At 63.3% G+C, this 461,373-nt stretch carries 401 protein-coding genes, 8 tRNA genes, 1 pseudogene and 1 riboswitch (2 of these 411 running past the window's edge); of the genes and pseudogenes, 198 read left to right on the top strand and 212 right to left on the bottom strand.

All coding sequences use genetic code 11. The annotated features are described in order from the left end of the window. Positions 1 to 8,184, bottom strand: the 5' portion of a protein-coding gene (locus tag NX775_RS17355) for a GH36-type glycosyl hydrolase domain-containing protein (protein WP_258837118.1). It extends 84 nt beyond the left edge of the window; only the first 8,184 of its 8,268 coding nucleotides appear in the window; its start codon is at positions 8,182 to 8,184; its stop codon lies beyond the left edge, outside the window. Between the two features lie 183 nt (positions 8,185 to 8,367). Further along, complete coding sequence (locus tag NX775_RS17350; protein WP_258837117.1) at positions 8,368 to 9,900, bottom strand: aminotransferase class V-fold PLP-dependent enzyme; 1,533 nt, start codon at positions 9,898 to 9,900, stop codon at positions 8,368 to 8,370. Between the two features lie 149 nt (positions 9,901 to 10,049). Between NX775_RS17350 and NX775_RS17345 the strand changes: the two genes are divergently transcribed. From NX775_RS17345 to NX775_RS17335, 3 genes are all read left to right on the top strand, one after another. Beyond that, positions 10,050 to 10,535: an Lrp/AsnC family transcriptional regulator gene (locus NX775_RS17345; protein WP_183554394.1), complete on the top strand. Its 486-nt coding sequence runs from the start codon at positions 10,050 to 10,052 to the stop codon at positions 10,533 to 10,535. A gap of 84 nt (positions 10,536 to 10,619) precedes the next feature. Next, positions 10,620 to 11,756, top strand: coding sequence for a branched-chain amino acid ABC transporter substrate-binding protein (locus NX775_RS17340; protein ID WP_258837116.1), 1,137 nt, complete (start codon positions 10,620 to 10,622; stop codon positions 11,754 to 11,756). Positions 11,757 to 11,780: 24 nt separating this feature from the next. Continuing rightward, on the top strand, positions 11,781 to 13,592 hold the full coding sequence (locus tag NX775_RS17335; protein ID WP_258837115.1) for a DUF885 domain-containing protein: 1,812 nt from the start codon (positions 11,781 to 11,783) through the stop codon (positions 13,590 to 13,592). Positions 13,593 to 13,631: 39 nt separating this feature from the next. Here NX775_RS17335 and NX775_RS17330 read toward each other — a convergent pair whose 3' ends face one another. The 4 genes from NX775_RS17330 to NX775_RS17315 are packed head-to-tail and all read right to left on the bottom strand — an operon-like array spanning position 13,632 to position 18,528. Continuing rightward, a complete protein-coding gene (locus tag NX775_RS17330; RefSeq protein ID WP_258837114.1) occupies positions 13,632 to 15,323 on the bottom strand; it encodes a M14 family zinc carboxypeptidase in 1,692 nt (563 codons plus the stop codon). 26 nt (positions 15,324 to 15,349) lie between these two features. Next, positions 15,350 to 16,897, bottom strand: a complete 1,548-nt coding sequence (locus NX775_RS17325; protein WP_229424721.1) for a sensor histidine kinase — start codon at positions 16,895 to 16,897, stop codon at positions 15,350 to 15,352. Next, entirely contained in the window at positions 16,894 to 17,874 is a 981-nt protein-coding gene (locus tag NX775_RS17320) for a hypothetical protein (RefSeq protein WP_258837113.1), read from the bottom strand. The genes NX775_RS17325 and NX775_RS17320 overlap by 4 nt, the downstream gene beginning before the upstream one ends. Before the next feature lie 3 nt (positions 17,875 to 17,877). After that, positions 17,878 to 18,528, bottom strand: a complete 651-nt coding sequence (locus NX775_RS17315; protein ID WP_183554407.1) for a response regulator — start codon at positions 18,526 to 18,528, stop codon at positions 17,878 to 17,880. A gap of 508 nt (positions 18,529 to 19,036) precedes the next feature. Between NX775_RS17315 and NX775_RS17310 the strand changes: the two genes are divergently transcribed. The 6 genes from NX775_RS17310 (at position 19,037) to NX775_RS17285 (ending at position 29,472) form a co-directional block, all read left to right on the top strand. Continuing rightward, entirely contained in the window at positions 19,037 to 21,289 is a 2,253-nt protein-coding gene (locus NX775_RS17310; RefSeq protein WP_258837112.1) for a M28 family peptidase, read from the top strand. 109 nt (positions 21,290 to 21,398) lie between these two features. Next, positions 21,399 to 23,030, top strand: a complete 1,632-nt coding sequence (locus NX775_RS17305) for a M28 family peptidase (protein WP_258837111.1) — start codon at positions 21,399 to 21,401, stop codon at positions 23,028 to 23,030. A gap of 103 nt (positions 23,031 to 23,133) precedes the next feature. Beyond that, entirely contained in the window at positions 23,134 to 23,985 is an 852-nt protein-coding gene (locus NX775_RS17300; protein ID WP_258837110.1) for an alpha/beta fold hydrolase, read from the top strand. Next, the gene (locus NX775_RS17295; protein WP_258837109.1) at positions 23,978 to 25,033 is read left to right on the top strand and encodes an AI-2E family transporter; all 1,056 of its coding nucleotides are present in this window, start codon (positions 23,978 to 23,980) and stop codon (positions 25,031 to 25,033) included. Before NX775_RS17300 ends, NX775_RS17295 begins: the two co-directional genes overlap by 8 nt. A gap of 208 nt (positions 25,034 to 25,241) precedes the next feature. After that, positions 25,242 to 25,835, top strand: a complete 594-nt coding sequence (locus tag NX775_RS17290; protein ID WP_258837108.1) for a hypothetical protein — start codon at positions 25,242 to 25,244, stop codon at positions 25,833 to 25,835. 91 nt (positions 25,836 to 25,926) lie between these two features. Then, positions 25,927 to 29,472 (top strand): pectinesterase family protein, encoded by a 3,546-nt coding sequence (locus NX775_RS17285; protein WP_258837107.1) that lies wholly within the window; start codon positions 25,927 to 25,929, stop codon positions 29,470 to 29,472. A gap of 83 nt (positions 29,473 to 29,555) precedes the next feature. Here NX775_RS17285 and sodC read toward each other — a convergent pair whose 3' ends face one another. The 3 genes from sodC to NX775_RS17270 form a co-directional block, all read right to left on the bottom strand. After that, a complete protein-coding gene (gene sodC, locus NX775_RS17280; RefSeq protein WP_258837106.1) occupies positions 29,556 to 30,077 on the bottom strand; it encodes a superoxide dismutase [Cu-Zn] SodC in 522 nt (173 codons plus the stop codon). Positions 30,078 to 30,211: 134 nt separating this feature from the next. Then, entirely contained in the window at positions 30,212 to 30,778 is a 567-nt protein-coding gene (locus NX775_RS17275) for a cysteine hydrolase family protein (RefSeq protein ID WP_258837105.1), read from the bottom strand. A 285-nt stretch (positions 30,779 to 31,063) separates the two neighbouring features. Next, positions 31,064 to 33,034, bottom strand: coding sequence for an NACHT domain-containing protein (locus tag NX775_RS17270; RefSeq protein WP_258837104.1), 1,971 nt, complete (start codon positions 33,032 to 33,034; stop codon positions 31,064 to 31,066). Positions 33,035 to 33,287: 253 nt separating this feature from the next. Here NX775_RS17270 and NX775_RS17265 point away from each other — a divergent pair. After that, positions 33,288 to 34,207, top strand: a pseudogene (locus tag NX775_RS17265) (IS5 family transposase). Positions 34,208 to 34,570: 363 nt separating this feature from the next. Here NX775_RS17265 and rpoC read toward each other — a convergent pair. The 17 genes from rpoC to NX775_RS17180 form a co-directional block, all read right to left on the bottom strand. Then, positions 34,571 to 38,818, bottom strand: coding sequence for a DNA-directed RNA polymerase subunit beta' (rpoC, locus tag NX775_RS17260; protein ID WP_183554430.1), 4,248 nt, complete (start codon positions 38,816 to 38,818; stop codon positions 34,571 to 34,573). A 225-nt stretch (positions 38,819 to 39,043) separates the two neighbouring features. After that, positions 39,044 to 43,153, bottom strand: a complete 4,110-nt coding sequence (gene rpoB, locus NX775_RS17255; protein ID WP_183554432.1) for a DNA-directed RNA polymerase subunit beta — start codon at positions 43,151 to 43,153, stop codon at positions 39,044 to 39,046. Positions 43,154 to 43,447: 294 nt separating this feature from the next. Then, positions 43,448 to 43,822 carry a 50S ribosomal protein L7/L12 gene (gene rplL / locus NX775_RS17250; RefSeq protein ID WP_183554434.1) on the bottom strand — a complete coding sequence of 125 codons (375 nt, stop codon included), beginning with the start codon at positions 43,820 to 43,822 and terminating at the stop codon, positions 43,448 to 43,450. 60 nt (positions 43,823 to 43,882) lie between these two features. Then, on the bottom strand, positions 43,883 to 44,419 hold the full coding sequence (rplJ, locus tag NX775_RS17245; RefSeq protein WP_183554436.1) for a 50S ribosomal protein L10: 537 nt from the start codon (positions 44,417 to 44,419) through the stop codon (positions 43,883 to 43,885). 296 nt (positions 44,420 to 44,715) lie between these two features. Then, positions 44,716 to 45,414 carry a 50S ribosomal protein L1 gene (rplA, locus tag NX775_RS17240; protein ID WP_183554438.1) on the bottom strand — a complete coding sequence of 233 codons (699 nt, stop codon included), beginning with the start codon at positions 45,412 to 45,414 and terminating at the stop codon, positions 44,716 to 44,718. After that, positions 45,414 to 45,845, bottom strand: coding sequence for a 50S ribosomal protein L11 (rplK, locus tag NX775_RS17235; RefSeq protein ID WP_258837103.1), 432 nt, complete (start codon positions 45,843 to 45,845; stop codon positions 45,414 to 45,416). The genes rplA and rplK overlap by 1 nt, the downstream gene beginning before the upstream one ends. A 113-nt stretch (positions 45,846 to 45,958) precedes the next feature. Then, the gene (gene nusG / locus NX775_RS17230) at positions 45,959 to 46,630 is read right to left on the bottom strand and encodes a transcription termination/antitermination protein NusG (protein ID WP_258837102.1); all 672 of its coding nucleotides are present in this window, start codon (positions 46,628 to 46,630) and stop codon (positions 45,959 to 45,961) included. Between the two features lie 2 nt (positions 46,631 to 46,632). Then, positions 46,633 to 47,019, bottom strand: coding sequence for a preprotein translocase subunit SecE (gene secE, locus NX775_RS17225; RefSeq protein ID WP_183554440.1), 387 nt, complete (start codon positions 47,017 to 47,019; stop codon positions 46,633 to 46,635). A 36-nt stretch (positions 47,020 to 47,055) separates the two neighbouring features. Next, positions 47,056 to 47,131, bottom strand: a tRNA-Trp gene (locus tag NX775_RS17220). Positions 47,132 to 47,233: 102 nt separating this feature from the next. Continuing rightward, the gene (gene tuf / locus NX775_RS17215; RefSeq protein ID WP_183554297.1) at positions 47,234 to 48,427 is read right to left on the bottom strand and encodes an elongation factor Tu; all 1,194 of its coding nucleotides are present in this window, start codon (positions 48,425 to 48,427) and stop codon (positions 47,234 to 47,236) included. Between the two features lie 86 nt (positions 48,428 to 48,513). Continuing rightward, positions 48,514 to 48,588 (bottom strand) — tRNA-Thr (locus tag NX775_RS17210). A 39-nt stretch (positions 48,589 to 48,627) separates the two neighbouring features. Further along, positions 48,628 to 48,701: transfer RNA gene (locus NX775_RS17205), tRNA-Gly, on the bottom strand. Positions 48,702 to 48,737: 36 nt separating this feature from the next. Then, positions 48,738 to 48,822 (bottom strand) — tRNA-Tyr (locus NX775_RS17200). Positions 48,823 to 48,990: 168 nt separating this feature from the next. Continuing rightward, a complete protein-coding gene (locus NX775_RS17195) occupies positions 48,991 to 50,526 on the bottom strand; it encodes an HDOD domain-containing protein (RefSeq protein ID WP_258837101.1) in 1,536 nt (511 codons plus the stop codon). Between the two features lie 2 nt (positions 50,527 to 50,528). After that, a complete protein-coding gene (locus NX775_RS17190) occupies positions 50,529 to 52,181 on the bottom strand; it encodes a tetratricopeptide repeat-containing response regulator (protein ID WP_258837100.1) in 1,653 nt (550 codons plus the stop codon). Positions 52,182 to 52,336: 155 nt separating this feature from the next. Then, complete coding sequence (locus NX775_RS17185) at positions 52,337 to 53,278, bottom strand: J domain-containing protein (protein ID WP_258837099.1); 942 nt, start codon at positions 53,276 to 53,278, stop codon at positions 52,337 to 52,339. Positions 53,279 to 53,411: 133 nt separating this feature from the next. Continuing rightward, on the bottom strand, positions 53,412 to 54,560 hold the full coding sequence (locus NX775_RS17180; RefSeq protein WP_258837098.1) for a class I SAM-dependent methyltransferase: 1,149 nt from the start codon (positions 54,558 to 54,560) through the stop codon (positions 53,412 to 53,414). Between the two features lie 66 nt (positions 54,561 to 54,626). Here NX775_RS17180 and NX775_RS17175 point away from each other — a divergent pair, with 66 nt between their 5' ends. The 3 genes from NX775_RS17175 to ttcA are packed head-to-tail and all read left to right on the top strand — an operon-like array spanning position 54,627 to position 56,814. After that, positions 54,627 to 55,463 carry an SDR family oxidoreductase gene (locus NX775_RS17175; RefSeq protein ID WP_258837097.1) on the top strand — a complete coding sequence of 279 codons (837 nt, stop codon included), beginning with the start codon at positions 54,627 to 54,629 and terminating at the stop codon, positions 55,461 to 55,463. 2 nt (positions 55,464 to 55,465) lie between these two features. Then, on the top strand, positions 55,466 to 55,864 hold the full coding sequence (locus tag NX775_RS17170; RefSeq protein ID WP_258837096.1) for a dihydroneopterin aldolase: 399 nt from the start codon (positions 55,466 to 55,468) through the stop codon (positions 55,862 to 55,864). Then, entirely contained in the window at positions 55,861 to 56,814 is a 954-nt protein-coding gene (ttcA, locus tag NX775_RS17165) for a tRNA 2-thiocytidine(32) synthetase TtcA (RefSeq protein WP_258837095.1), read from the top strand. The genes NX775_RS17170 and ttcA overlap by 4 nt, the downstream gene beginning before the upstream one ends. A gap of 15 nt (positions 56,815 to 56,829) precedes the next feature. Here the strand turns inward: ttcA and NX775_RS17160 are convergent, their stop codons facing one another. From NX775_RS17160 to NX775_RS17150, 3 genes are all read right to left on the bottom strand, one after another. After that, positions 56,830 to 57,756: a transposase gene (locus NX775_RS17160; protein ID WP_258837094.1), complete on the bottom strand. Its 927-nt coding sequence runs from the start codon at positions 57,754 to 57,756 to the stop codon at positions 56,830 to 56,832. 186 nt (positions 57,757 to 57,942) lie between these two features. Then, positions 57,943 to 58,371 (bottom strand): DoxX family protein, encoded by a 429-nt coding sequence (locus NX775_RS17155; RefSeq protein WP_258837093.1) that lies wholly within the window; start codon positions 58,369 to 58,371, stop codon positions 57,943 to 57,945. Between the two features lie 35 nt (positions 58,372 to 58,406). Further along, positions 58,407 to 59,189, bottom strand: a complete 783-nt coding sequence (locus tag NX775_RS17150) for a DODA-type extradiol aromatic ring-opening family dioxygenase (RefSeq protein WP_258837092.1) — start codon at positions 59,187 to 59,189, stop codon at positions 58,407 to 58,409. A 122-nt stretch (positions 59,190 to 59,311) separates the two neighbouring features. Here NX775_RS17150 and NX775_RS17145 point away from each other — a divergent pair, with 122 nt between their 5' ends. Then, a complete protein-coding gene (locus NX775_RS17145; protein ID WP_258837091.1) occupies positions 59,312 to 60,175 on the top strand; it encodes a LysR family transcriptional regulator in 864 nt (287 codons plus the stop codon). 19 nt (positions 60,176 to 60,194) lie between these two features. Here NX775_RS17145 and NX775_RS17140 read toward each other — a convergent pair whose 3' ends face one another. Continuing rightward, positions 60,195 to 61,301 (bottom strand): S-(hydroxymethyl)glutathione dehydrogenase/class III alcohol dehydrogenase, encoded by a 1,107-nt coding sequence (locus tag NX775_RS17140; protein WP_258837090.1) that lies wholly within the window; start codon positions 61,299 to 61,301, stop codon positions 60,195 to 60,197. A gap of 103 nt (positions 61,302 to 61,404) precedes the next feature. Between NX775_RS17140 and NX775_RS17135 the strand changes: the two genes are divergently transcribed. The 7 genes from NX775_RS17135 to pqqE all read left to right on the top strand — a co-directional run bounded on the left by NX775_RS17135 (position 61,405) and on the right by pqqE (position 66,762). Continuing rightward, positions 61,405 to 62,469: a GlxA family transcriptional regulator gene (locus tag NX775_RS17135; RefSeq protein WP_370660597.1), complete on the top strand. Its 1,065-nt coding sequence runs from the start codon at positions 61,405 to 61,407 to the stop codon at positions 62,467 to 62,469. 127 nt (positions 62,470 to 62,596) lie between these two features. Continuing rightward, the gene (locus NX775_RS17130) at positions 62,597 to 63,040 is read left to right on the top strand and encodes a SixA phosphatase family protein (protein ID WP_258837089.1); all 444 of its coding nucleotides are present in this window, start codon (positions 62,597 to 62,599) and stop codon (positions 63,038 to 63,040) included. A gap of 478 nt (positions 63,041 to 63,518) precedes the next feature. Next, on the top strand, positions 63,519 to 63,593 hold the full coding sequence (gene pqqA, locus NX775_RS24200) for a pyrroloquinoline quinone precursor peptide PqqA (RefSeq protein ID WP_183555285.1): 75 nt from the start codon (positions 63,519 to 63,521) through the stop codon (positions 63,591 to 63,593). Between the two features lie 91 nt (positions 63,594 to 63,684). Beyond that, a complete protein-coding gene (gene pqqB, locus NX775_RS17125; protein WP_258837412.1) occupies positions 63,685 to 64,602 on the top strand; it encodes a pyrroloquinoline quinone biosynthesis protein PqqB in 918 nt (305 codons plus the stop codon). Continuing rightward, positions 64,599 to 65,327 carry a pyrroloquinoline-quinone synthase PqqC gene (gene pqqC / locus NX775_RS17120; RefSeq protein ID WP_183554469.1) on the top strand — a complete coding sequence of 243 codons (729 nt, stop codon included), beginning with the start codon at positions 64,599 to 64,601 and terminating at the stop codon, positions 65,325 to 65,327. Before pqqB ends, pqqC begins: the two co-directional genes overlap by 4 nt. Beyond that, positions 65,324 to 65,593: a pyrroloquinoline quinone biosynthesis peptide chaperone PqqD gene (gene pqqD, locus NX775_RS17115; protein ID WP_258837088.1), complete on the top strand. Its 270-nt coding sequence runs from the start codon at positions 65,324 to 65,326 to the stop codon at positions 65,591 to 65,593. The genes pqqC and pqqD overlap by 4 nt, the downstream gene beginning before the upstream one ends. Continuing rightward, complete coding sequence (pqqE, locus tag NX775_RS17110; RefSeq protein ID WP_258837087.1) at positions 65,590 to 66,762, top strand: pyrroloquinoline quinone biosynthesis protein PqqE; 1,173 nt, start codon at positions 65,590 to 65,592, stop codon at positions 66,760 to 66,762. The genes pqqD and pqqE overlap by 4 nt, the downstream gene beginning before the upstream one ends. A 25-nt stretch (positions 66,763 to 66,787) precedes the next feature. On the opposite strand, the gene NX775_RS17105 is transcribed toward pqqE, so the two are convergent. From NX775_RS17105 to NX775_RS17095, 3 genes are all read right to left on the bottom strand, one after another. Next, positions 66,788 to 68,551: a M14 family metallopeptidase gene (locus tag NX775_RS17105; protein ID WP_258837086.1), complete on the bottom strand. Its 1,764-nt coding sequence runs from the start codon at positions 68,549 to 68,551 to the stop codon at positions 66,788 to 66,790. A gap of 129 nt (positions 68,552 to 68,680) precedes the next feature. After that, the gene (locus tag NX775_RS17100) at positions 68,681 to 70,288 is read right to left on the bottom strand and encodes a S41 family peptidase (RefSeq protein WP_258837085.1); all 1,608 of its coding nucleotides are present in this window, start codon (positions 70,286 to 70,288) and stop codon (positions 68,681 to 68,683) included. A 151-nt stretch (positions 70,289 to 70,439) separates the two neighbouring features. Then, entirely contained in the window at positions 70,440 to 74,012 is a 3,573-nt protein-coding gene (locus NX775_RS17095) for an indolepyruvate ferredoxin oxidoreductase family protein (protein ID WP_258837084.1), read from the bottom strand. Positions 74,013 to 74,201: 189 nt separating this feature from the next. Between NX775_RS17095 and NX775_RS17090 the strand changes: the two genes are divergently transcribed. Beyond that, positions 74,202 to 74,711, top strand: a complete 510-nt coding sequence (locus tag NX775_RS17090; RefSeq protein WP_183554481.1) for an Lrp/AsnC family transcriptional regulator — start codon at positions 74,202 to 74,204, stop codon at positions 74,709 to 74,711. Position 74,712: 1 nt separating this feature from the next. Here the strand turns inward: NX775_RS17090 and NX775_RS17085 are convergent, their stop codons facing one another. The 5 genes from NX775_RS17085 to NX775_RS17065 all read right to left on the bottom strand — a co-directional run bounded on the left by NX775_RS17085 (position 74,713) and on the right by NX775_RS17065 (position 81,170). Next, positions 74,713 to 75,372, bottom strand: a complete 660-nt coding sequence (locus tag NX775_RS17085; RefSeq protein ID WP_258837083.1) for a GNAT family N-acetyltransferase — start codon at positions 75,370 to 75,372, stop codon at positions 74,713 to 74,715. A gap of 48 nt (positions 75,373 to 75,420) precedes the next feature. Further along, on the bottom strand, positions 75,421 to 76,986 hold the full coding sequence (locus NX775_RS17080; protein ID WP_258837082.1) for a diguanylate cyclase: 1,566 nt from the start codon (positions 76,984 to 76,986) through the stop codon (positions 75,421 to 75,423). Positions 76,987 to 77,177: 191 nt separating this feature from the next. Then, positions 77,178 to 78,275 carry a tRNA nucleotidyltransferase/poly(A) polymerase-related protein gene (locus NX775_RS17075; RefSeq protein ID WP_258837081.1) on the bottom strand — a complete coding sequence of 366 codons (1,098 nt, stop codon included), beginning with the start codon at positions 78,273 to 78,275 and terminating at the stop codon, positions 77,178 to 77,180. A gap of 3 nt (positions 78,276 to 78,278) precedes the next feature. Further along, a complete protein-coding gene (locus NX775_RS17070; protein ID WP_258837080.1) occupies positions 78,279 to 78,995 on the bottom strand; it encodes a glutathione S-transferase family protein in 717 nt (238 codons plus the stop codon). 150 nt (positions 78,996 to 79,145) lie between these two features. Then, entirely contained in the window at positions 79,146 to 81,170 is a 2,025-nt protein-coding gene (locus NX775_RS17065) for a lytic transglycosylase domain-containing protein (RefSeq protein WP_258837079.1), read from the bottom strand. 32 nt (positions 81,171 to 81,202) lie between these two features. Here NX775_RS17065 and NX775_RS17060 point away from each other — a divergent pair, with 32 nt between their 5' ends. Next, positions 81,203 to 81,808 carry a 5-formyltetrahydrofolate cyclo-ligase gene (locus tag NX775_RS17060; protein WP_258837078.1) on the top strand — a complete coding sequence of 202 codons (606 nt, stop codon included), beginning with the start codon at positions 81,203 to 81,205 and terminating at the stop codon, positions 81,806 to 81,808. Between the two features lie 169 nt (positions 81,809 to 81,977). On the opposite strand, the gene metF is transcribed toward NX775_RS17060, so the two are convergent. The 6 genes from metF to metK form a co-directional block, all read right to left on the bottom strand. Then, entirely contained in the window at positions 81,978 to 82,808 is an 831-nt protein-coding gene (gene metF / locus NX775_RS17055; protein WP_183554502.1) for a methylenetetrahydrofolate reductase [NAD(P)H], read from the bottom strand. Continuing rightward, on the bottom strand, positions 82,795 to 83,151 hold the full coding sequence (locus NX775_RS17050; protein ID WP_183554504.1) for a phage holin family protein: 357 nt from the start codon (positions 83,149 to 83,151) through the stop codon (positions 82,795 to 82,797). Before NX775_RS17050 ends, metF begins: the two co-directional genes overlap by 14 nt. Before the next feature lie 91 nt (positions 83,152 to 83,242). Continuing rightward, positions 83,243 to 84,655 (bottom strand): adenosylhomocysteinase, encoded by a 1,413-nt coding sequence (gene ahcY / locus NX775_RS17045; protein ID WP_258837077.1) that lies wholly within the window; start codon positions 84,653 to 84,655, stop codon positions 83,243 to 83,245. Between the two features lie 29 nt (positions 84,656 to 84,684). Continuing rightward, a riboswitch (S-adenosyl-L-homocysteine riboswitch) is annotated at positions 84,685 to 84,755 on the bottom strand. A gap of 96 nt (positions 84,756 to 84,851) precedes the next feature. Continuing rightward, positions 84,852 to 85,475, bottom strand: a complete 624-nt coding sequence (locus tag NX775_RS17040) for a glutathione S-transferase family protein (protein WP_258837076.1) — start codon at positions 85,473 to 85,475, stop codon at positions 84,852 to 84,854. 20 nt (positions 85,476 to 85,495) lie between these two features. Further along, complete coding sequence (locus NX775_RS17035; RefSeq protein ID WP_258837075.1) at positions 85,496 to 86,293, bottom strand: PhzF family phenazine biosynthesis protein; 798 nt, start codon at positions 86,291 to 86,293, stop codon at positions 85,496 to 85,498. A gap of 93 nt (positions 86,294 to 86,386) precedes the next feature. Continuing rightward, complete coding sequence (metK, locus tag NX775_RS17030; RefSeq protein WP_258837074.1) at positions 86,387 to 87,553, bottom strand: methionine adenosyltransferase; 1,167 nt, start codon at positions 87,551 to 87,553, stop codon at positions 86,387 to 86,389. A 184-nt stretch (positions 87,554 to 87,737) separates the two neighbouring features. On the opposite strand from metK, the gene NX775_RS17025 reads away from it, so the two are divergent. From NX775_RS17025 to dapF, 3 genes are read left to right on the top strand one after another with little or no spacing between them, the layout of a single operon-like run. Further along, positions 87,738 to 88,589, top strand: a complete 852-nt coding sequence (locus tag NX775_RS17025) for a lysophospholipid acyltransferase family protein (protein WP_258837073.1) — start codon at positions 87,738 to 87,740, stop codon at positions 88,587 to 88,589. Further along, positions 88,586 to 89,449, top strand: coding sequence for an LpxL/LpxP family acyltransferase (locus NX775_RS17020; protein WP_258837072.1), 864 nt, complete (start codon positions 88,586 to 88,588; stop codon positions 89,447 to 89,449). Before NX775_RS17025 ends, NX775_RS17020 begins: the two co-directional genes overlap by 4 nt. A gap of 4 nt (positions 89,450 to 89,453) precedes the next feature. Continuing rightward, positions 89,454 to 90,305, top strand: a complete 852-nt coding sequence (gene dapF, locus NX775_RS17015) for a diaminopimelate epimerase (RefSeq protein ID WP_258837071.1) — start codon at positions 89,454 to 89,456, stop codon at positions 90,303 to 90,305. Between the two features lie 143 nt (positions 90,306 to 90,448). Here the strand turns inward: dapF and NX775_RS17010 are convergent, their stop codons facing one another. After that, a complete protein-coding gene (locus NX775_RS17010) occupies positions 90,449 to 92,113 on the bottom strand; it encodes a tetratricopeptide repeat protein (RefSeq protein ID WP_258837070.1) in 1,665 nt (554 codons plus the stop codon). A 483-nt stretch (positions 92,114 to 92,596) separates the two neighbouring features. Between NX775_RS17010 and NX775_RS17005 the strand changes: the two genes are divergently transcribed. The 11 genes from NX775_RS17005 to NX775_RS16955 all read left to right on the top strand — a co-directional run bounded on the left by NX775_RS17005 (position 92,597) and on the right by NX775_RS16955 (position 103,702). After that, positions 92,597 to 93,646 (top strand): porin, encoded by a 1,050-nt coding sequence (locus NX775_RS17005; RefSeq protein ID WP_258837069.1) that lies wholly within the window; start codon positions 92,597 to 92,599, stop codon positions 93,644 to 93,646. A gap of 206 nt (positions 93,647 to 93,852) precedes the next feature. Then, a complete protein-coding gene (locus NX775_RS17000) occupies positions 93,853 to 95,133 on the top strand; it encodes a porin (protein WP_258837068.1) in 1,281 nt (426 codons plus the stop codon). A 109-nt stretch (positions 95,134 to 95,242) separates the two neighbouring features. After that, positions 95,243 to 95,908 carry a DUF484 family protein gene (locus NX775_RS16995; protein ID WP_258837067.1) on the top strand — a complete coding sequence of 222 codons (666 nt, stop codon included), beginning with the start codon at positions 95,243 to 95,245 and terminating at the stop codon, positions 95,906 to 95,908. A gap of 5 nt (positions 95,909 to 95,913) precedes the next feature. Further along, complete coding sequence (gene xerC / locus NX775_RS16990; RefSeq protein ID WP_258837411.1) at positions 95,914 to 96,864, top strand: tyrosine recombinase XerC; 951 nt, start codon at positions 95,914 to 95,916, stop codon at positions 96,862 to 96,864. Positions 96,865 to 97,024: 160 nt separating this feature from the next. Then, the gene (locus NX775_RS16985; RefSeq protein ID WP_258837066.1) at positions 97,025 to 98,098 is read left to right on the top strand and encodes a CobW family GTP-binding protein; all 1,074 of its coding nucleotides are present in this window, start codon (positions 97,025 to 97,027) and stop codon (positions 98,096 to 98,098) included. A 255-nt stretch (positions 98,099 to 98,353) separates the two neighbouring features. Beyond that, positions 98,354 to 98,803 (top strand): RNA polymerase-binding protein DksA, encoded by a 450-nt coding sequence (gene dksA, locus NX775_RS16980; RefSeq protein ID WP_183554535.1) that lies wholly within the window; start codon positions 98,354 to 98,356, stop codon positions 98,801 to 98,803. A 266-nt stretch (positions 98,804 to 99,069) separates the two neighbouring features. After that, positions 99,070 to 100,329, top strand: coding sequence for an STAS domain-containing protein (locus NX775_RS16975; RefSeq protein ID WP_258837065.1), 1,260 nt, complete (start codon positions 99,070 to 99,072; stop codon positions 100,327 to 100,329). A 382-nt stretch (positions 100,330 to 100,711) separates the two neighbouring features. Then, on the top strand, positions 100,712 to 101,248 hold the full coding sequence (gene hslV, locus NX775_RS16970) for an ATP-dependent protease subunit HslV (RefSeq protein ID WP_183554537.1): 537 nt from the start codon (positions 100,712 to 100,714) through the stop codon (positions 101,246 to 101,248). A gap of 13 nt (positions 101,249 to 101,261) precedes the next feature. Further along, entirely contained in the window at positions 101,262 to 102,599 is a 1,338-nt protein-coding gene (gene hslU, locus NX775_RS16965; protein WP_183554539.1) for an ATP-dependent protease ATPase subunit HslU, read from the top strand. Between the two features lie 19 nt (positions 102,600 to 102,618). Continuing rightward, positions 102,619 to 102,822 (top strand): hypothetical protein, encoded by a 204-nt coding sequence (locus tag NX775_RS16960; protein ID WP_183554541.1) that lies wholly within the window; start codon positions 102,619 to 102,621, stop codon positions 102,820 to 102,822. A gap of 148 nt (positions 102,823 to 102,970) precedes the next feature. Beyond that, positions 102,971 to 103,702: a helix-turn-helix domain-containing protein gene (locus tag NX775_RS16955; protein ID WP_183554543.1), complete on the top strand. Its 732-nt coding sequence runs from the start codon at positions 102,971 to 102,973 to the stop codon at positions 103,700 to 103,702. Between the two features lie 53 nt (positions 103,703 to 103,755). On the opposite strand, the gene NX775_RS16950 is transcribed toward NX775_RS16955, so the two are convergent. The 16 genes from NX775_RS16950 to gpmA form a co-directional block, all read right to left on the bottom strand. Further along, positions 103,756 to 104,397 carry a hypothetical protein gene (locus tag NX775_RS16950; protein ID WP_258837064.1) on the bottom strand — a complete coding sequence of 214 codons (642 nt, stop codon included), beginning with the start codon at positions 104,395 to 104,397 and terminating at the stop codon, positions 103,756 to 103,758. 42 nt (positions 104,398 to 104,439) lie between these two features. After that, positions 104,440 to 105,660 (bottom strand): type II secretion system inner membrane protein GspF, encoded by a 1,221-nt coding sequence (gene gspF / locus NX775_RS16945; RefSeq protein WP_258837063.1) that lies wholly within the window; start codon positions 105,658 to 105,660, stop codon positions 104,440 to 104,442. A 3-nt stretch (positions 105,661 to 105,663) separates the two neighbouring features. Beyond that, positions 105,664 to 107,085, bottom strand: a complete 1,422-nt coding sequence (gene gspE, locus NX775_RS16940; protein ID WP_183554549.1) for a type II secretion system ATPase GspE — start codon at positions 107,083 to 107,085, stop codon at positions 105,664 to 105,666. A 4-nt stretch (positions 107,086 to 107,089) separates the two neighbouring features. Continuing rightward, positions 107,090 to 109,504 carry a type II secretion system secretin GspD gene (gspD, locus tag NX775_RS16935; protein ID WP_258837062.1) on the bottom strand — a complete coding sequence of 805 codons (2,415 nt, stop codon included), beginning with the start codon at positions 109,502 to 109,504 and terminating at the stop codon, positions 107,090 to 107,092. After that, positions 109,504 to 110,277, bottom strand: a complete 774-nt coding sequence (gspN, locus tag NX775_RS16930; protein ID WP_258837061.1) for a type II secretion system protein N — start codon at positions 110,275 to 110,277, stop codon at positions 109,504 to 109,506. The genes gspD and gspN overlap by 1 nt, the downstream gene beginning before the upstream one ends. After that, entirely contained in the window at positions 110,274 to 110,792 is a 519-nt protein-coding gene (locus tag NX775_RS16925) for a type II secretion system protein M (RefSeq protein ID WP_183554555.1), read from the bottom strand. The genes gspN and NX775_RS16925 overlap by 4 nt, the downstream gene beginning before the upstream one ends. Next, the gene (gspL, locus tag NX775_RS16920) at positions 110,789 to 112,006 is read right to left on the bottom strand and encodes a type II secretion system protein GspL (RefSeq protein ID WP_258837060.1); all 1,218 of its coding nucleotides are present in this window, start codon (positions 112,004 to 112,006) and stop codon (positions 110,789 to 110,791) included. The genes NX775_RS16925 and gspL overlap by 4 nt, the downstream gene beginning before the upstream one ends. Positions 112,007 to 112,023: 17 nt before the next feature. Further along, on the bottom strand, positions 112,024 to 112,998 hold the full coding sequence (gspK, locus tag NX775_RS16915) for a type II secretion system minor pseudopilin GspK (protein ID WP_258837059.1): 975 nt from the start codon (positions 112,996 to 112,998) through the stop codon (positions 112,024 to 112,026). Next, positions 112,998 to 113,663, bottom strand: a complete 666-nt coding sequence (locus NX775_RS16910; RefSeq protein ID WP_258837058.1) for a PulJ/GspJ family protein — start codon at positions 113,661 to 113,663, stop codon at positions 112,998 to 113,000. Before NX775_RS16910 ends, gspK begins: the two co-directional genes overlap by 1 nt. Next, a complete protein-coding gene (gene gspI / locus NX775_RS16905) occupies positions 113,660 to 114,046 on the bottom strand; it encodes a type II secretion system minor pseudopilin GspI (protein ID WP_258837057.1) in 387 nt (128 codons plus the stop codon). Before gspI ends, NX775_RS16910 begins: the two co-directional genes overlap by 4 nt. Positions 114,047 to 114,060: 14 nt before the next feature. Beyond that, positions 114,061 to 114,537 carry a type II secretion system minor pseudopilin GspH gene (gene gspH / locus NX775_RS16900; protein WP_370660596.1) on the bottom strand — a complete coding sequence of 159 codons (477 nt, stop codon included), beginning with the start codon at positions 114,535 to 114,537 and terminating at the stop codon, positions 114,061 to 114,063. Between the two features lie 9 nt (positions 114,538 to 114,546). Further along, positions 114,547 to 115,002: a type II secretion system major pseudopilin GspG gene (gene gspG, locus NX775_RS16895; RefSeq protein WP_183554567.1), complete on the bottom strand. Its 456-nt coding sequence runs from the start codon at positions 115,000 to 115,002 to the stop codon at positions 114,547 to 114,549. A gap of 140 nt (positions 115,003 to 115,142) precedes the next feature. After that, positions 115,143 to 115,919: a HesA/MoeB/ThiF family protein gene (locus NX775_RS16890; RefSeq protein ID WP_258837056.1), complete on the bottom strand. Its 777-nt coding sequence runs from the start codon at positions 115,917 to 115,919 to the stop codon at positions 115,143 to 115,145. 39 nt (positions 115,920 to 115,958) lie between these two features. Further along, positions 115,959 to 117,437, bottom strand: coding sequence for a S41 family peptidase (locus tag NX775_RS16885; RefSeq protein WP_258837055.1), 1,479 nt, complete (start codon positions 117,435 to 117,437; stop codon positions 115,959 to 115,961). 17 nt (positions 117,438 to 117,454) lie between these two features. After that, positions 117,455 to 118,945, bottom strand: coding sequence for a murein hydrolase activator EnvC family protein (locus tag NX775_RS16880; RefSeq protein ID WP_258837409.1), 1,491 nt, complete (start codon positions 118,943 to 118,945; stop codon positions 117,455 to 117,457). Positions 118,946 to 118,964: 19 nt separating this feature from the next. Beyond that, a complete protein-coding gene (gene gpmA, locus NX775_RS16875) occupies positions 118,965 to 119,711 on the bottom strand; it encodes a 2,3-diphosphoglycerate-dependent phosphoglycerate mutase (RefSeq protein WP_258837054.1) in 747 nt (248 codons plus the stop codon). 89 nt (positions 119,712 to 119,800) lie between these two features. On the opposite strand from gpmA, the gene NX775_RS16870 reads away from it, so the two are divergent. From NX775_RS16870 to NX775_RS16855, 4 genes are all read left to right on the top strand, one after another. Then, positions 119,801 to 120,202, top strand: a complete 402-nt coding sequence (locus NX775_RS16870) for a rhodanese-like domain-containing protein (RefSeq protein WP_183554575.1) — start codon at positions 119,801 to 119,803, stop codon at positions 120,200 to 120,202. 41 nt (positions 120,203 to 120,243) lie between these two features. Continuing rightward, complete coding sequence (gene grxC, locus NX775_RS16865; protein ID WP_183554577.1) at positions 120,244 to 120,507, top strand: glutaredoxin 3; 264 nt, start codon at positions 120,244 to 120,246, stop codon at positions 120,505 to 120,507. Between the two features lie 170 nt (positions 120,508 to 120,677). Further along, positions 120,678 to 121,136, top strand: a complete 459-nt coding sequence (gene secB / locus NX775_RS16860; protein WP_183554579.1) for a protein-export chaperone SecB — start codon at positions 120,678 to 120,680, stop codon at positions 121,134 to 121,136. A gap of 225 nt (positions 121,137 to 121,361) precedes the next feature. After that, a complete protein-coding gene (locus NX775_RS16855) occupies positions 121,362 to 122,390 on the top strand; it encodes an NAD(P)H-dependent glycerol-3-phosphate dehydrogenase (RefSeq protein WP_258837053.1) in 1,029 nt (342 codons plus the stop codon). A 100-nt stretch (positions 122,391 to 122,490) separates the two neighbouring features. Here the strand turns inward: NX775_RS16855 and NX775_RS16850 are convergent, their stop codons facing one another. Genes NX775_RS16850 through mscL form a run of 4 tightly spaced genes read right to left on the bottom strand, consistent with a single transcriptional unit; the run spans position 122,491 to position 125,180 of the window. Continuing rightward, positions 122,491 to 122,832 (bottom strand): cupin domain-containing protein, encoded by a 342-nt coding sequence (locus tag NX775_RS16850; protein WP_258837052.1) that lies wholly within the window; start codon positions 122,830 to 122,832, stop codon positions 122,491 to 122,493. Positions 122,833 to 122,843: 11 nt separating this feature from the next. Further along, on the bottom strand, positions 122,844 to 123,530 hold the full coding sequence (locus tag NX775_RS16845) for a DUF2461 domain-containing protein (RefSeq protein ID WP_183554585.1): 687 nt from the start codon (positions 123,528 to 123,530) through the stop codon (positions 122,844 to 122,846). A gap of 28 nt (positions 123,531 to 123,558) precedes the next feature. Next, a complete protein-coding gene (locus NX775_RS16840; protein WP_258837051.1) occupies positions 123,559 to 124,770 on the bottom strand; it encodes a trypsin-like peptidase domain-containing protein in 1,212 nt (403 codons plus the stop codon). Continuing rightward, complete coding sequence (mscL, locus tag NX775_RS16835) at positions 124,767 to 125,180, bottom strand: large conductance mechanosensitive channel protein MscL (RefSeq protein WP_183554587.1); 414 nt, start codon at positions 125,178 to 125,180, stop codon at positions 124,767 to 124,769. Before mscL ends, NX775_RS16840 begins: the two co-directional genes overlap by 4 nt. A 224-nt stretch (positions 125,181 to 125,404) precedes the next feature. Between mscL and petA the strand changes: the two genes are divergently transcribed. The 6 genes from petA (at position 125,405) to NX775_RS16805 (ending at position 129,679) form a co-directional block, all read left to right on the top strand. Then, positions 125,405 to 126,019, top strand: a complete 615-nt coding sequence (petA, locus tag NX775_RS16830) for a ubiquinol-cytochrome c reductase iron-sulfur subunit (RefSeq protein ID WP_258837050.1) — start codon at positions 125,405 to 125,407, stop codon at positions 126,017 to 126,019. A 1-nt stretch (position 126,020) separates the two neighbouring features. Further along, entirely contained in the window at positions 126,021 to 127,433 is a 1,413-nt protein-coding gene (locus NX775_RS16825; RefSeq protein ID WP_258837049.1) for a cytochrome b, read from the top strand. Positions 127,434 to 127,463: 30 nt separating this feature from the next. After that, positions 127,464 to 128,228, top strand: a complete 765-nt coding sequence (locus NX775_RS16820; RefSeq protein WP_258837048.1) for a cytochrome c1 — start codon at positions 127,464 to 127,466, stop codon at positions 128,226 to 128,228. Positions 128,229 to 128,326: 98 nt separating this feature from the next. Further along, a complete protein-coding gene (locus NX775_RS16815; protein WP_183554595.1) occupies positions 128,327 to 128,938 on the top strand; it encodes a glutathione S-transferase N-terminal domain-containing protein in 612 nt (203 codons plus the stop codon). 132 nt (positions 128,939 to 129,070) lie between these two features. Beyond that, on the top strand, positions 129,071 to 129,577 hold the full coding sequence (locus tag NX775_RS16810; RefSeq protein ID WP_258837047.1) for a ClpXP protease specificity-enhancing factor: 507 nt from the start codon (positions 129,071 to 129,073) through the stop codon (positions 129,575 to 129,577). A gap of 26 nt (positions 129,578 to 129,603) precedes the next feature. Continuing rightward, positions 129,604 to 129,679, top strand: a tRNA-Thr gene (locus tag NX775_RS16805). 105 nt (positions 129,680 to 129,784) lie between these two features. Here NX775_RS16805 and NX775_RS16800 read toward each other — a convergent pair. Both NX775_RS16800 and NX775_RS16795 read right to left on the bottom strand, forming a co-directional pair. Continuing rightward, positions 129,785 to 131,434 (bottom strand): methyl-accepting chemotaxis protein, encoded by a 1,650-nt coding sequence (locus tag NX775_RS16800; RefSeq protein WP_258837046.1) that lies wholly within the window; start codon positions 131,432 to 131,434, stop codon positions 129,785 to 129,787. 443 nt (positions 131,435 to 131,877) lie between these two features. Continuing rightward, positions 131,878 to 132,885 (bottom strand): response regulator, encoded by a 1,008-nt coding sequence (locus NX775_RS16795; RefSeq protein WP_258837045.1) that lies wholly within the window; start codon positions 132,883 to 132,885, stop codon positions 131,878 to 131,880. 408 nt (positions 132,886 to 133,293) lie between these two features. On the opposite strand from NX775_RS16795, the gene NX775_RS16790 reads away from it, so the two are divergent. The 9 genes from NX775_RS16790 (at position 133,294) to NX775_RS16750 (ending at position 144,819) form a co-directional block, all read left to right on the top strand. Next, positions 133,294 to 134,556, top strand: a complete 1,263-nt coding sequence (locus tag NX775_RS16790) for an ABC transporter substrate-binding protein (protein WP_258837044.1) — start codon at positions 133,294 to 133,296, stop codon at positions 134,554 to 134,556. 4 nt (positions 134,557 to 134,560) lie between these two features. Then, on the top strand, positions 134,561 to 135,454 hold the full coding sequence (locus tag NX775_RS16785; RefSeq protein ID WP_258837043.1) for a carbohydrate ABC transporter permease: 894 nt from the start codon (positions 134,561 to 134,563) through the stop codon (positions 135,452 to 135,454). Further along, positions 135,451 to 136,281: a carbohydrate ABC transporter permease gene (locus tag NX775_RS16780; RefSeq protein WP_258837042.1), complete on the top strand. Its 831-nt coding sequence runs from the start codon at positions 135,451 to 135,453 to the stop codon at positions 136,279 to 136,281. Before NX775_RS16785 ends, NX775_RS16780 begins: the two co-directional genes overlap by 4 nt. A gap of 5 nt (positions 136,282 to 136,286) precedes the next feature. Further along, on the top strand, positions 136,287 to 137,354 hold the full coding sequence (locus NX775_RS16775) for an ABC transporter ATP-binding protein (protein ID WP_258837041.1): 1,068 nt from the start codon (positions 136,287 to 136,289) through the stop codon (positions 137,352 to 137,354). A gap of 60 nt (positions 137,355 to 137,414) precedes the next feature. Beyond that, entirely contained in the window at positions 137,415 to 138,473 is a 1,059-nt protein-coding gene (locus tag NX775_RS16770) for a LacI family DNA-binding transcriptional regulator (protein WP_258837040.1), read from the top strand. Positions 138,474 to 138,605: 132 nt separating this feature from the next. Further along, on the top strand, positions 138,606 to 139,970 hold the full coding sequence (locus NX775_RS16765) for a GH1 family beta-glucosidase (protein WP_258837039.1): 1,365 nt from the start codon (positions 138,606 to 138,608) through the stop codon (positions 139,968 to 139,970). A 31-nt stretch (positions 139,971 to 140,001) separates the two neighbouring features. After that, a complete protein-coding gene (locus NX775_RS16760; protein WP_258837038.1) occupies positions 140,002 to 142,521 on the top strand; it encodes a glycoside hydrolase family 3 protein in 2,520 nt (839 codons plus the stop codon). Further along, on the top strand, positions 142,518 to 143,501 hold the full coding sequence (locus tag NX775_RS16755; protein ID WP_258837037.1) for a glucokinase: 984 nt from the start codon (positions 142,518 to 142,520) through the stop codon (positions 143,499 to 143,501). The genes NX775_RS16760 and NX775_RS16755 overlap by 4 nt, the downstream gene beginning before the upstream one ends. 10 nt (positions 143,502 to 143,511) lie before the next feature. Continuing rightward, a complete protein-coding gene (locus tag NX775_RS16750) occupies positions 143,512 to 144,819 on the top strand; it encodes a sugar MFS transporter (protein WP_258837036.1) in 1,308 nt (435 codons plus the stop codon). A 68-nt stretch (positions 144,820 to 144,887) separates the two neighbouring features. Here NX775_RS16750 and NX775_RS16745 read toward each other — a convergent pair whose 3' ends face one another. From NX775_RS16745 to NX775_RS16735, 3 genes are all read right to left on the bottom strand, one after another. Continuing rightward, positions 144,888 to 145,901, bottom strand: a complete 1,014-nt coding sequence (locus tag NX775_RS16745; protein ID WP_258837035.1) for a cupin-like domain-containing protein — start codon at positions 145,899 to 145,901, stop codon at positions 144,888 to 144,890. Beyond that, the gene (locus NX775_RS16740) at positions 145,885 to 146,595 is read right to left on the bottom strand and encodes a SapC family protein (RefSeq protein WP_258837034.1); all 711 of its coding nucleotides are present in this window, start codon (positions 146,593 to 146,595) and stop codon (positions 145,885 to 145,887) included. The genes NX775_RS16745 and NX775_RS16740 overlap by 17 nt, the downstream gene beginning before the upstream one ends. Positions 146,596 to 146,735: 140 nt before the next feature. Further along, entirely contained in the window at positions 146,736 to 149,768 is a 3,033-nt protein-coding gene (locus NX775_RS16735; protein WP_258837033.1) for a TonB-dependent receptor, read from the bottom strand. Positions 149,769 to 150,271: 503 nt separating this feature from the next. Here NX775_RS16735 and NX775_RS16730 point away from each other — a divergent pair. Continuing rightward, complete coding sequence (locus NX775_RS16730) at positions 150,272 to 151,855, top strand: family 16 glycosylhydrolase (RefSeq protein ID WP_258837032.1); 1,584 nt, start codon at positions 150,272 to 150,274, stop codon at positions 151,853 to 151,855. 5 nt (positions 151,856 to 151,860) lie between these two features. Here NX775_RS16730 and NX775_RS16725 read toward each other — a convergent pair whose 3' ends face one another. The 11 genes from NX775_RS16725 to NX775_RS16675 all read right to left on the bottom strand — a co-directional run bounded on the left by NX775_RS16725 (position 151,861) and on the right by NX775_RS16675 (position 162,290). Next, positions 151,861 to 152,775: a LytR C-terminal domain-containing protein gene (locus tag NX775_RS16725; RefSeq protein ID WP_258837031.1), complete on the bottom strand. Its 915-nt coding sequence runs from the start codon at positions 152,773 to 152,775 to the stop codon at positions 151,861 to 151,863. A gap of 16 nt (positions 152,776 to 152,791) precedes the next feature. Then, positions 152,792 to 153,736, bottom strand: a complete 945-nt coding sequence (locus NX775_RS16720; RefSeq protein WP_258837030.1) for a type II secretion system F family protein — start codon at positions 153,734 to 153,736, stop codon at positions 152,792 to 152,794. Positions 153,737 to 153,743: 7 nt separating this feature from the next. Continuing rightward, positions 153,744 to 154,724 (bottom strand): type II secretion system F family protein, encoded by a 981-nt coding sequence (locus NX775_RS16715; protein ID WP_258837029.1) that lies wholly within the window; start codon positions 154,722 to 154,724, stop codon positions 153,744 to 153,746. A 10-nt stretch (positions 154,725 to 154,734) separates the two neighbouring features. Beyond that, on the bottom strand, positions 154,735 to 156,081 hold the full coding sequence (locus NX775_RS16710) for a TadA family conjugal transfer-associated ATPase (protein ID WP_183554643.1): 1,347 nt from the start codon (positions 156,079 to 156,081) through the stop codon (positions 154,735 to 154,737). A 38-nt stretch (positions 156,082 to 156,119) separates the two neighbouring features. Continuing rightward, complete coding sequence (locus tag NX775_RS16705; protein WP_258837028.1) at positions 156,120 to 157,295, bottom strand: CpaE/TadZ family protein; 1,176 nt, start codon at positions 157,293 to 157,295, stop codon at positions 156,120 to 156,122. A gap of 30 nt (positions 157,296 to 157,325) precedes the next feature. Further along, positions 157,326 to 157,598: a hypothetical protein gene (locus NX775_RS16700; RefSeq protein WP_258837027.1), complete on the bottom strand. Its 273-nt coding sequence runs from the start codon at positions 157,596 to 157,598 to the stop codon at positions 157,326 to 157,328. Between the two features lie 9 nt (positions 157,599 to 157,607). After that, entirely contained in the window at positions 157,608 to 159,158 is a 1,551-nt protein-coding gene (locus tag NX775_RS16695) for a type II and III secretion system protein family protein (RefSeq protein ID WP_258837026.1), read from the bottom strand. Positions 159,159 to 159,178: 20 nt separating this feature from the next. Beyond that, complete coding sequence (gene cpaB, locus NX775_RS16690) at positions 159,179 to 160,030, bottom strand: Flp pilus assembly protein CpaB (protein ID WP_258837025.1); 852 nt, start codon at positions 160,028 to 160,030, stop codon at positions 159,179 to 159,181. Further along, entirely contained in the window at positions 160,027 to 161,391 is a 1,365-nt protein-coding gene (locus NX775_RS16685) for an ATP-binding protein (protein ID WP_258837024.1), read from the bottom strand. The genes cpaB and NX775_RS16685 overlap by 4 nt, the downstream gene beginning before the upstream one ends. 100 nt (positions 161,392 to 161,491) lie before the next feature. Then, positions 161,492 to 162,037: an A24 family peptidase gene (locus tag NX775_RS16680; RefSeq protein WP_258837023.1), complete on the bottom strand. Its 546-nt coding sequence runs from the start codon at positions 162,035 to 162,037 to the stop codon at positions 161,492 to 161,494. Positions 162,038 to 162,095: 58 nt separating this feature from the next. Then, positions 162,096 to 162,290 (bottom strand): Flp family type IVb pilin, encoded by a 195-nt coding sequence (locus NX775_RS16675; RefSeq protein WP_258837022.1) that lies wholly within the window; start codon positions 162,288 to 162,290, stop codon positions 162,096 to 162,098. Between the two features lie 361 nt (positions 162,291 to 162,651). On the opposite strand from NX775_RS16675, the gene NX775_RS16670 reads away from it, so the two are divergent. After that, positions 162,652 to 163,686 (top strand): GGDEF domain-containing protein, encoded by a 1,035-nt coding sequence (locus NX775_RS16670; protein ID WP_258837021.1) that lies wholly within the window; start codon positions 162,652 to 162,654, stop codon positions 163,684 to 163,686. Between the two features lie 11 nt (positions 163,687 to 163,697). On the opposite strand, the gene NX775_RS16665 is transcribed toward NX775_RS16670, so the two are convergent. Beyond that, positions 163,698 to 164,915, bottom strand: coding sequence for a cyclic di-GMP phosphodiesterase (locus NX775_RS16665; RefSeq protein WP_258837020.1), 1,218 nt, complete (start codon positions 164,913 to 164,915; stop codon positions 163,698 to 163,700). Positions 164,916 to 165,115: 200 nt separating this feature from the next. On the opposite strand from NX775_RS16665, the gene icmF reads away from it, so the two are divergent. The 5 genes from icmF (at position 165,116) to NX775_RS16640 (ending at position 173,539) form a co-directional block, all read left to right on the top strand. Continuing rightward, a complete protein-coding gene (icmF, locus tag NX775_RS16660; RefSeq protein WP_258837019.1) occupies positions 165,116 to 168,421 on the top strand; it encodes a fused isobutyryl-CoA mutase/GTPase IcmF in 3,306 nt (1,101 codons plus the stop codon). A 60-nt stretch (positions 168,422 to 168,481) separates the two neighbouring features. Continuing rightward, positions 168,482 to 168,802: a hypothetical protein gene (locus tag NX775_RS16655; RefSeq protein ID WP_258837018.1), complete on the top strand. Its 321-nt coding sequence runs from the start codon at positions 168,482 to 168,484 to the stop codon at positions 168,800 to 168,802. A 190-nt stretch (positions 168,803 to 168,992) separates the two neighbouring features. Next, positions 168,993 to 171,767 (top strand): XrtA/PEP-CTERM system TPR-repeat protein PrsT, encoded by a 2,775-nt coding sequence (gene prsT / locus NX775_RS16650; RefSeq protein WP_258837017.1) that lies wholly within the window; start codon positions 168,993 to 168,995, stop codon positions 171,765 to 171,767. A gap of 143 nt (positions 171,768 to 171,910) precedes the next feature. Next, entirely contained in the window at positions 171,911 to 172,582 is a 672-nt protein-coding gene (locus tag NX775_RS16645) for a GNAT family N-acetyltransferase (protein ID WP_258837016.1), read from the top strand. A 78-nt stretch (positions 172,583 to 172,660) separates the two neighbouring features. Continuing rightward, positions 172,661 to 173,539: a ThiF family adenylyltransferase gene (locus NX775_RS16640; RefSeq protein WP_258837015.1), complete on the top strand. Its 879-nt coding sequence runs from the start codon at positions 172,661 to 172,663 to the stop codon at positions 173,537 to 173,539. A gap of 119 nt (positions 173,540 to 173,658) precedes the next feature. Here the strand turns inward: NX775_RS16640 and pepA are convergent, their stop codons facing one another. The 9 genes from pepA to NX775_RS16595 all read right to left on the bottom strand — a co-directional run bounded on the left by pepA (position 173,659) and on the right by NX775_RS16595 (position 180,897). Beyond that, positions 173,659 to 174,441, bottom strand: coding sequence for a flocculation-associated PEP-CTERM protein PepA (pepA, locus tag NX775_RS16635; protein ID WP_258837014.1), 783 nt, complete (start codon positions 174,439 to 174,441; stop codon positions 173,659 to 173,661). Between the two features lie 182 nt (positions 174,442 to 174,623). Beyond that, complete coding sequence (locus NX775_RS16630; protein ID WP_258837013.1) at positions 174,624 to 175,289, bottom strand: class I SAM-dependent methyltransferase; 666 nt, start codon at positions 175,287 to 175,289, stop codon at positions 174,624 to 174,626. A 112-nt stretch (positions 175,290 to 175,401) separates the two neighbouring features. Further along, positions 175,402 to 176,133: a GNAT family N-acetyltransferase gene (locus NX775_RS16625; protein WP_258837012.1), complete on the bottom strand. Its 732-nt coding sequence runs from the start codon at positions 176,131 to 176,133 to the stop codon at positions 175,402 to 175,404. 152 nt (positions 176,134 to 176,285) lie between these two features. Next, positions 176,286 to 177,386 carry a nucleotidyltransferase domain-containing protein gene (locus NX775_RS16620; RefSeq protein WP_258837011.1) on the bottom strand — a complete coding sequence of 367 codons (1,101 nt, stop codon included), beginning with the start codon at positions 177,384 to 177,386 and terminating at the stop codon, positions 176,286 to 176,288. Then, entirely contained in the window at positions 177,383 to 178,300 is a 918-nt protein-coding gene (locus NX775_RS16615) for an HprK-related kinase A (protein ID WP_258837010.1), read from the bottom strand. The genes NX775_RS16620 and NX775_RS16615 overlap by 4 nt, the downstream gene beginning before the upstream one ends. Continuing rightward, positions 178,288 to 178,593, bottom strand: a complete 306-nt coding sequence (locus NX775_RS16610) for an HPr-rel-A system PqqD family peptide chaperone (RefSeq protein ID WP_258837009.1) — start codon at positions 178,591 to 178,593, stop codon at positions 178,288 to 178,290. The genes NX775_RS16615 and NX775_RS16610 overlap by 13 nt, the downstream gene beginning before the upstream one ends. Then, a complete protein-coding gene (locus NX775_RS16605; protein WP_258837008.1) occupies positions 178,571 to 179,164 on the bottom strand; it encodes a hypothetical protein in 594 nt (197 codons plus the stop codon). Before NX775_RS16605 ends, NX775_RS16610 begins: the two co-directional genes overlap by 23 nt. 172 nt (positions 179,165 to 179,336) lie before the next feature. Next, positions 179,337 to 179,957 (bottom strand): XrtA/PEP-CTERM system exopolysaccharide export protein, encoded by a 621-nt coding sequence (locus NX775_RS16600; RefSeq protein WP_370660595.1) that lies wholly within the window; start codon positions 179,955 to 179,957, stop codon positions 179,337 to 179,339. 193 nt (positions 179,958 to 180,150) lie between these two features. Continuing rightward, positions 180,151 to 180,897, bottom strand: coding sequence for a S1 family peptidase (locus tag NX775_RS16595; RefSeq protein WP_343828440.1), 747 nt, complete (start codon positions 180,895 to 180,897; stop codon positions 180,151 to 180,153). A 430-nt stretch (positions 180,898 to 181,327) separates the two neighbouring features. Between NX775_RS16595 and NX775_RS16590 the strand changes: the two genes are divergently transcribed. From NX775_RS16590 to NX775_RS16545, 10 genes are read left to right on the top strand one after another with little or no spacing between them, the layout of a single operon-like run. After that, positions 181,328 to 182,854, top strand: a complete 1,527-nt coding sequence (locus tag NX775_RS16590) for an XrtA system polysaccharide chain length determinant (RefSeq protein ID WP_258837006.1) — start codon at positions 181,328 to 181,330, stop codon at positions 182,852 to 182,854. 26 nt (positions 182,855 to 182,880) lie between these two features. Beyond that, positions 182,881 to 183,825, top strand: coding sequence for an XrtA-associated tyrosine autokinase (locus NX775_RS16585; protein WP_258837005.1), 945 nt, complete (start codon positions 182,881 to 182,883; stop codon positions 183,823 to 183,825). Next, entirely contained in the window at positions 183,806 to 185,428 is a 1,623-nt protein-coding gene (locus NX775_RS16580) for a TIGR03016 family PEP-CTERM system-associated outer membrane protein (RefSeq protein ID WP_258837004.1), read from the top strand. Before NX775_RS16585 ends, NX775_RS16580 begins: the two co-directional genes overlap by 20 nt. 17 nt (positions 185,429 to 185,445) lie before the next feature. Then, entirely contained in the window at positions 185,446 to 186,489 is a 1,044-nt protein-coding gene (locus NX775_RS16575) for an XrtA/PEP-CTERM system-associated ATPase (RefSeq protein ID WP_258837003.1), read from the top strand. A 6-nt stretch (positions 186,490 to 186,495) separates the two neighbouring features. Further along, positions 186,496 to 187,380: an XrtA system polysaccharide deacetylase gene (locus tag NX775_RS16570; RefSeq protein ID WP_183554692.1), complete on the top strand. Its 885-nt coding sequence runs from the start codon at positions 186,496 to 186,498 to the stop codon at positions 187,378 to 187,380. After that, positions 187,377 to 188,477: a FemAB family XrtA/PEP-CTERM system-associated protein gene (locus tag NX775_RS16565; protein WP_258837002.1), complete on the top strand. Its 1,101-nt coding sequence runs from the start codon at positions 187,377 to 187,379 to the stop codon at positions 188,475 to 188,477. The genes NX775_RS16570 and NX775_RS16565 overlap by 4 nt, the downstream gene beginning before the upstream one ends. 4 nt (positions 188,478 to 188,481) lie before the next feature. Continuing rightward, positions 188,482 to 189,684: a TIGR03087 family PEP-CTERM/XrtA system glycosyltransferase gene (locus NX775_RS16560; protein ID WP_258837001.1), complete on the top strand. Its 1,203-nt coding sequence runs from the start codon at positions 188,482 to 188,484 to the stop codon at positions 189,682 to 189,684. Beyond that, entirely contained in the window at positions 189,675 to 191,249 is a 1,575-nt protein-coding gene (xrtA, locus tag NX775_RS16555) for an exosortase A (protein ID WP_258837000.1), read from the top strand. The genes NX775_RS16560 and xrtA overlap by 10 nt, the downstream gene beginning before the upstream one ends. Positions 191,250 to 191,266: 17 nt before the next feature. Beyond that, positions 191,267 to 192,451: a TIGR03088 family PEP-CTERM/XrtA system glycosyltransferase gene (locus tag NX775_RS16550; RefSeq protein ID WP_258836999.1), complete on the top strand. Its 1,185-nt coding sequence runs from the start codon at positions 191,267 to 191,269 to the stop codon at positions 192,449 to 192,451. Between the two features lie 20 nt (positions 192,452 to 192,471). Further along, positions 192,472 to 194,367: an XrtA/PEP-CTERM system amidotransferase gene (locus NX775_RS16545; RefSeq protein WP_258836998.1), complete on the top strand. Its 1,896-nt coding sequence runs from the start codon at positions 192,472 to 192,474 to the stop codon at positions 194,365 to 194,367. Positions 194,368 to 194,407: 40 nt separating this feature from the next. On the opposite strand, the gene NX775_RS16540 is transcribed toward NX775_RS16545, so the two are convergent. After that, positions 194,408 to 195,289 carry a glycosyltransferase family 32 protein gene (locus tag NX775_RS16540; RefSeq protein WP_258836997.1) on the bottom strand — a complete coding sequence of 294 codons (882 nt, stop codon included), beginning with the start codon at positions 195,287 to 195,289 and terminating at the stop codon, positions 194,408 to 194,410. 185 nt (positions 195,290 to 195,474) lie between these two features. Here NX775_RS16540 and NX775_RS16535 point away from each other — a divergent pair, with 185 nt between their 5' ends. Next, positions 195,475 to 196,518 carry a glycosyltransferase family 2 protein gene (locus NX775_RS16535; RefSeq protein WP_258836996.1) on the top strand — a complete coding sequence of 348 codons (1,044 nt, stop codon included), beginning with the start codon at positions 195,475 to 195,477 and terminating at the stop codon, positions 196,516 to 196,518. 39 nt (positions 196,519 to 196,557) lie between these two features. Beyond that, a complete protein-coding gene (locus tag NX775_RS16530; RefSeq protein ID WP_258836995.1) occupies positions 196,558 to 197,685 on the top strand; it encodes a glycosyltransferase WbsX family protein in 1,128 nt (375 codons plus the stop codon). Positions 197,686 to 197,741: 56 nt separating this feature from the next. Here NX775_RS16530 and NX775_RS16525 read toward each other — a convergent pair whose 3' ends face one another. Both NX775_RS16525 and NX775_RS16520 read right to left on the bottom strand, forming a co-directional pair. Beyond that, positions 197,742 to 198,731, bottom strand: a complete 990-nt coding sequence (locus NX775_RS16525; protein WP_258836994.1) for an NAD-dependent epimerase/dehydratase family protein — start codon at positions 198,729 to 198,731, stop codon at positions 197,742 to 197,744. Next, a complete protein-coding gene (locus NX775_RS16520; protein WP_258836993.1) occupies positions 198,731 to 200,095 on the bottom strand; it encodes a UDP-glucose dehydrogenase family protein in 1,365 nt (454 codons plus the stop codon). Before NX775_RS16520 ends, NX775_RS16525 begins: the two co-directional genes overlap by 1 nt. A gap of 278 nt (positions 200,096 to 200,373) precedes the next feature. Here NX775_RS16520 and NX775_RS16515 point away from each other — a divergent pair, with 278 nt between their 5' ends. From NX775_RS16515 to NX775_RS16505, 3 genes are read left to right on the top strand one after another with little or no spacing between them, the layout of a single operon-like run. Beyond that, entirely contained in the window at positions 200,374 to 201,558 is a 1,185-nt protein-coding gene (locus NX775_RS16515; protein WP_258836992.1) for a glycosyltransferase family 4 protein, read from the top strand. Further along, the gene (locus NX775_RS16510; RefSeq protein ID WP_258836991.1) at positions 201,555 to 202,712 is read left to right on the top strand and encodes a glycosyltransferase family 4 protein; all 1,158 of its coding nucleotides are present in this window, start codon (positions 201,555 to 201,557) and stop codon (positions 202,710 to 202,712) included. The genes NX775_RS16515 and NX775_RS16510 overlap by 4 nt, the downstream gene beginning before the upstream one ends. Next, entirely contained in the window at positions 202,705 to 204,048 is a 1,344-nt protein-coding gene (locus NX775_RS16505; RefSeq protein WP_258836990.1) for a putative O-glycosylation ligase, exosortase A system-associated, read from the top strand. Before NX775_RS16510 ends, NX775_RS16505 begins: the two co-directional genes overlap by 8 nt. Before the next feature lie 36 nt (positions 204,049 to 204,084). Here NX775_RS16505 and NX775_RS16500 read toward each other — a convergent pair whose 3' ends face one another. The 5 genes from NX775_RS16500 to NX775_RS16480 form a co-directional block, all read right to left on the bottom strand. Then, positions 204,085 to 205,332: a pyridoxal-dependent decarboxylase, exosortase A system-associated gene (locus tag NX775_RS16500; protein WP_258836989.1), complete on the bottom strand. Its 1,248-nt coding sequence runs from the start codon at positions 205,330 to 205,332 to the stop codon at positions 204,085 to 204,087. 36 nt (positions 205,333 to 205,368) lie between these two features. Then, entirely contained in the window at positions 205,369 to 206,940 is a 1,572-nt protein-coding gene (locus NX775_RS16495; RefSeq protein ID WP_258836988.1) for an acyl-CoA ligase (AMP-forming), exosortase A system-associated, read from the bottom strand. Between the two features lie 164 nt (positions 206,941 to 207,104). Then, positions 207,105 to 208,199: a hypothetical protein gene (locus NX775_RS16490; RefSeq protein ID WP_258836987.1), complete on the bottom strand. Its 1,095-nt coding sequence runs from the start codon at positions 208,197 to 208,199 to the stop codon at positions 207,105 to 207,107. An 87-nt stretch (positions 208,200 to 208,286) separates the two neighbouring features. Further along, positions 208,287 to 209,825, bottom strand: a complete 1,539-nt coding sequence (locus NX775_RS16485; RefSeq protein WP_258836986.1) for a UbiA family prenyltransferase — start codon at positions 209,823 to 209,825, stop codon at positions 208,287 to 208,289. Positions 209,826 to 209,929: 104 nt separating this feature from the next. Then, a complete protein-coding gene (locus NX775_RS16480; RefSeq protein WP_258837407.1) occupies positions 209,930 to 210,271 on the bottom strand; it encodes a DMT family transporter in 342 nt (113 codons plus the stop codon). Positions 210,272 to 210,385: 114 nt separating this feature from the next. Between NX775_RS16480 and NX775_RS16475 the strand changes: the two genes are divergently transcribed. Then, complete coding sequence (locus NX775_RS16475; protein WP_258836985.1) at positions 210,386 to 211,636, top strand: aminotransferase class I/II-fold pyridoxal phosphate-dependent enzyme; 1,251 nt, start codon at positions 210,386 to 210,388, stop codon at positions 211,634 to 211,636. Further along, entirely contained in the window at positions 211,633 to 212,655 is a 1,023-nt protein-coding gene (locus NX775_RS16470) for a GNAT family N-acetyltransferase (protein WP_258836984.1), read from the top strand. The genes NX775_RS16475 and NX775_RS16470 overlap by 4 nt, the downstream gene beginning before the upstream one ends. A gap of 36 nt (positions 212,656 to 212,691) precedes the next feature. Here NX775_RS16470 and NX775_RS16465 read toward each other — a convergent pair whose 3' ends face one another. The 4 genes from NX775_RS16465 to NX775_RS16450 all read right to left on the bottom strand — a co-directional run bounded on the left by NX775_RS16465 (position 212,692) and on the right by NX775_RS16450 (position 218,201). Beyond that, a complete protein-coding gene (locus NX775_RS16465; protein ID WP_258836983.1) occupies positions 212,692 to 213,795 on the bottom strand; it encodes an acyltransferase family protein in 1,104 nt (367 codons plus the stop codon). Between the two features lie 622 nt (positions 213,796 to 214,417). Next, entirely contained in the window at positions 214,418 to 215,422 is a 1,005-nt protein-coding gene (locus NX775_RS16460) for a polysaccharide deacetylase family protein (RefSeq protein WP_258836982.1), read from the bottom strand. Next, positions 215,416 to 217,158 carry an arsenate reductase/protein-tyrosine-phosphatase family protein gene (locus NX775_RS16455; protein WP_258836981.1) on the bottom strand — a complete coding sequence of 581 codons (1,743 nt, stop codon included), beginning with the start codon at positions 217,156 to 217,158 and terminating at the stop codon, positions 215,416 to 215,418. Before NX775_RS16455 ends, NX775_RS16460 begins: the two co-directional genes overlap by 7 nt. Beyond that, positions 217,155 to 218,201, bottom strand: coding sequence for a glycosyltransferase family 2 protein (locus tag NX775_RS16450; RefSeq protein ID WP_258836980.1), 1,047 nt, complete (start codon positions 218,199 to 218,201; stop codon positions 217,155 to 217,157). Before NX775_RS16450 ends, NX775_RS16455 begins: the two co-directional genes overlap by 4 nt. A 705-nt stretch (positions 218,202 to 218,906) precedes the next feature. Here NX775_RS16450 and NX775_RS16445 point away from each other — a divergent pair. The 6 genes from NX775_RS16445 to NX775_RS16420 all read left to right on the top strand — a co-directional run bounded on the left by NX775_RS16445 (position 218,907) and on the right by NX775_RS16420 (position 225,907). Next, complete coding sequence (locus tag NX775_RS16445; RefSeq protein WP_258836979.1) at positions 218,907 to 221,240, top strand: hypothetical protein; 2,334 nt, start codon at positions 218,907 to 218,909, stop codon at positions 221,238 to 221,240. Positions 221,241 to 221,522: 282 nt separating this feature from the next. Further along, positions 221,523 to 222,446: a glycosyltransferase family protein gene (locus NX775_RS16440; RefSeq protein WP_258836978.1), complete on the top strand. Its 924-nt coding sequence runs from the start codon at positions 221,523 to 221,525 to the stop codon at positions 222,444 to 222,446. A 27-nt stretch (positions 222,447 to 222,473) separates the two neighbouring features. Further along, complete coding sequence (locus NX775_RS16435) at positions 222,474 to 223,934, top strand: oligosaccharide flippase family protein (protein WP_258836977.1); 1,461 nt, start codon at positions 222,474 to 222,476, stop codon at positions 223,932 to 223,934. Between the two features lie 35 nt (positions 223,935 to 223,969). After that, entirely contained in the window at positions 223,970 to 224,218 is a 249-nt protein-coding gene (locus NX775_RS16430; RefSeq protein ID WP_258837406.1) for an acyl carrier protein, read from the top strand. Continuing rightward, positions 224,215 to 225,078 carry a hydrolase 2, exosortase A system-associated gene (locus tag NX775_RS16425; protein WP_258836976.1) on the top strand — a complete coding sequence of 288 codons (864 nt, stop codon included), beginning with the start codon at positions 224,215 to 224,217 and terminating at the stop codon, positions 225,076 to 225,078. Before NX775_RS16430 ends, NX775_RS16425 begins: the two co-directional genes overlap by 4 nt. Continuing rightward, positions 225,068 to 225,907, top strand: a complete 840-nt coding sequence (locus tag NX775_RS16420; RefSeq protein WP_258836975.1) for a hydrolase 1, exosortase A system-associated — start codon at positions 225,068 to 225,070, stop codon at positions 225,905 to 225,907. Before NX775_RS16425 ends, NX775_RS16420 begins: the two co-directional genes overlap by 11 nt. 44 nt (positions 225,908 to 225,951) lie before the next feature. Here the strand turns inward: NX775_RS16420 and NX775_RS16415 are convergent, their stop codons facing one another. The 5 genes from NX775_RS16415 to NX775_RS16395 all read right to left on the bottom strand — a co-directional run bounded on the left by NX775_RS16415 (position 225,952) and on the right by NX775_RS16395 (position 233,088). Then, positions 225,952 to 227,370 carry a right-handed parallel beta-helix repeat-containing protein gene (locus NX775_RS16415; protein WP_258836974.1) on the bottom strand — a complete coding sequence of 473 codons (1,419 nt, stop codon included), beginning with the start codon at positions 227,368 to 227,370 and terminating at the stop codon, positions 225,952 to 225,954. Beyond that, complete coding sequence (gene prsR, locus NX775_RS16410) at positions 227,367 to 228,731, bottom strand: PEP-CTERM-box response regulator transcription factor (RefSeq protein WP_258836973.1); 1,365 nt, start codon at positions 228,729 to 228,731, stop codon at positions 227,367 to 227,369. Before prsR ends, NX775_RS16415 begins: the two co-directional genes overlap by 4 nt. 13 nt (positions 228,732 to 228,744) lie before the next feature. Beyond that, the gene (prsK, locus tag NX775_RS16405) at positions 228,745 to 230,820 is read right to left on the bottom strand and encodes an XrtA/PEP-CTERM system histidine kinase PrsK (protein WP_258836972.1); all 2,076 of its coding nucleotides are present in this window, start codon (positions 230,818 to 230,820) and stop codon (positions 228,745 to 228,747) included. A gap of 97 nt (positions 230,821 to 230,917) precedes the next feature. Next, positions 230,918 to 232,321, bottom strand: a complete 1,404-nt coding sequence (locus NX775_RS16400) for a TIGR03013 family XrtA/PEP-CTERM system glycosyltransferase (protein ID WP_258836971.1) — start codon at positions 232,319 to 232,321, stop codon at positions 230,918 to 230,920. Between the two features lie 691 nt (positions 232,322 to 233,012). Further along, a tRNA-Arg gene (locus tag NX775_RS16395) sits at positions 233,013 to 233,088 on the bottom strand. Positions 233,089 to 233,265: 177 nt separating this feature from the next. Between NX775_RS16395 and NX775_RS16390 the strand changes: the two genes are divergently transcribed. Both NX775_RS16390 and NX775_RS16385 read left to right on the top strand, forming a co-directional pair. Beyond that, positions 233,266 to 234,204 carry a c-type cytochrome gene (locus tag NX775_RS16390; RefSeq protein ID WP_258836970.1) on the top strand — a complete coding sequence of 313 codons (939 nt, stop codon included), beginning with the start codon at positions 233,266 to 233,268 and terminating at the stop codon, positions 234,202 to 234,204. 285 nt (positions 234,205 to 234,489) lie between these two features. After that, a complete protein-coding gene (locus NX775_RS16385; RefSeq protein WP_258836969.1) occupies positions 234,490 to 236,097 on the top strand; it encodes a right-handed parallel beta-helix repeat-containing protein in 1,608 nt (535 codons plus the stop codon). A 78-nt stretch (positions 236,098 to 236,175) separates the two neighbouring features. Here the strand turns inward: NX775_RS16385 and NX775_RS16380 are convergent, their stop codons facing one another. After that, the gene (locus NX775_RS16380) at positions 236,176 to 238,242 is read right to left on the bottom strand and encodes a M13 family metallopeptidase (protein ID WP_307732278.1); all 2,067 of its coding nucleotides are present in this window, start codon (positions 238,240 to 238,242) and stop codon (positions 236,176 to 236,178) included. A 76-nt stretch (positions 238,243 to 238,318) separates the two neighbouring features. Continuing rightward, on the bottom strand, positions 238,319 to 240,406 hold the full coding sequence (locus NX775_RS16375; RefSeq protein ID WP_258836968.1) for a M13 family metallopeptidase: 2,088 nt from the start codon (positions 240,404 to 240,406) through the stop codon (positions 238,319 to 238,321). A 290-nt stretch (positions 240,407 to 240,696) separates the two neighbouring features. Here NX775_RS16375 and NX775_RS16370 point away from each other — a divergent pair, with 290 nt between their 5' ends. From NX775_RS16370 to NX775_RS16360, 3 genes are all read left to right on the top strand, one after another. After that, positions 240,697 to 241,665, top strand: a complete 969-nt coding sequence (locus NX775_RS16370; RefSeq protein WP_370660594.1) for an IS1595 family transposase — start codon at positions 240,697 to 240,699, stop codon at positions 241,663 to 241,665. Between the two features lie 343 nt (positions 241,666 to 242,008). After that, positions 242,009 to 243,433: a S41 family peptidase gene (locus NX775_RS16365; RefSeq protein ID WP_258836967.1), complete on the top strand. Its 1,425-nt coding sequence runs from the start codon at positions 242,009 to 242,011 to the stop codon at positions 243,431 to 243,433. A 124-nt stretch (positions 243,434 to 243,557) separates the two neighbouring features. Beyond that, positions 243,558 to 244,679 (top strand): beta-ketoacyl-ACP synthase III, encoded by a 1,122-nt coding sequence (locus NX775_RS16360; protein WP_258836966.1) that lies wholly within the window; start codon positions 243,558 to 243,560, stop codon positions 244,677 to 244,679. A gap of 9 nt (positions 244,680 to 244,688) precedes the next feature. Here the strand turns inward: NX775_RS16360 and NX775_RS16355 are convergent, their stop codons facing one another. The 7 genes from NX775_RS16355 to NX775_RS16325 all read right to left on the bottom strand — a co-directional run bounded on the left by NX775_RS16355 (position 244,689) and on the right by NX775_RS16325 (position 251,862). Next, positions 244,689 to 246,740 carry an NADPH-dependent 2,4-dienoyl-CoA reductase gene (locus NX775_RS16355; RefSeq protein ID WP_258836965.1) on the bottom strand — a complete coding sequence of 684 codons (2,052 nt, stop codon included), beginning with the start codon at positions 246,738 to 246,740 and terminating at the stop codon, positions 244,689 to 244,691. 56 nt (positions 246,741 to 246,796) lie between these two features. Then, on the bottom strand, positions 246,797 to 247,252 hold the full coding sequence (locus NX775_RS16350) for a hypothetical protein (protein WP_183554756.1): 456 nt from the start codon (positions 247,250 to 247,252) through the stop codon (positions 246,797 to 246,799). A gap of 25 nt (positions 247,253 to 247,277) precedes the next feature. After that, the gene (locus NX775_RS16345; RefSeq protein WP_183554758.1) at positions 247,278 to 247,739 is read right to left on the bottom strand and encodes a DUF2721 domain-containing protein; all 462 of its coding nucleotides are present in this window, start codon (positions 247,737 to 247,739) and stop codon (positions 247,278 to 247,280) included. 53 nt (positions 247,740 to 247,792) lie between these two features. Then, positions 247,793 to 248,749, bottom strand: coding sequence for a prolyl aminopeptidase (gene pip, locus NX775_RS16340; RefSeq protein ID WP_258836964.1), 957 nt, complete (start codon positions 248,747 to 248,749; stop codon positions 247,793 to 247,795). A 75-nt stretch (positions 248,750 to 248,824) separates the two neighbouring features. After that, positions 248,825 to 249,778: a DUF429 domain-containing protein gene (locus NX775_RS16335; protein WP_258836963.1), complete on the bottom strand. Its 954-nt coding sequence runs from the start codon at positions 249,776 to 249,778 to the stop codon at positions 248,825 to 248,827. Between the two features lie 61 nt (positions 249,779 to 249,839). Beyond that, positions 249,840 to 250,580: an acetoacetyl-CoA reductase gene (gene phbB / locus NX775_RS16330; protein WP_258836962.1), complete on the bottom strand. Its 741-nt coding sequence runs from the start codon at positions 250,578 to 250,580 to the stop codon at positions 249,840 to 249,842. A 103-nt stretch (positions 250,581 to 250,683) separates the two neighbouring features. Then, positions 250,684 to 251,862 (bottom strand): acetyl-CoA C-acetyltransferase, encoded by a 1,179-nt coding sequence (locus tag NX775_RS16325; RefSeq protein ID WP_183554764.1) that lies wholly within the window; start codon positions 251,860 to 251,862, stop codon positions 250,684 to 250,686. A gap of 364 nt (positions 251,863 to 252,226) precedes the next feature. Between NX775_RS16325 and minC the strand changes: the two genes are divergently transcribed. Genes minC through minE form a run of 3 tightly spaced genes read left to right on the top strand, consistent with a single transcriptional unit; the run spans position 252,227 to position 254,145 of the window. Further along, complete coding sequence (minC, locus tag NX775_RS16320) at positions 252,227 to 253,039, top strand: septum site-determining protein MinC (RefSeq protein ID WP_258836961.1); 813 nt, start codon at positions 252,227 to 252,229, stop codon at positions 253,037 to 253,039. A gap of 37 nt (positions 253,040 to 253,076) precedes the next feature. Continuing rightward, positions 253,077 to 253,892: a septum site-determining protein MinD gene (gene minD / locus NX775_RS16315; RefSeq protein WP_183554767.1), complete on the top strand. Its 816-nt coding sequence runs from the start codon at positions 253,077 to 253,079 to the stop codon at positions 253,890 to 253,892. 1 nt (position 253,893) lies between these two features. Beyond that, positions 253,894 to 254,145, top strand: coding sequence for a cell division topological specificity factor MinE (gene minE, locus NX775_RS16310; RefSeq protein WP_183554769.1), 252 nt, complete (start codon positions 253,894 to 253,896; stop codon positions 254,143 to 254,145). A gap of 172 nt (positions 254,146 to 254,317) precedes the next feature. On the opposite strand, the gene NX775_RS16305 is transcribed toward minE, so the two are convergent. Beyond that, positions 254,318 to 254,881, bottom strand: coding sequence for a hypothetical protein (locus tag NX775_RS16305; RefSeq protein WP_343828442.1), 564 nt, complete (start codon positions 254,879 to 254,881; stop codon positions 254,318 to 254,320). A gap of 229 nt (positions 254,882 to 255,110) precedes the next feature. Here NX775_RS16305 and NX775_RS16300 point away from each other — a divergent pair, with 229 nt between their 5' ends. From NX775_RS16300 to NX775_RS16260, 9 genes are all read left to right on the top strand, one after another. After that, positions 255,111 to 255,800 (top strand): response regulator transcription factor, encoded by a 690-nt coding sequence (locus NX775_RS16300; protein ID WP_183554773.1) that lies wholly within the window; start codon positions 255,111 to 255,113, stop codon positions 255,798 to 255,800. 70 nt (positions 255,801 to 255,870) lie between these two features. Further along, positions 255,871 to 257,145 (top strand): glutamyl-tRNA reductase, encoded by a 1,275-nt coding sequence (hemA, locus tag NX775_RS16295; RefSeq protein ID WP_183554775.1) that lies wholly within the window; start codon positions 255,871 to 255,873, stop codon positions 257,143 to 257,145. Between the two features lie 110 nt (positions 257,146 to 257,255). Then, entirely contained in the window at positions 257,256 to 258,332 is a 1,077-nt protein-coding gene (gene prfA, locus NX775_RS16290) for a peptide chain release factor 1 (RefSeq protein ID WP_258836960.1), read from the top strand. Positions 258,333 to 258,431: 99 nt separating this feature from the next. Next, entirely contained in the window at positions 258,432 to 258,914 is a 483-nt protein-coding gene (locus tag NX775_RS16285; RefSeq protein WP_258836959.1) for a disulfide bond formation protein B, read from the top strand. Continuing rightward, positions 258,911 to 259,732, top strand: a complete 822-nt coding sequence (prmC, locus tag NX775_RS16280; RefSeq protein WP_258836958.1) for a peptide chain release factor N(5)-glutamine methyltransferase — start codon at positions 258,911 to 258,913, stop codon at positions 259,730 to 259,732. The genes NX775_RS16285 and prmC overlap by 4 nt, the downstream gene beginning before the upstream one ends. Positions 259,733 to 259,763: 31 nt before the next feature. Then, a complete protein-coding gene (locus tag NX775_RS16275) occupies positions 259,764 to 261,809 on the top strand; it encodes a DUF885 domain-containing protein (protein WP_258836957.1) in 2,046 nt (681 codons plus the stop codon). A 78-nt stretch (positions 261,810 to 261,887) separates the two neighbouring features. Beyond that, a complete protein-coding gene (gene gshA, locus NX775_RS16270; protein ID WP_258836956.1) occupies positions 261,888 to 263,483 on the top strand; it encodes a glutamate--cysteine ligase in 1,596 nt (531 codons plus the stop codon). A gap of 43 nt (positions 263,484 to 263,526) precedes the next feature. Next, positions 263,527 to 264,573, top strand: a complete 1,047-nt coding sequence (locus NX775_RS16265; protein WP_258836955.1) for a histone deacetylase family protein — start codon at positions 263,527 to 263,529, stop codon at positions 264,571 to 264,573. A gap of 39 nt (positions 264,574 to 264,612) precedes the next feature. Beyond that, positions 264,613 to 265,080 (top strand): GNAT family N-acetyltransferase, encoded by a 468-nt coding sequence (locus tag NX775_RS16260; RefSeq protein WP_258836954.1) that lies wholly within the window; start codon positions 264,613 to 264,615, stop codon positions 265,078 to 265,080. Positions 265,081 to 265,095: 15 nt separating this feature from the next. Here the strand turns inward: NX775_RS16260 and NX775_RS16255 are convergent, their stop codons facing one another. The 3 genes from NX775_RS16255 to NX775_RS16245 form a co-directional block, all read right to left on the bottom strand. Then, complete coding sequence (locus NX775_RS16255) at positions 265,096 to 265,299, bottom strand: hypothetical protein (protein ID WP_258836953.1); 204 nt, start codon at positions 265,297 to 265,299, stop codon at positions 265,096 to 265,098. A gap of 181 nt (positions 265,300 to 265,480) precedes the next feature. Next, a complete protein-coding gene (locus tag NX775_RS16250; RefSeq protein ID WP_258836952.1) occupies positions 265,481 to 265,912 on the bottom strand; it encodes an FKBP-type peptidyl-prolyl cis-trans isomerase in 432 nt (143 codons plus the stop codon). A 136-nt stretch (positions 265,913 to 266,048) separates the two neighbouring features. Then, complete coding sequence (locus tag NX775_RS16245) at positions 266,049 to 267,926, bottom strand: potassium transporter Kup (RefSeq protein ID WP_258836951.1); 1,878 nt, start codon at positions 267,924 to 267,926, stop codon at positions 266,049 to 266,051. Positions 267,927 to 268,092: 166 nt separating this feature from the next. Between NX775_RS16245 and rarD the strand changes: the two genes are divergently transcribed. Beyond that, positions 268,093 to 268,974: an EamA family transporter RarD gene (rarD, locus tag NX775_RS16240; protein WP_258836950.1), complete on the top strand. Its 882-nt coding sequence runs from the start codon at positions 268,093 to 268,095 to the stop codon at positions 268,972 to 268,974. Positions 268,975 to 269,079: 105 nt separating this feature from the next. Continuing rightward, positions 269,080 to 270,747 (top strand): energy-dependent translational throttle protein EttA, encoded by a 1,668-nt coding sequence (gene ettA, locus NX775_RS16235; protein WP_183554795.1) that lies wholly within the window; start codon positions 269,080 to 269,082, stop codon positions 270,745 to 270,747. Between the two features lie 130 nt (positions 270,748 to 270,877). On the opposite strand, the gene NX775_RS16230 is transcribed toward ettA, so the two are convergent. The 8 genes from NX775_RS16230 to NX775_RS16195 all read right to left on the bottom strand — a co-directional run bounded on the left by NX775_RS16230 (position 270,878) and on the right by NX775_RS16195 (position 276,778). Beyond that, on the bottom strand, positions 270,878 to 271,450 hold the full coding sequence (locus NX775_RS16230) for a porin family protein (RefSeq protein ID WP_258836949.1): 573 nt from the start codon (positions 271,448 to 271,450) through the stop codon (positions 270,878 to 270,880). A 178-nt stretch (positions 271,451 to 271,628) separates the two neighbouring features. After that, the gene (locus NX775_RS16225) at positions 271,629 to 272,225 is read right to left on the bottom strand and encodes an alpha-ketoglutarate-dependent dioxygenase AlkB family protein (protein ID WP_258836948.1); all 597 of its coding nucleotides are present in this window, start codon (positions 272,223 to 272,225) and stop codon (positions 271,629 to 271,631) included. A 57-nt stretch (positions 272,226 to 272,282) separates the two neighbouring features. Then, positions 272,283 to 272,645 carry a hypothetical protein gene (locus NX775_RS16220; RefSeq protein WP_258836947.1) on the bottom strand — a complete coding sequence of 121 codons (363 nt, stop codon included), beginning with the start codon at positions 272,643 to 272,645 and terminating at the stop codon, positions 272,283 to 272,285. Between the two features lie 122 nt (positions 272,646 to 272,767). Further along, a complete protein-coding gene (locus tag NX775_RS16215) occupies positions 272,768 to 273,145 on the bottom strand; it encodes an MAPEG family protein (RefSeq protein WP_258836946.1) in 378 nt (125 codons plus the stop codon). A gap of 40 nt (positions 273,146 to 273,185) precedes the next feature. Beyond that, entirely contained in the window at positions 273,186 to 274,019 is an 834-nt protein-coding gene (locus tag NX775_RS16210) for a Rossmann-like and DUF2520 domain-containing protein (protein ID WP_370660593.1), read from the bottom strand. A gap of 10 nt (positions 274,020 to 274,029) precedes the next feature. Then, on the bottom strand, positions 274,030 to 274,608 hold the full coding sequence (locus tag NX775_RS16205; RefSeq protein ID WP_258836945.1) for a DUF924 family protein: 579 nt from the start codon (positions 274,606 to 274,608) through the stop codon (positions 274,030 to 274,032). 48 nt (positions 274,609 to 274,656) lie between these two features. Beyond that, complete coding sequence (locus NX775_RS16200; RefSeq protein WP_258836944.1) at positions 274,657 to 274,923, bottom strand: hypothetical protein; 267 nt, start codon at positions 274,921 to 274,923, stop codon at positions 274,657 to 274,659. Between the two features lies 1 nt (position 274,924). Further along, on the bottom strand, positions 274,925 to 276,778 hold the full coding sequence (locus NX775_RS16195) for an aminopeptidase P family protein (RefSeq protein WP_258836943.1): 1,854 nt from the start codon (positions 276,776 to 276,778) through the stop codon (positions 274,925 to 274,927). Between the two features lie 144 nt (positions 276,779 to 276,922). Between NX775_RS16195 and NX775_RS16190 the strand changes: the two genes are divergently transcribed. Beyond that, positions 276,923 to 277,519 carry a hypoxanthine-guanine phosphoribosyltransferase gene (locus NX775_RS16190; RefSeq protein WP_258836942.1) on the top strand — a complete coding sequence of 199 codons (597 nt, stop codon included), beginning with the start codon at positions 276,923 to 276,925 and terminating at the stop codon, positions 277,517 to 277,519. A gap of 7 nt (positions 277,520 to 277,526) precedes the next feature. Here NX775_RS16190 and NX775_RS16185 read toward each other — a convergent pair whose 3' ends face one another. Both NX775_RS16185 and NX775_RS16180 read right to left on the bottom strand, forming a co-directional pair. Further along, positions 277,527 to 278,480: an NAD(P)H-dependent flavin oxidoreductase gene (locus NX775_RS16185; RefSeq protein WP_258836941.1), complete on the bottom strand. Its 954-nt coding sequence runs from the start codon at positions 278,478 to 278,480 to the stop codon at positions 277,527 to 277,529. 88 nt (positions 278,481 to 278,568) lie between these two features. Beyond that, a complete protein-coding gene (locus NX775_RS16180; RefSeq protein WP_183554821.1) occupies positions 278,569 to 278,763 on the bottom strand; it encodes a DUF1289 domain-containing protein in 195 nt (64 codons plus the stop codon). Positions 278,764 to 278,874: 111 nt separating this feature from the next. Here NX775_RS16180 and NX775_RS16175 point away from each other — a divergent pair, with 111 nt between their 5' ends. Further along, a complete protein-coding gene (locus tag NX775_RS16175) occupies positions 278,875 to 279,354 on the top strand; it encodes a hypothetical protein (RefSeq protein WP_258836940.1) in 480 nt (159 codons plus the stop codon). 145 nt (positions 279,355 to 279,499) lie between these two features. Then, positions 279,500 to 280,594 carry an extracellular catalytic domain type 1 short-chain-length polyhydroxyalkanoate depolymerase gene (locus NX775_RS16170; protein ID WP_258836939.1) on the top strand — a complete coding sequence of 365 codons (1,095 nt, stop codon included), beginning with the start codon at positions 279,500 to 279,502 and terminating at the stop codon, positions 280,592 to 280,594. A 4-nt stretch (positions 280,595 to 280,598) separates the two neighbouring features. Here NX775_RS16170 and NX775_RS16165 read toward each other — a convergent pair whose 3' ends face one another. Further along, positions 280,599 to 280,748, bottom strand: a complete 150-nt coding sequence (locus tag NX775_RS16165; protein WP_258837402.1) for a hypothetical protein — start codon at positions 280,746 to 280,748, stop codon at positions 280,599 to 280,601. A gap of 212 nt (positions 280,749 to 280,960) precedes the next feature. Between NX775_RS16165 and argB the strand changes: the two genes are divergently transcribed. From argB to NX775_RS16140, 5 genes are all read left to right on the top strand, one after another. Continuing rightward, positions 280,961 to 281,890 carry an acetylglutamate kinase gene (argB, locus tag NX775_RS16160; protein WP_183554827.1) on the top strand — a complete coding sequence of 310 codons (930 nt, stop codon included), beginning with the start codon at positions 280,961 to 280,963 and terminating at the stop codon, positions 281,888 to 281,890. A gap of 42 nt (positions 281,891 to 281,932) precedes the next feature. Beyond that, positions 281,933 to 282,007: transfer RNA gene (locus NX775_RS16155), tRNA-Thr, on the top strand. 39 nt (positions 282,008 to 282,046) lie between these two features. Beyond that, positions 282,047 to 282,775 (top strand): pyrimidine 5'-nucleotidase, encoded by a 729-nt coding sequence (locus NX775_RS16150; RefSeq protein WP_258836938.1) that lies wholly within the window; start codon positions 282,047 to 282,049, stop codon positions 282,773 to 282,775. 25 nt (positions 282,776 to 282,800) lie between these two features. Then, positions 282,801 to 283,379, top strand: coding sequence for a nucleoid occlusion factor SlmA (gene slmA, locus NX775_RS16145; RefSeq protein ID WP_258836937.1), 579 nt, complete (start codon positions 282,801 to 282,803; stop codon positions 283,377 to 283,379). 9 nt (positions 283,380 to 283,388) lie between these two features. Further along, complete coding sequence (locus NX775_RS16140) at positions 283,389 to 285,215, top strand: chorismate-binding protein (RefSeq protein ID WP_258836936.1); 1,827 nt, start codon at positions 283,389 to 283,391, stop codon at positions 285,213 to 285,215. Here the strand turns inward: NX775_RS16140 and NX775_RS16135 are convergent. The 18 genes from NX775_RS16135 to NX775_RS16050 form a co-directional block, all read right to left on the bottom strand. Continuing rightward, positions 285,203 to 285,814: an OmpW/AlkL family protein gene (locus tag NX775_RS16135; protein WP_258836935.1), complete on the bottom strand. Its 612-nt coding sequence runs from the start codon at positions 285,812 to 285,814 to the stop codon at positions 285,203 to 285,205. The two genes, NX775_RS16140 and NX775_RS16135, sit on opposite strands and share 13 nt — an antisense overlap. A 105-nt stretch (positions 285,815 to 285,919) precedes the next feature. Next, complete coding sequence (locus tag NX775_RS16130) at positions 285,920 to 286,513, bottom strand: glutathione peroxidase (protein WP_258836934.1); 594 nt, start codon at positions 286,511 to 286,513, stop codon at positions 285,920 to 285,922. A 67-nt stretch (positions 286,514 to 286,580) separates the two neighbouring features. Further along, positions 286,581 to 287,009 (bottom strand): CoA-binding protein, encoded by a 429-nt coding sequence (locus NX775_RS16125; protein ID WP_258836933.1) that lies wholly within the window; start codon positions 287,007 to 287,009, stop codon positions 286,581 to 286,583. Between the two features lie 278 nt (positions 287,010 to 287,287). Then, complete coding sequence (locus NX775_RS16120) at positions 287,288 to 287,710, bottom strand: F0F1 ATP synthase subunit epsilon (RefSeq protein ID WP_183554845.1); 423 nt, start codon at positions 287,708 to 287,710, stop codon at positions 287,288 to 287,290. A gap of 27 nt (positions 287,711 to 287,737) precedes the next feature. Continuing rightward, positions 287,738 to 289,144 carry a F0F1 ATP synthase subunit beta gene (gene atpD, locus NX775_RS16115; protein WP_183554847.1) on the bottom strand — a complete coding sequence of 469 codons (1,407 nt, stop codon included), beginning with the start codon at positions 289,142 to 289,144 and terminating at the stop codon, positions 287,738 to 287,740. 102 nt (positions 289,145 to 289,246) lie between these two features. Continuing rightward, the gene (gene atpG / locus NX775_RS16110; RefSeq protein ID WP_183554849.1) at positions 289,247 to 290,122 is read right to left on the bottom strand and encodes a F0F1 ATP synthase subunit gamma; all 876 of its coding nucleotides are present in this window, start codon (positions 290,120 to 290,122) and stop codon (positions 289,247 to 289,249) included. 56 nt (positions 290,123 to 290,178) lie between these two features. Continuing rightward, positions 290,179 to 291,720: a F0F1 ATP synthase subunit alpha gene (atpA, locus tag NX775_RS16105; protein WP_183554851.1), complete on the bottom strand. Its 1,542-nt coding sequence runs from the start codon at positions 291,718 to 291,720 to the stop codon at positions 290,179 to 290,181. Positions 291,721 to 291,800: 80 nt separating this feature from the next. Continuing rightward, positions 291,801 to 292,334: a F0F1 ATP synthase subunit delta gene (locus NX775_RS16100; protein WP_258836932.1), complete on the bottom strand. Its 534-nt coding sequence runs from the start codon at positions 292,332 to 292,334 to the stop codon at positions 291,801 to 291,803. A gap of 2 nt (positions 292,335 to 292,336) precedes the next feature. After that, positions 292,337 to 292,807 (bottom strand): F0F1 ATP synthase subunit B, encoded by a 471-nt coding sequence (locus tag NX775_RS16095; RefSeq protein WP_258836931.1) that lies wholly within the window; start codon positions 292,805 to 292,807, stop codon positions 292,337 to 292,339. Between the two features lie 77 nt (positions 292,808 to 292,884). Beyond that, positions 292,885 to 293,136, bottom strand: a complete 252-nt coding sequence (gene atpE, locus NX775_RS16090) for a F0F1 ATP synthase subunit C (protein WP_370660592.1) — start codon at positions 293,134 to 293,136, stop codon at positions 292,885 to 292,887. A gap of 87 nt (positions 293,137 to 293,223) precedes the next feature. Beyond that, on the bottom strand, positions 293,224 to 294,057 hold the full coding sequence (gene atpB / locus NX775_RS16085; RefSeq protein ID WP_258836929.1) for a F0F1 ATP synthase subunit A: 834 nt from the start codon (positions 294,055 to 294,057) through the stop codon (positions 293,224 to 293,226). Between the two features lie 4 nt (positions 294,058 to 294,061). Next, entirely contained in the window at positions 294,062 to 294,397 is a 336-nt protein-coding gene (locus tag NX775_RS16080; RefSeq protein ID WP_258836928.1) for an ATP synthase subunit I, read from the bottom strand. Positions 294,398 to 294,657: 260 nt separating this feature from the next. Then, entirely contained in the window at positions 294,658 to 295,536 is an 879-nt protein-coding gene (locus NX775_RS16075) for a ParB/RepB/Spo0J family partition protein (RefSeq protein ID WP_258836927.1), read from the bottom strand. 23 nt (positions 295,537 to 295,559) lie between these two features. After that, positions 295,560 to 296,330, bottom strand: coding sequence for a ParA family protein (locus NX775_RS16070; RefSeq protein WP_183554864.1), 771 nt, complete (start codon positions 296,328 to 296,330; stop codon positions 295,560 to 295,562). A 165-nt stretch (positions 296,331 to 296,495) separates the two neighbouring features. Further along, the gene (gene rsmG, locus NX775_RS16065) at positions 296,496 to 297,146 is read right to left on the bottom strand and encodes a 16S rRNA (guanine(527)-N(7))-methyltransferase RsmG (protein ID WP_258836926.1); all 651 of its coding nucleotides are present in this window, start codon (positions 297,144 to 297,146) and stop codon (positions 296,496 to 296,498) included. Further along, positions 297,143 to 299,074, bottom strand: a complete 1,932-nt coding sequence (mnmG, locus tag NX775_RS16060; RefSeq protein WP_258836925.1) for a tRNA uridine-5-carboxymethylaminomethyl(34) synthesis enzyme MnmG — start codon at positions 299,072 to 299,074, stop codon at positions 297,143 to 297,145. Before mnmG ends, rsmG begins: the two co-directional genes overlap by 4 nt. A gap of 202 nt (positions 299,075 to 299,276) precedes the next feature. Beyond that, positions 299,277 to 300,047: a sulfite exporter TauE/SafE family protein gene (locus tag NX775_RS16055; protein ID WP_258836924.1), complete on the bottom strand. Its 771-nt coding sequence runs from the start codon at positions 300,045 to 300,047 to the stop codon at positions 299,277 to 299,279. Between the two features lie 66 nt (positions 300,048 to 300,113). After that, positions 300,114 to 300,941 (bottom strand): alpha/beta fold hydrolase, encoded by an 828-nt coding sequence (locus NX775_RS16050; RefSeq protein WP_258836923.1) that lies wholly within the window; start codon positions 300,939 to 300,941, stop codon positions 300,114 to 300,116. Between the two features lie 1,089 nt (positions 300,942 to 302,030). On the opposite strand from NX775_RS16050, the gene NX775_RS16045 reads away from it, so the two are divergent. Beyond that, on the top strand, positions 302,031 to 302,822 hold the full coding sequence (locus tag NX775_RS16045) for a 5'-methylthioadenosine/adenosylhomocysteine nucleosidase (protein WP_441295286.1): 792 nt from the start codon (positions 302,031 to 302,033) through the stop codon (positions 302,820 to 302,822). On the opposite strand, the gene ald is transcribed toward NX775_RS16045, so the two are convergent. Both ald and putA read right to left on the bottom strand, forming a co-directional pair. Further along, on the bottom strand, positions 302,819 to 303,934 hold the full coding sequence (gene ald, locus NX775_RS16040) for an alanine dehydrogenase (protein WP_258836922.1): 1,116 nt from the start codon (positions 303,932 to 303,934) through the stop codon (positions 302,819 to 302,821). The genes NX775_RS16045 and ald overlap by 4 nt on opposite strands. A gap of 109 nt (positions 303,935 to 304,043) precedes the next feature. Continuing rightward, positions 304,044 to 307,718 (bottom strand): trifunctional transcriptional regulator/proline dehydrogenase/L-glutamate gamma-semialdehyde dehydrogenase, encoded by a 3,675-nt coding sequence (putA, locus tag NX775_RS16035; RefSeq protein WP_258836921.1) that lies wholly within the window; start codon positions 307,716 to 307,718, stop codon positions 304,044 to 304,046. Between the two features lie 212 nt (positions 307,719 to 307,930). Between putA and NX775_RS16030 the strand changes: the two genes are divergently transcribed. Continuing rightward, on the top strand, positions 307,931 to 308,386 hold the full coding sequence (locus NX775_RS16030; protein WP_183554882.1) for an Lrp/AsnC ligand binding domain-containing protein: 456 nt from the start codon (positions 307,931 to 307,933) through the stop codon (positions 308,384 to 308,386). 1 nt (position 308,387) lies between these two features. On the opposite strand, the gene NX775_RS16025 is transcribed toward NX775_RS16030, so the two are convergent. Continuing rightward, on the bottom strand, positions 308,388 to 310,397 hold the full coding sequence (locus NX775_RS16025) for a PKD domain-containing protein (RefSeq protein ID WP_258836920.1): 2,010 nt from the start codon (positions 310,395 to 310,397) through the stop codon (positions 308,388 to 308,390). Between the two features lie 274 nt (positions 310,398 to 310,671). Continuing rightward, entirely contained in the window at positions 310,672 to 311,625 is a 954-nt protein-coding gene (locus tag NX775_RS16020) for a LysR family transcriptional regulator (RefSeq protein ID WP_183554886.1), read from the bottom strand. A 138-nt stretch (positions 311,626 to 311,763) separates the two neighbouring features. Here NX775_RS16020 and NX775_RS16015 point away from each other — a divergent pair, with 138 nt between their 5' ends. Continuing rightward, positions 311,764 to 311,961: a hypothetical protein gene (locus tag NX775_RS16015; protein ID WP_258836919.1), complete on the top strand. Its 198-nt coding sequence runs from the start codon at positions 311,764 to 311,766 to the stop codon at positions 311,959 to 311,961. A gap of 617 nt (positions 311,962 to 312,578) precedes the next feature. Here the strand turns inward: NX775_RS16015 and NX775_RS16010 are convergent. From NX775_RS16010 to NX775_RS15995, 4 genes are all read right to left on the bottom strand, one after another. Then, the gene (locus tag NX775_RS16010) at positions 312,579 to 312,839 is read right to left on the bottom strand and encodes a YfhL family 4Fe-4S dicluster ferredoxin (protein ID WP_183554890.1); all 261 of its coding nucleotides are present in this window, start codon (positions 312,837 to 312,839) and stop codon (positions 312,579 to 312,581) included. A gap of 16 nt (positions 312,840 to 312,855) precedes the next feature. Continuing rightward, the gene (coaD, locus tag NX775_RS16005; RefSeq protein ID WP_183554893.1) at positions 312,856 to 313,356 is read right to left on the bottom strand and encodes a pantetheine-phosphate adenylyltransferase; all 501 of its coding nucleotides are present in this window, start codon (positions 313,354 to 313,356) and stop codon (positions 312,856 to 312,858) included. 123 nt (positions 313,357 to 313,479) lie between these two features. Next, positions 313,480 to 314,136, bottom strand: coding sequence for a 16S rRNA (guanine(966)-N(2))-methyltransferase RsmD (gene rsmD, locus NX775_RS16000; RefSeq protein ID WP_370660591.1), 657 nt, complete (start codon positions 314,134 to 314,136; stop codon positions 313,480 to 313,482). 78 nt (positions 314,137 to 314,214) lie between these two features. Further along, positions 314,215 to 315,108: a DUF6279 family lipoprotein gene (locus tag NX775_RS15995; protein ID WP_258836918.1), complete on the bottom strand. Its 894-nt coding sequence runs from the start codon at positions 315,106 to 315,108 to the stop codon at positions 314,215 to 314,217. 25 nt (positions 315,109 to 315,133) lie between these two features. On the opposite strand from NX775_RS15995, the gene glmU reads away from it, so the two are divergent. Continuing rightward, positions 315,134 to 316,510 carry a bifunctional UDP-N-acetylglucosamine diphosphorylase/glucosamine-1-phosphate N-acetyltransferase GlmU gene (gene glmU, locus NX775_RS15990; protein ID WP_258836917.1) on the top strand — a complete coding sequence of 459 codons (1,377 nt, stop codon included), beginning with the start codon at positions 315,134 to 315,136 and terminating at the stop codon, positions 316,508 to 316,510. A gap of 134 nt (positions 316,511 to 316,644) precedes the next feature. On the opposite strand, the gene NX775_RS15985 is transcribed toward glmU, so the two are convergent. Then, positions 316,645 to 317,121 (bottom strand): Lrp/AsnC family transcriptional regulator, encoded by a 477-nt coding sequence (locus tag NX775_RS15985; RefSeq protein WP_258836916.1) that lies wholly within the window; start codon positions 317,119 to 317,121, stop codon positions 316,645 to 316,647. A gap of 156 nt (positions 317,122 to 317,277) precedes the next feature. Here NX775_RS15985 and glmS point away from each other — a divergent pair, with 156 nt between their 5' ends. Next, a complete protein-coding gene (gene glmS / locus NX775_RS15980) occupies positions 317,278 to 319,107 on the top strand; it encodes a glutamine--fructose-6-phosphate transaminase (isomerizing) (protein ID WP_258836915.1) in 1,830 nt (609 codons plus the stop codon). 129 nt (positions 319,108 to 319,236) lie between these two features. Here glmS and NX775_RS15975 read toward each other — a convergent pair whose 3' ends face one another. The 3 genes from NX775_RS15975 to NX775_RS15965 all read right to left on the bottom strand — a co-directional run bounded on the left by NX775_RS15975 (position 319,237) and on the right by NX775_RS15965 (position 323,270). Beyond that, entirely contained in the window at positions 319,237 to 320,154 is a 918-nt protein-coding gene (locus NX775_RS15975; RefSeq protein ID WP_258836914.1) for a LysR family transcriptional regulator, read from the bottom strand. Positions 320,155 to 320,292: 138 nt separating this feature from the next. Next, the gene (locus tag NX775_RS15970; protein WP_258836913.1) at positions 320,293 to 322,968 is read right to left on the bottom strand and encodes a beta-glucosidase; all 2,676 of its coding nucleotides are present in this window, start codon (positions 322,966 to 322,968) and stop codon (positions 320,293 to 320,295) included. Positions 322,969 to 323,036: 68 nt separating this feature from the next. Then, positions 323,037 to 323,270 (bottom strand): hypothetical protein, encoded by a 234-nt coding sequence (locus NX775_RS15965; RefSeq protein ID WP_258836912.1) that lies wholly within the window; start codon positions 323,268 to 323,270, stop codon positions 323,037 to 323,039. A gap of 152 nt (positions 323,271 to 323,422) precedes the next feature. Here NX775_RS15965 and NX775_RS15960 point away from each other — a divergent pair, with 152 nt between their 5' ends. Continuing rightward, positions 323,423 to 324,340: a LysR family transcriptional regulator gene (locus NX775_RS15960; protein WP_258836911.1), complete on the top strand. Its 918-nt coding sequence runs from the start codon at positions 323,423 to 323,425 to the stop codon at positions 324,338 to 324,340. A gap of 87 nt (positions 324,341 to 324,427) precedes the next feature. Here the strand turns inward: NX775_RS15960 and NX775_RS15955 are convergent, their stop codons facing one another. Continuing rightward, positions 324,428 to 324,862 carry a barstar family protein gene (locus NX775_RS15955; RefSeq protein ID WP_258836910.1) on the bottom strand — a complete coding sequence of 145 codons (435 nt, stop codon included), beginning with the start codon at positions 324,860 to 324,862 and terminating at the stop codon, positions 324,428 to 324,430. Positions 324,863 to 325,411: 549 nt separating this feature from the next. Here NX775_RS15955 and mqo point away from each other — a divergent pair. Next, on the top strand, positions 325,412 to 327,001 hold the full coding sequence (gene mqo / locus NX775_RS15950) for a malate dehydrogenase (quinone) (protein ID WP_258836909.1): 1,590 nt from the start codon (positions 325,412 to 325,414) through the stop codon (positions 326,999 to 327,001). A gap of 79 nt (positions 327,002 to 327,080) precedes the next feature. Here the strand turns inward: mqo and NX775_RS15945 are convergent, their stop codons facing one another. Together NX775_RS15945 and tssK are read right to left on the bottom strand one after the other, a co-directional pair. Next, positions 327,081 to 327,623 (bottom strand): hypothetical protein, encoded by a 543-nt coding sequence (locus NX775_RS15945; protein WP_258836908.1) that lies wholly within the window; start codon positions 327,621 to 327,623, stop codon positions 327,081 to 327,083. 187 nt (positions 327,624 to 327,810) lie between these two features. Then, entirely contained in the window at positions 327,811 to 329,163 is a 1,353-nt protein-coding gene (tssK, locus tag NX775_RS15940) for a type VI secretion system baseplate subunit TssK (RefSeq protein ID WP_258836907.1), read from the bottom strand. Positions 329,164 to 329,334: 171 nt separating this feature from the next. On the opposite strand from tssK, the gene tssE reads away from it, so the two are divergent. From tssE to NX775_RS15920, 4 genes are all read left to right on the top strand, one after another. Then, the gene (gene tssE / locus NX775_RS15935) at positions 329,335 to 329,859 is read left to right on the top strand and encodes a type VI secretion system baseplate subunit TssE (protein WP_258836906.1); all 525 of its coding nucleotides are present in this window, start codon (positions 329,335 to 329,337) and stop codon (positions 329,857 to 329,859) included. Between the two features lies 1 nt (position 329,860). After that, entirely contained in the window at positions 329,861 to 331,750 is a 1,890-nt protein-coding gene (tssF, locus tag NX775_RS15930) for a type VI secretion system baseplate subunit TssF (protein WP_258836905.1), read from the top strand. After that, complete coding sequence (gene tssG, locus NX775_RS15925; protein WP_258836904.1) at positions 331,714 to 332,883, top strand: type VI secretion system baseplate subunit TssG; 1,170 nt, start codon at positions 331,714 to 331,716, stop codon at positions 332,881 to 332,883. Before tssF ends, tssG begins: the two co-directional genes overlap by 37 nt. Before the next feature lie 75 nt (positions 332,884 to 332,958). Next, positions 332,959 to 333,366 (top strand): DUF2750 domain-containing protein, encoded by a 408-nt coding sequence (locus NX775_RS15920; protein WP_183554928.1) that lies wholly within the window; start codon positions 332,959 to 332,961, stop codon positions 333,364 to 333,366. A 22-nt stretch (positions 333,367 to 333,388) separates the two neighbouring features. On the opposite strand, the gene NX775_RS15915 is transcribed toward NX775_RS15920, so the two are convergent. Beyond that, positions 333,389 to 335,374, bottom strand: a complete 1,986-nt coding sequence (locus tag NX775_RS15915; protein WP_258836903.1) for a PAS domain-containing hybrid sensor histidine kinase/response regulator — start codon at positions 335,372 to 335,374, stop codon at positions 333,389 to 333,391. A 233-nt stretch (positions 335,375 to 335,607) separates the two neighbouring features. Here NX775_RS15915 and NX775_RS15910 point away from each other — a divergent pair, with 233 nt between their 5' ends. After that, positions 335,608 to 337,872, top strand: coding sequence for a PhoX family protein (locus NX775_RS15910; protein ID WP_258836902.1), 2,265 nt, complete (start codon positions 335,608 to 335,610; stop codon positions 337,870 to 337,872). A gap of 85 nt (positions 337,873 to 337,957) precedes the next feature. On the opposite strand, the gene NX775_RS15905 is transcribed toward NX775_RS15910, so the two are convergent. Continuing rightward, positions 337,958 to 338,857, bottom strand: a complete 900-nt coding sequence (locus tag NX775_RS15905; protein WP_258836901.1) for a LysR family transcriptional regulator ArgP — start codon at positions 338,855 to 338,857, stop codon at positions 337,958 to 337,960. Positions 338,858 to 338,952: 95 nt separating this feature from the next. Here NX775_RS15905 and NX775_RS15900 point away from each other — a divergent pair, with 95 nt between their 5' ends. The 4 genes from NX775_RS15900 (at position 338,953) to nfsB (ending at position 343,154) form a co-directional block, all read left to right on the top strand. Next, positions 338,953 to 339,570 carry a LysE/ArgO family amino acid transporter gene (locus NX775_RS15900; RefSeq protein WP_258836900.1) on the top strand — a complete coding sequence of 206 codons (618 nt, stop codon included), beginning with the start codon at positions 338,953 to 338,955 and terminating at the stop codon, positions 339,568 to 339,570. A 79-nt stretch (positions 339,571 to 339,649) separates the two neighbouring features. Continuing rightward, positions 339,650 to 340,963 (top strand): Xaa-Pro dipeptidase, encoded by a 1,314-nt coding sequence (locus tag NX775_RS15895; RefSeq protein ID WP_307732274.1) that lies wholly within the window; start codon positions 339,650 to 339,652, stop codon positions 340,961 to 340,963. A 457-nt stretch (positions 340,964 to 341,420) separates the two neighbouring features. Beyond that, positions 341,421 to 342,428, top strand: a complete 1,008-nt coding sequence (locus tag NX775_RS15890) for a zinc-binding alcohol dehydrogenase family protein (protein ID WP_258836899.1) — start codon at positions 341,421 to 341,423, stop codon at positions 342,426 to 342,428. Positions 342,429 to 342,497: 69 nt separating this feature from the next. Continuing rightward, positions 342,498 to 343,154 carry an oxygen-insensitive NAD(P)H nitroreductase gene (gene nfsB / locus NX775_RS15885; protein WP_258836898.1) on the top strand — a complete coding sequence of 219 codons (657 nt, stop codon included), beginning with the start codon at positions 342,498 to 342,500 and terminating at the stop codon, positions 343,152 to 343,154. A gap of 82 nt (positions 343,155 to 343,236) precedes the next feature. On the opposite strand, the gene NX775_RS15880 is transcribed toward nfsB, so the two are convergent. Continuing rightward, entirely contained in the window at positions 343,237 to 343,884 is a 648-nt protein-coding gene (locus NX775_RS15880; RefSeq protein WP_258836897.1) for a DUF6624 domain-containing protein, read from the bottom strand. A gap of 129 nt (positions 343,885 to 344,013) precedes the next feature. Beyond that, positions 344,014 to 344,520 carry a GNAT family N-acetyltransferase gene (locus NX775_RS15875; protein WP_258836896.1) on the bottom strand — a complete coding sequence of 169 codons (507 nt, stop codon included), beginning with the start codon at positions 344,518 to 344,520 and terminating at the stop codon, positions 344,014 to 344,016. A 143-nt stretch (positions 344,521 to 344,663) separates the two neighbouring features. Between NX775_RS15875 and NX775_RS15870 the strand changes: the two genes are divergently transcribed. From NX775_RS15870 to NX775_RS15860, 3 genes are all read left to right on the top strand, one after another. Then, entirely contained in the window at positions 344,664 to 345,011 is a 348-nt protein-coding gene (locus NX775_RS15870; protein WP_258836895.1) for a DUF6152 family protein, read from the top strand. A gap of 80 nt (positions 345,012 to 345,091) precedes the next feature. Further along, positions 345,092 to 345,511 (top strand): DUF6644 family protein, encoded by a 420-nt coding sequence (locus tag NX775_RS15865; protein ID WP_258836894.1) that lies wholly within the window; start codon positions 345,092 to 345,094, stop codon positions 345,509 to 345,511. Positions 345,512 to 345,577: 66 nt separating this feature from the next. Continuing rightward, positions 345,578 to 346,354 carry a glutaminyl-peptide cyclotransferase gene (locus NX775_RS15860; RefSeq protein WP_258836893.1) on the top strand — a complete coding sequence of 259 codons (777 nt, stop codon included), beginning with the start codon at positions 345,578 to 345,580 and terminating at the stop codon, positions 346,352 to 346,354. Here the strand turns inward: NX775_RS15860 and NX775_RS15855 are convergent, their stop codons facing one another. Genes NX775_RS15855 through NX775_RS15845 form a run of 3 tightly spaced genes read right to left on the bottom strand, consistent with a single transcriptional unit; the run spans position 346,355 to position 349,186 of the window. Beyond that, entirely contained in the window at positions 346,355 to 347,380 is a 1,026-nt protein-coding gene (locus tag NX775_RS15855) for a zinc-dependent alcohol dehydrogenase family protein (protein ID WP_258836892.1), read from the bottom strand. Positions 347,381 to 347,432: 52 nt separating this feature from the next. Continuing rightward, positions 347,433 to 347,897 (bottom strand): DUF2269 family protein, encoded by a 465-nt coding sequence (locus NX775_RS15850; protein ID WP_258837399.1) that lies wholly within the window; start codon positions 347,895 to 347,897, stop codon positions 347,433 to 347,435. Beyond that, the gene (locus NX775_RS15845) at positions 347,897 to 349,186 is read right to left on the bottom strand and encodes an SDR family oxidoreductase (RefSeq protein ID WP_258836891.1); all 1,290 of its coding nucleotides are present in this window, start codon (positions 349,184 to 349,186) and stop codon (positions 347,897 to 347,899) included. The genes NX775_RS15850 and NX775_RS15845 overlap by 1 nt, the downstream gene beginning before the upstream one ends. A 36-nt stretch (positions 349,187 to 349,222) precedes the next feature. On the opposite strand from NX775_RS15845, the gene NX775_RS15840 reads away from it, so the two are divergent. Next, a complete protein-coding gene (locus NX775_RS15840; protein ID WP_258836890.1) occupies positions 349,223 to 349,696 on the top strand; it encodes a hypothetical protein in 474 nt (157 codons plus the stop codon). Between the two features lie 7 nt (positions 349,697 to 349,703). On the opposite strand, the gene NX775_RS15835 is transcribed toward NX775_RS15840, so the two are convergent. From NX775_RS15835 to NX775_RS15825, 3 genes are read right to left on the bottom strand one after another with little or no spacing between them, the layout of a single operon-like run. Continuing rightward, positions 349,704 to 350,564 (bottom strand): oxygenase MpaB family protein, encoded by an 861-nt coding sequence (locus NX775_RS15835; protein ID WP_258836889.1) that lies wholly within the window; start codon positions 350,562 to 350,564, stop codon positions 349,704 to 349,706. 1 nt (position 350,565) lies between these two features. Continuing rightward, positions 350,566 to 351,498 (bottom strand): DUF808 domain-containing protein, encoded by a 933-nt coding sequence (locus tag NX775_RS15830; protein WP_258836888.1) that lies wholly within the window; start codon positions 351,496 to 351,498, stop codon positions 350,566 to 350,568. Further along, the gene (locus tag NX775_RS15825) at positions 351,477 to 351,653 is read right to left on the bottom strand and encodes a hypothetical protein (protein WP_258836887.1); all 177 of its coding nucleotides are present in this window, start codon (positions 351,651 to 351,653) and stop codon (positions 351,477 to 351,479) included. Before NX775_RS15825 ends, NX775_RS15830 begins: the two co-directional genes overlap by 22 nt. A gap of 50 nt (positions 351,654 to 351,703) precedes the next feature. Here NX775_RS15825 and NX775_RS15820 point away from each other — a divergent pair, with 50 nt between their 5' ends. From NX775_RS15820 to lipA, 7 genes are all read left to right on the top strand, one after another. Further along, positions 351,704 to 351,913 carry a BrnA antitoxin family protein gene (locus tag NX775_RS15820; protein ID WP_258836886.1) on the top strand — a complete coding sequence of 70 codons (210 nt, stop codon included), beginning with the start codon at positions 351,704 to 351,706 and terminating at the stop codon, positions 351,911 to 351,913. An 89-nt stretch (positions 351,914 to 352,002) separates the two neighbouring features. Next, a complete protein-coding gene (locus tag NX775_RS15815) occupies positions 352,003 to 352,290 on the top strand; it encodes an HU family DNA-binding protein (protein WP_183554962.1) in 288 nt (95 codons plus the stop codon). Positions 352,291 to 352,404: 114 nt separating this feature from the next. Continuing rightward, complete coding sequence (locus NX775_RS15810; RefSeq protein WP_183554964.1) at positions 352,405 to 353,043, top strand: LysE family transporter; 639 nt, start codon at positions 352,405 to 352,407, stop codon at positions 353,041 to 353,043. Between the two features lie 113 nt (positions 353,044 to 353,156). Continuing rightward, positions 353,157 to 355,136, top strand: a complete 1,980-nt coding sequence (locus NX775_RS15805) for a DUF6600 domain-containing protein (protein WP_258836885.1) — start codon at positions 353,157 to 353,159, stop codon at positions 355,134 to 355,136. An 82-nt stretch (positions 355,137 to 355,218) separates the two neighbouring features. Next, on the top strand, positions 355,219 to 355,485 hold the full coding sequence (locus NX775_RS15800; protein ID WP_183554968.1) for a DUF493 family protein: 267 nt from the start codon (positions 355,219 to 355,221) through the stop codon (positions 355,483 to 355,485). Between the two features lie 14 nt (positions 355,486 to 355,499). Further along, entirely contained in the window at positions 355,500 to 356,207 is a 708-nt protein-coding gene (gene lipB / locus NX775_RS15795) for a lipoyl(octanoyl) transferase LipB (protein WP_258836884.1), read from the top strand. Next, the gene (lipA, locus tag NX775_RS15790; RefSeq protein WP_258836883.1) at positions 356,204 to 357,196 is read left to right on the top strand and encodes a lipoyl synthase; all 993 of its coding nucleotides are present in this window, start codon (positions 356,204 to 356,206) and stop codon (positions 357,194 to 357,196) included. The genes lipB and lipA overlap by 4 nt, the downstream gene beginning before the upstream one ends. 300 nt (positions 357,197 to 357,496) lie before the next feature. Here lipA and NX775_RS15785 read toward each other — a convergent pair whose 3' ends face one another. Further along, positions 357,497 to 359,830: a YecA family protein gene (locus NX775_RS15785; protein WP_258836882.1), complete on the bottom strand. Its 2,334-nt coding sequence runs from the start codon at positions 359,828 to 359,830 to the stop codon at positions 357,497 to 357,499. 212 nt (positions 359,831 to 360,042) lie between these two features. On the opposite strand from NX775_RS15785, the gene NX775_RS15780 reads away from it, so the two are divergent. From NX775_RS15780 to NX775_RS15765, 4 genes are all read left to right on the top strand, one after another. After that, entirely contained in the window at positions 360,043 to 361,416 is a 1,374-nt protein-coding gene (locus NX775_RS15780) for an HNH endonuclease (protein WP_258836881.1), read from the top strand. Positions 361,417 to 362,135: 719 nt separating this feature from the next. Next, on the top strand, positions 362,136 to 362,819 hold the full coding sequence (locus tag NX775_RS15775; RefSeq protein ID WP_258836880.1) for a hypothetical protein: 684 nt from the start codon (positions 362,136 to 362,138) through the stop codon (positions 362,817 to 362,819). A 12-nt stretch (positions 362,820 to 362,831) separates the two neighbouring features. Then, a complete protein-coding gene (locus NX775_RS15770; protein ID WP_258836879.1) occupies positions 362,832 to 364,541 on the top strand; it encodes a hypothetical protein in 1,710 nt (569 codons plus the stop codon). A 199-nt stretch (positions 364,542 to 364,740) separates the two neighbouring features. After that, positions 364,741 to 365,115, top strand: coding sequence for a hypothetical protein (locus NX775_RS15765; RefSeq protein WP_258836878.1), 375 nt, complete (start codon positions 364,741 to 364,743; stop codon positions 365,113 to 365,115). Between the two features lie 383 nt (positions 365,116 to 365,498). Here NX775_RS15765 and NX775_RS15760 read toward each other — a convergent pair whose 3' ends face one another. Then, positions 365,499 to 365,822, bottom strand: a complete 324-nt coding sequence (locus NX775_RS15760; protein ID WP_258836877.1) for a hypothetical protein — start codon at positions 365,820 to 365,822, stop codon at positions 365,499 to 365,501. Further along, positions 365,819 to 366,256 (bottom strand): hypothetical protein, encoded by a 438-nt coding sequence (locus tag NX775_RS15755; protein ID WP_258836876.1) that lies wholly within the window; start codon positions 366,254 to 366,256, stop codon positions 365,819 to 365,821. The genes NX775_RS15760 and NX775_RS15755 overlap by 4 nt, the downstream gene beginning before the upstream one ends. Before the next feature lie 464 nt (positions 366,257 to 366,720). Between NX775_RS15755 and NX775_RS15750 the strand changes: the two genes are divergently transcribed. The 4 genes from NX775_RS15750 (at position 366,721) to NX775_RS15735 (ending at position 371,614) form a co-directional block, all read left to right on the top strand. Continuing rightward, positions 366,721 to 367,179 carry a phospholipase D-like domain-containing protein gene (locus NX775_RS15750; RefSeq protein ID WP_258836875.1) on the top strand — a complete coding sequence of 153 codons (459 nt, stop codon included), beginning with the start codon at positions 366,721 to 366,723 and terminating at the stop codon, positions 367,177 to 367,179. A 381-nt stretch (positions 367,180 to 367,560) separates the two neighbouring features. Then, on the top strand, positions 367,561 to 368,805 hold the full coding sequence (locus NX775_RS15745) for a hypothetical protein (protein ID WP_258836874.1): 1,245 nt from the start codon (positions 367,561 to 367,563) through the stop codon (positions 368,803 to 368,805). A 322-nt stretch (positions 368,806 to 369,127) separates the two neighbouring features. Further along, the gene (locus NX775_RS15740) at positions 369,128 to 371,134 is read left to right on the top strand and encodes a helicase-related protein (protein ID WP_258836873.1); all 2,007 of its coding nucleotides are present in this window, start codon (positions 369,128 to 369,130) and stop codon (positions 371,132 to 371,134) included. Between the two features lie 57 nt (positions 371,135 to 371,191). Then, complete coding sequence (locus tag NX775_RS15735; protein WP_258836872.1) at positions 371,192 to 371,614, top strand: PaaI family thioesterase; 423 nt, start codon at positions 371,192 to 371,194, stop codon at positions 371,612 to 371,614. 6 nt (positions 371,615 to 371,620) lie between these two features. Here NX775_RS15735 and NX775_RS15730 read toward each other — a convergent pair whose 3' ends face one another. The 5 genes from NX775_RS15730 to NX775_RS15710 form a co-directional block, all read right to left on the bottom strand. Next, complete coding sequence (locus NX775_RS15730; protein ID WP_258836871.1) at positions 371,621 to 372,139, bottom strand: peroxiredoxin family protein; 519 nt, start codon at positions 372,137 to 372,139, stop codon at positions 371,621 to 371,623. A gap of 80 nt (positions 372,140 to 372,219) precedes the next feature. Continuing rightward, positions 372,220 to 372,867: a BON domain-containing protein gene (locus NX775_RS15725; RefSeq protein ID WP_258836870.1), complete on the bottom strand. Its 648-nt coding sequence runs from the start codon at positions 372,865 to 372,867 to the stop codon at positions 372,220 to 372,222. Next, positions 372,860 to 373,456, bottom strand: a complete 597-nt coding sequence (locus NX775_RS15720) for a phosphoheptose isomerase (protein WP_183555000.1) — start codon at positions 373,454 to 373,456, stop codon at positions 372,860 to 372,862. The genes NX775_RS15725 and NX775_RS15720 overlap by 8 nt, the downstream gene beginning before the upstream one ends. Positions 373,457 to 373,512: 56 nt before the next feature. After that, a complete protein-coding gene (locus tag NX775_RS15715) occupies positions 373,513 to 373,872 on the bottom strand; it encodes a YraN family protein (RefSeq protein ID WP_258836869.1) in 360 nt (119 codons plus the stop codon). 1 nt (position 373,873) lies between these two features. Then, entirely contained in the window at positions 373,874 to 375,055 is a 1,182-nt protein-coding gene (locus NX775_RS15710; protein WP_258836868.1) for a penicillin-binding protein activator, read from the bottom strand. 146 nt (positions 375,056 to 375,201) lie between these two features. On the opposite strand from NX775_RS15710, the gene rsmI reads away from it, so the two are divergent. Next, positions 375,202 to 376,107, top strand: coding sequence for a 16S rRNA (cytidine(1402)-2'-O)-methyltransferase (rsmI, locus tag NX775_RS15705; protein WP_258836867.1), 906 nt, complete (start codon positions 375,202 to 375,204; stop codon positions 376,105 to 376,107). Positions 376,108 to 376,165: 58 nt separating this feature from the next. Then, positions 376,166 to 376,242, top strand: a tRNA-Pro gene (locus NX775_RS15700). 96 nt (positions 376,243 to 376,338) lie between these two features. Here NX775_RS15700 and NX775_RS15695 read toward each other — a convergent pair. The 10 genes from NX775_RS15695 to NX775_RS15650 form a co-directional block, all read right to left on the bottom strand. Beyond that, positions 376,339 to 377,250: a hydroxymethylglutaryl-CoA lyase gene (locus NX775_RS15695; protein ID WP_258836866.1), complete on the bottom strand. Its 912-nt coding sequence runs from the start codon at positions 377,248 to 377,250 to the stop codon at positions 376,339 to 376,341. 3 nt (positions 377,251 to 377,253) lie between these two features. Further along, positions 377,254 to 378,192 (bottom strand): 2-hydroxyacid dehydrogenase, encoded by a 939-nt coding sequence (locus NX775_RS15690; RefSeq protein WP_258836865.1) that lies wholly within the window; start codon positions 378,190 to 378,192, stop codon positions 377,254 to 377,256. 41 nt (positions 378,193 to 378,233) lie between these two features. Next, positions 378,234 to 380,240 carry an acetyl/propionyl/methylcrotonyl-CoA carboxylase subunit alpha gene (locus NX775_RS15685; RefSeq protein ID WP_258836864.1) on the bottom strand — a complete coding sequence of 669 codons (2,007 nt, stop codon included), beginning with the start codon at positions 380,238 to 380,240 and terminating at the stop codon, positions 378,234 to 378,236. A gap of 100 nt (positions 380,241 to 380,340) precedes the next feature. Further along, on the bottom strand, positions 380,341 to 381,366 hold the full coding sequence (bioB, locus tag NX775_RS15680) for a biotin synthase BioB (RefSeq protein ID WP_258837398.1): 1,026 nt from the start codon (positions 381,364 to 381,366) through the stop codon (positions 380,341 to 380,343). 26 nt (positions 381,367 to 381,392) lie between these two features. Then, positions 381,393 to 382,220 (bottom strand): dethiobiotin synthase, encoded by an 828-nt coding sequence (gene bioD / locus NX775_RS15675; RefSeq protein ID WP_258836863.1) that lies wholly within the window; start codon positions 382,218 to 382,220, stop codon positions 381,393 to 381,395. Next, on the bottom strand, positions 382,217 to 383,404 hold the full coding sequence (gene bioF / locus NX775_RS15670) for an 8-amino-7-oxononanoate synthase (RefSeq protein ID WP_258836862.1): 1,188 nt from the start codon (positions 383,402 to 383,404) through the stop codon (positions 382,217 to 382,219). The genes bioD and bioF overlap by 4 nt, the downstream gene beginning before the upstream one ends. Before the next feature lie 4 nt (positions 383,405 to 383,408). Further along, positions 383,409 to 384,752, bottom strand: coding sequence for an adenosylmethionine--8-amino-7-oxononanoate transaminase (bioA, locus tag NX775_RS15665; protein ID WP_258836861.1), 1,344 nt, complete (start codon positions 384,750 to 384,752; stop codon positions 383,409 to 383,411). A gap of 15 nt (positions 384,753 to 384,767) precedes the next feature. Next, positions 384,768 to 385,553 (bottom strand): enoyl-CoA hydratase/isomerase family protein, encoded by a 786-nt coding sequence (locus NX775_RS15660; protein ID WP_258836860.1) that lies wholly within the window; start codon positions 385,551 to 385,553, stop codon positions 384,768 to 384,770. Positions 385,554 to 385,563: 10 nt separating this feature from the next. Then, complete coding sequence (locus tag NX775_RS15655; RefSeq protein WP_258836859.1) at positions 385,564 to 387,171, bottom strand: carboxyl transferase domain-containing protein; 1,608 nt, start codon at positions 387,169 to 387,171, stop codon at positions 385,564 to 385,566. A 45-nt stretch (positions 387,172 to 387,216) separates the two neighbouring features. Beyond that, a complete protein-coding gene (locus NX775_RS15650; protein WP_258836858.1) occupies positions 387,217 to 387,675 on the bottom strand; it encodes a YchJ family protein in 459 nt (152 codons plus the stop codon). A 177-nt stretch (positions 387,676 to 387,852) separates the two neighbouring features. Between NX775_RS15650 and NX775_RS15645 the strand changes: the two genes are divergently transcribed. Then, entirely contained in the window at positions 387,853 to 388,161 is a 309-nt protein-coding gene (locus NX775_RS15645) for a HigA family addiction module antitoxin (protein WP_258836857.1), read from the top strand. A gap of 34 nt (positions 388,162 to 388,195) precedes the next feature. On the opposite strand, the gene NX775_RS15640 is transcribed toward NX775_RS15645, so the two are convergent. Continuing rightward, positions 388,196 to 389,437 carry a D-amino acid dehydrogenase gene (locus NX775_RS15640; protein WP_343828446.1) on the bottom strand — a complete coding sequence of 414 codons (1,242 nt, stop codon included), beginning with the start codon at positions 389,435 to 389,437 and terminating at the stop codon, positions 388,196 to 388,198. 115 nt (positions 389,438 to 389,552) lie between these two features. Beyond that, the gene (locus NX775_RS15635) at positions 389,553 to 390,890 is read right to left on the bottom strand and encodes a serine hydrolase domain-containing protein (protein WP_258836855.1); all 1,338 of its coding nucleotides are present in this window, start codon (positions 390,888 to 390,890) and stop codon (positions 389,553 to 389,555) included. A gap of 158 nt (positions 390,891 to 391,048) precedes the next feature. Between NX775_RS15635 and NX775_RS15630 the strand changes: the two genes are divergently transcribed. From NX775_RS15630 to NX775_RS15595, 8 genes are all read left to right on the top strand, one after another. Further along, positions 391,049 to 391,789, top strand: coding sequence for a GntR family transcriptional regulator (locus NX775_RS15630; protein WP_183555034.1), 741 nt, complete (start codon positions 391,049 to 391,051; stop codon positions 391,787 to 391,789). Positions 391,790 to 391,871: 82 nt separating this feature from the next. Next, complete coding sequence (murQ, locus tag NX775_RS15625; protein ID WP_258837397.1) at positions 391,872 to 392,771, top strand: N-acetylmuramic acid 6-phosphate etherase; 900 nt, start codon at positions 391,872 to 391,874, stop codon at positions 392,769 to 392,771. A 48-nt stretch (positions 392,772 to 392,819) separates the two neighbouring features. Next, positions 392,820 to 394,085, top strand: a complete 1,266-nt coding sequence (locus tag NX775_RS15620) for an AmpG family muropeptide MFS transporter (protein ID WP_258836854.1) — start codon at positions 392,820 to 392,822, stop codon at positions 394,083 to 394,085. Positions 394,086 to 394,175: 90 nt separating this feature from the next. Next, positions 394,176 to 395,765, top strand: coding sequence for a glycoside hydrolase family 10-like protein (locus NX775_RS15615; protein ID WP_258836853.1), 1,590 nt, complete (start codon positions 394,176 to 394,178; stop codon positions 395,763 to 395,765). 36 nt (positions 395,766 to 395,801) lie between these two features. Next, complete coding sequence (locus tag NX775_RS15610) at positions 395,802 to 396,770, top strand: N-acetylglucosamine kinase (protein WP_258836852.1); 969 nt, start codon at positions 395,802 to 395,804, stop codon at positions 396,768 to 396,770. After that, positions 396,767 to 397,765 carry an N-acetylmuramoyl-L-alanine amidase gene (locus NX775_RS15605; RefSeq protein WP_258836851.1) on the top strand — a complete coding sequence of 333 codons (999 nt, stop codon included), beginning with the start codon at positions 396,767 to 396,769 and terminating at the stop codon, positions 397,763 to 397,765. Before NX775_RS15610 ends, NX775_RS15605 begins: the two co-directional genes overlap by 4 nt. 23 nt (positions 397,766 to 397,788) lie before the next feature. After that, positions 397,789 to 398,688, top strand: a complete 900-nt coding sequence (locus NX775_RS15600) for a LysR family transcriptional regulator (RefSeq protein ID WP_258836850.1) — start codon at positions 397,789 to 397,791, stop codon at positions 398,686 to 398,688. A 15-nt stretch (positions 398,689 to 398,703) separates the two neighbouring features. Next, a complete protein-coding gene (locus NX775_RS15595) occupies positions 398,704 to 399,315 on the top strand; it encodes a M15 family metallopeptidase (RefSeq protein ID WP_258836849.1) in 612 nt (203 codons plus the stop codon). A gap of 3 nt (positions 399,316 to 399,318) precedes the next feature. Here NX775_RS15595 and NX775_RS15590 read toward each other — a convergent pair whose 3' ends face one another. The 3 genes from NX775_RS15590 to NX775_RS15580 form a co-directional block, all read right to left on the bottom strand. Then, positions 399,319 to 400,458, bottom strand: a complete 1,140-nt coding sequence (locus NX775_RS15590; protein ID WP_258836848.1) for a GGDEF domain-containing protein — start codon at positions 400,456 to 400,458, stop codon at positions 399,319 to 399,321. A gap of 236 nt (positions 400,459 to 400,694) precedes the next feature. After that, a complete protein-coding gene (dacB, locus tag NX775_RS15585; RefSeq protein WP_258836847.1) occupies positions 400,695 to 402,170 on the bottom strand; it encodes a D-alanyl-D-alanine carboxypeptidase/D-alanyl-D-alanine endopeptidase in 1,476 nt (491 codons plus the stop codon). Positions 402,171 to 402,180: 10 nt separating this feature from the next. Then, complete coding sequence (locus tag NX775_RS15580; protein ID WP_258836846.1) at positions 402,181 to 403,419, bottom strand: spore maturation protein; 1,239 nt, start codon at positions 403,417 to 403,419, stop codon at positions 402,181 to 402,183. Between the two features lie 215 nt (positions 403,420 to 403,634). Here NX775_RS15580 and NX775_RS15575 point away from each other — a divergent pair, with 215 nt between their 5' ends. The 3 genes from NX775_RS15575 to NX775_RS15565 all read left to right on the top strand — a co-directional run bounded on the left by NX775_RS15575 (position 403,635) and on the right by NX775_RS15565 (position 409,609). Next, complete coding sequence (locus NX775_RS15575) at positions 403,635 to 405,422, top strand: ABC transporter substrate-binding protein (RefSeq protein ID WP_258836845.1); 1,788 nt, start codon at positions 403,635 to 403,637, stop codon at positions 405,420 to 405,422. Positions 405,423 to 405,632: 210 nt separating this feature from the next. Further along, positions 405,633 to 408,488 carry a TonB-dependent receptor domain-containing protein gene (locus NX775_RS15570; protein ID WP_258836844.1) on the top strand — a complete coding sequence of 952 codons (2,856 nt, stop codon included), beginning with the start codon at positions 405,633 to 405,635 and terminating at the stop codon, positions 408,486 to 408,488. A 170-nt stretch (positions 408,489 to 408,658) separates the two neighbouring features. Next, complete coding sequence (locus NX775_RS15565; protein ID WP_258836843.1) at positions 408,659 to 409,609, top strand: S66 peptidase family protein; 951 nt, start codon at positions 408,659 to 408,661, stop codon at positions 409,607 to 409,609. Positions 409,610 to 409,614: 5 nt separating this feature from the next. Here NX775_RS15565 and NX775_RS15560 read toward each other — a convergent pair whose 3' ends face one another. The 6 genes from NX775_RS15560 to NX775_RS15535 all read right to left on the bottom strand — a co-directional run bounded on the left by NX775_RS15560 (position 409,615) and on the right by NX775_RS15535 (position 415,022). Next, positions 409,615 to 410,163 carry a GNAT family N-acetyltransferase gene (locus NX775_RS15560; protein WP_258836842.1) on the bottom strand — a complete coding sequence of 183 codons (549 nt, stop codon included), beginning with the start codon at positions 410,161 to 410,163 and terminating at the stop codon, positions 409,615 to 409,617. Beyond that, positions 410,160 to 411,287 (bottom strand): acyl-CoA dehydrogenase family protein, encoded by a 1,128-nt coding sequence (locus NX775_RS15555; RefSeq protein WP_258836841.1) that lies wholly within the window; start codon positions 411,285 to 411,287, stop codon positions 410,160 to 410,162. The genes NX775_RS15560 and NX775_RS15555 overlap by 4 nt, the downstream gene beginning before the upstream one ends. A 19-nt stretch (positions 411,288 to 411,306) precedes the next feature. Further along, complete coding sequence (locus NX775_RS15550) at positions 411,307 to 411,975, bottom strand: SDR family oxidoreductase (RefSeq protein WP_258836840.1); 669 nt, start codon at positions 411,973 to 411,975, stop codon at positions 411,307 to 411,309. 85 nt (positions 411,976 to 412,060) lie between these two features. Next, complete coding sequence (locus NX775_RS15545) at positions 412,061 to 413,260, bottom strand: acetyl-CoA C-acyltransferase (RefSeq protein WP_258836839.1); 1,200 nt, start codon at positions 413,258 to 413,260, stop codon at positions 412,061 to 412,063. 25 nt (positions 413,261 to 413,285) lie between these two features. Next, on the bottom strand, positions 413,286 to 414,470 hold the full coding sequence (locus NX775_RS15540) for an isovaleryl-CoA dehydrogenase (RefSeq protein ID WP_258836838.1): 1,185 nt from the start codon (positions 414,468 to 414,470) through the stop codon (positions 413,286 to 413,288). Between the two features lie 135 nt (positions 414,471 to 414,605). Next, positions 414,606 to 415,022, bottom strand: coding sequence for a MerR family transcriptional regulator (locus NX775_RS15535; protein ID WP_258836837.1), 417 nt, complete (start codon positions 415,020 to 415,022; stop codon positions 414,606 to 414,608). A 133-nt stretch (positions 415,023 to 415,155) separates the two neighbouring features. Between NX775_RS15535 and NX775_RS15530 the strand changes: the two genes are divergently transcribed. The 3 genes from NX775_RS15530 to NX775_RS15520 all read left to right on the top strand — a co-directional run bounded on the left by NX775_RS15530 (position 415,156) and on the right by NX775_RS15520 (position 417,209). Beyond that, positions 415,156 to 416,220, top strand: coding sequence for an MBL fold metallo-hydrolase (locus NX775_RS15530; RefSeq protein ID WP_258836836.1), 1,065 nt, complete (start codon positions 415,156 to 415,158; stop codon positions 416,218 to 416,220). 263 nt (positions 416,221 to 416,483) lie between these two features. After that, positions 416,484 to 416,897, top strand: a complete 414-nt coding sequence (locus tag NX775_RS15525) for a hypothetical protein (protein ID WP_258836835.1) — start codon at positions 416,484 to 416,486, stop codon at positions 416,895 to 416,897. 138 nt (positions 416,898 to 417,035) lie between these two features. Beyond that, positions 417,036 to 417,209: a hypothetical protein gene (locus tag NX775_RS15520; RefSeq protein WP_183555071.1), complete on the top strand. Its 174-nt coding sequence runs from the start codon at positions 417,036 to 417,038 to the stop codon at positions 417,207 to 417,209. Positions 417,210 to 417,243: 34 nt separating this feature from the next. Here the strand turns inward: NX775_RS15520 and NX775_RS15515 are convergent, their stop codons facing one another. Both NX775_RS15515 and grxD read right to left on the bottom strand, forming a co-directional pair. Continuing rightward, complete coding sequence (locus NX775_RS15515) at positions 417,244 to 417,846, bottom strand: UbiX family flavin prenyltransferase (RefSeq protein WP_258836834.1); 603 nt, start codon at positions 417,844 to 417,846, stop codon at positions 417,244 to 417,246. A gap of 4 nt (positions 417,847 to 417,850) precedes the next feature. Continuing rightward, the gene (gene grxD / locus NX775_RS15510; protein WP_183555074.1) at positions 417,851 to 418,165 is read right to left on the bottom strand and encodes a Grx4 family monothiol glutaredoxin; all 315 of its coding nucleotides are present in this window, start codon (positions 418,163 to 418,165) and stop codon (positions 417,851 to 417,853) included. A gap of 126 nt (positions 418,166 to 418,291) precedes the next feature. On the opposite strand from grxD, the gene NX775_RS15505 reads away from it, so the two are divergent. Continuing rightward, positions 418,292 to 418,597: a hypothetical protein gene (locus NX775_RS15505; protein ID WP_258836833.1), complete on the top strand. Its 306-nt coding sequence runs from the start codon at positions 418,292 to 418,294 to the stop codon at positions 418,595 to 418,597. 92 nt (positions 418,598 to 418,689) lie between these two features. Further along, positions 418,690 to 418,974 carry a hypothetical protein gene (locus NX775_RS15500; protein WP_258836832.1) on the top strand — a complete coding sequence of 95 codons (285 nt, stop codon included), beginning with the start codon at positions 418,690 to 418,692 and terminating at the stop codon, positions 418,972 to 418,974. 10 nt (positions 418,975 to 418,984) lie between these two features. Here the strand turns inward: NX775_RS15500 and NX775_RS15495 are convergent, their stop codons facing one another. Further along, on the bottom strand, positions 418,985 to 419,434 hold the full coding sequence (locus tag NX775_RS15495; RefSeq protein ID WP_258836831.1) for a GNAT family N-acetyltransferase: 450 nt from the start codon (positions 419,432 to 419,434) through the stop codon (positions 418,985 to 418,987). A gap of 10 nt (positions 419,435 to 419,444) precedes the next feature. Further along, entirely contained in the window at positions 419,445 to 421,796 is a 2,352-nt protein-coding gene (locus NX775_RS15490; RefSeq protein ID WP_258836830.1) for a Tex family protein, read from the bottom strand. A 234-nt stretch (positions 421,797 to 422,030) separates the two neighbouring features. On the opposite strand from NX775_RS15490, the gene NX775_RS15485 reads away from it, so the two are divergent. After that, positions 422,031 to 425,144 (top strand): DEAD/DEAH box helicase, encoded by a 3,114-nt coding sequence (locus tag NX775_RS15485; RefSeq protein ID WP_258836829.1) that lies wholly within the window; start codon positions 422,031 to 422,033, stop codon positions 425,142 to 425,144. Positions 425,145 to 425,243: 99 nt separating this feature from the next. Here the strand turns inward: NX775_RS15485 and NX775_RS15480 are convergent, their stop codons facing one another. After that, a complete protein-coding gene (locus tag NX775_RS15480) occupies positions 425,244 to 425,492 on the bottom strand; it encodes a DUF3297 family protein (protein WP_183555080.1) in 249 nt (82 codons plus the stop codon). Positions 425,493 to 425,697: 205 nt separating this feature from the next. Here NX775_RS15480 and NX775_RS15475 point away from each other — a divergent pair, with 205 nt between their 5' ends. The 29 genes from NX775_RS15475 to tatC all read left to right on the top strand — a co-directional run bounded on the left by NX775_RS15475 (position 425,698) and on the right by tatC (position 452,416). Continuing rightward, on the top strand, positions 425,698 to 426,795 hold the full coding sequence (locus NX775_RS15475; protein WP_258836828.1) for a PAS domain-containing sensor histidine kinase: 1,098 nt from the start codon (positions 425,698 to 425,700) through the stop codon (positions 426,793 to 426,795). A gap of 123 nt (positions 426,796 to 426,918) precedes the next feature. Beyond that, positions 426,919 to 427,599, top strand: a complete 681-nt coding sequence (locus tag NX775_RS15470; protein WP_258836827.1) for a response regulator transcription factor — start codon at positions 426,919 to 426,921, stop codon at positions 427,597 to 427,599. 275 nt (positions 427,600 to 427,874) lie between these two features. Continuing rightward, positions 427,875 to 428,585: a transposase gene (locus NX775_RS15465; protein ID WP_258836826.1), complete on the top strand. Its 711-nt coding sequence runs from the start codon at positions 427,875 to 427,877 to the stop codon at positions 428,583 to 428,585. A gap of 250 nt (positions 428,586 to 428,835) precedes the next feature. After that, complete coding sequence (locus tag NX775_RS15460) at positions 428,836 to 433,551, top strand: glutamate synthase-related protein (RefSeq protein ID WP_258836825.1); 4,716 nt, start codon at positions 428,836 to 428,838, stop codon at positions 433,549 to 433,551. Between the two features lie 32 nt (positions 433,552 to 433,583). Beyond that, complete coding sequence (locus tag NX775_RS15455; RefSeq protein WP_258836824.1) at positions 433,584 to 435,047, top strand: glutamate synthase subunit beta; 1,464 nt, start codon at positions 433,584 to 433,586, stop codon at positions 435,045 to 435,047. A 414-nt stretch (positions 435,048 to 435,461) separates the two neighbouring features. Further along, positions 435,462 to 436,265: an ABC transporter ATP-binding protein gene (locus NX775_RS15450; RefSeq protein WP_258836823.1), complete on the top strand. Its 804-nt coding sequence runs from the start codon at positions 435,462 to 435,464 to the stop codon at positions 436,263 to 436,265. Further along, positions 436,262 to 437,044, top strand: a complete 783-nt coding sequence (gene mlaE / locus NX775_RS15445; protein WP_258836822.1) for a lipid asymmetry maintenance ABC transporter permease subunit MlaE — start codon at positions 436,262 to 436,264, stop codon at positions 437,042 to 437,044. Before NX775_RS15450 ends, mlaE begins: the two co-directional genes overlap by 4 nt. 24 nt (positions 437,045 to 437,068) lie before the next feature. Further along, positions 437,069 to 437,542 (top strand): outer membrane lipid asymmetry maintenance protein MlaD, encoded by a 474-nt coding sequence (gene mlaD / locus NX775_RS15440; RefSeq protein ID WP_183555097.1) that lies wholly within the window; start codon positions 437,069 to 437,071, stop codon positions 437,540 to 437,542. Continuing rightward, a complete protein-coding gene (locus NX775_RS15435; RefSeq protein WP_258836821.1) occupies positions 437,539 to 438,285 on the top strand; it encodes an MlaA family lipoprotein in 747 nt (248 codons plus the stop codon). The genes mlaD and NX775_RS15435 overlap by 4 nt, the downstream gene beginning before the upstream one ends. A gap of 15 nt (positions 438,286 to 438,300) precedes the next feature. Beyond that, positions 438,301 to 438,957: an MlaC/ttg2D family ABC transporter substrate-binding protein gene (locus NX775_RS15430; protein ID WP_183555101.1), complete on the top strand. Its 657-nt coding sequence runs from the start codon at positions 438,301 to 438,303 to the stop codon at positions 438,955 to 438,957. A 10-nt stretch (positions 438,958 to 438,967) separates the two neighbouring features. Next, positions 438,968 to 439,225: an STAS domain-containing protein gene (locus tag NX775_RS15425; protein ID WP_258836820.1), complete on the top strand. Its 258-nt coding sequence runs from the start codon at positions 438,968 to 438,970 to the stop codon at positions 439,223 to 439,225. A gap of 199 nt (positions 439,226 to 439,424) precedes the next feature. Beyond that, positions 439,425 to 440,342, top strand: a complete 918-nt coding sequence (locus NX775_RS15420; protein ID WP_258836819.1) for an ABC transporter ATP-binding protein — start codon at positions 439,425 to 439,427, stop codon at positions 440,340 to 440,342. Continuing rightward, a complete protein-coding gene (locus NX775_RS15415) occupies positions 440,339 to 441,106 on the top strand; it encodes an ABC transporter permease (RefSeq protein WP_183555107.1) in 768 nt (255 codons plus the stop codon). Before NX775_RS15420 ends, NX775_RS15415 begins: the two co-directional genes overlap by 4 nt. Before the next feature lie 17 nt (positions 441,107 to 441,123). Next, positions 441,124 to 441,360, top strand: coding sequence for a BolA family protein (locus NX775_RS15410; RefSeq protein ID WP_183555109.1), 237 nt, complete (start codon positions 441,124 to 441,126; stop codon positions 441,358 to 441,360). Positions 441,361 to 441,362: 2 nt separating this feature from the next. Beyond that, a complete protein-coding gene (murA, locus tag NX775_RS15405; protein WP_258836818.1) occupies positions 441,363 to 442,613 on the top strand; it encodes a UDP-N-acetylglucosamine 1-carboxyvinyltransferase in 1,251 nt (416 codons plus the stop codon). Positions 442,614 to 442,628: 15 nt separating this feature from the next. Next, positions 442,629 to 443,303 carry an ATP phosphoribosyltransferase gene (hisG, locus tag NX775_RS15400; protein ID WP_183555113.1) on the top strand — a complete coding sequence of 225 codons (675 nt, stop codon included), beginning with the start codon at positions 442,629 to 442,631 and terminating at the stop codon, positions 443,301 to 443,303. Positions 443,304 to 443,310: 7 nt separating this feature from the next. Beyond that, complete coding sequence (hisD, locus tag NX775_RS15395; RefSeq protein WP_258836817.1) at positions 443,311 to 444,648, top strand: histidinol dehydrogenase; 1,338 nt, start codon at positions 443,311 to 443,313, stop codon at positions 444,646 to 444,648. Then, positions 444,645 to 445,475, top strand: a complete 831-nt coding sequence (locus NX775_RS15390; RefSeq protein ID WP_258836816.1) for a DNA-methyltransferase — start codon at positions 444,645 to 444,647, stop codon at positions 445,473 to 445,475. The genes hisD and NX775_RS15390 overlap by 4 nt, the downstream gene beginning before the upstream one ends. Further along, positions 445,472 to 446,572: a histidinol-phosphate transaminase gene (gene hisC / locus NX775_RS15385; RefSeq protein ID WP_258836815.1), complete on the top strand. Its 1,101-nt coding sequence runs from the start codon at positions 445,472 to 445,474 to the stop codon at positions 446,570 to 446,572. The genes NX775_RS15390 and hisC overlap by 4 nt, the downstream gene beginning before the upstream one ends. A 40-nt stretch (positions 446,573 to 446,612) precedes the next feature. Then, positions 446,613 to 447,203: an imidazoleglycerol-phosphate dehydratase HisB gene (gene hisB / locus NX775_RS15380; protein ID WP_183555121.1), complete on the top strand. Its 591-nt coding sequence runs from the start codon at positions 446,613 to 446,615 to the stop codon at positions 447,201 to 447,203. 13 nt (positions 447,204 to 447,216) lie between these two features. Continuing rightward, entirely contained in the window at positions 447,217 to 447,858 is a 642-nt protein-coding gene (gene hisH, locus NX775_RS15375) for an imidazole glycerol phosphate synthase subunit HisH (protein WP_183555123.1), read from the top strand. Positions 447,859 to 447,915: 57 nt separating this feature from the next. After that, positions 447,916 to 448,692, top strand: coding sequence for a 1-(5-phosphoribosyl)-5-[(5-phosphoribosylamino)methylideneamino]imidazole-4-carboxamide isomerase (gene hisA, locus NX775_RS15370; RefSeq protein WP_258836814.1), 777 nt, complete (start codon positions 447,916 to 447,918; stop codon positions 448,690 to 448,692). A gap of 4 nt (positions 448,693 to 448,696) precedes the next feature. Beyond that, on the top strand, positions 448,697 to 449,458 hold the full coding sequence (hisF, locus tag NX775_RS15365; RefSeq protein WP_183555127.1) for an imidazole glycerol phosphate synthase subunit HisF: 762 nt from the start codon (positions 448,697 to 448,699) through the stop codon (positions 449,456 to 449,458). Between the two features lie 4 nt (positions 449,459 to 449,462). Beyond that, positions 449,463 to 449,873 carry a phosphoribosyl-AMP cyclohydrolase gene (hisI, locus tag NX775_RS15360; RefSeq protein ID WP_183555129.1) on the top strand — a complete coding sequence of 137 codons (411 nt, stop codon included), beginning with the start codon at positions 449,463 to 449,465 and terminating at the stop codon, positions 449,871 to 449,873. Beyond that, positions 449,870 to 450,211, top strand: coding sequence for a phosphoribosyl-ATP diphosphatase (locus tag NX775_RS15355; RefSeq protein ID WP_258836813.1), 342 nt, complete (start codon positions 449,870 to 449,872; stop codon positions 450,209 to 450,211). Before hisI ends, NX775_RS15355 begins: the two co-directional genes overlap by 4 nt. 151 nt (positions 450,212 to 450,362) lie before the next feature. Continuing rightward, positions 450,363 to 450,737: a histidine triad nucleotide-binding protein gene (locus NX775_RS15350; protein WP_258836812.1), complete on the top strand. Its 375-nt coding sequence runs from the start codon at positions 450,363 to 450,365 to the stop codon at positions 450,735 to 450,737. A gap of 135 nt (positions 450,738 to 450,872) precedes the next feature. Next, positions 450,873 to 451,115: a Sec-independent protein translocase subunit TatA gene (gene tatA, locus NX775_RS15345; protein WP_183555135.1), complete on the top strand. Its 243-nt coding sequence runs from the start codon at positions 450,873 to 450,875 to the stop codon at positions 451,113 to 451,115. Positions 451,116 to 451,127: 12 nt separating this feature from the next. Further along, positions 451,128 to 451,649, top strand: coding sequence for a Sec-independent protein translocase protein TatB (gene tatB / locus NX775_RS15340; RefSeq protein ID WP_183555137.1), 522 nt, complete (start codon positions 451,128 to 451,130; stop codon positions 451,647 to 451,649). A gap of 11 nt (positions 451,650 to 451,660) precedes the next feature. Then, on the top strand, positions 451,661 to 452,416 hold the full coding sequence (tatC, locus tag NX775_RS15335; RefSeq protein WP_183555141.1) for a twin-arginine translocase subunit TatC: 756 nt from the start codon (positions 451,661 to 451,663) through the stop codon (positions 452,414 to 452,416). A 58-nt stretch (positions 452,417 to 452,474) separates the two neighbouring features. Here tatC and NX775_RS15330 read toward each other — a convergent pair whose 3' ends face one another. The 3 genes from NX775_RS15330 to NX775_RS15320 all read right to left on the bottom strand — a co-directional run bounded on the left by NX775_RS15330 (position 452,475) and on the right by NX775_RS15320 (position 460,635). After that, positions 452,475 to 454,382, bottom strand: coding sequence for a DUF885 domain-containing protein (locus NX775_RS15330; RefSeq protein WP_258836811.1), 1,908 nt, complete (start codon positions 454,380 to 454,382; stop codon positions 452,475 to 452,477). A 149-nt stretch (positions 454,383 to 454,531) separates the two neighbouring features. Then, positions 454,532 to 458,698, bottom strand: a complete 4,167-nt coding sequence (locus NX775_RS15325; protein WP_258836810.1) for a DEAD/DEAH box helicase — start codon at positions 458,696 to 458,698, stop codon at positions 454,532 to 454,534. Next, positions 458,695 to 460,635 carry a dipeptidyl-peptidase 5 gene (locus NX775_RS15320; protein ID WP_258836809.1) on the bottom strand — a complete coding sequence of 647 codons (1,941 nt, stop codon included), beginning with the start codon at positions 460,633 to 460,635 and terminating at the stop codon, positions 458,695 to 458,697. Before NX775_RS15320 ends, NX775_RS15325 begins: the two co-directional genes overlap by 4 nt. Before the next feature lie 89 nt (positions 460,636 to 460,724). Here NX775_RS15320 and hemE point away from each other — a divergent pair, with 89 nt between their 5' ends. Next, positions 460,725 to 461,373 carry the 5' portion of a uroporphyrinogen decarboxylase gene (hemE, locus tag NX775_RS15315; protein WP_258836808.1) on the top strand. It continues 434 nt past the right edge of the window, so the window shows 649 of its 1,083 coding nt (coding positions 1-649); its start codon is at positions 460,725 to 460,727; the stop codon falls past the right edge of the window.

The raw sequence follows: 461,373 nt of genomic DNA, 5'->3' as shown, positions 1-461,373 counted from the left end.
ACATGGCTGGCCATCGAGCAGCAAGCCTTCCATGCCGTCGCCCGCATGCACCGTGATCTCGTAGAACGCGCTGTAATAGCGGTAGCGCAGGCTGAAACCTTCCCAGCCCGGCGCCATGTGCGGCGTCAGGTGCAGGCGCGCGCCGTTGCGCTCCACACCCAGCAGCGCTTCGATCGCCAGCAGCCAGGTGGCCCCGGCCGAGGCGGTGTGCAAGCCGCCGATGGCGCGGCCGATGTGCGGCGCCACCGTGCGCACGCCGCCCGCGATAAAGTATGGCGGCGCGCTGATATCCGCCGTGCGGTCCGGCGCCAGGGTCGGCGCCAGCGGATCGAGCATGCCGGCCAGCTGCCATGCGCGGCCGGCGTCGCCCAGCCGCGCGAAGCCCGCCGCTGCCAGCGCGACGGCGCCGTGGTCCTGGCCGGGGCTGGCCACGACGCGCTCGCTCCAGTGCCCGTCGACCGCCGGATCGCACAGCAGCGTGACGCCGTGCGCCTCGTCGACCAGGCGCAGTGCTGCGGCGCGCAGCGCGGCCGCACCGTGTTCGGCGTCGGCCTGCACCGCCCAGCCCTGGGTCGACAACTCGACGCGGCAGGCGGCGTTGGCGATCGAACCGAGCGCGTTGCGGCTGTCCAGCCACGTCCAGCGGTACCAGTCGCCGTCCCAGCCATGTTCTTCGCACTGCGCCCTGAGCGCCAGCGCGGCGCCGCGGCAGGTGGTGGCAAAACCGAAGTCGCCGCGCCGGTCCGCCACGTCGCCGAAGCGCTGCAGCACGGTGGCCATGAAAAAGCCCGTGCGCACGCTTTCGACACGGCCCGTGGCGTCGTCGTCGTGCAGGCGCGCCGCCGCCAGCGGCAGGCCGCGCTGGCCGAAGCGCAGGCAGCCGCGCAGGCCATGCACGCAGTGCTGGTACAGGTCGTCCCCGGCGGCCAGCCGCGTGGCGTCGCCGGGATCGGCGCCAAATGGCAGCACGGCCAGCAGCGCGTAATCACCCGTGACGGCCAGGTAGCGCGTCAGCACATGGGGCAGCCACAGGAAATCGTCGACTGCAGGAGCCGGCAGGTTGGACTGTGCCGTGGCGAAGTCGCGCGCCGCCTGCAGCAACGCGTCGCGCAGCAGCTCGGGCCGGGCATGTACGCTGGCGAGCAGCGACTGCAGGCGTGTGGCGGGACAACGCTCGCCCCATGCCGCGCTGATCGCCTGGTACGGCAGCCAGGTGTTGACGCGCAGGTCGAGCGATGCGTCGGGCGAGTGCAGTTGAACCGCGCCGAGCGTGCCATCCCACCAGTTGTGCAGGCGCTCCCACGCGGTAGCAGCGGCGCGCGCCCCACCGTGCAGTTGCACCTCGCGGCTGGCATCGAGCGTGCCGGGACCGGCCACGCCCAGCACGAACACCAGTTCGCGCTCTTCGCCCGGCACCAGCGTGATCGCCGTTTGCAGGGCCGCGCACGGCGTGCGCCCCGCGCCGCTGGCGCCGGACAGGCTGCTGCGGCCCAGCGCCGCCGGTTGGGCGATGCTGCCCTGGCGGCCGATGAATTCGTCGCGGTCGCAGGTTGCGGCAACATCTTCGGCGTCGATATGGAAGAACCCCACCTGGTCGCGGAAGTCGTCACTGAACGCATTGCGCGCGAACAGCGCGCCGCTGGCCAAATCGATGCCCGTGACGACCTGCAGGCCAGGCGTGGCGTCGACGCTGTCGAGCTGCCATGCCACGAATCCCGTCACGCTCAGGCGCCGCGGCGCATCGCTGTCATTGCGCAGCCGGAGCACGCTGTATTTGATGGGCACATCCGGCGCCACGAAGCAGCGCAGCGCCGAATGGATGCCGTGCGCGCCGTGTTCGAACACGGTGTAGCCGACGCCGTGCCGGGTCAGATAGGGTTCCGGCGAGGGCGCCGGCCACGGCGTGGGCGACCAGAAGGCGCCGCTGTCCTCGTCGCGCAGGTAGAACGCTTCGCCATCCTGCGGTGCGACATCGTCGCTGCCGGCGCTCAGGCGTGCAGCGCGCGTCCCGCTCCAGGTGACGGCATGGCCCCGTTCCGAGACCACCGATCCGAAACCGGGATTGGCCAGCAGGTTGGCCCAGGGCGCCTGCGGCACCGGCACGGCGGCGTTGCTGCGCACCTCGTACTCGCGGCCATCCGGCGTGAAGCCGCCGATGCCGTTGTCGAACAGGCGTTCGGGCTGCACGGTGGGCAATGCTTCCGTCATCCATGGCGTGGTCGCGCCAGCCACCAGTGGCGACGGCAAGGCGACGCCGGGCCGTGCGGCGCGGCGTAGCTGGTCGGCCAGGTCGCCCCGGCCGGACAGAAGCAGCACGCTTGCGCTCGAGCGCAGCAGGATGCGGTCTTCCTGCGCGACGTCTTCGCGCAGGAACAGGTGTACGCCGCCCGGCGCATCGAAGGTGTCGGGATCGACCAATGCCATCGCCAGCGTCATCACCCCCTCGCGCACGGTGCGGCTGTCGCACAGCACCAGGAGGTCGACCGCGAAGCCACGGTTGCGCCAGTAGGTATGCGCCTGCAGCACCTGACGCGCCAGACCGGTATCCGGACCGTCCGCCAGCTGGAGCAGCAGCACCGGCTGCACGCCATCGATGCCATATGCGAGCAGGTCGGCGCGGCCGCGCACATTGCGCGCGATGACGGCCGGGTCGGCGCGCAGGGCCGGTACCGGCTGCAGCAGGCAACCGGCCAGGCGGTTGCACAGCTGCGCATCGGCTTCGCTCACGTCCATGCGGCGCAGGAAGGCCTGGGCCTGGGTCCAGGCCGCGTCGATCGCGCGGTCGACCGCATGGCCGGCGCTGTAGCGGGCCGCCAGTTCACGCGCCATCGCCCGGCTGGCGGCAACGCCCAGCACCAGGTCGACCGTGATCTCCTGTTGCGGCGCCAGCGTGACGGTGCGGCGCAAGGCCAGCAACGCGTCATCCGGTTCGGCGACGAGGCCCGGCAGCGCGCCGCCGGCGCCGATGGCCTGGGGCGCGCGCAGATCGTGGCCACGGCCGATGAAGCGCGCGCGGTCCGTTTCCACCGTCACGGCAGGCGCGATGTCGCGCACTGCCATGCGGTGCATGACGACGGGCGCATCGGCCGCCGTGACGCACAGCAGGCTGTCGTGCGGGGCGTCGAATTCGATCATGATGTGACTGCGGCCGCCCGGCTCGAGCGCCGGTCCGGCCAGCGCCACGCTGCTGGTCAGCTCCAGCGTCAGCGGCTGCAGGCCCTGATTGACGATGCGGATGCGGCGCAGTTCGACGTCGTCGTCCGGCGCCACCACGATATCGGTGTGCATGGCCAGCCCGTTATCCAGGCAGCGCACGCTGGCGCGGCCCTCGGAAAACACCGTTTCGCGCTCGCTCTCTGGCAACAGGCCCGGCCAGACCTGGCCGGATGCGACGTCGCGCACATGGCACGTCAAACCGGTCTCGCCGATGCCGGTGCGGGTGATCTGCTTGTCATCCCAGCGGCTGGCGCCCGTGCCATCGCTGGCCACGATCAGGTGATAGCGGCCATTGGACAGCAACTGGACTTCGGGCAGCACCGGGGGTTCGCTCCCGATGACGCGGGCATACGGGCGCGCCGTCACGCTCTGGCTGGCTGTCGCCGCGCCGGTGTAGCGACGTTCGGCGGCTGCGCCGGAGACCGGCACCGGTTCTTGCAGCAAGGGCAGCGCGGCCCGGAATTCGGGATCGCGGCAGAAGCGGCGCTGCATCGGTTCGCCCAGCAAATGGCGGGCCAGCGCCAGCAGCAGCATCGCCTGGTGCCGCGCAGCGTAGGCCCGCACGACGACCTGGCGCTCGCCTTGCGGCAAACGCGCCGGCGCATAATCGAGCGCTTCATACAACCCGAGTTCACCCAGCATGCCTTGCGCCGCAAAAGCGCGCAGGTTGGTGCTGGCCAGGCCCGGCGTCACGCCCAGCGCCAGCGCGGCGGCGTACGGCGCGGCGACCAGGTCGTCGTCGCGCTGGCGCTGCAGCGCGGCAGCGGGCAAGCCGAACTGGCCGGAGCGGTAGCGCGCGGCGGCATCCACGGCATTGCAACGGGATGGCGAAAAGCCCCACAGCACGTCCCTGCTTTTGGCGTGTGCAGCCTGGGCGCGCACCAGCGCGCGGGCGGCGGCGTCGAGCAGCGTATCGCGCCAGACCGGCATCCAGAGTTGCGGCGCCAGCAGATCGGCCATGGCGCCACGGCGCGACAGCAGCAGCGTGCTTCCGCCAGCCATGCGCTGCGGGCGCCCGAGCGACCACCAGTGCTGCTGCGGCAGCTGGTCCTGGGCCACGGCGGCGAAACTGGCCATGCGCGACTCCGACGCCAGCAAGTCGCAACTGTCGCTGTCCAGGCGCTTGTCGCGCACGTGGTAGCGGGCGGCCAGCTGGCCAGTGGCGGGATCGACCAGCGCGCCGAAGTCCATGCGGGCGGCGTCGCGCGCTGCGGTAGCCAGCGCGGCCAGCCGTTCGATGCGCTCCTGCGCGCAAGCGCGGCCCGCACCCACCAGGGCAGCCAGGCCGGCGCCACCCGTTGCCGGCGCGTCGAGCTGCGCCAGTTCGCGCAGTGTCGGGATCCGGGTCAGGCTGGCGCCGAGGACGTATTCCTGGACAGCGCGCATCCACGGCGCCAGTGCGTACAGGTTGTCCAGCTGCGCGGTGCAGCCAGCATGCAGACGCTCGACCCATGCAAGCAGCGCCGGCTCTGCCGCCGCATCCTCGGGCAGGCTGGCCATCAGGCGCTCGGCATTGGCCAGCGCCAGGCGCAGGCAATCGGCAAGGCCCGGCAGCGTATCGAGAGCGCGGCAGCGTTCGGGCGTCAGCGCGCCATCCATCTCGTCCAGCGCGTCCAGGAATGACGCCGGCGCGCCGTGCGCATGCTCGCGCACGACCAGCAGCGTGGCGCGGATGCCGTCCGGCGCAGCACCGGCGATCGGCTGATCCAGCAACTCGTCCATGCCAACGGCAAAGGTACGCAGCGCCAGCACCAGGCTGCCGCTGGCGGCAGTATCGACATGATGCGGCTCGAGCGGGGCCAGCGTGGCGCCGTCATACCACTGCAGCAGATGGCCGTTCCACCGTTCGAGCAGCGCCAGCGAGGCAAACGCGCGCTCGCTGCGTTCCAGCAGTCCCCCCAGTGGCAGGAAGCCGAAGTCGCGCGCGCTCAGCGTGGCCAGCAGGCCAAGGCCGATCCCGTCGGGCGAGACCCGTGCATCGACCGCGGGCTCGGGATGTTCGAGCACGGCGTGCGGCGCCAGCCCATGGCCATCGGCGCCGTGGCGTTCAAAGAAGCCCCAGGTGCGGCGCGCCAGCGCGCGCAAGAATTGGTCCTGCGCCGGCGCGAGGCGTGCGCTGCGGCGGGTGACGTGCCCCGTCCACCAGGCCAGCACCGGCGACAGGAACCACACCAGCAGCATCGGCGCCGTGGCGAACAAGGCATACGGGTTGGCAAAGCTCACCAGCATGGCAGTGCCCATCGCCAGCAACGGCGGGAACCACATGGCGCGGCCGCTGATTTCCAGCGAGCGGCCAGGGACCGCCGCCGTCTGCGTATCGAGCAAGCCGCGCTGCGCCACGTGCCGGCGCCACAGGCCCCGCACGAGGGCATGGCCATCGACCAGCGCCGCATGCGGCAGGAAGGCGGCCCACAAGGCGCTGCGCGTGAGCGTCAGGCGCGCGCCGCGCACCCAGCCGTCAAGATGCTGGCGCCAAGGTGCGTCGAGCGGCCGGTCGCCCAGCGCCACCAGCATGCCCACCAGCGCCGGCACAAACACGATCGCCAGCACCGCCGCGGTCCAGAACACGGGCGCGGCCAGCAGGCTCCAGCACAGGATCAGCAAGGCGAGGGACGCCGGCGCGACGAGACTCGCGCGCAGCTGGTCGAACAGCATCCAGCGCGCGGGCGCGTACTCGAGGTAATCGGGACCGCGACCAAGGCGCTGCACCGATTGCCAGGCCGCGCGCACGGCGCGGTGCCGGCGCAGCATGTACTCACCATAGTTGTGCGGGCGCAGTGCGTCCACGCGCAAGTCTGCCACGCGACCGGCGCGCAGGCGATCGCGCTCGACGGCGCCGGGCCAGGCGCGCCCGTCATCGCGCACAACGTCGCCGCAGGCACGGCGCCAGGCATCGACATCATGGATCGCGACCCAACCGTAGCGCGCATCCAGCGCGGCCCCGCCCATGCGGGCAAAGCGCGGCGCGCGATGGCCCGGTGGCGCGGGACCACGTGCGGGCAGCAGCATGCCGTGCCCTTCGAGCACGCGGCCGCTGTCGTCCTGCACCGGCTGGTGCAGCGGGTGCGCCATCGCGGCCACCAGGCTGCGCGCTGCGTCGCGTGGCAGGCCGGCGTTGGCGTCCAGTGCAATCACGTAGCGCATCGCGGCGCCCGCCGCGGTATTGCCGGCGGTGAGCAGGAAGCGTTCGCGCGCGCCGCACAACCAGGCATTCAGGTCGGCGATCTGGCCGCGCTGGCGTTCCTGGCCGATCCAGGCTTGCTGGTCGACGCTCCACGCGCGTGGCCGTGCCAAGAGCATGAATGGCCCGTCACCGTCAGGGCCATACCGGGCATTCAAGGTCTCAATGGCGGTGCGTGCCTGCGCCAGCGATACGTCGTCCGTCGGCAGCGTTTCGCTGGCGGCATCGGGCAAGTCGAGCAGCAGGCAAAAGCGCAGGTTCGGGTCGAGGTTGCCGAGGTAGCGCACCTCGAGCTCTTCGCGCAGCCGTTCGATCGCGGCAGCGTCGCCCGCTTGCGCGCAGACGGCGACGACGGTCCGGCAGGTGTCGGGAATGCCGGCGCTGAAATCCATGCGTGGCGTAGTGACAGGCGGGATGCGCCAGCGTTCCATCATGCGCACCAGGGACAGCGCCAAGGCGCTCGCCCCCGGCAGCGCCAGCAGGCCAATCAGCGCGAGCAACCAGGCGCCGGCATCGCCCTGGCGTGCGTGGACGAGGATGGCAATCGTCAGCAGCAGTGTCAGGACGGCGGTTGCGCCGATGCGCGTGGCAACCGGCGCCTTCTGCGCCAGGGCCGGCAGGTAATGGCCGACGTGGCGGGTGCGCACGTCCAGGCCACCTTCGCCCGGCGCGCGGTGCGTGCCGGCCAGCGTCAGCGCGTCGCGCGCGACGTCGGCTTCATCGACTTTGGCAGCCCGGGCGCGGCGTGCAATGGCGTGCCGATAGCTGTCGCGGGTGGCGCCGTCCATGGCGGCGTAACTGCCATCCGGGTCGGTGCGCAGCAGCGCGTCGACGGCGCCGTGCGTCTCGGCGAAGGCGCGCCAGTCGATCCCGCCCAGCAGGCGCAGGCTGGCCAGCGTGTTGCCGGCCGAGATGGCATCCTCGGCCTGTTCGCTGTGCTCGCGCTGCGTGTGCTGCGCGATGCTGCTGTCGCCATCGGCCAGGCGAGCGTCGAGCCAGTCCAGTACCTGGCTCACGGCGCCGCCGCGGCCGTGCAGGCGCCGCGCCAGTTCGGCGATGAAGCTGTCGCTGGCCTCGACGCTGCGCATCATGTCGGCCACCAGCAGGATCAGGTCACCGGGCCGCGTCTCTGCCGTGTCCAGCAGGCGCACGGCCCACCCGGCGGCCTGCTCATGCGCGGCGCAGGCACGCGCCGCCCGCGCAGCCAGGCGCCGCAGGTTGTCGATCAGGGCCAGGCGCAGGAGCGCCGGCAGTGCATCCAGTTCGGCGATGCGCAGCGCTGCGCTTTCCGGGCCTTCCTGGTAAGCAGCCACGAACAACGCCAGTTCCCCGGCGTCGATACGGCCATCGCCATGTGCGATTACATCGAGCACCAGGCGCCAGGCGCGCACGGCGCCATCCGGGGCCAGTGTCGGCAAGGTCGCGGCGACCGGCCGCAAGCCGGCGCGCACCAGGCGTACCTGGGCGTCGAGCAGATGGTGCTGGTCGAGCAGGCGCGCACCGGCAGGCGGCAGCGCGAAGCCGGCGCGGGCGGCCTCGTCGAGCGCGTCGCACGAGGCGGCGATGGCGTCGGCATCCGTGCCCAGGAGGGCGCGCAGGGCGTGGGCGCCGCCCTTGCCGGCCGTGGTGGGTTGCAGTACGTGGCGCGCCGCCAACTGGCGTGCGTGTTCCGCGCGCTGGAGCGCGCCGAGAGGTGCTGCGCGCCATGGCGCATCGTCGCCGGTCGCGCGCGCCGCATCATGCGGCGTGCGCTGCCCGGCGGGCAGGTTGTGGTTCTTGACGTTCAACGGGGCCTCGGGACTGAGCGTGCGCAGCAGACCGCTGGAGCACAGTGGCGTCCGGGACGGATCAGGGCAGGAAACGCTGGGCGCGCACGGCTGATCTCATGCTAGGCAAAGACCAGCGTCGTTACTGTGCGCTGACGAACACACCCCACCGATGCACGGGCATCGGGGCCATGCTACCCGAGATCAGATAACGAGTGCGAATCCGCCCACCAGCGACCAGGCGCCCGGATGGCCCATGGCGCGCAAGGCTTGCGCCGCGCGGGCACTGCGTGCGCCGCTGCGGCAGACGAACAGCAGCGGCGCCGTCGCGCCCAGCCACTGGGGCGCCTGGTCGGCAACGCACGCCAGCGGCACGTTGCGTACCGCGCGGCCATGCAGGCGGACCATGCCTGCAACACTGTGTTCGCGCAGGTTGCGCACGTCGATCACGATTGCGTCCGGATGCGCAGCGAGCCAGTCACGGGCAGCATCGGCGGGCACCAGCATTGCGCTGTCGATGGCGCCATCAATCGCCGGCTCGGCGCCTGTCACAGGCATCGGCGTGGCCAGCGCCGCGCCGCAGCGCGCGATGCGCTCACAGGCCAGATCGAGCGATGCGTCGTCAAGCAGCGCGCCAAACGACAGGCGTACCGCCGCCGCGCTGCGCCAGGCCGGTACGCCCATCGCATCGAGCACATAGCTCGACCCCGCCTTCCCGGCCGAACACGCCGAGCCGGCGCTGACGCGCATGCCGGCGGCATCGAACAGGTCGAGCAGCGTGGCGCTGGCCACATCCGGCACCGAGAAGTTGATGGTCGTGGGGAGCGACTGCGCCAGGGGCGCATTGAACACGATGCCTGGCAAGGCTGCTTCCAGCGCCGTCACCAGGCGCGCGCGGCACGCCAGCAGTGCCGCGCCGTCACGGAACGTATCGCCCCGCTCCAGCGCGGAGAACACGGCGCCCAGCGCCGCGATGCCGGCCATGTTTTCGGTGCCCGAACGCTGGCCATCCTCTTGCCCGCCGCCGCACATCAGCGGCGTGTACGGCGCACTGCGGCGCACGTACAGCATGCCGATGCCTTTCGGCGCATACAGCTTGTGCCCCGAGAACGGCGCGTAGTCGATGCGGCTCGCGGCCAGGTCGAGCGGGAGCTTGCCCAGCGCCTGCACGCAGTCGACCAGCCACAGTGCAGCGCTTCCAACATCGCGCAGCACCGCCTCGATGCCGCGCAGGTCGGATACGACGCCCGTTTCATTGTTCGCCGCCATCGTGCATACCAGCGCTGCGCGCGGCGCCAGCGCGCGCAGCACATCGAGCCGGTGGCGGCCATCGCCATCGACCGGCAGCATGCGCAGCTCGAGGTCCGTGCCCAGCAGCCGGTTCCAGTGCGCCAGACTTTCGGGTATCGCCTTGTGTTCGGTCGCGCCGATCAGGACGATGTCGCCGCAGGCTTCACCACGCGCACGGCGCTCACGCACCGCGCACAGGGCCGAGAGCACGGCCGTCTGGATGCCTTCGGTGGCGCCGCTGTTGAACATCAACCGGCCGTCCCCGGCGCCGACGATCCGGCCCGCACTGGCGCGCACGCTCTCGCGCAGCGCCCGGGCACGCAGGCCCGTGGCATGGCTGCTGCTCGGATTGCCGAAGCCGTCCTGCATGGCGGCCATGGCGGCGGCAGCGGCGGCGGGCAATACCGGGGACGTGGCATTGGTGTCGAGGTAAATTTCGGTCTGCATGAATAGGTGCCAAAAATATAAAAAAGGTGTCGCACAACATGTTATTGTCCAGTAATATGGTACGAGCTAAAGACGGTCAATACGTCCTAAACTTTCTGGTTTTCAATCAAACAGTAGGATAATTATTCTTATAACCAGCAATGCGGAATATGAATTCACTCGACAAGTTTGATTGCGCGATCCTCGCTGCCCTGCAGGCGGATGCCACTTTGTCCATTTCGGGCCTGAGCGAAAAGGTGGGTTTGTCCAGCACGCCTTGCTGGAAACGCGTCAAGCGCCTGGAAGAAGAAGGCTTCATCGAAAGCCGCGTCAGCATCGTCAATCGCGAAAAGGTCGGCTTGCCGGTCACCGTATTCGTCAGCGTCAAGACCCCCGAGCACGACGAAAAATGGCTGGCGCGTTTTGCCGCTGCCGTGATCGCGCTGCCCGAGGTGCTGGAATTTCATCGCATGAGCGGCGACGTCGATTACCTGCTCAAGGTCGTCACCACCGATATCGCCGGCTACGATCGTTTTTATAAAAAGCTGATCAAGACCGCGCGCCTGACCGGCGTGTCGTCGGCCTTCTCGATGGAACAGATCAAGTCCACCACCGCCCTGCCCCTCGAACTGATCTCGCACGGCACGCCAGCCTGAGTCTTTACAGGCGTTCTGCGCTTTCGCCGCGCGCCCGAATCGTGCGATGATGGCGCCCGTCCACATCAACGGGAGACTGAGTCAATGCCATCGAAAATCACCATGGCGCCGCTGGCGCTGGCCGCACTGATTGCCACCATCGGCGTGCACGCGCACGCTGCCGAGCAGGTCGTCAAGATCGGCGTCAGCGGTCCGCTGTCGGGCGCCAATGCGTTTGCCGGCAAGGACAATGAAAACGGCGTGCGCATGGCCATCGAAGAGCTCAACGCACAGAAGATCCAGGTCGGCGCCAACGTGCTGCGCTTCGTGCTGCAATCCGAAGACGACGCGGGCGACCCAAAACAGGGCGTCACCGTCGCCCAGAAATTCGCCGACGCCGGCGTCAAGTTCGTGCTGGGTCCTTACAACTCCGGCGTGGCGATTCCCGCCTCGCGCGTCTACAACGACAGCGGCATCCTGATGTCGACGGTCGGCACCAATCCCAAGATCACCGCCAGCGGCTACCCCACCGTGTTTCGCATCGTCGCGAGCGACACGCAGGTGGGCGCCTCGGTCGCCGGCTACGCAGCCAAGGAACTCAAGATCAAGAACATCGGCGTGATCGACGATCGCACGGCGTTCGGCCAGGGCATAGCGATGGAGTTCAAGCGCCAGGCGCAGCAGGCCGGCATCAAGGTCGCGGGCCACGAGTTCACCAACGACAAGGCCAGCGACTTCGCCGCGATCCTGACCGCGCTGCGCGCCAAGAAGGTCGATGCGATCTTCTACGGCGGCTACGCGCCGCAGGCCGCGCCGATGGTGCGCCAGATGAAGCAGCTCGGCCTGAACGTGCCGCTGCTGGGTGGCGACACGCTGTGCAGCCCCGAGATGGCAAGGCTCGGCGGCGCCGCCGTCGGCGAGAACGTGCGCTGCGCGCAGGCCGGCGCGATCGTCGCCAAGCAGCCGGGCGGCGCGGCTTTCCTGGCCGGCTACAAGAAGCGCTTTGGCCGCGAGCCGGACGTGTATGCGCCATCGTTCTACGACCAGACCAAGTTCATCGCGCAGGCGATCCAGTCGGCCAAGACCGTCGATGCGAAGGCAGTTGGCGTTGCGATGCACACGATCAGCTACCAGGGCGTGGTTGGCACCTATGGCTATGACCCCAAGGGCAATCTGAAGAAAACGGCCGTCACGGTGTACACATTCAAGAACGGCGCTCTCACGCCGCTGGCCAGCTACTGATTCTTTACCAGGACTTCGAACACGATGAACCCATTCTTCAAAACCGGCGTGCTGGCCACGGCCGCCCTGCTTCTGTGCGCCAGTGCCGGCGCCGCGCCGGTCACGGCCACCGCACCAGCATCGGCATCGGCTGCCGACACCCAGGCCGGCAAGGCCATCAACAAACTGGTCGACGAGTATTACGATGCCTATGCGCGCTTTGAGCCGGTGTGGGCGACCGAATCCGGCGACGGCCGCTTCGATGGCCAGCTTGGCCTGCCGATCGCGCCGAAGAACCGCGATGCCCAGTTTGCGCTGTACCGCGGCTACCTGAAACGCCTGGGCACGATCCCGCGCGAGCGCCTCAATCCGCGCGACCAGGCCAGCTACGACATCGTCAAGTTCGAGCTCGAGACCGCGCTGCGCCTGGGCAGCTTCCCCGAGCACCTGCTGCCGGTGGACCAGATGTTCAACATGCCGGTCTTCATGGCCAACTACGCCGGCGGCCAGGGCGCGCAGCCGCTGGCCACGCCGCAGGATTACCGCAACTACCTGAGCCGCCTGGACCAGATGGTCGCCTACATCGACCAGGCGATCGCGAATATGCGCGAAGGCGTCAAGCGCGGCGTCGTGCATCCGCGCGAGCCGATGATGTCGCTGCTGCCGCAACTGAAGGCACTGGTCGCGGCCACGCCCGAGGCCAGCATTTTCTACAGCCCGATCAAGGCGCTGCCGGCGGGCTTTTCAAGCGCCGACAAGACCAAACTGACGGCGTCGTACCGCAAGACGATCGCTGACAAGCTCAATCCGGCACTGGCGCGCCTGGCCACATATGTCGAGAAGGACTATATGCCGGCCACCCGCACGACGGCCGGCTGGGGCGCACTGCCAAACGGCGCCGAGTGGTACAAGGCACGTGTGGCGGCGATGACCACGACGAGCCTGACGCCTGAGCAGATCCACGAGATCGGCCAGAAGGAAGTGGCACGCATCCAGGGCGAGTACGGCAAGATCGGCCCGAAGATGGGCTACACCGGCCCTGCGGCCGGCCTGCCGCGCTGGGTGTCGGAGCAGCCGAAGTACAAGCCATTCACGTCGGATGCGCAGGTAATCGCCGTGTTCGAGAAGATCGACGCCGACGTGCGCACCAAGCTGCCGAAGCTGTTCTCGCTGATGCCGAAGGCGCCGCTCGAAGTGCGCCTGGAACCGGAACTGACGCGTGAGACGGCCTCGGACCATTACTCGTCACCGGCGGCCGATGGTTCGCGCCCCGGCGTGTTCTGGTCGGTGGTGAACGACCCGACCAAGTACGGCAGCACCGGCATGGTCACGCTGTACCTGCATGAAGGCCAGCCGGGCCACCACTTCCATATCGCGCTGACCCAGGAACTGGGCCTGCCAAACTTCCGCAAGTTTGGCGGCAACACGGCGTTCACCGAAGGCTGGGCGCTGTACGCCGAAACGCTGGGCAAGGAAATGGGCCTGTTCGACAAGCCGGAAGATTATTTCGGCCACCTGAACGACGAGATGCTGCGCGCCGCGCGCCTGGTGGTCGACACCGGGATGCACACCAAAGGCTGGAGCCGCGATCAATCGATCACGTACTTCCGCGAGACGCTGGGCTACTCGGAACTGGAAGCGCGCGCCCAGATCGAGCGCTACATGGTGATGCCGGGGCAGGCGCTGGCGTACAAGATCGGCGCCCTGAAGATCATGGAACTGCGTCAGCGTGCGCAGGCGGCACTGGGCGACAAGTTCAACCTGCCGGCATTCCACCGCGTGGTGCTGGATGAAGGCACGCTGCCGCTGGCGGTGCTGGAAGCGAAAGTCGATCGCTGGATTGCAGCGTCGAAGTAACACCGGTACGGTGGACGGCCAGGCCGTCCACCGTACGTTTTAACGCTCGATCATGAACACCGGATACCGGCGCCATTCCGGCTCGCGATAGCGCGCGCAGTTGGCGAAGATGAAGTCCAATACCGCTTCCTGGTTCGTCAGCAAGCCGGGATGTGCGCCCTTCCACTGTTCGAACTTCGCCGCCAGTTCCGGCTCCTGCGCCAGCAGCCGCTCGGCTTCGTCCTCGAACACATATTCCGAATACGCTTCCTTCTTTTCCAGCACGCTGTTGAAGAAGCCCCAGCGGAAGAAGCTGTCGTGCGCCAGTGGCTCGAGCGTCTCGACCGCATAGCGCGCAGTGTCCTGGTCCAGCGGCACCAAATAATCCCCCGCGCGCAGCTGCACGCTGGCGTGACGCCGTTCGAGCACCACCTCGTCATGGAACATGTGGCCTTCGTACGCCGTCGGGCGCGAGGTCACGCTGTCGATCTGGTAGTACGCGACCTGCTGCATGCGGTCCGCCTCGATGCGCTCCATGCGCACGCCATTCCATTCCAGGCGCTCGATCGCTTCGCGCCACTGCTGCGGCACCACGTATGCCTGCGGCGCCGGCACGCTCGCGTCCACCGGGAAGCGGTTGTAGTAGGCGATGTCACGCTCCCAGACGCTGCTGCGGTCGTAGTACAGGCGCGAATAGTCGCCCAGCACGCTCTTTTTATACTTGGCTTCATACCCTTTGAAACGGAAGCTCGACGGATTGGCCTCGTCCATCTTCCAGCGCACCGGCCACTCGGCTTGCGTGCGGCCCGCATCCTTGGCCGCGCGGCGCAACGCCTGGATGCGCGGCGCGTTCTGCACGGTGAAGGCCAGCGCGACGTCGACCAGCGCGCGCATCGATTCGTAGCGGTCCCGGAATGGCTTGAGCATGTGCGTCTCGGGCATGAAGCCGATCGTGTGATGCAGCGCCGCGTAGCCGGTCGAGAAGCGCGCGGTTTCCAGGAATTCGGCGATGCCGTGATCGGGGCTGTCCTGCACCGGGTTCACGTACGGGCAGGTGGGCCAGCCACGCGCGTCCATTCCGGCGTACATCGCGGGCAGCATCTCGGCGCGCAGGAACTCGCCCAGGCCACCACCGAGCTTGTCGGCCTGCGTGTGGATCAGCGTCATCGTGTAGCTGTAGTCGGCGCCATTGGACGTGTGGGTGTCGACCATCACGTCCGGGTCCCAGGCCGTGAACAGTTCGTTGAACACGCGCGCCGTGAGCGTGTCGCACTTGACGAAGTCGCGGTTCAGGTCGAGGTGGCGGCTGTTGCCACGGAAGCCAAACTGCTCCGGTCCATCCTGGTTCACGCGCGACGTGTCGGCGCGGTTGAAGGCGCCGTCGACGTTGTACAGCGGGACGAACAGGAACACGGTCGTGCCCAGCGCATGCAAACGTTCAGGCTCTAGGCAAAAGTCGCGCACCAGCGCCATGCAGCCATCGACGCCTTCCGGCTCGCCCGGGTGGATGCCGTTGTTGTTGAAGAAGACCGCGCGCCCGGCGGCCTTGATCGCGGCGCGGTCGAACACGCCGTCGCTGCTGACCACGCCGGCGTGGATCGGCACGCCGGCATCGGACACGCCCACCTGCTCGAAGCGCAGCACTGCCGGATACTGGCGCGCGAGGTCGTGATACCAGGCGATGCAGTCGGCCCAGGTGGTGGTCTGGTTCAAATTGCCTTGTTCGTAGGGCGTGAGGGGTGCAGTAGCCATGTGTTCTTCGCTAGTAAAAAGGATGCTTACAGGATGACGCCGGAAGGTGCGGCAGGCGCAGTCGCGGTGGGCGCGGCCGGCGCCGGGGGCGCCAGCGTCAATGGCAGGGCGATGGCGACATCGGTGCCTTCGCCGGGGCTCGAGCGCACCTCGATCGTGCCATGCAGCGCGTAGGCGCGCTCGCGCATGCCGATGATGCCGATGCCTTCGGAGGCACTGGCCGTGTCGAAGCCGGCGCCGTCATCGACCACGCGGATGCGCAGCATGCCCTTGCCTTCGTCGAGCAGCAGGCTGACGTGCGCCGAGCGCGCCGCGGCGTGCTTCATGACGTTCGACAGCGCCTCCTGCACGATCCGGTAGGCCGAAATGGCCAGCTCGTTCGACAGGCGCGCGAAGTCGCCTTCGCTGTGCAGGTCGAAGCGGCAGCCGGACGTGGTGTCGTAGTGGCGCACCATCTCTTCGACCGCGCCGTGCAGGCCAAGCATGTCGAGCACCTCTGGCCGCAGGCGGCGCACCAGACGCCGGCCGTTGGCGTACAGGTCGAGCGCGAGCTTGGTGATCGCCTCGGACTTGCGCTTGATTTCCACCACCTCGGGGCCGGCAGGCGCCTTGGCCGCCAGCAGGCCGATCGCCTGCGCCTCGAGGCGCGCCGCGATCAGCGACGCATTGAGTTCGTCGTGGATCTCGACCGCAATGCTCTTGCGTTCGTCCTCGATGATTTCATTGACCTTCTGGATCAGTTTGCGCTTGTCGGCATCGGCGCGCAGCGCTTCGTTGCGCGAGGCAAGCAGGTCGCGCGTGCGCTCGGCCACCTTGTTTTCGAGGTCGCGCTTGGATTCGCCCAGCGCCAGCGACATCTCGCCGATCGACGATTGCAGCTCGCCGATCTCGCCGCCGGTGGTGACCGGCGGATGGACGCGGAAGTTACCGCCCCGGATCTGGCGCAGCGTGCCGATCGCCTCGCGCAGCGGCACGATCAGTGAGCGCGCCAGCACCCAGGCCAGGATGCCGCTGGCGGCCAGCGCCAGCGCCGCCATCGACAGCTCGATCTGGAAGCGGTCGGTCTGCTTGGCCATCATGTTCGCCGGCGACATCGTCACCCGCACCCAGCCCACGACTTCGGTGGTCAGCGTGGGCGGACGCGAATCGCTCGACGCCGACACGTGCGGCGTGCCGTTGTCCGAGAACAGGTTGATCCACACAACCTGCTTGCGGATCGGAGCTTCGTAGTAGTGCGACTGGGCGTCAGCGGCCGATTCGGACACCACGCGCACGGCGGCGCGCCCGCTGCCATCGATGACATCGACGCGGTAGATGCTGCGGTCGGACTGCACCAGGCCATTGATCGTCAGGCGCAGGTCGGACAGGTTGCCCGAGATGACGTTGTACTCGGACGTCTCGGACAGCGCGCGCGCCAGAATACGGCCACGCTCGGCCAGTTCTTCGGCCACCTGCGCGCGGTGCGCGTACCACGAGTACCAGACGAAGGACGTAAACAGCAGGATCACCGGCAGCATCGTGATGACGGCCATGCGCCGCCCGACACCCCAGCCGCGCCAGAAACGCAGGTTCATCGCGCCGCCGGCGCCGGCGCTGGGCGGGCGAAGTTGCGCGCAGCATCCGTCACGCGCAGGTCGAGCGAGCTGGCCACGCCTTCGTTGATGATCGTGCGGAAGTAGCGCGGGAACTGCGGCGCAGGCAGTTCGCCGCTGCGCACGAAATCGGCCGTGAGCTCGGCCACCTGGGCGTTGATTTCTTCGACTTCCGAATACGTGGTGGCCAGCGCGCCGACCTTGACCATGTCGGCCGAAAAACCGATCACGCCCTGCTTGCGGCGGTAGGTCGAGAGCAGGATGTTGCGCACGTTTTCGGCGTTGTAGATGTCGCTGTCGGGCAGCGCCAGCAGCGTCTCGGCACGCGTCATGCTGTTAAGGGTGTGATTCAGGTCGTCACCCGGCGTGAACATCTGGATCTCGGCAGCGTCGTGCAGCACCGGCCGCAGGAAGGCAGTGTCGGGGCCGAGCAGCACGCCTACGCGCACCGGCCGGCCGTACACGAGTTCGGCCAGGCGCATCTGGTCATTCGGCGCCGGCTCGGCATACACTGCAGTGATGGCGATGCGGCGTGGCTTGGGCAGGCGCGCCGTCAGGCCGCGCCATACCTGGCTGGACGTGTAGGCAGAGATGACGACGCAATCGCAGCGCCGCGACAGCGCATCGCGCAGCGCGGTCGGGCCGATCGCGATATAGAGCATGCGGCGCTTTTGCGCGAGCTCGGTGCGAAACGCGGCGAACGTCGGCACCAGGCGCTTGTACAGGTCGTCGACGATGCGGTGCGTGACCGCGCTGTCGTCACCGGTAATGATCTGGAAGCGGTAGCCCTGCACTTCTTCGCGCTCGCGCTCCGTTTGCGTGGCCTGCGGGGCCTGCGCGGCCTGCGCGGCGTGGGCGGCATGGGCGCCGCTGGCGGCCAATGCCAGCGCGATGGCGATCAGCGGGGCCAGTGAACGCGCGCGTGGAGCGTTCTGCATCCGGCGCAGGAGCTTGGCCATCGCTTACGGCTCGATCAGGCCGTGCTTGACGGCCAGCAGGGTGATGCTGGCCTGGCGGTGCACGCCCAGCTTTTCCTTGATCGACTGGCTGATATTGCTGATGGTCTTGGTCGACAGATCGAGCCGCTCGGCGATTTCGGCATTGGTCATGCCTTCGGCCATGAACTTGAAGATTTCCAGGCCGCGCTCATCGAGCTGCGACTGCGGCGTGACTTCGCCACGCACGGCCATGCTGGCCAGGCGGGACGCGATATGCGGCAGGAAGTACAGCTTGCCCTCGTGAGCGTGGCGCACGGCGGTGGCCAGGTCGGCCGGGTCGCAATCCTTGGTGACGAAGGCGTGGGCGCCGAGACGGTAGGTTTCCTTGATCAGACTATCCTGGTCAAACTGGCTGAGAAAAACGATCTTGGCCGACGGATCGGACTTGAGGATGGCCTGGGCCGCATCCATGCCGGTCAGCTCGGTACCAAAGCGCATGTCGAGCACGGCGACGTCGGGCTGCTCGGCCGCGTACAGCGCGGTGGCCTCGCTCGGGGTCTTGGCCTGGCCCACCACCTGCATGCCGGCCGCTTCGAGCGACATGGCAAAACCGGTCATGACGATAGGGTGATCGTCGGCCAGCATGACGCGGATGGGTTTGTTCTGATCTGCCAATTTGTTCTCCTGGCGCGGGGGCCTGTGGTGCACATGCGTTGCGCGTGCGGTGCCTGGTGCGGCATGCACGGCCGGGGCAATGGGCCCCGGGAATAGAGGGGAATTATTTCACACAACGGGCGGGGAAGCGATGGGTAAAAAGGCGCATACGGCAGGCGATGCGCGCTGAGACGGTGCGTTGGCTGGACGTGCTGGAAACATCATCGCACTATAAACCGCCCACTAATAGAATTTTAATTACTTCATAATAGCTTTGCAAATTGCTAGGCTCTAGCATATATTGATTCCGTCAGCGGCAAATATGCACCCTTCAACAATACGCAGGGAGGTCGATATGCATTGTTTTCACATTCATGATGGCGTCGGTAGCAAGCCGGCAAGTTTGCCCTCATCGCCGGACCTGGCCTATGTCTGGACACTCTCGTAGTCAAAACCGTCCTCTTTCGCCCGCCCCTTTTACCCGGCGGGCTTTTTTTCGCCCTGATGACAGGTGCATGGAGAACAACCGATGGATGCCGTCCGCGCCGTAACACCAGCTTTTCACATTCCAAGGGTCAGAGATGCCGTCGCCGGCGCTGTCGCACTGGCCGCCCTCGCCGCCCTGGCCTGGCAGGCGCTGGCCCCGCCCAATGTGCCGGCGCCCGTCGCATCGGTCGCGTCCCCGGCGTGGGCCGCGCGCGCGAACGAACATCAGCGGGTGCTGGCCGCCAGCCCCCGTTCGGTCGGCGGCAGCGACAATGCGCACGCGCGCGCCTACCTGATGACACAACTGCGCGCGATGGGACTGGCGCCCGCCGTGCAGCGCGCCACCGTGCGCACATCGGTCACCCGGCTCTTCGGCGGCATTCACCACACGATCGGGGTCGTGCATAACGTCGTCGCGACGATCCCGGGCGCCGCGCCCGATGCTGCGCAGCGCCATGCCCTGCTGCTGGCAACCCACTACGACAGCGGCGCGGGGCCGCGCGATGCCCTGCCCGGCGCGGCCACCGTCAGCGCCCTGCTCGAAACCGCGCGCGCCTTGCGCGCAGCCCCGCCGGCCAACGATATCGTGCTGCTGTTTGCCGACGGCGAGCGGGTTGGCATGCTGGGGTCCCGAGGATTTGTCGAACAGCACCCGCTGGCAAGCCGCATCGGCATGGCGCTCAGGTTCGATGGCGCCGTCGATGTCCCGCTACGCATGCTGGAGGCGAGCAGCGCGGGTGCACTGGGCCTGGCGGGCTGGATGCAGGCGGCGCCCGAGCTGCGCGGCGCATCCGCGAATGCGACGCTCGCATGGCTGCTGGGCGACGCGCCCCACATCGGCCCGCTCACCCGGCTCGATGCACCGGTGCTGCTGTTCGGGGGCGGCGAGCCACGCGCGACCGACACCGCGCCGCGCCAGCTAGGCGACGCCATGCTGCGCCTGGCCCGCGCCTATGGCACGGCGCCGCTGGCAGCCGGCGGCGAGGCAGCGCACGTCTACTTTTCGCTGCCGGTCATTGGCCCGGTCCACCATGCGGCGTGGCTGGTGTGGGCGCCACCGCTACTGTCCTGCCTGATGCTGGCCGGCGCCTGGCGTGGACAGTTCGGCGAGGACGGCGTGCTGGACGCAGCGCAGGGCGCGTTCGGCGTGTGCTTCCTGCTGCTCGTGGTGCGTGTGGGCACCTGGAGCTGGGATCGCGAGCTGGCCGCCGCCGGCCTGGCCGGTGCACACCGCCTGCCTTTGACCGTTGCTGTCGTCACGGCCTGCGTGTTCGTGGCCGGCCTGTACCTGCTGCGCCGCAGTGTTGGCACGGCCGCGACGGTGCTCGGCGCGCTGGCCTGGCCGACGCTGGTGCTGCTTTTCGCCGCCGTGTTCCTGCCAACGATCGCCCCGCTGCTGGCCTGGCCGCTAGTGGCGGCGCTGGGCGCATTCACGCTGCTGCATACGCGCTGGGGCGAACGGCAAGGATCCGGCGTGCGCCTGCTGGTGCTGCTGGCCGGCCTGGCGCCGGCCGCGAGCCTGCTCCCGCCGGCGCTGCGCGATGCCTGGCTCCTGCTTGCACCGGGCCACATGCATGTTCCGCCGATGCTGATGGCGCTGCCCATGCTGTGCTTTGCAGGTCCCCTGCTGATGCTGCGCAGCAGCGCCGCCGTCAGCGCCGTGCTGGCACTGGCGCTGGCGGCCTGCCTAGCACTGCCGGATGGCGCGGTGGCACTACATGAACAGGCTGCAGAGCCCGCGAACCTCGAGGGGCTGGTCTATTACAAGGACATGAACTCGTGGCGGGCCTACTGGCTGCTGCCGCAGCAGCCGCTTGACGACTGGCGCCGCGACCTGTTCGCGGGCCGCGCGAAGCCGACCGTCTTCGTCGAGGTCTTTGGCCTGCGCAGCGCGCCCCAGTGGTATGCCGTCGCGCCGCGCGACGATGCGATCGCATTCCCCGAGTGCTTCATCCTGCGTAACCACGTCGGCAAGGTGCGGCTGGCCAGATTCACGGTGCGCTCGGCCAATCGCGCCCCGCATATTGCGCTGGCCATGCACGGCGCCCGGGCACTGCGCTCGCGCGTCGACGGCGTAACGCTCAGTGACAAGGAAAGCGCGTGGTCGCTGTCGCTGTACGGGATGCAGGACCGGGTGCTGCACATCGAGATCGAAAGTGAGCCCAACGAGATCTTCGCCATCACGGTGCAGGAACACATTCCCGGCCTGCCACGGCATATCTTGCCAGCGGACCGGCAAGGCGTGGCGCCGCAGGTGGGCACGACGATGTCGACCGATATCCTGCGGTTTTACTGACAAGTTGTCATAAAATGGCCGCGCGCGCCACGAGTGCGCCCTTCCCGATGAATGGCTTGATTAACCATGCAGCGTCAACTTCGCGGCATTCACTTCGCAGCAGGACTCCATGCACAAGATCGTCTCTTCCCTCATCCTCTCCGTCCTCGCCGGCAGCCTGGCGCTGGCCTTCCCGACCCATGCCCAGACCAGAGCCAAGGCCACCGTCCAGGAAGCGCCGCTGCGCGCGCACATGGCGTTCCTGTCGTCCGACGCACTTGAAGGCCGCGGTACCGGCCAGCGCGGCGGCGAGCTGACCGTCACGTATCTTGAAACGCAAGCCGCCGCTGTGGGCCTGAAACCTGGCAACGGCAAGAGCTTCCGCCAGCCGGTCAAGATCGCCGGCGTACGCTCGCTGCCCGAGAAGAGCAATGTCGGCATCGTCGCCAACGGTAAGGCCGTACCGCTGCAGTTCGGCGCGGACTGGGTCTGGGGTCCGGGCGACGGCAAGGCCGATCACACGCTCGACGCCGAGATGGTCTTCGTCGGCTACGGCATCGTGGCGCCGGAAGAAAAGTGGGATGACTTCAAGGGCATGGACGTCAAGGGCAAAGTGATCGTGATGATGGTGAACGATCCGGCGCCGACTGCCGCCGAAGCGAACCGCTTCAACGGCGCGGGCCTGACCTACTACGGTCGCTGGACCTACAAGCTCGAAGAAGCGGCGCGCCAGGGCGCAGCCGGTGTCCTGCTGATCCACACCGATGCATCGGCATCGTATGGCTGGAGCGTGGTGCAGAACAGCTGGGCCAACGCCGAGCGCTTCCAGCTCACCGAAGGCAAAGTGGGCAGCGGCCTGCAGGGCTGGATGACCAACGACACGGCGCGCAAGGTGTTCGCGGCCGGCGGCCAGGATCTGGACAAGCTGCGCGCCGCCGCCGAAGACAAGAACTTCAAGCCAGTCGCGCTGAATGCCCGCGTCAAGGGCGAGGCGCGCGCACAGGTGCGCTCGCTGGAAGAATTCAACGTGGCCGGCGTCGTGCCGGGCACCGATCCGAAGCTGAAAGACGAAGTGGTGATCTATTCGGCGCACTGGGATCACATGGGCAAGCAAGGCACCGAGGGCGACACGATCTTCAACGGCGCCGTCGACAACGCATCGGGCACCGGCGCCCTGCTGGCGATGGCCGCCGAAGCGGTGAAGAACCCGGCCAAGCGCAGCCAGATGTTCCTGTGGGTCGGCGCCGAAGAGCAAGGCCTGCTGGGCAGCGCCGCCTATGTGGCCGCACCCCTGTGGCCGATCGCCAAGACCGCCGCCAACCTGAACCTCGATAGCCTGAACTGGGTCGGCCTGGTCAAGGACGTCAGCGTACCGGGCAGCGAGCGCACCGAACTGGGCGCGATGGCGGCCACGGTGGCCAAGTCGATGGGCATGGTCATTGCGCCAAGCAAGCCGGACCTGGGCGGCGGCTACTTCCGCAGCGACCACTTCAGCTTCGCCAAGGCCGGCGTGCCCGCCTTCTCGGTCGGTTACGGCAGCAGCTGGGTGAAGGACGTCGACGCCAACAACGCCAAGGCCAAGACCTACCGCGAGAAATACCATCAGGTGGGCGACGAATACGATCCGAGCTGGGATCTGTCGGGCATGGTGCAGCAGGCGCAGTTCACGCTGAACCTGGGCCGCGCGGTGGCCGATGCGCCGAAGATGCCGACCTGGAAAGCGGGCGACCCGTTCGGCAAGGCACGCGAAACGGCGAAATAATTCGCTTCAGTAGCAGGACCTGAACGGGCTGGCGTGCATGACGAGTGCGCGCCAGCCCGTTTCTCGTTGTAGCATCACGCCATCGAGCGATGAAAGGCATGCAATGCAGGAGAACGAACTGACGCTGGGCGATGGCAGGGTGCTGCACTATTACGACTGGAAGCCGGAGTTCGAGGAACCCGAGCTGACGGTGTTCTGGCACCACGGCACGCCGAACATCGGCAAGCCGCCTGCCCCGCTGTTTGCCGCCGCGCTCGAAATGGGCATCCGCTGGATCGGCTACGACCGGCCCGGCTACGGCGGCTCGAGCGCGAAGAGCGGCCGCGATGTCGCCTCGTGCGCTGAGGACGTCGCGCGCATCGCCGACCAGCTCGGGATCGAGCACTTCGCCGTGATGGGGCATTCGGGCGGCGGGCCGCACGCGCTGGCCTGCGCCGCGCTGCTGCCCAAGCGCGTCATCGCCGCCGTCAGCATCGCGGGCCTGGCGCCGTTCGATGCGGCGGGCCTGGACTGGTTTAATGGGATGACGGCATCGGGCGCGGCAGCGCTGCGGGCTGCCGCGCAAGGTCATGCGGCCAAGGTGCAGCACGAAGGGCTCAATCAGGAATTCGATCGCGAGATGTTCACGCCCGAGGACTGGGCCGAGCTGTCCGGTACCTGGTCGTGGTTCGACAGCGTGGTCCGGCCGGCGCTCAGCGAAGGTCCGGGTGGTCTGATCGACGACGACCTGGCGTATGTCACGCCATGGGGCTTCGATTGCGCGCGCATCGTGCAGCCGGTGCTGCTGGTGCATGGGGCGCAGGACCGCGTGGTGCCATGTGCGCATAGCGAGTGGCTGGCACGCAGCTGCCGCTCGGCGCGGCTGTGGCAACGGGCGGATGACGGGCATATCTCGGTGTTGAACAGCGCAGCGTCGGCGCTGGCGTGGTTGCGGGAGCAGGCCAGCGATGGTTGAACACGACGCTGACCGCGACTTCATGACCACTTACAAATTCAACCTCCCGCGCGACGCGGCAACCGCGATCTTCGTCGCGTGCCTGCTTCTGGCCCTGACCCTGCACGCGGTACCAGCGCTGCTGGCAGGCCTCCTGGCATTCGTGCTCACGCGCGGCCTGCTGAGCATCCTGCGTACGCGTGACCTGTACAAAAAGCTGCGCTCGCATGAATTCATTGCGAGCTTCGTGGTCGGCCTGGGGTCGATCGCGGTGCTCGCCATCATCACCGTTCTGGTAGTCAGGCTGCTCGAAGGCGAATCGTTGCGTGCGTTCTCGCTGAAGGTGGCCGAGACGATCACGCAGATCAAGCAGTTCCTGCCACCGGCGCTGGCTGAATACGTGCCGCAATCGCTCTTCGAGATGCGCGAACTGGCGTCGGACACCTTGAAAGAGCATGTCAATGCGGTCGCGGGCATTGGCTCGGGCATCCTGCGCAGCCTGCTGTTGACCGTGATCGGCTGGATCACAGGAGTACTTGCCGCAGTGAGCATTACCGTCACACCGACCGACGAAACGAGGCATTCCGTGTTCTACCGGACCTGGCACCGCCATTGGAGCATGCTGGCCACTGCTTTCAAGAACGTGGCCTGGGCCCAGACCAAGATTGCCGCCATCAACGCAACGCTGACGGGGGTGTACCTGTTAGCCGTGATGCCGGCCCTGGGCTGGAATCTGCCCTATGTCAAAACCCTCATCCTGGCGACGTTCCTCTTTGGTCTGCTGCCCGTCGTGGGCAATATCGTGTCGAACACCCTGATCTGCACGATCGCGCTGAGCGTTGCGTTCCCGGCCGCTGTCATTTCAGCGGTGTTTCTCCTCGTCATCCACAAGCTGGAATATTTCCTGAGCGCGCGAATTCAGGGCCATCGCATCGGCGCGAAAGTCTGGGAGCTGCTGATTGCGCTGTTTGCGTTCGAAATCATGTTCGGACCGGCCGGCATGGTCGCCGCACCTGTCATCTACGCGTTCGTCAAAGCCGAGCTGAAGCGGATTCGCTGGTTGAACTGACGCTGGGCCAGTTGGCGTTAATTATTAAAATTGTTGTAATAATCTCCCGACTTGGTTTACCAACTTGCGGATTTGGTTGGGCCAATCTAGAATCGATGAACCGGTTAGGCGCGATGCATCGTCCGGTAGCCTGACGCATCAACCAGATCGGCACCGGCTCTGACATCGAGCCTACTTCGCAGTTAAAAAAATACAAGCCGGAGACATCTTGAAAACCAACTATCTACTGCAGGCCCTTGCGCTCGTCGCACTGGGCCAGGGGGCCGTGCACGCTGCGCCCCTGATGCTGCAAGACGCCAGCATCACCGCCACCTACAACGGCGCAGCCGACGTCATGCTCGGGCTGGATCACGGCTTCGTGGCCGGACCAGGCGCCAATACCAGCAAGCTCGACCCTACCGACACCGGCGTGGAGTTCTTCACGTCGGATTTCCTGTTCGGGATCGACTTTTCCGCTGACGGCATGCTGACCGTGATCGCCAACTATGCCGTCGCGCCCGGCGCCTACAGCATGCGTTTCGATCTTGGCGGCGCACTGCCGATCACGGCGTTCACGCTGGCCGGCGCCAGCGGCGTTACCGGCATTCCTGGCCTGTCGATCATCGACAGTCACACGATCGCGCTCGACCTGAGCGGGGTCGACTGGAGCGAATTCGGCGCACTGAGCGCACGCCTGGAAACCGGTACAGCGGTGGCTGTGCCTGAACCCGGCGCGCCGGCGATCCTGCTGGGTGGCCTGGCCGCACTCGCGCTCGTGCGAAACGGACGCAGCGGGCGCAACGGACGCAAACCACGCGCCTGACCTCGCGTCTCTCGCCATTCAAGGACAGTCCGGCAGCGCGTCAAGCGCGGCGGCGGGCTCGCGGCCTCATTTCCTCCACCAGGAGAACCACATGCACTATCCAGGTTTGCATGCAGCGCTGTGCGCTGCCCTACTCTTTGCCAGCGGCGGACACGCTGCGGCTGCAGTCGATCCGGCGCGCCAGAGCGCCCCTGCCGACGGCTGGGCCAGCCAAGCTGGCGGCACCGTCGGCGGCGCGAATGCCGTCGAATCCCAGATCTACACGGTCACCAACCGCGCCCAACTGCTGGCGGCGATCCAGAACGGCGGCGTCGACAACAAGATCATCAAGCTCGTCGGCGTGCTCGACATGAGCGAAGGCCAGCCCTATGCCAGCAACGCGGACCAGGCGGCGCGCGGCGCGGTGCGCCTGAAAAGCAACACGACGCTGATCGGCGGCGCGAATGCAGGCATCGTCAACGGCCACATCATCCTGTCGAACGTCTCGCAAATCATCATCCGCAACCTCAAGCTCGTTAATCCCTGCGACGTTGCGCCCGTCTGGGATCCGAACGATGGCTCCAGCGGCAACTGGAACAGCGCCTTCGACGCCATCGCCGTGACGGGCTCGAGCCATGTCTGGATCGACCACAACAGTTTTACCGACGTCCCGCGCACGGATAACTTCCTGCCTGTCGAGAACGGCAAAGTTAAGCAGTGCCATGACGGCGCGGTCGATATCACGAATGCGTCCGACTACGTCACCGTGTCGTACAACGTCTTCGGCGAGCACAACAAGAACAATCTGGTCGGCAGCGGTGATGGCGCAACGGCTGACGAGGGCAAGCTGCGCGTCACGTTCAGCAACAACGTGTTCCGCGACGTCTCCAGCCGCGCACCGCGCGTGCGCTATGGGCAGGTGCACTTGTTCAACAACTACTATGCCGGGTCGACGTCGCACCCGGTCTACCGCACCAGCTACTACGTCGGCGTCGGCCACGCCGCCAAGATCCTGTCGAACAACAATGTGTTCGAAGTCGCGGGCGCCACGTCCTGCAGGGATGTCGTCGAGAATTTCGGCGGCACCATCCCCGGCGCCTTCAAGGACACCGGTTCGCTGCTCAACGCCAAACCGCTGGGCGCCTGCGGCGTGCCGACGACCGTCACCTGGACTCCGCCATATGCCTTCAGCGCGCGGCCGATCCCGCTGGTCAAGGCCAACGCGCTGGCGCAGGCCGGCGGCGGCAAGCTGGTGACGACCATCAGCGGCACCGGTAAGGTCGTCGTCGATACCGGCCCGACCCTGGCCTGCCCTGCAACCGGTTTCTACTTCTGCGACGACTTCCAGAATGGCGGCAGCGCCAAATGGGACTTGAAGCCATTACCGGGCCCGAACGGCACCTTCAGCGTGGTGACCGAAGCTGCTGGCAGCGCCAACAAGGTGCTGCAATACACCGCAGCCACCACCGGCGGCGTGCTGGCCCTGATCAAGGACAGCGAAATGGGCGCCGTGCCGTCGGGCGACTACTTCGTCGAAGCCCGCATCCGGCCGATGACCAATGGCACCACCGGGAACAAATTCCTGTTCCTGGTCACCCGCTACGTCGATGTCAACAACTGGTACGGCGCCGGCCTGAACGTGCAGAATGCCACCACCAGCACCCAGGTCGAGATCGTCAAGATGCTGAATGCGGCGCTCAACCGGCAGCGCGCGGTGCGCAAACCGATCGCGATGGACGCCCGGTTCTATACGGTGCGGTTCGAGATGGTCGGCACCACGCTGACGGTGTATCTCGACGGTGAGAATCTTGGCTCGGTGACCGACAGCAGCTTTGCCACGCGCGGCCGGGTCGGCCTGTACACGGCCAACAAGAGTTTCCAGATCGATGACGTGCGCATTGGCGATCCGCGCATGAAACCGGTGCAGCTGACGCTCGCCCCCGGCACGCCCACCTGGGCTGCTGAAGCCGGCGATACCCCGCTGCAGGTGCAGGTCACTGCGGTGGCGGCCGACGGCACGCCCGACAGCTTCACGGCCGAGTCGAGCAATCCTGCCGTGGCCACTGTCACGCTCGACGGCGCGATGGCCACGATCACGCCGGTGGGTGCGGGCACGGCCGACATTCTGTTCCGCGCCGGTTCGGATGCGACCACGACGCGCGCGATCGCAGTGACGGTTTCTCCTCAATTCGTCCAGCCGACCCAGGTGTATCAGCTCGATGGCGTCGCCGTGCCGGCCGCGATGGAAGGTGCCGCCTACATCGACAGCACGCTCAAACTGGTGTTCGACAAGCCGCCGGTCCTCGGCACCGGTGGCACGATCCGGATCTTCCGTCAGGCGGACGATGCGCTGGTGGACGTGATCAGGCTGACCGGTGAAACCGACATGCTCGGTTATCCGGGCCAGGACCAGATCCGCAAGGTGAATACGACGCCGATCCAGATTGCCGGCAACACAGTGACCATCAAGCTGCACAGCAACAAGCTGGACTACAACACGGGGTATTACGTGGCGATCGCCGACGGCGTCTTCACGAACACCAGCCTTGGCGGTGTGCCGTTCCGGGGCATCGGCAAACCGGGTGGATGGGCATTTACCACCCGCGCGGCTGCGCCGAGTGGCACGAGCGTGACGGTCGACGATGATGGTGTAGCGGATTTTCGCACTGTGCAGGGGGCGCTCAGTTACGCGATGCAGAACTTCGCCAGGGCCGTGCCGGTGACGATTCGGGTGATGAATGGCGCGTACGAGGAGCTGCTCTTTTTGCGTGGCAAGGACAATGTCAGCATCGTGGGCCAGAGCCGTGACGGCGTGGTGATCCGCTATACCAACCACAACACGCTCAACCCATTTACCGGCGCGAGCCAGGTGGCAAACGCTGCCGCAGCGGCGACCGGCGGGCGTGCCGTGATGCTGGTCGAGACGTCGGACATGCTCGTACTCGATACTCTCAGCATCGACAATACGACGCTGCGCGGCCCCACCACCGGCCAGGCCGAAACGCTGTACTTCAACAATGACGGTGGCCGCCTGATCGCGAAAAACAGCGCGTTCTACAGCGAGCAGGACACGCTCAACCTGAAGGGCTTCAACTGGTTCTACCGCAGCCTGGTATCGGGAAACGTGGACTTCATCTGGGGCGGCAGCCGCGCCGCGCTGTTCGAAGAAAGCGAAATCCGCACGATCGGCGACACCTCCAGCCCGACCAGCGGCGGTTACGTGCTGCAGGCACGCGTGATCAATCCGGTCGACAAGGGCTTCGTGTTTCTCAACAGCGCGCTGACGCGTGGCCCGGGCCGCGGCCCGCTCAAGAGCGAGGTGCCGGATGGCGCCACCTGGCTGGCGCGCAGCCCGGGTGGCACGGCGAGCTACGACAACATCGCGTTCATCAACACCCGGATGGACCGGCATGTGGCGCCCGCAGGCTGGGCCGGGCTGGGCGTGAACAGCCAGCCCGCACCCAATCCGGTGGTGCCCAATGCGGTGAGCGGCTGGCGCGAATATGGCAGCACTGATCTTGCCGGCGTGCCGCTGGACCTGTCGCGCCGGGTTGGCGGCTACCTGCTGCGCGCCGAGGAGGTGGAAGCCAGTTTTGCGACCCGCGCCCAGGTGTTCGTGGCGTTTGGCGCCGGAGAAGGCTGGAATCCGCAGCCGTAATGAAGGGTTGAAATGACGCAGGGCCCATCGCTTGCTATCCAAGCGATGGGCCCTGCGTGTTTGCTGCTTGTCTGTCTACCGGATTACTGGATCACGCCGCATGCCATGCGGGCGCCGCCACCACCCAGTGGTGCTGGATGATCAGCGTGGTTGTCCCCACCGACGTGCACCATCAGGGCCTTGCCCTTGAGGTCTGCCATTTTCATGCGCGGGGCCAGCACCGGGTTGGTGGCCATGCCTTTTGCGTCAACGGAGAGGCCTGGCAGATCGCCCAGGTGGCCATCGCCCCATGGGGTGCCGTGTTTCTTGGTGTTGGCCGGGTCGAGGTGACCGCCGGCGGCGCCTGCAGGGACGGTCTTGCCGTCCGCCTGGTTCGGTGCGCAGCTGCCGTTGGCATGCACGTGGAAGCCGTGCAGGCCTGGGGTCAGGTCCTTGAGCTCAGGAGTGAACACGACGCCGTATTGAGTTTCGCTGATCTTCACGGTACCGATGCTGGCGCCTTCGCCTTTATCGGTGGCCATTTTCAGCGTGACCGACATGTCAGCAGCACTGGCGGAGGCGCACACGGCGCCGAACAGGACAGCACTCATCCATTGTTTGTTCATGGTTCACTCCTTGGCAAAATTTCGGGATATTTAAAAGACAAGTGAGTGTAGAGCATTCCATGCTGAGGGGGTGTTCGGCTGACCAGGGCTTCCGGGGAATGGAAACGGCATGCCCGCTGGCGCCGGATTCCATGTCACTCGGTGCCCGCTTCGTAGAGACGCAGCACGTCATCACACGACATGACCTCGGCGTATTCACCGTGCAGGTTCGCCAATGCCATCAAATGAACGTCCTCGGCGCTGCGGTGTGCGCCCCCAAAATCCGTCTTGTCGAACGTGAAGGTCGCATCCGACACCACGATGGTGGAAAAGCCCAGATTGCCTGCGGTACGTGCGCTGGCCTCGATCGAATTGTTGGTGCTGACGCCGACGATCACCAGGTGCGTGATGCCGCGCTCATGCAGCCAGCGCTCAAGGCCAGTGTGGATGAAGGCATCGGGAACGTTCTTTTCGACCACGTGTTCATGGACCATTGGATGGAAGCGCGGCTGGAATTCAACGCCGGATTGGCCCGGTGCGAAGACGGAGTTCGGTGAGCGGCTGATGTGGCGGACGCTGACGACCGGGTGCCCTGCCGCCCGCCAGGCCGCATGCAGCCGGCCGATCGTGTCTTCGGCTGTCGGATTGTTCCGGGGTGGCAGGGTCGCGGATTGCATGCCCTTTTGCATGTCGATGATGATCAGGGCTGGTGGCTGGGGCATGCTGATTCCTCTGTGCGCAGATCGCTAAATTAACATCGCTAACCGTGCAGCGATAGGAATGGAATTAATGGGCATCGTCTCAGGGGATAGCGCTATCTTTCGGGCCATCGTATGGGGCCGTGAGTTGGAGTGACTATCCTTTCAGTTCCACTTAAAGGCAGACTCGAAGTGCGGGATAGGCCGTTGATTTTACCGGCCAGTTCCCAATGATGTACCCGCACAGCCAGCAACGAGCTCGTGTCCAAAAATCTCAGACCTGACCCCGGCTTTTTAACACTGAATAAATCATCCGAATTTTATCGTCAAATTTGATGAATCTTTTTCGTGCTGTATGACATTATGGTGAAGAGCCCTAATCTTATCAACATCGTATATGGCTTGGAGATAATAAGACATTCGCAAAAGAATTTGCGTGGTCACTGTAAAGTTATCTTTTGAATTTATAAAATTGTGCGGATCGTCATCAAATTTAAGCAAACTATTAAACGGAAAATTTCGCATATTTAGTCGCATTGTCTTGATTGGCTGAATTCGGCGAATATTTTCTTGATAATATATTTGAATTATATCATCAAGCGACTCATATTTATTCCCTACAATATTAATGAAATACCGCGCATTATTATCTCCTATAGCAATCTCCGAGCTGGAGTTAAATCCAATATATGCATTAGAAATATTTACCCCTGGCAAATTTTTCTTTACATAACTGCGAGCCTTATCGGCTGGCATAGAGCGAGGAAGAACAATCAAACTCGGTGGCGTCTCGTATAGAATTGAACGGCGAATTTCAAGAGATTTTTGATCGATTTCTGGAAACTTTGAAATGGGAAATCCCCGCTCAATTCTCTTTAGACGGCTAGCCAAGTAATGTTTTACGATCACATGTTTAAAAGTTTTACTGTCAATATCAGCACACAGTCGCAGTAGGTTGGCATTTTTACTCACTCCGGCATCATAAAGTTGCTTAAGAAGAGCTGATTGGTCCTCTTTAGCATCTATACATATATAGGCTGCGGCAAAATATTCTTGGAGCGAACGATGCGCCCATCGACTAGAGCTGCCCTCCTGCACAAACAATGGAACGGCATGAAGAAGATCATGACGAAAATTACTCGCAGAATAACTATCATCTGACGTTAAAATTTTAACATCTTCAATTTGAGCCAGCAATTCATCCACAGAATACTCTAGCTTGTTAGCCTGGTAACTTAAAACTCCTAAAGCCCGTAATGCTTTATGGAATCGATCCAAATCTAAGCTGCTACGCTTTATACGAGAAAATCCTCCTAACTCTTTTTTTGCATCATGTGTCTGAAATAAAGCGTCAAAAACCTGTCTATAGAATTCTGACAATCTGACAGGCAGTATTGGCGAGTGGAGAAAAGATTTTACTAAGAGACTGACAAGCAGCGGGTTCGTCAAAAATTCGCTCAAACTATCTTTAGATTGGGACGCAATCTTTTCAATAAGACTCGTAGCAATACTTGGGTCCGGCGATATTTTTCTTATAAGATCGAATGCCTCATCCTTAGATAATGGCTTGATGTTAAACCGATGAAATTCATTCAAGTAGGCTAGAGATTGCTCCTCACGGGATGACAAGATAAACCGACTTCCCCCACTGTCGTTTTTTAGATTGACAATCTGGGTGGAAACGTATTTTTTGTCATCATCTGGAATTTCATCGAAACCATCTAAGAAGAAAGTGAATATTCCCTCATCCAAACACTGCGCTAGAAGTTTTTTGTTCACATCATCCGGAGTTAGCTTTAGCTCCTCAAGGATAAAAGTACGAATCGGCTTTTCCTTAGATAACTTCCTTAGCTCTACAAAGATTGGTATAGAATCTCGAATTCTTAGTGATCTAAGAAATATAAACTTTAAAAGAGTAGACTTACCCATTCCTGCAGTGTCAACAATCAAAACGTCTTTATAAGCAGATAGTAAATCTATTGGATAGTCGTCGACTACAATAGTTCCATTACTATTTGATGAGCTAGATTTCTGCAGCGTTAACGGAATATAATAATTCTCCAAAAGCTGCCCTTCATTTGAAAATACTTGAGAGCTGAAATATTTATGTTTGCTTTCAATTTCATTTAAGTATTTGTCGAATGACAGGGTATATTTTCTCCACTTTTCTTTCGCGATTCCGCTTATTTCTTTAGTTAACTTATTGGCAATTGGCTCAAGGATTTTTTTAGCTAAATCAGATGATGCAAACGTAACTAGGGCTGCAGCAGTTAGAGACATTACAAATCCTTTAAATTATGAAATGAAATAAGAAACATCCATTTAATATACTAACTAAATTTCATGCCAACACAACAGAAATCATAAAAAATCAGATATTTATGCCAAAAGCATATGTATATTTTTTGCTTTAGTTGAGACGATTTATGACGCACTGATCTATTTGCTACCAACAGGTCTAGCAATGCCGTCTGTCTTAGATAATTTCGCTGCGGCCAACCACCCTGTCGAGATGCAGAAGAGCTACTAAGACCTGGAGTCCGCTAACACGAGGAAGCTGACGCGTCGGGACCACTTTCTTGCAGAGATCGACAAGGTCACACCGTATGCAAACTGCACTAGGAAATCGAACCATTAACCCGAAGGTCAAGGATCCTATCTATCCGCTTATTGGTTTAGCGCGTATGCTGCGCATTGACATGGCCTGACAGTACTTTGGCCTATATGACAAGGAGAATAAGGACGCGATCTACGACAGTCAGGTCGTTCGTGGTTTGATCGATATCAATCTCAAGCGGCACACCGCGCCTACGCGACGACATTGCTGAAGTTTTTGCATCTGCTCGAGAACAATGGGCTCATCGAAAGATTTTCGACACCATCAACGGCCATCTCGCCAAGAAGGGCTTGATGATGCATGAGGGGGCCGTGGTCAATGCCACTGATCGCGGCACCACCGTGACTAACAAGAAGGATGGAAAGCGTAGTCCGGGAATGCACCAATCGAAGAAGCTAACCGCAGGCATTTGGGATGAAGGTGCATGTGGGAGTTGATTGCAACGTCCGGTCTAGTGCACATCATCGTCGACAGTGCGGTGAATGTTTCGGATGTTACGCAAGCGGGTGCCCTGTTGCACGGCGACGCGGGCTACGAAGGCGTTAAGAAACGCAAAAAAAATCAAGGCAGACCGGTCATCTGGCACGTCGCGACCAAGCAATGCAAACGCAAGGCACTGCAGAAGAACAAGGTTAGCCGCATGTTTGAAAAACTAGAACATCTCAAGGCCAATCTTCGGGTGAACTTCGAGCATTCGGTCCACGTCATCAAGAACCTGTTCCGTCGTTGAAACTCGCTATCGCGGCTTGGCCAAAAACACTGCTCAGCTAATTACGCTGTTCGGCTTCGCCACTCTGGTGCTGGTCGGCCGACCGGTCGGCGATTTCTATCACTGAATCTCGACTTTCGTCCTGAGCGCCGAAAATCGCAAAGAACGCGGTCAACTCGCTAAAAGACCGCCTCTCGCGACGATAAAAAGCTCACCTTAAAAACCCCAAAGCAGTCTTGCTGCAGGATTGGAGCCGCACTAAAGATAGTCAATTGATCAGCGGTTTTTTAGCGCCGTTTATTGAAAGTGCAGACTTAGGTGATATACGCCGTTTCGGCTTCCGGCCAGTACTTATGCGTCACAAATATATTATAGACAGCTGACATTGTATGTACACTTAAACGAATTAGACTCGTCAGGCCAACCGCCATTTATAAAAAGCAAAAAAACGGCACCCCTCAGGGTGCCGTTTCATTTTCAACTCAGACGATTACTCGCCGTCGTCGTGCTGCTCAGCCGAAGCCGAAGCAACTTGCTGGTCTTCCATCGCTTGCAGCTCGGCGGCCATATTGGCCTTCTCTTGCTGCAGCAGTGCCTGGCGCTCTTCCGCTTCCCACACTTCCTTCTCTTTGCGAGCGCGGTGGAATGCCAGACCCGTACCGCCCGGGATCAGGCGACCGACGATGACGTTCTCTTTCAGGCCGCGCAGACCGTCGCGCTTGCCCATGATCGCCGCTTCGGTCAGCACGCGGGTGGTTTCCTGGAACGATGCGGCCGAGATGAACGAATCGGTCGACAGCGATGCCTTGGTAATACCCAGCAGCACGTTTTCGTACGTTGCCGGCAGCTTGCCCACCGCGTTCATGCGGTCGTTCTGGTCCAGCAGCTCCGAACGCTCGACCTGCTCGCCGATGATGTAGTCGGTGTCGCCTGCTTCGACGATCTGAACACGACGCAGCATCTGGCGAACGATCACCTCGATGTGCTTGTCGTTGATCTTCACGCCTTGCAGACGGTACACGTCCTGCACTTCGTCGACGATGTAGCGGGCCAGCGATTCGATACCCAGGAGGCGCAGGATGTCTTGCGGATCGGCCGGGCCGTCGACAATCATCTCGCCCTTGTTCACGACTTGACCATCGTGGACCAGCACTTGCTTGTCCTTGGTGATCAGGAACTCGTGCTTGTTGCCGTCCATGTCGGTGATCTCAAGGCGTTGCTTGCCCTTGGTCTCTTTACCGAACGCGACAGTACCCGTGACTTCCGCCAGCATGCCGGCGTCTTTTGGCGAGCGTGCTTCGAACAGCTCGGCAACGCGTGGCAGACCACCAGTAATGTCTCGCGTTTTCTGCGATTCAGTCGGGATACGTGCCAGCACTTCACCGACGGACACTTGCTGACCGTCCTTGACCATGATCAGCGAGCCGACCTGGAAACCAATGGCCACGGCGTGTTCGGTGCCCGCGATCTTGACTTCCTGGTTCTCTTCGTTCAGCAGCTTGACCTGCGGACGCAGCACCTTGCCAGCCGAACCACGACGCTTCGGATCGATCGCGACCAGAGTCGACAGACCGGTCACATCGTCCACCTGGCGAGCGACGGTGACGCCCTCTTCCACGTTTTCGAAGCGGATGGTACCAGCGTACTCGGTGATGATCGGACGGGTCAGCGGATCCCACGTTGCCAGGGCGATACCAGCTTTGACAGCCTGGCCATCCTTGACGATCAGGGTCGCGCCGTACGGCACCTTGTGACGCTCGCGCTCACGGCCATGATCGTCGGTGATCAGCACTTCGCCCGAACGGGTAATGACGATTTGCGCGCCCTTGCCGTTGGTGACGTAACGCATGGTTGCCGTGAAGCGAACCGTACCGTTCGACTTGGCTTCGACCGACGACGCCACTGCTGCACGCGATGCCGCACCACCGATGTGGAACGTACGCATGGTCAGCTGGGTACCCGGCTCACCAATCGACTGTGCTGCCACGACGCCGACTGCTTCACCGCTGTTGACCAGCATGCCACGGCCCAGATCGCGACCATAGCACTTGGCGCACAGGCCGAAGCGCGTGTCACAGTTCAGTGGCGTGCGGACCTTCACTTCGTCGATGCCGACGCGTTCGATCTCTTCGACCATGTCTTCGTCCAGCAGCGTGCCGGCTTCGAACAGGGTTTCCTGGGTTTCAGGATTGACGACATCGGTACCGGTGACACGGCCGAGGATACGGTCGCGCAGGGCTTCGATGACTTCACCACCTTCGACCAGCGCCTTCATGTGCGTGCCGTTGTTGGTGCCGCAATCGTCCTCGATCACCACCAGATCCTGCGTCACGTCGACCAGACGACGGGTCAGGTAACCCGAGTTTGCGGTCTTCAGCGCGGTATCGGCCAGACCTTTACGAGCGCCGTGGGTCGAAATGAAGTACTGAAGCACGTTCAGGCCTTCGCGGAAGTTCGCGGTAATCGGCGTTTCGATAATCGAACCATCCGGTTTCGCCATCAGACCACGCATACCGGCCAGCTGACGAATCTGGGCTGCCGAACCACGGGCGCCCGAGTCGGCCATCATGTAAATCGCGTTGAACGATTCCTGGGTGCCTTCGGTGCCATCGCGCTTGGTGACCGGCTCGATCTTCAGCTGGTCCATCATCGCCTTGCCGACTTCATCGGAGGTCTTGCCCCAGATGTCGACGACCTTGTTGTAGCGCTCGCCGGCGGTGACCAGACCCGAGCTGTACTGCTGCTCGATCTGTTTCACTTCGGCTTCAGCGGCAGCGATCATGCCCTTCTTGACGTCCGGGATCATCATGTCGTCGACGGCGATCGAGATACCGGCGCGCGTTGCCAGGCGGAAGCCCGACTGCATCAGCTTGTCGGCAAACACGACGGTCGCACGCAGACCGCACTTGCGGAACGACGTGTTGATCAGCTTCGAGATTTCCTTCTTCTTCAGCGAACGATTCAGCACCGAGAATGGCAAGCCTTTTGGCAGGATCTCGGACAGGATCGCACGGCCGACCGTGGTCTCGTAGCGGGTCAGGGTCTGGTCGAAGCCACCTTCGGCGTTGCGTGGGAATTCCACGATACGCACGGTGATGCGGGTCGCCAGTTCGACTTCCTTATTGTCGTACGCGCGGATGACTTCCGACACGTCCGGGAACATCATGCCCTCACCCTTGGCGTTGATCGCCTCGCGCGATGCGTAGTACAGACCCAGCACGATATCCTGGGACGGCACGATCGACGGTTCGCCGTTCGATGGGAACAGGATGTTGTTCGACGCCAGCATCAGCGTACGTGCTTCCATCTGTGCTTCGATCGACAGCGGGACGTGGACAGCCATCTGGTCACCGTCGAAGTCGGCGTTGAACGCCGCGCAGACGAGTGGGTGCAGCTGGATGGCCTTGCCTTCGATCAGGACCGGCTCGAACGCCTGGATACCCAGACGGTGCAGCGTCGGCGCACGGTTCAGCATGATCGGGTGTTCCTTGATGACTTCTTCAAGGATGTCCCAAACAACTGGCTCTTGCACTTCGACGAGCTTCTTCGCAGCCTTGATAGTCGTAGCCAGACCCATCAGTTCGAGCTTGTTGAAAATGAATGGCTTGAACAGTTCCAGAGCCATCAGTTTCGGCAGGCCGCACTGGTGCAGTTTGAGCTGTGGACCGACCACGATGACCGAACGGCCCGAATAGTCGACGCGCTTGCCCAGCAAGTTCTGACGGAAACGACCGCCCTTACCCTTGATCATCTCGGCCAGCGACTTCAGCGGACGCTTGTTGGCGCCGGTCATCGCTTTGCCGCGACGGCCGTTGTCCAGCAGCGAGTCGACTGCTTCCTGCAGCATGCGCTTTTCGTTACGCGTAATGATCTCTGGTGCGCGCAGTTCCATCAGGCGCTTCAGGCGGTTATTACGGTTGATGACGCGGCGATACAGATCGTTCAGGTCGGACGTGGCGAAACGGCCACCGTCCAGAGGGACGAGCGGACGCAGTTCTGGCGGCAGGACCGGCAGAACTTCCATGATCATCCATTCAGGCTTGATGCCCGAACGCTGGAACGCTTCGAGCACTTTCAGGCGCTTGGCGTATTTCTTGATCTTGGCTTCGGACTTCGACTCTTTGAGTTCCACGCGCAGCGCGTCGGCATCGCGGTGGATGTCGATCGAGCGCAGCAGTTCACGGATACCTTCGGCGCCCATGAATGCGGTGAAGTCGTCGCCGTACTCTTCGTACTTGGCAGCGTAGTCGTCTTCCGACATGATCTGGCTCTTCTTGAGCGGGGTCATGCCTGGATCGGTGACGACGTATGCTTCGAAGTACAGCACGCGTTCGATGTCCCGCAGCGTCATGTCCAGGACCATGCCCAGACGCGATGGCAGCGACTTCAGGAACCAGATGTGCGCGACTGGCGATGCCAGCTCGATGTGGCCCATGCGCTCACGACGCACCTTGGCCAGCGTGACTTCAACGCCGCACTTCTCGCAGATCACGCCGCGGTGCTTCAGGCGCTTGTATTTGCCGCACAGGCATTCGTAGTCCTTGATAGGACCAAAGATCTTGGCGCAGAACAAGCCATCGCGCTCAGGCTTGAACGTGCGGTAGTTGATGGTTTCCGGCTTCTTGACTTCGCCGAACGACCACGAACGGATTTTTTCAGGCGACGCCAGGCCAATCTTGATGGCGTCGAAACTTTCGTTTTGCTGAACTTGCTTGAATAGATCGAGCAGTGCTTTCATGTATCACTCCAGGTGATTGAATTCTTTACTGACTTGCTTGCCGCCAGCTCCTCACTGATTTTCGCCAGTGCTTGCAAACCCCCGACCCTAGAAACCGTCATTCCCGCGCAGGCGGGAATCCAAGTGTGCCGGCTGATTCACCGGGCTTAGGCCCCGGACTGCTCCGGGGGCGACGACTTCGAAGGTCGAAGAGCCAGCCCGAAGGCTGGCGGCCTTGCTGCCTGCTTAGTTGCGCTCGAGATCGATATCGATACCCAGCGAACGGATTTCCTTCACCAGCACGTTGAACGACTCTGGCATGCCGGCTTCGATCACGTGGTCGCCTTTGACCAGGTTCTCGTAGACCTTCGTACGGCCGTTCACGTCATCCGACTTCACAGTCAGCATTTCTTGCAGCACGTACGATGCGCCGTACGCTTCCAGTGCCCACACCTCCATCTCACCGAAGCGCTGGCCGCCGAACTGGGCTTTACCGCCCAGTGGCTGCTGCGTCACGAGCGAGTACGGACCAGTCGAACGCGCGTGCATCTTGTCGTCAACCAGGTGATGCAGCTTCAGCATGTGCATGAAGCCAACGGTGACCTTGCGCTCGAATGCTTCGCCGGTGCGACCGTCGAACATCGTGACCTGGTTCTTCGACGGGGTCATGCCGAGGTTCGCAGCGATGTCGTCCGGGAACGCCAGATCAAGCATACGACGAATGTCTTCTTCGTGGGCGCCATCGAAGACCGGGGTCGCGAACGGCACGCCGTTCTTGAGGTTGCCCGCCAGGGTCAGGATCTCTTCATCGCTGAAGCTGTCCAGGTCTTCCTTGCGGCCGGTTTCGTTGTAGATCTTGTCCAGGAACACGCGCAGGTCTTGTGCCTTCGCTTGCGCCTGCAGCATTTCGCCGATGCGCCAGCCCAGGCCCTTGGCCGCCCAACCGAGGTGGGTTTCCAGGATCTGACCGACGTTCATGCGCGATGGCACGCCCAGCGGGTTCAGCACGACGTCAGCAGGACGACCGTCCGCCATGAACGGCATGTCTTCCACCGGCACGATACGCGAGACCACACCCTTGTTACCGTGACGGCCTGCCATCTTGTCGCCCGACTGCAGGCGGCGCTTGACGGCCAGGTAGACCTTGACCATCTTCTGCACGCCTGGCTGCAGCTCGTCGCCTTGCGTCAGCTTCTTGCGCTTCTCTTCGAAGGCCAGATCGAACTGGTGACGCTTCTCGTTGATCGATTCCTTGATCGCTTCGAGGGCGTTCGCGGTGTCGTCTTCTGCCGGACGGATGTCGAACCAGTGGAACTTGTCCAGGTCCGCCAGGTACTCGGCAGTGATCGCCGCGCCCTTGGCCATCTTCTTTGGACCCCCATTGACGATCTTGCCGATCAGCATGCGCTCCAGACGCTCGAAGGCATCGCCCTCGACAATACGCATCTGGTCGTTCAGGTCCAGGCGATAGCGCTTGAGTTCATCGTCGATGATCTGCTGGGCGCGCTTGTCACGCTGGATGCCTTCGCGGGTGAACACTTGGACGTCGATCACGGTGCCGACCATGCCCGAAGGCACGCGCAGCGAGGTGTCTTTCACGTCCGACGCTTTTTCGCCGAAGATCGCGCGCAACAGCTTTTCTTCTGGTGTCAGCTGGGTCTCGCCTTTTGGCGTGACCTTACCGACCAGCACGTCGCCAGCCTGCACTTCGGCGCCGATGTAGACGATGCCCGATTCATCCAGGCGCGCCAGCTGGTTTTCTGCCAGGTTCGAGATGTCGCGGGTGATTTCTTCCGCGCCCAGCTTGGTGTCACGTGCCACGACCGACAGCTCTTCGATGTGAATCGAGGTGTAGCGGTCATCCTTGACGACGTTTTCCGAGATCAGGATCGAATCTTCGAAGTTCAGACCGTTCCACGGCATGAACGCCACCAGCATGTTCTGACCCAGGGCCAGTTCGCCCAGGTCGGTCGATGCGCCGTCGGCGATCACGTCGCCACGGGCGACACGGTCACCAACCTGCACGATCGGACGCTGGTTGATGTTGGTGTTCTGGTTCGAACGGGTGTACTTGATCAGGTTGTAGATGTCGACGCCGACTTCACCAGCCTGTGCTTCATCGTCGTTCACGCGAATGACGACGCGGCCCGCATCGATGTAGTCGACCATACCGCCACGCAGTGCCTGCACGGTGGTACCCGAGTCGACTGCCACGGTGCGTTCGATACCGGTACCGACAACGGCCTTCTCAGGACGCAGGCAAGGCACGGCCTGACGCTGCATGTTGGCGCCCATCAGTGCACGGTTCGCATCATCGTGTTCCAGGAACGGAATCAGCGAGGCAGCGACCGACACGATCTGGCCTGGTGCAACGTCCATGTACTGGACGCGCTCTGGCGAGACCAGGATCGTTTCGCCGGCTTCACGCGACGAGACCAGCTCGTCGATCAGTTGGCCGTTTTCATTGATCGCGGCGTTTGCCTGCGCAATGATGTAACGACCTTCTTCGATGGCCGACAGGTAATCGATCTGATCGGTGACCTTCGAACCATCGACCTTGCGGTACGGGGTTTCCAGGAAGCCGTATTCATTCAGGCGGGCGTACAGTGCCAGCGAGTTGATCAGACCGATGTTCGGGCCTTCAGGCGTTTCGATCGGGCACACGCGGCCATAGTGGGTCGGGTGCACGTCGCGCACCTCGAAGCCAGCACGTTCGCGGGTCAGACCGCCAGGGCCCAGAGCCGAGACGCGACGCTTGTGCGTCACTTCCGACAGCGGGTTGGTCTGGTCCATGAACTGGGACAGCTGCGACGAACCGAAGAACTCACGGATCGCGGCCGAAATCGGCTTGCTGTTGATCAGGTCATGCGGCATCAGGTTGTCCGCTTCGGCCTGGCCGAGACGTTCCTTGACTGCACGTTCCACGCGGACCAGGCCAGCACGGAACTGGTTCTCGGCCAGCTCGCCGACGCAACGGACGCGACGGTTACCCAGGTGATCGATGTCATCGACTTCGCCGCGGCCATTGCGCAGCTCGACGAGGATCTTGATCACGGCCAGGATGTCTTCGTTCGACATGGTCATGTCGCCGGTCAGTTCATCACGGCCGATACGGCGGTTGAACTTCATGCGGCCGACAGCCGACAGGTCGTAGCGTTCCGGCATGTAGAACAGGCCGTTGAACAGCGCTTCGACCGATTCTTCGGTTGGCGGTTCGCCAGGACGCATCATGCGGTAGATCGCCACGCGCGCCGCGGTGCGGTCAGCGGTGTCGTCGGTGCGCAGGGTTTGCGAGATGTAGCCGCCCTGGTCCAGATCGTTGGTGTACAGCGTCTGGATTTCGGTCACGTCTGCGTCGCGCAGCTTGCCCAGCAGTTCTTCGGTCAGCTCGTCGTTGGCAACGGCGATGACTTCACCGGTGTCCTGGTCGACGATGTTCTTGGCCAGCACGCGGCCCAGCAGGTAGTCTTCAGGGACCGAAATGGTCTTGATGCCGGCAGCTTCGATGTCACGGACGTGCTTCGCGTTGATACGCTTGTCCTTGGTGACGATGGTCTTGCCCGACTTCGGATCGACGATGTCGAAACGCGCGACTTCGCCGCGCAGACGCTCGGGGACGAACTCGAGTTCGCCGCCGTCGTTGCGCACGACGAAGTTGTCGAAGACGAAGAAATTCGCCAGGATCTGTTCCGGCGTCATGCCGATGGCCTTGAGCAGGATCGTCACTGGCATCTTGCGGCGACGGTCGACGCGGAAGAACAGGATGTCTTTCGGGTCGAACTCGAAGTCGAGCCACGAGCCGCGGTAAGGAATGATCCGTGCCGAGAACAGGAGCTTGCCCGACGAGTGCGTCTTGCCGCGGTCGTGCTCGAAGAACACGCCCGGCGAACGGTGCAGCTGGGACACGATCACGCGCTCGGTGCCGTTGATCACGAACGAACCGTTCGTGGTCATCAGTGGCAGCTCGCCCATGTAGACTTCTTGTTCCTTCATTTCCTTGACGACCGGCTTGGTCGGCGATTCCTTGTCCAGGATCACCAGACGCACCTTGGCGCGCAGCGGCGACGCGAAGGTCAGGCCACGCTGCTGGCACTCTTTCACGTCAAACGCAGGGTCACCCAGCACATACGACAGGAATTCGAGGCGCGCAAAACCATTGTGCGACACGATAGGGAAGATCGAAGAAAAAGCCGACTGCAGACCCTCGGCCTTGCGTCCCGATGGGACAGCATCAGCCTGGAGGAAGTTCTCGTAGGATTCCAGCTGGGTAGCCAGCAGGTAGGGAACGTTGTGAACGTTGGCGCGTTTCGCGAACGACTTGCGAATACGCTTCTTCTCAGTAAATGAGTAGTGCATGGACACTCCGTGAGTGACAGAAAGGATGAAGAATTCAGGATTTGCCAGTGGCACGCGCCACCACCACACACAATTCCTGAAGTCTTTACTCTTTCGCGCCAGATGAAAAGGACAAGCAAACTGCTGTGTTACGATATTTCTGAGCCGGTGTTGCCGCCTCTATTCTGTCATTCCTTGGCGACGTCTGTCGCAGGGACGACAAAAGAGCCAAAGCCGCAATTCCCGCCTTCCGGCAAGTTTTGCAAGCTTTGACTCCCGCATCAGGTGCTGCGAACAGCACCCTTTGCCTATGTATTACTTCAGTTCAGCCTTGGCGCCCGCATCTTCCAGCTTCTTCTTGGCGGCTTCAGCTTCTGCTTTTGGCAGGGCTTCTTTGACCGTCTTAGGAGCGCCGTCGACGACGTCTTTGGCTTCTTTCAGGCCCAGACCGGTGATTTCACGGACTGCCTTGATGACGCCGACTTTGTTCGCGCCGATTTCGGTCAGAACAACGTTGAACTCGGTCTGCTCTTCAGCAGCAGCGGCGCCAGCGCCACCACCGGCTGCAGGAGCTGCCATTGCAGCTGCCGACACGCCGAACTTCTCTTCGAATGCCTTGACCAGTTCGTTCAGGTCCATGACGGACATTTCGCTCACTGCGTTCAGGATATCGTCTTTGCTAATTGCCATTTGAAACTCCAGTTTTGATTTGTATGTAGTTCAGGTTGGTACTTGAAAAAAAAGGGAAGCTTACGCTTCTGCAGGAGCTTCTTCTGCGGCCGGAGCTGCTTCGGAAGAACCTTCGCCTTTTTTCGCTGCCAGGGCAGCCAGACCACGTGCAAAGCCCGACACCGGAGCCAACATGACGCCCAACAGCTGCGAGATGAGAACTTCACGGGATGGGATGCTTGCCAACGAGGTAACGCCAGCTACGTCGAGCTGCTTACCTGCGTAGTTACCGGCTTTGATGACCAGCTTGTCGTTGGTTTTAGCGAAGTCATTGATGACTTTAGCTGCTGCAACGGCATCGTCCGAGATCGAATAGATCAGCGGACCGGTCATGGAATCAGCCAGCGAGGCAAACTGCGTGCCCTCGACAGAGCGACGAGCCAGCGTGTTCTTCAGAACACGCAGGTACACGCCCTGGGCACGTGCGGATGCACGGAGCTTGGTCAAGTGACTAACCTGGATGCCACGGTACTCGGCGACGACGATGGTTTGCGCAGATGCTACTTTTGCGGAAACTTCTTCGACGACGGCCTTTTTGTCATTCAGATTAAGACCCACGGTCAATCTCCTTAAATGATGAGAACGAGATGTTCACATCGGTTCGAACACACGGCGTCCGAAGTTAAGAAGCCTTAAACTGAGCGGATGAATTCACGCAGCTGGACTACAAAACTTGTTCGGGTACACCATCTGCGTTGGGTTGTCTTTTAACCGCATGCCCAACCTCTGCACTTGGCCCAACGGTCTTTGATTGTCTGCCGCAGCGATCAGTTACTGCGACAGCCCAAAGAATCGCCCCGCAATAAATTACAGGGACTTTAAATTAGGTCCCCGCCTGCGCGGGGATGACGTTCTTAAGCAGCAGCGATCGAAGCGTGATCGATGCGCACGCCAGCACCCATCGTCGACGACAGGGCGACCTTGCGCAGGTACACACCTTTCGACGTGGTTGGCTTGGCTTTGTTCAGGGCGTCGATCAGGGCAACCAGGTTGCTCTTCAGATCTTCGTCGGTGAACGATGCACGGCCGATCGTTGCGTGAACGATACCTGCCTTGTCGGTACGGTACTGGACCTGACCGGCTTTGGCGTTCTTGACGGCGGTTGCGACGTCTGGGGTCACGGTGCCGACTTTCGGGTTAGGCATCAGGCCACGTGGGCCCAGGATCTGACCCAGGGTACCGACGATACGCATGGTGTCTGGCGACGCGATGACGATATCGAAAGGCATGTCGCCGGCTTTGACGCGCTCGGCCAGGTCTTCCATACCGACGATGTCGGCGCCGGCTGCACGTGCAGCTTCAGCCTTCTCGCCCGTTGCGAACACAGCAACGCGCACAGTCTTGCCGGTGCCTGCTGGCAGCACGACCGAACCGCGAACCACTTGGTCCGACTTCTTCGGGTCCACGCCCAGTTGCACCGAGACGTCGATCGACTCGTTGAACTTGGCAGTGGCGAATTCTTTGACCAGCGACAGACCGTTGTCGAAGGCGTAGACTTTATTGCGGTCTACTTTAGCTTTGATAGCTTTGACGCGTTTGGACAGCTTAGCCATTACAGACCCTCCACCGTGATGCCCATCGAACGTGCCGAGCCAGCGATGATACGCACTGCTGCGTCCATGTCGGCGGCGGTCAGGTCCGGCTGCTTGATTTTTGCGATTTCTTCAGCTTGAGCGCGGGTCAGCGATGCAACCTTGTCGGTATGCGGCTTGGCCGAACCCTTGGTGATGCCAGCGGCTTTCTTGATCAGGTACGTTGCTGGTGCAGTCTTCATCACGAAGGTGAACGACTTGTCAGCGAACGCGGTGATCACGACCGGGATTGGCATGCCTGGCTCAACACCCTGGGTCTGGGCGTTGAACGCCTTGCAGAATTCCATGATGTTCAGACCGCGCTGACCCAGTGCTGGACCGATCGGTGGGGATGGGTTTGCTTTACCAGCTGGAACTTGCAGCTTGATAAAGCCAATGATTTTCTTTGCCATGAAAGGCTCCTATCTTTGACTTGAGTAGTAGCGCCCCACCGCGACTACTCGTCTCCGGCGGGGCTCCTCTTACCGGATTCCGCCTGACAACTGCGACGCTCCGATGGTAGCGTTTAGACTTTCTCGACTTGCCCGAACTCCAGTTCCACCGGAGTCGCGCGGCCGAAGATGGTAACAGAAACTCGCACCTTCGACTTTTCGTAATTGACTTCTTCGACGTTGCCGTTGAAATCGGTGAACGGGCCTTCTTTGATTCGAACCTGTTCGCCCACTTCGTACAGCGTCTTTGGCCGAGGCTTCTCGACACCTTCCTGGACCTGCTGCATGATCTTGTCGATCTCGCGCGCCGGGATTGGGGTCGGCTTGTTCGACTTGCCGCCGATGAAACCGGTGACTTTGCTGGTGTTCTTCACCAGGTGCCAGGTTTCGTCGGTCATTTCCATCTCGACCAGCACGTAACCCGGGAAGAAGCGGCGCTCGGTAACGGCCTTGGTGCCGTTGCGCATCTCGACAACTTCCTCGGTTGGCACCAGGATCTGGCCAAACTGTTCTTGCATGCCGCCGCGTTCGATCCGCTCGGTCAGGGCGCGCATCACGCTCTTTTCCATACCCGAGTAGACGTGAACGACGTACCAGCGCTTGTTGCTGACCGGGACGCTCACGGGTGCAGCTGCTTCTGGCGCCACTTCCTGCTCTGGAACGCCTTCTTCCGAAGCACCGGCTGCCGGAGCGCCGGTCGCCGGAATTTCTTCCGGCGCGGTATCTTCTTGTACGTTTTCGCTCATGTTTATTTCCAACCCAGGACAAAGTCGTACAACAGGAGCTCGAGAATCTTGTCGGTGCCCCACAGGAAAATCGCCATCACAACCACAAAGGCAAACACGATGCCGGTGATCTGCAAGGCTTCGCGGCGGGTCGGCCAAACGACCTTCTTGGTCTCGCGCACCGATTCCTTGGCAAAGCTCAGGAAATCACGGCCGGTGGTGGAAGTCCACAAAAGCAGGACAGCAAAAACTAAACCAGCCAAAAGGGCGCCTGCGGCGACCAAGGCTGGTTTGTTCTGGCCTGTCAGGTAAAAGAACCCGACGACGCCTGCAATCGCTGCAACCACCGCCAGCGCGACCTTGAACTTGTCATTCGAGGTGCTGACAGTTTGCACGGATTGATTAGACATTCTTCTTTACTTTCGGTGCCTGGCACCAGAATTCGGTGGCAGGGGCGGAGGGAATCGAACCCGCGACCTTCGGTTTTGGAGACCGACGCTCTGCCAATTGAGCTACACCCCTACGAAAACTTCCAGCTGAATCCAACATTATACAGCAAGCGCGCGCTCACTGACAATGCTGTTCGAGGGAAACGGAAATGACTTCCGCTTCCCTCTGCTCTGCTTAGTTAGGCAGAATCTTTGCGACCACGCCGGCGCCGACAGTACGGCCGCCTTCACGGATTGCGAAACGCAGACCTTCTTCCATCGCGATCGGGTTGATCAGCTTGACGGTGATCGACACGTTGTCGCCTGGCATGACCATTTCTTTGTCTGCTGGCAGCTCGATCGAACCAGTCACGTCAGTCGTACGGAAGTAGAACTGTGGACGATAGTTGTTGAAGAACGGGGTGTGACGACCGCCTTCATCTTTCGACAGAACGTAGATCTCGCCGGTGAAGTGGTTGTGCGGCTTGATCGAACCTGGCTTTGCCAGGACCTGACCACGCTGGACATCTTCACGCTTGGTACCGCGCAGCAGCAGGCCGACGTTGTCGCCAGCTTGACCCTGGTCCAGCAGCTTGCGGAACATTTCCACGCCGGTGCAGGTGGTTTTGACGGTGTCGATGATGCCGACGATTTCGATTTCTTCGCCGACTTTGACAACGCCGCGCTCGACACGACCGGTCACAACGGTACCGCGACCCGAGATCGAGAACACGTCTTCCACTGGCATCAGGAACGCGCCATCAACAGCGCGCTCTGGCGTTGGGATGTAGGTGTCCAGTGCTTCGGCCAGACGGGTGATGCATTCTTCACCCATTTCGCCCGGCTTGCCTTCGAGGGCCATACGTGCCGAACCCTTGATGATTGGGACGTCGTCGCCTGGGAACTCGTACTTCGACAGAAGCTCACGAACTTCCATTTCGACCAGTTCCAGCAGTTCTGCGTCGTCGACCAGGTCGCACTTGTTCAGGAACACGATGATGTATGGAACGCCAACTTGACGGGCCAGCAGGATGTGCTCGCGGGTCTGTGGCATTGGGCCGTCAGCGGCCGAGCACACCAGGATCGCGCCGTCCATCTGCGCAGCACCGGTAATCATGTTCTTGATGTAGTCGGCGTGGCCTGGGCAGTCAACGTGAGCGTAGTGACGGTTTTCGGTCTCGTACTCGACGTGCGCGGTGTTGATGGTGATGCCGCGTGCTTTTTCTTCTGGTGCCGCGTCGATCTGGTCGTAGGCCTTGGCTTCGCCGCCGAATTTCTTCGACAGGACGGTCGCAATTGCAGCCGTCAGCGTGGTTTTGCCGTGGTCAACGTGACCGATGGTGCCGACGTTTACGTGCGGCTTGGTCCGTTCGAATTTACCTTTTGCCATTTCAGACTCCTAAGATCTAACGATATTTTTGAGAATTACCAGGCACACCTGACGGACGAGTGCAACGCGACTGCCGTACAAAATTCTGGTGCCCTTGACGTGGATTGAACACGTGGCCTCTCCCTTACCAAGGGAGTGCTCTACCACTGAGCTACAAGGGCTGATTTGGTGCGATGTTCAACTTGCACACCGCAAAACACTGGAGCGGGTGAAGGGAATCGAACCCTCGTCGTAAGCTTGGAAGGCTTCTGCTCTACCATTGAGCTACACCCGCGAGGTACAACTTCAATTCGACTTCACGATCTTCTTTTGGTGGTGGGGGCTGGATTCGAACCAGCGTACTCAGAGAGGGCAGATTTACAGTCTGCTGCCTTTAACCACTCGGCCACCCCACCGCGAAGAACCGCAGAGTATGAAGCAAGCTCAACGTACTGTCAATCAGGTTTGGGTAGAAGGTTTTTCCACTTCGCCTGACAGCGTTGCTTCGGGGCGTGATTGTAACGGTCCGACTCTAAAGCCGCAAGGGTCATTTTGCGCGGCGTGAAAAAAACTTGGTTTGTTCATCAAGCCGGCGCCAGTGCGGCCAGCACTTGGGCCTTGAGCGCCTTGATCAGCGCCGTCTCGTCCGGCGGCACGCCCTCGGGCGCCGTGAAGATGCGGTCGGCGTAGAACAGCCCCAGCTGCGCCTTGCCCACCACCAGCGGCAGCACGATGAAACTCTCGGCGTCGGGTAGCAGCGTCTTGTACCAGGCCGGCAGCAGATCGCGGATCTTCGGGCTGAAGGCGTCCGGGATCATCATGTCGGCATTGTTTTCCAGCGCCAGGTGGAACAGGTCACGCGTGAATGCGCATGGGAACGTGAAGCCGGCCTGCAGTTCGGCCTTGTTCTCCCCCAGCGAGGCGCGCGCCCGGAAGGTGCCGGTCCGGCCGTCGCGCAGGCAGATGGTGGCGAAGCGAAAGCCCAGCGCGCCGTACAGCGTTTCGAGCACCGCCATGATGACGTCATTGGCGCTCGTGGCAGATCCCCCCAGCACCGAGACATCCTGCACACCGGCCAGCAGCAGGTCGCGTGCGTTCTTCGGCTTGCCACTGGGGTAGTACTCGCCTTCATCGGCTTCACCCGCGTCCAGCATCGCCAGCGCCAGCACATTTGGCAGGCTGCTGCCGGCCTTCGGGTCGGTCTTGGGGGCGCGCTCCATGTTCATGCTCTGCAGCATGCCGTTCATGCTTTGCTGGACGGTGTCGAACAGCGCTGCCAGCCCGGGCATGTCGAGCCCGAGCGCCACGCCGTAGCGCGCCAGCAGCGCCGCGGCCTCGGGCGCATTGGCCGGATCGTGGTGATGGCCCATCAGGCGCGCCACGTCCTGGCTGAACGCAGCCACCTGGCGCATCCATTCGGCGCGCTCTGGCGCGACTGCGAGCGTGCCAGGCGGGGGCGAGGCCTGGGCTTCGATGATCAGCTCGGGCAATTGCCACTCGCGCAGCACGGCCTCGGACAGGATTTCGAAGGTGCAGCCCAGGATCAGGCGCGAGGCTTGCGCGTGGTTGTGCTTGCCGGTGGCGACCAGGGCCGCGATCTCGCGGTAGCGCTCCGGCTCGTGGCTGGCCAGCAGCATCGGTCCAAGGTTCTTGAACAGCGCGCAGATCCCCGCTTCCTCGGCGCCCGGATGGGGGCTGCGGTGCGCCATTTCCTGGCCCACCAGGCTGGCGCACAGCGCCGCCTGGAGTTCGACCCGCACGCCGTGCTCGGCCACATCGAGCGCGTCGACCAGCAGCATCGCCAGCGCGGCGCCGCGCACATTGTCAAAGCCGAGCAGCGAAATGGCGCGCGAAATCGTCGTCACGGGCGCGCCCAGCTGCGTGCGGTACGCCACCGTGTTCGACAGACGCAGGATGCGCTGGGTCAGCGCGACGTCGGCCATCACGTAATACGCGAGGTCGGCCGAGCCTTCGTCGACGCTGTAGCCCATGCCAATCACGCGCGTCATCGTGCCGCCGAGACTGAACATGCGCTCGGTGCCGCTCAGCTTGCGCATCAGCGCATCGCGCACCCGGCCGGACGTGGGGTGACTCTGGGCGCCGTGAGGAAGGTCGGCCATCGTCAGCCCGCTTTGGGCGGCGGCATGCGCAACCCCTGGCGCACGCCCTGATCGTGCTGCTTGAGCACTTGCTGGAACAGCGCCGCCAGCGCCGGCAGCTTGGGATTGAGCGGGTCGAGCTTGCGTACATTGGCGATCAGGGTAGGAACCTGGCCACCGAGCCGCTCGTCCCAGCCGCCTGCTTCCAGGCAGCGCAGCACCGCCAGCGTGGCATTGAACGCCACCGACGGATTGTTGGGCAGCTTGTGCGCTGCTTCGAGCATCAGCGTGACCGCGCCCCGGTAATCGCCGCTCTTGGCACGCGCGGCGCCGCTGGCGACCAGGTCGACCACGTGCTGGCGGCTTTCCTTGACCATCGAGCGGGCCAGCTCGCCCTTGCCTGCGTTGTCCATGACGCCCACGGCGCGCGCCATCACGGACTCGTCGCCGGCATTGCGCATCACATCGCGCACGACCGAGCAGGCGCCCTCTTGCATGTCATGGTCGAGGCAGGTGCGGGCGAGCTCGAGCTTGATGTCGACCGACACGCCCGGCGCATCCTGGCAGGCCGCCACCGCTGTGGTCAATGCTTCGCCCAGGCGCACGTCGTTGCCGGTGTACTCGTGCACCAGGGCCGAGGCCACCGCGCTGCACAGCGCCGTCGTGGCGCGCCCGCCCATCGTGCGGTCGAGATCGCGCACCACCGCCGCCGCGCCCACCGGATCACCCTTGCCCACCAGCGTGCGCACCAGCTTGACGTGGTCTTCGGGATCGCGAAACTCGGAATACTTGGCCTTGCTCACCACCTGGCGCAGCGACTTTTCGGCGGTGTCGATGTCGCCCGCATCGAAGGCGATGTCGGCCAGCGTGCGCAGGCGCCGCACCGCGTGGGGCGAGACGGCCACGGCGTCGGCAAGCACGGCCTGCGCTTTGTCGAGCTCGCCAGCCGCGGCATGGGTGCGCGCCAGCCAGTCGAAGGCGTCGACGAAATTGCGGTTGGTGTCGACCAGCTCTTCGAGAATGTCCTTGGCCTCGGCCAGGCGCTTGCGCACGAACAGCGTCTTGGCCAGCCCCAGCCGGGCCCAGGCAATCGCCTTGATCTCGACCAGGTGCCGATAGATGGGTTCGGCCAGCTCGGCCTGCCCCAGAAACATGTGCAACTCGGCGCGCAGGCGCAAAAAGTCGATGGCGTAGCGCGTGTGCAGGCGCTGGCCCTCGATGCAGGCGGCGACAGCCTGCATCTGGTCGCCTGCCTCCATCAGCGTGTACACGGGCAGGAAGGCATTGCGCTTGTCGAGCGCGCGCCCGATCCGCTCGAGCAGGCGGTCGGCGGTGAACGGCTTGAGGACGTAGTCGGTCGGCGCCAGCTCGGCCGCGCTGACCACCTTGCTGTGGTTGCCTTCTGCGGTGACCATGAAGAACATCGTGGCCAGGCGCATCAGCTTGTGGTGGCGCAGGTCTTCCAGCAACTGCTGGCCATCCTGGCCACCTTCGAGGTCGTATTCGCAGAGGATGAGGTCAAACTGGCGCAGGCCCAGGTGCTTGATTGCCTGGTTGGACGTGCTGGCGTGCTCGATCCGGGTCAGGCCGCACAGCGTGAGCATGCTGTGGATACTGGCGCGCATTCCTGCGTGGGGCTCGATGATCAGGGCCGTCAGGCCTTCCAGTTCGTTCATTGTGGTCCGTATTGGCCTGCGTTGGGCGTGGGGCGGCTGCATGGGCGCGCAGTATCGACCCAGTATATTACGGCGCAGAACGAATTAAATGAAATTGGCATGATGCGCCGTTTCAGGACCAGCTACGGCGCATAAAAACGACAGCCGGAGAGCGCCTATTGAACGGGCTGGCGGCTGTCGCACTCGCCCTTGCCGGCGCCGACGACGACGTTCTGATAATGTACCTCGTACTTGCCGGCCGTCAGCTTGTCGAGCGTGAACGTCGCACGCGGCTGCACGAAGGCGTGGCGCACGTTCGCGCGGCGTTCCAAATCGTACAGCTTGACGAACACCGGCGATGCGTTCGCGCTATTGTCGATCGTCACCTGCATCCCGGCGCCCTCGTTACCCACCGGGTAGCCCGGCAAATAAGCCGACTCGGCCGGCCACGGCTCGCCGCCTGGCGCCGTCAGGGTTTGCAGGTCGGTGCTGCAATCGGGCACGCGGTCGGGCACCACCAGCTGGGCGATGCCGAGCGTGCGAATCGCAGGCGTACCGCGGCCAGCCCAGGTATCCGGCGCGGGCTCGGCGGCTGCAGTTGCAGGTGCAGTTGCCGGCGTCGCTGTGGCCGGCGGTGTGCTGGCCAGCACGCTCACGGGCTTTTGCACACCGCTCCAGGCCAGCGCGTCGGGCATCATGCCCGGTTGCTGGAAGAGCAGGACGGCAGTGGCGGCGCCGGCCACGAAGCAGGTAACCAGGCCCAGCCACCAGCGCGGATCGCGCATCAGGCGCGCGCGGCGCGGCTTGTGGGCTGATGAGGCGTCACCCGTGTCACCGCCCTTGCGCAGCTGGCCGTCCTTGGCGTTCGAGCTTTCCAGCCACTCGACTTCCCATTCTTCGGACGCGATCCACTCGTCGTGCTCCTTGCGGCGCACCGGATCGGCCAGGACGTTGTAGGCGGAATTGACGACCGCCATGATGCGGGCGGCCTTTTCGTCGCCCGGATTCTTGTCGGGATGGTATTTCTGGCTCAGCGCCTTGTACGAAGCACGAATGACTTCCTGGGGCGCGTGACGCGACACCTTCAGGTTGTCATAGTGTGTGTGAATCTTGGCCATGGTGTGTCAAATCTGCCCGCTGATGCCTGCCATTGATGCTACGTCCTCGGCCGAGGCGGATGGCCGGACCCTGGCGCTGGAATGTAGTACAGCTTAGACGCAATTGTGTCCGTTGTGCAAGATATCACAATTATCACAGGCGATGACTGCGGTCAGCCTGGACGAGTGCATCGGGCAATGTTACAGCCTGCCCGACCACCAGCACCTTGAATAATTCGCCCATTTCCGCTGGTGAGACGAGCTTTTGCACGGCGCGCGACTGCGGCAGGAAGCGCAGCGCATCTTCAGGGTTGTTTTCAAGCAACAAATCACCGATCCCGGCACCGATCAGGAATGCCGCCTGGCTCATGTAGGCCAGCACCGGCAGGCCGGCATCCTGGGCCGCCAGCGCCATCGCCGTGAAATCGACGTGGGCGGTGATGTCCTGCAGGCCCGGCAGATAGAACGGATCGGGATGCGCGTGGTGGCGGTAGTGGCACATCAGGGTGCCGCCGATGCGCTGGTCGAGGTAATACTCATGGGCCGGGAAACCGTAGTCGAACAGGATCGCCGCGCCACGCCCGCCCGCGAACATCGTCGCCAGCGAGCCCATGAAGCCGGTGCCGACCGGGTGCAGCTCGGTGACATAGCCTTCAATCATCTGTTCGTGCTCAGGCACCTGGCGCACCAGTTGCTCCTGCAGGGCCGCATCGAGCGGCGACTGGACAAAGGCAAATGCGCCGTCCTCGATCGTGACCATCTGGCGGCGCCAGCCATCCCGGGTGCGGATCACCAGCTCGACCGGCATCGCATCGAGCACTTCATTGGCCAGCACCACGCCGCTGAAATGCGCGGGCATGGCGTCCTGCCAGCGTACTTGCGGCAGATCGGCCAGGTTGGCCTGCTGGCGCGCGCGCAGCTCGCCGGACAATTCGATGATCGTGTATGAGTTGACGGCGACGCCCTGGCGCGCCAACGCAGCCAGCACGTCGCGCGCCAGGCGGCCGGTGCCAGCGCCGAACTCGATGATGTCGGGCGCGCTTTGGGCGATAATAGCGGCTGCCACGCGCGCCACGGTTGCCCCGAACAGCGGCGTCATCTCGGGCGCGGTGATGAAATCGCCCTCGGCGCCGAGCTTGGCGGCGCCGCCGCTGTAATACCCGAGGCGCGGCGCGTACAGCGCCAGTTCCATGAACCGCGAAAACGCGATCTGCCCACCGGATTGTTCGATCTCGTCAGCGATGCGCTGTTGCAGGGCGTGGGACGCGGCCAGGGCGTCGTGGTCGGGGGTGGGCAGGGACATGCCGGCATTGTAGCCAGATTCGCTTTTATCAACAATTTACTGCCTGATGTTCAGGCCTGATCACCCATGATGACCGACACAGTTCCAACCGCCCTGCCCCGGGTTGCGCTGGTGACCGGCGCCGGGCGCCGCCTCGGACGCGCCATTGCGCTGGGCCTGGCCAGGGCCGGCTGGGATCTCGCACTGCACTACCGCCATTCCGAACAGGATGCGATCGCCACACGCGACGCCATCCTGGCCCTGGGCGGGCGCGCCGTGCTGCTGCAGTGCGACCTGGCCGACGATGCGGCCGTGCGCCTGCTGGCGAGCCGCGCCATCGACGCGCTTGGCGCGTTGACGTGCATCGTGAACAACGCATCGTTGTTCGAATACGACAACGCTACCGACTTTTCGCCGGCGCTATTGAACGCGCATATGGCCGCGAATGTCACAGCGCCAGTGCTGCTGGCGCAGGCGCTGCATGCGGCCACGCCGCAGGGTGAGCAAGCTGTCGTGATCAACCTGCTCGACCAGAAACTGTACAATCTCAACCCGGATTTTCTGTCGTACACCTTGTCCAAGGCAGCGCTGCATGCGGCCACCACGATGCTGGCGCAAGCGCTGGCGCCGACCGTGCGCGTGGTGGGCGTGGCGCCCGGCATCACGCTGGTCTCGGGCGAGCAGAGCGAGGAAGGTTTCACGCAGGCGCACCGCGCCACGCCGCTGGGGCGCTCCTCGACGCCGCAGGACATTGCCGACGCGGTCGTCTACGCAGCGGGCGCCCGCGCGTTGACGGGCACGACCCTGCTGGTCGATGGCGGCCAGCACCTGACGCCATCGACGCGCGACGTCATGTTCCTGACCGAACCGCGCAGCGACGACCCCAACAACCGCAGCACCGAATCATCTATCCAAAAGGCTTAACCATGTTGTCCGCCCTGTCCCACCCGAGCTTGCGCAATTGCCGCCGGCTGTTCCTGCGCAATTACGAAGTGATGATCAATATCGGCGTGCACGATTTCGAAAAGAAGGGCGAGCAACGTGTGCTGATCAATGTTGAGCTGTACATTCCGCTCGAGATGTCGACGCCCAAGGCCGACCAATTGGCTGAAGTCGTCGACTACGACTTCATGCGCGAGACGGTGGCCCAGCGCATTTCCAAGGGCCATATCCACCTGCAAGAAACCCTGTGCGACGACATGGTCGAGGCCATGCTCGCCCATCCGCGCGTGCGCGCGGCGGGCGTGTCGACGATGAAACCTGATGTGTATGCCGATTGCGAAGGCGTCGGTGTCGAAGTATTCCGTATCAAGGACGAAGCATGAACGAAACCGTTATCGAGCGCCTGACCGAGGCGGACTTCCCGCTGGGCGAGGCCGCCCCCGTGATCGACGCCAAGAAGCAGGAAAAGATCGCCCACGAAAACCACAAGCTGCACAAGCGCCTGTGCCGCCAGGTCGGCCAGGCCATCGGCGACTTCAACATGATCGAAGACGGCGACAAGGTGATGGTGTGCCTGTCGGGCGGCAAGGACAGCTACGCACTGCTGGACATCCTCCTGACGCTGCGCGAGCGTGCGCCGATCCACTTCGACATCGTCGCAGTCAACCTCGACCAGAAGCAGCCGAACTTCCCGGCCGATATCCTGCCGGCCTACCTGGACAAGCTCGGCGTGGATTACCACATCGAAAACCAGGACACCTACAGCATCGTCAAGCGCCTGATCCCGGAAGGCAAGACCACCTGCTCGCTGTGTTCAAGGCTGCGGCGCGGCATCCTGTACCGCGTCGCCGATGAGCTGGGCTGCAACAAGATCGCGCTGGGCCACCACCGCGACGATATCCTCGAAACCTTCTTCCTCAACATGTTCTTCGGCGGGAAGCTGAAGGGGATGCCGGCCAAGCTGGTGTCGGACGATGGCAAGCACATGGTGATCCGCCCGATGGCATATGTGAAAGAGGCTGATACCGAGCGCTATGCTGAGGTAAAAGGCTTCCCGATCATCCCGTGCGACCTGTGCGGCTCGCAGGAAAACCTGCAGCGCAAACAGATCAAGAACATGCTGCGCGAGTGGGAGAAAAAACATCCGGGGCGCGTGGAAAGCATTTTCTCGTCGCTGTCGACCGTGGTGCCATCGCATCTGATGGACCGTAACCTGTTTGGCTTCGCGGATCTGAAGACGGATGGTGTGGCCAATCCGCTGGGGGATATCGCGTTCGATGAAGAGCCGTGTTCGACGCCGGTGGCGGGGACGATTTCGTTGACGCAGCTGTGATTGTCAAAGCCGGGGTCAGGTCTGACATTCGGACACGACCTCAGCATCAAAGCCGGGGTCAGGTCTGACATTCGGACACGACCTCAGCCTTAAAGCATGCCGCTTCGCTTTCTCGAAAACAGCCACCGCGCGGCTGACTGTTTTGGTCGATACGCCAAAGGCGATGGCGATCTGCGGCATGGTATAGGCAGTCGATCGGTAGGCGCGCGCCATCGCCTCATCCCTGGCAGGATACCTGGCCTGGTAGTCAACCAGGGGAAGCGCTACTGCGCGCCGCGTCGCCCGTTTGGTTTCCATGAGCGCTTCAGATCGCTGCATGTGCTGGTGCTCCGATACAAAAACCTCATCTCCCAGCAGGATTTGGTGGCGGGTAGCGTCCAGCGGGTTTGCTTGCCCGACACCCGCCAGTACAAACGCCTGATATGCCTCAATGGCACTGGCGCGAGTGTCGCCGAACCGCTCCAGGAGCTCATCGCGTGCCAGCCATTCTGGCGGCGTTTCATCGCCGACAAAATAACGATAACTACTCCATCGCCATTGATCCAGCGCTTCGACGACATGTGCACGGAGTGGATTCAACACGATGTACCGGGACACTTCCAGAAGATAACTTTCCTTCTGCACCAGGATTGCTTTGTAGCGCCCTTGAAACAAGTGCCCGACGAGTTGATGCCGTCGATTGACATGCTGCGAATACACCCCGTTGAGTTGACGTATGCACTGCGGAAGATTTGCTTCGGCCGTTTCGATCAGCAGATGGTAGTGATTGGTCATCTGGCAAAAGCTGTGGATGACGCAGTGGTGGCGTTCACACACCTTCGCAAGAACCTCCAACCAAATCCGGCGATCGGCTTCATCGCGATAGATCGTGTTACGCCGGTTACCGCGTGACGTCACATGGTACAGCGCGCCGGGAAAGTCGAGTCTGAGTGGTCGTGTCATCCGGCCACGCTACCGGATGCCGGATCACTGGCGCTGAGATTGCTCAGCTTTCAAGAAGACCAGGGAGGCCATTCGATGAAGGCTGAGATCGTGTCCGAATGTCAGACCTGACCCCGGCTTTTATCTAACTAATGCCGAGGCCGTGTCCGAATGTCAGACCTGACCCCGGCTTTGAAACCAGCTCGATTAGTTCAGGCGCCCATTGACACCACCGATGCTGTAACGCCCCGCGCCCAGCAGCGCCACCGTCACTGCAGCAAAGAAGAACATCCCCTGCAATTCGAGTGCCCAGCCGCCGGTTTCGTTGAGCGTGAAGAACTGGCTCGTGTGCGCTAGCAGCACGGCGACGATCATGTTAATGGCCACGATCAGCGCGGCAGGACGCGTGAACAGGCCGATCAGGATGAGCAGCGGTGCGACGACTTCGCCGATGTACACCCCGTAGCCAAACACGGCAGGCAAGCCGGCTTTGGCCAGCATGTCGGCAACAAAACCAATGCCGCCGCTCAGTTTGGCAACGCCGTGAAACAGCAGCATCGCGGCCAGGGCGACGCGCAGCACCAGCTTGCCGGCGTCGTTGTTGTTGGTATTCAGTTGTGTGTTCGTGGTGTGCATGATCGTTCTTTCGTGAATGAAAACAAGGTAAATGATTAATTGAACGCGTAGGCATCCATGGCGAGCACGCCATGTTCGATACTCGTGTGCAGCACGGACGCTCTGGCATCGGGCCCGGCCGCGCCCATTGCCACAAACAGCGGCAGCAGATGTTCTTCGGTCGGATGGTTTTTCGCGGCCATCGGCGCCAGCTGGCGGTAGTCCAGCAAGGCGGCGCGGTCATTCGCCATCAGCCGCTCGCGCATCCACGTACCGAAGTCGCTGACCCAGGCTGGCGGCGGCGCATCGGCGCTGTGCCCGCGGATTTCATACAGGTTGTGCGTCAGCGATCCCGAGCCGATGACCAGCACGCCCTCCTGGCGCAAGGCCTGCAGCGCCAGGCCCAGTTGCTGATGCAGCGCGGGTGCGGCGCCATGCACGATCGAGATCTGCATCACCGGCACATCGGCTGCCGGATACATCAGGCTGAGCGGCACCCATGCGCCATGGTCCAGGCCCCGTGTCGCGCTGCGCCCGACCGGGATACCGGCCGCGTCGAACAGCGCAGCGGCGCGTTCGGCAGCGGCAGGCGCACCCGGCGCCGGATAGCGCATGTCGAACAGCGCCTGCGGGAAGCCGCCAAAGTCGTGGATGGTTTCAGGCTGGGTGGCCAGCGAGACAGCCGGGCCGCCAGCGGTTTCCCAGTGCGCCGACACGACAGCAATCGCGCTCGGCCGTGGCAATGTCTGACCCAGGCCCTGCAGAAAGCGACGCGCCGGGCTGTCCTGCAGGGCAAGCATCGGCGAGCCGTGTGAGACAAAGATCGTGGGCAAATTCATGGTGCACCTCGTTAAGTGATGCGTGCATGGTACCCATGTCTCTGTCGTTGATAAAGCAGGGGAACGTGGTTAGACTGTTTCCTTTTGATTGACAATCCCGCCCAATGGACTTGCTCGGCTCGATGAAAACCTATGTTGCCGTGGTCGACAGCGGCAGCTTTGCCGCTGCGGCGCTCCGGCTGGACGTGTCACGCGCCATGGTCTCCAAGCAGGTGCAAAAGCTGGAAGAGCACCTGGGCACGCGCCTGCTGAACCGCACCACCCGGCGCCTGAGCCTGACGGAAACCGGCCGCGCCTTCCACGAGCGCAGCGTGCAGATTCTGGGGGACGTGAACGAGGCCGAACAGATTGCCGGCCAGATGACGACGCTGCCGCGCGGCGTGCTGCGCGTGACGATTCCGCTGTCCTACGCCCAGCACCGCCTGGGCAGCATCATCGGTGCGTACACCCAGGCCTACCCGCAGGTACAGCTCGATATTGCGCTGTCCGACCGCAAGGTCGACCTGGTCGAGGAAGGCTTCGACGTGGCGATCCGGATCGGCGCCCTGCCCCAGTCGGACTTGATCGCGCGCAAGCTGGGCGTCGCGCGCAGCATCGTGTGCGCCTCGCCCGCCTATCTGGCCGCGCACGGCACGCCGCAGACGCCGCACGACCTGAGCCGGCATACGTGCCTGAGCTACTCATTGAGCGGGGGCGGCGCCGACTGGCGCCTCGAGTCCGCAGGCGAACACCTCACCGTGGCGGTGGCTGGCCCCATCAGGGCCGACAATGGCGACATGATCCGCCTGGCGGCGCTCGCCGGGGCCGGCATCGTGTTCCAGCCGCACTTCATCGTGGGCGAGGATCTGGCCGCCGGACGGCTCGTGCAGGTGCTGCCCGGCTGGGAGTCAGCCGAGCTGGGCATTCATGCGCTTTATCCGAGCCGCAAGCATTTGTCGGCCAAGGTGCGTACCTTCGTCGACTTCGTCGTGGCCGCGCTGGCCTGAACCGCCGCGGCCAGCGGCATCAGTACAGCACCACCGAGCGGATCGATTCGCCGCTCTTCATCAGGTCGAACCCTTCATTGATGCGCTCGAGCGGCAGGCGGTGCGTGATCAGGTCGTCGATATTGAGTTTGCCTTCCATATACCAGTCGACGATCTTCGGCACATCGGTGCGGCCGCGCGCGCCACCAAAAGCCGAACCGCGCCACTCGCGGCCCGTCACCAATTGGAATGGGCGGGTGGCGATTTCTTCGCCGGCGGCTGCCACGCCGATGATGAACGATTTGCCCCAGCCCTTGTGCGTGCATTCGAGTGCCTGGCGCATCGTGTTGACGTTGCCAACGCACTCGAAACTGTAGTCGGCCCCGCCATCGGTGATCTGCACGATGGCGTCGACGACATTCTCGACTTCTTTTGGATTGACGAAATGGGTCATGCCGAACTTGCGCGCCATGTCCTGGCGCGCCGGGTTGATGTCGACGCCGATGATCTTGTCGGCGCCCACCATTTTCGCTGCCTGAATGACGTTCAAACCGATGCCGCCCAGGCCGAACACGACCACATTGGCGCCCGCTTCGACCTTGGCCGAAAACAGTACCGCGCCCACGCCGGTCGTCACGCCGCAACCGATGTAGCAGACCTTGTCGAACGGAGCGTCTTCACGGATTTTCGCCAGTGCGATTTCCGGCACCACGATGTAGTTCGAAAACGTCGACGTGCCCATGTAGTGAAACAGCGGCTTGCCATCGAGCGAAAAGCGGCTGGTCGCGTCTGGCATCAGGCCGCGGCCCTGCGTGCTGCGAATCGCCTGGCACAGGTTGGTCTTTTGCGACAGGCAGAATTTGCACTGGCGGCATTCTGGCGTGTAGAGCGGGATGACGTGGTCGTCTTTCTTCAAACTCGTCACGCCAGGGCCCACATCGACCACGATGCCCGCACCTTCATGGCCCAGGATCGCCGGGAACAGCCCTTCCGGATCGGCGCCGGACAGCGTGTAGTAATCGGTATGACAAATCCCGGTCGCTTTTAGTTCGATCAATACTTCGCCCTCGCGCGGGCCTTCCAGGTCGACTTCTTCGATGGTCAATGGCGCGCCGGCGCGCCAGGCAATGGCTGCTTTGGTTTTCATGGTGATGGTCTGTGGGTCAGTAAAAATGGAATGCCGCCATTCTGCAGGCGCGAGCAGGGCCACCGGCGCCGCCAGGCCGGAAATGGCAGGATTTGGTGCAATAATGACCGGATCTTTGCCACTGACCGCCCTGCCGATGCCTTCTGCGCCACCTCTGGACACCATCACTGTCGACATCGTCGTCTATCCCGGCTTCAAGGCAATGGAAGCGATCGGCCCCATGTCAGTGTTCGAATACGCCAATCTGCACCTGGCGCGCCAAGGGAAGGCGGCCGGCTACGATGTGCGCGTGGCGTCCTTCAAGACCGGACCGATCCGCTCGGACACCCTGATGTCGCTCGAGGCCACGAAGGTGGTCAACACCCTCGCCCTGCCCCACACCGCGATGGTGGTGGGTGCGCGCCACATCCAGGCGGCGCTGGTCGAAAGCGCTGCCCTGATCGACTGGATCCGCGACGCCGCCCCGCGCCTTGAACGCCTGAGCGCCCTGTGCTCGGGCGCGTTCTTCCTGGCCGCCGCCGGCGTGCTCGACGGCAAACGCGCCACGACGCACTGGGGCGTGGCCGATCGCCTGCACGCCGATTTCCCGGCCATCGACATCGATGCCGACGCCATCTTCATCCGCTCCGGCAATGTCTGGACCTCGGCCGGCGTCACGGCCGGCATGGACCTGGCCCTCGCGCTGGTGGAACAGGACTTCGGGCGCGCACTGGCGCTGGACGTGGCCACAGAGATGGTTGTGTACCTGAAGCGTCCCGGTGGCCAGTCGCAGTTCAGCGCGCACCTGCTCAGCGAGCGCACAGCGAAACCGACGATCCGCGAGCTGCAAGCCTGGATTCTGGAGAATCTGCACGAGCGTTTGTCGGTCGCCCAGCTGGCGCAGAAAGCGATGATGAGCGAACGCCATATTGCCCGCGTGTTCCAGCAAGAGGTGGGCATGAGCACGCAGGAATTCATCGAAACCTGCCGCTTCGAGCGCGCCACGCAGCTGCTGGCCGACGTGACGCTGCCGCTGAAGACGGTCGCGGCGCGTGCCTGCTTCAGCGACGAGGCGCAGATGCGCCGGGTGTTTCTGAAAAAGCTGGGGATTGCGCCGAAAGTGTATCGCGAACGCTTCGCCACCACGGGTGTCGCGGCCGATCGCGCCGCCAACGCGCACGACAACTGACCGCCCCGTGCTACGCTGCTTTTAACCACATCCATGCTGAAAGACCGCGATGCGCTTTCCTCTACCACCCTCACGCTTGTTGGGGCATCTGGCACTGGCCGCCGCCCTGCTCGCGCCCTGCGCTGCCATGGCTGAACCCGACATGATCTACCTCGTGCGCCACGGCGAAAAAGCCGCCGACGGCAACGACCCGTCGCTCACGCCGCAAGGCCGGCAACGGGCGCAGAATATCGCAACGATGCTGCACCGCGCCGGCATCCAGGCCATCTTCAGCAGCGCCACCGTCCGCACACTCGAGACGGCGAAACCACTGTCCGCGTCTCTCAGCCTGCCCGTGCAGCAATACGACGCAGGCAGGCCAGAGGCACTGGTCGACAAGGTCAAGGCGCTGCAAGGACCGGTGCTGGTGGTGGGGCACTCCAATACGCTGCCAGAACTGGTGCGGTTGTTCGGCGGTGCGCCAGGAACCGAGATTGGGGACAACGAATTTGACCGGGTATATCAGCTGGTCAATGGCGCCGATGGCAAAGTGACGACCGTGCTGTTGACGTCGTTGCCGGCGACGCCGTAGAGGCGGCGTCCTTCATTGCCGTGCGTGGGGGCAATTACGTGTTCCCAACCGGCGTTTGAAGGCGGTTCCCATGGTGTTCGCAGCGAACACAGCTACTGTAGGCGTTCTTTCTTCTGATGTTTTACGACGAAAAGCGCCATGGCTGCAGAAGCCAGAAGCAATACTACGCTGGCTGCGTCGACGTCAACGCGTACCCGGACATCTACTTTAACGTCTTTCATCTTCACCTCACAAAGTTGTTGTTGTGATCACAGATCTGACGAAATCATAACCCAGCCCGGGCAAACCCCGCGTTCGGACGAGGCAGTAACGCATCCAACCCATTCTGACGGGCTTGCTGCCTGCGTCGTACATACCCCCGCACGGCAGCGCCCGGCGTCGTGCAGAATCGACAAGATTGCGTCACAATCAGGTGTCGTCGCGTAGCCGACGACCATCGCTCGCAACATACCATCATGCATTCACTAGGAGGCTTACCATGCGCTGGGAAACACCTGAAGCAATTGATTTCCGTTGGGGTTTTGAAATCACCATGTACGTGCTGAACCGTTGATGTTTAATTCCGGCAGGTACCGATGAACGATCCTGTCATCGGTACCTGCCACTCCGGTTATCAGCGATAACCATGTGAAAGGTTGGATACGCTGTTGAAAATCCGCATTCTTGGTTCGGCAGCGGGAGGAGGTTTTCCGCAGTGGAATTGTAATTGTCTAAACTGTGATGGCATCCGCAATGGCACCATCCAGGCTGTAAGCCGCACCCAATCTTCGATCGCCGTGAGCGACGATGGCATTGACTGGGTCCTGGTCAATGCATCCCCCGACATCCTGGTGCAAATCCGCGCGACACCCGCCCTGCAACCCGCCCGCGCCGTGCGCGACACCGGTATTGCGGCCGTGCTGCTGATGGATGCCCAGATCGACCACGTGACCGGCTTGCTGATGCTGCGCGAGCGCGGCACGCCCCTGCCCCTGTATGCGACCGCCGAGGTGCTGACCGATCTGTCGCAAGCGCTGCCTTTGACGCGCGTGCTTGGTCATTATTGCGGTGTCGAACCGCACACGCTGGCCATTGACGGCCAGCCGTTTTCGATTGCGCCGCTGCGCGACACGACGTTCCTGCCGGTTCCGCTGTCGAGCAAGGCGCCGCCCTATTCCTCGCACCGCAACGACCCGCACCCGGGCGACAATATTGGCCTGATGCTGCACGACAGGGCCAGCGGCGCGCGCGTGTTCTACGCGCCCGGACTGGGCCAGATGACCGATGCGGTGGAAGCGGCGATGCGCCAGGCCGATGTATTGCTGGTCGATGGCACCTGCTGGAGCGACGACGAAATGATCACGCTCGGCCTGTCGAAAAAGACGGCCCACATGATGGGCCATCTGCCGCAGTCCGGTCCCGGCGGCATGATCGAGGCGCTGGCGCGCATGCCGGCGCGCCGCAAGATCCTCATTCACATCAACAACAGCAATCCGATCCTGCGCGAAGACTCGCCCGAGCGTGCCGAACTGGCCACGCACGGCATCGAGGTCGCGTTCGACGGCATGGACATTACCTTATGACGCCCTCCCCCGATAGCAGCGACCAGCTGGCGCCCTGGTCGCGCGCCGAATTCGAACAGCAGTTGCGGGCGATGGGCAAGAGCTACCATATCCATCATCCGTTCAATCTGCGCATGAATGCCGGGCAATGCTCGCCCGAACAGCTGCGCGGCTGGATCGCCAACCGCTTCTATTACCAGTTCATCATCCCGAAAAAGGATGCGGCGATCCTGTCCAATTGCGACGATCGCGCGACGCGCCGCCTGTGGATCGCCCGCATTCTGGACCATGACGGCTATGACGATTACCAGGGCGATGCCCAGGGCGGCATGGAAGCCTGGACCCAGCTGGGCGAGGCAGCCGGTATTCCCCGCGCCGAACTCTGGTCGCTGCAGCACGTGGTACCAGCGGTGCGCTTTGCCTGCGACGCGTATGTCGACTTTGCGCGCCGCTCGCCGTGGCAAGAAGCGGTGTGCTCGTCGCTGACCGAGATGTTCGCGCCGCAGATCCACAAGGACCGGCTGGCCGGCTGGCCAACCCAGTATCCGTGGGTGGAACCGGCCGGCCTGCATTATTTCCGCAGCCGCATTCCGCTGGCCCAGCGCGATGTCGACCATGGCCTGGCCGTGACGCTCGACTATTTCACGACCAGGGCGCAGCAGCAGCGCGCACTCGAGATCCTCAAGTTCAAACTGGACATCCTGTGGGCCATGCTGGACGCCATCGAAAAAGCCTATCCGACATGAACGATCCGTTAATTCCCGCCATGCCGGCCCTGAACCGGCGCTTTCGCCTGCAATGGGAAGACGCCCAGCAGGCGTACGTGCTGCTGTACCCGGAAGGCATGGTCAAACTAAATGGCAGCGCTGGCGAAATCCTGAAATGCTGCGACGGCAAGACCACGGTCGACCAGATCGTGCACGACCTGGAAACCAAATTCCAGGCCACCGGCTTGCGCACCGATATCGAGGGCTTGCTGGCCCACGCCCACCAGCACAAGTGGATCGAATGATGCTGCCCACTGATATTGCCAAGAGCGGCGCGCCGACCGTGTCGCCGCCATTCTGGCTGCTGGCCGAACTGACCTACCAATGCCCGCTGCACTGTGCGTTTTGCTATAACCCGCTCAATTACGATGCGGTGCGCAATGAATTGACGACGGGCGAATGGGTGCGGGTGATGCGTGAAGCGCGCGCACTGGGCGCCGTACAGCTGGGATTTTCGGGCGGCGAGCCGCTGATGCGCGACGACCTCGAAGAACTGGTCGCGGAAGCACGTCGCCTGGGCTTTTACAGCAACCTGATCACGTCGGGTGTCGGCCTGAATGAAACCCGCATCGCCGCCCTCAAGAACGCCGGGCTGGATCATATCCAGTTGTCGTTCCAGGATTCGACCCGTGAGCTCAACGATTTCCTGAGCAGCACCAAGACCTTCGATCTCAAGCTCAAAGTCGCGAAGCTGATCAAGCAATACGATTACCCGATGGTGATGAATTGCGTGCTGCATCGCTATAACTTGCCACATGTCGGCAAGATTATCGAGATGGCGCTGGCGCTGGGCGCCGAATACCTGGAGCTGGCCAATACCCAGTACTACGGCTGGGCCATGAAGAACCGCAACCAGCTGATGCCCACGCTCGAGCAAGTGCGCGACGCCGAACGCGTGGTGGCGGAATACCGCGAGCGGATTGGCGACGCCTGCAAACTGCTGTTCGTGGTGCCCGATTACTTCGAGGACCGCCCCAAGGCTTGCATGAATGGCTGGGGTGCCGTGTTTCTCGGCGTGGCGCCGGACGGCGTGGCGCTGCCCTGTCACAATGCGCGCGACCTGCCCGGCCTGAACCTGCCGAATGTGCGCGACGTGGGCCTGGCCGACATCTGGCGCACCAGCACTGCGTTCAATGCCTATCGCGGCAATGACTGGATGCAGGAGCCATGCCGCAGTTGCGACGAAAAGGGACGCGACCTGGGTGGCTGCCGCTGCCAGGCATTCATGCTCGCCGGTGACGCGGCAGCGACCGACCCCGTCTGCAGCAAGTCGCCCAAGCGCGGCGAAGTCGATAAAGTGATCCGCTTTGCCAGCCAGCGCCCGGTAGGGCTGGACAACGCCCATGTGATCGAGCAGCCGATCGTGTTTCGCACGAATGCGAATTCACGCAGTCTCCTGCAGACCGACACCTGAAGCGTGCCGGTCGGCCGGGCCTGATTTACAGCGCCGTATCCGTACGCAGCACCGGATACAGATTCAACCGCTCGTCATACGATGAGTGCCGCTTGGCGAAGAACGCCAGGCGCGCCTGCGGATCCTTGGCAAATGCCGGATCCGATGCCAGGCGCTGGGCAAATTCAGCCGCCACTTTCGGGTCGGCTGCCATCTGCTCGCGCGCCACGTCTTCGGCCACGTAGTCTTCCATGTATTCCTTGCGCTCGAAGGCCGTGTTGAACGTGCCCCAGGCCAGCAGCGAATCGGGCGCCTGCGGTTCAAACATCGCCACCACCAGTCGCGCCTTTGGTTGCGCGATCGGCACGAACAGCGAACCGGCCGTCACCGCGCGCGGCTCCGCCGTCCACTTGCCCGTGACCGTCAGGCGCTGGTGCCCTTCGACCGAGGCGGCGTCCAGCGTGGCCTTGTCGGCGCGGAAGGTTTCGACATTGGCGCGCGCTACACCCTGGTCCAGCTTGCGGAACACGACGCCGTGCTGGCGCAGCTTCTCGCCCACGATGGCCGCTTGCGCCGCCGGCACGATGTAGCCGGCGCCCGGCGCCGTGACTTCGACGTCGGCGACGACCTCATCGCGCAGCGGCACGCGCCACACCTGCGGCTTGGTTTCATCGTAGCGCGTCATCAGGCCGCCCGAAATTTCCGACGGCTTGCGCGTGTATTCGTAGCCATTGAAATTGACCATCTCGGTCTTGTCGGTGGTGCGGTAGTTCAGCGCCACCTTCTTGTTGCCCAGTTTTGCAGCGCGCGCGTCGGCCGCGTAGGCCGCCTTTTGCCAGTCCGCGCCGTTCTTTGCGATCTGGTTCAGCAACGACACCACGGTGTTGCGGGTGATGCGTACGCGCACCGGGTATTCTTTCCACGAGTGCGTTTCCACCAGCATCGCCATGCGGTTACGCAGCTGGAAGTAGCCGGTCGAAAAACGCGGATCCGACACGCTGTCCTCGAAGCCCGACATCGGATCGTCCTGCTTCACGAACGACATGTAGTACGACTGCGGCGTCGAGCCTTCTTTCGCGATGTCCTTGATGACATTGGTGCGCAGCGCCAGGCCAGCCTTCCGGAATTCCGGGTCGCCCGAATACACCGGCTCGACCTGGATCGAGATATCGTGCTGGAACTTGGCGCCGTTGGTTGCGTGCAGGTCGACGTAGGTCAGCGGATCCCACGCGTTCACCAGGCCCAGCATCGCCTGCATTTCCGGCGCGTCGGCCTTCAGGTAGTCGCGGTTCAGGTTCAGGTTCTGGGCGGTGGTGCGCCAGCCCATTTCCACAGGACCGCGCTGGTTCGGGCGGTTCCATTTGCCAAAGCGCTCGTGCCCGTCGACGTTAAAGACCGGCACAAACAGCAGCACCTGCTTGTCGAGCGCGCCCTTGCCCGCGCGGCCTTCGAGGATTTCGCGCAGCGCCAGGAAACCGGCATCCTTGCCGTCGATTTCGCCGGCGTGGATGCCGCCCTGGATCAGCGTGACGGGCAAGCCCGCCTTTTTGGCGGCCGCGGGCGTGAACACGCCGTTGTTGTTGGCCACCAGCGCCTTCATCGGGCGGCCTTCCGGTGTGACGCCGAAGTCGATGCACTGCACCTGCTTCGGATACGCCTGCGCAAAGGCAGTGCACAGCGCGATCGTTTCATCGTAGCGGCCGGTGGCCTGGAAGCCGGAGCGTTCCGAAATCGTCGTCAGGTCGGGGGTAGCGGCGTGCGCCAGGGGGAATGCAGACAGCAGGGCCAGCAGTAACGCAGAACGAATCATCGAGAAGCTCCGGCAGGTGACAGGGAAGCCGACGATTATAGACGTGTTCTTGACGCAAAGTTAAGTTCTGGAAACACAAAGGGCGGCGCGCCGGATTGGCCACGCCGCCCGTCAATACGGCCGGTCTGCTCAGCGCGCTGGTGCGCCGGGTGTCGTCCGGATCGCGATTTCTTTCACCTGCGGCCGTACGATCTCCATCGGCGCGATACGGGCGCGGCCCGTGGTCGAGACCGGGCAGGCCTGCGTGGCGCGGTAGGTCAAGGCGGCAGCCAGCAAGCCTTCGCTCGGGTCGCCCACCGGCCGCGTCAGGTCATCACTGACCTGGCAGGTCGGCGCAAAGCCGTCGGTGAAGTCACCGAAGCCCTTGTTGTTCACGCTTTTGAACTCGACCGAGAAATAGGTCGTGCCGCAGTTGGGCACCGGCCTGAAGCCATATGGCTTGCCGCAGGTCGTGCCACCGATCTGGATGACCTCGACGTCGGCGCCGCGCAACCCATTGATCACCGATTCGCTGGCCGAGCAGGTGCCGGCCGTGCTCAGCACCGTGACGCGTTTCAGGCCCAGGGTCGGCAGCGGCAAGCCCGCAGGCACCGGATTGCTCGAGGCGAAGCCCCACGCGGTCGAGCGGAATGGCAGCGGCGCTTCGCGCGGCAACTTGTCGTTGTACTGCGACTGCTCGAACACCTTGCCATCCGTCGACGCCGGTCCCGAGACCATGTAGGCCAGCTGGCTGGCCAGGTACAGCAAGCCGCCGCCGTTGTAGCGGATGTCGATCACCAGGTCGGTCACGCCGGCCTGGCGGAATACGATGAAGGAATCGATCAGCTGTTTTTCGGAAACCGCGTTGAACGTATCGAAAGTCAGGTAGCCGACCTTGCCGGTTGCCGTTTCGAAGATCTTGACGTTCTTCACCGGTGCAACGCGCACGTCGGCGCCCGTCATCGTCACCTCGACCGGCACGCCACCGCGCTGCAGCGTGAAGCGGTGCGCGCTGCCAGCGGTTTCCGGGAACAGGGCCAGGTTGAAGCGCTCGATCGAGGCCGCGTCGCTCGCGTTGACGAAGTCGATGCCATCGATCTTCGTCAGCAGGTCGCCCCGCAGCAGGCCTGCAGCAGCCGCCGGCGAACCCGGTTCCACTGCCGTGATCTGCCACGTGCGCGGCGCCATGCCGCCCGTATTGCGCGACCACGTGATGCCGTAGCCCAGGTCGATGCCCTGGGTCTGCATCGCTTCCCATTCCGCGGTCGGATAGGTGAAGTGATAACGGTCCTTGGCTTGTCCGGTGGCGGTCAAGGCCGGCGTCTTGAGCACGTCGAAGTAGGTGATGGCGCTCTTGAAATCGGCCATCTTGTAGGTGTTCGGAACTTCGTTGTACCAGAGGTAGTACTGGTTGGTCCAGGCGCGCAGGAATTTCAATTCATCCAGCAACGTGCCCTGCACATCGGGGAAGGCCTTGCCGTTCGCGTCGACACCCGTGCGCGGCGCGGCGCACTTGTTCCAGTAATTGCTGTAGGCGTCGCCCAGCAGGTTGGGATTGAGGTCTTCGGGTGTGGCGCTATTGCCAGCCGGGGTTGGCGTGACCGGTGCTGTTGGCGTGTTGGCCACGGGCGAACCTGTGCCCACGCCGGGCGAGCCGCCACCGCCGCCGCACCCGGCAAGAACGAACAGGGCGGCGAGCGCGCTGGAAATCAGACGGACGGGAACTGCTTTGGACGGCGGGGAGAATGTCGGGCTCATGCGGACGATTATAGATGCGGGATTTGCCGCACAACACCACCAAATGTCACAGTTGAGGCCAAGCAACAACGAATAATGCCAAACAGACGACATCAGGAACAAATTGCTGGCGCGCAGCGCGCGCCAGCGTTGATCAACATGCAATCAGCCGTCAGGCCGCGCGCGGTGTTGCGCCCACCGGCGCATGGAATGCCGCCAGCAGCGCCGCTTCTTTCGCCTTCGCCGCTTTCAGGTGCCGCTCCTTGACGTGCCCGTAGCCACGGATGTCTTCCGGAATGCTGGCCACCGCCACGGCCTGCGCCAGGTTCTCGTCCGTGAGCTTGGGCAGCAATGCCGCCACCGTCGCGCGGTATTCGCCGATCAGGGCGCGCTCGACGCGGCGCTCGGCGGTATAGCCGAACACGTCGAATGCGGTGCCGCGCAGGCCCTTGAACTTTGCCAGCACGCCGAACGCGCGCATCATCCACGGGCCGAACTCTTGCTTGATGGCGCGGCCTTCCTTGTCGTGCTTGGCCAGCAGCGGCGGCGCAAGATGGAACTTGAGCGTGATATCGCCTTCGAACATATTGGCGATCTTTTCACGGAACGCCGGATCGGTGTGCAGCCGCGCGACTTCGTACTCGTCCTTGTACGCCATCAGTTTGTACAGGTACTTGGCCACCGCTTCCGACAGGCGGGTGCCCTTGCCCAGGCGCGCTTCCTGCGCCCTGACCTGCTCGACGAACGTCGTGTACTGGCCCGCATACGCCGCGTCCTGGTACGCCGTGAGCAGCTCGACCCGGCGCTTGACGACATCGTCGAGCGTCTGCATGCGCTTGAACTCGATCACCTTGGCCGGCATCGCCGCCTTGCTGACGGCTGCCAGATCATGCCCGGCGCTGCGGCCCCAGTTGAAGGCCGCCTTGTTGAACGCGACCGACACGCCATTGAGTTCGATGGCTTTCATCAGCGAGGCTTCGTGCAGCGGCACGCGGCCCTTCTGGAACGCGTAGCCGAGCATGAACATATTGGTGGCGATCGCGTCGCCCAGCAGCGCGGTGGCGATGCTGCCGGCGTCGAGGAATTCGACGTTGGCCTTGCCGCAGGCTTGCTCGATCGCGCCGCGCGAACCTTCGGCCGGGAATTGCCAGTCCGGGTTCTTCACGAACGCGGCCGTGGTGGCAGTGCTCGAATTGACGGCGGCCCAGGTGCGGCCTTCGCCCATGCGCGACAAAGCGTCGCGGCTGGCTGTGACGATCTGGTCGCAGCCGATCACGAGGTCGGCGCTGCCGGTACCCACGCGGGTCGAGTGCAGATCGGCCTGGTGTTCGGCCAGGCGCACGTGCGACATCACCGGGCCGCCCTTCTGGGCCAAGCCGCTCTGGTCGAGCACGATCGCGCCCTTGCCTTCGACGTGCGCCGCCACCGCCAGGATCTGGCCGACCGTGACGACACCGGTGCCGCCCACGCCGGCCACGAGAATGCCGAATGGCGTGGCGACTGACGGAATGACGGGCTCTGGCAGCACCGGCGGCGCGGCGTCCGACGCCGCAGCCTTCTTCGGCTTTTTCAGGCCGCCGCCTTCGACGGTGACGAAGCTCGGGCAGAAGCCCGACACGCACGAATAATCCTTGTTGCACGAGGACTGATTGATCTGGCGCTTGCGGCCCAGTTCGGTTTCCAGCGGCTCGACCGACAGGCAGTTGGACTGCACCGAGCAATCGCCGCAGCCTTCGCAGACGGCTTCGTTGATCACGGCGCGCTTGGCTGGGTCAGGGAATTCGCCTTTCTTCCGGCGGCGGCGTTTTTCGGAGGCACAGGTCTGGTCATAGATCACGGCCGACACGCCGGGCATCTCGCGCAGTTCGCGCTGCACGTCCATCAGTTCGGAGCGGTGACGCACCGTGGTGCCGGGCGCCCAGGCGTAGTCGCTCGGGTATTTGTCCGGCTCGTCGGTGACGACGATGATGGGCGTGACGCCTTCGGCTGCGATCTGGCGGCTGATCATGCCCGGGTCGAGCGGGCCGTCGACGTTCTGGCCGCCCGTCATCGCGACCGCGTCGTTGTAGAGAATCTTGTAGGTGATGTTGACCTTGGCCGCCACCGCAGCGCGGATCGCCAGGATCCCCGAGTGGAAGTAGGTACCGTCGCCCAGATTGACGAACACGTGCTTCTCGTCGGTGAACGGCGACTGGCCGATCCAGGTCGTGCCTTCGGCGCCCATGTGCGTGAAGGTCGACGTTTCACGGTCCATCCACAGCACCATGTAGTGGCAGCCGATACCGGCCATCGCGCGCGAGCCTTCCGGCACCTTGGTCGAGCTGTTGTGCGGGCAGCCCGAGCAGAAATACGGGATGCGGTCGGTCTCCGGGTTCGGCTTGGCCGGGATGTTGCGCAGCACCAGCTCTTTGGCTTCGAGGAAGGCGATGCGCTGAGCAACGCGCTCGGCGACCGGGTGGCCGGCGCAGTAGTGCCCGATACGCGAGGCAATGGCGCGCGCGATCTGCGCCGGGTTCAGCTCGTACGTGGCCGGCAGCAGCCAGTCGCCGTGGCCCATGCGGTTCTTGTTGCTCCACTCGCCCGTGTCGTCAAACTTGCCGACCACGCGCGGCCGCTCGCCGTCGGGCAGGTTGTACAGCTCTTCTTTCAGCGCGTATTCCATGACCTGGCGCTTCTCTTCGACCACCAGGATTTCATCGAGGCCCCTTGCAAATTCGTGCACGCCTTCGGCTTCGAGCGGCCAGGTCATGCCGACCTTGTACAGGCGCAGGCCGATGTCCTGCGCGGCCTGCTCGTCGATGCCGAGGTCGGCCAGTGCCTGGCGCGTGTCGAGATAGCTCTTGCCGGCGGTGATGATGCCGATCTTCGGCTGCGGGCTGTCCCAGATGATGCGGTTGAGCTTATTGGCGCGCGCATAGGCCAGCGCGGCATACCATTTGTGGTTGCTCATCCGAACTTCCTGGTCCAGCACGGCGTCCGGCCAGCGGATGTTCAGGCCGCCTTCGGGCAGCTGGAAGTCGGTCGGGATCACGGTCTGCACGCGGTCGGGATCGAGGTCGACGACCGCCCCCGACTCGATGATGTCGGTCACGCATTTCATCGATACCCACAGGCCCGTGTAGCGGCTCATGGCCCAGGCGTGCAGGCCGAAGTCGATGTATTCCTGCACCGACGACGGGTACAGCACCGGAATGCCGCAGTGGGTCAGGATATGGTCGGACTGGTGCGCGGTGGACGACGACTTGGCCGCGTGGTCGTCGCCGGCCAGCACCAGCACGCCGCCATATTGCGACGAGCCGGCGTTGTTGCCGTGCTTGAACACGTCGCCGCAGCGGTCGACGCCCGGGCCCTTGCCGTACCACATCGAGAACACGCCGTCGTACTTCGCGTCCTTGTACAGATTGGTTTGCTGGGTGCCCCAGACAGCGGTCGCCGCCAGGTCTTCGTTCATGCCGGGATGGAACTTGACGTGGTGCGCGTCGAGGTGCGCCTTGGCCTTCATCGCGGTCTGGTCGACCGAGGTGACGGGCGAGCCGCGGTAGCCGGTGATGTAGCCGGCCGTGTTCAGGCCGGCCTTGACGTCGCGCTCGCGCTGCAGCATCGGCAGGCGGATCAGCGCTTGCGTGCCGGTCATGAAGGCGCGGCCGCGCTCGAGCGTCCATTTGTCGTCGAGCGTGATGTCTTGTGCGGGTGCGGATGCGGGCGACGGCGACGCCAGGTGGGCGCGGTCCAGGGGTGCGTTCATTGTGTCTCCAAGAAACTGGTGGCGGTTGCCGGAAGCGGTGCATTTCCTGCATCTCGCTTCTTGGCGGGAGTGGTCTCCCGTCTTGCGCCAGTATAGACCTGCCCCCCCAGCATTAAATTCCAAACAATTCCCCCTCCTTCTTGAATTGCGCAATAAAATTGCCATACAAAAGACGGACGTGGGGAAGGTATGTCAAAGATTGAGCTGGATAAAACAGATCGCAAAATCCTGGAGATTTTGCAGAACGATGGGCGGTTGTCGAACCAGGATGTGGCCGAGCGCGTGAACCTGTCGCCGTCGCCGTGCCTGCGCCGCATCAAGCGGTTAGAGGAAGCAGGTGTGATTCGCCAGTACGTGGCGCTGCTCGACTCGGACAAGATCGGCCTCGGCCTGCTGGCGTACGTCAACGTGCGGCTGGAAAAGCACAGCGAAGTGGCCAGCACCACGCGCCAGCCGGGCTTGCCGGCAACGTCGCCGCGTAACGATTTCGCGGTGTCGGTGGGCAGCTGGCCCGAAGTCGTCGCCTGCTACGCGATGACGGGCGACATGGACTTTTTATTGCGCGTGCATGTGGGCGACATGGACCACTTCTCGCGCTTCATGATGGGCACGCTGCTCAAGCATCCGGCCGTGCTGGATGTGAAGTCGAGCTTTGCGCTGCAGCGGATCAAGGAAACGACGGCGATGCCGCTGGTGTGAGTTACTGCCGCGGCTTTCGTGGCGTGAAGAACTTCACTGCCGCCCGCGTATTGGCCTTGACCGTGTAATCGATCGCCGCGAACTGCTCCTCCAACGCCTCGGCCATCACGCTGCCCGGGCTGGGCGGCGGCAATGCGAGGTGGGCGTCGGCCTCGCCGTATTCGCGCGTGACGACCATCCCGGCTTTCTTTGCGATATGCATCATCGTCTTGTTGGACGTCAGGCACTGCATATAAAGCGTGTCGACGTCCGAATTGCGGCAGTGGATTGCCGCGCGCTGGAACAGGCGCGTTCCCACGCCCTGCCCGCGCGCCGAAGCGGACACCGAGACGCCAAACTCGGCCACCTGCGCCTTGGCCGTGCCGGTGCGCCCTTCGGTCGGCGCGAACGCCAGGTGCCCCATGCCCACCAGCTGGAACACATTGCTCACCACGCCAAAGACGATGTCGCGCTCGAAATCGAGCTTGCCGACATAGGCCGTGATGCCGTCGTCGGACATCATGCTGCCAAAGCGCAGCAGGCGGTCATCCTTGTCGAGCGCGAGCAGATGGCGCAGCACGCGGCGGCGGTCGCGCTCGTGCAATTCCTTGACCAGGACCGGCGGCTGCCCCTTCTTGCCGCGCAAGCCCTGTAACCAGCGGCGTAATGGATTGTCCAGCATGTTCCCACCTTCCCGTGCGCGACAACCAGTCGATGTCGCCCGTAAATCTTAGCCGATCCGGTCGGCGTCTGCCTTGCTTGTCCCTGTGGCCGTACCAGTGCTGTCGGCAGCGCCCTCTTTCGCACGCTCGCGCCGCGCCCCCTCCGGCGCCTGCCCGGCCGGGTCGTCTTCGTCGCGCCACTGCGCCTGCTCGCTGACCACGAAGCGGCCCTTGCCGGCCTGCTTGGCGGCGTACATGGCCTGGTCGGCCTCGGCCAGCAACGCTTCCTGTCCGCGCGCCGCGCCCATCTGCCCGCGCGCGCTGGCGATGCCGATACTGGCCGAGATCCTGATGGCATGACCATCGGCCTCGGTGATCGATTCGATTTCCGCCAGCACCAGGCGCGCTACGCGCAGCGCGCCATCGCGCGACGTCACGTCTTCGAGCAGGATAACGAATTCATCGCCGCCCAGGCGCGCCAGCGCATCTTCGGCGCGCAGCCGGGCCTGCACGCGGCGCGCGACGGTCTTGAGCACCAGGTCACCGGTTGCATGGCCCCAGGTATCGTTGACCGCCTTGAAGCCGTCCAGGTCGATGAACATCAGCACCACCACGCTGTCGCGGCGGTCAGCACGGGCCAGCGCCCGTTCGAGCAGGCGGGTCAGTTGCCGGTAATTGATCAGGCCCGTCAGGCTGTCGTGCTGGGCCAGGCGCTCGAGCTGGACCGACTGCGCCTGCAGCTCGGCAGTGCGCTCGGCCACGCGCTGCTCGAGCGTTTCGTTGGCCGCCTGCAGGCGGCGATTGACGACGCCGATGATGCGGTAGCTGCGGCGCAGGCGCACGCCGGCATAGGCCAGCAGCACCAGCAACAGGCCGGAATACGCCGCCAGGTAACCGCGAAAACGCTGGCGCTCGAGCAGCACGGTGGTGAACGACCGCTCGAATTCCTGCTCCAGGCGGTCGAGCACGATGTCGCTGCCGACGGCGGCGATCTGCGCTTCGAGCAGGTTTTCCAGCGGCCGCTTTTCGAGGATCACGCGGCTGCTCAGGATCACGGCGTCCATCTTGTCGATGACGGCTGGCGAAAAGGCGATCTGCTGGGCGGCGACATTGCCCAGGATTTCTTCGATACGGTCGGCCAGCGCCGGCGATGGGGCGATGTTGTAACGCAGGATGTCGGTCAGCAGCGCATTGAGGGTCGTGTCGAGCCGCACGACGAACTGGGCCGGCGCCAGCGCGCCTTCGATGCCGGAAATTTCCGTTTTCAGGTCGGCCACGGCCGGTGGCATGTGCAGCAGCGCTGCGCGCAGGCGCGGATTGTGCCGCGCGAACTCGGCCACCAGCATTTCCTTGTTGCGCAGCGCCGTGCGCAGATCGGCGCAGGCCTCGATGGCGGCGCGGCTGCCAGTCAGTGGCGCGGCTTCTTCCAGGCGCGCCATTAGGATGCGCATGCGCGGCAGTTGCGAACTCAGGTCGGGCCGGATGCTGGCGCGGCCGGTATGGGCGCGCAGCAGATTGGCGTCCCATTCAGCGTCGAGCTTTTCGAATTCGCGCAGGTTGAGCAGGACGTTGCTGCGCACTTCGGGGTCGATCACCTCGGTGCGGGTGTACAGAAACACCAGCAGCGCGCTCATCAATACGACGGCCAGGCTCGCCAATAAGAGGCGGCGGCGCCGTACCCAACTCCCTGTCCGCCGTCCCAGCATCCTGAACATCGTTTTTCTCCAACGCAACAATTGACCAAATCGAAGAATAGCAAACCGTTGGGCCACACTGTACGCGGGGTGTAACTACATGTAACTGTGACGCTCTACAGAGCTGTTTTTCACACTTTATTACAAATGGCGGCCACGGCTTCCACGCGTGCCAGATGCACAGCCTGGGCGATCCGGTCGCGCTGGTCGCAGCGCGCCGCCACGGCGCCAGCATCCACGCCGCGCGCCGCATCCAGTGCTTGCAGCAGCCAGTCGCCTGCGGGGTCATGTTCAGTATCTTTGGCGTGACAACGCGTGGCCAGCAGCATCTGGACAAAGCGCGCGCTCTTGCGAAAGGCGTCGCTGCGCTCGAACAGCGTGACGAGCGCGTCGGCATCGAGTGTGCGTGCCTGCGCAAGCACGCCATGCTCGCGCGCCGTCATCAGGGCCAGGTCGCGGCATTCATTGGGCACCTTCAGACGCTTGGACACCGCCTCGACAGCGGCCGTGCCAACGTCGCGCATCAAGGCCGCAAAACGGATTTCGAGCGGGTGACCCTGCTGCGCGGCGGTGTCGATGACGCGCAGCGTGCGCTCTTGCGTATCGAGTTCGGGCAACAGGCGCGCCAGCGCGCCGCACTCGTCCAGCACGACCAGCATACGCGACGGCTGGCGTTCCATCAGGCCACGCGCCAGCTCTTGCCAGACGCGCTCGGGCACAAGGGCGTCGACCTCCCCTGCCTCAACCATCTGGCGCATCAGGACATTGGTGTCGCCGGCCACCTTAAATTCGGGCAGGCGCGCGGCAAAGCGCGCGACGCGCAGGATGCGTACCGGGTCTTCGGCGAAGGCATCGGACACGTGGCGGAACAGGCGCGCTTCCAGGTCGCGCTTGCCGCCCAGCGGGTCGACGATGACGCCATCCTCGCCCCGCGCCATCGCATTGATGGTCAGGTCGCGCCGCACCAGGTCCTGTTCGAGCGTGACGTCGGGCGCCGCATGGAACACGAAGCCGTGGTAGCCGGGTGCGGTCTTGCGCTCGGTGCGCGCCAGTGCGTATTCCTCGTGCGTTTTCGGGTGCAGAAAGACCGGAAAATCCTTGCCCACGGCGCGAAAGCCAGCCTCGATCATCTGTTCGGGCGTGGCGCCCACGACCACGTGGTCGTGGTCCTTGACCGGCAGCCCGAGCAGCGCATCACGCACGGCGCCGCCGACAACATAACTGCGCATCGTTTACTCCGGCAAATCGGCGTCGTGCAACGGCGTCGGGTGGTTTTCCAGCATCGCCTCGTTCACCCAGCGCGCCACGGCCGGATGGGCCAGCACGCGCTCGCAATACGCCTGCAGCGCCGGGGCCAGCATCACGCCATAGGTGTGGAAACGCAGCACGATCGGTGCATAAAACGCGTCGGCAATCGAGAATGCGCCGAACAGAAACTGGTGATGGCCAAAGCGCGACAGGCAGTCTTCCCAGATTTCGCAGACGCGGCCGATGTCGGCCTGCGCGCCGTGCGTGCGGCCGCGGCCCGGCAGGCGGGCCTGGATATTCATCGGCATGGCGCTGCGTAGTTCACCGAAACCGGCGTGCATCTCGGCCACGATCGAGCGTGCCAGCGCGCGCGCCGCCACGTCCTGCGGCCACATATGCTTGTCGGGAAATTGCTCAGCCAGGTATTCGGTGATCGCCAGGCTGTCCCAGACCGTCATTTCGCCGGCCAACAGCACCGGCACGCGGCCTGCGTGCGAGTAGCGGGCGATCTCGTTGGACGTATCTGGCTGGTCGAGCAGGACCTTGATTTCAGTGAACGGAATCCCGAACGCCATGGCCGCGACCCAGGGGCGCATTGACCATGACGACAGGTTCTTGTTGCCGATGATGAGCGTCAAGCCGGGGCTGCGGGTCTGGTCCAGGGTGTGCGTGAGAATCGGGTCGCGTTCGATGGTCTGCATGGGGTCTCGTCGGGTACGTGGCAAAGGGCGTCCCGGGCGGCGCATGAAAGCCCGGGACGGCTGCGGTAATCGACATCAGCTTGCGGCCCAATGCCGCGGCTGTCAAGGCGCTTGCCCGACAGTACGGCGAAGCGCGGCCTGGTCAGCCTGTCAGTCCAGCACGGACGTGGATGGCCGCGGCGTGATCGTGCCCAGGCGCGCCTTGAGCGACTGCGGCTTGCCCTCGAAGATCGACGCGTAATTGGTGGCGTTGGCCATCACGTTGCGCACGTAGCCGCGCGTTTCGGTGAACGGAATGGTTTCGACGAAGATCGCCCCTTCCATCGGCGCGTCGAGCCGGCTGCGCCAGGTGCGCGAGCGGCTCGGGCCGGCATTGTAGGCGGCCGTGGCGAGCACTTGCGAGCCTTCAAAATTGTTCAGCACCATCGTCATGTAATTGGCGCCGAGCGTGATGTTCACGTGCAGGTCGTTGAGCATGCTGGTGACGAAGTTGTTCAGGCCAATCTTGGCCGCAACCCACTTGCCGGTAGCAGGCATCACCTGCATCAGGCCCGATGCGCCCACGCCCGAGCGCGCATCGCGGATGAAGCGCGACTCTTGCCGGATCAGGCCATACACCCAGGCCTTGTCCAGACTCAGACCCTGGGCCGTAGGCCGCAATACGTCGAGGTGCGGCGCCGGGAAGCGCTGGTCGTAGCTCAGTTCGGTGCGCGTGCGCAGCGACGTCTCGACCATGCGGTCGAGCAGTTCGTTGCGGCGCGCCAGCTCGGCGGCAGCCAGCAACTGGCGTTCGGACAGATTGCGCAGACCCCAGCTCCATTCGCGGTTGCCTTCGGCACGCAGGCGCAGATCGTAGAATTTGATGGCCCGTTGCAGACTCTGATTTGCCGTGGCCTGGGCCAGTTCGGCGGCCGTGATCGGCGCGATCGGGGGCGGCGCGACGACCTGGTTGCCCAGCTCTTCCTGCGCCAGCTGGGTATAGAAGGTGGTCTGGCCGGCGATGCTCTGCCACTGCGCGCGCGCTTCGGCCGGGTGCCCTTCGCCCTGGTGCGCGCGCCCGAGCCAGTAGACCCAGGTCGAGTCGGCGCGCAAGGCCGGCGGCATCGTTTCAATGGTGGTGCGTACGGTTTTCCAGTCGCCGCGACGCAGCGCCATGCGCGTCTTCCACTGCATCTGGAAGTCGCTCAGGGGCGCGCCATTCGCACGGTCCCAATACGCGTGCGCTTCGGGCGCCAGCACGATCGAGGCGGCCAGCGCCACATTGGCCCAGCCGATCGCGCGTTCTTCGGCCGTCAATTGGGCGCTGTTCTTTTCCAGGCCGGCCACGGCCAGGCGCAGCGTGGTGCGCGCCATGCGGCCCACGGCGACCAGGTACAGCTCGCGCTCGGCGCGGCTGTTGCCAATCCCGCGCGCCATTGCCACGGCGGGCAGGTCGACCGCCTGGGTGGCGCGGGTTTCGGGCAAGCCGAGCAACACCGCAGCGCGGCGCGCCGGGCCGCTGGCATTGTCCAGGCCCGCCAGGCGTAGTTGCGTGAGCAGGTCGGCTTCGGTGAACTGGCCATTGGCCACCAGTTGCGCAATCAGGGCGCCGCAGGCGTCGCCATAGCCGGCCGGGGTTTTGAGGAGTGCACGCGCTTCGTCAGCGACGCGCTCGCCGCGCTCGGCTTTGGCCAGCAGCGCGTAGCAGCGGATCGGCAGGCTGCCGGACTGGGCCAGCGTGCCCGCTTCGCGTTCAAAGGTATTCCATTCGCGGCGCTTGCCCAGCTCCATCAGCCATTCGGCGCGCAGCTGTTCGGCCACCGCCGTGCCTTCGTGGCGCCGCAGCACTTGCAGCACCTCGTCCTGGATGGCATCGCGCAGGCGCGGTTTCAGACGATAATAGTCAACGTAGGACGCCAGCAGATAATTGGTCACCGGCAGGCGCGACGCAATCGCGTTGGCCCGTGCTTCGTCGTTCTGGCGCGCCGCTTCGCGCAGCAACATGAAGTTGTCGTCGTCGGCGCGGCTGGCGGCGCCCGCCACGGTGGGCGCACCCGCCGGAACCGGGGACAGTGCTACCTCGGGCGCGGGTGCTTCCGGGTCTTCCTGGGCCGCTGCGCCTGGCGCGAACGCCAGACTCAGAACAAGGGCAATAGCAGCCGGCAACACGCCGACAGACAATTTCGATTGAAACATCCACCACTCTCACAATACGCTGCATTGAAACCATGACCGGCGAACCAAGAATACCACGCGCTTCTGTGCCGCCACCAGACACAAGTGCTCTACAGCAACCACATCAAGACAAGGCGTTGTTGCGCGACACACTCAAGGCGCAGCGGCGTGCGCTCGATCCGGCAGACAAGGCCGCGTGGGACGCGCGCATCGGCGCGCGGGTGCTGGCCTGGTGGCAAGCCAATCCCCACGCCTCGCTGGCCGTCTACTGGCCGCTCGCGGGCGAGCCGGACCTGGGCGCAGCGTACGCGGAAATGGCGGCGGCAGGCGTACGACTGGCGCTGCCCGTAGTCGTGGCGCGCCATGCGGCGCTGGAATTTGCCGAGTGGCTGCCGGGCGAGCCGACCGTGGCCGACCGGATGGGTGTGGCGGTGCCAGCCGAGTTGCGCATGGTGGCGCGGCCGCCGGCATTGCTGGTGCCGTGCCTGGGATTCAATACTTTGGGGTATCGCGTGGGGTATGGTGGGGGATTTTATGACCGGACGCTGGCGCCCGAGCCACGCGCGAGCACGGTGGGGATTGCGTATGCGTGCCAGTTGGTCGAGTTTGTGGGCGACGCGCACGATGTGCCGCTCGATCGGGTGATTACTGAAGCGTGATGTAACCAGGCATATCGAACGTGGGTTGAACGCGTGGACGGCAAGCCATCCACCCTACCGTTAACGGATCATGCAACGGCAACGTAGGGTGGACGGCTCTGCCGTCCACGCGGTGATCGTTGGCGGCACGATCACGCGGATGGCAAGCGGAGCCGTACGACCCAACCGTTCAAGGCCTGAGCCGCTGCCAGATCGCCGTCGTCGGCACCGCCTGGTTCATGCTGTAGAAATGCAGCCCCGGCGCACCGCCGGCCAGCAGCTTTTCGCACAAGCCAGTAACGACATCCAGGCCAAAGGCCTTGATCGACGCACTGTCGTCGCCGAAGCTGGCCAGCTTGAGACGCACCCAGCGCGGAATCTCCGCGCCGCACATGTCCGAGAACCGCATCAACTGCATGTAGTTCGTGATCGGCATGATGCCGGCCACGATCGGCACCGTCACGCCCAGCTTGCGAACATTGTCGACGAACGAAAAATACGCGTCGGCATTGTAGAAGTACTGGGTAATGGCAGCGTCAGCGCCGGCACTCACCTTGCGCGCGAACGCTTGCAGGTCGTCCTGCGGCGAACGTGCCTGCGGGTGCATTTCGGGATAGGCCGCCACTTCGATGCGGAACCAGTCGCCGGTTTCCTGGCGAATGAATTCGACCAGGTCGCTGGCATAGCGCAATTCGCCGGCGCCGCCGTAACCGCTTGGCAAGTCGCCACGCAACGCCACGATGCGCCGGATGCCGCTGTCCTGGTACTGCTTGAGGACAGCGCGGATCGACTCGCGCGTAGCGCCCACGCACGAGAGGTGCGGCGCGGCTTCGTGGCCGGCGGCCTGGATTTCCTGCACCGTTTGCAGCGTACCCTGCTGGGTACTGCCGCCGGCGCCGAACGTCACCGAGAAATACCTGGGCTGCAACTCGGCCAGCTTGGCCCGCGTCACGCGCAGTTTCTCGGCGCCTTCCGGCGTCTTGGGCGGGAAGAACTCGATACTGAAATCAGGAGTTTCCATCTTTGTCGGAGAGAAGCAAGGAAGAAAGCGCCCACGAAATGATGCTGTACAGGATGGCTGCCAGGAAGGCTGACCAGAAACCGGCCACTTCAAAGCCACCTATCATGTTCGCCACCAGCCAGAACAGCACAGCATTGATGACCAGGATGAACAGGCCCATCGAGAGCAGCGTCACTGGCAGCGTCAACAGCACCAGGACGGGACGGATCAGCGTATTGACCAGGCCCAGCACCAGCGCCGCGATCAGGGCGGTGCCGACGCTCGAGACTTCGACGGAGTGCATCAGGTAAGGGAGGGCCATCAGGGCCGCGGCATTGATCAGCCAGGTGATTAACAGGCGCATCGTTACAGACTTTCGTGGATTTGGATAAACGAAACGCCCCGAAAGGCGTTTCACAGAACAACGGAACAGCTAGTGCACAGTCCAGGACTGATTAATAGCGATAGTGTTCCGGCTTGTACGGACCGTCCTGGCTCACCGTGATGTACTTGGCTTGCTCGTCGGTCAGCGTGGTCAGCTGGGCGTTCAGCTTGCGCAGTTGCAGGCGCGCGACTTTTTCGTCCAGCTTCTTCGGCAGCGTGTACACGCCCACCGGATACTGCTCGGTGTTCATGAACAGTTCGATCTGGGCGATCGTCTGGTTCGCAAACGACGAGCTCATCACGTACGACGGGTGACCCGTACCGCAACCGAGGTTCACCAGGCGGCCTTCGGCCAGCAGGATGATACGCTTGCCATCAGGGAAGATGACGTGATCGACCTGCGGCTTGATGTTGTCCCACTCATATTTCTTGAGCGCGGCAACTTCGATTTCGTTGTCGAAGTGACCGATATTGCAGACGATGGCCTGGTCTTTCATCTTGAGCATGTGCTGCTCGGTGATGACATGGTAGTTGCCGGTGCAGGTGACGAAGATGTCGCCGTGTTCGCACGCGTAATCCATCGTCACGACGCGGTAGCCTTCCATCGCCGCCTGCAGTGCGCAGATCGGATCGATTTCGGTGACCCACACCTGCGCCGACAGTGCGCGCATGGCCTGGGCCGAGCCCTTGCCGACGTCACCGTAACCGGCAATCACGGCCACTTTACCGGCGATCATGACGTCGGTCGCGCGCTTGATGCCGTCGACCAGCGATTCGCGGCAACCGTACAGGTTGTCGAACTTCGACTTGGTGACCGAGTCATTGACGTTGATGGCCGGGAAAGCCAGCTTGCCTTCCTGGTGCATCTGGTACAGGCGGTGCACGCCGGTCGTGGTTTCTTCGGTCACGCCCTTGATTTCCGGCAGGCGCTTCGAGTACCACTTCGGATCACGTGCCAGACGGCCCTTGATCGCGTTGAACAGGCAGATTTCTTCTTCCGAACCCGGCTTGTCGAGCACCGACATGTCGGTTTCAGCGCGCACGCCCAGGTGCAGCAGCAGGGTTGCATCGCCGCCATCGTCCAAGATCATGTTGGCGTGGCTGTCGCCTGGCCATTCAAAGATGCGGTGGGTGTATTCCCAGTATTCGTCCAGGGTTTCGCCCTTGACGGCGAACACTGGCGTGCCGACCGAGGCGATGGCCGCGGCAGCGTGGTCTTGCGTCGAGTAGATGTTGCACGATGCCCAGCGCACGGTGGCGCCCAGTGCTTCCAGCGTGCGGATCAGCACGGCGGTCTGGATCGTCATGTGCAGCGAGCCGGCAATGCGCGCGCCCTTGAGCGGTTGCGTGGCAGCGTATTCTTCCTGAATGGCCATGAGACCCGGCATCTCGGTTTCAGCGATGCGGATTTCTTTTTCGCCCCAGGCGGCCAGGGAAATGTCGGCGACCAGATAGTCGGCAGTTTCTTTGAGTACGGCGTTCATCACGCCCTCCTTTCAATGATTAGAAAAAAGTAACGTGAGCGCAGTTGCTGATCCGAGCCTGGCTGAAAGGAGTCTTTCAGTCGCAACGCTCCTCGGAACGAAGTAGTTTAGCACGCTTGATCCGCCATGGATATGCTTGCCTGGCCGAGCACCGGGACACGGCGTGACCCGACAGCAACGCCCGACGGTTCAGCATTCACGGCTCGCCGTTGGCGCCGAACGTCCGGAATCCTGAACGTTCATTCAGGCGTTCCATGTAAGCGAGCACGGCCGGATAATCCGGCCGCTCCATCGGCGTGAGCAGCCAGCGGTTGACCGACAGGCCGATCACGACGTCTGCCAGCGAGAATTGCGCGCCGGTCACGTAGGCGCCGGTGCTGGCCAGCTGGCGTTCGAGGATGCCGATATGCCGGTGCCAGCTGGCGATACTCGCCGCGATCTGATCCGGGTCACGGTGCGCCGGGCTGCCCCGTACCAGTCCCATGAACGCATAGCGCCAGGCATTGTTCAGTTCGGTAGCTTGCCAGTCCATCCACTGCTCGACCAGCGCGCGGGCGCGCGGTGTGGGCGGCAGCAGGTGCTGTTCGGCGCTGTTGGCGCACAGGTAGCGGCAAATCGCGTTCGATTCCCACAGCACGAAGTCGCCATCGACGATGACCGGCACCGTCGCGTTGGGGTTAAGCGCAAGGAAGGCTTCCTGCTGGGGCGACTGAAAGCCTGCGCCCCAGTCTTCGCGCTTGAACGGGATGTCCAGTTCGCTGCAGGTCCACAAGACCTTGCGCACGTTGAGCGAGGCAGCTTTTCCGAGAATTTTCAACATGGGGTCTCCTGTGAATTGAATCAAACGGTGATGCGGCCTTCGAGATACAGCACGCATCCACCTTCGAGCTCGACCCGGCCGTCGACCAGCCGGCACGCCAGTTCGCCGCCGCGGCGCGATGCCTGGAAGGCGCGCAGTGTCGTCTTGCCCAGCCGCGCGCCCCAGTATGGCGCAAGCGCGCAATGGGCGCTGCCCGTGACGGGGTCTTCCGGCACACCTTTGGCCGGGGCAAAGTAGCGGCTGACGCAATCGTAGTCGCCGTCGCCCCGCGCCGTCACGGCCAGGCCGGGCCGCGCCAGGCGCCCGATGGCACCGAAATCCGGCGCGAGTTCGCGCACGACGCGTGCGTCTGCCAGCACGGCCGTATAAACGAAACCATCGTCGAGGACGTCGAGCAATTCGTGCGGATGGCAGCCCAAGGCCGCTGCCAGACCGGGCGGCGCCACTACCAGTTCTGGTTTGCGGGCAGGAAAATCCAGCACATAGCCGGTTGCTGAACGCCGCACCGGCAGCGGACCGCTCGCCGTATCGAACACGACCTCGGTGCGACCGGGTTCGAGCCGTTCCATGACAACCGCCGCGCTCGCCAGCGTGGCATGGCCACACAGCGGCACCTCGACCAGCGGCGTGAACCAGCGCAAGCGGTACTGCCCGTCATGCGGCACCAGGAACGCTGTCTCGGCCAGGTTGTTTTCGGCAGCGATCGCATGCAGCAGCGCCGTGTCGGGAAACGCGTCCAGCACGACGACGGCGGCCGGATTGCCGCCAAACAGCCGGTTCGTGAAGGCATCGACTTGATAGATGGGCAGTACCTGCATGGCGTCCTTCTAGTGCAATGGGCAAGAAAAAACCCCAAAAACTGCAGGGCAATTTTTGGGGTTCGCGGTGCTGTCGCGGTGCGCGTCAGGAACTTAGGCGATGCCGGCTGCTGCGCGCAGTTCGGCTGCCTTGTCGGTGCGTTCCCACGTGAATTCCGGCTCTTCGCGGCCGAAGTGACCGTAGGCGGCGGTCTTGGTGTAGATCGGACGCAGCAGGTCGAGCATCTGGACGATGCCTTTCGGGCGCAGGTCGAAGTGCTCGTTGACGAGCGCTGCGATCTTGTCGTCCGGGATCACGCCGGTGCCTTCGGTGTACACGGTGATATTGATCGGACGCGCCACGCCGATGGCGTAGCTGACCTGCACCTGGCACTGACGCGCCAGGCCGGCGGCGACGATGTTCTTGGCCACATAGCGGGCGGCGTACGCAGCCGAACGGTCGACCTTGGTAGGATCCTTGCCCGAGAACGCGCCGCCGCCGTGCGGGGCTGCGCCGCCGTAGGTGTCGACGATGATCTTGCGGCCGGTCAGGCCGCAATCGCCCTGCGGACCGCCGATGACGAAGCGGCCGGTCGGGTTGACCAGGAAACGGGTGTCCTTGAGCCACTCGCGCGGCAGCGTGGTCTTGATGATTTCTTCGATGACGGCTTCTTCGATCTGCGCATGGGTTACGTCAGGATGATGCTGGGTCGAGAGCACGACAGTGTCGACGGCAACCGGGCGGCCATTGACATAGCGCAGCGTGACTTGCGACTTGGCATCCGGACGCAGCCATGGCAGACGGCCATCCTTGCGCAGCTGCGACTGGCGCTCGACCAGGCGGTGCGCGTAATAGATGGCAGCTGGCATCAGCTCTGGCGTTTCATCGCAGGCATAGCCGAACATCAGGCCCTGGTCACCGGCGCCCTGGTCGAGGTCGATGCCCTTGCCTTCGTCGACGCCCTGCGCGATGTCCGGCGACTGCTTGTCGTAGCAGACCATGACGGCGCAACCCTTGTAGTCGATGCCGAAATCGGTATTGTCGTAGCCGATGCGCTTGATGGTGTCACGTGCGACCTTGATGTAGTCGACGTTGGCGTGGGTGGTGATTTCACCGGCGAGAACGACGAGGCCGGTATTGCACAGCGTTTCTGCAGCGACGCGGGCGGTTGGATCCTCGGTCAGGATCGCATCGAGGATGGCGTCGGAGATCTGGTCAGCCACCTTGTCTGGGTGGCCTTCGGAAACGGATTCAGAGGTAAAGAGGTAGTCGTTCGACATGAAGGCTCCTGTTACGGGTCATAATTCTGCCGCAGCAAACTGAGCCTGCGACGCTTTAGCGACATTTATATTCCGCTTCGCAAGTTGTCTGTTAACTCGGCGGATCCAGCATAAAGTGGTATTTTACGCTTCCTTGGAATTTTGGTGTGGAAACGCGCGTGGCGTCCGCTACCCAACAATCGACATGTTAGTTGTACTTTTTCGGATACTTTCCGTTTTCCCCTTGCCACTCCTGCACGCCCTGGGCGCAGCGATGGGTTGGCTGGTGTATGGCCTGTCGCCATCGTATCGCAAGCGCCTGCGCGCCAACCTGGCCCAGGCCGGCTATGACGCGCACTGGCGCGGGGCCGTGGCCGAGGCCGGCAAGGCCGCCATCGAGCTCGCGTTCGTCTGGTGCGCCAACCCGCAGCGAGTTGCCAGGCATGCCACGGTAGAGAATTGGGACCTGGTTCAGGCCCGGCTCGACGCCGGTCGCGGGATTGTCTTTCTTACGCCACACCTGGGTTGCTTTGAAATGACGGCGCAGCAAATCGCGCTGCGCACGACGCTGACCGTTATGTATCGCCCGCCGCGCAAGAGCGCATTGAAGCCGCTGGTCGAAGGCGCCCGTGCGCGCCACAACCTGCACCTGGCGCCGGCGAATCTGTCGGGCGTGCGCATCCTGGCCAAGACCCTCAAGGGCGGCCAGCCGATCGGCTTGCTGCCAGACCAGGTGCCGCAAGAAGGCGAAGGCGTCTGGGCGCCATTTTTCGGCCGCAACGCCTACACGATGACGCTGCCGGCCAAGCTGGCGCAGCTCGGCAAGGCCGACATCCTGCTGGTGTATGCCGAGCGCCGTCCGCACGGCGCCGGCTACATCGTGCGCTTCGTCGAGTTCGATGGCGACCTGTCCGGCACGGGTGCCGAGCAGGCAGCGGCGATCAACCGGGCGATGGAGCAACTCATTGCCCGTGCGCCAGCCCAGTATTTCTGGAGCTATAACCGCTACAAGCAGCCGGACGGCGTGGCGGGTCCGGACACCGAGGTCGCGCCATGAAGATCTTGCTGGGATTTATGTGGTTGCTGCATTTCTTGCCGTTGCCCATTCTGGGCCGCTTCGGCGAAGCGATCGGCAGCCTGATGTTCGTGATCCTGGGCAAGCGCCGCAAGATCGCGCTGACCAATCTGCGCCTGTGCCTGCCCGAGCTCGACGAGCATGCGCGCCGCACGATCGCCAAGCAGCATTTCCGCGCCTACGCCCGCAGCATCTTCGAGCGCTCGATCCTGTGGTGGGCGCCCGAAGAACGCGTGCGCAGCCTGATCCAGATCGAACCGTCGGTGCCGCTGGCCGCCATGCAGGACGGCCCGACGATCCTGCTGTGCCCGCACTTCGTGTGCCTGGACGTGGCCGGCATCGGCGCCCGTGTGATTCCGGTGTGCAGCATGTACGTGCCGCAAAAAAACGAAGACTTCGACCGCCTGCTGCGCCATGGCCGCGAACGCTACGGCCCGGTACGCCTGGTGACGCGCAAGGAAGGCATCAAGCCGATCCTGCGCGCACTGCGCGACGGCCTGCCCTATTTCATGCTGCCGGACATGGACTTCGGCGAGAAGGATGCCGAGTTCGTGCCGTTCTTCGGCGTGCCCGCCGCGACGCTGACCGCGCTGGGCCGGATTGCCGGCACGACCGGCGCCAAGGTCATCCCCGTGATTGCGACCTACCTGCCCAATTACCAGGGCTGGCGCGTGCGCTTTTATCCTGCCTGGGAAAACTACCCGGGCGACGATATGGTCGAAGCGACCCGCCGCATGAACGCTTTTATTGAAGAGCGCGTGCGCGAGGCGCCGGAACAATATTTCTGGACCCACAAACGTTTTAAAACCCGGCCGCCGGGTGAACCTTCGCTGTACGATTGAAGCCATGAAACTGAAATTCACCAAGATGCACGGCGCCGGCAACGACTTCATCGTTGTCGATGCGATCAACCAGCAGGTCGACCTGAGTATCGATCAATGGCGCCGCCTGGCCGACCGCCGCTTCGGCATTGGCGCCGACCAGATCCTGGTCGTGGAACGCCCGACCGACGCGGGGGTGGACTTTCGCTATCGCATCTTCAATAACGATGGCGGCGAAGTCGAGCAGTGCGGTAACGGCTCGCGCGCCTTCGTGCGCTTTGTCGTCGACAAGGGGCTGACACAGGCGCGCAGCATCCGCGTGCAGACCATGTCGGGCATCATCAACCCGCGCCTGGAAGACGATGGCAGCGTCACGGTCGACATGGGCGCGCCGCGCCTCGTACCGGCCGACGTGCCGTTCGACGAAAACGGCCTGGCAGGCATGGTCCAGGGTGACGACACCTTGTGGCCGCTACCGGTCGGCGACGAGACCGTCTTCGTGTCGGTCGTGTCGATGGGCAATCCGCATGCGGTGCAGGTGGTCGACGATGTCGATGCGGCGCCGGTGGAAGAGACGGGCCCGCTGATCGAGCGCCACGTGCGCTTTCCAAAACGCGTCAATGCCGGCTACCTGCAAGTGATCGACCGGCACCATATCCGCCTGCGCGTGTTCGAGCGTGGCGCGGGCGAGACGCTGGCCTGCGGCACCGGCGCCTGCGCCGCGGTCGTGGCCGGCATCCGGCGCGGCCTGCTCGATTCGCCGGTGCGCGTCTCGGCCCGTGGCGGCGAACTCAGCATCGCCTGGGCCGGCCCGGACCAGCCGGTGTATTTGAGCGGCCCGGCCGTGTCGGTGTTTGAAGGCGAAGTCGAGATCTGATCTTAAAGCCGCTCGGCCGTAGGGTGTATGCGACCGGCGGGGCGGGTTTCCCATCCACGCATCCAACGATCCCTGGTGCGCCACAACATCGATTTATGTTGAACGCGTGGGCGGGAAACCCGCCCAAGCTACTGACGTGCGCGTCAGGCCGCCAGTTCCACATTGGCGCCGGCTCCGTCGTCGCTGTCAGGCTGCGCGATGTTGAGCAGCGTGCGCAGCCGGTACAGGCGCTGGCGGTAATTGCCTTCCGGCCCGGCCGGGCCACAATCGACCGGCTCGAACAGGCGCACGATGCGGTCGAGCGCCTGGCGCTCGGGCCCCGGCGCCACCATCACCAACCGCCGCTTGCTGCGCCCGTAACTGGCGCGGATATCGATGATCAGGCAGTGGCCCTGGTCGGCGGCCACCACATCGAGCAGCAAGGCTTCGGGCCGCGACAGATTGAACAGCTGCGCCAGTTCGAGACGCGCCGCCAGCAGCGGATGCCCCGCCAGCGCCCCGGCGTGCAGCGCCAGCAAGGCCCCCGTATCGGTGTACGGCGTGGTGCTCAGGCGCGGCGCGATCTTGTGCAGCAGGCCGGCTGCGTCGGGTGCATCCTGCTGCGCCGCTTTTTGCAGCCAGTACACGGCCCGCACATCGTTGTTCTCGTTTTCGCGGCGCGCGCGCCAGGCGTTGTGGCCGCATTCGAGCTGGGCGTCGCGGTAACCCATTTCGGCCGCGCGTTGGAGGTAGCGCTGGGCATCGGCCACATTACGCTGTGAGAATTCTGGCTTGATGCAGATGCGCGACAGCGCGTACCACGCCTCGGCCAGCCCCTGCTCGCCCGCCAGCGTCAGCCAACGGATCGCCCGTTTGAAATTGGCCACGTGCGCGGCATGCGCATCGCCACTGCCAAGGCGCCGGCCATCCACCCGCATGCGCGCAGAACGCAGGCCCAGCGCCAGTTGCGCGTGGGGATCGTGTTCAGCGGCAGCCAGTTCCCAGAAGATGGCCAGCTCACCGGGATCGCAGGGCGCCTGCACAGCGCCGGCCGCATCACCAACGCCATCGACGCCATGGTCTCCCTCAAGTGCAGGATCCATCAGACGCGCGCAGCGCGACAGCAGCGTGATCTCATCCGGCGCGAACCGGCGCAGTTCGCCCGGCTCGCCGTGTTCATCGACCAGCGCCCGTGCCTGCGGCAACGCCAGGCGCAGATAGTCGGCCCAGCGCCGCGCGAACCACAACGCGTCGAGGCCCGCATGCTGCGCCATGGCGGCGCATTGCGCGGGCGAGAGTCGTGCGCAATGCGCCGCACCATTCTGCGCCCCATGCTGCGCGCCATGCCGCGCACCCTGCACCGCCTGCGTACGCGCCGCCATGGCCGGCGTGGCCGCCGCCCTGCTGGCGGCCTGCTCGTGCTGCCGGGTCAATAGCACCTGGGCATGCGAAAACCCGGCCCGCGCGGCGTCTTCGAGCGCGCGCACGGCTTTGGGCTGCTGCTGCGCGACCGGCGCCAGGGGATCGAGCACCAGTTGCGCAAACACGAAGCCGGCATGCACGCTGCCATCGTCATAGGCACGTTCGTACCATTGCGACACGCCTGCTGCATCACGCTGCGCCAGTTCAAGCGGGATATGGTTGCCGATCAATTGCCAGGCCGGCGGACAATCTTGCCGCGCCGCGCGCTCCAGCCAGTGCAGCGCGGTAGGAAGGCTTTGCGGCAAGCTGCTGCTGCCAAACAGGTACAGCTTGCCCAGCGCGAGCTGGGCTGCCACCTGGCCGGCACGGGCATTGCGGATGATCGCCAGTTCTTCGCGGTTAGCCATGGTTGGAATACGTGAAAGACATGACCTGAAAGCCATGGAAAGTATGCCTGCGACACACAGCGGCAACATGGAAGTTGCAAATATACAAGCTATCGGCACCATACGGCGCTGCTGTGCGAACGAGGCCAAAGTCTACGCCGTGGCAGATGGTGATTCGATTGGATTCCCGAGCCGATTGAGAGGTCACAAAACAGCACGAATCCGATGAAACTGTTTCGGATATTCGCAAGACAAACGGTCAGGCCGAGGCCGGCAACGTCGGTTTGCTCCGTCGACACGTACTGCACAACCCCGATTTCTGACAGTCGTTTCAAAAATACAACAGCACGGTTCGATTTATTGGCAAGGAGCGCGGCGCCCCCCCGATAATTGACGAATTAGCTAGTCTTGACGTTTGAAAGATTTAAGGTGCACGTATCGCGCGTTCAGCCAGGTCTCAACGCTCCAGATGTACGTGTTCACTTTATTGACAGGATTACCCCGATGAAGACTTCTCTCCTGGCTGTCGCACTGCTTGGCGCTTGCGCCGGTGCGGCCCATGCGCAGACGTCAGTACAGGTCTACGGCAACCTCGATGCCGGCATCGTCAAGCGCAGCAGCCAGAACGTCAGTATCGGCAAGCGCTCGGCCAACACCCTGGGCTTCAAGGGCACCGAAGAATTGGGCAATGGCCTCAAGGCCCTGTTCCAACTTGAAACCCGTTACGAGCCGGACACCGGCAGCGCCGAAATCGGCCCAGATGGCAATGGACGCAGATTGTTCCAGGGCCAGAGCCGCGTCGGCCTGCAGGGCGACTTCGGCATGCTTCGCATCGGCCGCGGCCTGACCCCGTTCCACGAAACCATCGGCGCCTTCGAGCCGTTCCACGCCATCGAAACCGCGGGCGGCTTTTATACCGATCTGAGCGTGGCCGGCTACAGCTCGCAGCCCCTCGACCCGATCGGTTCCGCCAGCAACCGCTGGTCGAACGCGGTCTGGTACAACTCGCCGGTCGTCAACGGCTTCCAGCTCAATACGGCCATCGCCACCAAAGAAAACAATGGCGCCGTGGCCATCATCGGCCGCGGCAGTGCAGCGGCGCCGCAGTATGCGGCCGGCACTGAAGCCTCGACCAATCCGTTCTCCATCTCCGGCACCTATAACAACGGCCCGGCTGCGCTGATGGCGGCTTATGAGCGCAACGCCGTCGAATCGAAGGTCTGGTCGATCGGTGCCTCAGTCAATCCGACACCCGAACTCAAGCTGATGGGCACGTTCACACGGCTCGACGAAGACAATACGCGCCTGTTCAATACCGACACCAGTTCGTGGGTCGTGGGCGCGAATTACACGGTGGGTCCCGGGAAATTCCTCGCTGGCTATGGTCAGAAGGACACCGATGGCCTGGAAAAGGTCAAGCAACTGTCGCTGGGCTATGAATACAGCCTGTCCAAGCGCACCTACCTGTATTTCGACGTGTCGCGCAAAAAAGGCGTCCCGGCCGCCCCGGGCACGATCAACCAGTACGACATCGGTATTCACCACACGTTCTGAACCCACTGCAGCGGACGGCAACCACTTGAGGGCGGACATCGGCAACGATGTCCGCCCTTGTCGTTTGGAACGCTCTGTAGCCTTTTCACAACGAGGATGCGCCACCAGGGCTTTTCCGAACGAGCGTTCTGTACAGTGCATCATGGCAATGGCATATTTGCGTAGCGGGCTCATGCCACGCGACAAGAAAATAATATGGAGACACCATGAAAAAATGCCTTATCGCCGCCTTGCTCGGCGCGACCTTCGCAAGCACCGCCCTGGCCCAGACCAGTGTCCAGATCTACGGCATTGCCGACGCCGGCGTGATGTGGCAAAAAGGTGGCCCGACCAAGATCTACAGTGGCGGCGCCGATGGCTCACGCCTCGGCCTGCGCGGCTCCGAAGACCTGGGCAATGGCTACAAGGCGATTTTCAATCTTGAAGCCCGCGTCGAACTCGACACGGGTTCGCAGCAGCCGACGCTGATGAACGACAATCCGGGCCGCTACCTGCTGCGCGGCATGGAGCGCATCCCGGTTGCCATTCGCGACCGCCTGCAAGCGGCCATCCAGCCGCCGGGTGCGCCCGCCGTCAACCAGGAAAAAGCCTTGTTCGACCGTACCTCGATGGTTGGCCTGATCACCCCGATCGGCGCCGTGCTGCTGGGCCGCATGTACACGCCGGGCTACGAAGTGTTCAATATGGCCGATGCCTTTGAATCGGGCACGGCCGGCACCTGGGGCCACGTCACGGGCGGCACCGCCGGCTTTACCGCACTGGGCGCGGACATCCGCTCGCAGGAAGCCATCCAGTACCGCATCGCGTTGCCAAATGGCCTGGGCGGCTCGGTCATGTACGGCGCGCGCAATTCCGGCTACCTCGGTCGCTATAACAAGTTCCGCGCCGGCGCGGTGACGTACAAGGCCAACGGTTTCGACGTCGGTGTTGGCTACAACCACGGCTACGACCAGCAGAACCGGCCGAGCCTGCGCACGCTGACCGTTGGCGGCTCTTACGCGCTGGGCGAGAGCTGGAAATTCTTTGCCGGCTTCCACAGCCAGCGCAACGATAATTCGGCCTTGATCCCGGACTACCTGAATGGCTGGGACACGGCCGTGGGCCCGGCGCTGACCGCGCAAGGCATTCCTGCGGTCGCGCAGCAGCAACTGCGCGGCATCTTCGCCAGCGCGATTTCGGCCAATACCAAGCAGGACGCCAACAGTTACCAGATCGGCGCGCACTACAAGATCGGCAACGGCCGCATCGTCGCATCGTACGCGCACCAGAACGACCGCACCGCCTCCAACAGCGATGCCAATCTGTACGCGCTGGGCTACAACTACTACCTGTCCAAGCGTACCGACCTGTACACGGCGCTGGCGTTCATCAAGAACGACAACGAAGCGCAGTATTCGCCGGGCACCTCGGGCAATCCGGGTGGCTTTACCGAAGCACCGGGCGCCGATGGCCGCGCCTTGCAACTGGGTATCCGTCACCGCTTCTGACAGTGCCCCTGTCCATGCAAAGACGCCTTCGGGCGTCTTTTTTGTTCTCCGGTGCAACGCCCAGCGTCGGTTAAAATGATCCGATCCATTTCAATACCCTATTCTCCTCATGAGCACTGCACCACTGGACGCCAGCACTGTTGCGCAATACCTGACCGATCACCCGGAGTTCTTCCAGGAGCAAGCCGGCTTGCTGGGTGAAGTGAAACTGTCGAGTCCGCTGACCGGCCGCACCGTGTCGCTCCAGGAACGCCAGATGGAAGTCATGCGCGACAAGTACCGCGCGCTCGAACTGCGCCTGTCCGACCTGTCGCGCCGCGCCGAAGAAAACGCCGGCATCGCCAACCGCTTCCACGCCTGGACCCAGGCCCTCTTGGTCTCGAAAGGCGGCGCCGCGATGGCGCGTGACCTGATCGAGGGCTTGCGCACCCACTTCACCGTGCCGCAAGTGACACTGCGCCTGTGGCATGTGGCGCCGGAACATGCCGACGCCTGGTTCGCCAGCAATGTCTCGGACGACGCACGCATCTTCGCCAACAGCCTGCGCGCGCCATATTGCGGTCCGAACAATGATTTCGAAGCGGTGCGCTGGCTGGACGACGCCGAATCGGTCCGCTCGACGGTCATGCTGCCGCTCGGCGCGCCGGGCCAGAGCTTTGGCCTCTTGGTGCTGGGTTCGCCCGATCCGGCGCGCTTCACCACCGCGATGGCGACCGATTTCCTGGTCCACATCGCTGCCACCGCTACCACTGCGCTGGCGCCGCTGCGCGCTTGACGAGCATGGACACGCGCGAGCCGCCAACTGACTGGGCCGCGCGCTACCTCGGCGAACTGGCCACCCAGCGCCAGTTGTCGCCGCACACGATCGCGGCCTACCGGCGCGACCTGGCCGAACTCGCCGAACTGGCCGGCCACCGCGACTGGGCCCGGCTGGTCCACGCCGACATCCGCCGTTTTGCCGGCAAGCTGCATGCCGGCGGCCAGTCCGCGCGCTCCATTGCGCGCAAGCTCTCGGGCTGGCGCGGCTTCTATGAATGGCTGTCGCACCAGACGACGCTTGCCGCCAATCCGGTCGACGGCGTGCGCGCCCCAAAGCGCGCGCAGAGCTTGCCGAAGGCGCTGGCGGTCGACGATGCCGTGCAATTGATGGAAGCAAACCAGCGCGGCCATCTCGAGCCGTTCGAGCTGTGCAATCACGCGATGTTCGAACTGCTGTATTCGAGCGGGCTGCGCGTGTCGGAACTGGCGGGCCTGGATGTGGCCTGGCAGGATGCGCGCGGCGGGCAGCCGGGCTCGCTGGGCTGGCTCGACCTGCAGGCGGGCGAAGTGGTGGTGACCGGCAAGGGTAACAAGATGCGCCGGGTGCCGGTGGGCGGGCCGGCGCGCGAGGCGCTGGCACGCTGGCTCGCGGTGCGCCCTGCCGCGCGCGACGGGGGCGCCGCGCTGTTCCTGTCGGCGCGCGACACCCGCATCACGCCACGCGTCGTGCAAACCCGCCTGAAGCAGCACGCGCTGCGCGCCGGCACGCCGGTACACGTGCACCCGCACGTGCTGCGCCATTCGTTTGCGTCGCACCTGTTGCAATCGTCGGGCGACCTGCGCGCAGTGCAGGAACTGCTGGGCCATGCCAGCATCACGTCCACGCAAATCTATACGGCACTGGACTTTCAGCACTTGTCGAAAGTGTATGACGCGGCGCACCCGCGGGCGAAAGCCAAACCGGAGTCGTGAAGCGGACCGAACCGCGCCTAGCGCGATCAGGCTCAGAAATTTCCCGCAAGATTTGAACGCGCTTAGCACGCGACACGCCAGATGGTGAGGTTGCAAGAATTGCGGCATAATCCCCCGGTTCTTTTGTCCAACCTTGATGTCAACCACGAGTAGCGAACCAATGGACCTGATCCCCAGCACCATCCTCACCGGCTTTCTCGGCGCGGGCAAGACCACCCTGCTCAACCGCATCCTGCAGGAAGACCACGGCATGCGCATCGCCGTCATCGAGAATGAATTCGGTGAAGAGAACATCGACAACGAGATCCTGGTGCAGGACTCGGGCGAGCAGATCATCGAGATGAACAACGGCTGCATCTGCTGCACCGTGCGTGGCGACCTGATCGAAGCACTCAACAGCCTGGCAAAGAAACGCGCCGCTGGCGAGATCAGTTTCGACCGCGTTGTCATCGAAACAACGGGGCTGGCGAATCCCGGCCCGGTCGCGCAGACCTTCTTCGTCGATGAAGAAGTTGGCGCCCACTACCTGCTCGACGCCGTCGTGACCGTGGTCGACGCGCGACATGCGATGGAACAATTGACTGCGCACGAAGAAGCCCAGCGCCAGGTGGGCTTTGCCGACAAGATCCTGCTGTCCAAGACCGACCTGGTCGATGCCGCTGCCGTCGATGCGCTCAAGGCGCGCCTGCAGCGCATCAATCCGCGTGCCCCGATCGCCACGAGCGACTTCGGCCGCGCGCCGATTGCCGACGTGCTCGACCTGCGCGGCTTCAACCTGAACGACAAGCTGGACATCGATCCCGATTTCCTGCGTGTCGATGGCGAAGACGGGCACGATCATGATCACGACCATGAGCATGGCGCCGATTGCGGCCACGGTCACGACCACGTGCACGATGCGTCGTGCAGCCACGATCATCATCACAGCCACCACAGCGACGACATCGCCGCGTTCGTGTTCAAGAGCGAGCGCGCATTCGACCCGGAGCGGCTGGAACAGTTCCTCGGCAGCCTGGTCCAGGTCTTCGGCCCGCAAATGCTGCGCTACAAGGGTGTATTGCGAATGGATGGCGTTGATCGCAAGGTCGTGTTCCAGGGCGTGCACCAGATCATGGGCAGCGACGTGGGACCGAAATGGGGGGAGAATGAAACGCCCGCCACCAAGATGGTCTTTATTGGTAAAAATTTACCAAAAGACGTATTTATCCGCGGACTGGAACAGTGTTTGGTATAAACTGCATCAGTTTGACTGGCCAAGCAGGCATGTCCGGCGCCATGCGTCGACAGTTTGCCAGGCCGGGCCGCACGGACCGCCACGACGCGCTTCAAACAGCCAGTGGTGAACCGCCCTTGCCGCCCATGCGGCGCGGACGGAGATAGGATGGCGTACCGTCGTCATCAAGGCAGCCTGCCCGGCATGCACCCATTTGTGCGGTGTTTCTGATGGGCAAGCTGATAAAATGCAAACCTCTGTCGTATCGAAGGCATCATGACTAAAACAACGAAACCGAATACCGCCCAGTCCGACGAACGCCTCCTGACGGAAGACGAGATTCGCGCGATGAGCGAGGGCGACTACATGAATGCGGCCCAGCTGGCATTCTTCAAGAACCGCCTGCAAGAGCTTGAGCGCGAACTGCTCAAGAACGCCGGCGAAACCACGGAACACCTGCGCGAAACCGTGCTGGTTCCCGATCCGGCCGACCGCGCAACCATCGAAGAAGAACATGCGCTCGAACTGCGTACGCGCGACCGCGAGCGCAAGCTGCTCAAGAAAGTCCAGCAATCGATTCAGTCGATCGATGGCGGCGAATACGGCTGGTGCGAAGAAACCGGCGAGCCGATCGGCATCCCGCGCCTGATCGCCCGCCCGACTGCCACGCTATCGCTGGAAGCCCAGCAGCGTCGCGAACTCAAGCAGAAGCTGTACGGCGACTGATCGATGAGCGTGCTGAACCTTGATTCAGCACCGACCAAAAAGCATGCGACCTGTCGCATGCTTTTTTTGTTTGCAGACATGATTTCCTGATGTTTGTAACGACGCATGACAGCTGCCATCCTGCCCGTGCGCGCACGCTACAATTACTCGAAACCATACGACTATTTCCTTTCGGATACACTGGCGCCCGGCCACGTGTGCTCAGCATACGTCGCAAAAGTCCGTGCTAAGGTCATGATGGACACGTTATCGAGACAACGGTGAGCATGGGGCTTTTTTCCTTCCTGAAGAAAAAAAACGATGCGGTGGCCGCGCCCAGCTGGCCGCCACCCGAGTCGCGCCTGCGCAGCGAACCGTCACGCCTGGCGTCTGACGCCGAGCGCGAACGCCAGCGTGAAATCGCCCGTGCCACCGCCGCCAAGATCGACGAAATCGAACTCGAATTCGCGTCCGACATGTTCGACGACGAGCCGGCCTGGGACAGTGGCCGCCGCCCGGCAAACGGCGTCACGGTAGCCGCCGCGCCCGATCCCGACGACATCCCCGACCAGGCTGCTGCGCCTGCCAGCGCTCCGGCGGTCGACGAAAGTGCGATCCTGTACGCCAACGGCCAGAGCGCCGCTGCCGAACAATTGCTGCGCGAATCGCTCGCGACGCTGGGCAGCCACGAACGCCTGCCATGGTGGATGCTGTTCGATCTGTACCAGGCCAATGGCCGCGAAGAACTGTTCGAGAGCATCGCCATCGATTACGCCAGCCACTTCGAAACCTCACCACCCACCTGGAAGCCAATTGCGCCTGCCTCGGTCGCGAGCCAGCCGGCGCAGGGGCTGGCCGCCACCGAAACCTTCGATACGCTGCTCGATGCGACCGTCGCGCCACGCCTGCGGCGCGTACTCGAGGCGCAGGCGCCAAACGTGCGGCTCGACTTCGGCAAGGTGCGCAGCATCGACACAGACGGCGCCGACTGCCTGCTGCCCGCGCTGCAAACGCTGCGCGTCAGCGACCGCGGCCTGGTGCTGGCCGGCGCCGACACCTTGATCACGATGCTGCGCCCCATGCTCGTCATCGGCAAGCGCGGGGCCAGCCCGGCGCCGTGGCTGCTGCTGCTCGAACTGCTGCTGCTGACCAACCGCGAAAAGGATTTCGAAGAAGCGGCGATGGATTACTGCGTCACCTACGAAGTCTCACCACCCTCGTTCGAGGCGCCACGCCACGTCTCGACCGCCGCACCGGCCCCGAGCCATGGCGACCGCTTCATGCTGCCCGCCGTGATCAGCAGCCTGGACCCGGCATTGATGGGGGCCATCGAGGCCTACGCCGCAGAACGCGACACACTCGTGCTCGACTGCTCACGGCTGGCGCGCATCGAGTACGCCGGCGCCGGCAGCCTGCTGGCCCGGCTCGATGCGCAAGCGGCAGCCGGCCGCACGGTCGAGCTGCGCGAACTGAACCACCTGGTAGCCGCCCTGCTGCGGCTGCTCGGCGCCGGCGAGAGCGTACGGCTGTATCCGCACCGCTACTGACGCTACAGCACACCGAAAACCCGGGTCAGGTTATTAAAAGCCGGGGTCAGGTCTGACATTCGGACACGAGCTCTACCGAAAAGCCGGGGTCAGGTCTGACATTCGGACACGATCTCGACAGTAGCGTAGCCGGAACTAGCTGGCACTGGACCATGCGACTACCGGGCAAGATACTGTTGGAAGTGGCTAAGGCTGAGGTCGTGTCCAAATGTCAGACCTGACCCCGGCTGTGGCAATGTTGGAAGTGGCTAAGGCTGAGGTCGTGTCTGAATGTCAGACCTGACCCCGGCTGTGGAAGCGCATCCGTATTTCCCGTTCGGATAATCTTGCAATCCCGCGCACGGTCCCCACCTGCTGGTAGCCAGACAATCACGAGGTAAAAATGGAACAATTTCACGGTACAACCATCGTCAGCGTACGCCGCGGCAATCAGGTCGCGCTCGGCGGCGATGGGCAGGTCACGCTCGGCAACGTCGTCATGAAGGGCTCGGCCCGCAAGGTGCGCAAGCTGTATCAGGGCAAGGTCCTGTGCGGTTTCGCCGGCGGCACCGCCGACGCCTTCACGCTGCTCGATCGCTTCGAGGGCAAACTTGAAAAGCACCAGGGCAACCTGCTGCGCGCCTCGGTCGAGCTGGCCAAGGACTGGCGCACCGACCGCGTGCTGCGCCGCCTGGAAGCCATGCTGCTCGTGGCCGACCGCGAGTCCACCCTGATCATCACCGGCAATGGCGACGTGCTCGAGCCGGAAGACGGCATCGGCGCGATCGGCTCCGGCGGCATCTATGCCCAGTCGGCCGCCAAGGCCCTGTACGAGAACACCGACATGGCGCCTGCCGAAGTGGTCAAGAAGGCGCTGACCATTGCAGGCGAACTGTGCATCTACACGAACATGTCCCACATCATCGAGACCCTGGACTGATATGAACAGCTTCATGAACATGACCCCACCCGAAATCGTCTCCGAGCTGGACAAGCACGTCGTCGGCCAAGGCAAGGCCAAGAAGGCCGTCGCGATCGCGCTGCGTAACCGCTGGCGCCGCCAGCAGGTCGAGGAACCGCTGCGCTACGAAATCACGCCGAAGAACATCCTGATGATCGGCCCGACGGGCGTCGGCAAGACCGAGATCGCGCGCCGCCTGGCCAAGCTGGCCGATGCGCCGTTCATCAAGATCGAAGCGACCAAGTTCACTGAGGTCGGCTATGTCGGGCGCGACGTCGACACCATCATCCGCGACCTGATCGACATCGGCATCAAGCAGACCCGCGCCAGCGAAGCGAAGAAAGTGCGCCAGCGCGCCGAAGACGCCGCCGAAGACCGCATCATCGACATCCTGGTGCCGCCGGCGCGCGACTTTGGCTTCAACACCGCCAATACGCCGGACAGCAAGGAAGGCGACGCCACGCGCCAGACCTTCCGCAAGCGCCTTCGCGAAGGCGCGCTCGACGATCGCGAAATCGAGATCGAAGTCTCTGACGCTGCGCCGCAGATGGAAATCATGGCGCCACCGGGCATGGAAGAAATGACCGAGCAGATCAAGTCGATGTTTGCCGGCGCCAACGGCGCACGCAAGAAGCCGCGCAAGCTCAAGGTGCAGGAAGCCATGAAGATCCTGATCGACGAAGAAGCTGGCAAGCTGCTTAACGAAGACGAGCTCAAGCAAAAGGCCATCGCCAACGTCGAGCAGAACGGCATCGTGTTCCTCGACGAGATCGACAAGATCGCGACCCGCTCCGAGCACGGCGGCGCCGATGTCTCGCGCGCCGGCGTGCAGCGCGACCTGCTGCCGCTGGTCGAAGGCACGACGGTGAACACCAAGTACGGGATGATCAAGACCGACCACATCCTGTTCATCGCATCGGGCGCGTTCCACCTGTCCAAGCCATCGGACCTGATCCCCGAGTTGCAGGGCCGCTTCCCGATTCGCGTCGAGCTCGAGTCGCTGTCGATCGAAGACTTCAAGAGCATCCTGACGTCGACCCACGCCAGCCTGACCAAGCAATACCAGGCGCTGCTGGCCACCGAAGGCGTGCAGGTCGAGTTCCTGGACGAAGGCATCCATCGCCTGGCCGAGATCGCGTTCTCGGTCAACGAGCGCACCGAGAACATTGGCGCGCGCCGCCTGTACACGGTGATGGAAAAGCTGCTCGAAGAAATCTCGTTTACTGCCGGGTCGGAAAAAGACCAGGTGGTGCGCATCGACGCGGCCTTTGTTAACGAACGACTCGACGCGCTGGCGGTCAACGAAGACCTGTCACGCTACGTGCTGTAATTTTTTTGCGGAGGCCGGCATGGCAAACAAGGCATTGGCGACGCGGCAAAAAATGCGGTTGCGGATCGAACCGTCGCAGCAAGCGGGCAAGCCGCGCAATCCCATCGCCGCGCTGGCCAAGGCGCGCGCCGCCGGCCCGCATGCCAAGCCGCTCTCGAGCGAGCGTACTGCCGCCAAGCAGGCGCTCAGGAAGGTCAAGCTGGTGGCGGGCGACGACGACTGAACCGGCGCCAGTTCTACTCTGAATACACTCTTTGCGGACACTTCGGTGTCCGTTTTTTTGGCCAGCGGCACACCATTGGCTGTACGCGCCTTGTCCACACCGTGATTCAACGTTAAAGTCAGCCGTTGTCATTTTCTCTGGATTGTCCATGAGTTCACCCGATCTGATCCTCGACGCCCTGCGCATACGCTTGCGCGCCGCTGGCATCACGTATAAAACGCTGTCCGAGCGCATTGGCGTGAGCGAATCGAGCGTCAAGCGCATGTTCGGGCAAAAGGATATGGCGCTGTCGCGCCTGGCGGAGATTTGCCAGGCCACCGGCATTGGCCTGGAAGACTTGCTGCGCGGAGCGATCGAGGCGCGGCCTCAGCTCGATGCGCTGAGCCTGACGCAGGAACGCTCGATCGTTGCCAACCCGCGCCTGCTGCTGATGGCGATCTGCTGCCTGGGCCACTGGAGCATCGAACAGATCATCGAAACCTATGACCTGACCGAGGCCGAGTGCATCACGCTACTGGCCGAGCTCGACCGGCTGGGCCTGATTGAACTGAAACCGCTGAACCGCTACCTGCTGCGGGTGTCGAATGCATTTCGCTGGCTGCCGGATGGGCCGGTGCAGCATTTCTTCCGCGAGAACGTGGTGAACGATTACTTCTCGGGCCGCTTCGATGGGGCTGGCGAAGCGCTGCTGTGCCTGCCGGCGCGGCTGTCGCCGGCCAGTGCGCTCGAACTGTCGCTGAAGATCGATCAATTGGCGGCCGAACTGGCGCGCCTGCACCGCAACGACCGGCGCCTGCCGGCCGACGAGCGCAAGGGGCATACGCTGCTGCTGGGCTTCAGGTCGTGGGAACTGGCGGCGTTTACGGCATTGCGGCGCTAAGCGGCTACTGCTGCGGCGGCTGATTCTCGGCCACGCTGCCTGCGCCGCAGCGATTACATCACCGGCCGCTCGCCGTTCATTGGCTGCGCGTTCTGTGGCATCTGCGGCTGGCCTTGCTGGCCCGGGTTGTCCTGCTCCGGCGGCGGATCGCGGGGCTGGCCCTGCATCCCTTGCGGATTGCCATTCGGCGGTGCGCTCTGCATCATCGGCGGCGCACTGACGACGCCCGGCGCCATTTGCGGTTCCATCATCGGCTGCGGCGGCATCGCACGCGGCACCGGCTGGCTGATCGCACTCGACTGGCCGGCATCGGGCGCCAGTTCGACGCGCTTCATGACGCCGCTGTCGGACAACATCACATAACGCCGATGCACTTCGGCCACCACGACGCCGGGCGCGATTTCGCGGCCGATGCGCACCGCTTTCGGCGGCGATCCGTCGGCCACCAGGATCACGGCGCTGTTCGCGCCGGCCGAGACCACACCGGTCAACTGGAAACTGGAAATCGCGACCGTCGGCTGTCCGCCGAACAGCGTGGCTGCAGCTTCCGGACTCGGCGCTGGCTGGGTCGCCAGCGGCGCTGCGGCCAGCGGGCGCTGCTCGGGCTTGTATAGCTGCAGGATCCAATAGGCGCCCGAAGCGGCCAGCACGAGCAGGGCCAGCAGGGTCAAAAGAAGGGGCAAACGCTTGTTCATGGTGTCTTTCGCATCTCGGTCATAGGCATTGCTGCGCGATTCTTATTGCACCAGCTGATTGATTTCGATGATCGGCATCAAAACGGCCAGCACGATCAGCAGCACGACCAGGCCCATCGCCAGGATCAGCACCGGCTCGAGCAGGCCGGCGATGGTCAGCGTGCGGCGTTCGAGATCGGCTTGCTGCGAATTGGCGGCCCGCTCGAGCATGGCCGGCAGTTCGCCGGTGATTTCGCCGGCGCGGATCATGTGCACGAGCATCGGTGGAAACAGCTTTTGCGCCGACAGCGCGCGCGCCAGGCTCACGCCTTCGCGCACGCTGGCCGTGGCCTGCTCGACCAGTTCGGCCATCGCCACGTTCGACAGCGTCTCGCGGCTGGTGTCGAGCGCGCGCAGGATCGGCACGCCCGAGCCGGTGGTGATCGCCAGCGTGCTGGCAAAGCGCGCGGTGTTCAGGCTGCGTTCGAACTTGCCGTAGATGGGCGCGGTCAACAGCCACGTGTGCCAGCGGCGCTTGAGCACGGGATTGCGCAGCGCGCGCCGCCACAGCCAGAACGCGCCGGCAATCAGGATGCCGACATAAATCCCATACGCACGCACGAAGTCGGACACGGCCAGCATGACGACCGTGAGAAATGGCAGCTTTTGCTTGGTATTGGCAAACACCGAGACGATCTGCGGCACCACGTAGGTGAGCAGGAAAATCACGATCGCAAACGCGACCACGGTGACGATCGCCGGATACGTGAACGCCAGGCGCACCTTCTGCACGAGGGCGTTGCGGCGCTCGATGTAGTCGGCCAGGCGCGAGAGCACGCGCGACAGTTGACCGATCTGCTCGCCCGAGCCGACCAGCGCCCGGTAAATCTCGGCGAAGTCGCGCGGGTGGTGCGTCAGGGCGGTGGAGAAGGCCGAGCCGCCGATGACTTCGGCGCGGATCGACGCGACCAGGTCGCGCACGTACGGGCGCTCGGCCTGTTCGAGCAAGGCGGTAAACGCTTGCTCGAGCGGCAGGCCGGCCTCCAGCAGGCTGGCCAGCTGGCGCGTGAACAGGGCCAGCTCGTTTTGCGACAGGCGCTCGCCGATGCCGCGCGAACGGGCCACGCCGGCGGCATCGAGCTGGGCTGCGATGGCCTCGACGCTCAGCGGCGTCAGGCCCTGCGCGCGCAGGTCGGCACGCGCGGCGCGCGGGCTGTCGGCGTTGACCACGCCCTTGCGGGTAGCGCCCCCGTTGTCGACGGCCTCGTAACGAAATGCCGGCATCGGTTAGTCCTTGGTCACGCGCACGATTTCGGCCCGTGTGGTGGTGCCATCGAGCAGCCAGCGTTCGCCGTCCTCGCGCATGGTCTTCATGCCCACGCCCAGCGCCGCGACGCGGATGTCGGCTTCGGACGCCCGGTTGTGGATCTGGGCGCGGATCTGGTCGGTGGTCTCGAGCAGCTCGTAGACGCCGACGCGGCCGTGGTAACCGGTGTGGCCGCAGCGCTCGCAACCGACCGCGTGCCAGGTGGTGCCGTCGAAGGTCTTGCACTGCGAGCAGAGTTTACGCACGAGGCGCTGGGCCATCACGCCCAGCAGCGACGAGGACAGCAGGAACGGTTCGATGCCCATGTCGAGCAGGCGCGTCACGGCCGAGGCCGCATCGTTGGTGTGCAGCGTGGCCAGCACCAGGTGACCCGTCAGCGATGCCTGGACGGCAATCTGCGCCGTTTCCAGGTCGCGGATCTCGCCGATCATGATGATGTCAGGGTCCTGGCGCAGGATGGCGCGCAGCGCTTTTGCGAACGTCATGTCGATGCGGGCATTGACCTGGGTCTGGCCGACGCCGTTCAGGTCGTACTCGATCGGGTCTTCGACCGTCATGATGTTGGCGGTCGCCGCGTTCAGGCGCGACAGCGCCGCGTACAGCGTCGTGGTCTTGCCCGAGCCGGTCGGGCCCGTGACCAGCACGATGCCGTGCGGCTGGTTGATCAGGCGGTCGAACTGCGGCAGCAGGTCGCTGGCCATGCCCAGGTGCGACAGGTCGAGGCGCCCTGCCTCCTTGTCGAGCAGACGCAGCACGGCGCGCTCACCGTGGCCGGTCGGCAGCGTCGAGACGCGCACGTCGACCGGCTTGCCACCCACCCGCAGCGTGATGCGGCCATCCTGCGGCAGGCGTTTTTCGGCGATGTCGAGCTGCGACATGATCTTGATACGCGAGATCAGCGACGCGTGGATGGCCTTTTTGGGCCGCACGATATCGCGCAGCGCGCCGTCGATGCGAAAGCGCACGACCGACGTCTGCTCGAACGGTTCGATATGGATATCGGATGCACCTTCGCGCAGCGATTGCGTCAGCAGCGCATTGATCATCCGGATCACGGGCGCGTCGTCGGACGATTCGAGCAGGTCTTCGATTGCGGGGACGTCCTGCAGCAGCTTGGTCAGGTCGAGGTCGGCATCGAACTCGTCGACGACCTGCGAGGCGTCGTTGCCGCCGCCGGCATAGGCGCCGGCGATGACGGTGTCGAGCTCGTCCTTGTCCATGCGGCGCAGCTGGATGCGGCCAAAGCGGCGCGACACCTCGGCGATGGCGGCCGGCGCGGTCGCGCTGGAGACCAGCACTTCGACGCTCTGGCCCGGTTCGCCAGTGCCGCGCGCCAGGACGACGTGGTCACGGGCGAACGCGTAGGGCAAGAGATTGGTCATGTGATTACTCCCGGTTCGGTGGCGTCACCGGGCGAAATTGCGAGGCTGGCACGGGGGCGCCAGATACTGTGCCAGATGCTGCGCCCGGTACAGTTTCCGCAGCATTGCTCGCCGGGTTTGCAGAGCTCGAACGCGAGGCGCCCGGACGATTGGCAGCGCCATCGTTCGATGCGCCCGGCGCGGCGTTGGCCGGCGGCGGCGCCTGGACCGGCAGCGTCGCCATGCCGCCACCTGCCGGCGGCTGACCGCCCACCAGCGGCGGCAACAGCGGCGCGCCCAGGTCACGCAGCAGCGGCGAAGCCTCCGGCCGGCCGGCAGCGCCAGCGGCGCGCATGAATTCGTAGCGGTCCATCGCGATCGAGTTCGACGCATCCTTGCTGCGCACCACGACCGGGCGCAGGAACACCATCAGGTTGGTCTTGTTGCGTGTGCGGGTGCGGTACTTGAACAGGTTGCCCAGCACCGGGATGTCGCCCAGGCCGCGCACTTTTTCTTCGCCGTCGCCCTCGGTGTCTTCGATCAGGCCGCCCAGCACGATGATCTGGCCATCGTCGGCCAGCACATTGCTTTCGATGGCGCGCACATTGGTCGTCAGGCCCGAGGCCAGGTTGCGGGTGGACGCATCGACGCTCGAATTCTCGTGGTAGATGGCCATCTTGATGGTGCCGCCTTCCGAGATCTGCGGGCGCACCTTGAGCAGCAGGCCGACGTCTTGCCGTTCGACCGTCTGGAACGGGTTGCCGCTGTTGTTGCCCGACGTGGTGTACGAGCCGGTGATGATCGGCACGTTCTGGCCGACCTTGATGGTGGCCAGTTCGTTGTCGAGCGTGATCAGGTTTGGCGTCGACAGGATGTTGGCGTTGCCGTCGTTTTCCAGTGCGCGGGCCACGGCGCCCAGGCCGAGCTCGCCGCCGATCTGGCGGAACAGGCCGAAGGTCAGGCCCGACGGCACGCTTGGCGTGGTCGTGGCGCCCGTCCCCTGGCTGGCAGCCAGCGCCAGGTTGACGATGCTGCTGCTCGAGCCGCCGCCCGTGTAGTTCTGCAAGCCGCCGAAGCGGTATTTGCTGTCAGAGTCACCCGTGGCGCCAACCCACTGCACGCCGAATTCGGACGCCTTGTTGGACGTGACTTCGACCACCAGCGCCTCGATATAGACCTGGGCACGGCGCACGTCGAGCTGGTCGATGACCGAGCGCAGGTTGCGGTAGACGGCGTCCGGTGCGGTGATGATCAGGCTATTGGTCGAGGCATCGGCCTGGATGAAGCCGGACCCCTGGCCGCCGCCGGCGCCACCCGCGTTGGCGGTGAGCTGGCTTTGCTGGCCGAAGGTGTTGCCGGTGCCGCCCATGCCGGTGCTGCTCTGCTGGCCTTGCTGGCCACCTAGGCCGCCAGCGCCGCTGCCGCCCTGCCCGCTGCCGGTGCCCGACGTGATCGAGCTGCCCGACGTGCCCTGCTGCTGCACCGGCACGGCCGAGGCGTCTTGCGAGACGACGGCGCGCAGCGTTTGCGCGACGCGGCTGGCGTCGGCGTTTTTCAGGTAGACGACGTGGATATTGCCGCGGCTGGAGCTCTCTTGGTCGAGGCGCGCGATCAGGCTCTTGGCCAGGTTGGCACGGGCCTGCGACGGCGCGCGCACGATGACGGCGTTGGTGCGCGGATCGGCCAGCACCGTGACGCGGCCCGAGTCGCCGCCGGCGGCCGGCTCCATCAGGCGCGTGACGAGTTGCGCGATATCGCTGGCGATGGCGTTGCGGATCGGGATCACGTCGAGCTCGGCCGCCACCGGTGCGTCGAGCGCGGCGATGATGCGCGCCAGGCGGCGCAGGTTGTCGGCGTAATCGGTCACGACCAGGGTGTTGTTGCCCGGGTTGGCCATGATCGAGTTGTTCGGCGAAATCAGCGGCCGCAGCACGGCGGTGAGATTGGCGGCCGATTCGTACGACAGGTAGAACACCTGTGTGGCGATCTGGTCGCCGGTAGCCTTGCTCGAGCGCACGCCGCCCACTTGCGTGGGCGAGGATTGCAGCTTGGCTTCGGCCTCGGGCACCACCTTGGCATAACCGTCGCCGCTGGTGACCACCGCGAAGCCCTGCAGGCGCAGGGTCGACGTGAGCAGGCCAAAGGCTTCGCTCTTGCTGAGCGACTTTTCGGATACCAGCGTCAGCGTGCCTTTCACGCGCGGGTCGATGATGAAGGTCATGCCGGTGTAGTGGCCGATCGCCTTGATCACCGATTCGATGTCGGCATTCACGAAGCTGAGCGCTGCGGCGTTCGCAGTCTCTTGCGCGGAGGCCGACAATGGCAGCGCCAGGGTCGTGACGACGGCGGAAGCGGCGCAGCACAGCATGGCGCCGGCGGCAAGACGGCGCAGGGCCGGAAGTTCAAGGTGCGCGAAGGTGGTGTGGTCTGTTTTCTTCATTATCTGAACTCGAGTGCGATTACGTTTTTGCCGTTCACCATCCGGCGCTGTCCCAGCAGATTCAACATGGTTCCCAGAGTGTCTTCATAGCCATCGGCGGCCGCTGCCTGGCCTGAAAAGCGCAGGCGGCCGTTCTGCAATGTACCTGCGCCCGACAGCAGCAGGGCGCCGCGCACGGTACGCAGCGTCAGATCGGCCTGCGGTCCGCGCCAGTCCATGATCATTTCGTAGCTGCCCAGCGGCTTGACGGGCGACATGCGCGAACCCATGTCGCTCATCGACAGCGTGGTACGACCCTGCAGCGTCACGATGTTCTGCTGGCGCAGCAGGTCCAGCGTATTCCAGGAAAGCCGGATGCGGCCGGTGGGCGCGAGCGTATTGAGCGGCGCGCCCAGGCCCACCAGCCCCTCGGCTGGCAGCAGGAGTTCGCCGGCATTGACCTGCCACTGCGACCAGCTGCCCTGCACGCGCACCGGATTGGCCAGCGCCTGTGCATTTTCGAGCGTCATGTTCACGTTGCCCAGCACCACCAGTGGCGACAGGGTCCAGGCAAAACGGCCTGGCAGCAATGGCGTCACCGCACCGCCCTGGCCCGGCGCTCCGCCAATAAAGGCCGAGCCGCGCCAAAGCGTACCCTGCGCATCCCCCAGCGTCAATCGACCGCCGGTCTGGCGTTCGACCATGGGGCCAAGCCAGGCCGCCGGCAGGAATGCCAGCACTGTGATTACCACGGCCAGCGCCACCAGCAGGCCCCACGTCAGCGCCCGCCTCATGCAGCCGGCTCGGTGCTTTGACGCAGCGTGAGCGTGGCATCGACCTGGCCAAGGGCATCCTTGGCGGTAAATTGCGCATCCTGCACCAGCAGGCGGCTGTCGCGACGTTGCGCGTCGAGCCAGGCCATCAGGTTGGCGAACGAGACGCCATTGAGTTGCACCTTGGTGTACTCGCCACTGACCGACAGCGACGCGGGATTCAGGCCGCTGGCCGTCATGCTGGCGGCCAGCGCCTCGCGCGTGACGGGTGCGACGGCCGGCGCCGGCTGGGCCGCGACGGCGCGCGCTTCGGCCGCCAGCGCGTCGAGCTGCGCGGCTTGCTGGCGCAGCTCGGGCAACGCGCGGCGCAATTGTTCGCGGCCAGTGAGCGCTGGTTCGAGCAGCACCAGGTACAGCAGCGTCAGCGCCACCACGCCGCCGCCGACGAGCAGGAACTTGCGTTCTTGCGCGGTGCGCGCGCTCCAGTAGCCGCCCACGCGTTCGCGCAGGCCGCTCAGTTTGCCGATGGCGCTCATGGCTTGGCTCCTGTGCTGCGGATCAGCCAGGTGGTCGCGTCGGGCGACTCCAGGCTGAGGTTACGTGACGACAGGGACGCGCGGAGCTGGTCGGCCATGCCGGGGTTGGTGGACTCTGGTTTGACGCGCACGGTGAGGGTCCGTTCGCGGTAATCGATTGATGCAATCGCAGGCGGCACGCCCAGTGTGCGTGTCGCTTCGCCGAAGGCGGCGGCCATCCAGTTGAATTCGTTGCCGGCCACCTGGCCGCTGCCGGCCTTGGCACGGTCGATGTTCTGGCGCATTTGCACGACCGGATCGATGGCCGGCTGGTTCGGATACACCGAGCGGAACGTTTGGCTCATCTGCAGGCGCACGGCATCGGCTTCGCGCTTCAGGCCCAGCCATTCGACATTCAGGCCGATCAGGTTGATCGCCACGGCCGCCAGCGCCAGGCGGATCGGCCAGCGCCAGCGGCGCCAGTCGCGCTGCGCGACGCCGGCCGTGCCCAGGCCCGGCACCAGGTCGAGCACGGGGCCGGTGCTGCCTTTGGCGCCGGCGATCCAGTGCGCCCAGTCGTCGCTTTCCAGCGTGATGCCGGGGCCGGCTTCGGCCACCAGCGCATTGTATTCACCCAGCTGTTCACGGTCGACGTACAGCACCAGCGGCGCATCGCCCGACAGCGCGCGCGCCGTTTGCAAGGCCATCACCGGGCTGCCGTCAAGCGCCAGGCCCAGGCCATCGTACTGGCTCTGGCGCAGGATCAGTTCGCCGTTGCCGACGGCGGCGCTGACGCTGCCCGGGTGCAGGGGCAGGCACAATTGCTCGGGGATGGCCGCGATCTGACGCGCACCGAGCGCAAGCAGTGCCCGCACGAGCGGCTCGAGCCAGGCCTGCTGCACCACGGCCACCGGACGGCGGCCATCGGGCTGCACCGGGCCGGCCACCAGCACGCAATCGAGCGGGTCGCCCAGGATGTGTTCTTCGACGAGCGCCGGCAGCGCCGCGCGCAGGCGGGCGCCGGCCAGCGGCGGGGCCTGCACGGACAGCAGCGTGACGTCGCTGGCGGCCAGTACCAGCACCACGCGCCGGCTGGCGGCAACGACGTCGCCCAGATTGCGCAGCACGCCCTCGCCCTGCTGGCCGATGGCGCCGTTGTCGCCGACCAGCGCGAAGCGGCACAGGGCGCCTTCGCCCTGGCTGCGTGCCGGATGCCGGATATAAAGAGTACTCAAACTGTCTCGCTTTCTTCTCAGTTCTGGCGGGTCCAGATCACGTTCACACTACCGGGGTTGATCAGGTTGCTGCCGCCGACCTGCACCAGCGACTCGGCGTCCAGCGCAGCGCGGTCGAGCCGGATCCGGCTCTGCACCAGGAAATACGTGCTTTTGGCGGTAATTCGCGGCTCCACACCCTCGACCCCGCCCTTCCATGTCAATTTGAAGTTCGGCACGTCAATCCACGGCGTTCGCTGGCGCTGGGCAATGAGCGAGTTGGCTTCGGACATCGAGCTTCCCGGCAGCACGGCGGCCAGTACCTCGGGAGACGCAGTATTCACATTGACATCCGTATTCGACGACGGCAGCACGATCACGAACGGGCGCAGGCGCTCGACCGACTCGGGCTTAAGACCTGGCACCATCAATAAATCATCGACCCGCTCCAGCCGCATCGGTGCGCCGCTACGCCGCGGCCGGACGACCGTGGTTGGATCGGTATTTTCCGGCACAGGGGCCAACTGCTGCCCGGCGGCGACAAACTCGGCGATTGGCACGGCCAGCCGCGCTTCGAGCCTAAGATTGGTCAGCAAGCTGCGCATGACTTCCACCTGGGATTTTTCAACAATGCCACCCTTGGCCAGATTGTTCAGATTGTAACGCGCCGTGGCGTCCAGAACCTGCCCCGACAGCGACGCATCGAAGTTTTCCCCCTGGATTCGCTCACGCTCGATGTACTGGTCGAGTCGGGTTTCGGCCAGTGGCGTGGCCCAGACCTGATCAAGCGAGGTGTAGTTGCTATTGTTATTGACGCGCAAAATCACGCTGGCCCAGTCGAGCGCGCCGCGCTGGATCCACTTGGTCTGCGACTGCAGGCGCTGGTTTTCCATCGAGCGCACCTGCACCTGCTGCTGCCAGAACAGGCTGGCGACAATCGAAATGGCCAGCGTGGTCAGCAGCATGGCAGTGACGACGGCGACGCCCCGCTGGCGTGTGAGGCGGCGATGCATCAGGTACCTCCCAGCAGGAATGCCTTGACCATCGGCTGGGCCAGGCCCTGCACGGTCAGCGCTACCTGCACGCCAGTGGGGTCCTGCGCGTTTTTGGCAGGCGACTCGACAATGACGGGATCTTGCGCCCCGCCGCCCACGGCAGTCGGTTCGTTGCGCCAGGCATTGTTCTGCCAGCCCTGCACCTGCATGCCGACCACGCCGACCTGCAGCACGACGGACGGCGAATTCTCGGCCGCTGCATCGGACGTGATCGCCTGCCACAATTGCTCGATCTGGATCAGGTCGCGCGTACCGGGCGACTCGCGCCGCACCAATTTTCCTTCGACGACGCGGTAGCTCACCACCTGCAGGCGCGACGGTTCATTCTCGACAAACACCTTGCGCACGAGAACCAGGCGGTCGGTATCCCACAGCAGCGCGGGACGCCCGGCCATGATGTCGTTGCCGGCCGCGTGCTCGCAATCGTTTTCCATCTGGGCAAAGGCCAGTTGCATGCCGCGTGTGGTTTCCATGTCGGCAGTCAGCGCCACGCGTGCGCGGACGATGCCGTCCAGGCCGCGCCAGCCGAGCACAGCCACCATGGCGAGGATGGCGATCGCCACCAGGAGCTCGACCAGGGTAAAGCCTGCAGGGCGCTGCCTGCTGCTCGGGATCCGCGTCATACCGGGGAAGGCCTCAGAACCAGTTGGATCAGTTTGACAATGCGGCGGCCAGGCTTGTCGACGTCAAATACCGAGACTTCGATCCTGCGCAATAGCGGGTTCGGGCTGGTCAGGACTTCTTCTTCGCACATCAGGTTCAGGCCGCCTTGCGGACACGGAAAGCTGCGCTTGCCCACTTCGGGAAATTCGCGCCCCAGGCGGATCTGCACCAGCCGGTTCTCGGCCGACCAGGTCGCCATCATCGACGCCCTCAAGCCCTGGCTGTTGGAGGTCAGGCTGCCCACTGCACGCAGGCCGGCAGCCAGTGCAGTGCCGACGATGACGAGCGCCACCAGCACTTCGAGCAGCGTGAAACCGGCAGCAGGGCGGGAGGCTGGGCGCATGGTGGCGGGGGATGTCATTCGACAGTGAAGTGGCCGACGCCGTCGGCGCGGATCGCGACCGTGTTGCCGCCCTTGGCCATGGTCAGCACGAATGGCCGGTCGACCGGCTCGCGCCCGAACGTGATGCGCAGCATGTCGGGGTTGCCGGTGCCGGTCGGTTCCAGGATCAATTGCAGGGGTGAATTCTTGAATTCACGCTCGCGCAGCAGATCGTCGCGCGTGACGGGCTCCCAGCCGGCGTCGCCGCGCACCATGAAGCGGTAGCGGTCACCATTGGCCTCGAACGCAACCAGGCGGTTGCGCACGATCGCTTCGTCGCGGGCCAGTTGCAGCAGCAGCGCCAGGCGCTGCGCTTCCTTGTCGAGATCCTGGCGCGGACTCGGGATGGCGTTGAGCGTGGCCATGCCCAGCGTGAGGCCGATGATGACCATCACGACCAGCAGCTCCACCAGAGTGAAGCCGCGTGTGCGCGCTGTGCGCATGGCCGGCATGGAGATAACTTAGTCCCAGGAACCGACGTCGGTGTCTTCGCCAGTACCGCCCGGCTGCCCGTCGGCGCCGTACGAGAACACGTCGACTTCGCCCTTGACGCCCGGCGACAGGTATTGGTAAGCGTTACCCCAAGGGTCTTTCGGCAGTTTCTCGATGTAGCCGCCCTCTTTCCAGCCATTGGCCGACGGGCCCGAGGTCGGCTTGGTGGTCAGTGCGACCAGGCCCTGCTCGGTGGTCGGGTAGCGCTGGTTATCGAGCTTGTAGAGCTTGAGCGCCTGCATCATCGTGGCGATGTCGACCTTGGCAGCCGTGACACGCGATTCGCCAGTGCGGCCCAGCAGCTTGGGCACGACCAGCGCGCCAAGAATGCCAATGATGACCACGACAACCATGATCTCGACCAGGGTGAAACCGCGTGCACGACCTGTGCTGCGCGTGTTGCGCTGAGTACGTTGAAAATTCATAAGCTTTGTGTGATGACAAGGGAATCGATGGAACCGGCACAGTATAAGCCCGAATTATGACAAGCGTACCTGCGAAAAGTACGCAATTGTATGTCACGTTCATCTACACACCACGTTTCACGGCGCCCGTTAAGACACCACTAATCAACAGTGTTGCCGCTCTCACCATGGCGCACCGCACATACGGGACACGCCGGGTTACGCGCCACGCCGATCGCGGTCCATTCCATGTACTTGCCGTCGAGCATCAAGAGACGACCGACCAGTGGCGCGCCGATGGCCATGATGAGTTTCATCGCCTCGGCAGCCTGGACCGCGCCGACGACCCCGACCAGTGGCGCGAACACGCCCATCGTGCTGCACGCCACATCCTCGAAGCCAGTGTCTTCAGGGAACAGGCAGGCGTAACACGGCGCGGCCGGCTGGCGCGCGTCGAACACGGCCAGCTGGCCGTCGAAGCGGATCACGGCGCCCGACACGAGCGGCGTGCCGGCCGCCACGCAGGCGCGGTTGACGGCGTGACGGGTGGCGAAGTTGTCGCTGCAATCGAGTACGACCGTAGCAGCGCGCGCGAGTTCCAGCAGCCGCTCGGGGCCGGCGCGTTCGCGCAGGGCGGTGACTTCGATGTCGGGATTGATCGCCAGCAGCGCGGCGCGGCCCGATTCGACCTTCGGCTCACCGATGCGCCCGGTCGTGTGCATGACCTGACGCTGCAGGTTGGTCAGGTCGACGGTGTCGTCATCGACCAGCGTGATGTGGCCGATGCCGCCGGAGGCCAGGTACAGGGCTGCGGGCGAACCCAGGCCGCCGGCGCCGATGATGACGACGTGGGCGTCCAGCAGGCGCTGCTGGCCTTCGATGCCGATGTCGTCGAGCAGGATGTGGCGCGAGTAGCGCAGGAGTTGTTTGTCGTTCATGGGGAAAGCGCGGTGGAGGACGTTATCCTCCACCAGACGTCACTTCTTGGCTGGCGCATGCAGCTCGGGCGGTTTGTTTTCCGCGCCCGGCAATGGCGCCGGCGCTGGTTTTTCTTCGGCCGGCTCGCCTTTTGCCAGCATTACCTTCAGGCCCTTGAAGTGATTGATGGCCTGGGCCAGCTGGAAATCGTCCTTGCTGCCGAACTCGAGCGGCTTGCGGTCTTTCAGCAGCGCCAGCGCGCGTTGTTGCTGGGCCAGGCTTGCTGCCTGGTCCTTGCCAGCGGCCGCAGGCTGCTCGCCTTCGGCCACCAGATGGCGCTGCAGATCCGATTCGCGCACGCGCAGCGCGTTGAGCAGGTCGCCGTCCGCTGTTTCATCCACCCGCAGGTCGGGCTGCACGCCCGTGGCCTGGATCGGCCGCCCTTTCGGCGTGTAATAGCGCGCCGTGGTCAGCTTGATCGCCGTGTCGGGCGACAACTGGCGCAGCGTCTGCACCGAACCCTTGCCGAAGGTGCGGCTGCCCATCACGATCGCGCGCTGGTAATCCTGCAGCGCGCCGGCGACGATTTCCGAGGCCGATGCCGAGCCGCCATTGACCAGCACCACCATCGGCACGGTCTTGAGCCCGGCTGGCAACCCGGCCAGCGGATCGCCGCGCTGGGCATAGAATTCGCGCCGGCCGTAGAACGACTGGTTCGAATCGGGCAATTGCCCTTTGGTGCTGACGATGACCTGATCGGCCTTGGGCAGGAACGCCGCCGTGACGCCGATGGCGCCCGGCAGCAGGCCGCCCGGGTCGTTGCGCAAGTCGAGCACGAGGCCCTTGATGTCGGGTTGTTCGGCGTACAGTTCCTTGGTTTTTTTGGCCAGTTCGTCGAGGGTGTTTTCCTGGAACTGGCTGATGCGTAGCCAGGCGTAGCCGGGCTCGACCACCTTGGCCTTGACGCTGACGACCTTGATTTCGCGGCGGTCCAGCGGCACGACCCACGGTTTGTCGTCGCCGGGCCGGGCAATGGTCAGCGTGACCTTGCTGCCGACCTTGCCGCGCATGCGCTTGATGGCGTCGTCGGACGACATATTGCGCACCGGGACATTGTCGATCCGGGTGATCAGGTCGCCCGATTTGATGCCAGCCTTGAACGCAGGCGTGTCCTCGATCGGCGAGACGACCTTGATATAGCCGTCTTCGTTCGAGATTTCAACGCCCACGCCGACGAACTTGCCCTGCACCGCTTCGCGCATGTCGCGAAACGCTTTCTGGTCGAGGTACACGGAGTGCGGGTCGAGCGAGGCCACCATGCCGCCGATGGCTTCGGTGAGCAATTTCTTGTCTTCGACCGGCTCGACGTAGTCGGTCTTGATCAGGCCATACACATCGGCCAACTGGCGCAGCTCGTCCAGTGGCAGCGACGTGGCGGTGCCGGTTTTTTGTGCATAGGCAGACAACTGGAACGACGCCGCCACACCCAACACCATCCCCACGCCAACCAGCCCGAACCCCTTTGCTTTCATGCCCATGTGTACCCTGTGGTGACCTAGAACCGGACCCAGCCTGCCGGGTCGAACGCCTTGCCGTTACGCCTGAGCTCAAAGTATAGCCCCGATTCTTCGTTACCACCGGTGTTGCCCGCGCTGGCCACCGCCTCGCCCGCGCGCACGCTGTCCCCGGGGCGTTTGAGCAGCGCCTGGTTGTAGCCATAGATCGACAGGTACTCGCCGCCATGGTCGATGATGATCAGGTTGCCGAAGCCGCGCATCCAGTCGGCGTGCACGACGCGGCCCGGGGCCACCGCGCGCACTTCCGTGCCTTCGGGCGCCTTGAAGAAGGTGCCTTTCCAGTTCGGACCGTCGCCGCGGCGGGTGCCGAAGCGTGCCACGACGCTGCCATTGATCGGGCTGCTCATGCGGCCCTTGAGCGAGGCAAACGAGCCGGACGGCGCTGCCGGACCCAGCGCGACCTCGGGCGCCGGCGCCGGTTCAGGGCGCGTTGGCACTGGCCGCGGCTGCTCGGCCACGACCGGGGCTTCCTTGACTGGCGCGGGGAGTGGTGCCGGCAGCGGCTCGGGTTTGACACCCGGCTTGGCGTTCGCGTTCTGGCGCGCGATGCGTTCACGTTCGCGTTCGCGCTCGGCGCGCCGGTCGGCCGCCGCCTTGGCGCGCGCCTGCGCCAACAGGCGGGCTTTTTCATCAGCCTCGGCCTTGGCTTTGGCTTTCGCGGCAGCCGCAGCCGCGGCCGCTACCTGACGCTTGCGCTCGGCTTCGGCCTGTTCACGGATCAGGCGCGCCAGCCGGTCGACGAGGCCGGACATGCGCTCTTCGTCGCCCTTCAGGCGGTCGACCTGCTTGCGCTGGTCGGCCAGCTTGCTCGACAGCGTGCCCAGCAGCGCCGCGCGGCGCGCCTTTTCCTTCTCGAGCATGGCTTTCTGATCGAGTTGTTCCTGGGCGATTTCTTCCAGCTCTTGCTGGGCGTTTTCAACCTTGTCGCGGTTGACTTCAACCTGCGCCAGATTGCTGCGCACCGAGTCGAGCAGGCGCGCCTGGGCCTGCGACACGTATGCCATCAGTTGCAGGTCGCGACTGATGCGGTTCGGGTTATCGCCCGAGAGCAGCAGCTTGATGCGGTCTTCGTTGCCAGCCACATAGTGCTCGCGCAGCAGCCTGGCCAGCTGTTGTTGCTGGGCGCCGATGGTCTGCGCCAGCTGGGCTTGCTGATTCGCCAGCGATTGCAGGCGGGTTGCCGTCGCATCCTGTTCCTCGGCCAGATCGCGCAGTGCGCGGTTGGCGTCGGAAATGGCAGCCTCGGACTCGGCCAGCGTGTCGGCCGCGTCTTCCTTGGCGTTTTCGGTCTGGTTGATGTCGCGCTTGATGGCCGCCAGCTGTTGCTGGATGCCGGCGCGCTGCTTCTCGGCCGCCGCTTTCTGACGGCTGCGCTCGGTCTGGCGCTGCGCCCACGCGTCCGACGCGAACGCGCCGGACAGCGCGACCGCCAGCAGTGTGCACAACAGCTTGCTGCCGGCGTCCTTCATGGTTGGCAAACGCAAAAGATTACTTCGCCTTCCCTTGGTTTGCGACAGCGGCCATGGCAGCGGCAATCGCCGCCTGGTCGCCCAGGTAGTAGTGCTTGATCGGCTTGAGGTCGGCGTCGAGTTCGTACACGAGCGGCTGGCCGTTCGGGATGTTCAGGCCCACGATGTCGGCGTCGCTGATGTTGTCGAGCATCTTGATGATGGCGCGCAGGCTGTTGCCGTGGGCCGAAATCAGGATGTTCTTGCCGGCGCGGATGGCCGGGGCGATTTCGTCGTTCCAGGCCGGCATCACGCGTGCCACGGTCTCTTTCAGGCATTCGGTCAGCGGAATCTGGCTTTCGTCCAGGCTGGCATAGCGCGGGTCATTGAACGACGTGCGCGAATCGTCCTTCTCGAGCGCCGGCGGCGGCGTGTCGTAGCTGCGACGCCAGACCAGCACCTGCTCGTCGCCGAACTTGGCGGCGGTCTCGCCCTTGTCGAGGCCCTGCAGCGCGCCGTAGTGACGCTCGTTCAGGCGCCAGTCGTTCTTGACCGGCAGATACATCGCATCCATCTCGTCCAGTGCCAGCCACAGCGTGCGGATCGCGCGCTTGAGTACCGAGGTATACGTGAGGTCGAAGGTGAAACCGGCGTCCTTGAGCGCGCGGCCAGCGGCCTTTGCTTCGGCCACACCCTTGGCAGTCAGGTCGACGTCGACCCAGCCGGTGAAGCGGTTTTCCAGGTTCCAGGTGGATTCGCCGTGGCGCATGAATACGATTTTGTACATGAAAGCTCTTTTCGCAAAATTTCTGGTTGATGTCCGGTCCAGCATCTATTTTATAATGCCCCGATTCAGTTCAACCAATCGGAACCCTTGTGAAATTCATTATCGATAACATTTTCCTCGTAGCGATCGCCGTTCTCGCTGGCGGCGCGCTGTTGTGGCCAGCCCTGGCGCCGCGCGGAAAACGCGCATCGCCGCTGCAGCTGACGCAGATGATCAACCGCGGCAAGACCACGATCGTCGACGTACGCAGCAGCGAAGAATTCGCCGCCGGTCACCTGCGCGACGCGAAACACATCCCGCTGGCAGACTTGGGTGCTCGCATTGGCGAACTGGACAAGTCGAAAAACCGGACTGTCGTCATGGTCTGCCAGACTGGCGCACGCAGCGACAAGGCGGCGCGCCAGTTGCAGGCGGCCGGTTTCGAAGACGTCCACAGCCTGGAAGGCGGCCTGGCGGCCTGGAAGGCTGCAGGCTTGCCGCTCACCAAATAAACCGCCCCATCGAGTCGATCGGGCACACGAAAGGATTCATCATGGCAGCTCACGTCGTTTTGTACCACACCGCATCTTGCCCTTACTGCGTCCGCGCCGAGCGCCTGCTCGAAGCCAAGGGTGTCACCGAGATCGAAGGCATCCGTGTCGACCTGGATCCCGAGCAGCGCCAGGTCATGATGCAGCGCACCGGCCGCCGCACGGTGCCACAGATTTATATTGGCGATACGCACGTCGGCGGCTTTGACGAACTGTATGCGCTGGACCAGGCAGGCCGCCTGGACCCGCTGCTCAAGGGCGAGTAAGCTGTATGCGCACTGCGTAGAGCGGCCGTCGGCGGCAAGACTGCTATTGCAAGCAAGTTGATTTTGCTACAATTGCCGTCGTGTTCGATCCGACGGCCCGTTCACGACGTCGCGCTCGACCAGGCAACCGGAGTGGCCCGCCACTTCCCACTATTATTAGAAAGCGTTCCATGTCCGACGAAACTCTGCAACCAGTATTCCAAATCCAACGCGTCTACCTGAAAGACATGTCGCTGGAGCAACCGAACTCGCCATCGATCTTCCTGGAGCAAGAAGCGCCAGCGATCGAAGTGTCGCTCGACGTGGGTGCTGAAAGCATCGCAGAAGGCATCTACGAGTCGACCGTGACGATCACCGTCACCGCCAAGGTCAAGGACAAGGTTGCGTTCCTGGTCGAAGGCAAGCAGGCAGGCATCTTCGAAGCCCGTAACATCCCGGCTGACCAGATGGATCCACTGCTGGGCATCGGCTGCCCGAACATCATCTATCCTTACCTGCGCGCGAACATCGCTGACGTGATCAGCCGTGCCGGCTTCCCGCCAGTGCACCTGGCCGAGATCAACTTCGAAGCCTTCTACCAGCAGCGCGCCCAGGCCATGGCCGAAGCCGCAGCAGCGCCGTCGAATTAAGCAGCAGTCGTACCCGACGAACGCGGCGCCACGCTGCGTTCGTGCCAGATGTCCGGTGTCCCGGTTTCAACCACCATCCAGGCCCGCCATGTTCTCCGCCCGCCGTCTTGCCGGCTCCCCGTTGACCGCCTCATGCGCCGCATTGCCGGTCGCCCCGCGCGCATTCGCCTTTGATCGCATCAAGGTCTCGGATGTCTGGGGCCTGTAATCCTCTGCAGGAGTTCCATGCAACAGAATAAGCTCACCAAAATCACTGTCCTGGGCGCTGGCGCCTGGGGCACTGCCGTGGCCATCGCCCTGGCGGCGCGCCATGACGTGCTGCTGTGGGGCCGCAATCCCCGGCAGATGCAAGAGATCGAGGCCGCGCGCGACAACCGCGCCTACCTGCCGGGCCATCCGCTGCCGGCTGCCCTGCGCGTGAGCGCCGACTTCGACGCAGCGCTGGCCCATGTCGCCACGAGCGCGCCGGATGAGACGCCGCTCTTGATCCTGGCGTGCCCGGTGGCCGGCTTGCGCCCCTTGCTCGAACAATTGCGCGGCCGCTCGATTCCCAACGTCGTCTGGCTGTGCAAGGGTTTTGAGGCTGGCACCGCCCTGCTGCCACACCAGGTGGTCGCGCAGGTACTGGGCGACGCCGTGCCCGGCGCGGCGCTGTCCGGCCCGTCGTTCGCCCAGGAAGTGGCGCGCGGCCTGCCATGCGCGCTGACCGTGGCGTCGAGCTCGCGCGCCTTGCGCGAACGCGTCGTCGCGCTGGCGCATGGCGACAACCTGCGCGTGTATTCGTGCGACGACCTGGTCGGCGTGGAAGTCGGCGGCGCCGTCAAGAACGTGATGGCCATTGCCACCGGCACATCGGATGGCCTGGGCCTGGGCCTGAACGCCCGCGCCGCGCTGATCACGCGCGGACTGGCCGAGATCACGCGCCTGGGACTGGCGCTGGGCGCGCAGCCGGGTACATTCATGGGCCTGAGCGGCATGGGCGACCTGATCCTGACGTGCACGGGCGATTTGTCGCGCAACCGGCGCGTGGGCCTGGCGCTGGCCGAGGGCAAGGCGCTGGCCACCATCGTGGCCGAACTGGGCCATGTGGCCGAAGGCGTGCCGTGTGCCAAGGCGGTGCGCGAACTGGCGCACAAGCTGGGCGTGGACATGCCGATCACCGAAGCGGTGGCGGGCGTGCTGTTCGATGGGGTGGATGCCGCGCGGACGGCAGCGGGGTTGCTGGCGCGCGATCCGAGGATTGAAGTGGCGTAAAGCATAGCGTGGCGCGCCGGATGATCTCGCCGCCAACCATCACCGCGTGGACGGCCTGGCCGTCCACCCTACGTATCAAGCAATTTGTCGGAGCCTCGTATCAGGCAGCTTGTTGCGGCCCGATCAGGATCGTCATGAGCGCCACCGCGTCCTTCACGGCGCGGATCGTGTGCGGCACACCGCCATTCAGATACACCATCTCGTTCGGCTGCAGCGACGTCGTCGCACCGTGCGCATCGACGGCGATCTCGCCTTCCAGGCACAGCACCGTCACTTCGCCATCGACCCGGTGTTCGGGGATGGGGCGTTCAACCGGCAGCACCAGCCGGATCAGTTCCATATGCTCGGTCTTGACCAGGGCCACCGAGGTGAAATGGGCGATATCGTTATCGCCGCGTTGCAATGCGATTTTCTCGCCGGATGTAGCGTGATGCAAGGCCATGTCGCCCTCCTCTATTCGTCGTGTTGTTCTGGAACGCTGCGCAGCCAAGTGACCAGCGCAAACGCGTCCTTGAATCCCTGCGCCAGTTGCGGCACCAGTTTTTCCGGCGCATTGAGCGCCAGATCGACTTCGGTCCACACGAAAAAGCTTTTCAGCTTCAGGTATTCGACATGCGGATGATCCGCATCGAAACCCTTTGGTGGACGCTGCAACTTGTCCTCGTCCAGGAGGTCACCATAGGTGGCGCGGAGATGCTTATTCTTCAACATTTTGCCAAAACCCGTCGCATCGTTGACCACGTGCTCGCGAATCGCCTTCAGGCGCGGTGGTGGCGGCAGGTATTCGCCGACGCCAAAACCGAGTTTGCCGTTGGCATCGATCTGGAAATAATAGGTCGAGCCACCGCCGGCACTGGGCCGGCGCTTGTCGTTCGGCGTGATGCCGGCCGAAAAGCGCGTCTTGTACGGCGTCTTGTTCTTTGAAAAGCGGATGTCGCGGTTAATGCGGAACATCGCCTTCTTCGGATTGCAGGCCGCCACCTGCTTGTCGAAGGCCGTGATGGCCCGGATCAGTTCGGTGACAACCTCCTGGAATTCTTCGCGCAGGATATCGTAGCGCGGCTTGTTCATGATGAACCAGGGGCGGTTATTGCTCTCGGTCAGTTCGTTCAGGTATTGCGTCAGGTCGCGCAGATGCATGTGGGTCCGAAAATAAAATTCAAGAAGTTCAGGGCGTCTGGCGTGGACGGCGGCCGACCTTGACGGCGATCGCTGTTTCGCGCCTCTGGCGCACGATCGTCATCGGTACGGACGCGCCCGGCTCGAGCTGGGCCACCAACTTGAGCATCTCGCTCGTATCAGCCACTTTTTTACCAGCAACTGCCACCAGGATGTCGCCCGGCTGAATCCCCGCGCGCTCGGCCGGCCCGCCACGCACCACGCCGGCAATCATGGCGCCGCTGCGTTTCGACAAGCCAAAGCTCTCGACCATTTCGGGCGTGATGTCCTGCGACTCGATGCCGATCCAGCCGCGCACCACCTCACCGTTCTTGACGATGGCGTCCAGCACGCTCTTGGCGGTGGACACGGGAATGGCAAACCCGATGCCCACCGAGCCGCCGCTTTGCGAGTAGATGGCCGAATTGATGCCCAGCAGGTGGCCATTGGTATCGACCAGCGCCCCGCCCGAGTTGCCGAAATTGATCGCGGCATCGGTCTGGATGAAATTCTCCACGTGGTTGATGTGCAGGTTGTTGCGGCCCAGCGCCGAGATGATGCCCATCGTGACCGTCTGGCCGACACCGAACGGGTTGCCGATGGCCAGTACCACGTCGCCCACGCGCGCCAGTTCCGGGTCGCCCAATACCATCACCGGCAAGTTGCGCTCCTTGATGCGGATCACAGCCAGGTCGGTCTCCGGATCGGTGCCGACCAGCGTTGCCGCTGCCTTGCGGCCATCGGCCAGGCCCACCTCGATCGCATCGGCGCCATCGATCACATGGAAATTGGTGACGATGTACCCGTCGCTGCTGACGATGACGCCCGAGCCGAGGCTGGCCAGCTGCTCGGCCTGCGGCGCGCGGTCGCCGCCGAAGAAGCGGCGAAACAGCGGGTCTTTCAGCAGCGGATGCGCTTCGCGCGAGGCCTTGCTCGTGTAGATATTGACCACCGACGACATCGCCTTGGCGGCAGCGTCGCGGTAGCTGCCGGTGGCGGCCCGGGGCGGCGCCTGCAGCATCGGCACCGGTTTGCCCGCCGCGCCTACCTGCACTTGCCTGGGCGCCGGCGTCGATTCGAGCCAGGCCGGCCGCAACGCGGCCACGACAAACCAGATGGCCAGCGCCACCGTGACCGTTTGCGCAAACAGCAGCCATGAACGGACCCAGAAGCGCTGCAGCGGATGCGGGGGCCTTATGTCGCGGACGATGTCATCTTTCACTTTTTGAGGGCGTCCCGAATCTCGCGCAGCAGCAGTACGTCTTCGGGCGTGGCGGCCGGTGTCGGCGCTTCGACGGGGCCGCGCAGGCGGTTCATCAGGCGCACCATCTGGAAGATGACAAATGCAAGAAGGATAAAGTTCAGCATGATCGTCAAGAAATTACCGTACGCCAGCACGGCACCCGCCTTTTGCGCCTCGGCAAGTGGTAGGTTATAGCCCTGGCCATTGAGGGGGATGTAATAATTGGCGAAATCAAGACCACCGAACATGGCGCCGATCGGCGGCATGATGACATCCTTGACCAGCGAATCGACGATGCGGCCGAAGGCCCCACCGATGATCACGCCGACGGCCAGGTCCATCACATTGCCGCGCATCGCAAACTTCTTGAATTCGTCCATCATTGCCATGATTAACCCCTCTCATTGTTGTTGAAATAAGTCGTTGCATGATAACCGATGCCTCTCGGCGACGGCGTCCAGCGGGGCGCCGGGATGGTGCAAAAGACCATTTCCGCAAGGCGTGTAGGCGAGACAATATTTTTTCTATAGGTGTTGCCGTTCACATATAATTTTGCAAGCTGGAAGCTCGGACTTAATTCTTATAATTCGTATATTCACGGAGTGGGGTTGGTATGAGTACTCAAAAGCAGGTCGATCCTGGTCGACGGGGCTTGCTGGTCGCGACATGCGCCGCAGGCGGCGTCGTCGGCGTGGCCACGGCGGGAGCCCTGGTCAGCACCTTCCAGCCATCCGAGCGCGCCAAGGCAGCAGGCGCGCCGGTTGAAGTCGATATCGGCGACGTCGCCCCCGGCGAAATGAAAGTCGTCGAATGGCGCGGCAAGCCGGTCTGGATCCTGCGCCGCACCCCCGCCATGATGGCCACGCTTGAAAAAGACCAGAGCGAACTGGCCGACCCCGCCTCCGAAAAAATATTCCAGCTCGACATGCCGGAATACTGCAAGAATCCCCACCGCTCACGCGTCGAACACAAGGAAGTGCTGGTCACCGTGGGCATCTGCTCGCACCTTGGCTGTTCGCCGTCGTCGCGCCTGGCGGCCGGCCCGCAGCCGAACCTGCCCGACAACTGGCCCGGTGGCTTCCTGTGCCCGTGCCATGGCTCGACCTTTGATTTGTCCGCACGCGTGTTCAAGAACAAGCCGGCGCCGACGAATATGGACGTTCCCCCGTACATGTATCTCTCCGATAGCAGGATCGTGATCGGCAAAGACGAGAAAGGCGAGGCATAACATGGGCGCGTTCAAGGAGACAAAGCTGCCCGCCGATGCACCGGCGGCCCAGAAGGCACTGGCCTGGGTCGACGACCGCTTTCCGGCCACCAAGCTGTGGAACGATCAGTGGGGCAAGTACCACGCGCCCAAGAATTTCAACGTCTGGTATCTGTTCGGTTCGCTCTCGGCCCTCGTGCTGGTGCTGCAGATCGTCACCGGCATTTTCCTCACGATGCACTACAAACCCGACGCGGCGCTGGCCTTCGGCTCGGTCGAGTACATCATGCGCGAAGTACCGTGGGGCTGGCTGGTGCGCTACATGCACTCGACCGGCGCCTCGGCCTTCTTCATCGTCGTCTACCTGCACATGGCGCGCGGGCTCATGTACGGCTCGTACCGCAAGCCGCGCGAGCTGGTCTGGCTGTTCGGCTTCGGCATCTTTTTATGCCTGATGGCCGAGGCCTTCTTCGGCTACCTGCTGCCGTGGGGCCAGATGTCGTACTGGGGCGCGCAGGTGATCGTCAACCTGTTTGGCGCGATTCCCGTGATCGGCAGCGACCTGTCGCTGTGGATCCGCGGCGATTACGTGGTGTCGGACGCCACGCTGAACCGCTTCTTCGCGTTCCACGTGATCGCCCTGCCCCTGGTCATCATCGGCCTGGTGGTGGCCCACCTGACGGCGCTGCACGAAGTGGGTTCGAACAATCCGGACGGCATCGAAGTCAAGGACCACATCGGCCCGGACGGCTACCCGCTCGACACGATCCCGTCGCACCCGTACTACACCACCAAGGATCTGTTCGGCGTGAGCGTGTTCCTGCTGCTGTTCTCGGCGGTCGTGTTCTTCGCGCCCGAGATGGGCGGCTACTTCCTCGAGTACAACAACTTCCTGCCGGCCGACTCGATGAAGACCCCGTCGCACATCGCGCCGACCTGGTACTTCACGCCGTTCTATTCGGTGCTGCGCGCCACCACGGCCGACTTCATGTACGTGCTGATGGCAGCGGTCGCGGCCTACGTCGTCTTCATCTGGTTCAAGTCGCGCCTGGCCTTCGTGACCAAGGCAATCATTGCGGTTATCGGGCTGCTGGTGATCATCGGCATGCTGCCGCAAGTGCTCGACGCCAAGTTCTGGGGCGTGGTGCTGTTTGGCTCGTCGGTGATGATCATTGCCGGCATGCCATGGCTGGACCACTCGCCGGCCCGCTCGCTGCGCTACCGTCCGGACTGGCACAAATGGGTGTATGCGGTGTTTGCCGTGGTGTTCGTGACGCTGGGCTACCTGGGCACGCAATTGCCAACGGCCGCGTTCACGCTGATCTCGCAAGTGTGCACGCTGGCGTACTTCGGGTTCTTCCTCCTGATGCCGTGGTGGAGCACGATGGGCACCTTCAAGCCGGTGCCGACCCGTGTCACCTTCACCCCGCACTGACGCCTTCGGACCCGCGCACAAGGACATCCCATGACATTGCTTGTGAAAAAACTGATCGCCATCCTGGCCCTGGCGCCCGGTCTGGCATTCGCCGCCGAAGGCAGCTTCCCGCTCGACCGCGCCCCGGACCGCGCCGACCTGGCGTCGCTGCAGAACGGCGCCAAACTGTTCGTCAACCACTGTCTGAATTGCCACTCGGCCGCGTCGATGCGCTACAACCGTCTGCGCGACCTGGGCCTGACAGACGATCAGATCCGGCAAAATTTGTTGTTTTCTGCCGACAAGGTCGGCGACATGATGACCACGGCCATGCGCCCGAACGATGCCAAGGCCTGGTTCGGCGCGGTGCCGCCGGATTTGTCGGTGATCGCGCGCGCCAAGGCGTCGCCGGGCGGCTCGGGCGCCGACTACCTGTACACCTATCTGCGCACGTTCTACCAGGACGAGACGCGCCCGACCGGCTGGAACAATATGGTGGTGCCGAATGTCGCGATGCCGCACGCGATGTGGCTGCAGCAGGGGATCCGCACGGCAAAGTTCACGGAGCAGCCCGATCCGCATGAGCCCGGCAAGATGGTCCACACCTTCGCCGGCTTCGAGCAAGTGAGCCCCGGCACCATGACCCAGCAGGAGTTCAACACCGCCACCGCCGACCTGGTTGCCTACATGGTCTGGATGGCCGAACCTGCCCAGGCAACACGCAAGCGACTGGGGGCATTCGTGCTCCTGTTCCTGACGATTTTCGCCTTTTTGGCCTGGCGATTGAATGAATCGTACTGGAAAGAAGTGAAGTAATTCGCTTTCGTTGTCCGGTTGGCTATAATACGGGCAATCATTTCTCTGGGGTGAGTGCTCGGCGCTGCACCCCTTTGTTTCTTAAGGAACTATAAACCATGATGGTTCTCTACTCCGGCACCACGTGCCCGTTCTCCCAACGCTGCCGCCTCGTCCTGTTCGAAAAGGGCATGGACTTCGAAGTGCGCGACGTCGACCTGTTCAACAAGCCGGAAGATATTTCGACGATGAACCCGTACGGCCAGGTGCCTATCCTGGTCGAGCGCGAACTGATCCTGTACGAATCGAACATCATCAACGAGTACATCGACGAGCGCTTCCCGCATCCGCAACTGATGCCGGCCGACCCGCTGATGCGCGCCCGTGCCCGCCTGATGCTGTTCAACTTCGAAAAAGAGCTGTTCGTCCACGTGCACACGCTGGAAAGCGAGCGCAACAAGTCGAACGACAAGATCCACGACAAGGCCCGCACCGAAATCCGCGACCGCCTGACCACGCTGGCACCGCTGTTCCTGAAGAACAAGTACATGCTGGGTGATGAGTTCTCGATGCTCGACGTGGCCATCGCGCCGCTGCTCTGGCGCCTGGACCACTACGGCATCGAACTGTCGAAGACGGCTGCACCGTTGATGAAGTACGCCGAGCGCATCTTCTCGCGCCCTGCCTACATCGAGGCGCTGACCCCGTCCGAGAAAGTGATGCGTCGTTGATGGACCTGGGGCGGGCTTGTTGCCGTCCCTGTCCTCAGCCGCACCGTATGCGCCAGAATCGGACGTTCTTCAGGCGAATCCGATAGACTGGCGCGAACGCCCGTTTTGCCTGTATTGCTAGCCCATACCACCATGTCAGAGATCTCCACCAAACCCTACCTGCTGCGCGCCATCTACGAATGGTGCACCGACAGTGGCTTTACGCCTTACCTCGCAGTCAAGGTCGATGGATCGACGACGGTGCCGATGGAATACGTCCGCAAGGGCGAGATCATCCTGAACATCAGCTTCGGCGCCACTTCGGCGTTGAAGATGGATAACGACGCAGTTCACTTCCGTGCACGCTTCAATGGCGTGTCGCGCGAAATCTACATCCCTGTGCACAATGTGCTGGCGATTTACGCCAATGAGAATGGCCAGGGGATGGCGTTTGAAGTGGGTGCATTGCCTGCTGCGTCGTCGGATGGATCGTCGCCAGAGGTGGGGACTGCGCCTGCGGGGCCATCGCTGTCGGCGGTGCCGTCCAAGGGCGTGGATTCGCCGGTGGTGCCGGATACGGAAGTGTCTGCGCCTCCATCGGGTGGCGATGACGAACCACCGAAGAAGGGTGGACGACCGACCCTCACGCGGATCAAATAGCGTATAATTCTTGCTCTAAAGATCACGCCGGCTTAGCTCATTTGGTAGAGCAGTTGATTTGTAATCATCAGGTGGCCAGTTCGAAACCGGCAGCCGGCACCAGTTATTCAGTAAAAAGCCCAATCCTCAGGATTGGGCTTTTTGCTTTTTGGGCGCCATGTAGCCTGGATCAACGTGAGAACCGGATCATTCCACGGTCACATAGGGTCACGCCACCGCTTGCAGTTGCAGTGGCGACTGTGGTCGGCGATTGGATGGCACCTTGCCTGCACTGGCCATATCGTTGCCCCCTGCGACTTTAAATAATGACACTGCAGACACCAGACTATGTGCCTGCTGGTTCAGGGCATCTGCGGCATCGGCCATCTGCTCGACCAGTGATGCGTTTTGCTGGGTGCCTTGGTCCAGTGCCATGACGGTCTCGCCAACGCTGCTGATGCTCATGGTCTGCTCACGGGTGGCCGTGCTGATTTCGCTGATCAGCTCGGCAACACTCTTTACTTCGCTGACGATCGCGGTCATTGCTTCACCAGCGTTTGATACCATGCCCGCCCCCGAGCCGATCATGCCGACGCTGTCAATAATCAGTACCTTGATTTCCTTGGCCGCCTGTGCGCTGCGTTGCGCCAGTGCACGAACCTCACTCGCCACGACGGCAAACCCCCTGCCCTGCTCACCCGCACGGGCCGCCTCGACTGCGGCGTTTAACGCAAGGATGTTGGTCTGGAAGGCGATTCCGTCAATCACCGAAATGATGTCTTCAATCTTTTTGGAGCTCGCTGTGATTTTTTGCATGGTGATGACAACTTCGTCGACCATGGAGCCGCCGTTTTCGGCAGCCGCGCGCGCACTCAACGCCAAGTCACTGGCACGGGCCGCGGTGTCGGCATTGACCCGGATGGTCCCGGTGATTTTCTCCATCGCGTTCGCACTTTCCTGCAACTGCCTTGCCTGTTCCAGAGTCCGCGCCGATAAATCTTTGTTTCTGTCAGCAATCTCTGTTGAACCGAACTCGATCGTATCGGAAGAACGACGGACACTATTCACAATGGTTGCCAATGACTGCTGCATCTCTCCAAGTGATGCCATGACGCTGTTTGCCGGCGCGGTCGCTGCATCCTCCAAGATACCCAGATCCCCGGAGCGGACCTGATTAGCGGCTTTTCTCAAATCGTGCGGATCGGCGCCCAAAGAGAGATACAAGCTGCGTTTTATCAAGCGTGAAAGCGCAATCGCCGTGACAACGGCAATCAGCGACACGCAGATTAGCAACAAACGCTTGGTGCGGAATTTTTCAGCTGATTTCTGGATTTCACCTTCTGCCGAACTGGTGATCAATTTTGCATATTCGCCCACCGTAGCGATCAGCTTCTTTAATAGTGGCTGGCACTCGGCATTCATTTTTTCAGTTGCTTCAGATTTCTTGCCGTTTAGTGCCATCTCGACGATAGAGAGTGCAATAGGGCCATAACGCTGCTCAATACTGACCAATTCATCGTAGAGTTGATGCTCTCTTGGCGTCGCTTTGTTATCCAGATCAAGTAATCTTTTCAGCAACGCCATACGGTCTATTACACGCTCGTGGGCGGCCATCACTGCAGCCTTTTCTGCAGCGATGTCGGCAGGCGCATTCAATAAAATAAGGTTGCGCGCTGCGATTGCCCTTGCGCTGACTGACGACCTGACATCACGCGCAACACTGCCTCGGTTGAACTCATCACCAACAAAACCGTCAAAGTTGGACTGGGCTTCACTCAAGCTGAATACTGCCAGCGCAGATATGGCCACAATAATTGAGACGAGAGTCGCAAAAGCGATTGTCAGTTGCCGACCAAGACGCTGCTTGAAAAAGTACATGATGACTCCGAATTAAGAAACACCATACTGTCGGATATATTTTTTCCAAGCAGAATGACGTAGTTCGACAAGCCGACTCTATTCTCTTGCGAAAATAGAACGTTTATCAGGCATTTGCCAAGAATAAAAGAAATGAAACAAGCAGTTGGCATCCCTGCATGTATTTAAGGCGGGGGTGGGTGTATATATACACTGCCATTGCAGCAGGTATGAAAAGGCACTCGTGGCATAGCTATCTCAGCGCGTGAATATGAGTGGTGACTAGGTCTCAAGCTTATCGCAATTTCTCATGGGAAAGTTTCACTTGACCATTATTATCATGCAGCTGTGTAGCAAAAGTCCGACAAATGCGATTCAGCTTCAATGCCATCTTCTGTGAGGGCTCACCATGCATTCTTGTCATCACTTTAAAAAGCCATCCTTCCGGTTGGGCTTTTTCTGGATCATCCCTGACCAAGGTGCAGCTCGCTATCCCGCGCATCCCACATCTGCTGGATGTCGAGCAACTTGGGCAACGTCCTGTGAAACACGTCTACCAGCGCCGGATCGAAATCCGTCCCTGAGCGGCTATCCACATACGCCACGATTTTGTCGACAGGCCAGGCTTCCTTGTACGGGCGCTTGATGCTCAGGGCATCGAACACATCGGCAAGCGTCACCAGGCGCGCTGATTGGGGAATGGCCTCGCCGGCCAGTCCAGCCGGATAGCCGCTGCCATCCCACTTCTCATGGTGGTACAACGCCACCTCGGCGGCGAGCTGGAACACCTGCGCGGCACTTTTGCTCAGAATGTCGTAGCCGATCTGTGGGTGGGTTTTCATGATGGCCCACTCGGCGTCGTCCAGTGGACCGGGTTTGCGCAGGATGGACTGGGGGATGCCTATCTTGCCGGTGTCATGCATCGGCGCGGCCAGTTCGAGCTGCTCGCTGTCTTCGATGCTCCACCCTGCTCCTTTGGCAAGCGCCTTTGCGTAGGCGGCCATGCGCCAGATATGCGCACCGGTATCGGTATCGTTGAAATGCCCCGCCTGGCCCAGCATCGAGATCGCCTCCCGGTAACTCCTGGCCAGCAGTTCCGCGCGCACCTGAGATAAATGACTGGCAACGCGCGCGCGTACGATCGGGGGCGACACGGGTTTCGTGATGTAGTCGACCCCGCCCGCAAAAAACCCGGCGGCTTCGTTCACGGGGTCGGCGTACGCCGTCACGAAGATGACCTGGATGGTCCCGGTCGTATCGCTCTGCTTGATTTTAAGGCAGAGGTCGTAGCCGTTGATGTCGGGCAGGCCGATGTCCAGCAACACCATGGCCGGGCGATGCTTGTGCAGCGCTGCCATCGTTTCGGCGCCGTTGCGGGCAAACACCAAGGTGTAGTCATCGCTGAGCACCTTGCGCATCATGGCCAGATTGGCGGGCTCATCGTCGACAAGTAAAATAGTCGGGCGACTCATGGGTTGCTGCCATGCACGTTGTCCAGCGCGACTGATGTTGCGCCGGCGTGGCAGGCAGACAAGCCTGCTCGATCAACATCGATCAAGGGGTGCGGTTCACGTGGAAATATTTTCGAATTTCTCAACATGCCTCCGAAGCGTCGCGCCATCTGCAAGCATTGCAACCAGATTTTCACTTGCCTGAAATATTAACTATTACTCTACACGATGACGAAAACCATGTGCGTTTTTTCCGCTTCGACCGCTGCTTGATTTCGGACTTGCGTACTTTGCCCCTGACAGAACGTCGCTCCACATTACAATCCACAAGTTTAGTTTGACCGTCAATTGACCCGATGCTATAGTCGGGCAAAGCCAATGGTAACGTTTCCAACGTGCCAAAAAAACATGGCACTGAACGGAGACAAGATGGTCAAATCCCGCAACCTGGCAGCAGCCTGCGCATGGTTGTGCGCCGCTGCAGGTGCGCTGAGTATCGTGCTCGGTAGCGCGCCAGCCAGTGCGGCCGCACCGAAAGCAGAAGTCATCCACTGGTGGACCTCCGGCGGCGAATCGAACGCCGTCAAGCAGGTCGCCCAGGCGTTTCGCGATGCTGGCGGCGTGTGGGTCGACAGCGCCATCGCGGGCGGCGACCAGTCGCGCGCCGTCACCATCAACCGCATCATCGGCGGCAATCCACCGACCGCTGCGCAGTTCAACACCTCCAGGCAGTTCACCGACGTCATCGAGCAGAATATGCTCAACAACGTCGACGCCGTTGCCAAGGCCCAGGACTGGGACCGCATCCTGCCCGAGCCGCTGATCGACGTCATCAAGCACGATGGCCACTACTACGCGGTACCGCTCAATATCCACATGCAGACGTGGATCTGGTACTCGAAAGCGGCCTTCAAGAAGGCCGGTATCACGCGTGAACCGGCGAGCATGCCGGAACTTTTCGCCGCGCTCGACAAGCTCAAGGCCGCAGGTCTCATCCCCCTCGCCCATGGTGGCCAGTCGTGGCAGGAGACCGTGCTGTTCTCGGCTTTACTCGCCAATATCGGCGGACGCGATCTGTACCTGAAAGTGATCCGCGACCGTGACCAGGCCACGATCCTCTCGCCCGCCTTTCGCGACGTGCTGCTGGCCTTCAAGCGCATGAAGTCGTACGTCGATCCCGGCGCGCCGGGCCGCAACTGGAATGACGCCACCGCGCTGGTTATCAGTGGCCGTGCGGGCTTCCAGGTGATGGGCGACTGGGCCAAGGGCGAATTCACCAACGCCGGTCAGCTACCCGGCCAGCACTATGGCTGCATCGCCGGCCTCAAGCCCGACACGCCGTACCTGATGCAGGGCGACGTCTTTGTTTTCCCGCGCACCGACAAGCCGGACGCCATCAAGGCCCAGCAACTGCTGGCGCAAGTCGTCTCGCAGCCTGCATTGCAGATCGCCTTCAGCAAGCTGAAAGGCTCGATCCCCGTGCGCCTGGATGCCCAGTCCAATGAGCTCGATCTGTGCGCGCAAAAGGGCGTGGCCATCATCAAGGACCGCACGCGCCAGGTCGGCGTGACCGAGGTCTATCTGACGCCCGACCAGAACGGGGCAATGCAGGACATCCTGACCGCGTACTGGAATATGGACACGCGCGTCGAGAAGGTCCAGCGCAGCATTGCCCGCGCCTTGAAGTACTGACGCCATGCACGCATCCCGACTCTCCCGGCACCTCAGTCCCCATATCGCCCTGCTGCCGATGGCGCTGACGGTGCTGCTGGCCTACGTCGGCGGCGCGCTGTGGACCCTGCGCACGTCGTTCACCGCCTCGCGCACCTTCCCGTCCGATAAATTCATCGGCGTGGCGCAGTACGTGCGCCTGTTCGACAACGAGCGCTGGTTGCTGTCGCTCCATAACCTGGCCATCTACGGCGCGGTGTTCATCGTCGCCTGCATGGTTATCGGTTTTTTGCTGGCCGTGTTCATCGACCAGAACGTCAAGGGTGAAGGCCTGCTGCGCACCGTGTTCCTGTATCCATATGCGATGTCGTTCATCGCCACCGGTCTGGTGTGGCAATGGCTGCTGGCGCCTGGCAGCGGCATCGAAGGCGCCGTGCGTCAGCTGGGCTTTCCCGGTTTTTCATTCGACTGGATCGTGCATCAGGACCTGGTGATCTACACCGTCGTCATCGCCACCGTGTGGCAGGCCTCGGGCCTGGTCATGGCGCTGATGCTGGCCGGCCTGCGCGGTATCGATCCCGAGATTTACAAGGCTGCGCGCCTGGATGGCATTCCGGCCTGGCGCGTGTACCTGCAGATCGTGCTGCCGATGCTCGGCCCCACCGTGGCGACCGTGTTCCTGCTGCTCTCGACCGCCGTCGTCAAGCTGTTCGACGCCGTCGTCGCGATGACGCAGGGCGGGCCCGGCATCGCCAGCGAAGTGCCGGCCAAGTTCATCATGGACCACCTGTTCCTGCGCTCGAACATCGGCCTGGCATCGGCGGGCGCCGTGACGCTGCTGGTGCCGGTGCTGGCCCTGCTCGCACCGTATGCGTATGCGCGCAGCCGCCGCGCGCGCCTGAGCGGAGGGCACGCATGACAGCGCGACTCTCGCCGGCCCGCATCGGCATCTACGCTTTTTTGCTGAGCGCAGCGCTGTTCTTTTTGCTGCCGCTGTACGTCATGGTCATCACGTCGTTCAAGCCGATGGACGAGATCAGGATGGGCAATGTGTTCGCCCTGCCCGGCGTAGCCACGCTGGACCCGTGGCGCGCAGCCTGGGGCGCGGTCAGCCAGGGCTTCTGGAATTCGGTGGCGATCGCCGTACCCAGCACCGTGATCCCGATCCTGCTTGGCGCGATCAACGGTTATGCGCTGTCGTTCTGGCGCCCGCGTGGTGCAAACCTGCTGTTTGGCGTGCTGCTGGCCGGCGCCTTCATTCCGGTGCAGGTCATGATTTATCCGCTGGTGTGGATGATGGCGCATGCCGGCGTCTTCGGCTCGCTGCCGGCGATCGTCGTCGTGCACGTCATCTTCGGCATGCCGCTCATGACGCTGTTGTTCCGGAATTACTATGCGTCGGTGCCGCACGAGTTGTTCCAGGCCGCGCGCATCGATGGCGGCGGCTTCTGGCGCATCTTCCTGCAGGTGATGCTGCCGATGTCGCTGCCGATCATCGTGGTCGCTGCGATCATGCAGGTCACGGGCGTCTGGAACGATTACATCCTGGGGCTGGTGTTCGCCGGCCGCGAGAACCTGCCGATGACGGTGCAGCTCAATAACGTGATCAACACCACCACCGGCACCCGCATGTACAACGTGAACATGGCTGCCACCATCCTGACGGCCGCCGTGCCGCTGGTGATCTACTTCATCTCCGGACGCTGGTTTGTGCGCGGTATCGCCGCCGGCGCCGTGAAAGGCTGACCCCCATGTCGAATGTCCATCTGCGCAAACTGTGCATCACCCGCGGCAATAACGAGATCATCCGCGACCTCGATCTGGAGATCGCACCGGGCGAATTTCTCGTGCTGCTCGGCCCATCGGGCTGCGGCAAGTCCACGCTGTTGCACAGCATCGCGGGCCTGATCGATGTCTCGGGCGGCGCCATCGAAATCGGCGGGCGCGACATGAGCCACGCCGATCCGAGCGAGCGCGGGATCGGCATGGTGTTTCAGTCGTACGCGCTGTATCCGACGATGACGGTCGAGAAGAACATGTCGTTCGGCTTGCGCATCGCCGGCACGCCGAAAGCGGAAGTAACGCGCCGCGTGCGCCACACGGCCGAGATGCTGCAGCTGGGCGCCCTGCTCGATCGCAAGCCGGCGCAGCTCTCGGGCGGCCAGCGCCAGCGCGTCGCGATCGGGCGCGCGCTCGTGCGCGAAGCGGGCGTGTACCTGTTCGATGAGCCGCTGTCGAACCTGGACGCCAAGCTGCGCGCCGAACTGCGGCGCGAACTCAAGCTGCTGCACCAGCGCCTGGGATCGACGATGATCTACGTGACGCACGACCAGGCCGAGGCGATGACGCTGGCCACGCGCATCGTCGTCATGCAGGGTGGCCGCATCCAGCAGATCGGTACGCCGGCCGAGGTGTACGAAACGCCGGCAAACCGCTTCGTGGCGGGCTTTCTCGGTTCGCCGTCGATGAATTTCATTGACGGCAGTATCGATGCGGCCGGGCGTTTCAGTGCCGGCGCCGGCTCGGTCACGCTGCAACTGGCGCGCCCCGTCGCGGCGGGCGCCGTGACGCTGGCCGCGCGCCCCGAACATCTCCGGATCGACGAGCATGGCCCGCTGCAGGCCAGCGTCACGCTGGTCGAGCCGATGGGCAATCACCAGGTGGTGTGGCTCGACTGCGCCGGCCAGGCATTGTCCGCCATCGTGCACGATGCGCGGCCGCTGGTAGCCGGGCAGTCGGTGCGTTTCGCGATCGATGCGGACAGGGTGTCATTGTTCGAGCAGTCCACCGGCAATCGCGTGCAATCAGGGATGCCATAGTCAGATGAATACAGTATGCTTGGCGGTTATTTTGATCCACTCATCGAACAGGAATCGCACGTGGCGACAATCAAGGACGTAGCGCGGCTGGCCGGCGTCGGTCTCGGCACCGCCTCGCGCGTGGTCAGCGGCAAAGGCTCGGTCTCGCCTGCCACGCTCGAGCGTGTGCGCAAGGCGATCGACGAACTGGGTTTTCGCCCGTCGCACGCGGCGCGCGCCCTGCTGTCCGGCACCAGCCGGATGGTCGGCGTCTACATCCCGGTGTTGTCGGGCACCTTCTACACGCCGATCCTGCAGATCATCGATACCGAACTGCGCGCGGCCGGCCTGCACATGGTGGTGGCATTTGGCGTGGGCCTGGGCGACGCGCGCAACCAGGCCATCGAAGGCATCGAGTTTCTCATCGAGCGCGGCTGCGATGGCCTGATCATGATGAGCAGCGCACTGACCGATGACGACATCGCCGCGCTGGGCGCCAAGCGCCGCACGATCGTCTCGCTCAACCACGATTTCGCCGACCTGCCCGGCCAGTGCTTCACGGTTGACCATGCGCTGGGCGGGCGCCTCGCGGCGCGCGCGCTGCTCGACCATGGCCACCGCGACATCGCCGTCATCGCCGGCCCGAATGCGCTGATCGACAACGTGGCGCGTGTCGATGGCTTCATGCACGAACTGCTGGCCGAAGGCCTCGATACCGACAAGGTCTGGATCGCCGAAAGCGACTTCTCGCCGCAGGGCGGGTGGCTGGCGGCCAAGGCGCTGGTCGAATCGAAGACCCCGTGCACGGCGCTGTTCTGCGCCAACGACGAGATGGCAGTGGGCGCGCTGTCGTACTTCCAGGAAGCCGGCATCAGCGTGCCGCGCGACCTGTCGGTGATCGGCTACGACGACACGCCCAGCGCCGAATTCGCGGCGCCGCGCCTGACGTCGGTGCACATGCCGTGGCGCGAGATGACGCTGGCTGGCATCAACGCCCTGCTCAATCGCTGCTATGAGCTGGGCCGCCCGGTGGCGCGCACGTTCCCCGTCAGCGTGACGATGCGCGCATCGCTGGCCAGGGCCGCAGGCAGCAAGGCCAAGCCCAAAGCCAAAGCCAAACACGAGGGCAAGAAAACATGACATCGCTGGCCCAGCCAGCACCGGCCGCGCGCGGCCATTTTTTTGGACACGAACTGGAAAGCTTTCCAAATGACTTGGATGTTTTCCCGAAAATTTTCATTCAGACCTTATTGACCAAATAGAGCGAAACCCATGACCACTGCCAACCGCCCCGAGCCACAAGCGCCGCAGCGCAGCGATTTTGCCCGCGATTTTTTGTGGGGCTGCGCCACATCGTCCTATCAGATCGAAGGCGCCGGCCGCGACGACGGCCGCGTGGAATCGATCTGGGACCGCTTTGCCGCCACGCCCGGCACCATCCGCGATGGTTCCAACGGCCTGGTCGCGTGCGACCATTACCACCGCTGGCCGGAAGACTTCGACATCGCGCGCGGCATGGGCCTGAACGCCTACCGCTTCTCGATCGCCTGGCCGCGCATTTTCAGCGAAGGCGGCGGCGCACCGAACCAGAAGGGCCTGGATTTCTATTCGCGCCTGGTTGACGGCATGCTCGAACGCGGGCTGCAGCCGTGGGCCACGCTGTACCACTGGGACTTGCCACAAACGCTGCAGGATGCGGGCGGCTGGGAAGACCGCGCCACGATCGACGCCTTCCTTGAGTACACCGACGCGATGACGCGCACCCTGGGCGACCGCGTCAAGCACTGGATCACGCACAACGAGCCATGGTGCACGGCGATCATTGGCAACTTCGAAGGCTGGCATGCGCCCGGCAAGACCGACCTGAAGGCAGCGCTGCAGGTCGCGCACAATGTGCTCGTCTCGCACGGCAAGGCGGTGCCGCTGATCCGCGCGAATGTGCCGGATGCGCAGGTCGGCATGGCCGTCAGCCTGCACCCGCTGCGCGCGGCGAGCGACAGCGCCGAGGACAGCGCGGCAAAAGAACGCCATGACGGCCTGCGCTATCGCTGGTTTCTCGATCCGCTGTTCGGCCGTGGCTATCCTGAAGCCACGCTCGCGCAGGTCGGCGCTGCCGCGCCCGACGTCGCGCCGGGCGACATGGACGCCATCGCGGTCAAGACCGATTTTCTGGGCGTGAATTACTACTTCCCCGAAACCGTCGCGCATGCCGCCGGCCACGCGCCGCTGGACACCAAGGTGCTGCCGCCCACCGAAGGCGAGATCACCGCGATGGGCTGGCCCGTGGTGCCCGAAGGCCTGGCTGAACTCCTGCTGCGCATCGAGAACGACTACCACCCGGGCCCGATGTACGTGACCGAAAACGGTTCGGCCTTCGACGACGTGGTGGGCGCCGACGGCGAGATCGACGATGTGCAGCGCCGCCATTACCTGATGCGCCACCTGGCCTCGCTCAAGGCCGCGATCGATGGCGGCGCGCCAGTCAAGGGCTACTTCGCCTGGAGCCTGCTCGACAACTTCGAGTGGGCAGAAGGCTATCTGAAGCGTTTCGGCCTCGTGCACATCGATTACGCTACGCAGCAACGCCGCCTCAAGAGCAGCGGCAAATGGTACGGCGCGTTCCTGCGCCAGGCATGAATTCCTATAACGACAACGAACGAGACAAACCATGACAGCCACGCTTCGCCCTTCCCTGCTCGCCCTTGCGATCGCCCTTGCCTTGCCTGCCTTCGCGCATGCCGCCCCGGTCGACACCAACCTGGCCGACTGGCCGCGCGTGACCAGCGCGATCAAGAAGGACGCCGCGCTCGAGAAGCGCGTCCAGGAGATCGTCAGCAAGATGACGCTGGCCCAGAAGATCGGCCAGATGACGCAGCCCGAAATCAAGACGGCCACGCCGGCCGACGTGACCAAATACTATCTGGGCTCGGTGCTCAATGGCGGCGGCAGCTGGCCGAACGGGAACAAGGCGGCCAGCGCGAAGGAATGGCTGGCGCTGGCGCAGGCGTACCACGAGGCGTCGATGAAGACCGACATGGCGATCAAGGTGCCGGTCGTGTGGGGCACCGACGCGGTCCACGGCCACAACAACGTGCCAGGCGCCACGCTGTTCCCGCACAATATCGGGCTGGGCGCAGCGCGCAATCCGAAGCTGATGCGCGAGATCGGCGCGGCCACCGCGAAGGCTGTGCGCGCGACCGGTATCGCCTGGGTGTTCGGCCCGACGCTCGCCGTCGTGCGCGACGATCGCTGGGGCCGCACCTATGAAAGCTATGCCGAGCATCCGGAAGTCGTGCGCAGCTACGCGGGCGAATACGTCAAAGGCATGCAGGGCGCGTTCAGGGACGACGCCAACACCATTGCGACGGCCAAGCACTTCATCGGCGACGGCGGCACCAAGAACGGCAAGGACCGCGGCGTGACCGAGGCCAGCGCCGTTGACCTGATCAACATCCATGGCGCCGGCTACGTCCCGGCGCTGAGCGCTGGCGCCCAGACGGTCATGACCTCATTTAACAGCTGGACCGATACGGCGGCCGGCGTCGAGCATGGCAAGCTGCATGGCAGCAAAGTGGCGCTCACCGACATCCTCAAGAACAAAATGGGCTTCGATGGCTTCGTCGTCACCGACTGGAACGGCATCGGCGAAGTGAAAGGCTGCCGCAACGACAGCTGCGCCCAGGCGGTCAACGCCGGCAACGACATGTTCATGGTGCCGGACGACTGGAAGGCCTTCATCGCCAACACGATCAAACAGGTCGAGTCGGGCGAGATCCCGATGGCGCGCATCGACGATGCCGTGACCCGCATCATCCGCGTCAAGCTGCGCGCCGGCCTGTTCGACAAGAGCCCGGCCCAGAACGCGTATGCCGGCAAGGACGATGCGATGCAGGCGCGTGCGCTGGCGCGCCAGGCCGTGCGCGAGTCGCTCGTGCTGCTCAAGAACGAAGGCCCGGCCCTGCCCCTGAAGCGCGGCCAGAAAATTCTCGTCGTGGGCAAGAGCGCCGACGAGCTGTCAAACCAGAGCGGCGGCTGGTCGATCACGTGGCAGGGCACCGCCACCACGAATGCCGATTTCAAGAACGCCGACACGATCCTGACCGGTATTCGCGAAGCGGCAGGCAGCGAGAACGTGCGCTTCAGCGTCGATGCGAAAGACGTCGACGTGACGCAGTTCGACACGGTGATTGCCGTCATCGGCGAACGTCCGTATGCGGAAGGCGATGGCGACATCCACCCATCCGGCACGCTGCGCCACAGCAGCCGCTATCCGGAAGACCTGGCCGTGCTGCAGGCGGTGGCCGGCAAGGGCAAACCCGTCATCACCGTGATGGTCACGGGGCGGCCGGTGTACGGCAACGACCTGCTGAATCTGTCGGACACCTTCATCTCGGCCTGGCTGCCGGGTTCCGAGGGCAAGGGCGTGTCGGACCTGTTGATCGCAGGCGGCAAGCGCTATGACTTCCGCGGCACGCTGCCGTTCTCGTGGCCGAAGTCGGCCTGCCAGGTCAAGCTCAACGTCGGCGACAAGGAGTACGCACCGCTGTTCGCCTACGGCTACGGCCTGAAAGCGGGCACGCGCTCGAAGCTCGGCAAGCTCGATGAAACGATTCCGCAAGGCGGCTGCAGCGCCGGCAATACCTTCCCCGTGTTCAGCCAGGCCGACCGCACCAGCTTCCCGCTGGCGATCCGCAGCGGCGGGCAAACCACGGTGCTGGGCGCCGACCTGAATGCGAGCTTCACGTTGCCGGGCATCGTCGTCACGACCGCGCAGGTCAACACCCAGCAGGATGCCAAGATGGGCGCCTGGACCGGCCCGGCCACGCTCGAAGCACGCGGTGCGCGCGCGATGGTCGTGCCGGCAGCGGCGGCAAAGGATGGCGCGTTGCGCTTTGACACCATGGTCGCCAAGGCGCCAACCGGCAAGGTGATGCTCGCGATGCGCCAGGGCGCGAGCGACACGGCGCTGGACGCCACGACCCTGTTCAAGCGCCTGGCCGATGGCGGCAAGCACACGGTCTCGATTCCACTCGCCTGCTTCCAGGCCAAAGGGGTTGATCTGGCCAAGGTCGACACGCCGTTCAGCGTCACCAGCGACGGCCCGTTCAGCGCGGCCTTCGCGAATATCGAGATCGCCGGCGGCGCCGCGAAAGAGGCCGATGCCGTGCGCTGCGAGGACCTCAAATGACGGCAGAGGTGACGCACGGCCTGCGGCTGCTGGCCGACATCGGCGGCACCAATGCGCGCTTCGCGCTGCAGTCCGATCCGGCTGGCGGCTTCGATGATGTCGAGGTGCTGACCGGCGCCAGCTACCTGACGCTGGGTGACGCGATCCGCGCCTACCTCGAAGGCGCCCGCGCGCGCGGGATGGCAGTGGACAGCGTGTGCCATGCGGCGCTGGCGATTGCCAATCCGGTCGAGGGCGACGAGATCCGGATGACCAACCACCACTGGGCTTTCTCGATCGAAGCGCTGCGCCAGGAACTGGGCTTGACCACGCTGTTGATGGTCAACGACTTCGCGGCGCTGGCGATGGCGCTGCCGCACCTGCAGCCCGCCGGGCGCCAGCGCATCGGCGGCGGCATCGAACTGCCCAACCGGACCATTGGCCTGATCGGCCCTGGCACGGGGCTGGGGGTCTCGGGCGTGGTCCCGGCCGGCGGGCGCTGGATTGCGCTGTCGGGCGAAGGCGGCCACGTGAGCTTCGCGCCCGTCAACCGCGACGAGGTGGCAATCCTCGAGGCGCTGTGGAGCGAGTACGGCCACGTCTCGGCCGAGCGCCTGCTGTCGGGCATGGGACTGGAGCTGATCCACTGGGCGCGCACCAGCCGGCGCATGAAGGCGGCCGACATCACCACTGCGGCGCTCGATGGTTCGTGCCTGGAGTGTCAGGGCTCGGTGCGGGTGTTCTGCGCGATCCTGGGCAGCGTGGCCGGCAATGTCGCGCTTACACTGGGGGCGACCGGCGGCATGTATATCGGCGGTGGCATCGTGCCGCGTTTGGGCGTGCTATTCGAGCAATCGGCGTTTCGCGCGCGCTTTGAAGACAAGGGCCGCCTGGGCGACTATCTGGCGCGCATACCGACCTACTTGATTACTGAACAATATCCCGCGTTGCGCGGGGTTTCGGCTATGCTGTCGGATCAAATTTTTAGTCTGCACCAATAACGGAGAGACCATGCAGAATCCCATCCAGACCCCGACCGTGGCCAGTGCAGCGACGGACGGCGAACGCAATGCGCATACCGGGGCGCTGTTCATCGTCACCATCCTGTTCTTCATGTGGGGCCTGATCACGTCACTCAACGACGTCCTGATCCCGCACCTGAAATCGATCTACACCCTCACCTACATGCAGGCGATGCTGGTGCAGCTGTGCTTCTTCGGCGCTTACGTCGTCGTGTCGCTGCCGGCCGGCGCGCTGATTCGCCGCCTCGGTTACCAGAACGGCGCTGTCGCCGGCCTGCTGGTCGCGGCCACCGGCTGCGCGCTGTTCTATCCGGCGTCGAACGGCGGCTACGGCCTGTTCCTGTTCGCGCTGTTCGTGCTGGCCAGCGGGATCACGATCCTGCAGGTCGCGGCCAACCCGTACGTCACCGTCCTTGGCCCTGCGCGCACCGCCGCCAGCCGCCTGACGCTCACGCAAGCCTTTAACTCGCTCGGCACCACGGTGGCGCCGACGCTGGGGGGCTTTTTGATCCTGTCGACGGTGGCGCTGTCCGCCGACCAGCTGGCGCTGCTGCCGGAAGCCGAACGGGTCGCGCACCGCGCGGCCGAAGCAGCTGCCGTGCAGGGCCCGTACCTGGGCCTGGCCGCGGCGCTCGCGCTGCTGGCCGTGCTGTTCGCACTGGCGCGCCTGCCGAAGATCGCGTTCCAGGACACCACCACTGCGGCCGTCGACGGCAAGGGCGGCGCGATGGCGTACCGCCACCTGGTACTCGGCGCGCTGGGCATCTTCCTGTACGTGGGCGCTGAAGTCAGTATCGGCAGCTTCCTGATCAACTTCATCGGCGAGCCGCACATTGCCGGGCTGTCGCATGCCGACGCGGCCCGCTACGTCAGCCTGTACTGGGGCGGCGCGCTGGTGGGCCGCTTCATCGGCTTTGCAGTGATGCGTTACGTCAGCCCGGGCAAGTCGCTGGCCGTCACCGCGCTCGGTTCGATGGCGCTGGTGCTCACCGCGATCTTCACCGATGGCAGCCTGGCGATGTGGGCAATCATCGCCGTCGGCCTGTGCAACTCGATCATGTTCCCGACCATCTTCAGCATGGCGCTGCACGGCCTGGGCAAGTTCACGGGCCAGGGTTCGGGCATCCTCTGCATGGCCATCGTCGGCGGCGCGATCGTGCCGTTCATCCAGGGCATCCTGGCCGACAGCATCGGCCTGCAGATCTCGTTCCTGGTGCCGGCAGCGTGTTACCTGTTCATCCTGTACTACGGCGTGAAGTACGCCGATCTGCACAAGCAGAAGGTGGCGGCGGAATAAACGTCGCCGTCATCAACGAAAATGCCCGCACATGATGCGGGCATTTTTTTGTCCTGGCCCGCCGTGTGTCAGCGGTTCAGGCGTTTGAGCAGCTGCGCGCGCACCATGCGCGAGGCGTTGTCGTCCATCGGACCAAGCAGGCCGCGCGCGCCTGGCGGGATATGTGCTGCCGTCTCGCCATCGGCCTCGAACACGTAGTGCCGGAACAGCTCGGCCCAGGCCGCACGCTGCGCCGGCGGCAGGTCGCGCACCGTCATCAGGGCGTGCATCAGCGCGTTGTTGGGCGTGTCCATCCAGTCCGGCGACTGGCGCCACCAGTAATTGACCAGCACGTTGACATCGTCCAGCGCCTCGACGTGGTGCCACCACATGCTGGGGATGAACAGTGCGTCGCCAGGGCCAAGTTCGGCGCTCTGCGCCTGCGCGAGTGCGTCAGCAAACCGTGGAAAACGTGCAAGGTCGGGCTGTGCGAAATCGACCAGGCTGATGGGCTGGCCTGCCGGCGTCAGGTCGATCGGGCCGATGTACAGATTGTGCTGCTGCCCCGGCGGGAACAGCGTGAAGCGGCGTCGCCCGGCCGCGATGCAGGCCAGGTTGTCCGGCACATCGTAATGGGCAGCGATGCGGGTGCGGGTGCCGACCCAGATCGACGCCAGAGGGTCGCGCGGGCCCAGGTCGACGTCGTTCTCGCCTCTGAAGCCCGGCAGTGCACCGTCGATCGTGGTCGAGCCGACATAGATCGCGGGCGGCGCCGGCGCGGCCAGGTGCTTTGCCAGTTCATCGAGCACGGCGTCGAGCCGCACGCGCAGCGACTGGAAATTGAAGCCGTCGAGCGCCGCGTTGTAGAAGAAGCGACCGCCAATGTCGGGCGGGCCGAGCATCGCATTGACGGTGGCGTCGCCGCACCAGCGGCGCAAATAGTCGAGCGCTGCCTGCGGCGACTGGCGCCCTGCAGCCACCACCGGCCAGTGCGCCACCAGGCCGCGCAGCAGCAGCGGCTCGGTCGACGCCAGGATCGTTGCATCGAGATCGGCCGGCGTCACACCGGCCAGCTCGCGGATGGCGTTAGCGGCCGGCAGCATCGCGGTGATTCTTGCGGTCGATCAGGTTGCGGAAGTTCGACAGCGAGGCCAGTGCGAAGTAGATCGGCGCCAGGTAGCCTGCCGCATGCAGTTCGGCGATGATGGCGCCATCGAGCGCGCCCAGGCGTTCTTCGTGGATCGTGAAGAAGCCGCCCAGGCGGTTCTGCGCGCCATTGTCGAATTCGATGTCGAGCACGAACGCATCGAGCAGATCATGGCGCTTGAGGGCTTCGAGAAAGCCGATATTGGCCTGCACGCCGTTGTGGATGTTCGACAGCATGGTGCTGACCTTTTCCAGGTACTCGGTGTTGCCGCCATGCGGCTTGAACACCGGCTCGCCGTCGGTCGTGCTCACGCGCGGGTGGTCGAGGTCGACCTGGATCATCAGCTCGTCGCCATTGCGGCCGATGTAGAACGGCTGGCGCTCGTGCATCCACGGCACGAGCGGCGCATCCCAGCGGCCGTCTTGCAGGAACAGGTTTTCGTCTTCGGTAAAGCCCAGCAGCGCGATCGCTTCGAAGTTCACGCCGTCTTCGAGCTGGCGGAAGATGATCGGGTAGATCCCCTGCAGGGAGCGGAATTCGTCGGCGAAGGTCGGCACCCACGCGACTTCGCTGCCCAGGCCGGGGTGGTGACCAGCGATGATGCGCAGGTCCTTGTGTTCGATATTGTTCAGCAGGGCGATATTGGGCATGGACGTCTCGTTGTCGTTATTGGAATCATGCGGTGAAACGACAGCGGCGGGCCGGCTGATGCCGGCCCGCCGCTGCGGTTGCAGGGCCGGTGTGCGGGAAGTCTACTCCCGAATACCGGCGCCGGACAGATGCTGCGCTATCAGAATTTGTAGCGCGCCGCGAGCATGTAACGCGGACCCGATTGCGTCACGAACAGCACCTGCTGCTTGGTGCGGCCGTGCGTGCGCTGGATCTCGTCGGTCAGGTTGATGCCCTCGAACGAGACGGACAGGTTCTTGTTGACGTTGTAGCCGACGCTCAGATCGAGCTGACCGTACGCTTCGACGTAGTTCGGGTTCGGACCGGCACCGTCGAAGGTCGACGACAGGAATTCGTCGCGCCAGTTGTAGGCCGCGCGCACGTTCCACTTGTCGTTCTCGAAGATACCCACCAGATTGGCCGAGTCGCCCAGGCCGACCAGTGCGAACTGCTCGCCCACGCTGCCGTTGTCGTACTTCAGGCCCGAATTGACGTAGGTGTAGTTGGCCTGCACGCCGAAGCCGCTGTTGCCGAACATGTGCTGGAGGTTGAATTCCAGGCCGCGGATGTTTGCCTTCTTCTGGTTCGAATACGACGTGATGCGGAAGTTCGCGACCGGATCGGTGGCGATGGACTTGATGGTGCCAGTGGCGTCGCCCGAGTCGTTGACCGGCCCCGCGGTCACGCCCGGCTGGCCGTCGAAGTTGCGGAAGATGTAGTTGCGGATGCAGGTGGTGTCCGCAGTCGTGCAGCTGGCCAGCGCCGCATTCCAGTACGCGCCGCCAACGGGCGTGCGCACGCCGAACGGCTGGGCGATGACTTGCGACTGTCCAGCGTAGTTCTCGAGCTGCTTGCGGAAGTGGTTGACCGAAACAAAGCTCTGGCGGCCGTAGTACCACTCGAGAGCGATGTCGAAGTTCTTCGACTTGACTGGCTCCAGCGCCGGGTTGCCCTGCGAGCCGGTGCCGCCATCGACGCGCGCCAGCGTGTCGAGCACCTGGCCGCCGGCGATCTGGTCGTAGCGTGGACGGCCGATCGTGTGGCCATAGCTGAAACGCCCCTTGATGTCGTCGCGCAGCGCGATGTCGGCGTCGAAGCTTGGTAGCACGTGGCTGTAGTTGCCCTTGAGCGTGGTAAAGCCCGATTCGCCAACGATCACCCGCAGTTCATTCTGCGAGACCCAGTTGATCCCGGTCGGAGTCGGCACCAGCGCGGTGGAGCTCACGTCGGTCTTCTCGTAACGCACGCCCAGCGAGGTATTGATCGGGAAGCGGGTATCCCACTCGGTATTGAACTGCAGGTACAGGCTCTTCGACTTTTCTTCGGTACGACGGTCGGTGTCGTAGGTCGTCTTCGGCAGATACAGCTCCGGCAGGCCGGAGGCCTGGGATACGATGTCGCGGATCTGGCCGAAGTTGAAGGTGTGGAAGCGGTCGAACAGGGCCGGGTTGTCGCTGCCGTTGACCTGGTCAAAATACTTGCCGAGGCTGTCGACGGTGAACAGGCTGGCCGGGTAGTCGGACGCCTGCGTCGCGCCGCCCCAGCTGTCGCGCTGCTGCACCGAGAACGCCGAGCGGTAGTCGACCTTGGTCGCGCCGACGCCGAACTTGAACTCGGACGCTTCCAGCACTTTCCAGCTGCCGTGGGTCTGGATCTGGTCGACTTCGGTCTTCATGTAGCCGTTCTCGAACACCGAGCCGGTGACCTGCTGCGGCGCGCGCGCGTAGTCGGCGCCTTGAATGCTCAGCACGGGGAAATCTTGCGAAAAGTCGACGCTGGTGTTGCCGCGGCTGAAGCTGGCGGTGCCGATCACGTTGCTCGAGCCCCAGGGGCTGTCCGGGGTCGATTCGGCCGACGAGCTGTGCGCATCGAGTTCAAAGCGCAGGTCGGGATTGACGCGCCAGACCGTGTTGAAGCCCAGCGACTTGTTTTCGCTGCGCGTGGCGAAGTCCGACACGCCCATGGCGATGTCGCTGTTCCCGGCCGGGATCAGCTCGGCATATGTCAGCGGGCCGGCGATCGGACCGTCGGTCCAGCTGCTTGACGACGGGCCGAAGTTGAACCATGCCGACATGTCGTTGCGGCGGGTGTGGATCTTGTTTTCCGAATAGGTGTAGTCGACGGTGCTGGTGATCGACTTGTTCGGCGCGAACTGGAACACCACCTGGCCGTTGGTGCGCTCGCGCTGCACGCCGCTCAGGTTGTAGTTCAGGTTCTGCGGGGTCTGGTACAGGTCAGTCGGGCCGGGGCGGTTCGTGATCAGCTCGGAACCCGGCTTGCCTGGCAGCGGGATCGCGCCGTAGGTTTCCTGGTCGCCGCGGAACGGGCCCTTCCAGCCATTGGCCACCGACGCGCGGTTATAGCCCAGGTTGCGTTCCTGGTAGCTGGCCGACAGGCCGATGCCGAAACGGCCATCGGCCGAGGTGTTCGAGTAGATGCCCGAGACTTCCGGCGTGACCTTGTTGCCGTGCTGGAGACCGTCCGGCAGGTTGGTGGCCGACGTGTCGTGCACGCCCTTGATGCCGATGCTGGCCTGCATGCCGGGACGCGACAGCGGGCGCGCGGTGATCACGTTGATGGTCGCGCCGACGCCGCCGGTCGGGGTCTCGGCGCGGCTCGATTTGTAGACCTGCAGCTGCGAGATCGCTTCGGAGGCGATGTTGGCGAAGTCGAACGCGCGGCCATTGCGGTCGCCCAGGTTCGATACCGGCATCTGGCGGCCATTGAGCAGCACCAGGTTGAAGTCGGGGCCAACGCCACGCACGGTGATCTTCGAGCCTTCGCCGATTTCGCGATCGATCGACACGCCCGAGATGCGCTGCAGCGATTCGGCCAGGTTCGTGTCGGGGAATTTGCCGATGTCTTCAGCGACGATGCCGTCCACGAAGCCCTGCGCATTGCGCTTGAGGTTCATCGACGATTCGAGACTGGCGCGCAGGCCGGTCACGACGACGGTCTGCGTGCCGTTTTGCGCGGGGCCGGTGATCGACGCGGTGGGATTGCTGGCCGCGTCGACCGCCTGGTTGGGGGCGCTGGTGGCGGTTTCGGCTGGCGGCATGCTGGCCGCTTCCTGGGCAAACGCCGGCATGAACGCCGCGCATGCGCTGGCAACTGCCAGACTGATCAAGGTCTGTTTAGCCTTTGGGTAGTACATGTCTTCTCCTGTTTTTATAAATATGACCGTGCTCAGACACGGTGTCTCCGCCATCCGGATGCGTCGCCGCTGCCCCGGGTACTGCCTTTCAAACCCGGGCGCCTCCTTGCCCGGCGGCGCGCCACCATGTGGTGCAGCGAGACCGATCGGCTGGTGCCGATGGCCTCGCTACGTGAATCGCCGGGTGCGCGCTGCACTGTGTCATGTGTCCTCGGCTCCTTGGCGGGTTGCGCCAATCGGGCATCGAAGGGAATTTGTCCGTCGCATGGAAACGTTTCCATGCAGTGAGCTGAATCTTAGAGTTATGAAAATAAATTGTCAACGGAATATTCCGTTACCTCGTCAACCGGTGTGACGTAGTTTTGCAACACTTTGGTGCGCGCGGCGCGTCAGGCAGTCTTTGTAAATGACGAATCACAGGTGCGCGTCCCGCATTGACGGGATCGGTTCGAGAAGCTATAGTCCCCTTGACGTTTTGGTAACGTTTCCAAACTGGAGCATGCATGCACCATTTTCTGGCCCGTCTCACGCGTAGCGTCCCCCGCGGCGCCCTGCTCGCCGCTATCTGTGTCACTTATGCCGCCAGCGTGCATGCTGCTGCACCGACGCCCGCATTCGCCTGGCCCGGCGGCGCGCGCGCTGCCGTCAGCCTCGCTTACGACGATGCGCTCGACTCGCAACTCGACAACGCGCTGCCGACGCTGGACCGCCACGGCATCAAGGGCACCTTCTATCTGCAGCTATCGAGCCCGCCCGTGGCGGCGCGTTTGCCGGCGTGGCGCGCGGCTGCCGCCCGCGGTCATGAACTGGGCAACCACAGCCTGTTCCACCAGTGTTCGGGCAAGGGCCCGGACCGCGGCTGGGTCGCCGCGCACCGCGACCTCGCAACGACCAGCCGCGCACAGATGGTCGACCAGGTCCTGCTGGCCAACACGATGCTCGAAGCGATCGACGGCCGGCGCGAGCGCACTTACACCGCACCCTGCGGCGACGTGCAGGCGCTGGGCGGCGACTACCTGCCCGCACTGCACCCGGCGTTCGTTGCGATCAAGGCGGGCAATGGCCCAGGCGTGCCGGTTTCGATGGCGGCGGTCGACCCGTATCAGGTTGCGTCGGTCGGCCCGGTGGGTGCCAGTGGCGCGGAACTGATCGCGCTGGTGGAGCAAGCCGTCGCGCGTGGCACCATGGTCGCCTTCACCTTCCATGGCATCGGGGGCGACCACCTGAGCGTGTCGTCACAGGCGCATGAAGAACTGGTGCGCTATCTGGCTGCGCACCGTGACGTGGTCTGGACCGACACGTTCATCAACATCATGCAGCACGTCAGGCAGCAAGTTACGCTGGCGCAGGCGCGCCTGCCCGGCTGGACGCTGGCCTGGAGCGATGAATTCAGCGGCGCGATGCTCGACCGCACGATCTGGACGCTCGAAACCGGCGGCCATGGCTGGGGCAACAACGAGATGCAGTTCTACACGGCGCGGCCCGAGAACGTGCGCGTGGAGGACGGCCACCTGGTCATCGAGGCGCGCAAGGAGCGCTACGAAGGCAAGGATTACACGTCGGCGCGGCTCAAGACAGCCGGCCTGAAAGAGACGCAGTACGGGCGTTTCGAAGCGCGCATCAAGGTGCCGAAGGGCCAGGGTATCTGGCCGGCGTTCTGGATGCTGGGCGCCGACATCGGCAAGGTCGGCTGGCCGCGCAGCGGCGAGATCGACATCATGGAAATCATCGGCAAGGAACCGCGCAATGCCTATGGCACGCTGCACGGGCCAGGCTATTCGGGCGAGCACGCGTTCAGCAAACCGATCGCGCTGGACGGCGCCGACTATGGCGACGACTTCCACGTGTTTGCCGTCGAGTGGGAACCGCAGGCCATCCGCTGGTACCGCGATGGCGTGCACTACCACACCGCCACGCCGGCGCTCGTAAAGGGCGACTGGGTATTCGAGCATCCATTCTTCGTGCTGCTGAACCTCGCTGTCGGCGGATACTGGCCCGGCTACCCGGACAGCACGACCGCGTTCCCGCGCCGGATGCTGGTCGATTATGTGCGGGTGTATCGCAAGGATGCAGCGCCAGCGCCGTGACCGGTTCAGCGCAGCGCCAGTGAGTCTGCCTTCTTCGCATCCAGGCGCAGCATGGCGCCGCGCTGCGCCAGGTCGCGGCCCAGCACCAGGCGCAGGTTGGCGGGTGCGCGGTGGCCGACTTCCTGCAGGTGCACGCTGCCCACGCGCTGCGCGAGGCGCCGGGCCGCATCGACGTGGGCTGCGTCGTATTCGATGCGCGTGTGGCGCACCGCAAAGCCGGGCTGGTTCGACAGGCGCGTGACACGCAGGCCAGGTGCGTCGATCTGGCGTGCCAGTGCGCGCGCCATCCCGGTCACGCCATTGCCATTGCTGATCTCGAGACGCGCCACGGCCGGCGGCAGTGAAAGCGGCTGCAAGGCAGACTGCACAGCAGGCGCGCTTGCCGGTACACGGCGCAATTCCATCATGCCGTCCGCGCCGACGTGGATCTGCGCTTGCGCCCAGCCGGGCTGTGGGGTGGGCTGCAATGCCGCCATGGCCTGGCCGAGCGCGGCGACGCCCGTCTGGCCACCGGTCGCAGCGAAGTCGGCGCGCAAGTCGTACTGGCGCAGCGACGCCGCCTGGCGCAGCATCTGCCGCGCGCGGGCATCCTGTCCCAGTGCAGCCAGCGCTTCGCCCAGCAACTCCCACGAGTGCGCAACCAGCGGATCGAGCAGGCAGGCGCGTTCCAGCGCCACGCGGGCAGCGTCGTAATCGCCACTGCGCAGAGACGCGCTGCCCAGAGTGACGAACCGGTGGGCGGTATCCGGTGCGGTATCCGGCCCGGCGTCAGCTTGCAGCGGCGCGGCCAGGTCACGCCGGACGGCAAGCGCTCCTGGCTCCGCACTGATTGGTATCTGAAGCGGCGCGCACGCCGCAAGGCCGGCGCACAGCAATGCCAGCCGCGTGAATCGGGTGCTATGGTGGATGGTCGGGCGCATGGCGGCCTCCTTGGGTTCAGCGCGCGCTGGCCAGCGCGCTCATGGCACGGGAAATCTGGATCGCCGCCGGTCCCAGGAGGACCATCATCAGCGTCGGGAAAATACAGAAGATCAGCGGGAACAGCAGTTTCAGGCCGATGCGCGCAGCCGTTTCCTCGGCGATCATGCGCCGCTTGTGACGCAGGTTGTCGGCATACACGCGCAGGGCGTCGCCCACGCTGGTGCCGAAGCGTTCGGACTGGATCAGCATGGCCACCAGCGTATCGACATCCTCGACGCCGGAGCGCAGCGCGAAATTGCGCAGCGCCTTTTCCTTGCTGAAGCCGGCCCGCATTTCCATCAGCACGATCTGCATCTCCTGCGCCAGCACCACGCTCTTGATATGGATTTCGGCGGCCACCTTGACCAGAGCGCGCTCCAGGCTCAGGCCCGCTTCGACGCACACCGTCAGCAGGTCGAGGGCATCGGGAATGGTTTCGAAGATCTCGCGCCGGCGCCGCTTGACGCGGCGCGCCAGCACGGCGTTGGGCAGGTAGTAGCCGAGCGCCGCACCGCACAGCAGAATCATCAGCACCATGCGCCCCGACGTCGTCCCGCGCAACAGCATCACGGGCGCCAGTACGGCGGGCGCCAGCAGCGCCAGCGCGGTCTTGGCCGCGAAGTACAGCGTCGGCGCCGCCGGGTTGCGCCAGCCGGCGTTCATGAAGCGGGTGCGCAGTGTGGATTTTTCCCAGCCTTCGTCGGGGATCGACAACCGGGTGAGCGGCCGGGCCACGCTGGCGACACGCTCGATCCAGCGCAGGCGCGGCGCGTCACCGATGCCCGGCGCCGCGCGCTGGCCGAGAAGACGGCGCAGACGCTCGCGCAGCGCGACCGGCGCGAACAGCGCCAGCGCGACCCAGCACAGCGCGCACACGACCATGAAGACGATCAGCAAAAACCACAGTTGCATGGTATTCATCGCGGCCTCACACGCGGATGCGGATGGTCTGGCGCAGCCACAGCACGCCAAAGATGATCATGCCCAGGCCGTACCACAGCAGCCGCTGGCCGCTCGGGTCAGTCCACAGCATGCTGACGTAATGCGGGCTGCTCACCGCCATCACGCCCATCACGCCAAATGGCAGCAAGCCCAGAATCCAGGCCGACATGCGGCCTTCGGCCGACAGCACCCGCACCTGGGCCACGAGTTTCAGGCGGGCGCGGATGATGCCGCTGATATTGCCGAGGATTTCGGCCAGGTTGCCGCCCGAATCGCGCTGGATCAGCACCGCGATCACCAGATAGCGCAGGTCGGTCAGCGGAATGCGCGCGGCCAGCCCGTGCAGCGCTTCGTTCATCGGCACGCCGTAATTGATCTCTTCGCGCGCGATGCGAAATTCACCGGCCAGCGGCTCGGGCATCTCATTGCCGACGATCTGCAGCACATTGATGAACGAGTGCCCGGCGCGCAGCGCGCGCGCGATGAAGTCGGCCGCCTCCGGCAGCTGGTGCTCGATGCGGATCAGGCGCCGCCTGCGCATCCGCTGCAGCAGGCACCAGGGCAGGCCGGGACTGGCCACGCACAGCAGCAGGCGCGCTTGCAGCGGCAACGCCCAGACGCTGCCAGCCACCAGGACCAGGATCACGCAGCCGAAGGTGGCGCCAATGAAGTGGCTGACGGTCCAGGGCGCGCCGGCCTGCACCAGCAGCGCATCGATGCGCTGGGCCAGGGCTGCCCGGTGCAGCAGCCGGTCGAGTGCAGGCCGGCGGCTGAAGGGGCGCTGCTTGAGGATCGAGATGCGTTCGCCCGAGCGCGTCTGCGCGCCGCCGGACATGACCTGCAGGCGGCGTGCAATGCGGCGCGCAGCGGCGCCGCGGGTACTCATCCACCACAGGTAGAAGCCTTCGACCGCCAGGATGACGGCGGCGAACAGCACCACGACGAAACCGTAGAACAGGATGTCCATGACCGCTCCTTCAATCAAACACGCGGTCGGGATCGAACGTGTCGTCCGGCACCGGTACCCCGAACAGCTTGAGGCGGTCGGCAAAACGCGGCCGCACACCGGTCGCGCTGAAGTGGCCGAGCACCCTGCCCTGCGGATCGACGCCGCGCTGTTCGAACAGGAAGATCTCCTGCATCGAAATGACCTCGCCCTCCATGCCGGTAATCTCCTGCATGCTCACCAGCTTGCGCGTGCCGTCGGTCAGGCGCGAGACTTGCAGCACCACCGTCACCGCCGAGACAATCTGCTGGCGGATCGCGCGCGGCGTCAGGTTCACGGCGGCCATGCTGACCATATTTTCCAGGCGCGAGAGCGCGTCGCGCGGCGTGTTCGAGTGGATCGTGGCAAGCGAGCCTTCGTGGCCCGTGTTCATCGCCTGCAGCATGTCGAGCGCCTCGGCGCCGCGCACCTCGCCCAGGATGATGCGGTCGGGCCGCATGCGCAGCGCGTTGCGCACCAGCGCGCGCTGCGTGACTTCGCCCTTGTCCTCGATATTCGGCGGACGCGTTTCCAGGCGCACGACGTGCGGCTGGCGCAGTTGCAGCTCGGCCGCATCCTCGATCGTCACGATCCGTTCGCTGGCCGGGATGAACCCCGAGATCAGGTTGAGCAAGGTGGTCTTGCCGCTGCCGGTGCCGCCCGAGATCAGGATGTTGACCTTGGCCGTGCCCAGGCTTTCGATCACCCGGATCATCGGCGGCGCCATGCTTTTGTACTCGAGCAGGTTGTGTACCGTCAGCGGGCTGCCGCCGAAGCGGCGGATCGACAGGATCGGCCCGTCGACGGCCAGCGGCGGGATGATGGCGTTCACGCGCGAGCCGTCCGGCAGGCGCGCATCGACCATCGGGCTCGATTCATCGACCCGGCGCCCCACGCGCGAGACGATCTTTTCGATGATCTTCATCAGGTGGGCGTTGTCGTGGAAGGTGACATCGGTCAGTTCGAGCTTGCCGTGGCGCTCGACCCAGACCTTGCTGGCGGTGTTGACCAGGATGTCCGAAATCGTCGGATCGGCCAGCAGCGGCTCGAGCGGGCCGAAGCCCAGCATCTCGTGCTGGATGTCGAGCACCAGGTGGTGGCGCTCGTGCTGGTTCAGCACGATGCGCTCGTCTTCGATGATGCGCTGGACCAGCAGCGCCAGCTCGTGCTTGAACTGTTCGGCGGTCAGGCGCTTCAGGCGTTCCAGGTCGATCCGGTCGAGGATCATCTGGTGCATCAGCTTCTTGAGCTCCTGGTAGGCCTGGTTGGGGGCGTCGTGCGATTCGGCGCCGGTCGGGCGCTCGGGGTCGGGCAGCGCAAGGCGTTCGCGAAGGGACATCGGTGTCTCCGGTGCGTGGTTCAAACGTGGGGAACGAGTCAGTCGACGTGATCCTGGCGCCCGAACAGGCGCCCCAGCAGGCCACGGCTTTCGTGGACCCGTTGCGCGGTCACCAGTTCGACCAGGTCGGCCAGACTGCGCGCGGCGGCGCTCGAGCGCGACAACTGCAGCACCGGCACGCCCTGGTTCACCGAATCGGTGACCGCAATGTAGTCGTTGGGGAAGGTGTGCACCACTTCGCAGCCCAGCGCCGCATGCAGGTCCTGCAGGCGCAGCTTGCCGCCCTTTTCGTAGCGGTTGACGATCAGGCGGATGTTGTCGAGCACATAGCCGAGCGAGCGGAAGATGTCGAGCAGGCGGCGCGCATCGCGGATATCGGGCAGCGCGAGTTGCAGCAACGGGTAAATCGTGTCGGTCACGTCCAGCGCGCGCAGCGACACCGCATCGATCTGGCGCCCGACGTCGAGCAGCACGTAGTCATAGTGCTGGCGCGCGACGCGCAGGATGGTGTCGATGTGTTCGGGCTTGGCCTGCCGCTCGTGGGACGGATCGTCGGCCGCCGCCAGCACGCCGAAGCCCGGCGTCACGTGCACCAGGCACGATTCGAGAAACGGCCCGTCGATGCGGGCGATCTGTGCGCACACGTCCGACATCGTCATGGCCGGCTTCTGGTCCGACACGTACAGGGCGGCGTCGCCGAACTGGCCATGCAGGTCGATCAGCAGCACCTTCTTGCCCGCCAGCGAGGCAAGCGCGTAGCCGAAATTGGTCGAGATGAAGGTGGCGCCGCTGCCGCCCTTGCAGGCGATGAAGGCCAGCACCTTCCCGTCGCGCATGGTCGAGATGCCGGCGGCGCTTGCAATGCGGTCCATCGCCTCATGAAAGGCGCGGTGCACCAGCGGCAGTTGCAGCAGCTCGCGCACGCCGGCGCGCATCGCGGTAATCAACAGGTCGGGCTGGTGCTGGGTGGTCAGCAGCATCAGTTGCGCCGTCGGATACTGCCGGCCCAGGCGCTCGAGCAGATTGGCTTCGGACGGTTCGAGGTTGCTGGCATCGACGATCACGAGTTGCGGCGAGTCGGGATCGGGCCGGTCGAGCGCCTCGCGCAGGCCGGCGCGGGTCGCGCCCAGGTGCAGGGGCGGCACCCGCGCGGCGCCCTGGGCGGCCAGTTCCGCGTACAGGTGGCTGTCCCGGCTGATCAGGAGCGCTCTCATGAAGTCCTCGATAAAAGTAGGGCCGCGCGCTTACTGCGCACGGATCATGGGCGCCGGCTGGCCGGTGTCCGGTTGTGCGAACGAGCGCTCGTAGTTGTCGATGGCCGCGCGCGCGGCGCGGCCATCGAGCCCCGCGGCGGGGTTGCGGCTGGCGCCCGCAGCCGGGTCGATCGTCTGCGCGGCCAGGTTGGCGCGGGTCGCCGCGCCGAACTGGCTGTCCCAGTGCGGCGTGCTTGAGATGCAGCCCTGCGCGCCGCAGGCCAGCAGCACCAGCGCCGCCCGGCGTGTGAATGTGGATGCCATGCTGCTCTCCTATTCCGGTTCGGGGCCGCCGGCGGCCGGCGCCGGTGCGGGTGGGACAGGCGCCGTGCCAACGGCGGGCGTGCCAACGGCGGGCGTACCTTCGAGGCGGCCGCCAAGCAGCACGCTGGCGCGCGACGGCGCATCGAACCGGTCGGTCGGCAAGCTCAGACTGCCGGCCGGCAGTGGCTTGACCAGGCGCGCCGTGATGACGAAGACCAGTTCGGTGCGCTCCTGCTGGAAGTCGGTGCTGCGAAACAGCGCGCCCAGTATCGGCACGTCGCTCAGTCCCGGCAGGCCTTTCAGGTTGGCGACCAGGTTGTTGCGCACCAGGCCACCGATGGCAAAGCTCTGGCCGTCGTGCAGCTGCACCGTGGTGCTGGCGCGGCGCGTGGTCAACAGCGGCATGATCGCGGTGCCCGCAATGCCGGCGGCGCTGATGCCGATCCCTTCGCGCGACAGCTCCGACACTTCGGGCGCGACCTTCAGGTTGATGAGGCCTCCTCCCAGCACGGTCGGGGTAAAGCGCAGGCCGACGCCGAATTCCTTCTCTTCCAGCGTCACCTTGTTATTGTCCTGCGCCACCGGGATGAAGAACTTGCCGCCCGCCAGGAACGCGCCTTCCTGCCCGCTGATGGCCAACACGTTCGGTTCGGCCAGGATGCGCACCAGGCCATCGAGCTTGTCGGTGTCGATGCCGAAGCGGTTGCCGTTGGTCTTCAGGCCGGCCAGGCCGCCGCGCGCCAGCCCGCTGAGAAAATCGGTGGCCAGCGTGGTGGTCCAGCTACCGGACCCGAAGCTCAGGCGCACTCCGGTTTCAAGCCGCTCGAGCAGCGTGCGCGCGACTTCGGCCACCTTGACCTCGAGCTGCACCTGCTGGGGCGCGCTGACTGCCAGCAGGTTGATCACGCGGGCGCTGGCACCGCCTGCCCCGGCAGCGGCGCCGCCGCTGCTGCCATTGCCGATCTGAATCACGCCGTCGGTCGCGTTGTCCTTGTCGGCCGCCGGCAACTGGCGCAGCGGGCGGCGCACATAGGCGCCGGCCAGTTCCACGGCGCGGTTGACGGCGGCAGCGTCGCTGACGGTGCCGGTCAGCACCAGCGTGTCATTGGCGGCCATCACCCGGATCTCCTTCTCGTGCGGCATGGCGACGCCCAGCATCGCTTGCAGGCTGGCCGGGTCCATCGCGACCGTGATGTCGATCACGCTGCACGCGCCGCTGCGACCCTGCACGATCATGTTGGTGGTGCCGACATCAACGGCGGCGATATACAGCGTGTCCGGCGCCACCAGCATCGCCTGCACGACAGCCGGGTTGCCGACGCTGCGCCGGGTGACTGCTTCGGGCAGGCGCAGCATGGTCGACTTGCCCATCTGGAGCGCCATGGTGGCAGGACGCGCGGCCTCGCCCTGGCAGCCGCCGTTCAGGCGCGGCGCGGGCTGCGCTGCCGTGTCGGACGCAACAGTTTTTTTGCCTGCCGGGGCAGCCAGGGCCAGCGCGCTCAGTCCTGTCAAGATGGCCGCCAGGCAGGTGCGCAGTGCGATCGTGGAATGTCGGTGCATGATCGGTCCAGTCGAAGACATCAGAAGCATTCCTGCGATGCGTGCAGGCCGTTGATGACGCTGATGCATTCGCGGTGCGGCGCCGGTGGTGGCGCCGGCGCCCGCACCAAATGCACCCGCGGTGGTGATACAGCGCGCAGTACGACCGGGGCGGCGGGCGGCGCCGGCAGCAGGTTCTCCTTGGTCGCGCCGGTGGTGGCGGTAGCGGCGGGGTCGATCTGGTTGCGCAGCGCCAGCGACAGCGTACCGACGCTGCGCGCCAGATCCAGCTTTTCGGCCTGTTCGGGCGTGACTTCGAGCGTGACGGCATTGACGACCTTGGGCTTGGTCTCGTCGCGGCCCACTTCCTGGGCCACCGCCAGCACCAGGATGCGCTCCAGGACAATCTTCGAGATGCTGTGCGCACGGGCCTGCGGGGCGTTCGGATCGGGCGCCGTCTCGGTGCTGACGATGATGTCGACATAGTTGCCCGGCAGTGCGAAGCCGGCCACGCCGATCACGTCGTTCACGCGCACCGTGATCGCGCGCTTGCCTTCGGTGATCAGGGCCGACAGGCCGCCCAGCGTGCCGGCCGGGGCCAGCTTGGCTTCGCTGACCGGTTCCCCCGCGAGCAGGCTGCTGCGCAGGACCCGGCCGTTCAGCGGCTGGGGTTCGGTGAACGCGCCCTTGGGCACGCTGGCAGTGGGCCAGTCCACCACGATGAACAGCGCGGGCGTCAAGCGCTGGCCGATGTCGATGTCGCTTTTCGCGACGACGATCCTGCCGGCAGCGGGCACCGGCGCATTGAGCAGCCAGCGCGCGGCCAGCGCCACGGCCAGCAGGCCAAGCACCACGGCCAGCGCCATCATGATCACGGCTCGTTGGTTTTTCATGGTGCGTCCCCTTCGCCGAAGAGGCTGTACCAGGCGCGCGTCAGGCCATCCACATCGCAGCACGGGGCCTGACCGGAGAAACCCGCGAAGTCGGCGATCCGGCCCAGCAGCTCGTGCGGATAGGCGGCCAACAGCGCACGCCCGGTGCGGCGGTGCAGGTGCTCGATCAGGAATGCGATCGCGCTGTCATCCAGGTCGATCCGGCGCTGCCGCGCCTGGCGCCGCAGCAGCGCGCGATAACTCTGCTCCGACAGAGGCCCGACCGGAATCCGGTAGCCGATGCGGCGCAGGCAGGCCTCGTCGAGCACCGACTCCGGCGCCAGGCTGGTGACCAGCACCAGGCTCACATCGAACGGCAGGACGTGCGTGGCGCCGCCCGGCACCGTGACATGGTCCAGGCCTGCTTCGAGCGCGCCAAGCCAGCGGTGCAGCAGTTCGCCCGGCGGCACACGCTGGCGGCCCACATCGTCCACCACCAGCAAACCGTTGTTGGCCAGGATGTGGGGCGGCGCGTGCAGCACGCCGCTGCCCAGATCACTGCGCAGCTCCAGCATGTCGCGCGCCAGCTCCGGCCCCACGTGCACCAGCGGACGCTGGCTCAGGGCCCAGCGTGCATCGCCGCTGCGGCGCTCTTCGAGGGCGCGCACGTGCAGCGGGAGGGGATGCAGCGTCAGGTCGTGCAGCTGGATGATTTCGTGGTTGACCAGCACCGTATACGGCACCGCGACCGGATCCTGGCGCAGGCGCGCCAGCTTGCGCGCCAGTGACGTCTTGCCGCTGCCGGACGGCCCGTACAACAGCAGCGGACGGCCCGAGTACAGGGCGGCGCCGATCTGCTCGCGAATGGCCGGCGCCAGGCCGTCGCCGTCCAGCACCGCATCGAGCTCGGTGCGCGTGACGCGCGCGGCATCGGGCTGGCGCTGCGACTGGCGCGTGACCACGGCGCGCCATGCTGCCAGCGTCACCGGCGCCGGGCCGACATAGCGCGATTCGGCCAGGTATTCGCCCGCCGCGCGCTGGCCCAGGGCAGTCAACTGATAGTGCACATCGAGATCGCTGTCGCCCGAATACGCGACTTCGGCCTGCTGGGTGCCCACCAGGGCCTGCAACACTTCGCGCAGCACGCTGACCGACAGCCGCAGGCGTCCAGTCAATTGGGACAGCGGCGTCTTGCCGTCGGCATGCAGGGTCTTGACCACGAGCGCAGTCACCAGGCGCGCGTCGAGCCCCGTGTCGCGCACCGTGCGCGGCTGGCGCGGCAGCACTGCGGCGAGATTGCCATCCGCATCAAAACCTGGCGTAGACAGAGACAACGCTGCATCCGGTCCGGTCGGCGCGGCGGCCGATAACACTCCGATCATGACGTCTCCTGATGCTGAAGTTGGTTCTGGGAAAACCTCAATTGATTCTAACGAGCATCTATTTGCGGCACTTGATGCCTGACAAGAGCAGCCGCAGCGATCAGGCGAGGGGCGTGGCGCCGTAACGACCGACCAGATGCACAATCGTCCCGGCAGCAATGGCCACGCCATACGGGATCGAGCCGGCGCTGGGCCGGCCACTGTTCTCCGGACTCGGCAAGCGTTGCAGGCGCAGCAGGATGGGCAGCAACATGGCCCACAGATTGGCCAGGGCCAGGCGCAGCCGCCCTTTGACGATGAGAACCACCAGCACCATCACGCCGCCTGCGCACCAGGCCAGGATGGCAATGCGCAGCGCGTCGCCGGCGCCGGTGAAGACGCCGACGGCGGCCATCATCTTGACGTCGCCGGCGGCCATGCCGCGCAGCAGATAGAACGGCAGCAGCAACGCCAGGCCGGTCGCGCAGCCGCCCAATGAGGACAGCAGCGCCGTGATCGGCTGGGGCGACAGCAGGTGCAGCAGCAGCGCGCCGAGTACGCCAGCGAGCAGCAATGAATTGGGAATGCGCCGACTTTCCAGATCCTTGATCGCGGCGGCCGTCACGAGCAGCAGCAGCAGTGTGTCGAGGTAGGGTGCGATATTCATGATCGGCTCCAAAAAAAATGCCCCCCAGGGCAGGACGTCGACCCGGGGGGCACACGCATTACGGTGCGGTCGGGAGAGCGTTGCTCAACTGCTCCTGGATGTACTCGAACGTTTCCTTGATTCCATTACCGACCTCGCCAGCCACTGTGGCCATTGCGACGCCGATGAGTGCAGCGATCAGGCCATACTCGATGGCAGTCACACCGTTTTCGTCTGCGATGAAGGCTTTGATGGCGGAGGTAATCGTGCTCATGACAAAACTCCTTTAGTGGTTGAAAAATACTGGCTGCGGCCGGGCCCGACCGCCCCTGCTATGTAACGTGTGCCAGTAAGTTGACTATAGGCATTAGTGCCGAGCGGCAATTTGATGGGGCGCAGTTTTTCCACGTGGAAATATTTTTACTTGAGGAAAAACAAGGTTCACGGGCCCCTGCGTTGCGACCCGATGACGCAGGAGAAAAATCGCCAAGAATAGTTGCCGCTAGTACAAAAAAGCATTATGCTGTTTTGCTTGGCCGCTGAAAAATGCGGCACTTCCGGCCCTCTTGCGCGTCATCCCACGCCATCTGCAGGGTCTTTTTTTTTCGTGCTTTGGCTGGCCTGACAACGACGACATGGATTCCCTGCTGCGACACATGGTGGACATGACCGGCCACCGCGATCATGCGATGCTGGACATCTCGGTGATCTCGGCGGTCCAGGAACTATCGGGCGCGAACCAGACCCGGGTCCTAGGCATTTCCAGCGTCGGCGACCAGCTGTTTGTGCGCTCGCGCGCCTGCATCCAGGCCGGCGGCGTCGCCTGCCCGGAAGAACCACAAGACAGTGGCCCGGGCGAGCCGATCGCCACCTATCCCGAACTCGACGCGTGCCTGCGCCAGCACGCCACGCGCGCCGAAGGCATGGGCGCCGACGGCTTGCGCCGCCTGTGGCTGCCGATCTGGTTCGGCGAGCGCGCCGATACCTGCCTCGAGATCGCCCACTACACCCCGTTCACGCCGGAAGCGCTGTACATGGTCAGCGGGATTGTCAGCGTGTACCGCAATTTCCAGAATCTGCTCGATTACAGCGAACGCGATTCGCTCACGGGCCTGCTCAACCGCAAGACCTTCGACGACCAGCTGGCGCGCATGCTGCTGGCAACGGACGCCGATCCCGTCATGCCCGGCCTGGCCGAGCGGCGCGGACAGCATGGGGCGGAGGCGCAGTGGCTGGCCGTGGTCGACGTCGACCACTTCAAGACGGTCAACGACCGCTTCGGCCACCTGTATGGCGACGAGGTCCTGATCCTGATCGCCAACCTGCTGCAGTCGTCCTTCCGTACGCAGGACCGGGTGTTCCGCTTTGGCGGCGAAGAGTTCGTGGTGCTGCTGCGTTCTACGACGCTCGAGAACGCGCGCCGCATCATCGAGCGCTTTCGTCTCGATGTCGAAAGCCACCATTTCCCGCAGGTGGGGCAAGTCACTGTCAGCATCGGCTTCACGGGTGTCAGCGCGGCCGATTCGCCGGTCGTCACGCTCGGCCACGCCGACCAGGCGCTGTATTTCGCCAAGGCCAACGGCCGCAACCGCGTCTGCCATTACGAAGCACTGGTCGATGGCGGCCTGCTGCAGACCGTCACGACCAACGACACCGCCGAATTCTTCTGAGCGCGTTGCGCTCAGGCGACCTGCATGAAGCGCAGCGGCTCGACCTGCCACTTCTCGGCCGACTCGTGACGCACGATGCGGTCACCGCCGCCAAAGCCCAGCGGCCGTGACAGATCGACGGTTTCGGGCTTGATGTAACGCTGCTCCCGGGTATGGAAGAACACGTTGACCTTCGGCGTGAGCAGGCTCGTTTCGTGCGGCTCGACCACCACGCCCAGGCGGCCCGATTCCAGCAGCACCAGCGTGCCGACCGGGTAGATTCCAACGCAGCGCATGAACTCCTGGACCAGGGCGGGATCGAAGTGGAATTTGCTCCACTCATACAGCTTGCGCAGCGCTTCAGCCGGCGCCACCCCCTTGTGATAGCAGCGCTCCGACGTGATCGCGTCGTACACGTCGACGATGGCCGCCATCTGCGCCAGTTCGCTGATCGCGTCCCCGGCCTGGTGGTCCGGATAACCGCTGCCGTCGCGCCGCTCGTGGTGGTGCAGCGTGATGTCGAGCGGTATGGCGCCGATGCCGGGCGTGCGCAGCAGGATGTCGTGGCCATCGCGCGGATGACGCTTGACGATGGCAAACTCGGCGTCGGTCAGGCGCCCTACCTTGTTCAGAATCGCATCCGGCACCAGCGCCTTGCCGGTGTCGTGCAGCAGCCCGCCGATGCCGGCCTGGTAGATGCGCTCGTCATCCAGATTGCGTGAGCGGCAGAACGCCACCAGCAGCGTGCACACGCTCACCGAATGCAGGAACGTGTAATCGTCCTTGTTCTTGATCTGCAACAGGCCGAGCAAGGCGCCCGCGTTGCGCAGGATCGATTCGGTGATGTTCTGCACGACCGGCCCGACCTCGTCGAGGTGGACGGCCTTGCCCAGCCGCGCGTCCTGCATCACCGTGCGCACCACGCCCACTGCTTCGCGCCGCACCGTGGCCGCGCGTTGCAGTTCCTCGCCAACGGAGATTCGTACCCGACTGGTCGCGGTGGTGGCCAGCGCCGTCACTTCGGCTTCGGTGGCTGCCTGCGCCTGGGCCAGCGTGGGCGCGTCCACGTCCATGCCGCGGCTGCAATCGATCACGACGCCGTGAATCCGCGCATCGCGGATTTTCTGGATTTCGCTCTCGCAGGACAGCAGGAACTGACTGCGCACAAATGGATGCTCCATCCAGCCACAATCGAGATCGTGGATGAACATGCCAACCCTGAGCTGTGACGCATCCACTTTTTTCAACATCTGACGTACCCCTCTGGTAACCGGCGCGGATGTGTCCACGCGCTATGCAGGAAGTATACCAAATGATTGCAATAAATCACTTAATGTTATCTTTAGTAAACTTCATGACACCGGTTCATTTGTTCACTACTTGACGTTAACGTTAACGTCAGCTACCGTACCAGCACCCCTCGTCCTCCCGCCTACAAGGACTGCTATCCATGAACGATACAACCGCCGCCGCCACGCTGGCCGCCCCCGCCCCTGCTACCCCGCAACTGGCCAACAAGGTGCGCTTCGTCACCGCCGCTTCGCTGTTCGACGGTCACGACGCCTCGATCAACATCATGCGGCGCATCCTGCAATCGAATGGCGCCGAGGTCATCCACCTGGGCCACAACCGCTCGGTCGATGACGTCGTCACGGCGGCACTGGCCGAGGATGCGCAAGGCATCGCCATCTCGAGCTACCAGGGCGGCCACGTCGAATACTTCAAATACATGATCGACCTGCTGCGCGAGCGCGGCGGCGCGCACATCAAGGTGTTCGGCGGCGGTGGCGGCGTGATCGTCGCGCACGAAATCGACGAACTGCACGCGTACGGCGTCACCCGCATCTTCAGCCCCGAAGACGGCCAGCGCATGGGCCTGGTCGGCATGATCCACGCGATGCTGCAAGCCTGTGACGTCGACCTGTCGCCATATGCCCCGACCACGCTGGCGGCGCTGCAGCAGGGCGAGCTGGCCGCGCGCCACCGTCCGCTGGCGCAGCTGATCACGGCGCTGGAAAACGACAAGGTCGACGCCGCGCTGCGCGCACAGATCCTCGAACACGCCGCGACGCTGCGCGTGCCGACGCTGGGCATCACCGGCACCGGCGGCGCCGGCAAATCGTCGCTGACCGATGAACTGATCCGCCGCATTCGCCTCGATCAGGGCGATCGCCTGAACATCGCCGTGATCTCGATCGACCCGTCGCGCCGCAAGTCGGGCGGCGCGCTGCTGGGTGACCGCATCCGCATGAATGCGATCAGTCCGTGGAACGGCCAGACGCGCATCTTCATGCGCTCGCTGGCCACGCGCGACGCCGGCTCGGAAATCTCGCAGGCGCTGCCGGACGTGATCGCCGCCTGCAAGGTGACCGGGTTCGACCTCGTGATCGTCGAGACGTCCGGCATCGGCCAGGGCGATGCCGCCATCGTGCCGCACGTCGACACGTCGATGTACGTGATGACGCCGGAGTTCGGCGCCGCCTCGCAGCTCGAAAAAATCGACATGCTCGATTTCGCCGACTTCATCGCCATCAACAAGTTCGACCGCAAGGGCGCGCTCGACGCGCTGCGCGACGTGGCCAAGCAGTACCAGCGCAACCGCGAATTGTGGAGCCAGAGCCCGGACCAGATGCCGGTGTTCGGCACCCAGGCGTCGCGCTTCAACGACGATGGCGTGACGGCGCTGTACCACGGCCTGCTGCCCCGGCTGGCAGCGCTCGGCCTGCCGATCGATACGAGCAGCCTGCCCTCGCCGGCGCTGCGCTACTCGAGCGGCAAGAACGTGATCGTGCCGCCGGCGCGCAGCCGCTACCTGGCCGAGATCGCCGACACCGTGCGCGGCTACCACCGCCACGTGGCGCGCCAGGTGAAACTCGCACGCGAGCGCCAGCAACTGGGCGAATCGAAGCGCATGCTGCTGGCCGCCGGCCAGGGCGCGGCCGCGGGCGATGCGCTCGACGGCTTGATGGCCGAACGTGATAACGCAATGGATGGCGAAGCCAAAAACCTCGTCGCGGCCTGGCCGGCGCTGCAGGCCGCGTATGCCGGCGACGACTACGTCACGCATGTGCGCGACAAGGAAATCCGCACTCGCCTGGTCACAAAAACCTTGTCGGGCAACCCGATCCGCAAGGTCGCGCTGCCGCGCTTTGAAGACCACGGCGAAATCCTGCGCTTTCTGATGCTCGAGAACGTGCCGGGCGCGTTCCCCTACACGGCCGGCGTGTTCCCGTTCAAGCGTGAAGGCGAAGACCCGACCCGCATGTTCGCGGGCGAAGGCGACGCCTTCCGCACCAACAAACGCTTCAAGCTCGTCTCGACCGGGATGGACGCCAAGCGCCTGTCGACCGCGTTCGATTCGGTCACGCTGTACGGCGCCGATCCGGCGCTGCGGCCCGATATCTACGGCAAGGTCGGCAACTCGGGCGTGTCGATTGCCACGCTGGACGACATGAAGGTGCTGTACGACGGCTTCGACCTGTGCAGCCCGTCGACGTCGGTGTCGATGACGATCAACGGCCCGGCGCCGACCATCCTGGCGATGTTCATGAATACGGCGATCGACCAGCAGATCGACAAGTTCGCGCACGACAACGGCCGCCAGCCCACACTTGAAGAAAGCGAAAAAATCCGCGCCTGGGTCCTGACCAGCGTGCGCGGCACCGTGCAGGCCGACATCCTGAAGGAAGACCAGGGCCAGAACACCTGCATCTTCTCGACCGAGTTTTCGCTGAAGGTCATGGGCGACATCCAGGAATATTTCGTGCGCCACGGCGTGCGCAATTTCTACTCGGTGTCGATCTCGGGTTATCACATTGCCGAAGCGGGCGCCAATCCGATCTCGCAACTGGCCTTCACGCTGTCGAACGGCTTCACGTTCGTCGAAGCCTACCTGGCGCGCGGGATGCACATCGACGACTTCGCGCCGAACCTGTCGTTCTTCTTCTCGAACGGCATGGACCCGGAATACACGGTGCTCGGGCGCGTCGCACGCCGCCTGTGGGCCGTGGCCATGCGCGAGCGCTACGGCGCCAACGACCGCTCGCAAAAGCTCAAGTACCACATCCAGACGTCGGGCCGTTCGCTGCACGCGCAAGAGATCGACTTCAACGACATCCGCACCACGCTGCAGGCGCTGATCGCGATCTACGACAACTGCAACTCGCTGCACACCAATGCCTACGACGAAGCGATCACGACGCCGACCGATGAATCGGTGCGCCGTGCGCTGGCCATCCAGCTGATCATCAACCGCGAATGGGGCCTGGCCAAGAACGAGAACCCCAACCAGGGCGCGTTCATCATGGACGAACTGACCGACCTGGTGGAAGAGCAGGTGCTGCAGGAATTCGAGCGCATCGCCGAACGCGGCGGCGTGCTGGGCGCGATGGAAACCGGCTACCAGCGCGGCAAGATCCAGGAAGAGTCGATGCTGTACGAGCACCAGAAGCATGACGGCACGCTGCCGATCATCGGCGTCAATACCTTCCGCAATCCGAAGGGTTCGGGCGCACCGGCGACCATCGAACTGGCGCGTTCGACCGACGACGAAAAGCAATCGCAGCTGCAGCGTCTGGATGCCTTCCACTCGCGCCATGCGGATGCCGCGCCAGCCGCCCTGGCCGCGCTGCGCCAGGCCGCGATCGACAACCACAACGTGTTTGCGCACTTGATGGACGCCGTACGCGTGTGCTCGCTGGGGCAGATCACGACGGCGCTGTTCGAGGTGGGCGGACAGTATCGGCGCAATATGTAATTGTAATAACGGCGGCGGCAAACGGCCTAGAATGGCTTCGTGAACACCACGGAGTCATTCATGCCGATCCGCCCCGCACAACTTGCCGCCCTGATGCGCGAAGTCGAACAGGAAGACCCGATCGACTTCGCCGACCTTCCCTTCCCCGAGGACGAACTGCGCGACCTCGTCGCCAATCACCTGTGCGAGATGGCAGCGGCGATGGAGAACTTCAGCCAGGAAGATCGCCTGATGACGCTGCTTGCCGTCTCGGCCAAGCTGGTGCTGGAAAATCTCGTGCTTCATGTACAGCTGTTGCGGCGGCATAACTTACCAGTCGGCAATGATGTTAATGCCTTGCTGCAACGTCTGCGCAAGGGGCCAGGCAGCGACGAGGGATGAAAGGGGCTACGCCTGCCGCTTCTAATCTTGGTAACAATTGCTCTCACTTTTTTGCTGTTACCCGCGGCTGGAATTTGCAACAATTGCATCCGTTTGCACGTTGGCGACGCTGTTCCTTCAGGTATTATTTGTTGTTGAGGAATTTCGCTATCTGGCGAAACAACGAACTCCATTGCCTGAGGAATCCCACATGTCGCGCCACGCAACCAAGCTTACTCTTACCGCCCTGCTGTCCGGCGCCATCCTGGCCGCCGGTTTGTCCGGCTGCAACCGCACCCAGTCGACCGAGACCCTGCTGGCCGAAGCCACGCAGTATCAACAAAAAGGCGATATCAAGGCGGCGCTGATCCAGTTGAAAAATGCCGTGGCAAACAGCCCGGAAAATGGCGAAGCGCGCATGGCGCTGGGCACCCTGCAATTGTCGACCGGCGACGCCGTGTCGGCTGAAAAAGAATTCGGCCGCGCCCGTTCACTGGGCATCCCGGCGGCGCGCGTTCTGCCGCTGCTCGGCCAGGCCATGACGCAGCAAGGCAAGTTCAAGGAAGTGCTGACCGAGATCACGCCGGAAGCGGCGGCTGGCTCCGCGCCACTGCTGAGCCTGCGCGCCGACGCGCTGCTGGGCAGCGGCAAGCCGGACGAAGCGCAGCAGGCCTACACCGCCGCACTGGCGGCCAATGCAAATTCGGGCGAGGCGCTGATGGGCATGGCGCGCATTGCCGCCGCAAAAGGCGACCGCGATGCAGCCGCGCGCTACGTCGAGGAGGCTGTGGCCAAGGATCCAAAGAATCCCGAAGCCTACATGATGCGCGGCTCGATGCTGCGCATGATGAACAAGCCCGACGAAGCCCTGGCGGCGTATGACCAGGCGCTCAAGCTCAAGCCGGATCACCGTGGCGCCCATATTGAAAAGGCGTACGTCGAGATCGCCCGCGGCAAGTTCGACGCGGCCAAGGTCGAAGTCGAAGCAGCGGAAAAGAATTCGCCGGGCAGCCTGCTGGTGGTGTACACCCGTGGCCTGTACGAGTTCTCGCAAGGTAAATACTCTGCAGCGAAAGACGCGCTGGCAAAAATCCTCAAGATCGCGCCTGATCACCAGCCGAGCATCCTGCTGGCCGGCGCATCCGAGCTGAATCTTGGCGGTACCCAGCAGGCTGAGCAGCATCTGCGCAAATACCTGCAAAGCAATCCGAACAATGTCTACGCACGCAAGCTGCTGGCCCAGGCACAACTGCGCAATTCGCAGCCAGCCGATGCCGCAGCAACCCTGGCGCCAGCCCTGAAGGATGCGCCGCAGGACGCGCAACTGCTGGCCCTGGCGGGTGAGTCGTACATGCAGGTGCGCGACTTCGACAAGGCCAGCAGTTACCTCCAGCAGGCTGCCACGCTGGCGCCGCAAGCTGCCGCCGTACGCACCTCGCTTGGCCTGTCGCGTCTGGCGCAGGGTGACCAGGCCCGTGGCCTGAGCGAACTCGAAGCGGCTGCCACGCTCGATCCGAAATCGCTCCAGGCCACGATGGCACTGGTGCAGACCGAGATGGGCATGAAGCGCTACGACCGGGCCGAGGCCGCCGTGGCGTCGCTTGAAAAGCAGCAGCCGGACAGCGCGCAGGTGCAGCAGCTCAAGGGCGCCGTGTACATGGTCCAGGGCAAGAACGCGCCAGCACGTGCGGCGTTCGAGAAAGCCGTGCAGTTGCAGCCGACGTTCCTGCCTGCCGTGACCAATCTGGCGCGCCTGGACATGCAGGAGAAAAAGCCGGACGCTGCCAAGGCGCGCTTCACGGCCTTCCTCGAGAAAGACAAGAACAATGCCGACGCGATGGCGGCATTGGGTGAACTGGCGCTGCTGCAGAAGAACACGGCCGAAGCCACCACCTGGTTCGAAAAAGCCAGCACGGCCAATCCGGAGGCAACGGCCCCGGCACTGAAGCTGGGCGCGCACTACCTGCGCACCGACCAGGCGCCAAAAGCGCTGGCGCTGGCCCGCAAGTTCCAGACCACGAACCCGACCGATGCCGGCGTGCTTGAACTGCTGGGCCAGTCGCAAATCGCCAGCAAGGATCTGAACGGTGCGCTCGACACTTACAGCAAGCTGGCCAATGTGCTGCCGAAATCGGCGCCGGCCCAGATTCGTCTGGCGGAGGTGCAACGCCTGCTCAAGAACGATAGCGCAGCCGCCGGCCACATCAAGCGCGCGGTCGACCTGCAGCCTGATTTCATGCCGGCGCGTCTGATGCAGGTGGACGCAGCAATGCGCGCCAAGCGTCCGGACGATGCGCTGGCAGCGGCGCGCCAGGTGCAAGAGGCCGCACCGAAGGCGCCGCTTGGCTTCGTGCTCGAAGGCGACATCCTGATGAGCCAGCAAAAGAGCGCACCTGCCTTGCAGGCGTATGAAAAAGCCGTGGCGCTGACGCCGTCGTCGGAACTGAACGCCAAGGTGGTGCAGGCAATGCAGGCGGGCGGCAAGAGCAAGGAAGCACTGGCGCGCGCCGAGAAGTGGCTGGCCCAGAACCCGGGCGATGCACGCATGGCGCTGATGGTTTCCGAAATCAATATGGCGGACAAGGACTACAAGGCGGCGATCGTCCGTCTGGAATCCGTCCAGAAGGCGGCCCCGGGCAACCCGCTGGTGCTGAACAATCTGGCCTGGGCTTACCAGCAGGTGAAGGATCCCCGCGCGCTGGCAACTGCCGAGCAGGCGTTGAAGGTCGCCGGCGACAATCCGGGGGTGATGGACACGCTGGGCTGGATGCTGGTTGAACAGGGCAATGTCGCACGTGGCCTGCCGCTGCTGCAAAAAGCCAGCACCCAGGCGCCGAATGCCATGGAGATTCGTTATCACCTGGCACAGGCGCTGAACAAGAGTGGCGACAAGGCCGGCGCCAAGCGCGAGCTGGACAAGCTGCTGGCAGCGAACACACCGTTCGCGCAAGCCGATGAAGCACGCGCGCTGCTCAAGACGCTGTAATGTGGCATGCCGCCGCACGCTATCACACAGTGTGTGGCGGCCTGGTTTACCGGTGCATACGGCATCCTGGCAGTGATATTTATTCATCCTATCGAACGCTCAATTTATTGATGCCGAGATAAGATGTCATGACATAAATAAGGATGTTTATCGTGAACGACGATTCATACGGAATCCGGCTTACCGATACCTCGGACGGCCGTAACTCGGCCAGCATGCTGATCAACAGGATGTATGCCTGGCGCGGCTACTCCGGAGATCACCAGCCGAGCAACGACCCCAATCGCATCACGCTGACCGCCACCGACAAGGGCGACGTGGTCGGCACCCTCAGCATCGGGATCGATTCCGAGGTGGGACTGATGGCCGACGAGGTCTTTGGCGCCGAACTCGACGCGCACCGCGCCAATGGCGCGCGCCTGTGCGAGTTCACCAAATTCGCTTTCGACCCGTCGGTACGCTCGAAAACCGCACTGGCCAACGTGTTTCATCTGGCCGTCATCTACGCCCGTGACATGCATGGCTGCACCGACATCATCATCGAGGTCAACCCGCGCCACCGCCGCTTCTACGAACGCATGCTGGGGTTTCGCAAAGAGGGCGAGCTCAAGATCAACACGCGCGTGGATGCGCCAGCCTACCTGCTGCGCGTGAACCTCAAATACGTTACCGAGCAGATCAGCATTTTTGGCGGCACGTTTGCGGCTGATGGCGAAACCGAAGAGCGCTCGTTCTACCCATACTTCTTCTCGCCCCGCGAGGAACGCGGTATCATCAACCGCCTGCTGCGCATGGATGAGTCACATCCCGCGTAAGCACCTGCATCGCCGGTACGCGCCCTGCCCTGCCTGCGGCGCCCGCCATCTCGTCCCTACCTTTTCGCAATGTCCCCGATGAGCAATCCGTTTCAGTACGAACAGGCGTTTTCACGCAATATTGGCTGGGTCACGCCTGCCGAACAGCAGCAGTTACGCGGCAAGCGCATTGCCATCGCGGGCGGCGGCGGCGTCGGCGGTGTGCACCTGCTGACGCTGGCACGCCTGGGCGTGACGCATTTTCATATTGCCGACTTCGATACGTTCGACATTCCCAACTTTAACCGCCAGGTGGGCGCGATGATGTCGACTGTCGGCCAGCCCAAGGCCGACGTGCTGGCGCGCATGGCGCGCGACATCAATCCCGACATCGACATCAAGATCTTTCCCGAAGGCGTCCATGCCGACAATCTTGACGCGTTCCTGGCCGGCGTCGACCTGTACGTCGATGCGCTCGACTTCTTCGCCTTCGATGCGCGCCAGCAGACATTTGCCGCCTGTGCACGGCTTGGTATCCCGGCCACTACCGCAGCACCACTGGGCATGGGCGCGGCCCTGCTCAACTTCATGCCGGGCAAGATGACGTTCGAGGAATATTTCGGCTGGGGCGATTTGCCAGAGCAGGAAAAAGCGATCCGCTTCGTGGTCGGCCTGGCGCCGGCCGGCCTGCACCGCAACTACCTGATGGTGCCGGGCTCGGTGAACTTTGCCGAGCGGCGTGGTCCATCCACCTTCATGGCTTGTCAGCTGTGCGCCGGCATCATCGCCACGGAGTCGCTCAAGATCCTGCTGGGCCGCGGCGATGTGCTGGCAGCGCCGTGGGGCATGCAGTTCGACGCCTACCGCAACAAGCTCAAGCGCACTTGGCGGCCGGGCGGCAACCGGCATCCGATCCAGCGTCTGGCAATCGCGATCGGCCGGCGCCAGTTTGCACGTATGGCGGCTGCCGGCCGCTGAGCGACTGGCGCGTCTGCGCATGCCGCCGACGAATCGGGCAATGAAAAAAACCACTGTCGTTACCGACAGTGGTTTTTTTCTTGCTTGAGAACAGGGCCTGCGCGGCAGGCCCGTGGTTCTTAGGCAGCTTTCTTGTTGCGGCGACGTGCTGCGTACAGACCCAGCATGCCCAGGCCCAGCAGGCCAACCGATGCTGGCTCTGGCACTTCAGCTGCGTTTTCGAACACGACGTCCAGCGAACCGTTGATGGTCTGGGTGCCCGATGGCGTGAAGTTGTTCAGCTGGCCCGACTGGAACGACATCGAGTAGAACGGGTTAGGCAGGATGAAGAAATCGCTGCCAGCTGCGGTCAGTGCGAACGAGCTCGATGCACCGAAGCTGCCGCAGTTGATGCCGTTGCCGGTTGGATTGCTTGGGCTCGAGCAGGTGCTCAGCATTGGGTTCAGCGTGCCCTGGCCAGCCATTGGGTTGCCCGAGCCCAGCAGGACGTTGCCGCCTGCGACGCCCAGCGTGGTGTCCATGAACAGGTCCAGGCTACCGGTGCCTGGCTGGAAGTTGAACGTGGTGGTCGAGCCGCTTACCGAGTAGGTGCCGCTTGCCGAGTAGTTAGCGAACAGGCCGTAGTTTGCGCCCAGGCCGGTCTGGAAAGCTTCGTACGCGGTGTTGCCACCGTTGCCGACGAACTGGCCAGCAGTCCACACCAGCGAGACGTTGAACGTACCATCTTGGTTGAAGGTCGCGGTTTCGGTGTAGTTACCGGTGATCTTGTCAGCAACGAAGTTTGCCTGTGGACCGACTGGATCGACGGTGAACGAATTGAAAGGAGCTGCTGCGGCAGTACCGCTGAAGATGGTTGCAGCTGCGATCGATGCGGCGACGATGGTTTTCTTGAAGGCGTTCATTTCGTAAATCTCCTGGGTTGTATGGGTACTGCTCACGAGGCTATATAAGCAACCATCGTGCCAGCTCAAGAGATTTGTTTTAAATCAAACACTTAACAATTCGTATTGATCAAGATCAAACATCACTGTAAAAAATACCGACAGCATATTTACGCGCGAAAAACGCTGCTGTCGGAGTAGGCCTACACAGGTTTACGCACCACCACATTCCATGTGTTTCCGGAAGTAAATTCCGAATAAATCTCGTAACCTGCTTCCAACATTTTGGCGCGCAGCTCTTCCACGTGGAACGGGCTGTACAGAATGCCCTTGCGGATGCCCCAGTCGTTGATTTTTTGCGCAGCCCAGCGCAGTGGTGCAAATCCGGTTGGGTACAGCAGAACATTTGCCGCCATCATCCCCCCTGGCTTGAGCACACGCAGAATATCCCGCAGCGCGCCGTCGATCGTCGGGAAGCAGTGGATTGAGTTGGCGATATTGGCCGTGTCGAAGCGGTTGTCGGCGAACGGCAGCTGGGCCGCATCGGCGTGCTGTACCTGAACTTGTGGATTGTTGGCAAAGCGGCGCTTGGCGCCGGCCAGCATCGAGGGCGCATAGTCGATGCCAGTCACCTTCACTTGTGGGAGCTTGCGGCGACGGCGCCAGTTCAGCACCATTTCAAGCAGCGTTCCGGTACCGCATGCCACTTCCAGGTGGTCGGGACCGAAGTTCGGCCCGAAGAACCGCATCTGGGTGCCGATCGTGCTGTTGTAGGCAAAGGTCAGAATGAAGAAGCCGCGCAGGTCGTACCACCACGGTTCGGAGGAATAGGCTTCGGCGATTTCGTCCCTGGTCTTACCTGTCGTCATGGCGCATCCTCACTGGATATACAAGAAGCGCTGAATATAGGACGTTCCTGCCAGGCAGGCAAGCAGAAATGCAAAGGGGAAAGATGGGGCGCATTCGCCCCGGGAGCCCCGCTTAGCCGAGTGCTCGCAAGCGATTGATGATGCCGGCTTCTTCGCGCTGCGAAAAGAACCATGGAAACAGCGAGCGTTCGCCGACCGCCTTGTCCTGCATGCCGCCCCATTTGGCAACCTGCTCGGTACCGAAGGCCGTGGCTGCGCTGAGCAGCACCGCTGGCGCCTGCACGCGGGGATTAGGCCGTGATTCGCAGACGGTCTGGAAGCCGAGCATGGCTTCATAAAAACGGCGATGACGCGGATTGACCTCGATGAAGATGTGGCTGCAATGATTCAGGTCGCGCGCATAGATGAGGGCCACGTGAAACAGCGAGGCGAGTACGGCCTTCGACTTGATGGCCGGATCAACGGCCAGCTTGATGATTTCGCAGACCTTGCCGGTCCCGCGCTGGGTGTCGATGTAGTCGGCGAATACCTGGTCCGCCAACAGGCCGATATCGGAATCCAGACCCAGGCTCAGCGTGCCGAAGACCTGGCCACGGTCCGATGCGGTCAGTGTAATGCGGTTGGGATCGTTACCGATCTGGTGATTGCCACTGTAGCCGCGCCACGCATACATCTTGCTGATAAGCATGCTTGCGGAATTGCGCTGGGTATCGATGTCGGCAGCGCGAATCCCGAATACGCGTTCGTTGATGGTGACGTCAATGATGCTCGGATTGTCATCCTGGGCTGAGTCATCGCCACCAAGCCCGGTGCTCGGAATGGCTGGCGCTAATGTCTCGATCATGTACGTTCTCCTGGCGGTATCGACGCGTCGTGCAGCGACGACAATGTAGTCATCATAACATCGACAATTATCTCAATGCCAATTTTATTGACAAATGGAATTTAAATTAGTGGAGTGACTACGCAACTTCCCTCACAGCAAAGAGTAGCAGGTCAAGCGGCCTCTGCGGCACGTGGTGATACGAAAGCCTTGTGAAACAAGTGGCGCGTAAGCAACACCAAAGGCATGCGGAGCCAATTTCCGCGCACATACAGGGCGAAATGGGCTGCGCCGTCGAGGCGCGCTGCGCAGTCGGGATGCGGCGGCACCAGGGCGCGTACGAACAATGCATCCATCAGCGCCAGTACGGGCCGGGTGGGTGCGAATGCTGCGGCGGCAGCCATGACCGATGCCGGGACCGGTGTGCCGAACGTGCGGGTAGCGTAGCGCAGCGCATAGAACATGGGACGGGTAAGCTCGAGCGCGATGGCGCGCGTCACCAGGCCATCCCAGAAACCCGGCTCAGCGCCAAAATGCGTCGCCAGACGATGCATGTCGAACAAGTCGCGTAATCCCTGGTCGAATTCGCCGCCGAAGAACAGGTGCACGGCGCTGTGCAGAAACATGTCGTGCGGTGACAACGTACACACGTCCAGTGCCCCGAGGTCGCCGGAAATCGGCCGCGCCGCCGCGCGCAGCAGTGCCGGGTCGGGCCGTACTGGCGCCGTTTCGGGCAGGATCGCATGATGCACGTCGATGGCGTTGCCGCGGCGCAGGTGCACCATCGGCGGCAACTCGTGCATCCAGGTGCGGTAATACCGTTGGTCGTAAGCGTCGTGATGGGTGCTGGCCCAGCCATGCACCATCAGCGCGCTTTCGACGTCGTCCAGGCTGTCCTTGGGCACGAGGATGTCGATATCCGAAAACAGGCGGCCACGGCCGGATGGCAAGCCGGCCATCGCATACGCGGCGCCTTTGAGCAGAATCAGGGGCAAGCCAAGGTGGGCCAGATCGCTGCGGATGCGCTCGACCTCGTAGCCGGTCAGGCGCCGATGGCGCAGTGCGACGATGCGCGCCGCTTCCAGGTGCTCGCGCGGCTGCGGCGGCACATCGTCGAGCAGGTCATGCTCTTCAAGCAAAAACACCAGAATCGCGCCGACATTGGCGCTGTTGGCCTGGCGCAGCAAGCGCTCCCAGCCCGGCAGGTCGAGTAGCCGGACCCGACTTGGCGCGGACAGCACCTCGACCAGCAGCGATGGCGGGCGCCGCGTCACGCCGGCACTCCCGCCAGGCGGTCGAACAGCGCGATCGCTTCGTCCAGCTGGCTGTAGCAGAACTCGTGGCCATCAGCGCCCTCGACCAGATCGGCCAGGCAATCGAACCCGGCAGGACCGAGCACGAAATAATTGAAGGCATTCTCTGCCACCCGGGTGAACAATTGCCCCTTGGACAAGGGCGTCAGCGTGGTCGCGGCGCCTGCCTCGTAGCGGGGAAACACGATGTGGCGTGCGCGCGCAACGTTGCCGACCTGCGCCACGCTCCCGGCCGGCGCCTTCATGTGCGCGATCGTGCCCTTGTTGGTGCCGGGTACCGACGGGCCAAGCAAGGCGTCCGGCGCAAACGCGCGGATCACGTCGATCGAGGCATTCTTGAGACTAACCGGGCGCGCCAGCGGCGCGAGCATGCCGTCGCTGCGCCGGATCAGTGTCAATTCGTCCGACAGCAGGCGCCAGCCGCGGCAAACCAGGGCGGCGCACAGCGTGCTCTTGCCCGAGCCGGGCGGCGCCGGCAGGACGATCGCGCAGCCATTGCGCTCGATGACGGCGGCGTGCACGATCAGGTAGCGGTGCGCGCGGTTCGAGACGCACCAGTTCATGACCCATTCGAACATCGGCCAGGCCTGCGCCAGCGGCAGCGGCGCGAACGGCTCGCGGCCGTCATGGTCGAAGCGAACCTGCGGATGCCACCAGCGGCGCAGGCCGGTGCTCTGGCGCAGGCGCACCTGGAAATCGGCGAAGCCGCCCGGTTCCTCGATCAGGTTGTCGCGATACATCAACCCGATGCCATCGGCGACGAGGGAGATATTCGATTGGATTCGGCTGACAAACGGTCCGGTGCGCAGCAACAGACCCGGGCCGCCCAGGCGCCGCGCCAGCTCGGCACGGCCCAGATCGGCTACAAGAGGCATGGTTCGATCAGATTCAGGCAGGAAAGTTGTTCGAGCAGCTCGGCGACATCATGGGCCAGCGTGGCGTCGTCGACCTCGAAACGTTCACGCAGTATGGCTGCCAGGGCTGATTCGGGCGTGGGCCCGGCGCCCATGTGCTGCAGCACGACCAATGCTTCGGGGGTCAGCAGGTGGGTTGCTCCGGATACTTCGTTGAACAAGACGACCTCGTCTTGCCACTGGCGATAATGCAGAACTGCAGGGCCCGGACGACGCCAGGCCCCGGCATGCTCACTCGCCGTGGACAGCGACAAGATATTTCCTTACCTGCTGGATATTCCAGGAAACGTTCGCGTTGACCTTGTAGAAGCCGGTGGTCTTGAGCTCGTTCCACATGCGCTGCAGCGTCGGCACGTCGAGGAAATCGATGCGGCCCGAAATGACGTTCAGGTACGCCGTGCAGAGGTGCTTGCCGATGTAGGCATATTGCGAGTCGAAGGTCGAGGTCATGACCTGGGCCATCGTGCATGCGAAGTACGTTTTTTCGAAGCGCTTTTCACGGCAGTTGAACACGTCCGCGAAACGCTTGGCCTTGTTGCATGGCCAGCTGCGCTGGACATGGCACCAGTTCGACGGCGACAGCGGATTGCAGCGCTGCTCGGTGGCGACGTTACTGTTCAGGCCTGCCGAATGGAAGGCCGATGCCGACTCGCACACGAAACCGGTTTTCTGCAAGGTGGCGTGGCTTTCAAGCGTCATCAGCACACCCGCCGCGCCCAGGCCGGCTTTGGCCAGCCGCCGGCGCGTGGCGCCATGCTGGGGCATCGCCGGAGGGATGGGAAGGTGTTGCGGCTCGTTACCGCTTTGTTGCTGATCGTTAGCCACGGCTAGTCCTCGAATTCAATTACGACACAGGTAACAGAGCAAGTTTCATGCCCTAAAAATTCCTGTAGGAATATTCTTACTTAAAACAACTACTTAGACGCTTGTCAAGGACGATTTTACACTGCATTGCACGGGCTTAGCCGCAGCAGTGTAAGAATAATCGACACGCTTTTTAGAAGAAGCTCTCAGGAATGACCAGGATGTCGCCAGGACGCATCATGACGTTGGCGGAGATATCGCCATCCTTGATCAGGTCATCGAGGCGGACCGGCACTTTCTCTTGCTTGCCGTCGACCGTGCGAATGATGCTGGCCTTGTTACCCGATGCAAATTCGGTCACGCCACCAACGGCAATGACGACATCCATCACCGACATCTCGCGGCGATACGGCAACGCTTGCGGACGCGCTGCCTGGCCGATGACGCGGATCTGGTCGGTGAAGTTGCCAATGAAATTGGTCACGATCACGGTCACGACCGGCTGCTGGATGAACTTGGCCAGTGCACCTTCGATGTCGCGCGCCAGCTGGGTCGAGGTCTTGCCCGCTGCCGGCAGATCTTCGACCAGCGGGGTCGTGATCTTGCCGTCCGGACGCACCGGCACCGTCATCGACACTTCCGGATTGCGCCAGACAATGATATTGACACTGTCGCCAGGGCCGATCAGGTAATCGGGATTGATCGGCGCCATGGCGGCGGTGCTCGGCGGCAGCGGCGTGGCGCAGCCAGCCAGAATCAGCATGCAGGCAGCCGCGCCAGCGGCGACCAGGTGTTTCGTCAGTTTCGTCATCATCGCGTTCATCCCTCGCACGCACCGTAACCCACCTGCCTGCATGGTTTACCGTACGAATCAATAATTGTTATTTCGCCATCATGGCCTGCGCTATTGTAGCGCAGACCGCCGCGGGAACAAGCCATGCACAATTGAAATACTTTCTTGTTGCAAGTTCAACACGACCTCGTGTCAGGCGCATGACAGCAACAGTCTAGCGCTCCAGCAGTTCCTGGACATGGCGTACCGGAATGGCATACGTAATGCCGCTTGGCGCCGTGATGGCGGTCTCTTTCAAGCCCTTCACGAACACCATATTGATTACACCCAGCACCTGCCCGGTTTCGGGATCGTAGAGCGGGCTGCCGCTGTTGCCGGGATACGCGGTGCCATCGAGCTGGTAAATGCTGAACGGCGAGCGCTGCAACTGCACCACGGCGCGCGCATCGAGCTTGCGCGCGTTGAGCGACGGCTGCATCACCGGTGTAATTGCCGCGAGCAACGCGCGGTGGGTGGCCGGATACAGGCCCAGCACCATCCCGAGCGGAAAACCGGTGAACGCCAGTGCCTGCCCTTCGGCTGCCATACTTGCGTTGCCAAGACGCAACGCCGGCAGTGGTGTCCCCTCGATACGCAAATGGGCCAGATCATGCTGGCGGTCGAGCCCGACGAGTTGCGCTGCCCGGAAACGCACGCCGGCGCCCTCAGGCACCACGATCCCCAGTTTTTCCAGCTTGGCGCCGTCGAGCTCGTTGGGCACCACGTGCGCATTCGTGATCACACTCAGGCCGTCGCCGACGACGAAGCCGGTACCGCTGAACACGATGGCGGGGCTGCGCGTCTGCATCTGGGTGCCAATACCGACAATCGACGGCTTGACCGCAGCCACCGTCTGCGGCAACGTGGCCGCCACCGCCCGTGCCATCGCCATGCCACTCCCCGCCAGCGCTGCCAGAGTCACGGCAGCAAGCTTCTTTACAAACACTCTACGCATCATCAAAACGATCTCATTGGTTGTAGTTGCACGATAGAAGCAATCGTACGGCCCCTTTCGCTTTTTAGCCATTACAATAAGGACCTTTGAATTTCAGCAACATTTTTGTGACCTCTGCCACGCTCTCTGCCGTAGCGCAATGATTCCAGAAAATACAACAAGCGGATTCCTTAAATGTTTGCGATAATGCAACAATTAAGCATCCTGTAATGAAATTCACTTAAGATTTTTCTTTGGCTGTTTGCGCTACTGTTGCAAACAGACGGTATCGTTTACCCAGAATCGCTGGATTTTCCAACCTGCAATTGCAATTGCTCAGGGTACAAGCGATCATGCACTTTGTTTATTTGTGAGCCTGGTTTTTGCAGACCGGGACCTGACCGGCGAGACTGATACGATGGCTGAAATTACTTCCCAGATTCTTAACCTCCTCAAAGCCATTGGCAAGTACCGCTGGCACGCGGTCATCATTGCCTGGGTGGTGGCACTGGCCGGCTGGCTGGTCGTCTACAAACTGCCGAATCAGTATGAGGCGTCGGCGCGCGTGTACGTCGACACGCAGAGCATCCTCAAGCCACTGCTGTCGGGCATGACCATGCTGCCGAACCTGGAGCAGCAGGTCCTGTTCATGCGCCGCACGCTGATCAGCCGCCCGAACGTCGAGCGCGTGGTGCGCGAGGTCGACCTCGATGTCAAGGCCACGGACGCCAAGCAAATGAACAAGCTGGTCGACGACATGATGGCCAACATCAAGATCGCCGGTACCGAGCGCGATGACATCTATACCATCAGCTACACCGGCACCAGCGCCCGGGAAGGCAAGGACGTGGTCCAGGCCTTCCTGACCATCTTCGTCGAAGGCAGCTTCGGCAACAAGAAGCAGGATTCCGAAAAAGCAGTACAGTTCATCGACGACCAGATCCGCAGCTACGAAGAGCGTCTGGCTGCTGCCGAGAACAGTCTGAAGGAATTCAAGATCCGTCACATCGGCATGTTGCCAAGCGAAGGCGCCGACTATGGCACGCGCATGGTCGCCACCAACGAAGGCCTGAGCCAGGCCCGTCTGGAGCTGGCCGAGGCCGAGCAGGCACGCAATGCGATCCGGCGCCAGATTTCGGGCGGCGGCAGTGGCAAGCGCCCGGCGCCGATCTTCGTCGATCCCGAGCTGGATGAACGCATCGCCAACGTCAACAAGACGCTCGATACGCTGCGCACCCAGTACACCGAACAGCATCCGGACATCGTCGCCAATCGCCGCCTGCTCGAGCAACTGCGCGAGCGCCGCGCCGATGCAGCCAAGAACACCAAGCCAAGCATGGACCCTGGCGCCAGCTACAGCCCGATGCTGCAGCAGCTGACCGTGCAACTGTCCGATGCCGAAGCACGCGTCGCCTCGCTGCAGGCGCGGGTAGCCGAATACAGCGGCCGCGTCGGTCGCCTGCGTGGCCAGGGCGAGCAAGTGCCTGAAATCGAAGCCCAACTGGCGCGCCTGAACCGCGACTACGAAGTCAATCGCGAAAACTACCAGAAGCTGGTGGCGAGCCGCGAGTCGGCCAAGCTGTCGGGCGACCTGTCCTCGGCCACCGACATGCTGACCTTCCGCGTCATCGATCCACCAACCGCGCCTGCCACGCCAAGCGGCCCGAACCGCATGCAGCTGTTCTCGCTGGTCTTCGTGGCCGCCCTCGCTGCGGGCCTGGCCGGTGCGTTCCTGCTGAGCCAACTGCGGCCGACCTTCCTCAGCCAGGCCGCCCTGCGTGAAGTCACGGGGCTGCCGATCCTGGGCTCGGTCAGCATGAACTGGACCGCCGAACAGACGGTGCTGCGCAAGCGCCGCCTGCTCGCCCTCGCTGCGTCGGTGCTGCTGCTGTTCGGCCTGTACGGCGCCGGCGTCGCCGCCATCATGATCCGCCCGACGATGTAAGGCCGGTTGGCCACCAAGGAGCAAATGTGAGCATTATCGAAAAAGCGGCCAGCCGCATCGACCAGCAGCGTCAGAACGCTGCTGCCACCCCCGCCGCCGTGATCGTGGCGGATCCGCAAGAGCCCATCACCCCTGATGCCGGCTATGTCCCGGCGCGCCCACCCGCCCCGGCTGCGCCAGCGGTCTCGCTGGAAGCTGCCCCGGCAGTTGCGCCGGCGGTGGCCCCGCCTTCGGGCCGCCAGAGCACCCGCCGTATCGAACTGGACCTGGCGCGCATGCGCGAACTGGGCATGGTCACCGCGGCCGGCGGCCGCACGAACCTGCTGGAAGAATTCCGGATCATCAAGCGCCCGCTGCTCAAGCGCGCCTTCATCGAGCGCGGCCCGAAAGATAATCCGGGCAATCTGATCATGGTCACCAGTTCTCTTCCGGGCGAAGGCAAGACCTACAGCGCGATCAACCTGGCGATGAGCATCGCGATGGAACTCGATCACACGGTGCTGCTGGTCGATGCCGACGTGGCGCGCCCTTCGGTGCTGCGCACGCTCGGCCTGCCGGCCCAGCGCGGTCTGATGGACATCTTGCTCGACGACAAGCTCGACCTGGCGGACGTCATGCTGCGCACCAACGTCGATACGCTGTCGATCCTGCCGGCTGGTACCAGCACCCCCCGTGCAACCGAGCTGCTGGCCAGCTCGACCATGACGGCGATGGTGCATGAACTCGCGCACCGTTATCCCGACCGTGTCATCATCTTCGATTCGCCGCCATTGATGCTCACCAGCGAATCGCGGGTGCTGGCCAGCCACATGGGCCAGATCATCGTCGTGGTGGAAGCCCAGACCACGACCCAGCACGCGGTCAAGGAAGCGCTGCAGCAGCTCGAAGGCATGGCCAACGTCAATCTCCTCTACAACAAGACCAGGGATATTCCGGGCATTGAAGAAACGTATGATTACCACTATGGCTAAAGGGCGAGCAGGCCGCTGCGCGCCGCGTCTGGCACCCCTGGCGGCGGCAGCGATGCTGCTGGCCGCCTGCCCGGCGCAGGCCGAATGGCGCGTTACGCCAATTCTGCTGGTCAGCGAAATCTGGACCGACAACGTCAACCTCACCGAAGACCAGTTCGCGCACAGCGACCTGATCACTCAGGTGTCGCCGGGCATCATGGTGGCCAATCGCAGCCGGCGCCTGAGCGTCGACGCCACTGCCCAACTGCACGGGTTTTCCTACCTGCACGACAGCGACAAGCGCAATCTTGGCGATTCCGGCGTGATTGGCGCCGTAGACAATACGTCGAATACCCAGCGCACCTACAGCGGCAATCTGAAAGGCGAGGTGCTCTCCGACCTGTTCTTCGTCGAGGCCACGGCATCGCGTGGTCAACAGAGCCTCTCGGCATTCGGTCCGCGCACGGGCAATGACCTGTACTCGAATCGCAACCGTACCGATATCGACACCTGGAGCATCAGTCCCTATCTGACGCACCGTTTCGGCAGCTTCGCCTCGGGCGTGCTGCGCTACACGCGCGACTCGGTCGATGGCGGTGACGCCTTCGGCTACAGCAATACCGGGGGCGATACCATCCAGGCAACGCTCACAAGCGGCGCATCCTTCCGGACCGTCGGCTGGGGCCTTACCTACGTCAAGCAGGAACTGGGCGGCGCCCAGTATGGCGACTCGACCAACGAAAACCTGGCCGCCAATCTGCGCTATGTGCTGAACTCGCGCTGGTCGCTGCTGGCCAATGCCGGCTACGACCGCTACCAGTACGAAGGCATGGGCGGTGGTGACCAGGGCGCCAACTGGTCGCTGGGTTTTGCCTGGTCGCCTTCGCTGCGCACGAATGTGCAGGCAACGCTCGGACGTCACTTCTATGGCACCACCGGCACCCTGTCGGCGCTGCACCGTTCGCGTCACACGAGCTGGAATATCAGCTACGACGATATCGTGACGACGTCCCGCGAGCAATTCCTGATGCCGTCGACACTCGACACGGCCGGGCTGCTCAACAGCATGTTTGCCACGGCCTACCCGGATCCGGTCGAGCGCCAGCGCATCGTGGCAGCCTATATCCAGGCCAATGGCCTGCCGTCGTCACTGAGCGACAGCGTCAATTTCCTGAGCAACCGCTTCATGCGCCAGAAGTCGGTGCGCGCATCGGTGGCCTATACCAAAGGGATCAGCAGCGCGGTGGTCTCGGTGTATGCCAACGACCGCAACGCCTTGTCCTCGCAGCAAAGCGACAGTCAGCTGCTGGGCGTCGGGCAAAGCAATCTGAACGATAACGTGCGCCAGCATGGCCTCGACGCGAGTTATACCTATCGGCTCAGCTCCCGTTCCAACCTGATCGCCGGCTACGACTTCAACAAGAGCGACTCCCGTTCGGGCGGCTACGAAGACCTGCAGCGCACGCTGCGCCTTGGCATTTCCCGCCGTTTTGGCGATCTGCTTGCCACGGCTGACCTGCGCCGCCGCACCGGCAACGTTGGCCGCTTCACCACCGAGGCCGGCTCCACCAGCGGCACCTATACCGAGCACGCCATGGTGGCGAGCCTGTCCATGCAGTTCTAAAAGCTACGACAATCACGATGTACGAATCCTATTATGGCCTGTCGGCCAAGCCATTCCAGCTGCGCCCCGACCCGCATTTCTTCTATGGCTCGAAGGGCCACAAGCGCGCCATGGCGTACCTCGAGTATGGCCTGTCACAGGGCGAAGGCTTCATCGTCATCACGGGCGAAGTCGGCGCCGGCAAGACCACGCTGGTGCGCAACCTGCTCGGTCACCTGCCGCTCGACCAGATCATCGCCGCGCACATCGTCAACACCAGCCTCGACCCGGAAGACACGCTGCGCATGGTGGTCTCGAGCTTCGGCCTGCCGTACGAAGGCCAGAGCAAGGCCGAGCTGCTCAACCGCCTTGAGCAGTTCCTGCGCACGGTCGACCGCCAGGGCAAGCGCGCCCTGCTCGTGATCGACGAAGCCCAGAATCTCAATGCCCGCACGGTCGAAGAACTGCGCATGCTGTCGAACTTCCAGACCGACGAACGTTCGCTGCTGCAGACGTTCCTGCTGGGCCAGCCCGAGTTTCGCGCCACGCTGCACAGCCCCGGCATGCAGCAACTGCGCCAGCGCGTGATCGCCAGCTACCACCTGGGTCCGATGGATGCGGCCGAGACGCGCGCGTATGTCGAGCACCGCCTGACCACCGTCGGCTGGCAGGGCACGCCATCGTTCGACGACGGCGCCTACAATGCAATTTATGCCTACAGCGGCGGCATCCCGCGCAAGACCAACACGCTGATGGACCGCGTGCTCCTGATGGGCTATCTGGAAGAACTGCAGGCGTTCACCGAAGCGCATATCAACGACGTGGTGCGCGACATCTCCGAAGAATTCGACGCGCCCGACACCGACGAGCTGGCCGATGCGCATGCTGACCAGACGGGCGGCAGCAGCCTCGCAAACGAGCTGCACCCGGGCGAGCGCCGCACCAGCGTCGAGCAGCTCGACGAGCGCATGATGCGCCTGGAAAAATCGATCGTGTCAGTGCTGTCGATCCTGAAAAAGATCGCCGCCACGCCGCCCAATGCCGCCGGCGCCGCGCCCCACCACCCGGACCACCAGGAATAACCTGCCATGAAAATGACCGCTCCCGCAGCCCGGCCGCGTCCAGCGCCGGGTGAAAAAATCCGCAATGCGATGACCTGCGACGTGGAAGACTACTTCCAGGTGTCGGCCTTCGCCCCCTACATCGACCGCGACAGCTGGCCAACGCGCGAATGCCGCGTCGAAGCCAATATGGAACGCATCCTCGCGCTGTACGAGCGCGAAGGCGTGCGCGCGACCTTCTTCACGCTGGGCTGGATCGCCGAACGCTATCCCGCCATGGTGCGCCGCATCGTCGAGGCAGGCCACGAACTGGCCAGCCACGGCTACGGCCACCTGCGCGCCTCGGACCAGAGCCGCGCCGAATTCGACAACGATATCCGCTCGGCCAAGGCGCTGCTGGAAGACATCGGCGGCCAGGCCGTCGTCGGCTACCGCGCGCCGAGTTTTTCAATTGGCCACGGCAATCTGTGGGCGCTCGACGCGCTGCACGAAGCGGGCTACAAGTACAGCTCGAGCATCTACCCGATCGCGCATGACCACTACGGCATGCCCGACGCGCCGCGTTTCGCGTTCTACCCGAACGGCCCGGACGGCATCCTCGAAGTGCCGATCACCACGGTGAAGATGGCTGGCCGCCACCTGCCGGCCGGCGGCGGCGGTTACTTCCGCCTGCTGCCCTACGCGCTGTCGCGCTGGATGATGGAAAAGGTCAACCGCGAAGACGGCGAGTCGGCCCTGTTCTACTTCCACCCGTGGGAAATCGACACCGACCAGCCGCGTCCCGACGGCCTGGGCGCCAAGGCGAAGTTCCGTCACTACGTCAATATCGACCGCATGGAGCGCCGTCTCGAACAGCTGGCGCGTGATTTCAAGTGGGACCGCATGGACCGCATCTTCCTGGACAAGCCATGAATTCGATCATCGAAGCGGCGCAAGCCAGGCGCGCGGCGCCCGTCGCCGCGGCCGCCGGTCCGCAGACGCTGCATTTGATGACGCCGCAGAGCGCGGCGCGCTGGGATGCGTTCGTGCGGGCCTGCCCGGAAGCCACGTTCTTCCACCTGTCCGGCTGGCAGTCCGTGATCGAGCAATCGTTCGGCATCAAGACCTGGTTCTACTTCGTCGAGCAGGACGGCCAGATCCAGGGCGTGCTGCCGCTGGCAGAGATCAAGAGCCGCCTGTTTGGCCATTCGCTCGGCGCGATGCCGTTTTGCGTGTATGGCGGCGTGGCGGCCATCGACGACGGCGCGCGCGTGCTGCTCGATGGCGCAGCCGATGCGCTGGCGCGCAAGCTCGGCGTGGGCCACCTCGAATACCGCGCCATGGAGCGCGCGCACCCGCATGACCCGAGCTGGCTGACCAAAGAGCTGTACGTCACGTTTCGCAAGGAGATCAGCGCCGTCGATGACGAGAACCTCAACGCCATCCCGCGCAAGCAGCGCGCGATGGTGCGCAAGGGGATCAAGCTGGGCCTGAAGGGCGTGGTCGAGGACAATGTCGACCATATGTTCACGGCGTATGCCCACAGCGTGCTGCGCCTGGGCACCCCGGTGTTTCCGAAGAAGTACTTCGCGCTGCTGCAGAAGACCTTTGGCGCCGAATGCGAAGTGCGCACTATCTACACCAGCGACGACCGCCTGGTCGGCTCGGTGCTGTCGTTCTACTGGCGCGACGAAGTCGTGCCCTACTACGGCGGCGGCATGGACCTGGCGCGCGAAGTGGCGGGCAATGACTTCATGTACTGGAACCTGATGCAGGCCGCCGCGGCGCGCGGTTGCCGCCTGTTCGACTTCGGCCGCAGCAAGCTGGGGACCGGCGCCTACGACTTCAAGAAGAACTGGGGTTTTGTTGCCACGCCGCTGCCGTACGAATACAAGCTGTACGCCACCGATGCGCTGCCAGACAACAATCCGCTGAACCCGAAGTACCAGTTGTTCATCAAGGTGTGGAAAAAGCTGCCGCTGCCGGTGGCGAACTTCATGGGCCCTTACATCGTGCGCAACCTGGGCTGACAACGTGCAAGACCTACTGCTGCTGATCCACCGCATCCCATACCCGCCCAACAAGGGCGACAAGATCCGCTCCTACCACCTGCTCAAGCACCTGGCGCGCGACTACCGCGTGCACCTGGCCACGTTCGTCGACGATGCCGACGACTGGCAGCACGTGCCGGCAGTGGAGGCGCTGTGCGCCAGCAGCCATTTCGCCCCCCTCAACCCGCTGCGCGCCCGCGTGCGCAGCCTGGGCGCGCTCGTCAAGAACCGCTCGCTGTCGCTCGACTACTACCAGGATGCCGGCATGGCGCGCTGGGTCGACCAGGCCGTCGCCGCGCACGATATCAAGCGCGTGATGGTGTTTTCGTCGCCGATGGCGCAATACGCCGACAAGTTGGGCGATGCGCGCCGCGTGATCGACTTCTGCGACGTCGATTCCGATAAATGGCGCCAGTACGCCGAGAAAAAATCGCCACCGATGAGCTGGCTGTACCGGCACGAAGCGCGCCAGTTGCTGCGCTACGAACGCCAGGTCGCCAGCCAGTACGACGCGTCGCTGTTCGTCTCCGCGCCCGAAGCGGACCTGTTCCGCAAGCTGGCGCCGGAAAGCGTCGCGCGCATCGGTCACTTCAGCAACGGCGTCGATACCGAGTACTTCTCGCCCGAGCACGCGTTTGCCAGCCCGTACGCTGCGGGCGAACGCGCCCTGGTCTTCACTGGCGCGATGGATTACTGGCCGAACGTCGACGCCGTGCAGTGGTTCTGCGACGAGGTCTTCCCCGCCCTGCGCGCGCAGGATCCGGCGCTGGCCTTCTACATCGTCGGCTCGCGCCCGAATGCCCAGGTCCAGGCGCTCGGCGCCTTGCCGGGTGTGACCGTGACGGGCACCGTGCCCGACGTGCGCCCGTATATCCGCCACGGCTGCGTGGCGGTGGCGCCGCTGCGCATTGCGCGCGGCATCCAGAACAAGGTACTGGAAGCGATGGCCATGGCCACGCCGACGGTGGTCTCGCCGCAGGCGCTCGAAGGCATCGATGCGGCGCCGGGCAGCGAGCTGGCGGTGGCCGATGGCGCGCCGGCCTGGATCGCCACCGTGAGCGCGCTGCTGGCACGCCAGCACGAACAGAACGCAAGCATGGGCCGCGCCGCACGCGCGCGCGTCGAACATCACTATAGTTGGCCAAGCAACCTGGCCTGCATCGAGGAGCGACTGGAATGCACGTGACACCCCCATCCGGCATTGCCGGCGCCAACCTGGACGCCGCTCCGACACCATTGGCACGCTCGAGCGCCATGCTGATCGCGCTGGCGCTGCTCGCGCCCTTCTTCCTGTATCTGGGCACTGCCGAATCGCTGGTCGCGATCTGGAACAGCTCCGAGACCTTCGCCCACGGCTACGCCATCCTGCCAATCAGCCTGTGGCTGATCTGGCGCCGGCGCGACGTGTTCGATGCGATTCCGGCGCGCCCGTGGGCGCCGGCGCTGCTCCTCCTGGCGGTGCTGGGGGCCGGCTGGCTGCTGGCGCGCATGGGCGAAGTGCAGGTCGTCATGCAATACGCGTTTGTCGCCATGTTCCCGATCGTGGCGCTGGCCATGCTCGGCCCGCGCCTGGCCGGGGCGCTGGCGTTTCCGCTCCTGTTTCTGCTGCTGGCAGTGCCGTTCGGCGAAGTGTTCGTCGCCCCGCTGATCAACCTGACCGCTGACTTCACCGTGTGGGCCGTGCAAGCCACCGGCATCCCGGTGCTGCGCAACGGTACCCGCTTTGACCTGCCAACCGGCTCGTGGTCGGTGGTGGAAGCCTGCAGCGGCGTGCGCTACCTGATTTCGTCGGTCACGCTGGGCTGCCTGTACGCCTACCTGACCTACCAGTCGACCAAAAAACGTTTGCTGTTCATCGTGGTGTCGATCGTCGTGCCGATCATCGCCAACGGCCTGCGCGCCTACATGATCGTGATGATCGGCCACCTGTCGGGCATGGAGCTGGCCACCGGCGTCGACCACCTGATCTATGGCTGGGTGTTCTTCGGCCTCGTGATGCTGCTGATGTTCTGGATCGGCAGCTTCTGGCGCGACGACGACCCGCTGCCGGCGGCCGAATTGCCGGTAGCGGCGCGTACCCGCCGCGATGGCGTACTGCCGGTGAGCACGGCCCGCATGGCGGCGATGTGCGCCGCCGTCGTGGCCCTTGCCGCGCTGTGGCCGGGCTTTGCCCGCTACAACGATGCGGCCAATCTCAATCCCCAGCCCGTGCAGCTGGCGAACGTGACGGTCGGCTGGCCGCAGGCGGCGCCATTTACTGGCTGGACGCCGCGCTGGGTCGCGCCGGACGCCACGTACCGCGCGACCTTCCGCAACCCCGACGCTGCGGCGCCGGTCTCGCTCGACATCATGTACTACCGCAACCAGCGCAACGGCAAGGCCCTGATCAGCTCCATCAATATGCTGGCCGCTTCCGACGACGCCTGGCATGCGCTGGGCGGCTCGACGCGCAGCGAAACGATCGACGGCAAGCCGGTCACGCTGCGCGAAACGCGGATGACAGGCCCCGGCGGCCAGTTTCTGGTGTGGCAATGGATGTCGATCGACGGCCACCTGACCTCGAACAACTACCTCGGCAAGCTGCTGCAGGCCCAGGCCAAGCTGCGCTTCCGTGGCGACGATGGCGCTGTCGTGCTGCTGTCGGCGCCAGTGGGCGACAATCCCGACGCCGCGCGCGCTGCACTGCGCGCCTTCATGACAGTGCAGGGCCAGGCGATCGAGCGTGCCATCGAGCACGCGCGCACGCATTGAACGGGAACGCACGGACCATGCACAGTGATCTGGCGGTGTTGAACGCCCAGCGGCCCCTCGTTATTCACCTGGTGTATTCGCTCGATGTCGGCGGGCTGGAAACGCTGCTGGTCGACTGCATCAACCGCATGCCGGCCGAAAAATACCGGCATGCAGTGGTCTGCCTGACCCGCTACAGCGCGTTCGCGGACAAGATCACGCAACCGGGCGTCGAGTTGTATGCGCTGAACAAGCCACCCGGGAACGGGTTGGGCGTGCACGTGGATTTCTGGAAGCTGATGCGGCGCCTGCGGCCGACGATCCTGCACACCTACAATCTGTCGGCGATGGAGTACTGCTTCACGGCGGCCACCGCCGGCGTGCCGGTGCGCATCCACGCCGAGCATGGCCGCGACGCGTCCGATCCGCATGGCCTGAACCCCAAGCACAACTTCCTGCGCCGCCATCTCGCGCCGTTCATCGACCGCTATGTGCCGGTGTCGGACGATCTGCAGCGCTGGTTTGCCGAGGTTGTCCGCATCCCGGCGGCCAAGAATCACCTGATCAAGAACGGCGTCGATACCGACCGCTATGCCCCGCGTGCACAAGCGGATACCGCCGCACCGTGGGGCGCCGACGACATCGTCATCGGTGCAGTGGCGCGGGTGCAGGACGTCAAGAACCACGCCAGCCTCGTGGCGGCTTTTGCGTTGCTGCGCGAGCGCCTGCCGGCCCTGCGCGACCGGCTGCGCCTGTCGATCGTCGGCGACGGCCCGTTGTTCGGCAAGATCCAGGCGCAGGTCGCAGAAGAGCGCCTGCAGGATGTCGTCTGGCTGCCCGGCGCACGCGCCGACGTGGCCGATCTGCTGCATGGCTTCACCATCTTCGCCCTGCCCTCGCTGGCCGAAGGCACGCCCGTGTCGCTGCTCGAAGCGATGGCCTGCGGCCTGCCGTCGGTGTGCTCGCGCGTGGGCGGGATTCCCGAAGTCGTCGTCGATGACGTGCATGGTATCTTGGTCCCGGTGGAGGTCGACGCGCTGGCCGACGCGCTCGCGCGCTACGTCCAGGACCCGGCCCTGCGGGCACGCCACGGCGCGGCCGCGCGCGCGCGCATCGAAGACAAGTACAGCATGGCCGCCATGCTCGGCGCGTACACCGCGCTGTACGACGGCCTGTGTGCGCGCAAGGCGCCGGCGCGCCTGCGTCCCATCGTCAACTCTTAACTTCAGCGGAACCAGACAGCATGTGCGGAATAGTCGGCATTTTTGATACCCTCGGCAACCGGGAGATCGACCGCGCGGCCCTGGGCCGCATGAACGAAAGCCAGCACCACCGCGGCCCCGACGAGGGCGAGCTGTATCTGGAACCGAGCATGGGTATGGGCCACCGCCGCCTGTCGGTGATCGACCTGGCCAGCGGCCAGCAGCCGATCGTCAACGCCGAGCGCGACGTGGTGATGGTGTTCAACGGTGAGATCTACAACTACCGCGAGCTGCGCGTCGAACTGGAAGCGCTGGGTTTTGTCTTTCGCACCAAGTCGGATTCGGAATCGCTGCTGCATGCCTACCAGGCCTGGGGCCCGGACTGCGTGCACCGCCTGCGCGGCATGTTCGCGTTCGCGATCTGGGACCGCAAGAAGCAGACGATGTTCCTGGCGCGCGACCATGTCGGCGTCAAGCCGATGTTCTACTCGCTGCTCCCGAATGGCCTGTTCGTGTTCGGCTCCGAGCTGAAATCGATCATGACCCACCCCGAGCTGTCGCGCAAACTCAATCCGCGCGCGGTCGAGGATTACTTCGCATTCGGCTACGTGCCCGAGCCGCACACCATTTTCCATAACGCATACAAGCTGGCACCTGGCCACCGCATCGTGATCCAGGCCGGTGCGCGCGAAGTCACGCCCGAGCAGTACTGGGACGTGCCGTTCAAGCGCGCCCCGCAGCGCCCGATGGGAGAGATCGAGCAGGAGCTGATCGAGCGCGTGCGCGAGTGCGTGCAGAGCCAGACCGTGGCCGACGTGCCGCTGGGCGCGTTCCTGTCGGGCGGCGTCGATTCGAGCGCGGTCGTGGCGATGATGGCGCAGAATAATCCCGATCCCGTGACCACGCTGTCGATCGGCTTTGACGACCCTGAGTACGACGAGTCGAAGTTCGCCAGCGAGGTGGCCACGCGCTACGGCACGACCCACCACGCGCAGATCGTCGACAAGGACGACTACGGTCTGATCGATACGCTGGGCCACCTGTACGACGAGCCGTTCGCCGACAGCTCGGCGATCCCCACCTACCGCGTGTGCCAGCTGGCGCGCAAGCACGTGACCGTGTCGCTGTCGGGCGATGGCGGCGACGAAAGCTTCGCCGGCTACCGCCGCTACCGCTATGCGATGGCCGAGCAGCGCGTGCGCGACAAGGTGCCGGCCAGCCTGCGCAAACCAGTGTTCGGCACGCTGGGCAAGCTGTATCCGAAGGCCGACTGGGCGCCGCGCATGTTCCGCGCCAAGACCACGTTCGAGGCGCTGGCGCGCGACACGGTCGAGGGGTACTTCCACGGCGTGTCGATCATGCCCGATCGCGTGCGGGCGCAGTTGTTCTCGGATTCGTTCAAGCGCGAGCTACAGGGCTACAGCGCGATCGAAGTCTTCCTCGGCCACGCTGCAAAGTCACCGACGGACGATCCGCTGTCGCTGATCCAGTACCTCGACTTCAAGACCTGGCTGCCGGGCGACATCCTGACCAAGGTCGACCGCGCCGCGATGGCGCACTCGCTCGAGGTGCGCGTGCCGCTGCTGGACCATACGTTCGTGGAATGGGCGTCCAGCCTGCCGCCGGACATCAAGCTCGGTGGTGGCGAAGGCAAGTACATCTTCAAGAAGGCGCTCGAACCCTACCTGTCGCATGACGTGCTGTACCGCGCCAAGAAGGGCTTTTCGATTCCGCTGGCGGCCTGGCTGCGTGGCCCGCTGCGCGACAAGCTGCGCGCTGCTGCGCTGTCGCCAATGCTGCTCGACACCGGCATGTTCAACGAAAAATTCTTGCGCGAGATGGTGGACCAGCATATCGCCGGCAGCAAGGATTACAGCGCGCCATTATGGTCGGTATTGATGTTCGAGACGTTCTTGCGGGTGAGCTGCAACCGGTAACGGTTGCGCCCGACGGTTAGGCTCAGTTCTTGCGCTGCGCTCAGCCGGCACTGCCTTGGCGCCGGGCACGCAGGTCATGCACCCATTGTGCGAACCGGTAGAAATGGTTGAGTTGTTGCTTGAGAAAACCCAGCTTGATCAGTGAATGCGTTTGCAGCGAATAGTGGGATTTGAAGGCAGTCTTGTGAGAATCCTGTTTCAGGACGGTGTACTCCAGGCCCAGGTCGCGCTGGCTGTCGACCAGCCGGTGCGGATGCTGCGCCAGCATGCGGTGGATCGCCAGCGAGTACGCAATCGGACCGGTCACACGCAGTACGCCCGGCTTGCCGGTTCCGTGCAGGCCGGGAATGTAGGTATCGATGTTGGCCAGAACGTTGTCGATGACAGAGCGCAGGAAAGGATGGCCGGGTGAAGCAGCGATGTACCACTGCTGGAATTCACGGCCACCGAACCCGCGCAATTCGTAATGCTTGCCCCAGACATCGTAGCCGTCGTTGTCGTTGTTCCATTCGGACAGCAAGAACTGGTCTTGTGGCAGCAGAACGGCATCGAGTGGCCTGGTTGCGGTACTTTTTATGTCGAGATACACGCCGCCGACCTTGTACAGCAGCAGATAGCGGAACAAATCGGCACGTGCAGCACCGTAGCGGGAATCGATCCGTTCGAAATAGGCCAGTACTTCAGGTGGATAGTTTGCTGAAATAAATTTGATGATCGCGGCATCGTCGTAAAAACGGTATTCCCAGCCGGGATTGAGTTGCTTGAGTTGATCGACGTTTTTTTGTAACGCCTCGGGCAATTCCGGATTGTAGAAAGTCTGGTGAATAATGCGGGGAATTGTTGCCTGTGCCGGCACCTCGGGAAATACCCGTTTTTGAGGCGCGAGATTCAAGGATGGGAACAGGATCGTTTTGATGGACATAATCGTTATTCTGAAATTCAAGCAATACGTTGTTGCGAATAAGGGATGCGAAGCATGGGATTCATGCCTACCCTAGCATCAACCGTCTGGTACTGCAATCGAATTTTACGCGCCGGCGACTGGTTGAAATAAGAGGCGCGGCGCGCAGGCGGGCGCCGGCAAGATTTTGGTAGTATGGCAGTCAAATGAAACAGCAGATTCTGGACGCTGACGGGATTCCAGATTATCTCAACCGCTATTTAAACTGTCTGGCATTCATGGAAATTTGTTTAGTTATTCCCAGTTACAATCGGGCAGATCTGATTGGCGCCACGATCGAGAGTGCGTTGAATCAGACGCGGCCATTTGCACAGATCATTGTCGTCGACGATGCATCGACCGATCATACGCTCGAGGTCCTGAAACAGTTTGAAGACCGCATCACGGTCATTGCCGCGCCCAAGATCGGCGTGCAGCGCGCACGCAATATGGGCGTCGAGCAAGCGAGCACGCCCTATGTCACGCTGTGCGATTCCGATGACCTGCTCACGCCCGACCACGTCGGCACGGTGCACGCCTGGCTCGAGGCCAACCCAGGGTACGATGCCGTGTATACCAACCATCAGGTATTTACCGGCAACGACATACAGAAAGACACGTTTTCACGGGCGCCGGCCGGTTTTTTTGACGGCAGCCGCCGCGAAACCAATTTCACTGCCGACATACCGGATTTATACGCCAAGACCAGCCAGTTCCAGCTGCTCCTGGTGAGCGGCGTGACGTTGAAAAAATCGTTCTACACGCGCATTGGCGGCTTCGATCCGGCATTCGATGGCGTACCGTCCGAGGATTGGGAATTTTCACTGCGTGTTGTCAACGCAGGCAACGTCGCGTTGTGCATGGCGCCGATTACCCTGATCCGGCGTCACCCCGGTAATGAATCGAAAAGCAAACTGCGCCAGCGCCTGGGTGAAATCGCCGTTCTCGAGCATGCCAACTTGCATCACGGCAGACCGCAATCCGATCGCGATACATTCAAATCGATGATCGACCATCATCGCCTGTGGGCGTTCGAAGAGGCGTTTGGCCGGAAAAAACTGGCACTGGCTGCCTGCATTTTCCCGCTATTGGGGAAACATACCGATTCAATGAAGTTTCGCATCAAAAGCATCTTGATCAGGGCCTATATGGTCGTCACAAATTTCTCGCCATTGCCGCCCCAGCGCCAATATAAAGACGCGATTGAATAACCCGATCTCGACTATTTTTAATTCTTATCTGGACGCCCCATGACTGCAATGCCACGGCTCATCACCTTTTATCTGCCCCAGTACTATCCGGTTCCGGACAATGACAAATTCTGGGGTAAGGGTTTCACCGAATGGACCAATACTGCCAAGGCACGGCGCCGGTTTCCGGGGCATTACCAGCCCCACGTGCCGGCCGACCTGGGGTTCTATGACTTGCGCGTGGCGGAAACCCGCCAGGCGCAGGCTGACCTCGCGCGGCAATACGGCATCGAGGGCTTCTGCTACTACCATTACTGGTTCGGCAACGGCAAACGTGTGCTCGAACGGCCGTTCGCCGAAGTGCTCGCGTCGGGCGAACCGGATTTCCCGTTCTGCCTGTGCTGGGCCAACGAAACCTGGAGCGGCGTCTGGCACGGCGCCGAAAACCGCGTACTGATCGAACAAACGTATCCAGGCGCCGAAGACGACCAGCGCCATTTCGATTCCCTGCTACCGGCATTCAACGACCGGCGCTACATGAAGGTCGATGGCAAGCCCATCTTTGTCGTGTATCGCCCGTTCAAGATCACCGACACGAAAGCGACGATTGCGCGCTGGCGCGAGATGGCCGCCAGGGCCGGGCTGCCAGGCATCTACTTCGTGGGTGTCTGCAGTGCGGACCAACCCAATCCCGAAGATTTCGGGTTTGATGCCTCGATTTACAACGCGAATGCGCCATTGCGTGCATGGGGCAGTTGGAAAAATCCCGTCACGCTCTTCAAGCATGCAGCGTATCGTCGACTGGGTGTGCCCACCATTCACGATTACGAAAAGTCGATCAAGTACTTCCTGCCCGATGCGCTGCCGGCGACACGCTATCCGTCGGTCATCAACAGCTGGGACAATACGCCACGCAGCGGCGTGCGCGGCCTGGTATTGACGGGTGCAACGCCTCAGCTGTACGGCAAGGCGCTCAAGAAGGCGTTCGACCTGACGCGTGACCGCGCCCAGGGTGCGGATGCCCGCCTGGTGTTCCTGAAATCATGGAATGAATGGGCGGAAGGCAATCACCTGGAACCGGATCTGCGCGACGGTCACCAGTATCTGGAAGCGATTGCGATCGAACTGAAGCGGGAGAAAGAGCGCCTGGGCCAGACGAAGATCAGCGATCCTGTCACCCAGGCATAACACGCAGGCATAGCACGCAGGCATAGCACGCAAACATCAAACCCGACGCAGCGCCATCAGGCGCGCGTCGGCGCCCAGTCGCGGTACCAGGTCCAGAAGTTGGCCAGGCCCGTCGCCAGCGGCGTGGTGGGCGCAAAGTCGACCCAGGCCTTGAGCTTGGCGATCGACGCATGCGTTGCCGGCACGTCGCCCGGCTGCATCGGCAAGAATTCCTTGCGCGCTTCGACACCCATCACCGATTCGAGCGTGCGGATGAACTCGAGCACCTGCACCGGATTGTGGTTGCCGATGTTGAACACCGTATGCGGCGCGCTCGTGGCCGTTGCCGGCGTCGGCTTGAACAGCAGGCGCACCACGCCCTCGACGATATCGTCGATATAGGTGAAGTCACGCGTGAGCAAGCCTTCGGCGAACACGGGAATCGTGGCGCCGCGCATCATTTTCTCGGCAAAGCTGAAATACGCCATGTCGGGCCGACCCCATGGACCGTACACCGTGAAGAAGCGCAGGCCGGTGGCCGGCAACTTGAACAGGTGGCTGTACGAGTGCGCCATCAATTCGTTGGACTTCTTGGTGGCGGCGTACAGCGACACGGGCGCATCGACCTGGTCATCTTCGCTGAACGGGACCTTGGCGTTGTTGCCGTACACGCTGCTGCTGCTGGCGTACAACAAGTGCTCGATGGCCCCCTGGCGGCACGCTTCGAGGATATTCCCGAAGCCCACCAAATTCGACTGGATATACACGGACGGATTGTCGATCGAGTAGCGCACGCCGGCTTGCGCCGCCAGGTGCACCACCAGCTGCGGCCGCTCGCGCTCGAACAGTGCGGCGACCTGCGCCGCATCGCTCAGTTCGACCGTGTGGCAGACGACGCCGGCGGGTGCGAGCAGCGCGCGCACCCGGTCATGCTTGAGGCGCGGATCATAATAATCGTTGAAGTTGTCGCAGCCGACCACTTGGTGGCCCATGGCCGCCAGGCGCGCGGCCACGAAGCTGCCGACGAAGCCGGCAGCGCCCGTCACGAGGATCCGCTGGGCTGGCATCAGGCGGCCGTCCGGCTGACGCGGCCAATCCCTTCGTAGGCCAGACCGGCGGCAGCGACGACGGCCGGATCATAGATGTTACGGCCATCGAAGATCGCCTTGTCGCGCAGGATGGTGGCCAGGCCAGCGAAGTCCGGTGCACGGAATTCTTTCCATTCGGTGACCAGGACCAGCGCATCGGCGCCTTCGGTCGCCGCGGCGGCCGAGCTGACGATCGTCAGCATGGACTCGACGCGTGCGGCGCCGTGTTCGCGTTCCAGGACGCGCAGCGCTTCGCTGCTGGCGACCGGATCGTAGGCGCGCACGTGGCAGCCGGCGTCGAACAGTTCTTTCAGCAGCACCAGGCTTGGGGCTTCGCGCATGTCATCGGTGTTCGGCTTGAACGACAGGCCCCACACAGCGACCGTCTTGCCCTTGAGACCTTCGACGCCGCCGTAGAAGCGCGTGAGTTTTTTGAACAGCACGTTTTTCTGGTTGTCGTTGACCAGCTCGGTCGCTTCCAGGATGTGCAGCACCTGGCCATGATCGCCACCGGTCTTGACCAGCGCCTTGACGTCTTTCGGGAAGCACGAACCGCCGTAGCCCATGCCGGCGTACAGGAACTGCGAACCGATGCGCGGGTCCAGGCCCATGCCGTGGCGCACGGCTTCGATGTCGGCGCCCAGCACTTCGGCCAGGTTGGCCAGTTCGTTCATGAAGCTGATGCGGGTGGCCAGCATGGCGTTGGCGGCGTACTTGGTCAGCTCGGCGCTGCGCACGTCCATCTCGACCAGCTTCTCGTGGTTGCGGCTGAATGGTGCGTACAGCTGGCGCATCAGCTTGGTGGCGACGGTGTCGTCGCTGCCGACGACGATGCGGTCAGGCCGCATGAAGTCGTCGATGGCCGCGCCTTCTTTCAGGAATTCGGGATTGCTCACGACCGAGAACGACAGCGTGCTGCCGCGCTTGTCGAGCTCGCCCTGGATGGCGGCGCGCACTTTATCGGCGGTGCCGACCGGGACGGTCGATTTGTCGACCACGACGACCGGCTTGTCGATGCGCTGACCGATCGAACGGGCGGCGGCCAGGATGTGGGTCAGGTCGGCGCTGCCGTCTTCGTCAGGCGGCGTGCCGACGGCCAGGAACACGCAGTCGGCGTGCGCGACGGCTTCGTCGTAGCTGGTCGAAAACAGCAGGCGGCCTGCCTTGGCGTTGCGCTCGACCATGTTGTCGAGGCCAGGCTCGTGAATCGGAATGACACCGTTCTTGAGCATTGCAATTTTTTCTTCGTTGACGTCGAGACACAGTACAGTGTTGCCGACATCGGCGAAGCAAGCGCCTGAAACGAGCCCGACGTAGCCGGTGCCAATGATGGTGATCTTCATGATTTATATGGGGAACTAGGTAACTGAAAAATAGAACCGGGCAGAGCAGCACGGCGAACCAGGCTATTTTTCCACAGATTGGAAAATAATTGCCACACGTAACAAATGCGTACAAAACTTGAATTATAGTATCATGGTTGTCAAAAATTTACGCGTTTGCTCGTCAATTGTGCTGCCCTCAGGCAAAATTTTTCGCATAATCACGACATTGCAGTCCAACATTTCACTCCCGGCCCCCCACATCCGGCGGTGCACCGATCAGCACCCGGCAAGACACGATGAAGTTACTCACCTTTAGCACCCTGTATCCCAATTCGCAGCAACCGAACCACGGCATCTTCGTGGAGACCCGATTGCGCTACCTGATTGCCAGCGGGCAGGTGGAGTCACGTGTCGTCGCACCAGTGCCATGGTTTCCGCTCAAGGGAGAGCGTTTTGGCCATTATGGCACCCTGGCCAAGGTGCCGCGGCGCGAAACACGCAACGGCATCGACGTCACGCACCCGCGCTATCTGGTGCTGCCACGCGTGGGCATGAACGTGACGCCCTACACGCTGGCCCATGCGGCAAAACGGGAAATCGGCCGCATCCTCGACAGCGGCTACGACTTCGACGCCATCGACGCGCACTATTTCTATCCGGACGGCGTGGCGGCCGTGATGCTCGGTAAATACTTCAACAAGCCGGTCGTCATCACTGCGCGCGGCACCGACATCAACCTGATCCCCCAGTTCGCGCGGCCGCGCCAGCTGATCCTGGACGCGGCGCGCGACGCCGACGGCATCATCACCGTGTGCAAGGCGCTCAAGGACGAGATGGTCGGGCTGGGTGTGTCGCCCGACAACATCACGCCGCTGCGCAATGGCGTCGATCTGGAGCGCTTTGCGCCCATCGACCGCGCCGCTGCGCGCGCTGCTGTCGGGCTGGTGCCGGGTCGGTTCACCCTGCTGTCGGTGGGCCTGCTCGATCCGCGCAAAGCACACGACCTGATCATCCGCGCCCTGCCCCAGCTGCCGGACGTCGATCTCCTGATCGCCGGCATCGGCCCTGAAAAAAACAATCTGGAGCGTCTGGCGCGTGAATTGAACGTGCAGGACCGTGTCAAACTGCTGGGTAGCGTGCCGCAGACCGAACTGAAAACGTATTACAACGCCGCCGACACCCTGGTGCTGGCGTCGAGCCGTGAAGGCTGGGCCAATGTGCTGCTCGAAAGCATGGCGTGCGGCACCCCGGTGGTGGCCAGCAATGTCTGGGGCACGCCCGAAGTGGTGGCGGCGCCGGCCGCCGGCGTCCTGATGCCGCAGCGCACTCCCGAAGGCCTGGTCGCGGCGCTGAGCCAGTTGCGCGCCAACTACCCGGCGCACAGCGCCACCCGCCGCTACGCCGAAGATTTCGGCTGGCAACCGACCACCCAGGGCCAGATCGACCTGTTCCACTCCATCTTGGCGAGAAAAGCCGCGTGAAAATCCTTTATCACCACCGTACCCGTTCCAAGGACGGCCAGTACGTCCACATCGAAGAAATGATCCGCGCACTGCGCGCCGAAGGCCATGAGGTCGTGATCGTGGCCCCGCCCAGCGCTGAAACCGAATCGTTCGGCGCGGATGCCGGCCCGGTCGCCTGGCTCAAGCGCCATGTGCCGAAAACGTTCTATGAACTGATGGAACTGTCGTATTCGCTGGTCGCGTACCGGCGCCTGGCCAAGGCGGTCAAGCAACACCGCCCGGACGTGCTGTATGAACGCTACAACCTGTTCCTGCCGGCAGGCATCTGGCTGGCGCGCAAGTACAAGCTGCCGATGCTGCTGGAAGTAAACGCCCCGATCCTCGAAGAGCGCACCCGCTACGACGGCCTGGCGCTGACGAAGCTGGGCCGCTGGTCGCAGGCCTATGCCTGGCGCAACGCCGACATGGTGCTGCCGGTCACGCACGTGCTGGGCGAGATCGTGCAAGCCTACGGCGTGCCGCCGGAACGCATCGACGTGATCCCGAACGGCATCGACCCCGAGCGCTTTGCCGGCGCGCCGGACGTGGAACAGGCCAAGCGCGCGCTTGGCCTGCAGGATGTGCTGGTGCTGGGCTTTACCGGTTTTGTCCGCGACTGGCATGGCCTGGACAAGGTGATCGACCTGATCGCGCAAGACCCGCCGGAGGCGCGTCGCCATTTGCTGATCGTGGGCGACGGCCCGGTGCGCGCCACGCTCGAGCAGCAGGCGCGCGACCTGGGCATCGAACACCGTGTGCAGTTCACCGGCATCATCGGGCGCGACGACGTGGCGCGTTACGTGGCCGCCTTCGACATTGCACTGCAACCGGCCGTGGTGAAGTATGCTTCACCATTGAAGCTGTTCGAATACCTGGCGCTGGGCAAGGCGATCGTCGGTCCGGACCAGCCGAATATCCGCGAGATCCTGCGCGCCGACCACAACGCCGTGCTGTTCGACCCGGATACGCCGGGTGGCCTGGCCGGCGCGGTCAAACGCCTGTGCGACGACCCGCTGCTGCGCGCCCGTGTGGCGCAAGGCGCGCGCGACGCCATCGACGAGCAGCAGCTGACGTGGCGCGCCAATGCGCGCCGCGCCGTCACCCTGTTCGAAAGGTTGATCCAGCGTGCGTGACCTTATCCTGTTCCTCGCCTTCGTGGGGATCATGCCATTCATCTTCAAGCGACCCGTCGTGGGCGCCATGGCGTACGCCGTGGTCAGCCTGATGAACCCGCACCGCCTGACCTTCGGCTCGGCGCAGAATTTCCCGTTTGCGATGTACCTGTGCCTGGCGACGCTGGCCGCGATCCTGATCTCGCGCGAGCAGAAGAAGATCCCGATGACGGCGCCGGTGACGGTCATGCTGCTGTTTTTCATCTGGTACACCATCACGACCATCTTCGCGCAACTGCCGTTCCAGGCGTGGAACTTCTGGGACCGCTATGCCAAGACCATGCTGATGGTCTTCGTGACCATCATGACCGTGCGCACGGTGCGCGACGTCAAGGTGCTGGCGCTCGTGGTGGCGCTGTCGCTGGGTTTCTGGGGTTTCAAGAGCGGCATCTTCGTGATTTTCAGCGGCGGCGGCGAAGGCTTGCGCGGCCCGATGAACAGCTTCATCAGCGACAACAACACGCTCGCGCTGTCCATGGTGACGATCACGCCGCTGCTCGTTTACATGTCGACCCGCGCCCCCAATAAATGGGTCAAACGTGCGGCGCTGAGCATGGTGGTGCTGACCATGCTGGCGGCGATCGGCTCGTATTCGCGCGGCGCGCTGCTGGGCACGTTCGCCATGGGCTTCTTCCTGTGGCTCAAGTCGAGCCACAAGCTCAAGACCGGACTGGCCTTCGCGCTGATCGTGCCGATCGTGTTTGCGCTGATGCCGCCCGAATGGACCGGCCGCATGAACACCATCCAGACCTACGACGAAGATGCGTCGGCGACCGGCCGCATCAATTCCTGGTATTTCGCAGCAAATATCGCCAACCACTTCGCCCTGGGCGGCGGACCGGGCGTGTTCTCGCCACAGATGTTCATGCTGTACGCACCGAATCCCGAGCGCTATTACGATGCCCACAGCATCTACTTCCAGGTGCTGGGCGAACAGGGCTATATGGGCCTGGCGATCTTCGTGACCATGTTCGTGGTGGCGTGGCGCTGCGGCGGGCGGGTGATCCGCCATTGCCGTGGCAAGGAAGACCTCGCCTGGGCGCTGATGCTGGCCCGGATGTGCCAGGTGAGCATCATCGGCTATCTTGCCGCGGGTGCGTTCCTGACGATGGCGTATTACGACCTGATCTACTACATCATCGCGATCCTGGCCTGCCTCGACAAGGTATTGATCCGGGCGCCGCAGAAAGACGACGTGCCACCGATGCGCCTTGCGTTCATCGAGCGCTACCTGGCGCGTCGTGCCGCGAAAAAAACAACGCGGGCGGCCGTGGCGCGCCCGCGCAGCGGGACCTGAGCCTTAGGTCGGCCTTAGGTCGACCTTAGAGCCGCCTCAGACCAGCACTTCCAGCGCCGCCGGATGGCCGAGAAAACCGGCCGGGCTGGCGCTGGCGCCGTAAGCACCCGACTGGAACACCACCACCAGATCGCCGACGCGGGCGTGGGCCAGTTCCATGCGCTCGGCCAGAATGTCGAGCGGGGTGCACAGCGGGCCGGTAGCCGATGCCGGACCACTGTCCGGCGCATCGTTCTGCGCATTCATGCGGTTACCGATCGCCACTGGATAATTTTTGCGGATCACCTGACCCAGGTTGCCTGACGCAGCCAGGTGATGGTGCATGCCGCCGTCCAGCACCAGAAAGACCTGGCCGCGTGAGACCTTGCGGTCGATCACGCGCGCCACGTACACGCCGGCCTCGCCGACCAGATAGCGGCCCATCTCCAGCGCCAGGCGCGCCTGTGGCAGCGCCTCGGCCAGGCGCGGCAGCCACGCTGCCAGATGCGCGCCCATCGGCGCCGGATCGAGGCGCTGTTCGCCCGGGAAGTACGGAATCCCCAGGCCACCGCCGATATTCAGCTGGCGCACGGCCAGCGGGCTCTGGCCAGCCAGCTCGATAGCCAGTTCGATGCTGCGCGACTGGGCTTCGATGATGGCGTCCAGACGCAGGCTTTGCGAACCGCAGTAGATGTGGAAACCTTCGAAATCGACCCCCAGCGCTGCGGCCTGGCGCAATACACCGGGCGCCTGCTCGGCGTCGATGCCGAACGGCTTGGCGCCCCCGCCCATGCGCATGCCGGACGACTTGAGTTCGAATTCGGGATTGATGCGCAGCGCCACGCGCGGCGCGATGCCCAGCAGGTCGCCGATGCGCGCTGCGTTGTCGAGCTCATGCTGCGACTCGATGTTCAGGCAGGCGCCCGCGGCAATCGCCTGGGTCAGCTCGCCCTCGAGCTTGGCTGGGCCGGCAAAGCTGATACGGGCCGGGTCGATCCCGGTGTCGAGTGCGATGGCCAGTTCGCTGCCCGAGGCAACGTCCAGCCCGTCGACCAGGCCCGCCATATGCTGCACCAGCGCCGGCATCGGATTGGCCTTGATCGAATAGTGCAGCGCGACCTGCGGCGGCAGGATCGCGCGCAGGCTGGCCACGCGCGCGCTGCACAGGGCGCGGTCGATCGCATAGAACGGCGTGCGGCCGACGCGCTGCGCCAGGCGCGGGAGCGGGATGCCGCCGACGTGCAGAACATCGTCGACGACCGGAAAGTAGATCTGGGGAGCGTGCTGGGGCTTGGTGCCGGTCATGGGCTTGCGGTCAGTACAGAGAAATGGGCGCCGGTGTTAGCCGGTCTGGAGGGTATGGCGGAGCAGGTTGCGATCGATCTTGCCGTTCGGGTTGCGCGGCAGTGCCTCGGTGCGCAGCACGATCTGCGCCGGCACCATGTAGGCCGGCAGCCGGCGCTTGCATTCTGCCAGCAATGCAGCGCGGTCGACCAGGCCGGGATCGGCCACGGCCACCGCCACGATGGCCTGGCCCAGCGTGGCGTCGTCGACCCCGAACACGGCGACTTCGCTGACCAGGCCACTGGCGTGCAGCACGCTCTCGACCTCGGTCGGGCTGATGCGGTAGCCGGACACCTTGATCATCTCGTCGCTGCGGCCCACGAAGTACAAAAAGCCTTCGGCGTCGCGGCGCACGGTGTCGCCTGACCAGACCGCCATTTCGGGCAGCGGCAATGCCGGGTCCTGGCCGGGCGCCGGGCGAAAGCGCAGCGCCGTGCGCGCGGTATCGTTCCAGTAACCAAGGGCCACCAGGGCGCCACGGTGCACCAGCTCGCCCGGTTCATCGGCGTCGCACAGCGTGCCGTCGGGCCGCACCACGAGCACCTCGGCATTCGGAATCGCGCGCCCGATCGAGCCGGGGCGGCGCGCTACCTCGGACGGTGGCAGATACGTCGAGCGGAACGCTTCGGTCAGGCCGTACATCAGGAAGATCGCGGTGTGCGGCAGTGCCTGCTGCAAGGCCTCGACGGTCACGACCGGCATGGCGCCGCCCGAATTGGTGATGAAGCGCAGCGACGTGTCGGCCGGCCAGGCCAGGCGCGCCAGCGCGATCCACAGTGGCGGCACGGCGGCCAGGCCGGTAATGCGGTGCTCGCGCACGGCAGCGACGATATCCTTGGGGAACAGGTAGTTCATCAGCACGACCGATGCGCCGCGCAGGAAGGCGGTGGTGAGCTGGCTCAGGCCATAGTCGAAACTGAGCGGCAGCACCGCCAGCAGGCGATCCGATGCCGTCATGCCGAGATAGTCGGCGACGCTGGCAGCGCCGGCGACCATGTTCCGGTGCGACAGCACCACGCCCTTGGGCGCACCGGTGCTGCCCGAGGTGTACAGGATCGCGGCCATGTCGGTGTCGATGCGGCGATGCGGCAGATGCCCGGCCGGTGGCGCCTGCAAGGCGTTCCATTCCAGTACCTGCGGGCCGGACGTGCCAGCGGGCGTGCTGGCCAGCGCACCTTCGGTCACCAGCACCGCCTGCAAGGCCGGGCATGCGGCCAGCACGGGCGCCAGCTGCGCCAGGCGCTCGGGCGTCGTCACCAGCAGGCGTACGCTGCAATCGGCCAGGATGTAGGCCACCTGGTCAGGCTTGAGCAGCGGATTGACGGGAACGAACACGCAGCCGGCAGCGGACGCGCCGAACATCGCGGCCACGTTCTCGATCCGCTTTTCCATGTACACGGCCACGCGCTCGCCCGGCTGCAGGCCACGCGCCAGCAACAGGGCGGCCATGGCCGTTACCTGGCCGGCCAGTGTGCGGTAGGTGCAGTGCTGCGCGCCGTAGACCAGGGCCTCGGCGTCGGGCGTGCGTGCTGCGCTGTCAAAGATGCTGTCGTGGATCAGGTGATTCATCGCGCTCCGGGCCCTTGCCCGCTTGGAAATGGATGAGACATGGCGCCGCTGGCGGCCCCCGTCATCTTACCAGTTCGCGCCCATGCGTTGGAGAAACGCTGTCCTCGTGCACGGCGTGGCCGAAAGCCATCGCAGCCCGGCAAGGGCAAGTGCTGCTTCGAAGTCTATATGCTGGCAGGTTTGCATCCACGTGATCGCGGTACTGCAGAAGGCTCCCGCCCATCCACGAGATATGCGATCAGAATAATGAAACCCATGAACAGAATACTCAGGTTTCTCATTTCACCGGTCGCGCAGAACAGGATGAAGAGAGGGATATTCAGCACGGCTGCAAACTTGATGTGTGAACGCATCATGGGGGAGCATAAAGGCCATGCACGCAGGACGATGACGGCAATGACTGCCAGCGTGCCCAGAAACGCCCCGCTCGGTCCCACGAATCCATACGTTACTTCAAGCTGGCGGTAACTCGATAAATGGAAATACTTGATATTGTTAAATAATTGGAAGCTGGCAGTGCCTCCGCCCGCATCCAGGTAAGCCCATTTCAGCACAATATTGATCAATCCTGACGACAGGATGGCCGCGCCCAGAACCTGGAGTGCGGTCTTGGTCGAGGCGGTGGCACGCAGGATTGGATACAGCGTCACCAGGAAGAAGAAGAATGATTCCTTATTCAAGGTCGCCGGGATTGCAAGCAAGCATAACCAGACCCAGTGGCGGCGCAACGCCAGCAACAATGCAGCGCTCATGAAGAACAATTCCGGATAATCATACGGATAGCCGCCAACTGTCTGCACGAACGGAAATGCCAGTATGAATACGACAGGCACGAACAAGGCGGTCAGACTGCTGAAGTTCAGGTCTTTCAGGATGCGGCGTAATATCAGCAGGCAACCGATGCAAAACCCGAGGCATGCGTACATGATGACAATATAACGAAACGCATAACGCCCTTTGGCGGATGAAGGCGTGCGTACATAGGAACGATACGGGCCCAGTTTTTCAACGGCATAGGCCTTCACGCTCTGCGGGGTAATCCGTTCAGCAAAATCCGCGATTGCTGGCAGCAAACGGCGATAGGCAAAAGGCTTGATGGCGGTATCGTCAAGAACTTGTTCGATACCATAGGTCGGAATATTGTCACGCAAACCCCATTTGGCAATCGATCCGGACATGCTTGCCGTGGCGACTATCCAGTAGAGCGACAAAAGCAGCAACAGACTTGTCCAACGGGATTGGGAAATGGAATAAAACATAGGTGGGTCGTGATGGATTAAACGATCAGCCCGTGAACGTCGTGCTGACATTCCGGTGCTCCGATGACCACGGACCAGAAACAAGTGCTAGCCGAGTGGAACAAAATGTGCCATCACAATCATCACCAGAATAAAAAATATCGTATTGCGGCTGCCAGCATCACGAAGTGCGAAAACAATCGGGTCGTCGTGCATCTCACCCCGACTGGTCTTGATCCACATCCGTGCCTGCCAGTAGATCAGTCCCAGGGTGGCTGGCCACATGAGCTCGGGCGATTCATACCGTACATGCGTCTCCGGTGCTGAAATGAACAGGCCGAACACGACAACTGCCGCGATCGATGTGGCGCACCCGAGCGGCCATAGAACCGTCAGGTCACTGGTGCGATAATCGCGCCCAAGCGATGAACGCACGCCCCGCTGTTCCATCGACACCAGTTCCGAGCAACGTTTGATCAGCGCCAGACTGATGAAGAGAAACAGTGAAAACGCAATCAGCCATGAACTGGTCGACACATCGATCGCAACCGATCCAGCCAGGATACGCAATGTGTACAGTACCGACAGCATGATCACATCGACGAGTACATAGCTCTTCAGTGACCAGCTATAAGCACTGGTGAGCACGATGTACAAGGCCAGCATGCCGACGAATTCGCGTGAAATCAGGCTCGCGATGAAAAACCCGGTCAGTAGCAGTGCCGCAGCAGCGGCCAGACCATGGAGTATGCCAATACTCCCACAGGCAAATGGACGTTTGCATTTACGCGGATGTGCACGGTCGCTATCCAGATCCCACAAATCATTCACAAGATAAGTTGCCGAGGCCGTAAAACTGAAGGCCAGAAAAGCCAGCGCGATCACGCCGAAACGCCACGTCTCTGAAAAGGCAAATCCTGTCACGACCGGTACCAGCAACAACAGGTTTTTGATCCATTGATGAACGCGCAGTGCTTTCATCCATGTTTTCAGTCCGGCTGGCGCATTATGAAATTCTTTCTCGACCTGATGCCTGCCATGCACTTTCGAGCTTACGCTCGCAGATGCCCCGGCCAGGATTGCGCCCTTTGCTTTGGCCCAAATTGGAAGATCGGCACTGCTATCGCCCGCATAGACGAACCCGTCAGGATAAATCTGTTCGATCGCCGCAAGCTTGTCTGTGCCCTTGAGATTAACCTGCTCATTGGTCGCGATGACCGTGTCGAATAGTCCCAATCGTGCGGCAAAAGGCTCGGCGATACTGCCATGTGCCGCCGTGGCAAGCATCAACACGCGCCCTTTTTCTTTTTCTTCGCCCAGATAGTCGACCAATTCCTGGCGCAGAGGAAGCGTGCATATCGATAGTTGCACACGCGCGGCAACGCGCGATTTGAACACTGCACGCCCCTGAATCATCCAGAACGGCAACAATAACAGCGTCACAGGCTGTTGCTTTATCATGACGAGCACCGATTCAACGAGCGTATCGGTCAGTGTCAGTGTGCCATCCAGATCGACGACAATCGGCAAACCCGCCACCGATGTCTGAGGATTTACTTCGAGATCAGCGAACGAGGCAGGAGCTGCTTTGACGGTTGACATTGTAGACAATGAAATATTGTTGACAGAAGTATAAACTGACAACATGACTGTCGTACACTTTATCGACGCCTTTTCAAAAATCCAACACCTGCCAGCATCGCCGTGATTTTTCCTTTAATGACAATCTTGATGTCATTGCGACCGCAGGATTAACGCACCAGTGCAAATGCACCTGCTGCGATCAACAGCATGCCGACGATCTTGCCAAACGTGAGAGATTCGCCCAGCACTGCAATGCCAAGAATCGCTACCATCATCATGGCAATGCCGGTCATGACGGGATACGCAATGCTCATGTCGAGTTTTTGCAATGCAACTGAATAGCAGACGAAGCCCATGGCATACGTCGCGCCTGCACCGCCAAGAAAAGCAAGCCGAACCATATTCAGATCGGCGCCGTGGCCATTCGACATCTTGATCAGGAATGTCGCCAATGCACTGGCCAGCGCAGCCAGTGCGCACCACAGAAAGCCGGTCATGGCAGGCGTCATTTTTTTTCTTTCCAAAAGGGTGCGGCAGTGGCCGGTCAGGCAAAACAATACGAAAGCAATGCCTTGGGGAAAGCTGAGCCTTGGGCGCAGGGGGCAGCATGGTATATTTCGATAATGCCGAGTATACACACCAGCGTTGCCGTTCGCCGCCTGATCCCGTCCGTTCCCGTGCTGTCGCTCGCTGCATTTCGTGACGGTCCGCACAGCGGCCGCACGCTGCCATCGCTGCTGGACAGCGCCCAGACGCGCCTCGTCACCAGCGGGCGCATTGCCATCGGCCTGGCGCTGCGCGCGCTGGGCGTCGGCGCCGGTGACCTGGTGCTGGTGCCGGCTTATCACAGCCCGTCGATGATTCCGCCGGTGCACTGGTGCGGCGCAGACGTCGTGTTCTACCGGGTACTGTCCGACACCTGCGCCGACCTGGCCGACATCCAGGCCAGGCTGGCCGAACATGCGGGCACCAAGGCCATCAAAGCCATCATGGTGACCCATTTTTTCGGCATACCGCAGGATCTGGCGCCGCTGCGCGCGCTGTGCGACGCGCGCGGCATCGGTCTGCTCGAAGACTGCGCCCATTGTTTCTTCGGCGAGCGTGACGGCATTGCAGTCGGCAGCAGCGGCGATTATGCCATCGGCAGCAGCATGAAGTTCTTTCCGATCCACGAAGGCGGTTGCCTGGTATCGCGGCGGCACGCGCTGGACACGCACTTGCAGTCGGCCGGGATCGGTTTCGAGGCCAAGGCTGCGCTGGCCGCGCTCGAAACCAGTTTTTCCTATGGCCGCCTGCCTGCGCTGCGCATGATCCTGGCCCTGCCGCTGCGCGCCAGGACACTGCTCTGGAACGCGATGAAGGCGGCGCGCGCGCCGGCCGGCGCAACCGGCGCGGCTATCACACCCGGCCTGGCGCCCTCGTCATCGGACAGCAGTTACAGCTTCGATCCGCACTGGGTCGACAAGCGCTCATCGTGGTTTTCACGGCTGACGCTACGGCTGGCGTCCCATGCACGGATCGTGGCGCGGCGCCGCCGCCATTACCTGGCATTGCACGAGGCGCTGCATGATCTGCCGGGCTGCCGGCCGCTGTTTGCCACGTTGCCGGACGGTGCCTGTCCGTGGGTGTTCCCGCTCCTGGTCGACGAGGCCGATGCGGTGGCAGAACGGCTGGCGCACGCGGGCGTGCCGATGGTGCGCTTCGGCGCCACGCTGTGGCCGGGTGTGGATGCAAGCGTCTGCGCCACCAGCGTCGGGCTCGGGCAGCGGATGATCGCCCTGCCCTGCCATCAGGCCTTGCGCAGCACCGAACTGGCCTGGATGATCGCCACCGTACGCCAGGCGCTGCTGGCAAGCGCGAAGGTGGCGGCATGAGCTGGACCGTGGTGCCGGCCAGCCAGTTCGGCGCGCAGATGGCGCGCTGGAACACGCTGCACGCGACCGGCGCGGCCTCGCCGCTGCTGGCTGCCGATTTCGTCGCTGCGCTGTTGTCCAGCTTCGCCAATGGCCGCGAACTGCTGGCGTGGCATGACACGGATGGGATCACGGACGCAATGACGGTCTTGAGCCCGGGCGGCTTCGGCGTCTGGCACACCTTCCAGCCGTCCCAGGCGCCGGTGGGCCTGTGGCTCCAGCGCGATGACGGGGCGCCCGGTCCGCTGCTGCGGCCGTTGCTGGCCCGCCTGCCCGGACCGGCGCTGCTCGTCGGCCTGACCCAATGCGATCCGGCGCTCATGGCGCGCCCGGCGGATGCCGCATGCCTGCGCACCGCCGACTATATCCGCACCGCCCGTATCACGATGCGCGGCGCCGGCGGCTTCGACGCATTCTGGGAAGCACGTGGCAAGAATCTGCGCAGCAATCTGAAAAAGCAGCGCAACCGGCTGCGCCAGGAGGGCGTCACGGCGCGCCTGGACATTTGCCGCGCGCCCGAACAGATGGCGCAGGCCGTGGCCGATTACGGCCGGCTCGAAGGCAGTGGCTGGAAAGCGGCTGGCGGCACCGCCGTCGATGCCGCCAACGCGCAGGGTCAGTTTTACCGCGCGATGCTCGAAGCCTTCGCCGCGCGCGGCGCGGCCAGCGTCTATCGTTACTGGCTTGGCGATCAGCTGGCGGCAATGGACTTGTGCGTGGAAGGCGGCGACTGCATCGTGGTGCTCAAGACGGCCTACGACGAGCAGCTGGCCGGCCAGTTATCCCCGGCGCTGTTGATGCGCGAAGAAGCGTGCCGCCAGTTGTTCGACGACGAGCGCTTTGCGCGGATCGAGTTTTATGGCCGCGTCATGGAATGGCACCTGCGCTGGACTGACGAGGTGCGCACGATGTACCACCTGAACGGCTACCGGTTTCCAGGTCTGGCGCGGCTGCACGCCATGCGCAATCCGGCGCGGTAGCGCGCCCTCTGCCCCTCTGCCACCTCTGCTGCCGGCTCAGTCGGGACTGACCGGTGCCACCGGCACGACGACAGTGCCGATGGGTACACTGTCCGGGCCGAGCAGGCCCTGATCGACTGGCTGACGCCGGCCCATCCGGATCAACGGCAGTTCGAGGTACTGGTAAGAAAAGTGGGCCAGCAGGATGACCACGCCGAGCAAACCAAACACCACCAGCGGCGACTCGAAGCCGTGATCTGCAGTCGCAACCTGCTGCCACAGATAAATGGTGTATGAAATCTGTCCCAGATAAGCGAGCACGGGATTGCCGAACAGCTTGCGAATCGACAGCCGTGCCAGCGGCGTGCCAAATACGACTGCGCAAATGATCAAAGGTGCCACGAGCGGATAGACCACATTCATCCACAGCCAAGGCAGCGCGACAAGGTGTACGCCTATCAGCAGCGCAATGCCGGCGCACCAGAGCGCGACAGGCAGTTTCTTGACCATCGGTCCGAGAACATCTTCGTAAAGCGCATAGACGCAGCCCCACAGCATGAACGCGAAAATGGAAAAGTATAATGCCAGGTGAGGCTGCGCTGCCAGCTGCGCGGATAACACGAAGGCAATCAGCACGCCAATGACAGGCAGGATGGTGCGTCTTTTCCGGGCCATTCCCAGGCCAACGAACAGCATCGGGAAAATCATATAAAACTGCTCTTCGAATGCCAGGCTCCACGTATGTCCGGCATACCAGCCACAATTTCCCAACAAGCTGATATTGCAGAGAAATGCTGCGGATTGGGCAAACTGGGGGGCGCTCATGGTGATGCTGCCGGTCTGCGCCAGAACAGCAAGAAACAGCAGATACAGCATCAGTGGCGGTACGATACGCAGCACGCGGCGCAGATAGAAATAGCGCATGCTGACCGCCCCGTGAATGGCCACTTCTTTCACCATGCCCCTGCAAATGACATAGCCGCTGATGCAAAAGAAGATATGCACACCCAGCGTTCCCATAGGATGGACACGCCAGATCAGGCCAGGCAGCACCTTTTGATAAATCGGATGGCTATATTCGATAACGTGCGAAAGAATGACCAGAAAAATCGCAAAGAATCGCCATGCATCGATATATGGAAGACGATGAGTGTTTTTCATTATTCTGCAAGGAGGATGGAAGGGCGTGACAGCCAGAGCACGGACCAGATAGGCGACGACCAGCCCGACCGGACGCGGGGTCAGTCGTTCAGGCGCTGAAATACAAATAGAAATAAATCCTTAAAAACCAACTGGTAATTATATTGCTAATAAATTAATATTGGCAATAGTCATTATGAGTTGCTTTTTTATTAAAAATATGCCAGTCAATTCAATATGGATAATGCTGTCGCTAAAACAGCGCTTTGCGTCTGCCGGACAATTGCAGTCCCGAATCTCTGAGATGAAAACAGCCTGACGAAAAGATACAATTTTTCTTTTCGATAAAAGGAAACCCGCTCTCTGCTGGTCGGCAAAAAGGGCGCGGCAATCCTGTGCGAACCGGCCGCTAAAGCATTGAAATGTTAAATCGACAATACCTATTGCTGCTAGCAATACATGGCAGAAACGGGGGTGCAGGATCGGACTGCAGGTCTTGGCGTCACGGTCGTGACAAGATCAAAGTGTGGTGTAAATGCCGCACTCGGGGCGAGTGGGTGCTGGTGCAGGGCGCGCCAGTACAGTCTGGCGTTACCGGATCACGATCCGGCGCGGATGCGCCCGATCGCATGGTTGATACCGATCAGGACTGCAGGCGCGCAGCCAGTCCTGTGATGCTCATGAATTCGCCACCCAGCTCGTCGCGGAACCAGGTGCAGTAGTCGTGTACGGTCGCAATAAAGCGCTCCAGGTCGGCGTCGGTGCGCACATACGGGGTATGGCCGGGCACCATGGACGGGCTGTGATACGTCAGCGAAAACACTTCGCAGCCAGCGCCATGCAGCGCACTGGTCAAACGCCGCAGTTCGGCGCCATTGGCGGCTTCGGGGCTTAGACGGATGCGCTCGAGCGCACCGCTGCGTGACAGGATGCCGCCCATGTGCAGCTTGCGCGCCCAGCCTTGCTGCGCCAGCTCGTACAGCGCCGGGCCCTGCGCGCGCAGCCAGCCAGTATAACCGGCCGTGTTGGGGAGCTCGAGCAGCCTGCGACCGCCCGCTTCGAACGTGTACGGGTGTTCGTCGTAGGCGCGGAAATCCGGGCCGCCATCGTCGGTAAAGGCGGTGTAAGGCACCACGCTGGCGTCGATCTGGTAGCCCAGGGCGGCAATCGATTCAGCCGTGTGCGCGCCCAGGCCATAGCGCCCGGCCTTGAACGTCGTCGGCGCGCGGCCGAACGAGCGTGTAATGGCGTCGGTCAGCTGGCGCAGCTTGTCGTACTCGAGCTGCCGCGGCAAATTGCCGGCGTAGGAATGGAAGGTGGAGACTTCTTCGTCGTGCGGTGGCGAGACCCAGGGATGCAGGTGCGTTCCGATTTCACAGCGCCCCGCCTCCATCAGCCCGCGCAGCACGGCCACCGAGGCCGGCGTGGTCGCCACCGGCCAGTCGATCACATAGGTCGGCACGATGCCCAGGCGATCATAGACCCGCTCGTGCATCAATGGCTGGCCGGCGATCGAACTCGTGCCGACGCTGGCGCGGTCGAACGGTTTGGTCCAGTCGAATTCTTCCTCGGTGTCGATCACGACGACCAGGACAGGGCGGGCGCCGGCGCCCAGGCGTGCCGGCAGATGGCTGGTTTTTCTTAGCATTGACGGGTATCTCGTACTGGGTTGGCCGATGCCGGCGCCGGTGCCGTTTGCGCGAGCGCCACGAGGCACTCGTCGATGCGGCCATAGGTCGCATTGAATGTGCTGGCGTCCTTGCCTTCGGGGTCGAGGATCTGGCAGTCGCTGCCCGCCGCAGTACAGGCTTCACCAAGCAGAAAGACGCGGTCCTTGAGGTCGGGATAACGTGCCGCGATGCTGTCGAGGTTGATCTGGTCGAAGACGATCACCAGGTCGGCCTCTTCGAGCATGGCGCGGCTGGCGTGGCGTGAACGGTGCGCCGACATGTCGACGCCGCGCTGCGCCGCCGCCGCGATGGCCACGGTGGGCGAGCCACGCCGGTTACGGGGCAGCATGCCGGCCGAATCGAACTGCGCGCTGGCGCCGAACAGCTGGCCTGACTTGAGGTGGGCATAGCTGCTGCGATTGATGTTGCCCTGGCAGACGTACAACACGTTCAGCGGCCGGTTCGGGTTGGCGGCAAACAGGCTCGCCATGCGCGACGGGAGGGATTGACCCGACTGCACCGCGGCGCGCCGCCTGAAGCGGCCGCCGGCGAGTTCGCGCAGCTCCTGCCAGCCGGGACCTGCATCGTCGAGCACCAGCGTGTCCTGGTGTTCCCTGCCGATCAGCAGGCGATGGAAACTCCAGCCCCAGGCGAGGCAATGCATCACCAGGCGGACCGGGCGGCGCGCCAGGCGGGCCGCGCCCGCCCTGGCCTGCCACATGTCAAGGATCAAGTTGCGGCAATAGCGCCCGGCCGGGTAGTCCACCGGCGTGGTCGGTTCGCCCAGCGCCAGCAGGCGATACAGGCGATACGGGAAATCGACGCCGATCGATACCGGCAGCGGCAGCGAGCCCCAGGGACGTGCATTGACTTCGATCAGGATCCAGCCATCGGTGGCGGGATCGACCTTGAATTCGAACATCGCCAGGCCCGTGTAGCGGCTGGCGCGCACCATGCGTTCGACCGCCGCAAGGCGTTGCGGGTCGAGCGGCGCGCTCTTGCGGTAATAACTGCTGCCGTTCATTTCATGCGCCCGGTGGTGCTCGAACGCCTGCAGCACGGCGCCGTCATGGCACAACACCGAGACGCCCAGGCCGAAGCCGGGGAACATCTGTTCCAGCAGGATCGGACCGGCCCCATGGTCGTGGCGCGCCAGCCATGCGACCAGTTCGGCGCGTTCACCGATGATGCGGGTGCTGGTGCGCACATACAGCTCCGGCATCGCGTACGACATCGGTTCCTTGATCACGACCGGCAAGCCGAATTCGGCGGCAATGCCGTCGGCCGTGTCGTTGGCAGCGAGGAGGCGCCCCGGTGCGACCGGCACGTTCACCGACTGGGCCAGGTCGCGCGTGCGCACCTTGTCGAAGTAGATGTCGAGTGCCTCGGCCGATGGAATCGCCAGTGGGCAGAAGGCGCCCAGCGCGTCACGGTGCAGGCACAGCGGCAACAGCCCCCGCTCGTCGCACGGCACGACCAGTGAAAAGTCGTGCTCGCGCAGCAGCGCCAGGACGGCGTCCAGCCAGGCCTGGCCGCCATCGAGGTAGTACGGCAGGAAATGGGTCGCGTGGATATAGCGCGACGCCAGCGCCGGCGCCCGGAAGTCGAACGGCGCCACGTGCACTTCGAGTCCCTGGCGCCCGAGCGAACGCACGGTCGACAGGAAGCTGCGCGTGTCGTCGCCGATGACGAGGACCTTGTTTCTGGTGCTCATGCCTGGCCCTTGCGCAACAACTGACGGCAGCCAAGTGCTGCTGTATACAACGCCCATTTGAGGGACATGCGCGCGGCCAGTGCACGGCGGGCATATTGCCAGCCCAGCGCATGCTTGCCTTCGTCCGACCAGTAACGCGACAGCCGGCGCAGGATATCGCCCTCGTACGACAGGCACAGCGCGCGGATTGCCGTGCTGTCGACCTTCATGGCGATGTGCTGCGATACGAGCGCCGAGAGCAGCCAGCGTTCGGCCTGGGAAAAGCGGCGCGACAGATTGTTCTGGCGCGCCGGATCGGGCACGTTGTGCTGCGCGATCACGTCGGGATTGAAGAACACGGCGCGCGCGGCGTCGGCTGCGCGCCAGAAGAAATCGCGGTCTTCTTCATACGACGTGCGGGTCCAGAAGCCGCCGATCGCCTGCGCGGTCGTGCGGCGCAGGGCCAGGATGTTCAGTTGGGCAAAGCCACCGGCACGCACCAGTTCATCGAGTGCGATCCGGTAGCCGTTCGCATGGGTGCGCGGGCGGCCGGCAACCATCCCGACCAGAGCCGGCAGCCAGTCGCTGCGCTCGGTGGCGCCAAGGTGCGAGACGGCGCTCTGGTTGGCGATGTACAGGTCGACTTCTGGCTGGCTGTCGAACACGTCGACCATCGCGGCCAGGTGGGTGTCGCCCGTCCAGAAATCGTCGTCGTCGCAGAAGGTGATGATGTCGCCCGTCGCCGCATCGATGCCGGCATTGCGCGCCACCGACGGGCCATGGCCCGGCCCGCCGGGTATGCCCAATTCAATCACACGGAAGCGGCTATCGAGGCGCTCGAGGCTGTCGCTGCATGCCTGACGGCTCGCGGCGTCGGAGCCGTCATCGACCACGATGACTTCGAAATCGCCAAAGGTCTGGGAGCGGATGCGCAGGAGCATCCGTTCGAGCAAGGCGTGCCGGTTGCGCGTTGGGACGATGACCGAGACACGGCAGCCCGAATGGGGATCGCGGCGCGCCAGAAGGCTGCTTTCGGTGGGACGGGCAGTATCGCGGGATGACAATTCTTCGCCTTCGGTGCGTTAGAGTGCGGCAGGCCAGCGCCGCGGAAAGAATCTTGCCATCCTAACACACCCGCAACCTGGCACACACGAATCGCATGGTGCGGACCGGCGCCAAAGTGGACGTTTGCGATCGCCAGATCGTCCCACGCGCACGCCGCGTATCGGAGATGATGGACAAGAAAATCCGTTGCAGATTCCTATTCCGGCAATATCAATCAAACCATTACAGTTTCCAAAAATTAACTACTTATGTAATTCATGCAATTTAGCATTTGATGTACCGGAGCGCTGGCCATCAATAAAAAAGCGCATGAATGATTCACCAAAATTTACTGTTTTGAAATATTTTTGATTAAAGCATCTGTGCTGGAACACGATGATGCATGCCTGTTTGATTACCCGATAAAACGCAGTCTCACCAGTGCTGCCCAATGGGGCCGCTGCCAACCCGACCTGGAATGGAAACGACCGATGAATCTTTGCACATATTTTAATTCGTATAGCTGTTCATCAATTAAAGCCAATAACCGCTTGACACATCGTTATTTAATGTTGGCAATATGCGCGTTAACTGTTGTTTTCGTGTGGAAACAAATGGAGGTTGGGGAGAATCAGAAGACACAAATGATGGATCAGGGTAAAGTTCAGTTCTTCGAAGAAATTCTTTCCTTGGCGAATCAGTTGCCCAACTACATGAATTCTCATATGAACACTCTGACTACATTATCTGCGAGCGCTGAAACGAATTTCGCGCTGCACCCAGCTGAAGTGCTCGTGCGCAGCACCAGCACCCGACTCATTACTGCCATGTGCACCGTCATGCTGACCGCCTGCGGCGGCGGTGGCGGCGATGCCACCAGCGACACGACGTCCCTGGCAAGGACGGTGACTGCGTTCACCCCGAAGACTGCCGTACCGGCCACCGGCACGCCAGTCTCGTCAACCCCGTCAGGCGACCAGGCAGCCGGCTTGACGCCGATCGTTGCCGGCGATCCGATTACCGATTTCAGCCTCCAGAACACCGGCACGGCCCAGAAGCAAGTGCCATTCACATTCGGCCAGGTCATCATGGCAGGCAAGATGAACGTCAAGGACGGCCTGGCAGCCAAGTTGCCAGACGGCACTCTGCTGCGCCTGCAAACGGACATCAAGGCCACGCATGCAGACGGCTCGGTACGCCACGTTGTCGTGTCTGGCATATTGCCGGAGCTGGCTGCCGGCCAGACGCAGACCCTGCAGCTGGTCAAGTCGTCAACGTCGCTCAAAAGCAGCGAGACCGTGCAGAGCCTGGCCAAATCGGGCCTGACCAGCAAGGTGACCATCACCCTCAATGGCGAGAAATACACTGCCTCGCTGGCTGACGCGCTGGTTGCCGACACCGCGCCACGCAACTGGTTGTCGGGCAATGTCGTCAACGAGTGGCACCTGAACGCGCCACTGAAAAACGCGGCTGGCGTGACGCAATCGCTGTTGACGGCGCGCTTCGACGTGCGCTGGTATTCAGCGCTGGGCAAACAGGCGCGGGTCGATGTCGTGGTCGAAAACACCAAGACGTTCGTTCCTGGCGGCAAATTGACCTATGACGTCGATGTCGAAGTTGGCGGCCGCTCGGTGTACGCCAAGTCGGCACTGACCCATTATCACCATGCGCGCTGGCACCAGGCCGGCTGGTGGGACACCGCACGCGTGCCGGTCATGGACGTGAAACTCAATGGCGCATACATGATGGCCACCAAGGCCGTCTCGAACTACGATAGCCGGGTGGTGCCAACGAACAATGAACTGAACAATATTGCCGGGCGCATCACGGCCGAGAATACCGGCCCCATGACCATCGGACCGATCGTGGCGTACATGCCGACCGCCGGTGGCCGGGGCGACATTGGCCCACTGCCGACCTGGTCAGTGATGTATCTGCTGTCGATGGACAAGCGGGCGCGCAATGCGATGATGGCCGCCGCCGATGGTTCGGGCAGCTGGTCGATTCACTACCGCGACGAAAAGACCGGCTATCCGGTGCGGACCGATAACGAGGCCAACAAGCACATCACGACGCACTGGAATCTGCGTGAATATGGTCCTTTGCCAGTGCCGCGCTATGTCAACAACAACGGCGCCCTCGGCGATACCCCGTTCGAAGCCGATACGGCGCACCAGCCATCGCTGGCCTACCTGCCTTACCTCGTCACTGGCGACTATTACTATCTGGAAGAACTTCAGTTCTGGGCATCGTCCAATCCGCTCGGCACGGCTTCCAATAACCACGGTGAAGGCAAGGGCCTCGTGCGCTGGCAACAATTGCGCGGCCAGGCCTGGTCGCTGCGCACGCTCGGTCACAGTGCTTACATCACGCCGGACAACGATCCTCTGAAGGCGTACTTCACCAAGCAGCTCGAGAATAACCTGGACTTCTACCATGCGACCTATGTCGTGGGAAATCCGAACAAGCTGGGCGTGTATGACGGCTCGGGTGAAAATGCCTTCCAGGTCGATGCCTCGGCGCCGTGGCAGGACGATTTCCTGACCTGGAGCTTCGGTTACCTGTCCGAACTGGGTTTTGCCAAAGCGACCCCGATCCTGCAGTGGAAAGCGAAATACTCGGTTGGCCGCATGACCGCGCCAGGCTACTGCTGGATCCAGGGCGCCGCCTACGGCCTCAAGTTCCGCGATTCGCCGACCACCCCGATCTACGACAGCTTCGAAAAATTGTACAAGGCCAACTATGACGGCACTGACTACTACAACGACGATGGCCGCAAATTCACCCATCCGAAGGGCCTGAAATACATCGACCAGGCGTGCAACAGCCAGGCCCAGGTCGACTACCTGACGCTGGCCCATGGTTTCCAGTGGCAGGTGGGTCGCATGACCGGCTATTCCGACTCGTCGATCGGGTATCCGTCGAATATGCAGCCGGCCCTGGCAGTCGCCGTGGCCGCGGGCACTCCGAATGCCACCCAGGCATGGGCGCTGCTGGCTGGCCGTAGTGCACCGCCGTATTATCCGGATGCACCGCAGTGGGCCATCGTCCCACGCTAAGCTAACCCCTGGCACGTCTTCTGGCCGGGCGTTCGGATACACCGAACGCCCGGCCAGTGCGCTTGTGGGTGCGCAATGATCGGCCGGTCCTTGTCTGCCGCCACTGCCTTTGCTGCCGTTACCTTTCGATCACAACAATCTCGCCGGGTACCGCGTGCAATGAGCGTTGCAGCTTATAATGTCATGCGTATTAGCAAGAAATACACTGGTTAGTGTGTTTCTGTCAACATCAGGAAACAGGCGTTCAGCCTGAAGCTATCGTCAAATCAGGAGTTTGTGTACATGTCGTTGATGAACAGAGTCATCCAGCGAGTCAAGCGCGATTATTTCAAGGGCCGCCACCAGAAGGTGGCCCTGAAGATCATGCAAACCAAGCCTGCGTCACGGGGCGATCTGCCCTTCATGCTGCTGTCGATGGTGCAAGCGCGCGACGTCCACGTCTATCTGGTTGCCGTCAAATCGTTCATCCACTTCCTGAACCCGCAGCGCATCGTGGTGGTCTGCGATCCATCGATTACCGAAGCCGATCGCGCTGTGCTCAAGCAGCACGTGCCGCATATCGAGCTGCGCCGCGCCGATGAATTCACCCACCCGGACATCCCGCGTGGCGGTACCTGGGAGCGCCTGTTCGCGATCTCGGAATACGTGCGCGACAATTACGTGATCCAGCTCGATGCCGACACGCTGACGGTCCAGCCCATTCCCGAAGTGCTCGAGGCCATCCGCGCCGGCAACGGTTTCGTGCTGGGCGAAATGCCGGACACGCCAGTGCGCTCGCTGCAGGCAACGCGCGAAAACGCTTTGCCTTGGATCAAGCCGGGCGCCCACATCCAGGGGATTGTTGAAACCGAAATGGTGATGGTCGGCTTGCCGGACAACGCCCGCTATATCCGCGGCTGCTCCGGGTTCTCCGGTTTTCCGCGCTCGGACACGATGCGCGAGACGATGCTCGACTTTTCGCGCCGGCTGGGCGGCAAGTTTGGCGAGCGCTGGCGCGAGTGGGGCACCGAACAGATCACGTCCAACTACGTCGCGTCGAACATGCCGGGCACGCGCGCATTGCCGTTCCCGAAATACGCCACCCCCGACATGGCGACCGCCGACACGGCATTCTTCCACTTCATCGGTTCGATGCGTTTCCTCAATAACAAGTATGAAGTGACGTCCCGTCAAGCCATTGGCCTGATCCGCGGCGTCGCCGCATAGTCCGATCGTCACCTGGTAACACGCTGTATGGTAAATCTGCGCCGCTCGCTGGTCATCAACTTTTTCTCCTCGTCCGGCGCAGCGCTCCTGCAATTCATTGTCAGCGTGCTGCTGGCGCGCATGCTCAGCCCCAGCGAGATCGGCGTCTACTCGATGACGGTCGTGTTCGTGAACCTGGCCCACGTGTTCCGGGACTTCGGCGTATCGACCTATCTGCAGCGTGAGTCGGTACTTACACCAGACAAGATTCGCTCGGCCACCGGCGTCGTGTTTACGACCTCGTGGCTGATCGCCACCGTCATGTTCCTGGCCAGCGGCTGGATCGGGCGCTGGTTCAACGAGCCCGAGATCGTGCCGGTCATGCAGGTGCTGGCCATCGGCTTCCTGTTCATCCCGTTCGGCACGGTCACCAATGCGTTGCTGACCCGCGAATTTGCCGCCGAAAAGCAGGCCATCGTGATGGCCGTGGGCACGTCCAGTTTCTGCATCAGCTGCCTGGTGCTGGCCAAGCTGGGCTTTGGCAGCATGAGCCTGGCCTGGGCGAACCTGATCAATATCCTGGCCTGCGCCATCGCGTATATTCCGCTGCGGCCGAAAAACATGCCATGGACCCCGTCGTTCCGGCACTGGCGCGGCGTGGCCCACTTCGGCCTGGGCTCGCTCCTGACCAGCTGCACCGTGGCGATCAACAATGCCATTCCGGATATCCTGCTGGGCAAGCTGGGTTCGGCGCGCCTGGTCGGCCTGCTCAGCCGCGCAAATTCGACGGTGACCATTTTTACCTATGTCGCCGGTTCGACCGTCAATTACGGCGCCGTGTCATACCTGGCCCAGACCTACCACCGTGGCGAATCCCTGATCCCCACCATGAGCCGGGCGACGGCGCTGCTGACCGGCGTCGGCTGGCCGGCGCTGGCGCTGACCGCCCTGCTGGGCCATGAAATCGTGCTGGCGCTGTACGGCGCGACCTGGCTGGCCAGCGTGCCGGCGATCCTGCCACTGACGATTGCCGCCGCAGTGGGCATGACCTTCAATTACATCCACCCGGCCATCGTCGCGATCGGCCGCCCGTACCTGAGTGCGATCCCGGTCCTGGTCACCCTGGCCACCCGCATCGGTTTTGGCGTGGCCCTGTTCGACGGCGGCCTGACGGGCTTTGCCTGGGCGCTGTGCTGGGCCTCGCTCGCCGCCACGCCGATCGTCATCATGCAACAGCAGCGCTATTTCCACTGGGGCCTGATCCCGTTATTGCGCGCCATGGTGCCAAGCGCCTGGGTGGCGGCCGGCACGGCAGCAGCAGGTGCGCTGCTCAACCTGGCCGTCCCCGCCGACTGGCCGGCGCTGGTGCGCCTTCTGGTGATGCTCACGCCACTGGCCCTGTTCTGGTACCTGATGTTGCGCGTTACCCGCCACGAATTGCTGGACGAAGTGCACCGCATGGGCGCCACGGTCAAGATGAGACTGGGTCGGCTGCTACCGACTGTATAATTCGATCAAGGTTCCTCCAGACGAGAATGACGATTATGTACTTCGAAGAAGTAAAGACCATCCTGATTGATGTGCTGGCCCTGGGTGAGTCGGGTCAGCACCTGAGCGAAGATTCGCCCCTGCTGGGCAGCCTGCCGGAGCTCGATTCGATGGCCGTGGTCAGCCTGATCGGCGCCCTCGAAGAACGTTTCGGCATCGCCATCGACGACGACGACATCAGCGCCAGCACCTTCGCCACCCTCGGCACGCTCGCTGCGTTTGTCGCGCAGAAGCAGGCCGAATGACAGCCAGCCAGGTTACGCCTCACGCCGAGCCGTTCTTCCTGAAGACCGGTACAGGCCAGCGCTTTTGCCTGTTTCATCCGCCGCACGGTCCAAGCCGTGGTGCGGTGCTGTACGTACCGCCCTTTGCCGAAGAAATGAACCGTTCGCGCCGGATCGTGGCGCTGCAGGCGCGTGACATGGCGGCTCTCGGCTATGGCGTGCTGCAACTCGACCTGTACGGCTGCGGCGACAGCAGCGGCGATTTCGGCGACGCCCGCTGGGACATCTGGAAAGACGACCTGGCTGCTGGCGCGCGGTGGCTCGAGGCGCGCCTCGGCCAGCCGCTGCTGCTGTGGGGCCTGCGCCTGGGCGCCCTGCTCGCGCTGGACTATGCGCGTACTGCGCAGCACCCGGTCAAGGCACTTATTTTGTGGCAGCCGGTGCTGAGCGGCTCGGCCTATCTGACCCAGTTCCTGCGCCTGCGCACGGTTGGCGCGCTGCTGGCCGAAGGCGCCTCAGGGCACACCGGCACAGCGGCCCTGCGCGCCTCGCTGCAGGCGGGCCAGACGCTCGAGATCAGCGGCTATGACCTGGCGCCCGAACTGGCCGCCGCCATCGACGCGCTGGCAGCGCTCGAAAAGTTCACGCCGGCCTGCCCGGTGCACTGGTTCGAAGCGCTGGGTATGACCGGCCAGGGCGCCTCGCCCGGCGTGTCCCCCGGCACGGCGCGCGCGAGCGCTGCCTGGCTCGAGCGCCAGGTCGACCTGACATTGCACCAGGTGCACTGCCCGCCCTTCTGGACCACCCCTGAAATCACGATCTCGCCGGCCTGGCTGGCAGCCACCTCGACGGCGTTGCAGGAACTCGGTCATGGACATTGAAGAACGGGTTGTGACCTTCGACTGCCAGGGCGACAGCCTGTATGGCGTGATGCACCTGCCTGAGACGCCGGGCACGCGCGCCGTGCTGGTGGTGGTGGGCGGGCCGCAATACCGCGCCGGCAGCCACCGCCAGTTCACGCTGCTCGCGCGCAGCCTGGCCATGAACGGCATCGCCGCCATGCGCTTCGATTACCGCGGCATGGGCGACAGCGAAGGCGCCGAGCGCGCATTCGGCGACGTCCAGGACGATATCGCAGCAGCCATCGATGCCTTCATGGCCGCCGCGCCCGGGGTGCGTGAAATCGTCTTGTGGGGTCTGTGCGACGGCGCATCGGCCGCCATGATGTACGCACCGCTGGACGCGCGCGTGAGCGGCGTGGTGCTGCTCAATCCCTGGATCCGCACGCCCGACAGCATTGCACGCACCACGCTGCGTCACTATTACCGCGATCGCCTGGTCGACCGCGCCTTCTGGGCACGGGTGCTGCGCGGCAGCTTCAATTACCAGCGCTCGCTGGCCTCGATGTTCCAGCTGGTGCGCACTGCGTTCGGCACCGGAACGGCGCCGCGCACCACGCTGGCCCTGCCCGACCGGATGCACGCCGGCCTGCACGCCTTTACTGGCCGGGTGCTGGTGATCATCAGTGGCGCCGACCTGACCGGTCGCGAATTCTGCGACCTGGCCGAGGCCACGCCGAAATGGCGCCAGCTCCTGCAATCCTCGCGCGTCACCCAGTACCGGATCGACCGGGCCGACCACACGTTCTCACGCCGCGTCTGGCGCGATCAGGTCGCGCACTGGACCGGCGCCTGGCTGGGCAGCTGGTAACACAGCTGGTAACACAGTCTGATAACACAGCTGATAAACCCCGCTCAGCGGCCCTGGCGCGCCAGGCAGCCGCTGAAGTCGTCGAACGCGCCATAGACGGCGCTCCGGCCACGCTTCGCACCGCACAGATCGATGCCGCCGACCGCGCTTGAGGCGCGTTCGGGCGCCCCGCTGCGCCAACCCAGATCGCCGCTGCCAGGCGCCGCGAACAGGCTGCGCACCGGATGGTAGCCGGCAAACATCTGCCACAGCGCCGTGCTGCGGTTGTCTTCCAGATGCAGCAAGCCGCTGTCGCGGCTGCGGATGGGGCCATCGACCAGATTGCCGTCCAGGCGCGCGCTGCTGGTTGCATAACGCACGTCGATTCCGCCCGTATCGAGCAAGGTATTGTCCACGACGTTGCTGCGCGCCGCGCTGTTGAGATAAATACCGACGTCCGAACAGCCCATCACGAGATTGGCGCGCAAGGTGCCTTGTTCCTGTTCGGTGATGCAGCGCCCGTCGCGGCACACGGCTGCACCGGTGCCGCCGCCGCCCAGCGACAGGCCCACCCGCTGGCCCGGCCCGCGCAGGGTGCGCTCGCACCACACCAGGTTGCGCTCGAAGAGGTTGCCGCTGCCAGCGCCCTTGGCGAACGCCCCGTAGCTGACCATGTCGCCCTCGCCCTTGAAAAAATCGCTGATCAGGTTGGCGCGCATGGTCCAGCCGCTGGCGGCGACAAGATCGATCGGCGTGACCGGGTTGGACGTCTGGCGCACGTGCGTTGCCGTCAGCGTGTTCTGTTCGATCAGGCCGTCGTCGGGAAAGCGCCCCTGTTGGCCATTGATCTTGAAATGGGCATTGAAGTCCGTGATCGTGTTATTGCGCGCGACGAAACCGCTGGCCGCGCCCACCACGTGAAACGCATGCTCGCAATAGCGGTCCTCGGCGCACACGCCGCGGATGGCCAGGTTTTCGAAACGCCAGTGCGGCGCCTGGACACGAAAGCCCTCGACCAGGTCGAACTCGAGCTGGGCGCTGCCCGGCTTCAAGGCGCGCACGACGATCGGGGCGCCGGCACGGCCCGGGCGATTGACATCCAGCGGCGCGCCGCCGAACCGGTACACGCCCGGCAGCAGCGTGATCGTATCGCCCGGGTTGGCCTGCGCCAGCGCCGCGCGCAGCGCATCCGGCGTGGCCACCGCGATGGCGCCAGGAGCATCGACGCCGACGGCGGCCGGTTGCGCGCCCAGGGTCACGGCAAGCGCAGCCGGCAGTGCCGGTTCGCCCCGATCGAGCCGCAGCAGCAGCGCCGCGCTGGCCTGCCCCGCCTTGACGATGGCCGGGTTATGACCGCTGGTGCGCTTTTCGATGTACGGGGCCAGCGCACGCGGCGTGACGCCCACCCGTTCGACCACCCAGGCTGCGCCGATGGCGCCCACCGCCAGCAGCGCGAGGGCGCCGGCCACCGCCTTGCGCATCATGTGCTGCTCTTGATGCCGTGGCGGTTCATCAGGTCATACATCGTCGGGCGGCTGATGCCCAGCATTTCCGAGGCCTTGACGATATTGCCGTCCGCGCGCGCCAGCGCTTTCACGATGGCGCCCTGCTCCGCCTCGTCGCGCACCTGGCGCAGGTTCAGCGGTTCCTCGACCGGCGTGTCGCCTTCAGGCAGGCCCAGGTCGTCGGCCACGATGGTCGGGCCATCGGCCATGATCACGGCGCGCTTGACGCAGTTTTCCATCTCGCGCACATTGCCCGGCCACGCATAGCCTTCGATCGCGGCGATCGCGTCCTGCGAGAAGTGCAGCGTCGGGCGCGATTCCTGCGCGCAGAACTTGTTCTTGAAGTGATGCGCCAGCAGGGCCGCATCGCCCTGGCGGTTGCGCAGCGGCGGAATCGTCACGACGATCTCGGACAGGCGGTAATACAAGTCTTCGCGGAAGCGCCCGGTGCTGCACAATTCCTTGAGCTTCTGGTGCGTGGCGCAGACGATGCGCACGTCGACGGCGATTTCTTCATGCCCGCCGATGCGCTCGATCACGCGCTCCTGCAAGAAGCGCAGCAGCTTGGCCTGCAGCGCCATCGGCAGGTCACCCACTTCATCAAGGAAGAACGTGCCGCCGTGGGCCAGTTCGACCTTGCCCTTGGTCTGCTTGGCCGCGCCGGTAAAGGCGCCTTTTTCGTAGCCGAACAATTCGCTCTCGAGCAGGTTCTCGGGAATCGCGGCGCAGTTGATGGCCACGAAGCGCTCCTTGGCGCGGGGCGAGATCGCGTGCACCGCGCGTGCCAGCACTTCCTTGCCGGTGCCCGATTCGCCCAGCAGCATCACCGAGGCCGAGGTCGGAGCGACCTTCTCGATACTGCGGCACAGCTTGAGCATGCCGGGGTCGCGGCTGATCACGCCAGCCATCGGCGAGTCGGCCTGGCTGGAGGACATGCGGCGGTTTTCTTCCTGCAGATTGTGCAAAAAGAACGCGCGCTGGATGACCAGGTTGAGCACCTCGGGCTCGGGCGGCTTCTGGTGGAAATCGTAGGCGCCCAACGCGATCGCCTTGACCGCATTGGCGCGGTCCTGGTTACCGGTGAGGACGATCACGCGCGTTTCCGGCGCCAGCGCCAGGATCTGCTGCAGCGTGGCCAGGCCTTCGGTCGAACCGTCCGGGTCGGGCGGCAGGCCCAGGTCCATCGTGACCACGGCCGGCTCATGGCGGCGGATCTGCGCCAGCGCGCTTTCGCGGTCGTCGGCGACCACCACGTCATACGCGTCGAAACTCCAGCGCAGCTGCTTTTGCAGGCCCGGGTCGTCTTCGATGATCAGCAGTTTTGGTTTGTTTTGGCTCACGGTTGTCCTTTCATCACGCAGCGCGCTCGGCACCAGCCTCGCGGTACAGCGGCAACGTGACGGTAAATGTGCTTCCCTGCGCGGGCACGCTGGTCAATGCCAGCGCCCCGCCCAGTTCGTGGATGTATTCCCGGCTTTCGAACACGCCGATGCCCATACCGGCCGGCTTGGTCGATTCGAACGGCTTGAACAGCCGCTCGCGGATGAATTCTTCGCTCATGCCGGCGCCGGTATCGGCCACGGTCACGCTGACCTGCGCGCCCATGCGGGCAATCGATACGCTGACACGGCCGCTGCGCGGTGTGGCTTCGATCGCGTTCTGGATCAGGTGGCCCAGCACGCGCTCGAGGCGCTCGCCGTCGGCCAGTACCAGAAGACCCGCATCGACCACGTCCAGCACCGGGTGCGGCTCGAACGCGCTCTTGAGCGCAATCGCCTGGCGCACCACGTTCTCGACGCGCAGCGGCAACGGCCGTTCCGGCGCATCGTTGCGACTGAGCTTTTGCAGCATCATTTTCATCTTGTCGACCGAGTGTGTCACGGTATCGAGCATATCGCGCTGGAATTCGGGATTGTCGCGGTGCTTTTCAGCGTTGGCGTTCATCAGCGACAACTGGCCTACCAGGTTTTTCAGGTCATGCACGACGAAGGTCGACATGCGGTTGAACGACTCGAACTGGCGCGCCACCATCAGCTCGTTCGCGGCGTCCTGCTGCGCCAGGTAACTGGCGGCCTGGCTGCCGGCGATTTCGAGCAGGTCGAACACTTCCCAGTTCAGCGACACGGCGCTGCGCGCATCCTGCAGCACGACGAAGCCGAACAGCTTGCCATGCAGGATCAAGGGCACCACCAGCCAGCCGCGCGGAAACGCGATGAGCCACGCCGGCAAGACGAGGTCGCCGTATTTTTCGGGCAGCGCAGCGTATTCGCGCAGGTCGATCACCCACTGGGTGGATTCCAGGAAGTGACAGAAATTCGAGTCGGCCGGCTCGGTCGCGGTACTGGTGGCTTGCCACCCCGCCACCGGCTGATAATGGCCGCCATCGTCGTCGCGGCGCTGCCACAACACGCCGCCCGGGCTTTCCACCAGCGCGCCGACCGCCTCGATCGCGCGCTCGCCGATGTGCGTGCCGCCCGACGACAGGGTGCGCGTGAAGCGCATCCACTCCTCGCGGTAGTCGTAGCCGTAACTGTAGAAATGCTTGCTGATGAAGACCTTGAGCCAGGCACGGAAGGTGCCCGAGAACAGGGTTCCGGTCAGCAGCAGCAAGGCGCCGCACAGGAACGCGACCTGCATCACGCCGCCCCAGCTGCCGCCGAAATAGCGCAGGTAGTAGCCGGCAAAACCCATCGCCAGCAGATAGATCGCCGAGCCGAACAGCGCGGTCGAATGGAACATCACGCGGCGCGACAGCACCAGTGCGTTCGAACGCGACGTGCTGCGCTTGACGGCGGTGCCGATCAGCGGCATGGCCAGCGCATTGACGATGCCGCGCGCGGCCCAGGTGTCGGGGTGCATGTCGTGGAACAGCATCGCCTGGCTGTACATATAGAAGTCGTAGGCGAACATCGCACCGATGCCCAGGCAGGCGAACTTGATCGCCCAGCGTTCCTGGATCGTCTTGTTGCGGTAGACCTGCTCGACGAGCAGCATGCCCAGCACCGCCTGGCACACGCGCGCCGTGACGTTGGGCAGCAGGCCGCCATCCAGATTGAGCATCAGGTCGGTACGCACGAACACTGTCACCAGCAGCAGGAGCCCATAGCAAACCGCACCGATGAAGATGGGTGTACGCAGGTTGAACGGCCAGCGGCTGGCGGGATCGCGCGAGTTGCCCAGCAAGATCAGCAGCACGACGCACCAGGCGGCGCTGCGCAGGATTTCGAGGGTGTCGGTCCAGACCGACCACAGTTCGTGGCCGGTGGCAGCCTGCCCGGCCAGGGCGGCGGACCAGAGCGCGGTAAAGCCGCACGCGAGGGCAATGGCGGCAACCTGCGTGCGGCCGCGCCAGATGGTAAACAGCAGGCCGATCAGCAGCAAGAAACCGATCGCGGCGACGCTATAGCTATAGACGGCAATGGTGGTCAACGTATGCCATCCATGAAAACGACCATTGAAAAATTCGGGATAGAAACGTTAAAGCCATCGACCTGCGATGCGCACACCGCAAGCCGATCCAGGATGATCAGCGTCCGCTACGGAACAGCACGACCTTGAGCGTATTGATCAGGATGAGCACATCCAGGAACAGGCTATTGTTCTTGACGTAATAGAGATCGTACTGCAATTTCTGCAACGCATCCTCAGCCGACGAGCCATAGCCATAACGCACCTGCGCCCAACCGGTAATACCCGGTTTGATGCTATGACGGACATTGTAATATGGAACCACTTCGATCAGCTGCTGGACAAAGTAAGCACGCTCGGGACGGGGACCCACGAACGACATGTCGCCTTTGAACACATTCAGGATCTGCGGCAGCTCGTCGATACGGGTCTTGCGCATGAAGTTGCCCACACGCGTCACGCGCGGATCGTTCTTGGCGGCCCACTGTGGCGTACCGCCTTTTTCGGCATCGGCGCGCATGCTGCGGAACTTGTGGACACGGAAAATCTTGCCATCCTTGCCGACCCGCTCCTGCGAATAGAACACCGGGTTGCGGTCTTCCAGCCACACGGCCAGCGCCGCGCCAAGCATGATCGGGAACGTCACGGCCATGATCAGCGTGCTGCAGATCAGGTCAAAGCCGCGCTTCATGAAAATCCGGATGAAGCTCTGGTCGAAGCCACCGCCAAACACCAGCCAGCTCGGCTGCAGCGAATCAACGCGGATCTGACAAGTTTCGCGCTCGAAGAACGTGGCGGCATCGGTGACCTTCACGCCTTGCAGCTTGCAGTCGAGCAGTTCCTTGATCGGGAAGCTGCCGCGCCGGTTTTGTACGGACACCACGATTTCCTGCGCGCCGTACTGGGTCGCCATCTTGACGAGCGAATCGCCCTCGCGCACCTTGAGCACATCGGCGGCCGGCACGCACATTTCGTCGCTGCCCACTGGAATGAAACCGACGACCTTGTAGCGGTGGTAGCTGTTCTTGTTGATAGCCAGGTCGCTGCATTCCTTGGCCAGCGCGCCGTTGCCCAGGAACAGGATACGCGACTGCATCAGGCGCAGTTCGGATGTCTTGAAGAAGATGATGCGTGCAATGAAAATGCCGGCTGCAGCAAGGCCAAAGCCCAGTAACAGGATGCCACGACCGAAGTACAGGTCAGGCGCCACATAGAACACCAGCGTCAGGATCAGGAAACCCATCAGGAACGCCGGCATCAGCTTCATGAAGAACGGGTGGCGCAAGCCTTCGTCGAAATCGAGCTGGTACATGCCCATGGCGCTCATGCTGAAGCTGACCGCCACGGCAAACGCGACGGCCGAAGCCAGGAAGTGATCGAACTGCTCGTGTGTGAGCGGTGCGCCGATGTCGAGAAAGCGCATGGCTGCGCCTGCATAGGCGGCGCCCAACAGGATCAATATTTCCACGAATAGCAGGACGAAAACGATCTTCGACACGTAGTGGTTAGAGATCCGAAACATGTTATTCCCCAGAATTGATGATTACGCTTACTGCATGCCGAGATGCCGAATGCACGCGTCGTACACCCGCTACACCACCGTTGCCTGTGTTGGCAGCTACTAACTTCTTCGATTAATTGTCAACCAAACCAACGGCAACCACACGTAACGTTACACGTTGAAATACGCGCATGCGCTTTTCAGGACACCGACATAGAGGCGGTGACCTGGCGGCGTCATGGAGACGAGGTCAATCTGTGAAATTATTCCATGATCTGACATCGCAACAAGTTTCTTGCAAGATCAACATCATTTTTAAGTTATTGTTTTGACATATTTTTAACATTCAATATAGCATGGAAACACCTGGTCACTCAACGACAGGCTGCTGCCCCGTCAGCTTGTTGCAACATGTGCGTGCTCGAACCCTGTAGGTTCGTCAGTACAGTTGCATCGAAAGACAACATTAGTTCCGCAATGCAATAAAGTCGAGGGATTTTAGCACTGACCATGCAGAAAGCCACGCAAAGGTTGTAATCGTGCGCTATAGATTTCAGAATAATTGATGAACAACAGGGACTTGCAGTCAGGAAGTGGTCAATAAGACACAGCAGAACCTGGACTGGTATGGGAGTGACAAGAAGTACAACTGCCGGGCAAGCGTTGTACGGCAACGCCAGATGCGGGAAAACGGGATGGCAAGATGCCAAATTGGTGCGGCTGGCTGGAATCGAACCAGCGACCCTTGGCTTCGGAGGCCAATACTCTATCCACTGAGCTACAGCCGCACTGGCAAGCGTAGCGAAGGATACAGTCTTTCGTCGAGTACGTCCATGGGCAGCGCCCGAAAAACCCTGGCATCAATACAGGTTTACACTATAATAAGATGCTCGACGGCACTTGCAAAAAAGCCACTAGATCGCAGCGCCCCAGTGGCCGGTTTTTTTAATTGAATTAAGGAAATCATGAGCGACGCACAGCACGACCACGAATCCCTCATTCGTACGCCCAAACAGCTCGTGATTGCTGTCGCGGGATTTTTTCTAGTCGTTGTCCTTGGCATCATCTTGCTGGTCACCTTCGTCACCAATGCGTCGACCACCGGCGCAGGCAGCAATGCCCAGAGCGCCGAGGCCATTGCCGCGCGTATCCGCCCCGTTTCCGATGCAGGTTTTACATTGCGCGATGCCAATACGCCGCGTGTCCTGCTGGCAGGTGGCGCCGTGTACACCGCTACCTGTGCGGCGTGCCACGACAGTGGGATGGCGGGCTCCCCCAAAACGGGCGACAAAGCTGCCTGGGCTACCCGCCTGGCGCAGGGTTACGATACGCTGGTCACGCACGCGATCAACGGGATCCGCGCCATGCCGGCCAAGGGCGGCAACCCGGATCTGGACGATCTGGAAGTGGCGCGCGCCGTCGTCTTCATGACCAATCAGAGTGGCGCCAGCTTCAAGGAACCGGTTGTGCCCGCCCCTGCTGCTGTACCTGCTACTGCACCTGCTGCTGCAACCACCGCCGCCGCTGCGCCGGTTGCCGGTGACGCTGCCAGCGCAATGGCTGCTGCACCGGTCGCCGCAGCCCCCGCCGCCGTGGCGGCAGCGGCGCCTGCAGCAGCAGCGGCGCCAGTTGCTGGTCCGGCCGTGGCCAGCGCCGATACCGGCAAAAAGGCGTACGACACGGCATGTTTCGCCTGTCATGGCGCCGGTATCGCAGGCGCGCCCAAGTTTGGGGACAAGGCGGCGTGGAGTGCGCGCATCGGTCAGGGCTCCTCGGTCTTGTATGACCATGCCATCAAGGGATTCCAGGGCAAAGCCGGTGTCATGCCGCCAAAAGGGGGCTCGGCGCTCCCCGACGCCGACGTCAAGGCTGCTGTGGACTACATGGTGGCTGCAGTCAAATAACCGTCATCAGAATCCGCAAACAACAAAGCGCCGCATGCGGCGCTTTTTGTTTATCTGACATTTTTACTTTCAGAACAGCATGACCGCCTGCCAGAGGCATAACGATTGTGAATTAATTGAACAATTAATTGTGTTTCTTTTAAACCTCCTTATTTATCATACGTATCATGTTGATTTAAAAGTAAAGTAACAATTGCTTACAAATCGCGACAAATAAATACCTTATCCTGCACAGCCTCCAGTCGAAATAAATTCCACCCGGAATCTTTACAGGATCAGTACACCATGTCCCTCCGTTCAAAATCTGCCGTGCCCGCGTCGTGCCGCTTGTCAGCTATTTTCCTCGTAGCACTTGCCGCAGCCGGCGGCGCTTCTGCCGCCACCCTGTCAGTGGGGCCAGGAAAAACTTATGCTGCGCCCTGCGCTGCCTTTGCCCGTGCACAGTCCGGCGATCTCATCCAGATTGACGGCGGGAAAACCTACAGCGGCGACGTGTGCGCCATCGGCGCCAGCAATCTGACCATCCGCGGCGTGAACGGCCGGCCCAAGATCGACGCAGCAGGCAAGAATGCGCAAGGCAAGGGCACCTGGGTTATTCAGGGTAACAACATCACGGTGGAAAACGTCGAGATGGCCGGCGCGGCAGTGCCTGACCGCAACGGCGCTGCACTGCGTATCGAAGGCACCAACTTCACCTTGCGTTCATCGTACTTGCACGATAACGAAAACGGCATCCTCACCGGCGCCAATGACAACAGCAGTATCGTGATCGAAAACACCGAATTCGGTTCCAACGGCCGGGGTGACGGTTACAGCCACAATGTCTACATCGGTCACGTCGGCAGCCTGACGTTCCGCTACAACTATTCGCACGACGCCAATGGCGGTCATAACCTGAAGTCGCGCGCCAGCGTCAATACGATCAATTACAACCGCTTCTCGAGCAGCACCGGCAAACCGAGCTACGAGATCGACTTGCCGAATGCTGGTACGTCGTATGTCATCGGCAACGTGATCCACCAGCCAGCCGGTCACAACAATCCCGGTTTACTGGCCTATGGCAATGAAGGCGCAAGCAATCCTGGTCAGGATCTGTATGTGGTCAACAATACGTTCCTGAACGACGACAGCGTGCGCGGCACCTTCGTGCTGGTGGGCGGTAGCGTGACCAAGCCGGTTCTGCTGCAAAACAATATCTTTGGCGGCTTTGGCGCTGCGACCAACCAGAGCAATGCCATCGACCGGACCAACTTCCGTTCGCTCGTGCCAGGCTTCATCAACCGCCTGCTGTTCGATCTGCATCCGATCGCGAACGTACTGGTGATTAACGCCGGTTCGGTGCCGGGCGTGTCAGCAGCCGGCGTGTCGTTGACGCCAGTGGCCCAGTACAAGCATACGGCGTCGGGTGAAACCCGCGCCGCGGCAAGCGCGCGCGATATCGGCGCCTACGCCGCACTGGGCTCGGGCAGCACGCCAGCACCATCTGCCTGGACCACCTGCGCCGCGGAAAACGCCACCTGCGGTTTCAGCGGCACGCGTGAGGTGCGCTACGGCGCGGGCAATACCTGGGTCGTCAAGGTGTTTACCAACAATGTCCAGTGCTCGAACGCCGTGTTCGGTGATCCGATCGAAGGCACGGTCAAGACCTGCAGCTATTCGGCGACCACGTCGAGCGCGCCCACCCCGGCGCCGACCACGCCCGTGACCTGGACCGCATGCGCCGCCGAAAACGGTACCTGCTCGTTCACCGGCACCCGCGACGTGCGCTACGGCGTGCCGGGCGCCTACGCCACCAAGGCGTTCACGACCCGCACCGCCTGCACCAATGCCGTGTTCGGCGATCCGATCGAAGGCACGGTCAAGTCGTGCAGCTATTCGAGCCAGGCACGCTGATCGCAGCAGGGTGACGGAAACAACAAGGGCCGCGAAAGCGGCCCTTGTCTTATATACGCAGTGGCCTGCGCTGCAGGCTTACCAGATGATCACGCGATCCTTCGGCGCCAGGTACATCTTGTCGCCGGCCTTGACCTTGAACGCCTCGTAGAAGCCAGGCTGGTTCTTCAGCGTGCCATTGGCGCGGTACTGCGCCGGCGAGTGCGGGTCGGTCTTGATCTGCGCAATCTGCGCCGGCTCGCGCATTTTCGTGCGCCACACCTGGCCCCAGCCCATGTAGAAGCGCTGGTCGCCAGTCAGGCCATCGATCACGGGCGCTGTTTTGCCCTTGAGCGAGATCTTGTAGGCCTTGTAAGCAATCGCCAGACCCGAGTTGTCGCCGATGTTTTCGCCGAGCGTCAGTTCGCCATTCACGTTGTACCCTTCAAGCGGGCTGAATGCAGCGTACTGGGCGATCAGGGCCTTGGTCTTTTCGCCGAAACGCTTGCCGTCTTCTTCGGTCCACCAGTTGCGCATATTGCCGTCGCCGTCGTACTGCGAACCCTGGTCATCGAAGCCGTGGCTGATCTCGTGGCCGATCACGGCGCCGATGCCGCCGTAGTTGACCGCATCGTCGGCCTTCGCATCGAAGAACGGCGGCTGCAGGATCGCGGCCGGGAACACGATTTCGTTCAGTTCCGGGTTGTAGTACGCGTTGACGGTTTGCGGCGTCATGCCCCACTCGTCGCGGTCGATTGGTTTACCCAGTTTGTTCAGTTCGCGGTTGTATTCGACGTCGCGCGAACGCATCACGTTGCCCACCAGGTCATCGCGCTTGACGGTCAGCGCCGTGTATTCCTTCCACTTGTTCGGGTAACCGATCTTCGGCGTGAACTTGGCCAGCTTGGTTTGCGCTTCCTTCTTGGTCGCCGGGCTCATCCAGTCGAGCGTGTCGATCGAATCCTTGTAGGCTGCCAGCAGGTTGTTGACCAGCACTTCCATGCGCGCCTTGCGCTCGGCCGGGAAGTGGTCTTTCACGTACAGCTTGCCCACCGCATCGCCCAGGCTGCCCTCGAGCGTCGAGACGCCGCGTTTCCAGCGTGGTTCGAGTTCAGGAATGCCGGCCAGCGTGGTGCCGTTGAACGAGAAGCGCTGGTCGACGAAGGCTTTCGACAGGTAGTTCGCGTAGCTGTTCACGGTCTGGAATTGCAGATACGCTTTCCAGGTCGCCAGCGGCACGCTGTTCAGGACATCGGTAAAACCTTTCAGGTAGGTTGGCTGGCTGACGATCAGATACGTTGCCTTGCCCTGCAGGCCCGAGGCTTTCAGCCAGGTGTTCCAGTCGTAGCCCGGCGCCATCGCGGCCAGCTTGCTGAACTCGACCTTGTTATAAGTCTTGATCGGATCGCGGTTCTCGACCTTGGTCCACTGGACCTTGGCCAGTCGGGTTTCCAGGTCGAGGATGGCTTTCGCGTCAGCGGCGGCGGTCTTGCTGCCGGCCAGCGCCAGCATCTTCTCGATGTGCACCTGGTACTTGGCGCGCACGTCCGCCAGCTTGGCGTCGTCCTGCTTCAGGTAATAGTCGCGGTCGGGCATGCCCAGGCCTGACTGGTACAGGTCGGCGACGTACTTGGTCGAATCCTTGGCATCCTGGTGGATGAAGAACGTGAACGGCACGGTCACACCGGCGCGATTCAGGTTGGCGAACAGCGCCGGCAGTTCGGCCTTGCTCTTGAGCGCGGCGATCTTGCTCATCTCGCCCTTGAGCGGCGTGGCGCCCAGCTGCTCGAGGCGCGCCTCGTCCATGTAGCTGGCGTAGAAGTCGCCGATCTTGCGCGCTTCGCTACCGGCGGCGGCGTTCTTGTCGGCGGCGGTGCGCTCGATGATCGCGCGCAGTTGCGGCAGCGTGTCGTCGCGCAGCTGGTGGAACGCGCCCCAGGTCGACTTGTCGGCCGGGATCTCGACGCTCTTGAGCCACTTGCCGTTGAGGTGTTCGAAGAAGTCGTCCTGCGCGCGCACGGACGGTTCGATGTATTGCGTTGCAATGCCGGACGATGCACCGGCCGGCGCAGTGGCCGTGGCGGCGGTAGCCTGGGCCAGCGCCATTGGCGCGATGAACGACGTGGTCAACACCAGCGCTGCTGCGCTGATCAGTTTTCGTTGCATGGTATCTCTCTTTGTTTGTTTGTGAGTGCAATGCAAAAGGCCGGCGCTCGTGACGCCGGCCCCTTGTCATGGAACCTTACCAGATGATGACCCGGTCTTCCGGTGGCAGGTACATCTTGTCGCCTGGTTTCACGTTAAACGCCTCGTAGAACTCGGGCATGTTCGACACGGTGCCGTTGGCGCGGAACTGGCCCGGCGAGTGCGGATCGGTTTTCACCTGGTTGATCTGCTGGGCTTCACGCATCTTCGAGCGCCACACCTGGCCAAAGCCCATGAAGAAGCGCTGGTCGCCCGTCAGGCCATCGATCACCGGCGCCGGCTTGCCGGCCAGCGACAATTTATACGCCTTGTAGCCGATCGACAGGCCGGCGTTGTCGCCGATGTTCTCGCCCAGCGTCAGTTCGCCGTTCACGTTGTAGCCTGGCAGCGGCGCGTAGCCGTTGAACTGCTTGACCAGCTTGTCGGTGCGGGCCTTGAAGGCGGCGCGGTCTTCGGCCGTCCACCAGTCGCGCAAATTGCCGTCGCCATCGGACTGGCTGCCCTTGTCATCGAAACCGTGGCCGATTTCATGGCCGATCACGGCGCCGATGGCGCCGTAGTTGACCGCGTCGTCGGCGCGCATGTCGAAGAATGGCGGCTGCAGGATCGCGGCCGGGAACACGATCTCGTTCATCGTGCTGCGGTAATAGGCGTTGACCGTCTGCGGCGTCATGCCCCACTCGGTATGGTCGATCGGCTTGCCGAGCTTGTCGATGTTGTAGTTGTAGGCGAAGGTCGACGCACGCATCGCATTGCCTACCAGGTCATCGCGCTTGATCGTCAGGCGCGAGTAATCGCGCCACTTGTCCGGGTAGCCGATCTTCGGCGTGAACTTGGCCAGCTTGGCGCGCGCTTCCTTTTTGGTCGCAGGGCTCATCCACTCCAGATTGTCGATCGACTGACCATAGGCGATGATCAGGTTCTTCACCAGCTGTTCCATGCGCGCCTTGCGCTCGGCCGGGAAATGCTCGGCCACGTACAGCTTGCCCAGCGCCTCGCCCAGCGTGCCTTCGACGGTGGACACGCCGCGCTTCCAGCTCGGCCGCTGCTCGGCCACGCCGGTCAGTGCGGTGCCGTAGAACGCGAAGTTCTCGTCGACGAACGCCTTCGATAGGTACGGCGCGTATTCGCGCAGCAGCTGCCATTCGAAATACGACTTGAGCGTGGCCAGGTCGGTCTTGGCCAGCAGCGCATCGAAGCCCGTGAAGTAGCTTGGCTGGTTGACGATGATGGTGTCGATCTTGTTGCCCACGCCGGCGGCGGCCAGTGCGCCTTTCCAGTCGTAGCCCGGCGCCAGCTTGGCGAGCTCGGCCACCGTCATCTTGTTGTAGCGCTTGACCGGATCGCGGTTCTCGACCTTGGTCCACTGGACTTTCGCCAGATCGGTCTCGAAGTCGACGATTGCCTTGGCCTGCGCGGCGGCGTTCTTTTCGCCGGCCAGCGCCAGCATCTTCTCGACGTGCACCTGGTACTTGGCGCGGATCTCGGCCAGCTTGGCGTCGTCCGCCTTCAGGTAGTAGTCGCGGTCGGGCATGCCCAGGCCGCTCTGGCTGATATAGGTTGCATGGCGGGTCGACTCGCGCATGTCCTGGCCGACGTAGATGCCGTACGGGCTGGCCACGCCAATCTTGCCCAGGTGAGCGGCCAGCGCCGGAATACCCTTCTTGTCCTTGAGCGTGCGGATGCGCGACAGCTCGCCGGTCAGCGGCTTGTAGCCGAGCGCTTCGCGGCGCGCGTCGTCCATGAAGCTGGCGTACAGGTCGCCGATCTTCTTCGCTTCGGTACCTGCCTTGGCGCCCGTGTCCTTCTGCGCCGCCTCGATGATCGCCAGCAGTTGCGGCGTGGTGTCTTCGCGCAGCTTCATGAAGGTGCCCCAGCTCGAGCGGTCACCCGGGATCTCGGTCTCTTTCAGCCACTTGCCGTTCAGGTGCGTGAAGAAATCGTCCTGCGGACGCACGCTGTTGTCGATGTACTGGGTGTCGATGCCGGAGATGACGCCGGCCGGTGCGGTGGCGGTTGTCGGCACAGCGGCGGCGGCCGCAGGCGCGGCGTCGGCGGCCATGGCCGGTGCGGCGAAGGCTGCCGCCAGGGACAGGGTCAGGGTACTCAGGAGAAGTCGCTTCACGGATAAGTCCTTGGTTGCTAAGTGTTCGCAGGGATAAACAACGTCTGACCGGTCGCGCCTGCTGCGTGCCGGCAAAAGAACATTCTAGCGGGTGGACTTGCAACGGCGCTGGCCGTGGTGATTTTTTTACTTTTCGATACACGCAGACGGGTGAATATCGCGTATGCATGTGTTGGGAGGTGACAACAGGATGACACGGGCAAGGCGCAGTCAGCGTTAAATAGAGGAAAGCTTTGAACTGATGAGCAGCCAGGTGGTCCAACGCCTGTCCCCAGCATCAGGAGCCGCTCATGAAAGCGCCCCGTTTCAGGAACTGGTTTGCAAAGTTGTCATCGCTGAACCAGCCGCAGCGCCGCCAAGTGCTAGACGCCCTGCACCCCGCAGTCGGACTCGACCAGATGGTCGCACTGATCGCGCAAGCCAGAGCGCCAGGGCGCTGCTGTCCCAGCTGTGGTGGCGAACGCTGCCACCGGCATGGATTCGCCAACCACCTGCAACGCTTTCGCTGCTGCGACTGTGGGCGCACCTTCAACGACCTGAGCGGCACGCCGCTGGCGCGACTTCGGCACAAGGCCAAATGGCTCGCGTATTCACAGGTGCTGCTCGATTCACTATCCGTGCGCAAAGGTGCAGATCTGGTTGGCGTGCACCGCAATACCGCCTTCCGGTGGCGCCACCGCTTTCTGGCTGGGGTCAAGCTTGACCGACCGGCATCCCTGAATGGCATCGTCGAAGCTGACGAAACGTTCCTGCTCGAATCGCAAAAAGGCTCGCGCACGCTCGATCGTCCAGCGCGTCGCCGTGGCGGGCACGCGCCCATGCGTGGCATTTCCCGGCATCTGGATTGCATTCTGGTAGCGCGAGACCGCAACGGCCAGACCATCGATGCCGTCACTGGCCGGGGCGCACTGACGGCCGCGCAACTCGAACGCGACTTGCTGCCCAAGCTTGATCCGCAGGCGCTGTTGGTCACCGACAGCCATGCTGCTTATCGGGCCTTTGCACGCAAGCACCGCATCACACACGAGGCAGTGAACCTGCGCGTCGGCGTACGCGTCAGGCGCTTGGGCAGCCACGCCATCCACGTGCAGAACGTGAACGCCTATCACCAGCGATTCAAGGACTGGTTGAGGGGCTTTCGCGGGGTGGCGTCACGCTATCTGCCCAATTACCTGGGGTGGCGCTGGGCCCTGGATGGCGGACGGGTCAGTTCCGCAGCACAATTGTTCTGCATCGCAATCGGCGTCATCAACAGATAATGTTGACTGAGCCCGGGCAAAAAAAAATCCCGCGGCAGTAAAGCCGCGGGACAAGACCACTTCAAGAGTGGAGAGAGAGAAAAACTAGTCACGACTATAGGGGGGCACTGTTGCACCAGGCGCCACTCTTACATTTGCTTACCCTCGCTAACGGCGTGTAACAAATCGCTATTTGGGCCAATTGGATCGATATTGTGATTTCAACCAAATCCCAGGACATTGCCAGGACCATGGGGGCCACCAACAACAGCGCGCGAACCGGTTTATACTCCGCTTGCGCAACCTCAGGGCTATCACAGCGCCTCGGGTTCCACGACCGGCGCGCGCTGCCACAATGGATCACATGGGTTCCACCTTCAAGAATGGCTGCCTGATCGGCCTGGGCATCGTTGCCGGCGTTGGCCTGACGATGCAGTTTTCCGCCCTCTCCTTCAAACCGTCGCTCGAATCGAGCATGCCGGTGGCCGAGTTGCGCGAACTGGCCGACGTCGTCGGCGTCATCAAGACCAGCTACGTCGAACCGGTCGAGGACAAGGCCCTGCTGTCGCAGGCGATCACCGGCATGGTGGCCTCGCTCGACCCGCACTCGGCCTACCTCGACGCGCGCGCATTTCGCGAACTGCGCGAAGGCACCGAAGGCCGCTTCGTCGGCCTGGGCATCGAGATCAGCGTCAGCGAAGACGGCTACATCGAAATCATCAGCCCGATGGAAGATTCACCGGCCTACCACGCCGGCATCAAGGAAGGCGACCTGATCACGCGCATCGACGGCCACCCGGTGCAGGGCACGCCGATCGACGACGCCATCAAGCGCATGCGCGGCGAACCGGGCACGCGCGTGACCCTGACGGTCGTGCGCAAGTCGGCGCCGGCGCCGCTCACCATCACTGTCGAGCGGCGCGAGATCGTCCAGAAAAGCGTCAAGGCAAAAATGGTCGAACCGGGCTACGCATGGCTGCGCGTAGCGCAGTTCCAGGAGCCGACCGTGGACGACATGGCTGCCAAGCTGCAGGCGCTGTACCGCGAAGACCCTGACCTGAAAGGCCTGGTGCTCGACCTGCGCAACGATCCCGGCGGCCTGCTGCAGGGCGCGATCGGCGTGGCCGCTGCGTTCTTGCCGAACAACGCCGAAATCGTCTCGACCAACGGCCAGCTGGCCGACTCGCGCCAGCGCTTCTATGGCAGGCCCGAGTTCTACATGCTGCGCAGCGGCGCCGACCCGCTGGCAAGCCTGCCACCGGCGTTCAAGAAGCTGCCGATGGTCGTGCTGGTCAATACCGGTTCAGCGTCGGCCTCCGAAATCGTCGCCGGCGCACTGCAGGACTACAAGCGCGCAGCCATCCTCGGCAGCCAGACATTCGGCAAGGGCTCGGTGCAGACGATCCGCCCGATCGGCGGCAATGCCGCCGTCAAGCTGACCACGGCGCGCTATTACACGCCGGCCGGGCGCTCGATCCAGGCGCGCGGTATCCTGCCCGATGTCCCGGTCGATGAATATGCCGACGGCGATGGCCTGAACGCCCTGCGCATGCGCGAAGCCGACCTGCAGCACCACCTGACCAATGGCGGCGGGGCCGAAGTCGCCACGCGCGAGGACGACATCGAAGAGCAGATGCGGCTCCTGAACGCAGCGCGCCAGCGTAAGCCGCTCGATTACGGCAGCGCCGACGACTTCCAGCTGGCCCAGGCGCTGCGCCACCTGAAGGGCCAGCCGGTGGTGCTGTCCGGCCGCGCCAATGGCACGACGCTGGCGCGCCAAGGGCGCTGACGCCAGCGTACCGCAGCCGGCTTTCTGCCCGGGTTTCTACCTGATTCCCACGCTCGCGCCGAGCGTGTAGAATCGGCGCATCTTGCGGCCAAGCGGCCTTATTTTCCTTGAAAGTTTCCCGAACATGATACCTGTCGTCATCAGCGGCACCGGCCTGTTTACGCCGCCGCATTCCATCTCGAACGACGAGCTGGTGACCGCCTTCAACGCCTACGTCGACCTGCACAACGCCGAACACGCGACTGCCATCGCCGCCGGCGAGGTGACGGCGCTCGAGCCGTCGAGCAGCGGCTTCATCGAAAAAGCGTCCGGCATCCAGTCGCGCTACGTGATGGAAAAGAGTGGCATCCTCGACCCGGCCCACATGACGGCGCGCATCGCCGACCGCCCGGACGACCAGATTTCGCTGCAGGCCGAGATGTGCGTCGCCGCTGCACGCGAAGCCCTGGAGCGCGCCGGCAAACAGGCACACGACATCGACATGGTGCTGGTCGCCTGCAGCAATATGCAGCGCGCCTACCCGGCGATGGCCGTTGAAGTGCAGGAAGCGCTCGGCATCGACGGCTTCGGCTTCGACATGAACGTGGCCTGTTCGTCGGCCACGTTCGGCATCGCCACCGCGGTGGATGCTGTGCGCGGCGGGCGCGCCCGCGCAGTGCTGGTGCTGAACCCCGAAATCACCAGCGGCCACCTGAATTTCCGCGACCGCGACAGCCATTTTATTTTTGGCGACGCCTGCACCGCGATCATCATCGAGGCGCAAGCCACGGCCACCGGCGCGCACCAGTGGGAAATCCTCGACAGCCGCCTCAAGACCAGCTTCTCGAACAATATCCGCAACAACTTCGGCTTCATGAACCGCTTCGACGAAGCCGGCGTTGGCCTGCCGGACAAACTGTTCCGCCAGCAGGGCCGCAAGGTGTTCAAGGAAGTCTGCCCGATGGCGGCCGAGACGATCAAGGACACCTTGACTGCCGCCGGCCTGGGCACCGACGACGTCGCGCGCTACTGGCTGCACCAGGCGAACCTGAACATGAACCTGCTGATCGTGCGCATGCTGCTGGGCCGCGACGCCGAACCAGGCGAAGCGCCGGTGATCCTGGACAGCTACGCCAACACGTCGTCAGCCGGCTCGATCATTGCGTTCCACAAGTACCAGGACGATCTGGCGGCGGGCACCAATGGCGTGATCTGCTCGTTCGGCGCCGGCTACTCGATCGGCTGCGTGGTCGTGCGCAAGCTGTAAGCGCCAACCTTACAGGCGCGCGGCCAGCTCGAACCCTTCGCGGATCGCGCGCTTGGCGTCGAGCTCCGCCGCCAGCGCGGCGCCGCCGATCTTGTGGAAACCCGACCCGCTGCTGCTGCTGCTGCTGCCAGCTGCCTCGGCCGGCATCAGCTCGGCCAGGCTCTCCTGCCCCGCGCAGACCACCACGTTATCCACCGCCAGCACGCGCGCCTGACCACCGACGGTGATGTGCAGGCCCGCATCATCGATGCGGTCATACTGCACACCCGCCAGCATCGTCACGCCGTTGCGCACGAGCGTTGCGCGGTGCACCCAGCCTGACGTCTTGCCCAGCCCCGCGCCCGGGCGCGTGCTCTTGCGCTGCAACAGCCAGACCTGGCGCGGCGGATGCGGCGCCACCGGTGCCGTCAAACCACCGGCTGCGGTCACCATTGGATCGACGCCCCACTCCCCCATCCAGTGCGCGGGCGTCATGGGCAGCGCCACATGCGGATCGTGCACGAGGAATTCCCCCATGTCGAACCCGATGCCGCCAGCGCCGATGATCGCCACGCGCGCGCCGACCGGGCGGCCATCGCGCAGCACATCCAGGTAACTGAGCACCATCGGATGGTCGATGCCGGGAATGGCCGGCTTGCGGGTGCGGATGCCGGTGGCGACGACGACCTCGTCAAAGCCTTCGGCCAGCAAGGCGTCGCGCGTGACAAAGGTGTTCAGGCGCACGTCGACGCCCAGTAGCGCCAGGCGGCGCCCGAAATAGCGGATCGTTTCGGCAAATTCTTCCTTGCCCGGCACGCGCATCGCGACATTGAACTGGCCGCCGATGCGGTCCAGCCCATCGAACAGCGTCACGCGGTGCCCGCGTTCGGCGGCCACCGTCGCCGCTGACAAACCGGCGGGGCCGGCGCCCACCACGGCGATCCGGCGCGGCTGCGCGGCCGGGCGGATCACCAGTTCGGTCTCGTAGCAGGCGCGCGGATTGACGAGGCACGTGGCGCGCTTGTTCGAGAAGGTGTGGTCCAGGCACGCCTGGTTGCAGGCGATGCAGGTGTTGATCTCGTCCGCGCGGCCGCCCGCTGCCTTGTTCACGAACTCGGGATCGGCCAGAAACGGCCGCGCCATCGATACCAGATCGGCATCGCCGCGTGCCAGCAGGGCTTCGGCCTCGTGCGGCATATTGATGCGGTTCGAGGCCACCACCGGAATGCCCACTGCGGCGCGCAAGCGGCTCGCCACCTGCGCGAACGCGGCGCGCGGTACCGACGTGACGATGGTCGGGATGCGCGCTTCGTGCCAACCGTAGCCGGTATTCAGGATTGTCACGCCGGCAGCCTCCAGGGCCTTGGCCACCAGCACCACCTCGTCCCACGTGTTGCCGCCGTCGACCAGGTCGAGCACCGAATGGCGGTACATCAGAATGAAGTCCGGCCCGACCGCAGCGCGGATGCGGCGCACGATCTCGACGGCCAGGCGCATGCGGTGTTCGATCGGCCCGCCCCACCCGTCCGTGCGGCGATTGGCGCGCGCGCACAGGAACTGGTTGAGCAGATAGCCTTCGCTGCCCATGATTTCCACGCCGTCGTAGCCGGCTTTTTGCGCGAGCCTGGCGCAGCGCACGTAGGCGGCAATCGTCGATTCGATGCCTGCTTCACTCAAGGCCTTGGGCTTGAAGCGCGAGATCGGCGACTTCAGGTTCGACGCCGACACGACGAACGGCTGGTAGCCGTAGCGCCCCGCGTGCAGGATCTGCAGCACGATCTTGCCGCCCTCTTCGTGCACGGCGCGCGTGACGCGCCGGTGGTTCGGCACATCGCCAAGAAAATTGAGCGTGCCGCCGAACGGCAGCAGCCAGCCCTGGCGGTTGGGCGAAATGCCGCCGGTGACGATCAGGCCGACGCCGCCGCGCGCGCGTTCGCGGTAGAACGCGGCGAGCTTGCCGTAGTTGTAGAAGCGGTCTTCGAGCCCGGTGTGCATCGAGCCCATGATCACGCGGTTCTTCAGCGTGGTAAAACCCAGGTCGAGCGGCGCAAGCAGGTGCGCGTAGGCAGAAGAGATAGTCATCGCGGCATTACACCGCGATTTTGTCGAGCCGTGCGTCTAAACACGGCTGACGGGTGTTACGCGAGGTGGCTGTCGCGGTCGCGCAGTTCGGCGAAGCTCTCGATGCTGCCGATCTTGACGACGATCGGGTTCAGGCTCGCGCCCGGCGACATCGAGCGCCATGCGAACTGCCATTCCTTCTCGCGCGCCTGGCCGGCGCTCTTGGTAAACGCGGCGCCCAGCGGCGAACGGCTGCCGTATTCGATGGCGCCATCGATGCCGGCCCAGTTGGGCAGCATGCGCTGCACCGCGCGGTGCAGGCGTTCGCCGAATTCCTCGCTATTGTGGATCACGAGGCACGCGTCGCTCGGCGTGATGATGTCGAACAGGGCCTTGTCCCAGGCGGTGGAAAACGACAGGTTCAGGAAGCCGCCGCTGGGCTCGAGGCGAAACTGGCCAAGGCGCAGCGAATTTTCAAGTTCGGTGCGCAGTGCGTAGCGGTGCAGGGTCGGTGGGCGTTGGTAGTCGTGCATGGGATTCTTTCTGGCCGCACCCGCCTTATGGCAGCGGTGCCGGCGGTTGCTGCATCATGATTTGCTGGTGCTGCATGCGCATGAAACGCGACGAGATGAAAATCTCGCGCAAAAAATACACGAAGCTGCTGATCAGGGCCAGCATCGCCAGCACGAAGCTCGCGGCGATGTACTGGTCGAGCGGGATGCCGGTGGTGTCGCCCGCGAACAGCATCGCGATGACGACACACACCAGCAGGCCGCAGGCGGTGCTGGAGGCAATCGCGAAGTTGATCAGGTGCGAACGCTGGTACAGCAGTTCGAGCTCGCTGGAAAATTCGGTGTTGGGGCTGACCTTGAGCCGGTCTTCGAGCACGCGCGTGCGGTCGATGATGCGGGCCAGCCGGTTGGTCAGCACGGTCAGCTTGGTGGCCACGCCGGTGAGTAAAAAAACGGGTGCGATGGCCAGCTGGATGACGTGGCCGATATCGCTGATCTGGATATTCATGAGAACGCGTTGGTCTTGATGTAATGGGTCTGGCGTAGTTTAACAGCCGCCGCTCATTCGAAGCGCCGGTGGCGCTTGAACTGTTCGGTGGCCGCGACCAGTGCGCGCGCGATGCCTGTTTCGAGCGCGCCGTGGCCGGCGTCGGGAATCATCTGCAGCGTCGAACCGGACCAGGCCCGGTGCAGGCGCCAGGCCGACAGCGGCGGGCAGATCACGTCGTAGCGGCCCTGCACGATCACGGCCGGCAGATGCGCGATGCGCCCGACGTCGCGCACCAGCTGGTCTTCGTCCAGGAACGCGCCGTTGACCATGTAGTGCGCCTCGAGCCGGCCCACGCCCAGGTCGAGCGTGTCGCTGGCGGCTTCTTCGGGCTGCGGCAGCAGAAAGACGCGGCGGCCTTCGAAGCGGCTCCAGGCGCGCGCGGCCGGCCAGAACACATCGGGATCATGGCACAGCAGGCGGCGCGCGTAGGCGCCCAGCAAATCATCGCGTTCTGCCAGCGGGATCGGCGCGACGAATTCGTCGTACAGCTCGGGATAGAACCAGCGCATGTCGTTGATGAACCAGTCGACTTCGGCGCGCGTGCACAGGAAGATCCCGCGCAGCACGAAGCCCAGGCAGCGCTCGGGATGCGCCTGCCCGTAGGCCAGCGCCAGCGTCGAGCCCCACGAGCCGCCGAACACGAGCCATTGCTTGACGCCGAACAGCGCGCGCAGGCGCTCGATGTCGTCGATCAAGAGCTGCGTCGTGTTGTTGCGCCACTCGCCCAGCGGCGTGGATTTGCCGGCGCCGCGCTGGTCGAACAGGATCACGCGGTAGGCCGCGGGATCGAAAAAGCGGCGGTGCTGCGGCGACAGCCCGGCGCCCGGGCCACCGTGCAGAAACAGCACGGGAATGCCATCCGGGTTACCGACTTCTTCCCAGTAGATCGTGTGCAGTTCGTCGACCGCCAGCATCCCGCTGCGAAGCGGCTGGAGCGGCGGGAACAGCGACGGCGGCGTAGCTGGCATTGGGGGCTTTGACGGTCAGTGAATGGGAAAATCGATTGTAACGTACGGGCATGCGATGCAGAAGCGGCGGCACAGTCACGCCGCCTGGCCCAGCACCCAGCCTTCCCAGCGCCCCGCCTGCGCGTCAAGCGGCGGACCTTCGGCGCGGTGGCCGTCGACCACGTCGAGCATGCCGCACAAGCCGATCAGCGCATCGAACTGGTCTTCGCCACTGGCGTGCGCGCCAAAGCCGTCACGGATGATGGCCTCGAGGCCGGCGGCCTGCGCATGCCCCCGTTGCGCCAGCCAGTCAAGCAATGGGGGCGCAACGGATGCGCGCCCGGCCTGGCTGCGCTTGCTCCACAGGGGCCGGCGACCGATGCCGAGCCGGTGATAGGTGTCGCCCGGGTAGGTCTCGGCCACGATCGTGCGCTCGCCACCGAGCTGGTCGTGCAGCGCGCCGTCGAACGGCCACAGCGCGATGCGCGCGCCCTGCGGTTGCAGCACTTCGCGCCAGCCGGCCAGCGCCGCCTTGCCGACCTGGTTGCCGCCCAGTGTCCAGAACAGGCTGCACGCGGCGGGACGCTGGTCGGTCCTGCGTTCGCAGGCGCGCAGCAGGTCGGCGGCATCGGCGTGGCCCAGGCCCGTCAGCAAATGCTCGCGCAGGCGGCCACCGGGCCGGACCGGATAGAACGGCCGGTGGATGCCGATGTCGGCGCGGTCATCGCAGACCTCGAACCAGCGCTCCCAGGCGCCGCTGCCGACAGTGGCGAGCAGCTCGGCAAAATTTGCCAGCCCCGTCGCCGCGCCATACGCCGCCGGCACGCCGATGGGAAAATCGACGCCGACCAGCACCGGCCCCGGCGCCGTCGAGCGCGTTCCCAGCTGTTCCAAGAATGTGGCGGTCACGCCGACCAGCTCGGGCAGGCCGATCTGCCAGCCGGCGCTGCCTGCATCGCGCAGCGCCACCGCCATCCAGCGCTTGCCAGGGTGGATGCTCCAGTCGCAGTGCGCAATCACGCGCGGCAGGGAGCGTGACAATGTGCGCATCACGTGGCCCTTAAAAGAAAAAAGCCGTGTCGCCACGGCTTTGCGATGCTATCTGGCACGATCAAGACATGTGCTGGCCGCCATTGATCGCGATATTCGCGCCCGTGACGAACGCCGCTTCATCCGACGACAGGTACGCGACCAGGCCGGCGACTTCTTCGGGCTTGCCGAGGCGGCCCATTGGGATTTGCGGAATGATCTTGGTTTCCAGCACTTCGCTCGGGATGTCCATCACCATCTTGGTGCCGATATAGCCTGGCGAAATGGTGTTGACGGTCACGCCCTTGCGCGCCACTTCCAGCGCCAGCGCCTTGGTAAAGCCGTGCATGCCGGCCTTGGCCGCCGAGTAGTTGGTCTGGCCGAATGCGCCCTTCTGGCCGTTGACCGACGAGATATTGATGATCCGGCCCCAGCCCCGCTCGACCATGCCATCGCAGACCGGCTTGGTCATATTGAAGACGGAGTCGAGGTTGGTCTTGATCACGGCGTCCCAGTTGACCTTGTCCATTTTCTTGAACGTCATGTCGCGCGTGATGCCGGCGTTATTGACCAGCACATCGACCGGGCCGACATCGGCGATCACCTGGCGCACGCATTCCTGGGCCGCATCGTAGTCGGAGACGTCGCAGGCATAGGCCTTGAAATCGAAGCCCTGCTCGCGCATGGCACCGAGCCAGCCTTCGACCTTCGTATTACCTGGCGAAAAAGTGGTGACGACCTGGTACCCCAGAGCCGCCAACTTGATGCACACCGCTTCGCCCAGGCCGCCCATGCCGCCGGTTACTAACGCTACTCTAGCCATTGTCTTCTCCAGTTTTATTGTTGGTTGCTACGTCGAAACCGGCGACGGCGCCGGCGCCCGTCCTGGCCGCCCCCGCACATCACCGTGTTGGATACTGAAAGCGTCAGTCGCGTTCGATTGCCAGCGCCACGCCCATGCCGCCGCCGATGCAGAGGCTGGCGAGCCCCTTCTTGGCGTCGCGGCGGATCATTTCGTGCAGCAACGTGACCAGGACGCGCGCACCGGAGGCGCCGATCGGGTGGCCCAGCGCGATGGCGCCGCCGTTGACGTTGATCTTGGACGTGTCCCAGCCCATTTCCTTGTTCACGGCAACGGCCTGGGCGGCGAAGGCTTCGTTGATTTCCATGAGGTCGAGGTCTTCGTGGGTCCAGCCGGCCTTTTTCAGGCACAGCTTGGAGGCCGACACCGGGCCCATGCCCATGATCGCCGGGTCCAGCCCGGACGACGAGTAGGCCTTGATGCGCGCCAGCGGGGTCAAGCCCAGCTCGCGCGCTTTCGATGCGCTCATCATGATCACGGCGGCGGCGCCGTCGTTCAGGCCAGACGCATTGCCGGCGGTGACGCTGCCTTCTTTATTGAAGGCGGGCCGCAGGCTGGCCAGCGCTTCGATCGTGCTGCCCTGTTTTGGATACTCGTCGGTATCGAAGACGGTGGTGCCTTTTTTGGAGACGATCTCGATCGGGATGATTTCGTCCTTGAAGCGGCCTTCTTTCTGGGCGGCCTCGGCCTTGAGCTGCGACTGCAGCGCGAATTCATCCTGCTCGGCGCGCGAAATCTCGTACTTGCGGGCGACGTTTTCCGCCGTCACGCCCATGTGGTACCCGTTGAACGAATCCCACAGGCCATCATTGATCATGGTGTCGACCAGCTTGGCGTCGCCCATGCGGAAACCGTCGCGCGAACCGGACAGCACGTGCGGCGAGGCGCTCATGTTTTCTTGCCCGCCGGCGATGACGATGTCGGCGTCGCCGCAACGGATCGCCTGCGCGGCCAGGTGGGTGGCCTTGAGGCCGCTGCCGCAGACCTTGTTGATGGTGTAGCCGGGGACCATTTCGGGCAGGCCGGCCTTGATCAGGGCCTGGCGCGCCGGGTTCTGGCCGACACCGGCGGTGAGCACCTGCCCCATGATGACTTCGCTGACAGCGGCAGGATCGATGCCGGTCTTGTCCAGCAGGTGCTTGATGACTTGTGCGCCGAGTTCGGCGGCGGGGATCTTGGCGAGCGTGCCGCCGAATTTACCAACTGCGGTGCGGCCAGCGGCCACGATGACGACGTCTTCCATTTCATTCTCCGTTCAACCGGCCTGGGGCCGGCATTATTCAGGACTTCCCTGGGACGGGGCGCAGCTTTGTCGGGTGCGGTGCCCATGCGCATGGGAATAGTGAAGCCCCGACCACCCCGACTGCCATAAAAAATAGCAGCGGCGATCGGGGGTTGAGGAACCCATGCTGATCTTTAAGCACTGGCAATCTTAGCAGTTTATTCATCGAAAACAAGGTCGCAAGCGCCAGGGTTTGATGTAGAACAGAACTTAATTTCCAACTCGATGCATGTTCAATTGCCACTAGGAATGATGCGTGCGCTTCTGTCCTTTTCTACAATTTTCACAGTAGAATGCACAAGCGCAATGCCAACCACTCTGTTTTATGCCCAAGACCACGCTTCCCATCGAGATCAAGATTTCCACGGTCGTCGCCATTTCGACGATCCTGCACTCGGCAGACCTCGAGGCGATCGATTCCGCACTGGCCTCGATGACGGGCGGCGTGTCGGACTTTTTCGAGGATGAGTTTGCGGTGATCGACGTGAGCGCCTTCACCTCGAGCGCCTGGACGATCGACTGGCCCGCCATCGTGGCGCTGCTCAAGAAATACCGCCTCAACGCTGTGGCCGTACGCGGCGCCAGTCCGTTGATGATCGACGCGATCCGGGCCCAGGGCCTGGCGCTGGACGATGGCTCGGGCGGCGTGCACGCCGGCGGCCACGCCACGCCGCCCCCGCTCGTCGTGCACGCGGCAGCCGCGCCCGCACCCGAGCCAGCCCCGGCGCCAGCCGCGCCTGCGCCAGAACCGGCCCCGGCCCCGGCCGCCAGCCAGCCGGGTACGCCCGCCCTGGCGCCGATGGTGATCGACACCCCGGTGCGCGCCGGCCAGCGCATCTATGCACGCGGTACCGACCTGATCGTGACCGCCGTGGTCAACAATGGCGCCGAACTGATCGCCGATGGCAGCATCCATGTGTACGCGCCGCTCAATGGCCGCGCGCTGGCTGGCGCCTCGGGCAATGCCGACGCGCGGATCTTCGCGCTGTCGATGCAGCCCGAACTGGTCTCGATCGCCGGCGTCTACCGCACGTTCGACGAAGGCTTCCCGACCGACCTGGCGCGTCAGCCGACGCAGATCCGGCTCGTTGGCGACCGGATCGATATCCAGTCGCTCGCGGCGCCATCGCGCGCCTGACCGTTCGAATTGAACAGATACTGTAAAGGACTTATTTGTGGCACGAATTATTGTTGTGACGTCCGGCAAGGGCGGTGTTGGCAAGACGACCTCAAGCGCCAGCTTCGCTTCCGGGCTGGCCATGCGTGGCCACAAGACCGCCGTCATCGACTTCGACGTCGGCCTGCGCAACCTCGACCTGATCATGGGTTGCGAACGCCGTGTGGTGTATGACCTGATCAACGTCGTCAATGGCGAAGCGACCCTGAACCAGGCGCTGATCAAGGACAAGCACTGCGACAACCTGTTCATCCTGCCGGCATCGCAGACGCGCGACAAGGACGCCCTGTCCGAAGAAGGCGTCGAGCGCGTGATCAACGACCTCGTCAAGATGGAATTCGAATTCATCATCTGCGATTCGCCGGCCGGCATCGAGCACGGCGCGCTGATGGCGCTGACCTTCGCCGACGAAGCCATTGTCGTGACAAACCCCGAAGTCTCGTCGGTGCGCGACTCGGACCGCATCCTGGGCATCCTGCAAGCCAAATCGCGTCGCGCCCAGAGCGGCTCCGAGCCGGTCAAGGAACACCTCCTGATCACCCGCTATTCGCCAAAGCGCGTCGACGCCGACGAAATGCTGTCGTACCAGGACGTCCAGGAAATCCTGCGCATCCCGCTGATCGGCATCATCCCTGAATCCGAATCCGTACTGCACGCATCCAACCAGGGCAACCCGGCGATTCACTTCAAGGGAACCGACGTGGCCGAAGCCTATGAAGACGTGGTCGCGCGCTTCCTGGGCGAAGAGCGTCCGCTGCGCTTTACCAGCTACGAAAAGCCAGGGTTGTTCCAGCGTATCTTCGGAGCCAAGTGAGATGGCACTGCTATCCTTTCTCTTCCCCGAAAAAAAGAAGAGCGCGACAGCTGCCAAGGAACGCCTGCAGATCATCATCGCGCGCGAACGCACCAACCGTGCCGGGCCGGACTTCCTGCCGGCCCTGCATCAGGAGCTGATCGCGGTGATCTCGAAGTACGTCAAGGTCAATCCGGACGACATCAAGGTGTCGCTCGACCGCCAGGGCAACCTGGAAGTGTTGGATGTGAACGTGGTGCTGCCGGATAATTGAACGTGCGCACCCGTGACCGACAAAGCCCGCTTCGCGCGGGCTTTGTTTTGGGCGCTCATCTTTCGTGGTGAGGACAGGTTCGTTGAACGCGTGGGCGGCATAGCCGCCCACCCTACAGCGGACGTAGGGTGGACGGGTTTCCCGTCCACGCGTTCAACACCTCCGGCCAGCGTTACATCACCAGCAGCGGCGCCTTCGCCGTGCCGCTGGTCGCGCCCACGGCATCGTCGTCCTCGGCCACGTTGTGGTCGATCCCGGCGTTTTCGAGCTCGCGCGCCACGGCCACGCACGCTTCCACGTGCTGCGTACCCATCCGCTTGAACAGCGTGTAGCCGATGGCGGCCGATGCGATCTGGCCGGCGATCGGCACCATCTTCGCGCTCGACTTGACGGCCATCCGGCCTGCCACGCGCTGGAACAGGCGCAGCACCACGCCACGCGTGACCAGCTTGCCGACCAACATGCCACCGACCGATGCCGCTGCCTTATAGGCAATGATGCGCAGGCGCGGGTTCAGGCGCTCGATCTGTTTCTGCGTCAGGCCAAACTCGGCGTTGACTTCGTCGACCAGGGACGCAAAACCAGTAATATCGGCCAAAAGATCCAGGCCGGGAATTGGCACGGCCGCGACCGCCGCCGACATCGCGGCGCGCTTCTTGACCAATGCCAGGCAACGCAGGCGCGTGGCCTCGACTTCCGGGCCACTGACGGGTACGCGGTCTTCAGGAACAGTCACATCTTTGCGTCGAAACAACATAATCTCACCCTTTTCGTTATTCAGATTTCATCTGAAATCCAGTGTACCCCCATGACATGACACTGTACGTGGTCCCTTTAACACAACAGTTGCAACAAGAAGCGAAAAAACGATATTTACCTTTAGCACTATTTTGTCAAAGTCTGCTATATTCGTTTTTAACTTTGTAGGAGTCTTCCTACAGTGCAAACTTTCACATTGTCCCATCATGAAGATCGCTGTTCTGGAGCAAGACCGCCCGCAAGCCGACCTGATTTGCCAGGTCCTCAGTGCTGCCGGCCACAACTGCCAATCGTTTGACAGCGCCCGCGATCTGCTCGCGCAACTGCGCAAGGATAGCGCCGACATGCTCGTGATGGACTGGAACGTTCCGGATATGGATGGCGCCGAGGTGCTGCGCCGCGCCAAGGAAAAGCTGGCGTCGCAGGCGCCGACGATGTTCTTGGTCGGCAATAACGCAGAAGACGACATCATTGCCGGCGTCAACGCCGGCGCCGACGATTACCTGATCAAGCCGCTGCGCCGCGGCGAACTGGTCTCGCGCGTCTCGGCCCTGCTGCGCCGCGCCTACCCGTCGCAAAACAGTGCCGAACAGCTGCAGTTCGGCCCGTACACCTTCGAAACCCGCCCAGGCCGCCTGCTCAAGGATGGTTCCGTCATCGACGTGACGCAGAAGGAATTTTCGCTGGCACTGCTGTTCTTCCGTAACATCGGCCGGCCGCTGTCGCGCGCCTACATCCACGAGTCGGTCTGGGTCCGCGAAAACGATGTGCCGTCGCGCACGATGGACACGCACGTGTCGCGGGTGCGCAATAAACTGCATCTGCGCCCCGAGAATGGCTTCCGGCTGGTGCCCGTCTACAGCTATGGTTACCGCCTGGAAAAACTGGGCGCCTGACCCGGCTTCTGAAGCCGTTTTCCCATGAGGGTATAATGACCGCAGTCATTCACCCTCTACCCTCCCCAGAATGCAACTCCTCGCCGTTGGCCTGAACCACACGACCGCACCGGTCTCGCTGCGCGAGCAGCTGGCGCTCGCCCCCGATCAGATCGGCACGGCGGTGCAGTCGGCGCGCGGCTGGTTCGCGCGCAATGGTTCTACGGGCAATGAAGAAGCGGCAATCCTGTCGACCTGCAACCGCAGCGAGCTGTATGCGGCCACCAGCCTGCCCGACCCGCTCGACGCGTCGGCGCAATTTCTGGCCCATTACCACGCGCTGAACTACGCCGAGCTGCGCCCCCACCTGTACCTGCTGCCGCAGGACGACGCCGTGCGCCACGCGTTTCGCGTCGCCTCGGGACTCGATTCGATGGTGCTGGGCGAGCCGCAAATTCTGGGCCAGATGAAGGATGCCGTGCGCACCGCCGACGAAGCCGGTGGCCTGGGCACGTATCTGCACCAGATGTTCCAGCGCACCTTCGCCGTTGCCAAGGAAGTGCGTTCGAGTACCGAGATCGGCGCGCACAGCGTGTCGATGGCCGCCGCCGCCGTGCGCCTCGCGCACCGCATCTTCGACCGCATCGCCGACCAGCACGTGCTGTTCATCGGCGCCGGCGAAATGATCGAACTGTGCGCGGCGCACTTCTCGGCGCAGAACCCGAAATCGGTCACCATTGCCAACCGCAGCATGGAGCGGGGCGCGCTGCTCGCCAGCCGCTACAACGGCCGCGCGATCGGCCTGGCCGAGCTGCCCGACTGCCTGCACCAATTTGACATCGTGATCTCGTGTACCGCCTCGACGCTGCCGCTGATCGGCCTGGGCATGGTCGAGCGGGCCGTCAAGGCGCGCCGCCATCGCCCGATGTTCATGGTCGACCTGGCCGTGCCGCGCGATATCGAACCCGAAGTCGCGCGCCTGGATGACGTGTTCCTGTACACGGTCGACGACCTGGCCCAGGTGGTGCAGACCGGCATGGAAAGCCGCCAGGCCGCTGTGCGGCAGGCCGAAGCCATCATCGAAACGCGCGTCGAATCGTTTATGCACTGGGTGGGCGACCGCGCCGTGGTGCCGGTGATCCGCGACCTGCACGAGTCGAGCGAGGTGCTGCGCCTGGCAGAACTCGAACGTGCACGGCGCATGCTGGCACGCGGCGACGATGCCGACGCCGTGCTCGAAGCCCTGTCCCGTGGCCTGACTGCCAAGTTCCTGCATGGCCCGCAACAGGCCCTGCACCATGCCCAGGGCGACGAACGCGCGCGCCTGGCCAGCCTGCTGCCGCAGCTGTTCCGCGGTCGCCGTTAGCGCACCAGTTCTCTGGCGGCCTGCCCGCCCGCGCCGTGCCTGGCGCCTCTCTGCTGTAATCCGGTCGCAATCCGCGGCCTGCCCGATTCCTTACATCCCTGATACCGCCCATGAAACCTTCCATGCTCTCCAAGCTGGACCAACTTGCCAACCGCCTGGTCGAGCTGGACGAACTGTTGATGACCGAAGGCGTCACCGCCGATATGGACAACTACCGCAAGATGACGCGCGAGCACGCCGAGCTCTCGCCGCTGGTGGCCGTGTACCGCCAGTACGAAAGCGCGCTGGCCAATACCGCCGAAGCGCAAGAGATGCTGCAGGACCCGGAAATGAAGGAGTTCGCGCAGGAAGAAATCGAAGCGGCCAAGGTGCGCATGGCGGATCTGGAGCAGGAACTGCAAAAGATGCTGCTGCCGAAGGACGCCAACGACGAGCGCAATATCTTCCTCGAGATCCGCGCCGGCACGGGTGGTGACGAATCGGCGCTGTTCGCGGGCGATTTGCTCCGCATGTACACGCGCTTTGCCGAGCGCAATCGCTGGCAGGTCGAGATGGTGTCCGAATCCACCTCGGACCTGGGCGGCTACCGCGAGGTGATCGTGCGCATCGTCGGCAACGGCGCCTACTCGAAGCTGAAGTTCGAGTCGGGCGGGCACCGCGTGCAGCGCGTGCCGGCCACCGAGACGCAGGGCCGCATCCACACGTCGGCCTGCACGGTCGCGGTGATGCCCGAGGCCGACGAAGTCGAAGACATCGACATCAACCCGGCCGACCTGCGCATCGACACCTACCGCGCCTCGGGCGCCGGCGGGCAGCACATCAACAAGACCGATTCGGCCGTGCGCATTACCCACCTGCCGACCGGTCTGGTGGTGGAATGCCAGGACGACCGCAGCCAGCACAAGAACAAGGCGCAGGCGATGAAGGTGCTGGCCGCGCGCTTGAAGGACGCCCAGCTGCGCGAGCAGCAATCGAAGGAAGCGGCCACGCGCAAGAGCCTGATCGGTTCGGGCGACCGCAGCGAACGCATTCGCACCTATAACTTCCCGCAGGGCCGGCTGACCGACCACCGCATCAACCTGACGCTGTACAAGCTCGACTTCATCATGGATGGCGACTTGACCGATCTGACCAACGCACTGGCGTCGGAGCACCAGGCCGAGCAACTGGCGGCGCTGGGGGATTAAAGGCCCGTTAAGTTGCCTGATTGAAAATGGCTGGAGGCCGGCCATAAGGTTTGTGAGAAAATGGCCGCTACCGCTCCCATGCCAGGAAAACCACCGATCATGCAACCTACCAACCGCCAGGCCCTGTTCATCATCTCCTTCATCAGTTTTGCACTGGTCGGCTTTGCCCTCTACCTGCAACACAGCCTGGAAATGCGGCCTTGCCCGCTGTGCGTGATCCAGCGGTATTTCTTCCTCGGTATCGGCCTGGCCGCGCTCGTCGGCGCCTTTACCGGCAAGATCAGCGGGAGTGTCGTGGTCGCGCTGCTGGCTGCGGTCGGCGGCCTGATCACGGTCGGCAAGCACCTGTACGTGATCGCCAACCCCGGTTTCTCGTGCGGCATCGATCCGATGGAAACCATGCTCAACAAGATCCCGACGGCCGAATACCTGCCGTGGCTGTTCCGCGCCGATGGCCTGTGCGAAGGCGCGACCGACAAGGTGCTGGGCCTGGCCATTCCGCAATGGTCGGCCGTCTGGTTCGTGATCCTCACCGTGCTGCTGGGCTGGGTGCTGTTGCGCCAGCGCCGCGCCAACGCATGATCCAGGCCGGCGTCACCCTGGCCCAGGCGCGCCTGGCGCTGCCGCTCGATGCACTGGAAAACCGCATCCTGCTGTGCCATGCATTGAGCCTGCCGCGCGTGGCGCTGATCACGCAATCCGAGCGCGTCTTGAGCACCGCCGAAGCAGTGCGGCTCAATGGCCTCGTTCAGCGCCGCCTGGCTGGCGAACCGATCGCCTACATCGTCGGTGAACGTGAATTCTTCGGACTGCCGTTCAAGGTCACGCCGGCTGTGCTGATTCCGCGGCCCGACACCGAACTGCTGGTCGAACTCGCCCTCGAGCGCCTGGCGCCGCAGCAGCGCCTGCTCGACATGGGCACTGGCAGCGGCGCCATTGCCGTCGCGGCCGCTCACACCCGACCCGACCTGGCCGTCACCGCCCTCGACGTCAGCGACGACGCCCTGGCGATTGCGCGCATGAACGCCGCCGCCAACGGCGCGCGCGTGCACTTCGTGCGCAGCGACTGGTTTGCCGGATTGCGCGACGAGCGTTTCGACCTGATCGCCTCGAATCCGCCGTACATCGTGGCCGGCGACGCGCACCTGAGCGAAGGCGATCTGCGCTTCGAACCGGTGGATGCGCTGACCGATCACGCCGACGGCCTGTCCGACCTGCGCACGATCGTCAAGGGCGCCGACGCGCATCTGGACGCCGGTGGCTGGCTGCTGCTCGAACACGGCTACGACCAGGCCGGCGCCGTGCGCGCACTGCTGGACGCGCACGGGTACAGCGACGTGCAAAGCTGGCGCGACCTGGCCGGCATCGAACGCGTCAGCGGTGGCCGGCGCGGCGCGTAAGGCGCGCCCGCCCGTGGATGGACTTGTTAAAATGACCAGTCCCGTCAACGGAGAGCGCATGCGCATCCTGTTTGCCTCACTTGCTTTGCTGGTGCCGCCGGTCTGCGCCGTCGCGGCCGCGCCTGCTGTTCCTCCTGTCGCTATTCCCGTCGCCGTGCAGCCGGTCACCCCGACCGAAACACCGGCAGCGCAAGCGGCCCAGCTGTTCGAGCGCGACTGGCAATGGCAACTGCGCCGCGCACCCGAACGCGCCACGGCCCTGGGCGAGCACCGCTACAACGCTTATCTCACCGACACCTCGCTGGCCGCGCGTGCGCAGGCAATCGAGCACGAGCGCGCCATGCTGGCTGCGGCGCGCGCGATCGATCGCAGCGCACTGTCGGGCCAGGACGGGCTGTCACTTGACCTGTTCAGCGCCGACAAGCAGCGCGTGCTGGCCAGCGCCGCCTTAATGCCGTTCGATCCGCAACCGCTCACCGCCTACGATGGCCTGCACGTGCAACTGCCGCGCCTTGTGGCGCAGATGCCGTTCATGACCGATGCCGACTACCAGACCTATCTGGCGCGCCTGCAAGCGCTGCCGGCCCACGTCGATGGCCTGATCGAGCAGCTGCGCGCCGGTCGCCAGGCCGGCTGGACCACGCCGAAGGCGGCGCTGGCGCCGGTGCCGGACGCCTTGCGCGCGCTGCGCGAGGGCTTGCAGGATGGCCCGCTGGGCGCGCCGTTCAAGCGCATCCCGGCAACGATCGCGCCCGAGAGCCGCGACGCATTGCGCGCCGCCGGTGCGGCTGCACTGGCGAACACCGTCGCGCCCAGCCTGCGCACGCTCGAAACATTCCTGCGCGAGGATTATCTGCCGGGCGCGCGCGCAACGATCGGCGCGAGCCAGCAAGCGGGCGGCGCCGACTGGTACGCCCAGCTGGTACGCACCAGCACCAGTACGGCGCTCACACCGGCCCAGGTGCATGCGCTGGGCCTGCAGGAAGTCGCGCGCCTGCGCGCCGCGATCGAGGCCGTGATCCCGCGCACCGGTTTTCGCGGCGGCTTTGCGGAATTCCTCGTGTTCGCACGGGGCGACCGACGCCTGTATTTCACCGACCCGAACGCCCTGCTCGACCGCTACCGGCGCACGCTGGCGCTGACCCAGGCACGTCTTGGCCGCGTGGTCAGCAGCGTGCCGGCGGCCGGCATCGTCGTCAAGCCGATGGGCGCAGGCAGCAGCGGCCAGCCGGCCGCCTATTACGAGGCCGGCAGCGCGCAGCGCAGCGCTGCGCTGGTGGTCGATAATGTGCGCCTAGACGCGCGGCCGATGTGGCAGGTCGACACCATTGCGCTGCACGAAGCGGTACCCGGCCACCACCTGCAGGTGGCGCGCGCGCAGGAACTGGCGCTGCCCGCGTTTCGCCGTCATGGCTGGTACGACGCGTTCGGCGAAGGCTGGGCCACCTACGCTGAGGGCCTGGGCCCGGAGCTTGGCCTGTTCAAGGACCCGTTCTCGCTGTTCGGGCACCTGAACGAAGAGATGTTCCGCGCCGCGCGGCTGGTGGTCGACACTGGCATCCACACGCTGGGCTGGTCGCGCCAGCAGGCGATCGATTACCTGACCGCAAACACGGCCAATCCGCCGGCGGACAACGAGGCCGAGGTCGATCGCTACATTGCCCGCCCGGCGCAGGCACTGAGCTACAAGATCGGCCAGCTGCGCATCCTGGCGCTGCGCAACAAGGCGCGCGCGGCGCTGGGCGCCAGGTTCGATGCGCGGCGTTTCCATGATGCGGTGCTGGGCAACGGCGCGCTGCCCTTGAGCGAACTGGAGCGCCAGATCGAGCGCTGGATCGCGGCCCCGGACACGCCAGTCTCGGCGCCCACGCTGGAAACCGCGCCGGACGACGCGTTCAATGCCGAATTCGAATCGGTTGTCCCGGTGCTTGAACCGGTGTTCGAATTCGACTTCACGTTCGACGGCGAAGTCCCGCCCGGTCTCGAACCCGGCCCGGCGCCTGATTTCATACCGCCTGCCAGACCCGTGCCACCGCCCGCTGCACCGTCGTACCGGGCGCCGCCCTGGCGCGAATGATGACCGCCCGAACGTGGAGTCCGATTTTCGGTTAATCTCTGCACCAGCCGAAACAGGCAGTACAAGAAAGGAAACACCGTGTCGAACCAATTCAACCGCCGTCTGGCCCTGCTGGGCGACGACGAACACCGCGCCTTGCTGGGCCAGGGCCTGCGCGGCATCGAGCGCGAAACGCTGCGCGTGGATGCTGCCGGCCAGCTCGCGCGCACCCCGCATCCGCCTGCCCTCGGTTCGGCACTGACGCACCCCAGCATCACCACCGACTACGCCGAAGCACTGATGGAATTCATCACCCCGGTCGAGCACGATATCTCGCTGGCGCTGCACCGCCTCGATGCGATCCACCGTCATGCGTACACCAAGCTGGGCGACGACATGCTGTGGGGCATGTCGATGCCGGGCGAACTGCCGCCCGAAGAAGACATCGAGATCGCCTACTACGGCACCTCGAATATCGGCCAGCTGAAGCACGTGTACCGGCGCGGCCTGGCGCTGCGCTATGGCAAGGCGATGCAGTGCATCGCAGGCATTCACTACAACTACTCGCTGCCGGAAAAGCTGTGGCAGGTGTTTGCCCAGGACGAAGGCATCGTCGAAGAACGCCGTCACGCGCTGCGCGATTTCCAGTCCGAGAGCTATATCGCGATGGTGCGCAACTTCCGCCGTTATTCGTGGCTGCTGATGTACCTGTTCGGCGCCACGCCGGCGCTGACCACGAGCTTCCTGCGTGGCCGCCCGCATGCGCTCGAGACGCTGTCCGATGACACGCTGTACCTGCCGTACGCAACCAGCCTGCGCATGAGCGACCTCGGTTACCAGAACGATGCGCAGTCGGGCCTGCGCCCGCACGAAAACAGCCTGGAAAGCTACGTCACCAGCCTGATGGACGCGGTCAATCGCCCGTATCCGCCGTACCAAGAACTGGGTACCAAGAAGGATGGCGAGTGGATCCAGCTGTCGACCAACGTGCTGCAGATCGAGAACGAGTACTACTCGACGATTCGCCCGAAGCGCGTGATCCGCACCGGCGAGCGTCCGGTGCAGGCCCTGTGCAACCGCGGCGTGCAGTACATCGAGGTGCGCTGCATGGACGTCGATCCGTACGAGCCGGTCGGCATCTCGCTCGAGACAGGCCGCTTCCTGGACGCGTTCCTGCTGTTCTGCGCCCTCGAAGAAAGCCCTTTGATCAGCGACCATGACAGCGCCATGCACGCCCGTAACTTCGCGCGCACAGTCAAGGAAGGCCGCCGGCCCGGCCTGACGCTCACGCGCGATGGCCTGGAAGTGCCGCTTGCGACCTGGGCGCTCGAGTTGATCGAGCGCATCCGGCCCGTGGCGGCATTGCTCGACGACGGGCACAACGAAGGCGACGTGCACACCGCCTCACTGAGCCACCAGAAAGCCAAGATCGAGGATCCGGCGCTGACGCCATCGGCGCGCGTGCTGGACGAGATCCGCGCACTGGGCTCGGCCGCAGCATTCGGCGTGCAGCAAAGCACGCTGCACGCCGCGTCGTTCCGCGACAGCCCGTTGATGCCCGCCGAAGAAATGCTGTTCGACGAAATGGCCGCCGTCTCGATCGCTGACCAGATGATCATCGAGCAAACCGATACCGGCAACTTCGACGCCTTCGTTGCGGCGTACAACAGCAGTACACTGTGCGGCAATAACTGAGGCTGCAGCGGTCGCCTCACCTGCACCGACGCACGAGGACCACTTGCTCACGTTTTATAACGAACACCACGCCCAGCATGATGGCCGCGCCGCAATCGGGCGCGGCGAGCTGGCGCCGTGTTCGGAAAAACCCGAGCGCGTGACGATGGTGTTGAAGGAGTGCGAACGGCGCGGCCTGGGCGCCATCGTCACGCCGCACGGCGTGCCCCTGATGACGCTCGAGCGCGTTCATAGTCCGCGCTACCTGCACTTTTTGCGCACGGCCTGGAGCGAGTGGCTGGCACTCGATCCGGCCAACGCCGGCAAGGATGCTTTTCCTGTCGTGTGGCCGGTGCGCACGCTGCGCAGCGACATCGAACCCGAGAATTTCCGCGCCCGCCTGGGCCTGTATTCGATGGATTGCAGCACGCCGCTGACCGGCGGCACCTGGATCGCGGCCAAGACGGGCGCGGACTGCGCCGTCAATGCCGCGCACGCATTGCAGCGCGGCGAGCGCGGCACCTTTGCGCTGACGCGCCCCCCCGGCCACCACGCCGGCAGCGACTTCTTTGGCGGTTCGTGCTTCCTGAACAACGCGGCGCTGGCGGCCCAGCATCTGCTGGACGACGGGCGCGAGCGCGTCGCCATCCTCGACCTTGACTACCACCACGGCAACGGCACCCAGAGCATCTTCTATGGCCGCAGCGACGTGCTGTTCATTTCGATCCATGCCGACCCGCGCGTCGCGTACCCGTTCTACCTGGGCCACGCCGACGAAACCGGCAGCGGCGCAGGCGTCGGCTACACGATGAACCTGCCGCTCGCACCGGGTAGCAGCAGCGCCACCTGGTTCGCGGCGCTCGAAACGGCATGCGTGAAGATCGCGATGACGCGCCCGCAGGCGCTCGTGGTCTCGCTGGGCGTGGACACCTTCGCCCATGGCAACGAGCCGCGCTTCCACCTGCAGGGCGGCGACTTTCTGCGCATCGGCGAGCGCATTGCGCACCTGGGTTTGCCAACCGTGTTCATTTTCGAAGGCGGCGCCATCAGCCCGGAGCTGGGCATCCATACCGTCAACGTGCTCGAAGGCTTCGAGACCGCCGCCGAATAGCACACTCCCGTCCCATTTTTCATTGACCCGTATCTGCCCATGACCTCCCCCAGCACCATCGACTGGCACTTCTCCCGCTTCGCCGACCTGACCCCGTTCGACCTGTATGACGTGCTGGCCGCGCGCCAGAACGTCTTCATTCTGGAGCAGACGTGCCTGTACCCGGACATCGACGGCTACGACCTCGAGGCGCATCACCTGCTCGGCTGGCGCGACGTGGACGGCAAGCGCCAGCTGGCCGCCTACCTGCGCGTGCTGGCGCCGGGCGCGAAGTACGACGAGATGTCGATTGGCCGCGTCATCACCACGCCGGCCGCACGCGGCAGCGGCGCTGGCCGCGCGCTGCTTGACCAGGGCATCGCGCATGCCGAAGCGCTGCACCCGGGCCACCGCATCCGCATCGGTGCCCAGCAATACCTGGAGCGCTTCTATGCGAGCTTCGGCTTCCAGACGGTGTCGGCGCCGTACGACGAAGACGGCATCATGCACATCGACATGCTGCGCTGAGCGCTTTTATACGTGTCAGGATGCCGCCACCCGCCCGGCGCCAAGCAGGATGACGGCGCCGGCCAGCAGCAGCCAGGCCGGTGGTTCATGGTGTCCCATGGGCCTGGTGGTAGCAACCACGCAGGCAGGCGCCAGCAGGGCCGGTGCGGGCATGGCGGCGCCAGATGAGGGCAGAACAAGGAACGGTAATGCGCCGAGGATCGGCAGGAAAGGCGGCATGGCGGGCTCGCGACAACAAAGTCCCGAGCATCGCCGATGGGCAAACGGCGCCCCGTGCGCCGGATCAGCCGTGCGCTCCGCCTCTGGTGTAGATGCCACACAGACGACGACCAGGGCACGGCCAGCCAACAAGCCAAGTAGGGTGGACGGGTTTGCCGTCCACGCGTTCAACATGCGTGGCTTACTCGACCTTGTTCAGCGTCACTTCAAACACCAGGCCCGCATTCGCCGGGATCGGTCCGCGGCCCTCGGCGCCGTAGGCCAGCGCCGATGGGATCAGGAGCGTGCGCTTGCCGCCGACCTTCATGCCCGCCACGCCCTGGTCGAAGCCGGTGATGGTATCGCGGCTGCCCACGGTGAACGCAAATTCGCTGGCTTCCTGGCGCGTGCCCTTGAAGTCGCTCGCCGTCGCGCTGTACAACCACAGCGTATAGGCAACGGTGACGCGCTTGCCGGCGACGGCTTCGGCGCCGGTGCCAACGACGGTGTCGGTCCTGGTCAGGGCAGCAGGGCTGCTCACGGCCGGCTTGGCGGGCGAATCATCGCTGCCACCGCCGCACGCGCTCAGGGCGAGCATGGCGGCAAAGGCGGCGATCAGGGGGAGCTTCATCATGGGACATCCTTGGCTGAAAAATTACACGAAATAGGTACGCGGAACCGGTATTGCGAAAGCCCGTACCTTATCGAATCAGCCATATGAAACTGTCCCGACTTTGTCTGAAAATTGTAGTTAAGCAAATTTTCACGCATCAAATTTCGATTTGCGTGCCCAGCTCGATCACGCGGTTGGTGCGGATCTGATAGTAGTCGGCCGCGCTGCGGGCGTTGCGCGACATTGCCACGTACAGGTGCTCGCGCCATGGCGCCATGCCGCCGCCCGGGGCCGAGATCACAGTCTGGCGCGCGATGAAGAACGACGTTTCCATCATTTCGAATTCCAGGCCCAGTGCGGCGCTGCGCTGCAGGATGTCCGGAATATCGGCCTCGTCCTTGAAGCCGTAATGGATATTGAGCTGGTAGCAGTTGTGGCCCAGGTCATTGATGACGATCTGTTCGTCCGCCGGCACCCACGGCTCTTCGCGCATGTGCACCGTCAGGAACACGACGCGCTCATGCAGCACCTTGTTGTGCGACAGGTTGTGCAGCATCGCGTGCGGCACGCCATCGCTTTCGCCGCGCAGGAAGATGGCCGTGCCGGGCACGCGCGTCGGCGGCGCCACGAACAGCGACTCCATGAACGCCTCCAGCGGAATCGCATGCTTTTGCAAGTTCTCGAACACCAGCTCGCGGCCCCGTTTCCAGGTCAGCATCAGGGTCAGCAGCACGGCGCCCATCAGCAGCGGGAACCAGCCGCCGTGGAACAGCTTCGTCGTGGTGGCGGCGAACAGCATGATGTCGATCGTCAGGAAGAAGCCGGTGGCCATCAAGCACATCCACAGCGGCAAGTGCCAGCGGTAGCGCGTGACGAAGAACGTCAGAATCGTCGTGGCCATCATGGTGGCGGTCACTGCAATGCCGTAGGCGCCGGCCAGTTCGTCGGATGAGCCGAAGCCGATCACGGCGATCAGCACGACCACCAGTTGCAGCCAGTTGACGGCCGGAATATAGATCTGGCCAATCTCGCTTTCGGACGTGTGCATGATGCGCATGCGCGGCAACAGGCCCAGCGCAATGGCTTGCTTGGTCATCGAATAGGTACCCGAGATCGTTGCCTGCGAAGCGATCACGGCAGCCATGGTCGACAGGATCACCAGCGGAATCACGCTCCACGCGCCGAGCTGATAATAGAACGGGTTTTCCACCGCGGCCGGCTGCATGATCAACAGGCCGCCCTGGCCCAGGTAGTTCAGGGTCAGTGCCGGATACGCGATCAGGAACCAGGCCCAGCGGATCGGCTTGGCGCCGAAGTGGCCCATGTCGGCATACAGTGCTTCGGCGCCGGTGATGGCCAGCACCACCGCGCCCAGCGCGATGAACGCCAGTATTTTATTTTCCAGCATGAAGTGCAGCGCATGCCATGGATTGAGCGCATTCAGGATCACCGGTGCTTCGATGATATTGACGATGCCCATTGCGGCCAGCACCAGGAACCAGACCGCCATCACGGGCCCGAAGAAGCGGCCGATGCCGGCCGTGCCATGGCGCTGCACGCTGTACAGGGCCACCAGCACCACCACCGCCAGCGGCACGACATACTGCGACATGCCGGGCGCGGCAACCTCGATCCCTTCGATGGCGCCCAGCACCGAGATCGCCGGCGTGATCACGCTGTCGCCATAGAACATCGTGGCGCCGATGACGCCGATGGCCAGTAGCGGGAAGCTCCACTTGGATGTACGCGGTATCGAACTGGTGGCCAGCGCCATCAGGGCCATGATGCCGCCCTCGCCGCGATTGTGCGCGCGCAGCACCAGGATCACGTACTTGAGCGAGACAATCAGCGTCAGGGCCCAGAAAATCAGCGAAATGATGCCGAGGATATTCGGCGTATTGAGCGGCAGGCCGTGGTCTTCGTCGAACACCGCGCGCAACGTGTACAGGGGGCTCGTGCCAATGTCGCCATAGACGATCCCGACCGCTGCCAGGGTAAGGGCCGCCAGGCTGCTTTTCTTGTTATCTGAGGTCAAGAGTCACCATCGCTGTTGTATTGGTGCGGCGCACCAAAAAATGAAGTGTTGGAATTGCAAGAAGATTCGGTTGTGCATCATACACCTGTGTAAAACCGGCGGCGCGCCAGCAGCGTGCCAGGTATTCAGTGATAATGTCGGCCCTGCAACCTCGCCCCTCCTCCCCATGCGTTCCGGCATTATTTACGCGGCCCTGGCCTTCTTCTGCTGGGGCCTGTTCCCCATTTATTTCCACGCCCTGGGCGAGGTGCCGCCGCTGCAGATCCTGGCGCACCGCATGCTGTGGTCACTGGCCTTCCTGCTGGTGTTGCTATTGCTGCGACGCGACTGGAAGTGGCTGCAGGTCGTGCGCCAGCCGCGCGTGTTCTTCAGTTTCGTGCTGTCCGCCCTACTGCTCAGCGCCAATTGGCTCGTGTATATCTGGTCGGTGATGAACCACCATGTGATCGAGGCCAGTCTCGGCTACTTCATCAATCCCCTGGTCAATATCGTGCTGGGTTATCTGATCCTGAAGGAACGCATGCGCCCGCTGCAGTGGGCTGCCATCGGCGTGGCCGCACTGGGCGTGGCCTGGCTGACCTGGCAGGCCGGCACGGTGCCGTGGATTGCGCTGTTTCTGGCGCTGTCGTTCGGCGGCTATGGCTTGCTGCGCAAAACGGCCGCGCTTGGTCCGCTCGAGGGATTGTCGTTCGAGACCATCGTGCTGTTTCCACTGGCGGCCGGCTACGTGATCTGGCTGACGGTGCAGGGCCAGAACGTGTTCATCAATACGGCGTCGGACACCACGCGCTGGCTGTTGATCATGGCCGGCCCGCTCACCGCGATCCCGCTGCTGCTGTTTGCCACCGGTGCGCGCAAGATCCCGCTGTCGATCCTGGGCCTGTTGCAATACCTGTCGCCGACGCTGCAATTTTTGCTCGGCGTGTGGTTGTTCAAAGAAGCGTTCTCGGCCGATCGCCTGGTCGGCTTCGCGCTGATCTGGAGCGCGCTGGCGCTGTTCGCCGGGGAAGGATTGCTGCGCCGGCAGCCAGTTGTCGCCAAGGCTTGAAGGGGCGTATCTGGGGCGCATGCGGCGCAGATTTGCCAAGAAATCCTGTGTCGGCTGCAGGTTCTGTCGTATCCTGTGCACCTCGAACAACACCAGAGTACAAGCATGGCCAATTACGTCTATACCATGAACCGCGTGGGCAAAATCGTCCCACCGAAACGCCAGATTCTGAAGGACATTTCCCTGTCCTTCTTCCCGGGCGCCAAAATCGGCGTGCTGGGCCTGAACGGCTCGGGCAAATCGACCCTGCTGAAAATCATGGCCGGCATCGACACCGACATCCAGGGCGAAGCCCGTCCGATGCCGGGCCTGAACATCGGCTACCTGCCGCAGGAACCGCAGCTCGACCCCGAAAAAACCGTGCGCCAGGAGGTGGAATCGGGCCTGGGCGAAGCGTTCGAAGCGCAAGCCAAGCTCGAAGCGGTGTACGCGGCCTACGCCGAAGAAGACGCTGATTTCGACGCGCTGGCCAAGGAGCAGGAACGCCTGGAAGCGATCATCTCGTCGTCCGATGGCGGCAACCTGAACCTGCAGCTGGAAATGGCAGCCGATGCGCTGCGCCTGCCGCCGTGGGATGCAAAAATCGCCGTGCTGTCGGGCGGTGAAAAGCGCCGCGTGGCGCTGTGCAAGCTGCTGCTCTCGAAGCCCGACATGCTGCTGCTCGACGAACCGACCAACCACCTGGATGCGGAATCGGTCGAGTGGCTCGAGCAATTCCTGCTGCGCTTCCCGGGCACCGTGGTCGGCATCACCCACGATCGCTACTTCCTCGACAATGCCGCCGAATGGATCCTGGAACTGGACCGCGGCAGCGGCATTCCATGGAAGGGCAATTACTCGTCGTGGCTGGACCAGAAGCAGGCGCGCCTGAAGCAGGAAGAATCGACCGAATCGGCCCGTCAGAAAGCACTGGCGAAAGAACTCGAATGGTCGCGCCAGAATCCAAAGGCACGCCAGGCCAAGTCGAAAGCCCGCCTCGCGCGCTTCAACGAACTGTCCGAGTACGAATACCAGCAGCGCAACGAGACGCAGGAGATCTTCATTCCCGTGGCCGAACGCCTGGGCAATGAAGTCATCGAATTCAAGAACGTTTCGAAAGCCTTTGGCGACCGCCTCCTGATCGACAACCTGTCGTTCACCGTGCCGCCAGGCGCGATCGTCGGCATCATCGGCCCGAACGGCGCCGGTAAGTCGACGCTGTTCAAGATGATCACCGGCAAAGAGCAGCCGGACAGCGGCGAGGTCAAGATCGGCCAGACCGCGCGCGTGTCGATCGTCGACCAGCACCGCGACGAACTGGCCAATGCCAAGAGCGTGTTCGAGGACGTCTCGGGCGGCGCCGACATGCTCAGCGTCGGCCGTTTCGAAATGCCATCGCGCGCCTACCTGGGCCGCTTCAACTTCAAGGGCTCGGATCAGCAAAAGATCGTCGGCAACCTGTCCGGTGGTGAGCGCGGCCGTCTGCACCTGGCCAAGACGCTGCTGCAAGGCGGCAACGTGCTGCTGCTCGATGAACCGTCAAACGATCTGGACGTCGAAACCCTGCGCGCGCTCGAAGACGCCCTGCTCGAGTTCGCTGGTAGCGTGATGGTCATTTCCCACGATCGCTGGTTCCTGGATCGCATCGCGACCCACATTCTGGCGTTCGAGGGTGATTCACAAGTGACCTTCTTTGACGGTAACTATCAGGAATACGAAGCCGACAAGAAGAAGCGTCTGGGTGAAGAAGGCGCGAAGCCAAAGCGGATTCGTTACAAGCCACTCACGACCTGATCGCAGCACTGACGATACAAACGCAAAAAGCCCGCCGATTGGCAGGCTTTTTTATTGGCGGGTACAAATTGAGCTCCCAGCACCCATGAAAAAAGGCCCCGAAGGGCCTTTTTTTCAAGCTACGTTCTGCTTAGAACGAGTATTTCGCGCCGATGGTCAGTGCGTTTGGACGCACGCCGAAGTCACGGGTGCCGCCGAAACGCTCGTATTCAGCGATCACAGCCACGTCCTGGTTGATGTTGTACTGAACACCCAGGGCGCCGTAGGCGTTGTTGTCGCTTTCGCGACGGCTCAGCGACGAGTTGATTGCCGACAGTTCGTTCACGTCATGCGACACGCCCAGCTTGGCGTAACCAACCAGCTTTTCGGTCAGCGGCGAGCTGAACTTTGCTGCAACATAGGTCGAACGGCCATCGACCACGCCGCTGGAAGCAACTGGGCCCAGGGTGTAATAGATGTCGGCGCTACGGAAATCGGTGTGACCGACTTCAACAGCCCAGTTCGGGGTGAACTCGTAGCCACCGAACAGCTTGGCCGATGCCTTGATGGTATCGATGTCGGCAGTAGTTGCGCCCGGTACGCGGGACTCATAGTCGGTAGCGACTGCACCGGCGCCAACGTAGGCGCGCGGGGTGAATTCTTGGGCCTGGACAGCCGACACAGCGGCGGTGGTGGCGAGCAGGGCGACGATCAGCTTTTTCATCTCTAATTCCTCTTTTTGTTCATCTAGTTCGTGATTCACAATGAATCGCGATAGGGTTCAAGATAACACTGTCGAAAGATCAAGTCCGTCGCGATTCCGTAAGAACTGTAAGAAAGTGTAACTAAATGACCCATCAGTAAGTAATATTTGCTACAGGATAAGCGATATTTCTTACTAATTAGACGATGTTCCTGAAAGTTAGATTTATTCTGGCTTGTAACGATTTTGTCATCTTATTGATTCCATGCAACCAATATTGTTGCGTATCGCCCGCCATCAACAGCAGGCTGCCATCGGTCAGCGCGATGCGAACCGTCTGTTTGGTGCGTTTGTGCTTGAGAATAAAAGTGCGTTCCTCACCAAAACTGAGTGACGCGATCGCAGGTCGGACGCCCAGTTCGGGCTCATCGTCGCTGTGCATGCCCATGCTGTCACGCTCGTTACGATAATAGTTCAGCAGAACGCTGTTGAATGTATGGCCTGTCGCGGACTGGACGGCATCATGCAAGACCCTGAGCAACGGCGTAAAGGGGGTCGCCTGCAACAGCAAGCCGGAATAGCCATACGCCTTCTCGCCATACCACGCACTCAGCCGGGGTTGCAGATGCCGTTTGCCATACACGACCACAGTCTCTTCGCGCCAGTCGGTCTCGGTCAACAGGCGCGCGAAGACATCGGCATTGGGCCAGGGCAGAGGCAATTGGGCCATCCACGCCAGTTCACCATCTTCGAGCGGCAACGGGAGCAGGCCCGGTTGCGGTGCAAATAAATCCATCAACGATCATCACGCCAGACATGGTGAAGGCCACCATCGCGCGCATTCTCGCACGGTTTACGCGTAAGCTTCCGCCAGGCTCATGATACGTGGCTCGATCTTGATGCCGACATTGCCGAACAAGGCGTCGAGCGACGCCAGATTGGCGCTGCACTCGTCGGACTTCCAGCCTTTGAACAGGTCGGTGCCATCTTTCTGGAAATGCAGCTCCAGCACCTTGCCCTTGTCGCGGTGCACATAGTTCTGCTGATGAACACTCTGGAAGCCCAGCTCGGCAAGACCGGCGAGCACGGTATGCGGCGGGTTGTCCGGATCGGTGGCGAGGAACACACCGAAGGTCTTGCCTGGCGGCTTGGCCGCGACGTCTACTTCGTAAATCCCAGGCGCCTTGGTGGCGTTCGTACTTTTCAAAAACAGCATCACGGTGCTCCTGGCGCGCTAGTGACCCGTGAGGTAGTTCACGGATCGCTTTTTAGTTAATCAGTCTGCCAGCATATTTCCATATGGGAACTTTGTCGACCAAAGTTTTCGCTTTATCCGGTTTACCGCATGACCAGGCCAAAAACTGTGGCGCCAATCAACGCGGCGCTGGCCAGCATGCTCACGATGAAGCCGATTTCGCGCTTGGCCGGATCGCGGTAGTAACCCAGCCCATACAGAATACGCCCCACGCACCACACCAAGCCCCCGGCAGCCGCCCACACATCACCCAGGAACAGGGCGCACAGCCACAGGGGCACGAGCACCAGCGGCAGCATTTCCAGCGTGTTCATCTGGACGCGATGGGCACGCAAAAAGCCTTCGGGACCATCCATCGACGGGGCCGGCACCTTGAACTGGATGCGGGCGCGTGCAGCATTGCCCCAAGTCCAGAAATAGACACCAAGAACGGCGAGCGTGGCCCAGGTGGTGAAGATCATGGTGTTCCTTTGCGATGAGCGTCGTGAAACGTTGTGGTGATCAGGTGGCGCCGTGCTTGCGCCGCGCCAGGTCGGTCGTGAGCGGCACCAGCGCACCGTACAGGCGGCCCGTGGCGTCGTCCCAGTCCAGCAATGCCTGTTCTTGCCGCGCCACGGTGGCAAGGTCGCCACGTGCGACGGGGCCGCTGAGCGCTGCGGCAGGCCCGAGGCGAAACACATTGGCGAGCGTCTCGGTGGCCAGCGGTTGCGCCAGTTCGCGCGCCACCGCTTCGGGAATCCCGGCGGCCTGATAGGCGCGCAGCGCCGCGTCGAGTACCGTGGTCAGGTAGTTCGACGCGAACACGGCGGCTGCGTGATAAACCGTCTTGGCCGCGCCGTCGATCGGCACGAGACGCGCGCCGATGGTTTCGAACGCTGGGCCCAGCAGCGCCAGCGCCGCCGCGTCACCTTCGACGCCGCAGAAGGTGCCGGCGAAATCACGTGCCACCTGCTGCGGATCGGCGAAGCTGCGGATCGGATGCACGCTGGCCACCAGGGCGCCGCCGGCACGCGCCACCTGCAGCGCGGTCGACGCTTTCGCGCCGCTGCAGTGGAACACCACCGCGCCAGTCAGGTCATGCGCCTGCGCCAGCTGCGCGGCGACGGGCTCGATCTGATCGTCGCTCACCGCCAGCAGCCAGGCATGCGCCGGGCGCAGCTGCGCAACATCGGCACAGGCATGGCCGGCGCCGATGAACGCCACCGCCGCCTGCGCGCTGGCGGGCGAACGGGTCAGCACATCCTGCAGCGCAAACGCGCCGCTGGCGGCAAACAGGCGCCCCAGCACGCGGCCGACATGGCCTGCGCCGACCAGGTTCAGCGTCGGGGTCAGCATCGATATCACGTCAGAAACCGGCGCCGGGTTTGCTCAGATAGTCGAGTTCTTCGGGTGTCGAGGCGCGGCCGAGGATCGGATTACGGTGCGGGAAGCGGCCGAAACGCGCGATCACGCCGCGGTGGCGGTGCGCATAGTCGAGGGCTTCGTCGAAGCCCTCGTGGTCGGCGGCCAGCGCGGTGAACTGGTCGACCGCGAGCTGCTGCATGCCGGCGTCTTCGGCGTGCTCGAACGGCATGTAGATGAACTGGCGCTCGATGGGGGCCAGCGCCATGTGCTCGCCGGCGTCGACCATCTGGCGCGCCGCGCTCAATGCCAGCACATCGCCGGCGAACGATTCCGGCGCGCCGCGATACACGTTGCGCGTGAACTGGTCGAGCACCAGGATGCGCGCCAGCACGCCGCGCGCGCCCTGCTCGTCCCATTCGCGCAGGCCGCCCGCAATCGCGTGCGTGATCGTCGTGCCGAAGCGTTCGCGGATGACCGCGTCGAATGCGGGGTCCTTGCGGTACCGCTCGGCGCGCGCCTTGCCATGGTCAGGATGGGAAGCTGGCAGAAACCAGAAATCGAGAACTTCTTGTGCGTGCATGGATGAATTCCATTGATATTGTGATGGTGAAGCAGGCCGGTACGCCGCTCAGGCCGCCGGCTTCTTGCGCACCAGCTGCTTTTCGAACTTGATGTCGTTCTTGCTCATGCGCGGCTGCTCCTGCGGCCCCAGGCCCTTGACGAAGGTGACGAAGTCGTCGAGCTCCATCGGTGCGCACAGCGGCGGGCTGCCGGGCGCTTCGGACAGGTAGAAATGGCCATCGCCGGTGCGCGCCATCGAATACAGCGGATTGCCGGTGCGCTGCTTGAGACGGTCGACCGCGCTGCTGGCGCGTGTGGAACGGGAACTTGCCATGTCAGATTGCCTCCGTGCGCAGCATGAGCCACTCGAACGCGGCGCCTTCGACGTGGGGCGTCAGGCGCGCACGCACAGTGGCGTGGTAGTCGTTGAGCCAGACGATTTCGTCGGGGCGAAGCAGGGAACGATCGAGGCAGCGGGTGTCGATCGGGCAAAGGGTGAGCGTCTCGAAGGCCAGGTATTCGCCGAATTCGGTCTTGTTTGCGGCGACATTGAGCACCAGGTTTTCGATACGGATGCCCCAGCGGCCCGGGCGATAGATGCCCGGCTCGATCGACGTGATCATGCCCGGCTCCATCGCGGTGTGCGGGTCCGGCGGCACGGCCGGCGAAATCGTCTGCGGGCCTTCGTGCACGTTCAGGAAGTAGCCGACGCCGTGGCCGGTGCCGTGGCCGTAGTCGATGCCGGCGGCCCAGATCGGGGCGCGTGCGATCGCGTCGAGCAGCGGTGCGCGGGTGCCGCGCGGGAAGTGGGCGCTCGACAGCGCGATCAGGCCTTTCAGCACCAGCGTGTAGTCGCGCCGCTGGTCGGCGCTCGGCGTGCCGACCGGGATCACGCGCGTAATGTCGGTGGTGCCGCCCAGGTACTGGCCGCCCGAGTCGATCAGCAGCAGGCCGTCGCCTTCGATTGTGGCGCAGGTAGCCGCTTCAGCGCGGTAATGCATGATCGCGCCATTGCTGTTGAAGCCCGCGATGGTCGAGAAACTCGCGCTGACGAAGTTCGGGCGGCGCGCGCGGGCGGCGGTGATGCGCGTGTCGATATCGACTTCGTTGATTGCACTACGATTTGCGTCCGCCAGCAGCGGCTCGAGCGCGGCAAAGAATTCGCACAGCGCCGCGCCATCCTGCTCCATCGTGGCGCGCACGTTGACGGCCTCGCTATCGAGCTTGCGCGACTTGGCAAATGTGGTCGGGTTGATCGCCTCGACCACGTTCACGCCGCTGGCCACGCTCGCGCGCATGCCGGCCGTGACGCGGCGCGGATCGAGCAGCAGCGTCGCGCCTTCGGGCAGCGCTTCGAGCGCATGCACGGCGTTTTCGTACGGCGCCAGGTGCACGTCGTCCGCTTCCAGGCGCGCACGTACGTCAGCCGGCACCTTGCCTTCGCCGACGAACAGCGTGGCGTCGCCACGGCCAATCAGCGCATGGGCCAGGAACACGGGATTGAAGCTGACGTCGGCGCCGCGCAGGTTGAACAGGTAGGCGATGTCGTCGAGCGTCGAGACGAAGTGGAAACCGGCGCCATGCGCTTCCATCGCGGCGCGCGTGGCCTGCAGCTTGTCGGCGCGGGTGGCGGTGGCAAACGGCGGCAGGTGCTCGAATACGGCGTCGGCCGGCAGCGCCGGGCGCTCTTGCCAGACATCGTCCAGCAGATCGAGATCGGTGCGCAGCACGACGCCTCTGGCCTGCAGCGCGTCGGCCAGCAGGCGTGCACCGGCCAGACCCAGCACGCGCGCATCGACGGCGGCGGTCTGGCCGGCGGCCAGGTTGGCGGCGAGCCAGTCGACGTGCAGCTGGCTGGCCGCGCCCGGGATTTTCATCAGCGCGATGTCGGTGCCGGCGAGTTCGGTTTCGGCCTGCGTGAAATAGCGGCCATCGGTCCAGACGCCGGCAAATTTCTCGGTGGCGATGAAGGTGCCGACCGAGCCCGTGAAGCCGGACAGCCATTCGCGGCCCTTCCAGTGACCGGGCAGGTATTCCGACAGGTGCGGATCGCTCGACGGCACGATGACGGCGTCAATGCCGTGGCGCGCCATGGCGGCGCGCAGCTGCGCGAGGCGGTCGGCGCGGACAGTTTGGGAAGCGAGGGAAGCGTCAGGAGAAGTGCGGGCTTGTTCGGTGGCGTCGGACATGGGCGGAGGCGTCGATTGGTTTTCCAAGCTGCGTATGATACGCCCCATTTGGCGCCGCCGACATACGCGGGGCGCCCCAACCGGAACACCCTCCAGCCCGGGGATCACGCATAATGACGCGGCATCCACCAGACATAGAGACCCATGCTCGATTTTCATCATGAGCGCGCCCGCGCGCTGTTGGCGAACGCCACGCAGATCGTCACTCCGACTGAAGTCCAGGCCGCTGTTACCAGCGTCGCCGACCAGCTCAATGCGCGCTTTGCCGCGCCAGGCGCCACCGAGTTCCCGCTCGTGCTGGGCGTGATGGGCGGCGCGGTCGTGTTCACCGGCACCCTGCTGCCGCAACTGGCCTTCCCGCTCGACTTCGACTACATCCACGTGAGCCGCTACGGCGACGATGACCGTGGCGGCGAATTGGTATGGAAAGTGATCCCGCGCCAGAACGTCGCGGGCCGCACGATTTTGCTGGTCGACGACATCCTCGACGAAGGCGAGACGCTGGCCCACGTCAAACAGCGCCTGCTGGACATGGGCGCAGCCGAAGTGATGGTCGTCGTGTTTGCCGACAAGGACCTGGGCCGCGCCAAGCCGATCACGGCCGACCTGATCGGCTTGAGCTTGCCGAACAAGTTCGTCGTCGGCTTCGGGATGGACGTGTATGGCTACTGGCGCAATCTGCCGGGCCTGTGGACGATCCGGCCCGAAGATTTGAAACAGCCCGAGGCGCCAGCAGCCTGAGCGTTTTTTAAAGCGCGAGGCGCGCGCGCGCCGCCATGTATTCGGCGGTCAAGCGCACGACCATGTCGGCCACCGTCGGCACGTCGTCCATCAGGCCGACGCCCTGCCCTGCGCCCCAGATGTCGCGCCAGGCCTTGGCGCTGCCCGAGCCAAAGCTCATCTTGCTCTTGTCCGATTCGGGCAGGTTGTCCGGGTCCAGCCCGGCCGCGACGATCGATTTTTTCAGGTAGTTGCCGTGCACGCCCGTAAACAGATTCGTGTAGACGACGTCGGCCGCCGTCGATTCGACGATCGCATCGCGGTAGTCGTCGCTGACGTTCGATTCTTTCGTCGCCAGCCAGCGCGAACCGATGTAGGCAAAGTCGGCGCCCATCGCCTGCGCGGCCAGGATTGCGTCGCCCGTGGCAATCGAGCCGGACAGCGCGATCGGTCCCTTGAACATCTTGCGGATTTCGCCTACCAGTGCGAACGGCGACAGCGCGCCTGCATGACCACCAGCGCCAGCGGCCACCAGGATCAGGCCATCGACGCCCGCTTCCAGCGCTTTCTCGGCGTGGCGGATCGAGACGATATCGTGCAGCACGATGCCGCCGTACGAATGCACAGCGTCCATCATCTCGCGCGGCGGTGCGCGCAGCGACGAAATGATGATCGGTATCTGGTGCTTGACGCAGACTTCGACGTCATGCGCCAGGCGGTCGTTCGACTGGTGGACGATCTGGTTGACGGCGATCGGGCCGACCTTCTTGCCCGGATTGGCTGCTGCGTAGTCGGCCAGTTCACGCTGCAGGTCGGTCAGCCAGACATCGAGCATCTCGGCCGGCCGGGCATTGAGTGCCGGGAACGAGCCAACGATGCCGGCCTTGCACTGGGCTGCCACCAGCGCGAGTCCGCTGGCAATGAACATCGGCGAAGCGATGACAGGAAGGGACAGGTCTTGCAGCGCGGCGGGCATCGTCATGGAAGCTCTCGGTGGTGGATGGAGGATGGGCCTGATTATAGCCCTGAAAAAAGTACGACCGTGCTAGATTCCTGCCTCTAAACGAGCGTTACTGCCAGTCGATCTCGCCTTCGCGGCGCCGGATCTCGGCCCAGATCGCGCGTTTGGCATCGTCCGTGGCCGTGCCCCAGGCGACGATTTCATCGATGGTGCGCAGGCAGCCCTGGCACAGGCCCGTCTCGGGGACCATCTGGCAGATATTGATGCAGGGGGACGGTACGGGGGTTTGCAGTTCGGGAGCCATCGTTCGCAGTGGTGACAAATAAAGTGGCATTATCGCGCGGCTTGCAGCCCAGCGCCGTGTGTTGCCTGTCTTTTACTATACTGGGGCAACGCCACTTTGCACGAGGTGCCCATGAAATTGCACGATGTTCTCCTGGCTGGCTTGTTGGGCCTGTCCACGGCCGCCTCTGCCCAGACGCTGTCTCCCGACGGCTACGGCAAGATCGGATTCGGCCAGCGGCTGAGCGCCGTCGAGCGCCAGCTGGGCCAGCGCGCCGCGCCCCGCCCGGCCGACCCGGCCTGTTCGATGGTGACCTTCAAACGGTATCCCGATGTGCGCTTCATGGTTGAAAACGGCGTGATCACGCGCGCGGACGCCAACCGGATCGTGCGCAACAGCGCCGGCATCACGGCGCGCATGTCGGTGAAGGATGCGCAGCGCCATCGCCCGGCGTTGAAGGTCGGGCCGCATAAATACGACGAGAACGGCCAGTACCTGACGCTGGCGCAGGGCAAGAACAAGGCGCTGATCTTCGAAGCGAGCAAGGGCAAGCTGCAGCGCATGCGTGCAGGCATCAAACCGGCGGTGGAGTACGTGGAAACCTGTGGTTGAGCATGCGTTGGCGCTCGATGTCATCACAAAGATCAATGTTCCGTATCTAACGCAGCAGCATATATACGGGCCGTTCGGCAACGCTGGCAAGGTTCGTGTAAGCTCATGGCCTGAAATTGGTGCACTGCACAAAAAAAGGAATGCCATGAAACTCAACCGACTCATGCTGGCGCAAATGCGCAGCGCTACCCGAACGCTCTGGCGCTCGGGTCCGGTGACCCCTGGCGCAGCAGTGCGGCAAGCGATGAGCAACGTCAACGCGTTGCACCGGGTCGCCCGACAACAGATGCGTGACTTCACGCTGACGGTAACGCCAACGGAATCCGCGCCGCAGTCCGCGCCAGCCCCTGCTGCTGCCGCCGCCACGCCTGCGGCCGCGCCCGCAGCAACGGCCAGCGCGCCACTGACCGGCACTTTCATCGCCGGCAGTCATACAAATGCCGCTGGCACGCGTGACTACAAGCTCTACGTCCCAGCGAGCTACACGGATGGCCCCGCGCCGCTGGTGGTGATGCTGCACGGCTGCACGCAGGACCCCGACGACTTCGCTGCCGGCACCGGAATGAACGTGCTGGCCGAAGAGGTCGGCTGCCTGGTGCTGTACCCGGCGCAAAGTAAAAGCGCCAACCCGTCGCGCTGCTGGAACTGGTTCAATGCCGTCGACCAGCGCCGCGATGAAGGCGAGCCATCGCTCATCGCCGGCATGACGCAGGCGATCATGGACACCTACAGCGTCGATGCGAGCCAGGTGTATGTGGCCGGCCTGTCGGCCGGCGGCGCGATGGCCACCATCATGGGCACGCTGTATCCCGACCTGTACGCCGCCGTCGGCGTGCATTCGGGTTTGCCGTTCGCCTCGGCCAATGATTTGTCGTCGGCCCTGGCAGCGATGAAGGGTGATTTCCGGCGCAGCCAGCTCGAGAACCAGCCATTGCCGGTCATCGTGTTCCATGGCGACCGCGATACGACGGTCCATCCGGCCAATGGCGAAGAAGTGGTGGCGCAAGGCGCACGCCATTTGCCGCAGCCGGGCACGACCGAACCGGGCAACGTGCCGGACGGCCATGCCTACACGCGCACGCTGTATCCGGCCACCGATGGCACCGTGCAGGCAGAACACTGGCTGGTGCATGGCGCCGGCCACGCGTGGTCGGGCGGCCAGGCGCAGGGCAGCTATACCGACGGCAAGGGGCCTGACGCCAGCCGCGAAATGATGCGCTTCTTCCGTACCCAGCGCTAAGTTGTCAGACGGGCGCGGCAGATGGAGGCTGATCCTGCGCGGCAATGTGGGCGCGCAGACATGCCGGACACCAGCAGCCAACCGCTTCCTGTGGCACCGCCACTGCCGGCGGCAACGCCGTGCACCAGCACGGCGCGCTGTCGCCGTCGGCCATGGCGCAGCTGAACGGGGCGCCGCAGCGCGTGCAATGACTCATGGTCTCAACAGCCTTGACGTTGGATGGCGAACGGCGGGAATGGCATGGCAGGAGTAGAGTGGTGGGTACTGCTATAAAATACAACGAAACGCCGCCCACTCCCCACAAGGTTTACGCTGTTTTTACGGCATTTGGCTGTAAAATCTCGCGACAATTATTTCGGACTCTCCATGAACGCTCAAGTGACCAGCCTGACCACCGACGACCAACCTAACGACCTCGCGGGCGTCTCCCCGGCGATCAAGGCGCAGATCCTGGCCGAAGCGCTTCCGTACATCCGTAATTTCCACGGCAAGACCATCGTCATCAAATACGGCGGCAACGCCATGACCGACGAGCGCCTGAAGCACGGCTTCGCGCGCGATGTCATTCTGCTCAAGCTGGTGGGGATGAACCCGGTCGTGGTGCACGGCGGCGGCCCGCAGATCGACAATGCGCTGAAAAAAATCGGCAAGCAAGGCACGTTCGTGCAGGGCATGCGCATCACCGACGAAGAAACCATGGAAGTGGTGGAGTGGGTGCTGGGCGGCGAAGTCCAGCAGGACATCGTCATGCTGATCAACCATTACGGTGGCCAGGCGGTGGGCCTGACCGGCAAGGATGGCGGCCTGATCCGCGCACGTCGCATGGCCATGCCCGACAAGGAAAAACCGGGCGAGTTCCTCGACATCGGCTTTGTTGGCGAGATCGACGCCATCAACCCGGCCGTCGTCAAGGCGCTGCAGGACGACGCGTTCATCCCGATCATTTCGCCGATCGGCTTCGGCCAGGACGGCCAGGCCTACAACATCAATGCCGACGTCGTCGCCGGCAAGATCGCCGAAATCCTGAAAGCCGAGAAGCTGATCATGATGACCAACATCGCCGGCGTACAAGACAAATCGGGCAACCTGGTCACCGACCTGTCGGCGCGCGAAATCGACGAGATGTTCGCCGACGGCACGATCTCGGGCGGCATGCTGCCCAAGATTTCATCGGCCCTCGATGCTGCCAAATCGGGCGTGAACACCGTGCACATCATCGATGGCCGGATCGAACACTCATTGCTGCTCGAAGTCTTGACCGAGCAGGCTTTTGGCACTATGATCCGGTCTCATTAAATTTTTTGTGGCGGAAACAATCGCCACAGAAAAACCAGTACCGCCCTTTTAGCTCAGTGGTAGAGCACTCCCTTGGTAAGGGAGAGGCCACGTGTTCAATCCACGTAAAGGGCACCATCGCTTCACCTCCCCTCTGCTTTACCAACGCCTCGCACCGTGGCCACTCCCCTACCCCGCGCACCTGTCTGGTTATTCGACCTCGACAACACCCTGCACGACGCATCGCATGCGATTTTTCCGGCGATCAGCGCCAACATGAACACCTATATCGCGCGCGTGCTGAGCCAGAACGGTGAAACTGCCACGCAAACGATGATCGATGCCGCGCGCGTCGGGTACTGGAAGCGCTACGGCGCGACCCTGCTCGGCATGATGCGCCATCACCAGGTGTGCCCGGCCGACTTCCTGCGCGAGACGCACGATATCGGGCCGCTGGCCGAGCTGCTGCGCTTCGAGCGCGGCCTGGGGCGCCTGCTGCGCCGCCTGCCGGGCCGCAAGATCCTGCTGACCAATGCGCCCAACTCGTACTCGACCGAGATCGTGCGCCGCCTGAAGCTGCACAACCATTTCTCGCACCATGTGGCGATCGAACACATGCACGTGCACCGGCAGTTGCGGCCCAAGCCGTCCAAGCTGATGCTGCGCCGCCTCTTGCGCAAGCACGGCGTGGCTGCGCAGCGCTGCATCCTGGTCGAAGACACGCTGGCCAATCTGCGCACCGCGCGCCAGCTGGGCCTGCGCACTGTCTGGGTCACCCAATATCTGCGTGTGAGCGATCCGATCGGAACTGCCCCGCTGCCGAGGACATTGAAATGCCCCGGTTACGTCAATGTCAAAGTAAAATCCGTGCGGCAACTTCCTGCGCGGCTGTCGAGGCTGCGTTAATCGATCAACCACTCCTAGGGATCCCATGGCAAGCACGAAGCCCGGCCAGCGCAAGCTGCAAATCCTTCAGGCCCTGGCCGCGATGCTCGAGCAGCCCAAGGGCGAGAAAATCACCACCGCCGCCCTGGCCGCGCGCCTGGGCGTCTCCGAAGCGGCGTTGTACCGTCACTTTGCCAGCAAGGCGCAAATGTACGAAGGGTTGATCGAGTTCATCGAGACCTCGGTCTTCGGCGTCATCAACCAGATCAGCGAACACGAAGAAGGCGGCCTGGATCAGACGCGCGCGATCGTGCAGATGCTGCTGGGCTTTGCGGCGAACAATCCGGGCATGACGCGCGTGCTGATCGGCGACGCGCTGGTCAACGAAGACGAGCGCCTGCAGCACCGCATGAATGCGTTTTACGAAAAAGTCGAGCTGGCGTTCAAGGGGGCGTTGCGCGTGGCTGTCACGCAGGGCCATGGCCAGGAAGCCGATGTCGCCGGCCGCGCGAGCCTGTTGATGAACTACGTCACCGGGCGCTGGCACCGCTTTGCCAAGAGCGGCTTCAAGGTCAGTCCCGTGGAAGGCACGCCGCTGCACCTGTCGTTGCTGCTGGCAGCGTAAAATCCGGGGATGGATACTGGTGAAGTCTTTGCACTGCTCGACGATGCGCGCGCCACGCACGAAGCCCGTTCGCGGCTCTACCGCGGCCATGCCGGCACGCTGACCTGTGATGAGGCCAGCGGCTGGCCGCCGCTGCTGGCGGCGCTGCAAACCGCGCTGCAACAGGGTTTGTATGCGGTGCCGCTGCTGACGTACGAACTTGGCGCGCACCTGCAGAACCTGCCGGCGCGCGCCGTGGATGGACCGCTGGCGCAGGTGCTGCTGTTTTCGCACTGCGACCACCTGACGGGCGAGCAGGTCGCATCATGGCTCGCCACGCGCAGCGCCGGCCCGGACCAGATTGCCGGCGTGGCCGGCATCACGGCCAATGTCGACGAGACGCAGTTTGTCGAGGCCATCGCCCGCATCCGCGCGCTCATTGAGGCGGGCGACACCTACCAGGTCAACTACACGTATCGCTTGCGCTTTGACGCCTTCGGCCCGCTCGTCGCGCTGTATGCGCGCCTGCGCGCGCGTCAGCCGGTGCCGTATGGCGCGCTGGTGGCGCTGCCGGATGGCCGCGCGCTGCTGTCGTTCTCGCCCGAGCTGTTCGTGCGCCACGCTGATGGCGTGCTGCAGGCGCGGCCGATGAAGGGCACGGCGCGCGCCAGCGGTGACGCGGACATCGATGCTGCGCGCGCGCACGACCTGGCGCAGGACACCAAGAACCGCGCCGAAAACCTGATGATCGTCGACCTGCTGCGCAACGACCTGGGCCGCGTGGCCGTTACGGGCAGTGTGCAGACCCCCGTGCTGTTTGACGTGCAGCGCTACGGCGCCGTGCTGCAGATGACGTCCACGGTGCAGGCGCGCCTGAAGCCCGATGCGGCGCTGGTGGATGTGTTTGACGCGCTGTACCCGTGCGGCTCGATCACGGGCGCGCCCAAGCGCCGCGCGATGGAAATCATTCACGATTTCGAGCCCGATGCGCGCGGCGTCTATACCGGCGCGATCGGCTGGTTCGATCCGGCGCCACAGGGCCATGCGTTCGGCGACTTCTGCCTGTCGGTGCCGATCCGCACGCTAGCGCTCGCGGCCCCAGCAAATGGCGTACGGCGCGGCGAACTGGGTGTGGGCGCCGGCATCGTCCACGACAGCGAAGCGCATGACGAATTCGCGGAGTGCCAGTTGAAGGCAGGCTTTTTGACCGGGCTGACCAACGATGTCACGCTGTTCGAAACGCTGCGCGCCTCACGCGAACACGGTTGCGGGCACGTCGAACAGCACCTCGAGCGCTTGCGCGCTTCATGCACCTATTTCGGTGTCCCGTTTGACCCCGGCGCCGCGCATGCGGCCCTGGACGCCGCCTGCCTGGCGCTGCCGACCGACAGCACGTACCGCATGCGCCTGGCCGTCGATGCTGCCGGCGCATTGACGATCACGTCAGGCGTGCTGGCGCCGCTGCAGGAGCCGGTGCTGGTGGTGCTGGCCGACGAACCGACGGCCAGTAGCGACATCTTCCTGCGTCACAAGACGAGCCGGCGCAGCCGCTACGACGCAGCCTGGCAGGCGGCCGAAGCGCGCGGTGCCTTCGATGCGCTGTTCTTCAACGAGCGCGGTGAATTGACGGAAGGTGGGCGCAGCAATGTCTTCGTGCGCATGGGTGACGCGTGGATTACGCCGCCCCTTAGTTGTGGCGTGCTGCCGGGTGTGATGCGGGGCGTGCTGCTGGCAGCGCCCGCATGGCACGCGCGCGAAGGCGTGATCACGCGCGCGATGCTCGAAGCGGCCGACGACATCGTCGTCTGCAACGCGCTGCGCGGGCCGCTGCGCGCCGTACTTCTTCAGAAGCGGTAACCGACGCCCAGGCCGAACAGCATCGGATCGACTTTGAGGTGGCTGATATTGGCGCCACCGACGATCACGTCGCTGCGGATGTTGACGCGCTTGATGTCCGCGTTGAGCGACCAGTGCTCGTCCAGGCGGAAATCAACGCCAGCCTGCAGCGCCAGCCCGACACTGTCGTTCTCCAGGTCAGCCGCGCCATTGAGCAGCTTGACGCCCGAGATGCGCGTGTAGTTCACGCCCACGCCCACGTACGGATTGAACGTGGCGCCCGGTGCGAAGTGGTATTGCGCGCTCAAAGTGGGCGGCAAGTGCTTGAAGCTGCCGATCCTGGTGCCGCCCAGCGTCACATTGTGCTTCTGCGGATAGGTCAGGATCAGTTCCGCCGCGAAGTTCGGCGTGAAGAAGTAGCTGATATCCAGCTCGGGAATGGTCTTGTTGCTGACCTTGATCGTGTCCGCCGCGCCCACACCGCCAACCGGGCTCGATTTGTTGTCCGGCTCCATCTGGATGGCGCGTGCACGCACCAGCCATGGCGATTCCTGGGCCAGCGCCTGCGCGGACGCTACGGCAATCAGGGCCACTACTACGGATTTCAACATCGTTGTCATTGTTCTTACCTTTCGTTGTCATGTCACTGTCGACGAAGGTAAGCTTATTGATGTGGACCCCAAAAAACGTTGATCCACATCAAAATGACCATACTGTCAGTAAGGTTACAGCTCTTTCTCGATCTGACCGACCAGTTGCGGGTCTTCCGGCGTGACCTTGCTCGGGAAGTACTCGAGCACTTTACCGTCGCGCCCGATCAGGTACTTGGTGAAGTTCCACTTCGGTTCCTTGCCCGTTGCCTTGATCAGCTGCGCGTGCAGCGGATTGGCGTCCGGTCCCTTGACCGACGTCTTGGCAAACATCGGGAACTTCACGCCGTAGGTGTTGTAGCAGAGGTCCGCGATCTCTTTCGCGTTGCCCGGCTCCTGCTGGCCGAAGTCGTTCGACGGGAAGCCCAGCACCACCAGACCGCGGCTGCCATATTTGGCGTAGATCTTTTCCAGGCCCTCGTACTGCTTGGTAAAGCCGCAGTAGCTGGCCGTGTTGACCACCAGGACCACCTTGCCGCTGTACTGGCAGAGGTCTTGCGGCGCTTCATCCTGCAGGCGCTTGAAGCTGTGCTTGAGCACTGCCGGGCAGGCGGCCGGCGTTTTGTTCAATGCCGGCGCTGGTGCCGCAGGCGCGGCCTGCGCGCTTGCGGGCGGGATGACGCTGGCGGCAGCGGTGGCGGCGAGCAGCAGGGCAATGGTCTTGATCATGGCGTGGTATTGACGAGGTGGAAGTAGCAGCGATTGTAGCGCGGGCAGCGACGCCACGCGCCGCTTTTCAGGCGCTTGCCTGCAGGCTGCGGTGCTCGATCTTGATGCAGTGGTTCATCACCACATCCAGGCCGGCAGCGCGCGCCAGATCGGCGGCAACCTGGTTCTCGATCTCGAGCTGCATCCACAGGCACCCTGCCCCCACGGCGATCGCATCGCGCGCGATCGGGCCGATGTCTTCCGACTTGCGGAAGCAATCGACGATGTCGATGCGCTGGCCACTGTCTGCGAGCGAGGCGGCAGCGTCTTGCAGCGTGGCGAAGACGGGCTCACCGAGAATCGTCTCGCCGGCGTACTGGGGGTTCACTGGCAGGATGCGGTAGCCGTGCTGCTGCAGGTAGGCGCCCACTTCGTGACTGGCCCGGTCCGGCTTGGTCGACAGGCCGACGATGGCGATGGTGGTGCTTTCTTCGAGGATCTGGGCAATGGTGCGCATGGTGGCATAAAGGTCGTTAGGGTGACGATCAGCTTAGCAGGTTTGGCTTATCTACCCTGGCACTGTGGCCGGCAGCCGTAGGGTGGGCGGGTTTCCCGCCCACGCGTTCAACCGGCATTGATGTACCACGGAGCAGGGGTGATTTGAACGCGTGGACGGCAGAGCCGTCCACCCTACGCCAGTCACAACACTGAATGGGTGGGCCGTGACCCAGGACACCGACGAAAAAAAAGGCAGCCCGCAGGCTGCCTTTCTTGTTGCCGAGCTTGTACTTAAGCTCAACGGCCTTTCGAACGCAGACGCTGAATTGCCGCCAACTGCGCAATTGCCGCGGCCATTTCGGCCTGGGCTTTTGCGTAGTCGATCTTCGACTCTTGATTGAGCATCAGGTCTTCAGCCTGCTTCTTCGCGGACGTCGCCTTCGCTTCGTCCAGGTCGGCGCCGCGGATTGCGGTGTCGGCCAGCACGGTCACGCCGTTCGGCTGCACTTCGAGGATACCGCCGGCGACGAAGACGAACTCTTCACCACCACCGGCAACCTGGATGCGCACGGCGCCCGGGCGGATGCGCGTGATCAACGGGGTGTGCTTCGGGTAGATACCCAGCTCACCCGCTTCACCCGGCAACGCGACGAATTCGGCCTGGCCGGAGAAGATCTGCTCTTCGGCCGAGACGACGTCGACTTGAAATGTGTTTGCCATGTGTGTCTTTCAGTGGAAGAAAGCGACTTAACCAGCAGCCAGTTTCTTGGCTTTCTCGATAGCTTCCTCGATCGTGCCGACCATGTAGAACGCTTGCTCCGGCAGGTGATCCAGTTCGCCCGATGCGATCATCTTGAAGCCCTTGATCGTGTCTTTCAGCGAAACGTACTTGCCCGGCGCGCCGGTGAACACTTCAGCGACGTGGAATGGCTGCGACAGGAAACGCTGCATCTTGCGAGCGCGTGCCACGACCAGTTTGTCTTCCGGTGCCAGCTCGTCCATGCCCAGAATCGCGATGATGTCACGCAGTTCCTTGTAGCGCTGCAGGGTGTTCTGCACAGCGCGCGCGGTGGCGTAGTGCTCTTCACCGACGACGAGCGGGTCCAGCTGGCGCGAGGTCGAATCGAGTGGGTCGACTGCAGGGTAGATACCCAGCGAGGCGATGTCACGCGACAGAACGACGGTCGAATCCAGGTGAGCAAAGGTGGTTGCTGGCGATGGGTCGGTCAAGTCATCCGCAGGGACGTAGACGGCCTGGATCGACGTGATCGAACCGGTCTTGGTCGAGGTGATGCGCTCTTGCAGACGGCCCATCTCTTCGGCCAGCGTAGGCTGGTAGCCCACTGCCGATGGCATACGACCCAGCAGTGCCGAAACTTCGGTACCGGCCAGGGTGTAACGGTAGATGTTGTCGACGAAGAACAGAACGTCCTTGCCTTCATCACGGAACGCTTCTGCCATGGTCAGACCGGTCAGCGCGACGCGCAGACGGTTGCCTGGTGGTTCGTTCATCTGACCGTAGACCATTGCCACTTTCGAGTTGGCAGGGTTTTCCAGGTCGACGACTTTGGCATCGGCCATCTCGTGGTAGAAGTCGTTACCTTCACGGGTACGCTCACCCACGCCGGCGAACACGGACAGACCCGAGTGTGCCTTGGCGATGTTGTTGATCAGTTCCATCATGTTGACGGTCTTGCCGACGCCGGCGCCGCCGAACAGGCCGACTTTACCGCCTTTGGCGAACGGGCAGACCAGATCGATGACCTTGATGCCGGTTTCCAGCAGGTCGGTCGATGGCGACAGTTCGTCGTAGGCTGGCGCGTCACGGTGGATCGACGCCATGCGCTCGTGGCTGACCGGACCGCATTCGTCGATCGGGTTGCCCAGCACGTCCATGATACGGCCCAGGGTCGGGGTGCCGACCGGGACCATGATTGGCTTGCCGGTGTTCTGGATCATCATGCCGCGGCGCATGCCGTCCGAGCTGCCCAGAGCAATGGTACGGACCACGCCGTCGCCCAGCTGTTGCTGGACTTCCAGGGTCAGATCCGAGCCTTCCATTTTCAGTGCGTCGTACACTTTCGGCATGGCATTACGTGGGAATTCCACGTCAACCACTGCGCCGATACACTGAACGATTTTGCCATCAGCCATGTTCGTTCCTTCAGATATTTAGTTAAATTCTTTTTTGCTTTGATCGGTCGGGGACAGCGTGCGGGACAAGCCCGCTCGACGCCATCCCCACGGGCGGCGCTGTTAGACTGCGGCTGCGCCCGACACGATCTCGGAGAGTTCTTTGGTAATCGCCGCCTGGCGGGTCTTGTTGTAGACCAGCTTGAGGTCGCTGATGACACTGCCGGCGTTATCGCTCGCGGCCTTCATTGCGACCATGCGTGCCGATTGCTCGGACGCCAGGTTTTCTGCCACTGCCTGGTAGACCAGCGCTTCCACGTAACGCACCAGCAGTTCGTCGATGACGACCTGTGCTTCCGGTTCGTAGATGTAGTCCCAGCTGGTGGCGCCTGCATCGGCTTTCAGCGAATTGGCTGACAGCGGAAGCAGTTGCTCGACCACGGTTTCCTGTTTCATCGTGTTGATGAACTTGGTGTAGCACAGGTAGACAGCATCGAGCTTGCCTTCCTGGTACGCGTCCAGCATCACTTTGACCGGTCCGATCAGCTTGTCCAGTTGCGGTGCATCGCCCAGCTGCGTGGCTTGCGACACCAGCTTCATGCCGACACGGTTCAGGAAGCTCAGGCCCTTGTTGCCAATGGCAACTGCCTCGACGCGGTTGCCCGCCTGTTCCTGTTCGCGCGCCTTGACGGTTACCTGGCGCAGGATGTTGGTGTTCATGCCGCCGCACAGACCCTTGTCGGTCGTGACAACGATGAAACCAACTGCCTTTGCCTGCACGTCCTTGGCTTGCGCCATGAATGCGTGCGTGTACTCCGGGTTTGCAGTGGCCAGATTGGCGGTGATGTTACGAACCTTGTCACTGTAGGGACGGGCGGCGCGCATACGTTCCTGCGCCTTGCGCATTTTCGATGCGGCGACCATTTCCATCGCCTTGGTGATCTTCTTCGTATTCTCTACGCTCTTGATCTTGCCACGAATCTCTTTGCCTGCTGCCATGAGTCCTTACTCCTTCCAGGCACCGGCATCGCCGTCAGGCGACGCCGGCCCACAGATTAATATGCGCCGGATTTCTTGAAATCAGCAACGGCCGCGGCCAATGCTGCTTCGCCGTCTTTGTCCAGTTGCTTGGTTTCGTCAATCTTCGCCAGCAGCGCTGCATGGCCCGACTTCAGGAAGGCGTGCAGGCCGTGCTCGAATGGCAGCACTTTCTTGACTTCGATATCGTCCAGGTAGCCCTTGTTGACGGCGAACAGCGATGCGGCCATCAGCGAGGTCGACAGTGGCGAGAACTGTGGCTGCTTGAGCAGTTCGGTTACGCGCGCACCGCGGTCCAGCTGCTTGCGGGTCGATTCGTCCAGGTCCGATGCGAACTGCGCGAACGCAGCCAGTTCACGGTACTGGGCCAGGTCGGTACGGATACCGCCGGACAGGTTCTTGATGACTTTGGTCTGAGCAGCACCACCGACGCGCGACACCGAGATACCGGCGTTGATCGCAGGACGGACACCGGCGTTGAACAGCGACGTTTCCAGGAAGATCTGGCCGTCAGTAATCGAGATCACGTTGGTCGGCACGAATGCCGAGACGTCGCCAGCTTGCGTTTCGATGATCGGCAGTGCGGTCAGCGAACCTGTCTTGCCGGTCACGGCGCCGTTGGTGAATTTCGACACGTAGTCGGCGTTCACGCGTGCTGCGCGCTCGAGCAGGCGGCTGTGGAGGTAGAACACGTCGCCTGGGTACGCTTCGCGGCCTGGTGGACGGCGCAGCAGCAGCGAGATCTGGCGGTAGGCAACTGCCTGCTTCGACAGATCGTCATACACGATCAGTGCGTCTTCGCCGCGGTCGCGGAAGTATTCGCCCATCGCGCAGCCCGAGTAGGCCGAGATGTATTGCATGGCGGCCGATTCCGACGCCGATGCAGCCACAACGATGGTGTACTCCATCGCGCCGTGCGTTTCCAGCGAGCGCACGATGTTCTTGATGGTCGATGCTTTCTGACCGATCGCGACGTACACGCAGGTCACGCCCTGACCTTTTTGGTTGATGATCGCGTCGACTGCAACAGCCGATTTACCGGTCTGGCGGTCACCAATGATCAGCTCACGCTGGCCACGGCCGATCGGCACCATTGCGTCGATCGATTTGATACCGGTCTGCATTGGCTGCGAGACCGATTCACGGGCGATAACGCCTGGCGCAATCTTTTCGATTGGCGAGGTCAGCTTGGCGTTGACAGGACCCTTGCCGTCGATCGGCTGGCCCAGTGCATTGACAACGCGGCCGCACAGTTCAGGACCGATCGGCACTTCCAGAATACGGCCGGTGGTCTTGACGATGTCGCCTTCCGAGATGTGCTCGTAAGCACCCAGGATGACCGAGCCGACCGAGTCGCGCTCGAGGTTCATGGCCAGGCCGAAGGTGTTGCCTGGGAATTCCAGCATCTCGCCCTGCATCACGTCCGACAGACCATGGATGCGGCAGATACCGTCGGCGACCGAGATCACCGTGCCTTGATTGCGAACGTCAGCCGAACTTTCGAGGCCCTGGATCCGGCTCTTGATCAGTTCGCTGATTTCAGATGGGTTAAGTTGCATGCTTGCTAACTCCAATTATAGTTTCTTGATGCGTAGGGCAAGGGCGGGAACGCCGGCGCGTGCCAGTCGATACGTCGTAGTTAGTTGGCCAGCGCAACGTGCATCCGTTGCAGCTTGGCGCGAACCGAGGTATCGAGCACTTCGTCACCGACGACCACGCGCACACCACCGATCAGCGAAGGATCCACTGTTACCGTTGGGTTGAGCTTGCGGCCAAATTTCTTTTCCAGCGTGGCGACCAGCTGCGCCAGCTGGTCGGCCGAGATCTCGAACGCGCTATGGATCATCGCATCGGCAGCGCCCTCGTTCGCGTTTTTCAGGAGCGCAAACTGGGTGCTGATCTCGGGCAGCAGGTTGATGCGGCCGTTCTGGGCCAGCATCGCGATAAAGTTCTTCGCTTCAGCATTCAGCGGCGACTTGACCAGGGACGCAATCGTGTCCGCCAGTTGTGCGTGCGTGACGATCGGGTTGCTGGCGAAGGTCTGCACGTCGGCACTGGCGCCAATCTGGCCCAGTTCCGACGCGATGGCCGAGTACGCGTTCATGTCGCCGGTTTGGGCGACACGGAACAGCGCTTCGGCGTAGGGGCGGGCGACGGTTGCGAGTTCTGCCATGATCAGAGCTCGGTCGACAGTTGCGACAGCAGGTCGGCGTGGGCCGCTGCGTTCACTTCACGCTTCAGGATCTGCTCGGCGCCGGCAACCGCGAGGGCAGCAACCTGGCCACGCAGTGCTTCGCGTGCGCTGTTGACTTGCTGCTCGGCGTCAGCCTTGGCGGCGGCAACGATACGCGCGCCTTCATCGGCGGCAGTACGCTTGGCTTCTTCGATAATCACAGCAGCGCGCTTTTCAGCGTCGGTGATGCGTTTCTGGACTTCGTCACGGGCGCCAGCCAGTTCGGTCTGGACACGCTTTTCAGCAGCAGCCAGATCGGCCTTGCCACGGTCAGCAGCAGCCAGGCCACTTGCAATTTTCGCGGCGCGCTCATCGAGCGCCTTCATCAGTGGCGGCCACACGAATTTCATCGTGAACAGTGCCAGGATGAAGAAGACCACGAACTGAGCAAACAGGGTTGCATTAATGTTCACGGTTTTTTCCTTCTTACAGAAACACGGATGCCGAACCAGGAATGGTTCGGCCCTTCAAGACATCGAGAGCCGATGGCTTAGACGACTGGTGCGACGAATGGGTTGGTGTACGCGAACAGCATAGCGATACCAACACCGATCAGGAATGCAGCGTCGATCAGACCAGCCAGCAGGAACATCTTGGTCTGCAGGGTGTTCATCAGTTCTGGCTGACGTGCGCTGGCTTCCAGGTACTTACCGCCCATGATCGCGATACCGATACAAGCACCGATAGCGCCCAGGCCGATGATCAAACCGCAAGCCAGTGCAACAAAAGAAAGGTCAGTCATGTGTAACTCCAAAAGTTAAATTGAAAACTAGATTAAAAACTACAACTTCTTTACAACCACTATCTTGTTCGATGCTTGCGGCGCCGATCAGTGGCTATCGTGAGCCTGACCGAGGTACACCAGCGTCAGCATCATGAAGATGAATGCCTGCAGGAGTACGATCAGGATGTGGAAGATCGCCCAGATGGAACCGGCAATGACGTGGCCAACAAAACCAAAGATGGTGGCCGATCCGCCCAGCAGTGCGATCAAGAGGAACAGCAGCTCACCGGCAAACATGTTGCCGAACAGTCGCATACCGAGCGACACCAGTTTTGCTGCGTATTCAATGATGTTCAGGAGCAGGTTGAACGGCGCCATCCAGATACCGAACGGTGCAGCGAACAACTCGTGGATCCAGCCGCCCAGGCCCTTGATCTTGATGCTGTAATAGAACATCAGTGCCAGCACGCCCAGAGCGATGCCCATCGGGCCATTCAGGTCGGCGGTTGGAACCACGCGATGATACGGGAAGATGTGTTCCACACCAAAGACAGCAAATGCCCACGAGAACATGTCGACTGGCAGCAAGTCCAGCGAGTTCATCAGCGCAACCCAGACGAACACGGTCAGGGCAGCTGGCGCGATGAAGCTGCGGTCGCCATGCACGATCGACTTGGCCTGGTCATCGACCATTTCAAACAGCATTTCGACGAAAGCCTGGAAACGGCCTGGCACGCCAGCGGTAGCTTTGCGCGCGGCAGACCACATCACCAGGCAGCCGGTGATGCCCATGGCGATCGACCAGAACATGGTGTCGTAGTTGATGATCGAAAAATCAACCGGACCTACCTGGTGACCGTTCGACAGGTGACCAAGGTGGTGCTTGATATATTCTGATGCGGTGGGCGCGTGCGCTGCGCCGTCAATTGGAGTCGCCATGTCGTCAATGCCTAAATAATAAGATGATGTAACTTTTCAGCGCCACGATGAACCCGACGATCAATGCCAGCCAGTTCAGATCGCGGTACAGCCACGCCGTCGCGCCCAGAAGCGCCAGCGTCAATGCAATCTTTACGAATTCCCAGATGAAAAATGTCGCGGGACTTGCTCGTCCACTCGCGGACGCCGCAAACAAGCGCACTGCCATGATCCCGTTGGGTACGACACAACACAAACCACCCAGCACAGCCGACACCATCGCAGGCCATCCCCCCAGAAGCGCGGCGATGATTCCGGCGACAACTGTTGCAATCAATTGCAGGGAAACGATGCGCAGCATATTTTTTGGTCTTCTCGCTGCCGCAGTGGACGTACTACGTGGTGGTAATTACATGAATCGCCGGAATTATAAGTGGTTATACGGATGTGAGTCAAACGATTCCCTACTTATAACTGCTCTGTAAAGATGACGAAAATGTGACACGTTGCTGGTGGATAGGGCATTATTTTCAAGAACTTAACGCCAGATGGTGTAGGCAGTGGGTGTCACATTGCAGGGTAGTCCGGTCACCGCCTACCCTGCTTGCAGCCGCGTGCCGGTCAGCCGCGCAGGCGCGCCAGCACGCCGTCGAGGATGTCGAGGTCGGCGAAATCGATGATCATCTGGCCCCTGCCCTTCGGGCCCATCTTGAACACGACCGGGGTGGCCAGCTTGTCCGACAGCTCTTCTTCGAGCCGCACGATGTCGCCTGACTTGTCTTTCGCACGGGCGGCTTGCGCCGGGGCGTTGTGTTCGTCGAGCGCGCGCGTGACGAGTTTTTCCGTTTCGCGCACCGACAGCCGCTTGGCGATGACCTGGTTGGCCAGCGTGATCTGGTGGGCGCTGTCAACCGCCAGCAGGGCACGGGCGTGACCCATGTCAATGTCGCCGGCCATCAGCATCGTCTGAACCGGCTGTGCGAGGTTGATCAGGCGCAGCAGGTTCGAGACCGCGCTGCGTGAGCGGCCCACGGCGCCGGCCGCCTGTTCGTGCGTGAAATTGAAATCCGAAATCAGGCGGTTGATACCCTGCGCTTCTTCGAGCGGATTCAGGTCTTCGCGCTGGATGTTCTCGATCAGCGCCATCGCTGCAGCAGCCTGGTCGTCGACATCGCGCACCAGCACCGGGATTTCATCCAGGCCGGCCATCTGCGCCGCGCGGAAGCGCCGTTCGCCGGCGATGATCTCATACGGCGTGCTGCTACCCGGCGGCAATGGGCGCACCAGCACCGGTTGCATGATGCCCTGGGTCTTGATCGAGGCGGCCAGCTCCGACAGGCTCACTTCGTCCATGCGCGTACGGGGCTGGTACTTGCCGGCCTGGATCTGGGTCACGGCGAGCAGGGACGGCGTGTTCGGCACGGCCGGTGCGGCGTCCAGGTCGCCGCCGAGCAGGGCGTCGAGGCCGCGGCCCAGTCCCTTGAGTTTTTTGGTTGCCATCTCTTTGTCAGCTTTTTGATTGATTACATGCTCTTGATGCGCTCGACCATCTCGGCGCCGAAGGCGATGTATGCCTGCGCGCCTTTCGAGGACGGATCGAACGTCACGCCGGGGATGCCGTACGACGGTGCCTCGGCCAGCCGCACATTGCGCGGGATGATCGTCTTGAAGACCTTGTCGCCGAAATGCTGCTCAAGCTGGCCCGAGACCTGTTGCGACAGCGTCATGCGCGGATCGAACATCACGCGCAGCAGACCGATGATCTTCAGGTCGGTGTTCAGGTTGGCGTGCACCTTCTTGATCGTGTTGACCAGATCGGACAAACCTTCGAGCGCATAGTATTCGCACTGCATCGGGATGATCACGCCGTCAGCGGCGCACAGACCGTTCAATGTCAGCAGCGACAGCGCGGGCGGACAGTCGACCAGAATGAAATCATAGTCATCGGCCACCGCGGCCAGTGCTTCCTTCAGGCGACGCTCGCGGTTTTCGAGCGCGACCATCTCGACTTCGGCGCCGGCCAGCTCGCGGTTGGCAGGCAGCACATCGAAGCGCCCTGCTTCCGAGCGCACGCGCGCCGTGGCCACATCGGATTCGCCCAGCAGCACCTGGTAGATCGACGCGGCCAGCTCGGCCTTGTTGATGCCGGCGCCCATCGTGGCATTGCCCTGCGGGTCGAGGTCGACCAGCAGCACGCGCTGGTCCAGTTTGGCCAGGCCTGCGGACAGGTTGACGCTGGTGGTGGTCTTACCTACTCCACCCTTCTGGTTCGCAACGCAAAAAATCTTCGCCATCTTTTCCTTTCCTGGATGCGACTACAAGGCATCATATCGCTCATACGATAAAACCGTTTCATTGGTTTATATGAGTTAAACGATATAAACTGTTTATACGGTTAATACAGATATTACGGTTAGTACAGTTCGTATGATTTATATAGTATGTACTATTGGTATCTTTTATGCAGCTCGCTCGATGAATACCAAGTGTCGCTCTGCCTGCAGTCTTGGCACCCATAACGGTTGCAGATCCACGACCTTCCAGTCCTGTGGCAGGCGCTCGCGTTCCTCGCTTGGCGCGACGCCTTTCAACGCGATGAATTTGCCGCCCTCGGCCAGCAGATGGCCCGACCAGTTGACGAAGTCGGACAAGTCGGCAAACGCGCGCGAGGTGATCACGTCGAATGGTTCGCTCACCACCAGATCCTGCACTTTCATCGTGTGCACGCTGACGTTGGTCAGCTTCAGTTCTGCCTTCACCTGGTTCAGGAATGCGGTTTTCTTGTGCACGGTGTCGATCATCGACACATTCATGTCCGGTCGCACGATGGCAAGCACGATGCCGGGCAATCCGCCCCCTGCCCCGACGTCCAGCACATTGCGGGCATCGGCAAATGCTGGCACCGCTGCCAGTGAGTCGAGCAGATGGTGCGTGACCATCTGCTGTGGATCGCGCAGCGACGTCAGGTTGTAGACGGCGTTCCACTTGTTCATCAGCGCGAGATAGCCCATCAGCTTGGTCTGCTGCTCGGGCGTGATGGCCAGTGTCATGTCCTTGATACCCTGGTCCAGTACGGCTGCCAGTGCATCGTGGTCGAAGTTGTGTTTCATTCGGCCACCTCCGCTGCAGTCGTAGTGAAACCATTGGCGCCCCGTTTTTTCAGCGTCACCAGCAGCAGCGAAATCGCAGCCGGGGTTACGCCCGAAATACGCGAGGCCTGGCCCAGGGTTTCAGGTCGCTGCTTGTCGAGCTTCTGACGCACTTCGAACGACAGCGCTTCGATGTCCAGGTAGTTCAGGTTCTCGGGCAGCTTCATGTTTTCGTAGTGATCATGACGCTCGACTTCGCGCGCCTGACGATCGATGTAGCCGGAGTACTTCAGCTGGATCTCGACCTGCTCTTTGACGGCGGGATCCTCAACACCCGGACCGGCCAGGCTCTGCCCTTCGAGACCACTCATCGTCATCAAGGTGTCGTAGTTCACGCCCGGTCTGCGCAGCAGGTCGGCCAGATTGTATTCGCGCTCGAGCGGCTGGCCGACGATGCGTTCCGACTCGGCCGCGGCCAGGATGCGCGGGTTGACCCACACCGAGCGCAGGCGTTCCAGTTCACGCGCGACGGACTCGCGCTTGGTCTCGAATGCCGCCCAGCGTGCGTCGTCAACCAGACCCAGGCCACGACCGATTTCGGTCAGGCGCATGTCGGCATTGTCTTCACGCAGCGACAGGCGATATTCGGCGCGGCTGGTGAACATGCGGTATGGCTCGGCCACACCCTGCGTCGTCAGGTCGTCGACCAGCACGCCGAGGTACGCTTCCGAGCGACCCGGCGTCCAGGCATCCTTGCCCTGCGTTTGCAGCGCGGCGTTCAAGCCGGCCAGCAAACCCTGGGCCGCCGCTTCTTCGTAACCGGTGGTGCCGTTGATCTGGCCGGCGAAGAACAGACCCTTGATCGACTTGGTTTCCAGCGACGCTTTCAAGCCGCGCGGATCGAAGTAATCGTATTCGATCGCATAGCCGGGCCGCATGATGAATGCGTTTTCCATGCCGCGCATCGAGCGCACCAGGGCCAGTTGCACGTCGAATGGCAGGCTGGTCGAGATACCGTTCGGATAGAACTCGTTGGTCGTCAAGCCCTCCGGCTCGAGGAAGATCTGGTGTGATTCCTTGCTGGCGAAGCGATGGATCTTGTCTTCGATCGATGGGCAGTAACGCGGACCGACACCTTCGATCACGCCCGTGTACATCGGGCTGCGGTCCAGCCCGGCCCGGATGATGTCGTGCGTGCGTTCATTGGTGTGTGTGACCCAGCATGGCACCTGCTTCGGATGCATCGCGACATTGCCCATGTAAGAGAAAACGGGCACCGGGTCGAGGTCACCAGGCTGCTCGGTCAGCAGCGAGAAGTCGATACTGCGGCCATCGATGCGGGGCGGTGTGCCGGTTTTCAGGCGGCCCTGCGGCAGCTTCAGTTCCTTCAGGCGTGCCGACAACGACGTCGCCGGTGGATCGCCCGCGCGGCCGCCAGCATAATTTTGCAGGCCAACGTGGATTTTCCCGTCCAGGAAAGTACCGGCCGTGAGTACGACTGCGCGTGCACGGAAGCTCAGACCCACTTGGGTCACGGCGCCGACCACCCGATCACCTTCAACGATCAGGTCTTCGACTGCCTGCTGGAACAGCCACAGGTTCGGCTGGTTTTCCAGGCGCGAGCGGATCGCTGCCTTGTACAGGACGCGGTCGGCTTGCGCGCGGGTGGCGCGTACCGCCGGTCCCTTCGATGAATTCAGGATCCTGAACTGGATGCCTGCCTCATCGGTGGCAATGGCCATGGCGCCGCCGAGGGCATCGACTTCCTTGACCAGGTGTCCTTTGCCGATGCCGCCGATCGACGGATTGCAGGACATGGCGCCCAAGGTTTCAATATTGTGAGTCAGCAAAAGGGTCTTTTGACCTGTGCGTGCAGACGCGAGTGCAGCTTCGGTACCGGCATGGCCGCCGCCGACGACGATGACGTCGAATTCAGTTGGAAATAGCATGATGGGATGTGAGGCGAGGAGACTAATGCGCGATTATAGATTCTTTTGTGCTGACTGATTCTTCGACCGCCAGAAAACGACGAATTTTGTTTCACGTGGAACGTCGAACAAGTTGGACATCGCAATTGTTTCACGTGGAACGTCGCAACTGACAAAGCCGGGCTGACCCGGCTTCGCGATGTTTCACGTGGAACAATGGCGACTACCAACCCAACTTTGTGAAGGAATCGTAGGCAGTCTTGACAATCAAGGCGCTGACGACAAACAGGAAGACCTTGCGCACGAAGCCGCTGCCATACCTCATTGCGAGACGCGTGCCAGTCAGCGAACCCACGATTTGGCAACCTGCCATCATCAGTCCAAGTTGCCACAGAATATGGCCGCTGTAACCAAACCACATCAGCGCCGAGAAATTGCACGCAACGTTCACGATCTTTGCCGCGGCCGAAGCACTCAGAAAATCAAAGCCGAAAAAGCGCACGAACAGGAAGATCAAAAAACTGCCGGTACCGGGACCAAAGAACCCATCGTAGAATCCGATCGCCGCGCCAATCCCGATCGCCCAATACCGTTCGGCCAAACCGCTGTGCACCGGTGCGTGCACGGACCCCAGGTCTTTCTTCATGAAGGTATAGACCGCGACCGCAACAAGGATGATGGGCAATAAGGCGCGGACGAAATCGGCGGGCACGCGCGTTACCGTCCAGGCGCCAGCGAACGACAGGAGAAATGCGGCGGCAGCTGCCGGTGCGGCGGTACTCCACGCTACCCGCACACGCCGCGCGTAATCCACGGCGGCCGAACTGGTGCCGAAAATCGCTGCAAGCTTATTGGTGCCGAGGATGGTTGCCGGCGCTTCTTTCGGCAACAGAGAGAACATCGCGGGAAGCTGGACCAGGCCGCCGCCGCCGACAACGGCATCGACCAGGCCGGCGGCGAACGCGGCGCCGCCGAGCCAAACAACATCAATCATGGAAAGGATTCGGGAGGAGTGCTGAAGCCGCAATTCTACGGCATGCCGTACGTACTCACCTGGCGGTCAAGCGATCGGCGACCTTATGAAGTCGAGCAACAATGCGTTCAGGCGATCCGCGCCCGAGAGCTGCAACCAATGGCCGACACCATCGATACGTTCATAGCGAAAACCTGCACGACATTGCTCGCGCGAATCGAGCATCTGTTGTTCGCCCAATGCTGGATCATGCTCGCTCCAGACACCCATCACCGGTACGTTGACTGGCAGCCAGGCCCGCGCGGATGATGGCTTGAAATTGGCGCGATAATAATTCAGCGCTGCCGTCAGGCGACCTTCGGGTGCGAGCGCCGCAATCCAGATTTCTTGCTGTTCGCGACTACGAATCATTTTTCGCAACGCGGCCCAATCCCCTGCTTTCAGCAATGCCTCCGCGACGACGGGCGTTTTGAAAACAAGCATGTACCAGAACCGCAGTTTCTGACCGAGGCTTGAAGAAGAAATTGCCTTGGGATGGCCGACCGACAGAGCGGCATAACGCACGATGCGTTCCGGCGCATGCATGGCCAGGTGCCAGCCGATCAACGCGCCCCAGTCATGACCGACCACGACAGCCTTGTCGATACCGAGCGCGTCCATCAGTCGTAATACATCATCGGCCAGAAATGACACGGCATACGCACCGACGTCTCGCGGCATATCGGTCTTGCCGTATCCACGCAGGTCGGGCGCAATCACACGCAGACCCGCCGCAGCGAGATCCGGAATCTGACGCCGCCAGACCTGATGCGTGTCAGGAAAACCATGGAGCAGGATCACCGGCGGGCCTTCGCCGGCTGTCACGTAGTGCATGTTCAAGCCATTGACCGTGGCGTAATGCGACTCGAATTCCATGCGGCTCCCCTTGGCGCTGACTCGATGAAACACAGCTTACCAGAACGTAAACGCCTGTCCAGACCCCACCTGTGGATAAGCAAATGGATATCCACAGGTACGGTTTGTGCAGAACTCCGCTTTTGTACACAAGCAAAAATCTTGTCCAGATTTGCCACCAGGAAGCCGGGGTACTAGTGCACTGGCTTATGCGCGCGGTAAGTCGATGATTTTGTTCTCGTTAACCGGGTTGTCCACAGAAAGTGGCCACCCTTACTTATTACTATCAATGTTGTATACAGTTATTGGTTGTAAACCTGAGATGCCTGTTTCAAAAAAAAATTTTGTCCGTGGCAGATCCCAACAACGCGGTCATTGCAAGCAGGCTTTCAGATCTGTGGAGAACCCAATGCATATCCACAGGATGGAATGTGCAAAAGCGCGTTTTTTTCAACCGTCGGCAAATCTGTTCACCATCGCTGCACCGTCAGCACCAGGGTTCTCCAGCCAGTTTCAAACCGCGTAAACCGTTGAAGTTGTGGAAAAATCCAGGCTTATCCACACAATCGGCCGCGTTTACTATTACTACTATTTTGTATACAAGCTTTTAAGTAAACAAACTGGATAACTCGCGCGCTGGACATCCTCGGCCTGAAACTCGGCTGAGCACCGTTCTAAAAGCGTTTTTCAAAAAAAAAAGAACGCAGGCACAAAAAACGGCAGCAATTCGAAATTGCCAACCAGCATCGATCACTGACAACCAGCTCCCAGGCGCCAACGTCCTGTGGACAAGCGCCTGCATATCCACAGCATCAACTGTGCAGAACCCCGGCTTTTGGCAACGGCCAAATTGTTGTCCACGATCCATGCGTAACTCGCGCATGTGTTGTCCCGCGTAAAAAACAGGACTTAACGCGCTGATTCTGTTGAGTAAACGAACCTTATCCACAGAAAATCGTGCGTTTACTTACTACTACTATTTTGTATACAACTCTCTTAATTAAATAAGCAAACAACAGCGCAGCCAAAAAAAAGCGTTTTCCAGAATGAAAAAACAGGCCAGCAAATTTGTCTCCAACGCCTGACAATGCTGTGTACAATCCGGCGCTTATGCACAACGGCCCAGCAAAAGAAATGCGTTTAGGCATCATCAGCGCGTTGCACGAAGAACAGGCAGGGCTCGTGGAAGCCTTGCAAGGGCCCTCTACGCTCATCCACGGCAAGCGTGAGTACTTTCTCGGACAGCTGTGGGAAATCGATGCTGTCTGCGTCCTGTCGCGAATTGGGAAGGTTGCTGCTGCCATGACAGCGACAACGCTTGTGGAGAAGTTCGGAGTTACCCACATCCTGTTCACGGGCGTGGCCGGTGCAGGCGACGCGTCGATCCGGGTTGGGGACATCGTCGTGGCTGAATCGCTCGTTCAGCACGACATGGATGCCAGTCCCCTGTTTCCGCGTTTCGAGGTGCCATTGACGGGGCAAACGCATTTTCAGCCAGACGCCCGGCTGTCGCTGCGGGTGTCCAGTGCCGCGCATGCATTCCTGGACGAGGAACTGACACATGCGATCGCGCAGGCAGACCGTGAACAATTCGGCCTGAGACAGCCGCGCGTGCACCGCGGCCTGATTGCCAGCGGCGACCAGTTCGTGCAGGACGCCGCGAAAATCGATGCGATGAATGCCGCGCTGCCGGGCCTGGTGGCGGTGGAGATGGAAGGCGCTGCGGTGGCGCAGGTGTGTCACGAACTGCACGTGCCGTTTGCCGTCATCCGCGCGATTTCGGACAACGCCAACGAACACGCGGCGCACGACTTCATGGGCTTCGTGAAGACGGTCGCCGCGCAGTACGCATTTCACATCACCCGGCGCCTGTGCCGGGATCTGGCGGCAGCGCCGCTCTAGTCCAGCAGCGACTCGGCCGGCATGTAGTCGTAGCCCAGTGCGTGCGCCACGGCCTCGAACGTGACCTTGCCCTGGCAGACGTTAAGGCCATGACGCAGATGGGGATCATCGCCCAGCGCGCGCCGCCAGCCCTTGCCGGCCAGCGCCAGCACGTGGCCGATCGTGGCGTTGTTCAGCGCAAAAGTGGATGTGCGGGCGACTGCGCCAGGCATGTTCGCAACGCAGTAATGCACGACGCCGTCGATGACGAAGGTCGGATCGGCGTGGGTGGTGGCGTGGGACGTTTCAAAGCAGCCGCCCTGGTCAATCGCCACGTCGACGATGACCGCGCCCCTCTTCATGCGTGACACCATGCTGCGCGTGACGAGTTTCGGCGCTGCGGCGCCCGGCACCAGTACCCCGCCGATGACCAGATCCGCCGAGAGCACGGCTTCTTCGAGCGCCTGCGCGTTGGAATGCAGCGTGACGATGCGGTTGCCATAGACCAGATCGAGCTGGCGCAGGCGATCGAGGTTCTTGTCGAGCACCGTCACCCGTGCGCCCGTGCCCACCGCCATCTGCAGGGCATTGGCGCCCACCACGCCGGCGCCGATGATGACGACGTGGCCCGCGGCCACGCCCGGTACACCGCCCAGCAGCAGGCCCATGCCGCCCCTGGATTTCTCCAGGTGCGCAGCGCCTGCCTGGATCGACATGCGCCCTGCCACTTCGCTCATCGGCGCGAGCAGCGGCAAGCCGCCGCCAGGCCCGGTGACAGTTTCATAGGCGATGCAGATGGCTCTTGACCGCACCAGCGCCGCCGTTTGATCGGGATCGGGCGCCAGGTGCAGGTAAGTGAAGAGTATCTGGTCTTCGCGCAGCATCGCGCATTCAGCCGCCTGGGGCTCCTTGACCTTGACGATCATGGCGGCCTGCGCAAACACCTCTTGCGCGCTGGCCACGATGCTGGCGCCGGCCGCGACGTACTGCGTATCGGGCAAGCCGATCTCGCTACCGGCGCCCTGCTGGACGAGCACCTGGTGGCCTTGCACCACCAGTTCATGCACCGACGCCGGCGTGAGGCCGACGCGGTATTCGTTGTTCTTGATTTCGGTTGGAACGCCTACAAGCATGGTGAGTCTCCTTGTTGTTGGTGTGGTTCCTGCAACTGCCGTTACTGCTCCTGACGTGAATGCGGGTTAGAAAGCACATCGGCGACCGAAGTCGCCGATGTGGTGTGAATTACAGGCCCAGCGTCATCAGGCTGGCATTACCGCCAGCCGCCGTCGTATTGACGCAGACGGCGCGTTCGGCCACCAGCCGCCACAGATCGACCGCTGCCAGTGGTTCGGTATCGACCACCCCGACGATGGCGCCGCTGCGCGCAGCCAGCTGCGTGCGCAGAGAGCCGGTCAGGCCCGATTCGACCAAGGCGATCGCAAATTCGCCCCCATCGACTTCGTCCTTGCCGATGAAGCGCACGCGCTCCTTGACCGCCTGCGGCAGGTTGGCCGGGATCGCCTCTGGCGACATGGTCAGCACCAGTGCGCGGTTGCCAGTGGCCAGCGCGGCTGCCACTTGATTGAGCAGGCCTGCCGGCGTGCCCGATGCGCACAGCACGACACCGCGCGGCGTGAACGACAGGCGATTGCGCTCGCCGGTCGGCCCCGGCAAGTCGATTGCCACGCCATTCAACGACGTGCGCGCATAGCCTTCGGCCAGTGCCACCACGGGTTGCTGGCCGTTCGTGCGCAGCCAGCCGATCAGCGCTTCCAGCGCAACGTCAGCCTGACGGACATGGTCCATCAATGGCGCCGCGCTGCGCTGCAGACGCTTGATGTACAACGGCCCACCAGCTTTCGGACCAGTACCGGATTTGCCTTCGCCACCGAACGGCTGCACGCCGACGACCGCGCCAACGATATTGCGGTTCACGTAGATATTGCCGACGTGCGCATGGTTGACGATGTAGTCGATCGTTTCATCGATGCGCGAGTGCACGCCTAGCGTCAGGCCAAAGCCCGTGGCATTGATCGACGCGATCACCTTCGGCAGATCGGCGCGGCGGTAGCGCACGATGTGCAAGACCGGGCCAAACACCTCTTGCTTGAGTTCCGACAGCGACGCGATCTCGAGCACCGTCGGCGGAACGAAGGTGCCGCAGCTGGTGACGGAAGTCGGCAGCTCGAGCGCAAAGTGACTGCGCGCCGTGGCCTTCGTGCGTTCGATGTGCGCCAGCAGGTTGCGCTGCGCTTCTGCATCGATGACCGGACCGATATCGGTGGCCAGGCGATCCGGGCTGCCCACGCGCAGTTCCTGCATCGCGCCCTTGAGCATCTTGATGGTCTTGTCGGCGATGTCTTCCTGCAGGAACAGCACGCGCAGCGCCGAACAGCGCTGGCCAGCCGAATCGAAGGCCGAACTCAACACGTCGCCCACGACCTGTTCGGGCAGCGCCGACGAATCGACGATCAAGGCATTCTGGCCACCGGTTTCGGCCACCAGCGGAATGTCGATGCCTTCCTGTTCGGCGCGTTTGGCCAGCGTGCGGTTGATCAGCTGCGCAACTTCGGTCGAGCCGGTGAAGATCACACCCTTGATGCGGCTGTCGGCCGTCAGCGCGGCGCCGACGACTTCGCCGCGGCCCGGCAGCAGTTGCAGCGCAGCGCGCGGCGTGCCGGCCTCGAGGAACAACTCCACCGCGCGGTGAGCGATCAGCGGCGTTTGCTCGGCCGGCTTGGCCAGCACCACGTTGCCGGCAGCCAGTGCCGCCGCGACCTGCCCCGTGAAGATCGCCAGCGGGAAGTTCCACGGGCTGATGCAGCTGACCGGGCCCAGTGCCTGGACGTTTGCCTGGACTCCAGTTACAGCGCGGATCTGCACCGCGTAATAGCGCAGGAAGTCGACCGCTTCGCGCAGTTCGGCAATCGCATTTGGCAGCGATTTGCCCGCTTCGCGCACGGCCAGGGCCATCAGCTCGACGCCATGGTGCTCGAACAGGTCGGCGGTGCGTTCCAGGATCGCGGCGCGCTCGGTCGTGCTGGTGGCGGCCCACTCGCCGGCAAAGGCACTGGCCGCTGCCAGTGCGGCATCGACATCGGCGCGCGAGGCTTCCTGCACCAGGCCGACGATATCGGCCGACTGGGCCGGGTTGACCACGTTGGCGAATGCTCCGGCATCAATCGCGCCGGCGTCGACCTTTGCTGCGGTCAGGGGCGCGGCGACGTGCCGGCGCTGTTGCGACAGGCCACCCGCCAGCACGCCCAGAATGTCTTCGTTGACCAGGTCCATGCCGGCGGAGTTCTTGCGCTCAGTACCAAACATGTCCACCGGCAGCGCGATTGCCGGATGCGGCTTGCCGCCGCTGGCGCGGGCGACCTCGAACGGATCGGTGATCAGGGTGTTGATGGCGACGCTCTCGTCGACGATCTGGTTCACGAACGACGAGTTGGCGCCGTTTTCCAGCAGGCGGCGCACGAGGTAGGCCAGCAGCGTTTCATGAGAACCGACCGGCGCGTAAATACGGCAGGGTTTATCGAGGTTCTTGCTGCCCACGACCTGGTCGTACAGCGTCTCGCCCATCCCGTGCAGGCACTGAAATTCGTAGTTGCTGATATTGCCCAGGCGCGCCCACGTATAGATGACGGACAGCGTATGCGCATTGTGGGTGGCGAACTGCGGGTACAGGATGTCGGACGCACCGAGCAGCTTGCGCGCGCAGATCAGGTAAGACACATCGGTGTGCACCTTGCGCGTATAGACCGGATAGCCGGGCATGCCGTCCACCTGGGCGCGCTTGATTTCGGCGTCCCAATAAGCGCCCTTGACCAGCCGCACCATGAACTTGCGGCCGCTGCGCTTGGCCAGGTCGATTACATAATCGATCACATACGGGCAGCGCTTCTGGTAGGCCTGCACCACCAGGCCAATGCCTTCGAAGCCGGCCAGCTCAGGGTCGAACGCCAGCACCTCGAGCATGTCGAGCGAGATCTCGAGGCGATCGGCTTCTTCGGCGTCGATATTGATGCCGATGTCATAGCGCTTGGCCAGTAGTACGAGGCTGCGCACGCGCGGCAGCAGTTCGTCCATCACGCGCGCCGACTGCGCGCGGCTGTAGCGCGGGTGCAGCGCCGAGAGCTTGATCGAGATGCCCGGGCCATCCTTGATGCCGCGGCCATTCGAGGCCTTGCCGATCGCATGGATCGCCTGCTCGTATGACGCGTAGTAATGTTGCGCATCGAGTTCGGTCAGCGCCGCTTCGCCCAGCATGTCGTACGAATAGCGGTAGCCGCGCGTTTCGTTCTCGCGGCTGTTTTTCAGTGCCTCGTCGATCGTCTGACCGGTGACGAACTGGTTGCCCAGCATGCGCATCGCCATGTCGACGCCCTTGCGGATCAGCGGTTCGCCGCCCTTTGCGATCATGCGCGTGAGCGCCGAGCCCAGGCCTTGTTCGCTATTGGTCGACACGAGCTTGCCGGTGATGAGCAGGCCCCAGGTGGCCGCATTGACGAACAGCGACGGGGATTCGCCCAGATGCTTGCGCCAGTCCCCCTTGCTGATCTTGTCGGCGATGAGGCGGTCGGCCGTTTCGCTGTCCGGAATGCGCAGCAGTGCTTCGGCCAGGCACATCAATGCCACGCCTTCTTCGGACGACAGCGAGAATTCATGCATCAGGGCGTCCACGCCCGACGAGCGGGTGCGTTTTTCACGCACGGCGGCGACCAGACGGTGCGCCAGCGCCTGGGCGTCGTGGCTGGCGCCGGAACCCTGGGCCAGCAGCCACTGCACTGCCTCGGTTTCATCGCGGCGGTAGGCGGCCGTGATGGCAGCGCGCAGGGGAGTCTGGTCGCGCTTGATTTCAGCGTGAAGAGCGTCGAACGGAACGAAAATGGAGGCCGGGTGAGCAGCAATCTGCATGGCTATCTAGTCAAAAGAAAAATACAAACGAGGGCCACCGCACAGCAAAAGCGCCGTGCTGTAAGCAACAGCCGGCGCAGATCGGAACTTGGTGGAAATGATTCGATTGTAGAAGGATTTCTTCTGGATTTATTCTGGATTTAACCGATACTGGCAATAGATAGTTTTTGATGCGACAATCTGACCAAATAAAATTTACAAGGAGATGTAGCATGCTGGACAAGATTAGCAAAAAGATTCTGGCCGAATTGCAGAACGACGGCCGCATCAGCAACGTCGAACTGGCGGCGCGCGTCAACTTGTCGCCGGCTGCCTGTCTCGAACGTGTGCGCAAGCTGCACGAATCAGGTTACATCATGGGCTACACCGCCCAGCTCAATCCGCAGTTGCTGGACGTTTCGCTGCTGGTCTTCATCGAAGTCGTGCTCGACCGCACCACGCCTGAAGTGTTCGATGCCTTCAAGCAGAGTGTGCAGATGATTCCCGAAGTGCTTGAGTGCCATATGGTGGCGGGCGGCTTCGACTACCTGGTCAAGGCGCGCGTGAAAGACATGGCCGCTTACCGCGAATTTCTGGGCAAGACGCTGCTGCAGAAAGGTGTGCGCGAGACGCACACCTATGCGGTGATGGAAGAAGTGAAAAACTCCACCAAGCTGCCGATTCGCTGAGTTATGGCTGCCCAGCTTGGCCGGCATAGCCGGTCTTGCTGGTCTGGCCGATCAGGCGTAGTGCGCCGCGGTATAAAAGGGCGGCAGGTAGCGCTTGCGCGGCCTGGCTGGCGGCCTGACTGGCGGCCTGACTAACGGCCTGACTGGCGGCCTGAGTGAGATCCTGCGGCGTAGCGCCGTCGCGCCCTGCTTCAAACATGACTTTGCGCATCGCGCCCACGCCATCCGCTTCTTCGATGCGCACTGCCATCCTGCTGGCGCTGGCCAGCGCGTCGCCCTCCCCCGCGACCGCATCGATCACGAAGCGGTAGCCCGGGCGATTGTCCAGTTGCCCCGTGCCTTCCAGCTTGACCCGGTTGCCGTCGAGCGTGATCCGATCCAGCGTCTCGCCTTTGAATGACGTGCTGCCCAGCAGACGAAACACGAACGGTGTGCCACCAGCTGTCGTGAGAGTGAGTGGCGCTGCCAGCCGGAAGGCTGTTCTGGCAGCAGGCGAATAGACACTACTACCGGGGACCACGGCCGACTGGAGCATCCCTTCGCCGACCAGTTGCGCGCCGTCGGTGAAGCCGACCCGGACGGACGCAGACATCGTCGTACGCCTGCGCGCCGAATCGGTGACGACCACGGTCACGCGATAATCCCCTGCAACGCCAAATTTGTGCTCAGCCAGCACTGTGCCGGTGCCATTACGCCCGCGTACGGCCGCCGGCAGCGGCCCGCTGCCATCGCCCCAGTCGATGGTGGCGGTGTGGGTATCGCTTGCATTGCGGTCGCGAAATGACAGCGTGAGCCTGGCAAGCTCGTTCGCGCGCAGCGCCGGGATTTGTATCGGACCCAGCACCGGCGCATCGGTACCGCCGCCACCACGACACAGAAACACCAGGCCGGCGTTGGATTGGGCCAGGATGTCGCCGTTGGCTGCAATACCAAGTCCTTCGGTGAGCACCAACCCAGTTGGCGAGTTCTGCAGGCGCAGATTGAGATCGGTCGCCACGCCCGTGCGCGACCAGCGATAGGCGCGGCCTTCGTCAAGCATGCCGGAGCGGACCAGGCCCACGCTCACGCCATCATCGTTCAGTGCGTTGGCCTCGGACGTGAACATGCCCGCCGGGTGCAGGCTGAGAAAACCGCGCGCACGCGAGTACCGGAAAGCGCGAAACTCGCTCGTGGTCGGACCCCGCACGGCGCCGATGACCTCGCCCGCTTCATTGAGTGTCGTGGGATAGGCGGCATTGATGCTGACTGCGGGCTTTCCGGGACTCGACAGGAAGAACCCCCGGGTTGCAGCGTCGACGATGCGCCATCCGAGAATGTCGCCCTGATTATTGATGCGGATACCATACGCACTGCGCGCGCCGAATGTTCCCAGATTCGTGGGACGGCCGTCTGCGTTCCAGACCAGCGTGGTCGTGCCGCCATTGACAGCACTGCCCGAGCCGATGACGGCATCGAGATCGTTGATGCCGTAGGCAGCGCCTGGAACGAAGCCCGTGACGCCGGGCAGTGATGACAGGCGATTTGCCGACGTCCAGCGCACTGCACGCACGCTGCTGTTGTCGCTGGACGTGGCAGACAGACCCGCGATCTGGCCATGTTTGTTGATAGCGTCCAGGGAGGCGTATTCGCTCACATTGAGCGACGGTAATACGACCCGGCCTCGCGCGGCCGACCAGCGCAGCGGCTGGTAACGCAGGCCACCGGGACTCTGCGCGTCAAGGAAACGTGCGTTGAAAATCACCTCACCTTGTTCGTTCAGACCGCCGACAAACGTACGGTCATTGCCTGGAGGACTGATATCGACAATGCGATCGCCATTGAAAAACGCCACCTGCGTGCGGCCATCCGGCCCCGGGTACTCGAACGCCGCCTGCCCACGTGCATTGACAAAGCCGTTATAACTCGTTGGCGCGGCGAGATTGACGATGCTGTAGATGTCACCACCACTGCGCCCGGCATCAGTGGCGTCATCCTCGGCAGCGGCTGTAGCGCGGCCTGAAGCCGCAAGCATGAGCAGCAGAGTGATCCCAGACACACCGAATTGGCCCGTTGATAAATGGCGCATTGTCATCTCCCTATCTCCATGTAGGTGCGTATGCGGTATGCACGGCGCATGACCATTCTGGAACGTGATGAATCGTTCAGGATGCGCTAGCGCAAACCCGGTGACGGATCTCGCGCAGAATGGATTTGGGAATTGCATGGTAGGCAGAGCCACCAGGCAAGGAGGTCGGCGTACAGGTGAGAAGGGATGACGCGGCTGCGCCATCCTTGGTGACAACGTATCAGACGACCTTGCGCACGCCGCCTTTAGAAGCGCTTTCGGCCATGCCTTCGAGGTTCTTGCGCAGCCAGCGGTGCGCCGGGCTGCGGCCGTCGCGCTCGTGCCACAGCATGTCCAGGTGGACGGCCGGCAGCTGGAGTGGCAATTCTTTCCAGATCAGGACATCGGCCATGCCGGTTGAGACCAGCAAGTGCTTCGGCAGCACCGTGATCAGGTCCGAGTTGGCCACCACCCGGCCAGCCGTGAAGAACTGGTTCACCGTCAGCAGGATGCGCCGTTCGCGGCCCATCTGGCCCAGTGCTTCGTCTACCAGCCCGTGGGCGCGGCCCGAGAAGCTCACCAGCAGGTGGTTCGCCTTGCAATAGGTGTCGAGATCGAGCTTTTCCTTGGCCAGCGGGTGATCCTTGCGCATGACGCACACGTACACGCCCGAATATAGGCGCTCGTGGCGAATCGGCGAGCCCGTTTCGTACGACAACTGCGCCGCCACCCCTGGAAAGAAGCCCACCGCCAGGTCGATATCGCCGCGCAGCAGCATCGGCCGCGGTTCGCGCGTGGTCAGCGGCACCATGCGGATGTTCACGCCCGGCGCTTCGCCTTCGATCGAGCGCATCAGCGACGGCAGCCACAGGGCAGCGGTCGCGTCGGCCATCGCCATCCGGAACGTTGCCTGTGCCTTGGAGACATCGAACGTTTCCGGCATCACGGCTGCTTCGAGGGCTGCCAGTGCCTGGCGCACGGCCGGCCACAGCGCTTCGGCGCGCGGCGTCGGCTTGACGCCGTAAGCGGTGCGGATCAGGAGTTCGTCGCCCAGGCTTTCGCGCAGTCGCTTGATGGCATTCGAGACAGCAGGCTGGGTCATGGCCAGGTGGCCGGCAGCGCGGGTCAGGTTTTGCTCGGTCATGACGGCATCGAACACGCGCAGCAAATTCAGGTCAAGCGTCAGAAAGCTCATGGAATTCAGGATAAAACTGTCGTGAATACAAGTGTACCTCAACTCATTCACAAACAGTATAAGTGCCATCAGCGATGGGAATTAGATTTATATGTTGCGATGCACTAGAGTTATCCACAATTACAGAACGAGTACATCATGTTTTCCACCGCCACCCTAGTTCAAACCGCCAGCGCGGTGCCTTACAGCCTGTTGTTCAGCATGACCATCTATCTCGCCCTGTTCGGCGGAATCGCCCTGTTCTTTCGTCCCCTGCTGGTTGGTATTGGCCGTGCGCTGTACCTGACGGTACGGCCCCGCCCGAGCAAATCGGCTCTGCCGTCGAAGTCAGCTTGATCACAATCGATCGCTGACCTGCTTTTCTCCTTCGCTGAAACGCGGCACCGGAAACGGTAGCCGCGTTTTTTTTCGCCTGTTGCTTTGTATTCCGCCAAGGCACGCCCAACTCTCATGTTTTCAACGGTGACCTGGTGTTACCCAACTTTTCTCGGGCTCAGAATGTAACAAAGTTCACATAGAATTACATTATTCGGAAATTCTCAGACTTATGAAGATGAATTTCAGATCGACTTAGCCCAATGAAGTCGTCTGTAAGGGAAAATTTACGGGATTTTACCCAAGATTCTCGATATTCAAATTTAAGTAGTAATATTTGCGTAAATGAACGAAATTGTATGATTAAATCTCAATTATAGTAATATTTATGAGATGTTCCACGAAGTTCACATTCTATATAATTTATTATAAAACTATAAGTAACAAAAAAGACGAAGGAAAATTTGCTACTGAAAGTAGCAGATAAAGATAACCATCTAGGACGTCGGAGGAGCAAACGAGATGCAGCGCGAATTGATTACGCGAGCGAACACCGCCAGCGGGTCAAGCCAGCTGGCGGTGTAGCGGTGTCAGAAGGGAGAAGCGAGCCGACAGGGAGGCGTCGGCCAGGGAGGCAGTCAGGCGGCGGCTTTGTCGGCCGTCAGACGTTCGTACTTGATGAGGAGTTCTTCGCGCGATTCGCGCCAGGCCGGGTCGAGCGGGATGCATGCGACCGGGCACAGGAGTTGGCACTGCGGTTCTTCAAAGTGACCGACACACTCGGTGCACTTGTTCGGATTGATCTGGTAATACTCGTCGCCCATCGAAATGGCATCGTTGGGGCATTCGGGTTCGCAGACGTCGCAGTTGATGCAGTCGTCGGTAATCAGAAGGGCCATGGTACTTCCAGGTAAATCAGGCGACCGGTGCTGGGGGCAGGCTGGCGATCTTGTTTTGCAGCCAGCGGTCGACCGATGGGAAAACGAATTTGGACACGTCGCCGCCCAGCATGGCGATCTCGCGCACGATGGTGCCCGAAATGAACTGGTACTGGTCGGACGGGGTCAGGAACAGGGTTTCGACATCCGGCAGCAGGTAGCGGTTCATGCCCGCCATCTGGAACTCGTATTCGAAATCGGATACCGCGCGCAGGCCGCGCACGATCACACGGGCGTCGTGCTTGCGCACGAAATCCTTGAGCAGGCCCGAAAAACTTTCGACCTGCACGTTTGGATAATGGCCCAGCACTTCATTGGCGATCTCGAGACGCTCTTCAAGCGTGAAGAAGGGACGCTTGTTCCGGCTATCGGCAACGCCGACCACCAGACGGTCGAACAGGCCGGATGCGCGGCGTACCAAATCCTCGTGGCCGCGGGTGAGCGGATCGAAAGTACCTGGATAGACAGCTACAACCATTGCGGCTCCTGTGAAAAATACACCGTGATAGAACGCGCATTATGCCTTAAATACCCGGCATTCGCCCCACGCTGGGGCGGGGTTTGCCCAATGACTGTGCAGTTTTCACAGCCTTTCAACAACTCATGCCTGTTTTTCTTGCAGCTTGAGCAGATGATAGTAGACCATGCCGGCCTTGTCCGCACGTACTGCTTCCCAGCCTGCCAGCCACTCGGGCACCGCATCACCATCGGCCAGCAGCGGCGCCTCGGCTTCTGCATACACCATCCCGCCCTCTTTCAGCAGCGCTGCGCACAACGGCAACGTCTTGGCCAGCAAGTCTTGCTGGTAGGGTGGATCGAGAAAGATCACGTCGAAACGCTGGCCACGAGTGGCCAGGTCGCGCACCAGCGTCAGGGCGTCGGCGCGCAGGATGGTGACGTTGGTCGCCTTGAGCTTGTCGCGGTTTGCTTCCAGCTGGCGTACCGCCGGGCTATGGTTGTCGACCATCAGCACCGACGCCGCGCCGCGGCTGGCCGCCTCGAAGCCCAGTGCTCCGGAACCGGCGTACAGGTCGAGTACGGTAGCAGCATCCCAGTCATTGGCGAGCTGGTGATTGATCCAGTTGAAGACGGTCTCGCGGACGCGGTCCGGCGTGGGCCGCAGGCCAAGGGCGTCGACGACAGGGAGCAGGGTTCGTTTGAAGGCGCCGCCGATGATGCGGACCTGGTGCTGCGCCATGCGCGGCGCGCCGTGCGGCTTGGGGCCGGCAGGCTTGGAGTTGATGGACTTTCTGTGCATGGGCGGCACTATAGCATGGGGTTTACATGCGATTGTCTGCCGCCCTTTGCGTGCTTCTTCAGTTACTTATTTACTGACTTATTTGCCTGCAGCCAGCGCCTCAAGGTCGCCAATCCAGCCCTGGATACGCTCCTGCGCATGGGCTTTCTGCTGCGGCGTGGCGATCCGGATTGCTGTCAGGATGAACTTGGTGGTGTGATCGATGCTGGCGTCATAGAAACCCTTGCGTTCCGGCGAGTCCATGCGGGCAGACAATTCCCGCATCAAGCCTGCGACACGCGCCGACGTCTGCTCGCGGTTGAGTTTCTTTTGCTGAATCTCCTGCAGTACTGCCAGCACGCGGCGCTGGCGGTACTGGCGCTCTTCCAGCCACAGGATGTTGTCCAGCGGACGCAGATCGGACGCGCGGCGCAGGGTCGCCTCCTGTTCGCTGCTGAAGTTGCCGAACCAGAGTTCCATCTGTTCCATCGACTTCTTGAAACGGGCGCGCTGGCGCTTGTCGGCACTGCCATCCATAAACTTGCGGCGGTATTCGTCGTTCTTGTCCTTGAACTTGCGCTCCAAGTGGGTGATCTGCTCGGGCGTGATCGACATGGCCAGCGTCGTCAGTTCCGGCACGGCGCGCTGGCCCAGGCGATCGGCGCGCACGCGGATCTCGCGGTAGTCGCCGAGCAGGTCGGCCTGGGTCGGGTTGCCAGCCAGCTGACGCTTGAACGTGCCCAGCAATGCAGCATAGTCACGCAACTCCGTCTTGCGGTGCCACTGGAACACGGCTTTGATATCGCGTTTGGCCACATCCGCTTGTTGACCTTCGAAGTCGACATACGAATTCATCCACCAGTACAGTAAAGTATCACCCTGGTTGTACGAGAAGCGAATCGAGCTGCAACCGGCGGCCATGACCGTCATGGCAAGCAGCAGAAGCGCAAACACACGTCGGAACGCGCCATCGCGCATGCTAAAATTTTTCATATATTCAACTTTTTGAGAACGGCTTATGAACGTTGTGATCCTCGCCGCCGGTATGGGCAAACGCATGCAGTCCGCCTTGCCGAAAGTACTGCATCCACTGGCTGGTAAGCCCCTTTTGCGCCACGTCATCGATACTGCGCGTGGCCTGAGTCCGCAGAAATTATGCGTGATTTATGGACATGGAGGCGCAGCGGTGCCAGAGATGGTCGCAACAGTGGCAGAATCCACCGGCAGCACGATCGATACCGCGCTGCAGGAACCGCAGCAGGGCACCGGTCACGCCGTCATGCAAGCCGTGCCGCAACTGGACGATGACCAGCCGACGATCGTGCTGTACGGCGACGTGCCGCTGACCACCGTCGCCACGCTGCGCCGCCTGGTCGAGGCCGCCGGTAGCGACAAGCTGGGCATTCTCACCGTCGAGCAGGCCAATCCATTCGGGCTGGGCCGCATCGTGCGTGAAGACGGCAAGATCGTGCGCATCGTCGAAGAGAAAGATGCAACCGAGGCCGAACGCGCCATCAAGGAAATCAACAGCGGCATCATGGCGATTCCGACCCGCCACCTCAAGAAGTGGCTGGCGGCCCTGTCCAACAACAATGCCCAGGGCGAGTACTACCTCACCGACATCGTCGCCCAGGCCGTGGCCGACGGCGTACCGGTCGTCTCGAGCCAGCCATCCGGCGAATGGGAGGTGGCGGGCGTGAACAGCAAGGTGCAGTTGGCCGAGCTCGAGCGCCGTCACCAATTGAACATTGCCCACGCACTGCTGGAACGCGGCGTGACCTTGATGGATCCGGCCCGCATCGATGTGCGCGGCGAACTCATTTGCGGCCGCGATGTCACGATCGATGTCGGCTGCGTATTCGAAGGCCGCGTCGAGCTGGCTGACGGCGTGCGCATCGGCGCGCACTGCGTGCTGGTCGATGCCACCGTTGGCGCGGGCGCCAATATCAAGCCGTTCTCTCATATCGACGACGCCACGATCGGCGCCGCCTCGCAGATCGGTCCGTACGCGCGCCTGCGGCCGGGCACCACGCTCGGCGAAGATGTCCACATCGGTAACTTCGTCGAGGTCAAGAACAGCACGGTCGCCGCGCACAGCAAGGCCAATCACCTGGCGTACGTGGGCGATGCCACAATTGGTTCGCGCGTCAACATTGGCGCCGGCGTCATCACCTGCAACTACGACGGCGCCAACAAGTTCCGCACCGTGATCGAAGACGACGTGTTCGTTGGCAGCGACACCCAGCTGATCGCGCCGGTCACGGTCGGCAAGGGCGCGACGCTGGCGGCCGGCACGACGCTGACCAAGGATGCGCCCGCCGGCAAGCTCACCATCTCGCGATCGAAGCAAGTCACCATCGACAGCTGGAAGCGTCCAGTGAAAGTCAAGAAGTAATCCACCGACCGTGCACAGGCTAATCACAGGAAATGAACAGGATAAACACAGGGTAATACCCTGCTTATCCCATGTTCTTCCCTGTGGTCATCCACATTGTTATCCACAGGTATGCGCGTGACTTTTATGCCTGATTACACGGCAATACGCGTTTCGAACTTGCTGCGGTGGGTGGCAAAATAGGTCTTCACGTTACGCACATTGGCGTGCGCGGTGAACAGCCGGTGCGCCAACTCGTGATAGGCCGGCATATCGGCCACTTGCACAATCAACACGAAATCCGGGCCGGGTGACACGCGGTAGCACTGCAGCACCGCAGCTTCCGTCTCCGCCAGTTTCTCGAATTCGGCCATGCGCTCGGCGGCCTGCACGTCGAGCGTGATCTCCACAATGGCGCTCAGGCCCGCGCCCACTTTGTCGGGCGCGACAATGGCCACCTGGCGCTGGATGATGCCACTATCCGTCATGGTCTTCACGCGGCGCAGGCACGTCGGTGGCGACACATGCACTTGCGCTGCCAGCTGCGCGTTCGTCTGCGATGCGTCAGTCTGCAGAATGGTCAGAATGCGACGATCGATGTCGTCAAGAACAGGGAGAGCATTGATAGGCATGAAATTTAAGAGTATTTAATGCTGCTATATGAAACAAGATTTCACAGCTTGATGGTTGTGAAATAATATGACAAATATAGCTGCACACTGTACGCTTATTTCACCGTAATTGCTCTACGATAATACTCATTGAATATTTTTGAAGTGAGGTTAGCCATGTGCGGTATCGTCGGAGCAGTCGCAAAACGCAACATTACCCCTGTCCTGATCGAGGGCCTCAAGCGCCTCGAGTACCGGGGCTATGACTCCTGCGGCGTGGCGGTCCACCTCGATGGCCGCCTGACCCGCTCGCGCTCGACGTCGCGCGTGGCCGAACTGGAAGCGCAGCTCAAGGAAGCGCATCTGGAAGGCTTCACCGGCATCGCCCACACCCGCTGGGCGACCCACGGTGCGCCGGCATCGCACAATGCCCACCCGCACTTCTCGCCAAGCGAAGACAATGCGCGCATCGCGCTGGTTCACAACGGCATCATCGAAAACCACGACGAACTGCGCGCGGAGCTGACCGCCCTGGGCTACGTCTTCATGAGCCAGACCGACACCGAGGTCATCGCTCACCTGGTCGACCACATGTACAACGGCGACCTGTTCGAGACCGTGCAGCAAGCCGTCAAGCGCCTGCACGGCGCCTACGCCATCGCCGTGTTCTGCCGCGAAGAACCGCACCGCGTGATCGCCGCGCGCCAGGGCTCGCCACTGATCGTCGGCGTGGGCAAGGACGAGAACTTCGTTGCCTCCGACGCGATGGCGCTGGCCGGCACGACCGACCAGATCATCTACCTGGAAGAAGGCGACGTGGTCGACCTGCAACTGGCGCGCTACTGGATCGTCGACGTCGACGGCCGCCCGGTCGAGCGCGAAGTCAAGACCGTGCACGCGCACACCGGCGCTGCCGAACTCGGCCCATACCGCCACTACATGCAGAAAGAAATCTTCGAGCAGCCACGCGTGATCGGCGACACGCTCGAAGGCGTCACCGGCATCATGCCGGAACTGTTCGGCGACGGCGCTTTTGCCGTGTTCAAGAAGATCGACCGCGTGCTGATCCTGGCCTGCGGCACCAGCTACTACGCTGGCCTGACCGCCAAGTACTGGATCGAATCGGTGGCCAAGGTGCCCGTGAGCGTCGAGATCGCCAGCGAATACCGCTACCGCGACAGCGTCCCGCATCCGGACACGCTGGTAGTCACCATCACGCAGAGCGGCGAAACGGCCGACACACTCGCCGCACTCAAGCACGCGCGCAGCCTGGGCATGGAACACACGCTGACCATCTGCAACGTCTCGACGAGCGCGATGGTGCGCGAATGCAAGCTGGCCTACATCACCCGTGCCGGTGTCGAAGTCGGCGTGGCCTCGACCAAGGCCTTCACGACCCAGCTGGCCGCCCTGTTCCTGTTGACGCTGACGCTGGCCCAGGTCAATGGCCGCCTGACCGATGCCGAAGAAGCCGAACACCTCAAGCAGATGCGTCACCTGCCGGTCGCGCTGGCCGCCGTGCTGGCGCTCGAGCCGCAGATCATCGCCTGGGCCGACGACTTCGCCCGCAAGGAAAACGCCCTCTTCCTGGGCCGCGGGATCCACTATCCGATCGCGCTGGAAGGCGCGCTGAAGCTCAAGGAGATTTCGTACATCCACGCTGAAGCGTATCCGGCAGGCGAACTCAAGCACGGCCCGCTGGCGCTGGTGACCGAAGAAATGCCAGTTGTCACGATCGCCCCGAACGATGCACTGCTGGAAAAGCTGAAGTCGAACATGCAGGAAGTGCGCGCGCGCGGCGGTCAGCTGTACGTGTTCGCCGACGTCGATTCACGCATCACGTCGGGCGATGGCCTGCACGTGATTCGTTTGCCTGAGCATTACGGTTTGCTGTCACCGATCCTGCACGTGGCTGCGCTGCAGTTGCTGGCGTATCACACGGCGCTGGCGCGCGGCACGGATGTGGACAAGCCGCGTAATCTGGCGAAGTCGGTGACGGTGGAATAAGGCGTTTGCTGGTTAAAGCACTGTTGTGAACAAACAGTCATGTTGACACAAGGCCGAGGCGGGAACTCCCAGGAACTTCCGCTTCCGGCCAAAAGCAATTCTTCGAATAGACATGCGCCGCATGAACCGCTATGCGTTTGGCGCCCCAGCCTGCGCTACCACGAGCAGCTGCTCCCGCAGCCAGCGATGCGCTGGATCCATCGTCTGATAGTGATTCCACTGCATGCATGCGCGGAACGGTGTTACCGCTACGGGCGGCGCCAGCACCCGTATGGGCAGACGGGTTTGACTATCGCGCGCGAGGCGCGTCTGCATTGTCGCGATCAGGTCAGTGCCGACAACCATGGAAGCGAGCGATGTGAAGTCGTGCGTGGTAACGGCAATCCGGCGCACGATCTTGTTGTCGTCAAAATAGCGTTCGGCCAGCGTCGGCGAGCTAGGTTGTCCCAGGCGCGGGGCCACATGAGAACAGCGCAAAAACGTGTCCATATCCAGCGTCTCACCCACTTGCGCATTATCTTGCCAGACCACGCAGCTGAACGTATCTTCGAACAGGATCGAGTGCGGGTGTTGAGGGTCGATGTACTCGTCAGGGATGATCAACAGGTCTGTCTCGCCACGGCGCAGCCCATGGCCCGTAAAGTCTGTTTGTGGACGCAGTTCGATCGTGATGTGCGGTGCAAGCGTTTGCAGCTGCCGGACCAACGGCGCAATCAGGATGGGAACCGAATAGTCGGAGACCGTAATGCGGAAATGGCGCCGCTCGGTGGCAATCGACAGCCCGGGGCGGATCGCAAGGGTCGCCTTGATTTCCAGGATCAACTGGCGCACCGGGTCGGCAAGGTCACGGCCCAGTGGCGTCAGTTCCATGTGGCGCCCAACGCGTACCAGCAGATCGTCGTCGAAAAACACGCGAAGGCGGGCCAGCATGCCAGAAATCGCCGACTGACTGACGGATAAACGCTTCGCTGCCACTGTGGTATTTTTTTCGTCGAGTAGCGCGTCGAGCGCTACAAGAAGGTTCAAGTCAAGGCGATTGAAATGCATTACATCATCCCTATTCTCTTGCGCTACGGGTTTCGCAGATCATTCGATTTACACATGATATTTTAGCCGCTGACGAAAAAAGGCCCCGCCGGTTATCCGGCGGGGCCTTTCAGCTTTTTACAGCCAGAAACGAACCGATCAATAAACCTGATCAGCCGATACCTTCACGGCCTGCTGAACAGGTTTTGGCAGCGGGTTCGACGTATTGGTCGGGAGCTTCTGGGCGACAACCGCCTTCAACGTCTGCGTCAATGGCAGCGCATCGGACGAACCACCAACGCGGATCTTGTAGCTGGCCGCATCGACATTCCACGTATCCGTGTTCTGTACCCAGTACGCCAGCGAACGGGCATCGACTGGAATCGTCACGCGCTTGGATTCGCCAGCTTTCAGGAATACTTTGGCAAAGCCCTTGAGTTCCTTCTCGGGACGATGCGTCAGCGGCTTGACCGGACTGACGTACAGCTGCGCTACTTCAAATCCGTCCATGGAACCGGTATTGGTCAGCGTGAAGGTCGCTTCAACTGTCTCGGCACCTGCCAACGTCGTCGTCGACAATTTCATGTCGCTGTAAGCATAGCTGGTGTACGACAAGCCAAAACCGAACGGATACAACGGCTTGATATTGGTCTTGTCGAAGCCGCGATAACCCGTGTACAGGCCTTCCGAATAGGTCAGCTCGGTTTTGGCTTTCGTGGCAGGGTAGCCAAACAGGCCCGCCGGCAGGTAGTCGTCGATGTTCGAATAACTGGCGTAGCTCGGGTAGTCCCTTTCGTTCTTGCCGATAGACACCGGCAGCTTGCCCGACGGATTGACTTTGCCGTAGATGATTTCAGCCAGAGCCTGGCCAGCGTACTGACCCGAATACCACGCTTCCAGGATGGCGCCGGCCTTGCTCGACCATGGGCGCATGTTGAACGGTGCACCGCCATGCATGATGACGATGGTGTTCTTGTGCTCTTTGGTCACGTTTGCCAGCATCTCGCCCTGGTATTCCGGCAAATCGAAGCTGCGGTCGAAACCTTCCCCTTCATACTCGGCGTTCATGCCCACGCCCACGACCACGGCGTCGTACTGTGACAGGTCTGGCGCCGCCAGCGATGCCCAGCTCATCTGGATACCGTTGATGCCACCCAGGACCGGGAAATACCCGGCGTTCAGACGCTGGAACTCCATCTTGACGTTATAGAACTGGCCTGCCTTGAGTTTCACGGTTTTGCCGAAATGGCTGACCGCATCGATCACGTCGCCCGACAGCGGCGTGCCGTCGAAATCGATGATCAACTTATCGTCGATCCACAATTTGTAGGCGCCGTCTGCACGGATCTTGAAGACCTGTTCACCCGTGATGGTCGGCTTGAACGTGCCGGTGAAGCGTGCCGAAAATGCGCCGGCGGTCGGGGCAAAACCCTCGATCGCGGTGCGGCCATTATTGGTGACGTTCTGGCCCGACAGGAAATTCATCGCCAGGCCTGGCTCGGTGCGCGTCACGACCGGCTTGCCGGCCAGCGTCAGGTTGTCGAAATACTCGGCGGTCAGGCCAGCGGCAGGCACGGCGCCCTTGCGGTCAGGTGCATTCTGGTACCAGACGGACTCGACCGGATTGAGCGACATCGACGGAATGTACGTGATGTTGGCAGGGTCGACATTCAGCTGCTGCATGCCGGCCATGGTGGTGACGTAGCTGGTCGGCGGCGACCAGGCGGTGCCAAACGGCGAACCCGGCATTTGCATGGACAGGTCGCCGATCACGGCAACTTTCGCGTCGGTCGACAGCGGCAGCACATGGCGCGACCGGGTGGACGCGTCGTCGTTCTTGAGCATGACGATACCTTCACGGGCCAGGGCCAGCGAGGCGGCAGCGCCATACGAGCGGTCGAGCGGGCCTGGATCCACATAGCCCTTGTCGAAACCGTAGCTGACCATCGCACGCAGATTGCGGCGTACTTTGTCGTCAAGCACGTTCATGGTCAGCTGGTTGCTGTACAGGTAGCTCCAGATATTTTCTTCCGTGAACTGCAAACCGCTCGGCATGTCCAGATCGGTGCCTGCCCAGGCGCCCTTTTGCGCGTGGTGGATCGAGTTGAAGTCGCTCATGACAAATCCCTTGAAACCCCACTCGCCCTTGAGCACTTCGGTGATCAGGTGGTGGTTTTCACAGGCGTATTCGCCGTTGATCAGGTTAAAGCCGCACATGATCGACGCGATGTTCGCGTTCTTGACCAGCGATTCGAAGCCCGGCATGTAGATTTCACGCAGTGTGCGCTCGTCGATCTTGACGTTGGCAAGGTGACGGTTGGCTTCGTTATCGTTGCCAATGTAATGCTTGCCCGACGCCTGGATGCCTTGCACCTGAATGGCGTTCGTGACGGCAGGCCCGAGCACGGCGCCGATGAATGGATCTTCGCCGGACAAGTACTCGGCCGCGCGGCCGCTGTATGGCGCGCGATACAGGTTGACGCCTGGCGACAGCATCTGCTGTGCGCCGGCCTTCCGGGTTTCGTAAGCAATCGCCAGGCCAAACTGCTTGGCGCGGTTGATCGACCAGCTCGCGGCCAGCGCCGACGGCGACGGATACTGCGCGCCGAATGTGGCGGCGTTCTTGCCAACGCCCATCGACGAATCATAGGCGAGCGTTCCGGCCAGACCCTGCGACGGCAGCACGGGAATCATGTGGCCATCGTTGACACGCGTGAAGTTGATCTTTTGCGACGTGCTCATGTTGTCGATCATTGCGCCCACGCGGGCGTCAACGTCGTTGCCCACCATCGGTGTGGTGCGAGGCGTGACGTCATAGGCGGATGCAATGGCCATGGTGCCGAGGGACAGTGCTAGAAAACCAGTACGCATTATCGTCCGGCGCGAAGGAGTGAAAGCGTGCATCATTGTTTGGTCGCTCCTGGCGAATCGGCTTCATCCAGCGGCAACTCAAGCACAGGGACTGGTGCCGGGGCTTCGGCAGTGGTCTCAGTGGTCAAGTTTTTTTGTTTCTCGGCGACGTCGAGGCGGATTTCCTTCGCCTGCAAGGCGGCGGCGCTGCTCGCTTGCTGTGGCTCGGCGAAAGCCGACTGGGCGAGCAAGGCCATTGCACTTGCCAAATACTGGTATTTCTTCATGTCAACTTCTCTTTATTGGTACGTGATAAAATAAAATTGCTTAAAATCATTAAACATCAAGCAACTATTTTATGTTAGTTGCAATATTCAGGTGTTCGAGAATAGAAGTAAGACCCGTCTGAATAACTGATAGCTGCATCGAAAGGGATTGCATGCGCTTTAACGGGCTCAACCTGAACCTGCTGGTCGTGCTGGATGCACTTCTGGATGAAAAGAAGATCATCGGTGCGGCGCTGAGGTTGTCCACCAGCCCATCCGCCATCAGCGGGATGCTGGCAAAATTGCGCGTGTATTTCGGCGACCAGTTGCTGGTGCCAACCGGCCGCACGATGGCATTGACACCGCTGGGCCAGGAGTTACAGGAACCGGTGCGAGCATTGCTGCTACGGATCCAGGCGACGGTGGCGCACCGCCCCACTCTCGACATTGCGAATGAAAAGCGCACGTTTCGCATTACGGTCTCGGATTACGCGGTGCAGCTGTTGATTGCGCCGCTGATGCGCCGCCTGCAGGCAGTAGCGCCGTTCATCAGCATTGAATTACGCCCGCAGATCGAAAACGTTCACCAGTTCTTGCGTAATGGCGAAACCGATTTATCGATCATGCCGGCCGAATTTATCGATCCCGAACAACCGCATGAACACTTGTTCGAAGACACCTTCAGATGCATCGTCTGGAATGGCAATACGGCTGTCGGAGAAGAACTTGACTTGGACACGTTTTTGCAAAGCGGCCATGCCGTCGTGCGCCTGGGCCAGCCAAGCGTACCGTCCTTGGCAGAGAGCCACCTCGACGCTCTTGGCCTCACGCGCCGCATCTGCATCACGACGCACGATTTCACGTCGCTGATCCCGATGATCGTTAATACTCAGATGATCGCCATCACGCAGACCAGGCTGGCTCTCGATATGCAGGAGCGGTTGCCGGTCCGTGTACTTGCGCCGCCGGTGCCTCTGCCTGCCTTGCGGATGTCGATGCAGTGGCACCGCTACCAGAACAATGACCTGGGGCATCGATGGCTACGAGAGCAGTTAATGGAAGTGGCGCGGGGACTCGACTTGCCGGGGTAATTGCTGCTGCGGTGACAATGGCTTGAAGTTGCGAGCGAAGAGCTTGGAACATTCAAAGCTGGAAGGTGTTATCGATCGAAGAATGTATTAGTTGTCAGCCGCGCGCAATGTAATGTTCGGATGATCAGCAAATACCTGCATCACCAGATCAAAGTACGTTGGCCCGCCCTGCCCAAGGCGCGCAAGTGCCGCGTGAATCGGGCCCGGTTTGAACACCTGCGGATGCTCGAGCTTTGCGAGATAGTAAGCACGGGTTGCCTCGACGCCCAGAGCACTACGGCTGCTGTCCATCTGCTCCCAGACGACGATTGCCGGGGCCTTGCCGCGCAGTACCCCATAGCCACCGTATAGCATGTCATCCAGTCCATCCAGGCTGGCACCAAGCCGCCAATCCTCGCCCACCATGAAGACGCGGTTGATCTCGTCATAAAACGAGGCGATATCGCGGATGCTGGCGCCGTCGATCGTCAGGATGTGCGGCGCCGACGCGGTATCAACGCTTGTGGCATGGGTCATGGTCATCGAATCCCCGATCAAACATCCTACATGTGTCCAGATCAGCCGGATTCAATCGTGTGTTCAAAAGCGGCTCAACCCCCGCATCGCACACCGCAAGAAACCCACCGCACAAACGTCGCGCCACCGCCTCAGTAGTAGTACGCAGAACGCTACCGCTTGAATACTGAGACGCCCTTTTAAGGGGGCCAGCCCCAAGCAAGGCTGATTTGTTTGGGCTATACTTACCCAACTCCTATACAAGAGTTACCCCCAGTTTCGATGGACGCCAGGGATATTGACTGGCCCGCCTGACTCTCCTGTCAACGCGTTATATCCTTGTTTGCCAGCCCATGATGCCGCCCCGATCGAGACCCGGTCGCAGCGATGCATCGGCCTTGCTATTGCGTCGTTTGCCGAGGCTTGTTGCGGTTGATTGCCGCGACAGATCCCGACAACCCGTTCTCTAATGGCGCCTCCGGTTACTTACGGAATGCGCCACTACCGAGCCGTCGAATTTTTAAATCAGATGTTGCATGCCAGGCCATCGCACACATTTTTTCAGGTGATACTCGTATGCGCAACTCGCTATTAGTCGTCCTTTCTTGCTTCATCGTTGCTTCGTGCTCGAAAGCGCCCGCTCCATCCAATGACAAGCCAGTTGACGTTGTCCTGATCGGTGCCGGTGTCATGAGCGCCACGCTCGGTACGATGCTCAAGGAACTCGATCCGGAACTGACGATCCAGATGTACGAACGCATGGACTCGGTTTCGGCCGAAAGTTCGGATGCCATGAACAATGCCGGCACCGGTCACTCCGGTTTCGCCGAGCTGAACTACACGCCGGAAATGCCGGACGGTACCATCGACACCAAGAAGGCGGTCGACATCAACGAGCAGTTCGAAGTGTCGAAGCAGTTCTGGGCTTACCAGGTGCAAAAGCAGTATCTGGGCGCGCCGCAGACCTTCATCAACAATGTGCCGCACATGGCCTTTGTCTGGGGCGACGACAACATCAACTTCCTGCGCAAGCGCTACGCCGCACTGCAGAAGGAAAACCTGTTCAAGGGCATGCTGTATAGCGAAGACCAGGCAGAAATCCGCAAGTGGGCGCCGCTGGTCATGAATGGCCGCGACGCAGCACAGAAAGTGGCTGCTACCCGCATGGAAATCGGTACCGACGTGAACTTCGGCGCCCTGACCCGCAGCATGGTCAAGCACCTCACCGGCACCCACGGGATGACGCTGAACCTGCGTACCCAGGTCGAAGACATCAAGCGCGGCGAAAACGGTCTGTGGAACGTCACCGTCAAGAACCTGGCGGACAACAAGGTCTCGACCGTGAGCACGAAATTCGTGTTCATCGGCGCTGGCGGCGGCGCACTGCCACTACTGGAAAAGACGGGCATTCCTGAAGCCAAGGGCTTCGGCGGCGTGCCGGTCGGTGGCCAGTGGCTCGTGACCACCAACCAGGCGCTGGTCGAGGCGCACAACGCCAAGGTGTATGGCAAGGCATCGGTCGGTTCGCCGCCAATGTCGGTTCCTCACCTGGACACCCGCGTGATCGACGGCAAGAAAGCCCTGCTGTTTGGCCCGTTCGCGACGTTCTCGACCAAGTTCCTGAAAAACGGTTCGTGGATCGACATGCCAGCCTCGGTCAACACCGGCAATGTGCGTCCGATGGTACAAGCCGGTATCGACAACATCCCGCTGACCAAGTACCTGGTCGAACAAGTGATGCAGTCGCAGGAAGACCGCGTGGCAACCCTGCGTGAATACCTGCCGGAAGCCAAGAAGGAAGACTGGAAATTGGTCAACGCAGGTCAGCGCGTGCAGATCGTCAAGGACGATCCGGCCAAGGGCGGCCTGCTGCAGTTCGGTACCGAAGTCGTGGCATCGAACGACGGTTCGGTCACTGCCCTGCTGGGCGCGTCGCCAGGCGCCTCGACCGCTGCGCCGATCATGCTGAAAGTGATTGCAGCATCGGCGTTCAAGGACAAGCTGGCCACGCCAGAGTGGCAAGCCAAGATGAAGGAAATGATCCCTTCGTACGGTCGTAAGCTCAACGGTGATGCAGCGTATGCCAACCAGATCCGTCAGCAGAGCAGCGCTGTCCTGGGCCTGAAAGCCTTCACGCTCGACGTGACGGCCGCATCGCAAGAGTAAGCAAGACCGTCGTAATAACCACAAAGGCCCCGGTGCTTCACAGCGCCGGGGCCTTTGTCGTTGTAGGGTGCAGACTGCGTTATTTGCGTGAACGCAGGGCTTCGAGCTCGGCCCGCAGCGCGCTGCGCTCGGTGCGCGAGGTGTCGAGTTTGGTCTGCAAATCCTTCAGCTCGGCCATCAGGTTGTCGCGCTCGGTCGTGGCGCCAATCAGGTCCATCTGGGCCTGCAGGCGCGCATCCGACTCGGCTGCCGTGGCCGTCACATTGCGTTCGAGCTGCTGGCGCAGATCGACCAGTTGCGCATCCTTGCCGTCGATGGCCAGCTGGTCCTTGGCCTTGCCGACCAGCGCGTCGGTGGCGATCTGGCGTGCGTTGCGCAGCTCGGCCGTCAGGCGCTGGATTTCTTCGTCGCGTTCTTCTGCCATCGATTGGGCATGGTCGCGCGCGGCCTGGGCTTCGTCCAGATCGGCCTGCAGCGCCAGCTTCTCGCTGTCAGCGGTTGCCAGCGCGTCGCGCAGACCGGCGCCGGCGTCGTGTGCATACTGTTGGGCCCAGGCACTCAGCTCAGCGAGCAGGGCTGGGGGCATCTCGGCCTTCGGTGGGGCGGCCATGGCAGTGGTCATTGCGTGTCAAATCGTTGGGTGAAGAGACGTTTATCATACGTGATTGTTTCCAATGGGAATTAAATCATCCGCCAAATAGCGCTGATGTGTTGCGTCGTTGCTGCTGCAAAATGCTGTCCATACAGGGGTACGGTTGAGTATTCAGACTTATCCACAGGTTTATCCCCACCGGGTCGGCAGCGCCCCATCACGCCATCACGGCCAGCAATTCCAGCTTGAGCTCCCTCAAGCCTTCCGGCGCATAGATCGAGATCGACTGCGCCTTGAGCATGCGCTCGAACATCGGCCCTTTCGATTCGAGGCTGAAGTAGCAGGTCTCGGGCCGCACGGGGATGGCTGCCGGCGGCTGCGGCGAATACTGCAGGCGCACGCCGGGCAGCGCCGAGAGCACGAACTTCTCGACGTCGTCCGGCGCGCCCACCTTGAAGCGCAGCGGCACGATCTCGATCAGTTCGAGCGCCGCGATGTCGGCCGATACCGCGATATAGAACGTGGTGTCGTCGTCGATCTTGCCGGAGTCGAGCATCCCGATGTGGTACGACGGGCGCACCTCGTTGAGCACGATGCCGAAGTACTTGGCCGAGATCACCGTGTCGAGCAGTTCGCGGATGATCATGTGCAGCTTCGCGAAGGCCGGGCCGGGATCGCCGTGCTGGTAGGCCGGCAGGTCGGCCAGGGTCCAGTTCTTCGAAAACGTCATCAAACCGCCGGCCACGTCCAGCAGCGACTGGAACAGGCGCTCCGGATGCAACGCCGGATGATGAAAGTGATGCGTCAGCGCCGCGTAGGCTGAACTGGCCGTGTGCAGCAGCCAGAACGACGACATGTCGCCCGAGCGGAATTCGATCACGTTGCGGGTCGGCTCGCGGTGGTGGCCATACAGCGCGCCGACCTTGGCCTGCAGCGCGTCGAGCAGGCGCCGCAAACCCTGGAACAGCACCGGTGACGCGCCCACCGACAGGGCTGGCGGCACCAGGGCCGGATCGGGCTCGAAGCCGCCGGTGGGCGTGCGTCGCACGCGCAGCAGTGGAAAGTGGATGTAGGCGTCGCGCGGCTCGAACTCGGCCACCAGGCGCAGCGCGCGCCGCAGATAGGCCAGCTGCACCGGCGCGGCCTGTGTGAACAGGTCGGGCGCTTCCAGGTTCGCCTGCATGAAGCGCGCCGCGCTGTCGGCCGAGGTTGCGGCCTGTCCCGGCTGCACGAAGTTGGCATTGAAGGGTTTGAGGCCCGGCAGCGCCGCGTAATAAGTCACTGCCTGCACCGTTTGCGCCAGCGTGCTGAGGTCGATCGTGGCGGGCAGCTCGTCGCTGCCGGGCGCCTCGTACAGCTCGCCATCCTGGAAGCGCAGCGCCAGCCCGGTCACGCGCAGCATGCTGCTGGCCAGCGCCTCGCGGTCGATCTCGCACAGCTCCACGCCCCAGGCATATGGATGGACCGCCTTGACGCTCTTGAACAGGCAGTGCTCGTGGTACGCATCCTGGCGCTGGAAGTGCTGGGGGCGCAGCAGCAGGCCTTCGCCCCAGAGAACTTTGCTCGTCATGGTGCCGTCTTCCCAGTTGTTATGGCCGGAAAGAAACAATAACGACGACGTAGAGTTGCCCACGTGAAGTTCATCAACGTTTGGCGACGAACCGCATGGCAACATGCGATTGGTTTTCATCACGCAACATTCCGCACGCCCTCCCTCTGCTCCACCGCGAAGGAACGCTCCATGAAGGGATACACGCCGGATCTGTTCGACCGTCTGCTCGGCCAGCCGGTACGCCAGGGCGTTGTCGTCGTGCGCCTGAATGTCGACGGATTGAAGGACGCGGTGGCGCGCGACCTCGAAGCGCTCCTGAACACGCGCTCGATCATCCAGGAGGGCGAACTTGCCGGCTACACCGAATGCAAGACATCGATGGTCGACTACGGCCTGTGCGATTTCGCCGACCGCTCGCTGTCGAGCCCTTCGGACCGGGCCCACATCTGCGCCTGCATCGAAGCGGCCATCACGCGCCATGAGCCGCGCCTGACCGGTGTGAAGGCGCAGCTGGCGCTGCGCGACGAGGCGGCCGGCCCGTCGATCAATCGCCTGAGCTTTTCGATCACGGCGGTGCTGGTGGGGAGCGTGTCGCAAGAGCCGGTCAACTTCGACGCCGTGCTGCAGCCCTCTACACTCCAGTACAGCATCCGCAAGGCCGGCCGCGCGGCAGCAACAATGGCAACAGCAGCGTCGCCGGTGAAGGAGACCTGAGATGGACCAGCTCCTGCCCTATTACGAAAGCGAACTGGCCTACCTGCGCCACAACCTGCGCGAATTTGCCGAACGCTATCCGCGCGTCGCCGGGCGCCTGTTGATCAGCGGTGAGGTCTGCGAAGACCCGCACACCGAACGCATGATCCAGTCGTTCGCGTTTCTCAACGCGCGCATCGCCCGGCGCCTCGACGACGATTATCCCGAGTTCACCGAAGCGCTGTTCGGCGTGCTCTACCCGCACTATCTGCGCCCTTTTCCATCGTGCTCGATCGCGCAGCTCGGCCCCGCCATCACCGCCAGCACCACCAACACCGACGCCGCCACCGGCGCCGCTGCCGTCCAGCAGACGAGCGTGACGACGATCGGGCGCGGCGCCGCATTCAACACGCGGCCCGTGCGCGGCGTGGAATGCACGTTTCGCACCGTGTATCCGGTGACGGTCGCGCCGCTGGCCATCACGCGCGCGGCGTTCTCTCCGATCATCGGCGCGCCCGACACGGTGCGCTTGCCGGCCGGCGCCACGGCCAGCATCAGCGTGCGCGTGGCCATCACCTGCGACGGGCGCGGACTCGATGCGCTGGCGCTGCCGGCGCTGCCGGCGCTGCGCCTGTTCCTCGATGGCGACCCGTCGCTGTGCGCGGCGCTGCGCGACGCGCTGCTGGTGCGCACGGTGGCCGCCTATGTGCAGGCCGATGGCGGGCACTGGATCGCGCTGCCGGCGCTGCCGGTACGCAGCGCCGGCTTTGGCGACGACGAGGCGCTGATCGATTTCCCGGCGCGCTCGCATGCGGCGTATCGCCTGCTCACCGAGTACTTCTGCTTTCCCGAGAAATTCAACTTCGTCGATCTCGACCTGGCCATGCTGACGGCCGCCCTGCCCCGTGGCACGCGCGCGCTGACGGTGCACCTGGCATTGGCCGGCATTCGCAGCGACTCGAACCTGGCGCGCATGCTGGGGACCCTCTCGACCAACAACCTGCTCACCGGCTGCACGCCGGTGATCAACCTGTTCCCCCAGCGCGGCGAACCGATCCAGCTGACCCACGCCAAGGCCAATTACCCGGTGCTGGCCGACGGGCGCCGCGCCTATGGCTACGAGGTCAATGCGATCAACGACGTCAATATGGTGCGCCAGACGGCGCAAGGCGAAACGATCATCAAGTTCCAGCCGTTCTACTCGCTCAAGCATGCGCAGACGCCGCAGCACAATGGGCACTACTGGGCCATGGCGCGCGATGAAGCGCTGGCCGAACGCAGCCCCGGCTTCGAGACGCAGATCACGATCGTCGACATCGATTTCGACCCGGCCAAGGTCGAAAAGACCACGCTCAATCTCGAACTGACCTGTACCAACCGCGACCTGCCATCGCTGCTGCCGTACGGCCAGCCAGGGGGCGACCTGTTCACGGAAGGCGGCTCGGGCACGCGCGCCATCACGTTCCTGCGCAAGCCAACGCGCACCTGGCGCTTCGCGCGCGGCCGCAGCGCGCAGTGGCGCCTGATTTCGCTGCTGTCGCTGAACCACCTGTCGCTGGCCGATGGCGGCGTCGACGCGTTTCGCGAAATGCTGGCGCTGCACGACGTGCCCCGTTCGGCCGCCTCGACGCGCCAGATCGGCGGCATCCTCGCGATTGCCTACACGCCCACCAGCGCCTGGTTGTCCGGCAATCCCTTCAATTGCCTGGTGCGCGGGATCGAGGTGCGGCTCAGTATCGACGAAGAAGCGTTTGTCGGCAGCGGCATCCACCTCTTCGCCCACGTCATCGAACGCTTCCTGGCGTTGTACGTGCACGCCAACAGCTTTACCCAGCTGGTGATCGTGTCCCATCAATCGTCCGAGGAACTGCTGCGATGCGCACCCCGAAGCGGCGATCTGAGTCTGCTGTAATCGAGCAGCTGTTCCGCGAGCCGTGGCGCTTTGATTTTTTCCAGGCGGTGCAGGTGCTCGAGTTGTGGCTGCGGCGCCGCGGCAAGCCGGCGCATGGGCTGGTGGCCGACATGCTGCGCTTCCAGAACTCGGTGTCGCTGGGTTTTCCGGCCAGCCAGCTCGAAAGCATCCATGCCGATGTGCGCGACCTGTCGATCGGCATGCCGTTCGCGCTGCCGATCGACGCCGCAGCGCTGGCCGACGCCGTGCAGGAAGGCACGCTGCGCCACGTGCACCTGACGCCGGCCTTCATGGGTCTGCTGGGCAGCAACGGCGTGCTGCCGGCGCATTACACCGAGCGCATCGCCGCGCACCAGGCGTACCACAAGAACGAGGAAGAAGACGACGGCCCGCGTGCCTTTCTGGATGCGTTCTCGAACCGCTCGCTGGCGCTGTTCTACGAAGCCTGGCGCAAGTACCGCCTGCCTTTGAAGTACCAGCTCGATGGCCAGGATGCCTTCCTGCCCCTGTTGATGAGCCTTGCCGGGCTGGGTGACGCGGCGCTGCGGCGGCGTTTGAGCGACGTGGGCGACGGCGCCGTGCTGGATGAATCGATCGGCTATTTTGCGGCGTCGGTCCGGCACCGGCCGGTGTCGGCCGTGCAGCTCGCGCGCGTGCTGTCCGAGTATTTCGGCCAGCCGATCGTGGCCGAACAATTCATCGGCGCCTGGTACGACATCCCGGCCGCGCAGCAATCGATGCTGGGCTACGACAGCGCCGTTCTCGGTACCCGCGCGCTGGCCGGTGCGCGCGTCTGGCAGCGCACGCTGCGCCTGCGCCTGATCGTCGGGCCGCTCGCGTATGCGGGCTTCCAGGCCTTTCTGCCGGGCGGGCTTGCCGCGCGCGCGCTCAAGAGTGTGCTGGCGCTGTTTACCGGCGTCGCCCTCGAATACGAAGTCGAGCTGGCGCTGCGCGCGGCCGACGTTCACAACACCACGCTGGACGCCGCCAGCCCGGGCCGGCTGGGCTGGGACGCCTTTCTGGTGCTCGATGCGCCGCCGTGCGACCGGCACGATGTGCGCTACGACCTGCACGCCACGCCAGCCCCGGTCGTCAAGACAGCGTCCGCTACGTCGCAGCCGTTTGTTAGGTGACAAACGCACCCCGTGCATCCCGATGGCGTATCCTGACGGCTGTGGGGCATCACGCCTCGATGGACTGGAGTGGTGATGAGCGAACAGATCATCTCGGCGATCAAGCTGGGCGGCCAGCAGCTGGCGGCCGTCGTGACGCTGGCGGGACCGGAACGCTACGAGTATTTCATCCGGCGCGCGGCCGAGGCGCGCGAAGTGTGGGGCCTGTACCAAGACGGCTGGGCGCTGGCCAAAACGGACGACGGCACCCTCGTGTTTCCGATGTGGCCGGCCAACGAGTACGCCACGCTGTGCGCCGAATTCGAATGGGACGGCTACGACGCGCAGGCGTTCTCGCTGGAAGAACTGATCGAAGAACTGCTGCCGCAGCTCGAAGAAGACAGCGTCTTGCCGGGCGTGTTCTATACGCCGGGCGACAAGGGCATCACGCCCACCGTGGCGCAGCTGATTGGCGACCTCGAGGACGAACTGCGCCGCAACTGACTGGCCCGGCAGGGCGCCGGCGTCACAGGCCCGCCAGCAGCGCCTCGACCACGTCGAGCTGCACCGGTTTGGTCAGGTGGTGGTCAAACCCGGCTTCGTTCGAGCGCTGCCGATCGCTCTCGGCGCCCCAGCCGGTCAGCGCTACCAGCACGATGTCTTCCAGGCCCGGCGTGGCGCGGATTGCGCGCGCTGTCTCGTAGCCGCTCATGCCCGGCATGCCGATGTCCAGAAACGCCACGCGCGGGCCGAACGACTGCGCGACGGCCAGCGCCTCGTAGCCGTCGTGCGCCACCTTCGCCGTGTAGCCCGACATCTCCAGGATCATCGACAGCGTCACGGCTGCATCGACGTTGTCGTCTACCACCAGCACCTTCAGGCCACCCGCCGCGTTATCAAGCGCCGGCGCAGGTTCGCCTGCCGCCGGCCCGGCCTGTACTGCCTCGGCGGCCAATGGCAGGCGCACCGTGAAGATGCTGCCGGCATTGGCGCCGGCGCTGGTGGCGGCAACCGAGCCGCCATGCATCTCCACCAGGCGCCGCACCAGCGACAGGCCGATGCCCAGCCCGCCCTGCGAGCGGTCGACCGTGCGGCCGATCTGGCTGAACATCTCGAATACGCCGGCCAGCGCATCCGCCGCGATGCCCACGCCGCTGTCGCGCACCGTGATCACGGCGTCAAGGCCATCGCGCTGCGCCGACAGGGCGATCTGCCCGCCCGGTGGCGTGTACTTGGCCGCGTTGTTGAGCAGGTTGGCCACAACCTGCGCGATGCGGGTGGCGTCGGCGTCGACCGGCAGGGCCGCATGGGGCACATCGAGCGTGAATGCATGCTTGCCTGCCTCGATCAGCGGCATGCTCGTTTCGACCGCGCTGGCCAGGATGGCGGCCAGGTCAGTGCGCTGGCGCTTGAGTTCCAGCTTGCCGCCGCTGATACGCGCAATGTCGAGCAGGTCGTCGATCAGGTGCACCATGTGGCCGACCTGGCGCTCCATCATGTCGCGCACCTTTGCCATGGCTGCCGGATTGTCGCCGCTCATGCGCATGACCGACAGGCCGTTCCTGATCGGCGCCAGCGGGTTGCGCAGCTCGTGCGCCAGCGTGGCCAGAAATTCGGTCTTGCGGCGGTCGGCCTCGGCCAGGTCGTCGGCCAGGCGCCGCAGCGTCGATTCGGACTGCTTGCGCGCCGAGATGTCGTTGAACAGCAGTCCCACCTTGCGGCTGTCCGCACCGCCAATGCGGGTTGCGTAGACATCGAACCAGCGACCCATGGCCGGCGCCTCGTTCTCGAAGCGTACCGGTTCGCCCGTGAGCGCCACGCGGCCATAGGTGTCGAACCAGAAGTCGTCGAGCCCCGGCAGCATCTCGCGCGCGGTGCGGCCCACGGCGTCTTTCAGGCCGGTGTGCGCCTGGAAGGTCGGGTTCATCTCGAGAAAGCGGTAGTCGACGGGCCGGTTCGCGTCGTCAAACAGCATCTCGAAAATGCAGAAGCCTTCGTCGACCGAGTCGAACAGGGTGCGGTAGCGCTCTTCGCTGGCGCGCAGCTGCTCGACCACCCGTTTGCTTTCGATGTTCGCGGCCTGCAGCTGGTGCAGCAGCTGTTCGCGCTCCTCGCTGGCGTTGCGCTGCTGCGTGATGTCGCGCGAGATCACGAGCAGGTGAGCGCGCAGGCCGTCGCCGCTGGCGGTGCGGGTGACCATCACGTCCCACCACTTGGGCGTGCCTTTGGCGGTCGGGCAGGCGGCAACGAGATGGCCGGTGCCGCCTGCGCGCGCCGTCTCCAGCGCCGCGTGCACGGCGTCGTGGGATTCGGCCGGCCAGAACGCCATCCAGGGCTGGCCATGCAGCAGATCGGCATCGTCGATCTCCATCACGCTGCGACCATTGCAGTTCATCGCGAGGATGGCGCCATCGATGTCGAGCAGTTTCACGCAGTCGGGAATGGCTTCGAACAATGCCCAGCCGAAGGAAACGGCGTCCTGTGCCGGCATGGTGTCGCGGGGTTCCTGCATGTATGACCTTCCGGCTATGTCTCCGGACACGGAGAACGTTAAAACAATTTCAACAGGAAATTTTACCCAGATCGCCGCAAACTTGCAGTAATGATGCATACGTCGTGCATCCGGGATGGGCGTATTTCCCCTCATGTCATCAAACTGTGACCAAACTGTCACGCCGGCGTCATCTTGCCTCACTACTATTCACGGGCTTTCCCTTATCCCCACACAAATACAGGATCCATCCCGTGAACAAGCCGACCGATCTCGCCCGCCATGGCATCGACCATGACGATATCGACCTGAATACTTCGTCGAACGAGCAATTCAGCACTGTCATGAACGCCCGCCTGAGCCGCCGCAACATGCTGCGCGGCGGCGCCGCCACGGCCGCCACCGCGCTGCTGAGCACCTTCGGCCTGACCGCGTGCGGCGGCTCGGATGATGATCCTGTCGCGACGGCCCCGGCACCAGTAGGCAACACGCCGCCGCCGCCGCCGGTCGAAAAGTTGCTCGGCTTCACCGCTGTCGGCAAGAGCCTGGCCGATACCGTCGTCGTCCCGGCCGGCTATACCGCCAGCGTGATCTATGCGCTGGGCGACCCGCTCGCGGTCGGCACCCCTGCCTACAAGAACGACGGCACCGACACCGATTTCGAGAACCGCGCTGGCGACCACCACGACGGCATGGAATTCTTCTCGCTGTCCGCCGACGGCGCCGTCTCGACCACCGGCGTCACGCGCGGCCTGCTGGCCATGAACCACGAAGCGACCACCAACGAAGGCCTGGCCTCGTTCTTCGTGCACGCCAATGGCGGCACTAACACGCTGCCGCGCCCGGCGCTGGAAGTCGACAAGGAGATGGCGCTGCACGGCCTGTCCATCGTTGAAGTGCGCACCACCAACGGCAAGTGGGAATACCTGCAGAATTCGAACTTCAACCGCCGCGTGCACCAGCAGACCGAGGTCCAGATCTCGGGCCCGGTGCGCGGCAATGCACTGGTCAAGACCAAGTACTCGCCGGACGGCACCAAGTTCCGCGGCACGCTCAACAACTGCGGCACCGGCCGCACCCCGTGGAACACCTATCTGTCGGGCGAAGAAAACTGGGCCGGCTACTTCACCCGCTCGGCCACCGACAACGTGGCACGCGGCGACAAGAGCGTCGCATCGCTCAATCGCTACGGCGTGGCGCAGGGCGCGGCCTCGCGTCACGGCTGGGAGACCGGCGGCACGGACGACAAGTACGCACGCTGGAACATCAGCAAGAAGGGCACGTCGGTCGACGGCAGCGATGACTATCGCAATGAACTCAACGGCGAAGGCTACATCGTCGAGATGGATGCCTACGACAAGACCCGTCCACTGAAAAAGCGCACCGCGCTGGGCCGCTTCGCCCACGAGAGCGCCGCCTTCGGCCGCCTGCTGGCCGGCACGCCGCTGGCCATCTACATGGGTGACGATTCGCGCGGCGAGTACATCTACAAATTCGTCTCGACCGCCCCGTGGAATCCGGCCGATGCCGTTGCCGCCGACCGTATCGCCACCGGCGACAAATACCTCGACAGCGGCAAGCTGTATGTGGCCAAATTCAACGCCGACGGCAAGGGCAGCTGGATCGAACTGAATATCGCCAATGCCGCGATTGCCGGCTACGCCACCTACAAGTTTGCCGACCAGGCCGACGTGTTCGTCAACGCCCGCCTGGCGGCCGATGCTGTCGGCGCGACCAAGATGGACCGCCCTGAATGGTGCTCGGTCAACCCGGCCAACGGCGAGATCTACTACACGCTGACCAACAACAGCAACCGCCGCGCCGAGCCAAGCGGCTCGAGCCAGGTCGGCGTGGACGCGGCCAATCCGCGCGCCTACACCGACATGAAGGGCACCACCGCCCAGCCGGGCAACCCGAACGGCCACATCATCCGCATGAAGGAAGACGCGGCCGGTTCGACCGCCACCACCTTCAGCTGGGACGTGTACCTGTTCGGCGCCGAAGCGGCGGCCGCTGCGAGCACGATCAACCTGTCGGGCCTCTCGGCGGACCAGGACTTCTCGAGCCCGGACGGCATGTCCTTCACCGTCTCGACCGGCATCTGCTGGTTCCAGACCGACGATGGCGCCTACACCGACGTCACCAACTGCATGATGCTGGCCGGCCTGCCAGGCACTGTCGGCGACGGCAAGAAGGTCACCGTGCCAAACGCGAAGGCCGACGGCTCGGTCGTGAACATCGACACCTACGTTGGCAAGGCTGCCACGCCGGACACGCTCAAGCGCTTCCTGGTGGGCCCGAAAGGCTGCGAGCTGACCGGCATCGCCGAAACGCCGGACGGCAAGGCGCTGTTCGTCAACATCCAGCACCCGGGCGAAACCACGGCTGCTGCCAATCTGGGCGACCCGACCAAGTACACGAGCCAGTGGCCAGCCAACGCCGGCTACGGCGCAGGCAAGCGTCCGCGTTCGGCAACGCTGGTCATCACCAAGAACGACGGTGGCCGCATCGGTTCGTGATCGCCTGATCTGAGGTGTGCCTGACCTGAGGGGCCGGCTGCTTGCGCAGCCGGCCTTTTTTTGTTGTGGCGCCTGCTCGCATGATTCAAGGCGGCGCAAGCGGCAGCAGCGCCTTGCTGGCAGCCTTGAGCAGCGCGGCGCCCATGCGTTCGAGGCGCGGGGGCTGGATGCGCCAGGCGTGCCAGTACAGCGGCACGTCGTGCGCGATGGCAGGTGACAGGTCGACCAGGTCGCCGGCCTGCAGCAGCGCCGCACACTGCTCGTGCGGCAGCATGCCGTAGCCCAGTCCGAGGCGCACCGCCTCCGCGAACGCATCGCTGGACGGCACGTAGTGAAACGGGTATGCGCCGTCCGGCAGGCCGAATTGCGTGAGCAGGAACGACGACTGCATCGCATCCTTGCGATCGAAGACCATCAGCGGCGCGACCTGCGCGGTGGCGCGCGTGATCCCGGCCGGGAACCAGCGCTGCGCGAACGCGGGCGAGGCCACCAGCCGGTAGCGCATCACGCCGAGCAGGCTCGCGCTGCAGCCGCGCATCGGTTTCGGCTCGCCCGAAATGCAGGCCACTGCGTGGCCGCCCTCGAGCAGCGAGAACGTGTGGCCCTGGTTGTCGAGGATGAATTCGACCAGCAGCTGCTCGTCGATCAGGATGGGCGCCAGCACCGGCAGCAGCCAGGTTGCCAGCGTGTCGTTGTTGACGGCCAGCGTCACGCGCGCCGGGCCCGGGTCGCCCGTCATCTCGGCCAGGAACTCCGATTCGAGCAGCGTGGAGCGGCGCAGGTATTGCAGCAGCCGGGCGCCGGGTGCGGTCGGGCGGCAGGGCCGGCTGCGCACCAGCAGGGGCGTGCCCATGTCGTGCTCCAGTGCCGAGATGCGCTGCGAGACGGCCGACGGTGTGATCCTGAGCTGGGCGGCGGCGGCTTCCAGGCTGCCGGCATCGATGGCGGCGAGGAAGGCGGCGCTGCGGCGAGGGTCGAGCTTCATGATTAGCGCTTCTTACGTGGCCTGAATAATCATGAATATAATTGAAGTGGAGTCTGTGGGCTGGAATAGTGGCGGCTTTCGCGCGAAAGGCTGCCATGTTCTCGCAACAGATCTATCTTCAGGGGCTGGGCCTGGGCGCTGGTCTCATCATCGGCATCGGCGCGCAGAACGCGCACGTGCTGCGCACCGCAGTGCGGGGGCGGCACGTGCTGCCGACAGTCGCCACCTGCATCATCGTCGATGCGATCCTGATCGCGGCGGGCACCAGTGGCCTGGGCGCGCTGATCGAAGCGTCGCCGGTCCTGATGCCGCTGGCCCGCTACGGCGGCGCGGCATTCCTGGTCTGGTATGGCCTGCGCTGCTGGTCGAGCAGCTGGCGTGGCGGCGCGACCTTGTCCGGCGACGCAGCTGCGCAGGCGCAGACGCTGGGCGCGGCGCTGGCGACGGTGCTGGCGCTGTCGCTGCTCAATCCGCACGTGTATCTGGACACCGTGGTGCTGCTGGGGGCGGTCGGCAGCAGCCTGGCGGCGAGCGAGCGCAGTTCGTTTGCGCTGGGGGCGATCACGGCGTCGGCGTTGTGGTTCTCGGCGATTGGGCTGGGCGCGCGGCGCTTCGCGTCGACGCTGGCGCGGCCTCGGGTGTGGCGCGTGATCGAGGCGCTGACGGGCGCCGTGATGCTGGTGCTGGCGGTGCTGCTCGTGCTCGACGCGTGAGGCTGCAAAAAAAGTGGATGGACAGGGTGCATGGCGGTGTAAAGTTGCATTTTGTCCATCCAATTTTCGAGGAGCTGGCTTGAACCGCAAGAACCGTTTGGCACTGAAACTGATGGCCCTGTGCATGGCCACCGTGGGCTGGTCCGGCGTACACGCCGCCGACGTCATCATCAGCGCCGAGCGGCTGCTGGACGTGAAAACCGGGCGCATGATCGACAAGCCCGAGATCCTGGTACGCGATGGTAAAGTCGTCAGCATCGGGCGTGCGGGTGGCGCAAGTGGTGCAGGTGGTGCAGTCGCCGCTGGCGAAGCCCCCACGCGCATCGACCTGCCCGGCATGACGCTGCTGCCCGGCCTGATCGATATGCACGTCCACCTCGATTCCGACCCTACCTACGGCGGCTACAGCAACCTCGAATATAACGACCGCTTCTGGTCGGCGCTGGCCGTGGTCCATGCGGGCAAGACGCTCGACGCGGGCTTTACCACCGTGCGCAATCTCGGCTCGGCCGACTGGAACGACGTCGGCCTGGGCCAGGCGATCGACGCCGGCAAGGTGCGCGGCCCGCGCATCATCCCCGCCGCCTGGTCGTTCGGCCCGACCGGCAGCCACTGCGACAGCACCTACTTCCCGCCATCGATGGACCAGAAAGGCCCTTATAACGCCGACGGTCCGGACGAAGTGCGCAAGTCGGTGCGCTCGCTGCGCAAGTACGGCGCCCAGGTCATCAAGGTGTGCGCCACGGGCGGCGTCTTCTCGCGCAACACCGAGCCGGGCCAGCAGCAAATGAACCTCGCCGAACTGCGCGCGGCCGTCGAAGAAGCGCACCAGTGGGGCCTGCAGGTCGCCGCCCACGCGCACGGCGCCGCCGGCATCAAGGACGCCATCCGCGCCGGCGTGAACACGATCGAACACGCCAGCCTGATCGACGACGAAGGCATCGCCCTGGCCAAGAAGCACGGCGCGTGGCTGTCGATGGACATCTACAACGGCAGCTACACGGCGCTTGAGGGCAAGAAGAACGGCGTGCTGGAAGACAATCTGCGCAAGGACCGCGAAGTAACGGAACTGCAGCGCCAGAACTTCAAGCGCGCGCATGCGGCCGGCGTGAAAATGGTCTTCGGCACCGACGCCGGCGTCCATCCGCACGGTGGCAATGGCAAGCAGTTCGCCGTCATGGTCCAGTACGGCATGACGCCACTCCAGGCAATCCAGAGCGCCACTATCAACGCCGCCGAAGCACTGGCACGCAAAGACGTCGGCATCATCGAACCCGGCCGCTACGCCGACCTGGTCGCCGTCGAAGGCGACCCAACCGTCAACGTCCGCCTGCTGGAAGCCCCCGCCGTCGTCATCCAGAACGGCCTCATCGTCAAACGCCTCACCCCATAAAAATGAGGGTCAGTGTAGAATTAATGAGCAATAGCCCAACATCAAGCCAGTAAATGTTGCAGCGTCAACAGTATTGAATCACTTGAATATGTGCCAGCTTTAATTAGGGTCAGAGTCGAATTAATTTTCAATTTATTTTCAAAAATTGACAAACAATTCGACTCTGACCCTAATTGTTTTCTTTGAATTTTATACCATCAGGAATGATTTAATTTCCTGATTTAAATTAGTATCTTACAGGCATAGTTTTAAGCCGCATTACCCCATTAAACAATGAGGGTCAGAGTAGAATTAATGAGCAATTGATCCAATTTCCGTTCGGCGTGGCTTCAAACGCGAGCTCGGCTTTATGTCTTGCAAATCAATTGGGGTCAGAGTCGAATTAATAAGAAATTGATTAACTGAAGTTGTCAGAAAATTCGACTCTGACCCTCATTGTTTGTTTTTAGGAGAAGAAATGAAAGCAATTGTTTATACGCAGAATGGGCTGCCGATCGATGATCCGAAGGCGCTTGTCGAGATGGAATTGGCGATGCCGGAGCCGGGGCCGCATGATGTGGTGGTCGAGGTGCGTGCGGTGTCGGTCAATCCGGTCGATACCAAGATTCGCCTTGGCGTGGCGGTGACTGAGCCGCGCGTGCTCGGGTGGGATGCCAGTGGTGTCGTGCAGTCGGTTGGTGAAAGTGTCACGCTGTTCGCGCCGGGCGATGAGGTGTTTTATGCCGGATCGCTTATTCGCCCCGGCTCCAACAGCCAGTTCCAGGCGGTCGATGAGCGCATCGTTGGCAAGAAGCCCGGTACGCTCGGCTTCGCCGAAGCGGCTGCTCTGCCCCTGACGTCGATCACGGCCTGGGAGCTGCTGTTCGACCGCCTGCGCGTGCCCGAAGGCGGCGGAGCTGGCAAGTCGCTGCTGGTCATCGGCGCGGCCGGCGGTGTTGGCTCGATCCTGATTCAGCTCGCGCGCCAGCTCACGGGCCTCACCGTCATCGGCAGCGCGTCGCGCGATGCCACGCGCGAATGGGTCACCAAACTGGGTGCGCACCATACCGTCGACCATACGCGCCCGATGCAGCCGCAGCTGGCCGACCTGGGCTTCGATCAGGTCGACATCGTCATCAGCCTGACCCACACCGATCATCACTACGCCGACATCATCGAGGCCCTCGCGCCGCAGGGCCAGCTGGCGCTGATCGACGATCCGGCCACGCTCGACGCGGTGCCGCTCAAGCGCAAATCGATCTCGCTGCACTGGGAGCTGATGTTCACGCGCTCGCTGTTCGGCACACCCGACATGGTGCGCCAGCACGAGCTGCTGAACCGCGTGGCCGACATGGTCGACGAGGGCCGCCTGACGACGACCCTGGGCGAGCACTTCGGCCCGATCACGGCCGACAACCTGCGCCGCGCGCATGCGCTGATCGAAAGCGGCAAGGCGATCGGAAAAATCGTCCTCGAAAACTTCTGACGCCGGAATCGCTTACCATCGTGGGATTGAAAAATCCCACGATCACCCAGCGAAAGCGAAAGGAACACCATGGACATTCTGTCGGCCGCCAAGAAGCGCCATACTGCTAAAGCCTACGATAGCGGGCGTCGCATCCCCGAAGAAGTGATGCAGCAAGTGTATGACCTGCTGCGTAACAGCGCGTCGTCGGTCAATTCGCAGCCATGGCACTTCATCGTCGCCAACACGCCTGATGGCCGTGCACGGATCGCCAAGGCGACTCAGGGCGGCTACGTCTACAACGCCGGCAAGGTCAACGATGCGTCACACGTGATCGTGCTGTGCTCCCGCGTCGACATGGACGAAGCACACATGGACGCGCTGCTGGAGCAGGAAGAGCGCGACGGGCGCTTCCGCGACGCGCAGGCGCGCGCCGGCCAGGAAGCCACCCGCCGCGGCTATGTCAACCAGCACCGCTACGGCACCAAGGACGTGGCCCAGTGGCTCGAGAAGCAGGTGTATCTGGCGCTGGGCACCGCGCTGGTCGGCGCAGCCACGCTGGAGATCGATGCGACGCCGATGGAAGGCTTCGACCAGAAGATCCTCGACGCTGAATTCGGCCTGAACGAGAAAGGCTTGACCAGCCTGGTGCTGGTGAGCTTCGGTTACTCCTCGCCAGCCGACTTCAATGCGGGCTTGCCGAAGTCGCGCCTGACGCAGGAAGCGACGTTCACCTTCATCGATTGATGCGAGCGTAAGACTGGCCCACTTCGGTGGGCCTTTTTTTTGTCTTGCGTCGCCCCTGCGTGCGCTGCGGCCTGTGCACCAATCACTGTGGTGATGGCGACGCTGTCTTGGTCTCCGGCACATCCCCCTGGCAGTTTGCGTTTTTGATGACCATCTTTTTGTAGATATCGAGTGGGGGCATATTCAGGGCGGCGCGGCGTGCTTCGACTTTCTCGCGATCGTCCAGCCGATCGAACTCTATATTGCACGGCTGCTCTGGCAGCGACATCAGCTGGGTGCCATACAGCTGCGGCCTGCGCTCGGCCAGCGCGACACGGTCGGACAGATAGGCAAAGTTGCGCCCTACCGGTTCGCCACGCTTTGCAGCGATCTTCTCGAGCAAGGCCAACGTCTGCTTCTGGAATGCCCTGTCGTGATCGGCGTGCTGCACCAGCAGCCAGGCATCGCGCTCGGCGCGCTCGCCGTGCTTTTCGGTGTCAGGAAAACCGCACTGTGCAAACAGGACTTTCAGACGCGCCGTGTTGGCACGGTCGATCACGGCCATGTGCGCCCCGATTTTCTGCTGGGCCGGGGTGTTGATCTTGCTGAAGTCGAGCCGGGAGCGCATGGCCTGGTCGGCGCTGACCATCGTGCGCAGTTCCTTCGTGTAGTCCTCGCAGGCCGCCTGCGCCGCGACGCAAGGCAGCATGGCAGCCACCGCGATGCCCAGCGCCTTCAAAAAATTCTGCATCCGTATCCTTGATGGCAGTAATCACCAGACCAGTGTAAGACCGCTACCTGGCGAGGTCTACGCATCCTGCATGATTTGCTGCTGTCTTCTTCCTGACCAGTCATGCTGAAACAGCTCAAGAGGCGACGTTCACGTTCTTTTGATCAGTGCTGCGCCATCGCAAGCGGATGACAGCATCTTTTCCATGAACACGGACGCGATGCCGATCCCGCTGCGATGCGCGTACACCTCGTCGCGCACCCGCATGAATCCGGCGCGCTCATAGAACGCCACCGCATTGAGCGACGCCGACAGGAACAGGCGCTGCACGCCGCGCCCCTGCGCCAGTCCTTCGAGCCAGCGCAGCAAGTCCAGCGCGATCCCGCGTCCCTGATGCCTTGGTTCGACAAAGACAGCATCGACTTCGCCGCTGGCCAGGTCGAGCACCGCGAATCCTGCCAGCGCGCCGTCTTCTTCCGCTACCACGGCGCTCCCCAGATTCACCAGCTCCGCCAATGACGCCGGCGGCGCGCTGGCGGACCAGGTCTCGATCACGGTCGCTGGATAGTGCGCCGCGCAACGGGCCCGCACGGCCCGCGTGCGCAGCGGCCACAAGGCCGCAAGATCGGCTGCGGTGGCCGCACGGCATATCAGCATGACCCACTCCCGATGCATTGGTGACAGCACATCGTACACGCGCCCGTACCTAACGAAACCTGCGCAGAAACCGTGCGCCCGCATCCCCGTCACAGGCATATGCTGGCGCTGCATTCGTCGAGTCACCTTCACCGGAGTCGCCCATGAAACGCACACCTGCTTTGGCCGCCCTGCTGCTGGCCATATCCGCCAGCGCCGCCGCCCACCACGGCTGGAGCGAGTACGACGCCACCCGCCCGCAGCAGCTGACCGGAACCATCAAGGAATCGGGTTACCGCCAGCCTCACGGCTACGTCCGCCTCAAGACACCGGACAAAACCTGGCTCGTCGTACTGGCGCCACCCAGCCGGATGGAAAACCGTGGCCTGGCCAGGGACATGCTGGCCGTCGGCGGCACCGTCACCGTCGTCGGTTATCCCAACCGCACCAAGTCCGCCGAACTGCGCGCCGAACGCATCACGGTGGGCGACAAGGTGACGGAGCTGCGCTGAGCGCCGCGCACGCGGCAGCGGCGGAGGCGGCGTGGCTCGCAGCGACCTCGCCGGCGCAAGCCCTGCGCGACGGCGCCTGGTTGTACCCGCTCGTCGAGATCGTCCACATCGTGGGCTTCACGGTGCTGGTCGGCGCGGTGGCCATGTTCGACCTGCGCCTGCTCGGCGTTGGGCGTGCGCGGCCGGCTGAGACGCTGCCCGTGCAGGCGCTGGCGCGCCACCTGCTACCCTGGTCGTGGGCCGCGCTGCTGCTGATCGTGCCCAGTGGCGTGCTGCTGTTCTCGACCCAGCCCGAGCTGCTGGATAACCGGGCTTTCCTGCTCAAGCTGGCGCTGATCGTTGCGGCGGGCGGCAATGCGCTGGCGTTTCACGTCGGACCGTGGCGCACGGCCGCACGCTGGCCTGCCAGAGCGCCGCTACGCGCCCGGCTGCACGCGGCGCTGTCGCTGCTGCTCTGGATCGGCGTTATCGCCTGCGGGCGGCTACTGGCCTATGTGTAGCAAGCCTCTCGAACAACCACCCGGGCTTCGTGCTACAGTCTCCTGCCGCTTTCCTCCCGACCCGCCATGCTGAAACAGCTCACCACCTTTGCCATCGCCGCCTTCATCGTCGCCAGCAGCGTCCACGCTGCGCCGCCGGTCTACGGCTTCGTTGTCAAGAACACCTACCCCCACGATCCGCAAGCGTTCACGCAGGGTCTGTCCTACCGCGACGGCTACCTGTACGAAAGCACGGGCCAGATCGGCCACTCGACGATCCGCAAGGTCGAAATCAAGACGGGCAAGGTGGTGCAGAAGGCCGATCTGCCGGCCAACGTGTTCGGCGAAGGCTCCACCGCAGTGGGCAATACCCTGGTCGGCCTGACCTGGCAGTCGCAGGTCGGCTACGTGTTCGACCTCAAGACCTTCAAGCTCAAACAGCAATTCAAGTACGAGGGCGAAGGCTGGGGCCTGGCGGGCGATGCGAAGCAGCTGTACATGAGCGACGGCAGCGCTGCCATCCGCATCCTCGATCCGAAGACGATGAAGGAGCTGCGCCGCATCCAGGTCACGGCCGAGGGCCAGCCGGTGCCACGCCTGAACGAGCTCGAATTCGTGAACGGCGAGCTGTATTCGAATGTCTGGGGGACAGACCTCATCCTGCGCATCGATCCCGACAGCGGCAAGGTCCTTGGCCTGATCGACCTGACTGGCCTGCTGCCGCCGGAAGCGCGCGGCACCACATCCGTCGACGCCGTCCTGAACGGCATCGCCTGGGACGAAAAAGGCAAGCGCCTGTTCGTCACCGGCAAGCTGTGGCCCAAGCTGTTTGAAATCGAGCTGGTGCCACGCCTGCGCCGCTGATTACGTGGCTTTGGTCACATCGATCACGACCTTGCCGAAGTGCGCACCGGATTCCAGATAGCGGTACGCGTCCTGCGCCTGGTCGAACGGGAACACGCGATCGATCACCGGCTTGACACCGCTGGCGTCGACGAAGCGCATCACGTCCTCCAGCATCGCCCGGCTGCCCACGTGCACGCCCACCAGGCGCTTGGCGCTGGCCAGCAGCGTCGCCGGATTGACTTCACCGCCAAAGCCGCTCACGCCGCCAATGATGGCCACCGTGCCGCCCATTGCCACCGCCGCCACTGACCGGTTCACCGTGCCCTGGCCACCCACCTCCAGTACCACCTGCGCGCCCACGCCATGGGTCAGGTGCAGCACTTCGTCCTGCCACTCGGGGATCGTGGTGTAGTTGATCGTGTGATGCGCGCCCAGTTCGCGTGCGCGTGCCAGCTTCTCGTCGCTCGACGACGTGACGATGGTGCGCAGGCCGGCGGCGCGCGCCAGTTGCAGGCCCAGGATCGACACGCCGCCCGTCCCCAGCAGCAGCACGGTGTCGCCGGGCTTGACGTGATTGCTCGAGACGAAGATGGCATTCCACGCGGTGACCGCTGCGCAGGGCATCGTGGCCGCCTCGATGAAGCTCAGGCCCGCCGGGACAATCGCCAGCGCATCCTCGTGCAGCACGACTTCTTCGGCCAGCATGCCGTCGATGTCGCCGCCCAGGCCATTGCGGATCTTGGCGGGCGTGGGTGCCCCCTCATGCCAGAACGGAAAGAACGAACCGGCCACGCGATCGCCCACCTGCACGCGCGTGACGCCCGGCCCGACGGCCAGCACTTCGCCGGCGCCGTCCGAGCAAGGGATGATCGGATCGTCGACCGAGACCAGGTAGTTACCGGATGCGACCATCAGGTCGCGATAGTTGAGGGAAACGGCGTGGACGCGAATGCGCACTTCGCCCAGGCCAAGGTCGCGCACTGGATACTCGATGGCTTGCAGGCCATCGATATTGGCGCCGTGAAGAATTTGGTATGCCCGCATGGGTACTCCTGTATTGAAGAATGTCGTGTTGAAAAAAGGCGCGGTGGCGGCCTTACACCGGCTTGGCCACCATCAGCCAGAAAATGACGATGAACGCCGCAAATGCCGGCACGCCCAGCGTCACCCAGATTCTGAAATAGCGCCAGTACAGCGCTGGCAATTCGGTAGCGTCGCGCGCTGCGGCGCACGCCAGGTCGCGCATCCGGATTTGCAGCCAGACCACCGGCAGCCAGCAGGCGCCGGCCAGCACGTACAGCATGATCGACCACATGATCCACTTGCTGTGCAGTGGATAGCCGGCCAGGTAGATCATGTAGAAGCCGGTCAGCGGCTGCAGCACGGCCGTGGTGGCGGTGAACAGCCAGTCGGCGATGACCACGTATTTCGAGACCACCGCGATGGCGCGCACGTCGCGGCTCACGTTCGCAAACAGCATGTACCAGGCCGACCCGATGCCGGTGCCAAACAGCAGCGTCGACGAGACGATGTGCAGCCATTTGAGCACCAGGTAATCCATCATTTGTCCTCGAGGTGGTACAGCAGCCAGATGGCCGCCAGCAGCGGCAGGTTCTTGATCAACGGCCCGAACGGATGGACCAGAAATTCCGGCAGCTTCAGTGCAATCACGACGCTGTACACACCGATCAGGCCAAATTGCGCCACCCACAGCCAGCGGCGCCGCGGCAGGAACAGCGTGCCCAGTCCCAGCAGAAGATCCAGGCCCGCCGCGCCGTACAGCGCGGGCAGTTGCAGCTCCGGCGGTACGCCCGCCTGCGCCAGCAGCGCGAGGCTGTCCTCGATCGGGAACAGGCCGAGCGAAACGATCGCCGTGATGATCCAGACCGCGGCAATGGCGTAGCGCAGGACCGGCAGCAGCCAGCCAAGTTTGGCGCGCGCGCGCTCGCACTCGGCGTCCTGGATGAAGGCACTCACGGGCCGTGGCGGATGGCCGATCAGGTTAGCCGTGAGTGTCGCGTCGGCGCTGTTGTCGTGATCGAGCATCTTCAGCGCGTCGCGATCCAGCAGCGAACCTGGCAGCAGCCCCGCGACGCCGGCCGCGAACCTGGCCACCGGCCCGGGCAAGTGCAGCACCGGCTGGCGGCCCATCGCCATCGCACGGCGCAGCGTGGCCAGGTACTCGGTGAAGGGCATCGCCTGCGGCCCTACCAGCGGCACGCGCATCGTCGCGCCGCCGTCGGGCGCCATCGGCAGCCGGTGCTTGAACAGGCCGATGATGGCCGCTACCAGGTCGTCGATGTGGATCGGCTGCACCAGCTGCGGCTTGCTGCCGAAGCGCAGCGTGAACGGCATGCTGGCCAGTGTGCGCATGGCGCGCGCGCTGGCGCCGTCGCGGCCATACACGAGCGATGGCTGGACGATGTAGGAGCGCAGTGGCAGCGATGCGAGGTAGTCGTCGGCTTCGCGCTTGGACACGTGATACGGCGTGGTGCCCTCGCGATCGGCGCCCAGCGCGGACAGCTGGACCACCATCTGCACGTCATGCGATTCGGCGCAGGCCGCAAACAGGGCGCGCGGCGTTTCCTTGTGCAGGCGGACAAACGTCTGTCGCCCGCTCTCGCGAAAAATGCCGACCGTGTTGATCACGGCGTCGATTCCCGAGAGGCGCGACAGCCAGGTTGATTTATTGTTATCGTTAGTGAAATCAGCATGGATATAGCTGAGGCGCGGGTCGTCGCTCGTTTCGGGATGACGCACCGCACAGACGACGTGGTGGCCTTCGGTCAGCAACGCTTGCAACAAGTGTTGCCCAACAAACCCGCTTGCACCCGTCAGCAAAATCCGCATCCGATGTTCCCTTTACGCGATCGAAAAGAGGATTGTATGAAATATACGGTAATACAGCGCGCACTCGTCTCCGGTGCGGCCTCGAGTATTGTCTCGACGGTCGCCATGGCGCTGGTCGCAAAGAAAGATACTGGCAGCCCTTATGCCGCAACCAATGCTGTCAGTCACTATGTGCACGGCCGCAAAGCCAGCTACCGCGACCGCTTCTCGCTGCGCTACACGGTGCCTGGCCTGTTGATTCACCATGCCAGCGCCACGGTCTGGGCCCTGGTGTTCGAGCGTGTCATGGGCGGCGTGCTCGATCAGAAGAACCCGTCGGCCGTCCTGGCCTCGGCAGCGGCAACGTCGGCCTTTGCCGCCTTCACCGACCACAAGCTGACGCCCCGTCCATTGCAGCCGGGGTACCAGAAGCGCTTGTCGAACAAGTCGCTGGGTGTGGTCTATACGTCGATTGCCGTCGGCATGGCCCTGGGCTCGATGTTCTTGCGGCGTAATCAGCCGCCGAAGTGATGGTGTGTTAGTGGTGCGGCCTGGCTGTCGCCAGCCGCCGGGTGGCCTGCGCCGGTGGCGTGTCGCCCAGTGGCAGCAAGCCGGCGCCGCGCGCCAGGGCCCGTACCAGCGTGGCCTCGCCCAGGCGCAGGCCGTGGCCGCGAAGTTGCGGCAATGAGCGCACCGGCTCCGGTGTGATCTCGATGGCGGCGCGTACCAGCAAACGCTGGAGCGGCCGCAGGGGCGCCGGCAGGATCGGCGCCTCACCCATGATCCGAATGAAATCGGCCAGGATGACCGACCCTTCCAGGCCGGGCGCAATGCTGGCCAGCGTGCCTTCCCACTCGCTCCACGAGCGCGGCGCACCCGTCGCGCCATACAAGCGCGCCGCAGGCTGCGCCTCCGCGAACGCCGCATCCTTCTCCAGCGCCGACAAACGGCGCGCGTAACGATGAAACGCCTCGGTAAAGCCGAAGGTGGCCGTGGCCTGGACCCAGTCGAGCAGGCGCGGATCGTTCGCGTGGTAGGGCACGCCGTCCGGCGTGGTGCCCTGCACGTGGCGGTGGATGCGCACCACGTTCGCGATCAGTTGTTCGGCCGCCGAGCGGGGGCCATACACCGTCATCATCGCGGCAAAGCCGGTGCGGCGCAGACGCAGGCCCGGGTCGCGCCGAAAGCTGCTGTGCTCCCAGACGCCGGTGCGCACTGACGGTTCGGCCAGTTCAAGCAGCACCGCCGTCACCCCGCCAATGAACAGCGCGACCGGGTTGGCGAACACCTGCCAGGTGATGCCGCCGGCCGGCGCGAGCGCCGGTTCGCCGGCCGGCTGGCTGAAGTCGAACGCCATGCCGGCCGGTGGTTGCATCAATGCCCGCAGCTGCGCCAGCACGTCAGCCTTTCTTGCCCCGCATGCGCTGCACCAGCGTCACGACAGCGACGATGATTGCGCCCACGAGCACGCCGACGAGCGCGTCGACCAGAGTCGGGACCAGGAACGCCAGCACGCCACCGATGGCCGGTACGTCAGCCACGCCGGCGGCCATGTTTTGCGCGAAGTGGTGTACGGCAGGGATGGCGTGGGCGATGATGCCGCCGCCGACCATGAACATGGCGGCGGTACCGACCACCGACAGCACCTTCATCAGGCGCGGCGCGAACGCCAGCAAGCCCTTGCCCAGGCCGCGCGCGGCGCCGTTCTGGCTTTTGCTCAGGTACAGACCCGCATCGTCCATCTTCACGATGGCGCCCACTAGGCCGTACACGCCGATCGTCATCAGGATGGCGATCGCCACCAGTACGGCCACCTGCTGGCCGAAGGCCACGCCCACCAGCGTGCCCAGCGAGATCACGATGATCTCGGCCGACAGGATGAAGTCGGTGCGCACGGCGCCCTTGATCTTTTCCTTTTCCAGCGCGACCAGATCGACCTCGGTATTGGCCACCGCCGCCACGTGCGCGGCCTTGTGCTGCGCATCTTCCTCAGGGCTGTGCAGGAATTTGTGCGCGAGCTTTTCGGCGCCCTCGAAGCACAGGAAGGCGCCGCCGATCATCAGCAGCGGCGTGATGAGCCACGGCAGAAACACCGAGATGGCCAGTGCGGCCGGTACCAGGATCGCCTTGTTGACGAACGAGCCCTTGGCCACGGCCCAGACCACGGGCAGTTCGCGGTCGGCGCGCACGCCCGTGACTTGCTGCGCATTGAGCGCCAGGTCGTCGCCCAGGACGCCGGCGGTTTTCTTGGCGGCGACCTTGCTCATCACGGCAACGTCGTCGAGGACGGCGGCAATATCGTCCAATAGGGTCAGTAAACTTGCTCCAGCCATGGGTCGTGCTCCTTCAAAATTAAGTTGCAATGATAGTAACCGAGGCGCCGTAAAGTACCTACACGGTTCAGCGCCGGTTTTTGCGTTTCAACCCCGCCAATCTGCATCTCGTCGCTTTTGCCGCGCGCGTCGGATGCGCTGTACGTATTGTTCATGCTGAAGGTTGCGGTGCTGCAGCCTCGTCCCCCATCAAGAAGGAGATCCCATGAACACCGATTCGATCCAGGCCGCCGCTCCCGTTCGCCGTGTCCGTCCTCCCAAGCGCAAGACCCGCATCACCATCTATCTCGACGACGAAGTCCTCAACGAATTTCGCACTCTGTCCGAGCGTTGTGGTACCGGATACCAGACCCTGATCAACGCCGCGCTGCGCAACCGTTTGAACGGCTCGAACATCGAAACTGGCGTCGCATAAGGCTTCCTTGCAGATTTCCCTCCTGGCGCGGCATTGCACTTGGCAATATTTATGCTAATCTTCCCGCTCTTTTAACCCCGGAGGGATTTATGAAAAAAGGCGAACTGATCGCAGAATTCGCGAAGCGTACCGAGATGTCCGGTGCTGCCGCTGGCGTGGCCGTGAACACGATCATCGAGATCATCACCGAGCGCCTCAAAAAAGGCGACACGGTCGGCATCACCGGCTTTGGCACCTTCTCGGTGACGAAGCGCGCTGCACGCAAGGGCCGCAATCCTGCCACCGGCGAAGTGATCAAGATCGCGGCGTCGAAGAGCCCGCGTTTCTCGGCTGGCGCGACCCTGAAGGCATCGGTCAACCCGACCAAAAAGAAGTAAGCACCATCCCACGGCCTTGTGCCGCGGCCCCTGTGCGGGTCGCGCGCGCGAGGCTGATGCAGTAACGTCCCGTCGTCCACCCTCCCCGCTGTTCCCCATTTTCTAGCCGCCACCATGAGCTTCGCCACCTGGATCGCCTTCGTCATCGCCGGTTCCCTGATCGCCATTTCGCCCGGTTCCGGCGCGGTGCTGTCGATGTCGCACGGTCTGGCCTATGGCCTCAAGAAAGCCAGCGCCACGGTGCTGGGCCTGCAACTGGGCCTGATACTGGTGTTGATCATCGCCGGCGCCGGTGTCGGCTCGCTGCTGCTGGCATCCTCGGTTGCCTTCACGATCGTCAAGGTGGTCGGCGCGCTGTACCTGATCTACCTGGGCGTGAGCCAGTGGCGCGCCGCGCCTGCGCCCGGCCCCGCCGCATCGACCGTCGGCCTGGAAGCGCACCCGCCGTTCGGCCGCCGCGTGCTGACGGGCTTTTTGACCAACACCACCAACCCGAAGGGCATCATCTTCATGGTCGCGGTGCTGCCCCAGTTCATCTCGAAAGACGCCCCGCTGCTCACGCAACTGGCGATCCTTGGCGTGACGATGGTCGTCATCGATTCGGTCGTCATGCACTGCTACGCCGCGCTGGCCGCCTCGATGCAGCGCTATATGCGCGATCCGCGCCACATGAAACTGCAGAACCGCGTGTTCGGCGGCGTGCTGGTGGTGATTGGCTCGATGCTGTTTTTCGTCAAGCGTCATCCGGGCTGACACGCCGGTCTGCCGGCAGATGCAACTGTTTGTAAGCCGCGTTGCCCGGTCAGCGGCCGCGCGTTGTAATGCGTTTGTACCTTTCCGTCTGCGTTCCCCTCCGGAGCACCACCATGACCCCTCGTTTCGCCCCGACCGCCGCATTGCTCGTACTGGCGGCGTTTTCCACGTCCGTGCCCGCGCAAACGGTGCTGCAGACTGACGCGCTCGAACAGGGCCAGGCAGAGCTTCAGGATGACACGCAACTGGCCGAGGCTCCGGGCCGGGCCGGACGCATCTCGCTGGTCCAGGGCAAGGTCGACATCGGTGGCGACGTCGGCGCCGAATCGTCCCCGGCGCAACTGAACTGGCCAATCACGTCGCGCAACTTGATCTCCACCGCACCCGGTGCGCGCACCGAGCTGCGGATTGGCTCCACCGCCATCCGGCTCGATGGCGACAGCTCGCTCGAAGTCACGGAACTGGACGACGACAGCCTGCGCCTGCGCCTGCATTACGGCAGCGTCAGCGTGCGCGTGCTGAACGTCGACGTCGTGCCCGAATTCGAACTGCGCACGGCGCAAGCCACCGTGCGCCTGACACAGCCGGGACGCCTGCGCGTGGACGCCGAGCGTGAGCGCGATACGAGCCTCGTGAGCGTGCTCGATGGCGAAGCGCAGGTCGACGGCGCCGGCGCCAGCCTGACCGTGCGCGGCGGGCGCGCGGCCCAGGTGCGCGATGAGGACGTGCGCACGCTGCAGGCGCAGCGCGACAACTTCGACGACTGGTCGCTCACGCGCGACCAGGCCCTGGTGGCGGCGCAATCCTCGCGCCATATCGGCACCGAGATGACCGGCTACGAAGAACTCGACCGCTACGGCAGCTGGAGCACGAGTTCGGACTACGGCAGCCTGTGGACCCCGCAGGTAGCCGCCGACTGGACGCCCTACCGCGACGGCAGCTGGACCTTCATCGCCCCGTGGGGCTGGACCTGGGTCGACAATGCGCCGTGGGGTTACGCGCCCTTCCACTACGGACGCTGGGTGCAGGTGCGCAATCGCTGGGCCTGGGCACCGGGGCGTCCCGAGCGGCGCCCGGTGTGGTCGCCGGCGCTGGTGGGCTGGGTCGGCGGCAGCAACTGGAATGTGGGCTTCCAGTCGCACAACCTGGCGGCGCATGGCTGGTATCCACTCAGTCCGTATGACCGTTATGTGCCGGGCTATCGCCTGTCGGGCGAGCGCCTGCGCCGCCTGAACGACTGGCGCCACGCTACCCGCCGCGAGCAACAGCAGCCAGGTCGCTACAACGGCCTGACCGTCGTGCCGCGCGAGCAGTTCGGGGGGCGCGGTCCGGTGATCGTCCCGCGCGCGCCGCGCCCGAACCGTCCGGAGCAGCTGGTGTCCGGCACGCCGGGCAGCGCGCCGCCGCCACCGCTGGTGGCGCGCCCCGGCTGGAACCGCGACCGGCGCGACCTGCTCGATCGCGCGAATGTCGGGCGCGCCGGCGTCGAGCGCCCTGGCCTCGAGCGCCCAGTCTTTGAGCGCCCCGGGCTTGACCGCATACAGTTCGAGCAACAGGCGCGTGAACGCGGCGAGCAGGAACGGCTCACGCGCGAACGCAATTACGGCGAGCGACTGGCGCGCGAGCGCATGGAGGGCCAGGAGCGGGCGCTGCGCGAACAGGGCGAACGTGAACGCATGGGGCGCGAGTTCGAGAACCGTAATCAGATGGACCGCATGCGGTTCCAGGTCGAGCGCAACGACCGGGAGCGGTTCGGGCGCGAGCGCATGCGCGAGCAGGCCGAACGCATTCAGCGGCAACCGGTCATGTCGACCAATGCACCGGTGTTTGCGCGGCCGGAGTCACGGCCAGAGTCACGGCCAGATTCGCGGCCAGATTCGCGGCCAGAATCTCGCCCGGATCCGCGTCCCCAGCCGCGTCCCGAGCCTGGTCCGATGTTGAACGCGCCGCAGCGACCCGCCGCGCCGCCGCAGATGGTGGCCCCGCCAGCGCCGCGCCCGCAGCCATCGGCGCCCGCCTTCACGCCGGCGCAGCGCAACAATGACCAGCGCGCCAACACCGACGCGCGCGGCGTGTCGCGCGTGGAGCGCTGACCGGTACCGGCGGTTTTCAGCCCACCCTCAGGGCGAAACCGCCGGTATTGGCTACAATGCGCTTTTGCACAGGATTACAGCCATGGACCCCAAAGATTCCCTCATCGAATACCCGAGCGACTTTCCGATCAAGGTGATGGGCGCGAGCCACATCGACTTCGCCCCGACCATCGTGGCGCTGGTGACCCAGCTCGACCCGACCTTCGACGAGAGCAAGCTGGAAACCCGGCCGTCGGCCAAGGGCAACTACACGGGCCTGACCGTGACCATCCGCGCGACCAGCCGCGAAATGCTCGACGAGGTGTACCGCACGCTGTCGACGCATCCGATGGTCAAGATGGTCCTGTAACGGCGTTCGCCCAGATGTCAGCGACCTCCCCCCTGATTCGTGACCTCGGCCAGGCCGACTACGAGCCCACCTTCGCCGCGATGCGCGCCTTCACCGATGCGCGCACGCCCGAGTCGCGCGATGAGCTGTGGATCGTCGAGCATCCGCCCGTATTCACGCTGGGCCTGGGCGCCGACCGCGAGCACGTGCTGGCCCCGCACGACATTCCGGTGATCCAGACCGACCGTGGCGGCGAAGTGACCTTCCATGGGCCGGGCCAGGTCGTGATCTATCTGCTGATGGACTTGCGCCGCAACAAGCCGGGCGGCAAGCTGTACGCGCGCCAGTTTGTGGAAAAAATCGAACAGGCGGTGATCGATGTGTTAGGGGCGTATAATCTTGGCGGTGAGCGCGTTGCCGGTGCACCCGGCATCTATATCACAGACGGTCCGCGCAAAGGCGCCAAGATCGCGGCGCTGGGCCTGAAAGTACGCGGCAATGGTTGCACCTACCATGGCGTATCGCTGAACGTGGCGATGGACCTGGCCCCGTTCACCTGGATCAATCCGTGCGGTTACTCCGGACTGGTCACAGTCGATATGCGCACGATGGGCGTCGAGGCGCCGCTGCACGATGTACAGCGGGCGCTGGCCCAGGCCCTGGTCGATCAGCTGGCACCCGAGGGCGTCCAGCCAGACCTGAACAAACCAACTGACAGCCCCGCGAGGGCAACGAGCCTATGACTTCCGAAATCGATACCGGCGTCGCCGCCGCAGCCGCCTACAACGCCAGCGAAAAGCAAAAAGGCGCCAGCAAGACCTCGCGCATCCCGATCAAGATCGTGCCGATCGCCGAGATGGAGCGCCTGAAAAAGCCCGACTGGATCCGCGTCAAGGCGGCCACCGCCTCGTCGCGCTTCTACGAAATCAAGGACATCCTGCGCGCCAACAATCTGGTGACCGTGTGCGAAGAAGCGAGCTGCCCGAACATCGGCGAATGCTTCGGCAAGGGCACCGCGACGTTCATGATCATGGGCGACAAGTGCACCCGCCGCTGCCCGTTCTGCGACGTCGGCCACGGCCGTCCGGACCCGCTCGACATCAACGAGCCGGCCAACCTGGCCAAGACGATTGCCGCGCTGCGCCTGTCGTACGTCGTGATCACGTCGGTCGACCGCGACGACCTGCGTGACGGCGGCGCCGGCCACTTCGTCGAGTGCATCCAGAAAACGCGTGCCTCGAGCCCGGGCACCAAGATCGAAGTGCTGGTCCCCGACTTCCGCGGCCGCCTCGAAAAAGCGCTGAACATCTTCGCCGACGGCCTGCCCGACGTCATGAACCACAACCTCGAAACCGTGCCGCGCCTGTACAAGGAAGCCCGTCCGGGCGCCGACTACACGCACTCGCTGGTGCTGCTGCGCGACTTCAAAAAGATGTACCCGAGCGCGGTCACCAAGTCGGGCATCATGGTCGGCCTGGGCGAGACCGATGAAGAAATCCTGCAAGTCATGCAGGACATGCGCGATCACGACATCGACATGCTGACCATCGGCCAGTACCTGGCGCCGACCAATTCGCACCTGCCGGTGCGCCGCTACGTGCACCCGGACGTCTTCAAGATGTTCGAGCAAAAAGCCTACGAAATGGGCTTCGTACACGCGGCTGTCGGTGCGATGGTGCGTTCGTCGTATCACGCCGACCAGCAGGCGCACAACGCGGGCGTGGCGGCGTAACACCCACTGCAGCGCGGACACACGAAGGGACGGTGCTGCCGTCCCTTTTTGCCGTCTGTCGTTGCAAGGAATGTTCCCGGTATAGCAGATCTAGAATTGCTAGCTATGATCGATGCGTCGGAGCTCCCTAGTCTTTTGCAACGACTTGACGCTGTAACCGAAGTGCCAGTCGTAGCCCTTCGAAGCTAACCTTCTACAACCATCTGTGGGTCATTTCAGCACTTACCCCCGTTGGCGCGCCTCCAATAACGGAGGAGATGAGGTTCAAAGGCAACAAATACGAATAATCGTGAGGCGTTCTTAACGGCCATGACACTTCTTATACTTTGCACCGCTGCTACATGGACAGGGATCGTTTCGCCCCGGGTTTTTGGTCTGTACAGGAAGGGAGATCGTTTTCCGCTGTTTTAGGCCCACCGCCCGAGTGGGTTGAGCCATTCGCGCAGCATCTTCGTAAATGGCCGCGGTTGCTTCCGTTCGTTCTGTTGGTGTGTGAACGGCAAAAGCATGCGCTCGGTGATAGGTTCCATCGGCACTAACCTCCACCACGACGCCAATGACGTGAAAGGCCTTGAAAGCCAACGCAGCTGCGCTGGCCTTGTCATTCACCTTGGTCCAGTCAATTTCATGGTCGTGTCGTTGAAGCCAAATGAAGAGCGGCTTACCGTCCCCGGAAAGAATAAAGTAGCGGGCGGGGTGTGGGTTCAGGGTTTGGCGAAGGTCATGCAACATTTTGGCAAGATCACGCCTGCCTTCTGCTCCCAAGTCTCGGATATGGCTTTCAGCTGAAAGCCATCCATGTGCTCGGGTGGTGTCTAGCGCACCAAGCAGCTTCAGTACCTCGTCCGGGAAGTGCTGGGTCGGAAATGACCTGCTTTCCCAGTCTTCACCTTCGAAAGCCCTGTCTACAATGTCGCTCATGCGATTCCAGATGAGCAAACTCACTTTGCCGTCCTTCAGTTGGTCAGCAATGTCTTGATCGAAACGGTTCTTTTCCAAGTACGCGCCTAAGTGGTCGAATTCATCGAATAGATGAGCCCGGCGCATCCCCGCTACGGCCTGCCGGACCTCCATGTAGTGAGCAAACTCACCAGGCGTCGGCAGGAGACGCTGTAGCACAAATAGTTCGTCAATGGAAAGAGAAACAAAGGCATGCCTTCCAAGTAGCGGTCCGACCTGCGGTAGCTCCTTGCAGTACGTAGAAAACGGCGAGAATGATTCGACTGTCAGCCCAATCGGAATCATCACGCGGTAGTCGCTGCAGCGAATACGGGCGCATTCTTCGTACTTGCCGTCGACTAAGTGATAGAGGGGTACTTCGCCGGCTGAATCCAGATAATTGAAGAAGCGCTCACATTGCTTGTACGCCTTGAGTACCAGGTCCTGTACGGACTGGGCGTGGCGACCAAAATCAAGTGCTGGTGATGCAATGGTGGCGGCTGCACCGGCCTTCGCTTCAACCAGGAACAGCACGTCATCGATCAGGATAAGCGTGTCATTCTCGGACCACTGTCTGCTGACGGGGTCATTGTAATAGACCTCCTGTAAAACCGTGGCGCCGGGGAGTTGGGCCGCCATAATATCGGCAAAGGAAGCTTCGCTCATCGTCTTCTGCCGATGTTCAAAGGTTTTTTTGTAGTCCGGTTTTCGTTGAAGAAGATTGTAGAGAAGCGCACGATAACCAGCATCGCGCGTGAAGCACGGATCGACGGCATAGTAATCCGAGCCGAGCTGGATTAGCGGTTTCTTCCGGGCGGGCAGTGTCTGATAGGGCGTTCCCGCAAAATCGCCTGTAGTGAAAAATTCGGTTTCTTCGCCTCGTCGGTACGCTAGGTCAGCCAACAGAGCCGACGGGAGCTTCGTGTGACGACTTACGTTGGCAATGCCTCCCCGAAACACGTCATCCATCGCTCGACCTGCTGCTTTCGCTTGTGCAGAATTAGCACCAGCCCACATCTTTAAGGCCTCTTCCAGAGGCTCATCTTGTACCGAAGCGAAGGCGCGTGCCGCCTCAAACTGCTCCATCATCACTGTGATGGCGTTGGCATGCCCAGAACGGGTGGCGTCGGCCATGGCTTGGAAACCTTCAGCGATATTCGCAGCACTGACCCCGTACACCTCATTTAGGACATCGTCGTGAGGCGCTAGGACATAGCGATAGAACTCGCCTTCCAAGACTTGGTAGCGGTTTCCGCGTAGCGTGACCCAAGTAGATTTCGCGCGGAATTCAATGTCGGCCGTGTTGGTACCAAAGACTCCATCTTTCGTATCGGCGGACGTGGCCATAGCAAAAAACATGGCCTGCTCTCGCAGTTTTCGCCCAAGTGCAAAAAGCTCGGCGCACTGAGCTTCGTCGAATTTCAGTTCCACAGGGGAGACATCTGACGCGAGAACCGCGTGCACGTACTCAAGAAGGAACTGGCTTTCATTGATCAGATCATCCGGGCCGTCCGCGTTATGTTGCTTATGAGTGACGCCTTGGTCTGCCATCGCTTTCATCATGTGCTGAGCATAGATGTAGCCGATCAGATCATGTGGAGGCATGGCGACAATTAGCTCGCGCATGCGGGTAGCAGTGGCTTTCATCTCCTTCAACAAAGAAACTGCGGCCTCTTTACGGTTTTTTTCGTCCATGGCCTCTGGCGTCTACTATTACGAAGTCTCGGTCCGTACAGAGACGGTTTAAGATTATGGAATGAATTAATAGCAGTGTAACTGAGGTGGAGAGCGGTTGGCATCTGCTGACATAAAATCGCTTTAGTGACTCCACTTGTGCGCCTGTATAAAATGACTTCTCGAATACAGATTAATTTAAGTCTGTCGCAATAAATACTGGGGAACATTAGGTGCTGCTGTCACGCGAAAAAAAGAACTACCTCGAAGACCGGGCGCTTCTTGCGTTCGGCGGCTCGTCTGAGCCGTTTGAATCGGGAAACGGGTTTAGGATCAATCACGGCCGAGGCCAGGTTGCGGCCATCTATTGGAGCACAAACCTCCCGCATAATGACGTCGAGATCGCCGTGTGCGACAGCCGTCTGACGACGGAGTACGACCTTCGCACCGTCACACGCTGGATTGACCGCGAGCAGCGCTTAGCTGCGCGCGAGTGCAATATTCACAAACACGGCAGTGAGTGGCCAATCCTCGGCTTTTCATACAACGGGGCGCTTGAGTTCCTGGCCAGGCTCGCGCCCCTAAGGAAGGGCATGCTCGCCAAGGATCTGTTGCAAGAGCTTCGCCAGACCTATGCAGACAGCCGTGACGATACAGCCGAAAGGCTTCGTCTTGAGCTGGCTGGGTTGCGGCCGACCGTAAAAAAAGCGGTGATCGATTTGGTCAAGGCGGCAGGGATTGACGTTTCTTGCTGGTACGTCAAGAAGGATGGGACGCGTTCGGAGAAGCCGCGGAGTAACCCAGCATATTGTTTCAACTGGTCCTTCGGGGGCGAAAACGAGCCGCTCCTTGCATGCCTCTGGCATGGGTCGATGAAGATTGATAACGATCGCATCATCTTCGACGACAACCTGCGCGATGCTGCTGCCGAGCTTCAGGCGATTGCGGATGCCACTGGCGAGACCGACGAAATCAGAAACCGCGCCCGCGCGCAGGCGCGTCGTGCGCGTGCCGTTGATGCCGTCTTCGCCGAAGCTCACGCTACTGCCGCGTCAATGCGCGTAATAGTCAACGAAGGCCTGCGCCGGTCTGCCGATATGCTCGGAAAAAAATCATCGAAGGTCGAGCTGCGTATCCTTGATGCAGCGAGCTGGCGCGTACAGGACTACAACCTCGCAACTGGCCGACTGCGGCTGGTTAGGGATATCGCCGCCGCCAACTCTATTTTGCCGGCCCTCATTCCTACAACGCCCGTACCTGTGTTTGTCGACCAGTACACAATTGGTACCGATCAAGTTCGCCGCAAGGAGGTTACCGGTCTCGCGTATGAACGAAGCCGGGCCATCCGCGACGCCGTGCTGGCGCGCGCCTCCGGTGTGTGCGAGCTCTGTGGGAAACGAGGATTCCAGACGGCGGCTGGCACCGTTTTCCTTGAAACTCACCACGTTGTGCCGCTGAGCGAAAACGGGACGGATCGGGTCGAAAACGTTGTCGCCATATGCCCTAATGACCACCGTGAAGCGCATTACGGAAGAGATGCGGGGCTGATCAAGGAGCAGCTCCTAGCCATTCTCTGCGAGCTCTACGCCCCAGAAGAAGCAGTCTGAGGCATGACGTCGTGACCGATCTGACCCGGCCCAGCTGCACTCCTGGTGTGATCATCAATGAACAACCGTAATGGTGCCTGCCGCGTTTTGGCTTGAAAGTGAGAAGAACCCTAATGAGCCGAGTTGTCCCATTTCAACGAGTAGGCGCAATCTCAAATTCTCATGTAGGCGCTGCTTTCGAGAAATGTGCTCTCGCATGCTTTGCAGGTCTTGGCGTCCCGTTAGAACGGTGCCACCGCGTTTCGCTTGGCGTTAGTACATTAAAGAAAATGCACGCCTTTGACCTCGGATGCGGGCAGCAGAAGATCATTGTCGAATGCAAATCGCATCGTTGGACGGTGGGCACAAATGTACCGAGTGCCAAACTCACTGTCTGGAACGAAGCGATGTACTACTTTCAACTAGCACCGCGTGAGTATCGTAAAATCATGTTTTTTTTGAAAGCCTCCTGTAGGCGCCGCGGAATTACGCTTGCTACCTACTATTTGAATACCTATCCACACCTGATTCCAGATGACGTCGAGTTCTGGGAGTTCGACGAAGACCATCTTGTCGCAATCAGGCTGAGGTAGGCACTCAGTCGGTAGGCCGCACATCGACAACGGCGGGGTGTAGACCTTAGAAGTGAAAGAGTATGAGCTCAAGGTAATGGCACTAGGAACGAAACGCATTCACGGTTAAGTTGATGGTTTGGACGATAAGGTGGAGAAGGAGTAATTATGGATGTCTTATTTTTCCTCAAGGACCGCACCAGGCTCATTCGTCAGTACTATGAGCTTGCAGCACTGCCATTCGCCGAGATCATGAGCAAGATCGAAGCAGAAAAAGAACCTTACGTTCCTCCATACAGCGAAGATGGGGAGCCACCTTTTATCAGCGAATGGATCGATGCGAGTGAGTTACTGGAAGTTACGGGACGCTGCTGTATCTCAATGCTATCGGCTTCGCTGCAGCTCTACTTCAAGACTTGGGAGCGGGAGCTCGGGCTGAGTTGCGGAAAGGATTTTCATGCCGCATTCAGGAAGGACGGCTTGGTAGGAGGTTATCAAGCCTGCCTGGCTGAACGAGTGGGGATTGATTGGGCGAGCTGCCCGGCTGACCTCATTATCATCGAACAGGTGGTACTCGCGCGCAACCGTGACCAGCACCCGGAAAGTATCACAATGTTGCGGGTGGCCCATGCTGAGGAGGATAGGCGACGCCATCCGCAACCGTTTTTTATGAGTGAGCGCGAAGCCGAATTGTTTGAAGACGGCAACGGACCGAACCTGTTCATGTCGCCGTCGCTTCACGTATCGCGTGAAAAGCTTATCGCAGCAATTGAGCAGGTTGAGTGCCTCTGCCAATGGCTTGAAGAAAAAATGCTTGACACCAAGTATACGCGGCGCACGCGCCGCGATTAATTCGGAGGAATCGTGCTCCAAATCGCTACTGGAAAGTTATTCACCAGAGCGGCTAGCAGGGAAAATCTTCTTCGCGGCATGCTCTATACCAATGCCATATTCGTTGGGAAGGATGCTATCCAAACAGCTGCGGGGCGACTGTTACCGTCAACGAGCTACTCGATACGTCCCACGACTGTGGTCTATGAGCTTACAGAACACATTGAGGGCGAAGAGCACGGGCCAGGCGTACTCGTTTCCTCAACCGTGGATCCTTATATCCAGGACTACTCGGCGGTGGCGTCCTTTGCGCTCAATTGTACCTGCACACCTGATGTCGACTTGGCCCGACGACTGACAAATGGCCAGCGAGGGTTGGCTACGGGAGTCGCCCCGCAGACCCTCGTTCGCAGATTTTTCGATGAGACGATTTGGTGTAAGCCGGACGAGCTGACGTTTCTAGAAGCTTTTGTCGCTAAGCTCATAGGATTGCCGCGAATTACCTTTCTTGGCGTGATGCGTGTAATCCGGACTTATGTAAACGGAATGCATCGCATTACTGATGATCTTGAGCTTGCCTACACGTTGCTCGTCGCCTCTGTGGAGTCGCTTGCGCAGGACTTCGACGCCCACCAGAGTGATTGGAATTCACTCGATGAACAGAAGCGTAATGCCATCGATATTGCTTTGTCGGGGGCGGACGAAACCGTTTCGCAACGTGTAAGAGAAGCGCTGCTCAGTGTTGAACACGTCGCGCTCGCGCGCCGCTTCCGAGAGTTCACGGCTGCCCATACCACAGCCGCATACTTTCGTCAGACTTCTGGCGAGGCCAGCGGCCTCCTCCTGGGAAGATCTGATCTCGAAGAGACGCTCCGTATGGCTTATCAATCGCGGTCTAAATACGTACACCAGCTTCAGCGTCTGCCGGATGCGGTAACCCTCGGGCATAACCATGGCGAGATTGCAGTTGAAGGTCGTACCACGCATCTAACGCTTCAGGGACTGTCACGTTTGATGCGAAGCGTCATTATTGAATTCGTCATGCGCCAGCCTTCTGTCGAACGTGAACACTACAATTACCGTCTAGAGCGAAGCGGAGTTGTTCAAATACGCATGGCTCCGGAATACTGGGTTGGGGGTGCACAAGGTGATCTTACGACGCAGGGGCGCGACAAACTGGAAGGCTTTCTTGAACAACTCGCGTCTTGTCTGCTTAAGGAGCCTGATGCAGTTCTCACAGACATGCGTCCTGTGCTTACCGCTGCAATCGGGTTCATTCCGAAAATAGAAAAGCGTCTGAGACGGCCGTATTTAGCTTTGCATGCGTTGTTCAACCTCTGTGTGGCCGATCAGGTTGCGACCCCTGCAGGGATCGTAACGTTAATTCAAGCGGAGCTTGACGAGCCCTCCTCGGAAGCGCTGATTGCCTATGCTCTGTTTACCCAGACCGTGCCCTGGGTATTGGAAGTCCATCGATCAACCTTACAAAACTACTTGCGTCGGCGTTCTGCTGCGAATGGTCTCAGATTTCCGCGGCTCTTCGAGGCTGCGCTTGCTTTGGAGTTGGCCGAACGGCTTCGAGACGCCGGCGATATGGAAGGGTGTCGCAGCATCGTAGCGCTAGCAGTCGAGAACCATCCTGGTTGCCTCCGGCTGTTAGAGTTCGAGGCGAATTTTCAGCCAACGGTTTCAATCACATGGCGCGACGTTCTGTTGCCGCCCGTAGAGCAGCTCCAACAGTAACGCCGAAACATGTCTAGACTTTCCGTTCTCATTTTGGTACAAGTTCTTGATCAGCGGCGTCCCGTGACTGCTGATTAATAATTCCTTCTCCTTGGCTACTGTTCGTGAACATTAGCGTAACAGCCTAGCCCGCCAGTTTGGCAAGTCCTCGACGATACTACGGTACCAGTCAGGCGCATGATCGAAGTCCTTTAAAAGTATGTTCTGCCTGACCGCACCGTCATACCAAGCTTGCGTTATCCTCGCGGAGAATGTCGCGCACGAGAGCACCCTGCGCGCGACAGTCGGCCAGAATACCTATCTGATGCGCAGCGCTGTCGTCGGCGAACCAAGAAAATCTAAGAAGCAACTGCTTGCGGAGATTGAGGAAGATCGGATGCCGCCGCCAATGATGGGCGACTCGGTCGAGCGAGCCTGGGCCGAGGCGATCGCGCACTTCGTTGATAACAAGGTGGCCAGCGCCAAAAAGCCTGGTTACGCCGCTCACGACGAGCACTGGCTGGTCATCTACGATAACTGGCCAGCGCCAGCCCTCCAGCGCCAACTGGCGCTTTCGCTCTGCAAGAGCGTTTGAACGGGAGCCGCCATTCGGCGCCTTCACAAGAATCTTTATCTTGGACGAGCGCGTGCTAGTCGACTTGGGCCGCGATCGCGCACTCCTGCACTGCGTGAACCACTGCCGGCGGCTGTAGCCTGCCGGGGCGGCCGCCTTGTCAGTAAGTGGGGGCGGAAAGCGAAAAGGGCCGTTATCGGCCCCAAGAGCGGATATTCAAAACTTAAGGGCGATACTGTAATACCACTGGGCACGACGCCGAACAGCTGACCTATTCTTACCGACGGCGCATGTTTCCTCTTTGGCACACGAGATGAGCGCGGACTTCCGGCTATCTTAATATCGCGGCAACCTGATACGTGGGCCGGTGTACTGGAGTCCACCAGACCCATCGCCCAACCCGACTAGCTCGCGGAGCAGCTATTTGCCCATGCAAGGCATCGGCTGTGCTGACCATTCAAGTCGACGCTACGTGATTGCGTATGCACTAGTCCTGATGCTGTGCAGATACGGGCAATGCGGATTCCCAGCGACGTATGCAAGCGATGCACTGCGCTGGTCTTTTTCCTCGCCTTCGCGCTGCGTGGTCGCTGCTCGACCTCCGTGAGGTCGGCTTCGTACGCGACCGGACAGCGTGTCTTGTACTCGATGATGACATCGTGGGTGTCGAAATTACCGCGCTTTGCATATTCGTCAACGAGGGCCTTGAGCTTCTTGTGGCACTTCATGATGCCTCCTTTGGATTTAACTCCAAACGTTCGTAAAGTTGCTTGTTGTCGTCGGTCTTGACGTGCTTTTTCGCCAGGTTGGCAGCCATTACTGCCTTGCTGAACTGCCGGCCGAATACGGTCGGGCTGAACGAATCTTTAGCGGACAGAACCTGCCACTCCTCTCGCGAGAAGAGACGGCGATTGCCAGCTGAATCAGCGTTGAGAGAAAACACAGTGCCGGCTGGTAACGCAGTGCATCGCTCGATGGCCTTCGCAACGTCAGCGTCATAGGTGATCGGTGCCGCTGGCGCCGTCGCCAAGGGTTGCCGCAGCCCCAAGGGACTCTTCTCCCACGCGTCAATTAAGACGGTTTTTACCGGGATGTTCGTGCGCAGTGATTCGGCACAAGCTGCATGGAGGATATAGGGTGGAATTTCATCAAGAGAAAACATAGGGCTCCTTAGGCCAAATAAAACGTGTCACGACATGGTACCAAAGTCCGTATGGTATGTAAACAGACCATTGAACGAATCATGACGTCCACTGCTAAAGCGCCCAAGGATGCTGATCACACTCACAATTGCTCCAGAAGCAACAACTACGTATACTCAGCCTTTCCAACCGTCCGCTATCCGCTTAGAGCATTCGTCGGTAGATCGCGCTCTTGTGTCGTAAACATAAACTTCTACAACGTCGCGAAGCGTTTGTGGCGACCTTTATTCGCACGCGGCTTGGCGAGTTTGTCCCTATTCGTGGAAGAGCTCTTGTCGTTTCTTCTTCAGGGAGGACGGCCGCCATTTCCCAGACCGTTAGGCTTGCCCGAGCAGCCACTGCCATCTACACTGCGCCGTGACGATCGTCCCGCTCAGCGCGACACGGATCAAACCTAATCGGCCAAAGAAAGTTGCGCACGCCCATGCTCCTTCAAACAAATTCTGGCAAACGAAAACATGTTCATCTACTGTCTGAGCTGATCAAGAAATCGGAGGTGTCGATCCTGTGCTCCGGATGGATCAAACTTCCCGGACTGGAAGATTTGCTGCCGTCAATTGACTCAGCCCTCGCCAATGGTGCCATCATCACGGTGTATTCCAACCTAAAGGAAACCCTAGAAGGCGTAGCGCCAGCGCTGGCCTCCCGCACAGGGCTGACGCACCGCATGGTGGGGTCCCGCAGCCGTGCGCTGCATACCAAAATCTACTACTTCGAAAGCGGCGATAAATACACGGCCGTGATCGGCTCCGCGAATATCACGAAGGGAGGCTTGAGCGCCAATGAGGAACTGTCCGTAACGATGTGGGGGACGCGCGGCGATTCCCTCTTCCTCGATCTGCAACAGTACCTGACCACTCTCGCAGCCTTGAAGTTTGCCTGAAATTTGGCGCGCCACCGCGAGCCTGCATGCATGCATGCATGCATGCGTGCCTGTGTCTGCAGTCTTAAAGAGGGATGACAGTCTGCTTTGGGTCGGGCCCGGTCCTTCGTGACACTCTGCGATTTTTCGGCCTTGGCAACCTGCTATGCTGAGCTCAACGGCCGGGTTCGGCCAAATGCAGCCGTTCGAGTTGTCGGCCCGACCGGTCGCAAGGAGGTGGGTGCCGCCCATAATGCCCAAGTTATGAGGCGAAAGCGGCCTCTCAACGAAGGCTATGCCCTTGAGCGATAGGTATACAGCACTAACCTTCACCCTCGAACCGGCGAGTTCGAAACGAAGAATCGGAGCTTCTTTGGACAGCTATACATAGGTTATGTCAACATGAAACTGATCCCAACCGCCTTGCTCTTACCAGTCATGTACGAGCGAATATCACGGATATTTCCAGATAAGCCATGGTTAAAGGTTGTGCGAAAGTACGAGGAGGCACAGCGAGGCTTTTCGCTAAGAACCGGGCAACTGGAGGTGGAAAACTGGTTCGCCTTTGGGCTTACGCGATGGGACCGTCAGGAGTGCATAGTCGACTCCGGTGCCAATTGGATAGGGATTGTCGAAGCGATCTTGCTCGCCAATCGCATTGCAGCGTGGTGTGAAAAGCTGAGGGGTGGCCTACCTGGCCCACATGGCCTTGAAAGGAGATTTGAAGGGGCCTTGAAGAATCCCGCGGACATGCGAGCCCTTCATTTTGAGCTTTATGTCGCCGAGATACTTCTGAAAAAACAGTGCCAGATCCACTGGCCGGAAAGTGCCAGTGACGATGGGACCTTTGACCTGTTGGTGACTCCGTTACAAGGACTCCCTACGTTCGAGCTGGAATGCAAGTCGTTTGCCGGTGATAAAGGCGCGCGGGTCACCCTGTATGACGGCCAGCGACTGCTAGAGGTGTGTATGAAGTCCTCAGACATGTTCTCATACATCCCTGCTCGTCCGGGGGAAGCAAACATTCTCAGCATCAACGTTTCCAGAGCCATTCCAACCGACGAGCGCAAGCTTGTGAATTTAGTAGGACAGATTGTTGACGTTCTTGATGATCGGTCAAATGGCGTTTTTGACGGATTTGAGATCGTGCGCTCGAGCATTACTGTACCTTCGGATCTGGCAAATGAAGATGCATGCTTCGATGCAGCCTCCAGCCTTCCCGGAGCGACCTTAGCATTCATCAGCCCAAAAGAGTCAGCGCAAGGGTGGAGAGGGCTCCGCATTGCATGGACTGGGGAGTTCACGTTGTGGGATAAGGCTGAGGACGTCGCAAAGGATGCGATTGATCGTCAGCTTACCAAGCGGCGTCCCGGTGCTTTAGCACTCCAGTTCATGAATGACTCCTCCGCTTCTGTCATTGAGGCAAATAACCCTGGTAATCCGTTCGCGGGCCTCTGCGAAATGCTGTTTGAGCGAGAAAAAGGCCTTGCTATGGTGGTCTTCTCGGGACCCATTGAGGTGAAACCTGTACCCGTGCCTATCCCTTTTCGGCATGATTTGCTCCTATCCGAGAACTGTAAATTTGCTACGTTCGTCAGCAGTCGGCAAGAGCATCGCGGTTGGAAAGGTTGCAAGCTTTTCGCCTGAGTAACTTCGAAGTAGTGATTGTTCGCAACGCTTAGAATGAAATGTTATCGTAACGCTCATGTAGCATGGAAAGGTGGGGCGTAGCTCCGCCGTTAGTCTCAAGAACTGCTAACTCTTGTCTCGTTTTGTTCTGACTAAAATTGGGGATAAGTGACCGTTTTGTCTCATTAACTGCTGATAGTTCACAGTGGCGGCGTAACACCCACTGCAGCGCGGACACATGAAGGGACGGCGCTGCCGTCCCTTTTTGCCGTCTGTCTCCCGGACGTTGCATCCGCCGCCGCCGCGATATAGTGACACCATCGAACTTCAGCACTGCGCCATGACCGACTTCCAAGACTCTTCTCCATCCGACCTCACCGACGACGCCGTGCTCGAGCGCGAACTTGACCTGGCCGCGCGCGGCATCGAACTGGTCAAACTGGAAGGCCGCGTGTTCCTGCGCTTCTCGGGCACGGTGCGCTACGAAGGCTTGCAGGTGCCGTACCGCCTGGTGCCGTCGCGCGGCGTGCTGGCCAAGCCGAGCAAGTGGCGCAAGCTGGACGCAGCCGGGCGGCGCGCGCTGATCGAAGAGCGCACCGGTGACGCCGACCTCGCGCGCCTGCACCAGGACGCCGAGGAATTCGTGCGCGATCTGGCAGACGACGCCGACGACGCCGGCTACGACCCGATGCTGTTTCTCGATGTGCTGGACGAACTGCAAACGTCCGAGCCGGCCGAGTATGTGTTCCAGCGGATTTCGCAGCGGCTGACCCACGCGATCGAGCGCGACGCCGAAGAGCGGCACGCGGCGCGCACCAAGGAAAGCATCAACCTGGCCGAGTACCCGCGCTCGTTCGACGTCGCCAGCCGCATGGGCCGCAAGTTCATCGCGCTCTTGGGCCCCACCAACTCGGGCAAGACGCACCGCGCGATGGAAGCGCTGGCCAAGGCGCCGAGCGGCGTGTACCTGGCGCCGCTGCGCCTGCTGGCGCTGGAAAACTACGAGCGCCTGCAGGCTGCGCGCCCGCATGGCGAAGCGATCAAGGTCAGCCTGATCACGGGCGAGGAACGGCGCCTGGTGGAGGGCGCGACGCACGTCGCCAGCACCGTCGAAATGCTCGACTCGAAAACGCCGATCGACGTGGCCGTGATCGACGAGATCCAGATGCTGGCCGACCGCGACCGCGGCGCCGCCTGGACTGCCGCCGTGTGCGGCGCGCCGGCGGCGGTCGTGTACCTGGTCGGCGCACCCGAAGCGCGCCGTGCGATCGAGGCGCTGGCCGAGCGGCTCGATGTGCCGCTCGAGGTGCATGTGCTCAAGCGGATGGGCCCTCTGGAGATGGAACCGATGGCCGTGCGCAAGCTGTCGAACCTGCGCCGCGGCGACGCCGTGATCGCGTTCTCGCGTCGCGAGGTGCTCAAGTGGCGTGACATGATCACCGACAAGGGGCTGTCGGTGGCCACCGTCTACGGCAACCTGTCGCCCGAGGTGCGCCGCGCGCAGGCCGAGCGTTTCCGCGACGGCCAAGCCGACATCGTGGTCGGCACCGATGCGCTGGCGATGGGGCTGAACATGCCGATCGCGCGCATCGTGATGACGACCACGGTCAAGTACAACGGCGTCGAGGAAGAAGAAATCTCCGCTGCGCTGGCCAAGCAGATCGCGGGCCGGGCAGGGCGCTACGGCGTGCACGACGAAGGCTTCGTGGTCGGCTATGACGACGAGACGCACCAGGTCATGCGTTCACTGATGAAGGAAAAAATCCCGGCGGTGGCAACGAGCGGCTTCGCGGTCGCGCCGTCGCTCGAGCAGCTGCACCGCATTTCGTCGGTGACGGGCGAGACGTCGCTGGTCAAGCTGCTCAAGCGGTTTGTCCACAATATCGATGTGCCGGACGGTTTTTTCTACCCGCGCATCACCGAAGACCAGAATGAGCGCGCCGAGTGGCTCGATACACTGCCGCTGTCAGTGGCCGACAAGTTCATGCTCTCCCTGGTGCCGATCTCGAGCCGCGTGCCGGCGCTGCAGAAGGCGTGGGAACACTGGTGCCTGTCGCTGGCCAAGAAAATCGTCGTCAAGCTGCACGGCCACAGCAATCCGCAGCAGCTGTTCTACATGAACCTGCAAGAGGTCGAGGACCAGTGCCGCGTGTATTCGGCCTATGCGTGGCTGGGATACCGGGCGCCGGACTACTTCCCGAGCATCGCGCTGGCGCAGGAGCTGGCGCGCGAGGCGTCCGAACGCATCGATGCACTGCTGCAGCAGCAGAACGCGGCGGCCCGGCAGCGGCATGGTGGGAAGAGTAGCGGCAAGGGTGGCAAGCACCATGAGGGGCGGCGCCGCTGACGCCGGCCGTGGTCTCGGTGTACGATGCCGCTTTCATAAAAACACCGAGACAACCCCATGAGCATTCCACACACCCCTGACGCCTTCAATACCTTCGGCGCAACGTACCTGCCTGGCCACCTGGGCATCCAGATTACGGAGGTTAGCCCCGGCAAGCTGGCCGCCGAGATGCCCGTCGCGCCACACCTGCTGGCGCCAAATGGCTACCTGCACGCCGGCAGCGTGGTTACGCTGGCCGATACCTGCGCCGGCTACGGCTGCATCAGCAATCTGCCGGAAGGCGCGCAGAACTTCACGACGATCGAATTGAAATCGAACCACCTGGGCACCGCGCGCGAAGGCACCATTGCCTGCGTTGCCACCGCCGTGCACCTGGGCCGCACGACGCAGATCTGGGATGCCACCGTCACGGACAAGGCCAGCGGCAAGACCATCGCGCTGTTTCGCTGCACGCAGATGATCCTGTATCCGAAGGCATAACCAGGATCAGCCGGCCAGCTCTTTCTCGATCAGCTTGTGCACCGCGCCGAAGTCCGGCGCGCCGACATAGGTCTTGATGATGCGGCCCTGTTTGTCGATCAAAAAGGTGGTGGGCGTGAGCGTGACATCGCCGAACTGGCGCGCGATATCGCCCGCTGAATCAAGCGCCACGGTAAATGGCAGCTTGCGCTGCTCGGCGAAGTTCAGCACGTAGTCGGGCCGGTCGTACTGCATCGCGACGGCGACGAATTCCAGGCCCTGGGCCTTGTACTTGTTGTAGGTCGCGACCATGTCAGGCATCTCCTTGACGCAGGTGACGCACGACGTGGCCCAGAAGTTGACCATCACGACTTTGCCGCGCAGCGACTGCGTCGACACCTTGTCGCCGGCGATGCTGATGAACGTGACGTCCGGGGCCGGCGTGCTGCTGGCCAGCGACGCGTAGCCGATACCGGCCAGCGCCAGCACGACGGCGCCGATGGCGGCAGGCTTGATCCAGGAGCGGGAGGTTATGGATGCGGTCATGGTCGGCGATCATCATAAAAAAAGCGGCAGGGCCATTATAGCCCTGCCGCTTTTTTGCATGGTGCGCATGCACCCGGGGTTCAGGAACCCTGCGGTGCGTTCTGCGCGTTGGCCTGCTTGGCGCGTGCGTCTTCTTCGGTGATGTATTCGAAGATCTTCACCACGCTTGTCACGCCCGAGACGCCCTTGGCGACGTCGGCAGCGATATTGCCTTCGCGCGGGGTGACAAGACCCATCAGGTAGACCACGCCGCGTTCGGTCGTGACCTTGAACGAGATCGCCGACACCGTCTTCATGTCGACCAGGCTGGCCTTGACCTTGGTGGTGATGAGCGCATCGCTTGAGCGCGACGTGTAGCTCGACGAACCCGAAATCTTCAGTTCGTTGATGACCGACACCACGTTCTCGATCTTGCGCACTTCGCGCTCGGCCGCAGCCTTCATGGCCTCGTCGCGTACTTCGCCGGTGAGCAGCACCTTGCGGTTGAAGCTCGTGACGTTGATGTTGCCGTTGCCATTGGTGACTTCGCGCATCTTGATCTCGGCCTTGACCGTGACCGACTTGTCTTCGGTCTGGGCGCCCAGCGTGCGGCGGTCGACCGCCGATACGGCGCTGCCGATGCCGGCGCCGACGATCAGGCCGAAGCAGCCCGACAGCGATGCCAGCAGGGCCGAGCCCAGAACGACTTTCGTCAACAGCACGGCCATAGGCCGGCGGGTATTACGCATTCTCGTCTCCTCCGAACAGCGCGACGTCGATGCCGTCGCAGATGCAGTGAATGGCGCACAGGTGAACTTCCTGGATCCGCGCAGTGCGCGAATGCGGGACGTTGACGTGGACGTCGGCGTCGGTCAGCAGCTTGGCCAACTGGCCGCCGTCCTTGCCTGTGAACGCCACGATGCGCATTTCGCGCTCGAGCGCCGCTTCGACCGCAGCGAGCACATTGCCCGAGTTGCCCGAAGTGGAAATGGCCAGCAGGATGTCGCCGGCCTGACCGAAGGCCTGCACCTGCTTGGAATAGATTTCGCGGAAGCTGTAGTCGTTGCCGACGGCAGTCAGGATCGACGTGTCGGTGGTCAGCGCGATGGCCGGGAGCGGGAAGCGCTCGCGCTCAAAGCGCCCGACCAGCTCGGCAGCAAAGTGCTGGCAGTCGGCGGCCGAACCGCCGTTACCGCAGGCCAGGATCTTGTTGCCATTGGACAGGGCGCCGAACATGAGTTCGACCGCCTGCGAAATATGGGGAGCCAGTGTTGCAGCCGACCTCATCTTCAGGTCAGCGCTCTCCTGGAAGTGAGCGAGGATGCGTTGTGTATTCATAGCCGAGGATTATAGTGTAGTAGCAAGGGGCACTGGGCAAGGTCGGTAAAAATTGCTTACACTTCAATCACGTTCTGCAGCCACTCGATCTGTTCGCCATCGATGGCCACCACGTCGAAGCGGCAGGGCGGGGTGACAGGAAAGCGCAGCAGGTACACCTGTGCTGCGCAGACCAGGCGCCGGATCTTGGCCGGTGTGATGCTGGCTGCGGCGCCGCCCTGGCTGCTGCTGGCGCGCTGGCGTACCTCAACGAACACGAGGGTGGCGCCGTCGCGCATGATCAAGTCAATTTCACCGCCCTTGCAGCGAAAGTTTTCTTCCATCGGCGCCAGCCTGCGGCGGCGCAGATAGGCGCTGGCGGCAAGTTCATACTGGTGACCCTGGGCCTGCCGTTGGGACAGGCGCCCGGGCCACATGTCACTGGCCGGTGGAGACCGCTTCGAACACGCGGCCGGTGACGGCGGCGCCATCGGCGCCAGGCATCGCATCGCGCACGACGACGCCGGTTTCGACGCGGCGGAACGCGCGCGCGCCCTGGCCCATGTCGATCGACAGGCGGCCCGTGGCGCCGTCGAGCTCGAATGCGCCGGACGGGCGCAGCGACAGCTCGCGTGCGATGCGGTAAGCGTCGATGCCCAGCGCGTACAGGCGCTGCAAGTCGAGGCCCTGGCCGCCGCTGCTCCAGCTCGGGTAGCTTGCCACGGCCGGATGATCGGCCTGCACGGTCCATGGCAGGTCGAGGATGCGCACGCCGACCAGCTCAGGCGGGATGCTGGCCGGGTCGCGGCCCGGGTTGACCGAGGCCGTGCCGTAGGTGGGCGTCGAGGTGCCCAGCGCGCTGCGCACCTGGCGCAGGCTGTTGGCGTCAAGCGCCGCATAGACCAGTTGCGGCGGCTGTGATTGCAGGCGCGCGCGCAGGTCGGCCAGTGCGTTGCCGTCGACATAGCCGCCGGCGTTCGGCAGTTCGACTGTGTTCTGGGTGCGGCCCAGTTCGGACCAGCGCGCACTGAAAGCGCCCGACAGGCGCTGCTGCCAGGTGGCGCGCCCGGTCAGCACCAGTGCCTGGCCAGACGGCTGCTCGGCGGCAGCCCAGTCGGCCACCTGGCGCGCTTCGTCTTCGAGCGAAAAACCGATGACGAGCATCTTGGACGGCAACGCGGCCGCCACCTGCGGGTGGTTCAGCGCGATGGTCGGCTTGGTGACGGCGCCGCTGGTGGCCAGGGCCGCCACAGCAGGGCGCGCGAGCGGACCGACGACGATGTCGTTCTCTGCAGCCGCCATGCGGTAAGCGTCGAGGGCGGCCTGCGACGAGTCGCCGGTGGGCACGAGGTTGACGGTAACGCCGCCGCGCTGCTGGTCGTACGCGGCCATGAAGCCGGCGCGCACCGCTTCGGCGGGCTGGGCCAGCGCCTGCGATTCGAGGGGCAGGAGCAGCGCGACGCGGACGGTCGGGCCGCTTGGCGCCGCCGCGGCACTTGGCGTGCTGCCGTCGGCGCTCGGCGGCAATTCGACCGGACTGGTCTGGACACCGCTATCGGAACGCGGCGCAGGTGGTGTATAAGCAGAGTCGGCAGGCGCGGCAGGCGCACCACTTGTCACTGACGCGCCTGGGCTGCACAATCCGCCTGGCATGCCACAACCGGTATCGGGTGGCAGGGGCGTACTGCCGCACGCGGCCAGCAGTGTCGTGAGAGAAGCGGCAATCAAGCCCGTGAGATTTTTTTTCTTCAGCATCGGAAACCTATATGACAGAACAGCAGACCATCGACATCGCCCGACTTCCCGTCATGGGCGAGGCGGCCCAGCAGTCCTATCCTACCGCAACGCTGTATGTCGTGGCTACTCCGATTGGCAACGTCACCGACATGACCCTGCGCGCTTTACACCTGCTGGCCCTGGCCGACGTCGTCGCCTGTGAAGACACGCGCAAGACTGGCGCGTTATTGCAACGCTTTGGTTTGAGCAAGAGCACGATCGCCGCGCACCAGCACAACGAGCGCGAAGTGGCCGATAAAATCGTCGAGCGCCTGCGCGCCGGCCAGCGGGTGGCGCTGGTGTCCGACGCCGGCACGCCGGGCGTGTCCGATCCGGGTGCGCGCATCGTTGATGCGGTCCGTACTGCCGGCCTGAACGTGGTGCCGTTGCCAGGCCCGTCGGCGGCGATCACGGCGCTGTCGGCCAGCGGCCTGGTCAATGACCGCTTCCACTTTGTCGGCTTTCTGCCAGCCAAGGCCAAGGGCCGCGAGACGGCGCTGGCGCCCCTGACGCGCGAAACGTCCACACTCGTGTTCTACGAGGCGCCGCACCGGATCGTCGATTGCGTCGAAGCATTGGTGGCCGCGTTCGAGCCGACGCGCCAGGTCGTGTTTGCCCGCGAACTGAGCAAGATGTTCGAGGAAATCCACCGCTGCACGCTGGGCGAGGCGCTGGCCTGGGTCAAGGCCGACGCGCACCGCGAGAAGGGCGAATTCGTCGTGCTGGTAGAGGGCGCAGTAGAAGCGAGCGACGCCGAAGACATCGAGGCCGAGCGCGTGCTGCAGATCCTGCTCACCGAATGCAGCGTCAAGCAGGCAGCCAATCTGGCGGCGCAGATCACGGGGCGCAAGAAGAATGCCTTGTATGAGCGGGCGCTGCAGATCCGGGGTGAGTAAGGATTTTGACGCGAAATCCTTGACCAAGTGACGGCAAGCCGGTATTATCTTGCTTCTTCGGAGTGTAGCGCAGCCCGGTAGCGCACCTGGTTTGGGACCAGGGGGTCCAAGGTTCGAATCCTTGTACTCCGACCAGCATTAAGAGAAAAGCCGACAACGTGAGTTGTCGGCTTTTTTCGTTGTGCGGCCGTTTTCCTTGAAACAGCCCCCGGCACACCGGGGGCCTGCCTGTCACGCAGCCCGTTTGGCTGCCAGCGCATTGCCGGCGCGGCTGATGCTCTTGCGGCCCAGTTGCGCAGAGATGAACAGCCCGGCATCGACCACCTGGTCGAGATCCACGCCCGTCTCGATGCCCAGCCCCTGCATCAGGTACAGCACGTCTTCGGTCGCCACGTTGCCGGTCGCGCCCTTGGCATACGGGCAACCGCCCAGGCCCGCCACTGACGAGTGGAAAATCGCCACGCCCACTTCCAGCGCCGCATAGATGTTCGCCAGCGCCTGGCCATACGTGTCGTGGAAGTGGCCGGCGAGCTGCCCCATCGGGAATGCCTGCGCCGCGCGCAGCATCACGGCCTGCGTCTGGCGCGCGGTTGCCACGCCGATCGTGTCGGCGATATCGATCTCGTCACAGCCCAGGTCGCGCATGCGCGCCACGACGTCGCCCACAGCGTCCAGCGACACGGCGCCCTGGTACGGGCAGCCGAACGCCGTGCTGATCGAGCCGCGCAGGCGCAGGCCGTTCTCCTTGGCAGCGCGCGCGACCGGCTCGAAGCGCGCGATCGATTCGGCAATCGAACAGTTGATGTTCTTTTGCGAGAACGCCTCGGACGCTGCGCCGAACACCACGACCTCGTCGGCCTTGCCGGCCAGCGCGGCCTCGAAGCCCTGCATGTTCGGCACCAGCGCCGAGTAGATCGTGCCGGGCCGGCGTTCGATGCGGGCCAGCACCTCGGCGGAGGTTGCCATCTGCGGCACCCATTTGGGCGAGACGAACGCCGCCGCCTCGACATTGACGAAGCCGGCGCGCGCCAAGCGCTCGACCAGTTCGATTTTCACGTCAGCGCCGAGCGCTTCTTTTTCGTTCTGCAGGCCGTCGCGGGGGCCGACTTCGACGATCTTGACCTTGGTTGGCAGGGGTGTCATTTCTTAATATCCACGTTGGCGGTCGACGAGGTCGTCGACCGGTTGGCCACGTTCCAGGGCGTCGATCTTGGCGACGATCTGGCGCACGGCGTCCTGGCGCATGGTCAGCGCCGAAATATGCGGGGTGAGGGCGATGCGCGGCTCGTTCCAGAACGGGTGCTGGGCCGGCAGCGGCTCGTGGCGGAACACGTCGAGCGTGGCGCCGGCGATGTGCCCGGAGCGGATCAGCGTCATCAGATCGGGCTCGGCCAGGATCGCGCCGCGCGAGACGTTGATCAGGTACGCGCCCGGCGCCAGCTTGCCCAGGTTGTGGCGGTCGAGCAGGTTGGTGGTCTCTGGCGTCAGTGGCAGCAGGCAGACCAGCACGCGCGTGCCGTGCAAAAAGTCGCCGAATTGCGCCAAGCCGGCATAGGTCGGCACGCCCGGAATGTCTTTCGGACTGCGGCTCCAGCCGCGCACGGGAAAGCCGAAATGGCGCATCGCCTCGACCACCGGCATGCCCAGCCGGCCCAGGCCCATGACGCCGATGGTGAACGATTCTTTCGGATGCTGGGGCAGCGGATTCCAGGCGCCGTGCCTGGCCTGCTGCTCGTATTCATCGAAGCGGCGGAAGTAGCGCAGCACCGCATGCGCCACATACTCGGCCATCTGCACGCCCATGCCGGCGTCGCCCAGGCGCACCAGCGGCACATCGGGCAAAGCGTCGCCAAACTTGAGCAGCGCGTCGACGCCGGCGCCCATCAGGAAGATCGCCTTGACGCTTTCCATCTGGGCCAGCTGGGCCAGCAAGGCCGGCGCCGGATTCCACAGCACCGCGTAATCGCAGTGCGCCAGTTGCTCGCCTTCTTTCCAGATGACGGTCTGGGCGCCCGGCAGCACGCTGGCAAACGCGTGTTCCCAAGGCTCGCTGACGCCATCGCCCCGGTACAGGACAATCCGCATGTCTCCCCCTCATCGTGTAGGGTGGTTTTTATGGGTGTTGCTTACGCCGCCTTGAAGGCCAGCAGCGGCGCGCCATCGGCAACCTGGTCGCCGACTTCGTACAGCACGTCCTCGACCACGCCGTCGCCCGGCGCAGCAATCGTGTGCTCCATCTTCATCGCTTCCATGATGACGAGCGGTTCGCCCTTCACCACGGTGGCACCGGCCTGGACGAGCACCGCCACGACCTTGCCCGGCATCGGCGCCGTCAGGCGCCCGCCGAGCGTTTCGACTTCGCCGGCGTGGGCCATCGGATCATTGTACGTCAGCGTGAAATGCTGACCGCCGGTAAATACATGGAACACATCGCCGTCGCGGCGCACGACGCCCTGGACGGCCGTCTCGCCGAGGCGCAGCGCCAGGTCGTCGCCAGCGCGACCGACGCGTTCCACGTGCTGCGCCTGGCCATCGAGGTCGATCTCGAGCCCGTCGCGGCGGTAGGTCAGGCCGACACGGTAGGCGCCGAATTCGTCGGACCACGACAGTACGCGGCGGTAGTCGCCGTTCATGCGCCAGCCGCTGGCCTGGCTCCATGGATCAGGGTCGTTGGCTGCGTTGGCGGCGTTCTCGCGCAGCGCGAACACGGCCAGCGCCAGTGCGCCCAGCGGCGCCGGCGTGGCTGGCGGGAACAGCGTCGCGCCATGGCGCTCGATCAGGCCCGTGTCCAGGTCGGCCGTGGCAAACGCTTCGCCCTCGACCAGGCGTTTCAGAAACGCGATATTGGTGGCCAGCCCGACGATGCGGAACTCGCTCAGCGCCTGCGACATGCGCGCCAGTGCCTGGGTGCGGTCCGCGCCCCAGACGATCAGCTTGGCGATCATCGGATCGTAGAACGGCGAAATCGCATCGCCTTCGCGCACGCCCGAATCGACACGCACGGCGGCCGGATTGGCGCCGTCGCTGCCCAGTTCGAACGCGACCGCACGCGGCACGTCCATATGGCGCAAGGTGCCGATCGACGGCAGGAAACCCTTCTCGGGATTTTCGGCATACACGCGCGCTTCGATCGCGTGGCCGTGGATGCCCAGTTCATGCTGCTGCTTCGGCAGCGCTTCGCCAAAGGCGACCCGCAACTGCCATTCCACCAGGTCGGTCCCGGTGATCATTTCGGTCACCGGATGCTCGACCTGCAGGCGCGTGTTCATCTCCATGAAGTAGAACGAGCCGTCCTGGTTGGCGATGAATTCGACGGTGCCGGCGCCGACATATCCGACGGCGCGCGCGGCGTTGACGGCCGCTTCGCCCATCGCGGCGCGGCGCTCCGGCGGCATGCCGGGGGCCGGTGCTTCTTCCAGCACCTTCTGGTGTCGGCGCTGCACCGAGCAATCGCGCTCGTGCAGGTAGACGCAGTTGCCCAGGCTGTCGGCAAACACCTGGATCTCGATGTGGCGCGGGCGGATCAGGTACTTCTCGACCAGCACCTTGTCGTCGCCGAAGCTGGAAATCGCTTCGCGCTTGCACGAGGCCAGCGCGCCTTCGAAATCTTCAGAGCGCTCGACCACGCGCATGCCCTTGCCGCCGCCGCCGGCGCTGGCCTTGAGCAGCACCGGGTAACCGATGCGGTCGGCCTGCTCGCGCAGAAACGCGGGATCCTGCTCGTCGCCGTGGTAGCCCGGCACCAGCGGCACGTCGGCGCTTTCCATCAGCTGCTTGGCGGCCGACTTCGAACCCATCGCGCGCATCGATGCCGCAGGTGGGCCCACGAACACGAGGCCGGCGGCGTGGACGGCGTCGGCAAACTCCGCGTTTTCGGACAGGAAGCCGTAGCCGGGGTGGATCGCCTGCGCGCCGGTGGCCTTGGCGACCTCGATGATTTTCTGGCCGCGCAGATAACTGTCGCGCGCGGCGGCGGGGCCGATCAGGATGGCCTCATCGCAGACCGCGACATGCTTGGCGCCGGCGTCGGCCTCGGAATACACAGCGACGGTGCGAATACCCATGCGGCGCGCGGTGGCGGCGACACGGCAGGCGATCTCGCCACGATTGGCGATGAGGAGTTTGGTGAACATGCGCGTTATCTTTCGCTTATGGTTGTTCGGGTGATGCTTGCGCGGCCGTGTCTCCCCGGCCGCGCGGATAGTGCACTTGCTACTGCCTTGAGTACGATGCTTAGCAGCCGCAGGCTTCCTTCGGCGCCGAGTCCAGCGTCGCGGCGCGGGTTTTCAGGCCCAGCTTTTCCAGCAGCACGCGGTCGTCATCGGCCTCGGGATTCTCGGTGGTCAGCAGCTTGTCGCCGTAGAAGATCGAGTTGGCACCGGCCATGAAGCACATCGCCTGCACGGCTTCGCCCATTTCGCGGCGGCCCGCCGACAGGCGCACGCGCGCTTGCGGCATCGTGATGCGCGCGACCGCGATGGTGCGCACGAATTCGATCGGGTCGAGCTTGTCCATGCCGTGCAGCGGCGTACCAGCCACCTGCACCAGGTGGTTGACCGGCACCGATTCGGGATACGGGTTCAGGTTCGCCAGCTGCGCGATCAGGCCGGCGCGCTGTTCGCGCGTCTCGCCCATGCCGACGATGCCGCCGCAGCAGACCTTCAGGCCCGCTTCGCGCACGCGGCCCAGCGTGTCCAGGCGGTCCTGGTATTCGCGGGTTGAAATGACGTTGTTGTAGAAGTCCGGCGCGGTGTCGATATTGTGGTTGTAGTAGTCCAGACCAGCGCGCTTGAGCTGCTCGGCCTGGCCGGCTTCGAGCATGCCCAGCGTGGCGCAGGTTTCCATGCCCAGCGCCTTGACTTCACGCACCATCGTCTCGACCTTGTCCATGTCGCGCTCTTTCGGGCTGCGCCACGCTGCGCCCATGCAGAAGCGCGTGGCGCCACTGGCCTTGGCCGCGCGCGCCGCGTCGAGCACCGTGTCGATGTCGAGCAGCTTCTTGGCTTCCACGCCCGTGTCGTAGCGCGCCGCCTGCGGGCAGTAGCCGCAGTCTTCTTCGCAGCCACCGGTCTTGATCGACAACAGGGTCGCCAGTTCGACGTCGCCGTCCGGGAAGTTCAGGCGGTGCGCGGTCGACGCGCGGTGCATCAGTTCGGTGAACGGCAGGTCGAACAGCGCGAGCACGTCGGCCAGCGGCCAGGTTGCATTCTCGGGCGGCTTGATGGCTGCCGTTGGGCGGTGCAGGGCGACAGTGTTCATATTGGTCATTTCGGTTCCTTCAAAAACTAGACCCGCGTGGACGGCCAGCCTGGCAGTCCGGCGAGGTCGATAAATTCGGCTGCCGCAGCAGCCGTCGGTTCGTTCAGGCGCGGCACGCGGCCCAGCAGCGGCGCCGGGATACGCTGTGCCAGCGCCTCGATGTTCTCTTGCGCAAAGCGCATGTCCGTGTCGACCGTGTTGGCGACCCAGCCGGCCAGCACCAGGCCGCGCGCCACGATCGCTTCGACCGTCAGCAGCGCATGGCTGATGCAGCCCAGGCGCATGCCGACGACGAGGATCACGGGCAGGTTCAGTTGTGCGGCCAGGTCGGCGCTGTCGAAGTCGTCGTTGAAGGGCACGCGGAAGCCCCCCACGCCTTCGACCACGACCGCGTCGGACGCGGCCTGGACCTCGGCAAAGGCGGCCAGGATCGGCACCAGCTCGATCGTCACGCCCTCGAGCGCGGCGGCGATGTGCGGTGCGGCTGGTTCGCGCAGCAGGTAGGGCGTGGTCAGTGATGCCGGCAGATGCACGTTGCCGGCCGCGATCAGCTGGTCGGCGTCGTCGTTGTGCAGCACGCCGTCACGCAGTTCGGCGCCGGCCGCGACCGGCTTCATGCCGCAGGCGCGCTGGCCCGTGGCCACGAGCTTGTGCAGGATGGCGGCCGAGATCAGCGTCTTGCCGATCTCGGTATCGGTGCCGGTGACGAAGCAGGCAAAGCGCATTGGCAGATCGTCGGCGCGCAGTTCGAGTTCAGGTTCTAACACCGGCTCGTCGAGTTCGGTCAGGTCGACCTCGGGGTCAAGTAGGGGTTGCACGATGACCGGTGCATCGGTTTCATTCAGATTGTTCATGGTGCGGCCTTTTCCAGTTCGTTGAGCGCCTGCGCCAGCCGTGCCACGTCATCCGTGGCATGGGCGGCGGACAAGGTCACGCGCAGGCGCGCGGTACCGGGCGCCACGGTCGGCGGGCGGATCGCCGGCACCCACAGGCCCTGCTCATGCAGGCGGCTGGCGGCGTGCAGCGCAGCGTCGTTGCTGCCGATGATGACGGGCTGGATCGGGGTGGTCGACGCCGCCAGTTCCCAGCGTTCCAGGCGCAGCGAACCGCGCAGCTGCTCGACCAGTCGTGCCAGGTGCGCACGCCGTTCGGCGCCCTCGTCACCGCCCATGATAGCAAGGCTGGCGAGCAAGGCGTGTGCAAGCGCTGGCGGGCAGGCCGTCGTATAGATATACGGGCGCGCGCGCTGGATCAGCAACTCGATCACGCTGGCGTGCGCGGCGACGAAAGCGCCGCCGACGCCGGCGGCCTTGCCCAGCGTGCCCATGTAGATCAGGTTGGTCGAGCGCAGGCCGAAGTGTTCCAGTGCGCCGCGCCCGTTCTGGCCCAGCACACCGAAGCCGTGGGCATCGTCGACCACCAGCCAGGCGCCGTGGCGCTCGCACGCGGCCAGCAGCGCCGGCAGCGGCGCCAGGTCGCCATCCATGCTGAACACGCTGTCGGTGACGACGATCTTCGTGCTGGCGCTGCTGGCGGCCAGGAGTTGCGTCAGCGTTTCGACGTCGCCATGCGGGTAGACCGTGACGCCCGCTTTCGCGAGCCGGGCGCCGTCGATCAGGGAGGCGTGGTTCAGCGCCTCGGAAAAGATCATCGCATCGGCATCGACGCCCAGGGCACTCAGGATCGCGAGGTTGGCCATGTAGCCGGTGCACAGCGTCAGAGCGCGCGCGTCTTCGAGATGCGGCGCCATCCACTCGGCCAGCGTTTCTTCGAGCAGATGATGCGCGCGGCTGTGGCCCGACACCAGGTGCGAGGCGCCGCTGCCGGCGCCGTACAGCTGCGCGCCTTCGCGCAGCGCCTCGATGACTTGCGGGTGCGCGGCCAGGCCCAGGTAATCGTTGCTGCAAAAGGCCAGCAGGTCACGTCCGTCGACCAGCTGGCGTGGCGCGCAGGCGCCATCGGTGATGCGGCGACGGCGCGTGAGACTGCGCGCGGCCAGCGTGTCGAGCTGGCGGTCGATGGTGGCGATGAGATCCATCACATCATCCCGCGATGACGGATTCGAACGTCTTGATCGTGCGCGCCGCCAGGCCCGCGACTTCTTCTTCGTCCAGCACGTACGGCGGCATCAGGTACACGGTGCGGCCGATGGGGCGCAGCAGCAGTTCGTTCTCGGCCGCCGTGGAAAAGAAGCGGCGCGCGAAGGTCGAGGCAAGATCGGTATCCGGTTCGACCGCGTCGAACGCGAAGATCATGCCGCGCTGGCGGAAGTGGCGCGTGCGCGGATGGTCGGCCAGCGGCGCCAGCGCCACCGTCATCCTGGTGGCCAGTTCGCGGTTGCGGTTCAACACATCGTCTTCTTCGAAGATGTCGAGCGTGGCCAGCGCCGCGCGGCAGGCCAGCGGATTGCCGGTGTACGAGTGCGAGTGCAAAAAGCCGCGCGTGATGTCGGTGCTGTAGAAGGCCTGGTAGATGTCGTCGCGCGTGAGCACGAGCGAGAGCGGCAGGTAGCCGCCGCTGATGCCTTTCGACAGGCACAGGAAGTCCGGCCAGATGCCGGCCTGCTCGCAGGCGAAGAAGGTGCCGGTGCGTCCGCAGCCGACCGCGATTTCGTCGGCGATCAGGTGCACGCGGTGCTGGTCGCACAGGTCGCGCAAGAGCTTGAGATACAGCGGATCGTACATCGCCATGCCGGTGGCGCACTGCACCAGCGGCTCGACGATGATGGCGGCAATCTTGTCGCCCCGTTCTTCGAACAGCGCTTTGACTTCAAGGATCGCGCGCCGCGCGACGTCCTGCGCCGTCTCGCCCTCGAACGCGTTGCGGGCATCGGGCGCGCTCACCACGTGCGACGCGCGCAGCAGCGGGCCGTAGGCGTCCTTGAACAGCGGCACGTCGGTAACCGACAGCGCGCCGATCGTCTCGCCGTGGTAGCTGCCCTGCAGGCAGACGAATTCCTGCTTGGATGACCGGTCCGCATTGCGCCACGCGTGAAAGCTCATCTTCATCGCGATTTCCACGGCCGATGCGCCGTCGGAGGCGAACGTGGCGTGACCCAGCGCGTGGCCGGTGAGCGCGGCCAGCCGTTCGGCCAGCTCGACCACGGGTGCGTGCGTGAAGCCGGCCAGCATCGCGTGTTCGAGCTTGTCCAGCTGGTCCTTCAGCGCGGCATTGATGCGCGGGTTGGCGTGGCCGAACAGGTTGACCCACCACGAGCTGATACCGTCCAGGTAACGCTTGCCGTCATAGTCGTACAGCCACGGCCCCTTGCCATGGCTGACCGCGATCAGCGGCACCTCTTCGTGATGCTGCATCTGGGTGCAGGGATGCCAGACGCTGCGCAGGCTGCGCGCGATCCAGTCGGAGGAGGTGGTTTGCTGCTTCACGATAAAGTTCCAATACTAGTTAATCCATGTCGGCTTGCGCTTTTCAAGGAACGAGGCCACGCCTTCGCGGCCTTCGGTCGATGCGCGGATCGCGGCGATGCGCCCGGCCGTGTCACGCAGCAGCGCATCGTCGACCGGCTGGCCGACGATCTCGCGCACCAGCGTCTTGGCCTGCCGGACGGCGTGCGGGCTGTTGTTCACCAGCGCCTTGACGATCCCGGCAACAGTCGCGTCGAGCGCTTCCGGCGCCACGACGGTGTGCGCGACACCGATGCGCTGCGCCTCGGCCGCATCGAACCGCTCGGCTGTCAAAAAGTAGCGGCGCGCCGCCTGTTCGCCCATCGCCTTGATCACGTAAGGCGAGATGGTAGCCGGAATCAGCCCGAGCTTCACTTCGGACAGGCAAAAACCAGCTGTCTCGCTCGCAACGACGATGTCGCAGGCGGCCACCAGGCCCATGCCGCCGGCGTAGCAATCGCCCTGCACGCGCGCGACCACCGGCTTGGGGCACAGGTAGATCGTGCGCAGCATGGCGGCCAGGCGCATGGCATCGGCCTCGTTCTCGTCATGCGAGTAGCCGGCCATCTTCTTCATCCAGTTCAGGTCCGCGCCGGCGCAGAACGACGGGCCGTTGGCGGCCAGCACGATCGCGCGCACGGCGTCGTCGCAGCCGAGTTCATCGAACACGCGCGCCAGTTCGGCAATCGCCCCTTCGTTGAAGGCATTGCGCAGGTCGGGGCGGTTCAGCGTGACGGTGGCGACCTTGTCGGCAACGGTCACAAGCAGGGTGTCATAGGTCATCGTCATCCTTTTACATTCGGAACACGCCGAACGTCGTGTCGCCGATCGGCTGGTTCATGGCGGCGGACAGGCCCAGGCCCAGCACGGTGCGGGTGTCCGCGGGGTCGATCACGCCGTCGTCCCACAGGCGCGCCGATGCGTAATACGGGTGGCCCTGGTGCTCGTACTGGTCGCGGATCGGCTGCTTGAATGCGGCTTCTTCTTCGGGCGACCACTGGCCGCCGCGGCCTTCGATGCCGTCGCGCTTGACGGTGGCCAGCACCGATGCGGCCTGGTCGCCGCCCATCACCGAGATGCGCGCATTGGGCCACATCCACAGGAAGCGCGGCGAGAACGCGCGGCCGCACATGCCGTAGTTGCCGGCGCCGAACGAGCCGCCGATGATGACGGTGAACTTCGGCACCGCAGCCGTGGCCACGGCCGTGACCATCTTGGCGCCGTTGCGCGCGATGCCCTCGTTTTCGTATTTGCGCCCGACCATGAAGCCGGTGATGTTCTGCAAGAACACGAGCGGAATCTTGCGCTGGCAGCACAGCTCGATGAAGTGCGCGCCTTTTAGGGCCGACTCCGAAAACAGGATGCCGTTGTTGGCGATGATGCCGACCTTCATGCCGAAGATGTGGGCGAAGCCGCACACCAGCGTCGTGCCGTAGCGCGCCTTGAATTCGTCGAACACGCTGCCATCGACCACGCGCGCGATGACTTCGCGCACATCGAACGGTTTGCGCGTATCGACCGGGATGACGCCGTACAGTTCCGATGCCGGATAGTGCGGCTCGACGCTCGCGCGCCGTTCGCCCTGCTGCGGCTTGACGCGGTTCAGGTTCGACACGATCGTGCGTGCCAGCGACAGCGCATGCGGATCGTTCTGCGCCAGATGATCGGCCACGCCCGACAGGCGCGTGTGCACGTCGCCGCCGCCCAGGTCTTCGGCGCTGACGACTTCACCGGTCGCCGCTTTCACGAGCGGCGGACCGCCCAGGAAAATCGTGCCCTGGTCCTTGACGATGATCGACTCGTCGCTCATCGCCGGCACGTACGCGCCGCCGGCGGTGCACGAGCCCATCACGACGGCGATCTGCGGCACGCCTTTGGCCGACAGGTTCGCCTGGTTGTAGAAGATGCGGCCGAAGTGGTCGCGGTCGGGGAACACGTCGTCCTGGTTCGGCAGGTTGGCACCGCCCGAGTCGACCAGGTAGATGCAGGGCAGGTTGTTCTGCTCGGCGATCTCCTGTGCGCGCAGGTGTTTCTTGACCGTCATCGGGTAATAGGTGCCGCCCTTGACGGTGGCGTCATTGCAGACGATCACGCATTCGTGGCCGCTTACCCTGCCGATGCCGGTGATGATACCGGCGCTGGGCGCGGCGCCGTCATACATCTCATAGGCCGCCAGTTGCGAGAATTCGAGGAAGGGCGTGCCTGGATCGAGCAGATGTTCGACACGCTCGCGCGGCAGCAGCTTGCCGCGCGCGAGGTGACGCGCACTGGCTTCGGCGCCGCCGCCCTGCGCCAGTTGCGCCACGCGCGCGCGCAAGTCGTCCACCACGGCCTGCATGGCGGTGGCATTGGCCTTGAAATCCTCGCTGCGCGGGTTCAGTTTGCTTTCGATCTGGGGCATGTGCCGTCCTCTGGTCTGTCGCCGCCCTGCGTGCCTGGCGGCGCTTTACTTCTTGTCGGGGAAACTGCCGTCCAGGTAAAACCAGCGTGGCGCGCCATCGGGGCCGGCTTCGCGCACGAAACGGCTGCGCTCGTGGAGACGGTGCGCGCGCCCGCCCACCTTGAAGCGGGCGACGAATTCGACGTGGTCTTCGTCGCGCGGGTGGTCCTGGTCGCCTGGAACGTCCGGCAATTCTGCTTTACGTTGACGTAAACGTAAAGCAGTTTTTATCTCCAGACCTAGCCAGCGGACGGACTCGTTGTCGATGATCGGCTCTTGTGGCCGGGTGCTCGGGTGCCAGGTGGCGCGCAGGTAGGCTTCGTCACCCAGCGTGAAGGCGGTATAGCGCGAGCGCATCAGCTGTTCGGCCGTGAGCGGCAGGGCCGCGCCGGCCAGGAACGGGCCGCAGCAGCTGTCGAACGAGGGGCCGCCGCAGGGGCAGGGGGAGGTGGGGCGGGGAGGCATGGCGGCAATTATCCGCGATTTCGTATTCGTCTGAGACAAGCTGGTGTTATATGGCGCTGAAAACCTGCCGTAATTTTAATCACATGGATGTTTACTCTTTATCGGTAAACGATAGAAAATAGGATGTCTTGTGGTTGAGACCCTTCAACCATGGTTGCAGCAGCACATGGAGGTGCGATGTTTATCAACGGAATGCGTCCGATCCATCCCGGAGAGATTTTGCGTGAAGAGTATTTGGCGCCATTGGCAATGTCCTCGAATGCGCTCGCTGGTGCCCTGCGGCTCACTCCCGCTCGAGTCAATGACATCGTCCGTGAAAAGCGCGGCGTAACGCCAGACACGGCGCTGCGGTTGTCGCGTTACTTCGGTACGACGCCAGAGTTCTGGCTCAACCTGCAAATGGCCTACGAACTGCGAAAAGCCATTCAAACTGAAGGCAAGATGATCATGGAAACCATACAGCCGCGTGAGATGGCAGAGGCGTAAATCTGCGCTTCATGGCGACGAGCGATCACCTCCGTCATACGCGACCGCGCAGCGTCAAGCCATCGAGCGCAAACGGCGGCGCCTTCCCCTGCACCAGATCCGCCAGTACGGCCGCGCTGCCGCAGGCAAACGTGAACCCCAGCGGCCCGTGCCCGACGTTGAGCCACAGATTGTCGTAGCGCGTGGACCCGATGATCGGCGCGCTGCCCGGCGTGGCCGGGCGCAATCCGGCCCAGGCCGACACCTGCGAATAATCCGCCGCGCGCGGCATCGTCTCGCGCACCAGGCGCGTCAGGCCCGCAACGCGCTTGGCGTCGAGCGAGACATCCTCGCCCACCATGTCGACCATCGCCGCCACGCGCAAGCGGTCGCCGATGCGCGCATACAGCACCTTGCGCTCGAAATCCGTCACGCTGATTTCGGGCGCGATGTCGTCCTGGCGGATCGGGGCGCTCAGGCTGTAGCCCTTGAGCGGGTACAGCGGCAAGTAGATGCCGACCGTGTCGGCCAGCGTGCGGCTCTGGATGCCTGCGGCCAGCACATAGGCGTCGGCCGTTAGCAGGCCACCAACGGTGTCGATGCCGGTGATGCGGCCCCGCTCTGCACGCAGCCCCAGCGCGGTGCTGTTGACGACCCCGCGAAAGCGGGGATGCTCGCCCAGCCGTTCGGCCAGCGCCACGCAGAAGGCGTGGCAGTCGGCCACGGCTTCGCCCGGGTTGTAGATGCCGCCGGCCAGCAGGTGCTGGGCCGCGCCCAGCGCGGGTTCGTGCGCGGCGCATTCTTCGGGTGACCAGATCTGGCCCGCGCCCGGTTTGGATGCGGCGACATCGAACGCGGCGCGCGTGCGAAACACCACCAGCTTGCCGGCGTCGCGCCAGCCAAAGCGCTCTGGCGGCACGACCAGTGAGAGCGAGGCCATCGCCCGGCGCGATAGCTCGCCCAGCTCGAGCAGCTTGGCCGTGGTGCGGCGGTTGACGTCGGCGCGGCAGTGGGCCAAAAAGCTGGCCAGCCAGCGGTACTGGCGCAGGTCGGCTTCCGGCCGGAAGCGCAGCGGGCCGTCGGCCTGGAACAGCCATTTGAAGGCCTTGAGCGGGATGCCGGCGTCGGCCAGCGGCGCCACGTACCGGTAGCTGAGCTGCCCGCCATTGCCGTAGCTGGCGCCGCTGCCCACGTCTGGCGCGCGCTCGAGCAGCGTGACCTCGTGGCCCGCCTCGAGCAGCCACCACGCGGAGGCCAGGCCGACGACGCCGCCGCCAATGACGATTATGTGCTGCATGCCGGACTCTTTTTTTCGGGTGGGGACAGGGAGCTTAGGGGCAGCCGGCACGCACTGCCAATGAATCTAGCGCGCGCGCTCATAACCGCGATATATGTACGCGCCCGCATGCCGGTCAATCCGCCAAGCCGAGGATCGCGCGGCGGTGCAAGGCTGCCACGATGCGCTCTTCATAGCGCGCCAGCGCCGTCTCGCGGCCGGGCGTGGCGGCCGGGTCGGTTCCCGTGCCGCCGGCCAGCACGATCACGCCGTGGCCCCGTGCGCGGTCCATGGCGAACACGGAGCGCAGCCCGTAGGCGTCGCCCAGGTGGCCCACCGCATCGAAGCCGGGCGCCAGCCGCAGGCCGGGGCGGTCCGGATAGTGCGCGTTGCCGAATCCGCGCGGACTGAGGATGCTGCCCAGCGGATTGCCATTGCCGCCCACGCCGTCGTATGACCAGTGACGCGCGAACATGCGTTCGAGCGCCGCGCCTTGCAGCAGGCGTTGCCCGCCATGCACGCCGCCGGCCATCAGCATGCGCATGATGACGCCCAGGTCACGCGCGGCGATGCGCAAGCCACCGGTCGGGCTGAACGGCGTCGCGTTGGTGCCTGGGACGTAGCCATCCAGGCCAGGGGGCGGCGCCGGTGGCCGCGCGCCGACATCGTCGACCTGGGCGATCCAAGGCCCGTTCGGCGCCCAGACCTCGCTGTCGACGGCGCGCTTGCGGTAGATGGTCGCGATCTGGTCTTGCGCGGCCTTCTGCAATCCGGCCGGGTTGTAGCCGGCCTGCAGCCCGAGCGGCTGCAGCACCAGGCGCGTCATCAGCAGGTCGAACCGTTCGCCCGTGACGCGCTCCATGATCGTGCCGATGATGCCGAACCCCAGGTTGCAGTAGGTGTAGTAGGCGCCCGGTCCGGCCAGGCTTGACCACATCGGCTGCGCCGCCGGCGTGACGACATCCTTCAGCGCCGTCGTGGCCGGCCAGAAGTAGCCGGCATCGTCGCGGAGCGACGACGTGTGCACGAGCAGGTGGCGCAGCGTGATGGCCTGGGTCGGGAAATGGGGATTGCGCAGCGTGAAGCCGAGGTAGCCCGAGACGTCGGCGTCCAGATCGACGCGGCCGGCTTCCAGCAGCCGCATCAGCCCGAGCGTGGTGACGAGTTTCGAGATCGAGGCGATCCGGTACAGCGACGCCGGCGTGGCCGGGCGGTCGGGGAACAGGCCGTTGCCGATCGTGCGCCGCCCGAACGCGCCTTCGTACACCGGTTGCCCGGCGCGCAGCGCCAGCACCGACAGGCTGGCCAGCGGGCAGGCCGGATCGTCGGCGATGGCCGCCAGTTCGGCGTCGAGCTGGCGCTGGGGTGCACCCCCCGCGCCATCCGCGCCGCCGCCGGCCGGCAGCGCTGCAAATAATGGTCCCATCGTTCCCAGCATGGCCATGCCGAGCAGGGTGCGCCTGCCGTGATTCATGTTCGTCCCTTGGCGTTGCGTGATTGTGACTATCGGTCCAGCATACGGACTGCGCGAAACCCTTGACCAATGAATACCCGTGCGCAGGGCATAACCGTTTTGCATTGGTCGCAAGTGGTATGCTTCCATGGTATGCCAGCCCCCTTCGCCACGACGCCATGAACAGCCCCAGCCCCGGATTCCAGGTCGACCACGACGACAATTCGCCGCTCTACAAGCAGCTTGCGCGCAAGCTGGCGCAGGACGTGCGCGATGGCCGTTACCAGGCTGACCAGGCGCTGCCGTCCGAGCGCATGCTGTCCGAGCAGCTCGACGTCTCGCGCGTCACGGCGCGCAAGGCAATCGACCAGCTGGTCGACCAGGGCCTGGTGGTGCGCCGGCGCGGTTCGGGCAACTACATCGCGCCGCGCATCGAGCAGCCGCTGTCGACGTTGTCGAGCTTTTCCGAGCAACTGCAGCAGCGCGGCTACACCCCGCGCTCGCAATGGCTGCGGCGCGACACGATGCTGGCCGACGCCGACGAGCAGCTCTCGCTCGGCCTGTCGCCCGGTGCGCGCGTGGCGCGCCTCGAGCGCCTGCGCTTTGCCGACGACATCGTCATGGCCTACGAAGTGAGCGTGATCCCGGCCGCCGTGCTGCCGCGCCCCGAACTGGTGGCGGCGTCGCTGTATGCGCACCTGTCCAAGTCGGGCCATCTGCCGGTGCGCGCGCTGCAGCATATCCGCGCGATGAATGCCGACCTGGAGCTGGCCACGCGCCTTGAGGTGCCCGAAGGCCGCGCGGTGCTGTTCATCACCCGCGTGGGGTATCTCGAATCGGGCCAGCCTGTTGAATTGACCCATTCCTACTGCCGCAGCGACCATTACGATTTCGTGGCCGAGCTGCGCCGGCAAGCCTGAATGCATAACCTGGCGGCATGACGGCGCCCGATCCTTTCATGGAAGCGCTTGTCAAAGTGGTATTACACTGGTTTTAACCAAACTGTGCAGGTGCGAGACAGCGATGCTCAATACCGAAACCCCCTCCCTGGCGCACACCGCGCTCGACCAGTATCCGACGACGAAACTGGTCAATGCCCTCGTTGATGACCAGTTCCATGCGGTGGACGCCGTGCGCCGCGCCGGGCCGCGCATCGCCGCTGCCGTGTCTGCCGCAGTGCCGCGCATGGAAGCGGGCGGGCGCCTGGTCTATGTCGGCGCCGGCACCTCGGGTCGCCTCGGCGTGCTCGACAGCGTCGAGCTGTACCCCACCTTTTCCTGGCCCGCCGAACGCGCGGTGGCGCTGCTGGCCGGCGGCCACGGCGCGATGTTCGCTGCGGTCGAAGGCGCCGAAGACGACCTGGAACAGGGTGCGGCGGATATCGCGGGTATGAACGTGGGTCCGCACGATGTCGTGCTGGCGCTGGCGGCGTCGGGCGCCACGCCGTACGTGCTGGGCGCGCTCCGCGCCGCGCGCGCCGCCGGGGCGCTGACGGTGGGCTTTGCCAACAATCCGGATGCGCCGGTGGCCACGCAGGCCGAGATCGGCATCACGCTCGACACGGGCGCCGAAGTCATTTCGGGCAGCACGCGCCTGAAAGCGGGCACCTCGCAAAAGATCGCCCTGAACACCTTTTCCAGCGCTCTGATGGTGCGTTTGAACAAGGTTTACGGCAACCTGATGGTAGACTTGAAGGCCACCAATGCCAAACTGGTACGACGTGCGATCCGCCTGACGAGCTTTGCCACCGGCGCCGACGAGGCGGCCGCGCAGGCGGTGCTGGAACAATGCGGCTTCCACGTCAAGACCGCGATCGTGGCCTTGTCCAAACAAACCAGTGTCGAGCAGGCGCAAGCGCTGCTGGAAGCGGCGCGCGGCAGCGTGCGCCAGGCGCTCGCGTAAGCACGCGCCCTTTCAGCAGCACCGGCCTGTACGGCGCACGAAAGAGTCATGCAAAAACCGCAAGCGAACAGCCCGTGGCTGTGGGTGCCGTCCCTGTATTTTGCCCAGGCGATTCCGTATGTCGTCGTGATGAGCCTGTCGGTCATCATGTACAAGGACATGGGGATTTCGAACTCCGACATCGCCTTCTATACAAGCCTGCTGTACCTGCCGTGGGTGATCAAGCCGCTGTGGTCACCGATCGTGGACATGTTCGGCACCAAGCGGCGCTGGACCGTGCTGCTGCAACTGGCCGTCGGCGCTTCGCTCATTGCGGTGGGCACGGTGCTGCACCTGCCCACCTTCTTCGTCGTCAGCCTGGCGGTCCTATGGGTCATGGCATTCAGCTCGGCCACCCACGACATCTCGGCTGACGGCTTCTACATGCTGGGCCTGCGCCAGAAGCAGCAGGCGGCGTTCGTCGGCGTGCGCAGTACCTTCTACCGCCTGGCCACGCTGTTCGGGCAAGGCCCGCTCGTGGTGCTGGCTGGCTACCTGGCCGTGAGCCTGGGCGACGTGCGCCAGGCCTGGTCGATCGTGTTCTACGTGCTGGCCGGCCTGTTCTTCGCTGCCTTTGCGTGGCACCAGTGGGCGCTGCCGGTGCCGGAGGACGACCACGCCGTCGCCAAGAGCGACAACCCGCTGCGCGACTTCGTCGGCACCTTCGTCGCCTTTTTCAAGAAGCGCGATATCTGGATGATCGTCGCGTTCATCCTCACGTTCCGCCTCGGTGAAGCGCAGCTCCTGAAACTCGTCGCGCCATTTTTGAAGGACCCCATCAGCGCCGGCGGCCTGGGCTTGACGACCGCCCAATACGGCATCGCCTACGGCACGGTCGGCATCATCGCGCTGACGCTGGGCGGCCTGGCCGGTGGCTGGCTGATTTCGCGCGTGGGCCTCAAGCGCTGCCTGTGGATCATGGTGTTCGCGATCCACGTACCCGACCTGGTCTTCGTCTACCTGTCGCAAACCCAGCCGACCGATCTGATGATTGTCTCGGCCTTCCTCGCGCTCGAGCAGTTCGGCTACGGTTTCGGCTTTACCGCAATGATGATGTACATGATCATGGTGGCCGATGGCCCGAACAAGACCGCGCATTACGCGATCTGCACGGGCCTGATGGCGCTCGGGATGATGGTGCCCGGCATGTGGAGCGGCGACCTGCAGGAATACCTCGGCTACCAGCACTTCTTCATCTGGACCTGTCTTGCGACCATTCCCGCCTTCATCGTGGCGGCGCTCGTTAAAATCGATCCGGAATTCGGAAAAAAATAAGCGGACGGCTGACGCCCGCGCTGCCGCGCCCGACGTGGCGCCGGCGCGAAGCGTCAACCTCCGGTACAGCAACATCAAGGAGTTCTTTTTTTGCTTCCCAACCTGAACAAACGCACTTTCACGCTCGGCATGGCCAGCGCCGTCGCACTGGGCCTGGCGGCCTGCGGCACCAAGCCCACCAAACCGGGCGCCACGACTTTCATCGGTGGTAATGAGCCGCCGGCCGCGCCGCGCGAGTTTCGCGCCGCCTGGGTGTCCACGGTCGCCAATATCGACTGGCCCAGCCGACCGAACCTGAGCGCCGCCAAGCAGCAGCAGGAAGTGCTCGCCATCCTCGACCGCGCCAAGGCCATGAACCTGAACGCGATCGTGCTGCAGGTGCGCCCGGCCGCCGACACCATCTATCCGTCCAACCTCGAGCCCTGGACCGAATACCTGAGCGGCATTCAGGGCAAGGCGCCGCAGCCGTTCTACGATCCGCTCGCGTACTGGATCAGGGAGGCGCATGCGCGCGGCATCGAGCTGCATGCCTGGTTCAATCCCTACCGCGCGCGCATGGACGCGTCGCGCGGCCAGTCGGCGCCGAACCACATCACCAACACCAATCCGGCCATCGTCAAACGCTACGGCAAATTCATGTGGATGGACCCGGGCGAGCCGGCGGCCGTCAAGCAAACGCTCGACGTGATCCTCGACGTCGTGCGCCGCTACGACATCGACGGCGTGCACATCGACGATTACTTTTATCCCTACCCGATCGACGCCGCGCCGCAGGTGGCCGGCAACGCCGCAGCCCTGGACGGGCGCACCGGCACGCGCGAGCTGGACTTCCCGGACGATCCTGCCTGGCACCGCTACCTGGCCGGCGGTGGCCAGCTCGATCGCGCCAACTGGCGCCGCGACAACGTCAACCGCCTGATCGAAGCGATGTACAAGGGGATCCACGCCGAAAAGAGCTGGGTGCGCTTCGGCATCAGCCCGTTCGGCCTGGGCCGCCCGGACCGCCGTCCGCCCGGCATCAATGGTTTTTCGCAGTACGACAAGCTGTATGCCGACGCCGAGCTGTGGCTCGAGAAAGGCTGGGTCGATTACTTCGTGCCGCAGCTGTACTGGCCGATCAAGCCGCCGGGCCAGGCCTACGACGTGTTGCTCGATTACTGGATCAGGCAAAACCCGCAGCGCCGCCACATCTGGCCGGGCCTGTTCACCAGCCGCATCGGCGCCGCGACCAAGGGCTACGAGCCGCAGGAGGTGCTGGCCCAGGTCGACGTGACCCGCACGCGGCCGCTGGCCACCGGCCACGTCCACTTCAGCATGGTCGCCCTGATGCAGAACCGCAAAGGGATCGCCGACCAGCTGCGCACGACCCGCTACGCTGGCCAGGCGCTGGTGCCGGCGACGACGTGGCTGGGCAACGAGCGGCCCGGTACGCCGCTGGTGGGGGCCTCGCGCCGCGCGCGCTCGGTCGACCTGACGCTCAAGGCAGGCAAGGCCAATGCGCTGTACGCGGTCTGGTCGCGCCACGGCGGCCAATGGCGTTTCGCCGTGGTCCCGGCGGTGCGCGTGGCCTGGTCGGTGCCGGATGACGCGACGCTGGGCGCAGCCGAGATCGTGGTGGTCAGCGCGGTCGACCGCCTGGGCAACGAGGGCGCACGGGTGCGTGTATGGGGCAAATCGTAATGCAGGTAGCATCGGGTTTTATGGGCGGATTTTGTGATGTCATCTGATCGTGACAACGTGAGCGGGTTTGGCCTGGGGATCGACGCCGGCGGCACCGAGACGCGCTGGGCGCTGGCGGCCCCCGGCGGCGCCATCCTGGCCGACGGCGTGGTGGCGGGCCTGTCGGCGCTGCAGATGGCCACGTCGGACGGGCGTGCAGCGGTGCGCGCCAGCCTCGAAGAACTGGCGGCGGCGGTGCTTGCACATGCCAGCCCGCTGCGCATCCAGGCCGGCCTGACGGGGTTCGGCGGCGACGACGAACTGCTGCAATCGTGGCTGGCCCAGTTGCTGGGCGTTGCGCCCAGCGCCGTCACGCTGTCGAACGATATTGAACTGGCGTATCGCGCCAATTTCGCGCCCGGCGCCGGCTACCTCGTGTATGCGGGCACCGGCTCGATCGGCGCCTACATCGACGCCGACCACGTGTTCCACCGCGCCGGCGGGCGCGGCGTGCTGCTCGACGATGGCGGCGGTGGTTTCTGGATCGCGCGCGAAGCACTGCGCCACATCTGGCGCAACGAAGACGAGCAGCCCGGTTGCTGGCGCGATTCGCCGCTGGCACAGGCCGTGTTCGAGCACATCGGCGGCGCCGACTGGAATGTGTCGCGCCAGTTCATCTATCAGGGCGAGCGCGGCGCGATCGGCAAGCTGGCAATGGCCGTTGCGGCCAGCGCGGAGCGCGATCCGGCCGCCGCCACGATCCTGAGCGAAGCCGGTCTGGAACTGGCGCGCCTGGCGCTGGCGCTCACGCGCCGTTTCGGCCCGCGTCCGGTGGTGCTGGCCGGCCGCGCGAGCGAACTGCACCCCCTCATCATCGAGACCATGCGCGCCGCGCTGCCGGCCGGGCTGGAGCTCACGCAGACCGGCCTGCGCGCCCACCACGGCGCCGCGCGGCTGGCATTGCAACCGGCCGCCACGCCACCGGCGCGCGCAACCCACAAGAACATCAACGAGGAATCCCCATGAAATCGATCTTTGCCGCTCTCGCCCTGGCCGTGCTGGCAGGTTGTACCACCACCGCCCCGACCACGCCGAAGTACGACACCACCTACGATGCAGTTGGCCAGTCGAGCCGCGCGCGTTTTCTGGTGCTGCACTACACGGTGGCCAACACGCCTGCCTCGATCAAGATCCTGACGCAGCAGCAGGTCAGCGCGCACTACCTGCTGACCGACGAAGCGCAGCCGAAGATCTACCGCCTGGTCGACGAAAACCGCGCCGCCTGGCACGCGGGCAATTCGAGCTGGAAGAACTTCACGCAACTGAACAACAGCTCGATCGGCATCGAGATCGTCAACGCCGGCTGGAAGGACACGCCGCAGGGCCGCGTCTACGCGCCGTTCCCGCAGGCGCAGATGGATGCGCTGCTGCCGCTGGTGAAGGACATCGTGGCGCGCCACGGCATCGCGCCCGAGAACGTGCTTGGTCACAGCGATATCGCGCCGCTGCGCAAGCAGGATCCGGGGCCGCAGTTCCCGTGGCAGCGCCTGGCGCAGGAAGGCCTGATACTGTGGCCGGATGCGAACCGCGTCGCCGCCGTGCGTCCGGCCTTCGACGCCCTGCTGCCGGACGTCGCCTGGTTCCAGCGCAAGCTGGCCACGCACGGCTTCGGCCTGGTGCAGAGCGGCACGTACGATGAAGCGACCCGCACCACGCTGGCGGCATTCCAGATGAAGTACCGCCCGCGCGATATCTCGGGCGTTGCCGATGCCGAAACGGCCGCGCTGCTGGAAGTGCTGACGACGCCGGCGAACACGCCGCCACCGGCGGTGCCGGCAGCACTGGCGCCCGTGGCGCCCGTTGCGCCCGTTGCGCCGACCGCGATGCCAGCGCCAGCGCCGATGCCAATGTCGACGCCGACGCCGACGCCGACTCTGCCCGAGCCGACGCCGGTGCTGCCGGTTGAGCCGACGCCGGAAACCGCCCCGGCCCCGGCCACGCCGGTCATCACCACGCCATGATGGCGGCAATCAGGGGATAAGCGATGCGTCTGCGCCATATCGAAGTATTCCACGCCATCATGCAGGTCGGCACCATCAGCGGCGCCGCGCAGGTGTTGCATATCTCGCAGCCGGCCGTGACCAAGGTGCTGCAGCACGCCGAGCTGCAACTGGGCATGCCGCTGTTCGAGCGCGTGCGCGGCAAGCTGTATCCCAGGCCGGAAGCGCACCGCCTGTTCGTCGAAACCGAAAAGCTTCATCGCGACCTGCAGGGCATCCGCCGCCTGGCCGCGAGCCTGAAGGGGCGCGCGGTGGAAACCGTGCGCCTGGTGTCCACGCCGACCATTGCAGTGAGCGTGCTGCCGGCCGGGATGACCGCCTGGCGCCGCGCCTTCCCCGAAACGCGGTGCGAGCTGGCCACGCACCACACGAGCGAAATCGTCAATGCACTGCGCCTGGGCGAAGCCGATGTGGGCCTGTCGCTGCAGGACCCGCGCCATCCCGGCATCGTGGCCGAGCCGATCGCGCACGGCCTGCTGACGGTGATGGCGCCGCGCGGCACCTGGAGCGACGCCGAATGCCGCACGCCGATCGCGGCCGATGGTTTGACGGGTGAACTGATCGGCATGGCCGATCGCGATCCGCTGGGCGAAATGGTGATGGCGGCCTGCGAAGCGCAGGGCGTGCAACCGGTGTTTCGCACCGTGGTGCAAACGTACCAGATCGCCCGCTCGCTGGTCGAAGCCGGCGCCGGCACCGCGGTGGTTGATCCGTTCACGGCCGCCTCGGCCGCAGCGAACCAGGTGCAGTGCCGCCAGTGGTCGCCGTCGATTCCCGTGCACCTGTACCTGCTCACGGCCAGCCACGCGCCGCTGTCGCATGGCGCGCGCGAGCTGGCCAATTGCATCGGCGCGACCGCGCGCGCCTGTCTCGAACCAGCCTAGGATTTTTTCAGCACCATGCACGCGTTCATCGCCAGCGAAGACATTGCCGCCAGCCCGGCATTCCGGCACCTGGACAGCATTGCCGGCATCCGGGTCGACCTGCGCTACGCCACCGCCAACAATTTTGTCGGGCGCGATCTGTATTCGCCGTTCGATTGCGCCTGGCTGCATGTGCAGGCGGCCGCAGCGCTCGAGCACGTGGTGGCCTGGCTGGCCGCACGCCGGCCCGACCTGACGGTGCTGGTGCTCGATGCATTGCGGCCGCAGCGCGTCCAGCAGCAGTTGTGGGACGCGCTTGAGGGCACCGACCTGCGCCTGTACCTGGCCGATCCGGCGCGCGGCTCGATCCATTCGTACGGCATGGCGCTGGACCTGACGCTGGTCGACGCGGCCGGTCATGAACTCGACATGGGCACCGGTTTCGACGACATGACCGAGCTGTCGCATCCGGCGCTCGAAGAAGGGTTTGTGCTGGCCGGCCGTCTCACCGAAGCACAGGTGGCCAACCGGCGCCTGCTGCGCGAAGCGATGCTGGCGGCGGGCTTTTTAGGCATCAAAACCGAATGGTGGCACTTCGATTGCGGCGACCGCGATCTGGTGCGGCGCACCTTTCAGCGCGTGCTGTAGGCGTCAGTTCATCGCGATCGTTTCGACCCGGTTGCGGCCATTGTGCTTGGCCGCGTACAGCAGCTTGTCGGCGGTCAGGATCAGGTCGGGCAACGTGATGTGGCCGTCGTCGCGGGCGAAGTCGTACGTGGCCATGCCGAAGCTGGCGGTGGTCTGCAACCCGGGGCCATCGGCATCCGGCGCGACCCGATTGGCCGCAAACGCCGCGCGCAGGCTCTCGGCCAGGCTGGTCCCTTGCGCCAGGTCGATGCCGGGCAAGACCAGCAAAAATTCCTCGCCACCATAGCGCACCACGGCATCGACGCCGTTGCGCACCATCCCGTGCAGCAGGCTGGCAAAGGTGCGGATCACCGCATCGCCCTCATGGTGGCCGTAGGTGTCGTTGATGCGCTTGAAGTGATCGATGTCGCACAGGATGACCGACACCGGATGCTGGCGCTGGCGGGCCTGTTCCAGTTCGTGCCCCAGCAGATGATCGTGCAGGTAGTGGCGGTTGTAGCAGCCCGTGAGCTGGTCGCGCTGGGCGAGCTGCTTGAGTGTCATCTGCAGCCGGAACTGTTCGCGCGCGACGCAGTTGTAGCGGCGCGCCGCCAGGATGCCGAACGTGTTGATCAGCACCAGCAGCATGGCCATCGTGACCAGATCGGACACGGGCCTTGGCGGCAGCATGAACGTGACCAGCGCCAGGAAGACGATCGAGGCGCCCGTGCCAAGCGCGGTCGAATACACCAGACGGTTCGGGATATACAGGTAGATCACCACCAGCATGATCAGCATCGACATCGCATGCCAGTGCACTTCATGCGGCCGCGCCAGCGCCACCACCATGAAGCAGCCCAGCGCGATGCCCTCGGACAGCGACGCCGCCAGGCGCATGGCACGGATCGACAGCGGACGGCGATAGGCCAGCCAGGCCCAGGTACCGGCGATGGCTGCAACCAGAAGGCGTGCTGGCAGCGTGTCGCGCAGTGCTGCAGCCATGCCCAGAACCGCGATATCCGTCACAAAAAACGACAGGAAGAACGCGACGCAGAACAGCAGCGTAAAGCCGAGCATGGCGCGCGTGCGTTCGATCTGGCTGGAAAGGAAAGCAGTTTCGCTGGTGGTGCGCGCGAACTCGCCGGTCAGGTAATGGATGTGCATGCGATGGACAATGCGGCAGGTGATGATGCCTGCGACACACGATTCATCATTCGGCGGTAGTCGGACAGGACAGGATGATCCGGCGTCGGCGCCGGCAGGACCGATCACCGGTAGCGGTGTCGGACAAATGACTATTGTGGCAAAGTTTTCTTACCCAAAACTAACAAAATGTATCAGTTCATTAATTACTTTGTTAATTTTGCAAGATAAGCCGGTTCAATCCCGTGACAATTTGCTCAACGCTGTACTGATGCCGCCTGTGTCGTTCCCGACCGCGCCACCCAGTCGATCAGTACATCGAGCACTGCGCGGCCGCGCCCGTCGCCGGCCCGTTCGCTATTGACCATTGCTACCACCACGCACAGATTGCCATTCGCATCCGGTACGTAGCCGGCCACGGCGGTGACGTTGCGCAGCGTGCCTGTTTTCAGGCGCGCGCGCCCGGCGGCCGGCGTGCCGGCCAGACGCCGGCGCATGGTGCCATCGACCGCGCCGATCGGCAGGCTGGCCTGGAATTCGGGCGCCCATGGACTCTTCAAGCCCGCCTGCAGCAGGCTGCCCATCTGCTGCGCGCTGATGCGCTCGATGCGCGACAGGCCCGAGCCATTGTCGATCACGAACCCGGTGTCGTCGATGCGCTGCGCGCGCAGCCAGTCGCGCACCGCGCCGTCGGCGCGCGCAAAGGTGGTGACCTCGCCAGACGGCAGCGCCAGGCTGCCATCGACGGGATCGCCCTGCAGGCTGCCCAGGCTTAAAAACAGCAGGCGCGCCAGCGTGTTGTCGGACGTCTTGTTGATGTCGCGGACCAGTTCGGGCAAGGCGCGCGCGGCGTGCGCCGCCAGCACGCGCGCGTCCAGCGGCGTGGCGCCCGTGATCGTGCGGCCACTGAGCGTGCCGCCCAGATCGGTCCAGGCACGGCGCACGAAGCGGCCCACGTAATCGTCGCGGTCGAGCACATTGACGCTGTAGCTGCGGTTGCAGTTTTTCGGGAAGGTGCCACGCAAGACCACCTCGATGCGGCCATCGGGCGCGCGCCGCGTCTCGGGCAACTGCCAGCCGTCTTCCCACTTCGCGCAGTCGCGCTCGACCAGCGTCATTGCCGACGTGACCGACACGCGTTCGAGTTCCGGGTACATGCGCAGTTGCAGCGTGGCGCCGGTTGCGCGCATGTCCAGCTGCAGCATGTTCTTGTTGAGGAGGAGGGCGTCGGGAATCACGTTGTAATACGCGTCGGGCGACTCGTCGAACGGCGGCAGGCCGACGTCCGGCCGGGCCGGCTGGAACAGGCTGCGATCGAGCACCAGGTCGCCCTGGATGCGCTCGATGCCCTGGTAGCGCAGTGCGCGCAGCATGGCCTCGAGATGCTCGCCGGCCAGGTCGGCATCGGCGCCGCCCTTGACGTACAGGCTGCCGCGCAGCACACCGTCTTTCACATCCCCGGTCGTACGCAGTTCGGTGCGGCCGCGGAACGTGGGGCCAAGCCGCTCGAGGCCGATCAGTGTCGTCACCAGCTTGATCGTCGACGCCGGCTGCATCGGCAGCGCTGCCTGGTGCGACAGCACGGCGGCGTCGCCGCGCAGCACGAGCAGGCCCACTTCGCTCGGCGCGATGCCGCTTTGCTGCATCAGCTGCGCCACCGGCGCCGGTAGCTGGGCCTGGGCGAGCGACGTGGCGCACAGCAGCGACAGGACGAGGGTGGCGCGTTTGAACATGCGTGAATCCTTAACCGAAGAAGAGATAGGCCACGAAGATCGCGGCGATGATGCCGACCAGGTCCGCCAGCAGGCCATAGCTGACCGCATAGCGCGTCTTGCGGATGCCGACCGAGCCGAAATACAGCGCGATGATGTAGAACGTGGTGTCCGACGCGCCCTGCATGATGCTGGCCAGGCGGCCGACGAACGAGTCGACGCCATAGGTCTTGATCGCATCGATCATCATGGCGCGTGCGCCACTGCCCGAGAGTGATTTCATGAGCGCGGTCGGCAGCGCGCCGACGAAATCGGTCTGCAGGCCCAGTGCGGAAAACACCCATGCGAAGCCGCTCGTGACCATGCCGAGGATGCCCGAGTTGCGCACCACGCTGATCGCCACGATCATGCCGACCAGGTAGGGGATGATCTTGATCGACGTTTCGACGCCGCCCTTGGCGCCTTCGATGAAGGCCTCGAACACATTGACCTTCTTGAGCAGCGCCCCGGTCATGAACGCGGCGATGACGCCGAACAGCACCAGGTTAGCCGCGACCGACGACACCAGCTGGATCTGCGTTTTGTCGAGGAAGTAGGTGAAGGACAGGACCATCGACGCGATCAGCGCCGCGGTGCCGCCGATCCAGGCAAAGATCACCGGGTCGAACAGGTTGATGCGCTGGCGCAGGCCCACCATGATGATGCTGAAGATGGTGGCGGTGTAGGTCGCGATCAGCGTCGGGATGAAGATGTCGGCCGGGTTGGCCGCGCCCAGCACCGCGCGCTGGGCCATCACGGCCAGCGGGATGATCGTCAGGCCGGAGGTCTGGATCACCAAAAACATCAGCTGCGCATCGGTCGCTTCGTCCTTGTTGGGGTTGAGCGACTGCAGGCTTTCCATGGCCTTCAGGCCGAACGGCGTGGCGGCATTATCGAGGCCCAGCATATTGGCCGAGAAGTTCATCACCATGTGGCCATTGGCCGGGTGGTTGCGCGGCACACCCGGGAAGATGCGCGAAAAGAACGGGCCGATCACGCGCGCGAACAGGTTGATGGCGCCGGCCTTTTCGCCGACATTCATGATCCCGAGCCAGAACGTCATCACGCCGGCCAGCGGCAGGGCGATGTCCATCACGGCCATCTTGGCCGAGTCGAAGGTGCCGTCGATGATGCGCTTGAAGATTTCGGTGTCGCCGAGGAAGAGCCACTGCGCCATTGCTGCGAGGAAGCCGACGAGAAAGAAGCCTGTCCAGATGTAATTGAGTGCCATCGATAACCAGTAAGTGCTGAGAGGTGCTGATCGGTGCTGATCGAAGCGTTGCCGCCGGGTTCGGACGATTGTGCAGCGCCCAAGGGCCAAGGGCAAGCCGCGTGGATGAAAGAATGCAGCCGCGCCATGCGCAAAAGTTATGAGCGTTGCTTGCCAAGGCGCGGCGCGCCTATGATACGGCACGCCGTATGGGACGCTCCAAAGGATCTGCCGTCATGAAATTTCGCTCCGCCGCTGCTGCGCTGTTGTCGCTGTCGTTCCTGCTTGTGCCGTATTCCGGCGCACAGGCGCAGACGCAGGACAAGGTCCTGCACATGTTCCTCTCGACCAGCGAGACGGGACTCGACCCGGCAGTGGCCTCCGACAACGCCACGCTGTCGCTGCTGGAAAACCTGTTCGATCCGCTGCTGCGCTACGACTACCTGGCGCGCCCGGCTGCGCTGCGCCCCAACACGGCCACGGCGATGCCGACCGTCAGCAGCGACGGCCTGACCTACACCTTCCGCATCCGTCCCGGCATCCATTTCACGCCCGATCCCGCGTTCAAGGGCCGCAAGCGCGAAGTCACGGCCGCCGACTATGTCTACAGCCTCAAGCGTTTATACGACCCCGCGCTCAAGTCGCCCTGGGCCTATATGTTCGAAGGCAAGATCGAGGGTGACGCCGCGCTGCGCGAGCGCTTCGGCCCGGACGTAGAGGTGGCGGGCCTGCAGGCACCGGACCGCTACACGCTGCGCATCCAGCTGGCTGCGCCCGATAACAATTTCCTGTTTTATCTGGCGACGGCGGCCAGCAGCGTGGTGGCGCGTGAAGTCATTGAGGCGTATCCGGGACAGGCGGGCAATCACCCGATCGGCACCGGGCCGTTCATGCTGGGGGAGTGGAAACGGAGCGATCGCATCGTGCTGCTGGCCAATCCGGATTCCACGGCCGTGTTCGCAGCCACGCCCGGTAATGATCCGGAGGACCGGGCGATTGCCGCCGCACTGAATGGCAAGCGCCTGCCGCGCGTGGACCGGGTCGAGGTACGCATCGCCGAGGAATTCCAGGGCCGCATGCTGGGCTTTCTGAATGCCGACTACGATTACCTGGAGCAGATCCCCGAATCGATGACCGAAATGGTCGTGCACGACGGCGCCCTGAAACCCGAGCTGGCCGCGCGCGGGATCGTGCTGTCGCGCTTTCCGGTATTGCAGACCTACTATATGTGGATGAACATGACCGACCCGGTCGTGGGCGGCTACAGCAAGGACCGCATTGCACTGCGGCGTGCGATCTCGATGGCGTACAACAGCGCCGAAGACATTGCGCTACTGAAGAAAGGGTTTGCGATCAAGGCCGAGTCGCCGTTGCCGCCGAACGTGCGCGGCTACGATCCGCGCTATCGCAGTCCGGTGCCATATGACCCGACGCTGGCCAATGCCTTGCTCGACCGCCATGGTTACGAAGGGCGCGACCCGGACGGTTTTCGGCGCGCGCCCGATGGCAAGCCGCTGACCTTGACGATGCACAGCGAAGCGACCGTGGGCGGGCGCCTGCGTGATGAACTCTGGCGAAAATGCCTGAATGCCATCGGTGTGCGCGTCGTGTTCAAGTCGGACAAGAAAACCGAGATCATCAAGGCCTCGCGCCTCGGAACGGTGCAGATGTTCGAGAGTAACTGGATCGCCGATTTTCCCGATGGCGATAACTTTTATCAGCTGTTGTACGGGCCCAATGCAGGCCGGGCCAACTACGCGCGCTTCAACCTGCCTCAATACAATGTGCGCTATGAAAAAGCACGCTTGCTGCAGGATGGTGCAGAGCGAAACACACTGTATTTCGAGATGAACCAGCTGCTCCATGCGTACAACCCGTGGGTGCCGTTGACCCATGTTTTATCGGGCGATTTGCGGCATCCGTGGTTGAAAAACTACAAACGCCATCCCGTCGAATTCACGAACTGGCGCTACCTCGATATCGATGTTGCGCAAGGGGCACGCTCAGTCAGGGGCAAGCGATAGATTCCGTTAGTTTTTCCGCAAGAAAATATTCCCGCTGGTTATACTCCCCTCCGGATAATTCATTGGCTTGTCACAAAATTGTGAGCGTACTCTGAATTGAAAACATAACGTAATGCCAAGAATCAACTTGGCATGCGACACGCAGGCCGGCGCAGTGCAATGCACCGCATCGCCGGCCGACGACCGCCCCGGAACGCAAGGAGAAACATCGTGAAATTGAAGAAACTGGCCCAGCTGATTGCCGTGATGGGGGCGGTTGCCCCTGCTGCCATGCCGCTCGTGGCGCAAGCGCAAACCGACACGTCGATGCATCGGGTGGAAATCACCGGCTCGAGCATCAAGCGTATCGCCAAGGAGGGCGCGCTGCCGGTTGAAATCATTTCGCGCAAGCAGATCGAAGACCAGGGCATCGTCACAGCCGAGCAACTCATCGCCACGCTGAACATCAACGGCAATGGCTCGGACAATCTGGCCTCGAACGCCGACGTGACCTCGGGCGCCCAGCGCGGCAACAACGGCGCCTCCAGCGCCAACCTGCGCGGCCAGGGTTCCGATTCGACGCTGGTGCTACTTAACGGCCGGCGCGTGGCGACGCACGGCATGAAGGGCTCGGCGGTCGACCTGAATTCGATCCCGATGGCGGCGGTCGAGCGCGTCGAAGTGCTCAAGGATGGCGCGTCGGCCGTGTACGGCACCGACGCCATCGGCGGCGTGATCAACTTCATCCTGCGCAAGAACTACAAGGGCCTGGAAGCGCAAGCCTTTACCGACGTGGCCGAGGCGAGCGGCGGCGAAATCGGCCGCGCCAGCCTCACCGGTGGCTGGGGCGACCTCGACACGCAAGGCTGGAACGTGCTGGCGACGCTGTCGCACAGCGAGAACAAGGCGCTGCGCGGCAACCAGCGCGATTTCGTCAACACCTTCCAGCCGAACCGCGGCGTGTCGGTCGATACGCGCGGTACGCCGAGCGGTAATATCTTCGCCACGACGCTGGCGCCGACGCTGCTCTCTCGCACCGGTACCGGCCCGACCCTGCCGGGCAGCAGCGTTGCCTACAACGGCATTAGCCTCCTCGACCTGCCCGGCGGCGCCGGCTGCGACAGCATCGACGGCATGGGCGCGTACGACGAAAAGCTGTGGGACACGCCGGGCGCCGCCTATGGCTGCGCCTGGGATACGGGCCGCGCGGCCGTGCTGCAGCAGCCGGTCAAGAACACCAATGCGCTGGGCCGCGCCACCTTCCGCATCGGCGAGCACGAGCTGTTCGCCGAAGGCGTCGCCTCGCGCGTCGAAGTCTCCAAGCGCTTCTCGCCGAACCAGATTTCGCCATCGGCGTCGACCTTCGGTCCGAGCTCGTTCTACCCGAGCACGGGCGCGGCCTACAACGACGTCTACAACGCACTGGTCAAGAACTTCCCCGGCATTTCGGCCAACTACGGCTTGCCGATCGCGTACCGCTGGCGCTGCATGGAGTGCGGCAACCGCGAGATCACCACCGAGACCAAGGCCAGCCGCGTGCTGGTGGGCGCCGATGGGCCGCTGACCCTGTTCGGCAACCGCTACGATTACCGCGTCGGCCTGTCGCGCGCCTACAGCGAATCGGAGTCGCTGCTGGGCACCGGCTACAACTACACGGTGGCGCTGCGCGATGTGCTCGGCTCGGGCATCGTCAACCCGTTCCTGCTGCCGGGCCAGACCCAGAGCCAGGCCGCGATCGATGCGATTCGCGCCACCTCGGCCGCCGGCGTCGTCATGTACGGCGGTAAAACCACGCTGACCCAGTTCGACGCTGCGCTGTCGGGTGAAATCTTCAAGCTGCCCGCTGGCGCCGTGATGATGGCGCTGGGCACCGACCTGCGCCGCGAAGAATACAAGTTCAATGGCGACCTGCGCGCCGTCAGCGCGCGCCCGGCGATCCTGAATGCGCCGTTCGATGACGTCAACGCGTTGCCGAAGGTGAGCCGCGACATCAAGGCCGTGTATGCCGAGATGCTGGTGCCGGTCACGCAGGCGCTGGAGCTGACCTTCGCCATCCGCCGCGACGATTACACGGGCTTTGGCGCGACGACCAATCCGAAGGTGTCGTTCCGCTACCAGCCGATCCCGCAACTGATGTTCCGCGGTTCGTACAACGAGGGCTTCCGCGCGCCGTCGTTCAACCAGCTGTTCAACGGCGTGACCGAGAGCCAGTATGTTGGCAAGGACCTGGCCGATCCGGCTACCTGCCCGAGTGGCCGTGTCGACACCGCAGTCGCCGGTTGCCAAGCCGTCAATCCGGTCGTTCTCACCGGCGGCAAGAACACACTGGGTCCGGAAACGGCCAAGCAGGCCAGCCTGGGCGTCGTGTTCGAGCCGGCCGGCGGCTTCTCGGCCAATGCCGACCTGTGGGAAATCCGCAAGGAAAACACGATCGACTCGTTCAACGCGGTGACCATGATCGCGAACTACAGCCTGTTCCAGGACCAGTTCATCCGCGACGCCGCCGGCAACCTGACCGAGATCGACCAGCGCTGGCTCAATGCCGGCGAGCGCATCACGCGCGGCCTCGAAGTCGGCGCCCGCATGACCGGCAAGTTCAGCATCGGTTCGATCTGGGGCATCGGCATCGACGGTTCGCGCCTGCTCGAGAAGAAGTCACGCGCCACGAAGAACGCCGAATTCGGCGAGAGCGAAATCGGCCGCTTCCTGTACACCGGCGACCTGGGCCTGAAGTGGAAGCACAGCGCCTACGTGACCTACAAGTACGGCAACTGGAGCGGCATGCTGCAGAATATCTTCCGCTCGGGGTACACCGACCAGGTGCTGCCAGGCGTGGCCAGCGGCCGCATCAAGCCGTCCGAGTACAACAGCAAGGTGGACGATTACTCGATCTTCCACCTGACCGCGAACTACACGGGCTTCAAGAACCTGACGCTCACCGCCGGCATCAAGAACATCCTGGATGAAGATCCACCGTTCGCGATCACCTACGACAGCAACACGGGCGCCGGCAGCAGCTGGGAGCCGCGCGTAGCCGATCCGCGTGGCCGTTCGTTTACGATGATGGCGACCTACAAGTTCTTCTGATCGCAGCTGTGACCAGCCGAGGTGCATGCACACTTGGGTTCCCGCCTCCGCGGGAACGACGATAACTTGATTGGATAGGACGCATGAAGATCAGCCGGCGCAACTTCGGTGCCATTGCCGCCGCCATGTCTGTGACTGCATCAGCTGCTGCGCGTCCTTCTTCGCGACCTATGCTCATCAAACCTCCACGCCTGCGCCGGGGCGACGTCGTCGGCCTGATCGCACCGGGCGGCTACACGAACGATGCCGCCATCGAGAAGGCTGTGCGCAATATCGAGGCGCTGGGTTTCAGGGTCAAACCCGGCGCCTATCTGCGCGAGGTGTTCGGCAATTACGCAGGCTCAGTCCAGCAGCGCCTGGCCGACCTGCATGCGATGTTTGCCGATCCCGAGGTCACGGCGATCTGGCCGATCCGCGGTGGCTCGGGCTGCATCTCGCTGTTGTCCGGGCTGGATTACGCGCTGATCCGTCGTAATCCGAAAGTGCTGATCGGGTATTCCGATATCACGGCGCTGCACCTGGCGATCTTCAAGCAGACCGGCCTCGTGACGTTCCATGGACCGGTGGCCTCGTCAACGCTGACCGCCTATGCGACGCAGCACATGATGGCAGTGCTGACCGAACCGCAGGCGACCTACACGATTCCGATGTCCCTTGAAAATGCCGAACGCGCCGCGCAAGAGCCGCACTTTGGCATCCATACCTTCACGCACGGCGTGGCCACGGGGCCGCTCATGGGCGGCAACCTGTCGATGGTCGCGGCGCTGGCCGGCACGCCGTATGCGGCTGATATCGGCAACAGCATCCTGTTCCTGGAAGACGTCAACGAGGCGCCGTACCGCATCGACCGCTGGATGACGCAGCTCGACCTGGCCGGGGGCTTTGCCAATGCAGCCGGGGTGGTGGTGGGGATTTGCCAGAACTGCGGGCCGGAACACGAGGACGTGTCATTGACGCTCGAACGCACGCTGGCATTGCACCTGCATCCGCTGGTGATTCCGGCAGTGAGCGGTTATTCGATCGGGCATATCCGCAACCAGTTCACGCTGCCCATGGGCGTGCGCGCAACGCTCGACACACACGCGCAGACGATCACGCTGCTCGAAGCGGCCGTGTCGTAGAGCGGTCAGCGAAGGCGCCGGCTCATCGTCACCGAGCCGTGCGACTCGCCGTCGATCCGGTACAGGTCATACACCTCGCCGGTGACGACGAACCCGGCGCGCTCGTACAGCCGGCGCGCCGCCAGATTGCCCGACAGGACATCCAGGTCGACCCATTCGAGTGGCGGCGTGATGCTGGCCCACGCCAGCGCGTGCTCGACCAGCTGGCGGCCCAGGCCTGCGCGGCGGTGGTCGCGGTGCACGCCCATGCCCAGCAGCGCGCGGTGGTAGGCCGCAATTTCAGGCCGCGCGCGCAGGTCGACGTGGCCGGCGATCTCGCCCCGGGCATCGAGCGCGAGCCACATGCGGCGCCAGCGCGGCTGGCCGAACGGCACGGTGAAACTGGCGGCAAACGACGCCGCCTTGTCGGGCGGCAGGCGCGACTGCCCGCGCGAGATGGGCTGGAACAGCGGCACGGCGCCGCGCCCGTTTTCCTGCAGCTGGTCGTCGAGGTACATGAACAGCTGCGGCAGCTGTTCCGGCACCAGCGCCTGCAGGGTCAACGGCCCGTTCACAATGCGCGGGCGATCAGGATCTTCTGGATGTCGCTGGTGCCTTCGTAGATCTGGCACACGCGCACATCGCGGTAGATGCGCTCGACCGGGAAGTCGGCGACATACCCGTAGCCGCCGAAGACCTGCATCGCATCGGACACCACGCGCTCGGCCATTTCGGATGCGAACAGCTTGGCCATTGCGGCTTCCTTCAGGCAGGGCAGGCCGGCATCCTTCATCGACGCCGCATGCAGGATCAGCTGGCGCGCCGCCTCGATCTTCATCGCCATCTCGGCCAGGCGGAACTGCACCGCCTGGTGCTCGAAGATCGCCTTGCCGAAGCTTTCGCGGTCTTTCGCATACGCCAGCGCGGCCTCGTACGCGGCGCGCGCCATGCCCACTGCCTGCGAGGCGATGCCGATGCGCCCGCCCTCCAGGCCCGACAGCGCGATCTTGTAGCCCATGCCTTCTTCGCCGATCAGGTTTTCCAGCGGGATGCGGCAATTGTCGAACACGATCTGCGCCGTGTCCGACGAGTGCTGGCCCATCTTGTGTTCGACGCCGGCCACGATGTAGCCAGGCGTGTTGGTCGGCACCCAGAACGCGCTGATGCCCTTCTTGCCGGCCGCCTTGTCGGTGACGGCCATGACGATCGCCACGTCGCCGTATTTGCCGCTGGTGATGAACTGCTTGGTGCCGTTGATGACGTAATGCTCGCCATCGCGCGTGGCGGTCGTGCGCAGCGCGGCAGCGTCACTGCCCGTGTGCGGCTCGGTCAGCGCGAACGCGCCCAGCAGCTCGCCCTGCGCCAGGGGCCGCAGCCACTGCTGTTTCTGCGCTTCGCTCGCGTACATCATCGCGATGCTGCACACCGGGCAGTTGTTGACCGAGATGATGGTCGAGACGCCGCCGTCACCGGCCGCGATTTCTTCGAGTACCAGCGCGAGCGCCACATAATCCAGGCCGGCGCCGCCATACTGCTCCGGCACTGCCACGCCGAAGGCGCCCAGCGCCGCTAGTTCCTGCAATTCTTCGCGCGGGAAGTGGTGCTCACGGTCCCAGCGCGCAGCGTTGGGGGCCAGACGCTCCTGGGCAAAGCTGCGCAGGGCGTCACGGATCATCTGGTGTTCGTCGGACAGGATCATGGGGTCTCGTTATCGTGTGTTACCAGGCGATCGGCTCGCCGTCGTGGTTCAGGAAACTGCCATTGGCGCCTGCGTCCACCGTGGCCAGCGTGGCGCGCAGATCGCGCACGCTGTCGTGCACGGTGAGCGCTGCGCCGCTGCCGCCCATATCGGTCTGGACCCAGCCCGGATGGAAGGCGATGCAGGTCACGCCTTGCGCGCCGTAGGTGATCGAGGCGTCCTTGAGCACTGAGTTCAGCGCGGCCTTGCTGGCGCGGTACAGCGTGCCGTCAGTGCCCGAGCGCTCGCCGATGGAGCCCATGCGCGACGAGAGCACCGCCAGCTTGCCTTTTGAGTCGGCCAGCAACGGCGCGACGATCGGGATCAGGCGCATCGCCGAGAGCACATTGGTGTGCATGACGGCGTCGAATTCAGGGCCGGTCGGGAAGCTCCCGTGGGCCGGGCCATATACGCCGGCCACCAGCCAGGCGCTGTCGATTTTTTCGTCGTCCAGGCGCCAGGCCAGCGCGGCGATCGATTCGGCATCGAGCACGTCGAGCTGGTGCGCTTCGGCGCCCAGCGCGACGAGGCCATCGCAGTCTTCCTGCTTGCGTGCGGTGGCGATGACGCGCCAGCCGTCCTGGCGATATTGGGCGGCCATTTCATGGCCAATGCCGCGCGAGGCGCCGACGATCAATACAGTGGGCATGCTGTGCTCCTTGTGAAGGGTTGGTAGAACAAGACCTTCAATAGTCGCATGCTTTGTTCATCGTTGCAGCGCATCGCGGGCGGGCTTACACCAGCTCGATCGCCATCGCCGTGGCTTCGCCGCCGCCGATGCACAGCGCTGCCACACCGCGCTTGCCGCCGGTGCGCTTGAGCGCGCCGAGCAGCGTGACGACGATGCGCGCACCGGAGGCGCCGATCGGGTGGCCCAGCGCGCAGGCGCCGCCGTGCACATTGACCTTCTCGTGCGGGATGGCCAGGTCGCGCATCGCCGCCATCGGCACCGCGGCAAACGCTTCGTTGATCTCGTACAGGTCGACGTCGCCCGCGGTCCAACCGGTTTTCTTGAAGAGCTTCTGCATCGCGCCGATCGGGGCGGTGGTAAACAGGTTCGGCTCCTGCGCATGGGTGGCGTGACCGAGCACGCGCGCGATCGGCGTCAGGCCCAGTTCTTTGGCGGTCGACTCACGCATCATCACAAGGGCGGCGGCGCCGTCGTTGATCGACGACGACGAGGCAGCGGTGACCGTGCCATCCTTCTTGAACGCGGGTTTCAATGACGGGATCTTGTCGATCTTGGCCTTGAGTGGGCCTTCGTCCTTGTCGATGACGGTCTCGCCGGCGCGGCTGGTGACGGTGACGGGTGCGATTTCCCAGTCAAAACCGCCGTCCGTGCTGGCGGCCTGCGCGCGCTTGACCGAGGCGATCGCGAAGTTGTCCTGCTCTTCGCGCGTGAAGCCGTAGCTGGCCACGCACTCTTCGGCGAAGGTGCCCATCGAGCGGCCTTCACCGGTTTTTTCGTTGCGCGAGTAGGCGTCTTCGAGGCCGTCGAGCATCATGTGGTCGAACATTGGCGCGTGGCCGATGCGGTAGCCGCCGCGCGCCTTGGGGATCAGGTAGGGCGCGCCGGTCATCGATTCCATGCCGCCCGCAACCACGACGTCGGCGCTGCCGGCCACCAGCTGGTCGTGCGCGAAGATCGCCGCCTGCATCGCCGAGCCGCACATCTTGGAGAGCGTCACGGCGCCGGTGGACATCGGCAGGCCGGCCTTGATCAGCGCCTGGCGCGCCGGGGCCTGGCCCTGGCCAGCCATCAGGCAGTTGCCGAAGTAGACGTGTTCGACAGCGGCAGGATCGACGCCGGCGCGCTGCACGGCGGCCTGGATCGCGACGGCGCCCAGGTCACTGGCGGTCTTGCTGGAAAAATCGCCCTGGAAGGCGCCCATCGGGGTGCGCGCGGCGCCGACGATAACGACTGGATCGTTCATGGTGTGGGTCTCCGGATCTGAAGGATTACATGGTCTCGCCGAACAGCTCGCGGCCGATCAGCATGCGGCGGATCTCGCTGGTGCCGGCGCCGATTTCGTACAGCTTGGCGTCGCGCCACAGGCGGCCGACCGGGTATTCATTGATGTAGCCGTTGCCGCCCAGCGTCTGGATTGCTTCGCCGGCCATCCACGTGGCTTTTTCGGCGCTGTACAGGATGGCGCCGGCGGCGTCCTTGCGCAGGGCGCGGATCTGCTCCGGGCCGTTGGCACGGTCGCAGGCCTGGCCGACTGCATACACATAGGCGCGGCACGCCATCATGGTCGAGTACATGTCGGCGATCTTGCCCTGCATGAGCTGGAATTCGCCAATGGCCTGGCCGAACTGCTTGCGGTCGTGGATGTACGGCACCACGACGTCCATGCAGGCCGACATGATCCCCAGCGGGCCGCCCGACAGCACGGTGCGCTCGAAGTCCAGGCCCGACATCAGGACATTGACGCCCTTGCCAACGCCGCCCAGCACGTTCTCGACGGGTACCTCGCAATCCTGGAACACGAGTTCGCCCGTGTGCGAGCCGCGCATGCCCAGCTTGTCGAGCTTTTGCGCGATCGAGAACCCTTTGAATCCTTTTTCGATCAGGAAGGCGGTCATGCCGCGCGCGCCTGCCTCGGGGTCGGTCTTGGCGTAGACGACCAGCGTGTCGGCGTCGGGACCATTGGTGATCCACATCTTGGTGCCGTTGAGCACGTAGCGGTCGCCCTTGAGCTCGGCGCGCAGGCGCATGCTGACCACGTCCGATCCGGCGTTTGGCTCGGACATCGCCAGTGCGCCGATGTGTTCGCCCGAAATCAGCTTGGGCAGGTAGTGCTGCTTCTGCGCTTCGGTGCCGTTGCGCTTGATCTGATTCACGCACAGGTTCGAATGGGCGCCATACGACAGGCCGACCGAGGCCGAGGCGCGCGAGATTTCTTCCATCGCCACGATGTGGGCCAGGTAGCCCATGTTCGCGCCGCCGTATTCCTCGCTCACCGTGATGCCCAGCAGGCCGAGTTCGCCCATCTTCTTCCACAAATCCATCGGGAACTGGTCGCTGCGGTCTATCTCGGCCGCGCGCGGCGCAATTTCGCTGGCAGCAAATTGCTGGACGGCTTCGCGCAGCGCGGCGATATCGTCGCCATGGTCAAAAGTCAGGCCTGGAAGGTGCAGCATGTCGTCCTCGCGGTGAACAGTGGTGAATTGAGAAGGGGTGCGCGACAATCATACTCGCGTGTTACGTTAACGTAAACGTCAAACAGCAGGCAAAAAAAGCGCCGACAAGTTGTCAGCGCCCGTTCGCCTGGAGACTCAGGCAGCGTCGCGGCCGGCTTCACCGTCGCCGTGATTACCGCCAAGCAGGCGGCGGCATTCGTCTTCGTGGGCAACGATTTCTTCCAGCGCCATCTCGATATCGGCGCGCTGCTGTTCGAGCGTCACGCGCTGCTGGCCCAGCACGGCGAGGAAGCGGTCGATTTGGGCCTGCGTGTCTTTTGGTGACTCGTACATGTCGACGATGCTCTTTATCTCGGACAGCGTCAAACCCAGGCGCTTGCCGCGCAGGGTCAGTTTCAGGCGGGTCCGGTCGCGTGGCGTGTAGACACGGTTGCGGCCGCCCACGCCTTCGCGCTTCGGACTGAGCAGCCCCTGGTCTTCATAGAAACGGATGGCCCGTGCAGTGATATCGAATTCGCGCGCCAGTTCGGCGATGGTATAAGTAGTCGGCATGAGGTTTTGTAGCGGTTGGGAAACAACTAAAAATCGCGTAAAATCGAAACAAGCAGTAACTTCCGTTAACGTAAATTGACGTTGCGTCGTATTGTAGCGCGCCCACCGTTCCCCCAGAAAAGGAAAGATTTGCATGAATGCGCTTGAGTCCCAACTGTCTTACGCGTTTGGCGAGACGATTCCTGCACCGGGGGCAGTGGTCGACATCGTCCCCGGCCTGCGCTGGGCCCGCATGCCGCTGCCATTTGCGCTGGACCACGTCAATCTGTGGCTGCTGCAGGATGCCGTCGACCAGGGCGGTGCGATGCGCACCGGCTGGAGCCTCATCGACACCGGCGCCGGGACCGACACTACCCGCGCCGCGTGGGAACAGCTGCTGGCAGAAGGGCTGGCCGGGCAGCCGCTGGTACGGGTCATTGCCACGCACTGCCACCCCGATCATGTCGGACTCGCTGGCTGGTTGTGCGAGCGCTTCGCTGCGCCGTTCTGGACCACGACGGGCGAGTTCGGCTTCATGCGCATGATGGCAGCGGCGCTGCCGGGTGTGGACGGCCCGTCGGCCATCCCGCATTTCGCGCGTCACGGCTTGCGCGATGCGGCGATGCTGGACCAGATGGGCAGCCGTCGCAACTACTATCCGTCACTGGTGCCGAGCGTGCCGCTGGCTTATACCCGGTTGCAGGACAAGCAAGATGTCACAATTGGGGGCCAATTGTGGCGTGTGATCACCGGCTTTGGTCACTCGCCGGAACACGCATCGTTGTACTGCCCGAACCTGAACATCCTGGTGTCCGGCGACATGGTCTTGCCGCGTATCTCGACGAATGTCTCGGTGTTTGCCGTGGAGCCCGATGGCAACCCATTGCAACTGTATCTGGACTCGCTGGGCAAGTTCGCCGACCTGCCAGATGACGTGCTGGTGCTGCCGTCCCACGGCAAGCCGTTTCGCGGGCTGCACACGCGCATCCGGCAGTTGCGCGAGCACCATGTCGACCGGCTGGCCGAAGTACTCGCTGCCTGCGCCATTCCCCGCTCAGCCGCCGAGATCGTGCCCATCATGTTCCGGCGTTCGCTCGATGCCCACCAGCTCAGCTTTGCGCTGGGTGAAGCGCTCGCGCACTTGCACCAGCTTTGGTATGACGGTCAATTGACCCGGGCAATAAATCCTGATGGGGTGATAGTTTTCACACGAAACTAACATCGGATATGTCACCATCGGATACATATTGAGCAGCACGGGCATTCTCCCGAACTGTTCTAAGTACTGGTACGTAGTTGTTTCATTCTCGATCAGACACTTTTACATGCCAACCGTTCGCGTGAGAATTGCTGTTGGGAATAAGGCAAATCGCATGTAAAAACTATTGAAAAACCACATGTTTGTTACTTTTTAGTTGTATAGTGTAAACATAAGGTTTCTCGTCTGGAAGAGCCTTCCTTTGTCCAACAACAAGTACCGCAATGAATTCAACCAACGAACGGGAGAGCTTCAGTGAACGCCTCCAACATGCGCTAAAGAATGCTCACTACTCACCCGACAGCCCTACGCGTCTGGCGCGAGAATTTAATATCCGCTTTGAAGGCCGTCCGATCACGGTCCATGCCGCCCGCAAGTGGCTGGTCGGCGAAGCCATTCCAACCCAGGAAAAATTGCGCATGATCGCCCAGTGGCTGGGCGTGCCTGCCGACTGGTTGCGTTTCGGCGGCGCCGAGCAGGCTGCGGGCGAGGCCGGTGCTGCCAGTGCGCGCTTTGAATCGGCTGACGTCAAGCTGATCGCCGACCTGCAGCGCCTCGATGAGCACCACCGCCAGCTGGCGCGCGAATTCATTCGCATGCTGGTGCGTGTGAATCACACGAAGCCGGACGCGAAGTAAACATCGATCGCAGTAGCGTTATTGCTGGTTTGCACTTTTGTCGTGCAGAACAGTACAAATGGGCTGGTCTGGTCCATAATCTGAGCAGGTGGCAGCGGTTTCCGCCACCGATTCAGGTTCACCAGGAGCAGCTGACGCATGCGAAACAACTACGCCAATACCGCCCAGCTCAAGGATTTGATGACGGTGCCGCCGATGACGGCAGCGCGTCATGCTGAACTGATGCGAGAACGCAACGCCCGGCGGCGAATGCTCGAAGAAGCGCGTGACTTGAAAAAGTCAGAAGACAACCGTTACGACGACAAACGCTGAGACAACCCATGCCGGCGCGAGCCGGCATGCTGGTTCATCCTGCCACGTCGTTCTGTTCTGCTTTCATGCCGCCCCAGCGCGCGGCGTGGGAATTTTCTATCCCCAGCAAGTCCACGACACGGTCCACCGTGTGCTCGACCATGTCCGCAATCGTCGCAGGCCGGTGGTAAAAGCTCGGCAATGGCGGGAAGATGATGCCGCCCATTTCGGTCACCGACGTCATATTGCGCAAGTGGGCCAGATTGAACGGGGTTTCGCGCACCATCAGCACCAGGCGCCGGCGTTCCTTGAGGATCACGTCGGCAGCGCGTGTGACGAGGTTGTCCGAGAAACCGTGGGCCACGGCGGCCAGGGTTTTCATCGAGCAGGGCGCGACGACCATGCCATCGACCTGGTACGACCCGCTCGCGATGGACGCGCCAATATCGCGGTTGCGGTGTACGACGTGGGCCAGCGCTTCGACGTCCCGGCGCTGCAGGCCGAGTTCCTGGTGCAGGGTCAGCGTGGCGGCATCGGAGATGATCAGGTGGCTTTCGATGCCAGGCGTTGCGTGCAGCCGCTTGAGCAGCTGCACGCCATAGGTTGCGCCGGTCGCGCCGGTGAGGGCGACAACAATACGGCGCGGGCGCTCAGTCATGCAATCAGCCGTTTTTCAGCAGGGTCTGCAGTTCGCCGGATTCGTACATCTCGTTCATGATGTCGGTGCCGCCGATGAACTCGCCGTTCACGTACAGCTGCGGCACGGTTGGCCAGTTCGAGTAGTCCTTGATGCCCTGACGCACTTCAGCGTCGTCCAGCACGTTCACGGTGGCGACGTTGTCGACGCCACACGCTTTCAGCAGCTGGATGGCACGGCCGGAAAAGCCGCACTGTGGGAACTGGGCAGTGCCTTTCATGAACAGCACGACCGGGGTCGAGGTCACGGTGTCTTTGATCCAGGTTTGAACGTCGCTCATTTGATGTGTGCCTTTTGGAGAGGAATGGGTAGATGGCGCCATTCTATAAGAATTCGACGTGGACGGCATCGGTGACCATCACGGCGCTGCGGTATCATGCCCCGGTTCAAGATGACGGGAAACACGATGAAGAACACGTTCGCTACCTTGCCCATCGCGGCCCTGTGGGTTTTTGCCGCGCTGCTGGGCTTGCCAGCACTGTATGACGGCGCCAATGCCTTGAGAAGCGGCCGCGCGGTCGAGGTCTTCGTCCAGATCGGCCCGTTGATGATGGCGTTGTTCCTGGCCTGGTGCGCGCTGCAGCGGCGCGCCGGCCGGCTGGCTCTGCTGACCTCGCCGCGCGTCACGCTGATCGGCTTCATCTGCTTTGGCGCCTTCGCCGGCTGCTTCCTGATCAAGCTCGTGCTGCGCAACACGACCCTGTTCGCCTGAGCCCCTGGCCGCTGCGTCAATGCATGCGTCAGTGCCTGCGCCCGGCATTGCGGTATGATCGCGCCGTTTGTCACCATCCACCGGAGCACCCGATGCAGCAACCCCGCCGCCGCGTACCATCGCCGAACGCGAACCTCGTGATCGCCGCCCTGCTGGGCATTCCCGGCATCCTCAATATCTATACGGGGTTCACGCGCCCGAGCCCGGGCGACATCCTGTCGGGACTCGCCGCGCTGATCTACGCGCTGCTGCTGGTGCGCGATGCAATGCACATCAAGAAGACGGGCGCGCCGGCCATCCCGCAGCACAAGATGCTGCTGATCGGGTTTGGCTGCCTGGGCGTGTACCTGATCGGCATCCTGATCAAGCACAGCTGAAGCAACGGCGTCAGGGCAGGCGCCGGCCGAGACAGACCGATGCCGCGCGGCCGACATACCGGCCGTAGGGTGCCACCTGCACATAACCGTGCCGTTCGTAGAACGCCACCGCGCGCGCATTCACGCGCCGCGTCGACAGCCATAACTGGCGGTAGCCGCATGCTGCGGCGTGCCGCTCGAGTGCCGCCAGCACGTGCGCGCCGGCCCCGCTGCCAGGCCGCGCATACATCCGTTTGAGTTCCCCGATGTCGCCCGCGAGCGCGCGCACGGCGCCGCAGCCGACTGCGCTGCCGTCGGCGTCGTAGGCCAGCACGAAGCAGGCGCCTGCACCCCGGCAATCCTCTGGATCGAACGAGGCTGCGCCGCTTTCGCCGGTGATTGCAGACAGCGCCGCATCGAGCTGCGCAACAACGCGCCGTGCGTCGGCGTGATCGGGATCGACGTGGACGACCCGCAGCATCGGCTGCCCGTTATTTGCGCAGCTTGGCAAACGCATCGGCCATCGCCCCGCTGGCCGGCGCCGCCGTGCGTTCCTGGCGCTGGTGCTGCTGCACGCGTTTGGCGTCGTTGCGGTCGGGCCGCTGCGCCGGCTGCGCGCCCGGCTGCGGCGCGCTGTCCGTCAGGCGCATCGTCAGCGCGATGCGCTTGCGCTTCGGGTCCACTTCCAGCACCTTGACCTTCACCACCTGGCCGGCCTTGACGACCGTGTGCGGGTCCTTCACGAACGTGTTCGACAGCGCCGAGATGTGCACCAGGCCGTCCTGGTGCACGCCGATGTCGACGAACGCGCCGAAGGCGGCGACGTTGGTGACCACGCCTTCCAGGATCATGTCCGGGCGCAGGTCCGAGATCTGCTCCACGCCATCCTTGAAGGTGGCCGTCGTGAACTCGGGCCGTGGATCGCGGCCCGGTTTTTCCAGCTCTTTCAGGATATCGGTGATGGTCGGCACGCCGAACTTGTCGTCCGCATACCTGGCCGGGTTCAGGCTTTTAATGAGTGCGCCGTCGCCGATCACGGCTTTCATGTCGCGCTTGACGTCGAGCAGGATTTTTTCGACGAGCGGGTACGATTCCGGGTGCACGGCCGATGCATCCAGCGGGTTGGCGCTGTTCATCACGCGCAAAAAGCCCGCTGCCTGCTCGAAGGTTTTCTCGCCCAGGCGCGGCACTTTTTTCAGCGCCGCGCGCGAGGCAAAAGCACCATGCGTGTCGCGGTATGCCACGATGCCCTGCGCCACCGTGGACGACAGGCCGGAGACACGCGCCAGCAGCGGCGCCGACGCGGTGTTCACGTCCACGCCAACGGCATTCACGCAATCCTCGACCACGGCGTCGAGCGAGCGCGCCAGCTGGCTCTGCGAGACATCGTGCTGGTACTGGCCCACGCCGATCGACTTCGGATCGATCTTGACCAGTTCGGCCAGCGGGTCCTGCAGGCGGCGCGCAATCGAGACCGCGCCGCGCAGTGACACGTCCATGTCGGGCAGTTCGCGCGAGGCGAATTCGGACGCTGAATAGACCGATGCGCCGGCTTCCGAGACGACGATTTTTGTGAGCTTCAGGTCGGGCTGCTGCTTGATCAGATCCTGCGCCAGCTTGTCGGTCTCGCGCGAGCCGGTGCCGTTGCCGATCGAGACCAGCGACACATTGTGTTTCGCAGCCAGGAGGCCCAGCGTGTGCAGCGCGCCATCCCAGTCGTTGCGCGGCTGGTGCGGGTAGACCGTGGCGGTATCGACCACCTTGCCGGTGGCGTCGACCACCGCGACCTTCACGCCGGTGCGCAGGCCAGGGTCCAGGCCCATTGTCGCGCGCGGGCCGGCCGGCGCGGCCAGCAGCAGGGCCTTGAGGTTGCGCGCGAAAACGCCGATCGCATCGAGTTCGGCCTTGTCGCGCAGCGCGCCCATCAACTCGGTATCCAGGTGCATGAAGCTTTTCACGCGCCAGGTCCAGCGCGCTGTATCGAGCAGCCATTTGTCGGCCGGGCGGCCCTGCGCCTTGATGCCGAAGCGTGCCGCGATGCGGCCTTCGCACGGATTGAGCGGTGCGTCCCACTTCGGTTTTTCGGGCTCGGAATCCAGGCGCAGCGCCACGTCCAGCATGCCTTCGCGGCGACCACGCAACAGCGCCAGCGCGCGGTGCGACGGTACCGCGGCCAGTGGTTCGCTGTAGTCGAAATAGTCGGCGAATTTTTCGCCTTCGTCCTGTTTGCCGGCGACGACCTTCGATTCGACGACGCCGTGTTCCTGCACGTACTCGCGCAGCGTCTGCAGCAGCGCGGCGTCTTCGGCAAAGCGCTCCATCAGGATCTGGCGCGCGCCATCGAGCGCTGCCTTCGTATCAAGCACGCCGGGGTTGGCGCCGCCATCGGCGTTGGTGAACGCGTCGCGCAGATAGTCCTTCGCGATGGACTCGGGATCCTGCTGCGGGTCGGCCAGCAGGGTCTCGGCCAGTGGCGCCAGGCCCGCCTCGATCGCGATCTGCGCCTTGGTGCGGCGCTTCTGCTTGTACGGCAGGTACAGGTCTTCGAGACGCGTTTTATCCTCGGCCAGTGCGATCGATTCCAGCAGCGCCGGCGTCATCTTGTTCTGCTCCGTGATCGACGCGATGATCGATGCGCGCCGGTCTTCCAGTTCGCGCAGGTAGCGCAGGCGTTCTTCGAGAAGGCGCAGCTGGATGTCATCCAGGCCGCCGGTGGCTTCCTTGCGGTAGCGCGCGATGAACGGCACGGTGGCGCCTTCGTCCAGCAGGGCGATGGCGGCGGCCACCTGGGCTGGCCTGGCGGCGAGTTCTTTGGCAAGGCGTTGTTCGATGGAGGGCAGCATAGGCAGTGGCGAAGCGGGGATCGTGGACCAAGCGGCCAATGATACGCAAACAGCGCCGATACGCCAGTCTTGACAGCGTCAGTCGAACATGAGAGAACAGTCGGTTGGCAGAAGACACACGCGTTGCGTGCGCGCACCATTTGTCTGCAAGGTGCGATTACGAACAAATCGGAAGTGTTCGTATGCGAGATAATAGTCGTTATTGCCGTTTTTAATACCCTGCCACGAGACCCAATGACAACAGTCGATTATCTTCGCGAGAAAGCCAGCGACGCACCCGCAGCCCGCACGCCCGCACGTTCTCCGGCCCTGCCGGCGCCGGTCGTGAGCTGGTTGCAGCGGGTCGAAGCAGCTGCGCATCCGCAGCCGAAGCTGACCGACGAAGTGGTCGACCCCAAGGCAGCGCAGTACAAGTTCGTCTACGTGATGGCGCCCACCAGCGGCGGGCGCCACGTGGCGCTGTGCCTGTGCAAGGCGCGCCTGCGGCCCAATGGCGACGTGGCTGCGGCCAGTCCCGTCAGCGAAGTCTTTTCGCTCCTGTCGGCGCCGCCTGCGTATCTCGAAGGCGACGACATCGACCTGGTGCGCTTTTTCATCGCCATGCGCAGCGGGTCGGCGCAAGGCACCAGCGCCACCGAACCGAAAGGCAAGGTCGGCGCGATCCTGCTGCAGATGCTGCTCGAACAGGGCAAGCTGCTGTGGGCGAACTCGTGGGCCGACATGGCCGGCGGTCTGGTCTACCCACTGCAGGGCGGCCCGACCCGGCTGGCCAGCCTGGCCTGGCGCGACGAAGGCCGCGTCGCCAAACTCGGCTGGTCGGTCGAACCCGTGGGCGGCGCGGCCGCGCACAGCGCCGCCGACCAGATCGACTACATGCTGCCGACCGATCCGCCGTGGTACATCGACAATCTGTCGTGCGGGCCGCTCGACCTCAATCGCGGCGGCATCGACATTTCGCTGGCCGAACTGCAGGCGCTCGTGGCGCAGGCGCCCACGCTCACCGGCACCGATAAAAAACGCGTTTCGCAACTGCTGCTCGCGCACGGCCTGCAGCAACTGATGCCGCTGCCGCAGCCGCTCACGCAGCGCCTGCGTAATGATGTCAAACCAATACCCCACCTGCTGCTCGATGCGGTGCAGCTGGCCGACGGCAGCGCCGCGCGCTGGCAGGACTTCGCCGTGCTGGCTTTTGATTACGACGGCCAGCGCGTCTCGTTCGACCCGTCGCAGCGCGTCGTGCGTCAGGTGGGCGACCTCACCGAAATCATCGAGCGCGACCCCAAGCTCGAGAGCGACGCGCTCGATAAACTGGGCGAGATCGGTTTCCGCAAGCCGGCGACGGCGCCGCTGAACGTGATGGCCGGCGCGCTGCAGCTCGAGAGCCAGGCGCACTGGTTGCGCTTTGCCGAGCAGTCGGTCGACGCGCTGTCCGACGCTGGCTGGCACCTGCAGAAATCGCCCAAGTACCGCTACGACGTGGTGCCGGTCGAAGACTGGTATGCCGACATCGACGAGCCGGCGGAAGCAGGCAATGCCTGGTTCGAGCTGGAGCTGGGGATCGTGGTGGCCAAGAAGCGCGTGCCACTGCTGCCGGTGCTGGTGCAGCTGATTCGCAGCGCGCCGCTCGAATTCGATCCGAGCGTGCTCGCCGCGCACGCCGAGTCCGACCAGATGCTGGCCGTGCTGCCCGATGGCGAGCGCGTGGCGCTGCCGTGGGGCCGCCTCAAGCCCATCCTGGCCACGCTGGGCGAGCTGTATTTCAACGACAAGATCAAGGCGCGCCTGCGCCTGTCGACGCTCGATGCGGCGCGGCTCGAAGAGCTGGCGCGCGGCGTCGACCTGCAATGGACCGGCGGCGAGCGCCTGCGCGAGACCGGCCGCAAACTGAGCCAGTTCGGCGCCGTGAAAAAAGTCGAGGCGCCGGCCGGCCTGCAGGCTACCTTGCGCGACTACCAGCTCGATGGCCTGGCGTGGATGCAGTTCCTGCGCGAGTATGACCTGGGCGGCATCCTGGCCGACGATATGGGCCTGGGCAAAACGGTGCAGACGCTGGCGCACATCCTGGTCGAAAAAGAAGCGGGCCGCTTGACCAGTCCCGCGCTGGTGATCGCGCCAACGAGCCTGATGGCCAACTGGTTCGACGAAGCCGCGCGCTTTGCCCCGAGCCTGAAAGTGCTGCTGTTGCAGGGCAAGGAGCGCATGGAGTCGTTCGACCAGATCGACGGCGCCGACATCGTGCTTACCACCTACGCGCTGCTGCCGCGCGACGAAGAAGAACTGCGCAAGCACCACTATCACCTGGTGATCCTGGACGAATCGCACTACATCAAGAACACCCGTTCCAAGGCAGCGCAGACGGCCGGCTCGCTCGACGCCAGCCACCGCCTGTGCCTGTCGGGCACACCGCTCGAGAACCATCTGGGCGAGCTGTGGTCGCAGTTCCACTTCCTGATTCCAGGTCTGCTGGGCGACGAAAAGACCTTCAACACCCAGTTCCGTCATCCGATCGAGCGCCAGGACGATCCGGTGCGCCGCACGCTGCTCAATCGCCGCATCCGGCCGTTCCTGCTGCGCCGCACGAAGGACAATGTCGCCAAAGAGCTGCCGCAAAAGACCGAGATGGTGCGCCGCATCGAGCTCTCCGGCCCGCAGCGCGATCTGTACGAAACGGTGCGCCTGGCGATGGACAAGAAAGTGCGTGACGAGATCGATCGCAAGGGCGTGGCGCGCAGCCAGATCGTGATTCTCGAGGCGCTGCTCAAGCTGCGCCAGGTGTGCTGCGATCCGCGCCTGGTCAAGTCGATGCCATCCAAAAAGAACACAGCGGCAGTGTCGGCCAAATTGACCGACCTGATGCAGATGGTGGAAGACCTGCTGGGCGAAGGCCGCAAGATTCTCGTGTTCTCGCAGTTCACCAGCATGCTGGCGCTGATCGAAGAAGAACTCGCGCTGCGCAAGATCCCGTATGCGCTGCTCACCGGCGAGACGCGCGACCGCTCGGCGCAGGTGGCCGCATTCCAGCAGGGCGCGGTGCCGATCTTCCTGATCAGCCTGAAAGCGGGCGGTGTCGGGTTGAACCTGACCGCGGCCGACACCGTCATCCACTACGACCCGTGGTGGAATCCGGCAGCCGAGAACCAGGCGACCGACCGCGCCTGGCGCATCGGGCAGGACAAGCCGGTGTTCGTCTACAAGCTGATTGCCAAGGGCACGCTGGAAGAAAAGATCCAGCTGCTGCAGCAGAAGAAGTCGGAGCTGGCGCACTCGATCCTGTCCGAAGGCGAGTCGCAGAAAATGGCATTGACGCAGGAGGACCTGCAGGCGATCTTTGCGCCGCTGGCGGAGTAATCGATTCGGGAGGGCTCGTCAGCGCCGCGCAAGCTGGCGCTGGTATACATAAAGAAATGGCGGGCTCGCGAGCCCGCCATTGTTGTATCGACCAAAGGTTTATGCGTAATACGCTTCGACTTTGCCTTTCAGCTTGATCAGCATCGGACGGCCTTTGCGGTCGAGGGTCTTGCCGGCGGCGACCTTGATCCAGCCTTCACTGATGCAATACTCTTCGACGTCGGTACGGTCCTTGTCGTTGAAGCGGATGCCGACGTCGTGCTGGAAGACGTCACGGTTATGAAATGGGCTGCTCGGATCGATCGAGAGCCGGTCTGGGAGCGGGGGGCGGGTAGCGGTATCGTTCATGGTAGTGAAATTATCGCCCAAACCCTGCCGGTATGGCGCAATTGTTTCGTTTGCCATGTGGATTCCATGCGGGGTCGCCTTCTTTCATTCCCTGCTGAAACCATATTTTTCATTTTGCAAAGCAATATGTCGCAGGCAAGTGACGGTCGCGATATACTAGCTGGTCGATACATTGCCCGTAACTGTTGGTGAAGAAAGAAGTCCAATGAAGTCCAGTCCGATTGCCGCCGCCATCTCTGCCATCCCGGTTCCTGCCGGTGATGCCGAGATGCTCACCGGCCGGCAACTGCGCACGATCGCCGAACTGGGAGACGACGTGGCCTTTGCCATTGCACTGCCTGCCGGGAGCGTGCGCTATCTGAGTCCAGCGTTTGCGGCCCTGAGCGGCTACGACGCCGCGACGCTGCAGAATGCGCTCGATGGCGACAGCGCCTCGCCGCTGGCGCCGCTGGCAGTGTGGTTGCGTGCGATGGCCGCCGGCACGCCGGGCGTGCGCAACCGGCGCGAATTCGATCTGTTCGATGCCGAGCGACGCCCGCTGGCGCTGGAAGCGCTGGCCATCGTGCCGGCCGATGACGGATCGGCCCTGGTCGGCCTGCTGCGCGACCTGTCGGCGCGGCGCGGCCACGACAGCGAATACAAACGCTTTGCCAGCATGCTCAATCACGAGTTCCGTACGCCGCTGGCGACGATCGATGGCGCGATCCAGCGGCTGGAGGCGACGTCCAGCCATGCCGAGGAATCGGTGCGCGCCCGCTATCGCAAGATCGGCGCCGCAGTCGACCGCCTGATCGGGATGCTCGACGAATACCTGTCGCCCGATCGCATGGCCACGCTCGGGCGCACCCGCCAGCCCAACACCATCACGGTCGGGGAACTCGTCGAGACGGGTGCTGCCCAGATCCGCACCGCCGGGCGCGCGGCCGTACTGCAGCTCGACGATGTCGCCTCGATCCTGCGCGGCGAACCGGAAGGCTTGCGGCTGGCACTGAAAGTCATGATCGACAATGCACTCGCGTTTTCACCGCCCACCGCCGAGGTGACGGTGCGCGTGCGGCGCAGCGGTGGCGGCGTCGAGATCGCGGTCCTCGACGGCGGCGCCGGCGTGCCACCGGATGATGCGTCGCGTGTTTTCGACAAAGGGTATCGCGGCCGCAACGCCGCGGGCCTGCCGGGCAGCGGTCTGGGGCTGTACATGGCGCGCTCGATCATCGAAGTTCACGGTGGCGTGCTGAGTCTGGCGCCAGGGCAACAGGGCGCCGGCGCCGAGTTCCGGCTCTGGATGCCAGCGCTGGTCTTATAGAGGTTATAGAGGAATAACTCCTTGCTTCAGGTAGCCTCAGCAGTGATAATCGGGACCGCGCTTCGGCGTGGATAACGCTACCATCGGTATCAACGACGGGCAGGTGACTAATATGGCAAGGGCATGACGCAGATACTGATTGTTGAAGACAATGGCGAATACGCCGACGACATGGCCGAGTTCCTGAAGGAGCTGGACCACGACGTCACGATCGCCCGGACCGCCAGTGAAATGTGGGCGGCGCTGACGCGCACGCCGGCTGCGGTCGTGGTGCTCGACCTCGGGCTGCCAGACGAAGATGGCTTCAATGTCATCCCGCGCATGCGCCAGCTGTATCCGGAAATCGGGTTACTGGTACTCACGGGCCGGGTGGCGTTCGACCACCGCATCCTGGGCCTGCGCCTGGGCGCCGACCACTACCTGACCAAGCCGATCAAGTTCCCTGAACTGGCGGCTCACATCGAGGCACTGGACCGCCGGGTACGCCCGCAGGACCCGGCGCCGGCCCCGAGCAAGTGGATGCTGCGCGTGAGCGCGCGCCAGCTCGAGCTGATGGGCAAGATCGTCGACCTGACCGAAAAGGAGTGCAACTTCCTGCACCTCCTGACGATCAACACACGCCCGGTGCCGCGCCACGTCATCGTCGCCGGCATGGGTGGCGACGACCCCGACGCCAGCCGCCGCGTCGACATGCTGGTCTACCGCCTGCGCAAGAAAGCCCGCTCCGGCCTCGGCCAGGACCTGCCCCTGCGCAGCGCCTACGGCGAAGGCTACAGCCTCTCCGCCGGCTTCACCCTCTCCTGACCCGCCTCAACCCTCTCCAATGAGGGTCAGAGTCGAATTATTGGCCAATTTCCACTCAGACAATTAGGGTCAGAGTCGAATTATTGGCCAATTTTCTTTGGGAAATTGGCTAGGTTAAACAATTGGGGCTGAAAAGTCGGGCGATAAATTGCGTCTGGACTCATTCTCGAATAATTGGGGACAGAGTCGAGTGGATTTCGCGACCTCTTGCGTTTAATTAGGGACAGAGTCATTTTCCATTGTAGAATCCGGATTCCTCACGCACATCCGACGCCATGGCACGCCAACCTCGACTCATCGTTCCCGAGCAACCGCACCACGTAATCCAGCGCGGCAATAACCGCCAGATCATTTACAGGGACGAGGCGGATTACCAGCGATTTCTCGTCTGGCTCAAAGAAGGCGCGCGGTTTTATGACGTGGCAATCCATGCCTACGTCTTGATGCCGAACCATGTTCACCTGCTGGCAACGCCAAGCGACGCCACCGGCCTGGCGCTGATGATGCAGAAGGTTGGCCGACTCTATGTGCCATGGTTTAACCACAAGTACGAGCGCAGCGGTGGCTTGTTCGAGGGGCGCTTCCGCACCTCGCTGATCGACTCGGACCGGTATTTCATGACCTGCAGCCGCTACATCGAGCTCAATCCCGTGCGTGCGCAATTGTCTGTGGGGCCGGGCGACTATCCATGGTCGAGCTATGCTCACCACGCCGGTGCTCGCCTGGATACGCTCGTCAGCGACCACAGCCTGTTCTGGGCCCTGGGCAACACGCCATTCCAGCGCGAAGCAGCGTATATCGACATGGTCCAGCAAGGGTTGTCCTCTGAGGAGGTGGATTTCATCACCACCTCGATTCTGCGAAACAAGCCACTGGGATCAGACTCGTTCAAGAGCCAGCTGGAGCAAAAAACACAACGCCAGATCTTGCCAGCCAAGCGTGGCCGACCTTTTAATCCGCCCCTTCCACCGTTTGCACAAGCCTGAAACAGAGCAATTCCCGACACAACGGCACGGTTATTCGTGCCGTTTTTTATTGCAAAAAACATTTGAAATCAAGCGCTTAGGTTCAGTTATAGAGCACAGCCACAAACCCGATTGACTCTGTCCCCAATTATCGTCTTTCTCAAAAAGTTGTCAAACAATTCGACTCTGACCCTAATTATTGAGGTTGACGGGGGATTTTGCATTGCACTATTCTCGGCATTCGATCCCGTAAAGATGTGGAGAATGTCGCATGATTGCCCAAGGTTTGTATGATCCCGCCAATGAACACGATGCTTGTGGTGTTGGCTTCATCGCCCATATCAAGGGCAACAAGAGTCATTCGATTGTTGAACAGGGTCTGTTGATTCTGAAGAACCTCGACCACCGCGGCGCTGTGGGCGCTGATGCGCTGATGGGCGACGGGGCGGGGATTCTGATCCAGATCCCGGACCAGTACTACCGCGACGAGATGGCGCGCCAGGGGGTCGAGTTGCCGCCGCCAGGCGAGTACGGCGTCGGCATGGTGTTCTTGCCGAAAGAGCATGCGTCGCGCATCGCCTGCGAGCAGGAAATCGAACGCGCCGTGCGCATCGAAGGCCAGGTCGTTCTCGGCTGGCGCAACGTGCCGGTCGATGCGACGATGCCGATGTCGCCGTTCGTGCGCGCCAAGGAGCCGGTGATCCGCCAGATCTTCATCGGCCGCGGCCCGGACATCATGGTCACCGATGCGCTCGAGCGTAAGCTGTACGTCATCCGCAAATCGTCCGGCCACGCGATCCAGGCCCTCAAACTCCTGCACGGCAAGGAATTCTTCGTGCCGTCGATGTCGGCCCGCACCGTCGTCTACAAGGGCCTGCTGCTGGCCGACCAGGTGGGCGTGTTCTACAAGGATCTGCAGGATCCGCGCTGCATCTCGGCGCTGGCCCTGGTCCACCAGCGCTTCTCGACCAACACCTTCCCCGAGTGGCCGCTGGCCCACCCGTACCGCCTGATCGCCCACAACGGCGAGATCAATACCGTCAAGGGCAACTTCAACTGGACCCGCGCGCGCGAAGGCATCCTCAAGTCGGCCGTGCTGGGCGACGACCTGAACAAGCTGTTCCCGCTGATCTACGAAGGCCAGTCCGATACCGCCTGCTTCGACAATGCGCTCGAACTCCTGATCATGGCCGGCTACCCGATCGCCCAGGCGATGATGATGATGATCCCGGAAGCCTGGGAAAATCACGCGTCGATGGACGACAACCGCCGCGCCTTCTACGAATACCACGCCGCGATGATGGAGCCGTGGGACGGCCCGGCCGCGATGGCCTTCACCGATGGCCGCCACATCGGCGGTACGCTCGACCGCAACGGCCTGCGCCCGGCGCGCTACGTCATCACCGAGGACGACCTGGTCGTCATGGCGTCCGAATCGGGCGTGCTGCCGATTCCCGAATCGCGCATCGTCAAGAAGTGGCGCCTCCAGCCGGGCAAGATGTTCCTGATCGATCTCGAAGCGGGCCGCATCATCGATGACAAGGAACTGAAGGACACCTACGCCAACGCCAAGCCGTACAAGGCGTGGATCAAGTCGGTGCGCATCAAGCTCAATGAAATCAAGCTGACCGAGTCGCAGCTGGCCGCCGGCCGCGCGAAGGATGCGCAGGGAGAGAAGCCGGCGCTCACGCTGCTCGACCGCCAGCAGGCATTCGGCTACACGCAGGAAGACCTGAAGTTCCTGATGGCGCCGATGGCCGTGCTGGGCGAAGAAGCCACCGGCTCGATGGGCAACGACTCGCCGCTGGCCGTGACGTCCAACAAACTCAAGCCGCTGTATAACTACTTCAAGCAGCTGTTCGCGCAGGTGACCAATCCGCCGATCGATCCGATCCGAGAAAGCATGGTCATGTCGCTGGTCTCGTTCATCGGCCCCAAGCCGAACATCCTCGACACCAACAACGTCAATCCGCCGATGCGCCTCGAAGTCGCGCAGCCAATCCTGAACTTCGACGACATGGCGCGCCTGCGCAATATCAGCCAGCACACGGGTGGCAAGTTCAAGGCCTACGAGCTCAACATCTGCTACCCGGTCGCCTGGGGCAAGGAGGGCATCGAAGCCTCGCTGGCCTCGCTGTGCGCCGAAGCGGTCGATGCGGTCAAGTCGGGCCACAACATCCTGATCGTGTCGGACCGCCGCATGTCGCCCGACCTGGTCGCGATTCCTGCGCTGCTGGCCACGTCCAGCGTGCACCAGCACCTGGTGGCGCGCGGCCTGCGCGCCTCCGCCGGCCTCGTGATCGAAACCGGCTCGGCGCGCGAGACCCACCACTTCGCGCTGCTGGCCGGCTACGGCGCCGAAGCCGTGCACCCGTACCTGGCGCTCGAAACGCTGGCCGAACTGGCGCATGGCCTGCCGCAGGAGCTGTCGGCCGAGACGGTGAGCTACAACTACATCAAGGCCGTCGGCAAGGGCCTGATGAAGGTGATGTCCAAAATGGGCATCTCCACCTACATGTCGTACTGCGGCGCGCAGATCTTCGAGGCCGTGGGCCTGAACAAGTCGCTGGTCGACAAGTACTTCAAGGGCACCTCGTCGAACATCGAAGGCATTGGCCTGTTCGAAGTGGCCGAAGAAGCGCTGCGCCTGCACGCGCTGGCCTTTGGCGCCGATCCGGTGCTGGCCAATGCGCTGGACGTCGGCGGCGAGTACGCGTTCCGCGTGCGCGGCGAAGACCACCTGTGGACGCCGGACACGATCGCCAAGCTGCAGCACGCAACGCGTGCCAACAACTTCTCGACCTATAAAGAATATGCGCAGCTGATCAACGACCAGACGCGCCGTCACCTGACGCTGCGCGGCCTGTTTGAATTCAAGATCGACCGCGACAAGGCGATCCCGATCGAAGAAGTCGAATCGGCCAAGGACATCGTCAAGCGCTTCGCCACCGGCGCCATGTCCCTCGGCTCGATCAGCACCGAAGCTCACGCCACGCTGGCCATCGCGATGAACCGCATCGGCGGCAAGAGCAACACGGGCGAGGGCGGCGAAGATCCGGCGCGCTACATGAACGAGTTCAAGGGCATCGCGATCAAGAAGGGCGAGTCGCTGGCGTCGCGCCTGGGCGATGGCCGCGTCGTGGTCGACATCCCGCTCGAAGACGGCGACTCGCTGCGCTCCAAAATCAAGCAGGTGGCGTCGGGCCGCTTTGGCGTCACCGCCGAATACCTGAACTCGGCCGATCAGATCCAGATCAAGATGGCGCAGGGCGCCAAGCCGGGCGAAGGCGGCCAGCTGCCGGGCCATAAAGTGTCCGAGTACATCGCGTCCCTGCGTTTCTCGGTGCCGGGTGTCGGCCTGATTTCGCCGCCGCCGCACCACGACATCTATTCGATCGAAGACCTGGCCCAGCTGATCCACGACCTGAAAAACGTGAACCCGCGCGCCTCGATCTCGGTCAAGCTGGTGTCGGAAGTGGGTATCGGCACGGTCGCAGCCGGCGTCTCGAAAGCCAAGGCGGATCACATCGTCGTCGCTGGCCACGATGGCGGCACGGGCGCATCGCCCCTGTCGTCGGTCAAGCACGCCGGCACGCCGTGGGAGCTGGGCCTGGCCGAGACCCAGCAGACGCTGGTCTTGAATGGCCTGCGCAGCCGTATCAGGCTTCAAGCAGATGGCCAGATGCGCACCGGTCGCGATGTCGTCATCGCAGCGATGCTGGGCGCCGATGAAGTGGGCTTTGCCACCGCGCCGCTGGTGGTCGAAGGCTGCATCATGATGCGCAAGTGCCACCTCAATACCTGCCCGGTGGGCGTGGCCACGCAAGACCCGGTGCTGCGCGCGAAATTCCAGGGCAAACCCGAGCACGTGGTGAACTACTTCTTCTTCGTCGCCGAAGAAGCCCGCCAGATCATGGCGCAGCTGGGCATCCGCACCTATGACGAACTGATTGGCCGCGCCGACCTGCTCGACAAATCCAAGGCGATCGGCCACTGGAAGGCGCAGGGCCTGGACTTCTCGAACATCTTCTATCAGCCGAAAGTCGAGAGCCAGCGCGCGCTGTTCCACACCGAAGGCCAGGACCATGGCCTGGATAAAGCGCTCGATCACAAGCTGATCGCGCAAGCCAAGGCGGCCCTTGAAAAGGGCGAGCGCGTCTCGTTCATCTCGCCGGTCAAGAACCTGAACCGCACCGTCGGCGCCATGCTGTCGGGCGAAGTCGCCACGCGCTACGGCCATGCCGGCCTGCCGGACGACACGATCCACATCCAGCTGCAAGGCACGGCGGGCCAGTCCGCTGCTGCCTTCCTGGCCGGCGGCATCACGATGGACCTGGTCGGCGAAGGCAACGACTACGTCGGCAAGGGCTTGTCGGGCGGGCGCATCATCGTGCGACCGAACACCGAGTTCCGTGGCTGGGCGGTCGACAACATCATCGTCGGTAACACCGTGCTGTATGGCGCGATCTCGGGCGAGGCTTTCTTTAATGGCGTGGCCGGCGAGCGCTTCGCGGTGCGCAACTCGGGCGCCACGGCCGTCGTCGAAGGCTGCGGCGACCACGGTTGCGAATACATGACCGGCGGGACCGTGGCGGTGCTGGGCGACACCGGCCGCAACTTCGCCGCCGGCATGTCGGGCGGCGTGGCCTTCGTGTACGACCCGAAGGGCGAATTCGAGGCGCGCTGCAACACGACGATGGTCAACCTGGAGCGGGTGCTGGCGTCGAAAGACCAGACCGACCCGGCAGCCTGGCACAGCCAGTCGCGCACCAGCGAGCGCGAGTCGGACGAAGCGATCCTGCGCCGCCTGATCGAGCGCCACTTCAAGTACACCGGCAGCACGCGTGCGCGCAACCTGCTCGACGACTGGGCCAACAGCCGCAGCAAGTTTGTCAAGGTGTTCCCGACCGACTACAAGCGCGCGCTCGAAGAGATGCACTTCTCGAGCATGGAAGAAGCGAACGACAAGATCGATCAGGCCGCGTAAGCAGCCGCGGACCAACGACCAAGGAAAATATTGTGGGCAAAATTACCGGCTTCATGGAATTCGAACGGCAGGAAGAGGATCATCTCGAACCGGTCGCGCGTCTGAAGAACTACAAGGAATTCGTCATCACGCTGACCGACGCGCAGGCGAAGGTGCAGGGCGCGCGCTGCATGGATTGCGGCATCCCGTTCTGTAACACGGGCTGCCCGGTCAACAACATCATCCCGGACTGGAACGACCTGGTCTTCCATGGCAATTACCGCCACGCGCTGGAGAACCTGCACTCGACGAACAACTTCCCCGAGTTCACCGGCCGCATCTGCCCGGCGCCGTGCGAGTCGGCCTGTACGCTCGGGATCAACGACGACCCGGTCGGCATCAAGTCGATCGAACGCAAGATCATCGACACCGGCTGGGAGCACGGCTGGGTGGTGCCGCAGCCGCCTGAACATCGTACGGGCCGGAAGGTCGCCGTCGTCGGTTCGGGGCCTGCCGGCCTGGCCGCGGCCCAGCAACTGGCGCGCGTCGGTCACGACGTGACGGTATTTGAAAAGAGCGACCGTCTGGGCGGCCTGCTGCGCTACGGGATCCCCGACTTCAAGATGGAAAAGGACCTGATCGACCGCCGCGTCGAACAGATGCAGGCCGAAGGCGTCACGTTCCGCACCGGCGTCCTGATCGGCAAGGACTTCCCGGCAGCCGTCAGCAATATGGCGCGCGACACCATCTTCCCGGAAGACCTGGAAAAAGAATTCGACGCCGTGATCATGGCCGGCGGCGCCGAGCAGCCACGTGACCTGCCAGTGCCGGGCCGCCAGCTCAAGGGTGTGCACTTCGCGATGGACTTCCTGCCGCAGCAAAACCGCGTCAATGCGGGCGACAAGCTGAAGGACCAGCTGAAAGCCACCGGCAAGCACGTGATCGTCATCGGCGGCGGCGACACCGGCTCGGACTGCGTCGGCACCTCCAACCGCCACGGCGCGGCGTCGGTGACGCAATTCGAACTGCTGCCGCAGCCACCGGAACACGAAAACAAGCCGCTGGTCTGGCCGTACTGGCCGACGCGCCTGCGCACCTCGTCGTCACACGAAGAAGGCTGCGAGCGCGACTGGGCGGTGGCGACCAAGCGCCTGGAAGGCAAGGGCGGCAAGGTCGAGAAGCTGATCGCCTGCCGCGTCGAATGGAAGGATGGCAAGATGACGGAAGTGCCGGATTCCGAATTCGAACTGAAAGCCGACCTGGTGCTGCTGGCGATGGGCTTTGTCTCGCCGGTGCAGCAGGTGCTCGACGCGTTCGGTGTGCAGAAAGACCCGCGCGGCAATGTGCGCGCCACCACCGAGGGCGACCTGGCGTACCAGACGTCGAACCCGAAAGTATTTACGGCGGGCGATATGCGTCGTGGTCAGTCGCTGGTGGTGTGGGCGATTCGCGAAGGCCGTCAATGCGCGCGCGCAGTCGATGAGTTCCTGATGGGCGCATCGGTCCTGCCACGCTAAGACATATGGTCAATGGCGGTCGTGCAATGCGACCGCCATGTTCGCCAGCTTGCAGACAACCCGGCGACCAATACATGACAAACTATTTATAAACTGTCACTTGCTAATTCGCAAAGCTATCCCCAATTGGATGCTGCGATGCAAAATAGCCTGGCACGCTGTCGTCCTGTCACGCGGCCGTATCGTGCGGTTTATGTAAATATGTTTCAATTATATTGATTCCTAACAAGGAATCGCAATATTGTCATGTATGCATAATCCAATGAAAACAATCGCTTACAACGTTAAATAGCTGACTGAACAGTTATTAGTGTTGTAATGTCACGTCGTCTGCGGGGGGTAAAATCGGGTCCCTCAAGCGGGTAAATAGCTTTCTGCACTACAATACCGGATTCCCTAACCTCAAATGATGCTGTGTCGAACCTAGTCGAAATCCGCGATCTGCATTTTGCTTACGGTGAGCGTTCCATTCTGTCGAATCTGCGCATGGATTTCCCACGTGGCAAGCTCATTGCTGTCATGGGCGGATCCGGTTGCGGCAAGACGACGGTGTTGCGTCTCATCGGTGGCCAGATTCGCCCCCAGCGTGGCGAAGTCCGCATTGGCGGCGAAGTCGTGCACAGCCTCGATACGCAGGGGCTGTACCGCCTGCGCCGGCGCATGGGCATGCTGTTCCAGTTTGGCGCGCTGTTCACCGACCTGTCGGTGTTCGATAACGTGGCGTTTCCGCTGCGCGAGCACACTGACCTGTCCGAAGAACTCATCCGCGACCTCGTGCTCATGAAGCTCAACGCCGTTGGCCTGCGCAATGCGCATCGCCTCAAGCCGGCCGAGATTTCCGGCGGCATGGCGCGCCGCGTGGCCGTGGCGCGCGCCGTGGCGCTCGACCCCGAACTGATCATGTATGACGAGCCGTTCGCCGGCCTCGACCCGATTTCGATGGGCGTGACCGCCAACCTGATCCGCAACCTGAACGACGCCCTCGGCTCGACCTCGATCCTCGTCTCGCACGATGTGCAAGAGTGTTTCGCCATTGCCGATTACGTGTATTTCATGTCCGCTGGCAAGATCGTTGCAGAAGGCACGCCGACCGAACTGCGCGTCTCGACTGACCCGTACGTGCGCCAGTTCGTCAACGCCGAGCCGGACGGTCCGGTGCCGTTCCACTATCCCGGCAAGACGCTGGCCGACGACCTGGGCCTGGGAGCGCGCACATGATCGCCCGCTTCCTCGGTTATATCGGTTGCTCGGTGCGCGAAGGCCTGGCGGCCCTTGGTTTTGCGATCCGCTCGTTTTTCAGCATTCTGCGTGTGTCGCCCGGCGCGTTCCGCCGCCCGGGTTTGATTTCCGAGCAGATTCACTTCATCGGCAACTATTCGCTGGTGATCATTGCCGTGTCCGGTCTGTTCGTCGGCATGGTGCTGGGCCTGCAGGGTTATTACACGCTGAACCAGTATGGCGCCGAGCAGATGCTGGGCCAGGTGGTCGCGCTGTCGCTCGTGCGCGAACTGGGTCCGGTTGTCACCGCGCTGCTGTTTGCCGGCCGCGCCGGCACCTCGCTGACGGCGCAGATCGGCCTCATGAAGGCGGGCGAGCAATTGTCGGCCATGGAAATGATGGCGATTAATCCGGTCCAACGGGTGCTGGCGCCGCGTTTCTGGGCAGGCGTGATCGCCATGCCGGTGCTGGCGACGGTGTTTTCGGCCGTTGGCGTGATGGGTGGCTACCTCGTCGGCGTGAAATTGATCGGCGTGGATGAAGGTTCTTTCTGGGCCCAGATGCAATCTGGCGTCGATGTGCGCGCTGACGTACTGAACGGCGTGATTAAAAGCTTTATCTTTGGCATCGCCGTGACCTTTACTGCCCTGTTCCAGGGGTACCAGGCCCAGCCGACGCCGGAAGACGTCTCGCGTGCGACCACGCGTACTGTCGTGATCGCATCGCTGCTGGTCTGGGGGCTGAACTTCGTCATGACCGCCCTGATGTTCAATAAATAACTAACACGGTTTTAGGGTAATAAAATGCATCGCAAAACTATCGACGTCTGGGTTGGCCTGTTCGTGCTGCTGGGCTTGGCTGCACTGCTGTTCCTGGCTTTCCAGGCCGGCAATTTGAAGTCCATGTCGTTCGGGCAGACGTATTCCGTCAGCGGCCGCTTTGACAATATCGGCGGCCTCAAGCCGCAGGCACCCGTCAAGAGCGCCGGTGTGGTGGTTGGCCGCGTGGGCGAGATTGCCTTTGACGACAAGAGTTTCCAGGCATCTGTGCGCCTCGATTTGGATACCGACTATAAATTTCCAAAAGATAGTTCGTTGAAGATCCTGACCGCAGGCCTGCTTGGCGAGCAATACATTGGCATCGAAGCCGGTGGCGACACGAACAATCTGGCCGAGGGCGATCGCATCATTCGCACCCAGTCGGCGACAGTCCTCGAAGACTTGATCAATCAATTTATCTACAGCAAGGCTGCTGATGGAAAGGAAGGTAGTCAATGAACTACACCAACACGCTTTCGCACGTGCGTCTCTGTGCCGCCGCCGCTGCTGTCCTGGTTCTGACCGGTTGCGCGACCACCGCGAACAATCCACAGGATCCGCTCGAAGGTTATAACCGCGCCGTCTACTCGTTCAACGATGCTGTCGACCGCACCGTGCTCAAGCCGACCGCGACCGCCTATAAAAAGGTCGTGCCGGGCTTCGCCCAGACGGGCGTGAACAATTTCTTTGGCAACCTGTCAGATGCCTGGAGCTCGATCAACAACTTCCTGCAAGGCAAGGGCGAAGCCGGCGCGACCGATTTCGGCCGTGTGGCGGTCAACTCGACCTTCGGCATTTTCGGCCTGCTGGACATCGCGTCCGAAGCCGGCATGCAGAAGCACAACGAAGATTTCGGCCAAACGCTGGGTAAATGGGGCGTTCCGAGCGGTCCGTACTTGATCTTGCCGCTGCTGGGCCCATCTACGGTACGTGATACCGCAGCATTGCCAGCCGATTTCGCAGGCGACATCTGGACCTACAAGACGCCGGTCAACTGGCGCAATGTGGGTACCGGCGTTCGCATCATCGACAAACGCGCCACGCTGCTCGACGCCTCGGGCCTGATGGAAGACGCCGCACTGGACCGCTACGAGTTCCTGCGCGACGGTTACCTGCAGCGCCGCCAGAGCCAGGTCTATGACGGCAACGTGCCGCGCCAGGCTGACGACGTCGCCGAGCCAGCACCTTCCGAAACGAAGTAAGTTGAAAGGAATACGATGAAACCATTCATGCACCTGATCGCCGCCGCCGCAGTCACCGCTGCCTTTTCCACGAGCGTGATCGCCCAGCCTGCCGCCAGCGCCGAAGCGCCGGACGTGCTGGTCAAGCGCATCAGCGCCGAAGTGATCGACAGCGTCAAGAACGACAAGGCCATCCAGTCGGGCGACCGCAGCAAGATCATGGGTCTGGTCAATACCAAGATCCTGCCGTACGTCGATGCCGAAAAAATGACGCAGCAAGCCGCTGGTCGCCACTGGCGCACCGCCACGCCGGACCAGCAAAAGCGCCTGACGACCGAGTTCCGTAACCTGCTGGTCTACACGTACTCCGGTGCGCTGTCGACCATCAAGAACGAAACCGTCGAGTTCAAGCCAATGCGCGCTGCCGCCACCGATACCGATGTCGAAGTGCGTTCGCAGGTCAACGTCGCGCGCGGCGAGCCGATCACGCTGAACTATCGCCTGGCCAAGAACGGCAATGGCTGGAAAATCTATGACGTGAACATCCTGGGCGCCTGGCTGGTCGAGACCTACAAGAGCACCTTCAACAGCGAGATCAGCAAGACTGGTGTCGATGGCCTGATCAAGCGCCTGGCTGACCGCAATGCGCAACTGGCGTCCAAGCCGCTGGCCGCACCGGCAACGAATGGCTGAGGCAAATCCCATGCTGACGATCGACGCCATGACCTTCGACAGCGCCAGCCTGGCGCTGGCGCAGGGTGAGGCAGCGATCAGCGCTGGCGAAACCGTGTTCGACCTGGCCGGCGTGAAGTCGGCCGACTCGTCGGGCGTGGCTCTGCTGCTGGCCTGGCAGCGCCGCGCGCAAAGTGCCGGGCACCGTCTCACGTTCATCAACGTGCCGGACAACGTGCACAAGCTCGCGGCCCTGTACGGGGTCGACACGCTGGTCGCACCAGCATGAATACGGGCAGCTTCGGCTGCCCGTTTTTTTTCTTCCGCGTTTCACATCTGCTCCCACGGCGTCCGCCGGGTTTCTCCGCCTGGCCCGCTTGACATGGCAATTTCACCTATAATGGACTGTTTCCCTGCACGGTCCTGGTGCGTTCCCCAGCCGGCCTCCGTTTTGTTTTGACTATCGCGCGTCGCGCCTCCCATTTCGCATGACTGCAATCCAGATTGACCGTGTCGAGAAGAGCTATAAAGGCTTCAAGGCACTCAAGGGCGTGTCCCTTTCCATCGAAGAGGGCGAGTTCTTTGGCCTGCTGGGCCCGAATGGCGCCGGCAAGACCACCCTCATTTCCACCATCGCGGGCCTGATCCGGCCCGACGCCGGCAGCGTGAAAATCCATGGCCACGACGTCGTGACCGATTTTCGCGAAGCACGCAAGCGCCTGGGCGTCGTGCCGCAGGAGCTGGTGTTCGATCCCTTCTTCACGGTGCGTGAAACGCTGCGCCTGCAGTCGGGCTACTTCGACATCCGCAACAACGATGGCTGGATCGACGAAGTGATGCACAACCTCGACCTGACCGACAAGGCCGACGTGAACATGCGCGCGCTGTCGGGCGGCATGAAGCGGCGCGTGCTGGTGGCGCAGGCCCTCGTGCACCGCCCGCCCGTCATCGTGCTGGATGAACCAACCGCCGGCGTCGACGTCGAACTGCGCCAGACGCTGTGGAAGTTCATCGCGCGCCTGAACCGCGAAGGCGGCCACACGGTGGTGCTCACCACCCACTACCTCGAAGAAGCGCAGGCCATGTGCCAGCGCGTGGCGATGCTCAAGCAGGGCAATGTGGTGGCGCTCGACACGATGAGCACCCTGCTGCGCCGCGTCTCGGGTTCGCAACTGGTCGTGCATCTGAAGTCCGGTGCATTGCCGGCTGAACTGCGTCCGCTCGTGTCGCACGACGAACCCAATAACGGCAACAACAAATACACGCTGCGCGTGAACGACTACGCTGACGTCGAACCGATCCTGGCGCGCCTGCGCGAATCCGGCGCCGTGATCGACGAGATGCAGCTGCAGCAGGCCGACCTGGAAGACATCTTCATCCAGATCATGGAAGAGGGTAAGCAATGAATCTGTTCTCCATCGGGTTCCGTACCCTGTTCTATAAAGAGTCGCTGCGCTTCTGGAAGGTGGCCACGCAAACCGTCGCTGCGCCGGTCGTCACCGCCATGCTGTACCTCGTCATCTTCGGCCATGTGCTCGACGGCCGGGTCGAGATGCTCGAGGGCGTGGCCTACACGTCGTTCCTGATTCCTGGCCTGGTCATGATGAGCGTGCTGCAAAATGCGTTCGCCAATTCGTCGTCGTCGCTGATCCAGTCCAAGATCAGCGGCAACCTGGTCTTCATCCTGCTGGCGCCCCTGTCGCACGCCGAGATCCTGGCGGCGTATGTCGGCGCGGCGGTGCTGCGCGGGATCGCGGTCGGCGCCGGCGTGTTTGCGATTACCGCCTGGTTCGCGCACCTGACGTTCGTGGCGCCCGTGTGGATCGTCGTGTTCGCGATCCTGGGCGCGGCCATTCTCGGCACGATGGGCGTCATCGCCGGCATCTGGGCCGAAAAATTCGACCAGCTGGCCGCGTTCCAGAACTTCCTGATCATGCCGGCCACGTTCCTGGCCGGGGTGTTCTATTCGGTACAAAAACTGCCGCCATTCTGGCTGGCCGTCTCGCATTTCAACCCGTTCTTTTATATGATTGACGGGTTCCGTTACGGGTTCTTCGGCCAGTCCGACGTGTCGCCGTGGACCAGCCTGGCCATCGTGTCCGTGTTCTTCGCGGTGCTGACGGCCATGGCGATCAACCTGCTCAAGCGCGGCTACAAGCTGCGCCACTAAAAATTTTTGGAGTTATCGTGGCCACCACACCCGAACTGATACACGGCTATCTCAGCGCCGGCCTTGAATGCACCCACCTGACCGTCAATGGCGACGGCCAGCACTTCGAGGCGGTGATCGTCTCGCCGGCGTTCGTCGGCAAGCGCTCGATCCAGCGCCACCAGATCGTGTACGCCGCGCTGGGCGACCGCATGCGCGAGGAAATCCACGCGCTGTCGATGAAAACCCTGACCCCTGAAGAATTCAAAGGCTAATCATGGACAAGCTCCAGATCGTTGGCGGCAAGCGCCTGCAAGGTGACATCGCGATTTCCGGCGCCAAGAATGCGGCGCTGCCCATCCTGTGCGCTGGCCTGCTCACCGCAGGTGACCTGCACCTGTCCAACGTGCCACGCCTGCATGACGTGCGCACGATGCTCAAGCTGCTGGAAACCACTGGCCTGAAAATCGATCTGGACGACGAACACGTCACCATGAACGGCAGCGCGATCAACAACCTGGTCGCGCCGTACGAACTGGTGAAGACCATGCGCGCCTCGATCCTGGTGCTGGGCCCTCTGCTGGCGCGCTTCGGCGAAGCCAAGGTATCGCTGCCGGGTGGCTGCGCCATCGGCTCGCGTCCGGTCGACCAGCACATCCAGGGTCTGCGCGCGATGGGCGCCGAGATCACGATCGAAGGCGGCTACATCCACGCCAGGGCCACGAAGCTCAAGGGCGCGCGCATCCGCACCGACATGATCACCGTGACCGGCACCGAAAACCTGCTCATGGCCGCAACGCTGGCCGACGGCGAGACGGTGCTTGAAAACGCCGCGCGCGAGCCGGAAGTGACCGACCTGGCCAATCTGCTGGTGGCCATGGGCGCCAAGATTGACGGTATCGGCACCGACCGCCTGGTGATCCAGGGCGTGCCGGAGCTACACGGCGCCAGCCACGCGGTGATCTCGGACCGCATCGAAGCGGCGACCTTCCTGTGCGCCGTCGCGGCCACCGGCGGCGACATCCAGCTGACCAACACCCGCACCGACATCTTTGACGTGGCGCTCGACAAGCTGCGCGAAATCGGCCTGCAACTGACCGTCGGCGCGGACACCATCCGCGCGAAGATGGACGGCCGCCCGCAGCCGGTGTCGTTCCGCACGACCGAGTATCCGGGCTTCCCGACCGATATGCAGGCGCAGTTCATGGCCGTCAACACGATCGCCGGCGGCGCCTCGCGCGTGACCGAGACGATTTTCGAGAACCGCTTCATGCACGTGCAAGAGATGAACCGCCTGGGCGCGCAGATCACGACCGACGGCAATACCGCGTTCATCGACGGCGTCACGCGCCTGATCGGCGCACCGGTCATGGCAACCGACCTGCGCGCGTCGGCCTCGCTCGTCATTGCCGGCATGGCCGCCGAAGGCACGACGCTGATCGACCGCATCTACCACCTCGATCGCGGCTACGACCGCATGGAAGTGAAGCTGTCGGCGGTGGGCGCCGACATCGTCCGCATCAAGTAATCACATCGAATCACCATGACTTTTACCAGCAATACGGACGAGACCCAGCTGATCCTGGCGCTGTCCAAGGGCCGCATCTTCGAAGACACCCTGCCGCTGCTGTCGGCGGCCGGGATCGAGGTGCTGGAAAATCCCGAGACCTCGCGCAAGCTTATCCTGCCGACCAATGACCCGGGCGTGCGCGTGCTGATCGTGCGCGCCTCCGACGTGCCAACGTATGTCCAGTACGGTGCCGCCGATTTCGGCGTGGCCGGCAAGGACGTGCTGCTCGAGCATGGCGGCGAAGGGCTGTACCAGCCGATCGACCTGCGCATCGCCGAATGCCGCATGTCGGTCGCGGTCAACGCGGGCTTCGACTACGAAAGCGCCGTGCGCCAGGGCGCGCGCCTGCGCGTGGCGACCAAGTTCGTCAACACGGCGCGCGAGCACTTTGCCCGCAAGGGCGTGCACGTCGACCTGATCAAGCTGTATGGCTCGATGGAACTGGCGCCGCTGGTGGGTCTGTCCGACGCCATCGTCGACGTGGTCTCGACCGGCGGCACGCTGCGCGCCAACAACCTGGTTGAAGTCGAAAAGATCATGGACATCTCCTCGCGCCTGGTGGTCAACCAGGCTGCGCTCAAGCTCAAGCGCGAGCGCCTGCAACCGATCCTGGACGCGTTCGAACGCGCCTCCAAAGCAAAAGGCTAGACGCAAAATGGCAGTACAGATCCGCAAGCTCGATTCGACCGCACCCGACTTCGCCACCACGCTGAACACACTGCTCGCGTTTGAAGCCGAAACCGACGACGCCATCGAACTGGCCGTGGCCGGCATCCTGCGCGATGTAAAAGCGCGCGGCGACGCCGCCGTGCTCGACTACACGAACAAATTCGACCGCATCCCGAACGGCGGCGCGACCTCGATGGCGCAGTTCGACATCGGTCAGGCCGAGCTGGAAGCGGCACTGGCTGCGCTGCCCGACGACCAGCGCGCCGCGCTGCAGGTGGCGGCCGACCGCGTGCGCGTGTACCACGAGCGCCAGAAAGAATCGTCGACGGGTTTTACCTTCACCGAGCCTGACGGCACCGTGCTGGGGCAGCGCGTGACGCCCCTGGACCGGGTCGGCATCTATGTCCCGGGCGGCAAGGCCGCGTATCCGTCGTCGGTCCTGATGAACGCGATTCCGGCCCACGTGGCCGGCGTCAAGGAAATCATCATGGTCGTGCCGACCCCGGACGGCGTGAAGAACCAGATGGTGCTGGCCGCGGCGGCAATCGCCGGCGTCACGCGCGTGATCACCATTGGCGGCGCGCAGGCCGTCGGCGCGCTCGCGTATGGCACCGAGACCATTCAGGCCGTCGACAAGATCGTCGGCCCCGGCAACGCGTATGTCGCCGCCGCCAAGCGCCGCGTGTTCGGTACCGTTGGTATCGACATGATCGCAGGCCCGTCCGAAATCCTCGTGCTGTGCGATGGCACCACCGATCCGGACTGGATCGCGATGGACCTGTTCTCGCAGGCCGAGCACGACGAACTGGCGCAGGCAATCCTGCTGTGCCCTGACGCGTATTACATCGCGCAGGTCGAAGCGAGCATCCAGAAGCTGCTGCCAACGATGCCGCGCGCAGCCACCATCACCACGTCGCTGGGCGACCGTGGCGCGTTGATCAAGGTGCGCAGCATGGATGAGGCGTGCGAGATCGCCAGCAGCATCGCGGCCGAACACCTCGAGATCTCGGCTGAAGATCCACAACAGTGGGCCGATAAAATCCGCCACGCCGGCGCGATGTTCCTGGGCCGTTACTCTTCCGAGTCATTGGGCGACTATTGCTGCGGCCCGAACCACGTGCTGCCGACCTCGCGCACGGCGCGCTTCTCGTCACCGCTGGGCGTGTACGATTTCCAGAAACGCTCGTCGATCATCCAGGTCAGCGAAGCGGGCGCGCAAACGCTGGGTAAGGTCGCGGCCACGCTGGCGTATGGCGAAGGCCTGCAGGCGCACGCGCGCAGTGCGGAACTACGGCTCGATCCAGTCCCACCCCAGGCATCATGAGCGACTGGGTCAACCAGGTATTCTGCGAGGATGCGCTGTCAGGATTGGCGCGCATCCCGGACGGGTCCATCGACCTGATCCTGACTGACCCGCCGTACAACCTGGGCAAGGACTATGGCAACGCGTCGGACCAGCAAAGCGTCGAGGCCTACCTGGCCTGGACCGAGCAGTGGATCGACGCGGCAGTGCCGAAGCTCAAGCCCAACGGCAGCCTGTACATTTTTCTCACGTGGCGCTTCACGCCCGAGATCTTCGTGATGCTGAAAAAACGCATGACGATGATGAACGAGATCATCTGGGACCGCCGCGTGCCGTCGATGGGCGGCAGCGTGCGCAGCTTCTCGTCGGTGCACGACACGATCGGCTTTTTCGCCAACCGCAAGGATTACTACTTCGACCTGGACGCCGTGCGCATTCCATATGACGCCGCGACCAAGAAAGCCCGCTCGCGCTCGATCTTCATCGGCGCCAAGTGGCTCGAAGTGGGCTACAACCCGAAGGATGTCTGGAGCGTGTCGCGCCTGCACCGCGAGCATCCGGAGCGCGCCGACCACCCGACGCAAAAGCCCCTCGAGATCATTGAGCGCATGGTCAAGGCCTCATGCCCGCCGGGCGGGATCGTGCTCGACCCGTTCATGGGCAGCGGCACGACGGCCATCGCCGCCAAGCGCCTGGGGCGCCAGTACACCGGCTTCGAACTCAATCCCGCGTATTGCGCCATCATCCACGAGCGCCTGGCGGCGCCCGAGGTGCCAATGACCGGGGCAAAAAAACGCAAGGCGGCCAAGGCCGCCATGGCCACACTCTCCACGGAAGAAACTTCATGACCGACATCGCCAAACTGATCGAGAACACCATTCGCGCCGACGTGCGCGCCGTGGGGGGGTACCACGTGCCGGACTCGATCGGCTACGTCAAGCTCGACGCGATGGAAAACCCGTACCAGCTGCCGGACGAGCTGCGCACGCAACTCGGCGCGCGCCTGGCCGACGCGGCCCTGAACCGTTATCCGGTGCCGTCGTACCGCACGCTGAAGGATGCCATCTGCGCCAAGCTGGGCATCCCGGCCGGCTACGACGTCCTGCTCGGCAATGGCTCGGATGAGCTGATCACGATCCTGGCGACCACCATCGCGCGCCAGGAACGCGACGGTTCCAAGCGCGCCGTGGTCATGGCGCCCGTGCCGGCGTTCGTGATGTTTTCGCGCTCGGCGCAGTTTGCCGGCGCCGATTTTGTCGGCGTGCCGATCAAGCCCGACTTTTCGCTGGACCTGCCGGCCATGCTGGCGGCCATCGACGAGCACAAGCCGTCGCTGGTCTTCCTCGCGTACCCGAACAACCCGACCGGCAACCTGTACGACGCGGCCGACATGGAAGCGATCATCACCGCGCTGGGTGAGCATGGCGTGGTCGTCGTCGACGAAGCCTACCAGCCGTTCGCCAAGGTCAGCTTCATGGACCGCCTGCCGCAGCACCCGAACCTGGTCGTGATGCGCACGCTGTCCAAACTCGGCCTGGCGGGCATCCGCCTCGGCTACATGGCGGCGGCCGCGCCGCTGCTGGCCGAATTCGAGAAGGTGCGCCCACCGTACAACGTGAATATCCTGACCCAGGTGGCGGCCGAATTCGCCCTCGAGCATCTGGATGTGCTGGACCGCCAGGCCGAGCTGCTCAATGTCGAGCGCACCCGCCTGGCCGCGGAACTGGCTGGCCTGCCGGGCGTGGAAGTGTTCCCGTCGGCCGCCAATTTCATCGCGCTGCGCGTGCCCGATGCCGAGCGCGCCTGCAAGCTTCTCCACGGCGAGAAGGTCCTGATCAAAAATTTGAGTAAAATGCACACATTGCTGGCCAACTGCATCCGCGTTACGGTCAGCACGCCGCAAGAGAACGACCAGTTCCTGACCGCCCTGAAGGCTTCCCTGTAGTAGCGTCCCGTAGTCACGTACCTTGAAAAGCGCCCGAGCAATGACCCGTACCGCCGACATTACCCGCAATACCAACGAAACGCAGATCCGCGTCTCGATCAACCTGGACGGCACCGGCCGCCAGAAGCTCAACACGGGCGTGCCGTTCCTCGACCACATGCTCGACCAGATCGCACGTCACGGCATGTTCGACCTCGAAGTCGAAGCCGTGGGCGATCTGCACATCGACGCGCACCACACGGTCGAAGACACCGGCATCACGCTCGGCATGGCCGTGGCCAAGGCCATTGGCGACCGCAAGGGCATCCGCCGCTATGGCCACGCCTACGTGCCGCTGGACGAAGCGCTGTCGCGCGTCGTGATCGACTTCTCGGGTCGCCCGGGCCTGGAAATGCACATCCCGTTCACGCGCGCCATGATCGGTACGTTCGACGTCGACCTGACCGGCGAATTCTTCCGCGGTTTCGTCAACCACGCCGGTGTGACGCTGCACATCGATAACCTGCGCGGTGTGAATGCCCACCACCAGTGCGAAACCGTGTTCAAGGCGTTTGGCCGCGCGCTGCGCATGGCCAGCGAGCTCGATGAACGCGCCGCCGGCATCATCCCGTCGACCAAGGGCAGCCTGTAAGGCGAGACGCGACATGGCCAATAAAATTGTTGTGGTCGATGGACTGGGCAACCTGCGCTCGGTCGTTCAGGCGCTGCGCGCCGCCGCGCCCGAAGCCGACGTGCTCGTTTCCAGCTCGGCCGCCGACCTCGATGCGGCCGACCGCATCGTGCTGCCAGGGCAGGGCGCCATGCGCGACTGCATGAGCAGCCTGCGCGAATCGGGCCTGGAAGACGCATTGCTGCGCGCCGCCAAAACGCGCCCGATCATGGGCGTGTGCGTGGGCGAGCAGATGCTGTTCGACGCCAGCGAAGAAAACGGCGGCACGCCGGGCCTGGGCCTGTTGCCGGGCAAGGTCGTACGGTTTCAGCTCGACGGCAAACTCCAGAACGACGGCTCGCGCTTCAAGGTCCCGCAAATGGGCTGGAACCGCGTGCGCCAGTCGCGCGCCCACCCGCTGTGGGACGGCGTCGACGACAACAGCTATTTTTACTTCGTGCACAGTTATTACGCAGCGCCCGAAAACGCGCATGATGTGATCGGCGAAGCCGATTACGGCGGCCCGTTCTGCTGCGCCGTCGGCCGCGATAATATCGTCGCCACCCAGTTCCACCCGGAGAAAAGTGCGGCAGCGGGCTTGCGCCTGTACCGCAATTTCATTCACTGGAATCCTTGACGCATTTGCGTTAAATTCGTTCTGTTCAACCCCCCGTTAACTCTACCGACAACGACCATGCTGCTGATCCCCGCCATCGACCTGAAAGACGGTCACTGCGTTCGCCTCCAACAAGGCGATATGGAACTCGCCACCGTGTTTTCCGAAGATCCTGCCGAAATGGCGCTGCATTGGCTCAAGCAGGGCGCGCGGCGCCTGCACCTGGTCGACCTGAACGGCGCATTCGCGGGCAAACCAAAGAACGAATCGGCCATCAAGTCGATCCTGCAGATCGTGCAGGAATACGCTGAAGACAATGGCATCGACGAGATCCCGGTCCAGCTGGGCGGCGGCATCCGCGACCTCGACACCATCGAGCGCTACCTGGATGACGGCATCAGCTACATCATCGTCGGCACCGCCGCCGTGAAGAACCCGGGCTTCCTGCACGACGCCTGCGGCGCCTTCCCGGGCCACATCATCGTGGGCCTGGACGCGCGCGACGGCAAGGTCGCCACCGACGGCTGGAGCAAGATGTCGGGCCACGAAGTGATCGACCTGGCCAAGAAATTCGAAGGCTACGGCGTCGAATCGATCGTCTACACCGACATCGGCCGCGACGGCATGATGGGCGGCGTGAACATCGACGCGACCGTCAAGCTGGCGCGCGCTGTGAAGATCCCCGTGATCGCCTCGGGCGGCGTGCACGTGCTGGCCGACGTCGAAGCGCTGTGCGCAGTGCAGGACGAAGGCATCGAGGGCGTGATCTGCGGCCGCTCGATCTATGAAGGCACGCTCGACCTGGCATCGGCCCAGGATCGCGCCGATGAACTGACCGAAGGCGCTGGCGCCTGATTCCATGCTCGCAAAACGCATCATCCCCTGCCTGGACGTCACTGGCGGCCGGGTCGTCAAGGGCGTCAACTTCAACGAGTTGCGCGACGCCGGCGACCCGGTCGAAATCGCGCGCCGCTATGACGCACAAGGCGCCGACGAAATCACTTTCCTCGACATCACCGCCTCGAGCGATGGCCGCGACCTGATCCTGCCGATCATCGAAGCCGTTGCCTCGACCGTGTTCATTCCGCTCACCGTCGGTGGCGGCGTGCGCAAGGTGGAAGACGTGCGCCGGCTGCTCAATGCCGGCGCCGACAAGGTCAGCATGAACACGTCGGCCGTCACCAACCCGCAACTGGTGTTCGACTGCGCCCACAAGCACGGTTCGCAGTGCATCGTGGTGGCGATCGACGCCAAGCAGATCGCCCCCGGCCGCTGGGAAGTCTTCACCCACGGCGGGCGCAATGCGACGGGGCTGGACGCCGTCGAATGGGCGCGCAAGATGGAAAGCCTCGGCGCCGGTGAGTTGCTGCTCACGTCGATGGACCGCGACGGCACCAAGTCGGGCTTCGACCTGGGCCTGACGCGCGCCGTGTCCGACGCCGTGGGCATCCCCGTGATCGCCTCGGGCGGCGTCGGTGGCCTGGAAGACCTGGCCAACGGCATCCTGCAGGGCCACGCCGACGCGGTGCTGGCAGCCAGCATTTTCCACTATGGGCAGCACACGGTCGGGGAAGCCAAGCGCTTCATGCATGACCGCGGTATCCCGATGCGCCTGGAGTAACGCAATGACAACGAATGCCAAATGGCTCAACAAGGTGCGCTGGGATGAACAGGGCCTGGTGCCCGTCATCGCGCAAGAAGCAACCAGCGGCGACGTGCTGATGTTCGCCTGGATGAACCGCGAAGCGCTCACCCGCACTGTCGAATCGGGCGAAGCCGTGTACTGGAGCCGCTCGCGCAAGAAGCTGTGGCACAAGGGCGAAGAGTCCGGCCACATCCAGAAGGTGAGCGAGATCCGCCTGGACTGCGACGAAGACGTCGTCCTGCTCAAGATCGAGCAGGTCGGCGGGATTGCCTGCCATACCGGACGCCACTCGTGCTTCTTCCAGAAATACGACAACGGCGACTGGCACAGCGTCGAGCCGGTGCTGCAGGACCCCGACACGATTTATTCAAAAGACAAGAAGACCCCATGAGCGTTACCCTGGCCCGCGTCGCGGCCGTGATTGAATCGCGCAAACCCGCCAATGGCGGCGACCCGGCTGCATCGTATGTCGCCAAGCTGTTCGCCAAGGGCGACGACGCCATCCTGAAAAAGATCGGCGAGGAAGCCACCGAACTGGTGATGGCCGCCAAGGACGCCCGCGTCGATGGCGACGCCGCCAAAGTGCTGTATGAATGCGCCGACCTGTGGTTCCACTCGCTCGTGCTGCTGGCCAAGTTCGATCTCACGCCGCAGCAGGTGCTCGACGAGCTGGCGCGGCGCGAAGGCGTGTCGGGGCTGGACGAGAAAGCCGCGCGTACCGACGCCTGAGCCTGTACGCCGGCCCGCGTGCATGGCTGGCGTGCCAACCCGCCGAACCGGTGTCATAATCAGTCCTTCGTCGTCATGCCGATGTCATGGAGCCTTGGTAGGATGCCCGTGCTCGCTTGCGTGTCATGCAATGTAATCATCTGGAGACCGAATGGATAACTGCATTTTTTGCAAGATCGTTGCCAAGCAGATTCCGGCTGCCATCGTTTATGAAGACGACGACGTGCTGGCGTTCAAGGACATTAATCCGGCAGCGCCCGTGCACTTGCTGGTGATTCCGAAGGTGCACGTGGCCACGTTGTCCGATTGCACCGACGAGCATGCGGCGTTGTTGGGCAAGATGCTGGCGCTGGCGCCGAAACTTGCCGAGCAAAATGGTATTGCGGTCAAGACAGATGCCGATGGCAAGCAGAGTGGCGGTTTCAAGACGCTGATCAATGCCGGTCCGGATGGCGGGCAAGAGGTGTATCACCTGCATCTGCATATGTACGGCGGTCCGCGTCCATGGCGCGGGCTGGGGCTGTAGGCAGCGTCTAAGTCTGGGTTAAGTTCGGGTTAAGTTCGATTAGGAGCAGTGCGCTCCCGCATCGCATATACTCGGTGTGTATGCAGTTTGCGCTTCACTAATTTTTCAGGCGCCAGGCGCCATCAGGAGAACAACATGGGTGGATTGAGTATTTGGCACTGGGTCATCGTGCTGGTGGTCGTGATGCTGATTTTCGGCACCAAGAAGATCAGCAATATGGGTTCCGATCTGGGCAAGGCCGTCAAGGGCTTCAAGGATGGCGTCAAGGGTGACGAAGAGCGCGCTGCCGAAGCAGAAGCCGCCCGTGTCCAGGCAACGCAGCAGGTGGCCGACAAGTCGACCATCGACGTGGAAGCCCGCGACAAGACCCGCCTGTAATCCGGCGTCCTCATGATCGATCTTGGACTGTCGAAAATCGCGATCATCGGCGTTGTCGCGCTGATCGTGATCGGGCCGCAAAAGCTGCCCAAGGTGGCGCGCATGGCTGGCACGCTCTATGGGCGTGCCCAGCGGTACCTGCATGACATCAAGTCCGAGGTCAGCCGTGAAATCGAACTCGACGAACTGCGCAACCTGCACAAGGAAGTGCAGGACCGCGCGCAGTCGTTCAAGAACGACGTCGAATCGGCGACGAGCGAATTCGGTTCGTCCGTGACCAGCCACGTCGATGAAGTCGAGGCCTTGTGGGACGAGCGCGGCTCGCATGAAAGCGCGCATGTCATCACGCCCACCGTGGCCGACATCGACCGCAAGGCCAAGGACTTCCGCCGCAAGAAGCTGGTGCGCACTTCCAGCGTGCCGGCCTGGTACAAGAACCGCCATGGCACCAAGCGCCATGTGATGTCGGGCGCGGCCCGCGTGCGCAAGTACCGTCCCGGTGCCGGCACGAATTCCACTTCCTCTTTTTTCTGATCGCCTAGCTGATGACTGAACAAGCCGCCGGCGAAGATACCTTCATCTCGCACCTCGTCGAGCTGCGTGACCGCCTGGTCAAGGCCTCGATCGGCATTGCGATCGTGTGCGCCGCGCTGATGGCGTGGCCTGGCCCGTCGCACATCTATGACCTGATCGCCGCACCAATGATCGCGTCGCTGCCGCCAGGCTCGACCATGATCGCCACCGGCGTGATCTCGCCGTTCCTGGTGCCGATGAAGGTCACGCTGCTGCTGTCCTTCATCCTGGCGCTGCCCTGGGTGTTCTATCAGGCGTGGGCCTTCATCGCCCCCGGTCTGTACGCCCACGAAAAGCGTCTCGTGATGCCGCTCGTGATCTCGTCGTCGCTGCTGTTCATCGGCGGCGTGGCGTTCTGTTACTTCTTCGTGTTCGGGCGGGTGTTCCACTTCATCAGCGCGTTTGCGCCGACGTCGATCGCGGTCACACCGGATATTGAAAACTACCTCGATTTCGTGATGTCGATGTGCCTGGCGTTCGGCGCCTCGTTCGAAGTGCCGGTGGTCGTCGTGATCCTGGTGCGCATGGGCATCGTGCCGATCGAGAAGCTGCGCGAAGTGCGCTCGTACGTCATCGTCGGCGCGTTTGTCATCTCGGCGATCGTCACGCCGCCGGACGTGGTCAGCCAGCTGGCGCTGGCCATTCCAATGTGCCTGCTCTACGAGCTGGGCCTGATGGTCGCACCAATGTTCGCCCGCGCCACGCGCGCACCCGAAGAAACGGCGTAACAAACGCCCGTCCCGATCCGGGGGGGCGGCACCTTGAGGTGCCGCCCCCTTCACACTTTTACTGCATCAATTCCGAAATCATCTTGACCGGCGCATTGCCGTAGCTCAAGAACTGATCGTGGAACGCCTTCAGGTTGAAACGCTCGCCCAGTTGCGCCTTGCGGCGCTCGCGCAGTTCCATGATCTGCTCGTAGCCGCTGTAGTAGCTGGTCAGCTGGACCGACGTCAGCGTGGCGCGACGCCATTTCTCATCGGCTTCCTGGCGTGTCTGGAAGGCCTGGCGCGTCAGCAGGTCGATCGCCTGCGCCTGGTTCATGCCGTTCACGTGCACGCTGTAGTCGAGGATCGTGTTGGTCACGCTGCGCAGGTTCCACTTCGAGTACATCAGCCACATCTCGGGCGCGTTGTCCCCATAGCCCGATTCGAGCATCATGCGCTCGCCGTAGACCGCCCAGCCCTCGACCATCGCGCCATTGCCGAACAGTGACTTGATCAGCGACGGCGAGCGGTTCGCATGCACCAGCTGCGCGTAGTGGCCCGGAATCGCTTCGTGGATGTTCAGGATCTGCAGGATCCACTCGTTGTATTCGCGCAGGCTGCTCTCGGCCTGGGCATCCGTCAGACTGTCCATTGGCGTGACGTTGTAGTACGTCTTGTCCTTCGAGCGGTACGGGCCCGGCGCATCGATGCTCGCGCCGGCCACGCCGCGCTGGTACATCGGGGTTTCGCGCACTTCGAGTGGTTTGCTCGGGTCGAGGGTCAGCAGGTCATGCTTGATCACCCAGTCCTGCAGCAGCGGGATCTGGCGCCGGATCTCGGTGAAGAAGTCCTGGCGCTTGACGTGGCGTGCGGACAGCTTGTCGATCATCATGCCGATCTTCTGGAAGCGCTCGGCTGGCTTGGTCACGCCGGCCATGTAGCGCGGCCAGAGTTCGTCCGAGATCTTGTCCATGTGCGTGAGCAGCTCTTCGCGCGTGGCCAGGGCCTTGCGGTAGGTCTGCTCGGCGCTGCTGGACGACTGGATGTCGAGTGCGAACTTCTGCTCGTACAGCGCCTTGCCGATGCGGAATGGCCGCGCCTGGCCATTGGCAGCCTGGCGCTTTTCCATGTCGCTCAAAAAGTCGACGTAGCCCAGCACCGCGGTGCCGGCGTTGGCGATGCGCTGCGCGAAGATGGTCTTTTCCTGCGTGGTCAGGATCGATTCCTGGGCTGCCTTGCCCAGGTCGGCCAGCACCGCCAGCGTGCCCGGCGCCTGGCTGATCGCCAGCTGGGTGTGTTCGCGCGTCGGCGTCTTGATCGACGCCTGCGCGGCCGCGTAATAGGCCGGCACGTCGGTCAGGCGCTTGAGGATCGTGCGCAGGCGCTGCGGCTTGGCCGCGTAATCGGTATTGAGGATCAGGTCGAGCGGCGCGGCGATGTTGTAGGCCGAGGGATTCCACTCGAACTCGCGCCAGGTGGTCAAGGCCCAGCGGTCCTTTTCCAGTTTGTTGAGCAGCAGCACCAGGTCGGTGCGGTAGCGCGGCGAGAGCTGCTTCGGATCGAGCTTGCCGAATTTTTCCAGCCACTCGTTGGCAAAGGCCAGCTTGCTGGCACGGGTGGCAGGATCGGGCAGCGTCAGGTTTGCGGCCTGGTCGAACTTGCCGACATAGATGCCGCCTTCCGGATCGACGCGCCACAACGCGGTCAGGTACTGCATGCTCAGCGTGGACATGCGGCGATCCAGACGGCCTTCGCTGGCTCGAGCTGGCGCTGCGCTGTCGCTGGTGCTGGCGCTTGCACTCGTGCTGGCAGCAGCGGCGGTCGCGCCAATGGCGGCGGCGCCGACGACGGCCTTCTTGGCCTTGGTCGACTTCTTGACGACCTTCGTCGACTTCGCCTTGCTCTTGGCTGGCTTGGTGGCGGCGCTGGCCGGCGCCAGTGCGAAGCAGGCCAGCAAGGCTGCCAGCGCGATTTTCGTTTTTATCATCGTATTCGGCCCTGTAACAAGTGTGAATTCGTGATCCGCAACGGCGCGAATCGCGTGCAGGTTAGCACCAAACCCGTTGTTTGCGGACGGATGAAACATTCCGACACGAACGGGACAAAGTGCAATATTACTGTTCTATCAAGGCAGCACTATCTGCCCAGTCCCGTGCGCAGCATGTCGAGCATATCCGCTGGCGACATGCGCGCGGCCATCTCGGTGCCTTCCAGCAGGCTGTCGGCCAGGTCGCGCTTGTGACGGTGCAGGTCGACGATGCCTTCTTCGATCGTGCCGCGCGCGACCAGCCGGTAGATCGTCACGGGCCGCTGCTGTCCCATCCGGTGCGCGCGGTCCGAGGCCTGGTCTTCCACCGCCGGGTTCCACCACGGGTCCATGTGGATCACGTAGTCGGCCGCCGTCAGGTTGATGCCCACGCCGCCCGCCTTCAGGCTGATCAGGAACATGTCGCCATCGCCGGCCTGGAACGCGTCGACCCGCTTCTTGCGTTCCTGCATCGGCGTCGACCCGTCGAGGTACTGGTAGCGCACGCCCTGTGCGTCGAGATATTGGCGGATCAGGCTCAGGTGGTCGACGAACTGGCTGAACACCAGCACCTTGTGCCGGTTCTCGATCAGGTCGGCGGTGAGCCGCGCGAATGCGGCCAGCTTGCTGCTGATGATGCCGGCGCCGGGCGCCACCAGCTCGGGATTGCAGCAGGCGCGGCGCAGCCGCATCATCTCGGCCAGGATCTCGATCGACTTCTGGCCTTCGGGCGCTTCGAGTGCAGCCAGCTTGTCGAGCGCCTGGCGCCGCAGCGATTCGTACAGCGCGCTTTCCTCGGCGCTCAGTTCGACCGGGATGACGATCTCGGTGCGCGGCGGCAGTTCGGCCAGCACCTGCGCCTTCGTGCGGCGCAGGATGAACGGCGCGGTCAGGCGCCGCAGGCGCGCGCGGGCGGCGACTTCGGCCCGCCGGTCCTTCACTTTCTCGGACTGGGCTTTCTCGATCGGGCCGGCAAAGCGCAGCTGGAACTGCTCGGCGCTGCCCAATAAACCCGGATTGATGAAGCGGAACAGGTTCCACAATTCGCCCAGGTGGTTTTCCAGCGGCGTGCCAGTGGCCGCCATCCGGAAGTCGCCCTGCAGCGCCATCACGGCCTGCGAGCGCTTGGTGTGCATGTTCTTGATCGCCTGCGCTTCGTCCAGCACGATGCTGTGCCAGCGGCGGCCCTTGAAGCGCGCCGCCTCCTGCTGCAGCAGGCCGTAGCTCACGATGACGACGTCGAATGGCCCGGCGTCGTCCACGGTCGCGGCGCGCTCGCCCGGCCCGAACAGTTTCAGGTTCAGCGTCGGCGCAAAGCGCGCCGCCTCGTCGATCCAGTTCAGGCACACGGTCGTCGGCGCGACCACCAGCGCCGGGCCGTCCTTGGCGCGCGTAAGCAGTAGCGCCAGCGCCTGCAGCGTTTTACCCAGGCCCATATCGTCGGCCAGACAGGCGCCCACGCCCCAGTGGGCCAGGCGCGCCAGCCACTCGAAGCCGTCGAGCTGATAGTCGCGCAACTCGGCCTGCAGCGTCGACGGCAGCGTGGGCGTGAAGGCGGCGCTGTCGGCCATGCGCACCAGGTGCGCCTGCCAGGCCTTGTCCCCGTCGACGCTGCCGGCTTCGCCCGCCAGTTCACCCAGCGCAAAGCTGGCCAGCGCGTGGGTGCGGATGCCGTCGCCATGCAGTTCGCCATACGCGCCCAGCTCCATCAGGCGCCGGTGCAGTTCGTCGGACAGGGCCAGGTAATCGTTCTCGCCCAGCGCGACAAACCGGCTGCCGCTCTCGCGCAGCTTTTCCAGCAGCGTGCGCAGGCTCATCACGCGGCCTTCGTCGATGACGATATCGCCGCTGGCAGCAAACCAGTCGCGCTCGCGCCGGATCTGCACCCGCACCGATTTGGAGGTCGCTTTTTTGGTGACGCGGAACGATTCGCCCTCGGGCCAGGCCACGACGATCGAGGCCGGGTCCAGTGCCCTGAGTTCTTCGACCAGTTCGAGTGCCAGCATCGGTTGCCCCAGCAGCCATTCGCCGTGTTCCTGCTCGCCCTGTTCCAGCACGAGGCAGGCGCCGACGAGCTGACGTTCGGCCTCGCGCTCGGCATTCATGTCGCGCTGCGCTTCGGTGCGGATGCCGTCGACATCGGCGATCACGCTGGCCGCGCCTTCGCCCGGGCCGTAATAGGCGCCGCCGGGCAGCGGGCGCACCAGCAACTGCATGCGCAAACCTTGCTGGTAGGGTCGCAGGTGAATGTGCATGCGCGCGTCGGCCGGCACGGTCTCAATGTCGGCGCTGCTCGCGCCGATGTCCGACTGCACGGTGACGCTGGAGGCCACCGCGCCGATGGCGCGCAGCACGCGCCGCTCGGCCGACAGCGGCACGTCCAGCCCGGCGCCGACGATGGCGGCGATGCGGCGGTGTTCGTCGTTGATGCGCACCAGGCGCAGGCGCGTGGGCGTCTCGAGCGTGATGACCACGTCGCCATCCTCGTTGTCGATCGGCGGGTGCAGCGCGATCGACACCTTGTCGCCCTGTTTTTTCACCAGCAGTTCCGGTTCGCCCGGCAGCAGCTCGACGCGCGTGCCGGGGGAGGCCATCCAGAACAGCAGCGGATGGCCGACCAGCGCCGCCAGTGCCTTGTGCACTTCGAGCTCGAAGCGGATGCCGCTGCCGGCGTAGTAGCGGCGCCCGGCAATCGCATTGATCGCCTGCAGGTCCTGCGCGGTGAGGAACTCGAGCTGCGCGCCTTCTTCGGCCAGGCGCTTCAGGCCCAGCGCGCGGCCACGGCTCCAGGCGCCTTGCGCATCGCGCTTCTGCTCGCGCGGTTCGATTTCCTGCACGCCCAGGTGCGGGTCATGGCGGATCAGCCAGACCAGGCGCGATTCCTTGACCTGCTCCACCGTGAGAGCAGGCTGCAGGTTGATCAGCGCATTGAGCTGGCGCTCCCACGGCTCTTCGCGCGTGAACCAGAGCGCCATGTCGGGCAAGCGGTGGCGCTGGCGCAGCTCGCCCGCGCGCGCCTCGTGAATCAGATAACCCGCTTGGCCCATCTGCGCCAGCACGCCGGCCAGCTGCGCCGACCACAGGTCGAACCCGGCCAGCTCGGATTGCGCCAGCATGTCTTCCAGGCGCGCACGCTGGCTGTTCAACGCGGGCAGCGCCAGCCAGTAGTGGATCAGCGCGCGGAACACGGTCGGCTCCAGCGACAGTTCCCAGCTGCGGGTGGCAAACAGGCCGGCATCGACGGTGCCGCGCCGGATTTCGTGCAGCATGCCGAGCTGGAACCAGACTGCATTGTCGGGCCGCTGCACGGCGCGTGTTTCGATCTCGAGCCAGGCGTCGGCCAGCTTGCGGTGCGCCGGTTCGGTGCTGCGCAGCAGGGCGGCCACCGCAATGTGCGCGCAATGGCCGCCGAAGGTGGCCTTGCGCTTGCCGGTCTCGCGCCGCAGCTGCTTGAGCGCTGCTTCGACGCCCGCCAGGCCGCCGTCCACGTCGTCGCGCAGCAGCTGTACGACACTGCGCAGGAACAGACCCGGTGAATCGGTCATGTCGGCCACCAGGTCAAGCGCATCGTCCAGGCGCCCGCACAGGATGTAATGCTCGCCCAGCGCGCGGCGCAGCAGGCTTTCCGGGCTGCTGCGCGTGATGTAGCCCTCGGCGCAGGCGCGTACCGCCGGGGCCAGCGCCGGCTCGCTGCGCACATGCACGACCAGAACGTGCAGCACGGTCTCAAGCAGGCGCGGGTGGATGCGCTCGATCAGCGCCGGCGTGAACGGACGCGCGCAGACGTCGACCAGCGGATGCAGGTAGCTCGCTTCATGGCAGGCCAGGCAGGCGTCGAGCAGCGGCGTGACGACGTCGATGTCTTGTCGCGTCAGCAGCGCGATGCGCAGCAGGGCCAGGCCCTGGCGGTAGCTGCGCAGCATCAGGTGGCCCTGCCAGTCGCGGCGCACGGTCGACACCGCGCCATACGCGCCCGCGACAACGTCGAACAGGCCGCTGTCGAGGGCAAAGTCGAGCACGGGCCAGCTGGCCGCCGGGGCCAGCGCCAGCCCGCGTTCGTTGGCGTCGACCAGCAGACCTTCGGCCTTCAGGCGCGCCAGTTCATCGGCCCATTGCGCGGCCGGCAGCGGGGCATTGAGCGCCCGCATGTGCTCGAGGATGCGCTGGCGGCCCATCGGCTCGCCGGCGATCGCCAGCAGCGTCAGGATCGCGTGTTCTTCGGCGCTGCAGGCCGCGAGTTGCGCCCGCACGTCGCCTGGCAGTGGGCCACCCTTCATGCGTCGAGATTCTCGATCTCGATCGCGGGCAGGTCGGCCGGCACGGCAATGCCGAACACGCGCAGGTAGAAATACAGCTCGGCTTCGAGCGTGCGCACCACGCTGTCGGCCTTGCGGAAGCCATGGCCTTCGCCTTCGAGCGTCAGGTAGGCCACCGGCAGCTTTTGCGCGCGCAGCGCGTCGACCATGCTTTCGGACTGCTGCGGCGGCACGACCTTGTCGTCCAGACCCTGGAAGAAGATCATCGGGCTGCGCAACTTGTCGCTGTGGTGGATCGGCGAGCGTTCGCGGTACACGGCCTGTGCGCGCTCGGGCGGCGCGGTCAGGTAGGCGTTGTAGCGCGACTCGAACTTGTGCGAATCTGCATCCAGCCCGGCCAGGTCGGACACGCCGTAATAGCTGGCGCCGGCCTTGAACACGTCATGGAAGGCCAGTGCCGACAGCACCGTCAGGCCGCCGGCGCTGCTGCCGCGAATCAGCAGGCGTTCCGGGTCGACCGCCCCGATGGCCGCCAGGTGGCGCGCACCGGCCACGCAATCCTCGACATCGACCACGCCCCACTGGTGCTGGAGCAGGTTGCGATACTCGCGCCCGAAGCCCGTGCTGCCGCCGTAGTTCACGTCCAGCACCGCGAAACCGCGGCTGGTCCAGTATTGGGTGGAGAGCTTCAGTGTGCTGGTCGCCATGCTGGTCGGGCCGCCATGGCCGATCACGATCAGCGGTGGCAGCTCGTCAGGCAGCGGCGCGTAATCCGGATTGGCCGGTGCATAGTAGAACGCGTACGCGGTGCGGCCGTTGGCGCTTGGATAGCTGATCGCCAGCGGCACGGCAAGGTACGACGTGGCCGGCAGTTGCGGGATCGAGTGCGCCAGCACTTCAAGCGGCGCGCCGGCCAGGTCGATGCGTGCCAGTTCGGGCGCGATGGTCGGCGCGCCGCCCAGCAGCGTGACGATGTCGCCGCTGATTTTCACGTCGCGGATGTCTTCGTAGGGCGTGTCCAGCGGCGTCAAGCTGCCGTCGTGGGTGGAGACGATGCCCAGGTGGCTCACGCCCGCCTCGATATACGCGCACACGATCTGTTCTTCCGAGCGGAAAGCGTACTGCGAACCGCCGAAGTTCCACTGCGGGACGCCGAATTCGGCCGCGCGTTCGCACAGGGCGTCGACAGCGTCAGCGGCGTAACGGTACAGATTCCACCAGCCGCTGCGATCGGACACGAAGTGCAGCACGCCGCCCGGCGACCATTCGGGCTGGCAGATCGCTTCATCCGCCCCGCCGGCGATCAGGCGCCGGTTGACGATGGTGCCGTCGGCGGCCACGTCGCCCAGCCACAGTGCGGTGCCTTCCCACGGCATGTGCGGCAGCTCCCAGCACAGCCAGGCCAGCTGGCGGCCATCGGGCGACAGGCGCGGCGCGGCATAGAAGTCGCTGCCTTCGACCAGTACCGTCTCGGCGCCGTCAAAGCCCACCGCGCACAGCGTGTTGACCGGGTAGGTCGCGCCCAGCGAATGGTCTTCGCGCACCCCCACCAGGCGACGTCGCCCGGCGTCGAGCACGAAGTCGGCAAAGCGGTGGCCGGTGTCGGCGGCCGTGACGGCGACCGGCTGGCCATCGTTCTCGACCCGGTACAGGCGGTTGTCCGCATGGTGCGAAAACCACGCGCCGCCGCTGCTCAGCAGGTACGCGCCGCCACCGTATTCATGCACGCGGCTGCGCACATTGAACGGCGCCGGCGTCAGTTCGCGCGTGCCGTCGGCGTCGTGCACCATCAGCGTCATGCGCCCGCCTTCGCTGGTGCGCCCCTCGAGCCAGCCGATGGCGGCGCCGTCGGGCATCGGCTGCGCCAGTGGCACGGCGCCGGCAGCAACGACGGCAGCAGTGATCGGGGAAGTCCAGGCGCCGCATGGCGTGGCTTGTTTGCTGGTGGCAACGGTCATAGTGGGGCTTTTTCGAAGGGTGGACGAGCATTATAGTGCGCCCCCAAGAATGCGATAATAGGCGTCTGCCTATCAAACCGATGCCTCCCATGCCACAATTTGCCCCGCTCCAGAACGACACCTTCCTGCGTGCGCTGCTGCGCCAGCCGACCGACTACACCCCGGTCTGGCTGATGCGCCAGGCGGGCCGCTATCTGCCGGAATACCGCGCCACCCGCGCGCGCGCCGGCTCGTTCCTGGGCCTGGCAAAAAATCCCGATTACGCCACCGAAGTCACGCTCCAGCCCCTCGACCGCTTCCCGCTGGACGCGTCGATCCTGTTCTCGGACATCCTGACCGTTCCTGACGCGATGGGCCTGGGCCTGTATTTCGCCGATGGCGAGGGCCCGAAGTTCGAGCGTCCGCTGCGCACCGAAGAGCAAGTCCACGCGCTGGAAGTGCCCGACATGGCCTCGCTCGATTACGTGTTCAAGGCCGTCACGCAAATCCGCGGCGCCATCAATGGCCGCGTGCCGCTGATCGGTTTCTCGGGCAGCCCATGGACGCTGGCCTGCTATATGGTTGAAGGCGCCGGCTCGCGCGAGTTCCACACCGTCAAAAAGATGCTGTACAGCCGGCCGGACCTGATGCACCGCATCCTCGACATCAATGCCAAGGCCGTCACCGCCTACCTGAACGCGCAGATCGACGCCGGCGCGCAAGCCGTGATGATCTTCGATTCGTGGGGCGGGGCGCTGG

The sequence above is a fragment of the Massilia aurea genome (genome assembly GCF_024753205.1).
GTDB lineage: Bacteria > Pseudomonadota > Gammaproteobacteria > Burkholderiales > Burkholderiaceae_D > Telluria > Telluria aurea.
This window is presented reverse-complemented; position numbering and strand designations above follow the sequence as displayed.

What these genes read in the sequence shown, in the direction of transcription:
- NX775_RS17350 (WP_258837117.1), bottom strand. Translation starts at nt 9,900, where the DNA reads ATGCAGACCGAAATTTACCTCGACACCAATGCCACGTCCCCGGTATTG.
- NX775_RS17345 (WP_183554394.1), top strand. Translation starts at nt 10,050, where the DNA reads ATGAATTCACTCGACAAGTTTGATTGCGCGATCCTCGCTGCCCTGCAG.
- NX775_RS17340 (WP_258837116.1), top strand. Translation starts at nt 10,620, where the DNA reads ATGCCATCGAAAATCACCATGGCGCCGCTGGCGCTGGCCGCACTGATT.
- NX775_RS17335 (WP_258837115.1), top strand. Translation starts at nt 11,781, where the DNA reads ATGAACCCATTCTTCAAAACCGGCGTGCTGGCCACGGCCGCCCTGCTT.
- NX775_RS17330 (WP_258837114.1), bottom strand. Translation starts at nt 15,323, where the DNA reads ATGGCTACTGCACCCCTCACGCCCTACGAACAAGGCAATTTGAACCAG.
- NX775_RS17325 (WP_229424721.1), bottom strand. Translation starts at nt 16,897, where the DNA reads ATGAACCTGCGTTTCTGGCGCGGCTGGGGTGTCGGGCGGCGCATGGCC.
- NX775_RS17320 (WP_258837113.1), bottom strand. Translation starts at nt 17,874, where the DNA reads ATGGCCAAGCTCCTGCGCCGGATGCAGAACGCTCCACGCGCGCGTTCA.
- NX775_RS17310 (WP_258837112.1), top strand. Translation starts at nt 19,037, where the DNA reads ATGGATGCCGTCCGCGCCGTAACACCAGCTTTTCACATTCCAAGGGTC.
- NX775_RS17305 (WP_258837111.1), top strand. Translation starts at nt 21,399, where the DNA reads ATGCACAAGATCGTCTCTTCCCTCATCCTCTCCGTCCTCGCCGGCAGC.
- NX775_RS17300 (WP_258837110.1), top strand. Translation starts at nt 23,134, where the DNA reads ATGCAGGAGAACGAACTGACGCTGGGCGATGGCAGGGTGCTGCACTAT.
- NX775_RS17295 (WP_258837109.1), top strand. Translation starts at nt 23,978, where the DNA reads ATGGTTGAACACGACGCTGACCGCGACTTCATGACCACTTACAAATTC.
- NX775_RS17285 (WP_258837107.1), top strand. Translation starts at nt 25,927, where the DNA reads ATGCACTATCCAGGTTTGCATGCAGCGCTGTGCGCTGCCCTACTCTTT.
- sodC (WP_258837106.1), bottom strand. Translation starts at nt 30,077, where the DNA reads ATGAACAAACAATGGATGAGTGCTGTCCTGTTCGGCGCCGTGTGCGCC.
- NX775_RS17275 (WP_258837105.1), bottom strand. Translation starts at nt 30,778, where the DNA reads ATGCCCCAGCCACCAGCCCTGATCATCATCGACATGCAAAAGGGCATG.
- NX775_RS17270 (WP_258837104.1), bottom strand. Translation starts at nt 33,034, where the DNA reads ATGTCTCTAACTGCTGCAGCCCTAGTTACGTTTGCATCATCTGATTTA.
- rpoC (WP_183554430.1), bottom strand. Translation starts at nt 38,818, where the DNA reads ATGAAAGCACTGCTCGATCTATTCAAGCAAGTTCAGCAAAACGAAAGT.
- rpoB (WP_183554432.1), bottom strand. Translation starts at nt 43,153, where the DNA reads ATGCACTACTCATTTACTGAGAAGAAGCGTATTCGCAAGTCGTTCGCG.
- rplL (WP_183554434.1), bottom strand. Translation starts at nt 43,822, where the DNA reads ATGGCAATTAGCAAAGACGATATCCTGAACGCAGTGAGCGAAATGTCC.
- rplA (WP_183554438.1), bottom strand. Translation starts at nt 45,414, where the DNA reads ATGGCTAAGCTGTCCAAACGCGTCAAAGCTATCAAAGCTAAAGTAGAC.
- rplK (WP_258837103.1), bottom strand. Translation starts at nt 45,845, where the DNA reads ATGGCAAAGAAAATCATTGGCTTTATCAAGCTGCAAGTTCCAGCTGGT.
- nusG (WP_258837102.1), bottom strand. Translation starts at nt 46,630, where the DNA reads ATGAGCGAAAACGTACAAGAAGATACCGCGCCGGAAGAAATTCCGGCG.
- secE (WP_183554440.1), bottom strand. Translation starts at nt 47,019, where the DNA reads ATGTCTAATCAATCCGTGCAAACTGTCAGCACCTCGAATGACAAGTTC.
- tuf (WP_183554297.1), bottom strand. Translation starts at nt 48,427, where the DNA reads ATGGCAAAAGGTAAATTCGAACGGACCAAGCCGCACGTAAACGTCGGC.
- NX775_RS17195 (WP_258837101.1), bottom strand. Translation starts at nt 50,526, where the DNA reads ATGGCCGACCTTCCTCACGGCGCCCAGAGTCACCCCACGTCCGGCCGG.
- NX775_RS17190 (WP_258837100.1), bottom strand. Translation starts at nt 52,181, where the DNA reads ATGAACGAACTGGAAGGCCTGACGGCCCTGATCATCGAGCCCCACGCA.
- NX775_RS17185 (WP_258837099.1), bottom strand. Translation starts at nt 53,278, where the DNA reads ATGGCCAAGATTCACACACACTATGACAACCTGAAGGTGTCGCGTCAC.
- NX775_RS17180 (WP_258837098.1), bottom strand. Translation starts at nt 54,560, where the DNA reads ATGTCCCTGCCCACCCCCGACCACGACGCCCTGGCCGCGTCCCACGCC.
- NX775_RS17175 (WP_258837097.1), top strand. Translation starts at nt 54,627, where the DNA reads ATGATGACCGACACAGTTCCAACCGCCCTGCCCCGGGTTGCGCTGGTG.
- NX775_RS17170 (WP_258837096.1), top strand. Translation starts at nt 55,466, where the DNA reads ATGTTGTCCGCCCTGTCCCACCCGAGCTTGCGCAATTGCCGCCGGCTG.
- ttcA (WP_258837095.1), top strand. Translation starts at nt 55,861, where the DNA reads ATGAACGAAACCGTTATCGAGCGCCTGACCGAGGCGGACTTCCCGCTG.
- NX775_RS17160 (WP_258837094.1), bottom strand. Translation starts at nt 57,756, where the DNA reads ATGACACGACCACTCAGACTCGACTTTCCCGGCGCGCTGTACCATGTG.
- NX775_RS17155 (WP_258837093.1), bottom strand. Translation starts at nt 58,371, where the DNA reads ATGCACACCACGAACACACAACTGAATACCAACAACAACGACGCCGGC.
- NX775_RS17150 (WP_258837092.1), bottom strand. Translation starts at nt 59,189, where the DNA reads ATGAATTTGCCCACGATCTTTGTCTCACACGGCTCGCCGATGCTTGCC.
- NX775_RS17145 (WP_258837091.1), top strand. Translation starts at nt 59,312, where the DNA reads ATGAAAACCTATGTTGCCGTGGTCGACAGCGGCAGCTTTGCCGCTGCG.
- NX775_RS17140 (WP_258837090.1), bottom strand. Translation starts at nt 61,301, where the DNA reads ATGAAAACCAAAGCAGCCATTGCCTGGCGCGCCGGCGCGCCATTGACC.
- NX775_RS17135 (WP_370660597.1), top strand. Translation starts at nt 61,405, where the DNA reads ATGACCGGATCTTTGCCACTGACCGCCCTGCCGATGCCTTCTGCGCCA.
- NX775_RS17130 (WP_258837089.1), top strand. Translation starts at nt 62,597, where the DNA reads ATGGCTGAACCCGACATGATCTACCTCGTGCGCCACGGCGAAAAAGCC.
- pqqC (WP_183554469.1), top strand. Translation starts at nt 64,599, where the DNA reads ATGACGCCCTCCCCCGATAGCAGCGACCAGCTGGCGCCCTGGTCGCGC.
- pqqD (WP_258837088.1), top strand. Translation starts at nt 65,324, where the DNA reads ATGAACGATCCGTTAATTCCCGCCATGCCGGCCCTGAACCGGCGCTTT.
- pqqE (WP_258837087.1), top strand. Translation starts at nt 65,590, where the DNA reads ATGATGCTGCCCACTGATATTGCCAAGAGCGGCGCGCCGACCGTGTCG.
- NX775_RS17105 (WP_258837086.1), bottom strand. Translation starts at nt 68,551, where the DNA reads ATGATTCGTTCTGCGTTACTGCTGGCCCTGCTGTCTGCATTCCCCCTG.
- NX775_RS17100 (WP_258837085.1), bottom strand. Translation starts at nt 70,288, where the DNA reads ATGAGCCCGACATTCTCCCCGCCGTCCAAAGCAGTTCCCGTCCGTCTG.
- NX775_RS17095 (WP_258837084.1), bottom strand. Translation starts at nt 74,012, where the DNA reads ATGAACGCACCCCTGGACCGCGCCCACCTGGCGTCGCCGTCGCCCGCA.
- NX775_RS17090 (WP_183554481.1), top strand. Translation starts at nt 74,202, where the DNA reads ATGTCAAAGATTGAGCTGGATAAAACAGATCGCAAAATCCTGGAGATT.
- NX775_RS17085 (WP_258837083.1), bottom strand. Translation starts at nt 75,372, where the DNA reads ATGCTGGACAATCCATTACGCCGCTGGTTACAGGGCTTGCGCGGCAAG.
- NX775_RS17080 (WP_258837082.1), bottom strand. Translation starts at nt 76,986, where the DNA reads ATGAGCGCGCTGCTGGTGTTTCTGTACACCCGCACCGAGGTGATCGAC.
- NX775_RS17075 (WP_258837081.1), bottom strand. Translation starts at nt 78,275, where the DNA reads ATGCGCAGTTATGTTGTCGGCGGCGCCGTGCGTGATGCGCTGCTCGGG.
- NX775_RS17070 (WP_258837080.1), bottom strand. Translation starts at nt 78,995, where the DNA reads ATGCAGACCATCGAACGCGACCCGATTCTCACGCACACCCTGGACCAG.
- NX775_RS17065 (WP_258837079.1), bottom strand. Translation starts at nt 81,170, where the DNA reads ATGTTTCAATCGAAATTGTCTGTCGGCGTGTTGCCGGCTGCTATTGCC.
- NX775_RS17060 (WP_258837078.1), top strand. Translation starts at nt 81,203, where the DNA reads ATGACCGGCGAACCAAGAATACCACGCGCTTCTGTGCCGCCACCAGAC.
- metF (WP_183554502.1), bottom strand. Translation starts at nt 82,808, where the DNA reads ATGGAAACTCCTGATTTCAGTATCGAGTTCTTCCCGCCCAAGACGCCG.
- NX775_RS17050 (WP_183554504.1), bottom strand. Translation starts at nt 83,151, where the DNA reads ATGCGCCTGTTAATCACCTGGCTGATCAATGCCGCGGCCCTGATGGCC.
- ahcY (WP_258837077.1), bottom strand. Translation starts at nt 84,655, where the DNA reads ATGAACGCCGTACTCAAAGAAACTGCCGACTATCTGGTCGCCGACATT.
- NX775_RS17040 (WP_258837076.1), bottom strand. Translation starts at nt 85,475, where the DNA reads ATGTTGAAAATTCTCGGAAAAGCTGCCTCGCTCAACGTGCGCAAGGTC.
- NX775_RS17035 (WP_258837075.1), bottom strand. Translation starts at nt 86,293, where the DNA reads ATGCAGGTACTGCCCATCTATCAAGTCGATGCCTTCACGAACCGGCTG.
- metK (WP_258837074.1), bottom strand. Translation starts at nt 87,553, where the DNA reads ATGTCGAACGACTACCTCTTTACCTCTGAATCCGTTTCCGAAGGCCAC.
- NX775_RS17025 (WP_258837073.1), top strand. Translation starts at nt 87,738, where the DNA reads ATGTTAGTTGTACTTTTTCGGATACTTTCCGTTTTCCCCTTGCCACTC.
- NX775_RS17020 (WP_258837072.1), top strand. Translation starts at nt 88,586, where the DNA reads ATGAAGATCTTGCTGGGATTTATGTGGTTGCTGCATTTCTTGCCGTTG.
- dapF (WP_258837071.1), top strand. Translation starts at nt 89,454, where the DNA reads ATGAAACTGAAATTCACCAAGATGCACGGCGCCGGCAACGACTTCATC.
- NX775_RS17010 (WP_258837070.1), bottom strand. Translation starts at nt 92,113, where the DNA reads ATGGCTAACCGCGAAGAACTGGCGATCATCCGCAATGCCCGTGCCGGC.
- NX775_RS17005 (WP_258837069.1), top strand. Translation starts at nt 92,597, where the DNA reads ATGAAGACTTCTCTCCTGGCTGTCGCACTGCTTGGCGCTTGCGCCGGT.
- NX775_RS17000 (WP_258837068.1), top strand. Translation starts at nt 93,853, where the DNA reads ATGAAAAAATGCCTTATCGCCGCCTTGCTCGGCGCGACCTTCGCAAGC.
- NX775_RS16995 (WP_258837067.1), top strand. Translation starts at nt 95,243, where the DNA reads ATGAGCACTGCACCACTGGACGCCAGCACTGTTGCGCAATACCTGACC.
- xerC (WP_258837411.1), top strand. Translation starts at nt 95,914, where the DNA reads ATGGACACGCGCGAGCCGCCAACTGACTGGGCCGCGCGCTACCTCGGC.
- NX775_RS16985 (WP_258837066.1), top strand. Translation starts at nt 97,025, where the DNA reads ATGGACCTGATCCCCAGCACCATCCTCACCGGCTTTCTCGGCGCGGGC.
- dksA (WP_183554535.1), top strand. Translation starts at nt 98,354, where the DNA reads ATGACTAAAACAACGAAACCGAATACCGCCCAGTCCGACGAACGCCTC.
- NX775_RS16975 (WP_258837065.1), top strand. Translation starts at nt 99,070, where the DNA reads ATGGGGCTTTTTTCCTTCCTGAAGAAAAAAAACGATGCGGTGGCCGCG.
- hslV (WP_183554537.1), top strand. Translation starts at nt 100,712, where the DNA reads ATGGAACAATTTCACGGTACAACCATCGTCAGCGTACGCCGCGGCAAT.
- hslU (WP_183554539.1), top strand. Translation starts at nt 101,262, where the DNA reads ATGAACATGACCCCACCCGAAATCGTCTCCGAGCTGGACAAGCACGTC.
- NX775_RS16960 (WP_183554541.1), top strand. Translation starts at nt 102,619, where the DNA reads ATGGCAAACAAGGCATTGGCGACGCGGCAAAAAATGCGGTTGCGGATC.
- NX775_RS16955 (WP_183554543.1), top strand. Translation starts at nt 102,971, where the DNA reads ATGAGTTCACCCGATCTGATCCTCGACGCCCTGCGCATACGCTTGCGC.
- NX775_RS16950 (WP_258837064.1), bottom strand. Translation starts at nt 104,397, where the DNA reads ATGAACAAGCGTTTGCCCCTTCTTTTGACCCTGCTGGCCCTGCTCGTG.
- gspF (WP_258837063.1), bottom strand. Translation starts at nt 105,660, where the DNA reads ATGCCGGCATTTCGTTACGAGGCCGTCGACAACGGGGGCGCTACCCGC.
- gspE (WP_183554549.1), bottom strand. Translation starts at nt 107,085, where the DNA reads ATGACCAATCTCTTGCCCTACGCGTTCGCCCGTGACCACGTCGTCCTG.
- gspD (WP_258837062.1), bottom strand. Translation starts at nt 109,504, where the DNA reads ATGAAGAAAACAGACCACACCACCTTCGCGCACCTTGAACTTCCGGCC.
- gspN (WP_258837061.1), bottom strand. Translation starts at nt 110,277, where the DNA reads ATGAGGCGGGCGCTGACGTGGGGCCTGCTGGTGGCGCTGGCCGTGGTA.
- NX775_RS16925 (WP_183554555.1), bottom strand. Translation starts at nt 110,792, where the DNA reads ATGAGCGCCATCGGCAAACTGAGCGGCCTGCGCGAACGCGTGGGCGGC.
- gspK (WP_258837059.1), bottom strand. Translation starts at nt 112,998, where the DNA reads ATGCATCGCCGCCTCACACGCCAGCGGGGCGTCGCCGTCGTCACTGCC.
- NX775_RS16910 (WP_258837058.1), bottom strand. Translation starts at nt 113,663, where the DNA reads ATGACGCGGATCCCGAGCAGCAGGCAGCGCCCTGCAGGCTTTACCCTG.
- gspI (WP_258837057.1), bottom strand. Translation starts at nt 114,046, where the DNA reads ATGCGCCCAGCCTCCCGCCCTGCTGCCGGTTTCACGCTGCTCGAAGTG.
- gspH (WP_370660596.1), bottom strand. Translation starts at nt 114,537, where the DNA reads ATGCCGGCCATGCGCACAGCGCGCACACGCGGCTTCACTCTGGTGGAG.
- gspG (WP_183554567.1), bottom strand. Translation starts at nt 115,002, where the DNA reads ATGAATTTTCAACGTACTCAGCGCAACACGCGCAGCACAGGTCGTGCA.
- NX775_RS16890 (WP_258837056.1), bottom strand. Translation starts at nt 115,919, where the DNA reads ATGAACGACAAACAACTCCTGCGCTACTCGCGCCACATCCTGCTCGAC.
- NX775_RS16885 (WP_258837055.1), bottom strand. Translation starts at nt 117,437, where the DNA reads ATGGGCATGAAAGCAAAGGGGTTCGGGCTGGTTGGCGTGGGGATGGTG.
- NX775_RS16880 (WP_258837409.1), bottom strand. Translation starts at nt 118,945, where the DNA reads ATGAAGGACGCCGGCAGCAAGCTGTTGTGCACACTGCTGGCGGTCGCG.
- gpmA (WP_258837054.1), bottom strand. Translation starts at nt 119,711, where the DNA reads ATGTACAAAATCGTATTCATGCGCCACGGCGAATCCACCTGGAACCTG.
- grxC (WP_183554577.1), top strand. Translation starts at nt 120,244, where the DNA reads ATGGCAGCTCACGTCGTTTTGTACCACACCGCATCTTGCCCTTACTGC.
- secB (WP_183554579.1), top strand. Translation starts at nt 120,678, where the DNA reads ATGTCCGACGAAACTCTGCAACCAGTATTCCAAATCCAACGCGTCTAC.
- NX775_RS16855 (WP_258837053.1), top strand. Translation starts at nt 121,362, where the DNA reads ATGCAACAGAATAAGCTCACCAAAATCACTGTCCTGGGCGCTGGCGCC.
- NX775_RS16850 (WP_258837052.1), bottom strand. Translation starts at nt 122,832, where the DNA reads ATGGCCTTGCATCACGCTACATCCGGCGAGAAAATCGCATTGCAACGC.
- NX775_RS16845 (WP_183554585.1), bottom strand. Translation starts at nt 123,530, where the DNA reads ATGCATCTGCGCGACCTGACGCAATACCTGAACGAACTGACCGAGAGC.
- mscL (WP_183554587.1), bottom strand. Translation starts at nt 125,180, where the DNA reads ATGGCAATGATGGACGAATTCAAGAAGTTTGCGATGCGCGGCAATGTG.
- petA (WP_258837050.1), top strand. Translation starts at nt 125,405, where the DNA reads ATGAGTACTCAAAAGCAGGTCGATCCTGGTCGACGGGGCTTGCTGGTC.
- NX775_RS16825 (WP_258837049.1), top strand. Translation starts at nt 126,021, where the DNA reads ATGGGCGCGTTCAAGGAGACAAAGCTGCCCGCCGATGCACCGGCGGCC.
- NX775_RS16820 (WP_258837048.1), top strand. Translation starts at nt 127,464, where the DNA reads ATGACATTGCTTGTGAAAAAACTGATCGCCATCCTGGCCCTGGCGCCC.
- NX775_RS16815 (WP_183554595.1), top strand. Translation starts at nt 128,327, where the DNA reads ATGATGGTTCTCTACTCCGGCACCACGTGCCCGTTCTCCCAACGCTGC.
- NX775_RS16810 (WP_258837047.1), top strand. Translation starts at nt 129,071, where the DNA reads ATGTCAGAGATCTCCACCAAACCCTACCTGCTGCGCGCCATCTACGAA.
- NX775_RS16800 (WP_258837046.1), bottom strand. Translation starts at nt 131,434, where the DNA reads ATGTACTTTTTCAAGCAGCGTCTTGGTCGGCAACTGACAATCGCTTTT.
- NX775_RS16795 (WP_258837045.1), bottom strand. Translation starts at nt 132,885, where the DNA reads ATGAGTCGCCCGACTATTTTACTTGTCGACGATGAGCCCGCCAATCTG.
- NX775_RS16790 (WP_258837044.1), top strand. Translation starts at nt 133,294, where the DNA reads ATGGTCAAATCCCGCAACCTGGCAGCAGCCTGCGCATGGTTGTGCGCC.
- NX775_RS16785 (WP_258837043.1), top strand. Translation starts at nt 134,561, where the DNA reads ATGCACGCATCCCGACTCTCCCGGCACCTCAGTCCCCATATCGCCCTG.
- NX775_RS16780 (WP_258837042.1), top strand. Translation starts at nt 135,451, where the DNA reads ATGACAGCGCGACTCTCGCCGGCCCGCATCGGCATCTACGCTTTTTTG.
- NX775_RS16775 (WP_258837041.1), top strand. Translation starts at nt 136,287, where the DNA reads ATGTCGAATGTCCATCTGCGCAAACTGTGCATCACCCGCGGCAATAAC.
- NX775_RS16765 (WP_258837039.1), top strand. Translation starts at nt 138,606, where the DNA reads ATGACCACTGCCAACCGCCCCGAGCCACAAGCGCCGCAGCGCAGCGAT.
- NX775_RS16760 (WP_258837038.1), top strand. Translation starts at nt 140,002, where the DNA reads ATGACAGCCACGCTTCGCCCTTCCCTGCTCGCCCTTGCGATCGCCCTT.
- NX775_RS16755 (WP_258837037.1), top strand. Translation starts at nt 142,518, where the DNA reads ATGACGGCAGAGGTGACGCACGGCCTGCGGCTGCTGGCCGACATCGGC.
- NX775_RS16750 (WP_258837036.1), top strand. Translation starts at nt 143,512, where the DNA reads ATGCAGAATCCCATCCAGACCCCGACCGTGGCCAGTGCAGCGACGGAC.
- NX775_RS16745 (WP_258837035.1), bottom strand. Translation starts at nt 145,901, where the DNA reads ATGCTGCCGGCCGCTAACGCCATCCGCGAGCTGGCCGGTGTGACGCCG.
- NX775_RS16740 (WP_258837034.1), bottom strand. Translation starts at nt 146,595, where the DNA reads ATGCCCAATATCGCCCTGCTGAACAATATCGAACACAAGGACCTGCGC.
- NX775_RS16735 (WP_258837033.1), bottom strand. Translation starts at nt 149,768, where the DNA reads ATGTACTACCCAAAGGCTAAACAGACCTTGATCAGTCTGGCAGTTGCC.
- NX775_RS16730 (WP_258837032.1), top strand. Translation starts at nt 150,272, where the DNA reads ATGCACCATTTTCTGGCCCGTCTCACGCGTAGCGTCCCCCGCGGCGCC.
- NX775_RS16725 (WP_258837031.1), bottom strand. Translation starts at nt 152,775, where the DNA reads ATGCGCCCGACCATCCACCATAGCACCCGATTCACGCGGCTGGCATTG.
- NX775_RS16720 (WP_258837030.1), bottom strand. Translation starts at nt 153,736, where the DNA reads ATGAATACCATGCAACTGTGGTTTTTGCTGATCGTCTTCATGGTCGTG.
- NX775_RS16715 (WP_258837029.1), bottom strand. Translation starts at nt 154,724, where the DNA reads ATGGACATCCTGTTCTACGGTTTCGTCGTGGTGCTGTTCGCCGCCGTC.
- NX775_RS16710 (WP_183554643.1), bottom strand. Translation starts at nt 156,081, where the DNA reads ATGTCCCTTCGCGAACGCCTTGCGCTGCCCGACCCCGAGCGCCCGACC.
- NX775_RS16705 (WP_258837028.1), bottom strand. Translation starts at nt 157,295, where the DNA reads ATGAGAGCGCTCCTGATCAGCCGGGACAGCCACCTGTACGCGGAACTG.
- NX775_RS16700 (WP_258837027.1), bottom strand. Translation starts at nt 157,598, where the DNA reads ATGGCATCCACATTCACACGCCGGGCGGCGCTGGTGCTGCTGGCCTGC.
- NX775_RS16695 (WP_258837026.1), bottom strand. Translation starts at nt 159,158, where the DNA reads ATGCACCGACATTCCACGATCGCACTGCGCACCTGCCTGGCGGCCATC.
- cpaB (WP_258837025.1), bottom strand. Translation starts at nt 160,030, where the DNA reads ATGAAAAACCAACGAGCCGTGATCATGATGGCGCTGGCCGTGGTGCTT.
- NX775_RS16685 (WP_258837024.1), bottom strand. Translation starts at nt 161,391, where the DNA reads ATGATCGGAGTGTTATCGGCCGCCGCGCCGACCGGACCGGATGCAGCG.
- NX775_RS16680 (WP_258837023.1), bottom strand. Translation starts at nt 162,037, where the DNA reads ATGAATATCGCACCCTACCTCGACACACTGCTGCTGCTGCTCGTGACG.
- NX775_RS16675 (WP_258837022.1), bottom strand. Translation starts at nt 162,290, where the DNA reads ATGAGCACGATTACCTCCGCCATCAAAGCCTTCATCGCAGACGAAAAC.
- NX775_RS16670 (WP_258837021.1), top strand. Translation starts at nt 162,652, where the DNA reads ATGGATTCCCTGCTGCGACACATGGTGGACATGACCGGCCACCGCGAT.
- NX775_RS16665 (WP_258837020.1), bottom strand. Translation starts at nt 164,915, where the DNA reads ATGTTGAAAAAAGTGGATGCGTCACAGCTCAGGGTTGGCATGTTCATC.
- icmF (WP_258837019.1), top strand. Translation starts at nt 165,116, where the DNA reads ATGAACGATACAACCGCCGCCGCCACGCTGGCCGCCCCCGCCCCTGCT.
- NX775_RS16655 (WP_258837018.1), top strand. Translation starts at nt 168,482, where the DNA reads ATGCCGATCCGCCCCGCACAACTTGCCGCCCTGATGCGCGAAGTCGAA.
- prsT (WP_258837017.1), top strand. Translation starts at nt 168,993, where the DNA reads ATGTCGCGCCACGCAACCAAGCTTACTCTTACCGCCCTGCTGTCCGGC.
- NX775_RS16645 (WP_258837016.1), top strand. Translation starts at nt 171,911, where the DNA reads ATGTTTATCGTGAACGACGATTCATACGGAATCCGGCTTACCGATACC.
- NX775_RS16640 (WP_258837015.1), top strand. Translation starts at nt 172,661, where the DNA reads ATGAGCAATCCGTTTCAGTACGAACAGGCGTTTTCACGCAATATTGGC.
- pepA (WP_258837014.1), bottom strand. Translation starts at nt 174,441, where the DNA reads ATGAACGCCTTCAAGAAAACCATCGTCGCCGCATCGATCGCAGCTGCA.
- NX775_RS16630 (WP_258837013.1), bottom strand. Translation starts at nt 175,289, where the DNA reads ATGACGACAGGTAAGACCAGGGACGAAATCGCCGAAGCCTATTCCTCC.
- NX775_RS16625 (WP_258837012.1), bottom strand. Translation starts at nt 176,133, where the DNA reads ATGATCGAGACATTAGCGCCAGCCATTCCGAGCACCGGGCTTGGTGGC.
- NX775_RS16615 (WP_258837010.1), bottom strand. Translation starts at nt 178,300, where the DNA reads ATGCCTCTTGTAGCCGATCTGGGCCGTGCCGAGCTGGCGCGGCGCCTG.
- NX775_RS16600 (WP_370660595.1), bottom strand. Translation starts at nt 179,957, where the DNA reads ATGATGACGAAACTGACGAAACACCTGGTCGCCGCTGGCGCGGCTGCC.
- NX775_RS16590 (WP_258837006.1), top strand. Translation starts at nt 181,328, where the DNA reads ATGGCTGAAATTACTTCCCAGATTCTTAACCTCCTCAAAGCCATTGGC.
- NX775_RS16580 (WP_258837004.1), top strand. Translation starts at nt 183,806, where the DNA reads ATGATTACCACTATGGCTAAAGGGCGAGCAGGCCGCTGCGCGCCGCGT.
- NX775_RS16575 (WP_258837003.1), top strand. Translation starts at nt 185,446, where the DNA reads ATGTACGAATCCTATTATGGCCTGTCGGCCAAGCCATTCCAGCTGCGC.
- NX775_RS16570 (WP_183554692.1), top strand. Translation starts at nt 186,496, where the DNA reads ATGAAAATGACCGCTCCCGCAGCCCGGCCGCGTCCAGCGCCGGGTGAA.
- NX775_RS16565 (WP_258837002.1), top strand. Translation starts at nt 187,377, where the DNA reads ATGAATTCGATCATCGAAGCGGCGCAAGCCAGGCGCGCGGCGCCCGTC.
- xrtA (WP_258837000.1), top strand. Translation starts at nt 189,675, where the DNA reads ATGCACGTGACACCCCCATCCGGCATTGCCGGCGCCAACCTGGACGCC.
- NX775_RS16550 (WP_258836999.1), top strand. Translation starts at nt 191,267, where the DNA reads ATGCACAGTGATCTGGCGGTGTTGAACGCCCAGCGGCCCCTCGTTATT.
- NX775_RS16545 (WP_258836998.1), top strand. Translation starts at nt 192,472, where the DNA reads ATGTGCGGAATAGTCGGCATTTTTGATACCCTCGGCAACCGGGAGATC.
- NX775_RS16540 (WP_258836997.1), bottom strand. Translation starts at nt 195,289, where the DNA reads ATGTCCATCAAAACGATCCTGTTCCCATCCTTGAATCTCGCGCCTCAA.
- NX775_RS16535 (WP_258836996.1), top strand. Translation starts at nt 195,475, where the DNA reads ATGAAACAGCAGATTCTGGACGCTGACGGGATTCCAGATTATCTCAAC.
- NX775_RS16530 (WP_258836995.1), top strand. Translation starts at nt 196,558, where the DNA reads ATGACTGCAATGCCACGGCTCATCACCTTTTATCTGCCCCAGTACTAT.
- NX775_RS16525 (WP_258836994.1), bottom strand. Translation starts at nt 198,731, where the DNA reads ATGCCAGCCCAGCGGATCCTCGTGACGGGCGCTGCCGGCTTCGTCGGC.
- NX775_RS16520 (WP_258836993.1), bottom strand. Translation starts at nt 200,095, where the DNA reads ATGAAGATCACCATCATTGGCACCGGCTACGTCGGGCTCGTTTCAGGC.
- NX775_RS16515 (WP_258836992.1), top strand. Translation starts at nt 200,374, where the DNA reads ATGAAGTTACTCACCTTTAGCACCCTGTATCCCAATTCGCAGCAACCG.
- NX775_RS16500 (WP_258836989.1), bottom strand. Translation starts at nt 205,332, where the DNA reads ATGACCGGCACCAAGCCCCAGCACGCTCCCCAGATCTACTTTCCGGTC.
- NX775_RS16495 (WP_258836988.1), bottom strand. Translation starts at nt 206,940, where the DNA reads ATGAATCACCTGATCCACGACAGCATCTTTGACAGCGCAGCACGCACG.
- NX775_RS16490 (WP_258836987.1), bottom strand. Translation starts at nt 208,199, where the DNA reads ATGTTTTATTCCATTTCCCAATCCCGTTGGACAAGTCTGTTGCTGCTT.
- NX775_RS16485 (WP_258836986.1), bottom strand. Translation starts at nt 209,825, where the DNA reads ATGTTGTCAGTTTATACTTCTGTCAACAATATTTCATTGTCTACAATG.
- NX775_RS16480 (WP_258837407.1), bottom strand. Translation starts at nt 210,271, where the DNA reads ATGACGCCTGCCATGACCGGCTTTCTGTGGTGCGCACTGGCTGCGCTG.
- NX775_RS16475 (WP_258836985.1), top strand. Translation starts at nt 210,386, where the DNA reads ATGCCGAGTATACACACCAGCGTTGCCGTTCGCCGCCTGATCCCGTCC.
- NX775_RS16470 (WP_258836984.1), top strand. Translation starts at nt 211,633, where the DNA reads ATGAGCTGGACCGTGGTGCCGGCCAGCCAGTTCGGCGCGCAGATGGCG.
- NX775_RS16465 (WP_258836983.1), bottom strand. Translation starts at nt 213,795, where the DNA reads ATGAAAAACACTCATCGTCTTCCATATATCGATGCATGGCGATTCTTT.
- NX775_RS16460 (WP_258836982.1), bottom strand. Translation starts at nt 215,422, where the DNA reads ATGCTAAGAAAAACCAGCCATCTGCCGGCACGCCTGGGCGCCGGCGCC.
- NX775_RS16455 (WP_258836981.1), bottom strand. Translation starts at nt 217,158, where the DNA reads ATGAGCACCAGAAACAAGGTCCTCGTCATCGGCGACGACACGCGCAGC.
- NX775_RS16445 (WP_258836979.1), top strand. Translation starts at nt 218,907, where the DNA reads ATGAACACTCTGACTACATTATCTGCGAGCGCTGAAACGAATTTCGCG.
- NX775_RS16440 (WP_258836978.1), top strand. Translation starts at nt 221,523, where the DNA reads ATGTCGTTGATGAACAGAGTCATCCAGCGAGTCAAGCGCGATTATTTC.
- NX775_RS16435 (WP_258836977.1), top strand. Translation starts at nt 222,474, where the DNA reads ATGGTAAATCTGCGCCGCTCGCTGGTCATCAACTTTTTCTCCTCGTCC.
- NX775_RS16430 (WP_258837406.1), top strand. Translation starts at nt 223,970, where the DNA reads ATGTACTTCGAAGAAGTAAAGACCATCCTGATTGATGTGCTGGCCCTG.
- NX775_RS16425 (WP_258836976.1), top strand. Translation starts at nt 224,215, where the DNA reads ATGACAGCCAGCCAGGTTACGCCTCACGCCGAGCCGTTCTTCCTGAAG.
- NX775_RS16420 (WP_258836975.1), top strand. Translation starts at nt 225,068, where the DNA reads ATGGACATTGAAGAACGGGTTGTGACCTTCGACTGCCAGGGCGACAGC.
- NX775_RS16415 (WP_258836974.1), bottom strand. Translation starts at nt 227,370, where the DNA reads ATGATGCGCAAGGCGGTGGCCGGCGCCCTCGCGCTGCTGGCGGTGGGC.
- NX775_RS16400 (WP_258836971.1), bottom strand. Translation starts at nt 232,321, where the DNA reads ATGTTTCGGATCTCTAACCACTACGTGTCGAAGATCGTTTTCGTCCTG.
- NX775_RS16390 (WP_258836970.1), top strand. Translation starts at nt 233,266, where the DNA reads ATGAGCGACGCACAGCACGACCACGAATCCCTCATTCGTACGCCCAAA.
- NX775_RS16385 (WP_258836969.1), top strand. Translation starts at nt 234,490, where the DNA reads ATGTCCCTCCGTTCAAAATCTGCCGTGCCCGCGTCGTGCCGCTTGTCA.
- NX775_RS16380 (WP_307732278.1), bottom strand. Translation starts at nt 238,242, where the DNA reads ATGCAACGAAAACTGATCAGCGCAGCAGCGCTGGTGTTGACCACGTCG.
- NX775_RS16370 (WP_370660594.1), top strand. Translation starts at nt 240,697, where the DNA reads ATGAAAGCGCCCCGTTTCAGGAACTGGTTTGCAAAGTTGTCATCGCTG.
- NX775_RS16365 (WP_258836967.1), top strand. Translation starts at nt 242,009, where the DNA reads ATGGGTTCCACCTTCAAGAATGGCTGCCTGATCGGCCTGGGCATCGTT.
- NX775_RS16360 (WP_258836966.1), top strand. Translation starts at nt 243,558, where the DNA reads ATGATACCTGTCGTCATCAGCGGCACCGGCCTGTTTACGCCGCCGCAT.
- NX775_RS16355 (WP_258836965.1), bottom strand. Translation starts at nt 246,740, where the DNA reads ATGACTATCTCTTCTGCCTACGCGCACCTGCTTGCGCCGCTCGACCTG.
- NX775_RS16350 (WP_183554756.1), bottom strand. Translation starts at nt 247,252, where the DNA reads ATGCACGACTACCAACGCCCACCGACCCTGCACCGCTACGCACTGCGC.
- NX775_RS16345 (WP_183554758.1), bottom strand. Translation starts at nt 247,739, where the DNA reads ATGAATATCCAGATCAGCGATATCGGCCACGTCATCCAGCTGGCCATC.
- pip (WP_258836964.1), bottom strand. Translation starts at nt 248,749, where the DNA reads ATGCCAGCTACGCCGCCGTCGCTGTTCCCGCCGCTCCAGCCGCTTCGC.
- NX775_RS16335 (WP_258836963.1), bottom strand. Translation starts at nt 249,778, where the DNA reads ATGCGCACATTGTCACGCTCCCTGCCGCGCGTGATTGCGCACTGCGAC.
- phbB (WP_258836962.1), bottom strand. Translation starts at nt 250,580, where the DNA reads ATGGCTAGAGTAGCGTTAGTAACCGGCGGCATGGGCGGCCTGGGCGAA.
- NX775_RS16325 (WP_183554764.1), bottom strand. Translation starts at nt 251,862, where the DNA reads ATGGAAGACGTCGTCATCGTGGCCGCTGGCCGCACCGCAGTTGGTAAA.
- minC (WP_258836961.1), top strand. Translation starts at nt 252,227, where the DNA reads ATGCCCAAGACCACGCTTCCCATCGAGATCAAGATTTCCACGGTCGTC.
- minE (WP_183554769.1), top strand. Translation starts at nt 253,894, where the DNA reads ATGGCACTGCTATCCTTTCTCTTCCCCGAAAAAAAGAAGAGCGCGACA.
- NX775_RS16300 (WP_183554773.1), top strand. Translation starts at nt 255,111, where the DNA reads ATGAAGATCGCTGTTCTGGAGCAAGACCGCCCGCAAGCCGACCTGATT.
- hemA (WP_183554775.1), top strand. Translation starts at nt 255,871, where the DNA reads ATGCAACTCCTCGCCGTTGGCCTGAACCACACGACCGCACCGGTCTCG.
- prfA (WP_258836960.1), top strand. Translation starts at nt 257,256, where the DNA reads ATGAAACCTTCCATGCTCTCCAAGCTGGACCAACTTGCCAACCGCCTG.
- NX775_RS16285 (WP_258836959.1), top strand. Translation starts at nt 258,432, where the DNA reads ATGCAACCTACCAACCGCCAGGCCCTGTTCATCATCTCCTTCATCAGT.
- prmC (WP_258836958.1), top strand. Translation starts at nt 258,911, where the DNA reads ATGATCCAGGCCGGCGTCACCCTGGCCCAGGCGCGCCTGGCGCTGCCG.
- NX775_RS16275 (WP_258836957.1), top strand. Translation starts at nt 259,764, where the DNA reads ATGACCAGTCCCGTCAACGGAGAGCGCATGCGCATCCTGTTTGCCTCA.
- NX775_RS16260 (WP_258836954.1), top strand. Translation starts at nt 264,613, where the DNA reads ATGACCTCCCCCAGCACCATCGACTGGCACTTCTCCCGCTTCGCCGAC.
- NX775_RS16255 (WP_258836953.1), bottom strand. Translation starts at nt 265,299, where the DNA reads ATGCCGCCTTTCCTGCCGATCCTCGGCGCATTACCGTTCCTTGTTCTG.
- NX775_RS16250 (WP_258836952.1), bottom strand. Translation starts at nt 265,912, where the DNA reads ATGATGAAGCTCCCCCTGATCGCCGCCTTTGCCGCCATGCTCGCCCTG.
- rarD (WP_258836950.1), top strand. Translation starts at nt 268,093, where the DNA reads ATGCGTTCCGGCATTATTTACGCGGCCCTGGCCTTCTTCTGCTGGGGC.
- ettA (WP_183554795.1), top strand. Translation starts at nt 269,080, where the DNA reads ATGGCCAATTACGTCTATACCATGAACCGCGTGGGCAAAATCGTCCCA.
- NX775_RS16230 (WP_258836949.1), bottom strand. Translation starts at nt 271,450, where the DNA reads ATGAAAAAGCTGATCGTCGCCCTGCTCGCCACCACCGCCGCTGTGTCG.
- NX775_RS16225 (WP_258836948.1), bottom strand. Translation starts at nt 272,225, where the DNA reads ATGGATTTATTTGCACCGCAACCGGGCCTGCTCCCGTTGCCGCTCGAA.
- NX775_RS16220 (WP_258836947.1), bottom strand. Translation starts at nt 272,645, where the DNA reads ATGCTGTTTTTGAAAAGTACGAACGCCACCAAGGCGCCTGGGATTTAC.
- NX775_RS16215 (WP_258836946.1), bottom strand. Translation starts at nt 273,145, where the DNA reads ATGATCTTCACCACCTGGGCCACGCTCGCCGTTCTTGGTGTCTATTTC.
- NX775_RS16210 (WP_370660593.1), bottom strand. Translation starts at nt 274,019, where the DNA reads ATGCTGACCCCGACGCTGAACCTGGTCGGCGCAGGCCATGTCGGCCGC.
- NX775_RS16205 (WP_258836945.1), bottom strand. Translation starts at nt 274,608, where the DNA reads ATGCACGCACAAGAAGTTCTCGATTTCTGGTTTCTGCCAGCTTCCCAT.
- NX775_RS16200 (WP_258836944.1), bottom strand. Translation starts at nt 274,923, where the DNA reads ATGGCAAGTTCCCGTTCCACACGCGCCAGCAGCGCGGTCGACCGTCTC.
- NX775_RS16195 (WP_258836943.1), bottom strand. Translation starts at nt 276,778, where the DNA reads ATGTCCGACGCCACCGAACAAGCCCGCACTTCTCCTGACGCTTCCCTC.
- NX775_RS16190 (WP_258836942.1), top strand. Translation starts at nt 276,923, where the DNA reads ATGCTCGATTTTCATCATGAGCGCGCCCGCGCGCTGTTGGCGAACGCC.
- NX775_RS16185 (WP_258836941.1), bottom strand. Translation starts at nt 278,480, where the DNA reads ATGACGATGCCCGCCGCGCTGCAAGACCTGTCCCTTCCTGTCATCGCT.
- NX775_RS16180 (WP_183554821.1), bottom strand. Translation starts at nt 278,763, where the DNA reads ATGGCTCCCGAACTGCAAACCCCCGTACCGTCCCCCTGCATCAATATC.
- NX775_RS16175 (WP_258836940.1), top strand. Translation starts at nt 278,875, where the DNA reads ATGAAATTGCACGATGTTCTCCTGGCTGGCTTGTTGGGCCTGTCCACG.
- NX775_RS16170 (WP_258836939.1), top strand. Translation starts at nt 279,500, where the DNA reads ATGAAACTCAACCGACTCATGCTGGCGCAAATGCGCAGCGCTACCCGA.
- NX775_RS16165 (WP_258837402.1), bottom strand. Translation starts at nt 280,748, where the DNA reads ATGGCCGACGGCGACAGCGCGCCGTGCTGGTGCACGGCGTTGCCGCCG.
- argB (WP_183554827.1), top strand. Translation starts at nt 280,961, where the DNA reads ATGAACGCTCAAGTGACCAGCCTGACCACCGACGACCAACCTAACGAC.
- slmA (WP_258836937.1), top strand. Translation starts at nt 282,801, where the DNA reads ATGGCAAGCACGAAGCCCGGCCAGCGCAAGCTGCAAATCCTTCAGGCC.
- NX775_RS16140 (WP_258836936.1), top strand. Translation starts at nt 283,389, where the DNA reads ATGGATACTGGTGAAGTCTTTGCACTGCTCGACGATGCGCGCGCCACG.
- NX775_RS16135 (WP_258836935.1), bottom strand. Translation starts at nt 285,814, where the DNA reads ATGACAACGATGTTGAAATCCGTAGTAGTGGCCCTGATTGCCGTAGCG.
- NX775_RS16130 (WP_258836934.1), bottom strand. Translation starts at nt 286,513, where the DNA reads ATGATCAAGACCATTGCCCTGCTGCTCGCCGCCACCGCTGCCGCCAGC.
- NX775_RS16125 (WP_258836933.1), bottom strand. Translation starts at nt 287,009, where the DNA reads ATGCGCACCATTGCCCAGATCCTCGAAGAAAGCACCACCATCGCCATC.
- NX775_RS16120 (WP_183554845.1), bottom strand. Translation starts at nt 287,710, where the DNA reads ATGGCAAACACATTTCAAGTCGACGTCGTCTCGGCCGAAGAGCAGATC.
- atpD (WP_183554847.1), bottom strand. Translation starts at nt 289,144, where the DNA reads ATGGCTGATGGCAAAATCGTTCAGTGTATCGGCGCAGTGGTTGACGTG.
- atpG (WP_183554849.1), bottom strand. Translation starts at nt 290,122, where the DNA reads ATGGCAGCAGGCAAAGAGATTCGTGGCAAGATCAAGAGCGTAGAGAAT.
- atpA (WP_183554851.1), bottom strand. Translation starts at nt 291,720, where the DNA reads ATGCAACTTAACCCATCTGAAATCAGCGAACTGATCAAGAGCCGGATC.
- NX775_RS16100 (WP_258836932.1), bottom strand. Translation starts at nt 292,334, where the DNA reads ATGGCAGAACTCGCAACCGTCGCCCGCCCCTACGCCGAAGCGCTGTTC.
- atpE (WP_370660592.1), bottom strand. Translation starts at nt 293,136, where the DNA reads ATGACTGACCTTTCTTTTGTTGCACTGGCTTGCGGTTTGATCATCGGC.
- atpB (WP_258836929.1), bottom strand. Translation starts at nt 294,057, where the DNA reads ATGGCGACTCCAATTGACGGCGCAGCGCACGCGCCCACCGCATCAGAA.
- NX775_RS16080 (WP_258836928.1), bottom strand. Translation starts at nt 294,397, where the DNA reads ATGCTGCGCATCGTTTCCCTGCAATTGATTGCAACAGTTGTCGCCGGA.
- NX775_RS16075 (WP_258836927.1), bottom strand. Translation starts at nt 295,536, where the DNA reads ATGGCAACCAAAAAACTCAAGGGACTGGGCCGCGGCCTCGACGCCCTG.
- NX775_RS16070 (WP_183554864.1), bottom strand. Translation starts at nt 296,330, where the DNA reads ATGGCGAAGATTTTTTGCGTTGCGAACCAGAAGGGTGGAGTAGGTAAG.
- rsmG (WP_258836926.1), bottom strand. Translation starts at nt 297,146, where the DNA reads ATGAAACACAACTTCGACCACGATGCACTGGCAGCCGTACTGGACCAG.
- mnmG (WP_258836925.1), bottom strand. Translation starts at nt 299,074, where the DNA reads ATGCTATTTCCAACTGAATTCGACGTCATCGTCGTCGGCGGCGGCCAT.
- NX775_RS16055 (WP_258836924.1), bottom strand. Translation starts at nt 300,047, where the DNA reads ATGATTGATGTTGTTTGGCTCGGCGGCGCCGCGTTCGCCGCCGGCCTG.
- NX775_RS16050 (WP_258836923.1), bottom strand. Translation starts at nt 300,941, where the DNA reads ATGGAATTCGAGTCGCATTACGCCACGGTCAATGGCTTGAACATGCAC.
- NX775_RS16045 (WP_441295286.1), top strand. Translation starts at nt 302,031, where the DNA reads ATGCACAACGGCCCAGCAAAAGAAATGCGTTTAGGCATCATCAGCGCG.
- ald (WP_258836922.1), bottom strand. Translation starts at nt 303,934, where the DNA reads ATGCTTGTAGGCGTTCCAACCGAAATCAAGAACAACGAATACCGCGTC.
- putA (WP_258836921.1), bottom strand. Translation starts at nt 307,718, where the DNA reads ATGCAGATTGCTGCTCACCCGGCCTCCATTTTCGTTCCGTTCGACGCT.
- NX775_RS16030 (WP_183554882.1), top strand. Translation starts at nt 307,931, where the DNA reads ATGCTGGACAAGATTAGCAAAAAGATTCTGGCCGAATTGCAGAACGAC.
- NX775_RS16025 (WP_258836920.1), bottom strand. Translation starts at nt 310,397, where the DNA reads ATGCTTGCGGCTTCAGGCCGCGCTACAGCCGCTGCCGAGGATGACGCC.
- NX775_RS16020 (WP_183554886.1), bottom strand. Translation starts at nt 311,625, where the DNA reads ATGAGCTTTCTGACGCTTGACCTGAATTTGCTGCGCGTGTTCGATGCC.
- NX775_RS16015 (WP_258836919.1), top strand. Translation starts at nt 311,764, where the DNA reads ATGTTTTCCACCGCCACCCTAGTTCAAACCGCCAGCGCGGTGCCTTAC.
- NX775_RS16010 (WP_183554890.1), bottom strand. Translation starts at nt 312,839, where the DNA reads ATGGCCCTTCTGATTACCGACGACTGCATCAACTGCGACGTCTGCGAA.
- coaD (WP_183554893.1), bottom strand. Translation starts at nt 313,356, where the DNA reads ATGGTTGTAGCTGTCTATCCAGGTACTTTCGATCCGCTCACCCGCGGC.
- rsmD (WP_370660591.1), bottom strand. Translation starts at nt 314,136, where the DNA reads ATGCACAGAAAGTCCATCAACTCCAAGCCTGCCGGCCCCAAGCCGCAC.
- NX775_RS15995 (WP_258836918.1), bottom strand. Translation starts at nt 315,108, where the DNA reads ATGAAAAATTTTAGCATGCGCGATGGCGCGTTCCGACGTGTGTTTGCG.
- glmU (WP_258836917.1), top strand. Translation starts at nt 315,134, where the DNA reads ATGAACGTTGTGATCCTCGCCGCCGGTATGGGCAAACGCATGCAGTCC.
- NX775_RS15985 (WP_258836916.1), bottom strand. Translation starts at nt 317,121, where the DNA reads ATGCCTATCAATGCTCTCCCTGTTCTTGACGACATCGATCGTCGCATT.
- glmS (WP_258836915.1), top strand. Translation starts at nt 317,278, where the DNA reads ATGTGCGGTATCGTCGGAGCAGTCGCAAAACGCAACATTACCCCTGTC.
- NX775_RS15975 (WP_258836914.1), bottom strand. Translation starts at nt 320,154, where the DNA reads ATGCATTTCAATCGCCTTGACTTGAACCTTCTTGTAGCGCTCGACGCG.
- NX775_RS15970 (WP_258836913.1), bottom strand. Translation starts at nt 322,968, where the DNA reads ATGGCCATTGCATCCGCCTATGACGTCACGCCTCGCACCACACCGATG.
- NX775_RS15965 (WP_258836912.1), bottom strand. Translation starts at nt 323,270, where the DNA reads ATGAAGAAATACCAGTATTTGGCAAGTGCAATGGCCTTGCTCGCCCAG.
- NX775_RS15960 (WP_258836911.1), top strand. Translation starts at nt 323,423, where the DNA reads ATGCGCTTTAACGGGCTCAACCTGAACCTGCTGGTCGTGCTGGATGCA.
- NX775_RS15955 (WP_258836910.1), bottom strand. Translation starts at nt 324,862, where the DNA reads ATGACCATGACCCATGCCACAAGCGTTGATACCGCGTCGGCGCCGCAC.
- mqo (WP_258836909.1), top strand. Translation starts at nt 325,412, where the DNA reads ATGCGCAACTCGCTATTAGTCGTCCTTTCTTGCTTCATCGTTGCTTCG.
- NX775_RS15945 (WP_258836908.1), bottom strand. Translation starts at nt 327,623, where the DNA reads ATGACCACTGCCATGGCCGCCCCACCGAAGGCCGAGATGCCCCCAGCC.
- tssK (WP_258836907.1), bottom strand. Translation starts at nt 329,163, where the DNA reads ATGACGAGCAAAGTTCTCTGGGGCGAAGGCCTGCTGCTGCGCCCCCAG.
- tssE (WP_258836906.1), top strand. Translation starts at nt 329,335, where the DNA reads ATGAAGGGATACACGCCGGATCTGTTCGACCGTCTGCTCGGCCAGCCG.
- tssF (WP_258836905.1), top strand. Translation starts at nt 329,861, where the DNA reads ATGGACCAGCTCCTGCCCTATTACGAAAGCGAACTGGCCTACCTGCGC.
- tssG (WP_258836904.1), top strand. Translation starts at nt 331,714, where the DNA reads ATGCGCACCCCGAAGCGGCGATCTGAGTCTGCTGTAATCGAGCAGCTG.
- NX775_RS15920 (WP_183554928.1), top strand. Translation starts at nt 332,959, where the DNA reads ATGAGCGAACAGATCATCTCGGCGATCAAGCTGGGCGGCCAGCAGCTG.
- NX775_RS15915 (WP_258836903.1), bottom strand. Translation starts at nt 335,374, where the DNA reads ATGCAGGAACCCCGCGACACCATGCCGGCACAGGACGCCGTTTCCTTC.
- NX775_RS15905 (WP_258836901.1), bottom strand. Translation starts at nt 338,857, where the DNA reads ATGAAGCTCGACCCTCGCCGCAGCGCCGCCTTCCTCGCCGCCATCGAT.
- NX775_RS15900 (WP_258836900.1), top strand. Translation starts at nt 338,953, where the DNA reads ATGTTCTCGCAACAGATCTATCTTCAGGGGCTGGGCCTGGGCGCTGGT.
- NX775_RS15890 (WP_258836899.1), top strand. Translation starts at nt 341,421, where the DNA reads ATGAAAGCAATTGTTTATACGCAGAATGGGCTGCCGATCGATGATCCG.
- nfsB (WP_258836898.1), top strand. Translation starts at nt 342,498, where the DNA reads ATGGACATTCTGTCGGCCGCCAAGAAGCGCCATACTGCTAAAGCCTAC.
- NX775_RS15880 (WP_258836897.1), bottom strand. Translation starts at nt 343,884, where the DNA reads ATGCAGAATTTTTTGAAGGCGCTGGGCATCGCGGTGGCTGCCATGCTG.
- NX775_RS15875 (WP_258836896.1), bottom strand. Translation starts at nt 344,520, where the DNA reads ATGCTGATATGCCGTGCGGCCACCGCAGCCGATCTTGCGGCCTTGTGG.
- NX775_RS15870 (WP_258836895.1), top strand. Translation starts at nt 344,664, where the DNA reads ATGAAACGCACACCTGCTTTGGCCGCCCTGCTGCTGGCCATATCCGCC.
- NX775_RS15860 (WP_258836893.1), top strand. Translation starts at nt 345,578, where the DNA reads ATGCTGAAACAGCTCACCACCTTTGCCATCGCCGCCTTCATCGTCGCC.
- NX775_RS15855 (WP_258836892.1), bottom strand. Translation starts at nt 347,380, where the DNA reads ATGCGGGCATACCAAATTCTTCACGGCGCCAATATCGATGGCCTGCAA.
- NX775_RS15850 (WP_258837399.1), bottom strand. Translation starts at nt 347,897, where the DNA reads ATGGATTACCTGGTGCTCAAATGGCTGCACATCGTCTCGTCGACGCTG.
- NX775_RS15845 (WP_258836891.1), bottom strand. Translation starts at nt 349,186, where the DNA reads ATGCGGATTTTGCTGACGGGTGCAAGCGGGTTTGTTGGGCAACACTTG.
- NX775_RS15840 (WP_258836890.1), top strand. Translation starts at nt 349,223, where the DNA reads ATGAAATATACGGTAATACAGCGCGCACTCGTCTCCGGTGCGGCCTCG.
- NX775_RS15830 (WP_258836888.1), bottom strand. Translation starts at nt 351,498, where the DNA reads ATGGCTGGAGCAAGTTTACTGACCCTATTGGACGATATTGCCGCCGTC.
- NX775_RS15825 (WP_258836887.1), bottom strand. Translation starts at nt 351,653, where the DNA reads ATGAACAATACGTACAGCGCATCCGACGCGCGCGGCAAAAGCGACGAG.
- NX775_RS15820 (WP_258836886.1), top strand. Translation starts at nt 351,704, where the DNA reads ATGAACACCGATTCGATCCAGGCCGCCGCTCCCGTTCGCCGTGTCCGT.
- NX775_RS15815 (WP_183554962.1), top strand. Translation starts at nt 352,003, where the DNA reads ATGAAAAAAGGCGAACTGATCGCAGAATTCGCGAAGCGTACCGAGATG.
- NX775_RS15810 (WP_183554964.1), top strand. Translation starts at nt 352,405, where the DNA reads ATGAGCTTCGCCACCTGGATCGCCTTCGTCATCGCCGGTTCCCTGATC.
- NX775_RS15805 (WP_258836885.1), top strand. Translation starts at nt 353,157, where the DNA reads ATGACCCCTCGTTTCGCCCCGACCGCCGCATTGCTCGTACTGGCGGCG.
- NX775_RS15800 (WP_183554968.1), top strand. Translation starts at nt 355,219, where the DNA reads ATGGACCCCAAAGATTCCCTCATCGAATACCCGAGCGACTTTCCGATC.
- lipB (WP_258836884.1), top strand. Translation starts at nt 355,500, where the DNA reads ATGTCAGCGACCTCCCCCCTGATTCGTGACCTCGGCCAGGCCGACTAC.
- lipA (WP_258836883.1), top strand. Translation starts at nt 356,204, where the DNA reads ATGACTTCCGAAATCGATACCGGCGTCGCCGCCGCAGCCGCCTACAAC.
- NX775_RS15785 (WP_258836882.1), bottom strand. Translation starts at nt 359,830, where the DNA reads ATGGACGAAAAAAACCGTAAAGAGGCCGCAGTTTCTTTGTTGAAGGAG.
- NX775_RS15775 (WP_258836880.1), top strand. Translation starts at nt 362,136, where the DNA reads ATGGATGTCTTATTTTTCCTCAAGGACCGCACCAGGCTCATTCGTCAG.
- NX775_RS15765 (WP_258836878.1), top strand. Translation starts at nt 364,741, where the DNA reads ATGTTCTGCCTGACCGCACCGTCATACCAAGCTTGCGTTATCCTCGCG.
- NX775_RS15760 (WP_258836877.1), bottom strand. Translation starts at nt 365,822, where the DNA reads ATGAAGTGCCACAAGAAGCTCAAGGCCCTCGTTGACGAATATGCAAAG.
- NX775_RS15755 (WP_258836876.1), bottom strand. Translation starts at nt 366,256, where the DNA reads ATGTTTTCTCTTGATGAAATTCCACCCTATATCCTCCATGCAGCTTGT.
- NX775_RS15750 (WP_258836875.1), top strand. Translation starts at nt 366,721, where the DNA reads ATGCTCCTTCAAACAAATTCTGGCAAACGAAAACATGTTCATCTACTG.
- NX775_RS15745 (WP_258836874.1), top strand. Translation starts at nt 367,561, where the DNA reads ATGAAACTGATCCCAACCGCCTTGCTCTTACCAGTCATGTACGAGCGA.
- NX775_RS15740 (WP_258836873.1), top strand. Translation starts at nt 369,128, where the DNA reads ATGACCGACTTCCAAGACTCTTCTCCATCCGACCTCACCGACGACGCC.
- NX775_RS15735 (WP_258836872.1), top strand. Translation starts at nt 371,192, where the DNA reads ATGAGCATTCCACACACCCCTGACGCCTTCAATACCTTCGGCGCAACG.
- NX775_RS15730 (WP_258836871.1), bottom strand. Translation starts at nt 372,139, where the DNA reads ATGACCGCATCCATAACCTCCCGCTCCTGGATCAAGCCTGCCGCCATC.
- NX775_RS15725 (WP_258836870.1), bottom strand. Translation starts at nt 372,867, where the DNA reads ATGCGTAATACCCGCCGGCCTATGGCCGTGCTGTTGACGAAAGTCGTT.
- NX775_RS15720 (WP_183555000.1), bottom strand. Translation starts at nt 373,456, where the DNA reads ATGAATACACAACGCATCCTCGCTCACTTCCAGGAGAGCGCTGACCTG.
- NX775_RS15715 (WP_258836869.1), bottom strand. Translation starts at nt 373,872, where the DNA reads ATGTGGCCCGGGCGCCTGTCCCAACGGCAGGCCCAGGGTCACCAGTAT.
- rsmI (WP_258836867.1), top strand. Translation starts at nt 375,202, where the DNA reads ATGACAGAACAGCAGACCATCGACATCGCCCGACTTCCCGTCATGGGC.
- NX775_RS15695 (WP_258836866.1), bottom strand. Translation starts at nt 377,250, where the DNA reads ATGACACCCCTGCCAACCAAGGTCAAGATCGTCGAAGTCGGCCCCCGC.
- NX775_RS15690 (WP_258836865.1), bottom strand. Translation starts at nt 378,192, where the DNA reads ATGCGGATTGTCCTGTACCGGGGCGATGGCGTCAGCGAGCCTTGGGAA.
- NX775_RS15685 (WP_258836864.1), bottom strand. Translation starts at nt 380,240, where the DNA reads ATGTTCACCAAACTCCTCATCGCCAATCGTGGCGAGATCGCCTGCCGT.
- bioB (WP_258837398.1), bottom strand. Translation starts at nt 381,366, where the DNA reads ATGAACACTGTCGCCCTGCACCGCCCAACGGCAGCCATCAAGCCGCCC.
- bioD (WP_258836863.1), bottom strand. Translation starts at nt 382,220, where the DNA reads ATGAACAATCTGAATGAAACCGATGCACCGGTCATCGTGCAACCCCTA.
- bioF (WP_258836862.1), bottom strand. Translation starts at nt 383,404, where the DNA reads ATGGATCTCATCGCCACCATCGACCGCCAGCTCGACACGCTGGCCGCG.
- NX775_RS15660 (WP_258836860.1), bottom strand. Translation starts at nt 385,553, where the DNA reads ATGACCTATGACACCCTGCTTGTGACCGTTGCCGACAAGGTCGCCACC.
- NX775_RS15655 (WP_258836859.1), bottom strand. Translation starts at nt 387,171, where the DNA reads ATGCCCCAGATCGAAAGCAAACTGAACCCGCGCAGCGAGGATTTCAAG.
- NX775_RS15650 (WP_258836858.1), bottom strand. Translation starts at nt 387,675, where the DNA reads ATGCCTCCCCGCCCCACCTCCCCCTGCCCCTGCGGCGGCCCCTCGTTC.
- NX775_RS15645 (WP_258836857.1), top strand. Translation starts at nt 387,853, where the DNA reads ATGTTTATCAACGGAATGCGTCCGATCCATCCCGGAGAGATTTTGCGT.
- NX775_RS15640 (WP_343828446.1), bottom strand. Translation starts at nt 389,437, where the DNA reads ATGCAGCACATAATCGTCATTGGCGGCGGCGTCGTCGGCCTGGCCTCC.
- NX775_RS15635 (WP_258836855.1), bottom strand. Translation starts at nt 390,890, where the DNA reads ATGAATCACGGCAGGCGCACCCTGCTCGGCATGGCCATGCTGGGAACG.
- NX775_RS15630 (WP_183555034.1), top strand. Translation starts at nt 391,049, where the DNA reads ATGAACAGCCCCAGCCCCGGATTCCAGGTCGACCACGACGACAATTCG.
- NX775_RS15620 (WP_258836854.1), top strand. Translation starts at nt 392,820, where the DNA reads ATGCAAAAACCGCAAGCGAACAGCCCGTGGCTGTGGGTGCCGTCCCTG.
- NX775_RS15610 (WP_258836852.1), top strand. Translation starts at nt 395,802, where the DNA reads ATGTCATCTGATCGTGACAACGTGAGCGGGTTTGGCCTGGGGATCGAC.
- NX775_RS15605 (WP_258836851.1), top strand. Translation starts at nt 396,767, where the DNA reads ATGAAATCGATCTTTGCCGCTCTCGCCCTGGCCGTGCTGGCAGGTTGT.
- NX775_RS15600 (WP_258836850.1), top strand. Translation starts at nt 397,789, where the DNA reads ATGCGTCTGCGCCATATCGAAGTATTCCACGCCATCATGCAGGTCGGC.
- NX775_RS15595 (WP_258836849.1), top strand. Translation starts at nt 398,704, where the DNA reads ATGCACGCGTTCATCGCCAGCGAAGACATTGCCGCCAGCCCGGCATTC.
- NX775_RS15590 (WP_258836848.1), bottom strand. Translation starts at nt 400,458, where the DNA reads ATGCACATCCATTACCTGACCGGCGAGTTCGCGCGCACCACCAGCGAA.
- dacB (WP_258836847.1), bottom strand. Translation starts at nt 402,170, where the DNA reads ATGTTCAAACGCGCCACCCTCGTCCTGTCGCTGCTGTGCGCCACGTCG.
- NX775_RS15580 (WP_258836846.1), bottom strand. Translation starts at nt 403,419, where the DNA reads ATGGCACTCAATTACATCTGGACAGGCTTCTTTCTCGTCGGCTTCCTC.
- NX775_RS15575 (WP_258836845.1), top strand. Translation starts at nt 403,635, where the DNA reads ATGAAATTTCGCTCCGCCGCTGCTGCGCTGTTGTCGCTGTCGTTCCTG.
- NX775_RS15565 (WP_258836843.1), top strand. Translation starts at nt 408,659, where the DNA reads ATGCTCATCAAACCTCCACGCCTGCGCCGGGGCGACGTCGTCGGCCTG.
- NX775_RS15555 (WP_258836841.1), bottom strand. Translation starts at nt 411,287, where the DNA reads ATGATCCTGTCCGACGAACACCAGATGATCCGTGACGCCCTGCGCAGC.
- NX775_RS15550 (WP_258836840.1), bottom strand. Translation starts at nt 411,975, where the DNA reads ATGCCCACTGTATTGATCGTCGGCGCCTCGCGCGGCATTGGCCATGAA.
- NX775_RS15545 (WP_258836839.1), bottom strand. Translation starts at nt 413,260, where the DNA reads ATGAACGATCCAGTCGTTATCGTCGGCGCCGCGCGCACCCCGATGGGC.
- NX775_RS15540 (WP_258836838.1), bottom strand. Translation starts at nt 414,470, where the DNA reads ATGCTGCACCTTCCAGGCCTGACTTTTGACCATGGCGACGATATCGCC.
- NX775_RS15535 (WP_258836837.1), bottom strand. Translation starts at nt 415,022, where the DNA reads ATGCCGACTACTTATACCATCGCCGAACTGGCGCGCGAATTCGATATC.
- NX775_RS15530 (WP_258836836.1), top strand. Translation starts at nt 415,156, where the DNA reads ATGAATGCGCTTGAGTCCCAACTGTCTTACGCGTTTGGCGAGACGATT.
- NX775_RS15525 (WP_258836835.1), top strand. Translation starts at nt 416,484, where the DNA reads ATGAATTCAACCAACGAACGGGAGAGCTTCAGTGAACGCCTCCAACAT.
- NX775_RS15520 (WP_183555071.1), top strand. Translation starts at nt 417,036, where the DNA reads ATGCGAAACAACTACGCCAATACCGCCCAGCTCAAGGATTTGATGACG.
- NX775_RS15515 (WP_258836834.1), bottom strand. Translation starts at nt 417,846, where the DNA reads ATGACTGAGCGCCCGCGCCGTATTGTTGTCGCCCTCACCGGCGCGACC.
- grxD (WP_183555074.1), bottom strand. Translation starts at nt 418,165, where the DNA reads ATGAGCGACGTTCAAACCTGGATCAAAGACACCGTGACCTCGACCCCG.
- NX775_RS15505 (WP_258836833.1), top strand. Translation starts at nt 418,292, where the DNA reads ATGAAGAACACGTTCGCTACCTTGCCCATCGCGGCCCTGTGGGTTTTT.
- NX775_RS15500 (WP_258836832.1), top strand. Translation starts at nt 418,690, where the DNA reads ATGCAGCAACCCCGCCGCCGCGTACCATCGCCGAACGCGAACCTCGTG.
- NX775_RS15495 (WP_258836831.1), bottom strand. Translation starts at nt 419,434, where the DNA reads ATGCTGCGGGTCGTCCACGTCGATCCCGATCACGCCGACGCACGGCGC.
- NX775_RS15490 (WP_258836830.1), bottom strand. Translation starts at nt 421,796, where the DNA reads ATGCTGCCCTCCATCGAACAACGCCTTGCCAAAGAACTCGCCGCCAGG.
- NX775_RS15485 (WP_258836829.1), top strand. Translation starts at nt 422,031, where the DNA reads ATGACAACAGTCGATTATCTTCGCGAGAAAGCCAGCGACGCACCCGCA.
- NX775_RS15480 (WP_183555080.1), bottom strand. Translation starts at nt 425,492, where the DNA reads ATGAACGATACCGCTACCCGCCCCCCGCTCCCAGACCGGCTCTCGATC.
- NX775_RS15475 (WP_258836828.1), top strand. Translation starts at nt 425,698, where the DNA reads ATGAAGTCCAGTCCGATTGCCGCCGCCATCTCTGCCATCCCGGTTCCT.
- NX775_RS15470 (WP_258836827.1), top strand. Translation starts at nt 426,919, where the DNA reads ATGACGCAGATACTGATTGTTGAAGACAATGGCGAATACGCCGACGAC.
- NX775_RS15465 (WP_258836826.1), top strand. Translation starts at nt 427,875, where the DNA reads ATGGCACGCCAACCTCGACTCATCGTTCCCGAGCAACCGCACCACGTA.
- NX775_RS15460 (WP_258836825.1), top strand. Translation starts at nt 428,836, where the DNA reads ATGATTGCCCAAGGTTTGTATGATCCCGCCAATGAACACGATGCTTGT.
- mlaE (WP_258836822.1), top strand. Translation starts at nt 436,262, where the DNA reads ATGATCGCCCGCTTCCTCGGTTATATCGGTTGCTCGGTGCGCGAAGGC.
- mlaD (WP_183555097.1), top strand. Translation starts at nt 437,069, where the DNA reads ATGCATCGCAAAACTATCGACGTCTGGGTTGGCCTGTTCGTGCTGCTG.
- NX775_RS15435 (WP_258836821.1), top strand. Translation starts at nt 437,539, where the DNA reads ATGAACTACACCAACACGCTTTCGCACGTGCGTCTCTGTGCCGCCGCC.
- NX775_RS15430 (WP_183555101.1), top strand. Translation starts at nt 438,301, where the DNA reads ATGAAACCATTCATGCACCTGATCGCCGCCGCCGCAGTCACCGCTGCC.
- NX775_RS15425 (WP_258836820.1), top strand. Translation starts at nt 438,968, where the DNA reads ATGCTGACGATCGACGCCATGACCTTCGACAGCGCCAGCCTGGCGCTG.
- NX775_RS15420 (WP_258836819.1), top strand. Translation starts at nt 439,425, where the DNA reads ATGACTGCAATCCAGATTGACCGTGTCGAGAAGAGCTATAAAGGCTTC.
- NX775_RS15415 (WP_183555107.1), top strand. Translation starts at nt 440,339, where the DNA reads ATGAATCTGTTCTCCATCGGGTTCCGTACCCTGTTCTATAAAGAGTCG.
- murA (WP_258836818.1), top strand. Translation starts at nt 441,363, where the DNA reads ATGGACAAGCTCCAGATCGTTGGCGGCAAGCGCCTGCAAGGTGACATC.
- hisG (WP_183555113.1), top strand. Translation starts at nt 442,629, where the DNA reads ATGACTTTTACCAGCAATACGGACGAGACCCAGCTGATCCTGGCGCTG.
- hisD (WP_258836817.1), top strand. Translation starts at nt 443,311, where the DNA reads ATGGCAGTACAGATCCGCAAGCTCGATTCGACCGCACCCGACTTCGCC.
- NX775_RS15390 (WP_258836816.1), top strand. Translation starts at nt 444,645, where the DNA reads ATGAGCGACTGGGTCAACCAGGTATTCTGCGAGGATGCGCTGTCAGGA.
- hisC (WP_258836815.1), top strand. Translation starts at nt 445,472, where the DNA reads ATGACCGACATCGCCAAACTGATCGAGAACACCATTCGCGCCGACGTG.
- hisB (WP_183555121.1), top strand. Translation starts at nt 446,613, where the DNA reads ATGACCCGTACCGCCGACATTACCCGCAATACCAACGAAACGCAGATC.
- hisH (WP_183555123.1), top strand. Translation starts at nt 447,217, where the DNA reads ATGGCCAATAAAATTGTTGTGGTCGATGGACTGGGCAACCTGCGCTCG.
- hisA (WP_258836814.1), top strand. Translation starts at nt 447,916, where the DNA reads ATGCTGCTGATCCCCGCCATCGACCTGAAAGACGGTCACTGCGTTCGC.
- hisF (WP_183555127.1), top strand. Translation starts at nt 448,697, where the DNA reads ATGCTCGCAAAACGCATCATCCCCTGCCTGGACGTCACTGGCGGCCGG.
- hisI (WP_183555129.1), top strand. Translation starts at nt 449,463, where the DNA reads ATGACAACGAATGCCAAATGGCTCAACAAGGTGCGCTGGGATGAACAG.
- NX775_RS15355 (WP_258836813.1), top strand. Translation starts at nt 449,870, where the DNA reads ATGAGCGTTACCCTGGCCCGCGTCGCGGCCGTGATTGAATCGCGCAAA.
- NX775_RS15350 (WP_258836812.1), top strand. Translation starts at nt 450,363, where the DNA reads ATGGATAACTGCATTTTTTGCAAGATCGTTGCCAAGCAGATTCCGGCT.
- tatA (WP_183555135.1), top strand. Translation starts at nt 450,873, where the DNA reads ATGGGTGGATTGAGTATTTGGCACTGGGTCATCGTGCTGGTGGTCGTG.
- tatB (WP_183555137.1), top strand. Translation starts at nt 451,128, where the DNA reads ATGATCGATCTTGGACTGTCGAAAATCGCGATCATCGGCGTTGTCGCG.
- tatC (WP_183555141.1), top strand. Translation starts at nt 451,661, where the DNA reads ATGACTGAACAAGCCGCCGGCGAAGATACCTTCATCTCGCACCTCGTC.
- NX775_RS15330 (WP_258836811.1), bottom strand. Translation starts at nt 454,382, where the DNA reads ATGATAAAAACGAAAATCGCGCTGGCAGCCTTGCTGGCCTGCTTCGCA.
- NX775_RS15325 (WP_258836810.1), bottom strand. Translation starts at nt 458,698, where the DNA reads ATGAAGGGTGGCCCACTGCCAGGCGACGTGCGGGCGCAACTCGCGGCC.
- NX775_RS15320 (WP_258836809.1), bottom strand. Translation starts at nt 460,635, where the DNA reads ATGACCGTTGCCACCAGCAAACAAGCCACGCCATGCGGCGCCTGGACT.